The sequence below is a fragment of the Mycobacterium sp. genome (assembly GCF_965229265.1).
Classification (GTDB): Bacteria; Actinomycetota; Actinomycetes; order Mycobacteriales; family Mycobacteriaceae; genus Mycobacterium.
On record NZ_CBDDIY010000011.1, the window covers coordinates 338,350 to 790,609 of the forward strand.

Consider the following 452,260-nt stretch of genomic DNA (forward strand, 5'->3'; position numbering starts at 1 on the left):
TGCAGCGGCGGACCGGCGCGGTGTATGCCGAACTGGGTGCCGCGAACTGGGGTGGCCCCTGGGCGATCGTGGCTCCGGACGTCGATCCGGGCGAATTGGCCCGATCCATGGCCGGTTAGGCGGCTGCACGCAGCGGAAATGTCGCAACTCGCCCGTGTGGTAGCCGGGGTTTGTCGCGATTCGGTGACACCATGGACTCCATGAGGCAAAGGATTCTCGTAGTCGACGACGACCCATCGCTGGCCGAGATGCTCACCATCGTGCTGCGTGGCGAGGGTTTCGACACCGCGGTCATCGGCGACGGCTCGCAGGCGCTGACCGCCGTACGTGAGCTGCGCCCCGATCTGGTGCTGCTGGACCTCATGCTGCCCGGCATGAACGGCATCGACGTGTGTCGCGTGCTGCGCGCGGACTCCGGCGTACCGATCGTCATGCTGACGGCCAAGACGGACACCGTGGACGTGGTGCTTGGGCTGGAGTCCGGCGCCGACGACTACGTGATGAAGCCGTTCAAACCCAAGGAACTGGTGGCCCGGGTCCGTGCCCGGCTGCGCCGCAACGAGGACGAGCCGGCCGAGATGCTGTCGATCGCCGATATCGACATCGACGTGCCGGCTCACAAGGTCACCCGTGACGGTGAGCAGATTTCGCTGACACCGCTGGAGTTCGACCTGCTGGTGGCGCTGGCACGCAAACCGCGACAGGTGTTTACTCGTGATGTGCTGCTCGAACAGGTGTGGGGCTATCGCCACCCCGCCGACACCCGTTTGGTGAACGTGCATGTTCAGCGGTTGCGGGCCAAGGTCGAGAAGGACCCGGAGAACCCGCAAGTGGTGCTGACCGTTCGAGGAGTGGGATACAAGGCCGGACCCCCGTGATCCGCAGCGCTTCCGAGGAGGAGCGCCGCTCGTGATCTTCAGCTCGAGGCGGCGCATCCGCGGCCCGTGGGGGCGTTCTGGCCCCCTGGTGCGGGGTACCAGCGCGTTGAGTCGGGCAGTGGCACTGATCTGGCGGCGCTCGCTGCAACTGCGCGTGGTTGTCCTGACTCTGGGTCTGTCCGCGGCGGTGATCGTGGTGCTCGGGTTCGTGCTCACCAGCCAGATCACCAACCGGGTGCTCGACGTCAAGGTCCATGCCGCCACCGAAGAATTGGACCGGGCACGCAATACCGTCAGCGGGATTGTCAGCGGTGAAGAGGCCCGCTCGCTGGACAGCAGCCTGCAGCTGGCCCGCAACACGTTGATCTCCAAGGCCGGTCCGTCCTCGGGTGCCGCCCTGGCGGGCACCTTCGACGCCGTGCTGATGGTGCCGGGCGACGGTCCGCGGGCGGCCACCGCGGCCGGGCCGGTGGAGCAGATCCCGAAGTCGTTGCGCGACTTCGTCAAGGCCGGCCAGGTCAGCTATCAGTATTCGGCGGTGCACACCGACAGCTTCTCGGGCCCGGCGCTGCTGATCGGCACGCCGGTTCCTTCCCAGGTGCCCAACCTCGAGCTGTATCTGGTCTTCCCGCTCAACGGCGAGGAGAGCACGATCAGCCTGGTGCGCGGCACGATGGCCACCGGCGGGCTGGTGCTGCTGGTCCTGCTGGCCGGTATCGCGCTGCTGGTGTCGCGTCAGGTGGTCCTGCCGGTGCGCTCGGCGTCCCGGATCGCCGAACGGTTCGCCGAGGGGCACCTGTCGGAGCGGATGCCGGTGCGCGGTGAGGACGACATGGCGCGCCTGGCGGTGTCGTTCAACGACATGGCCGAGAGCCTGCAGCGTCAGATCACCAACCTCGAGGAGTTCGGCAACCTGCAGCGCCGGTTCACCTCCGACGTCAGCCATGAGCTGCGCACCCCGTTGACCACCGTGCGGATGGCCGCCGACCTGATCCACGACCACGCCGAGGAGCTCGACCCGGCGTTGCGCCGCTCCACCGAGCTGATGGTCAACGAGCTGGACCGGTTCGAAACGCTGCTCAACGACCTGCTGGAGATCTCGCGTCACGACGCCGGTGTCGCCGAGCTGTCGGTCGAGGCGGTCGATCTGCGCTCCACGGTCAACAGTGCGCTGGGCAATGTCGGGCACCTGGCCGACGAGGCCGGTATCGAGCTGCTGGTGAACGTGCCCGATCAGGAGGTCATCGCCGAGGTCGACGCCCGCCGGGTGGAACGCATCCTGCGCAACCTGATTGCCAACGCGATCGATCACGCCGAGCACAAGCCGGTGCGAATCCAGATGGCCGCCGACGAAGACACCGTCGCGGTCACCGTCCGCGACTACGGTGTCGGGCTGCGCCCCGGCGAGGAGAAACTGGTGTTCAGCCGGTTCTGGCGTTCGGACCCGTCGCGGGTGCGCCGCTCCGGCGGGACGGGGCTGGGCCTGGCGATCAGCATCGAAGACGCCCGCCTGCATCAGGGCCGGCTGGAAGCCTGGGGCGAACCAGGTAAGGGGGCGTGCTTCCGGCTGACCCTGCCGCTGGTGCGCGGCCACAAGGTCACCACCAGCCCGCTGCCGCTGAAACCCGTTGCGGGCGAACGGCGCGACGGGCTGAAGGACCCGCGCCAGGTGCGGCAGCGGGAACCGGCAGGAGAGAGCGTGTGAGACGCCGGTGGCTGGCCCTTGTCATGGCCGGGCTGGTCGCGATGTTGACGGCGTGCGCCGGGGTGCCGAACTCGTCGGCGCCGCAGGCGATCGGCACCGTCGAGCGGCCGCAGCCCAAGAGCCTGCCCAAGCCCACCCCTGGCATGGATCCCGATCAGCTGCTGCGCGAATTCCTCAAGGCCACCGCAGATCCGGCCAACCGGCACCTGGCGGCCCGCCAGTTCCTCACCGAATCGGCGTCTAGTGCATGGGACGACCAGGGCAGCGCGCTGCTCATCGACAAGGTCGTCTTCGTCGAAACCCGCACCACCGAGCGGGTTTCGGTCACCATGAAGGCCGACATCCTCGGCTCGCTGTCCGACGTGGGTGTCTTCGAGACCGCCGAGGGGCAGTTACCCGATCCGGGCCCGATCGAGCTGGTGCAGACCGCCGACGGCTGGCGGATCAACAAGCTGCCCAACGGAGTGTTCCTGGACTGGCAGCAGTTCCAGGCCACCTACAAACGCAACACCCTGTATTTCGTGGATCCGACCGGTAAGACCGTCGTTCCCGACCCGCGCTACGTCGCGGTGTCCGACCCCGATCAACTCGCCACCGAATTGGTGACCAAGCTGATCGCCGGGCCGCGTCCGGAGATGTCGCGGACCGTGCGCAACCTGCTCGGCCAGCCGCTGAAGTTGATGGGGCCGGTGACGCGTGCCGACGGCGGCAAGACGGGCATCGGCCGCGGTTACGGCGGGGCACGCGTCGAGCTGGAGAATCTGACCACCACCGATCCGCACAGCCGGCAATTGCTTGCCGCCCAGATCATCTGGACGATGGCGCGAGCCGACATCAAGGGTCCGTATGTGATCGACGCCGACGGTGCCGCGCTCGATGACCGGTTCGCCGACGGGTGGAACACCACCGATGTGGCCGCCACCGACCCGGGCGCCGTCGACGGCGCGTCGGCCGGTGTGCACGCGCTCATCGGCGGCTCGATGGTGTCACTGGACGGTCAGCGGGCGGCGCCGGTACCCGGATCCTTCGGTCAGATGACCGCCCAGGTGGCGGCCGCGCTGTCCCGCACTGGCCAAGACATCGCCTCGGTGATCGTGCAGCGGCCCGGCGCCCCGGATATGGCTTCGTCGCTGTGGATCGGCCCCAATGGCGGAGTCGCGGCCCAGGCCACCGACGCGCGGTCGTTGACGCGCCCGTCGTGGGCGTTGGATGACGCGGTGTGGGTGGTGGTCGACGGCAACAGCATCGTGCGGGTCATCCAGGAGGAGGCCTCCGGGCAGCCGGCCCGCATCCCGGTGGACTCCGCGGCGGTGACCTCCCAATTCCCCGGTGCGATAACCGAACTCCAGCTGTCGCGGGACGGCACCCGCGCGGCAATGGTGGTCAATGGTCAGGTGGTGCTCGCCGGTGTGGAGCAGACGCCGGTGGGGGAGTTCGCGCTGACCTATCCGCGCCGGCTCGGTTTCGGCCTCGGCTCCTCGGTGGTGTCGCTGTCGTGGCGCACCGGCGACGACATCGTCGTCACCCGCACCGATCGGACCCATCCGGTGTCGTATGTGAACCTCGACGGCGTCAACTCCGACGGGCCGAGCGGCAACATCGCCGCACCGGTTTCGGCGGTGGCGGCCAACCCGGCCGCGGTCTACGTGTCCGACACCCGCGGGGTGTTGCAGTTGTCTGGAACCAGTGCCGAGAACGGTCAATCCTGGTCGGATGTGCGGCCGTTCATGGTTCCCGGCACCGTGCCGGTGTTGCCCGGCTGAGAGGAGATCAGGGTGCCCGGACCTGTGCTACCCGGAGTGATCCGCCAGATCGGTTATATCGTGCGGGATTTCGATCAAGCGTTGGCGGACTGGGTGGAGCTCGGCGTCGGGCCCTGGTATGTCCTTCGCGCGATCACCCAGACGGGGGTCTATCGCGGTGAGCCGTGCACGGTGACGCTGACGATCGGGTTCGCCAACAGCGGCGATCTGCAGGTGGAGGTGATCCACCAGGACAACGACGTGCCGTCGATCTATTCGGAGTTCACCGCGGCCGGCGGTGATGGTTTTCACCAGCTGGCCTACTGGGCTGAGGATTTCGATGCCGCGCTGGCGGCCGGTGAGGCCGCGGGATGGCCGGTGGTGTGGTCGGGCGGTGACGCGGAAACGGGCCGGTATGCCTACTTGGAGCCGCCCAGCGCGGTGGCCAGGATCGTCGAGTTGATGGAGCTGACCCCGGCGACGTCGGGACTGGCCGAGTTGGTGCGTTCGGCGGCGGTGGCGTGGGACGGAAGTGACCCGATTCGGGTGCTGAACGGGTAGCGGCACTGTGTGGGGTTTCCGCCGATTGGCAGGCTAGACTGCAGCTCAGGTGGGTGAATTGTCGGCTCCCGGTCAAGTCGGTAGCGTTTGCTCCTGTGAGTGGGGAGTTGCGGGTAGACCCAGCGGTGCTGGCGGCCGCATGTGAGGCGTTGACGGCGGGGGCGCAGCATCTGCAGGCAGGTCTGCGCGAACTCGACACCGAGGCCCAGCAGGTGTTGGGATCGTGGGAGGGATCCGCGGGCGGTTCGTATGCCGCTGCCTGGCAGCAGTGGCACGACGGTTCGCTTAAGGTTCAGCAGGCGTTGGCGACCATCGCCGGGCGGCTCGGCGAGGCCGGGCACGCGTTCGGGGCCAACGAGCAGAACTCCGCGGACAGGTTGGGGGGTGTCCACGATGGCTGACCCGTTCGCCGTGGACTTGGACCGGCTGAACGACATCGTCGAGCGAATGGCGTCCTATCAGGCCACCGTCGACTCCATGTTGGAGGAATGCGACGCAGTGGTGGCGCAACTGCATGCGAACTGGCACGGGATTGCCAGCGATGCTCACGACGCGGCCCACCAGCAGTGGAGAGAGGGGGCCGACATGATGCGGAATGCGTTGGCGCAGCTGCGCTCGGCCGGTGCACATGCCCACACCTCGTACAGCGGGGCAATCGAAGCGAACCTGAAAATCTGGGGCTAGCGCCGTGGGTGAGTTGTTGCGGGTTGATCCTGCGGGACTTTGGGGTGCGGGGTCTGCGGTCGGTGCGGTTGGCGGGGGGCTCACGGCGGCGGTGGGGGTGTTGGCTGCTGCGTATAGCGCCAATACCGGTCAGGATGCGGCCGGGGCGGTGTTCGGCTTTGCTTATCAGGATTCGGCTAAGGCGTTGGTTGACGGTGTTGCTAAGGGAGTCAACGCGTTACGTCGTATCGGTTATCTGATTGAGGGTTCGGCGACCAACTATTCCCGGGCGGAGGCGGCCGCTGATATCGGGGGTGGGGCGGCGCCGTTGCCGGCGCCGGTGGCTCCTGGACAGTACGTGGGGCCGGGTGGTGGGCCAGATGTCAACGGGCTCGGTCAGACTCCGCCCGTGTTGTGGTATCTCGTCGAGTTTCTGGTCGGCGATTGGTGGCCGAACGGGGATCCGGGGCAGCTTCGCGCTGCTGCTGCCGCGTGGAGTGCCTTTGCTGGGCCGTTGTATGGGGTGACGGGGCAGAATGCCGGGGCTTATGCGGTGATCGATGTCCAGCAGATGCCGGACAAGGAGCCGATGAAGTCCGCGGTGCGTGATGTCGGCACGGCGATGTCGTCGTTGGCCGGTGAGGCGCAGAAACTGGCCGGCGAATTGAGCAGCTTTGCCGCCGATGTCGAGAACACCCAGAACGCGATTCGTGACCTGCTCGACAAGTTGAGGTCGGTGGTGGGGTCAGTCGTCGACGAGGGTGTGTTGGGAACCGTGTTCGAGCTGGTGACCGGGGACGCTGAGGAGAAGATCCAGGAGGTTGCCGATGACATCAAAGCGGTGATCGCCAATCACAAGCGGCAGTCGGCGGCGCGCAAGGAGTTGCTCGCTGAACTCGTCACCGGTATCAAGAACTACACGCGGGCCATGGAGATCATCACCCGGGTGGAGCTGGTCAGCTACCTTGGCGAAGACGCGGGTCGGGTTGTGGCCACCGTCAACGACGCCTTGACCGATACATCGGTGGGTGTCTCAGTGGGTGCGATTAATACCGTCGGTGGTTTGGTGACGGGATTCGATCCGATCGGGGACCCGAAGGGCACGTGGGCCACGATCGAGGGTCTGGGCAAGATGGCTGAGGCCTTCAATCCGACGACCGCTGCGATGGCGTTTGCGCGGGATCCGCAGGGCACCATCGACATGGTCAAGGGCATCACGCACTTCGATGACATCGTGACCAGCAACCGTCCTTTCATCGGTGTCGGCGAGTTGGGTTTTGACATCGGTACGGCGGTCGTGCCGGGCGGGGCGGCGGCTAAGGCAGGTGCCGGTGCGCGGGCGGCTGAGGGAGCGGGCGCGCGTGGGGAAGTGGCGGCGACTGGGCGGGTTGCCGGTGAAGGGGCCGAGATTGCTTCGGCGGCAGGTGGTTTGCGTGGTGTTGTGCGTGACGTCGATGGGGTGACAGCCAAGCTCGACGACCTGAGCAAGACGTCGCTCGACGGTGCGAAGCCGCCGTCCGCAAGCCCTGGTCCGTTGCCCAAACCACCCGAGGCGCCGGTTCTCCGTGATCCGGGCCCTGCGCCCGCGGGTGGAAAGCCCACGTCCGCGCCGCTCTCAGGTGAACCCGTTTCGCCGCCGGTAACACATGCCCCGGAGGCTATTCCGGCGCCTGGTCCTAAGGCAGAAGTTCCTTCTGCCCCTGCGGGTTCCGAAGTGGCCACAGCGCCGACCTCGGCGGCCCCGGGTGAAGCGACCACTGCGCCGGGTGTTCCTCCCGCTGGGCACGTACCTGCCTCAGCTACGGACGCTCCCAGCATGAACCATCCAGGTGGTGGGCCGCATGACGCTGGTACCGGGGGGAGCCACGGTGGTGGACCACCCGACAGCGGTCACAGCCACGGCGGCGGGCCCGAGGGCCACCAGCCGAACAACCCACCACACACCGGCCTGCACGACCCGCCTGCGAATCATGGGGTTCCCGGCGGCCACCTGCCGGACCTGACGGAGATCAACAACGAATACCGGCTGTCTGGTGGCGCCGTCGACCCCGCCCGCTTTGAGGAGTGGACTGAGAAAGTATCCGAGAGGTATGAGCCGATAACTCCCAACGGTGTCGGAGGAGTCTACGACTACAGCACTGAGCTGCACCAGGGGATGAATCCGTATCTCCGCGATATGGACTCACTCACCGAGAGGCAACAGTCGGTGTTGGGCGTCGATTCGTTGAGTGATCTGACTCCCGAACAACGTGCGCGGTGGGAGGAACGGATTGCGCACGCCGATGAAGGTCTCGCTGCATTGCCGCCATACCGAGCTGATCCTTCAGAGTTGACCTCGACCACGTGGCGTGGGATGCGGGCATCGGACTCCCTGCTGGACCAACTGCGTGAGGGAGCCGTCTTTCGCGACCCGGGATACCTTAGTACGACTTCAGACTCATTCGTAGCGGAATCATTCGCAAGGGCTGCGGGGCCCAGCGAGACGCCAACCTTGGTCACGGTCGTGGGATCGGATGGTGTGGATGTAAGCCAACTTTCGAGGTATATGGATGAGGCCGAGATCTTGTTTCCGCGAGGATCTCAATTCGAGATACTTTCTCGGCAGCTCGGAGACGATGGGATGTTGCGAATTACTATGAAGCAGGTGAAGTGATGAATTCCGATCTACTAACTTCGGCCGACGCGATTGACGGCTGGATCAAAGAACACATGACTAAGGGCGAGGGAATGACCCGGCCCTACAGCAGGAAGTGGGAGAACGGGGGATGCAGCCCGAGTCACTCTCTGCGGCATTGGCGTTCGGACCGTGTCCGGACGTTAGCAGACGGGCTGGCTTCGCTGAACCAACCAGTTTCTGGGGTGAGCAACGGAGTGTTGGTAGATGTTGGTGGTGTCGCTGTTCGAGTTTCAGGTGACAGAAGCGATCCTGGCGAAGGCCCGCCTCAGGAATACCTCATTCAGGTTCTGGGCGGTCCTGTGAACTATGTGGGTAACTCGCCCGAAGTCATCATTGCGCTATTGCGTGAACTTCAGTTAGCACCGCCACCGCAGCCTGATGTCGACTTCATCCAGGTTGGCTTTCCCGGCCACGAAAAGGATGAAGTTACCTACGTCGGAAGCTGGCAGTGGGACGTCCACGGCGAGGCGCGTGGGCATGAGTTCGTGAACAGAGCTGCGGCCGCCACGTTGGCCGCTATCGAAGCTGCTGGAAAGGATTAGCTCGTGGCCGAAGACATTGTGACAACGCTGTCTAAGCTTCCTGCGATGCCGGCGATCACCTATCGCGGGATGGCGGGTCCCCGGCCGAACGGATCGTTCACGCTCAGCGGGATCTTGCCCACGTCGATGGATCCGCGTGTTGGCAGCGAGAACTTCACTGCGGAATGGCTGGCGGCGATCGTGAGTATTACCGGTCGGCTTGTGGCGCCGTTCGCCCGGTATCGCGAAGAGCAGGAGATCGCGATGCTGCCGGGTACGTTGCTCCTGCTCGTTGGCTCGGTGGATGTTCCCGGTCTGCCGGATAGTGTGGTGCTTCTGGCTGAGCCCGGAGATGCGCCCGGGTTACCTGCCGATTCGGCAGCCCTGAAACAGGCTGTGATTGAACAGATCACAGACGCGTTGGCTCGTCCAGCCGTCACGGTCAATACACCGGGTCGGTTCGCATTTCGACCACCCCCGCCATGAGTTCGCGAAGGCTCGATCGCGGCCCGATGTGCCGGTCAGTTCGCCGGGCCGCCTCGCAGTACCCAACGACACCCCGCCACAGCGCCGGTTTCAAACGCCGACCGTCGCCGGTATCGCAGCAGTCCGCGATGCAACCCGTCGCCAACACTGTCGTCCGCCAGGCAGTCGCCGCGTTCGCCGCCGCGCCGAGTCAGACGGCCGCCTTCGACGTACTGCGGTCGTGCAGGTACGGCGACCTCCTCTTCGACACCACAGGCTCGGATGTGCCCGGTCACGACGGATACGCGGCCGGTGCCACACTGCAGATCCGGCGGGGGACGGGGCCTGACGGAAAAGGCGCGCTTCTTGCCTTCACCCGCAACGAGGAGATTGCGCGGTTGTATCCACCGGAAACGAGCACCATGTCCTTGGTCCAGCCAGCCACGGGTGTGCTCGACTTGGCCAGACATCCGCAGGACGCCTGGCTCTACATCGACCCGGCCGGCCCAACCTGTGCGCTATCCGCGGTGGAAATTGACTTCGCACTGCGCAATCCAAACAATGAGCCACTCAAGGCCGCCATTGCCAATCTCGCGGACGCGCGAACGAACCGGCAGGCAGTCCTCAGCCTGCTGAAACAGGAAGGCCCGCTGCTGCTCGCGGTGGACGAGACTTCCGTTCCTGGCAAGGCGGGACTCCGTACGACCAGGATGGCGGATGGCTCGGCCGGCCTTCTTGCCTTCACGAGTGCTCCAGAGGTCGTCTCCCACAACCCGGCGGACGCGGTGATGGCGTCCACCACCCGGCGGGGTCGTCGAACTGGTTCGCGCGGATGGCTACGGCGGTCTCGTTGCCAATCCATCGGGTCCGTACTTCGTGGCCACAACGGCGGAACTCAATCGCTGACCACGGCGGGAGCCTCGGCGCTTGCCAGGCTGTAGCTACGCATCACGAATGAATGCGTCCGCTTCCTCAATTGTCCGGTGGCGCTTGGGGTTGGAAGGGCTGGTACCACTTCCAGTCGGCGCGTTCGCCGGTTGGTCCGGGGCAGGGTGGGACGGCCGGCGGTGGGTGTTTTGCTGGGCGCGCCAGGGACCTCGACAAGAGTGGTTGGCCGTCTTCGTCGGTGACGGTGATGTGGTGGGCGGGCCCGCTGATGGTGATCAGCCCGCGGTGGTGCGCCCGGTGGTGATACGGGCAGAGCAGCACCAGGTTGTGCAGTTCGGTGGGGCCGCCGTCTTCCCAGTGCTGAATGTGGTGGGCGTGCAGGCCCCGAGTGGCGTTGCAACCGGGGACGGCGCAGGTGGTGTCGCGGTGTTCCAGCGCGCGACGGAGGCGTCGGTTGATGGTGCGGGTGCTTCGTCCGGCGCCGAGGGGTTGTCCGTCGCGTTCGAACCAGACTTCGCCGGTGGCGTCGCAGGTCAGATACTGGCGGTCGGCATCCGATAGCAGCGGCCCCAGATGCAATGCGGCGACGCGGTCTTTGACGTCCAGGTGTACGACGACGGTGGTGCGTTGGCCGTGGGGGCGGCGGGCGGCCTCGCTGTCCCAGCCGGCCTCGACCAGGCTCATGAATGCGTCAACGGTGTTCGGCAACGGCGGCGCACTCTCCGAGGCACCGTCACCATGATCGTGTTTCCAGTCGGCGATCAGTGCATCCAGATGGGATTGGACGGCAGCATCGAACGTGGCCGCCTCGTCATGGGGCAGGGTGATCTTCCAACTGGTGACAGTGTCGTTGCAGGACTTGACGATCGAGCGCTGCGGCTCGGGCGTGGGCTCGGAGTCGGGTCGCGGCTCGAGCTTGACCGCGGTGCGCAGTTGGTTGACGGTGGCGACGGCGGCCAGCTGCGCGTAGTGCTCATCAGACCCATCCCCGGCGTGGGCGGCAATGACGCCGACCTGGTCGAGTGAGAGCCGCCCTTCTCGCATGCCTTGGGTGCAGTGGGGGAACTGCGCGCTGCGGTGGGCGATCGCAGCGATGGTGTGCGCGTTGGTGGTTGAGGTGCCGAGCCGCCATGCGACGAGGGCGGGAATGGAGCGTGCGCCGGTGGCGCCCCAGTTCCCGTCGTGGTCGATCTGGGCGACGATTTCCACGATGCGTCCGTCGATCGCATTGCGTTGGCCGGCTAATTCCGCCAACTCCTCGAACAACGCCTCGAGGCGTTCCTTGGGGTTGAGCGCGGCCGTCGAGGACATGTCCTCATCATGACAGCAGGGTCCGACAAGGACTGGACGCAAACGGGTTTCGGTAAGCTGCTTCCCGGCACACGGAGCGCCCGCCGCGCACCGCGATCTCCTTGCCTGGCCCCCTGTGGACAGACGCAGTGCCCCGGCGCCGGCAAGACCCACACTCAATTTATGTTCGACCTCGTCCTGCCGCGCGAATGCGGAGGTTGCGGCGCGCCGTCGACGACGTGGTGCGACACCTGCGCGGCCACCCTCGCAGTCCACGACGACGAGCCGCACCTGGTCACCCCGCGCATCGATCCGGGCGTTCCCGTCTTCGCCCTCGGCCGCTACGCCGGCACGCGGCGCCAGGCCATCGTCGCGGTCAAGGAACACGGCCGTCGCGATCTCGTCGCTCCGCTAGCCCGCGCCCTCGCCCTGGGCATGCACCACCTGATCGGCTGGGGACTGCTCGACACGCCGGTCACCGTCGTCCCCGCACCCACCCGCGCCTCGGCCGCCCGACGTCGCGGCGGTGACCCCGTCACCCGCATCGCCGCCGAAGCCACCCGCAACCATCCCGCGATCACCGTCACCCAGGCGCTGCGCACCCGCGCCCTGGTGCGCGACTCGGTCGGGCTCTCCAGCGCCGCGCGCGAACGTAATCTGGCCGGCCGCATCAAGATCACCAAGCCGGTCACTGGCGAGGTCCTGCTTGTTGACGACATCGTCACCACCGGCGCCACCGCGCGCGAGGCGGTGCGAACTCTCGGGAGAGCCGGGGCCAGAGTGACGGCTGTGCTGACCCTCGCGCAGGCCTGACCGGCCGAGGAACTTGGTCCCTGTAACAGGGGGCGAAAGAACTGGAAACAGGTGCGCCAAAAAGGTGGCACGGCGCCGTGAACAACGACTACCGTCGGGGCCAACACACCGTGAACACATCGCGGGGCGGCCTAGACCACGGGCCCGCCACTTTTTGCCGACAACGGTAGGAGGTGAGGCTTCTCGACCCCTGGCGCCGGCAAGCGAAGATTCGTGCCAATTCCTGTCGGCGCAGCTATCGAAGACAGGCCGGCACGCCTGAGTGCGTGCAACCCGTAACAGAAACGAGTTGTCAAGCATGTCAATCGAATCCGTGAACTCCGACCAGTTGCTGACCGACGACGAGACCGCCAACGCCGAGGTTCAGGTGTGCGGCCGTAACGTCGAAATCCCCGATCACTATCGCGTCTACGTCGCGCAGAAGCTCGCTCGCCTTGAGCGGTTCGACCGCTCGATCTACCGGTTCGACGTCGAGCTTGAGCACGAACGCAACCGGCGCCAGCGCAAGAACTGTCAGCACGTCGAGATCACCGCGCGGGGGCGCGGCCCGGTCGCTCGTGGTGAAGCCTGTGCCGACAGCTTCTACGGCGCCTTCGAGGCCGCCGTCCACAAACTCGAGAACCGGCTGCGCCGCACCAAAGACCGGCGCAAGGTTCATTACGGTGACAAGCGGCCGGTGTCCCTGCACGAGGCCACCGCCCTCACTCCGGCCGACGTCGCCGAGGTGTTCAAGCCCGAGCCGACCGCACCGCCGGCCCCCGCTGTCGAGGACCACGAACCCGGCCGCATCGTGCGCACCAAGGACCATCCGGCCAAGCCGATGACCGTCGACGACGCGCTCTATGAGATGGAGCTGGTCGGGCACGATTTCTTCTTGTTCCAGGACAAGGAGACCGATCGACCGTCGGTCGTCTACCGTCGCCACGCCTACGACTACGGGTTGATCAGACTGGCTTGATCGACGCTGACAGGGCTCGACCAGCGCGTCACCTAGGATGGAGGGCGCTCACGCCTCCAATCCACAGGGGAACACACTGTGCTGTCGAAGTTACTGCGCCTTGGTGAAGGTCGCATGGTCAAGCGCCTCAAGGGGGTGGCTGACTATGTCAACACCTTGTCCGACGACGTAGAGAAGCTCACCGACGCCGAGCTGCGGGCCAAGACCGACGAGTTCAAGAAGCGCGTCGCGGACGGCGAAAGCCTTGATGACCTGCTGCCTGAGGCTTTCGCCGTCGCTCGCGAGGCGGCCTGGCGGGTGCTGTCCCAGCGTCACTTCGATGTTCAGGTGATGGGCGGGGCGGCCCTGCACTTCGGCAACGTCGCCGAGATGAAGACCGGTGAGGGCAAGACCCTGACCTGTGTGCTGCCCGCCTATCTGAACGCGCTGGCCGGCACCGGTGTGCACGTCGTCACCGTCAACGACTACCTGGCCAAACGCGACAGCGAGTGGATGGGCCGGGTGCACCGCTTCCTGGGCCTCGAGGTGGGCGTCATCCTGTCCGGGCTCACCCCCGACGAGCGGCGCGTCGCCTACGCCGCCGACATCACCTACGGCACCAACAACGAATTTGGCTTCGACTACCTGCGCGACAACATGGCCCACTCCGTCGAGGAGATGGTGCAGCGCGGCCACAACTACGCCATTGTCGACGAGGTCGACTCGATCCTGATCGACGAGGCTCGCACCCCGCTGATCATCTCCGGCCCGGCCGACGGCGCCTCGCACTGGTACTCCGAATTCGCCCGGCTGGCTCCGCTGATGGTCAAGGACACCCACTACGAGGTGGACATCAAGAAGCGCACCGTGGGTGTGCATGAGATCGGCGTCGAATTCGTCGAAGACCAACTCGGCATCGACAACCTCTACGAAGCCGCCAACTCGCCGCTGGTCAGCTACCTCAACAACGCGCTGAAGGCCAAGGAGCTGTTCGAGCGCGACAAGGAGTACATCGTCCGCAACGGCGAAGTCCTCATCGTCGACGAGTTCACTGGCCGCGTGCTGCTGGGCCGCCGCTACAACGAGGGCATGCACCAGGCCATCGAGGCCAAAGAGGGTGTCGAGATCAAGGCCGAGAACCAGACGCTGGCCACGATCACCCTGCAGAACTACTTCCGGCTCTACGACAAGCTCGCCGGCATGACCGGCACCGCCGAGACCGAGGCCGCCGAGCTGCACGAGATCTACAAGCTGGGTGTGGTGCCGATCCCGACCAACCGCGAGATGGTCCGCAAGGACCAGACCGACCTCATCTACAAGACCGAGGAAGCCAAGTACATCGCCGTCGTCGACGACGTGTCCGAGCGCTACGAGAAGGGCCAGCCGGTCCTGATCGGCACCACCAGCGTGGAGCGCTCGGAGTACCTGTCGCGCCAGTTCCAGAAGCGGCGCATTCCGCACAACGTGCTCAACGCCAAGTATCACGAGCAGGAAGCCGGCATCATCGCCGAGGCCGGGCGGCGCGGGGCGATCACCGTCGCCACCAACATGGCCGGCCGCGGTACCGACATCGTGCTCGGCGGCAACGTCGACTTCCTGTTGGATCAGCGTCTGCGTCAGCGCGGTCTGGACCCGGTGGAGACCCCCGACGAGTATGAGGCGGCCTGGCACGAGGAGCTGCCGAAGGTCAAGGCCGAAGCCGCCGAGGAGGCCGAGGACGTGATCGCCGTCGGCGGTCTTTACGTGCTGGGCACCGAGCGGCACGAGTCGCGCCGTATCGACAACCAGCTGCGCGGCCGCTCCGGCCGGCAGGGTGACCCGGGCGAGTCGCGCTTCTATCTGTCGCTGGGCGATGAACTCATGCGGCGGTTCAACGGCGCGACGCTGGAGTCGCTGCTGACCCGGCTGAACCTGCCCGACGATGTGCCGATCGAGGCCAAGATGGTGACCCGCGCGATCAAGAGCGCGCAGACCCAGGTCGAGCAGCAGAACTTCGAGATCCGCAAGAACGTCCTCAAGTACGACGAGGTGATGAACCAGCAGCGCAAGGTCATCTACGCCGAGCGCCGCCGGATCCTCGAGGGCGAGAACCTGCAGGAGCAGGCTCACGACATGCTCGTCGACGTCATCACCGCCTACGTCAACGGCGCCACCGCGGAGGGCTACGCCGAGGACTGGGATCTGGAGCAGCTGTGGACCGCGCTCAAGCAGCTCTACCCGGTGGGCATCGACCATCACGACCTGCTCGACTCCGACGCCGTCGGCGAGCCCGGTGAGCTGACCCGCGAAGAGCTGCTGGACGCACTGGTCGCCGATGCCGAGAAGGCTTACGCCACACGGGAAGCCGAGATCGAGGCGCTGGCCGGCGTGGCTGCGATGCGCCAGCTCGAGCGCAACGTCCTGCTCAACGTCATCGACCGCAAGTGGCGTGAGCACCTCTACGAGATGGACTACCTCAAGGAAGGCATCGGCCTGCGGGCCATGGCGCAGCGCGATCCGCTGGTCGAGTACCAGCGCGAGGGTTACGACATGTTCGTCGGCATGCTCGAGGGCCTCAAGGAGGAGTCGGTCGGCTTCCTGTTCAACGTCCAGGTCGAGGCGGCGCCGCAAGCGCCGACGGTGGCTCCGGTCGCGACCCCGCAGGGCCTGGCCGACCTGGGCGCCGAGCAGACCCCCGAACCTGCGCCGGCGACCTTGCGTGCCAAGGGCATCGACGAGGAGGACTCGCGGCAGCTGACCTACAGCGGCCCGGCCGAGGACGGTTCGGCCGAAGTCAAGCGCAACGGCGGCGGCAAGCATTCGGCCCCCAGTGGCGCCACCCGCAAGGAACGCCGCGAGGCCGCCCGCCGCCAGGCCAAAGAGGGCAAGACCCTGCGCCGCGGTTAGGCGACGATGCGGCGCAGCGGAGCGAGCCGCTGAGGAGCCTGACAATCTGGCCCGGTTAGGCGACGATGCGGCGCAGCGGAGCGAGCCGCTAGTGAGGACGCACCTCTCAGCCGATGTGCAGTGCCACCACCTGCCAGCGCAGCCCGGTCGGCGTGGCCACTTGCTCGACCCGGCAGGCCATGGCGTGCACCCGCTCGCCGCGGGTATAGGTGGCGGCCACTTCGGCAGCGGTGCCGTCGGTCCCGATCGGCTGCACCCGTAGTCTGCGCAGCCGCGCCGTCCCGTGCCCGTCGTGCTGGGAGACCGCGGGTAACAGGGAGTCCACCAACCCGCCGGCCAACAGCGGGCGCAACTGCGCCAGCGGCCGACGGCGGTCGATGACCTCGAGCACGCGCCGCAGCGCCGCGTCGGCGAACCCGCCCGCCGCGCGCTGCGGTGGCGGTTCGGCGGGCAGTGGCGCGGGCCGTCGCGGTGATCCGGCGGCCCGGGGGCGCAGGAGGTGGGCCCGGTCGGGCGCGGTGCGCAGCATGGGCGGCTCGTAGTCGACGACGGGGACGACGCAGGACATGGGCATTCTCCGGTGATTGGTCGGCAAGAGACCGGCTGCCGGAGAGGAGCGAGCCGATGGCGACATGATGGCACAATCGCGCCCGCGGCGTGTGCACCCGCGATGCGGTACCCGGGGTCCGGCAGTTACCGTGTCGAGAGGGGGCGGGTGAGACGACGAGGGGAATTTCGCGACGATGGTGACTCGGTTGTCAGCATCGGATGCGTCGTTCTATCACCTGGAGAACACCTCGACACCGATGTACGTCGGCTCCCTGTCGATTCTCCGCAAACCCCGAGCCGGCCTGAGCTACGACACCCTGCTGGAGACCGTCGAACGCCGGCTGCCCCAGATTAGGCGTTACCGCCAGAAGGTTCGGGAGGTCACCCTCGGGCTGGCCCGGCCGGTATGGGTCGACGATCCCGATTTCGACATCACCTATCACGTGCGGCGTTCGGCTCTTCCGTCGCCGGGCAGCGACGCGCAGCTGCACGAGCTCATCGCCCGGCTCGGGTCGCGTCCGCTGGACCGCTCCCGACCGCTGTGGGAGATGTACCTCATCGAGGGCCTGGCCAGGAACCGGCTCGCGATCTACACCAAGTCTCATCAGGCGCTGGTCAACGGGATGACGGCGCTGGAGATCGGCCATGTGATCGCCGACCGTACCCAGAAGCCACCGGCATTCGGCGAGGACATCTGGATCCCGGGCCGGGAGCCCACCAATGGCCAGCTGCTGCTCGGCGCGGTGGGCGAATGGCTGGCCCGGCCGGGCATGCAGGTGCAGGCGGTCCGCTCCACGATCGGCGAGGTCGTCACCAACAGCGGCGAACTGGCCGAACTCGCTCGGCGGGTCACCGAGGTCGCGCGCACGGTGGCCCGCGGCACGGCACCCGACAGCCCGCTGAACACCAAGGTGTCGCGCAACCGCCGTTTCACCGTGGCCACCCGGCCGCTGGCCGACTATCGGCGGGTGCGGTCGCGCTACGACTGCGACATCAACGATGTCGTGCTGGCAGTGATCGCCGGGGCGCTGCGCAACTGGCTGCTGTCGCGCGGTGAGCCGGTCACCACCAGCCTGACCGTGCGGGCGATGGCGCCGACGTCGGTGTACCCCGAGGCGGACCTGGATTCCACCGGTCCGGGCCAGGCCATCAGCGAGGTGGCGCCGTTCCTGGTCGACCTGCCGGTGGGGGAGGGTAACGCGGTGGTGCGGTTGTCCCAGATCGCCCATGCCACCGAGTCACACTCGGCGGCGGCCAGTTTGGTGGACGCCCGCACGATCGTGACGTTGTCCGGGTTCGCGCCGCCGACGCTGCATGCGATGGGCACCCGGGTGGCCACCCAGTTCTCCGCGCGGCAGTTCAACCTGTTGATCACCAACGTGCCTGGGCCGCAGTCGCAGATGTATGTGGCCGGGACCAAGCTGCTGGAGACCTATGCCGTTCCGCCATTGCTGCACAACCAGGTGCTGGCCATCGGGGTGACGTCGTATTGCGGCACGTTGTATTTCGGGATCAACGCCGACCGTGACGCGATGAGCGATGTCGACGTGCTGCCGTCGCTGCTGGCCGAATCTCTCGAGGAACTGCTCGAAGCCGCGCAGTAGAAGTACTATTCGGCGATGAGTAAGGCCAGTTCCAACGGTGACGCGCCGGCTGATGCCGCGACCAAGATCAACAGAAAAATTCCCAAAGATATCTACGACGCCGAATTATTCCGGCTGCAAACCGAATTGGTGAAGCTGCAGGAGTGGGTTAAGGCCACTGGGGCGCGCGTTGTGGTGATCTTCGAGGGGCGCGATGCCGCCGGCAAGGGCGGGACGATCAAGCGCATCACCGAATACCTCAGCCCCCGGGTTGCGCGGATCGCCGCGCTGCCGGCGCCCACCGAGCGGGAACGGGGCCAGTGGTACTACCAGCGTTACATCGAGCACCTGCCGGCCCGCGGGGAGATCGTGCTGTTCGACCGGTCTTGGTACAACCGTGCCGGTGTCGAGCTGGTGATGGGGTTCTGCACGCCGCAGGAGCACACCCGGTTCCTGCGCCAGACGCCCATCTTCGAGCAGATGCTCATCGACGACGGAATCATCCTGCGTAAGTACTGGTTCTCGGTGTCCGACGAGGAACAGCTGCGCCGGTTCAAGTCCCGGCGCAACGACCCGCTGCGGCGCTGGAAGCTCTCGCCGATGGACCTGGAGTCGGTGTACCGCTGGGAGGAGTACTCGCGGGCCAAGGACCAGATGATGGTGCACACCGATACCCCGGCCAGCCCCTGGTTCGTGGTGGAGTCCGACAGCAAGAAGCACGCGCGGCTGAACATGATCGCGCACCTGTTGGCCAGCATCGACTACGACGAGGTCGAGCACCCGAAGGTCGAGCTGCCCAAGCGGCCGCTGCTGGGCAACTATCACCGGCCGCCGCGGGAGCTGTCGACCTACGTCGGCGACTACGTCTCGACCCTGCTCGGGGATCCTGAGAACGGCGGCTAATCTGCGTGGGTGCGGGTATACATCCCGGCCACGTTGGCCATGCTGCAACAGCTGGTCGCCGACGGGTCGCTCCAGCCGCGCAGCGGCACGGCGTTCGCGGTGACGCCGACGCTGCGCGAGTCCTATGCCGAGGGCGACGACGAGGAGTTGGCGGAGGTGGCGATCGGCGAGGCGGCGCTGGCGTCGTTGCGATTGCTGGCCGCCGAGGTCGGTGCGGAGCCCGGCCCGGTCGGTCTGCCGTTGCGTCGCGCGGTACTGGTGGCCGATGCCCCCGACGGCGCGGTGACGCTGCGGCCCGACCTCGATGACGCGGTGGTGCGGCTCGACGGTCGCGTGCAGCTGGATCAGGTGCTCGCCGCCTACGTCGACAACGCGGCCGCCGAGCCGGCGGTGGCGGCGGCGATCGCCGTCGTCGACGAGGCCGATCTGGGTGACGAAGACGCCGAGTTCGTCGTCGGCGACGCCCAGGACCATGCGCTGGCCTGGTATGCCACTCAAGAGCTGCCGTTCCTGCTCGATCTGCTCTGAGAGTCTCGATACGGAACCGTAAGTTACGGTACCGTAGGTTAGACATCCGCAGGAAGCAGGCCATAAATGGCGAAGAACACCGTCAAAATCAGCGCGAGAGTGATCGACACTGTGCGGCCCACCGTCGCCGGCGCGGGTAAGAACCCTGCCGTCGACGCGGCGCGTGCCCTGTTCGGCCGGATCACCACCCCGCTGTTGCCCGATGACTATCTGAAGCTGGCCAACCCGCTGTGGTCGGCCCGCGAGTTGCGCGGCCGGGTGGTCGACGTCCGCCGCGAAACCGAAGACTCGGCCACGCTGGTGATCAAGCCGGGGTGGGGGTTCACCTTCGACTACCAGCCCGGCCAGTACGTCGGCATCGGTCTGCTCGTCGACGGGCGTTGGCGTTGGCGCTCGTACTCGTTGACCTCGAGCCCGCATTCCGACGGCTCCGGACGCTCGCGCACCATCACCATCACCGTCAAGGCGATGCCCGAGGGCTTCCTGTCCACCCACCTGGTAGGCGGTGTGAAGCCGGGCACGGTGGTCCGGCTGGCCGCACCGCAGGGCAACTTCGTGATGCCCGACCCCGCCCCGGCTTCGGTGCTGTTCCTGACCGGGGGCTCCGGCATCACCCCGGTGATGTCGATGCTGCGGACGCTGGCGCGTCGCGGTCAGCTCGGCGATGTCGTCCATATCCATTCGGCCCCGACCGAGTCCGATGTCATGTTCGCCGCCGAGCTCGAACAACTCGCCCGCGACCACGACGGCTATCGGCTGACCGTGCGCACCACCCGGACGCAGGGCCGGCTGGATCTGCAGCACCTGGACGACGCGGTGCCCGACTGGCGGCAGCGCCAGACCTGGGCCTGTGGCCCGGAGGGGATGCTGGACGAGGCCGACAAGGTGTGGCGGGCCGCCGACATCGGCGACCGGCTCCATCTCGAGCGTTTCGCGGCCTCCCGGGCGGCTGCGCATGGGCAGGGCGGCACGGTGACCTTCGGGCGCAGCGGCAAGACCCTCACGGTCGATGCTGCGACGTCGCTGATGGAGGCCGGCGAGCAGGCCGGCGTGTCGATGCCGTTCGGCTGCCGGATGGGTATCTGCCAGTCCTGTGTCGTCAGCCTGGTCGACGGTCATGTCCGTGATCTGCGTAGCGGTGTCGAGCACGAGCCGGGAACCCGGATTCAGACGTGCGTATCGGCCGCGTCCGGCGATTGCGTGGTCGACGTATGAGGTTTACTGGCTAGTAACCTACGGGTACGTAGGTTACGGTAGCGTAGGTAGAAGAAGGGAGGCGCACTATGGCTATTACGGACATCGATGCATTTACGCATCTGACTGACGCCGACATCGAAAGCCTGGCCGTCGAGCTCGACACCATCCGCCAGGACATCGAGGATTCGCTCGGCGATCGCGACGCCCGATACATCCGCCGCACCATCGCCGCGCAGCGCGCGCTCGAGGTAGCCGGCCGGTTGATGCTCACGGCCAGCTCCAAACGTTCGGCGTGGTGGGCCGGCACCGTGACGTTGGGTGTCGCCAAGATCATCGAGAACATGGAGATCGGCCACAACGTCATGCACGGCCAGTGGGACTGGATGAACGATCCCGAGATTCACTCCTCATCGTGGGAGTGGGACATGAGCGGGGCGTCCAAGCACTGGCGGTTCACCCACAATTTCATGCACCACAAGTACACCAACATCCTGGGCATGGACGACGACATCGGCTACGGCGTCATCCGAGTCACCCGCGATCAGCGGTGGAGGCCGTTCAACCTCTACGGCAACCTGCTGTTCAATACCCTGTTGGCCGTCGGCTTCGAGTGGGGTGTCGGCCTGCAGCACCTGGAACTGGGCAAGATCTTCAAGGGCCGCGACGACCGCCAGGCCACCCTGGTGCGGGTGCGCGAGTTCGGCGTGAAGGCCGGCAGCCAGGTGCTCAAGGACTATGTCGCCTATCCGGCGGTCACATCCCTGTCACCGGGCGCGACGTTCAAGTCGACTCTGACGGCTAACGCGGTGGCCAACGTGATTCGCAACATCTGGTCGAACGCGGTGATCTTCTGCGGTCATTTCCCTGACGGCGCAGACAAATTCACCAAGACCGACATGGTCGGCGAGAGCAAGGGCCAGTGGTACCTGCGTCAGATGCTGGGCAGCGCCAATATCGACGGCGGTCGGGCCATGGACTTCATGACCGGCAACCTGTCCTACCAGATCGAGCACCATCTCTATCCGGACCTGCCGAGTAATCGGCTCTCGGAAATCTCGGTGCGGGTGCGCGCGCTGTGCGACAAGTACGACTTGCCGTACACCAGCGGACCTTTCCTGGTGCAGTACGCCAAGACCTGGCGGACCATCGCCAAGCTGTCGCTTCCGGACAAGTACCTGCGCGATACCGCCGACGACGCGCCGGAGACCCGCAGCGAGCGGATGTTCGCCGAGCTGGAGACGGGGTACGCCGGAGTCGACCCGCGTACCGGCCGCAAGCGCGGCCTGAAGACGGCGATCGCCACCGTACGGCAGTGGCGCCGCGAGAAGCGCGCGGTCAAGGCCGCCGCCTAGCCGATCCGAATGTGCTTGTAGGGCGGGAAGAGTGATCAACCCGCCCTACAGGCATGTTCAGGGCTTTACTTCGGGATGTAGTCGAACGTATCGGGATTCGGGCCGGTGCGGCCCGCTTCGCCCTTGTCGAGCTCGGTGAGCGCGTCGATCGCGTCGTCGCTGAGTTCGAAGTCGAAGATCTCGATGTTCTCCTTGATGCGTTCCGGCGTCACCGATTTCGGGAACACGACGTCGCCGCGCTCGATGTGCCAGCGCAACACCACCTGCGCCGGGCTCTTGCCGACCTTCTGCGCGATCTGCGTCACGACCGGGTCGCCGAGCACCGCGCCCTGCGCGATCGGCGACCACGCCTCGGTCACGATGGTGTGATCGATGCCGTAGGCCCGGAGTTCGTCGTTGGCGAAGTACGGGTGGACCTCGATCTGATTGACCGCCGGCACCGTCTCGGTGTCGCGGGCCAGTTCCTCGAGGTGGTGGATCTGGAAATTCGACACCCCGATGCTGCGGGCGCGGCCGTCCTTCTTGAATTCCTCCAGTGTCTTCCAGGTCGACACGAAGTCGCCGTCGTAGAGCGTCGGCAGTGGCCAGTGGATCAGGAACAGATCGACGTAGTCGAAACCGAGGGCCGCGAGGGTCGCATCGAATGCCCGCCGGGCGTCGTCGGGCTTGTGAAAGCCGTTGTTGAGCTTGCTGGTGACAAACACCTCGCCGTGGTCGATGCCGGAGTCGCGGATGCCTTGGCCGACACCCTTCTCGTTCTGGTACATCTCGGCGGTGTCGATGTGGCGGTAACCGATCTCCAGCGCGGTACGCACCGCCGCTGCGGTCTCGTCGGGCGGGATCTGGAAGACGCCGAATCCGAGCTGGGGGATTCGATTACCGTCGTTCAGGATGACGTTGGGAACCTCGGAATGTGCGGTCATGTCAGCGGCGTGCCCTCTCGGTTTGGGTTACAAACAATTATCAATACGCTGCGGTTTCTGACAACGCGCCCAGCAGTCGCCGGGCCGCGGCCACCCGCCGCGCCGGCGCCCCGGTCAACGAGTCCAGCGCGCATTCCGGGTCGGCGGGCGGACCCAGGTGGCCGCAGCCGCGGGGGCAGTCGGCGATGGCGTCGGCAAGGTCGGAAAACGCGCGCAGCACGTCGTCGGGCTCGATGTGGGCCAGCCCGAATGACCTGATACCCGGGGTATCAATCACCCACCCGCCGCCGGGCAGCGGCAGCGCCACCGACTGAGTCGAGGTGTGTTTGCCCTTGCCGACACCGGACACCTCGCCGGTCGCCCGAAAAGCTTCCGGCACAAGCCGATTCACCAGAGTCGACTTACCGACACCGGAATGCCCGAGCAGCACCGTGACGTGTCCGGTGAGCAGGTGCTGCGCGGCGTCCAGCGGGTCGTTACGCCCGGCGGTGATGATCGTGAGGTCGAGCTCGGCGAACTGCTCGGCGAACGGTTCGGCCGGGGCCAGGTCCGTTTTGGTCAGGCACAGGATCGGTCGGATCCCGCCGGCGTAGGCCGCGATCAGCGCCCGATCCACCAGCCCGGTACGCGGCGGCGGGTCGGCCAGGGCGATCACGATCAGCAGCTGATCGGCGTTGGCGACCACCACCCGCTCGGTGGGATCGGTGTCATCGGCGGTGCGCCGCAACAAGGTTCGCCGCTCGCCGCGGCGCACGATGCGGGCCAGCGTGTCCGGGCGCCCGGACAGGTCGCCGACGACGTCGACGCGGTCACCGACGACGATCGGGGTCCTGCCCAGTTCCCGGGCGCGCATCGCCGTGACGTGGCGGTGCGGATCGCCGTCGAGTACACAGCCCCACCGGCCACGGTCGACGGTCACCACCATCGCCGACTCGGCGTCGGCGTGCTCGGGGCGGGTTTTGGTGCGCGGGCGCGAACCACGGCCCGACCTGATCTTGACGTCGGACTCGTCGTACTCGCGTCGGCTCAATCGCGCTCCAGCATCTCGGTCCACAGCTGCGAGAACTCGGGCAGCGTCTTGGCGGTGGTCGCGATGTCCTCGACGGCCACCCCGGGAACCCGCAGGCCGACGATCGCCCCCGCCATCGCCATCCGGTGGTCGGCGTAGGACCGCCACGTGCCGGCGTGCAGCGGTTGAGCGGTGATGACCAGCCCGTCCTCGGTCTCGGCGCAGTCCCCGCCGAGGGTGGTGATCTCGGTGCGCAGCGCCGCTAGCCGATCGGTCTCGTGACCGCGCAGATGCGCGATGCCGGTCAGCCGTGACACCGAGCCGGGGCGAGCCAGCGCGGCGAGCGCGGCCACCGAAGGGGCCAGCTCACCCACGTCGTGCAGGTCGACCTGGAAACCCGGGTAGCCGTCGGCGGGCCCGCGCACTTCTACCTGCGAATCCGCATGGTGCACAGTGGCTCCCACCAGCTCGAGGATGCCGAGCACGGTGTCGACGGGTTGCACGCTGGACGCCGGCCAGCCGGCCATCCGCACCGCTCCGCCGGTCACCAGCGCCGCCGCCAGGAACGGGACCGCGTTCGACAGGTCGGGCTCGACGATCCAGTGCCGGGCCCCGATCGGCCCCGGCTCCACCCGCCACTGATTGGGCGCCGTGTCGTCGACGTCCACACCGGCCTCACGCAGCATCGTCACCGTCATCGCGATGTGCGGGGCCGAGGGCACCGAGGTGCCGGTGTGCACGACGGTCAGGCCCTCGGTAAACGCCGCGCCGGACAGCAGCAGGCCGGAGACGAACTGGGAGGAGGCCGACGCGTCGATGCGCACGGTGCCGCCTGCGACCGCGCCGCGGCCGCGGACCGAGAACGGGAGCACGCTGCCGGCGATAACGACGCCCAGGCCGCGCAGCGCGTCCAGCAGCGGAGCGATCGGGCGCGCCCGGGCCTGCTCGTCGCCGTCGAACTCGACCACGGCGGTGCCCAGTGCGGCGACCGGTGGCATGAACCGCAGCACCGTGCCGGCCAGCCCACAGTCGATGCGGGCCCCCGTCGCCGGGGCCAGCGTTCCGCTGACCGCCAGCTCGGCACCGGCGCCGGCGACGTCGATGCCCAGCGTGCGCACCGCACCGATCATCAGGTCGGTGTCGCGGCTGCGCAGCGCACCGCTGATCGTCGAGCGGCCGTTGCCCTGGGCGGCAGCCACCGCCGTGAGCACCAGGGTGCGGTTGGTCTGTGATTTCGAGCCGGGCACCGTCAGGGTCGCATCAACGGCCGTCGCTGCCACGGGGGCCGCCCACAGATCGGTGCTCACGGCTCTACATCCTGCCCTGTCGGCGCCGCGGGCCTCGGCAGAGGCCGCTATTGAGTACTGCGCCACCATGGAGTCATGTGCGGACGATTCGCGGTTACCACCGACCCGGCGCTGCTGGCGGAGAAGATCCACGCCATCGATGAGATGACGGCGGAGGCGGCCAACCGGGCACCCAACTACAACGTCGCCCCGACCTCGACCATCGCCACCGTCGTCAGCCGCCACGACGACCCGGACGACACGCCCACCCGCCGGATGCGGGCGATGCGCTGGGGGCTGGTGCCGCCGTGGGTGAAGGCGACGCCCGAGGGCAACCCGGAGACCAAGGGCCCGATGCTGATCAACGCGCGCGCCGAGAAGATCACCACCTCGCCGGCGTTCCGGGCCTCGGCCAAGAGCAAACGCTGCCTGGTGCCGATGGACGGCTACTACGAGTGGAAGCCCAATCCCGACACCCCGGCCGGCAAGAAGGCCAGGAAAACCCCCTACTACCTGCACCGCGCCGACGGGGAGCCGCTGTTCATGGCTGGGCTGTGGTCGGCCTGGCGGCCCGAGAAGGACGCCAGCCCGCTGCTGACGTGCACGATCATCACCACCGACGCCGTCGGCGACCTCGCGCAGATCCATGACCGGATGCCGCTGGTCGTCGCCGAGCGGGACTGGGACCGGTGGCTGAACCCCGACGAGCCCGCCGCGGCCGACCTGCTCGCCACCCCGCCGGACATCACCGGCATCGAGATGCGCGAAATATCCACCCTGGTCAACAGCGTCCGCAACAACGGTCCGGAACTCATCGAACCCGTCGATCCACACAACCAACCGGTTGGCCTGTTCTAGCGGGGTGATGGCCGTTACGCTCACAGACACATCGAGCACCGAGAGGAGCGGCCATGACCGCGGTCGAGCCCAAGGCTGATCAGGCCACCATCACCGTCCGCAATCCCGCCGACGGCCGGATCGCCGGAACCGTGCCGGTCGACAACGCGGAGACCGTAGCCGCCAAGGCCCGCGAACTGCGGCTGTTCCAGACCGAGTGGGAGGCGATCGGCCCACGCGGGCGCAAGCGCTGGATGCTGGCGTGGCAGGACTGGGTCCTCGACAACGCCACGCGCCTGACCGACGTGCTGATGTCGGAGACCGGCAAGTCACGCGGCGACGCCAGCCTCGAGCCGGTGGCTCTGGCGGATTCCATCAAGTACTGGGCGGGCAACGCCGAGGAGTTCCTCGCCGACCGCCACCCCAAGCCGCACAGCCTGCTGTTCAAGGTCAAGAAGCTGACCACGGTGTACCGGCCCCACCCGCTGGTGGGAATCATCGAGCCGTGGAACTTCCCACTGGCCATGCTGGCTCTGGACGTGGTGCCGGCCCTGGCGGCTGGTGCGGCGGTGCTGTTGAAACCCTCTGAGGTGACACCACTTTCGGCGGTCGAGTTCGTCCGCGGCTGGACCGAGGTCGGCGCCCCGCCGATCCTGGGCCTGGCCACCGGTTACGGGGAGACCGGCGCGGCGGTGATCGAGAACTCCGACTACGTGCACTTCACCGGGTCGACGGCCACCGGTCGTAAGGTCGCCGTGGCATGCGCCCAGCAGCTCAAGCCGTTCAGTCTGGAACTCGGCGGCAAGGACCCGGCGATCGTGCTGGCCGACGCCGACATCGATCGCGCGGCCAACGGCATCGCCTGGGGCGGCATGTTCAACTCCGGTCAGGTCTGCATCTCGGTCGAGCGGGTCTACGTCGAAGCGCCGGTGTACGACGAGTTCGTCGCCAAGCTGACCGCCAACGTCCGCTCCATCAAACAGGGCCAGGAGAGCGAGGGCTCCACGTACGACACCGGCGCGATGGCCACCGCCGCGCAGCGCGACATCGTCGAGCGGCACGTACAGGAGGCCGTCGCCGACGGCGCCCGGGTGCTGACCGGTGGCAAGCCGACCGGCGTCGGCACCTTCTTCCAGCCCACCGTGCTCGCCGACGTCACCCCGACCATGTCGTGCATCGCCGAGGAGACCTTCGGCCCGACGCTGCCGGTGGTCAAGGTCGCCGACGAGGAGGAGGCCATCCGGCTGGCCAACGACTCCCAGTACGGGCTGTCGGCCAGTGTGTGGACCGGAGACGTCGAGCGCGGCGAGCGGGTCGCCCGCCGGCTCGAGTGCGGCGCGGTCAACGTCAACGACGCACTGACCAACGTGTTCTGCCCGTCACTGCCCATGGGCGGCTGGAAGGAATCCGGCATCGGCTACCGCTCCGGTGGCGCCAGCGGGCTGATCAAGTTCTGCCGCCAGCAGGCCATCACCGCGCCCCGGATCCCCACGCAGAAGTCCGAGTTGATGTGGTACTCGTCGTCGAAGGCACAGGGGCGGCTGGCCATCGCGGCGATGCGGGCCATGGCGGGTAAGGGCCTGCGCCGCTTCGGGCTGCGCCCGAAAAATTAGGCACAGTGGGCTGCGCCCGAAAAATTAGGCACAGTGGGCTGCGCCCGAAAAATTAGGGGTTGATGTAGCCGGGCGGGTTGGGGGTGTCGACCCACAGGTCGACCCCCAGCTCGGACCCCGGCACGCAGTCGTAGACCGACAGGTCGGTGACACCGGACTCCAGCAGCACGTCCTCGCACAGCAGCGTGTGCCCGGTGTAGTCGCGGGCGGGTTTGCTCAGTACCGCGTAGGCGGCATCGGCGTAGACCTCGGGCTTGCGTGAACGCGCCATCGCCACGTCGCCGCCCAGCAGGTTCTGCACCGCCGCGGTGGCGACCATGGTGCGCGGCCACAACGTGTTCGACGCGATGCCTGCATCGCGAAGCTCCTCGGCAATGCCCAAGGCGCACAACGTCATTCCGAACTTCGCCATCATGTAGGGGGTCGGTTTGAGCCATTGCGGCTCCAGCCGGATGGGTGGTGACAGCGTCAGGATGTGTGGATTCTCCCGGCCCTTCATATGGGGGATGGCCGCCTGCGACACCGCGTAGGTTCCGCGCACCTGGATGCCGTTCATCAGGTCGAAGCGCTTGAGCGGCACCTCCTCGATGGAGCCGAGGTTGATCGCCGAGGCGTTGTTGACGCAGATGTCGATGCCGCCGAACTGTTCGACGGCCTGGGCCACCGCCGCCGCCACCGAATCGCCGTCGCGGACGTCGCCGACGATCGGCAGGGCCTGCCCGCCGACCTCTTCGATCTCCTTGGCGGCGGTGTAGATGGTGCCCGGCAGCTTGGGGTGCGGCTCGGTGGTCTTGGCCACCAGCGCGATGTTGGCGCCGTCGGCGGCGACCCGCTTGGCGATGGCCAGGCCGATGCCTCGGCTGGCCCCCGAAATGAACATGGTCTTGCCTGCGAACGACATGGATCTCACCCTAGAACGCGGATGTCCGCTGTCACAGCGTGGGTGAGCGCAACGAGATTCTGCGGTGCCAGCGCCACATCCCAGCCCCGCTTGCCTGCGCTACAGGCGACCCGCTCGAAGGTCAGCGCGGAACTGTCGATGACCGTCGGCAGCCGCTTGCGCTGGCCTAGCGGCGAGATGCCGCCCAGCACGTAGCCGGTGGCCCGCTCGGCCGCCGCCTGGTCGGCCATTGTCGCCTTCGGCAATCCCAGCGCCGCCGCGGCCGCCTTGAGCGACAGCTTGGACGGCACCGGCAGGACCGCCACCGCCAGCGTCGATCCCGCGGCGATGATCAGCGTCTTGAAAATCTGGTCGGGAACTAGGCCGTCGCCCGCCAGCGCGGCCACCGCCTCCGCGCCGAACGAGTCCGCCCGCGGGTCGTGGTGGTAGCGCAGCACCTCGTGCGGTACGTCGGCGGCCAGCAGCGCGGCGATTGCCGGGGTGGCGGCACGATTCACGGGGCCCAGCGTAAAGCGTCGGAGCCGCGCCTTGTCGCCGGGGAAATAGCCTGGTGAGAAATCCTGTTGTGGTCAGTGGTCGCACCTATGCAGAGCTGCGGCCGAAAAGATATTTGGTCACAGCCTTAGGATTGGGAGGAGAGAAGTCCGGTGTCTGCTGCGCTTTGCCTGATGGTCGACGAGCAGCTTCCCGCATTTCTCGTTCGACCGATACCGCTGCCGGAGCTCGTCGAGGGCGCCGCGGCAGAAGGGACTGTGTCACCCACGATGACCGACATAGACGGCACCGACGGTTCGGCTGCGGCCCAGACCGCGGCGCGCGAGGAGTCCGACGCGGAGTTGACCGCGCGCTTCGAACGTGACGCGATTCCGCTGCTGGACCAGCTCTACGGCGGCGCGCTCCGCATGACGCGCAATCCGGCCGACGCCGAAGACCTGCTGCAGGAAACCATGGTCAAGGCCTATGCCGGCTTCCGGTCATTCCGCGAGGGAACCAACCTCAAGGCCTGGCTGTACCGGATTCTGACCAACACCTACATCAACAGTTATCGCAAGAAGCAGCGCCAGCCGGCGGAGTACCCGACCGATGAAATCACCGATTGGCAGCTGGCGGCCAATGCCGAGCACACCTCGACCGGGCTGCGCTCGGCCGAGGTGGAGGCCCTCGAACTGCTGCCCGACACCGAAATCAAAGAGGCCCTTCAGGCGCTGCCGGAAGAGTTTCGGATGGCGGTGTACTACGCCGACGTCGAAGGCTTCCCGTACAAGGAGATCGCCGAGATCATGGATACCCCGATCGGGACGGTGATGTCCCGACTCCACCGAGGCAGGCGCCAGCTGCGCAGCCTGCTGGCTGACGTCGCCAAGGAACGCGGGTTCACCCGGCGAACCGGAGCGGACGAGCCGGAGGAGGTGTCGTCATGACCGACAACGCGCCGGTATCCGGCGGCGAGGGGGAGTGGCGCCCGCCGATCGGACCCATCGATCCCGAGCATCCCGAGTGCGCGGCGGTGATCGCCGAGGTATGGACGCTGCTCGACGGTGAGTGCACCGCCGAGACCCGCGACCGGCTGCGGCACCACCTCCAGGAGTGCCCGACCTGCCTGCGCCACTACGGCGTGGAGGAGCGCATCAAGAGCCTGGTGGCCAAGAAGTGCAGCGGGGAGAAGGCACCCAGACACCTGGTTGAGCGGGTGCGCCTGGAGATCAGCCGCACCACGATCATCCGGCGCGGATAGCGGCTCCAAACAAAAGTGCCCGGCAGATGCCGGGCACTTTGTTTTGTCAGCGTTGCTGTCAGCTGTTGGGCCGCTTGCCGTGGTTGGCCTTGCTGTGCTTGCGATCACGCTTCTTACGGCCACGCTTGGCCATGATGTACCTCCGTATGGTTGACGCTTGCATACAGTGTCTCACGGCCCCATCGAACCGCTGACCACCCGGTGTTGTGGTTCGATAGAGCCGCACGAGGAGTTGGGCAGCACCAAGAGTGAGGGTGAAGATGGCCGAGGATGTGCGCGCTGAGATCGTGGCCAGTGTGCTCGAGGTTGTGGTCAGCAAGGGAGACCAGATCGGCGCAGGCGACACCCTGGTGCTTCTCGAGTCGATGAAGATGGAGATCCCGGTGCTGGCCGAGGTGGCGGGCACCGTGACCGAGGTCAGCGTGTCGGTGGGCGACGTCATTCAGGCCGGCGACCTCATTGCCGTGATCGACTAGCTTCGTGTCCACCCTCGGTGACCTGCTCGCCGAGCACACGGTGCTCCCCGGGGGCGCCGTGGATCACCTTCATGCGGTGGTCGGCGAGTGGCAGCTGCTGGCGGACCTTTCGTTCGCCGACTATCTGATGTGGGTGCGCCGCGACGACGGCGCACTGGTGTGCGTGGCCCAGTGCCGACCCAACACCGCCCCGACGGTCCTGCTCAAGGACGCGGTCGGCACCGTCGTCGCCCACCCTGAGCTGCCGCTGGTGACCGCCGCGTTCACCTCCGGCGCGATCGGCCGCGGCGATGCCGATACCGCGCTGCGCGAACCCGGCCTCAACGTCGAAGCCGTCCCCGTCCGCTACAACAACCAGGTCGTGGCCGTCCTGACCCACCAGACGGCGCTGGCCGAGCGGCGCACCTCCTCTCCGCTGGAGAAGGCCTACCTGGACTGTGCGGGAAATCTGCTGCACATGTTGTCCGAAGGCACCTTCCCCAACGTCGGCGACCTCGCGCTGTCGCGGTCGAGCCCACGCGTGGGGGACGGCTTCATCCGCCTCAACGTCGACGGCGTGGTGGCCTACGCCAGCCCGAATGCACTGTCGGCCTACCACCGGATGGGGCTGAGCGCGGAGCTGGAAGGCCACAACCTGGTCGCGATCACCCGCCCGCTGATCTCCGACCCGTTCGAGGCGCACGAACTCGCCGAGCACGTCCGCGACTCACTGGCCGGCGGGTCGAGCATGCGCCTCGAGGTCGACGCCGGCGGAGCCGCGGTGCTGCTACGCACCCTCCCGCTGGTCGTTCACGGCGCCGCAGCGGGTGCAGCGGTGCTCATCCGGGACGTCACCGAGGTCAAGCGGCGTGACCGCGCTCTGCTGTCCAAGGACGCGACGATCCGCGAGATCCATCACCGGGTGAAGAACAACCTGCAGACCGTGGCCGCCCTGCTGCGGCTGCAGTCCCGCCGCACCAGCAACGAGGAGGCCCGCGAGGCGCTGATGGAGTCGGTGCGTCGGGTGGCCTCGATCGCGCAGGTGCACGAGGCGTTGTCGATGTCGGTGGACGAGGAGGTCAACCTCGACGAGGTGATCGACCGGATCCTGCCGATCATGAACGATGTAGCCAGGGTGGACACCCCCATCCGGATCAATCGGGACGGCGCGCTGGGTGTGCTCGATGCGGACCGGGCGACCGCGTTGGTCATGGTGGTCACCGAGCTGGTCCAGAACGCCATCGAGCATGCCTTCGAGCCGTCGGCCAAACAGGGTTGCGTGACGATCCGGGCCGAGCGCTCGGCGCGGTGGCTCGATGTGGTTGTGCACGACGACGGGCGCGGGCTTCCCGACGGGTTCAGCCTGGAGAAGTCCGACCGGCTGGGTCTGCAGATCGTGCGGACGCTGGTCACCGCCGAACTCGACGGCTCCCTGGGAATGCATGACGTTCCCGGCGGCGGAACCGATGTGGTGTTACGCGTGCCGCTCGGGCGGCGCGCAAGCGCGCGGGTGCCGCAATAGCAAATGTGACGGGAATGACACTCAAGAACAAAGATCGCGGCCCCGGACATTTGCCGGGCCGCGATCTTTAGGGGTGTTGCGAAACTCGACTAGACGCTGGTGCGGGCGCGGGTGCGAGCATTGCGACGCTTGAGCGCGCGGCGCTCATCCTCGCTCATGCCGCCCCAGACGCCGGCGTCCTGGCCGGAATCCAAAGCCCAGGTCAGACACTCAGTCGTGACCGGACAGCGGTTACAGACGAGCTTCGCATCAGCGATCTGGGCGAGTGCCGGGCCGCTGTTCCCCACGGGGAAGAACAGTTCCGGATCCTCGTCACGGCAGACCGCCTTATGGCGCCAATCCATTTGTCGCTACTCCTTACTATGTGCGCGGCGAAACGCACTCGTTTTACCTTCGGCTGTTAACTCGTGCACACAAATGTTTCTGTGCTGTTGCATCCGATCGTTGCACAGCCTCAACGGATGTCAATAGGACTCAGTTAACACGTGTGCAATGTCACTACGGGGGTGGGTTACCAATCCCTCTACCCGTTTGTACTACACTCAACCCACCTGCGCCCTCAATCGGCGGCGCCAGCGCTATCGGCGCTGGTCAGCGGGGGTGTCCACGGGCGGAGCGACGACGCTGACCGCCGCTGGGACCGAGCGGAACGTCATTTCGGCACGCAACCCGAGAAAATCCCCGTCGATCTGGCTGGCGACCGGTTCGGACGCCGTTATCCGCACCCACGGCACGTCGTCCTCGCGGATGAGGTGGCTGGCTTTGATGTCGGCCTTCTTCGAGAGCATCCGGCGCACCAGCATCAGGTTCTTCCAGACGTTCATGCTGGTCGTGGCGAAAACGCCGAGGCCGGTCTCGAAAGCCGTGTCCGGGTTGGTCCACACCGGCCTGGTGTTGGCATAGGTCCACGGGCTGGAGTTGGAGATGAAGGCGAAGTAGACGCCGGGCACCGGCTCTCGGCCGGGCAGCTGCAGCGTCAGCCGGGGTTCCCTTCGCACGCTGGCCAGCACTTCACGCACCGCCACCCGGATGTAGCGGCCGGCCGTCACCGTGCGTCCCTTGGCGCGCTGGGCCTCGACGGCAGCCACCACGTCGCCGTCCACGCCCATGCCCGCGGTGAACACCGCCCAGCGTTCGCCGCAGTCCATCAGCCCGATCCGGCGCCACGGGGCACCGTTGCGATGGGCGCTGAGCAGGTCGATCAGCTGATTGGTGGCCTCGATGGGGTCGGCGCTGATGCCCAAGGCGCGGGCGAAGACATTGGCCGATCCGCCGGGCACGACGGCGACAGCGGGCAGCGGAACAACGTGCGGCTCCTGCCCGCCGGTGCCACTTCCCGGGTCGCTGCGCTCCTGCCCGCCGGTGCCATTTCCCGGGTCGCTGCGCTCCTGCCCGCCGGTGCCATTTCCCGGGTCGCTGCGCTCCTGCCCTCCGGTGCCATTTCCCGGGTCGCTGCGCTCCTGCCCGCCGGTGCCGGGCGTGCCCAGCAGCCCGTTGACCACCTCGTTCACCGTGCCATCGCCGCCGTGGACGATCAGCACGTCGATACCGTCGCGCCGGGCCGCCGCGGCGATCTCGATCGCATGGCCGCGGTGGTCGGTGTGCACCACGGTCAGCTCAACGCGGCTCTCCAGCGCGTGCGCGAGCAGGTCGCGCCCGGCGGCGGTGGTGGACGTGGCGTTCGGGTTCACGATGAGGACGGCGCGCACGAGCAGTGAGCCTAATCCGGCGCGGTGCGGGCATCCGAAGTGTTTGCCTGCTCATCATCAGCGGGTCAGCTGCCGGTGGCATGCTCGCACCCGTGGTGGTGAGGTCGCAGACCGGTCCGGCCAGCACCCTCGGCTGGTTTCACCGAGCGTGTGAGGTGATTGTCGCGCGCCTGCCGTTCGGGTTGAATTCCGTTGTCGCGCCGACATTTCTGGGTTTTGTCATCATCAACTCCGGAACCTTTGCGCTGGATCTGCTGGTTCTGACGCTGCTGCACGGCGGACTGCGAGTGCCGTTCGGGGTGGCGGTGACGGTGGCCTATGGATGTGCATTCGCGGTGAGCTACATCCTCAACCGGGTGGTGAACTTCGAGTCGCACGCCGCAGTCGGACCCCAGCTCGCCGTCTACGTCCTCGTCGTGGTGATCAACTATCTCGCGTTCATCCTCGGGGTCTCCAGCGCGCTGCGGGCGTTGGGCGTGGAATACCACCTGGCCCGGATGGTGGCGGGCGCCTGCGAGGGGATCTACATGTACTGCGCGATGCGGTGGGTGGTGTTCCGGCGCTGATCGGTCGGTACCGTACTGGCGTGACTGATGGCCGACTCCCACCTGTGGTCCGCTACGCCGGTCTGGTGACCGGTGCCGAAGGTGCAGTGGCACTGATCGTGGCCGCGGTGCTGGTGGTGCGCGGTCTCACCGGCGCCGACCAGCAGATCGTCAACGGGTTCGGCACGGCCGCCTGGTTCGCCGTGATGGGGGCCGCGGTGCTGACCGCCGGCTGGGCGCTGGCGACTGGACGGCGCTGGGGCCGCGGTATCACGGTCTTCGCCAACCTGCTGTTGCTGCCGGTGTCTTGGTACATCGTGCGCTCGCACCAGCCGGCCTACGCGCTCGCCCTCGGTGCGGTGGCGGTGGCGGTGCTGGCGTTGTTGTTCAGCCCGCCGGCGGTGCGCTGGGCGTCGCAGTCCGGCGACTAAGCCTCGGCGGCCAGCGCGCCGAGCTTGTCACCGGTCATCCGGTAGGTGATCCACTCCGACATCGGCTTTCCGCCGACACCGTCGTAGAGCGCGATCGCGTTGACGTTCCAGTCCAGCACGGCCCAGCTCAGCCGGCTGTAGCCGTTGTCCACGCACTCCTTGGCCAGGGTGGCCAGCAGCGCGCGGGCCAGACCCCGGCGGCGGAACTTGTCGCGAACGAAGAGGTCCTCCAGATAGACGCCGGCCACGCCGTCCCAGGTGGAGAAGTTGCGGAACCACAGCGCCACCGCAGCGGCCTCACCGTCCACCTCGGCAAGGTGGCAGAAGCCGATCGGATTCTCACCGAAAAGTGCTGCGGAGATTTGGCTTTCGACCACCGTGCATTGGTCGGCGGCGTGCTCGAATTCGGCGAGTTCGCGGATCATCGCGACGATCTCGGCCTCGTCGCCAGGCCTGGCTGGACGGATCACGGTCACTGCTGTACCCCCAATGCCGACAGGATGGTCCGGAATTTCGTTGTCGTCTCGGCGACTTCGTCATCAGGATCGGATTCGGCGACGATACCGCCCCCCGCCAGCGCCAGTGCGCTGCGGCGGTCGGCGGACAGCTGCGCGCCGCGGATCGCCACCACCCAGCGGCCGTCCCCCCGCGCATCGCACCACCCCACCGCGCCAGCGTAGAAGCCGCGATCGCCCTCCAGCCGTCCGATCAGGTCGACGGCAGCTCCCGTCGGCACCCCGCCCACCGCCGGGGTGGGATGCAGCGCCATCGCCAAATCTATTGCGGTCGTTGAGGTGTCGCGCAATCGTCCCCGGATCGGGGTGGACAGGTGCCACAGCGCGGCGGTGCGGCTGAGTTGCGGTTCAGCGGCCACCTCGAGTTCGGTGCATAGCGGTTCCAGTGCGGTGCGCATGGTGTCGACGACCAGCTGGTGTTCGTGCCGGTTCTTGCCGGACGCGGCCAGCGCCGCGCCGTTGGCGGCGTCGGTGTCCGGGTCCGGCGAGCGCGGCGCCGACCCGGCGAACGGCTGGCAACTGACCACCTCACCGCAGCGCGCGACCAGCAACTCGGGGCTGGCGCCGACCAGCGCCGTCCCGGTGTAGGTGCCGCCGGCCGGCGTCAGGTCGGCGAAGTAGGCGGTGGCCTCGGCGTCGTCGGCGACCAGCCGGGTCAGGATCGTCCGCTCGTCGAGCCGGGCGTCGGCGACCAATTGCAGTGCGCGCGCCAAAACCACCTTCTGCAAAGCATTTTCGGGGTCGGCCAGCTGGCCTAGGGCAGCCCGGATGCGGGCACGGTGATCCTCAGGGGTCGGCAGCATCGAAGCGATCCGGACCGCCGGCAGCTCCGGTGTCGGCCAGGACGGCAGCGTGCCGGTGAACCGCGCCGAGGACGGCGTCAGCAGCGCCGCCGCGCCCCGGATGTCGAAGGGCAGGGCGCCGACCACCAGGTCCGCGGTGCCGTCAGCCAGCGCCGCCGCCGCCGCGGCGACATTGTCATAGGCCGCCCGGATCCCGTCGGCTACGACCGTCTCGGCGGGCCCGCTCAGCACGAACGACGGACGGCCCGTCACGTCCCGGTGACCGGCTCGCGGTGGCTGGTCATGCCCAGCGCCGAGAGCTGCCGCAGTCCGTACTCGAATCCGCACACCGCCACCGACGCCGCCCCGAACCCGTAGCGCGCGCCCTCGCGCAGCGGCTGCTCCACCCACCGGGTGACCACCGAGCGGGAGAAGTGGCCGTGTCCGACGAACACCACGTCACGGTCGGCCATGTGCTCCAGCGCGGTGGAAACGGCCTGGTCGGCGCGCATGCTGACCTGGTCGACGCTCTCCCCGCCCGGGCAGCCGTACGTCCACAGCAGCCAGCCAGGCGTTTCGGTGCGGATCTGGTGGGTGGTCAGGCCTTCGTAGTCGCCGTAGTCCCATTCGGCCAGCAGCGGGGAGACCTCGTCGACGGTCAGCCCGGCCAGCTCGGCGGTGACCAGGGCCCGCTTGCGCGGGCTGCTGATCACCAGTGGGTTGTCCAGGTCGAGGTGCTCGAGCGTCAGGGCGGCCCGTTCGGCCTGCTCTCGCCCGCTTTCGGTGAGGTCGAGGTCGGTGCGGCTGGTGTGCTTGCGGTCCCTGGACCATTCGGTTTCACCATGTCGAAGCAGGACCAGCCGATGGGTGCCGACGCTCACGTCCACCTATTGTGCCCGATGACCAGGCGCGGCACGCCAGGCGGGAGGCATCTCGGCAGAAACCTGCAAGGATGGAGCTCGTGACCCGAGTACTCGCGGTGGCCAATCAGAAGGGTGGGGTGGCCAAGACGACTACGGTCGCATCTCTGGGGGCGGCTTTCGTCGATGCGGGCAAGCGTGTCCTGCTCGTCGATCTCGACCCACAGGGCTGCCTCACGTTCTCGCTGGGCGCCGACCCCGACAAGCTGCCGGTTTCCATCCACGAAGTGCTGCTCGGCGACGTCGAGCCCGGCGCGGCACTGGTCAGCACGGCCGAAGGCATGACGCTGTTGCCGGCCAACATCGACCTGGCCGGTGCCGAGGCCATGCTGCTGATGCGGGCCGGACGCGAGTACGCGTTGAAGCGGGCGCTGGCCAAGCTGGCCGACGACTTCGACGTCGTGCTGATCGACTGCCCGCCGTCGCTGGGGGTGCTCACCCTCAACGGGCTGACCGCGGCCGACGAGGTGATTGTGCCCCTGCAGTGCGAGACGCTCGCACACCGCGGGGTGGGCCAGTTCCTGCGCACGGTGGCCGACGTCCAGCAGATCACCAACCCCGACCTCAAGCTGCTGGGCGCGCTGCCCACGCTGTACGACTCGCGCACCACACACAGCCGTGACGTGCTGCTCGACGTGGCTGACCGCTACGGACTGCCGGTGCTGTCCCCGCCGATCCCGCGGACGGTGCGCTTCGCCGAGGCCAGCGCGTCGGGGGCGTCGGTGCTGTCGGGCCGGAAGAACAAGGGTGGCACGGCGTATCGCGAGCTCGCCGATTCCCTGCTCAAGCACTGGAAGTCGGGCAAGGCGCTGCCGACGTTCGCCCCGGAGGTCTAGCCCAGTCAGGGCTTGCCGAACGCGACCACCGTGTCGCCGCGTTGCTCGATCACGGTCGAGCCGCTGACGGTCGGCACCACCGGTCCCTGCCCGGCCGGGTGGTTCACGGCGATGACCCGCTCGTTGGTGCCCTTGGCCGGGTCGTACACCCCGATGCCGGTGCTCAGCGGAATGAGCAGCCGTCCGGCCATCATCGCGCCCGGTCCCGCCGGGCCGACCGGGCCGGCCGCTTCGATCGTGTAGCGGTAGCTCAGCCTGCCGTCGAAGACCTCCACGCTGTCCCCGGTCCACCAGGTGAACATGTCACCGGCGCGCGTCACCGCCTGCGCGGGGTTGGCCAGCACCGGCGCCTTCTTGAGCAGCGTGCTCGACACCTTGTTGCCGGTGTCGTCGTAGACGGCGATCTCGGGGCGCGGCGACGGCAGGTACACCGCGGTCGTCGTGCCGGACACGGCTAGCACCCTGGCCTCGGAATCGCTGGCCACACCGGGCAGTGGCACATTCTTGGTGTCCGGTTCGTCTTCTTCCTTGGCCGGCCGCAGCAGGGTCAGACGCAGGTCCTTCTGGTCCCGGCAGGCTTCCAGAACCGAGACCGCCTCGTCGCTGGCTGCCGCCGACATCAGCGTGCAGCCCGCGCCGAGACCCTGATTGACGGGCTTCACCCGCGCATCGATCTCGCCGTAGGACAGCATCCGCACCAGATCCGAGCGCCACAGCTCCAGGCGAGTGGGCCCGGCCGAGAGGATGGCGCTGCCGTTGGAGCTGAGCACAACCCGCTTGTCGGCGTAGGCGGTGCGAGTGGGCCCGCGCCGACCGGTACCGCCGTTGATGCTGCTGACCTGCCCACAGCCGCGCACGTCGGGGTAGACCGCGACGGCGAGGTCGTAGACGTAGGACACCCCGCAGAGGTCGAGGTCACGGGCGAAGGTCCAGCGGTTCTGCCCGGTCTGCGGGTCATGGCCCTCGACGGTGTGTCCGTCGCCGGTCACCACGGTGCCGCCGACGACGATCGGGCTCAGCGTCCTGGGGCTGGCGGCGGTCCACAGCTGGCGCAGCGTGTCTGGGACCGTCCGTGCCGGAACCGGGTTGGGCGCGGGTGTGGTGGCCGGGCGGCTGATCGTGGCCCGCGCGGAACTGTTCCACCAGAACAGGGCGGCAATAACGGCCACCACAAGCGCGATCGTCGCAGCGGCGACGAGGTCGCCCTTGGTGCGGCGCTCAGGTCTGACCATCTGGGCGACGATAGCGGTCGTCAGCCAGCGGTTGCGGGCGCCTCGGCCGCGTTGCCCGGGCGACGCCGCCGGCGGCGCTTGCGGGCCGGGCTGGCGTCGCCGCCGTCGGCCGGCTTGGCGTTGTCACTGTTGGCGGCCGACTCGGACGGCGTCTCGACGTGTCCGGTGCCGCCCTGGCCGGAGCGGGTGCGACGACGGGACCGGGTGCGGGTGGGGCGTTCCCGATCGGAGTCCTTGGAGCTGATGCGGGTTCCGGGTTGACCCTTGGGGGCCTGCGGCGACTTGCGCGGGCCGCCGACGGTGCCGCCGGCATCGGTGGGGATGCCCAGTTCTTCGTAGAAGTGCGGCGAATTGGAGTAGGTCTCCGCGGGATCGGCGCAATCGAGCTTGAGCGCGGTGTTGATCATCGACCAGCGGTCCAGTTCGTCCCAGTCGACCAGGGTGATCGCGATGCCGGTCTTACCGGCCCGACCGGTGCGGCCGATGCGGTGCACGTAGGCCTGCTCGTCCTCGGGGATCTGGTAGTTGATGACGTGGGTGATGTCATCGATATCGATACCGCGGGCCGCGACATCGGTGGCGACGAGCACGTCGACGTCACCGGCGCGGAACGCCTTGAGTGCCTTCTCGCGGGCGATCTGACCCAGGTCGCCGTGCACCGCGCCGACCTTGAAGCCGCGCTCGGCGAGTTCGTCGGCCACCTTCTGGGCGGTGCGCTTGGTGCGGGTGAAGATCATCGTCGCGCCGCGGCCCTCGGCCTGCAGAATTCGCGCGACCATCTCGACCTTGTCCAGAGCATGCGCGCGGTAGACGAACTGTTCGGTGGTGTCGTGGGTGGCCGCGCCTTGCACGCCCTCGGCCCGGATGTGGGTGGGCTGGTTCATGAACGTCCGGGCCAGCGTGATGATCGGGTCCGGCATGGTCGCCGAGAACAGCATCGCCTGACGCTCGGTCGGGATCTGCTTGAGGATCCGCTCGATGTCGGGCAGGAAGCCCAGGTCGAGCATCTCGTCGGCCTCGTCGAGCACCAGCACTGACAGGCCGCCGAGCTGCAGGTGGCCCTGCTGGGCGAGGTCGAGCAAGCGGCCCGGAGTGCCGACGACGACGTCGACGCCCTTCTGGAGCGCCTCGATCTGCGGTTCGTACGGGCGGCCGCCGTAGATGGCGGTGACGGTCAGCTTGCGGGATTCATCGGCCTTCAGGTACTTCGATGCGGCGACGAGGTCGCCGTGGACCTGCAGACACAGCTCGCGGGTGGGCACCACGACCAGCGCGCGCGGCGTTCCGGTCAGCGGTCGCGTGGGGTCGGTGGTGATGCGGTGCAGCAGCGGCACACCGAAGGCGAGGGTCTTGCCCATGCCGGTGCGGGCCTGGCCGATCAGGTCGTCGCCCGCCAGCGCCATCGGCAGGGTCTGCTCCTGGATGGCGAAGGCGAATTCCTTGCCCTCTTCGGACAGTGCGCGGACGATCTCGTCACGTACTCCGAGCTGGGCGAATGAAATCTGAGGATGGATTGTCAGTGGGGTCATGTGGTGGCGTTGCGCCTTCCGTAGTCGGTCCTCGAATGCGTTGTCACGCGCGCACGAGTTCTGACTTCGCCAATGGAGTCGGTGCCATCGTTTCGATGCCCCGATTCGCCGGGCCCTGCACTGAGGGAGCGGGCCCACTGCATGCACGCACATTTCCTTGACCACGCCTCACGGCGTTCGTCAGACCTCATCATAGCTGGTCGAGGTTGCTGGGACGGAGCGGCGCCCCGCCCGGGACTACAGTGACGGCCATGACGGCCCCCCAGCCCGCTTCGGAGTCAACGGCGCGGATCACCGCCGACCACCCCGGCGTCAACGAGTTGTTCGCGCTGCTGGCCTACGGCGAGGTCGCCGCGTTCTACCGGCTTACCGAGGAAGCGCGGATGGCTCCGGACCTGCGCGGCCGGATCAACATGGCGAGCATGGCCGCCGCCGAGATGGCGCATTACGAGCTGCTGCGCGAGGCGCTGGAAGCGCGCGGTGTCGACGTCGTCCCGGCGATGACACGGTATGCGTCGGCGCTGGAGAACTACCACCGGCTGACGACGCCGAGCACCTGGCTCGAGGCGTTGGTCAAGACGTATGTCGGCGACGCGCTCGCGGCGGACTTCTACCTCGAGATCGCCGACGTGCTGCCCGACGAGGTGGCCTCGGTGGTGCGCGGGGTGCTCTCCGAGACCGGGCACTCGCAGTTCGTGGTCGCCGAGGTTCGCAAGGCCGTGACCAGCAGTGGACGCCAGCGCAGCCGGTTGGCGCTGTGGTCGCGCCGACTGCTCGGGGAGGCGATCACCCAGGCCCAGTACGTGCTGGCCGAGCGTGACGAACTGGTCGACCTGGTGCTGGCCGGCCCGGGTGGCCTCGGGCAGGTCGCCGACTTCTTCGACCGGCTGCAGCGCACGCACGCCGACCGGATGCGCCAGCTCGGCTTGGCCTGACGCAGCAGGTCAGCGGTTGCAGGTCGCGGCGATGGTGTTGTCGGTTTGCGCGGCGACGGTCGTTCCGCTGGCGTCGGTGATCCAGCAGTTCAGCTGGCTTCCGCCGCTGCTTGCCGTGACGTAGTTGACCGGGACATTCGGAACGACCGTCAGCCGCCAGGGCAGCGAGACGTTCACGACGGTCTGCAACGCCCCGGCCTCGTCGGCGTAGACGATGGTGACCGGGTCATCGGGCCGTTGGTTACCGGCGACGGTGTAGACGACCTGACGGGGGTCGACCAGCGGTTGGGCCAGGGGCGCGACGGCGGATCCCGGTGGCGGGACCATGACCGGAGTTTCGACCGGCAGGCCCGGCACGGTCACGGTGACGGGCGCGGCCGGCGGGGTCGAGGTCCAGGGACCGGGGGTGGCGACCACGGTCCGGTGCGGGGCAGGAGTGCCCGAATCGGCGATGGTGGTGGCGGCGTCTCCGGTCCGCACGACCAGAGTCGTCGCGGAGGCGGCGACGAGCACACCCGCCGTGGTCAGGGCCACCCGAGGCCACTGCACCAGCCCCCGACGACGCTTCTTGTCGCTCACGGGGTAAGGCTATGGAAGTCTGCGGCGCTGCCACGGCGCGCCGCGCCTGCTCGTTGCCATGCTGTTACCGCAGCTTGACGCCCTATTCGCTAAACGCGAACGGCTGGCCGTAACCGAGCGGTCAGGCGTCCACTAGCCTTCTTGGGTATTGCGCAGACGAACGGAAGGGTCCAGCGTGGAGGTCAAGATCGGTGTCTCGGACAGCCCGCGTGAACTGGTGTTCACCAGCTCCCAGACGGCCAGCGAGGTCGAAGAGCTGGTGACGTCGGCACTGGCGGAGGGCGGCTCGGGCGTGCTGAGCCTCACGGATGACAAGGGACGCCGCTTCCTGGTGCAGACCAGCAAGATCAGCTACGTCGAGATTGGCGTGTCCGATGTGCGCCGAGTGGGATTCGGAATCGCAGCGGGACCGGCGGCCGCGGCAGGAACAGCCGGGGCCAAGTAGTCAGGAGCGGGTCAGCGGGACGTGTGAGAGTCCGCCCCAGGCGAACTGCACCGTCCCGTCGACCGCGTCTTCTTTGGAGATCGGGCGGTCGGCGTCCAGCCAGTAGCGCGCGCAGTCGACGCTGATGCCCACCAGCCCGACCGCGATCATCCGCGCACGGTGTGGATCGAGCCCGGAATCGCGGCTGATCAGGTCGAACACCGCGTCGGTGCACGCCTCGGTGGCGACCTTCACCTGGACGGCGACCTGAGGTTCGGTGACGTAGTCGTTCTCGAAGATGAGCCGGTAGCCCTGGCCGTCGTGTTCGATGAAATCGAAGAAGGCCTGTACGGCCGCGCGCAGCCGCTGGCGGTTGTCGGTGGTGGTGCGCAGGGCCTGACGGACCCCGGAGACCAGGTTGTCGACGTGGCGTTGCAGCACGGCCAGGTACAGCTCGAGCTTGCTTGCAAAGTGTTGGTAGAGAACGGGTTTGCTCACACCGGCCCGGTCGGCGATCTCGTCCATACCGGCGGCGTGGTATCCGCGGTCAACGAAGACTTCACTGGCGGCGGCCAATAGCTGACCCCGTCGCTCATCGCGCGGCAACCGGCTTCCGCGCCGGTTAGCGGGACGATCGCCATTGGCTGATCGAGCGGACTTCCGCTCGGCCGTGTCGGCGACATCGCTCATCAGGTCCTCAATCTGGTGGTCTGGCCGGGCGGCGCCGTACGCGCTTCCAGCCTCGTCGCACCGACACTACTACCCGCTGCTGGTTACTCGCCCGTAGCCGACGCGTGGGCCGGTACTGGCGCGCCGGGAGTCGGCCACCTCCTGGTTGTGCCATCCTGGGTCGGTGACCTACGACCCGGGGCACCGCGGGGGCGGTCGTGTGCCGGTGCTGCGCAATGAGTGGCGTGAGCCGCTGCGCGCCCAGCGCGACCCGTTGGCGGTCGAAGCGGGCCGGGCCAGATCCAATCGCGACAACCGCCGCCAGTGGCGCAAGCAGACCTGGCTGGGCCGGTTCGTCTCGACCTACGGCTGGCGCGCCTACGCGCTGCCGGTACTGGTGGTGCTCACCGGGGTCGTGCTGTACCAAACCATCACCGGTACCGCCGCACCGGCGCCGCACAGCAGCGCCCACGATGCTGTGCAGGGCCCGCCGACCATCGGTTCCAGCGGCACCTCGATCATCGGTGCCCCGCCGCGCGGGCTGACCGAATTCGACGCCAACTTGCCGACCGGGATCCTGCCCGACGGTGGGTCGTTCACCGAGGCGGGGGCCAAGACGTGGCACATCGTGCCTGGCACGACACCGAAGGTCGGGGAAGGCACCGCCAAGACGTTCACCTACACCGTCGAGGTCGAGGACGGGATCGATACCGCGCCGTTCGGCGGTGACGAGGGGTTCGCCCGGATGGTCGCCGAGACGTTGGGCAACCCGAAGAGCTGGATCCACAATCCGCAGTTCGCCTTCCAACGCATCGATGCCAGCAGCCCGGACGTCAAGCCCGATTTCCGGGTGTCGCTGACCTCGCCGATGACGGTGCGCGAAGGCTGTGGGTACGAGATCCCGATCGAGTCGTCCTGCTACAACCCGGCCTACGGGCCGGATGCTCAGCCGAGGGTGTTCATCAACGAGGCGCGTTGGGTGCGCGGGGCGGTGCCCTTCCAGGGCGACATCGGCTCTTACCGGCAGTATCTGATCAACCACGAGGTCGGCCATGCGATCGGTTATCAGCATCACGAGCCGTGCGACGAGAACGGCGGCCTTGCCCCGGTGATGATGCAGCAGACGTTCTCCACCTCCGACGACGACGCGTCGCGGTTCGACCCTGAGTACGTCAAGCCCGACGGCAAGACCTGCCGGTTCAACCCGTGGCCGTATCCGATCGCCTAGGTCTCGGCACTTCGGCGACGGTGCCCGGCCGCTGGGTCTCCGCAGCCATCGATTCAGAACTCAGCGCGACTACGAGGCGCACACGCTCGCTCTGAGTTCTGAATCGACAGCTCTGCGTCACCGCTCGGCGGTGTCTGAGGGAAGGTTCGGCGGCTTTTTGCCGTTGCTGTACCTACCTGCTGAGATGGGTGGGGAACGTCGCAACCCGAGGAGTAACCGGTGCCGTCACCGTTGCCGCCGCTGGTCGAGCCAGCCGCCGAACTCACCCGTGAAGAGGTGGCTCGCTACAGCCGCCACCTGATCATTCCGGACCTCGGGGTGGACGGGCAGAAACGCCTCAAGAACGCCAAGGTGCTGGTGATTGGTGCCGGTGGCCTGGGCTCACCGACCCTGCTGTACCTGGCCGCGGCTGGCGTCGGCACCATCGGCATCGTCGAGTTCGACGTGGTCGACGAATCCAACCTGCAGCGCCAGATCATTCACGGCCAATCCGATATCGGCCGATCGAAGGCCGAGAGCGCCCGCGACTCCGTCCTCGAGGTCAATCCGCTGGTCGCCGTGCGGCTGCACGAACTGCGGTTGGAGCCCGACAATGCGGTGGGCCTGTTCGAGCAGTACGACCTGATCATCGACGGCACCGACAACTTCGCCACCCGCTACCTGGTCAACGATGCCGCAGTACTGGCACATAAGCCCTACGTGTGGGGTTCGATCTACCGCTTCGAGGGCCAGGCCTCGGTGTTCTGGGAGGACGCCCCCGCCGATGAGGGCGGCAAAGAACGGGGCCTGAACTATCGCGACCTCTACCCCGAACCGCCGCCGCCTGGGATGGTGCCGTCCTGCGCCGAAGGCGGCGTCCTGGGAATCCTGTGTGCCTCGATCGCCGCCATCATGGGAACCGAGGCGATCAAGCTGATCACCGGCATCGGCGAGACCCTGCTGGGCCGGCTGATGGTCTACGACGCCCTCGACATGACCTACCGCACGATCAGGATCCGCAAGGATCCCGAGACCCCGACGATCACCGGACTCATCGACTACGACGCGTTCTGCGGCGTGGTCTCCCAGGCCGCCGCCGACGCGGCTCAGGACTCCACCGTGACGCCGGCGGAGCTGCAGGATCTGCTCGTGTCGGGCAAAAAGGTGGCGCTCATCGACGTGCGCGAGCCGGTGGAGTGGGAGATCAACCACATCACCGGCGCCGAACTGATCCCCAAGTCGGTCATCGAGTCGGGCGAGGGGCTGGCCAGGTTCCCGCAGGACCGCATCCCGGTGCTGTACTGCAAGACCGGTGTGCGGTCGGCGGAGGCCTTGGCGGCGGTCAAGAAAGCCGGTTTCTCCGACGCGCTGCACCTGCAGGGCGGGATTGTCGCCTGGGCCAAGCAACTCGATCCCGACATGGTCATGTACTGACGGCGTGCACGCGCCGGGACACCTTAGGCTGACGGGGTGATCGATGAGCGCCCGCCTGTGCACGTATTGGCGGCATTCGGTCTCAAGGGTGCCGATCCCGAGCCGCTGGGCGAGGGCTGGGAGGGCAGCTGGCGCTGCGGCGAGGTCGTGCTGTCGATGATCGCCGACCATGCGCGCGCCGCCTGGTCGGCGAAGGTTCGGGAGACGTTGTTCGTCGACGGGGTGCGGTTGGCCCGGCCCGTCCGCTCCACCGACGGACGTTATGTGGTGTCGGGTTGGCGGGCAGATACATTCGTGGCGGGTACGCCCGAGCCCCGTCATGACGAGGTCGTCTCGGCGGGGGTGCGCTTGCACGAGGCCACCGCCAAACTCGAACGGCCCCGGTTTCTCACGCAGCCGCCGGTGGCTCCGTGGAGTGATGTCGACGTGTTCACCGCTGCCGACCGTGCGGCCTGGGAGGAGCGTCCGCTGCATTCGTTGCCACCGGGCGCGCACGTGTCGCCCGGCTCGGCCGATGGTGAGCGCTCGGTGGACCTCATCAATCAGCTTGCCGGGTTGCGCAGGCCGACTAAGAGTCCTAACCAGCTGGTGCACGGTGACCTGTACGGTGCGGTGTTGTTCTCCGGCACCGCGGCCCCGGGCATCACCGATATCACGCCCTATTGGCGGCCGGCGTCGTGGGCTGCCGGCGTGGTCGTGGTCGACGCGCTGGCTTGGGGTGAGGCCGACGACGGGCTCATCGAGCGCTGGGAGGCGCTACCGGAATGGCCGCAGATGTTGTTGCGGGCGTTGATGTTCCGGTTGGCCGTGCATGCCTTGCACCCGCGGTCGACGGCGGCGGCCTTCCCGGGCCTGGCGCGCACCGCGGCGCTGATCCGCCTCGTTCTCTAGTGGGAGTAGTGGTAGTGGTAGTAGGCGGGCTTCTCCACGCCTGAACCCCAGTACATGGTCGGGTGGCTGGGGGTGGAGTGATAGTACGAGGTCTGCTGGTAGGAGGGGTAGAAGCGCCAAGGAGCGGCACCCGAGTAGCCCCGTGTGTCGGTGACAAGACTGGCCCGTGCGACGTGCGCGACAGCCGCATGCCCCTCGGTATCGGACGAGGTAACTCTGGGCTTGGCGCTCGCCGAGGCTGAACCGCCGACGGCTCCGATCAGGCCTGGGAGTACCGCAGCGACGGCTGTCGCCGTTAGCGCGCGGCGCAACCAGAGGGAACGCGACCCCACGACTACCGTCATCTCACTCCACATCATTATTTGCTGCTCGGCGTTTGCCAGCACGCAATATACGCCATCCACTGCCGGCCGGCTGAGTCGACCATCGAGCCGGCCCATCTATTTCGACGGCTACAACGCGTGTCGCGCCCGAGCTAGATCGATCTTGCCGCCGTTTGCCAACACTCCCTCGGCGCGGAGTAATTCGAGCTGGCGGGTGGCCAGGTGCGGGGCCGGGCGTCCAGATGCCGGGATCACCCGATGCCACGGTAGGTCCGAGGAATCGGTGCGCATGATCCAGCCGACGATCCGCGGGCTGGAAAGCTCGGCGGCTGAGGCGATGTCGCCGTAGGTGGCGACCCGGCCGGCCGGTATCGACGCCACCAACCGCCGCACCGCCTCCACCTGAGCGTCGGTGACCGGGGCCATCGCTAGCGGCTCCCGAGCATGTCCCGGATGATGGTGGCTGTCTCGCCCGGCTTGGCGTTGGGAACCATGTGCTGGCAGGCGAAGTCGACCAGGGTGAAGTCCGACCCCAGGCGAGCCGACAACCCATCGATCAACTCCGTGCTGACATAGGGCGGCGAGGTCCACTCGGCCCGCACCAGCGTGGTCGGGGTTCCCCGGCGCGGCAGCACGATATCGCGGGCCAGTTCGCTCCAGTACGACATCATCGCCGGCACGCTGATCCGCCAGCCGTAGCGGCCTCCTGGTAGGGCGAGCAGGTGTTCGTCGAGATCGTCGTCGAGCTCGGCCGGGGAGACGTCGGACCACGAGCCGGTGAGCTTCTCGGTGCGTGCCTCGTCCCGGTCGGTGTAGTCCGGTGAGGCCAGCATGGCCTCGGCGATCTCGCGCATCCACTGGCCGTCCAGGCCGACCGCGGGATCCAGCAGCACCAGTCCGGACACCAGGTCTGGGCACGCCGCCGCGAGGTGCAGGGCGATTGCCCCACCGAACGAGTGCCCCACCACCAGCACCGGGCCGTGGGCCTGGTCCTCCAGCAGGGACGCCAGCGCGGCCACATTGGCGTCGATCGTCCACGGCGCGGCCCACGACGAGCGGCCGTGGCCCAGTAGATCGGGTGCGGCGACGGCGATTTCGGGCAGGTGGACGGTGGACAGCGTGCGCCAGCGCCGGCCGTGGCCGGTCAGTCCGTGGATAGCCAGGACCTGCACGGGTCCTGGCGGGCCGTAGCGGTGCAGGTGAAGTGCGTGCGTCACGGGCATCATGCTGCCAGTAGCCAAACTTGTCGTACCCCTCTGGTGTCATGCCCGTCATGACCACACCGGCACGCCTGGCCCCGGTAATCGGGCCCGATGACCTGCTGCGGCCGGGCCTGCGCGGCACGGTCCGGATCGTCGGGGGCCCGGGCACCGGCAAGACCAGCCTGCTGATGGCAGCGGCCGCGGCGCACATCGCCGCCGGGACCGACCCCGAATCGGTTCTGCTACTGACGGGTTCGGGTCGGCTGGCCGCCGCCACCCGCAGCAGGCTCACCGCCGAGCTGCTCGCCGCGCGTTCGGGTGAGCCGTGTCGGGCGGTGGTCCGCGAGCCGCTGGTCCGCTCGGTACACAGTTACGCCTTTGCCGTGCTGCGGCAGGCGGCAGCCCGCGCCGGTGATCCGCCGCCGCGGCTGGTGACCGGGGCCGAGCAGGACGGCATCATTCGTGAGCTGCTCGCCGGCGACCTCACCGACGGGGACGTCTCGACGTCGCGGTGGCCCGAGCAGCTTCGCCCGGCGCTGACCACCGCGGGCTTCGCCACCGAGCTGCGTGACTTGCTGGCCCGCTGCGCCGAGCGTGGCGTTGACCCAATGCAGTTGCAGCGCATCGGCCGGCTGTCCGGCCGCCCGGAGTGGACCGCAGCGGGCCGCTTCGCCCAGCAGTACGAACAGGTGATGCTGCTGCGGGCGGCGGTCGGCACGGCGGCGCCGCAGGCGACGGTGCCCGCGCTGGGGGCCGCCGAACTGGTTGGCGCGGCGCTGGAAGCGCTGGCCGGTGACGCGGAATTGTTGGCCGCCGAACGGGCCCGGGTGCGGCTGCTGCTCGTCGACGACGCCCAGCATCTGGACCCGCAGGCGGCGCGGCTGGTCCGGGCGCTGGCCGCCGGGACCGAGCTGACCGTGCTGGCCGGTGACCCCAATCAGGCCGTGTTCGGCTTCCGTGGTGCCGATCCGGCGCTGCTGACGGCCACCGACGCCCCCACGGTCGCGCTGACCCGGTCGCATCGGTGTGCACCCGCGGTCGCCGCGGCGATCAACGGGATCGCCCGCGGGCTGCCCGGCAGCAGCCGGTGGCGCGGGTTCGAGGGCACCGGCGACGACGGATCGGTCAGCGTGCGGATCGCGGCGTCGGCACATGCCGAGGCCGCGGTGATTGCCGACACGCTGCGCCGGGCCCACCTGGTCGACGGTGTGCCCTGGTCGCAGCTGGCCGTCATCGTCCGTTCGGTGTCGGCAGCCGCGGCATTGCCGCGGGCGCTTGCCGGGGCCGGGGTGCCGGTCGCGTCGGCGCACCTGGCCGGGGCGGTCGGCAACCAGCCGGCGGCGCGGGCGCTGCTGACGGTGCTGGCCGCCACTGCCGACGGCCTCGACGGTGCGGGGGCGGTGGAGCTGCTGACCGGACCGATCGGCCGGGTCGACCCGGTGTCGCTGCGCCAGCTGCGCCGGGCGCTGCGCCGCGGTGGCTCCGACGACGTGGCAGCGCGGTTCGTGGAGGTGCTCACCCGGGGATCGGTGGAGCTGCCGGCGACGCTGGCCCGGCCGGTCAACCGAGTCCGGGCGGTATTGGCGGCCGCGGCTCGTGGGCATCGTCGGCACCGCGACCCCCGCTACACCTTGTGGCAGGCCTGGGAACGCAGCGGGCTGCAGCGCCGCTGGTTGTCGGCGGCCGAGCGGGGCGGAACCGAGGGCGCGCTGGCCGACCGCAATCTTTGTGCCGTCACCGCGCTGTTCGACATCGCCGACGACTACGTGTCGCGCACCGCCGGTGCTTCACTGCGCGGCCTACTCGATCATGTTGTAGCCCTGCAGCTTTCGCCGACATCACCAGATGGCCAGTCGAGCGCCGATACGGTCGCGGTGCTCAGCCCGCATGCCGCGCTGGACCGGGACTGGGAGGTGGTGGTGATCGCGGGTCTCCAAGACGGTCTGTGGCCCAACACCACCCCGCGCGGCGGGGTGATGGGCACCCAGCGGCTGCTCGACGTCCTCGACGGCCTCGGCGATGACGTCTCGGCGCGGGCCCCGCTGCTGGCCGAAGAGCGCCGACTGCTGATCGCGGCGATGGGGCGGGCGCGGCGGCGGCTCCTCATCACCGCGGTCGACAGCGACGCCGGCGACGACGTGGCGCTGCCCTCGCCGTTCGTCGCCGAACTCGCCGACTACGCCACCACCGATGATGCCGCCGGCGTCGCCCCGCCGGTGGCGGCGCCGCCGGTGCTATCCCCGACGGCGGTGGTGGGGCGGCTTCGGTCCGTGGTGTGCGCACCGCAGGGTGCGGTCGGCGACGATGAACGTGTCACCGCTGCAAGGCAATTGGCACGTCTGGCCGCTGACGGCGTGCCAGGCGCCGACCCCGCGCAGTGGTACGGCATGACCGCGTTGAGCACGCTGGAGCCGCTGTGGAGCGGCCAGGACCACACCGTCACCCTGAGCCCCTCGACGCTGCAGGCACTGTCCGACTGTCCGCTGCGCTGGCTTGCCGAACGGCATGGCGGCACCGACCGGCGCCAACTGCGCTCGGCGCTCGGCTCGGTGGTGCATGCGCTGGTCGCCGACTCCGACGCTGGCTCGGAGCAGCTGGTGGCACGACTGGAAAAGATCTGGGCGGCAATACCGTTCGACTCCCCGTGGTATGCCGACAACGAATTCGACCGGCATCGGGCGATGCTCGAGGCGTTCGTGGCCTGGCGGTCGGCCACCCGGCACGAGCTGACCGAGATCGGCACCGAAGTCGAGGTCGACGGTGTCATCGCCGCCCCCGAGGATCAGCTGCCCGGGGTGCGGGTGCGCGGCCGGGTGGACCGACTCGAGCGCGACGCCGAGGGACGGCTGGTGATCGTCGACGTCAAGACCGGCAAGAGTCCGGTCACCAAGGACCAGGCTCAGCGCCACGCCCAGCTCGGCCTCTACCAGTTAGCGGTCGACGAGGGCGCGCTGGAAGACGGTGATCGGCCCGGCGGTGGGCGCCTGGTCTACATCGCCAAACCCAGTGCCTCCGGCGCCACCGAACGCGAACAGTCCGCCCTGACGCCGGAGAGCAACACCGAATGGCGCCACACCGTGCAGCAAGCCGCCGCGGCTACCGCGGGGCCGCAGTTCGTCGCCCGCGTCAACGACGGGTGCGCACACTGCCCGATGCGGTCCGGCTGCCCGGCGCACACCGGGCCGCGAACGGAGCCGTCATGACCTACAGCCCTACCGAACTAGCCGAAGCCCTTGGCCTTCCGGCCCCCACTGACGAGCAGGCGGCGGTCGTCTCCGCCGCGCCCGGCCCGCTGGTGGTCATCGCTGGCGCCGGTGCGGGCAAGACCGAGACCATGGCCGCGCGGGTGGTGTGGCTGGTGGCCAACGGCTACGCCGAGCCCGACCAGGTGTTGGGACTGACCTTCACCCGCAAGGCGGCCGGCCAGCTGCTGCGCCGGGTGCGGTCACGGCTGGCCCGCCTGGCCGGTCACCTGGGCGGCATCGGGGCGCAGGGCGCCCCGACCGTGAGCACCTACCACGCGTTCGCCGGCGCGCTGCTGCGCGAATACGGGCCGCTGTTGCCGGTGGAACCCGACGCCCGGCTGCTGTCCGAAACCGAGCTGTGGCAGCTGGCTTTCGAGGTGGTCAGCGCCTATCCAGGTCCACTCCGTACCGACAAGGACCCGGCTGGTGTCACCGCCATGGTGTTGCGGCTCTCCGGTGAGCTGGCCGAGCACCTGGTTGACACCGACGAGCTGCTCGACACCCATCTCGAACTCGAGCGGCTGGTCCACCACCTGCCGGCCGGCCGTTACCAGCGCGACCGCGGACCGAGCCAATGGCTGCTGAACATGCTGGCCACCCAGACCGAACGCACCGCCCTGGTGCCGCTCATCGATGCCCTGCACCAGCGTATGCGCGCCGACAAGGTGATGGACTTCGGTTCGCAGATGGCGGCGGCGGCGCGGCTGGCCTCGTCCTGCCCGCAGGTGGGCGAGCAGCTGCGCGAGCGGTTCCGGGTGGTGCTGCTCGACGAGTACCAGGACACCGGCCACGCGCAGCGCATCGCCCTGTCCGCGCTGTTCGGCAGCGGCGCCGACGAGGGGCTGGCGCTTACGGCGGTGGGTGATCCGATCCAGTCCATCTACGGCTGGCGCGGCGCCTCGGCCACCAATCTGCCCCGCTTCACCACCGACTTCCCATGCGCCGACGGCTCCCCGGCTCCCACCCTGGAATTGCGCACCAGCTGGCGCAATCCGCCGAGCACCCTGCACATCGCCAACGCCGTATCGGCCGAAGCGCGCCGCAGGTCCGTCGCGGTGCACGCGCTGCGGCCCAGGCCCGGTGCCGAGGCGGGCACCGTGCGCTGCGCGCTGCTCACCGACGTGGCCACCGAACGCGAGTGGGTGGCCGACCACATCGCTGACCGCTATGCCGGCGCGGCGGCCGCCGGCACCCCGCCGCCGACGGCCGCGGTGCTGGTGCGCCGCAACGCCGATGCCGGGCCGATCGCCGAGGCGCTGACCGCCCGGGGTGTGCCCGTCGAGGTGGTGGGCCTGGCCGGGCTGCTGTCGATCCCTGAGATCGCCGACGTTGTGGCGATGCTTCGCCTGGTCGCCGACCCGGCCGGGGGAGCGGCGGCAATGCGGGTGCTGACCGGTCCGCGGTGGCGGCTGGGTGCCCGTGACCTCGCCGCGCTGTGGCGGCGGGCCACCGTCATCGACGGCGCCGGTCCGGCGGCGACCGTCGACCAGATCATCGCGGCCGTCGCCCCCGACGCCGATGCCGCAAGCCTGGCCGACGCGCTGGCCGACCCGGGACCCGCCGACGCGTACTCGGCCGAGGGCTATCGGCGGATCGGTGAGCTCGCCGACGAATTAGCCAGGCTGCGAACGCTGTTGGGGCATCCGGTGCCAGAGCTGGTCGGCGAGGTACGCCGGGTGCTCGGCGTCGACGTGGAGGCGCGGGCCGCCCGCCCGGTCTCCGCGGGGTGGACCGGGGCCGAGCACCTTGACCGCTTCGCGGCCGTCGTCGCCGACTACGCGGCACGCCCTGGCGCCGGCGTGGACGGTCTGCTGACCTACCTCGACGCCGCGGCCGTGGTGGAGAACGGGCTGGCGCCGGCCGACGTGAGCGTGGCGACCGGCCGGGTCCAGGTGCTGACCGTGCACGCCGCCAAGGGACTGGAGTGGCAGGTGGTGGCGGTGCCGCACCTGTCTGCCCGGGTGTTCCCGTCCACGGCATCCACTCGCACCTGGCTCACCGATCCCTCCGACTTGCCGCCGCTGCTGCGCGGCGACCGCGCCGCCGCCGGCCTGCACGGGGTACCGGTGCTGGACACCTCGACCGTGGCGGACCGAAAGGCGTTGTCCGACACCATCATGGCGCACCGCAACCAGCTCGAGCAGCGACGATTGGACGAGGAGCGCCGGCTGCTCTACGTGGCGATCACCCGCGCCGAGGACACCTTGCTGCTCTCCGGCCACCACTGGGGGACCAGCGAGTCCAAGCCGCGCGGGCCGTCGGACTTCCTCTGCGAGATCAAGGACGTCATCGAGGGCGCCGCCCAGGCCGGTGAACCCTGCGGTGAGGTCGAGCAGTGGGCCCCGCCGCCGGCCGACGGTGAGCGAAACCCGTTGCGGGACAAGGTTCGCGAGGCGATCTGGCCGGCCGATCCGCTCGGGCGCGGTCGGGTCGAAATCGAGCGGGGCGCCGCACTGGTCGCCGCGGCGATGGCCGGCTCGGTTCCAGACAGCAGCGCTGATCCCGAGGGCTGGGCCGACGACGTCGACGCGCTGCTGGCCGAGCGGTCCCGCACCGCCGCACCGCCGGTGGTCGCACTGCCCGCCCAGCTGTCGGTGAGCGCGCTGGTCGAGTTGGACCGCGACCCGGCGGCACTGCGGCGGCTGAGCCGCCGGCTGCCGTCGCGGCCCGACCCGCACGCCATGCTGGGCACTGCCTTTCACGAGTGGGTGCAGCGGTTCTACGGCGCCGAACGGCTCTTCGACCTGGACGACCTGCCCGGCGCGGTCGACGGTGCGCCCGTGGAAACCGAGGCGCTGGCTCTGCTGCAGGACGCCTTCACGACGTCGGCGTGGGCGTCGCGCACACCGGTGGACGTGGAGGTCCCGTTCGAGATGGCGATCGGCGACACCGTGGTGCGGGGCCGCATCGACGCCGTCTTCGCCGACACCGACGGCGGCGTGACCGTCGTCGACTGGAAGACCGGTGTACCACCGGCCGACGCCGACGCGCGCCGGCACGCGGCCGTCCAGCTCGGCGTGTACCGGCTGGCCTGGGCGGCGCTGCGGGGCTGCCCGGAGTCCTCGGTGCGCGCCGCGTTCCACTATGTGCGGGCCGGTGTCACCGTGATGCCGGAAAACCTGCCCGGCCCAGGGGAATTGGTGGCGTTGCTCGCCGCTAGTAGCGGGGAGCGTTGCGCCTGATCGCGATGGCCTGCACGATCATCGGAAGCTGCAGCGGCAGGCGGGCCAGCGAGGCCAGCTTCATCGGCAACGGCTTGTCCCACCACAGCCGGCACATGTTCACATTGGCCGGGAACACCGCCAGGTACAGCAGGATCGCTGCCAGCGCCCCGGCGCGACGGGTGCGCGGTACCAGCAGCATGGTGCCGATACCCACCTCGGCCACCCCGGAGGCGTAGGTGTAGAACCGTGGGTCGCCCGGCAGTTCGGCGGGCACGATGGTGTCGAACGGCTTGGGCGCCACGAAGTGGCCCACGCCGATGCCGATCAGCATCGCGGCGGTCCGGTAGGCGGGCAGTTGGCTGGCGGTGCGTGCGGGTTCGGTTGGCGTCGTCGGCATGGGTACATAATGCTCGTGTGGTGGCGCTCAGGCCGAAAGATGCGATGACGAGGCGGTTGGGCACGATGACGGAGTCGCGTGGCCACGGGTAGGTTGCGGCGCAGGCTCGAGGCCATCGACGAGAACCTCGCCGCCAAGCCGGACAGCGCGCTCGTTGACTATCTACACATCCCGGAGAAGTTCGTCAGCCCGGGCCGCCGCATCGCGCGTCGGCTGATCTATGCATTGGCGGCGCTGTTCGCCGCGGTGATCATCGTCTACCTGGACCGCGACGGCTACCGCGACGTGCGGGAGGGACCGCTGTCCTTCCTGGACTGCCTGTACTACGCCACCGTGTCGCTGTCGACCACCGGCTACGGCGACATCACGCCGTATACCGAGACCGCGCGCCTGGTGAACGTCCTGGTCATCACCCCACTTCGGGTGGCGTTCCTGATCGTGTTGGTCGGCACCACCGTCGAAACCCTGACCACGGCGTCGCGGCAGGCTCTCAAGATTCAGCGTTGGAGGAACAGCGTGCGCAACCACACCGTCGTCATCGGCTACGGGACGAAGGGCAGGACGGCGGTGGCCGCGATGATCGGTGATGGCGTCGCGCCGGCCGACATCGTCGTCGTCGACACCGACCAGGCCTCCCTGGACCGGGCCAACGCCGCCGGCCTGGTCACCGTGCGCGGTGACGCCAACAAATCCGATGTGCTGCGGCTGGCCGGCGCACAGCACGCCACCTCGATCATCGTGGCCACCAACAGCGACCCGACCGCGGTGCTGGTCACGCTGACCGCCCGCGAGCTGTCCCCGAAGGCCAAGATCATCGCCTCGGTGCGAGAGGCCGAGAACCAGCACCTGCTGCGCCAATCCGGCGCGGACTCGGTGGTGGTGTCCTCGGAGACCGCGGGGCGGCTGCTGGGCATCGCGACCAGCACACCCAGCGTCGTGGAGATGATCGAGGATCTGCTGACCCCCGACGCCGGCTTCGCGATCGCCGAGCGGGAGGTCGAGCACAAGGAGGTCGGCGGCTCGCCGCGGCACCTGCCCGACCTTGTCCTGGGTGTGGTGCGCGGCGGGAAGCTGCTGCGGGTGGACGATCCGGATGCCGATGCGCTGGAGTCCACCGATCGGCTGCTCTACGTGCGCAGCGCCGGGGACTGACCGCGGTGGCCTTCCGACTGCGCAACGTTCCGCTGCTCTCGCGGGTGGGCGCCGACCGCGCCGACCACCTGCGCACCGATATCGACGCCGCGATCGCCGGCTGGGCCGATGCCGCCCTACTGCGCGTCGACCAGCGCAACCAGGTGATGATCGCCGACGGCCGGGTCGTGCTCGGCGCCGCGGCTGCGCTGGCCGAGACGCCACCCGCCGACGCGGTGTTCCTGGGTCGCCTGCCCGACGGCCGGCACGTGTGGGCGGCACGCACCGCCCTGGAAGCGCCCGATGAGGGCGACGGCGCGGTGTCGGACCTGCGCCGCGGCGGTCAGCTGTTCGACGATGTCAGCGCGCAACTGGTGGCCTCGGCGCTGGCGCTGCTGAACTGGCACGAGAGCGCGCGCTACAGCGCGGTCGACGGGTCACCGACCCGGGCGGTGAAGGCCGGCTGGTCACGGGTCAATCCGCTCACCGGTCATGAGGAGTTTCCCCGCATCGACCCGGCCATCATCGTGCTGGTGCACGACGGGCACGACCGGGCGGTGTTGGCCCGGCAGACGAACTGGCCGCAGCGGCTGTTCTCGCTGATTGCGGGCTTCGTCGAGGCGGGCGAGTCGTTCGAGACGTGTGTGGTGCGCGAGGTGGCCGAGGAGATCGGCCTGGAGGTCGGTGATGTCGAGTATCTGGGCAGCCAGCCCTGGCCGTTCCCGCGCTCGCTGATGGTGGGCTTCCACGCGATCGGTGATCCCGAGCAGGAGTTCACCTTCCACGACGGGGAGATCGCCGAGGCGGCGTGGTTTACCCGGGCCGAGGTCCGCGAGGCGCTCGAGCAGGGGGACTGGAGTAGCGAGTCGTCCTCGAGGCTGCTGCTGCCGGGATCGATCTCGATCGCCCGCGAGATCATCGAGTCCTGGGCCGAGTCCTCATAACGAGAAGACCGCGCCATTTCGTCGATCTCGGCGCGGCTGACTAGGACGCCAGCTTGGCCTTGACCTCGCGGATGTCGGGGTTGGTCAGCGCGCTGCCGTCGGCGAACTTCACCGTCGGCACCGTCTGATTGCCGCCGTTGACCGACATCACGAACTCGGCGGCGGCGGGATCGGCTTCGATGTCGACCTCGGTGAAGGCGATCCCCGCCGATTTCAGTGCGGTCTTGAGCCGACGGCAGTAGCCGCACCACACGGTGGTGTACATCGTGAGCTGGGAATCACTGGCACTCATAAGTGCTCCAACCTATCCGAGCCCCCGGGCATGCCCGCAACCGGCGCGGCGCTCACCGGGAAATGTCGGCGCGCCCTGACAAGATGGACGCCATGCCGGTGACCGTGGACCATCTGACCGGCCTCGACGAGGAACAGCGCGAAGCCGTGCTGGCCGCCCGCGGGCCGCTGTGTGTGCTCGCCGGTGCCGGCACCGGCAAGACCCGCACCATCACCCACCGCATCGGTCACCTGGTGGCCAACGGTCACGTGGCCGCCGGGCAGGTGCTGGCGGTGACGTTCACCTCGCGTGCGGCCGGCGAGATGCGCGCCAGGCTGCGCGCCATGGACATCGCCGGGGGTGCGGGCGCCTCGGTCGCGGCCGTACAGGCGCTGACGTTCCACGCCGCGGCCCGCCGGCAGCTGCAGTACTTCTGGCCCCGCGTCGTCGGGGATACCGGCTGGCAGTTGATGGACTCCAAGTTCGCCGTCGTCGCCCAGGCCGCCAATCGGTCCCGGCTGCAGGTCAGCACCGATAACGTCCGCGACCTGGCCGGTGAGATCGAATGGGCCAAGGCCTCGTTGATCAGCCCCGAGGGCTACGCCGCGGCGGTGGCCAAGCAATCCCGCGACATCCCGCTGGAAGCCGAGAAGGTGGCCGCGGTCTACGCCGCCTACGAGGCGCTGAAGGCCAACCGCGACGGGGTGGCGCTGCTGGACTTCGACGATCTGCTGTTGCACACCGCGGCGGCCATCGAGAACGATTCGGCGGTCGCCGCGGAGTTCCGCGACCGGTACCGCTGCTTCGTCGTCGACGAATACCAGGACGTCACCCCGCTGCAGCAGCGGGTGCTCGGAGCCTGGCTGGGTGAGCGGGATGATCTGACCGTCGTCGGCGACGCCAACCAGACCATCTACTCGTTCACCGGGGCCTCACCGCGCTATCTGCTCGACTTCTCCCGGCGGTTCCCCGACGCGACGGTGGTTCGGCTCGAACGCGACTACCGCTCCACACCCCAGGTGGTCTCGCTGGCCAACCGGGTGATCGCCGCGGCCCGTGGCCGGGTGGCCGGCAGCAAGCTGCACCTGGTCGGTCAGCGTGAGCCCGGCCCGGCACCGACCTTCCGTGAACACCCCGACGAGGTAGCCGAGGCGGCCGCGGTAGCCCGCTCGATCAAGCAGCTCGTCGAATCCGGCACCGCCCCAGCCGAAATCGCGATCCTCTACCGCATCAACGCCCAGTCCGAGGTGTACGAGGAGGCGCTCACCGAGGCCGGTGTGCCCTTCCAGGTGCGCGGCGGCGAGGGGTTCTTCAGCCGCCAGGAGATCCGCCAGGCCCTGCTGGCGTTGCAGCGCACGGCCGAGCGGGACAACCCCGACGACGTGCCCGCGGCGGTGCGCGTCGTGCTGGAACCGCTGGGGCTGACCGCCGAACCGCCGGCCGGCACCAAGGCCCGGGAACGCTGGGAAGCCTTGGCCGCCTTGGCCGAGCTGGTCGACGATGAGGTCACTGCCCGCCCCGAGCTCGACCTGCCCACGCTGATGGTCGAGCTTCGGGCCCGCGCCGACGCCCGCCACCCACCGACGGTGCAGGGTGTGACGTTGGCGTCGCTGCATGCGGCCAAGGGCCTGGAATGGGACGCGGTATTCCTGGTCGGGTTGGCCGACGGCACGCTGCCGATCTCGCATGCGCTGGCGCACGGCCCCGACAGTGAGGCGGTGGAAGAGGAGCGACGGCTGCTCTACGTTGGAATCACCAGGGCCAGAGTGCATTTGGAGCTCAGCTGGGCTTTGGCCCGCACGCCCGGAGGTCGGCAGGGTCGGCGGCCGTCGCGGTTCCTCAACGGCATTGCGCCGCAGACCCAAGCCGACCCGTCGCCGAGCAAACCGCGCCGGCAGAAGGGCGCCACCCCGCGCTGCCGGGTCTGCAACGCGGTGCTCACCACCCCGCCGTCGATCATGTTGCGCCGCTGCGAGACCTGTTCGGTCGACATCGACGACGAGCTGCTGGCCCAGCTCAAGGACTGGCGGCTGCGTACCGCCAAGGAGCTCAAAGTCCCCGCCTACGTGGTGTTCACCGACAACACGCTGATCGCGATCGCCGAGTCGATGCCCACCGACGACGCCGCGCTGGTCTCCATCCCCGGCATCGGTGCGCGCAAGCTCGAGCAGTTCGGCTCCGACGTCCTCGAGCTGGTGCGCTCCCGACAATGACCGGTCGATCAGATCACGGGTAGCCGGGCCCGAAGTTGACCGTTCTGCTGGTGGAGTTGGTGCCGTTCTGTGCTATTCCGGGGCTGCCCTGGCCGGTGTAGCTGCCGACGTCGCCGACTCCGAGGCTTGCGGTGCCGCCCGAGCTGTTGACGGTGGCCGCGCCGGTGTAGCTCGACGGTCCACCGACGCCGACCGAGGCGCCCGCGCAGTTCTCGGTGATGGAGCCACCGGTGTAGGGCACTGGTCCACCGCACAGATTGTTCGATGTCGAACCGCCCGTGTAGCTCGACGCGTCGCCGACACCGACGGTCGGTCCGAAGCCGGCGCCTGTCACCGCGCCCGATTCGCCGTCGGCCCAGGCCGTCGCGCCCGAAAGGCCGCCGAGCGAGATCACCGCGGACGCGGTCGCCACCGCACCGCGCCGGGCAATTTGCCATCCGTTCATGATTGAGCACCCTTTCATTCACTTGGTGTTCACCAGGCTACCTGCGGCAAAGGGCAAATCGAGGGAGAACGGCAGCCGGCGGTGTATTCCTGCTATCCGGGAGTCGAGGACGTGATCAGTCGGCTAGAGGGTTGCCGGGGCCGAAATTGCCCGTTCTGGTGGTCGAGTTGGTGCCATTGTTTGGTGCGCCGGCGGTGCCCTGGCCGGTGTAGCTGCTGACGTCCCCGACACCCTGGCTCGCGGAACCTTCGGGGTGGTTGGCGGTCGCGCCGCCGGTGTAGCTAGACGGCCCACCGACGCCGAGGGTCGGCCCGGAGCCGGCGCCGGTCACTGCTCCCGATTCGGCGTCGGAGTGGCTGTCCGCCATGGCGATGGGGGATGTGCTCAGCGCGATTGCGACGGACACCGTGACGGCCCCGGCGACTAGCCAGCTGCGGTGACGAATCGGACTGTGCGTGATGTCATTTCGTGCGATCTGATCCATTCTTCAAGAATGGCTGGGCAACCCGCGCTTGGCACGCAACTCATGCTGAAAACAAATGGTTCACAAGCCCTTCCGTTCAGGACTTGACCAGTTTCGGCGACTGCCAGGCGCCGCTCAGTGCTTCCGGCTTGGGCCAGTACAACCGAAGGATCGCCGTGAACGGACCCGGGGGAGCGGGCAGCCAGTTGGCTTCCTTCTCCGGGCCGGGGGACTGATTCTGCAGATACAGCGTCAGGCTGCCGTCGGGGTTCTTCACCAGGCCGGGCAGCATCGGCGAGTTGATCAGATACCGGTTGATCGGGTTTTCCACTAGCAGGCTTTCCGGCAGCTTGTACATGGTCAACGACCAGAACGCCTTCACCGGGGGCAGTTGGCCGGCGGGGAACGTCAAGGTGTAGTTGTTGGCACCGGTCAGGGGCTGGCCGTCGGCGTCGGTGGCGTACGCCGGGTACATGGCCTCGGCCTTGGAGTTGCCATAGATGCCCAGCACCGCGCCGGCCATCCGGTACAGGTAGTTGCCCTCCAGCTCCTCCTTGGTGCCGAACAGGTCACCGGAGGTCACTTGGCCGGTGTCGAGCTTGTCCTTCTTGAACGTGGTCAGCTCGGTCCACGCATCGGCCATGCCGTCGGTGATCGCCTTCTGCATCCCCGGGCTCAGCGACTCGTAGTTGAACGTGCCGTCCGGTCCGATGCCGATCGTGGCGAACTTATCGCGCAGCTCCTTCTCCGACGGCAGCATCGGGGCGAAGCGCAGCACAAAGTTCAACAGGTTGAAGAACTTCGGCGAGGTCTTCTGCTCGTCGGGGCTCAGCGGCACCGGGAAGTCGATCGGCGGCGCGGCGGCCGGCGCCGGCTGGTCGAGGAAAGTCGACAGCGGCTGCACCGTGTAGCCGGCCTGGATGTTCTTGACGTTCTCCAGGTCGTCGGGCCCGAAGAGTTCGGTGCGGTAGATAGCCAGGGCGAAGTCGGTGTCGACTCGGATCACCTCGTTGATGCCCGGCGGCTTCTGGGCATTCCAGCCCGGCCCGGCCAACAGGTATCTGCCGCCGCTGTTGCCGGTGGTGCGGCTGCCGAGGTAGGCGACGTTGTAGGTGTACCCGTCGACGAACTGCACCGAGAAGTATCGGTCCTGCTCGATCGGCGGCACGGTCAGCACCAGTGGCTCGGTGCGCAGATCCGCGCCGAGCATCGAATAGGGGGTGTCGGAGTTGGGCGTTTGGATGGCGGTGTCGGCCGGCGTGAAGACGCGGGCGATGCTGTGCACCTGGTTCCAGTCGCCCTTGTATTGGGGGCTGTGTGAGTCGACGAAATACGAGTACTGCACCCGATAGGTGTCCACCATCGCCAAGCCGTAGATGTAGGCCTCTTTGGCGATGGCTCGGGCTTGCTCAGGTGTCACGGCACTGTCCGTCCTGGCCGAAGGGGGCGGTGGCTCACTCGTCGTCGGCTTGGTGGTGTTCGCCCCTGAGCATCCCGCGGTCATGACGACGAGTAGGAGGGTAGCGAGAACGGCACGTGACGTCACCGCACAAGGATGCGGTATTGGCATCCTTGTGCGGTGTCTTTCACGACGGTCAGCTCACTGCGGCCAGGGCGGCTTCGTAATCGGGCTCGGTACCGATCTCGGGCACGAGCTCGGTGTAGGCCACCTTGCCGTCCGCGCCGACCACGATGACGGCACGGCCGAGCAGCCCGGACATCGGACCGTCGGCAATCGTGATGCCGTAGTCCTCGCCGAAGCTGCTGCGGAACGCCGACGCTGACACGACGTTGTCGATGCCTTCGGCGCCGCAGAACCGCTTGAGCGCGAAAGGCAGGTCCTTGGACACGCATACCACCGGGACACCGGTGGCTGCGGCGCGCTCGTTGAACGTCCGCACGCTGGTGGCGCACACCGGGGTGTCGACCGAAGGAAAGACGTTGAGCACTAATGCTTTACCGCTGAACTGGCCGCTGTCCACGGTGCCGAGGTCGGTTCCGGTCAAGCTGAACTCGGGGGCTTGGGCGCCGACGGCGGGCAGCTCTCCGACGGTGTTGATCGGGTTTCCACGCAGGGTTATCTGTGCCATGACGACTAGTTTGTCAGGACCGGCGATGCGGCGGCAGGCCGGGGCGGTCGCCCGGCGCTGATCAGAAGACTTCGCTCATGGCAGCTCCCTCGATCATTCGGTCCGGTTCCGCCCGGGCCAGCTGCTTGCGGAACAGGCCCGCATAGGAAGGGTCACCGGCGTTGTGCATCAGCTCGGTGATCCGCATGGCCGATATTTGCGCCCCCCAGATGTGCCGCAGGCACGTCGGTGAGTAGCTGTCGAGCAGGCTTGAGTCGTGGTTGTTCACCTGCTGAATAACAGCGCGTGCGAACACATCGGCGTCGTGAAGAGCGAGGCTCATTCCTTTGACGCGTCGGACCGATCGTCGTGGCGGCTGGTTAGGGACAGAATAGCTTCTCGCAGAAAGGGATTCACGCTGAAAACGCCGGGAGCGCTGGCGAGCTCACCGCACAGCTGAGCGGGGATGACCACGAGCCGGACGTCTGTGTTGCCGTAGAACCGGTGTGAGTGCGCGAAGCCCGGCGGCGTCCAAGTCAGGCGGTTAGCCGGCGCCACCCAGGTGCCGAGCTCGGTGCCCCCATTGCCACAAGCTACGGGTGTGGGGCGGCCCGCGGTGGTCGCCGGGCTTCGGCAAGGCAAAACCCCAGGTCAGAAAATCGCTTGTGGCGAAATGGTGGTAGGGTTTAGCCTCGAATCCGACATCCTGTGCCGACGTTTTGAGACCGAGGGGAGGGCCTGACGATGATTTCCAGCACCGCTGACTATGGCGTAGCCGGCTCTGCGCGTCTCATGTGGTCCTCGCACACCTCCCAGGTCTTTGCAGCGACCCCGCACGCGTACACCGCTTTTGGCGCTCATGCCGCCGGGGCGGCCGCCGCTATTGCGGCGCAGCGTAAGCGCCGCGCCAACGCCGCCCCGACCATCGCGTCCGTGGACAGGAGCTTCATCTAGGAAAGCTCCCAGACACAGCCACTGGCCACGGACCCGAAGTCACAGGATCCGTGGCCATTGTTTTTCCCAGATTTCCTGGTCCGGATCCCTTCAGAAACGCACACCGAAGAGATACGTAAGCCACACGACCAGGAAGCAGGTGAAGAGGACATGTCGGCACTGACAGTCCGTCGGGAGAAACTGCCGGTGTTGCCGTGCCATGTCGGAGACCCCGATCTGTGGTTCGCCGAGAGCCCCGTCGACCTGGAGCGCGCCAAGGTCCTGTGCGGGGATTGTCCGATTCGGCGGCAGTGTCTTGCCGCCGCGCTGGACCGCGGTGAGCCCTGGGGTGTCTGGGGCGGAGAGATTGTCGAACGCGGCAGCATCGTCGCGCGCAAGCGTCCGCGTGGCCGTCCGCGCAAGGACGTGATCGCGGCCTGAGCGGGGTTTCGCCGGGCCCGGATCCGTCAGCCGACGGGTTCGGGTTCGGTGAACCCGGGGATGAACTTGGCGGCCAGCGCCTGCGTCGGCACATGGGCGTCGAGCTGCGCGGAGATCGCCACCGTCGAAGCGATCACCCGCAGCGGGATGGCCAGTTTGGCGGGCAGGTCCATCTGGCGGGCGGTCTTGATCTGTTGGGTGGAGACCGCCATGTTGGCCGCCGCCATCTTCTGCAGCCACTTGCGGGTGTAGTGGAACTCGGGAACCTCGATCGGCGCCACATACTGGCGCAGCATGTCGTCGATCTCCTGCGCCGAGACCTGCTCACCCTTCTGGATGAACCCGACCTTCTCCATGGTCGGCAGCAGGTGGTCGTAATCCTTGTCGCGGGCCAGCCGGATGATCATGCCGAGCTCGACGGGCAGCCCGTCGGGTAGCGGGGCCACCGCACCGAAGTCGATGACGGCCAGCCGGCCGTCGGGCAGCAGCATGAAGTTTCCCGGATGGGCGTCGCCGTGCATCATCCCGACGCGGGCCGGGGCGTCGAAGGTCAGCTCGATGAGCCGGGTGCCGCACAGGTCCCGCTCGTCGACGGTGCCTTCCCGGATGATCTGCGCCATCGGGACGCCGTCGATCCACTCGGTGATCATCACCTTGGGGGCACTGGCCACCACGTGGGGCACCACGAAGTGCGGATCACCGTGGTAGGCCTTGGCAAACGTGCGCTGGTTGTCGGCCTCCAGCCGGTAGTCCAGTTCCATCTCGGTGCGCTCGATCAGCTCGTCGACCACGCCCTGCACATCGGCGCCGGGGGAGAGCTGCTTGAACACGCTGACCATCCGCTGCATGGTCTTCAGGTCGGCGCGCAACGCCTCGTCGGCACCCGGGTACTGGATCTTGACCGCGACCTCGCGGCCGTCGGACCACACCCCCTTGTGCACCTGGCCGATGCTGGCCGAGGCCACTGGGGTGTCGTCGAACGAGGTGAACCGCTCCCGCCACTTGGTGCCGAGCTGGGCGTCGAGCACCCGGTGCACCTTGGCCGCAGGCAACGGCGGAGCGTCTTTCTGCAGTTTGGTCAGGGCTTCGCGGTAGGGCTCCCCGAATTCCTCGGGGATGGCGGCCTCCATCACCGACAGCGCCTGGCCGACCTTCATGGCACCGCCCTTGAGCTCGCCGAGGACGGTGAAAAGCTGGTTGGCGGCCTTCTCCATCAGCTCGGCGTTGACTTCGTCCCTGGACTTGCCGGTCAGCCGTTTACCCAAGCCAAGCGCAGCCCGGCCAGCAAAGCCGACCGGAATGCTGGCCAGCTTGGCATTGCGTGCGGCGCGCCCGCGCCTGATGTCTGCCACCCCCCCATCATCCCCGACGCGCTCGCGCTGGCAACCACCGATGTCAGCAACCGCAGCGCGGATGCCGTGACCAGCGACGAGCCGAGATCGTATTGGCGGTCACGTCGACCTCCAATGTGGTGTTCAAAGTGGTCGGTGGGGCCCCGGCCGCTTCGGTGCCGCGCACCGCGGTGATGATGCGCTGCAGCTGGCCCAGCGCGACGGCGGCGGTGGCCAGCACAGTCGGGCGGTCGGCGCTGCCGATCACGTCGCGCAGCTGGGCGGCCACCGCCGGCCAGGCGGCGTCGCGGTCGGTGCGGTGCAGGTCAGCACAGGCCAGGCAGCTGGTGACGCCGGGGATCACCAGTGGGCCGACCAGCCCCGCGCCGTCGCGAATCCGCACCGGCAGGTGCGGGACACCGACGGTGTGCAGGTCGCGCACCAGCCGGGGATCGGCGACCAGGTAGTCGGTGAACACCACCATGTCGGCGCTGCCGGCCGACACCGCGGCGTTGGCGTGGCTGGTCTGGGCGATCCGCGCCCCGGAGCGTCGCAACGCCTCGACGAGCAGGTCCGATAGCGGGCCGCAGCCGTGTACGCGGATGGACAGGGCCCGGACGGGTGGACCGGCGGCACGGTCGTGCAGCGCACCGGCGGCCACCAGGGCGTCCAGCAACTCGTCCAGGCCGGACTGGTCGGCCAGCCCGTGCCCGGTGGCCAACCGGCGGATGTCGGCCAACCGCATCGGTGCGTGCAGGGCGCGCAGGAGCGTCGCCAGCGCGGCGGCTGTCAGCCCGTCGGGTGGTCGTACCAGCACGGCGCGGCGCGGGTCCCAGCCCACTTGGACGGTGCCGTCGGGGCGCAGCAGCACCGGCAGGGTCGGGTTGAGTGCGTAACGCCGCATTTGACGACTGTGCCACCGGCACGCCGGTGTCCCCTCGGGTTATCCACAGCCTCCGGCGGGGTCAGGCCGTCGGGTTGCCGGTGCCCGGGTCGGTGCCCTTGTCGAGGTCGGCGATCTCCTGGTTGAAGGCCTCGTCGAGCCCGCTGGTGTCACCGCCGATGATGCGGTCGATGAAGGCGGCCGGCTCGTCGAGGTCGGCCGAGCTCGGGAGCAGGTCGGGGTGCTGCCAGACGGCGTCGCGGGCGTCGATGCCGACGGCCTCGGTGAGCCGTTCCCACAGGGCCGCGGCTTCGCGCATCTTGCGCGGGCGCAACTCCAAGCCGACGAGGGTGGCGAAGGTCTGTTCGGCCGGGCCGCCGGTGCCGCGGCGGCGGCGCAGCATCTCCGAGAGCGCCGCCGTGCCGGGGATGCGGTCGCCGAGCGCGGCGCCGACCACGGTCTGCACCCAGCCCTCGATCAACGCCAGCATGGTTTCGAGGCGTTCGAGTGCGGCGGTCTGCTCCGGGGTGGCCTTGGGTTCGAACATGCCCTGGCTGAGCAGCTGTTCCATCGCGGCGGGGTCGCCGAGCATGGCCGGGTTGAGGCCCTGAGCCAGTTCCTCGATGCCGCTCATGTCGATCTTCATGCCCTTGGCGTAGGCCTCGACGGCGTTGAGCAGCTGACTCGACAGCCACGGCACGTGGCTGAACAGCCGGTGGTGGGCCGCCTCGCGGGCGGCCAGGAAGGTCATGATCTCGCTGCGGGGCTGCTCGAGCCCCTCGGAGAGCGCTTCGATGGCCTCGGGGAGCAGCGCCGCCACGCCCTTGGGCCCCAGGGGCAGGCCGATGTCGGTGGAGGTGAGCACCTCCCGCGAGAGCCGCCCCAGCGCCTGGCCCAGCTGTGAGCCGAATGCCATGCCGCCCATCTGGGTCATCATCGCCAGCAGCGGGCCGGCCATCGCCTTGGCTTCCTCGGGCAGGGCCGAGGCCCACACCGACGAGATCTGCTCGGCCATCGGGTCGCACAGCCGCTTCCAGGTGTCCAGGGTGCCGTCCACCCACTCGCCGGGTGTCCATGCGACGGCGCGGGTCGCCCCGGCCGGGATGGCGGTCGCCCCGTCCAGCCAGGTGTCGGCCAGGTGCACGGCGTCGGCGACGGCGGAGCTGGTGGCCTCGGAGATCGGCGCGACGAACCCGATGGAGTTCGACGCCAGCTGGCGGGCCAGGTCGTAGTTGACCGGGCCCGACGAGCCGCCGCCCATCGCGGTGCCGGTGCCACTGAACATCTGCCCGAGCTTGGTGAAGATCTGGCCGAGGTCGGCCATGTTGAAGTCGCCGCCGGCGAACCCAAACGGGTCGCCGGGGCCGGAGTCACGGTCCTTTTTCGGCTTGTTGGGATCGGGGTCGTCTCCCCCGGAGAAGCCGAAGGGCAGGTCAGCCATGCCTCAACCGTACTCACCCCATGCCGTGGGCGGGCAGGGAGGCGATCACGCTGTCAGTGAACCGGGCCCTCATGCCCGCCGGTCTTTTCCCCGGGTCGCTTCGCTCCTGCCCGCCGGTCCTTTCCCCGGGTCGCTTCGCTCCTGCCCGCCGGTCCTTTCCCCGGGTCGCTTCGCTCCTGCCCGCCGGATCTACTCTTGGCGGCGTGAACAGGCGGATTCTGACGCTGATGACGGCGTTCGTGCCGATCGTCGTCTTCGGCGTGCTGCTGGCGGTCGTGACGGTGCCCTTTGTGTCGTTGGGTCCCGGCCCGACGTTCGACACCCTCGGCGAGGTCGACGGCAAGCAGGTGGTGGCCATCGAAGGCACTGCGACCAAGCCGACCGTCGGGCATCTGAACATGACCACGGTGGCCCAGCGTGACGGGCTCACTCTGGGTCAGGCGCTGACCCTGTGGGTGTCGGGGCGCGAGCAACTGGTTCCGCGGGATCTGGTGTTTCCGCCGGAGAAGTCGCGTGAGGACGTCGAGAAGGATCAGAATGCCGATTTCAAACGCTCCGAGGACAGCGCCGAGTACGCGGCCCTGGGATATCTGAAGTACCCCGAGGCGGTGCGGGTGGAGAAAGTCAACGATCCCGGCCCGTCGGCCGGCAAGCTGCAGGCCGGTGACGCGATCGACGCCGTCGACGGCACCCCGGTGGCCAATGTTGCGGCGTTCACGTCGCTGTTGAAGGCCACCAAGCCGGGTCAGGAGATCGTCATCGACTACCGACGCAAGAACGCCCCGGCCGGCACCGCGCACATCACGTTGGGCACCAACGAGGACCGGGACTACGGCTATCTGGGGGTCGCGGTGCTCGACGCCCCGTGGGCGCCGTTCAGCATCGACTTCAACCTCGCCAACATCGGTGGCCCGTCGGCCGGGCTGATGTTCAGCCTGGCCGTCATCGACAAGCTGACCACCGGAGACCTCAACGGAGGCAAGTTCGTCGCGGGCACCGGAACGATCAACGAAGACGGCAAGGTCGGTCCGATCGGGGGCATCACCCACAAGATGCTGGCCGCCCAGGAAGCCGGGGCGACGGTGTTCCTGGTGCCCGCCGACAACTGCGACGAGGCCAAGTCGATGCAGGATGACGGAATGGAGCTGGTGAAGGTCGACACCCTCGGCGGGGCGGTCGATTCGCTGCACACCCTGACCTCCGGCGGCCGTCCGCCCACGTGCTAGCCCGTTGTCCAGGATCGGGCCAGCGCGGTGATGCGTAGAGTTGGGGCCGTACTTGTGCCACGGCGCGTTGCCGCCGCCCGACAAGAACCAGGAGTCTGACAGGTGAGTATGCGGCCCGGCGCGCGGATGCCGAAGCTGACCCGGCGCAGCCGGATTCTGATCGGTGTGGCGCTTGCGGTGGTGGTGCTTCTCCTGGTGGGTCCACGCCTGATCGACGCCTATGTCGACTGGTTGTGGTTCGGCGAGTTGGGCTACCGCTCGGTGTTTTCGACCGTGCTGATCACCCGCCTGGTCGTCTTCCTCGCCGCCGGCCTGCTGGTCGGGTCGATCATCTTCGCCGGGCTGGCGCTGGCCTACCGCACCCGCCCGGTGTTCGTGCCCACCATCGGGCCCAACGACCCGGTTGCGCGCTACCGCACCGCGGTGATGGCCCGGCTTCGGCTGTTCGGCATCGGGGTGCCGGCGGTGATCGGGTTGCTGGCCGGTGTGGTCGCGCAGAGTTATTGGCCGCGGGTGCAGTTGTTCCTGCACGGCGGCGACTTCGGGGTCACCGACCCGCAGTTCGGTAAGGACCTCGGCTTCTACGCCTTCGACCTACCGTTCTACCGGCTGGTGTTGTCGTATCTGTTTGTCGCGGTGTTCCTGGCGTTCCTGGCCAATCTGGTCAGTCACTACATCTTCGGCGGGCTGCGGCTGTCCGGGCGCACCGGCGCGCTGACCCGCCCGGCGCGTATCCAGTTGGTGGCACTGGCCGGGACGCTGGTGCTGCTCAAGGCCGTCGCGTACTGGTTCGACCGCTACGAGCTACTCAGTCACAGTCGGGCCGGTAAGCCGTTCACCGGCGCGGGCTACACCGATATCAACGCCGTGCTGCCGGCCAAGCTCATCCTGTTGGCCATCGCCGTGATCTGCGCGGCGGCGGTGTTTTCCGCGCTGGTGCTGCGCGACTTGCGAATTCCGGCGATCGGTCTGGTGCTGCTGCTGCTCAGCTCGCTGATCGTGGGTGCGGGCTGGCCGTTGGTCGTCGAGCAGATCAGCGTCAAACCCAATGCGGCGCAGAAGGAAAGCGAATACATCAGCCGCAGTATCGTCGCCACCCGGCAGGCCTACGGTCTGACCAATGATCATGTGACCTACCGGGACTACACCGGCAACGCGCCGGCGACCGCCCAGCAGGTGGCCTCCGACCGGGCGACGACCTCGAACATCCGGGTGCTCGACCCCACGATCATCAGCCCGGCGTTCACCCAGTTCCAGCAGGGCAAGAACTTCTACTACTTCCCCGACCAGCTCTCGATCGACCGCTACCAGGGCCCCGACGGCGACCTGCGTGACTTCGTGGTCGCCGCCCGCGAGCTGAACCCGGACCGGCTGATCGACAACCAGCGCGACTGGATCAACCGGCATACGGTCTACACCCACGGCAACGGGTTCATTGCCTCGCCGGCCAACACCGTGCGCGGAATTGCCAACGACCCCAACCAGAACGGCGGCTATCCGGAGTTCCTGGCCAGCGTCGTCGGCGCCAACGGCAGCGTCGTCTCACCCGGTCCCGCGCCGCTGGACCAGCCGCGTGTCTACTACGGACCGGTCATCTCCAACACTGCCGCTGACTATGCGATCGTCGGCAAGAACGGCGCTGACCGCGAGTACGACTACGAGACCAACACCGAGACCAAGAACTACACCTACACGGGCACCGGTGGCGTACCGGTCGGCAACTGGCTGGCGCGGTCGGTGTTCGCGGCCAAGTTTGCCGAGCGGAATTTCTTGTTCTCCAACGTGATCGGCTCCAACAGCAAGATCCTGTTCAACCGTGACCCCGCCCAGCGAGTGGAGGCGGTGGCGCCGTGGCTGACGACCGACAGCACGGTGTATCCGGCCATCGTCAACAAGCGCATGGTGTGGATCATCGACGGCTATACCACCCTGGACAACTATCCGTACTCGGAGTTGACGTCGCTGTCCTCGGCCACCGCGGACTCCAACGAGGTGGCGGTCAACCGGCTGGCCCCCGACAAGCAGGTGTCCTACATCCGCAACTCGGTCAAGGCCACCGTCGATGCCTACGACGGCACCGTCACGCTCTACGCGCAGGACGAGAGCGACCCGGTGCTCAAGGCGTGGATGAGCGTGTTCCCGGGCACCGTCAAGCCCAAGAGCGACATCTCCCCGGATCTGGCCGCGCACCTGCGCTACCCGGAAGATCTGTTCAAGGTTCAGCGGATGCTGCTGGCCAAGTATCACGTCGACGATCCGGTGACGTTCTTCTCCACCTCGGACTTCTGGGACGTGCCGCTGGATCCGAACCCGACCGCCAGCAGCTACCAGCCGCCCTACTACATTGTGGCCAAAGACCTTGCCCGCAACGACAATTCGGCGTCCTTCCAGCTGACCAGCGCGATGAACCGGTTCCGGCGCGACTTCCTGGCCGCCTACATCAGTGCCAGCTCCGATCCCGATACCTACGGCAAGATCACGGTGTTGACGATCCCCGGTCAGGTCAACGGTCCCAAGTTGGCGTTCAACGCGATCAGTACCGACACCGCGGTCAGCCAGGACCTCGGCGTGATCGGCCGGGACAACCAGAACCGGATCCGGTGGGGCAATCTGCTGACGCTGCCGGTGGGGCAGGGCGGGTTGATCTATGTGTCGCCGGTGTACGCCTCGCCGGGCAGCAGTGACGCCGCGTCGTCCTATCCGCGCCTGATCCGCGTGGCGATGATGTACAACGACAAGGTCGGCTACGGCCCGACGGTCAGCACCGCGCTGGACGGCATCTTCGGAGCCGGAGCCGGGGCGACGGCCACCGGTCCCGCGCCGGCGACCCCGCCGGGCGGTCAGCCACCGGGCTCGCGTCCGCCGGCGGCCGCCCCGGCCACACCGGTGCCCGGCAGTGCACCCGAGGTGCCCTCGCCGATCGCGGCAGTGCCCGCCACCCCGGGCGCGCCAACGAGCCTGTCGGGGCCGAAAGCGGCTGCGCTGCAGGATGTCGAGACGGCGCTGGGCGCGGTGCAGGAGGCGCAGCGCAACGGCAACTTCGCCGACTACGGCGACGCGCTGCAACGCCTTGACGACGCGATGAAGAAGTACGAGGCCGCTAAATAGCGGTGGGGCGCCATGCGTGAGTTGGTGGTGCTGGGTACGGCCAGTCAGGTGCCGACCCGTCACCGCAACCACAACGGCTACCTGCTGCGCTGGGACGGCGAGGGGCTGCTCTTCGATCCCGGCGAGGGCACCCAACGCCAGATGGTGAAGGCCGGTGTCGCCGCGGGGGCGGTAACGCGGTTGTGCCTCACGCATTTTCACGGCGATCACTGCCTGGGGGTACCCGGGGTGATCCAGCGCGCGTCGCTGGATCGGGTGGGTCACCCGATCACCGCACACTTCCCGGTCTCCGGTGCCAACTACTTCCACCGGCTGCGCCATGCGTCGGTGTTCTACGACGCCGTCGATGTGCGCGAGGAGCCCGTCACCGGCGACGGGCCGGTGGCGGTGGGGGCGTTCGGTGTGCTGGAGGCCCGTGCCCTGGACCACTCGATCGACGTGTTCGGCTATCGGCTCGTCGAGCCTGATGGGCGGCGGTTTGTGCCGGAGTTGTTGTCGCGCTTCGGGATCAGCGGTTCATCGGTCGGTGAGCTGGAGCGGGCCGCGGCGATCCGGGTGGGGGAGCGGGTCGTCGAACTGGCTCAGGTCAGCGAGGTCCGTCGGGGGCAGCGCTTCGCGTTCATCATGGACACCCGGTTGTGCGATGCGGTGTATGAGTTGGCCGACGGCGCCGACCTACTGGCGATCGAGGCGACGTTCCTGAGCCAGGACGAAGACCTGGCGCAGCGTTACGGCCACCTGACGGCTCGGCAGGCGGCTTCGGTCGCGGCCGCCTGCGGGGTACGCACGTTGGTGTTGACGCACTTCTCCCAGCGCTATCTGGACGCCGCCGAGCGCTATCGGGAGGAGGCCGCCGCCGTGTTCTCCGGCGACATCATGGTGGCCGAGGACCTGATGCGGATCGCGGTGCCGTCGCGCCGCTAGGGCGAGGCGGGCAGTCCCACTCGCAGTGCAATGGCCTGCTTTTGGCCGACGTTGGTGACGAAGTCGGTCGGCGCGGGCCGGCCGGGCAGCCCGTCGAACTCCACCCGGGCCAGCGCGGAGCCCTCGGTGAACAGCAGCACGGTCACCGACTTGGAGCCGTCCGGGGAGTTGCCCGACACCACGGTGCCGCCGGTGCCCACCGGGGAGGGCTGGGGCGCGCCGGCTGTCACCGACTTGGCCAGGCTGGTTTGCGCCTCGGCGAGTGCCGACGGTCCGGCGGCGGGGTTATCCAGGGCCACAACGAGGATGCTGACGGCCTTGGTCTGCTCCTGGTTCACCAGCAGTACCTCGGCGCCGGGGCGGCTGTCCGGGTTGGCGGTGGGGGGCTGCGGCAGGTAGGTATCGGGGGTTCCGGAGATGTCGCGGGCCTCCAGCAGCAGCCGGGTGTAGTCGATCGGCGTGGGGGTTGGCTTGGTGCTGGTGGTAGTTGTGGCCGCCGTCACAGCGGGCAGCGCGGGGATCGAAGCGGCGGGTTTGCTTTTCGTGACACCGGATTCGGTGTCACAACCGGTGACTCCGAATGCGACGGTGGCGACCAGCAATGCCGCGGCATAACGGGTGGCGTGTTCTCGTCTCATCTCCGTCGAGCCTGTCGACTTCTGCCGCGAGAAGCAAGCCAATAGGGCTGTGTGTGGCCAAGGTGACGGTCGGATGGGCGCCTAGCGGGACGTTTCGGGGCGGTTGCAGCGCGCTGACCACGCGATTTGGTTCTGGCGCTCAGCGTTCGGTAACGTTGCGTTCACCATCGCGGGGTGGAGCAGCTCGGTAGCTCGCTGGGCTCATAACCCAGAGGTCGCAGGTTCGAATCCTGTCCCCGCTACTAGGTAGAACGGCCCCCGGAGATCTCTCCGGGGGCCGTTTTCATGCCATTTGGGAACATGTTTGGGAACATAAGGCTGTCTAACTACCGGCCTGGAGCAGCCCAAAGGGCGGTCAACGAGCGTTGAATTAGCGTTCTCCAGCTCTGGTCGGATGTTTGCTGGGCCCGAATAGGCCCAGGTGAACGTCTCGGACGTGGAGCACCCAGGTGCCGTCCGCACGCTGAGCTCAGCTTTGAGTTGCGTGCATCCAGAAGGCCACATCCATGCGTCGGAGCAGGCTCACGCCATCCGGTGCGGTAGCGCATACGCGATCGATCTCGCCGCGGACCGCGTCGTCACTGAGTTGTGTTTGCATCGTCACCCAGTAAGCGCCCCTCGCAGGCTTCAAGAGTTTCCTGACGTGCCGATCGAGGATCGGTATCAGGCGCGGGCGTTTGGCCGCCATGAGCTTGCCTGCTTTCACCCACCCAACACCGTCGAGTGTCTTCAGCGCGGCAAAGAGTTCGGCGGCAGGGCTATGGGCTCCGATGTCTTCGCGATCGACTTTCCAAAGATCATCGTTGGGAATCTGCGCGAGCAGTGTGTTGAAGTCCCTTCGTCTCTCAGAAATCAACAGTTCGGCTGCTGATTCGCCATTCACGCTGACCGAAAGTGCTTCGACGGCAAGCAGGTCCGACGCTTCGAATCCATCCGGATGGCCCATTGCGGCGAAGGTCTCGAACCAGCGACCTGTGAACCGATCGCCTGGCTCGCCATGGAAGTATCGGCGGAGATTGCGTTGGACATCAGGCGCGTTGTCGCTGAACCAATCGCCTAAGTCGATCCTGAAGGTGCGCATCGCAGACTTCCTGCCTAGGTGCTTTGTGGGCGTGCCAATCTTCTCTCGAGAGACTCATTGGTTACCTGGACTGAGTGATTTGCATACGGCGAAACAGGTCCCGGCCCACTGGTGCCCAAAGCGCCCGTCGCTGCTAGTTCCGGTTGTTGCCGAGGGTTCGCGACAGTAGGACTTGCTTCCAGTAGGTTTCGCGGTCGATTACTCGTTGGTCTTCTGTGCGATTCGACCAGAACTCAAGTAGGGCGAACCGGAGATTTTGGAGCGCGTAGTCGGCGCCCTTGTTTTCAACCAGCGCCTTCAGACCCACGTTGTTGCCGTGGAGACTTTCGGCGTAGGCGCATAGTCGGTGCCAGATACCTTCATCGGCGTAGGCCGCGCCGACATAGGGTTCGCCGGTCAGCTGGTCGTGGATGACGTAGACGCCCTTCATGGATTCGAGTGCGATCCGCCAGTCCTGACGGTTCTGTCCGACCACGATCCGCAATTCTCGCAGCGTGTGGTTAATCAGATCGTGGCCAGGGAAAGCTTCACCCTCGTAGGGCTTTTCGTGTACGGCTGCCACGGACATCTGGTCCAAGTAAGTATCCAAGTTCAACCGGATAACACGCCCCGGAGGTCGGAAGGCGACCACTAGCCGTTTGATGTACTCACCCATAAGGTCGTCGCGCAGCTGGAGGTCGTACGATCGCGCATTCGCAATCGGGTTGCGTCGGACAACCTCGAATACGCCCCCGAAAAGCCATTGGTCGAGAGTCTTCGGGTCGCGAGCCATCGTGAAGATGAAATCTCGGTTGAAGTGGTCCCGTTCACCACGCCACCGGCTCCAGCCAACCCATTCGTTCCAGTCGCTGGCTAGAACATCGATCGGCTGCTGCCACTTGTTCCACACCGCACAGTGGAGTTTGCACCTGGCCGGGTCTAGATCGCCCAAGAGGCCACGAACGGGTATCGGGTTGAGGGCGGGTTGTTGGTGATGCGGTTCTTTCTCCACGACCCTCCTTGCGCAGCTTCGATCGTCAGTATGCCGTGGAGGACCTGTCCCCGGGCTCATTTGAACCGGGTCCCGACGCGCAGCCACCGGCGCTGACAACCTTCGACACTGTGCCCGAACGGGCGGGCGCCCCACCGTCTGACCGCTTAAGCCGTCAGTTCGACGGTGTCATCACCGAACTCAGCGACGATGCGCAGCTGCCCCCCGAGCGCGGCAACGTACGCCTGAAGCGTGCCAAGCTCGGTGTGCGACAGGTCGCCACCTTCGAGGTTGGAAACTCGGGCCTGAGAGACGCTCGGGTCTGCTGCACGATCAGGTGACAGTTTCGGTCACGCGGCCTGACTGGCCGGTGTGGTCATGATTGCTTCGGGTTCGGTTCCGGGCGCTGACTCGCTAGGTTTCTTCGACGGACCCCGTTGTTCAAATCGGGGGGCCTTCGTCCTGCGAACAGCCAAGTCTGCCGTCGTCGTTTGTGCCCTCGGACGCGGATACATCTATGAGGGGAGGCGGCTGAGTGACGACGGCAGAATTACCTTGCCCGCCCAACTCGTCGAGAACGGCTTCATCGCGGTGAACCCCTCCGACGGCACCACGTATGGGGTCACCGGTAGCGGCCTGGCTATCACAACAAACGGTGACATCTATAGCGAAGAAGCTACGGCGGTTGGGCCCTAAACGCGTTCGTGTTCAAGTACTGCGGGAAGCGCTGTGGCTTCGCCGGATTAGTCATACTTGAGCGATTCGTCTCGTCGAGGTGGCAGGCAATCACAATGCTGTGTTCGCGATGCTCCGCTAGAACCGTCAGGGCGATGACTGTGGTCGGGCCTAGGGGTGTGGATCCCAGCTGCAGCGGGCCGATGGATCGTTGCCGAAGGGGGCCGCCGCAGCCATCGCAGCCTGAATGACAACTTCCCGGCCGCCACCCGAGGCGCCGTGCGCGTGGTTGATCGGTTCGTCGCCATCCCAGGCGATTGCGACACAGTCTGGTCCGGAGGCAAGCAGGACACAGTCATCGGCGCGTTCAAGAACCGCGCACTGGGCAAGGGCTTTGTATTCGGCGTCGCCCTGGTTGACGCCCCACACTTTTTCTAAAGACTCGTGACTTGGAGAGCTAGCAGCCGCGACCCAGCCATCGTCCGCCCGTGCCGCAGGCGCCAGGAGCGTCCCGCCAGCGACCACTCCTGCGACGAGGACAAGCCAGCGATCCACCAGAATCTCCCTCCCTATTGCAGCCCACTTCGGCCAAGCCGCGAGAGTCTGATACTGCCATCAAGATACGTGATTTCGACATTGTCGTCCGGCGAAGTGGGGATAGTTCAAGGTCGGCTTTCGCGAGGCAGATTATAGTTCGGGATTCGCACGAGAAAACGCGTAGTACTCCACTCTATTTCTTGCCGGTTGACCCATCTTTATGGAAGTCGCGGAAGACGGGACTCTAATGTTGCTTCATGATTGTCAAATTCACCCGTCTGCGCATTTCTCGCCGCTACGATGTGCCGTGGTTGAGGTGAAAAGGAGCGGAGTCCAACGATGATTCGTCGGCTGTTACTGGCCAGTGTTTTCGCTATGGGTGTCGTAGTTGCGCCGGCAGTTCACGCGTTTCATGCGGGAGCCGTACCGTCCACTCTCGCTGAGACGCCCGCTCCGGCCTCGGTGGAGATGATCTCGCCTCTTCCACGCGACAGTGGCGGCTGCTACTGGGTGAACTGCACACAAGCGCACCAGAATGGCGAAGGCGATATCCCCCAGGGGAGTGCGCACTATTGCTCGAAACAAGATCGGGACGGCGATGGTGTGGCGTGCGAGTGGTGAGTCGATCCCTCGCCAGAAAGTCCGCGCCCTACGCCAGCTCGCGGCCTGCCTCGGAACGGCGGCTTCAGCCCTAACGGGGAACCCATTCGCTCCGCTTGCGGTGGCTGATCACGACACTGTGGGCGGTGGCACGTTCTCGGTCTACAACAGCGATAGCCCGTGTACGGACTTCATTGCCGATAACGCGCCACAGACACTCTGTAGCGGTGGCTGGATAAATTTGAGCGGCTTCTCCGACTACATCATCGTGCCGTTGGGCCCACACATCTCGGTCGGGTGCAATACCTATGCGCCAGACGGTTCTCTATATGAGCACGATGTAGAAAATCTTGTCGAAGTTCCCGACAAGCAGCGCTACTGGGCCGCGCAGGGCTGGGGGCCATACAAGCCACAAGCGATGTGCCAGCTGTGGTGAGACACGTTGATTAATAGCCGGTTTGATTTGCCGCCAATTACTACGCTGGTATCGACACCCTTCGCCCAAGTACGCGAGCGGACTAATTGGTCTATGTCCCTCTGGCCTGACCCCGGCCGTTGGGGGTCAGAGCATCTCGCCTTGAGGAGGTGCAACCAGTGCCAGCGTAGAGAGCTAGGCGCCGGGCCGATCAGTTGTCCACGCCTGGCCGAGTCGCGAGCAGGCAGTTCTGCTCGCCAGATGCACGAATACGGAAGGTCACCGAGAGTCATTTCCATAGGGCCAAACATTCAGACCAAGTGCTCCAGAGGGTCCAATCCGGCTCATCTGCAAGCCTCTGATCAGCGCAAACAGAAAGTTAGCGGGTCTAAGTCAGCTTCATATGCGGAAGGTCCTTTGGCTGGATGTCAAATGAGACCCGCCACAAGAGCGTTTTCCAGGCGGCGTCGATCGCTAGTGCGCGATGGCTGGGGGAGCGCGTGACCTTACTCAGGGCAATATTCTCGTCGTTTACCTAGTGGATCTTCAGTTTTCATTCAATAACTCGCCAGATATGTCGGGCGGGTTGTGCCTTCGCGGCATTGCGCAACATTCACTTCAGTAACAAAACTCAAGAAGCCCACGCGGCAACTATCCTGTTCGACGCGCCTGTCCACCTACGTCAGTGCATGGGCGGCGGCCGCGCCATCGGGAATAGCCGTCTGAGAAATAGATCTACCTTTTCCTCGGCCATCGTCGTACCCTTCCGGCATACACATTCTCGCTGAGTTGGGAGAAGTCAATGGAAACTAACCCAAGTGAAAACCTTCCAGGCATCACCGAACCTCCTCCGGAGGTCGACTGGATCGAAAGCGAACCGGGTATCTACGAGGCCCCCTCTTCGCCTTTCAAGTCGAAGGATTGTCTTGCCACCGAGTCCGACCCGGAGCCGTCAGACTTCGACGACGGCGACTCACAAGCTCAGATGTTCTTGTAGGGAGCGGTGTTGAGTACGGAACCGTCGGGGGACTCTCAGCCAGAAGCAAACATCCCGCCACCGAGGCCGGAGCCGCCACCCGACGTCGAGTGGATTGAATTCGATATCGGTCTCCGGAGCCAGCTCCCTGATGATGACACTCGCGACAAATGAGTGAGCAGGGTACTCGTTATAGCGAATACATCGAGGCCGAACTCGCAGCGGAGCACGCCCGCCGCGATTCTGTTAACGAACGCTCGTCGAAAACCTTAACCAGCGCCGGGGCGCTCGTCACCCTGACTCTCGCGGTGTTCGCCGTACTTTTGGGTAAGGATTTCACGCTATCGGGGTGGGCGAAGGCGTTTGTGGTCGCTGCTCTGGCATTTCTGCTGGTATCCGCGATTTGTTCAGTAGTCGCAGGATTTCCATGGACGATGACGCGGACAAAATATGTCACGCTCGAGGCGATGTTGCGCAAGCGATGGGGCGATACCGAGGTCACTGCACGAGGTGCCACGGCATTTGCGAATTTGCAAGCACTCAAATCGTTACGTCCCGGTACCGACAAGAAATTCAAATTCCTGCTCGCAGCTGGCGTCTTACAGATTCTTGCTGTCGCGTCGTTAGTCGCAGCGACGATTTGCGTGGCATCTGAGCAGGCGGGATCACCCAGGCCTGCGCCAACTCCGCAGCCTCCGACCACAAACATCAACATTTCGGCATCGATACCGGTATCGGTAACCGTCGCCACCCAACCACCGCAGTCAACAGCATTGCCTCCCACGTCGACGAGCGAAGGCAAATAGCCGCCAGTCAGTGTCGGTTGTTGTTGAGAACTTCCTCAGCTTGGGCGGGCGCCGAGTGGGGGTACGAAGCGTTCGCGATTAGCAGGCCGATGGCATATCTCGCCTTGCCGAGTTGGTAGTGGCACTGAACTCGTCAACTGCGACCGGATCTATGGCGACCGGCCGAACGAAATGCCGCCGGTCGTCAACTCCATGCCCGCTTGCGCGGTCGCCCGAGACAGCTGACGGACCGGGAAGACTGGTGTGTCGATGCGCCGTGCGGCGACACGAAAGGAGTGCAAATTTGCCAGCCTCGCGCCGCCTCGCCACCCGCGTTCCAGCTAACACGCAAACGCAAAGACTTCCGATTTGGGAACAAATTTGGGAACAAAACCCTCCGAAACAGGTCGAAATGAATGAGTCGCCCTGGAACAGCGCGGAATGTCAATAGCCATTTACCTGCATAGATGAGACTTAACGAACCTAGCAAACTATTGAGACAGCTCATAACCCAGAGGTTGCAGGTTCGAATCCTGTCCCCGCTACTGCGAGAATGACCCCCGGATACTTCCGGGGGTCATTCTTATCAATGCGCCTGCTGTGGCGACACCCACGGATGGACGATGTCGGTGTACTCGTCCCGGGATATGACGAGAGTGTCCGCGGGTGTGGTCATATCGACATAGAAATGACCGGCCGTCTTACCGCCGTCACGCGGGGTGCTCAGCGCAGTCAAGTCGTCGGAGATCTCAGCTGCTTTGGCCTCGTCGAGCCGCCACACCACCCGTTCAGGGCTGAGCTCGACACTTGCTGCACCGGGTTCGATGTGGAACTGCTGCTCGATGCCATCGTGGAGAAGCTGCGATGAGCGGTTGCTTCTTGCATGTTCCAAGGCCGCCATGAACGTCTTGAGCCCGTCGCCGTCCAGGGTTAGCAGCACTGCGTCGTCACCGAAGTGGAACTCGGGCAGGAAGTTGACGCGGACGACGCTCATGGCTCTCCCAAGCTGGGGTGACTAGTTGGTATCGGAGATCGCGCACCGGATGGAGATGCTCGATCGATGCTGGCTAGAGCCTCATATCAGCGTGCACGGCGGCAACCACTGCTGCGGTCGTCTGCGATGCGACGGTCAACGAGCCCGGCGCTGACGTTGCTGCCAACTGAGCGGACCAGCCCTGGCAGGTTGCGGCGAGCGTTCGGAGTGCGACTGGGTCGACATCCATGGCGTCCACAACGCGAGTATATGAGCGGCTCCTACGGCTCCGGTATTCACGCGGCGACGGCCATGGCGTTCGTCGCGTGAATACCGGAGCCGATCGACACCAATGCGGACGCCAAAGCTCTCGTCGACACGATGCTGCGTGAGTTCGATGCGGAAGCCGCCAAGCACCGGGGTGTTCCGCCGCCACGGACAAAGCTGCCTAGTATTTGGATAGCCTGCATTTAGGTGCCCACTCCCAGGTGATTGCAAAAAGAAACACCAAGGGGCATCTCGTTAGCAGGACCGCTGGGTCGGGCCGAGCGCGAACAGAGGTGACCGCATGGCAGCCGTGAAACGCGACGAAGCGGCGCGGCGAGCTCTGACCCGCAGCGAATTGCCCCTGCGCGGTCGATCCGACGAACTTGTGGTGGTCGACCATGTCATCGCCGGTTTGAAGAACGGGACCGGCTCCCTGCTGTTGGTGGAGGGGCCGCCGGGGATCGGCAAGTCGCGCCTTCTGTCGGAGATGGGCGCAAAGGCTCTGTCTGGCGAGGTTCGCCCCCTGCTCGGCAAGGCGTTCGAGGATCAGCAGGCAGCGCCGTTCGCACTGCTCTTTGCGATGCTCCTCGGCGCCGACCCTCCGATCGGTGATGGTGAGGCGCTGAGAAGGCTCAGCGCCGGTTCCGACCACCACTACTGGCTCGTCAGCGAAATGCACTCGGCCATCGCATCCGCAGCGGTGCAGACGCCTCTCTTGGTGCTCGTCGACGACGTCCAATGGGCGGATGCCGGAACGTTGATGGCGTTCCGAGTCCTCATGAAAGAGCTGGCATCCTTGCCGATCGCGTGGGTACTGACATCGAGATCTGGCGAGAAAGCCCCGATGGTCCGCGACACCACCGAGGCGATGATGACGGGATGGGGGGCGGCCGCGCGGCGGCTTCGTCTGGACGCCCTCGGCGCGAACGCAGCCGCGGACATCGTGCGGGACGTGTTGAGTGCCGACCTGGACGAGAATCTGTTGCGGCTGACGTCTATGGCGCGCGGCAATCCGTTCCTGTTGTTGGAACTCACGCAGGGCCTCGAGGAAGAAGGTCGCGTCCGGGTCGACGGGGGCAGGGCGTCCACGGAGGGCGACGGTGTGCCCAGGCGGCTCACCGACACCATGGTGCAGCGACTCGATCGGCTCTCGCCGGCCGCACGTCAGCTTGTCCACGTCGCGGCTGTACTACCAGATCAGTTCTCGGCGAGCTTGCTGGGCCGGATGGTCAAGCGGCACCCATCCAGCCTCGTCGAGTTCGTCGGAGAGGCGGTACGCGCCGATCTTCTCAGCGAGGCAGGCGACCGGTTGCGCTTCAAACATGACCTGGTGCGCCATGCCGCTCGCGATGCGGTTCCCGCCGCGGTCCGCCGCGCGCTCGAGCGCGAGTCGGTCGACCTGCTGCTCGATGTCGGCGCGACGGCCGAGGAGGTCGCGCCGCAGCTCGCGCGCAGTGCCGACATCGGGGACGGCAAAGCGGTCACCACGCTGCTGACGGCGGTGCAATCCTTGTCCAGGACTGATCCGTCACGTGCTGCCGACATGAGTTGCCATGCGATGAAGCTGATGCGCTCTGACGACTCCGAGCGAAATAGCGTTGTCGCACAGTCAATCTGGCTTCTGAACCGGGCGCAGCGCTACGGCGAAGCAAGGCAGTTGTTTGAGGCCTCACTGGCCACAGAGCTGCCCGAGGAGTGCGAAGCCCTGATACGGCTGAGCATGTCCAAGCTTTCCGATCGCGTTGCCGGGCAGCGTGCCGAAGAAAATATCCAGTCGCTGGCTCTTCCGGGCATCACACCGCAGACGCGCGCACAGCATCTTGGCTGGCTGGCGTACAACGTCATGATGGACGGTCAGACCGATCGCGCCCGGTCTGCGGCCATCGAAGCAAAGAACGCGTCGTCGACCGACGCCAGTGTCGCGGTGTTGGCGGGCTTGGCGCTGGCCAATGCGGAGTGTGCCAGCGGTCTCGCGTCGCGAAGCCTCACGACCCTTGCGGAGGTGCGCAGCCAGATCCGCGCCAGCGACGTCGGCACTGCCGTTGCGCATCTTGCGAACTTTCATTATGCAAACATCGCTCTGACGCTTGGGCGCTTCGACGAGGCGACAGAGGCGATCACCCGCGGCGTTGAGGCGGCTCGTCGAGCCGACGACACCGTGATCGCGCAGAACTTTGTGCACCTGGCGGCGATGCGCGCGGTAATCCACGGCAGGCTGGACGAGGCGCGCAGCACGGTGGAAACGCTGCCCGACGGTGTTCGGTTCATGAACAACGGGGTATCCGGCCTCGTCCACATGTTCGTGCTGTCCGAGCTGGCCGCCCGTACCGAAGACCGAAACTTGGCCAGGATCGCCGGTCTCGCGGCCGAATACCTGGTGGAGCGCGGACCGGCCCGTCGCCGGGCTGCCTGTGGTGCACAGGCTTTCATTGCATGGCAACACGGCGACGCCGCGCGGGCCGCAGACGCCATCCAGCAGCGGGGGGAGCTGCTGGGAACTCCGCTGCTCGCCTTGGATCTCGATCACACCGTGCTTGCGGCTCGGCTTGCCGCAGGTGCGAAGGGAGGTCGGCTGCACGAACTCGTGACGTCGGCGATCGAGACCTTGGACCGCGACCCCGACGGCGACGCGGCACCGCTGTTCGCCGCGGTGTCAGTGCACGCTCGAGGACTGCTCGACGACGACGCCGCCACTCTCGGTGCCGCAGTGAACGCCTACGCGGGATGTGAGCGCCCATTTCTCCTCGCGGCCGCATCGGAGGACCTCGGCGTGGCGCTCGCCAAGAACGGCGACGTAGAACGCGCCGTCGCTCATCTGGCCGCCGCCTTCGACACATTCAGCCAGGCGCAGAGCACGGCGGACGCTCGTCGTGTCGGGCGTGCGTTGGCGCAATTGGGTGTGCATCGTCGGGTCGTTCGCGTGCGCGAAAGCACCGGGTGGGAAAGCCTGACCAGGATGGAGTGGCGGGTCGTCGAGCTCGTCGCGGAAGGGGCGACCAACCGCGAGGTCGCAGAGTATTTGTCGCTCTCGCCGCACACCGTGAGCACTCATCTGCGAAACATCTTCGCCAAGTTGAGCATTCGCTCGCGCGAGAATTTGCGGCGGATCTATCGGGAGACAGCCTCCGGGGGTGGAGAGGACGCGCAGCCGGTGCACGTCCGCTGACCTGGGCTGCCTGTGGGCTACAGGCTCGAGGTCTCCCGCCAGAGGTCAATCCCGCCTTCCTGCGCGTATTGATCGATTTCCTCGAGTTCGCCGGACGTGAAGTCCAGCTGATTCAGTGCGTTCAGCGAGTCGTCGAGTTGTTCAACTGTGCGCGCGCCGATCAGGGCAGAGGTGACGCCCGCGTCTCGCAGTACCCAGGCGATCGCCATCTGGGCCAGCGATTGACCTCGGCGTCTGGCGATGCCTGCCAGCGCGCGCACATGGCGACGATTGTCCTCGGACAGGAATTCCGTGCTGAAGGTGCTCCGTTCGGAGGCGCGGCTGGCGCAGGGGGTGTCGTCGGCGTATCTGTCGGTGAGTAGACCCTGTGCAAGCGCAGAGAATCCGATGCAACCGACCCCCAGCTCGCCCAGAGTGTCGAGCAAACCATCTTCGATGTGCCGGTTGAACATTGAGTATGACGGCTGATGAATCAGCAGGCGCACGCCCTCGGATTGAAGCAGTTCAGCCGCGCGTCGCGTGCGCTCTGGGCTGAAGGACGAGACTCCGACATAGAGCGCCTTGCCTTGGCGGACGATGTCTGCCAAGGCGGACATCGTCTCCTCCATCGGGTCGTCTGGCCAGGGTCGGTGCGCGTAGAAGATGTCGACGTAATCCAGGCCGAGCCTGACCAGGCTTTGATCGATCGAGGCGATGAGGTGCTTGCGGGATGCTCCGATCCCATATGGTCCCTGCCACATTTCGTATCCAGCCTTCGAGGAGATGATCAACTCGTCGCGGTGCGCCCGCAGGTCCGCCCTGATGATCCTGCCGAGATTGGCCTCCGCGCTTCCGTTGGGCGGGCCGTACATGTTGGCGCAGTCGAAGTGGGTCACGCCGCGATCGAAGGCGTGCCGCAGCACCGTTCGGCCGTCCTCGAAGGCGTTCACACCACCAAAGTTCTGCCAGAGGCCCAACGAGATCATGGGCAGACGCAGCGCACTGCTTCCACACCGACGGAATCGGGCCTGATCGTAGCGATGTGGCTCAGGACAATAGGTCACGACGGTATCCGCGCATCGACGGGAAGGGGAGCCAGTGCAGACACAAGATTGCTGGCGCGCAGCTCGTGCCAGAAGTCGTCAGGCACATCGGTGGCCAGCGCCGCATGGTCCTCGGCGATCCGCTGCGGTCTGCTGGCACCGGGAATCACCGCGGCCACCGCAGGGTGTGCCAACGAGAATTGCAGTGCCGCAGCCTTTATCGGGATGTCGAACTTCGCGGTGAGGTCGCGAATCCTGCCGACTTTCGCCACGATGTCCGCGGGCGCCCGCTGATAGTCGAAATGGTCCCCGCCGGCGAGGATTCCGGAACTATAGGGACCGCCCACCACGATGTCGACGCCTTCATCGTGAGCCGCGGGCATCAACCGTTGCAGTGCATGCTCATGGTCGAGAAGCGTGTAGCGTCCCGCCAGGAGGCTGGCGTCGGGCCTCGAGTCGGACAGTCCGAGAGCCAGTTCGATCGGTTCGGTACGGTTGACCCCGAGCCCCCATGCCTTGATGACGCCCTGCTCTCGAAGTTCAGACAGCGCCAGGAACGCACCCGTTCGGGCCGCTTCGAAGCTTGCCAGCCACGCGTCCCCGTGGAAATCCTGGGCGATGTCGTGTACCCAGACGAAGTCCAATCGGTCGACGCCGAGCCTGGACATGCTGTCGGCGATGGACTTCAGAGTTCCATCTCGCGAGTAGTCGTAGACCCATGCGTTGGGCCGGCCGTGCGTGAAAATGCCCTCTTCGTCGTCGTGCTGCGACGCAGTGGTATCCGGTATGTCGAGAATGATGCGACCGACTTTGGTGCTAAGGACGTAGTCGTTGCGTTCGTGCTGGGAGAGTTCGCGTCCCAGACGGATTTCCGAGAGCCCGGCGCCGTAGAACGGTGCGGTGTCGAAGAATCGGATGCCTGATTGCCATGCCGCATCGACTGTCGCCGACGCCTCGTCGTCCGGAATGTCGCGGAACATGTTGCCCAGCGGTGCCGTCCCGAATCCGAGGGGTCCGTTCTTCAGATAATCTCGCAGAGTCATCGTTCCTCCGCTCCTAGCGCTCGGAGGATGCGGATTCGCCGATCCACACCGTCTTGGCGTTCATGAACTCCTTCATGCCCAGATCGGACAGTTCGCGGCCGTAACCGCTGCGTTTGATGCCGCCGAATGGGATTTCGGGATAGCTGGCCGTGTGGCCGTTGATGAACGCCATGCCGGATTGGATGTCGCGGATGAACGCCTCGCGCTCAGATTCGTCCTCGCTCCAGAGATTCGAGCCGAGCCCGTATGGATGCTCATTGGCCAGATCCACAGCCTCGGCGAGTGACGACACCGGGAACACCTGGGCGACCGGACCGAACACTTCCTCCCCGAACATGCGCATGTCGCGGGTCACGTCGGTGATCACAGTCGGTGGAAAGAACCACCCGGCCCGGTCGAGTCTCTTGCCCCCGGCGAGTACGGTGGCTCCCTTGGCGACGGCGTCGTCCACATACGCCTCGACGTCATCGCGGCCTGCCTCGGTCGCCAGCGGGCCGATATCGGTGTCCGGTTCCATGGGATCGCCGACGACCAGCGCTTTCATCTTGGACACGAACGCTTCGAGAAACGCCTGGTAGATGTCCGTGTGGATGAAGAAGCGTTTGGCATTCACGCACGACTGCCCGTTGTTCAGTGTCCGCGCGGTGACGGCGACCTCGGCAGCGCGCTCGACGTCGGCCGAAGGCATCACAATGAAGGGGTCAGATCCGCCGAGTTCGAGCACCACCCTTTTGATTTCGTCACCGGCGATCGCAGCTACCGACCGACCCGCGGGCTCGCTGCCGGTCAATGTTGCTGCCTTGACCCGGTCGTCACGAAGCACCTGCTCCACAGTCCCCGAGGAAATGAGCAGGGTCTGGAACACGTCATCGGGGAAGCCCGCCGCGCGGAAGAGCTGCTCCATATACAAGGCGGTCTGCGGCACGTTGGAGGCGTGCTTGAGCAGGCCGACATTGCCCGCGGTCAGGGCGGGTGCAGCGAATCGCATCGCCTGCCAAAGCGGGAAATTCCACGGCATGACCGCCAGCACCACGCCAAGCGGTTGATAGGTGACGTACGTCGTTCGGGCACCAACCGCGCTGGCCTCGCCGCTGACGACACTCAAGAACTCCGCAGCGTGTTTGGCGTAGAACCGCAGCGCGGCAATACATTTGCCGACCTCATCTCTGGCCGACCGCAGCGTCTTGCCGATCTCGGTGGTGATCAGTTCGCTGACCGCGCCGGCATCACGTTCGAGGACGTCGGCCGTCGAGTTCAACCAGCCGGCCCGCTGCTCGATCGCGGTCCGTCGATAGGAGGACGCTGCTGCGGCCGCTCGGGCGAGCTTGTCCTCGAGTTCTTCGGGCGAGAGCTCATCGAACGTCTTGAGGACCTCGCCGGTAACGGGATTGGTGGTCGCGATGGCCATGATCGAACTCCTGTCCTGAGTAGTTGAATGTCGTGATCAGCCGTTGTCCACGTCTGACTGTCCGACGTCAACGGCTTCGAGGAAGTGCACCTGCCGGTCGGTCAGTAGCGGACGTATCCGCTCGGCCACCAGCTCCTGATAGTGCACCGACCTCGTATGGGCATCGAGTGCGGCCCGGTCGACATAGCGCTCCACCAGGACGAGTTGGGTTGGCCCATCCACGCTTTGAAAGATCTCGTAACCGACGCAGCCGGGCTCGGCAAGTGATCGGGCCGCCAAGTCCCCGACGAGACCAAGGACGGCGGCGCGCGATTCTGCCGACATCTGCCAATGCGCTATGACGACCACAGGTTTGGACACTGAACTCAGTGCGCGCTGCGTAGAGCATCGACGAGCGCTTCCCCGACGAGGGTTCCCGACTGGGGGTTCTGTCCCGTGATCAGACGTCCGTCCACCACGAGCTTCGGCTGCCACGGATCTGTGGACTCGTAGAGTGCGCCTTCGTCGCGCAGCGCCTTCTCCAGGTCGAACGGCACGTCATCGGCGGCGTATCCGTCTTCTTCGGCGGCCGAGAAGGAGGTGAGTTTGCGCCCCTGGACCAGTGGCGTGCCGTCGTCGAGTGTCACACCCAGGAATGCGGACGGGCCGTGGCAGACGGCGCTGACGATCATGCCGGCGTCCCATGCCCTCTTCACCATTGCCTGGATGTGGGGGTTACCCGTGATGTCGACCATGGGTCCCAATCCGCCTGGGATGAAGACCGCGTCGTAATCCAGCACATCAACCTCGGCCAACTGGCGACTGCGGGAGAGTCGGCGGTAGGCCTTCGAGTCGCGGAACCCGGTCTGCACCGGGTCGGTGGAATCGAATCCGTCTTCAGGCGGCTTACCACCGGCCAACGAGGTGAACTCGACCGCGACACCGGCCTGATCGAGTACTTCGAAGGGGTGGGCGATCTCGGGAAAGAAGAACCCTGTCGGCCGATTGTTGGGGCCGATCACGGCGGCGTTGGTCGCGACCACGAGAACGTAGGGGACGCTCATCGGTGTGCCGTCCTGTTGTCGGGAATGAACTTCAGTCGAAGACCACGACCGCGCGGCCGACGATGTCCCCACGGCCCAACGCCTGCAACGTGTCGTTGATGTCATCGAGCTTCACCGTGTTGATGTGGTGCCTGATGTGTCCGTCACTCGCCAAGGCGAGGACCTCCTGCAGGTCGTTGTGGTTGGCCCAGAACGATCCGAAGTAGGACTTCTCGCCACTGACGAACGGGAATATCGGGAGTTCGACCGTGTCACCCATCAGGCCCACCTGAGACAGGGCGCCTTCAGGGCCGAGGATGGCTGCCGCCAAACCCAGCGAGTCGGCCGATCCGGCGCAGTCGAGAACCGCGTCCACCGTGCGGCGCCCGGTCTTGTCTTCCAGCGCACTTTGGACGTCGTCGACAGACTGATCACGGACGTTGACGGTGTGGTGAGCGCCGTATTCGCGTGCTAGATCGAGCTTTTCGTCAGTACGCGCAAAGGCGACCACCGTGGCGCCCGCACCGAGCAGCCGGGCGTATTGGACGCCATACCCGCCGAGGCCGCCGATTCCAGTGACAACGACGGTTCGTCCGGGTCCGAGCTTGCCGGCATCGCGCAGCTTCTTCATGCCGCGGTAGGGCGTGGCGCCGGCGTCGGTGAGTGGTGCGAGAAACTGCGGTTGCTGGTCGGGTTGGCCGGCCATGCGCAGGGCGTGGTCGTAAGGGGCGAGCATGTACTCGGCGAAGCCCCCGTTGGGGCCGAATCCGACCAGTTGTCCGTCGCTGCAGAGTTGTTGGTTGCCTTCGTTGCACTGCCGGCAGACGCCGTCGCCCCAGTTCGGGTCGACGATCACCAGATCGTTCTCGGACAGTCCTGCTGATTCTGGGACGTCGGCACCGATGTCGGCGATCGTGCCTGCCACCTCGTGGCCGGGGATGAATGGGAAGTCGATAGGAAGGCCTGTGCGGAAGTAGCCGTCCAACAGTTGGTAGTCACTGCGGCACATGCCGGTGGCGGCGACCTTGATCAAGACCTGGTTGCGCCCGACCTCGGGCACGTCTACTTCCTCGATCTCTAGTGGCTGGTCATAGCCATGCATGCGCGCGGCTCGCATCTTCATGTTGTGCTCCAATCGAATAGCGGTCGGATATCTGGTGTCGATGGTTAACGCTGCTCATAGAGGCCGTGTATGACGGCGCGCGCGATCGCCGATCGGAAAAGCGTGAATCCCAGGTATGCGGGCGTCGAATCAGGCGATATGTCGAGTGCGTCGGGGCCCACGGCGTGTACGGCGACGTAATAGCGGTGCGGGCCATGCCCGGCAGGTGGTGCGGCGCCGACGTAGCGCCGATAGCCTGCATCGTTCTTCAGCGTGACAGCGCCGGGCGGCAGGCTGCCGGGGGCGCCGTCACCGACACCAGCGCTTAGTTCGGTGACGTGTGGAGGAATCTCCGCGACTGCCCAATGCCAGAACCCCGATGCCGTCGGAGCGTCAGGATCGAACACGCTCACCGTGAAACCACTTGTCTCTGAAGGAAAGCCGGACCAGCTCAGATGAGGAGAAACGTCCTGCCCGCCGGCACCCATGATTCCGCCAACCTGCGGATTGGAGAGCATTTGACCATCGGTGATGGATCGCGAGGTCAAGGTGAAGGTGGGGAGCTGGGGGAGCGCGTCGTACGGGGAGTCCATCAGATGTCCCTGTCCTGGCCGGATCTGTCAGTCAGCTCAAACCTGGCATTCCTCGGCGCGATCTTCCATCGCATGGCGCGCGATATTTAGTGGGTGCTTGCTCTCGAGGATGTCAAGGACCTCGATCGTTGGCCAGCAGGGCGCTAGCCAGCGGCCAGGCTGGCCGATGATGTCCCAACCCGACCCGACACCTGCCGGTGACTTGTATGGTCGTGATGTCCGAGACCTGCGTCAGGAGGTGCCAGTTCCATGCATGACGATGTCGACCTCACCGACCTGAACCGGTTCACCACCGGGTTTCCGCACCACGTCTTCGACGAGCTGCGCCGTGAATCGCCGGTGTGGTTTCACCCGCCCACCGCACACACCCCGGGCGGTGAGGGCTTCTGGGTATTGAGTCGCTACGCCGACATCATCGCCGCGGCCACCGACAACGAGACGTACTCCTCGGAGACCGGCGGTGATCGCGACGGCGGCGGCACCACGCTCGAGGACATGCCGATGGGTTTCGCCGTCGGCGCGCTGCTGAACATGATGGACGATCCGCGGCATGCCAAGATCCGTAAGCTGCTGACCCCCAGCACCACACCGCGCGCCCTGCGGGTGATCGAGGAGGACCTGCGGGCGCGGGCAGCGGGCATCGTCGACGCCGCAATTGCCAAGCGTGAATGCGACTTCCTGGTCGACGTCGCCGCCGAGCTGCCGCTGCAGGCTGTCGCCCAGCTCGCCGGTGTGCCGCAGGAAGACCGCCACGAGTTGATGAACTGGGCCAACGTTACCCTGGACTACGAGGACCGCGAGGTCGGCGAGGTCAACGACCGTGTTGTCGCGGCGCAAGCCCAGATGTTCGCCTACGGCACCTCACTGCTGGAACGCAAGCGTGCCCACCCCGCCGACGACCTCCTGTCGGTGATCACCCGCGCGGAGGTGGACGGCGCGCCGCTCAGCGAGAACGAGCAGCGCCTGTTCCTCAGCCTGATCATCGCCGCCGGCAGCGAAACGACCCGCAACTCGATCGCGATCGGGATGTCAGCGCTCAGTGAGCACCCCGATGCCTGGCAGCGGCTCCGCGACAACCGAGCGCTGCTGCCGACCGCCGTCGAGGAGATGCTGCGGTGGGCCTCGTCCACGCCGTACAACCGGCGCACCGCCACCCGCGATGTCGAGTTGCACGGTCAACGCATCGCCGCCGGGGACAAGGTGAGTCTGTGGTGGGCCTCAGCCAACCGTGACGAGACCGTCTTCGCCGACCCCTACGTCTTCGACATCGAGCGAAACCCTAATCCGCACTTGACGTTCGGCAGGGGAGTGCACTTCTGCCTCGGCGCCTCGCTGGCGCGTATCGAGATGCGGGTCATCTTCGACGCCCTGCTCGATCGGGTCGACTCGATCACCCTGACCGGCCCGATCGAATACGTCCGCAGTAACAAACATGCCGGAGTGCGGCATATGCCCGTGACGATCGACCCACGCTGAAGGACGACATGACAACGATCGCCGAGAAGTACATCGATGCCGTCAACCGTGCCGACATCGCCAGTCTCATGGCCCTTTTCGCGCCCACCGCGACTCTTGCTCACCCAACCGGGACCTACTCGGGCACCGAGGAGATCTCGAACTTCTACACGTCGATGGTGTTCGCGGGACAGGCGGTGACCGAGATCGAGCGGCAGTTCGCCGACCAGAACGCGCAGATCGTCCAGATCCGCGCCAGCAGCCCGCTGGGCGAACCGGGCAAGTATGTCTACGCCGTCGACGTGTTCACCGTGGCCGACGGCGTCATCGAGCGGCTGGACATCTACTACCGCTAGCCGACCGCGAAGTTGGCGTAACACCCCTTCACGGCCCTGGCCTGCGGCGTGCCCGGCTACCTCGGCACTCCACCGCATGACCTCGCGGCAGACCCTTAGACGGTGCGCGCCAGCCGCTGCGCGAGCAGCCCGGCGAACTTCGCCGGGTCCTCCAGCGTGCCGCCCTCAGCCAGCAGCGCGGTGCCGTAGAGCAGTTCAGCCGTTTCGGCCAGGGTCGCATCGCCGCCCCGCGAGGTGAACGCGTCCCGCAGCCCGGCGATCAGCGGATGATCGGGGTTGAGCTCGAGGATGCGTTTCTCGGTGGGAACCGGCTGCCCCGAGGCCTGCAGCATCCGGGCGAGCGCCGGCGTGATGCCGAAGCTGTCGGTGATCAGGCAGGCCGGCGACTCGGTGAGCCGCGTCGATAACCGCACTTCCTTCACGTGCTCGGCGAGGGTCTCCTTGAGCCACTCGAGAAGGCCACCGAACTCCTGCTCCAGCTGTGAACGTTCGGCCTCGCTCTTGTCCGCCTCGGCGTCGAGGTCCACCTCGCCCTTGGCCACCGACTGCAGTCGCTTGCCGTCGAATTCGGGCACCATGTCCACCCAGACCTCGTCGACCGGGTCGGTGAGCAGCAGTACCTCATAACCCTTGGCCTTGAACGCCTCCAGGTGCGGTGAACTCAGCAGCTGCTGACGTGATTCACCGGTGGCATAGAAGATCTGTTCCTGGCCGTCCTTCATCCGCCCGACGTACTCGGCCAGCGTGGTGACCTGCTCGTCGCTATGCGTCGAGGCGAACGACGACACCGCCAGCAGCGTGTCCTTGTTGTCGACGTCGGAGAGCAGGCCTTCCTTGAGCACTCGGCCGAACTGGCCCCAGAAGGTGCGGTAGTCCTCGGCCCGCTCCCTCTGCATCTCGGCGATCGTCGAGAGCACCTTCTTGGTCAGCCGGCGGCGGATCGCCTTGATCTGCCGGTCCTGCTGCAAGATCTCCCGAGACACGTTGAGCGACATGTCCGCCGCGTCGACGACACCCTTGACGAACCGCAGGTACGGCGGCAGCAGCTCCTCGCAATCGGCCATGATGAAGACCCGCCGCACGTACAGCTGCACCCCGATGCGGGCGTCCTGCTGAAACAGATCGAACGGCGCATGCGACGGAATGAACAACAGGGCCTGGTATTCGAAGTTGCCCTCAGCCTTCATCGGGATGACTTCCAGCGGGTCGTCCCAGGCGTGCGCGATGTGCTTGTAGAACTCGACATACTCCTCGTGGGACACTTCGTCTTTCGGGCGGGCCCACAAGGCCTTCATCGAGTTCACGGTCTCGGTCTCGATGGTGACCTGCTCCTCGCCGCCGTCCTCGTCGGCCGGGCTGCGGCGCTCGACCTGCATCCGGATCGGCCAGGCGATGAAGTCCGAGTACTGCTTGATCAGCGCCCGGACCTTCCATTCCGCGGTGTAGTCGTGGAGCTCGTCCTCGGCGTCCTCGGGCTTGAGATGCAAGGTGACCGACGTGCCCTGCGCAGCGTCGTCGACAGCGGCCACGGTGTAGGTGCCCTCGCCGGTGGACTCCCAGCGCGTCGCCGACGCCTCGCCCGCCTTGCGGGTCACCAGCGTGACTTTGTCGGCCACCATGAACGATGAGTAGAAGCCGATCCCGAACTGGCCGATCAACTCCTCGGAGGCGGTGGCGTTCTGGGCTTCGCGCAGTTGCTGGCGCAGTTCGGCGGTGCCGGACTTGGCCAACGTGCCGATCAGGCCGACCACCTCGTCGCGGGTCATCCCGATCCCGTTGTCGCGGATCGTCAGGGTGCGCGCGGCCTTGTCGATGTCGATCTCGATGTGCAGATCGGAGGTGTCGACGTCGAGGTCCTTGTTGCGGAATGCCTCCAGGCGCAGTTTGTCCAGCGCGTCGGACGCGTTGGAGATCAGCTCCCGCAGGAAGGAATCCTTGTTGGAGTAGATGGAGTGGACCATCAGGTCCAGCAGCTGGCGGGCCTCTGCCTGGAACTCCAGCTGTTCGACGTGTTCGGTCATAGTGAATCCGTTCGAAGGGACGACACTTGATGCCGGCGCCGATCATAGCGGGCTGCTGCGGGACCTCCCGAGGGCCTGGCCGCCGACGACCACCCGATTGCCGTGCACGCTGACCAAATCCTCGCCAGCTACCGTACCGAGCCGCTTGGGGTCATTTCCCGATCGGGGAAGGTCCTTACCTTAGGCATCTCTTGACATCGTCAGATCGGTGGCCTGTGTTCGCGTGGGAACCTCACCCAGCAAAGTGCGGACCGCCTGGCCCTGGCACTGCTGGAAGTCGAGCTTTCGACACGGTGCCGCGCATCCCAATCCGGTTTCCATCAGCCGCTTCTCGGCCGTTGCCCAGTTGGCGGGAGTACGTCGGAGGGGAGCGGAACGAAAGGACGCTGCTGATGAATACCGAGACCGTGGACCGGCAGTTCGCTGCTCTGCAGTCGCAGGCCGACCAGACCACGACAACCGAACTGCTGCAGGCCATTCACGGCCTCGTTGACGACCATGTCGCGTCCGTGCCGCCGCAGCCGGTTGCTCAACCCATATATTCGGCGCCTGCCGGCTACGCCGCCCCGCCGCAATACCAGCAGCCCGCGTCCGGCGGAGGGTTGCAGCGTTTCCTGAGCGGGCGTTTCGGCCAGGCAATGGTGACCGGTGCCGGCATCGGAATCGGCGACGACATCGTCAACTCGATCTTCGATCGGTTCTGACGGCCCGCCGCTGTGGTTCGGCTCGCCCGGTGCCGGCCAGGAATGCAACGGCTGGTGCCACGGGGGTCATGATGGCGTCCAGCCGAGACGCGCCTTCGACGTTGTTAACCTTTGCGCATGCCGGCAAAACTCAGCGACGAACAAATTGAGGCGTTCCTCGATAGCCGCCCGGGCTGGGCGATGCTGACCACCATCGACAAGGATGGATTTCCGCACACCGTGCCGCTGGGTTACTTTCGCCTGGGCACCGACATCGTCATGGGTGTGCGGGATGGGACCCGCAAAGTGGCCAACATCGAAAGCAATCCCAAGGTGAGCATCATGCTCGAGGACGGCTCCACGATGGCCGACATCCGGGGAGTGCTGTTCCAAGGGCTGGCCCGCATCGTTCGGGAACCGGGTGAAGCACTCGAACTCGCGCGGCAGGGCGCCAAGGCCCGTGGCGTGCCAGAGGCCGAATGGCCCACCGCACCGAGACCGGGCGCCGCCTACATCTTCATGACGCCGGTGCGAACCGTGTCTTGGGATTACGGGAATTCAACGACGGGCCACGCCTAGCCCGGGCCAACCCGCCACGCCTAACCCAGCTCCCCGCGCGGCTGCTCCTCGATCCCGATCCCGCGCGAGGTGTCCTTGAGCTCGACACCGGAACGGCCGAGCGCACGTGCTCCGGCGACGAGGCCGGCCGCGATGCGGGCGGCTTCCCGATACCCCAGACCGTCGGGCGGATGGATGTTGGAGATGCAATTGCGGTCAGCGTCAGTGCATCCCGGTCGCGGCCGGTGGGTGAGGTAGATCCCGAGACTGTCGGCGACGCTCAACCCCGGCCGCTCACCGATGATCACCAACAGTGTCGTGTATTGCCCATGCTCGGCAATGTGGTCGCCCAGCGCGACCCGCGCCTGCGTGGCGATGACGGGAGCGGCGAGGGTGTACCGATCACTCAGCTCGTCGACCAACGCGCGCAACAGCGGGGCGCCATGGTGCATCAGCGCGGTCGGCGACAGGCCGTCGGCGAGCACGAATCCGATGTCTGCGGGCGTATCCGGAACGGAGGAAAGATCGGCGGGCCGCCGTCCGAGGTCGGGCCTGCGGAGATACTCTCCCCGCGACGATGCTTGGCTGGTGACTATCGCCGGCTCGCCGATCCCGATGTCGGCGATCGCGGTGGCCAGCTGTTGGGCGTTCACCGGGATGTGCACCGCGTCGCGGGCGGCGGCATGGGCGGCGGCTAGCGCCAGCACCTCGCGTGTCGGCAGGGCATTTCCGGCTCGGCCCAATCCGATTCGCGCCTGCGTGCTCTGGCGCAAGGTGTCCCAGAATTGTTGGTGGGCAATGTCGTCGGCGGTCATCGGTTCTCCGCTGAGGTCAGTTCGCGCAGTGGTGAACTGGCCAGGTCAAACGGGGTCAGCCGGCCGGCGTCATCGATCATGCCGATGCTGTGTAGCCAGTTCTCGAACTCGGGAGCAGGCCGCAGGCGCAGGGTCTGACGCGTCAGCAGTGCGTCATGGAAGGACAGGCTCTGATAGCCCAGCATCACATCATCGGCGCCGGGAACGGTGATGACGAAGGCGACCCCGGCGGCGGCCAGCAGGGTCAACAGGTTGTCCATGTCGTTCTGATCGGCCTCGGCGTGATTGGTGTAGCAGACATCGACGCCCATCGGCAGGCCCAGCAGCTTGCCGCAGAAATGATCCTCGAGACCGGCCCGGATGATCTGGCGTCCGTCGTAGAGATATTCGGGGCCGATGAATCCGACGACCGTGTTGACCAGCAGCGGTTGGAGGTCACGCGCGACGGCGTAGGCGCGGACCTCCAAGGTCTGTTGATCCACCGGGCGCCCGGCGGTGCCCAGGTGGGCCCCGGAGCTCAACGCCGATCCCTGACCCGTTTCGAGGTACATCACGCTGTCGCCGACGGTGCCACGGTTCAGCGAGCGCGCGGCCGCATTACCTTCGCGCAACAGGTCGATGTTCACCCCGAAGGCAGAGTTGGCCCCTTCGGTTCCCGCGATGGACTGGAAGACCAGGTCGACGGGAGCGCCTTCCTCGATCAGTCCGATCGTCGTGGTGATGTGCGACAACACGCAGGATTGGGTGGGGATGTCGAAGCGGGCGCGGATCGAGTCGAGCAGGTACAGCAGCTCGGAGGTGGCGTGCGGTGAGTCGGTCGCCGGGTTGATCCCGATGACGGCGTCACCGCAGCCCAGCAGCAGCCCGTCGAGCACGGCGGCGGCCACACCGCGCGGATCGTCGGTGGGATGGTTCGGTTGCAGACGAGTGGCCAGCGTGCCGCGTCCGCCGACGGTGGTGCGGAACGCGGCGGTGACCTCCGTCGCCGACGCCACCGCGATCAGGTCCTGATTGCGCATGATCTTGCTGACCGCTGCCGCCATCTCGGGTGTGATGCCGGGGCCGATCGCGGCGATTCGCGACGCGCTGTCGGCGTGAGAGGCGCTGTCCAGCAGCCAGTCTCGGAATCCGCCGACCGTCAGGTGGGAGACGGCGGAGAAGGCGTGCCGGTCGTGGCTGTCGATGATCAGCCGGGTGACTTCGTCGCTCTCGTAGGGGACGACGGCTTCGTTGAGGAAGATGTCCAGGGGTAGGTCGGCCAGCACCCAGGCAGCCGCTGCCCGCTCCGCGTCGGACTCTGCCGCACAGCCCGCCAACTGATCGCCCGAGCGTAGCGGCGTCGCTTTCGCCATGACGTCGATCAGGCCGTCGAAGGTGTAGGTGACGCCGGAAAGGTGCTGGCGGTAGATCATCTCGATCCACCTTCTGCCGCTGCCGCCATGGTGAACTCCTCAGTCAGGCCGAGAGAGCCACCGTGGATCTCGTAAAGGTCGGTTCATCGACCTTTAGAGTGTCGCCCATACCCTCGCCTTCTGTCCACCCGAGCGACCGACCACGAGGCCGTTGAGGGCTGATCTATGCCGGCCGGCGCGGTAGCAGCCGCGGCCAGCGCGAAGGGCTTCTGCCGCCAATGGTTCGGGCAATGGTGCCGCGCGCGATCAGCTCGAGAGTTACCGCGACTGCGCACGTTTGCGACAGCAGGATGGCCAGCAGGATCAGCACTTTAACCGCCCCGGCCTGGGTGGCCGAGCCCGTGCTGAGCAGGACGCCGACGAAGGCTCCCGGCAGTGTCACCAAGCCGACCGTTCGCGTCTGATCGAGATTGGGCAGCAGGGCGTCCGCGGCGGTCGGTTTCTTCCACGGGCGATTCCTGCAGGCTGAACCGCCGATGACCAATGATTGGTGTGCGGCTGTCCATGGGTAGGAACACGTCCTTCAGCCTCGATGAGCAGTGCGGCGCGTTCATCGACCAGCACCTCGACTGGCTCACGCGAATCCACGGTTGGCCATCCAGCTACGGTGCCTCATCGCCGCCTTACGGGCTTGCTTGGCCAGCGCCTTGTCGGGCAGGTGGCGGCCCAGTACGTCGAGCACCGGCGCCGTCTCAGGTGCCGGATGACTCCACAAGAACTCGAGGATTCCGCGGGGGTCACGGTTGCGGAGGAACTGCTCGCACACCGCATCCGGATCGTCGATCATCTGGGCAAGGATGTCGACCATGACGGCCGGGGTGATGAATCCGCCCACGGATTCGTCGTCGGCAAGGCCGTGGTCGAGCAGCCAGATGGCCGCGTGGCCGGCCGCGGCGGTGTCGAGAAGCTGTCGCATGTACGGCGCGACCGCCTCGGCATCGAACAACCTCAACAGGTGCAACCCGTCGAGTCGAGTGCGGGCGTCGTGTGCCTCGGCGACCATTGCCGCGACCAATCCGACCCGTTCCGAAGCCGACAAGGTTGGCTTCCAGGCGGCCAACGTCACCGAATGTTGTTCCGGCGGTTGGCTAGCCATCACCTCGATCAAATCGACCAGATCCAGTTCGGTGATGTCGGGCGCGGTGCGGAGCGCGATCCCAGCCCCCGGCAGGTACCCGGGCAGGATGTGCCGGCCGAGTGCGGTCATGGTGATCGTGCCGCCACGCCACACTCGTCGACCCCACCGGGTGAGCGACTCCTCGCGACCCGTCCACTCGACGGCGCCGGTCATGTCCAGCATTTCTGCGATCCGACTGAGATCTTCCGCCAAGTACCCGCATGACACGTAGTAGTCGACCTCCTGGGTATCGAACTGGTCGATCACCACCCGGCGGTTCAGTTCGACGATGTCGTCGAACGGTGCGTGGACCCCTGGAGCGAGCAAGCCGGCCAGCCAGTGCACCACACCGTCATCGAGTAGCTCGTGCAGCTCGGTATAGAACGATGGCGGACCGCTCATCATCGACAGCACGCCGAACTCGATCACGGTGTGAAACAGTGCGACGGCCTTCGCAGTCGGAGACTTTCGGTTCCACGCCTTGACCGGAACGAGTCGGTTGTCGACATAGCGCACAGCGCCGGACTCCTGTGCGACCGTGACCATGTACATCAGTTGCCGCAGCGTGGCCGTCGAATGCGTTTTGAAGGTGGCTTCGCCGACCGTCGGGTCGACTTCGTCACCGGTATCAAGGATGTCGACCAACGCGCGACCATCGGCCAGCTTGAGATTGCCCTTGGCCGTTAGCGCCTTGCCCTTCTCGCCGAGGTAGTCACGCAATGCCTGCACTTTGGCGGGTAACGCGGCTGTAGCGGCGACGGCCGCCACATCCGCCTCGGCCGGGGGGATATGGACAAATGGCAACTCGATCGGCTGCGGAACCGGTGGTGTGTTTTCGAAGAATCGGTCGGTGGCGGCCCTGCGCTGCTCCAACGGCAACGCGTTGTGCTCGTCGATACGCTGCTGCATCGCAACTTGCAGCTCCTCTAGGGACATGGACTCCGCGCCCTCGATACCGGCGAACAGCGACTTACTCATGCCGTAATTGCTCGGGTCGGCCATCTTGGCCCGCATGGCGTCGGCCAGGCCGACCGTCTTCCGCTGAAGTCGTCGGGCCCGCTCGGCGCCGCCACGTAGGTGCCCCGTGCGGCCCAAGAAGTAGATGAATTCCCCCACGGCCTCGCAGACTCGCCACGACTGGTCGGCGGGCAGGCTCAGGTGACGTGGGCACCAATCGAGCAGGAATGCGCGGATGGCGTCCTCGTCGAGGCTTGCCACTGGCGCACCGGCGTGCCAGTCCAGGAACATCTCGGCATGGTCGGCGAATCCGGTGGCGTCGGGCACGGCGAGCTCGTCAAGCCAGTCTGCGAACTCTTCGATCAACTCATTCACCACGTCCCCAGTGTGACGGACGACGCCGACACTGCAGATCCCAACAGATCCCCAAACCCCCTCGAAACCGCTCCACACTGCACTAGGGTTCGGTCAAGTTAGACAGACTAGGCGGGGGTCATGGCAGGCGCAGTTACTTGGTACGTCCACGGGTAGTCGACTACATCGTCGAACACCTCGCCCGCCGCGGTACTGGCCATGTCTTCGGCGTCGGCGGGGCCAATATCGAGGATCTCTACGATGCCGCGCAATCCTGCGCGGACATCACCGCGGTGGTGGCCAAGCATGAGTTCTCGGCGGCCGCCATGGCCGACGCCTACAGCCGGGCCGGCGGCGGGGTCGGTGTCGTCGTCGCGACCTCGGGCGGGGGAGCGCTCAACACCATCCCCGGACTGGGAGAGTCTCTTGCCAGCCGGGTGCCGGTGCTGGCTCTGGTTGGGCAGGCACCGACGGCGTCCGACGGGCGGGGATCCTTTCAGGACACCAGTGGCCAGGGCGGATCCCTCGACGCCGCCGCGCTGTTCTCGGCGGTGTCGGTCTTCTGTGAGCGGGTGCTCGACCCCGACGACATCGTGATCGCGCTGCCCCGTGCGCTGGCGGCCGCCACCACCAAAGGCGGGCCGGCGGTTTTGCTGCTGCCCAAGGACATTCAGCAAGCCCGGGTGACTGCGAACCACGCCGACACCGAGGCGCCACGGCCGGCCACGGCCGATCCCGCGGCCGTGATCGACCTGCTGCGCCGCGCCGGCGGCCCGGTCGTCATCATCGCCGGCGACCAGGTCGCCCGTGACGACGCTCGCGCCGAGCTGGCGACACTGGCGGCACTTCTGGCGGCGACGGTGGCCACGGTGCCCGACGCCAAGGACGTCACCACCGAGCCGGTGGGGGTGGCCGGGGTGATGGGCCACCCCGCCGTGCGCGCCGCGCTCGCCGACAGCACCGCCTGCCTGCTGGTGGGCACCCGTCTGCCGCTGATGGCCCGCGGTGGTCTAGACGATGTGCTGGCCGCGGTGCCGATCGCGTCGATCGGCTCGACCGAGCCCTACCTGCCCGCCACCCACGTCGACAGCCACGATCTGCGCGCCTCGCTGACCCAGCTGATCGCCGCGCTGACCGCCGACGCCAACCCCCGACCGCTCACCTCGGCCCCCGGCGAGCTGGCGCCCCCGCCCCACGACGGCCCGGGAATCCGGTACCGCGACGCCATGCTCATCCTGGATGGGTTGCTGCCGGCCGGCACCGACATCGTCGTCGACGCCGGCAATATCGGCGCCGCCGCCATCCACTGGCTGCCCGCACGCCGCGACGGGCGCTTCCTGGGCGCCCTGGGCATGGGCGGCATGGGTTACAGCTTCGGCGCCGGAATCGGCATGGCGTTCGCCCGCGCGGGCAAACCCGGGCGCATCGTCGTGATCGCCGGCGACGGTGCATTCTTCATGCACGGCATGGAGATTCACACCGCCCTGCACTACCGGCTGCCCATCACGTTCGTGCTGTTCGACAACCACGCTCACGCGATGTGCGCCACCCGCGAACAGCTGTTCTACGGCGACCGCTACAGCTACAACAGGTTCGGGCCCAGCCGGCTCGGGGTCGGCCTGGCGGCGATGTTTCCCGGCCTGCCCGCAACCGACGTCACCGAGCTCGGTGAGCTGGGCCCGGCCGTCAGAGAAGCCATGGACGCCGAGGGCCCGTCGGTGGTCTCCGTCGAATGCTCGCCCGACGAAATCCCGCCCTTCACAGCCTTTCTGGACGAGCCACCGACACCGAGGAACACCCGATGACACTGCCCGCGCTCGAAGACATCGCCGCCCACCGCGGCGATACAGATCCGCTTCCCGGACTGATGCGCATCGAGACATCGCCGCGGGAGAAGGCCACCCCGGTGCTGATGGAGATGATCCACGCCGTCTACCCGCACGAAGAGGTGTTCGGCGACTACTGCACCGTCAACGACTATGTCGACTGCCCACCCGACGAACTCTTCGACTATCTCGCCGACACCCGCTCCCTGGAGGAGTGGACCTACAGCTTGCGGGGATTCACCGAAACCGACGAGCCGGGTCTGTGGTTGGCCTATGACCGGCTCGGCAGCGAGACCGAGATCTACGTGCGCACCGTCGCCAACCGCGACGCCCGCACCGTCGACTACCACTGCGCCTGGGATCAGGGACGCCACCTCTGGATGATCTACCTGATGCGAGTTGTCGACGCGCAGTTGGTGTTCGACAAGCCCGGCTCGGTGGTGCTGTGGACCAACTGCCACCACCCGTTCTACGAGGACAATCCCTACCCCGACACCGCGCCGCCGCAGCGCCCGGTGTGGGTCGGCGACTTCTGGGACATGTTCGGCGCCGGACATCTGCTGGAGCTCAAGAACCTCAAGGCAATTGCCGAATACCGCCACCGCAACGGGCTGCCGGTCACCCCCGACTGGATGCGCGCCTGATGAGCCACCCCGTCAGCCTCGTCGACGTCGCCACCTATCTGCCCGAAAACCGCGTCCCCGCAGCGTGGTACACCGAGTTCAGCGGCAACGACGATCTGCGTGACAACCCGATGTTCCGGCCCCCCGACTACCGCCACCACGCCGCCGACGACGAATCCAACGTCGACATGATCGACAAGGCCGTCGCGGCCCTGGTCGCCCGGCACGGGCCCGCGGTGCTCGACGACGTCGACGTGCTGCTGACCCATTCCCAGTTGCCCGACCTGCCTATCCTCGGGGCCGGGGGCGAGGTCGCCCAGCGCCTGGGCATCACTCCGGAGTGGATCATCGACGTCCACAACGGCGGGTGCGCGGCGTTCGTGCTGATGCTCAAGCTGGCGGGCCGACTGCTGGCCGGCAACGGCGGGGGCACCGCGTTGATCGCGGTCGCGCAGAACGCCGCCGGCAAGATCTTCGAACAGGACCAGGTGCGCAAACTGGCCCAGGCCTCGGTCCCCGGCGACGGCGCCGCCGTCGGCCTGGTGGCGCTGTCGGACAGCTCACCGGTGCTCGACATCGAATGCCGCTACTTCGGCCAGCACGCCACCGACATGACCCTGGCCGCCGACCCGCCGCGGCGCTGGTGGGAGGCCGGCCCGGGGCAGGGGTACGTGGGGTTCAACGAAGGCAAGATCATCAAGGTCCTCGCCCGCGGCAACCGGCAGGTTCCCGCGGTGGTGCGCGCGGTGTGCGACCGCATCGGCGTCAAGCCCGACGAACTCGACCTGCTGGTGACCAACCAGCCGAACCGGCTGCTGCTGCGCAACTGGGACGAGGCACTGCGCATCGACCCGGCCCGCCACCGCGACACCTTCCACGAATGCGGCAACCTGTTCGCCGTCGGAATCCCGGTCAACCTCGACGCGGCGATCAGCGACGGGCAGCTCAAACCCGGCGACATCGCGATGATGGCCGGCTTCGCGCACGCCGGCGACTTCGCGGCCGCCGCCGCGATCCGGTGGGGCGGACGGCCGTGACAGCGCCGGACGGGCAGCAGGTGACGCTGGCCGCGGTGACCGAGGAGATCATCGGCCTGATCGAAGCCGAAACCGGCGTCGCCGGTCTCACGGCCGAATCTTCGCTGTCCGACGCCGGCATGGATTCAGCCCAGGTGCTCGCGCTGGTTTTCCGAATCGAAGCGCGCCACGACATCGAACTCGACGCCGAGGACGGCGACGACCTGCACACCATCGCAGATCTAGCGCGCCTGGCGCTGCGCCGCATCCAGGAGCGGACGTGACCGGCGCCGCCGCGATCCGACCCGCATTCGAGACCCTCACAACGATGCTCGACGCGGCCGCCCGCAGCGGTCAGGGCCTGACGTTCGTCGGCCGCGACGAGCGGGACCAGCCGATCTCGATGGACGACATCCGCACCCGCGCACACGGATTCGCCGCCGGGCTGCGCAACGCCGGGGTGGCCCCCGGCGACCGGGTCGCCCTGGTCCTGCCGACCGGCGTGGACTTCGTCGCCGGCTTCTTCGGGGTGCTCACCGCCGGTGCCATCCCGGTGCCGCTCTACCCGCCGGTGCGGCTCGGCAAGCTCGACGAGTACCGCCAGCGCACCACGGCCATGCTGGCGGCCGTCCAGGCCGCGGTGGTGGTCACCGAGGCGCGGATCAGCCCGCTGCTCGCGGACATACCGACTCGGCTGGGATGTCTGCTCGCCGCCGAGCTCGACGGGGTCGCTACCCCGGAGCTCACCGCGGCCCCCGACGACATCGCGCTGATCCAATTCTCCTCGGGCACAACCCACGACCCCAAACCGGTCGCGCTGACCCACCGCAATCTGCTCTACAACCTCGCCGCGATCGCCGACTACTTCGCCGGCGAGGGCCTGCCCGCCCCGGTCGGGGTCACCTGGCTGCCGCTGTATCACGACATGGGTTTGATCGGAAACCTGTTGACGGCGTTCTACCTTCCCCGCCCGCTGGTGCTGCTGCCACCCGAACTGTTTCTCGCGGTCCCGGCGGCGTGGCTGCGTGCTATCTCGCGTCACCGTGGAACGGTCACTGCCGCACCAAATTTCGCATTCGGTCTGTGCCTCAAGCGGATTCGCGACGAAGAACTGACCGGTGTCGACCTGAGCTCCTGGCGGCTGTGTCTCAACGGCGCCGAGGTGATCAGCGCCGACGTCCAGCGCCGATTCGGTGAACGCTTCGCGCGCTGGGGTTTCGACCCGGTGGCGTTCACCCCGGTCTACGGGCTGGCCGAAGCCTCACTGGCGGTGACGTTCAAGCCAGCCAACCGCCCCGTCACCACCCTCGGTGTGCGCCGGGAAACCCTGGCCGCCGGCGGTGTCGTCGAACCCGGCAGTACCGAATTGGTGAGCACCGGGCGGCCGCTGGCTGGGGTTGAGGTCGTGATCCGCGACACCGAGTCACAGCCGGTGCTCGACGATCGGGTGGGCCGCATCGTCGTCCGCGGCCCCAGCGTGATGGCCGGATACTTCGGTCGCCCCGACCTCACTTCGCAGGTGTTGCACGACGGCTGGCTGGACTGCGGTGACCTCGGATTCCTGCATGGCGGTGAGCTTTTCGTGTGCGGTCGCAGCAAGGAGACGGTGATCATCCGCGGCGCCAACCATGCCCCCCAGGATTTCGAGGAGGCGCTCGACGGGCTGACTGGGGTGCGCACCGGATGTGCGGTCGCGGTGGGCTACCTGCCCGCCGACACCGGGGAGGAGGCGCTGGCCATGCTCGTCGAGACCACCCCCGACGCACCCACCGGCCTGGCGGGCGACGTGGCGGCCCGGGTCCTGCAGCGCACGGGCATCGCCGTGCGCCACGTGGAGCTGCTGGCGCCGGGCACCCTGCCGCGGACTTCCAGCGGCAAGCTGCGCCGGCTCGAGGCCCGCGCACAGTGGCTGGCCGGAACCCTGTCGCCGCCGAAGGAGGCGCCGCTGCCGGGGAGGACACCCTGCTAGCCGGGATCGCGCGCCTGGCACTGCACGCCCCGCGGCGGATGATCGCGGTCGCGCTGCTCGTCATGCTCGGCACCGCCGCATTCGGTGTCCCGGTGGCGGGCCGGCTCTCCGCCGGCGGCCTGACCGACCCCGGCGCCCAGTCCTCCCGGGCGACGGCCCTGTTGGCGCAGACCTTCGCCCGCGGCGACATGCCGCTGCTGATCACAGTGTCCGCGCCCGGCGGGGTCACCGGCGCAGCGGCCCGGTCGGTGGGCACCCAGATCGCGCAGGCGCTGACCCGCTCACCGGCGGTGGCGACGGTGACCTCGCCCTGGACCGCCCCGCCGGCCGCGGCCGCGGCCCTGATCAGCACGGACGGCACCACCGGTGTGATCGTGGCCGGCATCACCGGCGGAGACAACGGCGCACCCAAGAACGCCGGCACGCTCATCGGCGAACTGGTCCACGACCGCGACGGGGTGACCGTGCGCGCCGGCGGCGAGGCGGTGCTGAAACTCCAGATCACCCAGCAGAGCCAGAAAGACCTGACGATCATGGAGGGCATCGCGATACCGCTGAGCTTCCTGGTGCTGGTCTGGGTGTTCGGCGGTCTGGTGGCCGCGGCGCTGCCGCTGGCCGTCGGCGGCATCGCGATCTTCGGGGCCATGGCGGTGCTGCACCTGGTCAGCTTCGCCACCGACGTCTCGATCTTCGCGCTCAACCTGGCCGTCGCGATGGGGCTGGCGCTGGCCATCGACTACACGCTGCTGCTGCTGAGCCGCTACCGCGACGAGTGCGCCGCCGGGGCGAGTCGCGACCAGGCGCTGCTGCGGACCATGACGGCGGCCGGGCGAACGGTGCTGTTCTCGGCCCTGACGGTGGCGTTGTCGATGGCGGCGATGGTGCTGTTCCCGATCTACGCGCTGAAGTCGTTCGCCTACGCCGGCACGGCCGTGGTCGCATTCGCCTGCCTGGCGGCGGTTTTTGTGACGCCGGCGGCGATCGTGTTGCTCGGCGACCGGCTGGACGCGGGGGATCTGCGGCGGTGGCTGCGGCGCCCGGTCACCGCGGTACGCCCGGTCGAGCAGACGCCGTGGTACCGGCTGGCCAGGGTCGTGATGCGCCGGGCCGTGCCGATCGCGGTGGGGGTCGTCGCCCTGCTGGTCGCCCTCGGCGCCCCGTTCGCCGACGCGAAATGGGGGGTTCCCGACGACCGGGTCCTGCCCCCGTCGAGTTCGGCGCACGTGGTCGGCGATCAGATGCGCACCCAGTTCGGCAGCGACCTCGCACTGAACCTGACCATGGTGCTCCCCGACATCACCGGAATCAGCCCCGCCGAACTCGACCGCTACGCGGCCGACCTGTCCCGGGTGGCCGACGTGGCGTCGGTGTCCGCCCCCGGCGCAACCTTCGTCGCCGGGCGCGCGGTCGGCCCGCCCTCGGCGCCGACGGCGATCACCGGCGGCCGAGCCTTTTTCACCGTCACCAGCACTGCGCCGCTGTACTCCCCGGCATCCGAATCCCAGCTCGACGGGTTGCACGCCGTGCCCCGGCCCGGCGGCCGCGACGTGCTGATCGCCGGCAGCGCCCAGGTGGACCGCGACACCGCCAATGCCATCGCGTCCCGGCTCGGCCCGGTGCTGGGCATCATCGCCGGGATCACCGTCGTACTGCTGTTCCTGATGACCGGCAGCATCATCGTCCCGCTGAAGGCGTTGCTGCTCAACGTCTTATCGCTGACCGCTGCGTTCGGCGCACTGGTGTGGATCTTCCAGGACGGCAACCTCGGTGCCCTCGGAACCACCGCGACCGGGACATTGGCCATCAGCATCCCGGTGCTGCTGTTCTGCATCGCCTTCGGTCTGTCGATGGACTACGAGGTGTTCCTGGTGTCCCGGATCCGCGAATACTGGCTGGCCAGTGCTCAGACGCCGGCCGACAACGACACCAGCGTCGCGCTCGGGCTGGCCCGCACCGCGCGGGTGATCACCGCCGCGGCGCTGATTATGGCCATCTCGTTTGCGGCGCTGTCCGGCGCGCAGGTGTCCTTCCTGCGGATGCTGGGGGTGGGCCTCACGCTGGCGGTGCTGGCCGACGCCACCCTGGTCCGCACGCTGCTGGTCCCGGCCTTCATGCATATGATGGGGCGGTTCAACTGGTGGGCACCCAAATCGCTGGTGCGCCTGCATGAACGGGTCGGAATCCGGGAGGCGCCCCATGCCTAGAGCCGCCATGGTCCCACCCGCGGGACTGGCCCGCGCCGTCGAGTGGATACGCCACCATCTGCTGCGGCTGCACCTGCGACTGCTGCCCGCGCCCATGGGCATGATGGAACTGATCGTCTCGGGCTGGCCGGCGCAGGCGATCACCGCCGCAGCCCAACTCGGCATCGCCGATGCGCTGGCCGACGGGCCGCTGCCGCTCGACGAGCTGGCGGCCCGGGTGGGGGCCGACCCCGACGCGCTGGGCCGGCTGCTGCGGGCGCTGATCGGCCGAGGTATCTTCCGCCGCCGCCGCGACGGCCGCTACGCCCTGAATTCCCTTGCCGCCACGCTGCGTTCGGATGCCGCGATCTCGCTGAAAGGTGCGGCGCTGTTTCAGGGATCGCAGGAGCAGCGCGAACGCTGGACCCTGCTGGCCGAGTCGGTCCGCACGGGTGAGTCGATCGTTCCGGCCTTGCGCGGCAAGGACGGGTTCGACTACCTCGCCGACATCCCCGAGCACGCCGACCTGTTCAACCAGACGATGACCAGCCTGGCCCAGATGACGCTGGCCGTCGTCGTCGGCAGCTACGACTTCGCCGCACACCGCACCATCGTCGACGTCGGCGGCGGGCAGGGCGCGATGCTGGCCGCCATCCTCACGTCCACGCCCGGCTCCCGGGGTGTTCTCTACGATCTGCCGACCGTCGTCGCCGGTGCGCCAGAGCTGTTGCGGCACAGCAATGTTTCCGACCGGGTGCGCATTGAGGAGGGCTCGTTCTTCGATGCGGTGCCGGCCGGCGGTGACGCCTACCTGCTCAAGAACATCATCCACGACTGGCCGGACGGCAAGGCGCTGCAGATCCTGCGCAATGTCCGCGCGGCGGCCAAGCCGGGCGCCACGCTGTTGCTGGTGGAAATGGTCGTTCTCGACAACGGCCGCGACGGTCCGGAGAACTGGGTGGATCTGGAGATGCTGCTGAACCTGGGAGCCCGGGAGCGCACCGCAGCAGAGTACCGGGACCTGTTGCGGAAGGCCGGGTTTCGGATGACCCGCGTGGTTCCGACGGCCTCCCCGCTGCGCGTGGTCGAGGCCATCGCCGACGAGACCGCGCCGGCCTGATGGACATCGCGACCATGCCGCGCGGCGGGTTCGACGCCTCCTGGCTGGACCGGCGGCTGCAGACCGACCGCCCCGAGTACCTCGATCGCGACGACGTCGATGACCGCATCAAACAACAGGTGATCCGCTCGCTGGACCGGATGGGTCGCCTCCTGCGGGATCACCAGCACATCGCCGCGCGCGCCCTGAGCCTGGTCGCCGACATCCCGGCGCCGCGAATCCTGGAACTGGGGGCGGGTCACGGCGCGTTGTCGCGTGCGCTGCTCGAGGTGCATCCCGGCGCCCAGGTCACGGTCACCGACATCGACCCGGTGTCGGTGGCGGCCCTGGCCGCCGGCGATCTGGGCAGCCACCCGCGCGCCGTCGTCCGGCACCTGGACGCCACCGCCATCGACGCCCGCGACCGCGGCTACGACCTGACGGTCTTCGCCCTGGCGTTCCATCACCTACGCCCGGCCCAGGCCGCCCGGGTGCTGGCCGAGGGGACGCGGGTGGCCGACCTGCTGATGGTGTGCGACATGCGCCGCCCGCCCGCGCCGCTGCACCTCCTGCGGCTGGCCTCGTTCCTGCCGTTCGCGCTCGTGCTGCCCTTCGCCCACGACGGGCTGATCAGCTCGCTGCGCAGCTACAGCCCCTCGGCGTTCCGCGCGCTGGCCGCCCACGCAGACCCGGCCATCACCGTCGAATTCAGCCGGCTGGGGCGCAATCAGGTGGTCGTCGCACGCCGACCCGACGCGACGGGCGGGCCGTGACGGGACTGTCGGCGGTGCCGGCCATCGGGCGGGCGGCCTGGGCCGGTATCGACCCGGAGGGCTTCTTCCGGCGCCATGCCCGCGACACCACGCCGTTCCCGGTGCGGTTCCCCGGGCTGGGCGAGGTGCTGTTCGTCTCGACCGTCGATGGCGCGCGCGACATCCTCACCGCGCCGGCCACCTTGTGCCGCGCGCCGCTGCCCAACCCGATCGAACCCGTTGTCGGAGAGCAGTCGTTGATTCTGTTGTCCGGCGAGGCGCATCGGCGGGTTCGCGGCCTCCTGGCGCCGCCGTTTCGCGGTGAACACGTCCGCGGCTACGTCGACCTGATCGCCGAGGCGAGCGCCCAGGCGATCGCGGCACTGCAACCGGGTGAGCAGATGCGGGTCACCCAAGCGGCCCAAGCGATCACGCTCGACGTGGTGATCCGGGTGGTGTTCGGCGTTACGGAGGGTTCTCGGCGCGCGCAGTTCGCCCGGGTGACCACCGACCTGCTGCACGCCGGCAGCGCGCCGCTGATGCTAGCGCCCTGGCTGCGCCGCGACATCGCCGGGCGGGGGCCGTGGGCTCGGCTGCTGGGATTGCGCGCACATCTGGATCGGCTGCTGTCTGAGCAGATCGACGAGCGCCGGCGCAGCGGCGAACAGGGCAGCGACGTGCTGGCGCTGATGCTCGAGGCCGACGACGAGACCCTCGGCGACGATGTGCTTCGTGATCAGTTGCGGACCATGCTCGCCGCTGGCCACGAAACCAGTGCGACGTCACTGGCGTGGGCCCTGTATCACCTGCACCGCGACAACGACATTCGCGCCCGGGTCCTCGACGAACTGGCGACGGCGACCACACCGGGGCAGATCGCCGCGCTGCCCTACCTCGGCGCGGTCATCCAGGAGACACTGCGTATGCACCCCACCGTGCCCATCGTGCTGCGCCGGCTCACCGGGCCGCTCACGGTGGCAGGTGTGCCTCGCCGCGCGGGCGACATCGTCGGAATCGCGCTGCCGGCATTGCATTTCAACCCCGAGGTGTGGGCGCACCCCGAACGCTTTGACCCCGACCGATTCCTGGATGGCAAACCCTCACCGTTCGAATACGCACCCTTCGGCGGCGGATTCCGCCGGTGCATCGGAGCGGCCTTCGCCCACCACGAACTCGCGGTGGCGGTCGGCACCATCCTGGCGAGCCTGGAGATGCGGCTGCCGGACGGCGAGCAGCGCCGCAAGCCGCCCCGCGCGGTGCTGCGCGGTATCGCCACCAAACCAAGCCGGGAGATCGTGCTGGACGTGATCGCCCGCCGCTAGCGGCGGCTCACTGGCGGTAGGTCGACAGGAACTGCCCGATCCGTTCGATGGTGGACACGAGGTCATCGGCGCGCGGCAGAGTCACGATCCGCACATGGTCGGGCGCAGGGTAATTGAGGCTGGTGCCGGGGACGATGTGAATCTTCTCCTGCAGCAACAGGTCCAGCACGAATTGCTCGTCGTCGCGGATCGGGTACACGCCCAGGTCGATCTTCGGGAACACGTACAGCGCCCCCTGCGGTTTGACGCAGGACACCCCGGGGATCGCGTTGAGGGCCGCCCAGGCGCGGTCCCGTTGATGGTGAAGTCTGTCCGCGGGCAGCCTCAGGTCGTCGACGGACTGGTCGGCCTCCAGGGCAACCCGGATCGCCTGCTGTCCAGGGACGTTCGCGCACCGGCGCAGCCCGGCCACCATCATCAGCCCTTCGAGATAGCTCGCGGCATGGTCGGTCGGGCCCGACACGGCCAGCCAGCCGGCGCGAAACCCGGCACAGCGGTACGCCTTCGACAGTCCGTTGAAGGTCAGGCAGAGCAGGTCCGGCGCCAGCGAGGCGGTGCTGGTGTGGGTGATGCCGTCGTAGAGGATCTTGTCGTAGATCTCATCCGAACAGACGATGAGGTTGTGCTCGCGGGCGACGGCGAGGATGCCGTTCAGCACCTCCGGCGGGTAGACCGCGCCGGTGGGGTTGTTCGGGTTGATGATGACGATCGCCCGGGTGCGCGCGGTGACCTTCGCGGCGATATCGGCGACATCGGGATACCAGTTCGAGGCTTCGTCGCACCGGTAGTGCACGGCACGCCCGCCGCTGAGGGTCACCGACGCCGTCCACACCGGGAAGTCCGGTGCCGGAACCAGGACCTCGTCACGGTACTCGAGCAGCGCGGTCATCGCCATCACGATCAGCTCGGAGGCACCGTTGCCGAGGAAGACGTGGTCGATGTCGACATCCGGGACGCCACGCTCCCGGTAGTAGCCGGCTACGGCGAACCGCGCGGACCGCAGGCCCTTGGGAGAGACGTAGCCGGCCGAGGCCGCCAGGCTGTCGGCGATCTCGCGGACCAATTCTGCTGGGGGCGCGAACCCGAACGGATGGGGATCCCCGGTGTCCAGGTGCACGACGTCGTGCCCTTCGGCCTCCAGGCGCGCCGCGTGTTCCGCGACCGACCCGGGGACCTCGTAGCGCAGGTGGGACAACCTGCTCGACCGTGCGAACTTCATCCGGTTCCTTCCAACGCAGAAAGCATCTCAGAAAGGTGCCCCGCTACCACCGGAAACGGCGTGCCCAGGCGCAGCCAGGGCCCTCACGATGGTTTACGCCGACCGCATCGGGGCTACGAAGCACCAATGACCGCCCCGCAGCTGTGGCGGACATGGGAAGGGAGGCACGAAGCCCCCGCCGTTCGCGGCCCGCGGCGCAACTGCCGGCGGTGATCGAGCCCGATCCCTCGGCCCGAAGGCTGACCAGCGATAACATCTACGACGCACAGTCATGCGATGCACGGGTCAGTTGTATCTGGGAGGTGGCTTGGCAGGCGATTGGCCGTTCGTTGCTCGATCGGCGGAGATAGATCTGGCGATCGCTGCCGTCGGCGATCCCCAGTTCAGGGGTGTGGTCTTCGTCGGTGAGGCCGGGGTCGGCAAGACCGCGCTCGCTCGCCGGTTGACCGAACACCTCGCCGGCCGCGGCAAGCGCACGCATTTCGTGCTCGGAACACAGACCTCCCGGGATGTTCCGCTGGCCGCGTTCGCGGGGATCGTCGAGATACCAGGCGCACTCGAACCGGTACGTCTGCTCGCCGCGGCCCACGATGCTCTGCGAGGAGGGGAAGACCTACTGCTGGTGGTGGACGACGCCCAGCTACTCGACCCGCTCTCGGCCATCGTTGTGCACCAGTTGGCGGTGCGGGGCACCGCCACGCTGATCGTCACCATCCGCGCCGGTACCGACGTCCCCGACGCCATCACCGCCCTGTGGAAGGACGGGTATCTGCGCCGCGTCGAGGTGACCGCCCTACCTCGCGCCGACACCGCGCGGTTGATCGCCGAAGCGCTTGGCGGTCCGGTGGCCGGCACGGTCGTCGACCAGTTTCATGCACTCTCGGAGGGCAATCCGCTGCTGGTGCGCGGCTTGGTGGAAGCCGCCACCAATGACGGCCTGCTGGTCAACGACACCGGGCGGTGGCGGCTCACCCGCTCGCCGCGGCTGGGTACTGACATTGACGAGCTGCTGGAATCACGGGTCCGCGCGCTGCCCGCCGCCGAACTGGAAGTGCTCGAGATCGTCTCTGCGGCGGAGGTTCTCGACTTCAGCGCTCTGCGCGCGCTGTGCGCCATCGACGCGATCAGCGCTGCCGAACAACACGGCGTCATCCACGTGGTCGGCGACGCATCGCACCCTCGCGTGCACGTGGCTCACCCGGTATTGGCCGACGTCGTGCGCGCCCGGTGCGGGGTGGTTCGGCTGCGACGGATCAACACGCTTCTGGCGCAGAACTTCTGGCCTCCGAGCGACGATCCCGACCAGGGTGCCGGCCGCGATCCGCGCCGGGTGATCGAGCTGGCCCGGCTGATGATCAACAGCGACATGACGCCGGATGTTGATCTGGTGATCGACGCCGCCGAGAGCGCGATGACGATGTCGAGTCTGGTGTTGGCAGAACAGCTAGCCCGATTCGCCTACGAGCACGGCGGTGGATTGCGGGCCGCGATCGCACTTGCCGACGCCTTGGCCTGGCAGGGGCTGAACGAGAAGGCCGAGGATCTGCTCGCCACGTTCGACCCGGATGACGAACTCATGGTCGTCCGGTGGGGTTGTGTACGAGCGACCAACCTGTTCTTCGGGTGCGGACGGCGGGCAGCCGCCGAGGATGTGCTGGCCACGGTCCGGGCCCGCGTCGCGACTCCGGCGCTGCGGTGCTTCGCCACCGCGGTCGAAGCGTCGATCTCCTACTTCGCCGGTGATCTGGATGCCGCCGAGGCGGCGAGTTCGGCCGTCATCGCCGACCCGGACGCTATGCCGATGGCGGTGCTGTGGGCGGCGGGCCCGGCGGCGGCGCTGGCCAACCTGCGCGGCCGGGCCGCCGACGTCGCGACGGCAGCCCGCCGAGGCGACGACGCCGCACGGCACTGTGCATCGGGGCCCCAGCAGTATGCGATCTCGTTGTCGGAAGTCCTCTCGGCGCTGAACCAGGGTGACATCCCTGCCGCCGAGAAGATCATCGAGCAAAAACGAGCCGTGGCGCACGGAGCCCCGCACCTGGAAGCGATCGTCGCGGCGATGACGGGCCGGGTCGAGCTGGCGGCCGGCCGGCCGCAGGCGGCCTGTGACTGGTTGCAACGGGCCCTGTCAGCGATGGTGTCGACCCTGTCCGGCGGGTGGGTGACGCTGGTTGCGACGTGGACCGTTCAGGCCGAGGCGTTGCGCGGTGACAGTGCGGCAGCCGCGGTGGCGCTGCGGATGGCTGAGGACACTTGGGGCCCCGCGACGGAGGTCTTCCTTCCGCTGCTGGAGCTGGCTAGGGGATATCACAGCGCGGGCATCGGTGCGATCGTCGCTGCCCGGGAGTCCATCGCCCGGGCGGTTCAGGCCGCCCGCCGTGCGGGCATGGTCGCCAGCGAACTGGAGGCGCTGCACACTGGTGTGCGGTTCGGCATGCCGCCGGACGTGGAGCGCTTCACATCGCTTGCCGCAGAGCTGAACACACCCGTCGCCGCGGCTGCCCTCGCGCACGCCGAAGCGGTCGTCGCCGGTGACGGCGACCGCCTGGACGCGGTGGCACAGCAGTGGGAGGCCCTCGGGATGGCGGCTCATGCCGCCGACACGTTCGCTGCGGCGGCCGCGGCGCATCGGGCTCGCGGCAATCGCAGTCAAGAACTGGAGTCGGCGAGCGGGGCGCACCGGCTGGCCAGCCGATTCGGCCTACATACCCCGGCGACGGCCAGCGGCGCCCCACCGCTGCCGCTGAGCGCCCGGGAGCGTCAGATCGCGGCCCTGGTCAACGGGGGGCTGTCCAACCGTCAGATCGCCGACGAGCTGGTGGTCTCGGTCCGCACCGTGGAAGGCCATCTGTACCGGATCTACGCCAAGCTCGGGATCAAAGACCGCGACCAGCTGGTCCAGCTCATCGGGAATGCCGGTCCGGCGGCGTGCTAGCGGTTCCGGAACCGTTCGACGGCCGGTCGGAGAACACCGGGTTCTCCACCGCTGGCGAGTTGTCGTCGGGCGGGGTAACCGGTTCGGTCTCGACCGGGTGAGAGAAGAGTTGCTGATCCATCGGGTGTCCTTTGTGTCGTAGTGCCCCCGACTGGGGCGTGGTTACTTATGCGCTTCGGGCGACGTCGCCACACATCGTCATGGGCAGTCGCTGGAGGGGATCGCAGAACGTGACCACCCGTGACACGCAGCGCGCCGACTCGACGGTCCACGCGACGTTGGCTGTGTGGCAGCGGTCGTCGATGTGGCACAGAGCTGAAAAGCCCGCGCAGTCAAAGAAAGTCACCTCGCACAGATCGAGAATCAGGCGCTGACAGTTGCCTGCCCGGCGAAACACGTACTCGGTGAACTGATCGGCGGTCGACATGTCGATGTGGCCGACCGCGCTGATCCGGACGTCAGTGGGGCTGAGCCATTCGGTGAAGAGCTGCAGCCGATTTCGTGTCTCGTGTTCGGCATTGACGGTCGGTCGTTCGGCACGGCTGGACATGGGCGAATCAGAAACGAAACAGGACATGGTGATAACTCCGTTTGAGTGATAGCACGGCGGAAAAGCGTGTGTGGGACGCGCCCGAGAAGGCTCGCATGGCGGGTGCTAGGCACACCGCGCGCCTGCGACGAATACCGCGGCTGGAAGGTCAACCTGGCTCAACAGTACACCTTGGGCATGGATAACCCTGCATACCGTGCAGCCGGGATTCGGCCAGGCGGTCGGGCCGTGGCGGCACACCTTACGGTGCGCGACACGTCAACCGTTGCGCCGCTTGCCATTCACCCGCTGGCCGGCCCCGGCGGATCGCTTCCGGCCCGAGCGTCATTGATGTTCGCTGGCATTGGTGAATCACCAGTTCAACGGATCTGGTTAGGTAGCTGCGCAGGATGGTGAGATTTCTGACGCGGATGGGTATAGAGGTTTCATGGCACTGAAGAGAATCTCCCTGACATCATTTTTCGTCGCCGGTGCTGCAGCGGCCGCCATTGCGGCGGCCCCGCTGGCCACGGCCGAGCCGGGCTGCGTCAATCCCGACGGCAGCCCCTGTCCGGTGGCCACCGCCGGCCCCGACGGGGCGTCGGGCAGCGTCCCCAACGGCCCGGGTGGAGCGGCCGGACCGGGCGGCGCGAGCGGGGCCATCCCCTACGGCCCGGCCGGGGAAGCCGGACCGGGTGGGGCCAGCGGGTCCATTCCGTACGGCCCGGGTGGCACGGCCGACGCCGGCGGCGCCAGCGGCGGCATCCCGAACGGGCCCAGCGGGTCGGCGGGCCCCGGCGGCGCCACCGGCTGCATCCCGTACGTGGGGTGTGCCTCGGTGGGATAGCCGGACGTCTCCCGTCGGCGGATCAGCCCGATCGGCTAGCGTCGGACTCGATGAATCCCGATCTGCGCCATGTGATCGCGTCGGCCCCGATGTTCGACGGGCTGGATGCGGCCAACGTGGACGTGCTGGCCGCGCAGAGCAGGCCGATCCTCCTGCCCTCGGGGCAGGTGCTGTTTCGGCGCGGCACCCCGTCAACGGGCTTCTACATGGTCACCGACGGCCGTATGCAACTCTCGGTGTCCAACTCCGAGGGTGTGGTGAAGGTACTTGAAATCCTCAGTCCGGGAAGCGCATTCGGGCACGCTGTGATGTTCCTGCGGGAGCCCTACCCGGTGGACGCCACCGCGCTGGCCGACTCGCACCTGGTCTTCGTCCCCGCGGAGGCCGTCGATCGCATTCTGGAGGGCGACCCGGCGATGGCGCGCCTCATGCTCGCCTCGATGGCGCGCCGGTTGCAGTCCAAGGTGCAGGACATCGCCATGTTGTCGTTGCAGTCGGCCGCGCAGCGCATCGTGGCCTACATGCTCGGTGCCGTCGGTGCCGGCTCCTACGATTTGGGCGGGGGAGCCGGCACCTCGACCAGCGGCGACATCCCCGCCCGCGCGACCAGCATTGAACTCCCGGCCCTCAAGCAGGTGCTGGCGTCCCGGCTGGGCATGACGCCGGAGACCTTCTCCCGCGCGATGCGGACTCTGTCCGCCGAAGGGCTGATCTTTGTGGACGGGTCGGTCGTCGAGATCGCCGACATTGGCGCCCTGGATGCCTGGGCCCGGCGACAATCAGTGCTGTGATCGGCGATACAGCGCCCGCTTGATATAGGTCAAAGCCACCGCCTCCGAGTCTGCCTAGCGTGAGCGACGTCAACAGCTCAACGCCGAGGAGACCCGAATGTTCTGCTACCAGTGCGAACAGACCGACCACACCCCGTCCCCCGATCGCCCCAACCTGCTGGCCTTCGGCTGCGCGGCCGGCCAAGGCAACTGCGGCAAAGACGCCACCACCGCGGCCCTGCAGGACGTCCTGGTGCACATCAACCTCGGCATCGGCCAGTACGCACAGCAGGCCCGCCAGCTGGGGGCGCCCGACGCGCAGTTCGCCGCGCACGCCGGCTTCGATCTGTTCACCACCCTGACGAACGTGAACTTCAACGCCACCCGGTTCATGTCACTGATCGCCGGTGCCGTGGAGATGCGCGAGCGCGCCAGGCTGGCCTACGAGGACGCCGCCCGGGCCGCCGGCGTGGTCCCCGACTCGGTGACCGGGCCGGCCCAGTTCACCCCGGCGCCAACGATTTCCGGTGTCGTCGCGCAGGCCAGCGAGGTCGGGGTGGATGCCGGATTACCAAGCCTCGGCGCCGACGTCGTGGGCTTGCGCAACCTCAACCTATACGGCCTCAAGGGGGTGTGCGCCTACGCCCACCACGCACACGCACTGGGATACCGCAGCGACGAGACCGATGCCGGCATCGAGGATGCGCTGGCATTCCTGGCCGGGCAACCCTCGGATGCCGACACGCTGCTGACGCATGCGCTCGAACTGGGATCGCTGAACTTCGCGGTGATGGAGTTGCTCGACGCCGCCAACACCGGCAGCTTCGGCAGCCCGGTACCGACTCAGGTGCGGGTCACGCCGGTGGCGGGAAAGGCGATCCTGGTCTCCGGCCACGATCTACACGACCTGGCCCGCATTCTTCAAGCCACCGAGGGCACCGGCATCAACGTCTACACCCACGGCGAGCTGCTGCCCGCCCACGGCTACCCCGAGCTGCACAAATATCGCCACCTGGTCGGCAATTACGGCGGGGCCTGGCAGGACCAGCAGCGGGACTTCACCGCCTTCCCCGGCCCGATCGTGATGACTTCCAACTGCCTGATCGAACCGCGGCCGGCCTACCGCAACCGCATCTTCACCACCGGCCCGGTCGGCTGGCCGGGCGTGCGGCACCTGGACACCACGGATCTGGCCCTCATGGTCAAGGCCGCGCAGGCCTTGCCGGGCTTCACCGCCGACGGGCCGGCCGAAACCGTCACCACCGGGTTCGCCCGCGAAGCCGTGCTCTCCGTCGCCGACACCGTGATCCAGGCCGTCAAGGACGGAGCCATCAAACGATTCCTGCTCATCGGTGGCTGCGACGGCGCCGCGCCGGGCCGCAACTACTACACCGAGGTCGCCGACAACGCCCCCGATGACACCGTGCTGCTGACGCTGGGCTGCAACAAGTTCCGCTTCAATACCCACGAATTCGGCGAGATCGGCGGTATCCCGAGGCTGCTCGACGTAGGCCAGTGCAACGACAGCTACTCGGCGGTGCAGATCGCCCTGGCCCTGGCCGGTGCGTTCGACTGCGAGGTCAACGACCTGCCGCTGAGCCTGTTCGTCTCCTGGTTCGAGCAGAAGGCCGCCGCGGTATTGCTCACCCTGCTGTCGCTGGGCATCCGCAACATCCGCCTCGGGCCGACGCTGCCGGCGTTCCTCACCCCGGCCGTGGTGGACATCCTGGTCGAGAAATTCGCGCTCAAGGCCATCGGCGATCCGGCGCAGGATCTGGCCGACGCCATGGCCGGTGCCTGATGACCGGGACGGTTACCGGGGTGGACACCTACGACGTCGTCCTGGTCACCAGCGACGGAGTGGAGTCGGTGGTCCACTGCGACCCGCACACCTCCGTCCTCGCAGCCGCTGAGGGGTCCGGCCTGGTGCTGAAGTCAGCCTGCCAGGCCGGTGGCTGCGGGGCGTGCTCGGCGGTGTTGTCGGGGGGCCGGGTCGAGATGGCCGACCATGACCCCGACGTCATGGAGACGCCCGAAGAACGCGGCGGAATCCTGTTGTGCCGCAGCTATCCACGCGGTGACTGCCGCATCGACCTGCCCTACACCCGCGATCAGGTGGTCACGGCCGGGCCGGCCGCGCACCGGGCACGGATTGCGGCGCTGGACCGAGTGGCCGACGGGGTGATGCGGGTGCGGCTGGTCCTACCGGATGGGTCCGCGGACTTCGAGTCCGGCCAGTTCGTGCGAATCACCGTACCGGGCACCAATATCCGGCGGGCGTACTCGCCGGCCAACGTTGCCAACTGGGACGGCGAGCTGGAGTTCTTCATCAGGCTGCTGCCCGGCGGGACCATGTCGGAATATCTGGCGGGGACGGCAACTGTCGGTGACGAGGTGACAGTGTCGGGGGCCAGCGGTGATTTCACGTTGGCCGAGAACGGCCTTCGGCCGCGTTGGTTCATCGCCGGCGGCACCGGCCTGTCGCCCCTGCTGTCGATGGTGCGCCGGATGGCCGAGTGGGGAGACCCGCAGCCGGCCCGGCTGTTCTTGGGGGTCACTCGGCGCACCGAGGTGTTCGCCCTGCAGGAACTGGCGGCGCTCGCCGACACCCTGCCCGGCTTTCGGGCCGAGGTCGTCGTGTGGCAGCCCGATCCCGAGTGGGCCGGCGTCACCGGCAACCCCGTCGATCGCGCCGCCGCCGAGGTGGCGACGCTCGCCGAATGGCCAGACGTGTACGTGTGCGGGCCGCCACCGATGGTGGAGGCCGCCTACGCAGCGCTCAGCTGCGTCGGTGTGCCGTCCGAACAGATCCATGCCGAACGATTCACCGCCGCGCAGTGACCGGCGAGGGTCAGAGCGTCAGGAATCGGTCGAAGCGCGAGTCGTACGCCTGCTGGCGGTCGGCCAGCTGCTGCGCGCGCTCGTCGGCTGTGACGTAGGTGGTGTCGGCCGGCAGCACCGACGGTAGGTCTTCGAGGCGCACCACGCGGGAGGTCACCGTCGGCGGACCGGCCTCGGGGTTGGTGTCGGGCAGCTGCCAGCGCACGAAGAGAGAGCCTTGGTCGATGCCCGAGGTGTCGACCCAGTTCGCCACTCCAGGATCGGTGTTGGAGATCACCAGCGTGTAGGAGCCGTCGGCATTTTGCACAGCCTGCGACGAGTTCAGGCTGCTCTGGTGGTTGCGGTAGTCCGGGGTGATCGTCCATGCGTCGGTGACCGGCGTGGTGAAGTAGCCGGCGTCGCCGAGCGTGACGGTGACCACCATGGCCTCGTCGTCGGCGAGATGGAAGAGGGTCGAACTCTGGCGCTGCGTCGTCAAGGTCCCGAAGGTGTGGGTCGGTGCGCCCAGCGAGTTGACCGGCTGGATGAACGGCAGCAGCATGAGGCCGTAGAGCCCGAGACCCGAGGTCAGTGCTAGCGAGAATGCCCCCTCGACCAACTGGCCGTAGGTCCTGGCGGCCGGAACCGGCGGGCCGTCGACCCGGACCACCGACAACTCGACCGGGGAGTCGGTCCACTGTCCTAGCGTGTCGCGGATGAACACCTGCTGGGCATCGGGGGTCAGGTGCAGATGGTTGGGGGCGCCGTCGTCGGCAGCGGAGTTCACCGTGATGGTGAAGGTGCCGTCGTCGTTGACCACCAAGTCGTGCAGGCCGATGTTGTCCACCGAATTGGTGACATTGGGATCGGTGTAGACCGAGAAGTTCAGGTCGGCGGGTGGGTCGCCAACGAACCTGCCGGTGATCACGTACGAGGAATCTCCACTGACCGGGATGGTTCGATACACCGAGTCCGGATTGTCATAGGCCCAGCGTCCGCCCGCAATGTCGAGCGAACCCCATGCGTGCGAGGGGATTTCGTATGTCAGGATCTTCGGTCGGGCGGGGTCGGTGTTCACTGTCCGCATGGCGACGCCGAAGATGAACTCGTCGAGGGCCTGGTTCAACCGGGTGACGTTGCCGGCGTCGAGTCCGCCGGCCGGCAGATATTTCAATGCCCCCAACGCGAACCACCACGGCCGCAAGACGTCCTTGACCAGCTGCATCTGAGGTGCATTCGCGATCTGTGACGCCAGCGCCTCCATCTGCAGCTGGTCCGGTGGGACGGCGGAGCCGGGCTCGAGGGTCACACTGACCTGGGCCTGGCCAGCCGTCGGATCTGAATTGAAGAGTGCGGGAAGATTCACGTGCAACGGGCTGCCGGCCTGGTCGCCCACCCGGACGGTGAACGTGTCGGTGCCACCGGCGGTGGCGAAATCGCTGTTGGGAACGTAGGAGAACGTGCCGTCGGCCTTGATCACCACGCTGCCGTGGGCGGGTGCCACTGCCAACACATAGGAGATGTGGTCGCCTTCGGCGTCGGCGGCATTGAGATTGCCGTTAACGACGCCATACTCGGAGGCGGTGTTCTGGGTCGGGTCGAAGGCTGTGGTGGGTGCGGCGTTGAAGAACGTGTAGTCGACCTGGCGACGTACCCACTGAGCCGCCGCCGCCAGGACAGCCTGCGGATCAGGAAGGCTCGGAACGCCGCCCGGGAGGGTGACGGCGGCGGACGCGGTCGCCTCGGCCGTGCTCAGCGATTGCGTCTCAGCGACGGTGGCCTTTGCGGAATGGACCGTGCGGGCGGCGCCGTTACGCCGAGTTGTGCCGCTGGATGTGCTAGCTGCGTCGCTGGAGACGCGCGCTGCCCCGCTGGAAGCAGCAGAGCGCTTGGTCGCCCGTGGCCGCGCCGATGAGGCATGCGAGGTGCGTGAGTTCGACGAGGACGAGTGCGACGTCGCTGAGGTCTGGGACGCTGCGTCAGTGCTGTCGGCGGACGCAACGGCCGGCGTCAGCACCGTTCCGATACCCAAGAACAGCGCTAGCGCACCGACCCTCCCGACAAACCGACCGTAGCCGGGCGAATGGGGATGACCGATACGCAAGCTCATGGATGCTCCTCGTACACGCCGTCGTGTTTAGGTTACGCGGCGTAGCGTAGCGTAAGTCGCGCGCGAGAATGCGGCTTTGCTGGCGGTTGCGCCTTTAGGCCCAACGGTTCTCGCTCACGAATTCGCCAATTGGTCTGCCGAACGTCCACTCGTCGATCTCCAGCGCGGGGCGGTCGGGAAAATCCGGAACCGGGCCCAGGCACAGGATCGCCACCGGTTCGGCGCCGGCGGGCATCTCCAGGATTTCGGCCAGGGCCCGCGGATCGAAGATCGACACCCAGCCCATTCCGAGTCCCTCCGCTCGGGCGGCCAGCCACAGGTTCTGGATGGCGCACGACACCGACGCCAAGTCCATGTGCGGCATCGTCCGCCGGCCGAAGACGTGCGCGTCCCGTCCGTCGCCGAGCGCCACGACCAGGAGCTCCGCGCACTCGAGAACGCCTTCCACCTTCAGCGCCAGGAACTCCTCGGCCCGCGCGCCCAGCGCGTCGGCGGTCTGCCGCCGTTCCTCGTCGACCAGCGCGTGGATCCTGCGCCGTAGGGCCCCGTCGGTGACGCGGATGAACCGCCACGGCTGCATCAGCCCCACGCTGGGCGCGGCGTGCGCGGCCGCGAGCAGCCTGGCCAGCATCGCCTCGGACACCGTCGTCGCGGGGGTGAACCGGCGCATGTCGCGGCGTTCGTTGATCACGCGGTATACCGCGCGGCGTTCATCGGCGGTGAACGCGTGGTCGGTCACCGGGTCATCCTAGAGAGAGGCACGGTGCGATAACGACGTGCCCGGTCCGGCCGTTCGGTCGCTGCTCAGGGGCTAATCTGAGGAACCCGGTGCGGCAGTGCCGCCGCACGGACTACAGGAGTGGTCATGTCAGCGTCCCGAGCGGCCGTCATCAACGGCCCCAAGCTGCCCCGTAGCCGAACCGTCGACGTTCGTGCCGCCGATGGCACCCGCCTGCACACCGAGGTGTTCGGGCCTGAGGACGGCTATCCGATCGTGCTGGCGCACGGCATCACCTGCGCCATTCGGGTATGGCACGAGCAGATCAACGACCTGTCCCGCGATTACCGGGTGATCGCCTACGACCACCGCGGGCACGGGCGCAGCGGATTGCCGCCGCGGATGGGCTACAGCCTGGGCCACCTGGCCGGCGACCTGGATGCGGTGTTGACAGCCACGCTGCGGCCGGGGGAGCGGGCGGTCATCGCCGGACATTCGATGGGCGGCATCGCGATCAGTTCCTGGGCCGACCGCTACCGCCACCGGGTCGCGCACCGCGCCGACGCCGTCGCGCTGATCAACACGACCACCGGCGACCTGCTCGACGAGATCAACCTGCTGCGGGTGCCGCCGCTGCTGGCCGGCGGCCGGGCGCTGGCCGCGCGCCGGATGATTCAGGCACTCGGTGGTGCACCGCTGTTCCGTGGGGCCCAGCCCGGCAGCCGGTGGTTCGTGGCGATGATGGCCGTCGGCGCCGAGGCCGACCCGTCGGTCGCGGACTTCATCCATGATCTGTTCGCCGCTACCCCGGCGGCCGGCCGGGGCGCATGGGCGCGGGTGTTGGTCGAGGAGATGGGGCCGCGCCACATCGACCTGACCGGGTTGACCGTGCCCACCCTGGTTATCGGCAGCACCAAGGACCGGTTGCTGCCGATGTGTCAGGCCCGCAAGATCGCCGCGGCTGCGCCCAATCTGGTTGAGCTGGTGGAGATGCCGGGCGGGCACTGCGCGATCCTGGAACACCCCGAGGCCGTCAACGGGCATCTGCGCGCACTGGTCGACTCGGTGGCCGCCGCGCGGCGCATCAGTTCCTGAGGGTCGCGGCGACTTCCGCCGCGGCGCGCTGACCGGAGCGCACGGCACCGTCGAGGAATCCGGTCCACTCGTCGGCGGTTTCGGTCCCGGCCCAGTGCAGCGGGCCCACCGGCTTGCGTAGTAGTGGCCCGAACTCGGTCCACGACCCGGGCGGTACCGCAGCGGTGGGGCCACCGGGCGCGAACGGCTCGGCCCCCCAGCAGTGGTCCAGGTATTCGGTCGGGTTCTCGGCGTCGGGGCCGAACAATGCGGTGAAACCGGCGAGTGCCTGCTGGCGGCGTTGCTCGGGGGGCAGCGCGTCGAACCCGCGCGAGTCGACGAATCCGAGCAGGATGCCCGGCCCGTCGGCACCGGGGCTCACGTCGAAGGTGATGAAGACCGGCCCCTGGTCGGACAGGGCCTGCCCGGACAGCCCCCGGTCGCGCCAGAATGGCCGGGGATAGGCGGCGTAGGCCTTGCTCAGGGCGCCCTGCGGCCAGCGCTGCGCCAGTTGCTGATAGCCGATCGGCGGTGGCGGGGCGATGTCGACGCCCTGCCGGTGTGCCGGCGGGACCGCGATGATCGCGCGGCGCGCCTCGACCACTCCGCTCGACGAGGTGACCGCGACCGCGTCCGAAGACCATTCGATCCGCGAGACCACCGAGTTCAACCGCACCCGGTCACCTAGCTCGGCGGCAATCTTGTCGGCAATCTGCTGAGTGCCGCCGGGGAAGTGGTCCTGCTGTGCACCACCGACGACGTCGAGCATGCGGTTCAGGCCGCCGGCGGCCTTCATGTAGCGCAGGACGTGCAGCATCGACACGTCGTCGGGTTCGGCGCCCCAGGTCACCCGTGACATGACGGCCAGCAGGTCTCGGGAGGCGGCCGAGGCGCCGACCGAACGCAACCAGCCCCCCAGCGTCGTGCCGTCGAGCCGCTTGGCGTTAGGTGCCGTCCACGGCTGGGTGATATCGACGCCGCGGGAAAGCCGCTCGACCTGCCATTGGATCCGCGCGATGTCGAGCAGGCTCAGCAGCGACAGCTTCGGGATGGTGCCGCGGTAGGACCGCACCTTGCCGCGCCACCTGATCAGATTGGCGCCCTGGTAGTAGGTCGGCTCGGTGGGACAGTCGAGTTCGGCGGCCAGCGCCAGCACCGCGTTCTGGGTGGGGCCGACGAAGGTGCCGCCGAGGTCGACGGGGACACCGGCCAGCGTGGTCGTGCTCGACCGTCCGCCGACTCGGTCGCGGCCCTCGAGTACCACGGTCTGCAGGCCGTTCTTGGTCAGTTCACGAGCGGCGGCCAGGCCCGCGAAGCCCGCACCGATCACCACGACGTCGTAGGACATGCCGACATCCTTACCACTTCGGTGTGCGAACGTGCGCCTATCGCTCGTCAGCACGCCCAAGTCGGGCGATGTGTCAGGGCGCGACCGTCAACCAGTCCGTGAAGCCAGACGGGTCGTGCCGCCCCAGCGCCCCGTGCTCGAACAGGCCCCACCCCTCCGCCGACTTTCCGCCCTCGTGGCAGACCGCCCGGCCGACGTGGTCGATCACCCCGAAGGCGGAGCGGCCGATGATCGCCGGGTCGTTCATGTCGTAGGTAAGCCGCTCGGTGAACTTCTCGCCTTTCCACACACCGTGGATCCAGTCCGAGTCGCCGCCGTAACCGCCGCCGACGTGGATCGGCGTGGGCAACTTGGACTCGACGTCGAACCGCAGTGGCGCACCGGTCCCGTCGGTGGCCTCGATGGTGGCCCCGGTGGGGATGCGGGTGCCGGAGCGGTAGTGGATCTTCACCCGCGGCCAGCCCAGCTGCTCGACGCGGCCGTCGCGCCAGATCCGGGTGCAGTCGTTGAGCGAGCGGAAGCCGTCCGGTGCCTCCTGGATGATGACCACGATCGAGAAGTCGTCGAAGGCCATCGGGATGTACAGCCACCACATGCCCTCGAAGGGCGGGTCGGCGGGCCGGCCCGCCGGCTCGGCCTCGCCGATCGGCCGGATGCCCCACGACCGGTCGCGGCTGCCGATCCACACCGACGGGTCGACGGCGATCTCCTGCCCGTCGATGACGATATGGCCTGCCCACGAGCCGACCTGGGCGAAGCGCTGAGCGTCCAGCGTCACGCGGTTGCCCTGGCGCATGATGTGCGGCTGTTCCTGGACCACCGGGAACAATCCCTGCCACGTGAGATCGACTGCCACACCCTCGGTTTCGTCCATGACGATCCGGAGGGTCTGCAGCGGGTCGATGACCTCCACGCGGTAGCCGTTGACGTGCTGGTTGAGCCGGTCCTGGTCGATCCCGTCGGACAGGTGCACCGCGGTCTGGGTGTGGCCAGTTCCGCCATACTTCTCGTCGCCGCGACGGGCAACCAGGACGTAGGCGTCCTTCACCCCGAGGTTGGGGTAGTACCCGATGCCGGTGATCAGGAAGATGTTCCCGGTCCGGTCATGGGCATTGAAGTAGCTGCGGTCGTAGAAATTTCGGTCCGATGACCCCGGCCACGCGATCGGATGCGGGGTCTGGTGGACGGGGTATTCGTCGAGCGGTCCGAGCATCAGGCGTTCTCCTCGATGAGGCGGCGCAGCAGGCCGGCGTGGTAGAACATCGACTCGACGTCCTCGGGCTTTTCGATCTCACCGAAGTGCACCCGACGTGCGCCGGTGCGCATGAAGACACAGCACCAGATCACCCCGGAGTAGACGTAGAACCACCTCAGGTCACCGAGTTCGACGCCGGTCAGCTCCTGATAGGTGGCGCGCACGTCCTCCTCGCGCATCACCTCCGGGAGGCCGGGCATCCCGGCCAGTCCGGCGAGCTCCTGGAACACCATGTGCGCGAAGATGATCCACGCCACGTCCAACTCGCGCGGACCCAGCGTCGCCATCTCCCAGTCCAGCACGGCAACCGGGCGGAAGTCCTCGTAGAGGACATTGCCGACTCGGGAGTCACCCCACGCCAGCACGGTTTCTCCGGCCGCGACGTCGGCGGGGAAGTTCTGCTCGAGCCAATCCAGAGCGGACTCGACCAGCGGTGAGCGGCCGATGTCGGGGACCGCGAACTCGTACCACTGCTTGAGCCAGTTGAACTGGCGACGCAGCGGTGTGTCCCCCTCGGGCACCGCTTCGGCGAGGAAGGCGAACGTCTTCTCCGGATCGGGGATCGAATGCAGCTTGGCCAGCACGTCGATGGTGGCGTCCTGCAAGGTGCGCTGCTGCTCAGCGGGCGCGTCGGCGAACCAGTTGCCACCGAAGGTGTAGGGCATGACGTCGGGCGGGACATTGCCCGAGACGTGGTCCATGAGGAAGAACGGGCTACCGAGGATCTCACCGCTCGAATCGATCCAGCGCACCTTGGGGACCGGTACGTCGGTCAGTTCCTCAACCAGCCGGATGACGTCGAATTGGTGGTCCATCCGGTAGGTGATGAAGACCGGCACGTCTTCGGCGGTGGGCGCCACCCGGGCAACCCACTTCTGCTCGACAGGCCTGCCATCCTCCCGCCAGCGGCCGGTGAGGATAATCGTCTCCGACGACATGCCGTTGGAATCGACGCCGCTCTCGACGGTCACCTCGGGCTTCACGCCTCCGGGCATGACGGTCGAGAGCCATTCCGAAAGAACCGAGGGAATGGTGCTCACGTCTCGGCCCGAGCGCTGCAGGTGCTCGACGTCGGTTTCGACGGTCGGCTGGTTGGTCACCTTTGTCCTCCAACCCTATTACGATACGGTGGGTAGCGTTATGAAAGCAGACCTGTCATCGGTTGACAAGGCCGGGGTTGCGGGGCGGCCCCGCGACCCGCGCATCGACGCTGCCATACTCCGGGCGACCGCGGAGCTGCTTGTCGAAATCGGTTATGCGAATCTGACTTTGGCGGCGGTCGCCGAGCGCGCAGGCACCACCAAGACAGCGTTGTACCGGCGCTGGTCCAGCAAGGCGGAGCTGGTGCACGAGGCCGCATTCCCCGCCGCGGCCACCGCGCTGCTGGCCCCGGCGGGCGATATCGCTGCCGACGTCCGCGCCATGCTGGCCTCCACCCGCGATGTGTTCACCACCCCGGTGGTGCGCGCCGCGCTGCCGGGGCTCATTTCGGACATGAGCGCCGACGCGGACCTGAATGCGCGGGTGATGTCCCGGTTCGGCGACCTGTTCGCCGCGGTGCGTGACCGGCTGGTCGAGGCCGTGCATTGCCGTGAGGTACACCCCGACGTCGACCCCGACCGGCTCATCGAGTTGATCGGCGGTGCGACGCTGATGCGGTTGTTGCTGCGCCCCGAGGATGTCCTCGACGACACCTGGGTCGACCAGACGACGGCGATCCTGGTGCACGGCGTGGCGACATGACCGAGAGGACAACGCGATGACAACACGATTGGCCGGGCGTACCGCCATCGTCACCGGCGCCAGCCGGGGGCTGGGCGCTGCGACGGCTCTGGCGCTGGCCGCCGAGGGTGCCGCGGTCGCGGTGGTGGCCCGCACCGCGCAGCAGTGGGACGAGCGGCTGCCCGGCACCATCGGCGAAACCGTCGCGGCCATCGAGGCGGCCGGTGGGCGTGCGGTGGCTATCCAGGCCGACCTGCTCGAGCACGAGGACATCCCGCGTCTGGTCTCCGAGGCCCGCGCCGCGCTGGGGCCCATCACCATCTTGATCAACAACGCCGCGTTCACCGCTCCGGGCCGCCCGCCCAAGCCCGACGCAGCCCCGAAGTCCGCGACACCGAAAGCGGCGCCGAAGGCCGGCAACGCCGATTGGCCGGGCTTCCTGGCGGTTCCGCCGAGCGCCTATCGTCGGCATTTCGACATCGGCGTCTTCGCCTCCTACGAACTGATCCAGCTGGTCTGCCCGGACATGTTCGACGCCGGCTACGGGTCGATCATCAACGTCACCTCGGTGGCCTCGCGAGTGCCGGGCGACGGGCCGTACCACGACTTCGCCGGCGGCGTGTTGCCCGGATATGGCGGATCGAAAGCCGCGCTGGAGCACCTGACGTGGTGCGCCGCTTACGATCTGCAGCGGCACAATATCGCGGTGAATGCGCTGGCACCGTCCAGGCCGATCGCCACGCCCGGCCTGTCCTACTACCGCACCGAGTTCGACAGCGTCTCGCCCGAGGATGAATTCGCCCGTGCCGCAGTGGAATTAGCGCTGGTGGACGCAAATGCCGTCACCGGAAGGACCATCGGTCACCTCGAGGTGCTCGACGGCAGCTTCGCGCCGTTCACTAATGTTGCGACCGCACTGGGCTAGAGACCCATTGTTTCCCTGCGCCCGAACAACTTCAGTTGTCAGGCGGGGCCTTTGGTTGGAAGGGTTGGTACCACCACCATTGGGCGTGTTCGCCGGTGGGTCCGGGGCAGGGCGGGACGGTTGGTGGCCGGTGTTGGGGTGGGTGGGCCAGTGGTTCTGATGTGAGTGGGTGGCCGTTGTTGTCGGTGACGGTGAGGTGGTGGGCGGGTCCGGTGATGGTGATCAGCCCGCGGTGGTGGGCGCGGTGGTGGTAGGGGCACAGCAGCACCAGGTTGTGTAGTTCGGTGGGGCCGCCGTCTTCCCAGTGCTGGATGTGGTGGGCGTGCAGCCCGCGGGTGGCGCCACACCCCGGGACGGCGCAGCTGCGGTCGCGGTGTTCCAGGGCGCGGCGTAGCCGGCGGTTGATGGTGCGGGTGGTGCGCCCGGAGCCGATCGGTTGGCCCTCGCGTTCGAACCAGACTTCGCCGGTGGCATCACAGGTCAGATACTGGCGGTCGGCATCCGATAGCAGCGGACCCAAATGCAGGGCGGCGAGGCGGTCTGCGACGTCGAGATGCACGACGACGGTGGTGCGTTGCCCGTGCGGGCGGCGGGCGGCCTCGCTGTCCCAGCCGGCCTCGACCAGACTCATAAACGCATCAACGGTGTTCGGCAACGGCGGCGCGCTCGGCGAGGAACCGTCGCCGTGGTCGCGTTTCCAGTCGGCGATCAGGGCATCCAGATGGGACTGCACGGCGGCATCGAACGTGGCCGCCTCGTCATCAGGCAGGGTGATCTTCCAGCTGGTGGACGTGTCGGTGCCGGACTTGGTGATGCAGCGTTGCGGCTCGGGGCGACGCTCGGGCTCGGGTCGGGGTTCGAGGGTGATCGCGGTGCGCAGTTGGTTGACGGTGGCGACCGCGGCCAGCTGCGCGTAGTGCTCATCAGAACCCTCGGCGGCGCGGCCGGCGATCACCCCGACCTGATCTAGCGACAGTCGTCCCTCCCGCATGCCTTGGGTGCAGCGGGGAAACTCCGCGATCCGGTGCGCGACAGCAGCGATGCTGTGCGCGTTGGCCGTTGACGTGCCGAGCCTCCAGGCCACCAACGCCGGGATCGAACGTGCACCGGTAGCGCCCCAGAGTTCATCACGGTCGATCTCGGCGACTACGTCCACGATGCGTCCATCGATGGCGTTGCGCTGCCCGGCCAGCTCGGCCAACTCCTCGAAGAGCACCTCGAGACGCTCCTTGGGAAGGATCACCGCCGACGACGAAGACATGACCCCATCATCGCAACAGGGTCCGACAAAAATGGCCGCGCAAGAACTTTCGGGAAGCTAGCTGGTGATCTGGCGTTTGTTCCGCTCGGCCACCTCACGCTGACGGGCGGCAAGCTCGGCGGTGTCGACGTGCGAGTTGGCCGCGACCGCACGTTCGGCCTTCAGCGCTGCGTCGGTGATCGCCGCCGTGCCGCTGCGATAGATCTCCTTCAGGCCCGACATCACCGGCCCGGGCACCTCGGAGATCTGCGTGGCCAGCTCCAGGGTGCGGTCCAGAAGCTGTTCGTGGGCAACGACTTCGGTGACCAGACCGATCTTCTCGGCGCGCGCCGCATCGACCACCTCACCGGTCATCGACAGCCGTCGGGCCATCCCCGAGCCGACCAGCCGAGGCAGCCGTGCGGTCATTCCGCCGCCGGGCAGGATCCCGACCCGGGCGTGGGTATCGGCGAACACCGCTCGTTCCGAAGCGATCAGGAAGTCACACGCGAGCGCGATCTCCAGCCCGCCGGTGAACGTCGCGCCATTGATTGCTCCGATCACCGGCTTGCCCAGTGCGACCAGACGGTTCATGCAGTTCATCTTGTCGAACCGGGAGAAGTAGTCCATCCCGAGGCTCTGCGCCTGTTTGAGATCCACCCCCGCGCAGAACGCCGGGTCGGTGCCGGTGAGCACCACCGCGCGGACCGAATCGTCGGCGTCGGCGTCGTCGAGGGCGGCATACAGGGTTTCGAACAGCTCGGTGCTCAGCGCGTTGCGCACCTCGGGACGGTTCATCGTCAGGACCCGGACTGCGCCGTGGTCCTCGCGTAGCAGAATCATCAGGACAAGAATCTAGCGGCGTTGTCGGCCAGGTCCAGCAGCGGCTGTGGCAGTGCACCGAGCGCGAAGGTGATGGCCGCCGTCAGCGTGATGGTCGCGACGCTCAACGCGCTGGGGGTGATGACCTCGGGAGCGTCCGCGGGCGGTTCGGTGAAAAACATCAGCACGATCACCCGGACATAGAAGTACGCCGCGATGGCCGAGGCCACCACACCGACCACCACCAGGGGGATGGCACCGCCCTGGCCGGCCGCCTTGAACACCGCGAACTTGCTGACGAATCCGCTGGTCAGCGGGATCCCCGCGAATGCCAGCAGGAACAGCGAAAAGACCACGCCGACAAGGGGATAGCGCCGACCGAGGCCAGCCCACCGGGCCATTGACGTCTCCTCGGCCCCGTCGGCGTCGCGCACCACACTGACCACCGCGAACGCGCCCAGCGTCGAGAACGCGTAGGCGAACAGATAGAACAGCGTGGCCGACAGTCCGGGCCGGTTGCCGGCGATCACACCGGTCAGGATGAAACCGGCGTGCGCCACCGCGGAGTAGGCCAGCATCCGCTTGACGTCGGTCTGGGTGACCGCGGTGATCGTGCCGACCACCATCGTCAGGATCGCCACCACCCACAGCACCGGACGCCAGCCATGGTGCAGCGCTGGCAGCGCGACATAGAACACCCGCAACATCGCGCCGAACGCGGCGACCTTGGTCGCGGCTGCCATGAAGCCGGTGATCGGCGTCGGTGCACCCTGGTAGACATCGGGCACCCACGACTGGAACGGCACCGCGCCGACCTTGAACAGCAGGCCGACGGTCACCAGCGCGGTACCGACCAGGGCCAGGGTGGTGTCGCCCGGCTTGGTGCTGATGGCCTGCTGGATCCCCGTCAGGCTCATCGTGCCCGCATAGCCGTAGAGCAGGGCGATGCCGTAGAGGAAGAACGCCGACGAGAACGCGCCCAGCAGAAAGTATTTCAGCGACGCTTCTTGAGACAGCAGCCGCCGTCGCCGGGCCAGTCCGCACATCAGGTAGAGCGGCAGGGAGAAGACCTCCAACGCGATGAACATGGTCAGGAAGTCGCCGGCGGCCGGAAAGAGCATCATCCCGCCGATGGCGAACATCGTCAGCGGAAAGACTTCGGTCTGGATCAGCGCGGCCTTGGTCGCCACCTTCTCGGCCACACTGCCCGGCACGGTCGAGGCATCGGCGGTGAACGCGTCCAAAGCCACTGCGCCGTCGGGTGATTCGGCCGGAGCGCGCCGCTCGGCGATCAGCAGCACACTGAGAATCCCGATCAGCACGATGGTGCCCTGCAGGAACAGCGCCGGACGGTCGATGTCGACCGCCCCGGCCACCACCGACTGCCCGATCCCGTCGCCCAGGTCGCGGGCCAGCTTGCCCACCGCGAGCAGGGCGGCCGCCAGACCGGCCAGGCTCAGTGCCACCTGGGTGGGGTAGCGGGACTTGCGGGGCAGGAAGGCCTCGACGAGGACGCCGGCCACCGCCGTACCGAAGACGATCAACATCGGTGCCAGCTGGCTGTATTCGATGCTGGGCGTTGTCATGGCTGTGCCCCTTCGGCGACGGTGGGGGCTGGGTCTGGCTGGTGGATCGAGGTCAGGGTGGCCGTGACGGCGGGGTTGATGACGTCGAGGGCGATCTTGGGGTACACCCCAAGTCCGATCAGCAGGGCGATCAGCGGGGCGACCACGACGAGTTCGCGGCGGCCCAGATCGCGGACGTTCTGGTTGCCGTCGGTGACCGGGCCGGTCATCATCCGTTGGTAGAGCCACAACACGTAGACCGCCGAGAGCACCAGCGCCGCCGAGGCGACGACGGCGAAGGCCGGATAGCGGGTGAAAGTACCGATGAGGACCAGGAATTCGCTGATGAACGGCGCCAGACCCGGTAATGACAGGGTCGCCAGACCGGAGATCAGAAATGTGCCCGCGAGCACCGGCGCCACTTTCTGCACTCCGCCGTAGGCGGTGATGAGCCGGGTGCCGCGGCGGCTGACCAGGAACCCGGCGATCAGGAACAGGGCTGCGGTGGAGATGCCGTGGTTGACCATGTACAGCGTCGAGCCGGCCTGCCCCTGGCTGGTCATGGCGAAGATGCCCAGGATGATGAAGCCGAAGTGGCTGATCGAGGTGTAGGCGATCAGCCGCATGACATCGGTTTGGCCGATGGCCAGGACGGCGCCGTAGACGATGCCGATCACGGCTAGTGCGATGATGATCGGGCGGAACAGGATTGCCGAATCCGGGAACAGCGGCAGGCAGTAGCGCAGCATGCCGAAGGTGCCGACCTTGTCCATCACCGCCATCATCAACACCGCCGACGCCGGGGTAGCCTCGACGGCCGCGCCGGGCAACCACCGGTGGAAGGGCCACAAGGGGGCCTTCACCGCGAAGGCGAACATGAAGCCCAGGAACAACGCGTTGGCCACCCCCGGCTGCAGGACGAACTTTCCGGTCGACACCGCCTCGGCGATCGCCTGGAAGTCGAAGGTGCCGGCGTCGAAGGCCTTGCTGGCCGACGTCACCACGTACAGCCCGATGACCGCGGCCAGCATCACCAGGCCGCCGAAGAGGTTGTACAACAGGAACTTCACCGCGGCTTTGGATCGGTTCTCGCTCTCATCCTGGGTCGCCTCGCCTCGTCCTCCTTCGTCGGATCCGGCTCGGCCTCCGCCGAAGCCGCCGATGAGGAAGTACATCGGGATCAGCATTGCCTCGAAGAACACGTAGAACAGCAGGATGTCCAGGGCGGCCAGTGACATCAGCACCATGCCCTCGACGGCCAGGGTCAGCGCTATGTAGCCGTGGGTTCCGCGGCCGGACAGCCCCGGCCGATCGTCGGCGTCGTTCCATCCGGCGATCATCAGCAGGGGTACCAGCACCGCAGTGAGGACCACCAGGACCAGGGCGATGCCATCGAGCCCGAGGATGTAGCCGGTGCCGAATGACGGTATCCACGGATGGCTCTCGACGAACTGGAACTGCTCACCGCCCGGCTGGAAACGGGCGGCCAGCACCAGCGACAGTGCGAGTACCGCGAGCGCGACGACAAGCCCGGCGTACTTGGCGAACTGCCGAAGCGAGGCGGGCAGCACGATGATCACCGCGGCACCGGCGACGGGGATCGCCCACAGCAGGGTGAGCCACGGGATGGTCGTCATGGCCTCAACCCCAGTTCCTGATCAGAACGGCGGCGATCACCAGGGCCGCCCCGGCCAGCATGGACAGCGCATACGAGCGGGCGAAGCCGGTCTGAAGCTGCCGCAGGCGATCGGAGAGCCGCCCGACCAGGGCCGCCAATCCGTTGGCGGCGCCGTCGATGGCCTTGTCGTCGACCACCAACAGCGCCCTGGTCAGTTCCTGGCCGCCGCGCATGAACGTGGCCTCATTGAAGGCGTCACCGTAGAGGTCGCGACGCGCGGCGACGGTCAACGCCGAAACATCCTGCGGTGCAGTCTCGGCGACCCTGTGCATCGCGTACTGCCGGTAGGCGATGGCGATGCCGATGGCGACGATGCCGAGTGTGGTGGTGGTCATGGCCCAGGCGGGGGTGGTGTGTTGGGTTTCGTGGTTGCCGACGACGGGTTGTAGCCAGTTCTGCAGGGTGTGGCCGATGGCCAGGAGTGCGCCGGCGCCGACCGAGCCGATGGCCAGGATGATCATGGGCCAGGTCATCACGTGAGGGGATTCGTGGGGGTGGGTGTCGGGCTTCCAGCGGGGGCGGCCGAAGAAGGTGAGCAGCATGACGCGGGTCATGTAGAAGGCGGTGATGCCGGCGCCGAGCAGGGCGGCCCCGCCCAGGAGCCAGCCTTGGAGTCCGCCGGTGTTGAGGGCGGTTTCGATGATGGCGTCTTTGGAGAAGAACCCGGAGAAGGGCGGTACTCCGATGATGGCCAGATAACCCAGCCCGAAGGTGACGAAGGTGATGGGCAGGGCTTTGCGTAGTTCGCCGTAGCGGCGCATGTCGGTTTCCTCGTCCATGGCGTGCATGACCGAGCCGGCGCCGAGGAATAGGCCGGCTTTGAAGAATCCGTGGGTGAGCAGGTGCATGATGGCTACCGCATAGCCGGCCGGGCCCAGGCCCGCGGCGAGCACCATGTAGCCGATCTGGGACATCGTGGAGGCGGCCAAGGCTTTTTTGATGTCGTCCTTGGCGCAGCCGATGATCGCCCCGAACAGCAGGGTGATCGCGCCGACGGTCACGACGGCGGTTTGGGCGGTGGGTGCGGCGGTGAAGATCGGTCCCGAGCGCACGATCAGATAGACCCCGGCGGTGACCATGGTGGCGGCGTGGATCAAGGCCGAGACCGGGGTGGGGCCTTCCATGGCGTCGCCGAGCCAGGACTGCAACGGCACCTGGGCACTTTTGCCGCACGCCCCCAACAGCAGCAGCAGACCGACCGCGGTCAGGGTGGCCTGACCTATGGCGGGCACCGCGGCGAACACCGTGCTGAACGTGACCGAGCCGATGGTGGCGAACAGCACCATCACCGCGATCGCCAACCCCATGTCGCCGACCCGGTTGACGATGAAGGCTTTCTTGGCCGCGGTCGCCGCGCTGGGTTTGTGGGACCAGAACCCGATCAGCAGATAGGACGCCAGACCGACACCTTCCCAGCCCATATACAAACCGAGGTAGTTGTCGGCCAGTACCAGCAGCAGCATCGCGGCCACGAACAGGTTGAGGTAGGCGAAAAACCGCCGGCGGGCGGGATCGGTCTTCATGTAGCCGATGGAGTAGAGGTGGATCAGCGCACCCACCCCGGTGATCAGCAGCACGAAACAGATCGACAGGGCATCCAGGTGCAGGCCGAAGTCCACCCGCAGGACTCCGACGGGGACCCACGTGAACAGCACCTCACCCACGTTGCGGTCCTGGGCGGGTAGTCCGAGGAGGTGGGTGAACAGCACCGCGGCGCAGGCGAAGGAGCCGATCACGGTGGCACAGCCCAGTAGATGCCCCCACGCGTTCGTCCGGCGCCCGCCCAGCAGCAGGATGATCGCGCCGGCCAACGGCAGGGCGATGGTCAACCCGAGCAGTGTCTGCATGTTAATGCCGCAGCAGGCGGGCGTCGTCGACGTTGGCGCTGCGTCGGGTCCGGAAAATCGTCATGATGATCGCCAAACCGACCACCACCTCGCAGGCGGCGACCACCATCGTGAAGAACGCCACCACCTGACCATCAAGACGCCCATGCATCCGCGAGAACGTCACAAACGCCAAATTGCAGGCATTCAACATCAACTCCACACACATGAACATCACGATCGCGTTGCGCCGCACCAACACCCCCGCCGCACCAATCGTGAACAACAACACCGACAAATACAGATAATTGTCCGGACTCATCACTGACCGTTCCTGCGAAGGATGATGCTGACCGACGATTCCTCCTCGGTGCCGTCGGGTAGCCGGGCTGCGGTGTTGACGGCGTTGTGGCGGGCGTAGACGCCGGGGTTGGGGAGCGGGGTGGCCCGTGCGCCGGTCTGGAAGCGTTCGATCACCAGTTCGCGCTGGGTCTTTCGCCGTTCGAAGCGTTCCCGGTGGGCCAGCACCATCGCGCCGAGTGCCGCGGTGATCAGCAGCGCGCTGGTCAGCTCGAACGCCCACAGATCCCGGGTGAAGATCAGGGTCGCCAGGCCTTGCACGTTCCCGCCCTTGTTGGCCTCGGCCAGCCCGGTGAACCCTGTCGTGGCCACGCTGCCGATACCGGCGATCAGCAGGATCCCGAAGCCCAAAGCAGCCACGGCGCCGGCAACCCGTTGCCCGCGAATGGTTTCCACCAACGACTCCGAGGAGTCGACACCGATCAGCATCAACACGAACAGGAACAGCATCATCACCGCACCGGTGTAGACCACCACCTGCACGACCCCGAGGAACAATGCGTCCTGCGCCACATACATCATGGCCAGCGCGATCATCGTCGTAGCCAGGAAGATCGCCGAGTAGACCGCCTTGGGCGCGGCGACCACCCCGATCGCACCGGCCACCGCGATGGCAGCGAGGATCCAGAACGCCACCGCTTCGGGAGTCGAGGTGCGGGTGAGGGTTTCGGCAGCCAGCAGCGTGACGTTCACCGGGTCACCTCCCCGCCCTGGCTGAGCCCACCGGGCACCCGGCCGAGGTAGTAGTCGTCGTCGGTCAGCCCCGGCGCCATCGCGTGCGGCGGTGCAGCCATGCCTGGCGCGAGCGGGGCCAGCAGCTGATCCTTGTCATAGATCAGGTCGGAGCGGTTGTCGTCGGCCAGCTCGTAGACGTTGGTCATGGTCAGCGCCCGGGTGGGACAGGCCTCGATACACAGCCCGCATCCGATGCAGCGCAGATAGTTGATCTGATACACCCGCCCGTAGCGTTCTCCGGGTGAAAAGCGTTCGGAATCGGTATTGTCCGCGCCTTCGACATAGATGGCATCGGCAGGACACGCCCACGCGCACAGCTCACAGCCGATGCATTTCTCCAGCCCGTCGGGATAGCGGTTGAGTTGATGACGGCCGTGATAGCGGGGCGCCACCGGGCCGGGTTTCTCCGGATACTGCTCGGTGATCGGCCGCTTGAACATCGTGGAGAAGGTCACGCCGAAACCCTTGACCGCGTCCAGGAACTTAGGCATCGGCTTTCTCCTTGTTGACTGGCGGGTCGACCGGCAGCGCGGGTATCGGGAACGATCGAGGGTCGGGGGGCGGCACCGGGATGACCGTCCGCCGGATTCGCCTGTGCCGCACCGTGTTGATCGTGACAAGGGCGAGCAACAATGCCGCGGCGGCGACCAGGCCGGGGACAACCCCGGTCAGGTCCGCGGTGCGCAGCAGGGCGACGACCACAATCCAGACCAGTGACACCGGGATGAGCAGCTTCCAGCCCAGCGCCATGAACTGGTCGTAACGCAGCCGGGGCAGGGTGGCGCGTAACCACATGAACACGAACAGGAATGCCCACACCTTGGCCACGAACCAGATCAGCGGCCACCACCCGGCGTTGGCCCCCGGGATCAGGCTGATCGGCCAGGGCGCATGCCACCCGCCCAGGAACAACGTGGTGGCCAGCGCCGAGACGGTGGTCATGTTGACGTATTCGGCGAGATAGAACATGGCGAACTTCAGCGAGCTGTACTCGGTGTGGAAACCGCCGACGAGTTCGCCTTCGGCCTCGGGCAGGTCGAAGGGTGCGCGGTTGGTCTCGCCGACCATCGCCGTCAGGTACACCGCGAACGACGGCAACAGCAGAAACACATACCAGGTCTTCTCCTGGGCGGCCACGATCCCCGAGGTCGACATGGTGCCCGAGTAGAGGAACACCGCCGCAAAGCACAGCGCCATCGCGATCTCGTAGGACACCACCTGGGCGGTGGAACGAAGACCACCCAGCAGGGGATAGGTGGATCCGGATGCCCAGCCCGCCAACACGATCCCGTACACCCCGATCGAGGTGATGGCCAGCACGTAGAGGACCGCCACGGGCAGATCGGTCAATTGCAGCGGTGTGCGATGCCCGAACACCGACACCACCGGGCCCATCGGCATCACCGCGAAGCCCAGGATTGCGGTGGTCACCGAGATGACCGGCGCCATCAGGTAGATCGGTCTGTCCACGCCGGCCGGGACCAAACCCTCCTTGAGGGCCAGCTTGATGCCGTCGGCCAGCGACTGCAGGATCCCGAACGGCCCGACCCGGTTGGGGCCGTAGCGCATCTGCATGCGGCCCAGCACCTTACGTTCGAGCAGGATCGCCACCAGCACCGTCAGCAACAGGAACACGAAGATGCCGACCGCCTTGCCGAGCACCAGCCACCACGGGTCGTGGCCGAACACGGTCAGGTCCGGATAGCTCACCGCGTCGCCTCCCGCTCGATGCGGACCACGGCGCCGGTGGTGACCGCGAGCTCCCGGTGCACGTTGCTGCCGGGCGAGTTCAGCGGCAACCAGACCACTGCGTCTGGCATGACGCCGATCGACAACGGCAGGCTGATCGTGCCGCGGCCGCTGGACACGCTGACCATGTCCCCGTCGGCGGCACCGATGCCGGCGGCGGTGGCCATCGACATCCGCGCCAGCGCGGGGTGGGCGGTGCCCGCCAGGTGTGGCTCACCGTCCTGCAGTCGGCCGTCGTCCAGTAACAGCCGCCAGCCCGCCAGCACGGCCTCACCGGGCTCCAACGGCGACGGCGGCTTGGCGGTGGCGGCCGGCGGGGAGGGGCCCGGGCCGCCCCACAGCCCCAGCGCGGCCAGCTCGCGGCCGGCCTGCTCGGCGGTGCGGAAGCCGAGGTCCACGCCGAGCTCGTCGGCCAGGATCTGCAGGACGCGCAGATCGGGAAAGGCGTTGGAGGTCAACGCCGGTGCGAACGAACGCAGCCGGCCTTCCCAGTTGAGGAATGAACCGGCCTTCTCGGCGACCGGCGCGACCGGGAACACCACATCGGCCAGCGCGGTCACCGCCGACTCGCGCAGCTCCAGGCTGACGACGAAATCGGCCGACTCGATGGCGGCCAGCGCAGCGTGTGGGTCGACAAGGTCAGCGGGGTCGACCCCGCCGATGAGTAGCGCGTCGAGCCCACCGGCGGCGGCCGCTTCGAGAATGCCCGCAGTGTCGCGGCCAGGCTCGGCTGGCAGCTCGTCGATATGCCAGGCCGACGAAAGCTGTTCGCGTGCTCGCGGATCGGTGACCGGCCGGGCGCCCGGAAGCAGGTTGGGCAGACATCCGGTCTCGACGGCGCCGCGGTCCCCGGCGCGCCGCGGCATCCACACCAGCCTGGCACCGGTTTTGTCGGCGAGCCGGACCGCCGCCGACAACGCACCCGGGCTGGTGGCCAGCCGTTCACCGGCCAGGATGACAGCACCCGCTGGCAGATCGGCGGTCAGTGCGTCGAGCGCGTCGGCCTCGCCACCGGGGGCGGCGAGGATCATCCGCGCCGCCAGCTTGGTCGATCCGCGGGAGACCAGCGGCGCGATGCTGACGACCGGCAGGCCTCGCTTGCGGACTGCCTTGCGTAGTCGCAAGAACACGATCGGAGATTCGTCCTCGGGCTCGAATCCGGCCAGCACCACCAGCGGTGCGGCCTCCAGGTCGGCGTAGGCGACGTCGCGTCGGCCGGCAACCCGAGCCGCGAGGAAGTCCTGCTCCTCGACCGAGTGCGGCCGGGACCGGAAGTCTATGTCGTTGGTGCCGAGCGCGATGCGGGCGAACTTGGAATAGGCGTAGGCGTCTTCGGCGCTGACGCGTCCGCCGACCAGAACGCCGGCCCGGCCCGACGACAACCCGGCCGCAGCCACTGCGATGGCCTCCGACCAGGATGCCGGGCGCAGCGCACCGGTCTCGTCGCGCACCAGCGGCGTGGTCAGCCGGTCACCGACGCGGGTGTAGGTGAAGGCCCAGCGGCCCTTGTCGCAGTTCCATTCCTCGTTGACCGCCGGGTCGTCACCGGCCAGCCGGCGCAGCACCACGCCGCGGCGGTGATCGGTGCGCTGGGCGCAGCCGGAGGAACAGTGCTCACACACGCTCGGGCTGGACACCAGGTCGAACGGGCGCGCCCGAAACCGGTATGCCGCACCGGTCAAGGCGCCGACCGGACAGATCTGGACGGTGTTGCCGCTGAAGTAGGAATCGAACGCCTCGCCAGGGCCGATCCCCACCTGCTGCAGTGCCCCACGCTCCAACAGCGAGATGAACGGATCACCGGCGATCTGCTCGGAGAACCGGGTGCAGCGCGCGCACAGCACGCACCGCTCGCGGTCCAGCAGGACCTGCGCCGACAGGCTGATCGGCTTGGGAAACGTGCGCTTGACGTCGGTGAAGCGGGTCTCGGCCCGCCCGTTCGACATCGCCTGGTTCTGCAGCGGGCACTCGCCGCCCTTGTCGCAGACCGGGCAGTCCAGTGGGTGGTTGATCAGCAGCAGTTCCATCACCCCGTGCTGGGCCTTGTCGGCGGCGGGCGAGGTGAACTGGGTGCGGACCACCATGCCCTCGGAGACCGTGGTGGTGCACGACGCCATCGGTTTGCGTTGGCCCTCCACCTCGACGAGGCACTGGCGGCAGGCCCCGACCGGATCGAGCAGCGGATGATCGCAGAACCGGGGGATCTGCACTCCCATCAGCTCCGCGGCGCGAATCACCAATGTGCCCTTGGGGACTGCTACCTCGGTATCGTCGATGACCAGGCTCACCATCTCCACCGGCGGCGCCTCGTGGGTGTCTGCGTCTGAGGTCTGCGTCATGCGCCTACTCCCTGCGGCGTGGCCAGCATCGAGGCGTACGGGTCGAACGGGCAACTGCCCTCCAGGTGCGCCTCGTACTCGGCGCGGAAGTGTTTGATCGAGGAGATGATCGGCGATGCGGCCCCGTCGCCCAACGCACAGAACGACTTTCCGAAGATGATGTCGGAGATGTCGAGCAGCTTGTCGATGTCCTCCTCGGTGCCACGGCCGGTTTCGAGTCGCTCGTAGATCTGGGTGAGCCAGTAGGTGCCCTCCCGGCACGGCGTGCACTTGCCGCAGGATTCGTGGGCATAGAACTGGGTCCAGCGCCGCACCGCGCGGACCACACAGGTGGTCTCGTCGAAGATCTGCAGCGCTTTGGTGCCGAGCATCGAACCGACCGAGGCCATGCCTTCGTAATCCAGCGGCACGTCCAGGTGTTCGGCGGTCAGCAGCGGAGTCGACGACCCGCCCGGTGTCCAGAACTTCAGCTCGTGACCGGCTCTTATCCCCCCGGCATAGTCGAGCAACTCGCGCAGGGTGATGCCCAACGGGGCCTCGTACTGACCGGGGGTGGTGACGTGGCCCGACAACGAATACAGCGTGAAGCCAGGGGATTTCTCCGAGCCCATCGACTTGAACCAGTCCACGCCGCCGAGCAGGATCGGCGGAACGCTGGCGATCGACTCCACATTGTTGACCACCGTCGGGCTGGCGTACAGGCCGGCGACCGCGGGAAACGGGGGACGCAACCGCGGCTGACCGCGCCGGCCCTCCAGGGAGTCCAGCAGCGCGGTCTCCTCACCGCAGATGTATGCGCCCGCCCCGGCATGCACGATCAGGTCCAGATCGAAACCCGAGCCCTGAATATCGGTGCCCAGGTAGCCGGCCTCGTAGGCCTCCGCGACTGCAGCCTGTAACCGGCGCAGCACCGGAACGACTTCGCCGCGCACGTAGATGAAGGCATGCCGCGCGCGGATCGCGTACGCGGCGATGATCGCACCCTCCACCAGGAAGTGGGGGGTGGTCAGCATCAGCGGAATGTCTTTGCACGTACCTGGTTCGGACTCGTCGGCGTTGACCACCAGGTACTTGGGTCTGGCACCGGCTCCCGTGTGGTCCTGGGGGATGAATGACCACTTCGTCCCCGTCGGAAAACCGGCACCGCCCCGGCCGCGCAGTCCGGATTCCTTGACGGTGGCGATGACGTCGTCGGGCTTCATGCTCAGTGCCGTGCGCAGCGCCCGGTATCCGTCGTGGCGCAGATAGGTCTGCAGCGTCCACGGCTCGGGTTGGTCCCAGAATCGGCTCAGTACCGGCGTCAGCGGCGTGGCCGGTGTCATGAGGTCTGCCCGTCTGGGAGGGCCGGTGCCGACATGCCCAGCTCGTGGGCGATGCGTAAGCCGGCCAGGGTGGCCGGACCTGGTCCACCGTCGTCTCTGCCCGCCTGGCCCGGCAGACCGGCCAGGGTGCGGGCGGTCTCGCGGAACGGACAGACCTGCCCGCCGCGGGTGGCGTGCGGCCGCTGGCCGGCGCGGATGTCGGCAACGAGTTGGCGTGCGCTCGAAGGTGTTTGGTTGTCGAAGAACTCCCAGTTGACCATGATGACCGGGGCGTAGTCGCAGGCAGCGTTGCATTCGATGTGTTCGAGGGTGATTCGCCCGTCGGGGCTCGTGTCGCCTGCCCGCATAGCCAGTTCGGTCTCCAGCACTTCCAGGATCGCGTCGCCGCCCATGACCGCGCACAGGGTGTTGGTGCAGACCCCGACCAGGTATTCGCCGGTGGGTGTGCGACGGTACATGGAGTAGAAGGTGGCGACCGCGGCGACCTCGGCCTCGGCCAACCCCAGCTGGGCTGCGCAGAAGTGGATGCCCGCGGTGGTCAGATAGCCGTCCTCGGATTGCACCAGGTGCAGCAGCGGCAGCAGCGCCGAGCGCGGGTGCGGATAGCAGGCGATGACGGTGGCGGCGTCAGCGGCGAGGCGTTGGTCGACGTCCGGGGGATAGGACGTGCGCCCGCCGATCGGGGGGCCAGGTTCCTCGGGTCGCGGGCCAAGGATGAGATCGATGCTCACCTGTCTCTCACCTGTCCACTCCTCCCATGACCGGGTCGATGGAGGCGACGGCGGCGATGACGTCGGCGACCATGCCGCCTTCACACATTGCCGCCACCGCTTGCAGATTGGTGAAACTCGGGTCGCGGTAGTGCACCCGGTAGGGTCGGGTGCCACCGTCGGAGACCATGTGGACGCCGAGTTCTCCACGGGGAGACTCCACGGCGATATACACCTGCCCGGCCGGCACCCGGAAGCCTTCGGTGACGATTTTGAAGTGGTGGATCAGCCCCTCCATCGAGGTACCCATGATTTTGGCGATGTGCTCAGGAGAATTGCCGAGCCCGTCGGGGCCGAGCGTGAGGTCGGCGGGCCAGGCCAGCTTCTTGTCCTCGATCATCACCGGCCCCGGCTCGAGCCGGTCCAGGCACTGCTCGACGATGCGCAGCGACTGGTGCATCTCACCGACCCGGATCAGGTAGCGGCCGTAGCAGTCGGCGCCGGTGTCCGTGACGACGTCGAAGTCGTAAGTCTCGTAACCGCAATACGGTTGGCTCTTACGCAGATCGTGCGGCAGACCGGTGGACCGCAACACCGGGCCGGTGATGCCCAGCGCCATGCAGCCGGTCAGATCCAGATATCCGACCCCTTGGGTGCGGGCCTTCCAGATGTAGCTCTCGGTCAACAGATCTTCCAGCTCGCGCAACCGCCCCGGCAGGATCGTGAGTAAATCGGCCACCCGCTCGGCACCGTCGTCGGGCAGGTCGGCGGCCAGCCCACCGGGACGGATGTAGGAGTTATTCATCCGCAGACCGGTGATGGCTTCGAAGACACTGAGGATCAGTTCGCGTTCCCGGAATCCGAAGAACATCGGGGTCATCGCCCCCAACTCCATGCCACCGGTGGCTAGTGCCACCAGATGGCTGGAGATCCGGTTGAGTTCCATCAGCATCACCCGCACCACCGAGGCGCGCGGTGGGATCTGGTCGCAGACGTCGAGAAGTTGTTCCACGCCAAGGCAGTACGCCGTCTCGTTGAAGAACGGGGACAGGTAGTCCATCCGGGTGACGAACGTGACTCCCTGAGTCCAGGTGCGGTACTCCAGGTTCTTCTCGATGCCGGTGTGCAGATAACCGATCCCGCAGCGGGCCTCGGTGACCGTCTCGCCCTCGATCTCGAGGATCAACCGCAGCACCCCGTGGGTGGAGGGATGCTGCGGGCCCATGTTGACTACGATCCGCTCGCCGGCCTCGCCTTGGCGTGCCGCGGCGATGATCTCGTCCCAGTCCTGTCCGCCAAGCACGATCACGCCGTCGCCGTTCTGCTCGCCCATCAGCGGTACGACCGGCGCTGGTCGGGCGGCGGGATCTGGGCACCGTGGTATTCCACCGGTACCCCGCCGAGCGGGTAGTCCTTGCGCTGCGGATATCCCACCCAGTCGTCGGGCATCTCGATGCGGGTCAACCCAGGATGCCCGTCGAAGACGATGCCGAAGAAGTCGTAGGTCTCCCGCTCGTGCCAGTCACAGGTGGGGTAGACCGAAAACAGCGACGGCACATGGGGATCGGCGTCCGGGCAGGTCGTCTCCAGCTGAACACGCCGGTTGTGCGTGATCGACATCAGCGGATAGACCGCGTGCAACTCACGCCCGGCATCCTCCGGGTAATGCACACCCGATACGCCGCAACACAACTCGAAGCGCAGCGCCGCGTCGTCGCGCAAGGCTTGGGCCGTGCCCAACAGCTGCTCGCGGCGGACCTCCAGGGTCAGCTGTCCGCGGAACACCACAATACGTTCGACGGCTGCCGTGAAAGCGTCGGCGCCGAGAACCTCGGCCAACCGGTCGGCAACCTCGTCGAAATAGCCGCCGTACGGTCGCGGGGTGCTGCCCGGCAGCGCGACCTCACGAACCAGCCTGCCGTATCCGGACGTGTCGCCGCTGCCGCTAATCCCGAACATGCCGCGGCGCACGCCGATGATGTCTCCATCTCCCGAGTCGCTCACTTCAGCAGGCCTTTGAGTTCCAAGGTGGTGGGCGCGGCCAGGGCCGCCTGCTCGGCGGCAGCGATCACCTCGGCGCGGTGCACACCCAACGGCATCTGCGCGATCTTGGCGTGCAGAGCCAAGATTGCATGCAACAACATCTCCGGCCGCGGCGGACAACCCGGCAGATAAATATCCGCCGGCACCACATGGTCCACCCCCTGGACCACCGCATAGTTATTGAACATCCCCCCACTGGAGGCACACACCCCCATCGCCAGCACCCACTTCGGCTCGGCCATCTGGTCATAAACCTGCCGCAGCACCGGTGCCATCTTCTGACTCACCCGCCCTGCCACGATCATCAGATCGGCCTGGCGTGGTGTGGCGGAGAACCGCTCCATGCCGAATCGGGCGATATCGAACCGTGGTCCGGCGGTCGCCATCATCTCGATGGCGCAGCACGCCAGGCCGAACGTCGCCGGCCACAGGGACCCCTTGCGGACAAACCCGGCGACCTTCTCCACCGTCGACAACAAGATCCCACCCGGCAGCTGTTCCTCTAATCCCATTCCAGGCCGCCCCGCCGCCATACGTACCCATACGCCACGAACACCGTCGCCATGAAAATCAGCATCTCCACCAGCGCAAACGTGCCCAGCGCGTCGAACGTGACCGCCCACGGATACAAGAACACGATCTCGATGTCGAAGACGATGAACAACATCGCCGTCAGGTAGTACTTGATCGGGAACCGCTGACCCACCACCGCATCGGCCACCGGCTCGATCCCACACTCATAGGCCTCCAGCTTGGCGCGGTTGAATCGCCGCGGGCCAACCACGAGCGCGATCACCACAGACACCAGCGCGAACCCTGCCGCGATAATCCCCAACACCAAAATGGGCGTGTAAAGACTCATACCGCTGTTTCGCTCCTCGCTCTGGGCTGTCGATGTGAGCTGGATGTGAGCTAGGACACAGCCTACAGATGTCCGGACGTGGGCCGCCGCGTTTTCGTTAGGAAGTCTCGAAGAGCTGGACGCAGCCCGTCCCGGGTGTTGAGGACGCCGAGAGGGCAAGGGCGACAGCGTAAATGGTGCGTGAGGCTACTGAACCCTGGTTCGTAGCAAACTAACGACCGCCTCGCCCAACCGGATCGGATCGATGGGGTGCGGCACCGCGGCTTCGGCCTGCGACCAGTTGGCCAGCCAGGCGTCGTCGGGCCGGCCGGTCAAGACCAGGACCGGCGGGCAGTCGGTGATCTCGTCCTTGAGTTGTTTGGCAATGCCCATGCCGCCGACTGGGGAGGCCTCGCCGTCGAGGATCACCAGATCGAATCCGCCCGCATCCATCAGCTGAATCACCATGGGCCCGGTGGCGACGTCGGTGTAGGTCAGCTCCGGCAGTTCGGGGTGGACACGTTTGCCCAATGCCAGGCGCACCTGTTCGCGGGTGCGCGCGTTGCTGCTGTACACCATGATGTGCAGGGGCTGCGCGCCGGGGCGGGACACGCAGCCGATGCTACTGCGAAAACGACTGCCCGGTCGCCGGTTTAGCCCGCAACGTGTGGCGGTCAGGCCTTGGCGAAGACGAGCTCTGCCAGCAGCGTGGTGGTGGTCGGCATCATTCCGGCCATGTTGCCGCTGACGCCCAGCGTCGTCCGGTCGACCGACGTGCGCGCCGACAGTTCGATGTCTCCGTCGGCGAGCCGGCTGACGGTGACCGGCAACGGCAGCGGCCGGGTGGTGCCGCGCACCGTCAGCGTGGCGCGCAGATCGGCGGTGTTCTCGCCGGTGGGCGTCAGCCCGGTGACCTCGACGCGGATCTCGGGATGGGTCTGGGCATCGAAGAAATCGGGGGATCGGAGGTGCTCGTCGCGCTTCCCGATACCGGTGCTCAGCGACGATGCCTGAATCTCGAGCCGGCCGAATACCGCGCCTTTCGCGGTGATCTGGCCGTCACCGCTTACCTCGGTGAATTCGCCTTTGACGGTCATCAGCCCCCAGAAGGTCTTGTTCTTGAACCGTACCGAGGAGCGGGCGGGCACCAGGTTCCAGGCACCGGCGGTGGTCGGATCGTCGAGTAGCGCTTGCAGGGTGGTCATGGCACCTCATATACCGTTCGGATCAGGTCAGGAGCGGAGCCAGTTCGGCGGGATCGACATCTTCATCGACCGGCCGGACCAGCCCGTCCTCTCCTATTCTGACCACCAGTCACACCCGCAGCGCCACCCCTTCGCCATCCCGGTTGGTCGCGGGCCCGCCGCTCTGCTGAACGAAACCCGCGGTGGGGGGCGTGGGTCCGGCTGATGGTCGCCGTCAGGGCGTGCCCGGATCGGGCCGGTCGTAACCGGGGTGGGCGAGGGAAATCCGGTGACCCACCAGCGTCCTCAAACAGGGGAGCACCTCGGCGCCGCGGCCGTCGAGGTGGCCGGCGCGGATGGCTGCTGCCAGCGCCTCCTCGTCGGGGTACCCGAGGAGCTCCAGGGCGTGCCGAGGTTCGGCCGAGTTGTTGTCGAGCAGTTCACGCTCGACGATGCGCAGCGCGTTGGCGGCGACCAGGGCGTGGAAGTTGACGGAGCCGCTGGTATTCGATCGGACGTCACCTTCGAGGAATTCGGCGACGGCGGCGACGAGTTCGGCCGCGGTGGGCCGACCGTTGAGCCCGGTCATGGTGCACTCTCCAGAAGGTCGAGGACATCCCATTCGGTCTCGCACACCCGCCGCCCGATCGCGGCAAGTTCGACCGAGCGGGTCTGGCCGCTGAGGTGGCGTTCCGCCTGGAACCGGCAGATCACCCCCCATCGCAGGGTGGCCAGCACCAGCCACCAGTGCAGCGCCGCCCGGTCGACGGGCGCACCCCCGGCGTCCTGGTAGGCGGCGACGAAGTCGTCGATGCTGCCCAGCCCCCCTGCGGCCATCGTCGACGGTGCGCCGAAACGCCAGGCGCGGATGCAGAACCACGCCAGATCCTCGTAGATCTCGCCGACGTGCACCAGTTCCCAGTCCAGCACCGCTGCCAGGTCCGAGCCGTCGACGATGAGGTTGCCCATCCGGAAGTCACCGTGTACCAGGCGAGGGGGAGAGGCGGGCGGCCGGTTGGCGGCCAGCCACCGGAACGCCCACTCGAATGTCGCTGTGGTGTCGCCCATTTCGTCGAGACGTTGTCGCCACTCGCCGATCTGGTCCTGCTCGACGAGCCCCGGTGCGTCGACGGCGCCGCGATGGATGGCCGCCAGTGCCCGTGCGCACTGTCGCAGCAGGTGTGTGCGGTCGTCGGCATCGAGTTGGCGCTGGATCCGGCGCACGATGGTCTCCCCGGCGATCTCGTCGCAGATCAGAAAGGGATAGCCCAGTGCGGCATCGGAATTCGAGGCCACCAGGATGTTGGGTACCGGGGCGCCCGCCGCGGCGGCCGCGGACTGGACCGCCGCCTCCAACTCCATGCCGGCGTGCACCTCGTCGGGCAGGCCGGTACGCAGGATCAACGCGCGTCGCTGTGAGCCGGTCACCGCCTCGAACGCCCAGGTGGTTCGGCTGGCGCCACCGGTCAGCGCGCGCAGGTGCTCGATCTCGGTCGCCTCGCCCAGCAGGGGTCGCAGTACCCCGGACAGGTTGGCGGACAGTGTCTCGGCGGCCACGTCAGCGGGCGGGCTTGCCGAACTTGAACATCCGCTGGGCCACCCTGCGCATCTGGATCTCCTCGGCGCCCTCAGTAATTCGGTACCGCCGGTGGTGGCGGTAGATGTGCTCGAACGGCTCGTGGCGACTGTAGCCGATGCCGCCGTGGACCTGCATCGCCCGGTCGGCGGCCTCGCACACCAGCCGGTTGGCGCGGTAGTTGGCCATCGATACCTTGTCGGACACCTCGAGGTGGTGGTTGCGGTCCAGTTCCCAGGCGGCGTAGCGAACCAATAGCCGAACCATCTGCGCCTCGGTCTGCAACTCCACCAGGGGCCACTGCACGGCCTGGTTCACCGACAGCGGCTTGCCGAACGTCACCCGCTTGCCGGCGTAGTCGACCGCGCGGTCGATGCAGTACTGGGCAGCGCCCAGGCTGCTGGCCGCCTGCCGAATCCTGTTCTCGTGCAGGAAGGTCTGTGCCACCTCCAGTCCGTGGTCGACCTCGCCGAGCACCGCGTCGGCGGGTACCCGCACATCACGCAGTTCCACCTCGGCATGGTCGCTGGGCATGTTGAAGGTCCACCAGTAGTAGGGCACCTCGAAACCCTTGGCGTCGCAGGGAACGAGGAACGCGGTGATGCCGCGGGCGTGTCCGGGTTCGCCGGAGGTCCGGGCGAAGACCAGGTCGTGGGTGGCTCGATGCACACCGGTGTTCCAGCGCTTCGAGCCGTTGATGACCCACCCGGAATCAGTCAAGTCGCCGTCGCGTTCGGCACGGGTCTCCAGCCAGGTGGCATCCGAGCCGTGGTCGGGCTCGGTCAGGCCGAAGGCCATTGAACGGGTGCCGGTCAGCATGGCCTCGATCCAGTCCCGTTTCTGCTCGTCCGTGCCGAATCGGTCCATCATGATGACCTGGGGAAAGTTGCCCACAATGGAGGACTCGTCCTGGAGATCGTTGTGCAGCCCAAGGCCCTTGTGCGCCAGATGTTCTCGGATGACGGCCATGTCGAGGTTGGTGCCGTCGCGCCCGCCGAACTTCGACGGTAGACCGTAGCGCAGCCAGCCTGCGGCATCGGCGCGCCGGCGCATCTCGTCGAGCAATTCCTCCCACTCCCTGCGCGGGATGCCGCCGTTGTCGATGTCGGTTCGGGCGAACTCGCGGCGCCGGTCGAAATACTGCATGTGCTCGCGCTCGAGCGGTTTGATCTCGGCCTCGATGAACGCGTCCATCTCAGCCAGTAGTGCCGGAAGGTGTTCAGGCAAAGTGAAATCCACGTATATCTCCTTGGTGGGCTAGAAGCCGTAGAGGGTCTTTTTCCAGATGGTGGACAAGGTGGTGACGGCGTCGGCATCCGAGACGCGCACCCCCAGGCCGGCGGTGTCTGGACGCAGACACACCGTGGTGAACTGCTCGAACAGCAACGCGATGGCCAGCGCTGTGTGTTCGGGCTGCAGGCCTGCCGCATATCCGTGGTCCTGGGCGCGGCGCACCGACGCGCTGACGATGTCGATGCCGAACTGACGGAACTGGTTCTGCAGGTGCGCGAACTGGGGCTCGGTGGCTGCGAGCTGGTCGACGGCGACCATGATCCCGATGCTCTGCTTGAACATGTCCCAGTAGGCGCTCACCACGGTGACGAAGAACCCGGTGTCGTGCGGCGACTCGGGCAGCTGCACCCGCAGGCCGGAGGGCAGTACGACGTCGTGGAGGAACTCGTCGGCCAGTGCGGCCAGTAGGTCTTCCTTGTCATCGAAGTAGCGGTAGAACACCGCCGGTGACTTGCCCGCTGCAGAGGTGATGTCCACCAGTGTGGTGCCGTGAAAGCCGCGCTCGGCGAACAACTTCCGGGCAGCATCCGCGATCGCCTGCCGGGTCAGGCGGCCCTTGGAACTCAATGTGCGCGGGCCGTCGCCGGTCCCGTCCGCTCGGTGCGAACGGCTGGACGGTCCCATGGTTGGCTCCCGTGTTCGCGAGAAAACTAAAGCTGACGTTACTTTTCGTTCCATCAGTTGGCAAGGGTGGTGACGGTGCCTCGGGGCCGGCTGTGACCTGGCTGGAGACCCCGGGCGGCAGTCTCTGGCAACGGTTCTTAGGTCGGCTGGGTAGAATCGCGATGGGTCGGGGAGGCTCTTGAACAGTCTGGAGCTGCACGGTTACCACGCCCAACAGTCAAAGGCCCTTCCTTGTCACAGCCAGCTAGCAACTCATCTGCCCTGAAGCCGCACTTCGAGGACGTCCAGTCGCACTACGACCTCTCCGACGACTTCTTCCGACTCTTCCTCGACCCGACGCAGACCTACAGCTGCGCCTATTTTGAGCGCGACGATATGACGCTGCACGAAGCGCAACTCGCCAAGATCGACCTGTCCCTGGGCAAGCTGGGCTTGCAACCCGGGATGACCCTGCTCGACGTCGGCTGCGGGTGGGGCGCCACGATGCGCCGCGCGATCCAGACTTACGACGTCAACGTCATCGGTCTGACGCTGAGCCGCAACCAGCAGGCGCACGTCGAACGCAGCTTCGCCGAGATGAGCACCCGACGTTCCCGCCGCGTGCTGCTGCAGGGCTGGGAGCAGTTCACCGAGCCGGTGGACCGCATCGTGTCGATCGGAGCGTTCGAACACTTCGGGGCGGACCGCCACGCGGCGTTCTTCGATTTCGCCTACGACGTCCTGCCCGACGACGGAGTGATGATGCTGCACACGATCGTGCAGATCCGCCGGGCCGTCATGGAAGAGCGCGGGCTGCCCCTGACGATGAGCCTATTGAAGTTCTTCAAGTTCATCTCGGTGGAGATCTTTCCCGGCGGGCGCCTACCCACCGTCGATCAGGTCGAGGACCTGTCCGGGAAGGCCGGCTTCGCGGTCGATCGGGTGCAACCACTGCAGCAGCACTACGCCAAGACCCTCGACTTCTGGGCGGCCGCGCTCGAGTCGCGTCGGGATGAGGCGATCGCGATCCAGTCCGAAGAGGTCTACGACCGCTACATCAAGTACCTGACCGGGTGCGCCGACCTGTTCCGCAATGGCTACACCGACGTCTGCCAGTTCACCCTGACGAAGTAGTCAGCGCTGGGCGGCGCGCCACTTCTCCAACGCGCGGCGATCCCGCTTGGTCGGCCGGCCCGCACCGCGGTCGCGGGCGGCGACCGGAATGGACGGCGTCGCCGGCGGTGGGGGTGTGCGGTCCAGGTAGCAGGTCGCGGCATCGACCGCCCCGACCCGTTTTCCGATGACGCGGACGACCTCGACGATGCGGGTTATCTCGCCCACCCGGGCCCGCACCTCATCGCCGGGTACTACCGCCGTCGACGGTTTGGCCAGCCGATCGTTGATGCGTACATGCCCACCCCGGCATGCCGCGGCGGCGTCCGGGCGGGTCTTGGTCAGCCGGACCGCCCACAACCAACGATCCACGCGGGTCGAGTCCATGTCTGCCGTCATCACGCCAGTTCAGCCCAGCATTCGGTCGCCGGCCCGCAGTAGCGCGCTCGGGAGGTCATGGCCGACCACCGACTGTGCGACCCGTGCGGCGTGGATGGCCGCCTGTAGGTCGACATCCACCCCAATCCCGCTGTCGCGCAACAGATAAACCAGGTCCTCGGTGGCGATGTTGCCGCTGGCCCCAGGCGCAAAGGGGCAGCCGCCCAAACCGCCGACCGACGAATCGAGCCTGCTCACCCCGGCGGCCACCGCGGCGTATGCGCTGGCCAGTCCGGCGCCGCGGGTGTTGTGGAAATGCGCACCCAGCACCGTGTCGCCGATGCGGGGTTTCACCTGGTTCACCAATGCGGTGACCCGGCCGGGGGTGGCCGTACCGATGGTGTCGGCGATCGCGATCCGGTCGACATCCTGTTCGACTGCCGCCTCGACGATGTCCAGCACCCGCTGCGGCGGGGTGGGCCCGTCGAACGGACAGTCCCAGGCCGTCGCGATGATCACCTCGACACGCACGCCGGAGCCGTGCGCGATGGCTGCGATCTCGGCGATCGCTGCGGTCGCCTCCGCGGTGGACCGGCCGACGTTGGCGCGGCTGTGCCCGTCTGCCGCCGACACCACGTACTCCAGCGACCGCAGGCCGGCAGCGATCGCCCGCTTGACGCCGTTGGGACTGGCCACCAGCGCGGAGAATTCAACGTCGGGGTAGTCGCTCAATGCGGCGGCGAGCTCGGGCGCGTCGGCCAGGGCGGGCACTTTCGAGGGCGAGACGAACGCCGTGGCCTCGACCTCCCGCACCCCGGTGGCGGCGATCGCGGCGAGCAGTTCGAGCTTGGCGCCCAGCGGAATCGGCGCCTCGATCTGCAGGCCGTCGCGCAGTGCGACCTCGCGGATGGTGACGTGCTGCGGCAGCCCGCTCACAGCACCCCCTGGGACTGCAGCTCGGCGATCTCATCCGCGGGCAGGCCGAGCAGGTCCCCGTACACCTCGCCGTTGTGCTGGCCGGGCCGGGCCGGGCCGGCACTGCGAACACCGCCGGGGGTTTCCGACAAAACCGGAATGACGCCGGGGCCCAAAACATTTCGGCCGATGCCCTCGTCATAGTGCTCGACCAGCATGCCGCGGGCCCGCAATTGGGGGTCGTCGACGACCTCGGCGACGGTGTTGATCGGCCCGCTGATGACCCCTGCCGCACCCAGTGTCTCGATGATGTCACCGGGCTGACGCCGCGCGGCCCACTCGCCGATGATCGCGTCCAGCTCGTCCTGGTGACGACCACGGGCGCCGTGGTTGACGAACCGCTCGTCGGTGGCCAGTTCGGGTTGTCCCATCGCCGCGCACAGCCGGCGGAACACGGTGTCCTGGTTGGCGGCGATGACCACCCAGCTGCCGTCGGCGGTGCGGTAGATGTTGGACGGCGCAATACCTTCCAGCCGGGTACCGGACGGTCCGCGGACGACGCCGCCGACGTCGTAGTCGGGGATCGTCGATTCCTGGATGGCCAGGCAGGCCTCGGTCAGCGCGGCATCGACCACCTGGCCCTCGCCGGTGACCGTGCGCCGGTACAGCGCAGCAAGCGCACCCTGGGCGGCGAACATGCCGGCCAGACTGTCGCCCAGCGACAGCGCCAGCCGCGGCGGCGGCCCACCCGGGAAACCGTTCATATGCCGCAGGCCGCTGGCGGCCTCGGCCACCGAGGCGTACCCCGCCTTGTGTGCGTCGGGTCCGGTCTGGCCGTACCCGGAGACGCGCACCAGGATGATGCCCCGGTTGCGTTGGTGCAGAACGTCATACCCCAGATCCCACTTCTCCAGGGTGCCCGGCCGGAAGTTCTCCACGATGATGTCGGAGCGCTCGACGAGGTCCAGAAAGAGTTCCCGGCCGCGCGGCTCACGCAGGTTGAGGGTGACGGCCTTCTTGTTGCGGGCGTGCACCGTCCAGAAGAAGTGGTGTCCGTCCAGTTCGGCCTGGCCCCAGGTGCGCAGCGGGTCGGGGGCGCCAGGTGGCTCGATCTTGATCACCTCGGCCCCCATGTCGCCCAGCAGCCGGCCGGCGAACGGTCCCGAGATCAGCGTGCCGACCTCGATGACCCGGATTCCGTCGAGGGCGCCGATACTCATCGCCGGTCCTCAGCTCGCCGAGTCATCTAGTCCGCCTTTGCGAAGTCGTGCCGCACCAGCCAGTCGGTGACGATGCCGACCGCCTGGCGCAGCGTGTCACGTTGGTCGGCCCCGGAGTAGTAGTGGTTGGCGCCTGCGATTTCGTACATCTCCTTGTCGGGGTGGCCGATCGCCTCGAACAGCCGGCGGGTGTGACTCGGCGTGCAGGCGTCATCGGCCAGGTTACCGATCACCAGCGCGGGAATCGCGATGTCGCGGCCGCAGGTCACCCCGTCCCCGTTGGCGTCGTCATAACTCCACTGTGACAACCAGCTGCGCAGCGTGCAGAACCGCGCCAGGCCGACCGGGCTCATGTTGACCACCGCGGGGTCGCCCAAGTAGCACGTGCCAGGGGCACGGTCGTTGGGGTCGACGGCGGGATCCAGCCAGCGCGGGTCGGCCATGGTGCCGTGTACGACGAAACCGAACTCGTCATCGGGGCGCCCGGCGGCCCGCAGTTCGGCCAGCTTGTCCTTGACCCAGGTGGTGATGCGCCGGTTGCGGTCGATCTGGGCCTGGCGGTAGCGGTCCAGGAACTCCCCGGTGTAGGGCGGCTGGTTCGGGTTGTCGGGGTTGAAGAGGTCGAGTTCGGGGTCACGCCGGGTCGGGTCGGACTCGTCGAGGATGGACGCGTCGAGCCACTCGGTGAGCGTGCCGTGCCGGCTGATGTGAGCTGCGAGCAGCATGATGCCGTCGGCCGGGACGAGTCCGAGTGCGGTCAGGTCGGGGCCATCCCCGGACGGGCTGGCGGTGATCGTCGGGTGCTGGGCCTGCTGCTGGTAGAACACCGACAGCGACCCGCCGCCGCTCCAGCCGGCCAGCACCACCTTGGTGTACCCGAGCCGGTTCTTGGCGTCCTTGATGGCCTCGCCCAGGTCCTGGACCACCTTCTCCATCAACAGCGCGGAGTCGGTGCCGCGGAACCGGCTGTTGCAGTAGATGACGTGATGGCCGGCCCGGGCCAGGGCGTTGATCATCGGCAGGTACGCGCCGCCGCCGATCGGGTGCATGAACACCAGCACGGTATCCGAGGGTGTGGTCGGCTTGAGTAGGTAGCTTTCCAGGACCACCAGCTCGGCGACACCGCCGTAGACATCGCGGACGGCCGAATCATTCTGGTAGGCAATGAGATACGGGATGCGCTGATAGGCCCGCTTGACCGGGTTCGCCATCTCAGTGCTGCCCCAGGTCATTGGCCAGCACCTCGGGGGATGGGACCAGGCGCTGCCGGGTGTCGATGGCGATGACCTGCCAGTCCACGCTGGTGAAGTCGTCGAACTTGCGGCGGGCGCGTTCGCGCGCCTTCTCCGGGGCACCGTGGTGCACGCCCTGCGGGGCGTGGCTGATCAGACCCGGCGGCATCGGGATGCCGTAGAGCGAGCCGCCGTGGAAGAACGCGATCTCGTCGAAGTCGACATTGCGGTGGTACCAGGGCGTGCGCTCGGTTCCGGGCACGGTCTCGGCCGGCTTGGGCAGGAAGTTGCACACGTAGACACCGGTCGCCTGCATGAACAGGTGGACCATGGGCGGTAGGTGCACGCTGTCGGAGGTGATGACGTTGTAGTCGGCGATGTTGAAGGTGAACGCGTAGTTATCGCCGCGCCAGCCCTCGACGTCGATCGGGTTGTGCGGGTAGCTCAGCGTCGTGGTCTGCACCCCGTCGATCGGGCGGTGGTAGAGCCGCACCTCATAGTTGTCGCGGCGGTCCCCGAACGGGTCGTCGTCGATCGGCGCCGGTTCCGGGATGACGGCCTGCGCCGGGTCGAAGGGCCAGTGCCGTCCCAGCGGGCCTGCGGGCGGCACCCGGAACTCGTCGGTGGCCTCGATCATCAGCCAGGTGCTCGGGGGATTAATCCCCGCGTCGCTGCGCTCCTGCCCGCCGGGATCCGGCAATTGCCGCCACGTGCACGCCTTCGGGATGTAGATCCAGTCCCCGGTGCGGTAGGTCAGGGGCCCGAACTCGGTCTCCAGGCGCCCCGAACCCTGGTGGACGAAGCACAGCAGGTCGCCGTCGACGTAGCGGACGTGAAACGGCATGGCCTGGTCGCGCTGGCTCAGCGAAATCCGACAGTCCGGATTGGAGAACAGCAGCAGTGGTGTGCCTGCGGCGTCGCTCGCATCGCTCGGTTTGAGCTCACTGGCGAGCACATCGAGCGGTCGCAGCGGCCCGGTGGCGCGAAATTCCGTCGGGTCGTTGCGCCGGTAGATGTTGGCGGTGCGGCCGGTGAAACCACCCCGCCCCAGCTCGTCATCCTTGAGACCGTTGAGGTCGGCGTGCACTCGCCGCGGGGTTGTGCCTTTGCGCAGGTGGGCGAACGATTCCATGGGATCTCCCGAGTTCGGCGATGAGGTGCGGGCATCCAGAAAACTAAAAGTGACTTTACTTTTTGTTTACCGCCCTGACAAGGGCCGAATAACGAATGTGTAACGTAGCGGACTTTCAATGGCTCGCGACGGCGTGTTTTACTCAACTCAGAAATCCGTGAACCGGGGTCATAGAAAGCTGGGGTGGATTGGTGAAGTCCATGTTCGACAAGGTGCGCGGTTGGCCGCGCCGATTCGCGATCGTCGCAACCATGGTGGCGGCGCTGCCAGGCCTGATCGGCTTGGTGGGCGGATCGGCAACGGCGGGAGCGTTCTCGCGCCCTGGCTTGCCGGTCGAATACCTGATGGTTCCGTCCGCCGGGATGGGACACGACATCAAGATCCAGTTCCAGAGCGGTGGAGCGAACTCTCCCGCGGTCTACCTGCTCGACGGTCTGCGCGCCCAGGACGACTTCAACGGCTGGGACATCAACACCCAGGCGTTCGAGTGGTACCTGGATTCGGGCCTGTCCATCGTGATGCCCGTCGGCGGTCAATCCAGCTTCTACGCTGACTGGTACCGGCCGGCCTGCAGCAAGACCGGTTGCCAGACCTACAAGTGGGAGACGTTCCTGACCCAGGAGCTGCCCCAGTGGCTGGCCGCCAACCGCAACGTCAAGCCCACCGGCAGCGCCGCGGTCGGTCTGTCGATGGCCGGCTCGGCCTCGCTGATCCTGTCGGTCTACCACCCCGAGCAGTTCATCTACGCCAGCTCGATGTCCGGCTTCCTGAACCCCTCCGAGGGCTGGTGGCCGTTCCTGATCAACATCTCCATGGGTGACGCCGGCGGCTTCAAGGCCGACGACATGTGGCTGCCGACGGGCGATCCGAACAACGCCTGGCAGCGCAACGACCCGATGGTGCAGATCCCCAAGATCGTCGCCAACGGCACCCGCATCTGGATCTACTGCGGTAACGGCAAGCCCAACGAGCTCGGCGGCGGCGACGTGCCGGCCACCTTCCTGGAGAGCTTGACCATCCGCACCAACATCACCTTCCGCGACAACTACCTGGCCGCGGGTGGCACCAACGGTGTGTTCAACTTCCCCGACAACGGCACCCACAACTGGGCCTACTGGGGTCGTGAGCTGCAGGCCATGAAGCCTGACCTGCAGCGCGTGCTGGGCGCAGCCTAAGCACCTCGCTAGTCGACCAAGCGGGTCGCCGGTGTTCGCACCGGCGGCCCGCTTCGTCGTTGCGGGCTCAGAACCCTCCTGCGACCCGCACGACCGCGCGCCCGGAGTACTTCCCGGCGCGGACCTGGTCGATGACCGCGACGACATCCTTGATGTCGACGTCGTGGGTCACGTCGTCCAGGTGGCGTGGCTTCAGGTCGCCTCCCAGTCGCTCCCACAGCGCCCGGCGCGGGCCGATCGGCATCTGCACCGAGTCGATGCCCAGCAGTGACACACCGCGAAGGATGAAGGGCATCACCGTCGTGATCAGCGCGGGGCCCCCGGTCAGCCCGCTGGCCGCGACCGCGCCGCCGTACTGCAGGGTGCTTATCACGTCGGCCAGGGTGACGCCGCCGACGCAGTCGACCGCGCCGGCCCAGCGTGACTTTCCCAGCGCGCGGGGCTTGGCATCGGGATCCTCGGGCAGCCGGCCGATGACGTCGGCGGCCCCGAGTGCCTTGAGGTGCTCGACCGCTTCCGGCTTACCGGTCGACGCCACGACCTGGTAGCCGGCTGCCGCCAGCAGGTCGACGCTGACCGATCCGACGCCGCCGGTCGCACCGGTGACCACAATCGGGCCGTCCTCGGGGGAGATGCCGTGCCTGACGAGCGCGTCGACGCTCATGGCAGCGGTAAACCCGGCAGTCCCGATCGCTGCACCTTCCCGCGGGGTCAGCGAGCCCAGCGCGACTACCTGGTCGGCGGGTACCCGGGCGTACTCGGCGTAGCCACCGTGCCGCCCCGTCCCGATCTCATAGCCGTGCGCCAGAACCTGGTCGCCGACAGCGAATTCGGAGGACGTGGACTCCACCACCTCCCCGGTGAGGTCGATACCAGGGACGATCGGGTACTCCCGCACGACCCCACCCCGGGGGGTCAGGGCCAGCGCGTCCTTGTAGTTGACGCTGGAGTACGCCACCTTGATCGTGACGTCGCCCGGCGGTAGATCGGTTACCCCGAGGGTCTCGATCGTCGCGGTGATCTGATCGCCGTCCTGACGTGCCAACAGTGCCTTGAAGGTCTCCATGGCCAAAACCGTAGCGGGCGCGGTCGAGGTGTTGGCGGGGAGTTGATTTCTGCGGACACACAGCCCGTGCCGTCCTAACATGGACAAGTGTCCAGACAGTTGTCAGAAGATGGTGAAACTGTCATTCACCGGGTGACCTGTCCGCTGTGTGAGGCCATGTGCGGGCTGCGGGTGAGCGTGCGGAACAACCGTGTCACGACCATCCGGGCCAACACCGACGACGTCTGGTCGGCGGGGCACCTGTGCCCCAAAGGCACGGCCCTGGGGCATCTCCACGACGACCCGGACCGACTGCGCGTGCCGATGGTCAAGCGGCGCAACGGGACCCACGTCGCCGTGTCGTGGGAGGAGGCCTACGCCGAGGCCGAACGGGTGCTGCGGCCTATCCTCGACAGCGATGGTGCGCAGGCCATCAGCGTCTACGTCGGAAACCCGGTGGCCCATAACCTCGGGCTTAGTACCTATATCGGAGCCCTGGTCGGCATGGCGTCGGCGGCCGGAATGGGTGCCTACTATTCGCCGGGCACGGTCGATCAGTGGCCGCTAAACGTGGTCGGCACCCTGCTGTTCGGCGGCATGTGGAATGCGCCTGTGCCGGACCTCGCGCGCACCGACCACCTACTGGTCATCGGCGCCAATCCGGCCGCCTCGCAGGGATCGATGATGTCGGCGCCCGACGTCATGGGTCAGCTGGGCGCGATCCGCGGCCGCGGCGGCCGAGTGGTGGTCCTCGACCCGAGGCGCACCGAAACCGCGCGGCAGGCCTCCGAGTGGATACCGATCAGGCCCGGCACCGACGCGCTGGTGCTATTCGCCGTTTTGCGGACCCTGGCAGCCGAGGGCTTGCTGCGCTCGCATCCCCACCTCCGCGGGCGGGTGCACGGACTCGACCAGGTCATTGCGTTAGCCGAGCCGTTCACCCCCGAAGCGGTGGCCGCTCCCAGCGGAATTCCCGCTTCGACGATCCGCCGGCTTGCCCTCGAGCTCGCGGAAGCGTCGAATCCGGTGCTGTACAGCAGGATCGGAGCCTGCACCCAGGAGTTCGGCACGCTGGCGACTTGGCTGGTGTTCGTGCTCAACACCGCCCTCGGTGCGGTGGACCGGCTCGGGGGAGCGGTGTTCCCCAAGCCCGCGGTGTACTCGCCGATGTTCATGAAGCCGCCCGACCAGACCGGTCAGCGATGGGAGTTCGGCCGGTTCGCGTCCCGGGTACGCGGAATCGGGGAGGTGCTGGGCCAATACCCCGTCAGCTGCCTGGCCGAGGAGGTCACCACCCCGGGTACTGGCCGCATCCGCGGACTCATCGCCGTGGCCGGGAATCCGGCGATCTCCGCACCGGCCGCCGGCCGGATCCAGGAGGCGCTGGCGTCGCTGGATGCGTTCATCTGCGTCGACAATTGGCTCAACGAAACCACCCGTGCCGCCCACGTCATCTTCCCCGGCTTGTCGCCGCTGGAGCGACCCCACGCCGACGACCTGTACTGGATGTATGCGCAGGCGTCGTGCCTGAAGTGGTCGGAGCCCGTCTTCGAACCCCGCCCTGGGCGGCCGGCGGAGTGGGAGATACTGCTGCGGCTGGCCGGTGCCGTGCTCGGCACCCCGGTGCCCGACGTCGACGTCCCCATGATGGACGAGCTGTACACCGCCGGCCTGGTGGCTACCATGTGTGCACAGCCCGGAACGCCGCTGACCGGCCGGGATCCGGACGAGGTCTTGGGAGCTCTGAACGGCCAAGGGCCGGAACGGATTTTCGATCTCTACGTTCGACTCGGCCCCTGGGGTGACGGCCTCGGTGCCAATCCAGGAGGGTTGACCCTAGGCCACGTTCGAGCTCACCCTGACGGTCTGCGGCTCGGCGAGCTCGAGGGTGGCCGCATCCAGGAGGCGGTCACCACTCCCTCCGGGGCCATCGAGTTGATGCATGACCGCTTCGTCGATGACATGCCGAGACTGCGGGCGCGCATCGGCCGGCCCGAGGCCCCGCTCGTGCTGACCAGCCGGCGGCACCTGCGCTCCAACAACTCCTGGTTGCATAACGTTCCGGCGCTGATGCGCGGTCGGGACCGGTGCACGCTGCTCGTCCACCCCGACGACGCCCTGCGGATCGGCCTGGGTGACGGCGCGCTTGCCGAGGTGAGCACCTCGGAGGGCGCGCTGTCGGTGCCCGTGGAGATCAGCGACGACATGACGGTCGGCGTGGTGTCGCTGCCGCACGGCTGGGGACACGGCGCCCCAGGCAGCCAGCTCGGAGTTGCCAACGCTCACCCGGGCGTGAACTCGAACCTGCTCAATCCACCGGATCTGCTCGACGTGCCCAGTAACACCCAGGTGGTCAACGGGGTGCCCTGCGAGGTCCGCGCGCTGGGGTGAGCCGGCTCAGTCGGCAACCGAATCGGCCAGCCGGTGCAGGAGTTCGGTGAGGATCTTCTTCTCGCTATCCGAGAAGAATCCAAGCAATTCGTCTGCGGCAGAAGCATAGTCACGGCCCCACGCCTCGGCCTGGCGTCGGCCGGTCGCGGTCGTCTGCAACAACGTCACCCGGCGGTCGGCATCGTTGGCGCAACGTTCGATCAGCCCTTCGCGGACGAGCGCGTCGGCAAGAGTGGAGGCGGTGCCCTGAGTGATCCCCACGGCGCGGGCCAGATCGGTGAGACGGACGGGTCCGAGGCGGTCGACGACAAACAGCACCTTCGAGCGCGGCGTCGACACACCATGGTCGCCGAGTCGCTCGTCGAAGGCGCGCACCAGGGCTTTGCTCGCCCGGCCGAAGGCGTCGGCTAGCGCGACTGCCTGCTCGCGGGATGCTGAACCGGAAATTTCGTCACCTCCCAGGGTTGACGGGGAGCCTACGCGCCCGCAAGATAGTTTGAGATCGAACCATTCGATATCAACCTAGTTCTGGGAGATGCCATGCAGCGTTTTTCGCTGGCCGGTTATGACGTCCATCGTGTCGGGTTCGGTGCCATGCAGCTGCCTGGCCCGGGTGTTTTCGGGCCGCCACGGGATCACGAGCAGGCGATGGCCGTGCTGCGTCGAGCCGTCGATGCCGGCGTCGACCACATCGACACCGCGCAGTTCTACGGCCCGGACGTGGCCAATGACCTGATCCGCGAGGCGTTGCATCCCTATCCCGAGAACTTGGCCCTGGTGAGTAAGGTCGGCGCGCGCCGCGACGACCAGGGTGCGTGGCTGCCCGACGCCGAGCCGCACCGCTTGCGTGCCGGCATCGAGGAGAATTTGCGCAGCCTGGGCACCGACCGGCTGGCGGCGGTCAACCTGCGGCTGATGGACGACGGCGAGACCGACCAGCTATTTACCGACCAGCTCGGCGCGATGATCAGCGCCCGCGACGACGGGCTGATCAACGGCATCGGCCTGAGCAACGTCAACCACGAGCAGTTGCTGCACGCCCTGCAGCTCACCGACATCGTGTGCGTGCAGAACCCGTACAACCTTGTTGACCGGTCTTCCCAGGCAGTCCTCGACGAGTGCATCGCCCGCGATATCGCGTTCGTCCCGTTCTTCCCGCTCGGGTCGGCCTTCCACGAGGTGAACCCGGTGCTGAACCACCCCCTGATTCAGCAGACCGCCGATCGGCTCGGCGGCACCCCGGCGCAGATCGCACTGGCCTGGACGTTGGGCGTCGCCGACAACGTCCTGCTCATCCCGGGCACATCAGCACTGGCTCATCTCGAGGAGAACCTTGCCGTGGCCGACATCGAGATCGACGAGCAGACCCAGCGCGAATTGACCGCGGTGGCCTGACTATTTCAGCTCGGCCGACGACAATCCCAGTAGGCGCCGCGCCACCACCAGCTGCTGAATCTGCTGGGTGCCCTCGAAGATGTCGAGGATCTTGGAGTCGCGCGCCCACTTCTCGAGCAGGGTCTGCTCGGAATAGCCGGCGGTGCCGGCTAATTCGACGGACTTGAGGGTGATGTCGCTGGCCACCCGGGCGGCCTTGGCCTTGCCCATGGAGGCTTCCTTGGAGTTGGGGATGCCGTTGTCGGCCTGCCAGGCCGAGCGCACGGTCAGCAGATAGCCCGCCTCCCAGTCGGCTTCCATGCGCAGGAACTCGGCGGCGGCCGCGCTCTGAGCATGGGCGGGCTTGTCGTAGGAGATCTCCACACCGGCGTCGGTGAGGATCTTGCGCAGCTCCTCGAGCGCGGCCCGGCCGACCCCGACCGCCATCGCCGCCACGATCGGACGGGTGTTGTCGAAGGTCTCCATCACCCCGGCGAAGCCCTTCTCGACCTCGATCTCCGGGCTGCCCAACAGGTTGTCCTTGGGGATGCGGACGTTGTCGAACCGGATCGCCGCGGTGTCGGAGGCCTTGATGCCGAGCTTGTGCTCGAGGCGTTCGATGCTCACCCCGGGGTGTTCGCGCGGCACGATGAACGACTTGATCGCCGCGCGGCCCTTGGACTTGTCCAGCGTCGCCCACACCACGATGTGGGTTGCGCGCGAGCCGGCGGTGACATAGATCTTCTCGCCGTTGATGACGTATTCGTCACCGTCGAGAACGGCCGTCGTCGACACCGCTGCCGAGTCCGAACCGAATGACGGTTCGGTGATGGCCATTGCGGCCCAGACGTTCTTGCCGAGCCGCTGCAGCTGCTCGTCGGTGGCCACCCCGGAGATCGCGGCGTTGCCCAGGCCCTGGCGTGGCACCGACAACAGCAGCGCGATGTCACCCCACGCGATCTCGAGGGCATTGAGCAACGCAGACATGTTGCCGCCGTTGACGTTTCCCTTCGGCCCGGCATCGCTGTCGCGGAATGCCTCGGTGCCGGCGAACGAGATGGTGTTGGCCTCGGAGATGCCCTCGAACAGGGTGGCCAGAGTATCGAGTTCCACAGGGTAGGCGTGTTCGGACAGGTCGTACTTGCGCGAGATCGGCCGCAGCATCTCTGCGGCACCCTGATGGGCCTTCTCGATCACGGCTTCCAGCTTGCGCGGCATTTCGAGATTGATTGCCATGACAGTGCTTTCCGTTCGTTTCGACCGTGACGTTTACAGGACGACGACACCCTCGGCGACGCCGAGCGCGCGCAGATCGCGATACCAGCGTTCCACCGGGTGTTCCTTGGTGTAGCCGTGGCCGCCGAGCAGTTGTACGCCGTCCAGACCGATCTGCATGCCCTTGTCGGTGCCCAGCCGCTTGGCCAGAGCTGCCTCTCGTGTGAACGGCAGGCCCTGCTCGGCGCGGGCAGCGCCGCGCCAGGTGATCAGGCGCAGGCCGTCGAGTTCGATGGCGATGTTGGCGCACATGAACGCAACGGCCTGGCGGCGCGCGATGGGCTCGCCGAACGCCTCGCGTTCCTTGACGTAGGGGATGACGTAGTCGAGCACCGCGTGACTGGTGCCCACTGCCAACGCCGCCCAGCCCAGCCGCGACAGTGCGATGACTTCGGAGTAATCCGCGTCGGAGGCGCCGTCTTCGCCCAGGCGCGCCGACAGCGGCACCGAGACCCTGTCCAGCTCAACCCGGCCGAGAGCCGCCGCGCGGATGCCCATGCTGGGATCGGCCGTCACCGATACACCCGGAGCCGACGCCTCGACGATGAACAGCGCCGGCTTACCGTTGAATTGCGCTGCGATAATGAACAATTCGGCATCTGCGGCGGCCGGCACCAGCGACTTGACGCCGTCGAGGCGGTAGCCGCTGGGGGTGCGCACAGCGACGGTCTTGAGTGCGGTCGGGTCGAACAGGGCGTGCGGTTCGGCGATCGCCACACAACCCTGCGGTACCCGCTCGCCGGCGAACTCCGGGAGATAAGTGGCCTGCTGGTCGGCGCTGCCCCAATGCGTCAGCGCCGACGCGACACCGCCGGGAGCCAGGATCGGCAGCGCCAGGCCCATGTCGCCGTAGGCCAGTGCCTCGGCCACCAGGGCATTGGTCACCGTGCCGCGGCGCTCGGCGATGCCGTCGAACTGCTCGGGGATGTTGATCGCGGTGATCCCGAGCTCGGCCGCCTTGGCGATCAGGTCAGCGGGATGGGCGGCGGCATCGTCGGCATCGTGGGCGGCCGGGCGCAGGATCTCTGCGGCGAACTCGTTGACCGTCTCGACGATCATCTTCTGGTCGTCGTCGGGGGTGAGGTCGAAATAGTCTGCGCCACTGGGGCGTAGCCGCGTCGGCGCCGCGCCGAGACCCTGAACCCTCTTGAACTGCCTGGTGGCGGCGCCCGCGGTGGAGAACACCTGCTTAACGCCGTATTTCAGGCCGCGGTTGAGCGGATCACGCAGTCCGTAGCGGTCCAGGAACTCCTGGCCGAGCAAGGGCGTGATGATCGCCAGGCCGATGTCGGTGGCGGATCGCTTGTGCTTGTGCAGGCCGACCGCGCTGTCTTGGGCGCGGGCGCTTTTCGATGGAGAGGGAAGGGTGTTGGTCATTTTCGGCAGCCTCGTCGACGGTGGGCGGTGCTGATCAGAACTCGCTGACCGCTATCTTACTCCAGAGTAAGGTATGTCGAGACTGTTCGTGGCGTCACCCCCCGACGTGGGCGAGTACCGCCTGGTGCAGCAGGCCGTTCGTCGCGACGGCGTGCCCGCCGTGGGGGCCCGGCGCCCCGCTGAGGTTGGTGAAGGTGCCGCCGGCCTCCCGGACCAGGATGTCCAGCGGGGCAAGGTCCCACAGCTTGACCTCCGGCTCTGCGGCGATGTCGACGGCGCCCTCGGCGACCAGGCAGTAGGAGAAGAAGTCGCCATAGGCGCGAACCCGCCACACCACGTCGGTCAGCTCGATGAACTGATCCCGCAGACCCCGCTCGGCCCATCCCGACAGGCTCGAGAACGACAGGCTGGCCGACCCGAGGTCGGCCACCCCGGACACCGACAGCGCGCGCGGGGCGGCCTCGCCCACCGAAGCGAAGGCGCCGAGTCCCAGGCCGGCCCACCACCGCCGGTTCAGCGCCGGCGCGCTGACCACGCCCACGATCGGGACGCCGTCCTCGAGCAGCGCGATCAGGGTCGCCCATATCGGCACCCCGCGAACGAAGTTCTTGGTGCCGTCGATCGGGTCGATCACCCACTGCCGGCCGGAGAACACCGCCGTCCCGCCGTACTCCTCGCCAAGGACTGCATCGTCGGGACGTTGCCGGGACAACGCCGTCCGCAGTTCCGCTTCGACCGCCTCGTCGGCATCGGTCACCGGGGTCAGGTCCGGTTTGGTCTCGACCCGCAGATCTAGGGCCCCGAACCGGTCGAGGGTGATCGCGTCGGCCCGCTTGGCGAGCTCCAATGCCACCGCGAGGTCTGCCTGTACGTCGTGGGCGCTCATGGCAGCAGTCCTACCATGGCGGCATGTGGGAATTCGCGGTGCTGCTGTTGATCGTCGGCGCGTTGGCGCTCGTTCTGGGCCCACGGCTCATGCGCCGCGGCCCCCGCGGGGAAATGGCCTCCGGCACGCTGCTGGTGACCGGGGTCAGTCCACGCCCGGAGGCCACCGGCGAGCAGTTCGTCACGATCAGTGGCGTCATCAACGGCCCGACCGTCGCCGAGCACGTGGTCTATCAACGGATGGCCGTCGATGTGAACAGCTGGCCGACAATGGGCCAGCTCATTCCGGTGACGTACTCGCCGAAAAACCCCGACAACTGGGTATTCGGCACGCGCCCCGATCCGCTGACCCCGCCGCCGGCGCCGCCGTACAGCTAGGTTTCGCGCCCGTGCGCGGGCGCCGTCCACGACGCACACGATAGGAATCCGATGTCCCAACCCCTCCCCGGCGGATTGCTCGATCTGCTGCGTCGGCCCAGCCCCTGCTTTCTGGCCACGCTGATGCCCGACGGATCGCCGCAGCTGACCCAGACGTGGGTCACCACCGACGGCGAACACATCGTCGTCAACATCGTCGAGGGCATGCAGAAGGCCCGCAACCTGGCCCTCGACCGGCGCGTCGCCGTCAACGTTGCCGATCCGGACAACGTTAACCGGTACTACGCGATCCGCGGTCGTGTGGTGTCGACGACGACCGAGGGCGGCCGGCAGAGCATCGACGAGATCTCGCACAAGTACCTCGGGATCCCGTACCCGAACTTCAGCGGCAACCCCGACGAGACGCGCGTCATCGTCACCATCGCTGCCGACTCGATCGCCCCGCCGGCTCGCGACTGACGGTCAGAGCTGGGGGCTTGGCGCGTCCACGCACTGGTCGATGAGGCGGTCGATCACCGCCAGCAGTCCCTCGTCGAGTTCGGTGCGCGTGCGCTGGCCGCCGAGGGCGCTGAACAGCGCGTTGTGGTAGAGCCCGTCGCCGATCAGCTTGACCGTGCGGGCGACGTCACGATCGCCGAGCGCGTCGTGGAGGACACTGAGCCACTGATCGGAGATCTGCTCGATCGCGGCGCGGGCTCGGGGGTCGCCGGCCTGCTGCAGCCGGGCGACGGCGATCAGGGTGCGGTCCAACAACGTGTCGGCGTAGTGCGATGTGCGGATGTAATGCCGTGCGGGTCCGTCCGGCGAATTTCGCATTTCGTCGACGTCGGCGGCGGCCAGCGCGACCAGGCGCTCGCACAGCGCTTCTGCGAGCTGGTCCTTGGAGGGGAAGTGATAGAGCAGTCCGCCCTTTGACACCCCGGCCCGCGCGGCCACGGCCTCGAGCGTGGCGTGGCGTTCTCCGTCGATGGCCAGCGACTCGGCGTAGGCGTCGAGGATGCGCTCGCGCGAGGTCGTCATTGCCGAAGTTTATCCGTTTTTAACTGTACCGTCCGGACGGTACAGTTCAGGGTGCGTGAAATGAACTAGTGAGGGAGAGATAACGGTGCGCGCCTACATTGAGCTCGTTCGGGTGCCCGGCGTGGTCAATGTGACCGCCTCCCAGCTGTTCGCGCGCCTGCCGCTGGGCATGTTGTCGCTCGCGATCCTGCTGCACGTGCAGGCGCGAACCGGGTCCTACGCGATCGCCGGTGCCGTCGTGGCCTGCACGAGCATCGGCGAAGCGCTGGCCATGCCCATGACCGCCCGTCTGCTCGGCCGGATCGGCATGATCGCGACGCTGGTGTCGGCCGCCCTGGTCAACGGCGTCAGCATGGTGGCGCTGGCCCTCGTCCACATCTCCGCCTGGCCGCTCATGGCCCTGGGCTTCCTCATCGGTGCCTCGGTGCCGCCGCTGCTTCCGGCCGTGCGGACGCTGTACCCGCAGATGGTGCCGGGCGAGGGTCTACGTGCGCTGTTCGCACTGGACACCACCGCGCAGGAACTGATCTGGGTGGTCGGTCCCGTCGCTGCCACCTTCCTCGCGTCGGCGGTCTCGACCGCACTGCCGTTGCTGTTCTCCGCGGCCGTCACGCTGGTGGGAACCGCCTGGTTCCTGCTGAGTGCGCGCAGTTTCCGGCCGCGGGTCACCCGCAGCGAAGCGGCGTTCGGTCGGGTTCTGGCCAACCGTGCCGTGATCCTGGCCATGATCGTCAGCCTGGCGTTGGTGGCGTCGTTCATGACGCTCGAGGTCGGGGTGCTCGCCCTCTACGGCAACCACAGCCTCTCGGCCGGGATGGCGCTGGCTGTGGCCAGCCTGGGATCGCTGGTCGGCGGCGTGGTGTTCGGGCACCGTCGTCTCGGGGTGCGTGGTCTGGCGCTGGCGATGACCGTCGTCGCCGCCGGCACCGTCCTATTCGGGCTGGTCGACGGTTACGGCCTGCAATTGGCCGCGCTGTTCGCCTCCGGGCTGGGCTTCGCCCCCGCGTTGGCGGCGCTGTATGTGATGGTCTCTCAGCAGACCAACCAGCAATCCGCCGCCGAAGCCTTCGGATGGCTCAACAGCGGAGCCCTTGCCGGTGGCGCCGTGGGCACCGCGCTGGGCGGCGTGGTCGCCGACAACTACAGCCCGTTCGCGGTGGTCCTGGTCGCGGGGCTGCTCGCGCTGATCGCGGCGCTCACCCCGCTGGTGGCCCGCACGGCAGGTCCGCTCGGCGGTCTTTCCCCCGAGCCGGAGCCGATCGTCAGCGATGACCTGTGCCGGACGGCGCCCGGCTGCGAGTAAGCCCGGCTGTGAGTAAGCCCGGCTGTGAGTAAGCCCGGCTGCGAGTAAGCCCTAGGTGTGGCCGATGCGCAGCAGCTCGGCGACGCTGGCGATCTTCACCCGCGGGCGGCCGTGTGGTTCGCCGGCCGACCGCTCGTAGGCGTCGATGGCTTGCCAGTGGTCATCGGTCACCAGCAGCGGCTGCTTGTCGACCAGCCACCTGACCACGTCGTCGGAGTGATCCGGACCCACCTCGCGCAGTGTGGCGCCCTCGAGCTCGGCGACCAGCGTGTCGACGGTGTCCTGGGAGTCCTTCTTGTTGGTGCCGATGATCCCCGACGGGCCGCGCTTGATCCAGCCGACGACGTACTGCCGGGACTCGCCGGCGACCCGGCCCTCGGCGTGCGGAATGGTGCCCGAACCCTCGTCGAACGGCAGGCCGGGAACCGGGACGCCGCGGTAGCCGACCGCGCGCACCACCAGCTGGGCGGGCAGCGTCTCGCGCTCACCGGTGTCCTTGGCGACGACGCGGCCGCTGTCGTCGGATACCAGTTCGTTGCGGCCCAGGACGATCTCCTCGACACGCTCGGTGCCGCGAATCTCGATGGGGGAGGTCTGGAACCGGAACACGATCCGGCGATGCCCCGGCGTCAGCGGCCGCTCGGCGTAGTCGCGCAACACCTTGATGTTGCCCTTGGCGATCTTGCCCGCCGCCTCGGCTTCCTCGTCGCTGATCCCGGCCAGATCGGCCGGGTCGATCACCACATCCACGCCCTCGAGCTCGCCGAGTTCGCGGAGTTCCAGGGTGGTGAAGGTGGACTGTAGCGGTCCCCGGCGACCCAGCAGGATCACTTCCTGCACGCCCCGCTGGTGCAGTGATTGCAGGGCGTGGTCGGCGATGTCGGTGTTGGCTAGTGCGTCGGGATCGCTGACCAGGATCCGTGCGACGTCGAGGGCGACGTTGCCGTTGCCGACCACCACGGCGCGGCCACTGGTGATGTCGGGCGACATCGCCTCGAAGTGCGGATGGGCGTTGTACCAACCGACGAAGTCGACGGCCGCCACACTGCCGGACAACTCCTCGCCGGGGATGTGCAGCGCCCGGTCGGACTGTGCGCCAACGGCGTAGATCACCGCGTCGTAGCGTTGGGCCAGCTCGTCGGCCTGCACGTCCTCGCCGACGGTGAGATTGCCGAAGAAGCGGAACCGCGGATCAGCCGAGGTCTTCTCGAAGGTCTTGCTGATCGACTTGATCTTCGGGTGGTCCGGTGCCACACCGGAGCGCACCAGACCCCACGGGGTGGGGAGCATTTCGAGAACGTCGACGCGGACATCGGGGCCACCGGCGGCGACCGACCGGTCGGCGAACTTCAGCAACGACGCCGCCGCGAAATATCCGGACGGGCCTGCACCGACGATCGCGACATAGTAAGGACGCATTCACGCGCTTTCTGTCCGGCCCCGGCTGCGCGCGATGGGCTGCGCGTCGCAGTCGAGAGGCATCGCCGCGAGGTTGCGCGGCGCACATCCTGGTTACAGAAGTGATGTTAAACGCGGAACCTGCCCAACCGCCCCAGAAGTCTCAGCAGCCGCCGCGGATCACAACGCGCCGCGACGCCGGTACCCTGAGGACCCGTGGACCTCGATCGTCAGTCTGATATCGCCGCCCTGGATTCCACCCTGACAACGGTGGAGCGGGTGCTCGACGTCGACGGGTTGCGCGCCAAGATCGAGAAGCTCGAGCACGAGGCCGCCGACCCCAACCTGTGGGACGACCAGAGCCACGCGCAGAAGGTCACCAGCGAGCTGTCCCACGCCCAGGGGGAGCTGCGCCGGGTTGAGGGGCTGCGCCAGCGTGTCGACGACCTGCCGGTGCTCTACGAGATGGCCGACGAGGAAGAAGGCGAGGCTGCCGCGGAGGCGCTTGCCGAAGCCGACGCCGAATTGACGTCGTTGCAGGCCGACATCGAGGCGCTGGAGGTCCGGACCCTGCTGTCCGGTGAGTACGACGAGCGCGAGGCGCTGGTGACCATCCGCTCCGGCGCGGGCGGTGTGGACGCCGCCGACTGGGCCGAGATGCTGATGCGGATGTATATCCGCTGGGCCGAGCAGCACAACTATCCGGTCGAGGTTTTCGACACCTCCTACGCCGAAGAGGCCGGCATCAAGAGCGCCACGTTCGCCGTGCACGCGCCCTACGCCTACGGAACGCTCTCAGTCGAGCAGGGCACCCATCGACTGGTGCGGATCAGCCCGTTCGACAACCAGAGCCGGCGACAGACCTCGTTCGCCGACGTCGAGGTACTGCCGGTGACCGAGACCACCGACCACATCGACATACCCGAGCAGGACATCCGCGTCGACGTCTACCGGTCCAGCGGCCCGGGTGGGCAGTCGGTCAACACCACCGACTCCGCGGTTCGACTCACCCACATTCCCACCGGTATCGTGGTGACCTGCCAGAACGAGAAATCGCAGCTACAGAACAAGGTGTCTGCGATGCGCGTGCTGCAGGCCAAGCTTCTGGAGCGAAAGCGCCTGGAGGAACGAGCCGAGATGGATGCCCTCAAGGGCGACGGCGGCAGTTCCTGGGGCAACCAGATGCGCTCCTACGTTCTGCACCCCTACCAAATGGTCAAGGATCTGCGCACCGAGTACGAGGTGGGCAATCCTGCGGCGGTACTGGATGGGGACATCGACGGGTTCCTCGAGGCGGGGATCCGGTGGCGCAATCGACGAGATGACGACGAGTAGTTATCTGGCCTTCGGGCTAGCCGGCCAGTGGAACGATTTCTGGCACGGCCAGTACGGCGTGTGGATCGTCACCAGGGGCGTGCGGATTGCGCTGTTGCTGATCGGCGGGTTGTTGGCGGCGCGATTCATCTCGTGGCTCGCCCGGCGGATCACCCGCCGGATCGACGCCCAGTACCAGCAGACGGATCAGATCGTCCGCACCGAGAGCGCCAAGCATCAGCAAGCGGTGGCCTCGGTGGTGTCCTGGGTGTCGATAGCGCTGTTGTCGGTAATGGTCGTCGTCGAGATCGGCGACGTTCTATCGATCCCGGTCAGCTCGCTCGCGGCGCCGGCGGCGGTCCTGGGTGCGGCCCTCGGCTTCGGCGCGCAGAACCTGGTCAAGGACTTACTCGCGGGATTCTTCATCATCACTGAGCGCCAGTACGGCTTCGGGGACCTGGTCCAGCTGAGCATGGTTGGCGCACCAACCGATTCCCTCGGCACCGTTGAGGAGGTCACCTTGCGGGTGACCAAGCTCCGCACGCCAGAAGGTGAGATGTACACCGTCCCCAACGGGAACATCGTCAGATCGCTCAACTTGTCCAAGGACTGGGCGCGCGCCGTCGTTGATGTGCCGGTACCGACCTCCGCCGACCTCAACCGGGTCAATGACGTCCTGCACAAGGTGTGCACCGACGCGATGGAGGACGACGGCCTGCGCAAGTTGCTTCTCGACAAGCCGGCATTGATGGGTGTCGAGAGCCTCGAGGTAGACACGGTCAACCTACGGATCGTGGCGCGAACGCTGCCCGGCAAACAATTTGACGTCGGTCGTCGGCTGCGGGTCATGGTGATCGCTGCGCTGGCCGGTGCCGGTATCACCACACCGACGGAGAGAATTCCGACGCTGGGCACCATGACGCCGTCCGGGACCAGCGACGAACTGGCAGCGCGAAGTCAGGAAACTCAACGATGACGGATTCGCCACGCAAATCGAAGCGTGATGACCGCGTCTGGCCCAAGTACTTGCCGGGCGGTCGTATGCGAACGTCGACGGTGGCGTTGGCGCTGGCGTTCGTCGCACTGTTCTGGATCTATCAGAATTACGAGCCGCCGCCCCCTCAGCCCACGCCCGCCACCCAGGTGGTGCCGCCAGGCTTCGTGCCGGATCCGTCCTACACCTGGGTGCCCCGTACGGAAGTGCGTCGCACCACCACACCGACGACGACCACACCGACGACGACGGAGACGACCTCCCCGACCGAGACCACCGGGCCCAGCTCATCGGAGACGTCCCCGACTTCGCCCACGTCGCCGACATCGCCGACGTCGACCACTCCGGCCAGCCCGGGGCCGCTGCCATTGCCCGGCCTGCCGACCCCGACAACGGCGCCGGTCCCGTCGCCCGCACCAGGGCAGGGGCCGATGTCGACGCCCGCGGCGCCGACGGCGTAATCCGGATGACCTGCCTTTCCGGCTACACTGGCGTGCCGTGATGATCACCCTTGACCATGTCAGTAAGCAGTACAAGTCGTCGGCACGGCCAGCCCTCGACAATGTCAGCGTCAAGATCGACAAGGGTGAGTTCGTCTTCCTCATCGGTCCGTCGGGTTCTGGCAAGTCGACGTTCATGCGATTGCTCCTAGCCGAGGAGACGCCCACCTCCGGCGAGATCCAGGTGTCGAAGTTCCACGTCAACAAGTTGTCGGGTCGGCACATCCCCAAGTTGCGTCAGGTCATCGGGTGCGTCTTCCAGGACTTCCGGCTGTTGCAGCAGAAGACCGTGTTCGAGAACGTGGCCTTTGCTCTAGAGGTGATCGGGAAGAAACCCGACACCATCAACCGAGTGGTGCCCGAGGTGCTGGAAATGGTGGGCCTGTCGGGCAAAGCCAGCCGGCTGCCGGCCGAGCTGTCCGGGGGTGAGCAGCAGCGGGTGGCAATCGCGCGCGCGTTCGTCAACCGGCCTCTGGTGCTGCTGGCCGACGAGCCCACCGGCAACCTCGACCCCGAGACCAGTAAGGACATCATGGATCTGCTCGAACGGATCAACCGGACGGGCACCACGGTGTTGATGGCCACCCACGACCACCACATCGTCGACTCCATGCGTCAGCGCGTGGTGGAGCTGTCCCTGGGCAGGCTCGTCCGCGACGAGCAGCGTGGTGTCTACGGAATGGATCGATAAGTGCGCTTCGGCTTCCTGATCAACGAGGTCTTCACCGGGCTTCGCCGCAACGTCACGATGACCGTGGCGATGATCCTGACCACGGCGATCTCGATCGGTCTGTTCGGCGGTGGTCTGCTGGTGGTCCGGTTGGCGGACCACTCGCGCGACATCTATCTGGACCGCGTCGAGACCCAGGTCTTCCTGACCAATGACGTGTCGGCCAACGACCCGACGTGTGACGCCGACCCGTGTAAAGCGTTGCGCGCCCAGATCGAGGCGCGCGACGACGTTCGGTCCGTCCGGTTTCTCAACCGCGACGACGCCTACAACGACGCGATCCGAAAGTTCCCGCAGTACAAGGACGTGGCCAGCAAGGACTCCTTCCCGGCCTCGTTCATCGTCAAGCTGGACAATCCGGAGCAGCACAAGGCGTTCGACGCGGCGATGCAAGGCCAGCCCGGCGTCCTCAACGTGCTCAATCAGAAGGAGCTGATCGACCGGCTCTTCGCGGTACTCGACGGGTTGTCCAGTGCGGCCTTCGCGGTCGCGGTGGTCCAGGCGATCGGTGCGATCCTGTTGATCGCCAACATGGTTCAGGTGGCGGCCTACACCAGGCGGACCGAGATCGGCATCATGCGGATGGTCGGCGCGACCCGCTGGTATACCCAGTTGCCGTTCCTGTTGGAGGCGGTGCTGGCGGCGACGATCGGTGTCGTCATCGCGCTCGTGGGTCTGATCGTGGTGCGGGCGCTGTTCCTGGAGAAGGCGCTCGACCAGTTCTACCAAGCCAACCTGATCGCCCGGATCGATTACGCCGACATCCTCTACATCTCGCCGATCATGTTCGGCGTCGGCGTGCTGATGGCCGGTGTCACCGGCTATGTCACGCTGCGCCTGTACGTGCGGAGGTAGCGATGGCCAAGAAGGTGGCGCCGAGCAAGGCCGGCGACGGCAAGGGCGGTAAGAAGATCATCGCCACCAATCGCAAGGCCCGGCATAACTATTCGATTCTCGAAACGTTCGAGGCCGGGGTGGTGCTGGTCGGCACCGAGGTGAAGAGCCTGCGCGATGGGCAGGCCTCGATGGCCGACGCCTTCGCCACCGTCGACGACGGTGAGGTGTGGCTGCGCAACCTGCACATCCCGGAGTATCACCACGGCAGTTGGACCAATCACGCGACGCGGCGCAACCGCAAGCTGCTGCTGCACCGCCGCCAGATCGACATGCTGGTCGGCAAGATCCGCGACGGCAACCTGACGTTGGTGCCGTTGTCGATGTACTTCACCGAGGGCAAGGTCAAGGTCGAGTTGGCGTTGGCCCGTGGTAAGCAGTCCCACGACAAGCGGCAGGATCTGGCTCGCCGCGACGCCCAGCGTGAGGTGATTCGGGAGCTCGGCCGCCGCGCCAAGGGCAAGCTCTGATCGCGGTCCTGCTCGCGCTGACATCGGCTATCGGCTACGGGGTCAGCGATTTCGTCGGAGGTCTGGCGTCTCGGCGGGTGGCCGCCCTACGCGTCGTGCTGGTTTCCTATCCCGTTGCGATGGTGCTGCTCGGAATCCTGGCGGTCGTCGTCGGCGGCACGGTGACCACTCCCGCGGTGGTGTGGGGTCTGCTGTGCGGAATCAGCCAGGCCTTCGGAGTGTGGTGGTTCTACGCCGCATTGGGCGCCGGCCCGATCTCGGTCGTCTCCCCGCTGACGGCCGTGCTGGTGGCTGGGGTGCCGGTCAGCGTCGGGCTGGCGCTGGGGGAGCGGCCCGGTCTCATCGCCGGCGTCGGCACCGTACTGGCCCTGATCGCCGTGGTCCTGGTCAGCCGGGAGGCCACCGACGAGGATGTACGCCCGCACCCGTTCACTGCGAAAGTGGCGTGGCTGACGATCGGCTCCGGACTGGCCTTTGGGCTCAACTTCGTGCTGATCCACCAGGCTCCGGTCGACGCCCGCCTGTGGCCGCTGTTCTTCGCGCGGCTGTCGGCCACCGCGGTGGTGCTGGTGGTGGCGGCCTGCACCGGCAATTTCCATGCCCCGCGGGGGTTTCCGCTCCAGCTGGCGTTGGCGGCGGCGCTGCTGGACACCGGCGCGAACGTGGCGATGCTGCTGGCGCTACAGGCATCGATGTTGTCGTTGGCCAGCGTGTTGATGGCGCTGTACCCGGCGGCGACGGTGCTGCTGGCCATCGTGGTTCTGCGGGAACGGGTCACCCGCTGGCAGGTGGTCGGCATGGTGCTGGCACTGGTTGCGGTCGGGATGATCTCGGTGCGCTAGACCGGCACTGGGTCTAGCGCAGCGGCTCACTGGGCACGTCGTAGCGCTCCTGGTAGGCGCGCACCTTCTCGCGTAGCTCGGTGGCATCGAGTCCGGTGTCGGCCCAGCTGTAGCGGCTACCGCCGCCGTCGCCGGGATTGGCCGAGAGGTGTTCGCGCATAGGCCGCTCTGCGGCCGGGCTGAGGTCTCGGCCCAGCCGGTCGTAGATCGTCTTGATGGTGGCGAACGGGTCCCGCATGAAATCGGCGAACTGCACGTTGATAATCCGGTCCTGGCCGATCACACCGTTGTCGATCATCTGCATCCCGCGTTCGAGCCCCAGCAGGATCTCGGCGCTGCACAACCCAGACGCACGGCGTACCGATGCGCTGTCGCTGGCGAGCTTCTGCAGGTGCGCCACCAGGGCGCTGATCGAGGAGATCACTACTAGGGGATCGCGGTGGGTCTGCACCAGAATCGCATCGGGATACTCGGCGATGAGCTTGTCGAGCTGCCAGAGGTGGGCCGGGGTCTTCAACAGCCACTGTCCCGGAACGCCGGACTGCAGGTGCTGGAGGTAGGTGCGGTGGTAGCGGTAGGCGGCGCTGTGGTCGGCCTGGTACATCAGCCAGTGGGCGTAGTTGGGCAGCCGGTACTGGGTGCTGTAGATCATGCTGCAGAAGGTGCCCGCGGTCATCCGCACGCATTCCTGGCCGAGCCGCGCACCCATCGGGTGCCACTTCATGAAGCCCGGCATCAGCTGCTCGGTCATCTCCAGCTGCGCCTGGATCTCGTCGATCCGCGGGTCGGTGTCGTAGGTGTCGGGCGACGGGACCGGGAACGGGCGGTCGACCTCCCAGGTCAGCGGGGCTCGCAGGTCGGGGTCTTGGCTGAGCAGGTCGTAGAGGATCGTGGTGCCGGTACGGGGCTGGCCCATGATGACGATCGGCCGTTCGATCCGCTCATTGGCGACCTCGGGATGGTCCTTGCGCCAGCCGGTGATCTGCAACCTGTTACGCAACGGGACGATCACATCGGCTGCGGCGATCTCCGCACCCAACGGTGACAGGTCGGCTTCGGTGACGAGGTCGTCGACTAGCCGGTCCAGATTGGCGCGCCAGCCGTCGTCGACGCCGAAGTCGTCACTTCCGGCCAGTTCGCACGCCTGCTCAATCAACTTCTGCGGATCCAGCCGCGCGGCGATCGCACTGGTCATCGCTGAACCTCCTTCTCCAGCAGGCGAACGGTGACCTCTGGTGCGTTGGGGTTGTCCAGCCAGCGAACGACGATGAAGCCACGGCGACGTCCGCCGGTGTCCAGCCAGAACCCCTGTCCGTCATCCTCGGCGCCGATCGACAGCCGGACATAGCCGTCCGCATCAGGGCCGACGCCGCTGTTGGTCACCGAGCTGGTGCGATTGAGCGGCTCGAGGCATTCGTGCCAGATGCTCTCCAAAGTGACTGACCAATAACGGGTTTCGGGCGGTCTGAACTCAAGTTGCAGGCTCTGGTGTGCATCGAGGTCGAACACGCCCAGCATGTAGAGGTTGTCCGGCGTGGTGTTCTCGCCCCCGAGGCTCTCCGCCCCGGACGTGATCAGGGTGTTGGGGGTGTCGAGCAGATCGGGCCGCACGGTGCGGTGCAGGGTCGTGAGTTTGACGATCGTCCATCCCATCGCGGTGAGCTGTGCGGCCAGCAGTTCGTCGGTCAGCGGCGCCGGCGGCGGAGCCTGGCCGAGCAGCGAAATGTCCAGCTGGGCGGGGATTTCGGTGGTCGGGTCGGCGACGTAGTCACGCACCACGATCGACGTGGCGTCCTCGGGAATCTCGATCCACTGGGCGCCGGCAAGTTCGCTGTCGTCCGGCCGGGTGGAGGCGAAGACGACGTTGAACCTGCCGTCGTCGTCGAGGGCAAGGTCGCGGTCGGAGAGGTAGTTGCTCATCCGGCGCGGGTTCATCCCGGTGCCGGCCAGGACCTGCAGACCCAGATAGGTCGACGAGCCGCGGGCCCCGGTGACCCGGTAGGCGCGCTCGCCGCTGATCATGGCCAGCGGATAGGAGCCGTGCGGGTTGGGTCCGCCGACAAGCCGGAACGGGGTGCTCATGTCGACGAAGTGCGGGCGGTCGGGGTCGATATCGACCGACAGTTCGGTGCACAGGGCGCTCACCCGGTTGAGGACCCGAAGACCCTCGAGTAGTTCACGTTCGTCGCGGGCGTCCTGTTTGATCTGTTCGGTCAGGTCGTCGAAGACCTTCCGGACGAATGCCCATGCTTGGAGCGACTTCTCGCCACCCATCTGGTGCCTCATTTCTCGGTCGGTGGATTCATCGGGCGTGGTGCCATGGAGCTGACCGCGCGGGAGATTCGCTCGGACAGCGACCCGCCGTCGCGCAGCCAGTCGTCGAGGGAGATGCGCACCGATGCCATCGCCAGCGCCCCGATCAGTCGCGGTCGCGGGTCGTCGACGGTGAGATCGGGCAGTCGGGGTGCGATCGCCTCGGCGATGGCGGTCTCGAAGTTCAGGTAGCACAGCAGCGTCCAGGCGCGCAGCGTCAGCGAGTCGCGGGTCTGCCGTTCGATCTCGGCGATCTCGCCCTGTATTTCCTCGAAGCCGGCGGCGAGTTCGTGAAAGGCGGCGGCCAAGGCGTCGACCGCGGACAGTTCGGGAGGTTGTCGCCGCAGCGCGTCGGCGATGGCGGCGATCCACGTGGCGGTGAACCCCTCGGCGACCGCGTACTCCTTGGACTCGAAGTAGCGGAAGAACGTGGCCCGCGCGATGTCGGCTTCCTGTGCGATCCGGTCGGCGGTGGTGGCGGCGAGCCCGTTGCGCATCACCAGCTGGGCGGCGGCAGTCGCGATGCGCTCCCGGGTGCGTTCCCGCTTGCGGACGCGCAAACTGTCAGACATCGTCGCACTGTAGACAAAGTCTCATTTTCTTCGCGCCGAAACCGCCAAACGGGTGGACAAGTCGCAGGACACGCCCGCCAGAACGTCGAGTTCGACGCGGGAATCAATGCGCTTCTGTTCGGGGTTACAGCTGGCGTAAGATGGGACGTCCGGCCGGAAGCGGCCGGGGTGCGAGGGGCTGAAGGGTTTCGACTTCGCGCATCGAATCAAGGGAAGCGTGCCGGTGCAGGCAAGAGACCACCGTAAGCGTCATTGCAACCAATTAAGCGCCGATTCCAATCAGCGCGACTACGCCCTCGCTGCCTAAGTAGCGACTGCGTGTCTGTCAGACCGGGAGCGCCCTCGGCCCGGACCCTGGCATCAGCTAGAGGGACCCACCCACGGGTTCGGTCGCGGGATCCGTGGGGACATCAAACAGCGACTGGGATCGTCATCCTGACTTGTCCGCGGGAGCAGGAGATCCAAGTAGAGACATAGCGGACTGCGCACGGAGAAGCCTTGAGGGAATGCCGTAGGACCCGGGTTCAATTCCCGGCAGCTCCACCTATAACTGCAGATCAGAGACATCTAAATATCGAAAACCAGCGTCTTGTCAGAGTCTGTCAAAGAAATCGCTGGTGACGTCCCCCCTGTCACACCAGACAGGGGGGATTTCATGGCATCAGCATCAATCCGCACGCGCCGCCGCGCTGACGGCAGCACCGCATACGCGGTGCTGTACCAGATTGACGGCACCCAGACCTCGGCCACGTTTGACGACGAACAGGCCGCCCAGGACTTCCGCAACGCCATCAAAACCCTCGGCCCCCAACGCGCGATGCTGGCGTGGGGGATCGCCCCGACCACGACGCTCGCCAAGAAGATCAGCGGCCCGACAGTGGCCGAATGGGTCGACAAGCACATCGACGCACTGTCCGGTGTCGCCCGGTCGACGCTTTACGACTATCGGGCCTATCTACGGAACGACATCACCCCGGCGTTAGGTGCCATTCCGCTGGCACTGCTGGCACCCGCTGACGTGGCCGCGTGGGTGGAAGCCATGGCGAAGGCCGGTTCGTCGGGGAAAACCATCCAGAACAACCACGGGTTTCTCGCCTCCGCGCTCAACACCGCCGTCGCCGCCGGTCATATTCCGGCTAACCCCGCCGCCGGCACCCGGCTGCCACGTACCGAGCGGCCGGAAATGATCTTCCTGACGCAGGAAGAATTTCGGCAGTTGCGCACCGGATTCACGGACCGCTGGCTACCACTGCTCGACTTCATGGTGGCCTCGGGCGCCCGATTCGGCGAAATCGCCGCGCTGCGCCCCAGCGACGTTGATCGCCAGCGCGGCACGGTTCATATTGGCCGCGCGTGGAAGCGCACCTACGTTAAGGGTGATGGATACGAACTCGGCGCGCCGAAGACCAAAAAGTCCGTGCGAACGATCAGTGTCGCACCAGCCATCCTCGACGGAATGGACTACAGCCGCGAATACCTGTTCGTCAACAGCAGGGGCGGCCCGCTGCGTGTCGCGGGATGGCGCGCCAACGTCTGGTACCCCTCGGTTGACCGGGCGCAAAAGAAAGAAGAAGGCCTCAAGAAGGCGCCCAGAATCCACGACATGCGCCATACCTGCGCGTCATGGATGATCGCCGCCGGCGTGCCACTGCCGGTCATCCAGCGGCACCTAGGGCACGAATCCATCGCCACCACGGTCAACCTGTACGGCCACCTCGACCGCAAGGAATCTGATGCCGCCGCCGCTGTTATGGCGGCTGCTTTAGCGCGTCCGTAAACATTTGACGGCGCATAGGAATCGGGCAGTCGGATGAGCCGTGACGGGCTGGAACTGTCACAGTGATGGTTTCACGCAGCGTTTCACGCACTGTTCTACGGCTCTGTGCTCGCCGCCGCCGGGATCATAAAAGCATCTAGCTGGTGTTCGCCCCCGCTGCCGGGGTGGGAATTCGTGCCTCACCGTGGATGACCGTTCCGCTCCTAAGTTAGAACACATGACCGGCGTGAACGCACACAACGGCTCAAAACCGTTGCACCTAGCCGACTATCCGACCGTGCCACAGGTCGCTACCGACCTCGGCGTCAGCGACGAAACCGTGCGCCGCTGGATACGTCAGCGCCGCCTCAAGGCTGTTCGCGTCGGCCCGCGCACTTTGCGCATTGACCCCGAATCGCTCACCGAACTGGTGCAGGCCCGGTGAGTCCACCCACCGCGCAAGCGGTAGCGGGATTCGGTGGTAGTGCGACACCGACGAAGAACGAATTGATTTCCGAATACGACGACGACACGACGTCGGCACCGCTGGCGCCGTGGATGGCAGCAATCAACCCTGATTCTCGAGATGCTATGCGCCGCAACGTGACCGACACCCCGCCACTCACCCGGCGGCAAAAAGACTGGCTCAGGCTGCTGTTCCGAAAACCTCCGAGATGACCACCTCCCACCTCGGCGCACCACACCCACCCCGCCACCAGGGTTAAGGAAATTCCGGCACCGATGCCAAAACAAAAAGCAGGCCGGTCGGTTACCACCACCGACCGGCCCAGGCCCACCAGTACCGACGCTGATTCTACCAGTGCAACAGTCGATTTCGATTTCGACGGTCAAGTCATTGACGCCACCAGTCGCACCATCTGGGAAGCCATCGCCACAGGCGAATCGGCGACGCCGTGTCGGTGTCGGTGTCGGTGTCGGTGTCGGTGTCGGTGTCGGTGGGATCGCCGGCAAGTGGCGGCGGTAGCGGTATCGGTGGGATCGGCGCCACCGGGTTCCGTGACGGGCGGCTTCGGGGGCTTCGGTTCGGGTGCCGGCGGTATCGGACGTGGTGGTGTCGGCATCTGTGATCACTTGATGTCACCTTCATTTTTGCCAGCCCAGAGGGCGGCGAGTTCCTGCATTTTCTTGACGACTTCGGGGTCGCCGAGGTCGGGCATGATGCGTCACGGGAAGCCGCGAAATGGCGCAGAGAATTCCGCGAAGCCGAAGCCACGATCAACCAAATGGCCGAACGGCTCGCTGTAGTCCAGCGCGGCGAAGCGGAGCGCGTTGCGGCGCAGCACCTGGCCGATGGCGCCGACATTTGGCGCGACGGCGCCACCATCGACACCCTGCTCGACGCTGACGGCAATCTGGACACGGACGCGGTGATCGAACTGGCGAAGGCCACCGCAGCCGCCCACCCACACTGGGTCCGGCGCGCACTGCCACCCGTCAAGCGGGGCAGCCTCGTATCGGGTGCCAGTTCGCCGTCTGACCGCCTACAGCCATCGTGGGCCAGTGTGTTGCGGGGCGACCGCTAAAACGCCGCTAGGCTTGACGGTGGGCGTGCCGGTAGGCCAGGCGCCACGGCCCGCCCACCGTTAAGCCCCGGCGGGGCAATCTCGGTTCGACGGCAGCGCCGCAGCCATCCCGAATTGTCAACGCCCGAAAGGCTTTTCCCATGACTCTATTGACCGCAACCAGCGGCACCACCAACGGCATCCTGCCCAACGAAATCGGCGCCCTGATCACCGAGCCGGTACGCCGCGCGTCCGTCGCCATGAACGTCGGCACCGTCGTCACCACCGTCAGCAACGAATACCGCGTCCCCGTGGTTGTTGCTGATGCTGGCGCCGACTGGGTCGCCGAAGGGGAAGAAATCACCCCCACCGACGCCACCCTCACCGAAATCGTCGTCCGACCCTCCAAAGTTGCTGGGTTGTCGGTGATCTCCCGCGAACTCGCCACCGACAGCAGCCCCTCAGCCCAACAGCTTGTCGGGGAAGGACTCGCGCAGTCCCTCGCCACCAAGATCGACGCCGCGTTTTTCGCCAACACCACCGCCAACGGCCCCGCCGGCCTGGCATCGCTGGCCGACGTGCAACTCGTCTCGACCTCGGGTGGCATCACCGACCTGGACCCGTTCGCAGAGGCGATCAGCAAGGGCGAAGATGTCGGCGCGGTCATCACCAGCTTCGTCGCGAAACCCGCCGATGTTCTCAACCTGGCGCGCCTCAAGAAACTGTCCACCGGATCGAATGAACCGCTCCTGCAGGCTGATCCGACGCAGCCGTCCCGCCGGCAGATTCTCGGCGTGCCGGTGATCAGCAGCCCGCCGTCGAACCCGGCGACATCTGGGCAATCCCGGCCGCCAAGGTACTGATCGTCCTGCGGGAAGACGTAACGCTGGCCGTTGACGAATCGGCCTACTTCTCCTCGGACAGCATCGGCGTGCGCGCCACCGTGCGCGTCGGATTCGCCTACCCGCACGAAGCCGCCGTCGTCCGACTGACCGGCAGCGGTTCCTAACACCAGACCCGGCAGCGCCGCGGATCGGGATTCTTACCTTTCTTGCCCGATCCGCAGCGCGCCGCCGGTGCCGGGATGCTGTGCCATCACGCCGGGTCGAACGGGGCACAGCACCCGGCACCACCAAAACACCGGAGCAGCACTGTATTCATGCCCGAACTGCCAGGCCACGGTTGGATTCCTCGGCACCACCTACCTGTGCCCGCAGACCCGCACCGCGGCACCGCCGCACCAACCCGGCCCCCCGCGGGACATGCCGCGCCGGCGACGCGACGAACAGGCACCTGACCGCGGCAAGCTGGCACGCAAACGCCGCCGCACCAAGAAGTCGCCAGTGGAAGTCACCGCCGACGATTTCGTCGCTATCGGCGCGGTCGATCCACGCTGACCCCCACCCCCATAAGCCCCTGACCTGCGTGTTTGGCCCCTCCTTGGCGTAGGCGACATTCCTGCGCAGCGTTTTCCCCGAACCATCCCGGTTTGCCTCGGCTACAACCATGTCTGCTGACGGGTTCCCGTACCTGGGAAAACTGGCGTAGGTGGATTCTTTTATTCCAGGATTAGTGGGAATCAGGAATGCAGCTGCCGCCCCCTGTCCCCACCACGCTCCCGTCCGGACAGGTGGACCGCGACCACGTAGTCTCCCAATTGGCGGTGTACTGCAGATTGGCGCCGAGCAGGTTTGACAGCGTGAACACTGTGCGCCAGATCCGCACCATGCTCAGGTTGGCATTCACTAGAACGGTCCGCGAGATACGGGCATATGAGAGGTCTGCCTTGGAGAGGTCGGCGTTGGTCATATCGGCCTCGTGCACTTGGGCATAGCTCAGGTTGGCCCTGTGCAGGTTCGCCCCGACGAGGTTGACAAGGTGGAGATCCGCCCATTCCAGGTTCGCCCGTTCGAGGTTCGCCCCTTCCAGGTTCGCCTCGACGAGCATGGCGCTAGCGAGGTTCGCCCCGGTCAGTATGGCGTGGCTGAAGTTGACGTCGGCGAACGCGGCGCCGGCGAGGTTCGCCTCGGTCAGTATGGCGTGGCTGAAGTTGACCTCAAAGAGTTCCTGGCCAGCCAGGTCGACCCCGGTGAGGTCCTGCCCGGAACAGTCCTTGACCACCACACACGACGCCGTACCGCCCATGCCAACGCTCGGGCCGACCGGGAACAGCGTGCGCCGCGCGGTCCACAGCGCACCGGCCAGGAAGTCGGTCACCCGGCTGGGCGGAAAGTTCAACAACCAGCGGTCGATGCCATCCAGCATGCGTTCGACGGCGAACCCGATGCCGTTCAGCGTCTTATTGATCGCCGTAACGATCGGCCCAGACGCCGCGCCAGTCGCACCGAACGCCCAACAGCTCCCGCACGACGCTTCAGCCCCGACCACCGCCGCCGGTGCCGCCACCTGCCGCGCCGTCGCCTCGAGCGCCGCCGCACCCAGCTCGTCGACAACCCCCGACACCCGCCGCCCGACAGGAGCCGACACCACCGTCTCCGACTCGGCCACCTGAACAGGAGACTCCGCACCACCTACAGCAGACGCACGACGCGGCATCGCCGCCGCCGGCTCGGCGACCGGCAGCGCCTTGTCGCCGCGCAGCACGTCCTCGCCGACACCGGCACCGGCACGGGTACGCGCCGACCGGGTCACCCGGCCTGTCGCACCAGACTCCCTCGCCCCCGTCAGCCCGCCGACGGCGGCTCGCCCCGAACCCCGACCACCGCCGGCTCGCACCCATCGCTCGGGGGCCGGCCGCGCACCGGCGTCGGCCACCGCACTACCGGCCACGCCGCCAGCACCCTCCGACGAAGCTTCAGCCCCCGAACCCTCGGCCAACGCCACCGGCTGCGGCGCCAACCAGAACAACCCCGCAACCGCTAGCGACGCAGCAACACGAACCCCACCGACCACCGACATTGCGTCCTGCTTCCTCAAAGCGCCCTCAAAAACCCGAATCCCAGGAGCATAAAGCAGTGGCACGGAACTCAGTTAGTACCGAATTCAGCACTAGCTCAGAACGGCAAGACGTGGGTTCGCGGCCCCATTATGGGCAGGTGACCTGGATGTCGAATGGGACTTTGATCTGATGCAGGAAGTTTGCGGGATCGGTGCCTGTCGCGGTTCCCGTGACATAGATCGTGGCGCCGTCGCGCATTACGTTGGCTGGGTCGCCGAACGGTGCGATTGCCCCGCGCTGATATCCGGTGGCAATGCCGTTGACGAGGCCGAGTCCGACTGATTCGACGTTGGTGTCGTTGTCGATGAGGACGATGGCAATGTCACCGATAGTGATGCTGGTTCTTCCCATGGCCGTCGAACAGGCCGGGCTGCCTGGATAGGTTTGGGGTTGTCCGTCAATGGTGATTCGATAGCCGGCCGGGGGCTTCCCCGGCAGCTCCACAAATCAATAGCCGAAGGCCAGGGCGAAAGCCCTGGCCTTCGGCGTGTGGGGTTTCGCTCAAACGCGCCGCTTGGTCTCCGCTTGACGGGCGGGTGCAGCGGCGGTGACGGAGGCGGCGGGCACGGTCGCTGCCGGTTGCGCTGGGGCCGGAGTGCTGCCGCAGCCGGTGTTTGTTTTGGTGCCGTCGGGGCAGGTGGTGTTGCTCCAGGTCGCTCCGGTGAAGCTGACCCCCGTTAGGGTCGCGCTGCGGAAATTGGTGTTCGTGAGATTCGAGAAGTTGGCGCTGGAGTTCGTGAGATCTGCGCTGGAAAGGTTGGCGTTCGTGAGATTGGCGTAGGAGAGGCTGGAGTAGGGAAGCTTGGCGCCTTGCAGGATTGCTCCGGTCAGGTTGGCCTGGGCGAGGCGGGCGCCGGGTAGTTGGGCGAAGGTCAAGTTCGCACCGGAGAGGTTGGCCGATTCCAGTTGTGCGTACTCCGGGAAGATCGTGCCCCGCAAGTCTGCGCCGGAAAGATCGGCACCCTGTAAGGCAGTCCCGAAGTTTGCGCCCGTGAAATTGGCGCCGCGCATTTTTGCGGTTGGCAGATTGACGACGCCGGCCATGTTGGCGTTGATCAGGTACGCGCTAATAAGGATTGCGTGGTCTAGATTCGCGCCGCTCAAGTCCGCATTCGTCAGGTTCGCGCCAGCGAAATCCGAATAATAGTAGAAATCCCGAACCGGCCCCAGTTCTACCCAATAGCTGAAGTCGGCCCCAATCAGCGTGGCGCCGGTCAAGTTTGCCCGATTCAGTTTCACGCCTCTGAGATTCGCGCCGTTCAACGTGGCGTTGCGCAGTGTCGCGCCAGTCATGTCAGCGGAAACTGCATAGGCTCCGCTCAGGTCCGCACCGTCTAGCGTGGCGCTGCTGAGATCAGCGAACAACAAGTTCGTGTTCCGCAAGTTGGCGCCTGTGAGGTTGGCACCCGAGAGATTCGCACCTTTGAGGTCGGCGCCTTCCCAGTTGACGCCGGGACTTGGTGGGCTGGGTGTGGCGTTGGCGATGGTGTTCGCGGCGGCGGCGGTGGTGGGCGTGTCGGAGATTTCGCGGAGGTCGGCGTAGGAGGCGTCGGCGTTGGAGAAGTCGGCGTCGGCGAGTTCGTCGCCGTTGATGTCGGCTTCGACGAGGGTGGCGCCGGTGAAGTTCGCTCCGACCAGAGTCGAGTGATAGAGGTTGGCGTATTTGAGGTTGGCCCCGGAGAGATTGGCGCCGGAGAAGTCGACGCGCACGAGGTTCAGTCCGCTCAGGTTCTGGCCGGAAAGGTCTTGTCCGGAGCAATCTCCGGTGCTGACGCAGGCGGGTGCGTTGGTCCAGCCGCTGAAGGGCAGGACGAGGAGGCGGCGCACCAACAGCAGGCCGCCTTCCAGTACTTGGGCGATCGGACCGCCAGGCAGCACACCCACCAGATTCGACAAGCCGTCGAAGGCGCTGTTGATCAACACCACCGGCCGGAACCCGAACAGTGGCTCGGCGGCCACCGCTGCCACGTTCGGGGCAGTGACTGTGTCGGCTGTCGCCGAGGCAGTGATCGTTGCCGCGGCGTTGGGTTGCGCACCTGCAGTTTCGGTCACCGCTGGCAGCGCCACCGGCATGGCCGTGGCGGGGCTGGTTCGTGTTGCAGCGGAGAGTGCGTTGTCAGCCCGTGAGGCGGCCGTCGAACGGGCGGAACGTGCGGTAGCACGCGTGGTGCTGGGCCGTGCGACAGCGGCCGCCCGCGGCCCGCGCGCGGTGGACGCCGCTGCTGCGTTGTTGGCTTCGGCGGGCCGTGCAGCGCGGTTCGGCGAGCTGACGGAGTGCTGCATCGCTCGGCCGGTGGTCTGAGTCGTCCCACCAGCGGCTGCGCCGTCATCGGCGGTGGCGACCGCGGGGTTCAGCAGCAGTGTCGTGCCGATGCCGGCGGCGACGGCGCCCGTCTGTAACCAGCGCACGACCGGGAGTTGCTGCTGCCTCACACGGGTGCTGTTCGCCATGGTGAATCCCCTTCAAGTAATCAAGACCTCGGAACGAAAATAGAGCCGAAACAGCAGCTTAACGCACTGGTTGGACCAGTGCTCCAGCGATAGCGGTTTGCCACTCCTTGACAAGGTGTGGCGACACGGAAGATTGCGACGTTCGACGGCGCGGCGCACTCTGGGTCTAGACACGCTCGAGCGGCTCCGGTCCGTTCCTCTTCCTGTTGACGTCTGCGCGCTTGGGGCGTGGCGATGCCCGTACCCGTGCATCTGACCTGGTGGGGCGAGGGTTGCTGGCCCGCAACATCGGGTACAGGTGGTCATGTTCTCTGGCGGCACACGTGGGTGTGGCGTGCGCGCAGTGCGCTCCCTCGAGTCTTGGGCCGCACTCGGCGCTGCGGTACTAGTCGGCGCCGGCGTGCTGCTCGCCAGCCCGAGTGCACCGGTGGCCGCTGCCGCCGGCTGCCCCGATGCGGAGGTCATCTTCGCCCGCGGTACCGATGAGCCGGACGGCCTCGGCCGGGTCGGCGATGCGTTCGTCGACTCACTGCGCACACAGGCCGCTGGGTTGGACATCGCCAGCTACCCGGTGAACTACAAAGCCACCAAGCTGCAGTTGCATGGCGGCGACGGTGCCAACGACACGATCGCCCACATCAAATCGACGGTGTCCTCCTGCCCCGACACCAAGATCGTTCTGGGTGGCTATTCCCAGGGCGCCAGCGTGATCGACATCGTGGCCGGCGTCCCGCTGGGTGGCATCACCTGGGGGAGTGCCCTGCCGCCCGAATATGCCGACAACATCGCGGCGGTCGCCACCTTCGGCGACGTGGCCGATCGCACCGGTGGATCGTTGCCCACCCAGAGTGCATTGTTGGGCTCCAAGGCGATCGACTTGTGCAACCCCGCCGACCCGATCTGTCACGCGGGCCCAGGCAACGAATGGAGCGGACATACCGAGGGCTACGTCCCGGCCTACACCACCCAGGCCGCGGCCTTCGCCGCAGCCAAGCTGCTGGTCGGCTCAGCCCAGACGCCCGGATACGGGCCGCTGCCGGGGTACGGACCGCTGCCAGGATATGGCCCGGTGATGACTCCGGATTACGGGCCCGAAACGTCGGTGCATGGTTCGTCACCGGGCTACGGTCCGCAACTGCCCGGCCCGGGGCCGTCGGTGATCGGCCCCATTGCACATTCCTATGACTCCGGAGCGATTTCGACTGTCTACTGACGACGAGCGCGGCGCGTCGGCCACCCGGGTTGTCGGATCAGCGGCTGATTCCCGTACGGCTCAGCGTCCGGCGAACCCGCGACGCCGCACCGGCGAGCGGGTTGTCCACAGCGAACGGGAGCATTCGGGGGATCGGTCCGGTTGTCCTCCGGTGACCGCGTCGCCGGCGCGCGATCGCCATGCTCACCACTCCGGTGAGAACGCCGAGAGCGAAGTACCCGCTCGAAAGCCGCCGGTTCCGCTGCCGCACCGTGGCCGTGACGTAGCCGGACAGCGCCGCCAACGCTGCAATCGCAATGAGCAGCGCAATCAGCGATCCGACCGGATCCATGCCGCACCCTCCTTGTATCTCGGTGGTCCGATCACACCACCCTCGGAACCGAATCGGGGGAGCCGATCGAAGGTCGTGATGCAACCGAGGAACAAGCGTTACCTGTTCTCCGCGTCAATCGGTGAACGCGCGGGAGTACTGGCAGCCGTCGCGGTTCGCCCACGCTGTGATCCCGTTCACCGGCGGGCCGAACGTGATGCGCTCAGGCAGCCGTGGGTCCGCGCCGATCCGAAATGTTCGGCCTCCCAGTGCAACCAGCTCAGCGTCGTCGGTGGGGGCTTCCACGCCACCGGGTGCGATCAGGAACAGGCGCCCCCTGCGCAGCACCACACGGAAGTTGGTGTACCACGGCGAGTACGAGCGGTAGTGCCCGCACAGCGATTCCAGCTCTGCGCCCGAAGGGTCCACTGACGCCGACGCGCCAACGCGCGTGAATGTCCGCGGCCCCCAGTGCCAGCTGTCGTCTCGATAGTTCAGCGAGTATTTGGCGAGCGATCGAGCCTGTACCACCGCGCCTCGGGTCCAGGTGCGTAGCAGTGGCTTTCGCCCGTCGGCGCACTCGAGGGTCAGCCGCAGGCGGTCACGGCTGCGTTCTTCGACGGCGATCCGAATCGACTGCGGCCCCTCCAGTCCGGCTGAATCGGCGGAGTCATCGATGAATTCGCCGACATAGCCGTGCTGTTCGACGGCCTCGGGCCACCACTGCGGGGTCATCCCCGCGATGTCGACCGAGCCGGGCGACCTCAGCTCGGTGGCGACGCTGCGGGCGATTGCCTCCGCGATGGGGCTGTCGCCGTTGGCGTTGGTGACCACGCAGACGGCGAGCTCATCGTCGAGGTCCGCCAGTAGGAAGGAGGCGTAGCCGACCATGCCGCCGCCATGGGTCAACACGGTGCGCCCGTCCGAACATTCGACGTTGACGCCGAGTCCGTAGCGGCTGGTGTCGGTGGGAGGCACCCCGGGCAGGACGAGAACGTCTTCCCCGTCGGGTGCCGTCGAGCCGATCATCGTGTCGAACTCGGTCGGTTGCAGGATCGTCGTCTGGCCGAGGGCGCCCCGGCCCAGCAGCATGCGCGCGAAGATGGCCAAGTCCGAAACAGTGGCCGCGATATTGCCGTCGGCGCCGGCGACCTCCAGCCACGGCGCCTGCACCTGTGCATCGCCGGGGATCCACGGCCGGTCGTCGCGCAACGCCTGATAGCCCCGTGCCAGTGACAAGTAGTCGTCGTGGGTGACGTAGGTGATGGTGGAGGTCATCTGCAGGGGCGCGAGGATGTGTTCGCGCACCAGTTCGGTGAGGCCATGACCGGAGACTTGTCGGGCAGCTTGGCCGAGCAGGAGGAAGCCCAGATTCGAGTAGTGGAAGAACGTCCCCGGTGCCGCAGTCGACACGGCGCCGGTGAAGGCGGCCACCTGGCCCTGCTCGTCGGGCAGGGCCTCGGCGCTGGCCACTAGGCCAGCGGTGTGGGTAAGTAGCCGCTCGATGGTGATCCCTTCGGCGCGCAGGGGTTCCGGCAGCCAGTCGAGGATGGCGCTGACGGGGTCGTCGAGGCGGATCAGGCCGCGGCGCGCCAGATGCAGGATGGCGATCGCGTTGAACACCTTGCTGATCGAACCGATCTCGAAAAGGTGTTGTGGCTCAACGGGAATTCCGGCGCTCACATCGGCGTGGCCGAAGCGGTAGGAGAACAGCTCGCGATGCTTGTCGACGGCCAGTACCGCGCCCCCGGGCACTGCCCAGTGTTCGGCGATGGCGGCGACGGTGGCCCGCGTGGATTCGGTCATTCGCCGATGAACGTTAGTGCTACAGCCATGACAGCCACTTCTTTCAGCCGGCCAATAAGACATACTTAGTATACAAAGTAACTCCTGGATTGGCGCCGCTAGCAAGTCGCCGGCGAAGTGCTCCCCGGAAGGGAGGCGTCACCCACCGCGAATGCGGCACGTTCTGATCTGGCGTGCGTGGCTCTCCGTTGCTACTGGGTGCCCAGCGCGCCGCGCAGCTGTCCCCGCGCCAGCGTGTCGCCGTGCTCCTCGCCGTCGGGGTGCAGCACCACGTCGATACGGTCGATGGTTCCGGTGAAGGGGAACTCGGCCGGGTAGGGGCCCACCGGTGAGCCGGTGTCCACGCCGACGTCGAGGGTCTCCCCGCTCATCGAGAACAGGAAGGGCACGGTCTGCTCGACCCGGCCGGTCGCCACGGTGCCGCCATCGACGCCGAGCGTGGCGGTGCCGCCCTTGCCGAGCCCGCCGCCGTCGTAGTCGAATGCCAGGGTGAGGGTGACCTGTCCTGGCGGAAGTGCTTGTCCACCAGCAATTGTGGTGATCTCGTGGCCGAGATAGTTGTAGGTGTAGCTCGGCACACCGTCACGCACGTACAGCGACCACCCGGCCATGGATCCGCCCTGACAGATCACCACACCGGAGGCACCCCCAGCCGGAATCTGAAGGTGGGCAGTCATATCGAAGGATGTGTTCTTGAAGTTGACCGTGGACATCTCCGGCACCCGGACGTGGTCGGCGAAGAACGTGGCGGTGGTCCGTCCCTCCAGCAGGCTGGGCCTGCGGTCGGGCAGCGCACGAGTGGTGGTCTCGTCGTTGAGTGGATAGACGTTGTAGGCGCGGGCCTCTCGGTCGAAGAGGGCTTGCAGTTCGGCGAGTTTCTCCGGGAACTGCTCGGCGAGATCGACGCCCTGGCTGAAGTCTTCGGCGATGTTGTAGAGCTCCCAACGCTCGGAGTCGCCGAACGCGACCGCCTGGGTTCGCACCCAGGGCAGGCGGCCGTGGAAGCACGAGGCGATCCAACCCTCGTGGTAGATCGCCCGGTTGCCGAACATCTCGAAATATTGAGTTGTGCGGGCACTTGGGGCGGCGGGGTCGTCGAACGAATACCGCATGCTGACGCCCTCAATGGGCTTCTGTGCGATGCCGTTGACGTGCTCGGGTTGGGCGATGCCCGCGGCGTCGAGAATGGTGGGTGCCAGGTCGATGACGTGATGGAACTGGCTGCGCTGTTCGCCGCTGGCCTCGATTCCGGTGGGCCACGAGATCGCCATGCCGTTGCGGGTGCCGCCGAAGTGTGACGCCACCTGCTTCATCCACTGGAACGGGGAATCCAGGGCCCAGGCCCAGCCGACGTTGTAGTGGTTTTCGCAGCGGACTGTGCCGAAGTCGTCGATGTGGTCCAGCAGCCACTCCGGCTCCTCGGGGACCCCGTTCTGGTAGGACGGGGCGCTCCAGCAACCGTGGATGGTGCCCTCCGCCGAGGCGCCGTTGTCTCCACAGACGTAGATGAACAAGGTGTTATCCCATTGCCCGAGCTCCTCGATGGCGTCGATCAGACGCCCGACCTGGGCGTCGGTGTGGGCGACGAACCCGGCGAAGACCTCCATCAGCCTGCCCGCCACCGGCTTGTAGCGGTCGTCGTAGTCGTCCCAGGCCGGGATCTCGGATGGTCGTGGAGTCAGCTGGGTCCCCGGCGGGATGATGCCTGCCTCGAGCTGGCGCTCATAGGTCTTCTGGCGCAGGGCATCCCACCCGTCGTCGAACTGGCCGGCGAACCGATCCGACCACTCCGGCCAGACATGGTGCGGGCAGTGCGCCGCCCCCGGCGCGAAGTAGGTGAAGAACGGCTTGTCGGGGGCGGAGGTCTTCTGCAGCCGGATCCACTCGATCGCCTTATCGGCCAGATCCTCGCTGAGGTGGTAGTCGTCGCGGCCCACGTACGGCTCGATGGGCGTGGTCTGGTCATAGAGGGCGGGCTCGTACTGGGAGGTCTCCCCACCCAGGAAGCCATAGAACCGGTCGAAGCCCAGCCCGGTCGGCCAGCGGTCGAACGGTCCGGCCGGGGACAGTTCCCACATCGGGGTGATGTGTGCCTTGCCGAACCAGGAGGTGCTGTAGCCGTTGAGCCGCAGCGTCTGGGCGATCGTCGCGGTGCTCTGCGGGATCACACTGTCGTAGCCCGGGAAGCCGTAGGCGATCTCGCAGATCGCCCCCATGTGTGCGCTGTGATGGTTGCGCCCGGTCAGCAGTGCCGCCCGCGTGGGCGAGCACAGCGCCGTCGTGTGGAACTGGTTGTAGCTCAGGCCCGCGTTCGCAACCCGGTCAAGTGCCGGGGTGGGTACCGGCCCGCCGAAGGTGGATGCGGTGCCGAAGCCGACGTCGTCGAGCAGGACGACGACGACGTTGGGCGCTCCGGCGGGCGGATAGCTGATGGAAGGCTTCGCCGGGGTGGAATCTCTGGCCAGTGGATTGATCACACCGGTGAACGGTCCCTCAGCGCAGGGCAGGTCGGTCATCGGTCCTCCAAGAGGCAGCCCGTCGGACCCTGGTCGACCCCGCCCGGCATCGCTGCACAGTAGCGGCAGTCCCACCTTGTCTGCGGCTAAATCGGTTGAGTTGGTGGCAGGCTGTGGTGCGTGAACTGGGCCGCTGTCGCGAAGCTCGCCTTCGGGGTGAGCCTTGCGGTGCTGGTGTTCGGCTCCGGTCTGGGTGCCCGGTTCACCGACGTCACTGCGTTGCTGCGAAGGCCGGGCCTGCGGGCTCGCTCCTTGATCGCGGTGCTCGTGGTGGCACCGGTGTTGGCGGTGGTACTGGTGAAGGTGTTCGACGTTCACCGCGAGGTGGCCATAGCGCTTGTGGCCCTGTCGATTTCACCGCTGCCACCGCTGCTGCCCAGTCGGGGCGCTAAGGCGGGGGGACGCCACGAATACGCGCTGGGTCTGGTCCTCATGTTGGCGTTGTCGGCCGTCCCGGTGATCGTGGCGGCCACCGCGATCCTGCAGTCGGTGTTCGGACGGGACTATGTGGCGACGCCGTGGGCGATCGCCCGGCTGTTGACGCTGTCGGTCCTGGCGCCGTTGCTGGTCGGAATGACCGTGGCGCACTTCTTGCCGTCTACCGCGAGGCGGCTCGCGGGGCCTATCGTTCGGGTACAGCGTTGGCTTCTGCCGATCGCGATGATCGCTCTGCTGGTTTCGGCCGCACCGCAGATGCAGTCGCTGTTGGGCGACGGCACGCTGTTGGCAGTCGCCATTTTCGTGGTGGGCGCGCTGGCCGTGGGCCATCTGCTGGGCGGCCCGGACCGCCGGGATGCGGCGGTGTTGGCCTTCGCCACGAGCTGCCGGCATCCGGCGACCGCATTGGCCTTGGCGTCAGCCAACTTTCCCACCACCGATGAGCATGCCGCGGTCGCGCTCTACGGTCTGGTGACTGCCGTGGCGGGCGGGATCTACACGCTCATCGCACGGCGACGGTCACCGTCTCGATCGTCCCCGTGAACGGAGCGCGCCATTTCGCCTCTTGCCAGACAATGGCCTGAACAGGTGACCGAACGGCGAATCGCCCGCCGGTTACCAGCGGGTCAGTTGTGCTGCTGGCCGTCGCCGCCGACGACCTGGTCGAGGAACTGGACGGCGAGGACGCGAACCGGCACGTTGGTCTGCTGGCTCTGCCGGCGCAGCACGTCGAACGCCGCGTCCGCGTCGATACCGTGCATGGCCATCAGCACGCCCTTGGCCTGTTCGATCGGGGCCCGCGACTGCAGCACCCGCTGGATCGACTCAGCCGTGTCGCGCGCGGTTTTGAAGCGGGCGAAATCGCCGATCGCCCGCGAGACTGCGGCGGTGAGCAGGTCGAGGATCTCGGCGTCGAGGCTGTCGAAGGCGTGAAAGCCGCGGCCATACAGATTGAACGATCCCAGCGTCAGTTCGTCGGTGAACAACGGCGCCGCCAGGAAGCTGTTGACCCCTTCCTTACGGGCGGCCACGGCGAAGCCCGGCCAGCGCGACATGGCCTCGTCTGAATCGAGCAGCACGGTGGTCCGGGTACGGGAGGCGTGCAGGCAGGGCCCCTGCGCGGCGTCGTACTGCTCGCTGTCGATGCGTAAGGTGCGCTCATCGGTGTGGACGGCGGTGTAGGTCAGTCCGCCGAGGTCGATGGTGATACCCGTGCTGTCGGCGCCGTCGATGGCTTCCTGGGCGATCGCCGCCACCCGCTGCAGCAGACTCAGCAGGTCGTCTTCGTCGGTGATACTGCGTCCGGCGTCGACCAGCAGCTGTGCCAGCGCAGCCGGCGACATCTTCCTTCGGGTGGCGGCCTCGACGACGATCTCGGCGGCCTGCTCGGTGGCGGCGTCATCCAGGACGTCGGTCGGGATCGAGTCCTCGACACGCGGGTCGCTGTGATCCATGCAGTGAGTGTCCCACCAATGGGACATCTAGGCGATAACCCGCACGTCAGGGCAACACGGTGTGCATCAGCATGACGTTGTAGGCCGACCACAGCGACAGGTTGTAGTACAGCTCGCGGCCCGTCGACCACGGATGTAGGAACGGGGCGTAGATGCCGCCGGGGATCTGCATCGAGGACACCAGCATCTGCTCGGGACCCCACGGCCCCTGCGGTGCCGGCGCCGTGCGCATCACCACGTCGTTGGCGCCGTTGCAGTACAGCACCAGGTACTGCTTGAGGTAGGTGTTGTACTGACCCGACATCTCGCCCACCGGGCCGGGGATGACGGGCGTGGCCCCCGCCGGATTACCGGGCACCCAGGAGTTGGTGTCGGAGCTCCAGTACTCGTACTTGGTGAGGTCCGGGACGAACGCGGGATTGACCCGAGCAACGTAGGCAGACCCGCCGCGGCCGTTGGGGGTGCCGAACGAGTACAGGTACGGGTCTCCGGGGCCGGGTTTGAGGAACGCACCCATTTGGAATTTCTCGTTGCCGGCATCCGGTGTGCGGATGGTCCCGGGGTAGACACCCCACGTCTCGCCGTTGTCTCCGGAGACGGCGATGGCCGAGTAGTTGGTCGTCCACGCGCCGTTGTTGTCCCAGCTCTTGATCGACATGAAGTTCACGAACTGCTGCTGTCCCACCGCCACGCCGGCGGTGGGGATGATGCCGGTTTCCTCCGGCGCGGTGTTGATGCTGTTGATGACCTGTTTGGCGATGCCCGCTTTCCAGACCGGCGCCCCGGAGTATTTGTTGCCGACGACGCCGTCTGGCACCGCGATGGTGTTGGTCAGCGCCCCATCCGAGGTGCGCATCAACGTGTTGTAGCGCCACTGCTTGCCGGGGATCTGACAGTAGCCGTTGGTGTCTCCGAAGGCCATGAGCACCTGACGATTGCTGGGATCGCCGTTGTCCCACATGATTCCGAGGTCGGTGCCGGTGATGGCGAAGCGCTGGATGGTCTGGTTCGGACTGTCCGGTCCGGTCACCCAGCCGACGAGGGAGGTCCCCGGCGGCGCGGTGGACGGGGGACCGGTTGCCGCTGCGGGCGCCGGAGCGGGCTGGGCCGCAACCGGCGGTTGGGTGGTGCCTGTCGCGGGCTTGGGTGCGGGAACCACCGCGGCCTGCTTCTGCACCTGGCTGGAGTTCGGGATCAGCGCCTTGATGAGTTCGCCGAGTTTGGGCAGCGGCGCTTGATCATTCGCCCCGACGGGCTTGTGGCCGATCGGCCGGTCGAAGGGGGCGATCGCCGACGGCTTCGGAATCTGGAAGGCCTGATTCGGCAGCGGCTGAGCCTGCGCGGCCGCACCTTCGCAGGGCTCGGCCGACGCCGGCGCCGCGACTCCCGTGGCGACGCAAAGCCCGAGCACCAGCGCCGACGCCACTGAGAGCGAGGGGATGCGAGGACGCGGCGACACGACACACCTTTCGGGGGCGAGACGTCGCAGTGACGTCGGCTAACCACTGTGACGATAGGGATCCGTGTGTCTTTTGTGACCAGTGGTGTACCGAAAGGTATGTATCCGTGACCGTGTCGCAACCATCCGTCGCCGGCGATCAGCCGGGGCGGTCGGCCCGCCGGAGCGGCGCAACCAGGCCCTCGAGCCCGTACTCGAACACCGCGTCGTAGTCGGTCGGGGCCTTCAGCGCCTCGACCAGCTCACGGTCCGACCAGCTGTCATCCCACAGCGATGGATCCTCTTCATGGCGATGATGGGCGCCGCGGACGGCCGAGAACTGCATGATCGCCGAGGAGATGATGTGCACCTGCAGGGCCCGAAGGGCAAGGGCGGCTTGGCTTCCGGTCAGGTCGAGGTCGGCGAGCAACTCCGCGAGTGCCTGCTGGACGGGCAGGAACAGCGCGGCCGTGCGATCGCGCTCGTGGGCGATCGCCAGCAGATGCTGACGGTCGATCAGGACGCGGCGCTGGGCGCGGGCCAGCGACCGGATGCGCTCGACCGGGTCATCGCCCTCGACAGGCAGGTTTGCCATCTGGCACAGCAGCTGATCGACGAGGCGGTCGAACAATGTGTCCCGACCCCCGACGTGCCAGTAGATCGAGGTCACCGCGACACCCAGCTCGTCGGCCAGGCCTCGCATCGAGAAGCCGCTCATGCCAGCGCTTTCGATCAAGTCGGCCGCCGTGTCGAGGATGGTCTGCGCATCGACTGCCTTCGACTTGCGGTCCTCGGCCGGCCGAGCCGAGTCGTTGGGCGCGCTCACGGCTCTCCGATGCTCACGGGGCTTCTTTCGGGACGGCGGACGGGGGCTTGACCCACCCTGTAACGGTGTTACATTGCTCAGTGTAGTGGTACGCATCACACTTTAGGGAGACATGGTGTTCGACCTCAAAATCACCGGTGGCACTGTGGTCGACGGGACGGGCGCGCCTCGCTTCCACGCCGACGTGGCCGTCAAGGACGGCAAGATCGTCGAGGTTCGCCGCCGCGGACCCAGCGACCCCCACCTGCCGGGCGAGGCGGCCGAGACCATCGACGCGACCGGCAAAATCGTCGCGCCGGGCTTCGTCGACATCCACACCCACTACGACGGCCAGGTCAGCTGGGACGACGTCCTCGAACCATCCACCAGCCACGGCGTCACGACGGTAATCGCCGGCAACTGCGGAGTGGGCTTCGCTCCGGTCCGACCCGGCGCCGAGGAGTGGCTCATCGAGCTGATGGAAGGCGTCGAGGACATCCCGGGGACGGCGCTTTCGGAAGGCATCACCTGGGGGTGGGAGAGCTACGCCGAGTATCTCGACGTCATCGAGAAGCGCCAGCTGGCAGTCGATTTCGGCAGCCAGGTGGCGCATGGCACCGTGCGCGCCTACGCGATGGGCGAGCGTGGCGCGCGCAACGAGCCGGCCACCGCCGAGGACATCGCGCTGATGGGCCGGCTGGTCCAGGAGGCGGTCGAGGCCGGCGCACTGGGATTCTCGTCCTCGCGCACCCTGGCCCACCGCGCGATGGACGGTGAGCCCGTGCCCGGCACGTTCGCCGCCGAAGACGAGTTGTTCGCCCTCGGCCGGGCCCTCGTCGCCGGTGGTGGGGCGGTCTTCGAGCTCGCGCCGCAGGGGGCCGCCGGTGAGGACATCGTGGCACCCAAGAAAGAGCTGGAATGGATGCGCAGGCTGGGTGAGGAGATCGACTGTTCGCTCAGCTTCGCGCTGATCCAGGTCGACGCCGACCCCAATCTGTGGCGTGAACAGCTGGATCTGTCGGCGGCCGCGCATGAGGCGGGCAGCCGGCTCTACCCGCAGGTGGCGGCGCGCCCGTTCGGGATGCTGCTGGGCTTTCCCGGGCACCACGCCTTCACCCACCGCCCCACCTACCGGCGTCTGAAGGCCGAGTGCAGCCGCGAGGAGCTCGCCGCCCGTCTTGCCGATCCCGCGGTCCGGTCGGCCATCCTGTCCGAAGAGGATCTGCCCTTGGATCCCAGCATCCTGTTCGACGGCATGTTCGCGTTCGCGCAGCATTCCACCGAGCGGCTCTATGCACTCGGCGATCCGCCGGATTACGAACCCACCCTGGATCGAACGGTGGCGGCCATCGCGCGCCAACGCGGTGAGGATCCGCTGGCGGTGATGTATGACCTGATGCTGGAATCCGACGCCGGTTCGATGCTGATGATGCCGCTGTTCAACTACGCCGACGGCAACCACGACGCCATCCGGGAGATGATGACGCATCCGGCGGGTGTGCTGGGGCTGTCCGACGGCGGCGCGCACTGCAGCATGATCTGCGATGCGTCCTACCCGACGTTCCTGCTCACCCACTGGGCCCGTGACCGCCGCCGTGGCGAGAAGCTGCCGCTGGAATACGTTGTGCGCAAGCAATCCCATGACACTGCACAGCTTTTCGGGCTCACCGACCGGGGCGTCATCGAGGTGGGCAAGAAGGCCGACCTCAATGTCATCGACATGGACGCGCTCACCCTGCACGCGCCGCGGATGGCCTACGACCTTCCCGCGGGCGGACACCGGCTGGTCCAAGGCGCCTCCGGGTACGCCGCCACCATCGTCAGCGGTGTGGTGACCCGCCGCGACGGGGCCGACACCGGCGCCCGGCCGGGCCGGTTGGTCCGCGGGAAGCACTGAGCCGCCCGTTCAGCCGTTCACTGCGCGCCGGTGCCCGTGGGGGCATCGGCGGGTACGGCGCTCTGGAGAAGGGTACTGCCATGTCAGGCGGAGTCGAACCGCTCGTGATCGACGTCGAAGAATCTGCGCTCGACGACCTGCGTAACCGGCTGGCTCTCGCCCGCTGGCCGGCCGAGATCGACGACGCCGGTTGGGATTACGGCACCGAGCAGGCCTTCCTGCGAACGGTTGTCGACCATGGGCTGCACAGCTACAACTGGCGCCGGGTCGAGGCCGAGGTCAACGGCCTCGGCTCGTTCCACACCGAGGTGGCCGGCCAGCATGTGCACTTCCTGCACGCGCGCTCCGAACACGCCGACGCTATCCCACTGGCCATCACACACGGCTGGCCCGGTTCGCTGGTGGAGTTCCTCGACGCAATACCGTTGCTGCGCCAGCGATTCCATGTGGTCGCCATTTCGATGCCGGGTTACGGGTTCTCCGGTCCGACCCGGCGTCGTGGTGTGGATGTCGCGGTGGTGGCGGCGTGTGTCGCCGGCGTGATGGAGCGCCTGGGCTATCCGCGGTATGTGGCACAAGGTGGCGACTGGGGTGCGCTGGTCACCCGGCACCTCGGCGAGCACTACTCGCACAGCGTCGCCGCAATTCACACGAACATGTTGTTCGCCCCGCCCAATCAGAGCGATCCCGAGCTGCTGGCCAACGTGACGGAAGCCGAACTGGCCGCGTTCGCGTCCGCGGTGGAGCGGGTCAAGGACGGCACCGCCTACATGGAGCTGCAGGCCACCCGGCCGCACTCGCTCGGCTATGGGCTCGACGACTCACCGCTGGGCCTGGCCGGCTGGATCTTGGAGAAGTTCCACGCCTGGTGCGACACCCGCGACGGCATGCCGATCAGCCTCGACCGGTTGATCGACAACCTGATGTTCTACTGGCTCACCGGCACGGCGACGTCGGCGGCGCGGCTGTACTGCGAATCGGCCCGTACGAACACCGCCGCGACCAGTGTGTGGGAGGGACGCGTCGACGTGCCGACCGGCTATGCGGTGTACCCCTACGAACTCCTGCAGACACCGCGGGCCTGGGCGGCCGACCGGTATAACCTGGTGCACTACCGAATCCTGGATCGCGGAGGCCATTTCGCCGCGTTCGAGCAGCCGGAGATCTTCGCCGCCGATCTGGCCGACTATGCCGATCTGCTCATCGACTCCCACGTGTTCTGACTTAGCCAGAAGGAGAGACCGACATGTCCCGATTTGACGGACTGACAATGGTGGTGACGGGCGCCGCCTCAGGTATCGGGCTGGCCACCGCGCAACGTTTCCTCGCCGATGGCGCGACGGTGGTCGGCTGCGATCTGTCGCCGGCCCCTGAGCTCGAGGGGGCCGCGGGTTTCACCTTCGTCACGGCCGACGTCACCGACGAAGCCGCGGTGGCCGAGGTGTTCGCGGCCGCACCCGGTCGGGTGGCCGGGGTGGTGCATTCGGCCGGTGTCCAAGGGGGTGGCCCGGTACACCTGCTCGATGCCCAGGAGTGGCAGCGGGTCATCGACGTCAACTTGACCGCGACATTCCTGGTTGCCAAGGCCGCGGTGACGCGAATGCTCGCCCAGGAGCGCATCGGCGGGGAACGTGGGGCCATCGTCACCCTGGCCAGTGTTGAAGGCCTCGAAGGTACCGCCGGGGGCAGCTGCTACAACGCGGCCAAGGGCGGCGTGGTCCTGCTCACCAAGAACATTGCCGTGGACTACGGTCCCAGTGGAATCCGTTGCAACGCAATTTGTCCCGGCTTCATCGACACCCCGATGCTGGATTCGGTGCTGTCCCTGCAGGGGATGGAAGAGATCAAGGCGGCGGTGACCCACGAGCACGCGTTGCGGCGCCGGGGACGACCGGAGGAGATCGCTTCGGTGGCGGCCTTTTTGGTCTCACCGGACGCGTCGTTCGTGTCGGGTCAGGCCCTAGCGGTCGACGGTGGCTATACGGCGGGCCGCGATCACGGGGTGACCGAGATGATGGGCCTGGGCGGCGACTGAGCCGAACCCCGTCCTCGGTGGCCGCAGTTCGCCGCCGGGGCGGGAGAATGTTCGCATGCGGCGAACCCATCGGACGGTGTTGTCGGCGGCCGTGGTGGACAGTGCTGGGATCCTCGCCTACGAGGTGCGAGTGTCGCTTCCGCCGGTGGCCGAGCTGCGCGCCGCCTCGAAGACCCTTTCGCTGCGCGACGTGGTGCACAAAGGCCCGGCGATCTCGGCGGGGTGCCGGGGTGGGCTGGTGCCGCGAGCCGCCCGAGGGTGACGTGCACATGTCGAACCGGTGGCTGGCTGGCGTCGCCGGCCCACATAGCCCGCCGGCACTCGCCCGCGCCGGTGCAGACTGGAGGACGTGAACTTCCGCGTCACGGCGTTGGCCGCCGCCCTGGTGTTGATTGCCGGGGCCTTCGCGGCGCCGGCGGCGGCCGGTGACGACCCGCCGGGCGTGGTGACGTTCGGCGGCCTGCCGCGCACCTATGTGCTGCACCTGCCGCCCGGCCCCCCGAAGGGCCTAGTGCTCAACCTGCACGGCGCCGGGCAGAACGGCGGCGATCAGGCCGTGGTGACCAACTACAACGCGGTGGCCGATCAGTACGGATTCGTCGTCGCCTATCCCGACGGCATCGACCTCAGTTGGGCCGACGGGCGGGGCGCCTCGACCCCGGACCGGCAGGGCATCGACGACGTCGGCTTCCTGGCCGCGCTCATCGATCGCCTGACCCGCGACTACGCCCTCCCACCGGGCCGCGCCTTCGTCACCGGCATGTCGGCCGGTGCGTTCATGGCCACCCGGCTGGCCTGCGAGCGTGCCGACCTGGTGGCCGCGATCGCGCCGGTGGCCGGAACCCTGGGTTCGGGGATCCCGTGCAACCCGTCACGACCGGTGTCGGTGCTCGCGGTGCACGGAACCGCCGATCCGGTGGTGCCCTACAACGGCGGCCCGATGGTCGGCCGCGGCGGACCCAGTGATGTCGTGGCGGCGCCGGCGATGGCCGAGCGCTGGCGCGCGGTGGACCGCTGCCCGGCGCCGGCGCAGGACACCGTGGGGGAGGTCACCCGGATCAGTGCCGCCGGCTGCGCCGGCGGAACGCAGGTGGTCTTCGTCAGCATCGATGGCGGCGGCCACACCTGGCCCTCCGGGCACGCCCCGCTGCCGGACACGATGGTCGGCCCGACCAGTTTCGCGTTCGACGCGTCGCAGGCCAGCGGGCAGTTCTTTGCCGCCCGCGCCGGCTGAGTTCGCCGCAGCGGTCACGGCGCGGCAGGCAGCAGCATCGACTGCCAGGTGGTGTCCCGGTTGCCCGGCTGGGCTAGTTCGGACTGGGTGTACTGGCGACCGTCGGGCCCCACGTACAGGCCGGTCGCGGGGTCGTACTCGCTGACCGCCATCAGCTCGGGTGGCTCCCTGGGCGGCAGTTGGGGGACGGACTGGCCCGACAGGGTCGCGTTGGGATCGCCCGTCCAGTTGTTGCCGTCGTTGAGGGGAACGTAGTTCTCGTCGCTTTCACACAGCTTCACCGTGGGGGCGCGCTTGCCCGGCACGGTCTCGCACGGAATGTTGCGGGCGCCGCGAACATTGAACGGGGCATCCTGGGGAGTGCGGCAGTACAGGTCTCCGGGCGGCCGCTCGGGGTAGTCGACCAGGTTCGGGGTGCGCTGCTGCTGGGCGGGCAGGAAGCCGGTGGTGCAGGCCGGCGGGAGGTTGACGTTGAGGTTGAATGATAGGTATTCGCCGCGGTAGGCCTGGTTGGTGTTCGCGTTGCCGACGAAGGTGCCCTGGCCTTCGGACACGGCGTGCGGCAGCAACACGAGTAGCTGCTCGATATCGTTCTGGTAGGTGACGGCCACCTGGCCGAGGCTGGTGAGGTTGGCCAACAGGACCGGCAGGGTGGGCTTGAGCCGTTCCATGAGATTGCGGGCTTCGTCGGTGGTCACGATGACGCCCTCCTGGTCGATGAAGCTGGCGACGGCGTCGTTGCTGCGCTGTAGGTCGCCGGTGACCGTGGCGATGTGCGACGCCCATGCCTGGATCTGCGCCGAGGTCTGAACCTGGGAGTCCAGCACCGGCTTGGAGTTGTCGATCAGGTCGATCAGCGGGTCGAGGTTCTTGCGGGCGTCGATCGCCAAAGCGGTTGAGCCCTTGACGATGTCGGACAGCTGTGGGCCGAGCCCGCCGACCGCGGTATAGGCCTCGTCGATCGCGGTCTTCAGGTTGTCCCGTGGAATCGCGGCAAGCCCGGAGTTGGCGGTGTCGAGCAGAGTGTTGATGTCCGGCGGCACCGAGGTGTCGGCCCGGCCGATCACGTCGCCGTCCTTCAACGGCCGCGACGTCGCGTTGCGGGGCACCAGGTCGACGTACTGTTCCCCGATCGCGGACTGGCTGTGCACCTCGGCGCGCAGGTCCGAAGGAATGTCGATACCGGACTTCAGCGAAAGGACAGCGTCAACTCCGCTGTCGCTGAGCCGAACTGACTGCACCCGGCCCACCTCGACGCCGCGGTAGGTGACGTTGCCGGTGCTGTACAGGCCGCCGGTCTCGGGTAGCTGCATGGTCACGCTGTAGCGCCCGACGCCGAACCACTTCGCCGGCAGTTTCAGGAAGTGCAGGCCCATGACGGCCATCGCCGTCACCGCAATGACGGTGAAGACCGCCAATTGGATCAGCATTCGGCGACTCAGATGCATGTCAGGGCCCCTGATCGAGGTTGTATGGCGCGACCAGTGGGTTGGATTTGGTGTAGGGGCTGGGGAACTGGCCGATGGTGCGGCCCCACTGCATTTCCAGCTCGGTCAGATCGCCCTCCCACCGGGTCCCGGTGAACAGTCCTTGGTCGATGCGGCTCAGGGTGAGGTCGACGACCGCGGTCATGTTCGCGTAGTCGCCGCGTTGCCACTTTTCGATCGTCTCGTTCGGGAAGGGGAAGGTCGGGATGAGGCTCAGCGCGCGGGTCATGCTGGGACCGGCGTTGGCCAGCGACTCCAGCACCGGCCCAATGTCTTTGAGTTCCTTGATCAGATTCTGCTTACTCTGCCCGACCGAGCTGACCACCAGTTCACTGAACTTGCCCAGCTGGTCGGCGGCTTCGGCGAGGTTCTGGCGTTCACTGTTGAGCACGGCCAGCGCCTCGGGCACCGTTGTGAGCGCCTTGTCGAGCACCGGCCGGTTCGCGGCGAGTGTGCCGGTCAGCCGGTTGAGGCTTTCGGTGGCGGCGATGATGTCGTCGGTCTGGTCGTTGACGTTGCCGGCGAAGGTGTCCAGCTCACCGATCAGGCTGCGCAGGTCCTGTTCCCGGCCGCGGAAGGCGGTGCTGAACGCCTCGGTGATGTCCTGGATCTGGGCCAGGCCGCCGCCGTTGAGCACGGTGGACACCGCGGCCAGGGTTTGTTCGACGGTGGGGTAGGCGCCTGCGTGCGAGAGCGGGATCAGTGATCCGTCGTGCAGCCGCCCCTGCGGCGGGCCGTCTTTGGGCGCGCTGAGTTCGATGTGCTGGGAACCCAGGATGCTGGTCAGGCCGATCGTGGCGGTGGCGTTGGCGGGCAGGTTGACGTCCGCGTCGAGCTGCATGGTGACCAGCGCGTGCCAGCCCTGAAGTTCGATCTTGGTGATGTGGCCCACCGTGGCGTCGCCGACCCGGACCCGCGAGTTGGGCTGAATGTTGTTGATATCGGGCATCTCTGCCTGGACGACGAACGAGCCCGGTCCGTCGCCGGTGGTTCCCGGCAGCGGCAGCGAGTTCAAACCGTGCCAGTCCCCGAGGCCACAGCCCGACAGTGCCGCCCCGATCGCCAGGTACGCCGCGGCGATCGGGGCGATCCGGCGCCACATCACGACCCACCGCCCGGGATGGTCATCATGCCGCTCAAGCCCGCCGACGGGTCGATCGGGATCGTCGCCTCAGCGGGCGCCGGAGCCGGTAGCGGAGCGGAAGCACTTGCCGGTGGCACGAAGTCGGGACGCAGCCAGTCCTCGCTGTAGGTGATCTCGTTGGGCCGCGCCTGGGTTCCGACCAGGAGATCCTCTCCGATGGGCGGGAAGTTGTACTGCCGGTTCTTGATGATCGGCGCCAGATACTGCACGCACAGCTTCGAGGCCTGTTCGGCGCCTAGCCGGGATGCCGCTTGAACGGCCCCGCACAGGAACGAGATCGGGTTGGCGAAGTTGTTGACCGCCAGCGCCCCGGTGAACGCACCGTTGGACGCCTCGTAGATGTTGGTGAAGTTGGCGACCGTCGTCGGCGCGATGTGCAAGGTCTGTTTGATGTCGTCGAGGCTCGCGTTGAGTGCGGTGCTGATCGAGGCGAGCTTGTCGGCGGTGGTTCCGATGGTGTCGCCGGTGTCGGCGAGAAATCCCCGGACATCGCCGATCGCGGAGGACATGTCGGTGAAGGCGTCGCCGATCTTGGTCGGATCGTCGGCCAGCAGACCGGTGACCGCGGCCAGGTTCTCGTTGAGCTGGGCGAGCACATCGCTGCTGCCGCGCAGGGCGGTGATGAGGACGGCGAGGTTCTTGAACGTCGCGAAAATGTCGCCGCTGTGATCGCCGAGCACCGACATCGCCTGGGACAGTTTGATGATCGTGTCGCGGATGGTGCCGCCCTGCCCGCGCAGGTTGTCGGCGGTGGTGTTGATGAAGGAGCCCAGGGTGCTGACGCCGCCGGGTGCGGTCGGCTTGAGCAGTTCGGTCAGCCGCTGCAACTGCTCGCGCACCTGATCCCATTCGACCGGCACTGCGGTGCGGGTGCGGGGGATGACTGCACCGTCGCGCAGCGTCGGGCCGCCGGTGTAGGCCGGAGTCAGCTGGATGGCGCGGCCGGTGACCAGCATCGGCGAGAGGATCGCGGCCTTGGCGTCAGCGGGGACTTTGTATTTGCGGTCGAACCAGAAGGAGATCTTCACCCCGTCCGGCTGGGGTTCGACGGTGGACACCTTGCCCACCGGTACACCGAGTATCCGCACGTCGTCACCGGGGAACAGCGCGATGCTGTTGTCGAAGTACCCGACGACGTCGGTGCGGTCGAGGCGGCCGGCCGTGCGCGCGACCACCACGAGTCCGGCGATCAGGGTCAGCGCCAGCACGGCGGCCAGCACGGCACGGGAATTGCGCAGCCTGGTCATTGCGCACCTGCCGGCTCACCGGGAGCGGGAACGTACACCGGCGACGGCGTCGGTTCCGGGGTGGACGCGATGCCGGGTGGCGCCTCGGCGGGCGGTCCCGGAGGCGGACCTCCCGGCGGCGGAGCCGGGAGCGGTTCGCGGTAGGGGTAGCGCGGGTCGCCGGGGTTTCCGGTGATCGCATCCGGCAGGTTCAGATGCGGATCGCCGCCCTGCCCGGTCCGCGGGTAGGGCACCGGTAGTGCAGGCGTAGCCGGTTGGCCCACTTGCGGATCGGTACGCAACGACGGCAGCAGGGTGGCCGGGTCCACCCCGAGGTCGGAGAACGCCGCGTCGATGAACGGCTGGACGAACTGACCGGGGAACAGGTTGGCCACGTAGGCCTTGAAGAATGGCCCGGACGACACCGACTCACCCAGCGACATCGCGTAGCTGTTGAGTCGCTTGATCGCATCCTGCACGCGTTCCTTGCGGTCGTCGACGATGGTGAGCACCCCGTTGAGCTTCTCCAGCGCCGGCTTGAGCTGGCCACGGTTCTCGGCGATGAACGCCTTGAGCTGCCGCGACACCGCCGAAATGTTGCGCCACACCCGATCCAGGCCCTCGCTCTGGGCGTTCAGCGCCACCAGCAGCGAGTTGGTCTGTCGGACGAGCAGGACGATCTGATCGGTGCGTTCGGCCAGCACATGGGTGGTCTTGGCCGCGTTGGCCAGTAGGTTGCGCAACTGGGCATCCTGCTTGTCGAGTGTCTCGGCGAATCGCGCCACCCCGACCACGGCGTTGTGCAAGTCCGGCGGGGTGTGGGCGAACGTCTCGGCCATGGTCGACAGCGACTGCGAAAGTTGTTCGGTGTCAAGACCGCTGATAGTGGTGGTCAGGTCACCGAGCGCGTCGGGAAGCTGGTAGGGCGAGGTGGTGCGCTCCATCGGGATCGGCCCGGTCAGCGTGCCGTCGCCGCGCGGGGTGACATCGAGCATCTTCGTGCCGAGCAGGCCCTTGGTCTTGATCGCGGCCAGGGTGCGCTGGCCGAGCTGAACGTCGTCGTTGATCCGGAAGGTGACCAGCACCTGCGGCCCGTCGAGTTCGATACCGGACACCTTGCCTACCGGCAGTCCCGACACCTCGACGGTCGCGCCGGTGAACAGCCCACCGGCCTCGGCGAAGTAGGCGGAATAGTTGTGGCCCGGGTTGAGGAACGGCAGCTTCTGCCAGTTCAACGCGCCCGTCACGATTGCGGCGACGACGACGGCGCCGACGATCCCGAGGGTGAACGGGTTGCGTTCGGAGAACGATTTCACTTCGGCGTGCACCGTCCCGTGTCCTGGCCGGCCACCTTCACGAAAACCGGCTGTCCGCCTTTGCCATTGAGCTTCAACACCAAGTCGCACAGGTAGAAGCTGAAGAAGTCGCCGTACATGCCTTGGCGCTGCAGCGCCCGGTACTTGTCGGGCAGCGTGTCGATGAGCCGTTCCAGGTATTCGTGATCGGCCACCGCAATCGAGGAGACCCGGTCGGTTTCTCTGACCACCTTCTGGAAGGGGCCGCGGGCCTGGGTGAGCAGATCGGCGACGGTGGCGGCCGCGGCGCTGGTGTGGCTGAAGGCGGCGGCGAGGTCGCTCTTGCGGGCGTTGAGTCCCTCGATCAGGCCGGCGAGATTGGTGACGGCTTTGTCCAGCTGCGTGCTCTGGCTGCCGAGTGAGCCAAGGACGGCGTCGAGGTTGGTGACCACCTCGCTGATCAGCCTGTCGCGGTCGGCCAGGGTATTGGTCAGGACGGCGGCCTGGTTCAGGAACGAGCCGATGGTGGCGCCCTGTCCCTGCAACGCGTGGTCGAGCTGGTTGCTGAGTGCGTTCACTTGGTCGGGGCTCAGCGCGCGGAACAGGGGCTTGAAACCACCGATTACCGAGTCCAGGTCCAGCGCGGGCGCGGTGCGTTCGACGGGTATCGTCTGGCCGGGCTGGAGTCGCTTGACTCCGCCGGTGCCCTCGTCCAGGGCCAGGAATCGCCCGCCGATCACGTTGTCATAGCGGATGATTGCGCGGGTTCCTTCGGTCAGCACCACCGCGTCGGCGGCGGAGAACTGCACCCGCACTGTGGCGTCGCGGTTGATCGCGATGTCCTCGACCTTGCCGACCTCGACGCCGGCGACCCGGACGAAATCACCCTTCTTCAGGCCGGTGACGTTGGTGAACACCGCGTTGTACGAGGTGCCGGTGTTGAACCGGAACTGCGCGAAGATGGCCAGCAGCGCTACGGTGCCGAACAGGCACACCGTCAGGAAGATGCCGAGGCGCCAGATCGCGCCCCCCAGGTTGTCCCTCACGGCTGCTCTCCTGTCGGCGATCCCGATTGTGGTTGTGCCGCAGCAGGTTCCGGCGCGGGGGGAACACCCGGCCACAGCGGGACACCGCCGGGCCCGTACCAGGCCGCGCCATAGGGGGGCATGCCGGGCCCCGGATCCGGGCCGGGGGCGGGCCCGGGCAGGCACTGACGAATACTCGGGGGCTGCGGAATCCCTCGGGTCACCGGGAACCAGTCGGCCCAGCACGGATGCCCCAGGCCAGGATTGGGCCGCACATCGAGTCCAGTTCCCCAGCCGGTGTTGGTGATCAGCTGGCGCACCGGGAAGTTCTTGGTGGCATCCGGCAGTGATCCGCAGCCGGGCTTGCCGCCGGGGCCGCCCTTGGCGGCGACGATCGGCAGATTGTCCGGGTACTGGTAGGGGTCGTTGCCCAGCAGCAGTGCGACGTCGAAGACCGCTGATTTGCCATTCGCGCCGGCCCAGGCGTCGTAGCCGCCGTGCTCGAGCGTCCACGTCGCGCCCTGCAGCCAGCAGGTGTAGACGGGGTTGTACTTCAACAGCAGGTTAGTGGTGGGCTCCAGGATCTCGGTTGCGCGCACCAGATCGTCGCCGCTGGCCGCCAGCAGGTCGCGTCCGGACTGGGAGAAGCCGATCGTGTTGAGCAGTAACGTGTCCAGCGACTTCGACCGGGTGGCGACGGTGGTGCTGAATGTGCTGGAGGCGTTGAGGATTGCCACGATGTCGGGTGCTGCCGCGGCGTAGGTGTCGTTGAAGTCCTTGAAGGACCGCAAGTCGGCGCGGATGGTGTCGCTGCGTTCGTTGAGCGCTGTGAGGACCTGGTTGAGATCGGTGGTGGCCGCACCGATCCGGGGGCCTTGCCCGCGCACCCCGTCGGCGACGGCGGTCAGCACGGCGTTCAGCTTGGCGGGATCGACAATGTCGAGCAGGTTGACGACGTTTTCGAAGACCGTGTTGACCTCCGTGGTGACGTTGCCCGATTGCAGCACCGCTCCCGCCGCCAGCCGCTGTGGGTTGGGGTCGGCCGGATAGACCAGGTCGACGAACTTGGCGCCGAAGACGGTGGTGGATCTGATCTGCGCGGAGACGTTGGCCGGGATGTAGCGGAGCTGGTCGGGGTCGATTTCCAGGCGCAGGCTGGTTGGGCCCTGCCCGCCGTCGATGTCGGCGACGCGGCCCACCTGGACCCCGCGCATCTTCACCTTGGCGCCGGTCTCCATCACCAGCCCGGCCCGCTCGGAGGTCACCGTCACCGGCACCGAGGAGCGGAAGGTCCCCGCGAATGCTGTTGCGGTGACGAAGAAGAAGGCGCCGACCGCCACCACCAGCAGGACAGTCCACCAGCCGTCGGGGAGACGGTCTTCACCGGGTCGGGGTTCCATTGCTACCCGGCCAGATTGAAGTTGCCCGACTGGCCATAGACGGCCAGCGAGATCATTACGATCTCGACGGCCGCGACCACCATCGAGGTGCGAACCGCGCGCCCCACCGCTTCGCCCACACCCGCCGGACCGCCCTTGGCGGTAAAGCCGTAGTAGGTGTGGACCAGCATGATCACCACGGTCATCGCAACCGACTGCATGAACGACCAGATCACGTCGGTGGGGTTGAGGAAGGTGTTGAAGTAGTGGTCATAGACACCGGAGCCCTGACCGTAGATGGCGACCGTGCCGGTGCGGGCGGCCAGGAACGCCATCATGACCGCGATGCAATACAGCGGGACGACCACGATGACACCGGCCAGCACCCGGGTGGAGGCCAGATATGTGACCGACCGGATACCGATGACCTCGAGCGCGTCGATCTCCTCGTTGATCCGCATCGCACCGAGCTGGGCGGTGGCACCGGCCCCGATGGTGGCTGACAGGGCCACCGAGACGGTGCCGGGGACGATGAGTCGGACGTTGAAGAACGCCGACGCGAATCCGGTCAGCGCTTCGAAACCCACCGAGGCCAACTGGTTATAGCCCTGCACCGCGACCAGTGCGCCGGTGGTCATGGTCAGGAAGCCGACGATCGCGACGGTCCCGCCGACCACCGCCAGGGCGCCGGCGCCGAGTCCCATCTGCGCGATGAGCCGCAGCAGCTCCTTGCGGTAGCGGGTCACCGCCTCCGGGATGGCCGTCAGTGTCGTGACGTAGAACCGGGTTTGGGCGCCGACGCGGTTCCAGCCGTCGGCGATGCCTTGCATGCTGCTGGCCAGCTTCGGATGCAATCTGCTGGGGGCACTGAGACTCACCGGGGCGCCCTCATCCCACCGTGAACTGGATGCCCACGGCGGTCACGATCACATTGATCGCGAACAACACCATGAAGGTGAACACGACGGTTTCGTTGACGGCATTGCCCACGCCGGCCGGGCCGCCGCCCACCGAAACGCCTTTGTAGCAGGCGATGAGGCCGGCCGACAGCCCGAACAGAGTGGCTTTGGTGAGCGAGACGACGACATCGCCCATGCCGGTCAGCAGGGTCAGGCCGGCGGCGAAGGCGCCGGGGGAGACGTGCTGGATGTAGACGCAGAAGATGTAGGCACCGGTCAGCCCGGCCAGGATCACCGTCGCCGACAAGGCCAGCGCCACCGTGGTGGCTGCGAGCACCCGCGGAACCACCAGTGCCTGAATGGGATTGATGCCCATCACCCGCAGCGCGTCGAGTTCCTCCCGGATTGTGCGGGCGCCGAGGTCGGCGCACATGGCGGTGGCGCCGGCGCCGGATACGACGAGCACCGTCACGATCGGCCCGATCTGGTTGACCGTGCCGACGGCGGCTCCGGTGCCGGAGAAGTCCGTCGCGCCGAACTCACCGAGCAGGATGTTGAAGGTGAAGACCAGCAGCACTGAGTAGGGCAGGGTGAGCATCAGGGCGGGCAGCACCGAAACCCGGGCCACGAACCAGGTTTGCAGCAGGTACTCGCGCCAGGCGAATGGTGGGCGGAACATCAGCACCAGGGTGTCCATCGACATGGCGATGAACCCGCCGAACGCCCGTACGGGCTTGGCCAGGGGGAGTGTCGCGGTCACGACCTGCCGCCCGGTGCCGAGGCGGTCGGCACTCCGGGTTCGACGATGATGGCCGGCGGCATGGCGGAACGCTATCGCGAGCGTTGCTGTGGGTGCTGCTCCTCTATCGGGGCGATTTCGTACCCCTAAAGAGTTAGCCGTGCCCGCGGCGCGGCAGATCTGCGTTCTTCGGAATCGACCGCAATCGCCGACGGCATAGCGTGGCAGCGGTCCAGCATCGTCTAGGCGGGTTGCGCGCTGAGGCCGACGCTAGCGGGTCGGGCTGCCGCCCGGCAGCCGGACCACCTGGACGAAGAATTCGTCGATCTGACGCACTGCGCTCATGAACTGGTCGAGGTCGACCGGCTTGGTGACATAGGCGTTGGCGTGCAGCTTGTAGCTGCGCAGGATGTCCTCCTCGGCGGAGGACGTCGTCAGCACGACGACGGGGATGGTGCACAGGTCGTTGTCGGACTTGATCATCTCGAGCAGTTGACGGCCGTCGTATTTGGGTAGGTTCAGGTCGAGCAGGATGAGGTCGGGACGCGGGGCGTCCGCGAACTCGCCGCGCCGGTAGAGGTAGTCCAGGCCCTCCTGCCCGTCGTGCACGACGTGCAGTGTGTTGCTGAGTTTGTTGTGCTCGAATGCTTCCCGGGTGATCAGCTCGTCTCCAGGATCGTCCTCGATGAGCAGGACGTCGATCGCGCGACCCTTGTCGGTCATGAAACGTTTCCTTCCACTTGCGGTTCGGGGTGGGGGGTGGTCATGACGGGCAGCGTGAAACGGAAGCGGGTGCCGCCGCGGTACGTCGTGTCGATCCAGATGGTGCCGCCGTGGTACTCGATGATCTTCTTGACCAGTGCCAGACCGATACCCGTGCCGGCGTAGGCGTCGCGGCCGTGCAGCCGCTGGAAGATCACGAACACCTTGTCGACGAACTCGTCTTCTATTCCGATGCCGTTGTCGGAGAAGGTGAACATCCACTGCCCGGCGTGCTCGCCGGAGCCGGGCTGACAGTCGATGGAGATGCGGGGCGCCTGGTCGTCACGGCGGAATTTGACCGCATTGCTGACCAGGTTCTGCCACAGCATGGTCAGCAGGGTCGGATCGCCCAGCACCCGCGGCAGCGGCGCCGAGCCGGTGATCTGCGCACCGGTCTCCTCGACCGAGGTGGCGACGTTGCCCACGGCGGCGTCCAGCACCGATTGCAGGTCGACCTCCACCAGGGTGGCGTTGAGCCGCCCCACGCGAGAGAACGTCAGCAGGTCGTTGATGAGGACCTGCATGCGCTTGGCGCCGTCGACGGCGAAATCGATGTACTGCGTGCCGCGTTCGTCGAGCTGATCGCCGTAGCGTCTCTCCAGCAGCTGGCAGAAGGAGGCCACCTTGCGCAGCGGCTCCTGCAGATCGTGGGAGGCGACGTAGGCGAACTGCTCGAGTTCGGCATTCGAGCGGCGCAACTCGGCAGCTTGCTCGTCCAGTTGCAGCCGTGCCGCGCTGGAGGCTTCGAGCTCCTCGACGATGCGTCGGCGCATGTCTTCGACATCGGTGGCGATGGCGCGGATGTCCTTGGGGCCCTGAGGATCGATGCGCTCGGCAAAGTTGCCGTTCGTGATCCGCCGGCAGGCCGCGGCGAGTGATTCCAGGGGGCGGGTGACCGCATTGCGAACCAGGATCGCCAGCGCGAACCCGGTAACCAGGAAGGCCGAGATCATGGCGGCCAGAATTCGGTCGCGCCAGGTGCGGACGTTTTCGAGTTCGTTGACCGCGTCTGATCGGGCTGTGGCCAGATCTTGGTTCTGCTTATCGAAAAGAGTTCTCAGCGAGTCGAATTGGACCTTGCCGGCCTCGGCGGTCGAGCTGGCCACGGCGTTAGATGATCCGGGCCGCACACTGGCGATCAGGGGCTCGGCGTAGCGGGCGCGCCACTGCGCGCTGGCCTGCTCGATGGCGTCCAGGTCCCCGATCAACGACGCCTGGCCATCCAGCAGTCGCCGAATGTCCTGGGCGGCAGCGGTTTCCGTGCGCTGGCCGTCGTAGTAGGGCGCCAGGAATTGCGAGTCGGTGGCGATGGCATATCCGCGTACGGCGGTTTCCTGGTCACGCAGTGCGGCTTGCAGCTGGTATGCGGCGACCCGAGCGGGCTGGATCTGCTCGACCAGCCGTCGGCTTGTGTCGTCTGTTCGTTGCAGCAGCAGCGCCGCGACCAGTGCTGCACCGAGCACGACCACACCCACCACCACCAGGATGAGGTTGAGCCAGCCGCGCACCGTCATGCCAGACAGCCGGGTGCCTGCCACCTCTTTCACCCGCGCGTCCGTTCGATCCGCAGCACGGCGATGTCGTCGCTGATCCCACCGTGCGATTGGGCACGGCGTTCGGCGCCTTCGATGAGTGCGTCGACGAACTCCTGGCCTGGCAGCGTGGCCAACGAACGGGCTAACTGCAGCAGGCCGTCCTCGCCGAGCCGTTGTTCACCGACACCGGCGTGCCCCTCGAAGAGGCCGTCGGTGAGCAGCACCAGCCCGTGGCCCTCCGGTAGCTCCAACTCGTTCTGCGGCCATTGCTGGGCGCCCAGACCCAGTGCCGGGCCGGGCTCCGGTTCGAGCCATTCGACGGTGCCGGGACCGTGCAGCAGCATCCCCGGGTGACCCGCGCGGACAGCGGTGAAGCCCAGCTTGTCGGGCCACAGGGCGACGCTGAGCACCGTCGCGAAGATGCCGGTACCGGCCCGCTCGGCGCGCAGGATCTGCTCCAGGCGGCGCATCCGCTCGTTGCCGCGAAGGCCGGCGAAGGTCAGCGCGCGCCAGGCTATCCGCAGCGCGGCGCCCAGGGCCGCCTCGTCGGGGCCGTGGCCGGCCACGTCGCCGACCATGACGTGCACCGTGCCGTCGGGGGTCTGGACCACGTCGTAGAAGTCACCGCCCAGGAGCGCGTTCTCACGGCTAGGGCGGTACTGGGTGACGATGTCGACACCGGGGTTCTCGTCGAGCAGCGGCAGGGGCAGCAGGGCGCGTTCTAGCCGGGCGTTCTCCTGGGCCCGCACCTGACTGGTGTGCAGGTCGACGGCGGTCAACTCGGCCCGCTTGCGCTCGATGGCATACAACAGCGACCGGTGCAACGTCTCGGGTTCGACCAGGCCCTTGACCAAGTAGTCCTGGGCCCCCGACGCCATTGCCGAAATTCCGAAGTGTTCGTCATTGAGGCCGGTGAGCACGACGATCGGCAGCGCCGCGTCGCGCTTGGCGATGCGGTCGACGGCCGAAATGCCGTTCGCGTCGGGCAGGTTGAGGTCCAGCAGCACACAGTCGGGGCGCGAGCCGGATAACTTCTCTTCCGCCGCGGACATCGAGGGTGCCCAGTCCACCGTGATATCGGCACCGGCGTCGGCGATCAGTTCTTCCACCAGCACGGCATCGGCTTCATCGTCTTCGATCAGCAGCAACGCGATCGGCCGCTGGTTGGCTCCGGCGAAGCCGGAGGGGTTCAGCACCTGCGGGTCATAGGGTGCGCGCATAGGCCATGAATCCTCACGTGAGACCGGCCGCGCTTTGACCTGTGAACTCTTTGAACAACAAATTGACTCTACCGGCTGGTGTCCGCGGCACCCAACCCGCGCAGGTAGCGGTTCCGTTCAGCGGCGTGCCGAGCCGGTCAATGCCTGTCCGTCGGCACTCAGCAGCAGGCAGATCACCGTGCTCGGGTAGGGGTTGTTCGCGGTCCGGTCTTGGTCGGAGTCGATCAGGTAGCTGGTCGTGTACCGGCCCGCCTCGGCCGCCGTCGCGGTGTAGCTCGTCAAGCCGGTGGCACAGTCCTTCTCGGCCACCTCGGCCAGCGCCGCGTTCACCGGCAGCGGAGCACGGAGGTAGGTCTCGGCGCGATGGGGGCCTGCGCAGTCGATGACGCTGACCATCACCACGGCGGGATCCGACGGCGGTGGGTCGGCCAGGCAGTCACCGCGGTTGAGATCGATCCACTTGACCATGCGGGGCGCTCGCGCGGGCGGCGCGGCGGCGACTGCGGTCGGCGTGGTCGGCGCCGCGGTGGTCGCTGTCAGGGTGGCGGTGGTGTCGGGGCTGCCCCCGCACGCTGCCAACGTGGTCGCGGCGAGACCGGCCGCCGCGGCCTGTACCAACTTCCGCATCGGCGTGCCCCTTTCTGGCGGCGATACCGACGTGTTTACCGCACGGGGGCAACCGGGTACAGACATCTTCGATGAAAACGCTCGAGATGGTTACGCGTGTGGCATTCGCGGGAGCGGTGGCCGCATCGGTGCTCGTCATCGGCGCCGGGGCGGCCCAGGCAGACCCGCCGGGTCCACCCGGACCGCCGGTGATCCCGGGCGGCCCGTCGGGGCCCGGCGCCAACGTCGGCGGCCCCGATAACCCGCTGCCGCCCGGGCAGGGATATCAGCCGCCACCCGGGCATCTCGCCCAGATCGACGGGGTCGTGCCGGTGTGGGCACCGCCGGCGCCGCCGCCACCGCCGTGGGCGCCCTGGCTACCGGTGGTCTGGAACCCCGATCTACCGGCCTGGGGTGTGTGGTGGAACGGCGGGTTCATTCGACTCTGAGGCGTCAATCGAAGTTGCGGTCGCGCAGGAACTCCAGCAGTGCGGGGTCCGCGGAACTGAACCGGTCGACTTCCTCACCGCCGTCGCAGCGGTAGAGCCCGATGGTCACCGTGGCGTGCTGGCGGTCGATCACCGCCCAGTGTGCCCCGGCGTCCTCCCATCGCCGTAATACGGCTATCGCATCATCGCCCATGGATCCATCATGACCGTGCGATGATGCGCGGTATGCGGCTCGGGTTGCACGCGTTGGGCATCGGCACGGGCGCCGACGCCGCCGTGATCGCAGCGGTGGCCATCGCCGCCGAGCAGCGCGGGTTCGCCACCCTGTGGTCGGGCGAGCACGTCGTGATGGTGGACGAGTCCGTCTCGCGGTATCCGTACGCCGATGACGGCAAGATCGCCGTGCCCGCCGCGGCGGACTGGATCGATCCGATGATCGGCCTGTCGTTCGCCGCCGCCGCGACCACGACCATCGGCATCGCCACCGGTGTGCTGCTGCTGCCCGAACACAACCCGGTGATCGTGGCCAAGCAGGCCGCGAGCCTCGACCGGCTCAGCGGGGGGCGGTTCTCACTCGGCATCGGAATCGGTTGGTCCCGTGAGGAATTCGATGCGCTCGGTGTCCCGTTCCAGCGCCGCGCCGCCCGCGCCGCGGACTACGTGGCGGCGATGCGCACCATCTGGCGCGATGACATCGCCTCCTATACAGGCGAGTTCGTCAACTTCACCGCGATCCAGGTCAATCCCAAGCCGTTACGCGATCGTCGCATCCCAATCTTGTGCGGCGGTAACAGCGAGGCCGCACTGGGGCGGGTCGCGCGCTGGGGTGACGGCTGGTACGGCTTCAACCTGCTCGACGCCGACGATGTCGCCGCCAAGGTCTCGACACTGCGGCGGCTGTGCGCCGACGCGGGTCGTGACCCCGCGCAGTTGCGGCTTTCGGTGGCGCTGCGCCAACCGCGCCCGTCCGACGCGACCCGTCTGGCACAGTTGGGCGTCGACGAACTCGTGCTCGTGGGCTCACCACCACAGGACCCGGATGAGGCGGCCGGCTGGATCGCCGAGCTTGCCGGCGGTTGGCAGTAAGGGGAGGCAGTGCAGCATTCGATGGCGGTCGCGGCAGCGGCGGTGTTCGTCTGGCTGGGGATGGTGCTGGCCATCTCCTTCCTGGAGGCGCCGCTGAAGTTTCGTGCCCCCGGGGTGACGGTTCAGCTCGGACTGGGAATCGGCCGGCTGGTGTTCCGCGCGCTCAACGTTTGTGAGGTCGTCCTCGCTGCGGTCGTGGTGGTCGCGCTGGTGGTCGGCACGCCGAGCACCGGTGTCACCGCCGCGATCCTGGTGGCCATCGGTGCGCTGCTGAGCCAGGTGATCGGCGTGCGGCCGTACCTGACCCGTCGCTCCGACGCGGTGTTGGCCGACGCCGGTCAGGCCGAGGGCGGCCGTTCGCGCGCGCATTACGTCTATGTCGTGTTTGAAATCGTCAAGGTGGTGGCACTGTTGGTGGGCGGCGCTCTGCTGCTCAATCTGTGAGAACGTGGAGGACCTGATGGACTCGGTTTCGCTGTCCCAACTCGCCGACGAACAGCTGGCTGCTGCGCGGTCCTCGAACAGCGGGCGCGCCGCCCGTACCGTGCACGGCGGCCACGACCATCAACTCCGTCAGACCCTGATCGCCTTGGCCGCCGGCCGCGATCTCAGCGAACACCACACGCCGGGGGAGACCACGCTGCAGGTGCTGCGTGGCCATGTGCGGTTGACGACGGCCGACGACGGGTGGGACGGACTGGCCGGCGATCTGTTGGTGGTTCCGCGCGAACAACACGGCCTGCACGCCGTCGACGACTCGGTGATCCTGCTGACCGTGCTGGCCGACAGCTAATCGTTTAGTAACGGTAGTCGGCCAGGTCGGTCGCGCCGGAGCGCACGGCGCCGTCGAGCATGAGCAGGGCGGGCACCATCTCCGAGGTGACCAGCCCGTGGCGACCGGTCACCTCGTTGACGATGTCGAAACACCGGGCGATGACCTCTGGGGTGTCGACCACGATCGTGCTCACCGGAACCTGGCGACCGTACTGAATCACCTTGTCGCCGTGCGGTTTATGGTTGCCGTGGAAACCCCAGATGCCGCGCAGCACGGTCGCGCCGCTGGCGGTGTGCGATTCCCACAGCCGACGGATCAGGGCCCGGTGGATGGGCACGCCGTCGTGGTGGGCGGATTCGGAGGTGTAGATGGTCAGCTTCTGCCGCAGTTCGCGCCCGCCGGCGTCCACGGCGGGCAGGGCCGGCGGGCGGGACAGCAGCTGGCCGTCACGTTTGCACACCTGAATGCGCTCCACCGTGGCCAGCGGCTGGTAGAGCATCGTCTCCAGCTCGGGCAGCACCTGCTGCACCTGTGTGGCGGTGCCGACGGCCAGGATCGTGATCGGCACGTCGAGGTTGCTGCTGAAGAACCGGGCCCGGCGGCGCTGGCCGTGCGCGGTGCCGTCCACCCCGAGGAACACGGTGGCCCCGGCGAAGTGGTGGCGGTGCAGCAGGTCGCACACCGCGTAGAACGCCGCCGCTCCGTTGACACGGCGGCGACGGCCGATGTAGATCGTGAGTTTGACGGCGTCGCCCCCGTCGGGCAGCGGCGCCCCCGACAGGGTCGAGCCCAGCAGGCGCGCCCGTTCCAGGGTGATCAGGCCGCGGGTCGTCATCCCGACGACCTCGTCCACCAGTGCGGCGATCGTCGCCTCGGTGTCCACCGCCGTGACGGCGACGGGCGGATCCTCCGACAGGGTTAGCGATTCGTCGCTGCGGATGATGTGGCGCGGGCCGAAGCTGGCGATGCCGCGCAGCAGCACGCTGGTGGCCACCTGGCGTTGGGCGTACAGGTCGAGGATGGCTTCGGCGGTGAAGCGCGACCCGGTGCGCTGACGCTCCCCGAAGTAGGTGGTCAGCTTGAGGTAGGTGCCGCTCACAGCAGGCTCGCAATCCACTGGCCCAGCATCGCAGCGGCGATTCCGAGGACCACGCTGACGACCAGATTGGTGATCGCCCGCCCGATCTGGCGCTCCTCGGTGAGCCGCTGAGTCTCCAGCATCCAGGTGGAGAAGGTGGTGTAGGCACCGACGAAGGCGGTGCCGGCCAGCAGCGCGGCGCTGTGGCTCAGCGTGAGTCCGGTGATGAAACCCAGCAGCACCGCGCCGCTGATGTTGACGGTCAGGGTGCCGAACGGAAAGGAGCGTGCCGCCCGGCGGGCCACTGCGCGGTCGACCATGAACCGGGCCACCGATCCCAGCCCCCCAATGACGAGCACCCCGGCCCATACGGCGACGTTCACGCGCGCACCCTGACCCGGCGCACCAGAACCGTCGCCAGGTAGACGGCCAGCAGGCCGGCGGCGATGCTGGCGACGGTGTACCCGGCGGCCAGGCCGTAGTGGTGGTGCTCGATCATCCTCAACGTCTCGACCTGCATGGTGGAAAACGTCGTCAGGCCACCGCACAGGCCGGTGCCCAGCAGTGGGCGGCGGTAGCTGGACACCGGCAGCCGTTCCAGCAGTCTGGTGGTGAAGTAGCCCAGCAGGAAGGCGCCGACGATGTTGACGATGAACGTCGGCCATGGCCAGCGTCCCGGGTCGGTGACCATCAGCGTGGCCAGGCCCGCGCGCGCGACGGTGCCCAGCGCGCCGCCGGCGAACACGGCGGCCAGCTCGCGGTTGTCATGTCCGAACACGGGCTACCCCCTTAACCGTTAGTGAATCCGCGAGCAAGTATCGCCCGCAGAGAGGCAGAATTGGCGCCATGGCGGCTAACCCCCGCGCCGGCAAGCCGGCGCTTCCCGAAGACCTCGTCGATCTGCCCCACCTGGTGACCGCGTATTACACGGTCGAGCCCGACCCCGACAACATCGACCAGCAGGTGGCGTTCGGTACGTCGGGGCATCGCGGCTCCAGTCTCGACGGGGCGTTCAACGAGGCGCACATCGTGGCCACCACGCAAGCGATTGTGGAGTATCGGGCCGGCCAGGGCACCACCGGGCCGCTGTACATCGGTCGTGACACCCACGGCCTGTCCGAGCCGGCCTGGGTGTCGGCGCTGGAGGTGCTGGCCGCCAACGACGTTGCGGTGATGATCGATTCGGCTGATCGCTATACCCCGACCCCGGCGGTCAGTCATGCGATCCTGACCTACAACCGCGGGCGCAGCACTGAGCTCGCCGACGGCATCGTCGTCACCCCGTCGCACAACCCGCCGCGTGACGGCGGCTTCAAATACAACCCGCCCAACGGCGGGCCCGCCGACACCGACGCCACCGGCGCGATCGCCAAGCGCGCCAACGAGATTCTGCGGGGCGGGCTGGCCGACGTGAAGCGGGTTCCGCTCGCGCGGGCCCTACGCAGCGCGCAGCGCCACGACTACCTCGATGCCTACGTCTCCGATCTGCCCAACGTGGTCGACATCCACGCCATCCGCGCCGAGAAGATCCGCATCGGGGCCGACCCGCTGGGCGGGGCCAGCGTCGACTACTGGGCCGCCATCGCCGAGCGGCACGATCTGGACCTGACCGTCGTCAACCCGTTGGTCGACGCGACGTGGCGGTTCATGACGCTGGACACCGACGGCAAGATCCGGATGGACTGCAGCTCACCCAACGCGATGGCCTCGCTGATCGCCAACCGGGAGGCCTACCAGATCGCCACCGGAAACGACGCCGACTCCGACCGGCACGGCATCGTCACCCCCGACAGTGGGCTAATGAACCCCAACCACTACCTGGCCGTGGCGATCGACTACCTGTACTCGCACCGGCCGGACTGGCCGGCCAGTGTGGCGGTGGGCAAGACCGCCGTCAGCTCGTCGATCATCGACCGGGTGGTGGCCGGGCTGGGCCGAAAACTGATCGAGGTGCCCGTCGGCTTCAAGTGGTTCGTCGACGGATTGATCGGCGGCACAATCGGTTTCGGTGGTGAAGAGTCGGCCGGTGCATCCTTCCTGCGCCGCGACGGATCGGTGTGGACCACCGATAAGGACGGCATCATCATGGCGCTGCTGGCCTCGGAGATCCTGGCGGTCACCGGGACCTCGCCATCACAGCGCTACGCCGAGCTGGCCGCCAAGTACGGTGCGCCGGTCTACGCCCGGGTCGACGCACCGGCCAACCGGGAGCAGAAGGCGCGGCTGGCCAAGCTGTCCCCGGAGCAGGTCAGCGCCACCGAGCTGGCCGGCGAGCCGATCACCGCCAAGCTGACCACCGCGCCGGGCAACGGCGCGCCGCTGGGTGGGTTGAAGGTCACCACGGCCGACGGCTGGTTCGCCGCTCGCCCGTCGGGCACCGAGGACGTCTACAAGATCTACGCCGAGTCGTTCAAGGGACCCGAGCATTTGGCGCAGGTGCAGGAAGCCGCCCGTGAGGTGGTGAATACAGTCATTGCGTGAGTTCCGTCGCGGAGGGTGACTGTCCCCCGGAAGCCGAGGCCAAGCTTCCGCGGGAAGTCTGGGTTCTGATCGCCGCCAACGCGGTCATCGCCCTCGGGTATGGCGTCGTCGCGCCGGTGTTGCCGCACTTCGCCCGTAATTTCGGGGTGAGCATCAGCGCGGCGACGTTCGTCATCACCGCCTTCGCGTTGATGCGGCTGCTGTTCGCGCCCGCGTCGGGGCTGCTGGTGCAGCGGCTGGGAGAGCGGCGCATCTATGTCAGCGGCCTGCTGATCGTGGCGCTGTCGACCGGGGCGTGCGCGTTCGCCCACACCTACTGGCAGCTGCTGGTGTTCCGGGCGCTGGGTGGCATCGGCTCGACGATGTTCTTCATCTCGGCGCTGGGCTTGATGATCCGGATCAGCCCGCACAACGCCCGCGGCCGGGTGGCCGGGATGTTCTCCAGCGCGTTCCTGGTCGGGTCGGTGGCCGGCCCGCTGCTGGGCAGCCTGACCGCGGGACTGGGCCTGGCCGCGCCGTTCCTCATCTACGGTGTCGCCCTGCTGATCGCCGCGGCGGTGGTGTTCATCAGCCTGCGGCACTCGCATCTGGCCGCCCCCGCGGCGGTGGACGAGCTGACCGTGACGGTCCGGGTGGCGCTGCGCCACCCGGCTTACCGGGCAGCGTTGCTGTCGAACTTTGCGACGGGCTGGTCGGCGTTCGGGCTGCGGGTGGCGCTCGTGCCGTTGTTCGTCACCGAGGCGCTGCACCGCGGGCCGGGCGTCGCGGGTGCGGCGCTGGCCACCTTCGCCGCCGGCAATGTGGCCGCGGTGATCCCGTCGGGGCGGCTGTCTGACCGGACGGGGCGGCGGTCGCTGCTGATCACCGGCCTTGCGGTGTCGGGGCTGACGACGGCGGTGGTGGGGGCGGCGACGTCGCTGCCGGTGTTCCTGGTGGGTGCGTTCATCGCGGGCGCGGGTACCGGGGTGTTCACCTCACCGCAGCAGGCTGCGGTGGCCGACATCATCGGCAAGGCCCGTGGCGGCACCGCGGTCGCGACGTTCCAGATGATGTCGGATCTGGGCTCGATTGTCGGCTCGCTGGGGGTGGGGGAGATCGCCCAGCACCTGTCGTTCGAGTGGGCGTTCGCGGTCAGCGGGCTGATCCTGGTGCTGGCGGCTGTGGGCTGGTTGTTGGCGCCGGAGACCCGCGACTAGGTCTGGGCAGACCGGGCGATCTGGCTGGCGTAGTAGCGGTCGAGGAAGCCGTGCAGGATCAGTTCGTGGGTTCGCGCGGCTGAGCGCAGCAGCCGGATGGCGTGCAGGTGGTTGAAGCTGTACAGCAACTGCGACGGCGGCACCGTGAGGACCGCGCGGCGGTCCCGATCCGCGAGCTCGGCGAGCAGGGGAGCGGTCTGTTCGGATCGCTGTCGGAACACCTCGCGTGCGGGTTCGTAGGGATGGTTGCTGGTGTCGTCGAGCAGGGTGGTGAGCTCGGTGCGCTCAGCGCGCCAGCGGCGGGCGATGCCGGATTCGAGGTGGGGCGCGTTCGGGTATTCGCGCCGGTAGCCGGCGGCGCCTGTCCTGGCCCAGTCGCGGCGCTGCGGCAGCGTCAGTCCGGCATCGGCGAGCAATCGGTCGGTGGCGTACAGGCATAACCTCCAGCGGGCGTCCAACCCGGCGTCCCGGTCGTCGAGCATGCTCAGGACTCTCAGTACGGCGGCACTGTCGGCGGCGTGTATCCGTTCGGCCAACTCGATGCCGGCGTCGCCGCCGTAGCGTTCGATCTCGCGGTCGTAGGTGTCCAGTGTCACCTTCCAGACGGTGCCCTCGTCGAGGTGGGGATCCAGCGCGGCGGTGAGCGCGGGCAGGGCGTACTCGCGCAGCGTCGCCGGGTCGCCATGCAACCGGATCCGCAGGTGATGGTCGGGGTCGGCGTAGCGCAGAAAGAACCACTGATCGACGACCTCAGTCTGGCGCAGTTGGGCGAGGACCGGTCCGATGGTGTCGGTGAGGATCTCATCGCCGGAAGCGGTGCCGGTGTAGATCTTGAGATACAGCCATTCGGTGCCCGGCGGGAAGGTTCGCCGCAGTCGTGGTCTGGGCCGGAGGCTGGCGGCAGGCGCAGGGTCGGCTTCGCGCAGGAAGGGCACGATCAGTTCGTGGGCGAAGTGACCCTGCGGTCCGGCGGCGATCCGGCTGGGCAGGACTTCCTCGATGATTGCCGTGGTCTGGCCGCGCAGCACTTTGGCGGCCGCGGCGGTCAGGGCGGGGCTGGAGGTGTCGACGTAGAGCCGGTTGTCGCCGTCGGCGATGAGGACTTCGGTGGGCAAGCCGCGTTCGCGGGCCAGGGCGGCCCAACCGGCGGAGGCGTCGGCCGTGGTCAGGGCGGCCAGTTCGGCGGCACTGAGCCGCCACCGCGAGCGGGAGAGCACCAGCCGTCCGGCCGTCACCCGGGGCAGCGTCGGGGCCTCCGACAGGGCACCCCAGTCCCAGCCGAGGTTTCCGGCGACACCGTCACCCTGCAGCGCGGCCAGGAACCGGTAGACCCCGAAGCCCAGTCCGGTGTTATGGGCGGTGGTCAGACGCGGCCGGACTTCGGCGTCCAACCGCGCGCAGTGCAGGACCAGGCGCTCGCGCTCGAGTCGCACGGTGAGTTCGTCGACGGATAGCTGACGATCCGCGGGCGCCCCGGAACGGCCCAACAGGACCAGTTCATAGTCCCGCAGGACCGGTCGCGACAGAATGTTGGCGATCCGCCCCTCGGGCAGGTGGACGACCTCGGCGAACACCACCCCGGGGGCGTGCGCTTCTTCGGCGCGCAGATGCGTGCGAACGGCCGCCTCCAGGCGGGGATCGCCGTGGCAGAACCTGCCGAGCAGCTGCGCGCCCGACGGTCCGTAGACGTTGTGGATCTCAACGCCGTCGTCGAGCACGGTGGCGGTGACGGCGAGCGCGTCGGGAAGCGGCGGCGGGTCGGCGGTGGCGAGACGGTCGATGGCGTCGGCGTCGAGTTCCAGGCTCGCCGCGCCGGAGTCGCGGGTGCGGATCAGCAGGTCGAGCAGAACCCCGTCGCGAAAGGTGAATGCCCGCTCGGGGGGCAGTCCGCCCAGATCGATGCCGGCGAGCAGCGGGGACTGGTCGGCGGCCGGGTGTTTCGACGGGTTGAACCCGACGCCCAACTCCTCGTCGAGGGCCTCCATCAGCGGGACCGCCCGATCCTCGTAGCGCGCCCGGAACGCCTCTTTGAATCGCCGCAGCGACGCGTTGGGAGCGGTGGGGCAGACTCGATGCAACAGTGTGATGGCCTCGTGCAGTTGCCGGACCACGTCACCGCCCAGCGTCAGTCCCGACCCGGCCCGGTGCAGATCGACCTGGACTAGTCGGGACTCCTCGCCGCCGCCAGCCAGTTCCAGCAGGGTTTCGGACAGGCCCGCGTAGGCCTCCGGAGGGTTGCCCAGGCCGGCGGCGTCAAGGGCGGCCAGATCCGCACCCACCCGGTCCAGGGCCGCCACGGTGTCGGCGAAACCCTGGCCTCGCAGCGACGCCGTCACGTGTGCCAGCGGTTCGGTGCCGGTGACGGCGGGCTCGGCCATCGCCGTCAAGACCTGGGCGTCGACCAGGGCATCGACGTAGCTGCGCACCTCGTCACGGTCAAAACCGGTATCGGACGAGAGCGCCTCGATGACCTCGTCGACGGTGGCTCCACCGGAGGCGGCCCGGATCGCCGACTGCAGCGTCGCGTCGTCCTCGACGACCACCAGGTGGTGGCTGCGGTGGCCGTCGCGCACCCGGCTGTCGATGAGACGCCAGGCGCCGGCGGCGCGGTAGCGGCTGGAGTTCGGCTCGACCGCCATCCGGGCGCGGGTCTCGGGGTCGGCCAGCAGCCTCTCCACCAGGGTGGCCAACACAGCGGTATCCGGACGACTGCGGCGCACCGTGCCGTCGGGGCCGTCGACCACCAGCTCGGTCGTATCGCTCACCAATCCCGTCGCGCAGCTGGCGAACAGCCCGAACGGCGTCGCCCGACTGCACATCCGCACCAGGTATGCGGTGACGGCGGCGGCCAGCCGGGGATCTGGGGTGCCGGCCGTCCAGCGGCGCATCAGAGCCGGCGAGGCCAGGTGCAGCGCTTCGGTGACTGCCGGTAGCGCGGCCAGGTTGTGTGCGTAGCGGGGATCGGCGCGCAGGCGGTCCAGTTCCTCCCACGGCAGCAAGGGTGCGCGCAGTACGAAAAAACCACTGGGACGCAGTGATTCAGCCATGGCGCCACCGTGCCTTCACTGCGCGGACTTCGGGATGAGTTGGCTGTTGACCAGCTCGGCGTACGGGCCACCGGCGACCACCAGCGATTCGTGATCACCGACTTCGACGATCCGGCCGGAGTCCATCACGACAATCTGGTGGGCATCGACAACGGTGGCCAGCCGGTGCGCGATCAGGATGACGGTGCATCCCAGGCCGGCCAAATTGGCCTGGACCCGGGCCTCTGTGATGGTGTCGAGGCTGCTGGTGGCTTCGTCGAGCAGCAGGATTCGCGGTTGGTTGGCCAGTGCGCGGGCCAATGCCAGACGCTGACGTTGACCACCGGACAGGCTGGCGCCCGCATCGACGAGGGGAGTGTCCCAGCCCATCGGCATCGCGTCGATGTCGGCGGCGATGCCGGCCAGTTCGGCAGCGGCGTGCAGCCGTTCGAGCGGCAGGCTGGGATCACCCAGACTCAGGTTGTCGCGGATGGAGAGCCCGAAGATGTAGGGGTCTTGGGTCACGACCCCGACCTGGGATCGCACGCTGCGGGGATCCAGCGTGGCCAGGTCGAGCCCGTCGAGCAGGATCCGGCCGCCGGTCGGCGGATATAGGCCCAGCAGCAGCCGCCCGAGGGTGGACTTACCCGACCCGGAACGCCCGACGATGGCTATCACCTGACCCGGGCGTACGTCGAGGTCGACGCCGTCGACGGCCGTCGGGCCGTTACGGCTGTAGCTGAAGGTCAGCTGTTCGGCACGTACCGCTCCGGTCAGCCGGGGCGCATGGGCGAGGTCCCGGCCGGCGGTCTCGGTCGGGGTGCTGAACACATCGTCGAGACGACTCAGGTAGCTGCCGAGCAGTTGAAGCTGCAGCGTGGTGCCGACCAGCGTCGCGAGCGGCTCCAGGAAGGCGGTGGCCAGCGCGGCCAGCGCCAGCATGGTGCCTAGCGAGAGTTGCCCGGTCGTCACCAGGTGGGCGCCGAGGAGCAGCACAGCGATGGGCGAGAGCAGCCGCAGCCCTGCGGCGGCGGTCTCGATCGCCGCGGCAAGGCGCCCCCGGCGCAGCGCGACGTTCAGTTCATCCACGAACAGGTTCGTCCAGTGCGACACCGCCCGCCGCTCGGCGCCGGCGGCTTTGAGGGTCTCCACCGCCGAGAACATCTCGTAGGCGTAGGACTGTGACCGTGCTTCGGCGGCCAGCGACTCACCCATCAAGTGCTGGTTGCGCCGGCGTGCTAGCGACAGCACCGTGACCTCGGCGGCCGCCAATGCGGCAACCAGTGCACCCAGCACTGGCGAGAGGGCGATGATCACCACCAGGTACACCGTCGCCAGGACGCCGTCGAGCATCGCGGCGATGCTGCCCGTGGTCAGGATTTCGCGGACGACGGCGTTGCTGCGCAGCCGCATCATCAGGTCGCCCGAGGAGCGCTTCAGAAAGAATGCGTACGGCAGGTCGACCAGGTGCTCCAGGAAGCCCAGCGTCATGTCCACGTCGAGCCGGCTGCGCAGCCGCAACAGCAGGTGCGCCCGCAGGAACGTCGCCGCCATCGTGTAGACGATCAGCGCCGCCATCACCGCGGCCAGCACGGTCAGCAGGTGCCCGTCGCCGGCGGGCACCACCTCGTCGACCACCACCCCGGTCAAGATCGGGACGGCTAGGGCCATCACCCGCACCACCACCGAGGCCGCCAGTATCCTGCCGATTCCGGTGGAGGAGGCCATCAGCCGCCGCATGTGGGGCAGGACTCCGAGCATCGGCAGGCCACCCGCAACGAAATCGCCGCCGGGCTCCAGGATGATCGCCACACCGCTGTACAACTCGTCGGCGGGCCGACCAGCCGACCCGGTAGCGTCCCACCAAGGGATCGACGATCGTCCACTCCACGCCGCGGACGCCGAGTCCAGCACCACGAAATGGGATGTGCCCCAATGCAGCACGGTTCCGCGGGGCAAACACCCGCAGATCAGCCAGCTCGGTGGCCACACCGCGGGCCCGTAGACCGTAGAAGGTCGCGGCATGGGTCAGCGCAAGTGCGTCGACACCTTCACGCCCGGTGCCGACGACCTCGTGCATCTCGGCCAGCGGCACGTGGCGACCGTGATAGCCCAGCGCCATCGCCAGCGCCGCGGCTCCGCAATCTGCGATCTCGACCTGCGCGATGTAGGGAATCGCTGGCCGGCGCCACCCCGCACTCATCCGAGCCTGGGCGCCAGTAGGTCAAGCAGTCGCTCTCTCCCCAGCGGCACTAGTAACTGACCCGCCGGCACCGCCGCTGGCCGGCTCAGCCGGGCGATCAACTCGGTCGGGGACACCTCGACCACAACCGCGTCGATCGCGGGGGCGTCGGGGTTATCCCGGAATTGGGTGGCAGACCCCACAACCGGTGCCGGTTCGGGGCCGCGGACCGCGGACACCGTCACGCCGTCCACCACCGCGGGAAGCGCGGCTGTGCGGGTGACGCTCACCGTGCTCGCGGCCACTGCGCCTGCGATCAGCAGCACCCCCAGCCCGATGAGCCCCGCGTCCACCCATCCCGGCTGCCGAATGAGAGCACCAAGGCGGTTGCCCGCCGACTGGCGCTCGCGCCAACTCTCGCGGAAAACGCCCTGATAGCCCGCGCCGGTGTCTGCGCTCACGGCTTCGTCACCCCACATGTCTGCGGCCACAGATGCGCAACTGTCTGCGGCCAGATATACCGAAATCGCTTGCACACTAGCCCGAAACACGACCATCAGGTCGGTTTCGGGCTAGTGTGCCTGGCCCGGCCAGGGCCACTCACGCCACCGACGACGGCCCCTTGCCGCCGCCGAACTAGCTTGAAGCGCTGCCGCTGCCGAAGCTGCCCGGTGCGGCGCCATGACCACCGCCGGCGCCGGCGCTGGCGCTGGCGCTGCCGCTGCCGGCACTGGCGGACCGACCGCCGACGGCCAGGCGAAGGTCCTCGGCGGTCAGATCACGGATGGTGTGGGTCCGAAGGACCAGAGTCCGCTGGGTCTTGATGTTCTTCATGATGTCCTCCTGGAGAAGTTTCTGACTTTCACCTCAAATCTCGCAGCTATGTCGAGCGGTGTCTGTCCCGCGACCGACCGCACTTGGCGTCCCTCGATCGGGCCGCTGGGTGTCCCCCGATCGGGGCGGGACGCGACGGCGACGGAACTGTCGGCACTCCCCTTGAGGGCCTCCCACCGGTGCCTCCGTGAGGGGACGGTTTGGAGGCCCCGCCGCGGTGGTGTAGTTTCGACTGCGCACCTGGGGCTATGGCGCAGTTGGTAGCGCACCACACTGGCAGTGTGGGGGTCAGGGGTTCGAATCCCCTTAGCTCCACGTTCTGAGAGCCCGCTCTGACGTAGGTCAGGGCGGGCTCTCGTGTTTGCTGGTTCGCTCGATATCCGTTAGCAGCGGAAACGGCGTATCCGGATACGGCATATCTCAGCCAACCTCTGATCTGTTGGCTCGGGGAAGATCGAATCACCGGCGCCAGCGGAAACGCGGAGGAAACCAGTCACCCGTTCTCAACATGCCGCTGAAGATGACCAAGATCAGCTGAGTTCATCTCCGTACGACCACGTGAAGCTATGCGACCGGGTCGTCGGCTGCTGCGTCGTAGGGCGGTCCGAGGAATCGCCGCACCATCTCCTCCTCGGTTTCGGTATTTGAGAGCGGCCAGCACCACAGTGCAAGAAACGTTCGGATCAGCCACTGTGCTGCAAGCGGATCGGGCGTATTGAGTCCGACCATTTCATTGGCCAGGCGGGCGACGACAGGGGACTTCGTGAGCCACCCTTCGTTGGCAACTGTGGTCATCGAGCGCATGATCTTTGCAAGTGGATCGGCCCGCAGTCGCTTCAACGCGACCGTGGTGGCGGTGACGATGCGTTCCGCACCGGTCAGCCCGTCGATGGCGTCCCGGACCGATTCGAGCACGCCCTCGGCTTGCCGGCTCATCACGGCGTCACGGATGGTCGTCTTACCTCCGGCATGGCGGTAGATGGTCGCGGGCGAGCAGTGGACCTTCGTAGCGAGGGCGTCGATGGTGAAGGCGTCGTATCCGTGCCGGGACATCAGGTCGGCGGCCGCGGCGTAGATGCGGTCGGCGGCCTCGGTGTGGCGATCGCGCCCTATCAGCCAGTCTTCAGCCGCCGGTGCTCGCCGCGAATCCACCACCACTTCTTATCACTGTGAGAAGATTTGTGGCCTCCTTCTCAGACAACCTGCTGGTTAGCTGCCTAGCCTGAGAGGGCTGGCGCCGTGCCTGTGTCGGGTCGGCTTTCACGTTTGCCGCTCGTCGTTGACGCGGGTATCGGCGGAGTCCACCCTGACCTCATGACCCTCTTGGCAGACGCTACCGACTTCTTCGGCAACCGCGCCTTGCAGGACCCGTACCCCCTCTATGACCGCATGCGTGATCAAGCACCTGTCCAACGCATCGGCGACTCCACGTTCTACGCGGTGTGTGGCTGGGATGCCGTGATGGAAGCCGTAAGCCGCGTCGAGGCTTTTTCGTCCAATCTGACCGCGACGATGGTGTACCGCGGCGGCGCCGTCACGCCGTTCGATATGGGTCCGCTGGGCGGCCCACAGCATGCCCTGGCAACTGCCGACGACCCGCTGCACGATGCACACCGCAAGTTGCTGGTGCCTCATCTGGCTGCTAAGCGGATACGCGTTATCGAGGGGTTCATCGAAGCGACCGCGACTCACCTTTGGGCACAAGGGTTTAGCGCCGGGCGGATCGAGTGGATGAGTGCGATGGCGAATCGGCTCCCGATGATGGTCGTGGCCGACCTGCTGGGACTGCCGCAGGACGACGTCGACAACCTGATTCGGCTGGGCTACGCCACCACCACCCTGCTCGACGGCGTCGTGACCCCAAGCGAGCTCGAAGCCGCAGGAATGGCAGCGATAGAGCTATCTGGTTACGTCATGGAGCGTTTCGTGAAGGCCGGTGAAGATCCCGCCCCGGGGTTGATCGGCGACCTGGCGGCCCGCTACGCCTCGGGCGAGGTGGAGCATATGCCGGCGCTGGAGATCATGCTGACGTTGTTCAGTGCCGCAGGCGAGTCCACCGCCTCCTTGTTGGGCAGCGGGGCATGGATCCTCGCAAGTCAGCCGAGCATTCAAGAACAGCTCCGGGCCGAGCCCGACCTGCTGGGTGCGTTCATCGAAGAGACGTTGCGGTATGAGTCGCCGTTTCGCGGCCACTACCGCCACGTCGTCCATGACACCACGCTGGCCGGAGTCGACGTGCCCGCCGATTCGCACCTACTGCTGATGTGGGGGGCCGCCAACCGTGACCCCCGACAGTTCGATAATCCCAACGAGTTCCGCCTGAACCGCAGCGGCGGCAAGGGACACATCGCGTTCGGTAAGGGCGCTCACTTCTGCGTGGGGGCCGCACTGGCGCGCTTGGAAGCCCAGATCGTCTTGCGGATGCTGCTAGAACAGACCACCTGGATTGAGGCCGCCGAGGTCGGCCAATGGCTTCCTAGCATTCTCGTCCGTCGACTTGATCGTCTGGAACTGGCCGTCAGATGACCCAGCACACCGAGTTGTTCGCGTTCTACGAACTGACGCAAGCCAAGGCCACGTACTGCCGAACACTCGACACCAACACTGGAATGGACTGGCGGCGTTGATGGTTGATGACATCGAGTTCGAGTGCTGGGGAGTCCGAACCGTAAGATATTCGTCCCGGTGTGTCCGGAGTACCTCCCGACACGGTCGGGCACGCGCGATGCAACATCGAAGGCCGCCCTGTAGCGGCGACATGGGCCGCGCGGGTTCGGATCGGCGAATCTCGAGGGAGCTGGCCCATGGCGCGGCCGCCCGGAGTGCGGTGAGTTGACTCCTCCCAGCGGTTGACGGTGGCTATCGGCGGGCGCACCCTGTTGGCGTGGCTGAGATCAGTGAAGACGTCGTGATCGCCGAGGTAGAGCGGCGTCTGGCCAGTAGGTACGCCCAGTTCCCGTCCGACGAGATCTCGGCCATCGTGGAGAGTGCGCGGGAGAAGTTCGCGCACAGCCCGATCAGGGACTTTGTGCCGCTACTTGTGGAGCGCAACGCCAGGGCACGGTTGGACAGGCTCAACAGGTTTACTCCGCCGAAGTAGCCGGGTTAGCCGCCGGCGACGGTGGGAACCGTCGCACCCTTGACACATCCGATCCCCGAAAGAGGATCGCCGCAATACGCGGAAGCCGCAGGAGCAGTGACGGACAGCATTCCGACGACGTTCTTGACGACAACGGTGATGACAGTGCTGCATGAACTACGTCCGCTACACGACAATTTGGGATCTGACGTACCTGCTCACTGGGGATGCCCGGTCCTGGCAGTGCGGGGGTAATGGGCTTGAGTCCCGTTAGCTCCGCTCTTGGAAACGTGAGATCACAAGGCCTCGGGCTTTTGCTGGACGGTCGTGACCTATCGACATGTCGATCGCGGAGAAACTCGATCAGGGCAACCGTTCCCGACAGGGGCAGCCCGCCAAGCCGCGGCGTCGTGGCCGTGGCACTACAGGGTCGCGTAGGTTCTTGGAGAATCGAACCGGGAATCTCACGCAGCAATGAAACGAAAGTCATCATGAGCGAGAACCAGACCACAGACGTCCCACCGAATCACCTCTCCATCGATCCGCGCAGTCCCTTCTATAACGAAGAGGTGCTCAGCCGCGATGTGGGTATCCGTTTCAATGGTGTCGAGAAAACCAACGTCTACGAGTACAACGTCGACGAGGGCTGGGTGCGCGTTGAAGTTCCCACCGCTAAGGATCGCCGCGGCAATCCCATGGTCATCAAGCTCACCGGCACCGTAGAGCCCTACTACCGCCAAGCCCCGTAGCCGGTAACCCCCGGTTGGCGGCGCGACACACTAGTGCGCGATCTTGTGCTGATCGCCGTATCGGCCGTTCAGTACTTCCAGGCGGATAGCACGTCGATATTGCGTCGGCCTGCCGGCCCGAGAATCCGGTTGTCGGCTTCCGTGGAATACGGCTTCCAATCATCTGCCGGCACCCCGGTTTTGATGAACCGCACCCAGCTGCCGTGGATCTGGTCAGCCAGTGATTGTGGCGCGTCTGGGCCCGCGTATGCAGTGAACCCCGCAGCGTTGACGTTATCGAAGGCGAATCCGAGATCGAGCGTGTGAAGTGCGGTCTTGCTGTGGATGCTGGTTGGCCACGTGAACAGGTATGCGTAGCAATTGGTCCCCTGCCCCCGCTGCGCCGCCAGGGTGGGTGCGCAAAATGCTGCGTCGGAGACGAATTCGACGAAGATATCCTGTTTGGACAACGTCTCGCCGTAGGCATCCACATAGGCCTGGATCAGTTCTCGTTTGGCCCGAAACGGCTTCAGTGCCAGCACTAGCGCGTCCAGCGCGCCATCGCTCGGCGCAAACTCTCCGAATACCCGCCAGAAATCGGCCTCGTTCTTGTTGTGGCCAATGATCATCTTCACGGGTGCTGGTCGCTCGGACAGCGACTTCACCGGAGATTCGTGCACGAGATCCCCGTCGATCACCGGTCCGAACGCCGTCAAGATATTGTGGGGACTCAGCTTCCGGAGCTTCTCGGCGACCTTTCTGCCTGCCTCTCGCGCCTCAACCGCACTGACTGACTTCGCGGTTGGTAACTTCCGCAGTGTGGCAGCCACGAAATCCGTTGCCTTCGCAGCATCTTCGCGTTCAAAAGCGACGCCAATTCCCGACTCGCAGATCACCTGCTGAAACAACTTCCCGGCGAATCGTGTAGTCGCCAAAGTGGATACACTCATCGAACCGGCCGACTCGCCACCGATCGTCACTTTGCCGGGATCGCCGCCGAACTTCGCAATATTGTCCTGAACCCATTGCAGCGCCAGTATCTGATCGTGGAGTCCGCGGTTATCCGGTGCATCTGGAAAGTGCGAAAAACCCTCGATGCCGACCCGATAATTCGCGGACACATATACGACACCGTCTCGCGCGAACGTCGAGCCGTCGAAAATGTCCTGCGCCGTGTTCCCCATCGCGAACGATCCGCCGTAAAACCACACGTACACCGGAAGCTTTCCGTCCTCTACTACGGGCGCGGGCGCCCAGACGTTGAGGCTCAGCCAATCGTCACCTTCGATTTCCGGGTAGGTGAAGGGAGCCGGAAGCTCCATCGAAACCGGCGGTGTTGGACCGAACGTCGTGGCTTCGAATTCACCGAGGGGCGCGACCGGTTTGGGTAACGCGAACCGCAGCTCACCGACCGGGGGCTGCGCGTAGGGGATGCCCAAGAATTTTGCGACAGAACCATCCTGTCGGCCGATGAGCCTGCCGGCTGCGGACTCTACGACCGGATTACTCACAGGATCCTCCACCTCACGTCAGCAGGAAACCGGCGGCGCGCCAGCCTCCGGCAACAAGTAAATCTCAGGGATCACGACGGGGCCAACGGACGCCGACCCCCTTGAGCCGGGCGGCGTTCGGTGGCCGTCCCGGGCACGACCGTTCACACCGACGCGGCGTTCGCGTGCCCGGCACTGGGCCGACAGTTCTGGCACAGTAAGCGCGGGAGGCTGGCATGGGACGCCGAATGTGACGAACGACGGTGTGTTTCCGGGGGGACCGCTCAGATGGCTGCTCCTGATTTTCCAGCTCACGGGATACGGTTGGTGGCTTCGCGTCTTCAACGTTCGTTCGCGGCGACCCATCGTCGGCACCTGTGACGTAGACGTCTCGTTGGCAAGTCATGGCGTGCGGGTTCACACGGTGTGGAAAACGATCGAGACGATCGGGCGCGGTGTCGAACGGCCTCGGCGCGTAATCCTGTGGTTAGCCGACGAAGCCGTGGTCAAGAGACCGCCCCGCACGCTGCGGCGCCTGGTGCGGCGTGGCCTCGAGATCAATCACTGCGGCGACTTCGGCCCGCACAGCAAGTACTTTCCCTACGTCATGGCCAGCGAACCGAAGCGCACACTGGTCACTGCCGATGACGACGTCTATTACCCGCGGAATTGGCTGTCGAGGCTGGTGGCCGCGCACCGTGATGGCGAGGTCACCGCCTACCGTGCGCGGATTCGCTCTGACGGGCCGTATGCGAGGTGGCCCATGTGCACGACCACCGAACCCTCCGATCGGGTGTTCGCAACCGGTGTCTCGGGTGTCGCTTATCCGACGGAGCTGTTGGCGGTGCTGCGGCGCCGCGGCGACGCCTTTCTCGCTGTGTGTCCGCATGCCGATGATGTCTGGCTGCACTTCGCGGCGGTGGCCAGCGGAATTCCGGTTCGCCAGGTGTCGAACGTGGCCGCGGACTGGTGGCCGCAACTGGAAGTGGCCAGCTTCGGGCTGTGGGCCGAGAACGTCATGCACCATGCCAACGACCTAGTCCTCGAGCCCACTTGCCGCGCGTGGTTGGACGTCAACCGGGTGTGAGCCGGTCTGGGCCGATACCGGAGTTCCTCGTCGGCGCGAGCACGCCACCACACCGGACCCGTTGCGCGCGGTCGGGGGCCTAGGGCGGATGCGGCGGTCTGCGGAATTAGGGAAACCATCCGATGGATTAATTTCCAATCGGCGCTGTATTCCGTTCCTTCGGGAACAGTCGCGACTCCGCTCAAATTTCGACTGGAATAAGTGACGACACCTAGTGACATCGTGCATATTTCGCGTGTTTTCCGACGTAAACCTGCTGTAGCCCGAAATAGGAATGTGTTCATTCAATGCGATTGTTACGGTTCGCGATTCCGTGGCGAGGAGATGGCGTGCGAGCTGTAGAATAGCTGTGACGTAAACGCGTCGGGGATTACGACGAAGGAATTACACACTATGGCCGAGCGCATCGTGCGGCAGCTGATCGACGATCTCGACGGGGCGGAAATCCCCGACGGTGGCGGTGAGCGAATCGAATTTTCTTTCCGTGGCGTTGATTACCACATCGACCTGTCTGCGGCGAACGCGGCGAAGTTGAATAGGGCGCTAAAGCCCTACATTGACGCTGCTGTCAAGGTTGCCGGAGGTAGCCGCACGGGCCGAAATAACGATGGTGCTGCCACGGTCAACGGTGCCGGTCGGCCGCGGCGGTCAAAAGCCCATGCTCGGAGCCGGGCCAAGGGCAACGGGAACGGCAACGGCAACGGCCATGGCTCGGCGGACCAGATGGCTGCGATTCGCGAGTGGGCGCGTAACAACGGCCACGAGGTGGCCGAGCGTGGTCGCATCAAAACCGAGGTCGTCGAGGCGTTCGCGGCCGCGCACTGATCGTGTCTGCGGTCTGATCGGGACCGTGCCGCCGTCGGTGGCCGACGTGAACGTCGACGACACCGGCCACGGGCTTGCGACGGACCGTGATGCCCAGGACGTCGCCTGACTCAGCCGGGAAGGCCCGAACGCATCAGCCCGGCGGGGTCATACTTGTGGCGAATAGCGTTGAAGCGCTCCAGATTTGGTCCCAGATACCGTTGCAGCGAATCGCCGGCCTCGAGGTAGTTGAGGTAACCGCCCACCGAGCTGGAGCCCAGCGCTTGGTGCGCGTCAGTCAGCCACGGGCCCGCTACGCCAACGGGCGCCTCGGTATACCACTGGATGCACGCCGCCTGGCGACGCCAGGGAAAGGCGCTGCCCGCCGGCTCCACATCGTCGACCGCGCCGGAGAGCGACTCGATGACGGCGGTGGCAGCGCCAGCGGAACCTGACCAGGCAGTCAAGGCCGCGACGATGGAATCGGCTGCGGCCGAGGTCATTTCGCTAACGATATCCGAGCCCGCGACGAAGGCCCGCGGCACCCAGGCGGCGGCACCGCCCTCGAAGTAGTGCAGGAAGTCGCTGCGGTTCAGTGTTCTGGTCCGATTCGATGCTGCCCTAACACCACTGGCGGAGAGCATCGTGGCGGCCACCGTCGACCCGGTGCCGGGCGGGGTGGCCAGGATAACCGTGCAGTGTGCGGGCCCGCCGCCGACGGTGATGTTGACCATGCCCCAGACCTCGCGGTTGACGGCCCGTATCCAGTCGTGCCACCCGAGGATCACCGTTGCGGCAGATTCCATCGGAAACGTCAGTGTGACCACGTCGCGATCGGTGACCGGATATGTCCGCAGTGTCAACGAGGTCACCACACCCACGCCGCCGCCACCGCGCAGCGCCCAGAACAGATCGTCGTGATCCTCGGCCGAAGCCGTCACCACCTCGCCGCTGGGCAGCACGACCGACGCCGACACCAGCGAGTCACAGGTCAGCCCGCGCAGCCGAGCGTCTGAGCCAAGGCCGCCACCCAAGGAAAGCCCAGCAAGGCCGACCGTCGGGCAGCTGCCGGACGGGATTGACCGGCCACGTCCGGCCAGTGTGGTCTGCACCGCATCCAATGTGGCGGCGGGTGCCAGCGTCACGGCGTCGCGTATTGCGCGAACCTCACCGGGCGGGGGGAGTCGACGCAGATCGATCACCACCGTGCCGTCGAGGGACGAGGCACCGATGTAGGAGTGCCCGCCGCTGCGCACGCTGATCCCAAACTGGTTCGCCGCGGCGAACGTCACAGCGTTCTGGACGTCGGACACCGATGCCGCTGCCACAACGGCGACTGGAGTAGACCCGAGGAATCGTGTGTTGAAAACGGCTTTGGCCGACGCGTAGTCAGCTGCTGCCGGCAGGCTGAGGGTGCCGTCGAGCCGGGCGCGAAGACCGTCCCAGTCCGGCGGGCCCGACACGGCGGTGGGGGCAACGGCAGGGGCAACGGACCGGCAGGAGCCCAGCAGCGCAGCCCCGGCCAGCCCGCCCAGTGCTCGTCGGACGAACGCCTGGCGGGAGATCTCCCCCGACATGGGCGCAATCGTAGTGCCCGAACGGCCGCGGCAGGCCGTACTACTCCAGGACGAAGACCGGGATCTGTCGCTCGGTTTTGGTCTGGTACTCGGCGTAGGGCGGGTAGGCCTCGACGGCCAGTTTCCACCAGTGTTCGCGCTCTTCCCCGGATACCTCGCGGGCTGTCAGCGTCACGACCTTCTCGCCGTCCTGTGCGGTGACGCTGGGGTTTGCCTTGACGTTGTGATACCACGACGGATGGGCGGGGTCGCCGCCCTTGGACGCCACCATGGCGTACTTGCCGTTCTCCTCGACACGCATCAACGGCACGTAGCGCTTCTTACCGGACTTCGCGCCGGTGGTGGTGAACAGGACGACGGGCCGGTCCATGATGTGCACCCCGTCAGTGGTGCCCTGCTTGAGAATCTGTTCGGTCTGCTCGCGCACCCAGTCGGTGGGGCTCAGTTCGGCTTGCTCAGTCACAGACGGCCTAACACCGTTGCGCACTGTGTTATTCCCGATCGCCGATATTCGGGCCGTGGGGTCCTCGGGGGCGCACCGGCGGGCCATGTCCGCCGAATGGGGGACCTGCGATTCACCACAAAGCTTGTCCGACTGGCGGATGGTTCGGCGGGCAACGAGACGGCACGGTTAGACCACAGACATCGGGTACGGCTAATCGGGTGGCCGTCTGAGCGACGTGGAGAACATCGTGATGGTGAAAGTTATGACCGGATTCATCGGGGCGGCGTTGGTCGGCGGATCCCTGGCACTCGCCGGCCCCGCCGCGGCCGCACCAGCCCCGGCCGTGAGCCTCGTCGCGGCCAGCGCTGATGCCAAAGACGCCAAGGCGACACCTGGCAAGCTCGGCAGCACACAGCCGGAGAGCGTGGTGGGCGCGCAGGACGCCGGCCACGATGGCCTCGACGGCGCACGCATCGAAACCGTGGCGACGCAGGGTCAGGTCAAGCCGGTCGCGACGGACGGGACGATTGACACCAAAGCCACTCAGGGTCAGGTCAAATCAGTCGCAATGGACGGTGTAGAGACCATGTCCACGGTGGCCACGCCGCAGATGAAGCAGTCGACGTAACGCGGGAACCCCAACGTCCATCGGATCTGTCGGATGCTGCGATCGCGGTGACCGCACTGCGATCCCTTGCGGGGCCTATCGCTTCGACGAAGCGTGAGAAACTACCGCCGATCACGCTCTACACCTGACGGTTTCGGCGCTTTCTCACTGGGCTGCGCCGACGAACGGGATCGACGGTGGTGTGACATGTGCCTGGGCGCCGTCGAACAGGCCGCGCTCACGCAGGATGGGCACCACACCCTCGCCGAACCAGAAGAGCTCTTCCAGGTGCGGATATCCGGAGAAGATGAACTCGTCGATGCCGATCGCGGCGTACTCGGCGATCCGGTCCGCCACGTCGGTGTGGCTGCCGACGAGCGCGGTCCCCGCGCCGCCGCGCACCAGGCCCACGCCGGCCCACAGGTTCGGGGCGATCTCCAGACTGCGGGCGTCGTGCCACGAGCCGTCGGCACGGCTGGCTTCGTGCAGGGCGAGCATGCGGCGCTGTCCCTCCGACTGGCTGCGGCCGAGCCCGGCCTGCGCCGATCGGACCGTATCGTCATCGAGGGCGGCGACGAGCTTGTCGGCCTGCGACCAGGCTTCGTCGGCATCGTCGCGCGAAATGGTGTGCAGCCGGATCCCGAATCGGACCGTGCGGCCCTGCTCGGCGGCGAGTCCGCGGATCCACTCGACCTTCTCCTGGACCGCAGCCGGCGGTTCGCCCCAGGTCAGATACACATCGGCATGACGGGCCGCGACGGGACCGGCGGCAGCCGAGCTGCCACCGAAATACAACGGCGGCACCGGGTTCGGCGGGGTCGCCAGCGAGGCCTCCTCGACGCTGATGTAGTCGCCGCGGGAGGTGACGGTCTCACCGTGCCACAGCCGCCGGACGACGTCGAGGAATTCGTCGGCCCGGGCATAGCGGGCGTCCTTGTCCAGATGATCACCGAATGCCCGCTGCTCATGGGCCTCGCCACCGACGACGACGTTGAGCAGAATGCGTCCAGGGGCGTGCCGGGCGAAGGTGGCCGCCATCTGCGCCGACAGGGTGGGGCTCACCAGCCCGGGCCGGAATGCCACGAGGAAGCCGAGCGACGTGGTCTCCCGCGCGAGCAGCGCGGCGGTGACGAACGCGTCCTCACACCAGGCACCGGTGGGGATGAGCGCACCGGTGAAACCGAATGTCTCGGCGGCCCGCACGATCGAGGCGAGATAGTCGATCGACGCGTCGCGGTCGCTGTGTGCCGCCCCTGCCGGTGTGCCGTGGCCGCCGCCGACGATGAGGCGGCTGTCTCCGTAGGTGGGCAGGAACCAATGCAGCTTCACGGACATTCGACGACCTTAACCAACCTGACGGGGTCACTGACCCCTTGCCGAAAAGAGGCCGCGGGATACCGGTCGATGCGGTGCGGGCGCCCGCCCCTTATCGGGACGTCGCAGCGGTGGTACTCCGAGCGATGCCGCACCGTCTCGCCGCACGCGGGATAGAATCGCGATGATTTCATCGCTCCCGCCGCAGGTTTCGCTGCGACCGCGTGGTGGGCATGGCCGAGTCGGAGCTACCAGCCGCCGACCCAGCCGTCGAATATCGCATCGGGTTCATCGGCGGGATTCTGGGAACGGCCGACCAGGAAGTCGAAGTCACATCCGCGGTCTGCCTGCAGCACGCGTTCGACGTACAGGGCCGCGTAGCCGCGCACCGGGGTCTTGGGTGCCGGACCTGTTGACTCAGCACGCCGCGCCGCGAGTTCGGCCTCGGTGAGCAGGACCTCGAGCGTGCCCGCGTGGGCATCGAGTGCGATGACGTCGCCGTCGCGCACCAGGGCGAGCGGCCCGCCAGCGGCGGATTCCGGGCTGACGTGCAGAACACATGTGCCGTAGGCGGTTCCACTCATCCGGGCGTCGGAGACCCGGACCATGTCGGTGACACCCTGTCGCAGCAGTTTGGTGGGGATGGGAAGCTGCCCCCACTCGGGCATACCCGGCGCTCCCCGCGGTCCGGCCGATCGCAGGACCAGGACCGAATCCGGTGTCACCTCGAGATCGGGATCGTCGAATCGCCGCATCAGGTCGTCGATGTCGTCGAAGACGACCGCGGGCCCCTGGTGGACCAGCAGCTCCGGACTGGCGGCGCTGCATTTGATCACCGCGCCGTTGGGGGCGAGGTTGCCCCGTACCACCGCCAGGCCCTGCGGCGGCTGGAACGGCGCATCCAGCGTCGCGATCACGGTGGTGTCGGTGGCCGGGGCCGATGGCAGATTGTCGCCGACCGACTTTCCCGTGACCGTCAGGGCATCGGTGTGCAGCAGCGATTCGATCGACTTCATCACCGCGGGTATCCCGCCAGCGTGGAAGACCTGTTCGACGAGGTGCTCACCGGCGGGCCGGACGTTGACCACCAGCGGGGTGCGGGCTGACAGTTCGTGGAATCGATCCAGCGACAACGGGACCCCGACCCGGCCCGCGATGGCAAGCAGGTGCACGATCGCGTTGGTCGAGCCGCCGACGGCCAACATGAGCGTGATCGCGTTGTCGAACGCCTCGCGGGTCAACACGTCCGAGGGACGCAGCCGCTCGGTGGCCAGGCCCACAGCCCGTACCCCGCACTCCTCGGCCACCTGCAGCCGGCGTGAATCCATCGCGGGCACTGCCGCGGTGCCCGGCAGCGTCATGCCCAGGCCCTCGACCAGGGTCGCCATCGTCGATGCCGTTCCCATCTCCGGACAGTGCCCCCGGGACGGTCCGGCCGCGGCCTCCAAGCGGTCGTAATCGGTCATCGACATCCGGCCGGCCCTGACGTCGTCGATGTAGTGCCACAGGTCGGTTCCCACGCCGAGTTGCTTTCCGGCGAACACCGCGGGTGAGGCCGGTCCGCCGGTCACCACGATGGCGGGCACGTCGGCGCTGGCCGCACCCATCAGCTGGGCGGGCACGGTCTTGTCGCAGCCACCCAGCAGAACGACGGCATCGAAGGGGTAGGCCCGAATGGATTCTTCGACGTCCATCGCCATCAGGTTCCGAAACAGCATGGTGGTCGGCTTCATCAGCTGCTCACCCAGTGAGATGGTGGGGAACTCCAGCGGGTATCCGCCGGCGGCGAGGACGCCTCGGCGCACCGAATCCGCCAACCCGCGAAAGTGCATGTTGCAGTTGACGACTTCCGACCAGGAGTTGCAGATCCCGACGATCGGCCGGCCATCCACCGCCATCCGGGAGAAGCCGGAGGCTCGCATGGCCGACCGGTGGACGAATCCGGGGACGTCGCGGCCGGAAAACCATTTGGCGCTGCGTAATCCGGGTGCTGACTCGGCCATCGGTTCTTCTCCTCGGGTAGGCACGGCGGCAGGCGCTAACGAACCCGGGCGGCGTATGCGGTGATCTTGCGCAGCGCGGGCTGGCGGGCCGCGCGGTATCCGAGCCAGCGACCGGGCCTGGTGGACATCAGGCTGGCCACCAGCCGCTGTTGCCACGGCACGGTGACGCCGTGGGCGGCTCCGCCACCCGCACGTGCGGGCGCGGTGATGCCGGCCGCGTCGTCGAGGGCTGCCTTGGCGGCGTTGTGCCCGTTGGCTCCCATCACGCCGCCGCCGGGATGGGTGCCGGACCCGCACAGGTAGTAATTGCGCACCGGCGTGCGGTAATGGGCCAGCTGCGGAATCGGTCGCGCACCGAATAACTGATCGAGCATCATGCTGCCGTGGAAGATGTTCCCGTCCGTGATCAGGTATTCGTTGTCCAGGTCGTCGGGCGTGATGATCACCCGATCGAGGATGTGCTGACGCAGGTTGGGGGCGTAGGTGAACAGGTCCTCCAAGACCAGGTCGGCCCATTTCTCCTTCTCCGCCGCCCACGTGGTCCCGGTGAGTTCGGAGGGGAGCTGTTGGATCCCTAGCGTCATCGTGTGCAGTCCTTGAGGTGCCAGGCTGTCGTCGGTGACGGACTGGGTGACGGCCTCGATGACGAAGGTGCTCGGGAAGGTCCCGCGGCGTTGGGCCTCGAAAGCCTCCTCGAAGGCCTCACGGCTGGGTCCCAACAGCTGGTGCCCGTGGTGTTGCGGCCCGGCTGTGGCATCCGGGAACGGAAGATATTGGGGCAGTTCGTCGATCAACAGATGGATTCGGGCCATCGAACCACGGGTGTCGATGTTCTCAACATCGCGAACGAGCCCCGCAGGTAGCACGCCGGGCTCGATCAACCGCAGCAGCGATCGCTTCGGGTCGGCGTTGGACAGCACCTGCGCGGCGGTGATCACCGAGCCGTCTTCGAGCCGGACACCGGTGGCGGCGCCCCGCTCGACGAGCACTTTCTGGACCGGTGTTGCGGTGCGGATCGTGGCACCGTGGTGGCGGGCCGCGGCCGCCAGCGCCTCGCTGATCGCCCCCATTCCGCCGCGGGCCAGACCGAACTGCCCGAAATTGCCGTTGAATTCACCCCAGGAGTGATGCCCGTAGGTGTAGGCGGTGCCCGGTGTCGAGGGGCCGCCGAAGATCGACACCATCCCGAAGAAGGTGAGCAGGCTCTTGAGCCGCTCATCCTCGAAATAGCGATCCAACAGATCGCGAACCGAGAGCAGGGTGAATTCGTCGAAGAGGGTCTGTTCGCCGGCGGCTTCGAACAGCGCCAGCACCTCGGAGCGCTCGGGCGGAGCCGTCAGCAGATACGGGGTCACCAGGCCGGCGAACCGCTGCAGCCGGACCCCGAATTCCAGGAACGACTGGGCGTCGCGCTTGTTGAGTTTCTCGATCTCGCGCAGTGTGCGGTCGGTCTCCTTCCACATCGTGAACGCGGTGCCGTCGCGGAAGAGGGTGAACGACAGCGCGTCGCCCTGGTAGAGGTCCAGGCCGAACCTGGCTAGCTCGAGTTCCTCGATGATCTCGGGTCGCAGCAGTCCGGCGATGAAGGCACACGACGACCACTTGGTACCGGGTATCAATTCCTCGGTCACGCAGGCACCGCCGACGACGGGACGTGCTTCGAGTACCAGCACCCGCTTCCCGGCACGAGCCAGGTAGTTCGCCGCGACCAGCCCATTGTGGCCGGCGCCGATGACGATGGCGTCGTAATCCGGTGTTGTAGACATGTCAGATCTCCTGAATAAGAGGCGAATTGCGAGTGAGAAGTGTCGAGACGCTTCCCGGTTCGACCAGTTCGTCGAATCGCTCGAGGACCGGTGTGAGTTCCGGGGCGTTGTCGCGCACCCGCTCCCACTCCGGCCAGGACGCGACGGTCATGATCTCGATGACGTCGATGCCGGCCGGGTCGTCCTGGTCGACCAGGAAGACGTCGAAACCGAGCACCACGTCGAAGGACAGGCATGTCGGACGGTCAAGGTCGCGGGAGAAGGTCTCGAAATCTGCCGTCGTGACACCGGGCCGGAGCCGGAACGTGTTCACCGCGCTTACTGTCATGTCAGGCGATCTCGCGGTTGATCATCACGTGTTTGATCTCGGTGTATTCCTCGAGCGCATAGACCGACATGTCCTTGCCGTTGCCGGACTGCTTGAATCCGCCGTGGGGCATCTCGGGGGTCACTGGCAGGTGGTCGTTGATCCACACGGTGCCGAATTGCAGCTCGCTGGAGGCCGTCATCGCCCGCGAGATGTCATTGGTGAACACCGAAGCGGCAAGACCATATTCGGTGTCGTTCGCCCAGCCGATCACATCGTCGTTGTCGCCGAACGTGGTCACCGAGGTGACCGGACCGAACACCTCGGTGCTGACGATCTCGTCGCCCTGGCGGGCTCCGACGACCACCGTCGGGGCGGTGTAGAAACCGGTGCCGGGATTGGTGCCTTGGATCAGCTCGGTGTGACCGGTCGCCTTGGCCCGGGCGATGAAGCCCTCCACCCGATCCCGGTGCGCGGCGGTGATCACCGGCCCCATCGCGGTGTTCTCGTCGCGGATGTCCCCGAGGTTGAGTTCCTTGACGGCCTTCTCCAGACCCGATACCAGGTCGTCGTGCACGGCCTGGTGGACGTAGAGCCGCGACGCGGCCATACAGTCCTGGCCGGAGTTGCAGAAGGCGCCCTCCATGATCTTGTCGACGGTGAACGCGACATCGGCGTCGGGGTAGACCAGCACCGGGGCCTTGCCGCCGAGTTCGAGGTGCAGCCGTTTGAGATTGGAATCGGCTGCCGCGCGCATCAGGGCACGACCGGTCTCGACCGACCCGGTCAGCGAGGACATCCGCACCGTGGGATGGGCCACCAGCCGAGCCCCGACATCCTTGCCGTGACCGGTCACGATGTTGAGAACGCCGGCGGGGAAGAGGTCTTCGGCGAGTTCGGCGAGCCGCAGTACCGAGAACGGTGTGTGCTCGGACGGCTTGAGCACCAGCGTATTTCCACTCAACAGGGCCGGTGAGATCTTCCAGATCGCCATGAGCAGCGGGTAATTCCACGGTGCGATCGAACCGACGACCCCCAGCGGGTCACGACGGATGATGCTGGTCTTTCCACGCACGAACTCGGTGGCCGCACGGCCTTCCATGGTCCGGGCGCCGCCGGCGAAAAAACGGAGATGATCGGGAATCATCTCCATCTCCTCGAGCGCAAGGCTGATCGGCTTGCCGACGTTCTGCGATTCGATCTCGGCGAGCGTTCGCTGGTCGGCTTCGATCCGGTCGGCGAGCTTGAGGAAGGCCCGCGCCCGCTCACCCACCGGCGTCTTGGCCCACGCCGGGAATGCGGCATGGGCGGCGGCAACCGCGCGGTCGACATCTTCCGTTGTGCCGTGGGCGATTTCGGCGAAGATCTCGCCAGTTGCCGGTGCGGGTAGCTCGTCGACGGCGCCGTCGGAGGCGTCTGTCCAGGCGCCGTTGATGAACATTTTCCGGGTGAGTGACATGGCAACTCCTACTTCATTGAGTGAAAGAGAACTTCATTAAATGAAAACTGTAGCGCAGCGCCCGATACTGCGCCAGCGCTAGCGTGCGGTCGTTTTCCGGGGTGCGTTCGCGCCGGTGCCTGGCTGCGGCGTCGGGTTGAGGCCCGCGCCGGCGCTGACCGCGGTGGTGAGCAGGGCGCGCACCTCCTGCTTCGAAATCGGTTGTTGGGCAATGGATAAATGCACCATCAAGCCCTCGACTACGACGTCGACCAGTCGGGCGGTGGCACGGTCGAAGTGTTGGGCCAACGCGTCTTCGGCCCGAACCATCCACTGCTGGGTGAGGCGCTTGTTGTCGGGCCTTCGCACCGTGTCGCCGTACAACTCGTAGGTCACCGCGAGTTCGTTGGGGTGGGCCGCCAAGTCGTCGGTGATGGCCGAGACGATGCATTCGATGACCTCGGGCCCCGACTCGCAGGCAGCCAGCCGGTCCTCGAACCGACTCGCCAACCGGTCGACGTGGGTTTGGAAGGCTAGGGCGATGATGTCGTCGAGAGTGGCGAAGTGATAGGTGATCGAACCCAGGGGCACGTCGGCGGCGGCGCCGATCGCCCGGTGAGTGATGCCGGCGACCCCGTCGCGCGCGAGCACGAGCAGTGCCGCCTCCACAATGCGTTCCTTCCGGTTCGGATCATGTCGGCGCGCGCGCCGCGGAGTGGAAGGCATCGGCAATCCCTCGTTAGGTACGTTTGTACGTATCGATGCGTACAAACGTACCTAACGATTCGGCCGCTGTACAGGGATTGCTAGAGCGCCTCGGGTGCGGGGTCGTCGAGTTCCCGCTCGTTGAGGGCGTGCCCGACCAGTGCGTACTTAGCCGGGGCGACGAAGCGCAGGTAGACGCCGTAGGCCATTCCGGCCAGGAACGCCACGAACACCAGCGAGAGCATCACTGCGGCCATGACGCCGTGCACGCCCAGCAGGACGTCCAGGCTGTCCAGGGTCAGAACGAAGAAGGCGCCGAGGCCGATCACGGCCAGGATCGGCGCGATCACCGTGTTCCAGCGACGCTTGTCGACGTTCGAGCGGCGGAAGAACACGAAGATCGCCACGCCGGCGACCAGCTGGGAGAGGATCACGCCGATGGTCCCGATGCCGGTCGCCCAGGTGAACAACGTGGCGAAGGGGTCCTGGTGGAACAGTGCGAACAGGGCGATCACCACCCCGACCATCACGCTCTGGACGACCGATGCGACCCAGGGCGTCTGCCGGCTGGGCAGAGTCCAGCCCAGCGGCTTCCATATCAGCCCTTGTCGGCCGAGGGAGAACAGGTACCGCGAGACGTTGTTGTGGAAGGTGACGATGGCGGCGAACGTCGCGGTCACGATCAGGGTCTGGAACACCAGGGAGATGTTGTGCCCGATGATGGTGTCGCTGGCGACGAAGATGAAGTTGCCGCCGGTTTCGTTGGCGATGCCGACCACTTTGTCCAGTCCGAGCGCGTTCATGATGAGCCAGCCCGACACCGCGTACAGAATGCCCATGAACGCGATCGACAGATAGGTCGCGCGGGGAATGGTCCGAGCGGGATCGCGCGCTTCCTCGCCGTAGATGGCCGACCCCTCGAACCCGATGAACGAGGCGTGGGCGAACATCAGGGCGACACCGAGGGCCCCGCCGAGAACGACGCTCGGGCTGAACGGTCGCAGCGAGAACTCCGACACCGGCACGTTGTCGCCGGAGAGACTGAACGCGCTCAGGACAGTGATCATGGTGACTTCCAGCGTCATGAACAGCCCGAGCACCTTGGCCCCGGAGTGCACTCCCTGTACGCCAAGCCCCAGACACAGCACCAACGCCGCGAATGCATAGACCCACCAAGGGATCTCAACACCGATCCGCGGGTTGAACAGTTCGGATGCGTAGTAGCCGAAACCGCCGTAGAGCCCGGCCTGAATCGCGTTGTAGGCAAAGATCGCCAACGAGGCCGAACCGAGTCCGGGGATCCGGCCGAGGCCGAGGGTGACATAGGCGTAGAAGGCGCCGGCGTTGGTCACATGGCGGCTCATCGCCACGTATCCGACCGCGAAGATCATCAGCACGGCCGCTGCGATCACGAACGCTCCGGGCATCCCGATCCCGTTGCCGACGCCGATGATGATGGGATACAGCGCCACCACGACCGTCAGCGGCGACGCGGCGGCGATGATGTAGAAGAAGATGCTCGGAACGCCGAGGCTGTCCTTCTTCAGTCCATGATTGTGTCGCCCGCCGGGTGGAGGGCCCTCGGCGGACAGGGGTGGCGGCGTCTCGGCCGGCCGTACCGGTGGCTGCAGCGATTGGGTGACGTTGTCCATAATCGTTCATCTCTCGTGAGTTGGGCGGTTAACGATCCGTGATGGCCAACCTTTCGTTCTCCTGCGGGCAGGAGTGAGGGCGAACTGAGGCTGGTGAGAAAAGGTGTCTCACCTCCTCGTCTGCAGAAAGTCGTCAGTGCGACGGCCCCGATGGTGCTGTGCCACTGTGGTATCCACCCCTGCCGCGCGGTCGTGGGGCGGTGCTCAGATGGTCAGGGTGTGGGCGGCGGTGCGGGGGCGCGGTGAGACCGCCACATCGGGCGAGCTGCTGCGAACCAGTTCGTTAAGGATCGCGGCATGGCGCACCTTGTGCCGGATGAGCTCTTCGTGGAACTCGGGGCGAACCCAGCCGTTGTACATGACGGCCTCGGACTCGCCCGGCTCGATCTTGAAGTAGACCGGGCCCGCGACGCGGGCGATGTCTCCGGCTTCCCACAGCCGGTTCATGCCACCGAACGACTCGAACGTCTCGGCCCAGATGTCGAGTGGCAGGTCGACCGTGCGACGGATGGCGCCGAGCATCGGCCGACTCAAGTCGCCGACCGGGTTGACGCTGTCGGCGCCGAGTTCCTGCAGGATCTTGATGGCGGCCGGATTCGCGTGGCCGGCGTACACCGAGATCTTGAACTTGACGTCGGCGGGGATCTGCCCGGCGTCGCGCGCCTTGTTCAAGATGTCGAGGACGCCCTCGTCCCAGACCAGCGCTCCGCGGATGCCCGTCGAGAAGATCCTCAGGTAGTCGTCCAACAGGTACCGGACGTTGTCGAGACCCCGCACGCGGCGACCGCCTGCCTGGCCTTCACTGCTGAGGGCTTGCCGGCCGAGATCCCATCCGGTCCGCGGTCCCGGGACGGCGATGAGTTCGATGTCGTTCTCGGCGGCCAGGACCGCGACGTCACGCAGCTCGCCCGTGCTGAGCAGTGTGGTGCCACCGCCGAACGCGATGATGCGGTGGATGAAGACGTCCTGCTTGTCGGCCTCGTCGAGAAGCGCGGTCAGCGTCGAAAGCCGTTCGACGCCGGAGATCTCCAGCCGGTACTTGCCGCCGTCGTCGAAGGACTTCGTGGACGGGGCGAGCGAGTAGTCGTCGGCGGGCAGCAACCCTTGCGAAGCAAGAATGCTGGCCCCGTCGATCTTCGGTGAACGGCTGTCGGCTACGGCGGACATCAAATCTCCTCGAGGAGCTGGTGGAATCTGAAACAGAAATTTCACTGAATGATAATGACTTGCGCTGTATGAAATCTAAAAGACGGGTGGTCGCCTGTCAACACAGAGCGCCGCGAAGGGTGGGCCGCGGTAGCGGCGCCATCACCTGGTACTGGTAGCCTCCACTGGGTGAAAACCGAGACGCCGCCGGAAAAGAGCTCGAGCCTGATCGGTGTCGAACGCACTGCGCGCATCCTGGATGCGGTTGCCGACGGCGAGGTCTGCAACCTCACCGAAATCGCCAGGCGCACAGGCCTTAGCGAGGCAACCGTGCTGCGCTACTTGAACAGTCTGGCGTCGCTGGGATACATCGAGCGGTTCAACGCCACCCAGTACCGTCTCGGCTGGGAGATCTTCCGACTGGGTCAGCGCGCGTTCTCCGGCCAGGTGCCCTCCGACGCGATACTGCCCACCATGGAGCGACTCGTGCTCGAGTTCAATGAGACCGTGAACTTCGCCGTCCACAAGGACAACAGCGTGGTGCTTCTGGAAGTCGTCGAGGGGCGGCGTGCGGTCAAGAAGGTCAGCGACGTGGGCCAATCCGATCCCTGGCACGCTTCGGCGTTGGGCAAGGCGCTGCTGGCGGGGATGCCCGACAGCGTATGGCGCGACATCGTGGCCTCCCGTGGGCTGCCCCCGTTGACCCCGCACACGATCACGTCGATGAAGAAGTTGGCGGCCGAGATCAAAGAGATCCGGGAACAGGGTTTCGCCGTCGACCGCGAGGAAGCCGCCGAAGAACTCACCTGCGTGGCCGCCGCCGTCCCGACCGCCAATGGCGAGTCGCCCCGCTATGCCATCAGCATCAGCTTCCTGACTCACCGATTGACACCGGAGAATCTCGAACACGCTGCCGCGCAGGTGATCGCGGGCGCCCGCGAAATCTCACGCAAGCTTCCGTGACGGCTGCCGGGTGGGGAATCGGCGGCGCAACGTTGACTCCTGCGCCGATCGGATTAGCCTGCGGTCATGACCATTGACCCAAACACCACCGCCGTCGTGCTGATCGAGTATCAGAACGACTTCACTACCGACGGGGGAGTCCTGCACGACGCGGTGTCGGAGGTGATGGAGAAGACGGGCATGCTGGGCCACACCCGCGACGTCGTCGCCGCGGCGCGCCATGCCGGCGTCACCGTCATGCACGCCCCGATCACCTTCGCCGCCGGATACGGGGAGATCACCAATCACCCGTACGGGATCTTGAAGGGTGTCGTGGAGGGCAACGCCTTCGTCAAGGGCTCGTGGGGCGCGGCGATCGTCGACGATGTCGCTCCGGCCGATGGCGATATCGTGGTCGAGGGCAAGCGGGGCCTGGACACGTTCGCCAGTACCAACCTCGACTTCATTCTGCGCAGCAAGGGCATCACGACGATCGCCCTCGGTGGGTTCCTCACCAACTGTTGCGTCGAGTCGACCATGCGCACTGGGTACGAAAACGGCTACCAGGTCATCACTCTGACCGACTGCGTGGCTGCTACGTCGGTCGAGGAGCACGAGAACGCGCTGAAGTTCGACTATCCGATGTTCTCCCGGACGATGACCGCCGCCGAGTTCATCGGTCAGCTGGCGTGACGGCAACGCCACGGATCCAGGTGGCCGTTCTCGACGACTACCAGAACGTCGCGTTGACGATGGCCGACTGGTCGGCGGTGGCCGACCGCGCCGACATCACCGTGTTCAACGATCACATCTCCGACCCCGACCAGCTGGTCGCCCGGCTGGCGCCGTTCGAGGTGGTCTTCGTGATGCGGGAACGAACCCCGTTGCCGCGCAGCATCATCGAACGTCTACCGCGGCTGCGTATGATCGCCTCCACGGGCCCCTTCAACGCCTCCATCGACATGGACGCCGCCGCCGACCAGGGCATCCGCGTCGGGACGACCGGCGGCACGGTGGCATCGACGGTGGAGCTGACCTGGGCGCTGATCCTGGCCGCGTCGCGCCATCTCGTCGCCGAGAGTCGCTCGGTCCGCGACGGGGGGTGGCAGATCTCGGTGGGCCGCGAGCTTTCCGGTCGCGTGCTCGGCGTCCTGGGCCTGGGCCGCATCGGCGCCCGGGTCGCCCGCATCGGCCAGGCCTTCGGCATGGAGGTCATCGCGTGGAGTCAGAATCTCACTCCCGATGCGGCGGCCGAGGCCGGTGCGACCTACGTCGGCAAGGACGATCTGTTCGCCCTGTCTGACGTGCTGACCGTCCACATGAAGCTCAGCGAACGCTCTACCGGATTGATCGGTGCGGCGGAACTGGCCCAGATGAAGCGAACCGCCTTGCTGGTCAACACCTCTCGCGGACCGATCGTCGACGAGGCGGCGCTGGTGGCGGCGCTGGAGTCGCACACCATCGGCGCGGCTGCGCTCGACGTGTTCGACACCGAGCCGCTACCGGACGCTCACCCACTGCGCGCCCTCGACAATGCCATCGCCACCCCCCACATCGGGTACGTCGCCGACCGTCCTTATCGGATCTTCTACCGGGACGCCGTGGCCGCCATCGCCGAGTGGCTCGACCAGCGCCAGGGCTGAGCTACTTCGCCGGTGTGGGGAGGCGCCGTTTCAGGCTCGCGCTCCGCGGCATTCGGATGCCGCTGCTGAAGATGGTCAAGCACCGTCCGCGGTTTCGGTGGGGTCACTGGCCGAGCCTGGTTGTCTGGGTTGTGAGGTGATGCACGGGATCGGCCAGCCGACCATTCTGGTGTTGATCGAGCGCTACGCCGAACGGGCCGCCCTCGACGCGCATCACGACTCCACGCACTATCGGGAGTTGCTCGCCGACCAGATCCGTCCGTTGCTGACCGACCGGCAGGTGGAGATCACCCGGGCGATTGCCACCGGCCGGACTGGCAAGTGAGCCTGCTGTCAGTACGCGTCGGGATCCTGTTGGACAGCCGCCGGAACGGGATGCTGGTAGAGGCGGGACGCGTTCTCCCAGGTCACTTTTCGGATGATTCCATCGGGCAGCCCGCTGATCTGCTCACGGATGGTGCGCTGGGTGTGCGGCCAGGTCGAGTCGCAGTGCGGATAGTCGGCCTCCAGCAGGATGTTGTCTTCACCGATCCGCTCGTATTGGACGAATGAGGACTGGTCTTCCACGGCGCAGAACCAGAAGTTGCGGGTGAACACCTCCGCCGGTGTCAGCGGCTCGCCGAGATCCTGCCACGTGCCATACATCTGGTGATAGCTCAGCATGTGGTCCAGCCGATCGAGAAGACCTGCCACCCAGCCTATTCCGCCCTCGGACAGGCAGATCTTCAGGTCGGGGTGCCGGCTGCACACCCCCGAGTAGAGCCAGTCGACCGCTGCGGAGATCGCGTAGGCGAAGAACAGCACACCCTGGACGTCCGGTGGTGCGTCGTCAGTGGTCGAGGGTGAGGTGCCCGACGACCCGATGTGTAGGTTGACCACCGTGCCGGTGTCCGCGCAGGCGGCCATGATGGGCTCCCAGTAGCCCGAGTGGATGGTCGGCAGGCCCAGCATCGCCGGGTTCTCGCTGAACGTCACCGCGTGGAATCCACGCTCGGCGTTCTCGTAGATCATCTTCGCGCCGACCTCGGGGTCCAGCAGCCAGGGCAGCTGGCAGGGGATGATCCGGTCGGGGTAGGGCCCGGCCCACGCCTCGAGGTGCCAGTCGTTCCAGGCCCGCACCGACGCCATCGCGAGCTCGCGGTCGGTGGTCACCTGCTGGAGCCGTTGACCGGCGAACCCGGGCAGGAACGACGGGAAGTTCAGCGACGCGTAGACCCCGTTGAGGTCCATATCCTTGACGCGGGCGTGGATATCCCAGGCCCCGCGGCGCATCTCGTCGAATCGGGTCGGTTCGAAGCCGTACTCCGACACCGGTCTGCCGACGACCGCGTTGAACCCGACATTGGGCAGCGACTGCCCGTCATAGATCCAGGTCTGGCCTCCGTCGTCGGTGTCGACGACCCGCGGCGCCCGGTCGGCGAACCGGCGCGGAACGCGGCCCTCGAACGTGTCCGGCGGTTCGACGATGTGGTCATCAACGGAGATGACGGTGTAATAGCGATGCGCCCGTTCGGGTTCGGGTAGGAACGTCACGGTCCGCTCATCGCCGGTCTTGGCGGTGGTGAAGTTCAGGTTCGCCGACATTTCGTCGATGGACGCCATCGTCTGTCTCCTTCAGTCCAGTACGCCGCGGTCGGCCTTGATCGTCATGCGTGCCGCGCCAGCCCAGTACACGTCGGCGGCGCGTTCGATCAACGACGCCCGCATGCCGATCATGTCCGCGCGGTTCATCGGTGACGGGGTCCGCCCGGTGAGCAGCACGTCGTACGCCAGCCGGCACACCCGTTCGATCGACACCGCCCGGTACACCGCCGCGGCCAGGTCACTGCCGGTGGCGATGACGCCGTGGTTGGCCAGGATCACCAGATTGGCCGAGCCGATCTGGCCGGCCAGCTCCGCGGCACGCCACGGAGTGTCGATCTCACCGTCATAGGTGTCCACCAGATACATGTCGTCGAGGAACAGGGATCCGGTCTGGTGCACCAACTCGGGCAGTATCCCCAGCGCCGCGATGAGACTGACGTAGTAGGGGTGATTGTGGATCACCACCCGGGCATCGGGGCGCTGCCGGTGAATCTCGGTATGGATGTGGATGGCCGGCGTGACATCCCAGCGGCCCGTGACCACATGCCCGTCCTCGTCAACGACGCAGATGTCGGATGCGGTCAGCTCCTGCCACCACAACCCCCAGGGATTGACGTACATCTGGCTCCGCCCGTCGGGCTGCCAGGTGATGTGCCCGGCCATGTTCTCGGCGAACCCGATTGAGGCGAGGTGGCGGAACGCCACCGCCATCATCTGCTCGTCGGTGAGATCGACGCCGATCGGCGGCATCCTTGAGGGCGCCCACACACCCAGGCCGCCGCGGCGTGCTTCGGGTGTGGTCATGTCCGCTCCAGTATCGATCGGATGTGTTCGCGAAGTTGGCCTTTGGCGATCTTGCCGCCGGAGGAGCGGGGCAGCTCGTCGAGAACTTCGAGTCGTTCCGGCAGCAGCTCCTTGGACATACCCTGTGCCAGCAGGTGTTTGACCAGTGCGGCCAGATCGAGGGTATCGCCGGGATCCCTCAGCTCGGCGAACACGCACACCCGTTCCCCGAACACCGGGTCCGGCATCGCCACGGCGGCGGCCACCGCAACGGCCGGATGAGTGGCCACCACCTCCTCGACCTCCACGGCGCTGATGTTCTTGCCGCCGCGCAGGATGAAGTCCGACGTGCGCCCGGTCAGCCGCAGATAGCCCTCGGGGTCCAGTTCACAGATGTCACCCATCCGCATCCAGCCGTCCGCAGTGTAGAGCTTGTCGTGGTCGGTGCCGCCCAGATACCCCAAGCTGGTCGCCGGACCGCGGCACACCGGTTGTCCGCGACCGGTTTCCGTCACATCCTGGTCACCGTCGAACAGCCGCACCTGCATCTCGGGGACGACGCGTCCTGCGGTCCTCAGCCGGTGGTGCAAGGAATCCGCGGTGGTGGTGGCGCTGAGCATGCCGGTCTCGTTGGAGCCGTAGAACTGCAGGATCGTGGCCCCGGTCAGCTCTTCGAACTGCGCGGCCTGGGTGTAGGGCAGTGGTTCACCGCCGGTGAAGACCACCCGAAGGCTGCTCAGGTCATAGTCCCGCGAGGCCGGGCTGGCCACGATCATCATCAGCTGGGTGCTCACACAGCACAGCACGGTCGCGCGGTGGCGCTCGATGGCCGCACACGTGGCCACGGGGTCGAAGCGGGCGATGCGCACTGTCGTCGCCCCCAGGTTGATGGGCGTGGTGTGGGAGGTCCAGATTCCGAAGCCGAACGGGGTCGGGATGACCGGAAGGAAGACGTCGTCGGGGGTGAGTTCGCCGTTGGCGACGGCCTTCTGGTGGAAGTAGTACCAACGGTTCTGATTGTGGACAACGCATTTGGGCAAGCCGGTGGTGCCGGATGTCGAGTTGATCAGGAATGGCTCGTCGGACCCGAGCGGGGTGAGCCTGTTCGCCGCGCCAGGTCGGCGGGTGGTGTCGACGACGAGATCATCGGATCCGTCAGTGAGGACCGCGGTGCGCAGAGCCGGATCGGCGTCGCCGGCCGCCTCGGCGGCCCGCTGTCGCCGGCTGGCGTCGCTGACCAGGAGTGACGGCCTGGCGCTGCGCAGGATCTGGGCCGCCTCGCGGACTCCTGCGCGGGCGCCGAGCCCTACGGCCACCGCACCGCAGCGCTCGATCGCGACCAGCAGGACGTGGATCGGTGAGCTGTCGCCGTGCCAGACCGCCACGTAGTCACCGCGCGACACACCCAGGTGCTGGAGCTGCACGCCGAGGTTGGTGGCGGCATCGTCAAACTCCGACCAGGTCAGCGAGCGATCCGGCATGTCGACTGTGACGTCGACGTAGGCCGGCTTGTCCGGAGTCGATGTGGCATTTCGGCGCACGCAATCGGACAGGGTCGTGTCCGACCACCAGCCCGCGGCGCGATAGCGCGCCGCCTCGGCGTTGGTGGTGGCGGCGTCGACGGCCATCACCAAATCATATGAAAATGAGGCGCCGCGTCAATGGGCCCGGTTGCGCACCATCGCGGGGTCGACGACCCCGGCTGAGCCCGGGTAGTGCTGTGCGGTGATCAGGTGGGCGGCGGCCAGGTCGCGGGCGCGCCGGGCGTCACCCGCTTCGATGGCATCGATCACCTGGCGATGCTCCTCGAGGACGGCCAGCCGCTCCTCGAGCGGGACCACGCCGTGGTCGCCCACCTGCGTCGACCACCCCTGCTCGTGCGCCGACCACAGTGTCTCGAGGGCTCCGGCAAGGATGATCATCGTCTGGTTTCCGCAGAGCGCGACCAGGGCTTCGTGATAGCGCCGGCTGGCCGAGATGGCCTGCGTCAGGTCGTCTGCGGCGTCCACGGCCTCGGCGTGCAGTTGACGCAATACCGGAACGACGGTGCTGTCGCGGTCGGCGCGCTGCGCGCACAGCGCCGCACACGCCGGCTCGACCTGGCGAAGTGCGCCGCCAACGTCGGCCAGGCTCACGTCCTGGGAGCCGAGTACCAGCCCGATCGTGTAGGCCACGTTCGCGGCGTCGGGTCGGCGCACCACCGCGCCACCGAGCTTGCCGCGCCGCACCCGCAATAGGCCCTCGGCCTCCAGTATCCGCATGGCTTCGCGCAATGACGGTTTGCTCACCGGGAACTCGAGAAGAAGTTCGTCTTCCTTGGGCAGGATGCTGCCGTCGGCGAGTTCACCCAGCAGGATGCGCCGCCGCAGCTGGTCGGCGACCTGCTCGGCGAGCCGGCGGAACTGAACGGTTCGCTCTGACACTCGGGTTCTCTATCGCGCTTGGGAAATGCAGTGCATCGTACAAGCGGTGCGGGGAGTCGACGCTTCTCCGCGTATCCACCCCGCCGATCTACGAGCGGCGACCAACAGCGGCGCAATAGGCGTGCCGGACCGTGTCAGCGTGGCCTAGCTGGAGAGCCGAGCGTGGAATTCTCAGCGCGGATTGATGCCGACACGGCGTCCGTCGACGTGGGAAATATGGTTGGGGGACTTCGCTATTCGACGTAAACCAGCCAAGAGGGAATCGTCGCGGGGCATTGACATTCGGGAGTGGGGAGGCCGTAACGTTGGCTGACCCGGCGTTGAACCGGTCAGCCGCTGCCACGGCGGAGGCGCGCCGCGGCGTTACTTGTGTGCGGGGCGCTTCAGCAGGAACTGAAGCCATCGAACGTCGATCAACATGAGATTCAACCTAGGTCCGAATATTAAGGCGGCGACCCTCTAGCGGTAATGCGTCGCTAAGAAAATTTGCCAGAGCGCCATTATGTTCCTGGCTGCTGCGGCCGGTTCAGGAGTCCGTCGGCGACGAACTCCTGCTCGCCTCACCCTATGAGGCACCCGTCCCAGCTGGCCCATACGGCACCAGAGGTTGCCAGAGCTTGCGCAGCCATCGGGGGCGCGGTGGGGACCGCGGATCTGACCTGATCTCAGGCGGGCTGGCCGTAGACGGCGACCAGGACCGAGCGGTCGAGACTGTTGACCGACCAGACGCCGATGGCGGAGTTGGCGCAATCCGACATGATCGCGAAATCGGTGGGGTCGTAATACCACTGATTGATGACATCGAGGTTGTTGATCGCCAGCGCCGGGTTGATCGCCACCGTCTGGGTCACTTTGCCCGTGAAACCTGCTGCGGCCGCGCGGTCTTGGGCCGTGGAGCCGTCGGACCCGAGGTCACCGTCGAGGGTGCGATTGTTGAGCACGTCGTTGGCATGCCACTCCGCCGCCAGCGTCAGCGCGGGATTCTTCGTGATGTTTGTGGTGCACCCCGCCTGATGCTGAACCGTATAGACGTTGGCGACCACCCCGTTGTTGAGCCGATTGTTATCGGCATGGGCGGCCGGTGCGAAAACGGCAGCCAGCACAGCGGCAGCGCCCATCGCCGTTGAGGCCCGAACAGCTCTGGTATTCACCGTCATTCCTTACTATGCGGACGGGACGTAGCCGGCTGCGGACTGGCGCAGCTGCCAGATGGCGGCGGGGCAGAGCTCCTGGGCGGACTGGCTGATCAAGTAGGAGGCCTGGAACTCGTCGCTGGTGGAGAAGTCGGACTTGATGGTGTTGACCAGCTGGCCGTAGCTCATGCCGGAGTTGATCTGATCGCAGACGCCGTATCCGTAGGACAGCGCGGCGTCGGCGTTGGGGAAGTTGTATCCGGGCCGGACGGTGACGTTGACGAGGTAACCGATGTTGTCGGCGTGGGCGGGCTGTGCGCCGGCGAGTACACCGACGGTACCGAGTGCGGCAAACGCGCCGGCGATCAGCAGGCGGGGTGCAGAGGTACGGCTTGTCATGGTGTGTCCCGTTGGTGATCGGCGCAGTTCAGCGGAGTGCAGGGGATCCGCGCAATATACATCGGCGCTCCCCGCCGTGATCTACCATTCGGCCATGATCCGGCTGGCCAGTGCGGTGTCTATGGTGTTCGCGTTGGCGCTCGGCGGTGTCGCCGGTACCGGCATTGCCCATGCCGGGCCCCTGCCACCGTGTACGTTCACGCTGTCGCCGCCCGTCGTCGGCCCCGGTGGGGTCACCGCGACCGCCGAACTGGCCGGGTGCGGTCCGGCCGCGGGACCGGTTCTGACGGTGGCCTGCCTGCAACCGGTGGGAGCCGACACGGTGATCCAGTGCAATCAGGGGCGCGGGTCCGACCCGGCGCAGGTGTCGGTGGCCTACCAGCCCGGGACCACCTACATCGCGACGGGACGGGGCTGCGCGGCTTGGGCTGGCCAGTCGCCGGCGCCCGACTGCCAGATTCTCGGACCACTCACCGCAACCCTTTAGGCGGACACCGCACATGTCGATCGACCGAGCCGCGCTCGTCGCGGGCAGCATCCGACTGGCCTCGGGAATCCAGTTTCTCGTCGACCCGCTGCGCGCCAACAAACTCTGGGGCGAACCCAACGACCCAGGCCCCTCCGCGCGGCTGCTGCTGCGGTCGATGGGTTACCGCGATGCCCTGATCGGCGGCCTGCTGCTGTCGGCGGGCCTGCGGGGACGCGACACCCGCGGCTGGTTCCTGGCCTCGGGAGGAGCCGACGCCGCCGATCTGCTGGGCGGGATGAGTGTGCACGGTGAACTCACCCGGGGCCAGCAGGTCATCGGGCTCGGCGGTGCGGTCGTGGGTATCGGCGTCGGCCTGTGGGGTGCCACCCGGCGCCGCACCCTTGCCGCAGATCCGCCGACGGCCCATAGCGGCTGACCACGGCGCCCTATGCCGAACCTGCGTACAGGTCGTGCTGCCGCGCGAAAACGCGATCTGATGGCAGGCTCGCCGCGCTCAGCGCAGACTCGGTGGGCTCAGGAGTGGCGGCCGTTGGCCAAGGCCTCGCCGAAGGCGATCAGCGCCGAGCGGCCGATGCTGAGGATGTCCTCGTCGAAGTCGGTGTTGTCGCGGTAGGACAGCTCCAGTATTCGGTCGGCCATCTCGACGGCGACCAGCATGTTGCGCGGGTCGGTGTCGGCGGGGATCAGCTCGGCCTCGACGAGGATGGTGTGGAGCCGGTCGGCCAGCGTCTGCATCCGCGCATGAACGTGCTTGGCGACGGTGGGGGAGGTGCGCCCACCCATCCACAGCCCGGCAGCGCTGGGGTGCCTGCGGTAGTAGTCGACGTGCAGGTCGATCTCGTTGTTGAGCAGCTCGGCGATCGAGGTGATGGTCCAGATCTGCTCGGCCGCCACACACCGGGCGTCGATCTCGGCGCAGTGCAGCTCCATCAGCTCGTCGAGGACCGCGTCGCGGTCGGCGAAGAACCGGTAGAGGGAGGGGTAGGACACCCCGGCGCGGTCGGCGATCGCGCGGGTGGTCGCGGCGTCGACGCCCTGTTCGTCGGCGATCGCTGCGGCCGCTTCGAGGATGCGGGCCACGGTCTGCTTGCTGCGGGCCTGGACGGGCGCGCGCCGCGGAACCGAAACAGTGGTCATCGAACACCCCCTCAGCAAAGTCTTGACAGCCGTGGGCAAAACTATAACACTAGTCGCGTTACAGTTCTATCGCTCGATCCGGAGAGTGCCCGATGACCGTGAACTCACTCAACCAGTCCCGCCCGACTCAGCCGCTGAGCGGTCACGTCGATGTGCTGATCGTCGGCGCCGGTATTTCCGGTCTCGGACTGGGGCATCACCTGGTTACCCGGCAGCCGGGCAAGACCTTCGCCATCGTCGACAGCCGCGACGCGATCGGCGGCACCTGGGACCTCTTCCGGTATCCGGGCATCCGGTCGGATTCCGACCTGCACACCTTCGGCTACGAGTTCAAGCCGTGGACCAGCGACAATGCCATCGCCGACGCACACGAGATCCTCGACTACCTGCACGAGGTCGTCGACGAGGACGACTTGGCCCGCCGGCTCTACCTGCACCACAAGGTGGTGCGGGCCGACTTCGACTCCGAGACCGCACAGTGGACCGTCACCCTGGAACGCGACGATCAGCAGTGGGACATCACCTGTGACTGGTTGTTCGGCGCCACCGGGTACTACGACTACGCCGGCGGCTACACCCCGCACTTTGAGGGTCGGGAGGACTTCGAAGGTGTTGTGGTGCACCCGCAGTCGTGGCCCGAGGACCTGGACTACACGGGCAAGGAGGTCGTGGTCATTGGCAGCGGCGCCACGGCGGTCACCCTGATCCCGGCGATGGCCGACACCGCCGGACACATCACCATGCTGCAGCGCTCGCCTTCCTATGTGATGCCGCTGCCGCGCAAGGACCCGATCGCCAACGGCCTGCGAAAGGTGTTGCCCGCCAAGGCCGCCTACGCCGCCACCCGCCGGTTCAACATCGGCAAGGGGCGGTTCATCTACAACTTGTGCCAGCGTCACCCGAAGCTGGCGCGCCGCCTCATCCACACCATCAACGTCAAGGCGCTGCCCGAAGGCTACGACGTCGACACCCACTTCAACCCGAAGTACGACCCGTGGGACCAGCGGTTGTGCGCGGTGCCCGACGCGGATCTGTTCCGCGTCATCGCCCAGGGCAAGGCCTCGGTGGTCACCGACAAGATCGTGCGCTTCACCAAGACGGGAATCCTGCTGGAGTCGGGCCGAGAGTTGAAGGCCGACGTCATCGTCACCGCCACCGGGCTCAAGCTGCTGCCGTTCGGCGGGATCCAGATTTCTGTCGACGGGCAGGCCAAGGATCCTCATCAGTCGCTGGTCTACAAGAGTTTCATGCTCTCGGGCATCCCGAATCTCGCCTTCGCGTTCGGGTACACCAACTCCTCCTGGACGCTGAAGGTGGATCTGGTCTGCGACCACCTGTGCCGGATGTTGGCCTATATGGACCAGCACGGGTACAGCACGGTGGTGCCGGTCGTCGACGATCCGACCATGCCCACCCGTCCGATGCTGGACTTCCCGGCCGGCTACATCCTGCGGGCGATCGACGATTTCCCGCTGCAGGGGACCAGCGGCCCGTGGACGGTCGAAATGGACTACTGGTCGGATCACGCGCGGCTGCGCAAGGGCCCGGTCGACGATCCGGCGCTGCGCTTCGGTACCGCCGTTGCGGCGAAGGCGGTTTCGGGGCTGGCTTCGGCATCAGCGACGCTCGCATGAGCCGGCCCACCTTCGTCGAGGTGGACGGTAGGCGCACCCGGGTGCGTCTCGACGGTGATCCGGCCAACCCGCCGGTACTGCTGGTGCACGGCATCGGCCGCAGCATGGAGGACTGGTCGCCGCAGTACGAAACCCTGGCGAGGTCGTATCGGGTGATCGCCCTCGACGTCCCGGGATTCGGGTTCTCGGAGCGTCCACGGGAGGCCATCACGCTGGCCGGTCTGGCCGACGGGGTCGCTGGCACACTCGACGTGGTCGGCGAAACCCGGCCGGTGCATGTGGTCGGCAACTCCCTCGGCGGCGCGATCGCCCAGCAGCTGCTGGCCGCGCGACCCGAGCGGGTGGCGAGCCTGGCCCTGATCAACAGTGCGGGTTTCGGCAGTGAGGTCACCCCGCTGCTGCGGATGCTCACCGTGCCGGTGCTCGGGCCACTGAGTATCCGGCGCCCCACCCGATTGAATGCGGTGCTGTTCGAGCGCGCCATCCACGCCGACAAGTCGGTGGCGACCAAGGCGCGCATCGACCATGCGGTCGCCGTGGGTGCCCAGCCGGGTGCCGGTGCGAACCTGCGGGAGACCGCGCTCGCACTCGGGACGCCCCGCGGGGTGAAGCCGCAGTGGCGCCGCGAGCTCGCCGCCGCCGTCACCCGAACCCCGCGACCGACCCTGATCATGTGGGGCACCCGCGACCGCATCCTGCCCGCCAAACACATCGGCGAGGCGATGCGCGTCTATCCCCACGCTGAGGTCCACCTACTCAACGGGATAGGCCACATGCCCCAGATCGAATGCCCCACGCAGTTCGCCGATCTCGTGCTGCCGTTTCTGCAACGCGCCAACGCTTGACGGGCCCTGCCGGACCCAACCATCATGTCGGGTAATCGACACCGCAATGGAGCGGGGGCTACCTGGTATGACACCACGCGCGGCAGTGGCTATCGGGCGGGTCGGCGCGCTCGCGGTGGCCCTCGGAATCGGGGCCGCGCTGGCCATGGGATCGGCCGGCACCGCTTCGGCTGACCGCACCGCCTCCCCGGGCAGCGCGGCCTCGGTCGGATCGTCGCGGCCGCAGCAGGGCCAGTCGGCCCGGACGGCACAGCATTCCGCAGTCGGTCGATCAAACATCAAGGCCACCAAGGTTTCTGGGGTGACTTTGACCGCCAGGGCGGTGCAGACGCGTGCCGTGGGCCGGACCGGCGCACCCGCGGCTCCGGCAAGCGCTACGACGGTGTTGACCCTGCTCGAGGGGGCGCGCCGCGAACTCGAGCGCACCTTCCTCAATCGGTATCCGACGACCAACCCCACGGTCACCAGCCAGAGCTCCGACGGAGTGGTCACCGGAACCCTGGGCGCCACCGACCCCGACGGCGACCGTCTGGTCTACTCGGTGCTCAGCGCGCCGAGCCTGGGGCGAGTCACCATCGACCAGCACACCGGGGAGTTCACCTACACCCCGGTCGTCGATTTCGCCTCGTACGGCGGCGACGACGCGTTCACCGTCGCCGTCAGCGACGACACCGCCTTTCACATCCATGGCCTGCCCGGGGTGCTACAGGCCCCGGTCGACTTCATCCGAAGCATCCCGCTGTTCGGGTCGCTGCTGTCGGACTACCTGCCTCGAGGCATGACCACCGCCACGGTCAAACTGACCTTCGACGGCACCGGGACGACGACGGCGCTGGCCTTCCCCGATGGTTTCCACTGGGGTGTTTCGACGGCCGGCTTCCAGTCCGAGATGGGTGGCGGTGCGCCGCTGGACGTCAACTCCGATTGGTGGCAGTGGACCCACGACGCGGTCAACCAACTACTGCTGGGCTGGAAGGGTGCGGTCCCCGAGCAGGGGCCGGGTGAGTACACCCAGTACCCGGTGGACATCGGGCTGGCCCGCGACGGTGTCGGCGCCGACACCTTCCGGATGGGCATCGAGTGGAGCCGGATCTTCCCGAATTCCACTGCATCCGTGGATATCTCGAACGGAATCACCCCCGAGGTGCTGGCTCAGCTCGACGCACTGGCCGACCAGAATGCCGTCACCCATTACCAGGACGAGCTGGCCGCGATGCACGCGGCGGGCCTGGATCCGTTGGTGACCGTCAACCACTTCACCCTGCCGCTGTGGATCCATGACCCGGCGCGAGCCCGGCTGTTGGAGATCTTCGGCGTGACACCGCAAGACGGCGGCGGATGGGTCTCGTCGTCGACAGTCGGCGAGTTCGAGAAGTACTCCGCCTACCTGGCGTGGAAGTTCGGGCCACAGGTGGACACCTGGGTGGTGCTCAACGAGCCGGTGAACTCGATGCTGACGTCCTACTACGCCATCCCGTTCGCCACCAACTTCCCGCCCGCGTTGCAGCGGCCCGATCTGGTGGCCACGGGGCTGCGCAACGAGGCGGCCGCCTATTCGGCCTCCTACGACCTGATCCACCAGCTCGATGCCAACGCCCAGGTCGGGTTCGCCTTGAACATGTATTCGTGGCGCGGAGGAGATCCGACCAACCCCGCGGACCAGAACGCGGCGGCTGACTTCAGCGACTTCTACAACCGATGGTTCCCGGACGCGGTGATCCGCGGCGAGGTCGACGCCAACTTCGACGGCGTGATCACCGCCGACGAGATCCACCCCGAGCTGGCCGGGAAAGCGGACTTCTTCGGGGTCAACTACTACAGCCAGGGCATCGTCGCCGGCTACCGCGGTGTGCTGGGCAATTCGGCGCTGCCGATCGTGACGGGCTATCCCGAATTCTCCCCGCTGCTCAACGTGGTGGCCGGCGGGTGCCCGGCCACCGAGTGCAGTGACACCGCCCAGATCATCAGCCCCGCCGGACTGCGGGATGTCCTCGACATCGCCGACTCCTACGGGATACCGCTGTGGGTCACCGAAAACGGGCTGGCCGATGCCAGTGACAGCACGCGCGCGTCTTACGTCGTGCGCCATCTCGCGGTGATCAACAAGGCGATCGCCGACGGGATGGACATCCGCGGATACACCGCGTGGTCGCTGACCGACAACCTCGAGTGGGTACTGGGATACGAGCCGAAATACGGCCTGTATTCCTACGATCCGGTCACTCTGGAGCGCACCCCGCGGCCCAGCGTGACCCTCATCCATGACCTGTTCACCGGCAACGGGATTCCCGCCGACGTGTTCCGGACCTACGTGCGCGATCCGCGGGTCTGAGCTCAGGTCCCACGCGGCCGCCTGCTCAGTGGTCCGGGATCCCGGTGCCGCCCAGCGCGGGGACGGTGGCTTCTCCGTGGCCCACCGAGGCCGCCGCGGTCTTGAACCGTTCGAAGAGGCCGATGATCGTCTGTCCTTCGGGCGTGTGACCCCAGATGCTGATGCCCTGGTGCGTGGTTGGCTCCCAGGTCGATTCGTCGACGACGATCGGGTTCCAGCCGACCTCCCACTCGAACCCGGACGGCGTCACCGCATAGAACGACAGTTCCTTGTCATTGGTGTGCTGGCCGACCGACAGCGCCATGTCGAAGCCCAGTTCCTTGACCCGCTGGTAGGCCAGCGTCATGTCGTTGCACTCGGCGACCTGGATGTTGCAGTGTTGCACCCTGGTCCGAATCGGGTTGAGCGGCAGGCGGTTCACCGACGCAATCGCCACGGTGTGGTGGCGTTCGTTGACCCGGAGGAACCGGATCTTGAACTTCAGGCCGCTGATCGTCTCGTCGATGTAGTCCGACAACCGCGCGTCGAACACCGTGCTGTAGTAGCCGCGCATCTGGTGCGGCTTCTTGGTGGCGATCGCCACGTGGCCCATGCCGTCCACCCCCGTGACGAAACCCCCACCTGCGGCCAGTTGCAGCGGCTCGTCGGCGGCGCGGGCTCGGACGTAGATCTCTTGGGCCAGCCCGTTGGGGCCGGGGAAACGCAGGAGCCGCTCGACGCCACGCAGGGCCGCTTCCTCGCCGGACCCTTCGACCACCGGGACACCGCGGTCGCGGATCCGCTTTTCGATGGTGTCGAAGGTGGTGTCGTCGTCGAGTTCCCAGCCGAGTGCGGTGGTGTCCTCGGCCGGACCTCGCTGGAGCAGGAAGCGGCACTCGTTGCTGTCGAGCCGGAACCGGACCACGTCGGGCAGCGTCTCGTCGAGGTGCATGCCGATGGCGTCTCGGCCGAACCGCCGCCAGTCGGCGAACTTCTCGGTCTCGATGACGAGGTAGCCCAGGTGGACCTTGCCGAAGACATCGGTCGTCATGACGCCGCCAATCTCGAGTCGGGGGAGAGGAAGTCGGCGACGAGCTGGTTGAACAGGTCGGCACGTTCCCACTGCATCCAGTGGCCGGTGTGGGAGGTCATGACCAGCTCGGCGTTGGGCATCAGATTCAGCAGCAGCGGACCGCCGGAGGGCCGGTTGACCTTGTCGTCGCGGCCCCACAACACCAACGTGGGTGTGGGCAGAGTCCGTAGGCGCCTGTCGCGGGTGAGGTCCATCCGCCACAGGGTCCGCAGCCCGGACGGCCGTCGTAACGGCGGATTGGCCACCACCTCCAGATCGATGGACGCCCGATAGCGCAGGTCGATGAGTTCGTCGGGCACCGCGGCCCCGTCGTAGACCAGGTAGGTGCGGATGAAGTCGGCGAGTTTGTCCCGGCTGGGACCCTGGCCGCCGTAGTAGGACAGCAGGCTCTTCAGCCCCTCGGTCGGCACGCCGCGGGTGGTGCCGATACCGCCCGGGCCCATCAGCACCAGCTTGTCGGCCCGACCCGGGGTGTCCAGGGCCAGGCGCAGCGCGGCGGCGCCGCCGTAGGAATTACCGATGAGATGTGCTGTGCCTACGTTCAATTCATCGAGCATGCCGCGGATGCTGTCGGCGAGATAGCCGAACGGGTCACTGTGGTCGACGAACTTGGCCGAGCGACCGTAGCCGGGCATGTCGGGGACGATGACGCGATAGGACCGGGCCAAGGCGTCGATATTGCGGGAATAGTTCGACACCCCCGATGCCCCGGGCCCGCCCCCGTGCAGCATGACCACCGCGGGCCCGTCGCCCTTTTCGGCGACGAAGATGTCCCTGCCCGCGACGGTGACGGTGCGCTCGGTCAGTTCGGTGACGGTCATGCGTGGTCCTTTACTCGGTTGGCGCGCGCGGTGAAACCGCGCGGTGGCGGTGGCAGGGGCTGGTCGGGCGCGCCGCCGGCGTAGACGAATCCGTCCGGGCGCAGCGCGATGATCGACGTCCTCTTGTCCTCGAGCCAGCGCAGCAACGTGCCGTCCCGGTCGACGATCCGGCCGGCGCCCGGTGCGCTACCGGGTGCGGCGATCTGCAGGATCGGCACTCCCGCCGAACGCCATGTGGATGCGGCGCCATCGGTGCCGGTGTGCAGCACCGTCCATGTACCGCCGACGACATCGTCTAACCGCACCCGCTTGCCCGTCTCATCGATGACCCAGGGCTGGGGGATCAGCCAGCCGGCCGCGGGGTTGCCGTTGCATGCCAGCAGCCCGGAGCTGTAGCGCGCTGGCGGCAGCCACCGGTTGTTGCGCAGCCAGGCGCTGAACCCCGGGATCCTATTCGCGGCACGGAAGACGCGCGTGCGCACCGCGGCGCGCACGGGGTTGCGGTCGACGATGATCTTGCCGACCTTGACCGCCCGGCTGGTGACTTCCTTGACGTGCGGTAATCGTTCGGCCTGATACGTATCGAGGACGGTCTCGGGCAATGCTCCCGTCAGCACGGCGTGCAGTTTCCAGGACAGGTTCGCGACGTCGCGCACACCGGCACACATGCCCTGGCCGATCCACGGCGGCATCGCGTGTGCGGCATCGCCGGCGAGGAACACCCGGCCGACCCGCCAGCGATCAGCGAACCGAACGTGGTGGCTGTAACAGGCGTAACCGATGATCGCCACGTTCGACGGGGTGATCCCCTGGTCGCTGAGGACTTTCCAGATGGCCTCCTCGGTGAGCAGATCCTTCTCGTCTTCGTCGTCGCGCACCGGGAACTCCCAGCGGTGGTGGCCCAACGGAGTGGGGCAGTCGACCGTCGGCCGCGCGGGGTTGCAGTGAAACCGGAGCCGGTCATGGCCGGGCCATTCCTGGAGAACCTTGGTATCGATCACGATCCAGCGCTCGGAGAAGGTGCGGCCACCGAAACCGACACCGAGCTGGCCGCGAATCGCGCTCGAACCGCCGTCCGCGGCGATCACGTAGGTGGCCCGGATGCGGACGAACTCGTCGCGAGTGAGGTCGGCGAGCATCAGTTCGACGCAGTCGGGGTGCTGGATGAGGCGCAGGCACTCGTGTTCGAGGAGGACAGATACGCCTCCGAAACGGTCGACACCCTCGCGCAGGACCTTGTCCACGGCGGGCTGGTAGATGAACTGCTGCGGCGGGTGGCCATTGCCCCGGTCGGCGGGGAGCAACTTGATGATCGAAACACCTTCGGCATCAACGAAATTTGCGCCGGCTCCGGGTTGCATGTCGGCGTTGAGCCGGTCGGCCAGCCCCACCTGTTGCCAGATGCGCAACACCTCCTCGTCGGTGGAGATGGCGCGGGCGCGGAAGTAGATGTCGGGGTCACGTTCGATGACGACGACATCGAGTCCGAGCTGGCCCAGCAGGTTGGCGGCCGTGGCACCGACTGGGCCGTAGCCGACGATCGCTACGTCGTGGGTCGCTCGCTCGGTCATGGCCGTCCCTCATTTCTCGCGCCACGCTGCGCGGGGGATTGTTCTGTAGTGATCGATACGGTAGTGTAGTGATCACTACAGAGTCAAGGGGTGGAGTGCGATGGCCAGCAACGAGGCGTTCAAGCGTGGCCGGCGACGGGCAGATGGTGAGCAGTCACGTAACCGGATCCTCGACGCGGCCACCGAGATCGCCGCTGAACGGGGTTACGAGGGGACCAGCATCGGCGCGGTCAGTGCCAAATGTGGTCTTCCGGCCAGCTCCATCTACTGGCACTTCAAGGACAAAGACGACCTGATCGCCGCCGTCATCGAACGCAGCTTCGCCAACTGGCTGGGCGTCTGGCAGCTGCCCGAGGACCTTGTCGCACGTGATCGATTGATGGAAGTCGCGGCGGGCACGGCCAAGGCGGTGCTCGATTCGCCGGATTTCCTGCGCCTCGGGTTGATGCTCGCCCTGGAGCGCAGGCCCGTCGAGCCTCGGGCGCGCGCGATGTTCATCCAGGTCAGGGACCAGGCTTTCGACGCGCTCACGCGCAGCATCGCAGACTTGGCTCCGGGCCTGACCGAGGACCAGGTCCGGCAGTTGGCAACCTACGCGATCGCCGGCGCCGACGGCCTGTTCATCGCCAAGGAAATCGGGGGCGACAGCGTCGACCTGCTCGCGCTGTTCGCCATGCACGGCCAGGCGCTCTACGACACCGCGCAGCGGCTGCTCGCCGAGAACGAGACCCGCTGACTCCTTCGGTGACTTGAGCCGAGGTCGCGGGTCGCCTGGTGCCGACCCATGACCAACTAGGCTGCAGCGCAGCACAGCCCAACCCGCCTCCGGAGTCGTCATGCCTAGCCCCGCCGCTCAGCCACCACACGGCATCCTCATGCTGAACTGCCCGGACGCACTGGGCATTGTGTGCGCCGTCAGCGAGCTGCTCGCCACCAACGGCTACACCATCCTGCAGAGTCAGCAATTCGGTAGCCGCGAGAGCGGAAAGTTCTTCATGCGTGTCGAGTTCGCTGCTGTCGACGGCGCCCCTTTGGACCTGGAAGATCTAGGTATTCGTTTCGCCCCGGTCGCCGAGAAGTTCGGCATGCATTGGCAATTGGCGGATTCCGCACGGCGGCTGCGCACCGTGATCATGGTGAGCAAGTTCGCTCACTGCCTCAATGACTTGCTGTTCCGAAACTCGATCGGTGAGCTCGGGCTCGATGTGGTCGCAGTGGTTTCCAACCATCCTGACCTGCGTCCCATCGCCGATAGCTTTGGGGTGCCGTTCCGGCACATCCCTGTCACACCCGATACCAAAGCCCAGGCCGAGCAACAGCTGGTCGATTTCGTCAACGCGGAGTCGGTCGACCTCGTTGTGCTCGCGCGTTACATGCAAATCCTCTCTGATGACCTGTGCGCGAAGCTCGATGGTCGCGCGATCAACATCCACCACTCGATGCTGCCGAGCTTCAAGGGTGCCAGGCCCTACCACCAGGCCTACGCTCGTGGTGTCAAGTACATCGGTGCGACCGCCCACTACGTGACCGCGGATCTCGACGAAGGCCCCATCATCGAGCAGGAACTGATCCGGGTGGATCATTCCCTCGACCCAGATGCCCTCGCGGCCCGCGGCCGCGAGGCCGAAACTCGCGCGCTCGCCCGAGCGGTGCGCTGGCACTGCGAGATTCGCGTCGCCTTGTTGGAAAATCGCACGGTTGTCTTCCCGTGATCTCCGGTGTCCGCGAGATCTGTCAGTTCAGCGCGGCGGCCAGTTTCGCGGGTAGCTGATCGGCGACCAGGGGGAAGGACAGCGGTGAGGTGAACGCGATGGCGCCGGCCTGTTCCTTGGTGGTGTAAACATTGCGCTTTCCGAATGCCGCGATCGCCGGAACCGCCTGCAGCGCTGCGATCTCGGCGTCACTCTCGGTGCGCCACAGCAGGATATCGACGTCCCCCAGTGTTGCCCCGACCTGGTCGACGGGGATGTAGGCGCGGTCGTCGTCGGGGCGGCCGAAGGCGTCGATCTCGCCGGGGATGACAAAGCCCATCTGGGCCAGCCATTCGGTCTTCCAACCCGACCGGGTCGCGATGGCGCTGTCCTGCCAGTATGTCGAGCCCTGCAGCGACACGATCGACTTGCCGACGAATTGTGGGTAGGACCTGGCGACGCCGGTAAACGCCGCGTCGACGGCGTCGATCTGGGACCGCATCGCCTCGGGCCGGAACACCGCTTGTGCGATGGTGGTCGCCTGCTGTTTCCAGGGTTCGAAGAACGGTGCCGGGCCCGATTGCGGAATCGTCGGAGCGATCGCCGAAAGTTGTTGGTAGGTCTTGGCATCGACACCGGCGTTGGTCGCCACGATGAGATCGGGCCGCAATGGGGCGATACGTTCCACCTGGATACCGCTGGTCAGGCTCAGTACCGTCGGCCGTGCGCCGCCGAGGCGGGGCTGCGCCCACGGCCACACGGCGTAGGGCTCGTTGCCGAACCACTCGGTGGTGGCAATCGGAATCACCCCCAGCGCCAGCAGGCTGTCCTGCTCGGTGAAGCCCGCGCTCACCACGCGTTTGGGCGGCCCGGCGACGAAGGTGCTTCCGAACGCGTGGTTGATGGTGACCCCGCCGGGTGCCGCCGACGCGATGCTCTCGACGGTCGCGGCTGCGGCCAGCGCAAGCCCGGTCGTTGCGACCCCGAGGAATCCGCGCCTGCTGATGTCTCCGCGCATGGGGGCGGGTCTCCTGTCGGTTAGGGTCAGCCCGCTGGGTCAGGTGATTGGACGTCAGTATGTACCAGCCCCGTCACCGGGGCACCCCACGCCAGATCACCCCGTCCCCGGACGATCCGCGGGCGTGCTGATCGTCGGGTTCAGTCGAGCGGCACGTCCAAGATCGGGCGCTGCACGCCGGCTCCGGCTCCGTCGAAATGCCACCACTCACCGGAGTAGACGGCAAGCCCGCCGTCGGCCATGGCCGCGCGCAACCGCGCCCGGTTGGCCTGGGCGGCCGCGCTGACGCCATCGGTGGCGTAGGCCTGCGCGCGCGGGGAGAAGTCGTCGAAGCCGGTTCCCATGTCGACCAGTCGGCCCCGCTCGGCGATCGTCACATCGACCGAACGGCCGGCCTCGTGGCTGCGCGCGTACGGCCCCGGCTTGGCCACCCACGCCGGGTTGGGCACCGCGTCGAACATTCGGACCTGCACGTCATGGGGGCGATAGCAGTCCCAGAACACCAGCACCTCGCCCTGGGCGCGCAGCGAGTCGGCCGCCTTCGCCAGACCAGGTGCCATCGACTCGTGCACCAGGCAGCGGGCATCAGCCGGATAGAGCGGGACGCCGACGAAGTTGTCGGGCGTGGCGTAGCGCAGGTCGACGATCGCGTCGGGAACCACCGCGCGCACGTCGACGAAGCCGGCCGCGGCGGCTTGGGGGCTCACCGGCGGCACCCCGGCGTCCGGGGCCGCGCCGGCCGGCGCCGCGGCCATCAGCGTTGCCGACGCCGCGGCAGCCAACACGAGACGTCCGACGGTCATGTCTGCATTGTCCCCGGTACATCGAGATACTCGGCGCCGGCGCGGTAGCGCGCATAACCAAGCCGTCCCCGAGTCCACATCAAGAGTCCTCCTGCCGCCAGGACGCCCACGATCAGTACCCCGAACTGTGCGCTGAACACCGCGACGTCGTTGCTGATCACGCCGCGGTCGGCCAGCCGCTGGACATAGGTCGCGGTGCCGTCGACCGATCCGTGCAGCAGGATCGCCAGCAGCAGGCTGGCGGCCGTGTTGTTCGACAGCCAGGTGAACAGCACGGTGATGCTCACGGTGAACACCACGAAGATGCCGGCGGACACCAGGGCGTCGATCGGCCCGGACTGCAGCCAGGACGGCGCGTACAAGAAGAAGTGCCAGCCGCTCCACACCATGCCCAGCAGCAGCGAGCCCCGCGCCGGCCCGTAGCGGTGCTGCAGGCGCGGCAGGGCGAACCCACGCCACCCGGACTCCTCGAACAGCGGACCGAAAATGAAGTGCGCGAGATAGGACGTCGGGTACACGGCCAGTGCCGACGGGCTCAGTGCCCGCAGCGCCTCCGGACTCGCCAGGGCGGCGGTGGCCACGATCTGGCCCACCGGGACCAGGAGCACCGCGACCAGATACCAGCGCAGCCCGACCCGCCACCACGTCAGGCGGCGCAGCAACCGGGCGACCCCGGCCCGGCCCTGCGTGAGCGCAGTCATGGCGAAAGCGGTACCGGTGACCCCGATTGCGGCCCCGGGCAGCGTGCCGAGCGACGGCGTATGGCTGGTCGCCGAGAATGCCGGCACCCCGGTCAGGACCAGCGGCGCCCACAACAGCCAGGTGATCGAATACGACAGGACGACGAACCACATCAGCGGCCGGGCACGCACCATGTCCAGCATCATCAGAGCCTTGAGCCGTCCGGGATCAGCTCGACTGTGCCTCGGATGCGGCGCCAAGACGCCGGTCGGCGGTCAGCAGCAGATTGTCGTAGGCCGACCGCTGCGGCGCCGGATCGGTCTGCGAGAGGTTGACGAAGTCGGCAACCACCCGTTCGGCCAGCAGCCGCAGCTTGATGTTGGCTTCCTGGGAGCGCCACCGAAGCAAGTCGAACGCCGCTTCGGCGTCGATGCCGTAGACCACCATCAACATGCCTTTGGCCTGCTCGATGCTCGCGCGGTTCTCGGCGATCTCGGCGATCGCCTCGCTGAGCTGCCGTTGCTGGCGGTGTTCGGTGGGCGTGATGTCGACGTAGAAGCCGTGGGTGCCGACCACCGTGCCCGACTCGTCCTGCAGCTTGTCGGCAACGACGATGACGTGGTGAATCCGGCCGGCGGTGTCGATGATGCGGTGCCGGGTGCTGAACGCCTGATGGTGCCGGCGTACCTCATCCAGGGTGGTCACGACCTGTGGATAGTCGTCGGGGTGCTTGTGCGACAGCACCAACTCGGTCGTGGGTGAGACGGTGCCCGGCTCGTAACCGTGCATGACCTGCACCTCCGGTGACCACTCCCAGAGCTCGCCGTCGAAGTAGAAGCGGAACCAGCCGACCTGCTCGGGGCGCGCGTCCACCACGTCGAAGGCCGGCTCCTGGCCGTCGTGCGACGGTGGTGGACCCTGCTGCGCAACCATGGACACCTCCCGCCCGGATAACTCGCTACCCGTCATTCTCGTGAAGTAGTGCCGCGCATGCCGGGTATGGCCGAGGAGCGTAATAAAGGCAGAACCCATCGACATCCCAGGCTCTGCGGGCAGCAGAGTCTTACACCCCGGGAAGCCGGGTTTCAACCTGCTCCGCCGGTGCCTCCGCAGCGGCTGCACTCCTGAGGCTGTGGTGGCACAAGTGACGGGTGTAACGAAACGGGTTGCTCAGCGGAATGACCGGTATAGGGCGTTGACCGGCCGAACCCGGGACGCCGCCGTGGCTGACCTGCGGAGGACACAACGTGACGATCACGATGAATGCGACCGCCCACACCAGCGCCCGGGCCCGCCGGATCTGCCTGGGACTCGCGGCGGCGGGAGTCTCGATGGCGTTTCTGAGCGCCCCCGTGGCGTTCGCCGACCCAGCCGCTGTCGATCCGGTGCCCCCGACGGTGGTGCCCGCCGATGCCGGCACTCAGCTGACGGCGGCGGCGGACCCGTCGGCGGCACCGGCCGCGGTGCCGCATCTATCCAGCCCCGAGAACCTGCCGCCGGGGACCACCGACACCCCGCCGGAAGGACGGATGACCTACCTGCGCGACCTGTGGCACGCCATTCGCACCCAGGATGTGTCGGGCAGCGACGCGCTGCTTCTGCTTGCTCAGCGTCCGATGGACGCCGGCGCGGCCCCGCCGCCCGGAATGTCGGCAAGCCCCACCGGGCCGGTCGGGTCCTCGGCCGTCGTGCCGCTGCCCGTCGAGCCGGTGGCGCCCTGACTCAGAACCGGTCGACGGCCTCGACGGCCGCATCCAGGTCGGGCTGGTAGCGTCCGTCCGCTTCGACCTCATGCCACCACTCGGTGCGCTGCACCATCTGCAGGGCACGCTCGGGCAGCGCGGTGAACATCAGCCGGATCCCGGCCCCGGACAGTTCCAGGTCGAGGTCGACCAGGATGTGCAGGGCGGTCGACTCCAGGACGGTCTGGCGGACCAGGTCAAGCACGACTGTCGTGGGTTTCGGTTGCTCCCGCAGCACGGCGTCGCGGACGGCGGCGATATTGGGGCGCACGTTGGCCGCGTAGAGCGGGACAAGGCAGCGCAGCACCAGCGGATCGGCCGGGAGCAGCTCGGCGTTCTCCGGCCGTTCGACCCACGCTCCCTTGTCATGGCGCACGACCTGCACCACGTGCGGCGAGTTCACCACGTGCAACACCACGAGCAAGGTGACTGCCACCGCGACGACCACGGCGGGGATGAGCCCGAACGCCAGCCCGATTCCCGCGACACCGATGGCCCCGATGCATTCGCGGGGATTGAGTCGGTAGAGCCGGCGCAGGGCGGCGATGTCGACGAGGCGGGTGACCGCGACGACCACGACCGCGCCGAGCACCGCCTGGGGCAGCAGGTCCAGGATCGGCGCGACGAACAGCGCGACCAGAACCGCCAGCACCACCATCACCAGGGCGCTGATCTGGCTTCGCGCACCCGAGCGCAGGTTCACCGCGGTCTGCGCGAACCCCCCTGCCGGTGGCAGCGAATGGAAGAACGCTCCCGCGACCGACGCGACGCCCAGTGCCAACAGCTCGCGGTCCGGTTCGATCGGACGGTCGCCGGTGTGCCGCGAGGTTCGTGCCACGGCAATGCTCTCCAGGAATGCCATCACCGCGATGGCCAGCGCTCCGGGCAGCAGCGGCACGATATGACGGTCGAGGTGCGGGACCTCCGGCATCGGAAATCCGGACGGCACCGCCGGGATGAGCGCGACACCATGAGTGGGCAACGCCACGACACTGCTCACTGCGATACCGGCGGCGATCACCACCAGCGGCCCGGGAATCCGGGGAGCCAACCGGGTCAGCGCGAGTAACACGGCCAGGCAAACGACCGACACCGCCACCGTCGCGAGGCTGGCGCGGGGGATGTCGGACAGCGCGGCCCACGCCACCCGGAAGAATCCGGTCGTGTGCGGGTGCGGACGCACTCCGAGCAGCTTGGGCAGCTGGGCTGCCATGACCGTCAACCCGACCGCGACCTTGATGCCGGTCAAGGTCATGTCGCTGATGTTGTCGACGAGCATGCCGAGCCGAAAGACCCGGGCGATCAACAAGAACAGGCCGACCAACACCGTCAGCGTCACCAGATCGCCACGCTGATCCTCGGAACCGATCAGCACCCCGCCGGCCAGCATCGTCGAGGCCGTCAGCGTGGACACCGTCGACGTGGTGCTGATGCTGGCAACCCGCGAGCCGCCGATGAACGCATAGACCACCACCGGGACGATGCAGGTATACAGGCCCATCTGGACGGGCATGTTGGCGACGGTCGCATAGGCCATCGCCAGCGGGATAACGACGGCGCCGGTGCTGAGTCCGGCCAGCACGTCGGCCCGCAGCCAGCTGGCGCGATAGGGGACGATCGCCGGGGCCAGCCATGTCGGCAGGGCACGGGTGGACACGACCGGAATTGTGACATCTCCGGTTTCTCCGAGCAGGCTCTGAGGTGTCAGCGAGCTTTCGCCAGGGTGAACTGATAGACCTCGACCGGCTGAATCTCGATTGCCCGGTCACGCTTGGCCCCGAGTGCGGCCGCCGACAGATCGAGGGTGCGCACGTAATGCGGTTGCAGCGACTGCACCCGGGTGACAGTGAAACCCGCTGCGGTAGAAAGCTCTTCGACCATTGGGATGGACGGCAACCGGCCGCCCGGGAAGATCTCGGTGACCATGAACTTCACGAAGCGGGCGAACTCGAATGACAGCGGCATGCCGCGGGCGGCCATCGTCATGCCGGGCTGCCGGCCACGGTTGCCCTGCCCTCCGGCGGTGCTGTGCCCATGAGTCAGATAATCAGGTTTCGGTGGCCAGTCCCACCACGACTTCGTTGCGCCGGCGAAACGGTAACGTCCACGGCGGGTCGTAGAACCACGCCAGGGGGTCGCCGACTGGCTCGATGGCATTGCCGTGCAAGGTTTCCAACAGCCGGCGGGTATGGGTGGCGACCGCGTCGGGGTCGATCGACCCGTTGAACCGCAGCACCGCCACCCGTTCGCCCGGCACTGGCACCAGGCGGACCCGGTCGTCGTTCGGGGTGGGCAACGTATCCAGCGTGTACTTCGAGGGCATGAAGAACCGGATGACCCACTCGCCGGAGGGGGTGCGCTGAGTGGCCACCGGAGCGGTCATCGCGATCTTCTCGCTCTGCTGCTGGGCCACCGGGGCCGTCATGGCGATCTTGTCCTTGCCCGAGTTGGCGCCGAAGATGTAGCGGGCCAGCCGGCGGAAACCTTCATTGCGGGCGGACTCCTCGTCGGTGGCGACCGTGGTCTCGGCAGCCACCCGCGGCCCGTACCGACGGATCTGTACGCCGTCGACCTCGCGCTCCACGGTGAAGGCCGGCTCTTCGGTACCGTGCCGGATCCCGACGATCGAGCCCCCGGCCTCGGCGACCTGGGCCGCTACGCCGGCGATCTTGTTCAGCATGAGCGCACTCCCTTCCACACTCCAGTCAAGCCATCGGGGCCCGGATTGTCAGGTGGATGGCGGTGACGAGTTTCTGACGGGGCTGGTTCGCAACGGTGCACGCGTGGCCGTATACCGTCCGGGCATGACTCGGGTTTCGGTAATCACCGGCGGCGCCGGCGGCATGGGCCTGGCTACCGCCAAGATCATCGGCGCAGATCATCGACTGGTGCTCTGCGATGTCAGACAAGATCGGCTCGACGAGGCCGTGGCCACGCTGGCCGGTCTCGGTATCAGCGCGACCGCGCTCCACTGCGACGTCACCGACCGGGCTGCCGTCGAGCGACTGTTCGCCACGGCAACCGACCTCGGCCCGATCGCGTCGGTCATCCATACCGCCGGAGTCAGTCCGAGCATGGGCGGCGCCGACTACATCGTGACGACCAATGCGCTTGGCACACTCACCGTCAACGAGGTCTTCTTCGCCTCGGCGGCCCCCGGTGCCGCGATCGTCAACGTTGCCTCGATGGCGTCCTACCTGGTGCCCGAGGAACTCGTCCCGGCCAGGTGTTTCGACCTGGCAGGCACCGATCAGCAGCGGTTCCGCACCGAGATGCTGGCGGCCTGCGGCATCGCCGGCGAGGCGATGCGCTCCGGATTGGCCTACAGCATCAGCAAGGCCTTCGTCAGGTGGTACAGCACGTCGCAGGCCGAACGGTTCGGCGGGCGAGGGCTGCGCATCGTCTCGGTCTCGCCGGGGTCGGTCGACACCGAGATGGGCCGGCTGGAGGAGCGGGCCGGTGCCGGCGCGATGGTCGCCGACGCTGCCGTGCCGCGCTGGGGGACGGCCGAGGAGATGGCGCAGCTGTTCGCCTTCTGCGCCGGTGACCGCGCCGGCTACCTCACCGGAACCGACATTCTCAACGACGGCGGCGTGGTCGCCTCGATGCGCGAGCGAGCCCGCCAAGCCGCCGAAAGCGCTTAGGGGCGAGTCAGTTTCGCGTAGCGGGTGCGGTGCTGGTCGGTCGTGCCGAACTCGTACTGCAGCGCGGTGAGCCGCTTGAAGTAATGACCGATGGCCAGTTCCTCGGTCATGCCCATCCCGCCGTGCAGCTGGACGGCGTTCTGGCCGATGAACCGTGCCGCCCGCCCGACGGTCGCCTTGGCGGCCGAAACCGCCCGCGCCCGCTGGTGTGGCTCGGCCTGCAGGTTGAGCACCGCCAGGTATACCGCGGCGACGGCCTGCTCGAGTTCCATGTACATGTCCACCATGCGGTGTTGCAGAACCTGGAAGCTGCCGATCGGTTTGCCGAACTGCTGACGCTGCTTGCAGTACTCGACGGTGTCGGAGAGCACCCTTCGCATCGCGCCGACCGCTTCGGCACAGACCGCGGCGGCGCCCTCGTCGCGAGCCTGGGCCAGTGACGCGCGGGCATCGTCGTCGAGCAGGGCGTCGGCCGGCACTCGCAACCCGTCCAGGGTCAGGTCGGCGGCGCGGCGGTCGTCGATAGTGCGATAACTGTGGACGGCCACGCCCGGTGGCGGCGCGGCCGCGTCGAACTCGACCAGCAACAGCGAAAGGCGCTCCGATTCATCGCTATCACGGGCGGTGATGAGCAGGTGGGTGGCCAGCGGTGCGGCGATGACCACAGCCTTGGCGCCGGTGAGTACCCAGTCCGACCCGTCCCGGACTGCTCGGGTCGCGACCTGGTCGCCGGCGGCCTCGGCGCCCGCCAGCGCCACGACGGCCTTGCCCGCCACGATGCGCTCCAGCAGCGCGGTGGCCGCCGAACCGCCGGCCCGGTGCAGCAGCCCCGCCGCCACCACCACCGTGTCGACGAACGGCTCGACCACCAGCGCGCGGCCCAGCTCCTCGGCGATCACCATGAGTTCGACCGGGCCCCCGCCGATTCCGCCGACCGACTCCGGCAGCGCGGCGCCGAGGATGCCGAGTTCATCGGCGAGTCCACGCCAGATCTCGGGTTGCCAGCCCGGACCCACTTTCGCCGCGGTCCGGCTCTTCTCCAGGTCATAGCGGGACGCCAGGAACCTGCCCAGGCCGTCGCGCAGGAGTTCTTGTTCCTTGCTCAGATTGAAGTCCATTACAGCCCCAGGGTCGCCTTGGCCAGGATGTTGCGCTGAATCTCGTTGCTGCCGGCATAGATCGAGCCGGCCCGATCGTTGAAGTAGCGCAGTGGCGCCACCGCCTGCCACTCCTGACCACTGACGTAACCGTCGGCCGGTGGTTCGAAGTCGGCGACCGGCCCGCCGGGGCGGGTGCCGTGTGGCTGGTACACCCGCCCGCGCGGCCCGGCGGCTTCCAGAGCCAGTTCGGTGATCGCCTGCGAGAGTTCGGTGGACAGGATCTTCAGCATCGACGATGCCGCCCCGGGATTGCGGCCTTCGGCAACCGTTGTCAGGACGCGGTATTCGAGGATCTCCAGCACCTCGGTGCGGATCCGGATGTCGGCGAGTTTCGCGGCGAATGCCGGGTCGTCGATCAGCACGCCGCCCGCCGGCCCCGGCTGGGTGACCGCCGCGGTGGCGACCGACTCGGCCATCACCTGCAGCGCCGGTGCCGCGGCGCCGCCGCCGCGTTCGAACTCCAGCAGGTATTTGGCCACCGTCCAGCCGTCATCGATCTGACCGATCACGTTCGCCCTGGGCACCCGGACCGCATCGAAGAAGATCTGGTTCTGCACCTGCTCCCCGGAGGTCATCACCAGCGGCCGGACCTCGATACCCGGTGTGGTCATGTCAATCAGGACGAAGGTGATGCCCTGTTGCTTCTTGGCCGAACGCGAGGTGCGCACCAGCGCGAAGATCCAGTTCGCTTCTCCGGCATGGGTAGTCCAGATCTTGCTGCCGGTGCAGATGAGGTCACCGGCCGCCTCGTCGATGACCGCCGCCATCGACAGCGCGGCCAGGTCCGAACCGGCCTCGGGTTCGGAGTAGCCCTGGCAGAAGAACACCTCACCGGTCAGGATGCGCGGCAGGAAGTAGTCCTTCTGCTCAGGCGTGCCGTAAGCGATGATCGCGTGGGCGACCATCCGGATGCCCATCGGCGACAGCGACGGCGCCCCGGCCAGCGTCGACTCCCGGCTGAAGATGTAGTGCTGGGTCAGCGTCCAGTCGCAGCCGCCATACTCGACCGGCCAGGCCGGGGCGGCCCAGCCGCGCTCATGCAGGATCGCCTGCCAGGCCATGCTGGCCTCATGGTCGGCGTAGACACTGGTCATCAGCTGACCGGCCTGCCGCAGGTCCGGCGTGAGCTTCTCGTCGAGAAACGCCCGCACCTCATCCTGGAACTGCTGATCCTTCGCCGACCACGACAGGTCCATCAGGTTTCCCCTCATCTGCGTACGGCTGTTCTCACAACAAACGGTAGACCGTCTGGGCGGGCGCGCCCGCGTAGGGTTGTCGATCGTGGACGTGTTGCTCGGCATCGACATGGGGACCGGGAGCACCAAGGGCGTCCTCGTCGACGCCTCGGGCACCGTGATCGCATCCGAGACCATCGCGCACTCGATAAGCCTGCCGCGGCCCGGCTGGGCCGAGGTGGACGCCGAGGCGATGTGGTGGGACGAGGTTTGCCGGATCTCTGCCGCGCTGATGGCGCGCCTGCCCTCCGGCGCCCGACCGGCCGCGATGTGCGTCAGCGGCGTCGGCCCCTGCCTGGTGCTCTGCGATGCGGATCTGCGTGCGCTGCGACCGGCCATCCTCTACGGCGTCGACACCCGGGCGACCGAGGAAATCGCGCTGTTGACAGCGGAATTCGGCGAAGCGGCGATCCTGGAGCGGGCCGGGACGCTGCTGACCAGCCAGGCGGTGGGTCCCAAGATCGAGTGGGTCCGCCGGCACGAGCCGGCCGTGTTCGCCGAGGCGAGGGGTTGGTACGGCTCCAACTCCTACATTGCCGCGAAACTCACCGGCGAGTATGTGCTCGACCACCACACCGCCAGCCAGTGCGACCCGCTCTACGCGACCCGCGAGTTCGACTGGTACCGCGACTGGGCGGTGCGGATCTGTGGGCATCTGCCGTTGCCGCGGCTGGTCTGGCCGGCCGACGTCGTCGGTACGGTGCACGCCGAAGCCGCTGCGGCGACCGGCGTCCCGGCCGGCACACCAGTGGTCGCCGGTACCGTCGATGCCTACTCGGAGGCCTTTTCGGTGGGGGTGCGCCACCCCGGCGACCAGATGCTGATGTACGGCTCGACGATGTTTTTGGTGCAGATCATCGACGAGTACCACAGCGATCCGGCGCTGTGGACGACAGCGGGGATCGAACGCGACACCCTGGCCCTGGCGGCGGGCACCTCGACGGCGGGCAGCCTGATGAGCTGGCTGCAGACGGTGACCGGCGGTGCCCCCTTCGAGACGCTGATGGCCGAGGCGAAGGCCGTTCCGCCGGGCAGCGAGGGGCTGCAGGTGCTGCCGTACCTGGCCGGTGAACGCACCCCCGTGTTCGATCCGCAGGCCCGTGGCGTGTTCGCCGGGCTGACCCTGCGCCACGGCCGCGGCCACCTGTTTCGTGCTGCCTACGAAGGCATTTCGTTCGGGATCCGACAGATCCTGGAGCGCTTCGACGATGCCCACTCCGGAGCGCGCACCGTCGCGGTCGGCGGCGGCCTGCAGAGCCCGATCTGGGCACAGACCCTCAGCGACGTGACAGGGCGTGCCCAACTGGTTCCCGAGCAGGCCATCGGCGCCAGTTACGGCGACGCACTGCTGGCTGCGATCGGAGTGGGCCTGGTGCCACCGGACACCGACTGGGCCAGGATCGCCCGTGAGATCCAGCCCGACCCGGCCAACGTCGCCCGCTACGACGAGCTGTATGCCACCTGGCGCGAGCTGTATCCCAGCACCCGCGAGGTGGTGCACCGGCTGGCCGCCTCGGACGGGCCGGCTCAACCCATCGTGTAGCCGCCGTCGACCGGGATGTCGACACCGGAGATCATGGCGGCCGCATCGGAGGCTAGCCACAGCACTGTCTCGGATACGTCCCGAGGAATCGCGAAGCGGCCCAACGGGATCCGGGCCAGCATTGGCGCAGCCTTGGTCTCCTCGCCCCACACTCGCTGACCCATCTCGGTGAGAACCACCGTCGGGCACACCGAGTTGGCGCGGATGCCGTGCGCACCGAGTTCGCGGGCCAGCACCTTAGTTGCCATCACCAGCCCCGCCTTCGACGCGCAGTAGGCGTAGTGCTCGGGCAACGGCGCTAGCGCGGCCGCCGAGGCGACGGTGATGATCGAGCCCGCGATGTGCTGGCGCACCATGTCGGCGCCGACCGCGGCCGCCAGCAGTGCCGGTGCCCGCAGGTTGATCGCGATGGTCTGGTCGAAGTGGGCGGGATCGGTGGCAATGACGGGCTCGGGATGCGAGATCCCGGCGTTGTTGACCAGGATGTCCAGCCCGCCGAACACCGAGCCGGCGTGGGCGGCGAGTTCGGCCGGCGCCTGCGGGTCTGCCAGGTCGATCTGGGCCACAGCCACCTCGACACCGAAGTCAGCGGCCAGCGTCGTGCGGGCGGCGTCGAGCTGGGCGCGGTCGCGCCCGGACAGCACCAGCGTGGCGCCCGCGGCGGCGAAGGTCCTGGCGATGTCGGCGCCGATACCCTTGGTGGCGCCGGTGATCAGCGCACGCTTGCCATCTAGGCGCAGCGTGGCGGTGTGCTCGAGGTCGGCGGTGGTGGTCACGGGAGTTCCTCGTCTGGTTTGTGCAGGCTGGGGCTGTCGAGAATGGCGGCCGCGGTTCCAGGGTCGGTGACGAGCTGGTTGAAGTAGCCGCCGCGGGCGCCGCCGATGATGGATTCGATCTTGTCGTTGCCGACCGCAACCGCGATGGTCACCGGAATATGGCGCAGTGCTTCGAGTTCCACGGCGATGAGCCGGTCGCTGCCCTCGAATGCGACCGGCTGGCCGGCGCGGTCGTAGAAGCGGGAACAGACGTCACCGACCGCGGCGCGTAGCGAATCTGACCCGGTGGGCACGAATTGCGGTATGTCCGAACGCATGAGCGGTGGTGCGCCGACGCCCATCAACGCACAGCGGGCGCGCGGCCACAGGTGCAGCACCCGCTGGATGCTGGGATCGCGCAGCAGCGATGGGTAGAGGTCTGGACCCGGCAGCGCTGGGGCGAACAGGTAGCTGGCGCGGCCGCTGACACGGTTGGCCACCAGCCTGGTGATCTCATTGGTCTGGTACCACTCCTCGGGCTGGTCGTTGCCGCCGACGGTCGGTGCGACCACGACGCCGGGCAGCGCGGTGAGCTCGAACTGGGCCACCTCGTAGACCGTGCGTCCCGAGGACACCAGCAGGACATCGCCGGGCAGCAGTTCGGCGGCGGCCAGGGCTTGACCGACCGCGGGCGCCAGTGCTCCGCCCATGACGTCGATGACCGTGCGGCCCGGGCCGGGGTTGGGCAACGGCAGGCTCAGGTACACCTTGGCCAGGCTCAGGGCGCGGGCCAGCCGGTCGGCCAGGTCGCCGGTCCTGGCCTGGTCGGGCGGCACCACCTCGATGCGTACGATGCCCTGCCGCTTGGCTTCGGCGAGCAACCGGCTCACGGTGGCGCGGCTGGTGCCCAGCTGTGCAGCGACCTCGGCCTGGGTGGCGTCCTCGGTGTAGTACAGCTTGGCGGCCGCGTACAGCAGAGACGGCGGGAAATGCCCGGTCTCGACGTCGGACGCGGAACCCTCGACGCCGGTCAGGCTGCTGCGCTGGGCTGGCCTCGGCATGCCAACGAGTATGGCACTGAACAATTGTTCTGGGCTGTAGAATCGCTGAACATCCGTTCTGGACATATGTGCGGCAGCGCGTTAGTGTGACTGGAGCCACACCGGGGTAGGCCATCGTCAAACCCGCTGCGCTGCCACCCCGCGAGAGGAGCCCTGCCGATGCCCGATCAGATTCCCGAGAAGATGCAGGCCGTGGTGTGCCACGGGCCGCACGACTATCGGCTCGAGGAGGTCGCGGTTCCCCAGCGCAAGCCGGGCGAGGCCCTGATCAAGGTCGAAGCGGTGGGCATCTGCGCCAGCGACCTCAAGTGCTACCACGGTGCCGCCAAGTTCTGGGGCGACGAGAATCGGCCGGCGTGGGCCGAGACCATGGTCATCCCCGGCCACGAATTCGTGGGCCGGGTCGTCGAACTCGACGACGTGGCAGCCGCACGCTGGAACATCGCGGTGGGGGACCGGGTGGTCTCCGAACAGATCGTGCCGTGCTGGGAATGCCGGTTCTGCAAGCGCGGCCAGTACCACATGTGCCAGCCGCACGACCTGTACGGCTTCAAGCGACGCACTCCGGGCGCGATGGCCAGCTACATGATCTACCCCGCAGAAGCGCTGGTACACAAGGTTTCTCCCGATGTCGCTCCGCAGCACGCGGCCTTCGCCGAACCGCTGTCGTGCTCACTGCACGCCGTCGAGCGCGCGCAGATCCTGTTCGAGGACACCGTCGTGGTCGCCGGCTGCGGCCCGATCGGACTCGGCATGGTGGCCGGCGCCCGGGCCAAGAATCCGATGCACGTCATCGCCCTCGACATGGCCCCCGACAAGCTGAAACTGGCCGCCCAGTGCGGGGCCGACATCACCATCAACATCGCCGAGCAGGATCCGGTGGCGATCATCCGCGACCTCACCGGCGGCTACGGCGCCGACGTGTATCTGGAAGGCACCGGTCATCCGTCAGCAGTTCCCCAGGGCCTCAACGCATTACGCAAACTCGGCCGCTATGTCGAGTACGGCGTGTTCGGCAGTGACGTGACCGTGGACTGGAGCATCATCAGCGACGACAAAGAGCTCGACGTCCTCGGGGCCCACCTCGGCCCGTACTGCTGGCCCGCAGCGATCAAGATGATCGAGTCCGGGGTGCTGCCGATGGACCAGATCTGCACCCACCAGCTCCCGTTGACCGAGTTCCAGAAGGGCCTCGACCTGGTGGCCAGCGGCTCAGAGTCCGTGAAAGTCTCCCTCATCCCCGCCTGAGAACAAGGACGTCCGTTCAATGACTGCACAGGGCAGATTCACCGGGCCGCAGCTGTCGCGGCGCAACATGTTGGCGGCCATGGGCCTGGCCGGTGCCGCCGCGGCCAGCCTGCCGGTCCTGAGCGCGTGCGGAGTGGGCGGCAAACCCAGCCTTCCCAACGGTGCGGCAGAGATCACCGGAGGGTTCGACTGGCGCAAGGCCGCGGGCTCGACGATCAACATCCTGCAGACCCCGCACCCGTACCAGAAGTCGTACCAGCCGTTGCTCGCTGAGTTCACCGATCTCACCGGAATCAACGTCAACGTCGACCTGGTGCCCGAGGCGGACTACTTCACCAAACTCAACACCGAACTTGCCGGTGGCTCAGGCAAACACGACGCCTTCATGCTGGGCGCCTACTTCATCTGGCAGTACGGACCGCCGGGCTGGATCGAGGACCTGCACCCGTGGCTGCAGAACACCTCGGCCACCAGCGCCGAGTACGACTTCGAGGACATCTTCGAGGGCCTGCGCACCTCCACGCGCTGGGACTTCACCCTGGGACACCCGCTGGGTACCGGCGGCCAGTGGGCGATCCCGTGGGGTTTCGAGAACAACGTCGTCGCCTACAACAAGGCCCACTTCGACCAACGTGGCATCACCAAGCTGCCGGACCGCTTCGACGACTTCATCCAGCTGGCCGTCGACCTGACCGATCGCTCGGCCAACCGCTACGGCATCTCCACCCGCGGCTCCAAGTCCTGGGCGACCATCCACCCCGGATTCATGACGCAGTACACCCGTGAGGGGGCGGTGGACTACACCTTCAACGGCCGCGAGCTGGTCGCCGCGATGGACAGCGACAAGGCGATCGACTTCACCAAGAAGTGGATCGACATGCAACACCAGGCCGGCCCGACATCGTGGACCACCTACGACTATCCCAATGCCACCGGCGATCTCGGTGACGGCAAGGCCATGATGGTCTTCGACGCCGACAGCGCCACCTACCCGAAGAACAAGCCGGGCGCCAGCAAGGAAGCCGGCAATCTGGGTTGGTATGCGGGCCCGGCCGGTCCGGACGGCAACTACAAGACCAACCTGTGGACCTGGAGCTGGGCGATGAGCGCCAACTCCCGCAACAAGCTGCCGGCCTGGCTGTTCATCCAGTGGGCCACCGGCAAGGAGTCGATGAACAAGGCGGTCGAAGGCGGCATCTACGCCGACCCGGTGCGAAAGTCGGTGTTCGACACCACCTTCAAGCGCGTCGCGGCCAACCAATTCGGCTACCTGGAAGCATTCGAGACGGTGGTCGGCTCCTCGAAGATCCAGTTCACCCCGCAGAAGAAGTTCTTCGACACCACCCAGAACTGGGCGGTCGCGCTGCAGGACATCTACGGCGGCGATGACGCGGCTTCGCGTCTGCACAGCCTGGCCAAGACCAACACCTCCAAGGTCAATCTGTAGGAGAGGCGGCTATGACCACCCAGACCCCCAAGGCGCCGGCCACCGCTGCCGAGCAGCCGGCACCGGCCAATCGCCGCACGCTACCCGAGATCCCGGTGTGGCGGCGCAAGCTGCGCCCCTACCTGTTGTCGATCCCCGCCCTGGTGATCGTCATCGGAATCCTGTACCCCTTCGTCGTCGGCGCCTACTACGCCTTCCTGAACTACGCCGCGGTCAACCCCAATCCGCAGTTCGTCTGGTTCAAGAACTTCGCCTCGGTGCTCGGCGACCAGGTGTTCTGGCAGAGCGTGAAAGTCACCGCGATCTTCGCGGTGGTAGCCACCGCGGTGGAAACCTTTCTCGGCGTTGGGCTGGCACTGCTGCTCAACCGGTCCAGCATCATCGGCAAGATCTTCGAGAAGGTGCTGATCCTGCCCTTGATGATCGCACCGGTGATTGCCGGCGTGATCTGGAAGCTGATGTTCAACCCGCAGTTCGGCATCCTCAACCATGTTCTGGGACTGGGCAACACGTTCGACTGGCTGTCGGGCACCACCGCACTGTGGTCGGTGATCCTGGTCGACGTCTGGATCTTCACCCCGTTCGTGGCGATCCTGGTGCTCGCGGGCATCCGGTCGCTGCCCCGGGAGCCGTTCGAGGCCTCCGAAGTCGACGGCGCCGGCTGGTTTTATATGTTCCGCAAGCTGATGCTGCCGATGCTGTGGCCCTACATCCTGGTGGCGGTGATCTTCCGCTTCATGGACAACCTGAAGGTCTTCGACCACATCTTCGTGCTGACCGCCGGCGGGCCCGGGGTGGCCACCCGCACCCTGCAGATCGGTGCTTTCGAGGACTCGATCATCAACCTCGACTACTCGCGGGGAAGCACCTACATGCTCCTGCTCTGGATGATCGTGTTCATCACCGCGCGCTACCTCGTGAGCGTGCTCGGCAAGGCGCAGCGCCGCGCTGCGGGAGCGGAGTCCTAAACCATGGCACTGTTGACGCGACGCGAGCTCCTCCCCGGCCAGAAGCGCTTCGCCATCGGCTCGGTGGCCGCTGATATCGGCCTGATCGGATGGTTCATCTTCTCGCTGTTCCCGATCGCCTGGATGGTCATCCTGGCGCTGAAGAACACCGAGCAGCAGACCACCACCTACTTCTCCTTCAGCCCCACCTGGTCGAACTTCGCTACCGTGTTGTCCAACAAGGGCACCGAGATGACCAGCGTGGACTTCAAATCCGCGATGCTGACCAGCCTGATCAACTGCGGCGGCGCGGTGATCGTCTCGTTGGTGATCGGTATCCCGGCCGCCTACGCGGCAGGGCGCTGGAAGTACCGGGGCAGCGAGGATCTGATGTTCCAGATGCTGTCCTTCCGATTCGCCCCCGAGCTGATGGTCATCGTCCCGCTGTTCGTGATCTACAACCAGATCGGGCTGTTCGACACCAAGGTCGGGATGATCTGGGTCCTGCAGCTGGTGACCATGCCGCTGGTTGTCTGGATCCTGCGGTCCTACTTCCAGGACCTGCCCGAGGACCTCGAGCACGCCGCACTGCTCGACGGCTACACCAGGCGGCGGGCCTTCCTGATGGTGGCCCTGCCGATGGTGCGCCCCGGCATCGCCGCGGCCGCCCTGCTGGCGTTCATCTTCGCCTGGAACAACTACGTCTTTCCGCTGATCCTGGCCGACACCAACGCCGGTACCGTCACCGTGGCCATCACGAAGTTCCTCGGCGGCGGCGGGCAGGCCTACTACAACCTCACGGCGGCAGCCGCGGTCATCGCCGCACTGCCACCACTGATCCTCGCCCTGACCATTCAGCGCTACCTGGTCCGGGGCCTGTCATTCGGGGCGGTGAAAGCCTGATGGCTACAGTATCTTTGGCCAACCTGCGCAAGACGTATGGCAAGACCACGGCCGTGGACGGGCTGACCGTCGACATCGCCGACGGCGAGTTCTTCGTCATCCTAGGCCCCAGCGGGGCGGGCAAGACCACCACGCTGAAGTCGATAGCCGGCCTCGTCGACATCGACGGCGGGTCGGTGCACATCGGGGGCGTGGACGTCACCCGGGTGGAGCCCTACCACCGCAATGTGGCCATGGCATTCGAAAGTTATGCGCTCTATCCGCAGAAGACGGTAAGCGAGAACCTGGCATCCCCGCTGAAGTCCGGGCGCACCGGCAAGTACACCGAGGCCCAGCAGAAGCAGCGGATCGACCAGGTCACCACCACGCTTGGAATCAATCACCTGCTCAACCGATTTCCGCGCGAGCTGTCTAACGGTCAACGCCAGCGGGTGGCGTTGGGTCGCGTGCTGGTGCGGCCCGCCGACGTCTATCTGCTCGACGAGCCGCTGAGTCATCTGGACGCCAAGCTGCGCGCGGCGATGCGCGCCGAACTCAAGCAGATCGGCGCGATGTCGAGCACCACCACCGTCTACGTCACCCACGACTATCAGGAGGCTCTGGCGCTGGGCGATCGGATCGCGGTGCTGCGGCACGGCGCACTGGTGCAGATCGGAACGCCCGAGCAGATCTGGCGTGCGCCCGCCGACACCTTCGTCGCCCGGGCGCTCGGACAGCCCGAGATCAATATCCTCGACGGCGTCGTCGACGACGGACGGATCCGGCTCGGCGACGGGACGATTGACGTCCCAGTCCCGTCGGGGGCGCGGGTGGACCGGGGGGACCGGGTGCGAGTGGGGTTGCGGCCCTGCGATATCAACGTCGTCGCCGACACCGATGCCACCGCGCAGCTACGGGGCCGGGTGAAACTTGCCGAGCGGCTCGGCCGCAATGTCGAACTCACCGTCGAGCTGGGCGGGGCGCTGTTGATCGTGCTGGCATCGGGGCGTGAGGGCGTCGGTGAGGGGGCCTTGGTGGCGATGACGATCGCCGACTCCGACATCCATGTCTTCGCCGCCGACGGTGGTGAGGCGGCCGGCCACACCGCCAGCCTGCGAACCGGCGACCGTGACACCACGTTGGAGGCAGCACAGTGAGCATCACCACCGAACAGCCGCGTCGGGTGACCGATGGTGCGGCGGGCGCCGCCAAGAGCCTCACCCTCAGCGACCTGGTGAAGACCTACTCGTCGCGGGGCCGCGACAACGTCACCGCCGTCAAGGGCATCAACCTGTCCATCGCCGCCGGCGAGCTGGTGGCGCTGCTGGGGCCGTCCGGCTGCGGCAAGACCACCACGCTGCGGATGATCGCTGGCCTGGAAACAGTGACCAGCGGTTCCATCCGGATCGGGGACCGGGAAGTTTCCCAGCTGCCCGCCGCCAAGCGCGGCATCGGCGTCGGGTTCGAAAGCTATGCCCTTTACCCGCCGATGTCGATCCGTGACAACCTGCTCTACGGGCTGAAGGCGCGCAAGGTCAAAGGCGCCGAGGACATGGTCGCCGCGATCAGCCGCAGGCTGGAGATGGACGACCTGATGGACCTGCGGCCCGCCGGGTTGTCGTCCGGGCAGAAGCAACGCGTCGCACTGGCCCGCGCCCTGGTGCGCAACCCGCCGGTGCTGCTACTCGACGAGCCGCTGAGCCACCTCGACGCGTCGGCGCGCCAGCGAGTGCGGCGTGAACTGAAGATTCTGCAGCGCGAATTCGGCTACACCACCATTGTGGTGACCCACGACCAGGTGGAGGCGCTGTCGCTGGCCGACCGGCTGGCGGTGATGGACGCCGGGGTGGTGCAGCAATTCGGCACGCCCGACGAGGTTTTCGACGACCCGGCCAACCTGTTCGTCGCACAGTTCGTCGGCGAACCGCAGATCAACATCCTGCGCGGTGTCGTTCGCACCGACAACGGCCAGGCGCACGTCGAAATCGGTTCCGGTGCTGGGCGTCTGGCTACCACCGTCACCGGTGTCGCCGACGGTACCCGCGTGACGGTGGGTATTCGTCCGCAGGACGCGGCGATCATCACCGCCACCGCGCCGGGTGCCGGCATCAGTTGCACCGTGGCCTATTTCGAGCATCTGCTGGAGTTCGGACTGGCCACCAGCACGGTGTCCGGGATGGAAGAGGGCATCGTCGTCCAGACGCCGCCGCAGGACACCTACGGGCCCGAGCAGAAGGTCGCGGTGACGGCCCCGCCGGAGCGGGTGTACCTGTTCGATATCGACAGCGGGGAGCGACTGCGATGACCAAGTTGTTCAACGATCCGGCCCGCTTCACCGAGGACATGCTGGTCGGGTTCCTCGACGCCAACGCCTCCTACGTGGTCGGGGTGTCCGGCGGCGTGGTGCGGGCCAACGAGACCCGGCCCGGCAAGGTCGCCGTCGTCATCGGCGGCGGGTCGGGACACTATCCGGCGTTCTGCGGGACGGTCGGCCCTGGTTTCGCCGACGGCGCCGTGGTGGGCAACATCTTCACCTCCCCGTCGGCCGAGGATGCCGCCGGTGTGGCCCGCGCCGCGCACGGCGACGCCGGTGTGCTGCTGACCACCGGCAACTACGCCGGTGATGTGATGAACTTCGGGCTGGCCGTCACCCAACTGCGCAGCGAGGGAATTGACGCCGAGTACTTCGCCGTCACCGACGACGTGGCCAGTGCCCCGAAGGGCGACGAGAGTAAAAGACGGGGTATCGCAGGCGATTTCACGGTTTTCAAATGCGCCAGTGCCGCCGCCGAGGAGGGCCTGGACCTGGCCGGGGTGGTGGGTGCCGCGCAGGCGGCCAACGCCGCGACGCGCACCCTCGGGGTGGCGTTCGACGGCTGCACCCTGCCCGGTGCGCACGGTCCCTTGTTCACCGTTCCCGAGGGCAAGATGGGCCTGGGGCTGGGTATCCACGGCGAGCCCGGCGTCGCCGAACAGGACATGCCGACCGCCGCTGCGCTGGCCGCCACGCTGGTCGACGGGGTGCTGGCCGATGCGCCGGCCAGTTCGTCGCAGCGGGTTGCGGTGATCCTCAACGGTCTGGGCCGCACCAAATACGAAGAGTTGTTCGTGGTGTGGGCCGACGTGGCGCGGCTGCTGCGGGAACGCGGTTACACGATTGTGCAACCGGAGGTGGGCGAACTGGTCACCAGTCTGGATATGGCCGGCTGTTCGCTGACGGTGATGTGGCTCGACGAGGCGCTGGAGCGCTACTGGACCGCCCCCGCTGACACCCCGGCCTACAAGAAGGGCAGCCGCGCAGGCGATCCCGATACCGGTGCCCGGCGCACCGCCTCGACCGAGGCCGGTGTCGCCACGCCGGATCCGGCTGATCTGTCTGACGACGACGGACGCGACGGCGGCCGGCTGGTGGCTCGCATGTTCGACGCGATGGCCGCGATGCTCGCCGACGCCGAGGACGAGCTGGGCCGTATCGATGCGGTTGCCGGCGACGGCGACCACGGCCGCGGCATGGTGAAGGGGTCGGCCGCGGCGCGGCAGGCCGCCAACGACGCCGTCGGCCGGGGAGCCGGGCAGGGGTCGGTGTTGACCGCGGCGGGCACCCAGTGGGCGGCCAAGGCCGGCGGCACGTCCGGAGTGCTGTGGGGTGCGTTGCTCAGCGCGCTGGGCGCCCGGCTCGGTGACACGGGTCGTCCGGAGCCGGCGGCGATCGCCGCGGGGATGCGCGACGGCTATGACGCTCTGACCCGGCTTGGCGGCGCCGCGCCCGGGGACAAGACCATGCTCGATGCGCTGCTGCCATTCGTCGACGAGCTCGAACGCCGGGTCGCGGCAGGGGAGACCTGGCAGGACGCCTGGCGGTCGGCCGCCGATGTTGCCGCGCAGGCCGCGCGGGATACCGCGGACATGCGCCCCAAGGTCGGCCGGGCCAGGCCGCTGGCCGATCGCAGCGTCGGCACCCCCGACGCCGGGGCGACATCACTGGCGATGTGCGCCCGCACCGTAGCGGAGTGCTTCACGCTTACAGCCAAGGGAGACAACGGATGAGTGACGGACTCCGGATTGTCGTCGGAGCCGACGACGCCGGCTACGAGTACAAGGAAGCCCTCAAGAGCGACCTGTCCGCCGACCCGCGGGTGGCCGAGGTGATCGATGTCGGCGTCGGAGCCGAGGAGGACACCGCCTATCCGCATGTGGCCGTCACGGCCGCGCGGATGATCGCCGAGGGCAAGGCCGATCGCGCCTTGCTGGTCTGCGGTACCGGGCTGGGTGTGGCGATCAGCGCCAACAAGGTGCCCGGGATCAGGGCGGTCACCGCGCACGACAGCTTCTCGGTGGAACGCTCGGTGCTGTCCAACAACGCGCAGGTGCTGTGCTTCGGGCAGCGGGTGATCGGGCTGGAGCTGGCCCGCCGGCTGGCCAAGGACTGGCTGGGATACCAGTTCGATCCGGCCAGCGCGTCGGCGGACAAGGTCGACGCGATCTGCGGTTACGAGCCCGTCGCGCCCTAACCAGCCCGCCGGTGTTTAAGGGTCCGAGCGGCTGGGAACAGACTCGGTGGGCGCGGCGCGGCGCCCCCGAGACGTGACACTGAGAGGCCCGGTCCCTGGACAAGGGACCGGGCCTTTCGTCCGCCCGAGGTAGGTTTCACAGCATCGTGTCTGCCCCTGAACCGCTGGTCGCCGAGGTGTCGGCGTTGCTGGACGCCGTCGCGGGGCGGCTGGTTGTCGGCATCACCGGCGCGCCCGGCGCGGGCAAGTCGACCGCCACCGCTGCGCTGGTCAGCCTGTTCGACGGTGCGTCCTGCGTTCCGATGGACGGCTTCCACCTGTCCAACGCTGTGCTCGACCGGCTTGGCCGCCACGAGCGCAAGGGGGCCGCCGACACCTTCGACGCCGCGGGATATGTGGCCACCCTGCGGCGGGTGATCGACGCCTACGGCCGCCGCGATGTCTACGTGCCGGCGTTCGATCGGCGTCTGGATGAACCGGTGGCCGCCGGCCACGTCGTGCCCGCCGACAGCAGGTTGGTGGTCACCGAAGGTAACTACCTCGGCCTGCCCGACGGTGACTGGGCCGGCGTCCGGCCGCTGCTGTCGCGGCTGTACTACATCGACTGTCCGGCTTCGGTGCGACGGGCCCGGCTGGTGCAACGGCACATCGACGGTGGCCGCAGCGCCGCGGCGGCCGCGGCGTGGGTGGACACCGTCGACGAACCCAATGCCCGTCTGGTCGCGACGTCGCGGGAGTTCTGCGACGCGGTGTTCGACTGACTGTGACGACGGGGTCACTCGCCGACAGTAACCAGGCGGCGGAACCCGGCCGGGTTTTCCGCCATGGCGTTACGGTCGGCGACTAGCAGCAGCGTGGTGTCGGACTGGTGTCGGTGGTGTGGTGACGCATCCGCCAGTACTGGGCCTCGGTGAGCACCGGCTCGCCGGGGTGGGTGCGTCCGCGGTGTTCGACGTATCGGCGGTAGTGGCTGTCGCCCATCAATGCGCCGACGTACCAACGGATCTGGCGTGCTGCGCGGGTAGCGCGTCCCATTGCTTCTGCACCTCCTTCTCGGCGGCCGTGGTGATCAGGCCAGACGGCCCGAAAATTCGCGAGCGCACCGGCGTTTCCTCGGCCAGCGGCCGGCCCCCGCCGCGGATTGCCCGCACCGACATGACCACCCCGGCGATGACCACGATGATCACCACCACCGCGAACACGATGGACAGCGTGCCCTGGATGAACGTGTTGCGGATGACGTCGTGCAGCTGGTCGGCGTTCTTGGCCGACCCGAAGGACGTTTTCCCGGCCTGCTCGGCGCCGCGGTACTGGAAATGCTGGGTCCAGTAGCCGAGTTTGGGATCGCCGGAGAAGATCTTCTGCCAGGACGCGGTCAAGGTGACCGTCAGGTCCCAGGCAAGCGGAACCGCCGGGATCCACGCCCACTTCAGCAGGCCCTTCTTGATCACCACCACCGTCACCACGGTCAGCGCGATCGCGGCCAGCAGCTGGTTGGCGATACCGAACAGCGGGAAGAGCGTGTTGATCCCGCCGAGGGGATCGGTCACCCCCATCAGCAGGATCGAGCCCCAGGCCGCGACCACGATCACGCTGCATGCCCAGGCGCCAATCCGCCAGCTCGGGTTGTGCAGCCGCTTGAACGGTCCACCCAGATTGGCCAGGCCGTCGGACAGCATGAACCGGGCCACCCGGGTGCCGGCATCGACGGTGGTCAGGATGAACAGCGCCTCGAACATGATCGCGAAGTGGTACCAGAACGCCTTCAGCGCCGCACCGCCGAACACCTGATGCAGCACCTCGGACATGCCGAAGGCCAGCGTGGGTGCACCGCCGGTGCGCGACACGATCGACTCCTCACCGACGCCGTCGGCAGCCGCGGTGATCTGGTCGGCGGTGATCGGCGCGCCGGACAGACCCAACCCGTTGACGTATTTCGCCGCGGTCTCAGCGGTCGCACCGGTCTGGGCTGACGGGGCGTTGATGGCGAAATACAGGTGCTGGTTGAGGATCGCGGCGGTGATCAGCGCCATGATCGCCACGAACGACTCCGTGAGCATGCCGCCGTAGCCGATCAGCCGCATTTGACTTTCCTTCTCCAGCAGCTTGGGCGTGGTGCCCGAGGAGATCAGGGAGTGGAAACCCGACAGCGCGCCGCAGGCGATGGTGATGAACAGGAAGGGGAACAGGGAGCCGGCGAACACCGGGCCCGCACCGCTGGAGGCGAACTGGGAGATCGCCGGCGCCTGCATGATCGGCCGGGCCAGCAGGATGCCGACCGCCAGCAGCGCGATGGTGCCGACCTTCATGAACGTCGACAGATAATCGCGCGGCGCCAGCAGCAACCACACCGGCAACACCGAAGCGGCCAAGCCGTAGATGATGATGCACCACGACAGGGTGACCTTGGACAGCGTGAACCAGTCTGTGCCCCAATCGGTCCCGGCGACCCAACCGCCGCTGGCCACGGCCAGCAGCAGGAGCACGACGCCGATCAGGGACACCTCCGAGACCCGGCCCGGCCGGAAGAACCGCAGATACAAGCCCATGAAGATCGCGATCGGGATGGTCATCGCGATGGAGAACACGCCCCACGGGCTTTCGGCGAGCGCCCCGACCACGACCAGGGCCAGCACCGCCAGCAGGATGACCATGATGACCAGGACGCCGATGATGGCGGCGGCACCGCCGACGGCGCCGAGCTCGTCGCGGGCCATCTGCCCCAGTGAGCGTCCGCGCCGGCGGGTGGAGATCGACAGCACCAGGAAGTCCTGGACGCAGCCAGCGAAGACGGCCCCGACGATGATCCAGATCGTGCCGGGCAGGTAGCCCATCTGCATGGCCAGCACCGGGCCCACCAGCGGGCCGGCCCCGGCGATGGCGGCGAAGTGGTGGCCGAACAACACCCGCCGGTCGGTGGGCATGTAGTCGGTGCCGTTCTCGAAAATCTCAGCGGGCGTGGCGTGGTCGTCGCGCGGCCGGACGATCTTCATCTCGATCAGCCGGGCATAGAACCGGTATCCGATGACGTAGGTGCAGATCGCGGCGATCACGAACCACACCGCATTGACGGTCTCGCCGCGGAAGAACGCGATGATGGCCCAGGCGATCGCCCCGAGGACCGCGACGGCGCCGAAGATCAGCTTGTGCCGCGTCGTGATCGGTGACCGGTCGAGGATCGCGACCGGCGGTAGATCCTTATCGGTGCGGATGTAGGTGACGTCGCCCCTGGTCTCCTTGATGTGTTCCGACGGCGCGGTGGTCGGTGAAGCCACAAGTGTCCTCCCTTGCAAGACGTAGCGGGGCGAGCGTAGCGACGGGAAATTCGCAGTGCCCGGCCATGTCCTGCATCTTTTCATTCACAGGTTCGCCCGTTCGGAGAACACCGAAACGCCGCGTCGCTATTGGGGTGGGTAAGCTCCAGCTCTCTTAGTGTTACCACAAGTTTCTCTTAATTTTCTTAATGTTGGGGTACGGTCGCTGCACAGCGCGTTCGAACGGAGGTGGCCGCGATGGCCGAGCAGGGTTCACCAGCGGTGGTTCTCGGAGCAGGTATCGGGGGACTGCTGGCGGCACGCGTGCTCTCGGAGTTCTATCCGTCGGTCACCGTCGTGGAACGTGATGCACTGCCCAGTCGCGCCGACCAACGCACGGGGGTACCCCAGGGGCGGCATCTGCACAGCCTCCTCAGCCGCGGCACACAGGTGATCGGCGAGCTGTTCCCGGGCATTCTGGACGAACTTGCAGCGGCCGGTGCTGTCGTCGACGACGGTGAGGACCTGTCGAGGATCTACGTGCGGGTCGGAGGGTATGAGCTGAATCCCGCGGGCCGCCTAGCCGATCCGATGTCTTTGGCGGCATATCAGGTCAGCCGTCCATTACTGGAGTTCCATCTTCGTCGGCGGGTGGCCTCGTTGGCTAACGTCACGATCCTGGATCGCCGCAACGTTGTGTCACCGGTGATCGCGGGGGATTCCGTCACCGGTGTGCGAATGATCAATCGCGACAGCGGCATCGCCTCGACTCTGTCGGCCGACCTGGTGGTGGATGCATCGGGGCGTGCGGGGCGTACGGCACACTTCTTGGCCAGTCAGGGCTTCGGCGTCGTGCCAGAAGACGAGGTCCCGTCCAGCGGCGGGTATTCGAGCCAGTTGCTGCACATCCCGCCGGGGCGCATTGCGCAGCGTTTGGCCTTCGTCAACCAGGGCAGCCGGGCTCGGGGAGCGCTCCTGGTCGCCTATGAACACGACACCTGGATGCTGGCGATCTCCGGTCCGGCAGAATCTGGCGGTCCGCCACGGGACTTTGCTGAAATGCTCCAATCGGCGCAGCGTTTGCTGCCGGCAGACATCGTGGCCGTCCTGCGCGACGCCACGTGTGTGGGAGAGATCTCGATCTCCCGCAACACCCGCGCCGTGTGGCGACGCTACGATCGCATGCCGCACCTGCCTTCCGGTTTCGTGATCGTCGGCGACGCGCTCTGCAGCCTCAATCCGATACAGGGACAGGGTATGACGATGGCCGCACTGCAGGCACTCTCGCTGCGCGACTGCCTGCGTGCAGGTGACGCCGATCTGCCACAGCGCTTCTATGCGGCCGCCGCCGAACACATCAGACCGGTGTGGGCAGCCAACCGGGCGAACGATCAGCCGGCTCCTGCGCGGGAACATGCCTCGGCGCGGCGATTGAACGCCCGGATTCAACATGCGGCGCTGCGGGCGGCGAGCACGGATATCCCTGTCGCCGAGCGGATTTTACGGGTCCGCGGTCTTATCGACCCCCCGACGCGGCTACGGGAGCCGGCGTTCTTGGCGCGGATCTTGCTCGCCAATCTGCGGCACCCGCGCCCCGAACACTATGCCCCGGCCACGCCGGTCCATTCGTCGGTCAGCCACAGCGACGAGCGGGAGATCCGCGCGCTCGTCGACGGTCAGGCCAAGCGCCGCCCAGGCCGAACCGAGATCACCCGGCTGCGTTATCTGACGCCTGATGTGGCGCTGATCCAAGCGCGCGCCGCGTTCGCTGGCCGGTTGCGCTGCGGGAAGCGGCGTAACACCAGCGTCGCCGTGCGCACCGAACACGGCTGGCTGCTCGCTTTTTCGCAGAACACCGCCTACTGAAACGGAGACCCTCACATGCTCCAGCTGACATATCGCACGGCTCGCGCACGGGTGAGTGAACTGGCCGCCACGCTCAGCGACGAACAGCTCCACCGGCGGGTGCCCGCCACCCCACGATGGACGGTGCACGAGCTGTTGGCACACCTGGTCGGTTGTGCGTCCGACGCCGTGACCGGACGGTTGGACGGTGTGACGAGCGATCAGTGGACGGCACGTCACGTCCGGGAGCGCCGGCGAACCGCGGTCGGCGAACTGATGGACGAATGGGATCGCATCAGCGCCGCCGCCGACGCCAGCCTGGCGGACGAGCAGCTCTACGGGCCCAACCTGGCCATTGACACCATCTGTCACGAGGCGGATTTGCATGAGGCACTGGGACTTCCACGGGTGGACCGCGAACATTGGCAACCCTTCCTGGACGTGACGATGGCGTACCTGGGTAGGCAACTGCGGCACAGCACCTGCCTGATCATCGAGGATGAGCAGGGACAGCAGTGGAGTTGCGGCTCCGGGCAACCGACTACGCGGCTGCGGGCCGACGGCTATGAACTGTTGCGCGCCAACCTGAGCCGGCGCTCGCTGCGCCAGATTGCCGCCTGGGACTGGACATCGGCACCCACCGAGGAGATGCTGCACGGATTCGGGGTCTTCGGGACGCGGGTTGATGACCAGCCCGTCCCGGCGCACTAGCCGCGTTCGTAGAACGCCCGCACCGTATCTATCGTGTCGGCCTCGGTGGCGCTCTTGTCGTCGCGGTAACGCAGCACGCGGGCAAAGCGCAGCGCCATGCCGCCGGGGTAGCGGCTGGAGCCCTGAACGCCGTCGAAGGCGATCTCGACCACCTGCTCGGGACGCAGCGGCACCACGTACTGGTCGAGGTCGCCGGCCGCGAGTTCGGTGAACCGCGCCGTCTGCCAGTCCAGCATCGCGTCGGTCATACCCTTGAACGTCTTGCCCAGCATCATAAAACCGCCGGTGTGTGGATCCCGGGCGCCCAGATGGATGTTGGACAGCTTGCCGGTACGCCGTCCCGAGCCCCACTCCACGGCCAGCACCACCAGGTCCAGGGTGTGCACGGGTTTGACCTTCAGCCAGCCCGATCCCCGCCGGCCCGCTTCGTACGGCGAGGCCGGTGACTTGGCCATTACACCTTCGTGGCCGGCGGCCAGTGTGACGTTCAGAAAATCTTGCGCCGCAACGGAGTCGGCGGTGATGATCCGGTCGACGCGTTGCTCGTGCGGCACGATCGTATCGAGCTTGGCCACCCGCGCGTGAGCCGGTTCGTCCAGCAGGTCGACACCGTCGAGGTGCAGGATGTCGAAGAAGAACACCGAAAGTGGTTGCGCGGCGCGGGCGGCGGCCACGTCGATGCTCCTGCCGAACCGTGATGCGGTGACCTGGAACCGGTGCGGGCGCCTGTCGGGCCGTAGGGCGATGGCCTCACCGTCGGCGATGAGCTCGGTGACCGGCAGGGCCAGGGCCGCCTCGACCACCTCGGGCAACCGGGCGGTGACGTCCTCCAAGCTGCGGGTGTAGACCGTTACCGCGTCGCCGCTGCGGTGGATCTGCACTCGGGCGCCGTCCAGCTTGGCCTCGAATACCGCTTCACCACCGAGCCGTTCGAGGGCCTCGGCGACCCCGTTCGCGGTCTGGGCGAGCATCGGACCGACCGGTCTGCCCACCCGCAACGTGAACTCGCTGAGCGCCTGCGCACCACCGGTCAGGGCCAACGCCGCGACGGCGGGCAGGTCACCGCCGAGCATGGCGGCGCGGCGGACCGCGGCGGCGGGCAGGCCGGCCGCGGCAGCGACCGCGTCGGCCATGACCCCGGCCAGGGCGCCCTGGCGCAGTTCGCCGCCGAGCAGCCGGCGCAGGAACAGCTGCTCGGATTCGGTCGCCGCGGCGAACAGCCCGGCGATGAGTGCGGCGCGCCGGCCTTGCGACCCTTTACCGGCGACGGCCCCGATGTCGGTAAAGGTGGCGTCGACCTCCGGCACGGTCAACGACGGCCGGTCGGCGGGGTCGGGAAGGGACCGCAGCGCCGCCCAGCCGACCCCGATCTGGCGTTGCGGGAGCTCCCCGGACAGCCAGGACACCACGATCCGCACCAATGCCGGGTCGCCCGCCGTGGCGAGCAGGTCGGCGATGCGTCTCACCTTGGCCAGCCGTGACGACGTCGCCGTGACGTCGAGGGAGGCGGCGGCGACATCGCCGAGCAACAACATGTCCCCAGGTTGGCACGGCCCCCCGACAACCAACCGTCAGGTGACCCCGAAGGAGACCGAATGCCAGCCCGTCGCGCCGTCGGGTACCGGGAGGGCCTGGTCCTGCGTCTGCACCGCGCCGGTGTTGTCGGTGGCGCGAACCGTGATGGCGTGGGTGCCGCTCTGGGTGGCGTTCCACGGGAAGCTCCACAACCGCCAGGTGTCGTTGGAGTAGGCCGCGCCGAGCTGGGCCTGCTGCCAGGGCCCGTCGTCGATCCGCACCTCGACGGCTTTGACGCCCCGATCCTGGGCCCAGGCCACCCCACCGAAGGTCACCGGGCCCTTGGCGACCGTCTGGCCGTCGCGCGGGACGTCGATGCGTGACTCGGTCTTGATCGGGCCCCGCTCGGACCAGCCGAGTTTCGTCCAGTAGGCCTGGGCCCGGTCGAAACGGGTCAGCTCCAGGTCGACCACCCACTTGGTGGCCGACACGTAGCCGTAGAGCCCGGGTACCACCAGCCGGGCGGGATAGCCGTGCTCGACGGGGAGCGGGACGCCGTTCATCCCGACCGCCAGCATGGCGTCGCGTCCGTCGGTCAGTGCCTCCACCGGGGTGCCCGCGGTGAACCCGTCCGTCGACGTCGAGAGCACCATGTCGGCGTCCGGGTGGATTCCGCTGTCACGCAACAGGTCTCTGATCCGGTAGCCAGTCCAGGTGGCATTCGAGATCAGGTTGCCGCCGACCGGGTTGGATACGCACGTCAGAGTCACGGCCATGTCGATGGGCTGGAACTTCTGCAGATCCTCGAAGGTGTAGGTGATCTCGCGGTCGACCATGCCGTGGATGCGCAGCCGCCAGTCGGCACGCGACAGTTGCGGCACGCTCAGTGCGGTGTCGATCCGGTAGAAGTCGGCGTTGCTGGTGATGAAGCTCGGCAACTCGACGCCGGTGGGTGCGACGTCGCCGGGCACCGGCGGCGCCGGTGACGGCACTGACGGCAGCGCGAAGCCCTCCCGGTCGCCGGACACCGAGTGCAGCCGGCGAGTGATCACCACTCCGGCGACACCACTGATCAAGCCGAGCCCGGCGAACCCGAACGTCACCAGCGACAACCGCCGGCCGGGATCGACGCCGGCGGCCTCGGTGGCCGCGGTGGCCTGGCCCTCGCTGATGCGGCCCGAGGTGAGCAGCCGCAGCACCGCGATACCGCAGACCGCCCCGACCAGCGTCGGGATGATGTCGGCCGGGTGGGCCCCGGGCCGGGCCAGGACGGCTGCGCTCCCGGCTACCGCACCGGCCAGGATCGCCAGCGTGCCCACCGGCACCCGGGTACGTTCCCAGATCGCTGCGACGGCGGCCAGCACTCCGATCACCGCGAGTACCGCCACCGTGAGGAACAGCTTGTCGGCGGTGCCGAACGTCTGGATCGCCCATTCTTTGACCGGGCCGGGGGTCAGGTTGATGACCGCGGTGCCGACGGCGGTGCGGGCGTCGGCTGCGGGGGAGAACAGCACCGCCAACAACTGCGCCACGCCGACGGCCACCGCAGCCGCGGCGATACCCGCGCCCATCCGCAGACCAACGCTGGTTCGGGCCATGTCGCCAACCTACCGCCGACCTGCCGCCGAGGGGGCGACCCACATTCATTACCAGTCGATGACGAGCGGTAACGTCCTTACCGATTTGGAACTGAAAGCTGCACGGTAAGGGCTGAGGCGGCTTCGACAACAGGAGGAATCGGATGGAGATCTCGGGCAAGAAAGTGGTTGTCGTGGGCGGCGCCTCGGGCTTCGGGCGGGCCAGCGCCGAGCTGTTGTCCTCCCGCGGGGCCGCGGTGGCGGTTCTCGACCGGGAGGGGAGCGACGGTGCCGAGGTCGCGGCCGGCCTCGGCGGCCCGTTCTTCGGAGTCGACGTCACCGACTTCGCGGGCACTGAGAAGGCGCTGCAGGCGGCAGTCGACGCGCTGGGCGGATTGCACGTCGTGCTGACCACCGCGGGCGGCGGCGGCGCCGAGAAGACTCTCGGCAAGAACGGCCCGCACAGCCTGGAGACCTTCCGCAACACCATCGACCTGAACCTGGTGGCCAGCTTCAACATCAGCCGGCTCGCCGCCGCACACATGGCCGCCAACGAGCCCGAGGACGAGGAGCGCGGGGTCATCATCAACACCGCCTCGATCGCCGCGTTCGAGGGTCAGATCGGCCAGATCGCCTACACCGCCGCCAAGGCGGGGATCGCCGGGATGTGCCTGACCATGGCCCGCGACCTCGGGTCGCTGGGCATCCGGGCGCTGGCCATCGCGCCGAGCTTGTTCGCCACCGGCCTGACCAAGGGCATTCCCGACGAGTTCGCCGCGGCACTGACCAAGGATGCGGCGTTCCCCAAGCGGTTGGGCCGGCCCGAGGAGTTCGCCAAACTGGTCGCCGCGATCGTCGACAACCCGATGCTCAACGGCCAGTGCATCCGGCTGGATGCCGGGCAGCGTTTCGCGCCCCGGTGAGATCACGCCGAGCCCCGTCGCCGACGGCTGTGGTAAGGCAGTAGGCAAGGCACCGCCGCCTCGAGGAGGACCCGATGGGTATCGCACTGACCGACGATCACCGTGAACTCGCCGATGTGGCGCGTTCGTTTCTGACCGCTCAGAAGGCCCGCTGGGCCGCCCGCGAGCTGCTCGACGCCCCCGATGAGGCCCGTCCGGCGTTCTGGCCGGAGCTGGCCGAACTGGGTTGGCTCGGGCTGCACATCGACGAGCGGTACGGCGGCTCGGGGTTCGGCCTGCCGGAGCTCGTGGTCGTCATCGACGAACTCGGCCGTGCGGTGGCACCAGGACCGTTCGTGCCGACCGTGGTGGCCTCGGCCGTCATATCGGCGGTGGGCAGCGATGAGCAGAAGGCCCGTCTGCTGCCCGGTCTGGTCGACGGTTCGGTGACCGCCGGCGTCGGGTTCGACGGTGCCGTCACCGTCGCCGACGGCACGGTATCCGGCGACGCGGGTGTGGTGCTCGGGGCCGGCCTGGCCGATTTGCTGCTGCTGATGGCGGGGGACGACGTCGTGGTGGTGGAACGCAGCGCCGACGGGGTGTCGGTCGAGGTGCCGGGAAACCTCGACCGCACCCGGCGCTCCGGCCGGGTGACACTGCACGACGTGGCCCTGACCGGCGGCGTTCTGGCCGGTGCGCGTTCGGCGGCGCTCGCCCACGCCCGCACGCTGTTTGCGGCCGAGGCCGTCGGCGGGGCGTCGGACTGCGTGGACACCGCCGTCGAATACGCCAAGGTGCGTGAGCAATTCGGCCGCACCATCGCGACCTTCCAGGCCGTCAAGCATCACTGCGCCAACATGCTCGTCGCCGCGGAGTCGGCGGTCGCCACCGTCTGGGACGCGGCAAGGGCGGCCGGAGGCAACGACCGGCAGTTCGAGTTGATCGCCGCCGCCGCAGCCACATTGGCCTTCGGTGCCTACGTCCGCAACGCCGAGCTCAACATCCAGGTGCACGGCGGCATCGGGTTCACCTGGGAACACGACGCGCACCTGCACCTGCGGCGTGCGCTGACCGTGCAGGCCCTGCTCGGCGGGGACGGTCCGGCCACCGACGTGTTCGAGCTGACCGCGGCGGGGGTGAACCGGGCCAACAGCCTTGACCTGCCCGCCGAGGCCGAGCAGTTGCGCACCCAGATCCGCGCCGACGCGGTCGCCATCGCGGGTCTCGACGACAAGGCACAACTCGACGAGCTGATCGCCACCGGATATGTCATGCCGCACTGGCCCAGCCCGTGGGGGCGCGCGGCCGGCGCGGTCGAGCAGCTGTTGACCGAAGAGGAGTTCGCCGCGGCCGGGGTGAAAAGGCCGGACTACGGCATCACCGGCTGGGTGATCCTGACCCTGATCCAGCACGGAACCGCTTCGCAGATCGAACGATTCGTGGAGAAGGCGCTGCGCAAGGATGAGATCTGGTGTCAGCTGTTCTCCGAGCCCTCGGCCGGTTCGGACGCCGCCGCGGTCAAGACCCGCGCCACCCGGGTCGACGGCGGCTGGAGGATCAGCGGGCAGAAGGTCTGGACCAGCGGTGCGCACTACTGCAAACGCGGCCTGGCCACCGTGCGTACCGATTTCGACGTGCCCAAGCACGCGGGCATCACGATGGTGATCCTGGACATGGAGGCGCCCGGGGTCGAGGTGCGCCCGCTGCGGCAGATCACCGGCGGCTCGGAGTTCAACGAGGTGTTCTTCAACGACGTGTTCGTTCCCGACGAGGACGTGGTCGGGGAGCCGAATGCCGGCTGGACGGTCGCGCGGGCCACGCTCGGTAACGAGCGGGTCAGCATCGGCGGCGGTGCGGGCGGCATCGCGCCGGCGTCGGCCTGGTTGGTCGACCTGGCCAACCGCAACGGTGGCCGGGTGGTCGGCGCAACACAGCGGGTCGGCCGGTTCCTGGCCGAGGACCATGCGCTGCGGCTGCTAAACCTGCGCCGGGTGGTGCGAAGCATCGAAGGCGCCGGGCCGGGCCCGGAAGGCAACATCACCAAACTGAAGCTGGCCGAGCACTTTCAGGAACAGGGGGCGATCGCCGCGGCGCTGGTCGGTCCCGAGCTGGTGCTCGAAGGTGGCGAAGGTGAGCTGGCGGCCCGCGCGGCGATGGGGGCGCGCGGCATGGCCATCGCGGGAGGCACCTCGGAGGTCACCCGCAACCAGATCGCCGAGCGCATCCTCGGGATGCCGCGGGATCCGCTGATCAAGTAGGCGCCTTCGGGCACGGCGACAAGACTCAGGCCGGCCGCGGCTATCGCACCTTGCCGAACCGCACGGTGATGTCGCGGTATTCGGTTCGGACGGCATTCTTGTCGAGCTTGCCGTTGGGCAGTCGCGGCAGCGGATCACTGCGCAGCACCACGTAGCGCGGGATCTTGTAGTCGGACAACACCTTCTCGCAATGGTCGACCACCGCCGACTCGTCGAGCCCGGATCCGGGCGTGAGGCAGATGATGGCGGCCGGCGTCTCACCGAAGCGTGGATCCGGCGCGGCGATGACGGCGACCTCAGCGACACCGCCGAGACTGCCGATCGTCGACTCCACTTCGACCGGCGAGATGTTGATCCCGCCGGAGATGATGAGTTCCTTCATCCGGTCGAGGAAGCGGACCCGGCCGTGTTCGTCACCGACACCGAGGTCGCCGCTGTGCAACCAGCCGTCCCGGATGGCGGTGGCGGTGGTCTGCGGGTCGTTCCAGTAACCGGGCGTGACGCCGGGGCCGCGGACCACCAACTCGCCCGGCTGCCCGGGCGGCGCCATGCAGCCGTCGTCGGTCATGACCCTGACTTCGGTGAAGATCGAACCGGCACCGCAGGAGTCGGGGTGGTCTAGGGCTTCGGCCTTGACGGTTGCCGTCGCCACCCCACCGGCTTCGGTCATTCCGTAGATCTGGCGCAGTAGTACGCCCTTCTCGGCCCAGCGGCGCAGGAGGTCGGCGGGCACCGCCGCTCCACCGACGATGGCGGTCTGCAGCGAACTGAGGTCGGCGTCGACGAACTCAGGGGTGCTGGAAAGCGCTTGGAAGATCAACGGCACCCCGAAAAGCGCTCGCACCGAGTGCCGTTCGATCAGCTGGACGGCTCGCGCTGGATTGAGTTCGGGCTCCACGATCAGCGTCCCGCCGAGGACGGTGGTCATCAGCACTCCGTAGACGAGTCCAGGGGTGAAGGCGAGCGGTAGCACCAGCAGTGTGACAGTCCCTGGCCGGAAACCCTCCTCGGTCAACGTGTTCTCCAGGACCATGCCCATCAGGGTTTGGCTGGTCAGGATCACGCCCTTGGACAGACCGGTCGATCCGCTGGTGAAGATCACCGCAATCGGGTCCAGGACATTCGGCTCGACGACGAAGTCGTCGGGCTCGCCGACCTGGCACGCCGTGATCCCGTCGAAGCCCCACACGACGAACTCGCGGCCACCGGCACGTGCCTCGCCGGCCACGCCGACATGGCTGGGTGCGGCGATGACGGCGCTGATGTCGGCATCGTCGGCGATCTTGCGAATCTCGGCCGGTTTGAGCCGGGAATTCAGGGGGACCAGCACCGCGCCGCTCTTCATGATCGCCAGCGCGGCGACCGGCCACTGCAGCGCATTGGGCGCCAGCAGGCCGATGCGGTCACCGGGCTTGACTCCGTCGTCGGCTAGCTTGCGCGCCAGCCGGCTTGTCCAGTCGTGCAATTGGCGATAGGTCAGCCGGTCCTCACCGACCACCAGCGCGTCGCGGTCACCTTCAGTGCGAGCCCACCACCGCAACGCCGAGGCCATTGATGCGACCATCGTCCTCCTCCGTACGTGCTGTTCTGAGATCAGATGGTGGCCGTTGAGCCGAACAGGGTCGAACTGACCAATGGTGCCATGGGCCCGCCGATCAGCAGGGAGACTTCGGCGCCGGATACCGGATTGGCCGAACCGCCCCGAACCTGGCGCACGGCTTCGGCGACGAGGCCGATTCCGTGCACGAATCCCTCGGCGATGTTGCCGCCGGCCGTGTTGATCGGCAGGTCACCGGTCTCGACGGTCAGATTCTCGACGGTCATGACCTCCCCGGCGGCGGGCCCGGGTGGGCAAAGGCCGTGATCGATCATTGCTGCCACCGCCGGTCCGGTGAAGTTCTCGTACACCTGCGCGACGTCGACATCCCGCGGCCCCATCCCGGCGCCGTGCCACAACCGCTCGACCAGGGCAGGGTGGAAGCCCGCGCTGGTGTAGCGATCTTCGTTCTCGACCGACTCCGACCAGCCGGACGCCGCTCCCTGGACACCGGACAGGATGTAGGCGGGTTCACCGCGATAGTCGGCGGCGCGCTCCGCGGCCACGACGAGAATCGCCGTCGCCCCGTCGTTTTCGCGCGAACAGTCGAAGAGGCGAAGTGGCTCGGAGATCAACCGGCTGTGCTGATACTGATCATGGTCCAGCGAGCGGCCGTAGGCGACTGCGCGGGGATTGTTCTGCGCGTGGTGGTAGCCCGCGAGAGCCACCGCCTCGAGTGCCGATGCCGGAACCCGATCGACCTCCAGCATGCGTTGGGTGCGGAGTGCGCAGACCTGCGCGGGCGCGATCGCACCATGGGCCGTGTAGAGATGGCCCATGTGGCCTTTGTTGAAGGCGCCGCGTCCGTCGGTGCGTTCGCTGAGGCCTCGATACACCACCACACACTGCGCCTGTCCGCTGTAAACGGCTGCAGCTGCGCAGTTCACGGCCGCGGCGACGGCGCCACCGCCACCTCCCCAGACCTGGGTCGACCAGCGCACCTCGTGGACACCGAGGGCCGCGCCGATCGCCAGGCCCTCGCTGGAATCTCCTGCGTAGGAGACGAATCCATCGATCGACTTTGGGTCGGCGCCCGCGTCGCGACAGGCGGACAGAATCGCCTGCAACACCAGCTGGGCCGACGAGAACGGACTCGTCCCTCGCTTGTAGTAGTCGGTAGATCCGACACCGACCACAGCTGTGGCTCCACGGAAGGCGCTCATTGGGGCGTCCCGTCGAGGTGCCAGCGGATCAGCGGCCAGTGCCCGCTGCCGTCGGGTGGCTGTTCGATCTGGCCGCGCACCGCCGCCCCGATGACTGGTGTCACACCGTCGGCGTGGGCCAGCACCCCGAGCACGCGCCGTCCCCCGGCGCCGGGCAGCTCGACCAACACGACGAGGTAGGGCAAGTGTCCCCGGCTCTCCGGGGAGAAGGGCTGCCAGGTGCGAGTCCACGAGTAAACGGTGCCCGCGGGCTGCACCGGCATCCACCGCAGGTCGAAGCTGTGGCAGTTCGGGCAGAGCCAACGGGGCGCCCAGATCCAGGTGGTGCAGGCCCCGCACTGTTGCAGTAGAAGGCGGCCGGCCCGCAACCCTTCCCAGTGCGCGGCGTCGACCCCGTCGTCGGACGGTCCGGTGAGGTTCATCCACGGCGGGGTGTCGGGGATGTTGCGCACGTGCAGGACTCGCCACGTGCCGTCGTCGAACAGCAGCCAGCGGCTGCGCAATTCGAACCAGGTGTCGTCGGGCTTCGTGTAGCGGATGATCGCGTCGTAGCGGCCGTCGCCGGCATCGGTGATGCTGCGGACCTGTGAACCCGCCAACTGGTTCGGGACGTCCGCCGACGCGATCAGCTGGCCGATGCGATCGGGCATGAAGTCCGCCAGCACCGCGCGATTGTCCGCGGCGGCAACGGCTTTGCCGTGGGCAGCCACCGTCGTCATGAGTGAGCTGGGTATCGCGGTGGTGACTTCGGTGGTCAAGAAGGTTCCCCTATGTGGTAGCGCACGTCGGTCCGGTCGTGGTGGAAGCCGGCCAGCCGGGCGGCGGTCACCATGGTGAGATCGTTGGAATCGACGTGGATGAGCGCAGCATCCAGGCCGGCTTCGTGCACCACGACCGAGATGCCGTCGAGGAGGCGGCGCAGCGCGCCGGCCGGCGCCGAGGGGGAGTGGTCGAGGCGTTCGACGACGGCGCACGCGCCGTATTCCTCGGAGTCGACCGGGGTGCGGTTCACAATTGCTTCGCCCACCACGCGGCCGCCTTCCCGTAAGACGAAGCGCCGGCCGCCGGCGCTGGTTCCGCTTGGCTCGAGCACCGGGCTGGCTGCTCGCTCCCAGTGGGGCGGGGTGGCGCGGATGAGTCGCCAGACCCGCCTGGTACGGGGAATCAGGAAGCGACTGCTCAGGCGTCCGGTCGCCGGGTGATTGCCCCTGGCCCAGGATGTGACGGTGTGTGCACCGGTGCCCAGCCACCCGTCGGGGTCGGAGGTGTCGAGGCCGAGTCGTTCGAGTAGGAGGGTCACGATCCCGATCGAACGCAGCCGGGGATCGACGACGACGGTGGCCTCGGCCACCCCGGGGGCAGTGTCGGTCATCCGCAGCAACCCGGCGATACGCTCCGGGGCCTCCCGCTGCGCCATCGCGGTGGCATACGGCAGCATCCAGATCACCAGATGACGGCTGGCTGCTCCGACGGCCATGGCGTGCTGCACATCTGCGAAATCGATTGTGCTGTAGCCAGGCTCAGCGTCGTAGTTCGCCGCCCGGTCGAGGAGGTCTGCGAGCTGGTCCGCCTCGTCCGCACTGAGCTCGGTTCGCCATTCATACTTGATCATCGGCTCGTCACGAGGCGCCGGCCCGGCCCTCGGCGAGCAGCTTGCCGATCTCGCGGTGAAACACCTGATTGGCAATCTCGTTGCGGCCCAGCAGCATCTCGCCGGCATCCACGCTTGTCATCCCCTGCTGCGAGTTGCGCAAGAGGGGGAAATCCTCGCTGTGCAACACGGTCAGCAGGATCTGCCAGTTCTTCTCCCATCGCTTGGCCCAGCGCTGCTCGTCCCACTCGGACTCCTCGACCGGAGGCACCATGAGCCGTTGCTCCATGCGCGACTTCGTCGGGTCGCTGGGGTGCGGCCGGAACGTCAACAGCTGGAAGTGGTCCGGTTGGCGCAGCAGTGTGCTGTTGGGCAGCAGGAAGTGTGTCTCGGTGACGTAGGGATCGAGCGGAACGTCACCGGGGTCCTCCTCCAGCCATCGATCGATCGTCTTGCGCGGCGCTATGAAGCGGCAGTGCCTGCCGAAGTCCTCAAACGCCATCACGTTCGTGTGGATGATCTTGCCGGCGGAATTGGGGTGTGCATATTGGATGTGATAGCCGTCGAGGAACGCGTCCTGCATGATCTTCCAGTTCGTCGGTTCGTCGAAGCCCGCCGCCCGGAAGCAGACCAGGTTTTCCAGCTGGTAGCTGGCCAGGATGGCGTCCATCTCGGGGCCCAACCACTCGGCGACATCGATCGACGCTTCCGCGCTGTCGACGATCCAGACGAGACCGTGGCGCTCCTCGCAGGGCAGTTCGACAAGTCCTTGGCTGCTTCGGTCGATGTCACCGAAGGTGTTGTCCCGGGTGATCATTCGCAACGATCCGTCTGGGTCATAGGACCACCGGTGGTAGGCGCAGGAGAAGAATCGGCAACGCCCTTTCTCATTCTCCTCGAGGAGGGCACCGCGATGTCGACACAGATTGACGAAAGCCTTTACACCACCGTCTTTTTGGCGCACGACAAGAACGTTGTTTCGTGGCATTTGGATCGTGATGAAGTCATACGGCTTGGCGATCTCACTGCCGTGGGCGACGATCGACGGCACCCGGCCGAAGACGAGGTCACGCTCCTGCTGAGCCAGAACGGGATCGGTGAACTCCTCGGCGCCGAAGCGTACGACATCGTCGAACTTGTCCGTAGTGTCGTTGCGCAACAGTTCGATCGCGCGCCTGATCCGATCGGGGCGCGGCAGTGATGTGGTCATGGCGTCCTCACTTCTCTGGCGTGAAGGTGATCGGCATACGGTGACAGCCGCGCACCTGTGTGGAGTGGAAGATCGGCGGGTCGGTCTCGACGAGCTGGTAGTCGGGAATCCGCCGGTGCAGTTCTTCCAACGCGATGGACAGTTCGAGCCGGCCCAGATGCGAACCCAGGCATCGGTGTGGGCCCGCACCGAAGGAGAGGTGCCGGTTGGGGAATCTACTGGTATCGAAGGTTCCGGGTGCCTCGAAGAGGTCGACATCCCGGTTCGCCGTGCACAACAGCAGGATCATCTGGTCGTCGCCGGACAGCTGCACACCGCCCAATTCGACATCATGGGTCACCCGGCGGCCAGGCGTCACGGCCGCCTCGATGCGCAGAACTTCCTCGACGGCTTTGGGCAGCAGCTCCGGATCGTCGATGACCGCTTGGCGCTGAGCAGGATTGTTGACGAAGTGCACCACCGACCATGCCAGCGAACCCTGCACGGTGTGCAGCCCGCCCATCAACAGCAGGAAGAACATCCGGAACAGTTCTTCGTCGGTCAATGCCCGGGTTCCGCCGGGCAGTGCCACCTCGGTGTGGATCAGCTTGGACGTCGGGTCCTCTCCGGGGTTGGCCCGACGCTCGGCGATGACGGTGTGGAAGTACCCGGCGATCGTCATCGCCGCGGTCATCATCACCTGGTCGGACTCTTCCTTGGTGCCGTTGGGCTTGCCGAACAACACCGCATCAGTAGCTTCGGTGAACATGGCGACATCCGAGATGGGCCAGTCCATCAGTGCCAGGAAAACCCGGGCCGGAAGCTCATGGGCGAATTCCGAGATGAACTCCGCATGCCCCCTGGAGGCGAACGCGTCGATCAGTTCGTTGACCACCCCGCGAATCTCTTCCCCGAGGCGCTTCATGCGTTGCGGACTGAACAGCGGCTGCAGGGCGTGGCGGTATGCGGTGTGCTCGGGCGGATCGAGCTCCAGCGGGATGAACCGGCCGAAGTCCGCCGGCGTCACCAGATTGTTGGGGTAGCTCGAGAAGCTCTCCGGATGGGTGAGGACTTCGTAGATCTCCTGATAGCGGGTCACGATCCAGTGCCCGCCGTGTGCGGTCGAATACACCACCGGCCCGATCGCGGCCAGTTCGGCCATCCTCTCCTGCATCACGTCGACGGGTAGGGCCAGATCGGCGTCGTAGACGTCGAAGTCCGTAATCAGGTGCGCGGGAACCTTTTCAATCGTGGTCATCTCGGTCTCCTCGTAGTCCGGTCAGGCGATGGGCTCAGGGTTGAGGTCCTGCGGGAACCACATGCCGACACGGGCCAACGTGCCCCCGTCGGTGGACCCGAGCGTGGCGCCGGAGATGTATGCGGCGTCGTCGGAGACGAGGAACAGTGCCACCTTGGCGTTGTCGGCCAACGACGGCGGCCGCTTGAGCTTGAGCGGGATCGGGGAAACGCTGGGGTCCCACTCGCCGGCCGATTCCTCATAGGACATTCCGACGACGGGCGAGCCCGGGGGCAGCAGGAAGTTGGGTGACATCCCGTGTGTCGGGGCGATGGCGTTCACTCGGATGCCGTAGCGGCCGAGATCGAGGCTCAATGCCCGGACCAGTCCGTTGACCCCGGCCTTCGTGGCGCAGTACAGCGCAATGTTGGGGTACGCCACCAACGATGCTGCCGAGGAGGTGGCCAGGATGGTGCCGCCACCGTTGGCCTTGAGGTGGGGGATCGCGGCCTGGGCGGTGTAGATGACGCCGCTGAGGTTGACCCCGACCACTTCGTTCCAGTCGTCCTCGGTCATGTCTTCGAAGGCGACGGGGTCACCGATGCCCAGTGTCGCGGAGCCGCCGCGGGACACGATTCCGGCGTTGGCCCAGGCGATGTCGAGCTTGCCGTAGTGATCGACCGTCTGGTCGATCGCGGCTTTGATCTGAGCCTTCTCGGAGACGTCCGCGGTGATCGCGATGGCGTCGCCGCCGTCTTCGGTCACCAGCTTGAGGGTCTGTTCAGCCCGGTCCGAGTCGATGTCGACGATGGCGACCTGGGCGCCTTCGGCGGTGAAAAGTTGTGCGCACTGCCGGCCCAGTCCGGAACCGGCGCCGGTGATGACGGCGACTTTGCCCTCGAGTCTCATGCCTTCGTCCGTTCCTCTTCGTTGACGATTGCCGTGGTCTTCTGTCGAGGCCGCGGCCGCTTTCGGGGTGACGCCGGGTGGGGTGTGACGGCCGCCACGCCGGGCGCTAGAAACCTTACAGCTATAGATTTAGACCGTCAATCGCCGGCTCGAGGTGTCCGCGGACGGCCGGGGCGTGGCCGGAAAATCCGAGGGCATTGCGCTCGCGCGGATGTGAAACTTATGGTCTTAGGTAATCAGTCTCGCGACGAGGGAAGTGACGACATGGTGCCGGATGGTGTGGTGGCCCAGGCGGCAGGGCGCGATTCGATCGGCGTGCACTGCCCGGCCGACGGACGTCCGGTGGGCACGGTGCCCGATCTAGGCGCGGTCGAGATCGACGAGATCTGTGCACAATTGCGGCGAGCCCAGCCGGCCTGGGAGGCCCTGGGCCCGGCCGGGCGGGGGCGGTGGCTGCTGAAGTGGCTGGACTGGCTGCTGGACAACGAGCAACACCTGCTCGAGCTGATCCAGGCCGAGACCGGCAAATCCTGGGCGGACGCGTCGTTAGAGCTTGCGGTTGCCGTCGACGTCATCAACTACTTCACCAAGAACGCCGAGGAATTCCTGGCCGATCGCTCTGTCAAGCCGGCCGGGCCGGCCAACGCGATGCGGCGGCTGCGGGTTCAGGTACGGCCACATCAACTGGTGGGTCTCATCACGCCCTGGAACGGCCCACTCGGCGGCCCGATGATGGACGTCGTCGGCGCTTTGGTCGCCGGGGCGGCAGTGGTCTCCAAGCCGTCCGAGGTGACTCCACTGACCTGGGCGGCGGCGGTGCGCGGATGGCGCGAGGGCATCGGTGCTCCACCGGTGCTGGCCTGTGTCACCGGTCGCGGTGCTGCCGGTGCCGCGGTCGTCGACAACGTCGACATGGTGATGTTCACCGGATCGGTGCGGACGGGGCGGATGATCGCGGTGCGATGCGCCGAACGGCTGATTCCCTGCAGCCTCGAACTCGGCGGTAAGGACCCCATGATCGTGCTTGCCGACGCCGACCTCGATCGCGCGTCGAGCGCCGCGGTGTGGGGCGCCATGACCAACGCCGGACAGGCGTGCGTCAGTGTGGAGCGCATCTACGTCGAGGATGCGGCCTACGACCGGTTCCTGTCCCTGGTGGTGGACAAGGTCAAGGCGCTGCGGCAGGGAATGGACAAGCCGGGTAGCTTCGCCTGTGACATCGGCGCCATGGTGACCGCAGACCAGCTCGCCACTGTCCAGGACCACGTGGACGACGCCATCGCCAAGGGGGCGCGGGCCCTGGTGGGAGGTCGTTCGCGCGACGGCCGATTCTTCGAGCCGACCGTGCTGGTCGACGTCGACCATTCGATGAAGTGCATGCGGGAGGAGACCTTCGGCCCGACGGTGGCGATCATGCGGGTACGCAACGAGGACGAGGCCATCGAACTGGCCAACGACAGCGAATACGGCCTCAGCTCCAGTCTGTGGACGCGCGATCCGGTTCGGGCGCAGCGGTTGTCGCGGCGTATCGAGGCCGGATCGGTATCGGTCAACAACGCCCTGGTTGCGACATTTCAGTTGCCGGTTCCGATGGGCGGCTGGAAGAACTCCGGTCTGGGCGCCCGGTTCGGCGGGGCGCACGGTGTGCTCAAATACTGTCGGCAGCAGTCCGTTGTCGAGGAGCGGTTTTCGCTGAAGTCCGAACCATTGTGGTACCCGGTGGTGCCGGTCAAATCGCGATTGATCGCGGCGATGACCCGAATGCTTGGCGCACACGACTGGCGTCGCCGAATCGGGCGGCCCGGGAGATGACCACCGACTCACTGCTACGCGCTGCCTATACTGGGCCGATGACATCGTCGGGCGGGGCGCGCTGACCATGGCGCGACCTTCCAAGCCGCTGATCAGCAGAAGTGCCGCGGTACAGGCCTCCATTGACATCATCGACAACGAAGGCCTGGACGCTTTCAGTCTCCCGCGCCTGGCCAAGCACATGGGCGTGCAAGCACCGTCGCTCTACCACCACTTCGCGGACAAGAGCGAAATCCTGAGCGCAATCGCCCGGTACATCGGTGGAGAGGCGGTGACGCGGCCCAGGCGTGCACCGGGTCCGGACTGGCCGGAATACTTCGTTGCGCTGGGCTTGAACTTCCGCCAGTCCGTCCTGCGGCATCGCAATGCCGCCCCGATCTTGGTGGAGCATCTACCCCGGGAGACACTCACCGGCAGCTTCGAACACGCCGCGGCATTTCTGAACGATTCCGGCGTGCCGGTCGAAGTGCACATCGAAATTCTTGATGGCATCGAAACCCTGTGCATCGGAGCGGTTCTGGTCGAAGCGGTACGGCGATCCCGGGGCCGCCATGTCCCGTTTCCCGGGGTCGACCCCGTCGCCCATCCGCATCTGACCAAAGCTCTGGACTCGAACGAACTGACTGCCAAGCAGCTCTTCGCCGAGCGGATTCGCAGCTTTCTCTACGGCGTGGTCAACAGCTGAAGTCGTTGCGGTAGTGCTGCGTTCGCGCGCTTCGGCCGATATCGTACGATGTCGTTACCTAAATATGTAAGTTTTATGGCTGAGGGGCGTCGGATATGACCACGTCGGTGGCGGGAGCGGCAAGGCTGTTCATCGGGGGTGCATTTCGGCCGGCCGAACAGACGGTTCCGGTGATCGATGCTGCAACCGGAGATCTTCTGGCCCAAGGCCCTTCGGCCACCGAAGCCGATATCGACGACGCTGTCACTGCCGCCGGTTCGGGCGCCGCGCAACGGTGGCGTGCGACCCCCGCGCTGGAGCGGGCGGTGGTGCTCAAGCGCTATGCGGCCGCCCTGCGGGCGCGCGGTGCCGACACCGCGACGCTCGTCAGCCGCGAGAATGGGATGCCTATCTCGCTGTCCCGCGCGGTCAATGGTGTGTTTCCCGCCGCCCTGGTGGCCTACTACGCCAAACTGTTGGGCTCCTGGCAGTCCGAGGAGATCCGCCCTGCACTGGCGGGTCACACGATTGTGCGGCGTGAGTCCGTGGGCGTGGTCGCGGCGATCACACCGTGGAACTACCCCCAGGCGTTGGCGATCATGAAGATCGCACCGGCTCTGGCGGCCGGTTGCTCGGTGGTACTGAAGGCGGCACCGGAAACGGCCCTGGATTCCCTGGTTTTCGCCGAGGCCGCCGCCGAGGCCGGTCTGCCTGACGGTGTCTTGAGCGTGGTGCCCGGTGGTCCCGCAGCCGGCGCCCATCTGGTGGCTCACCCCGGTGTCGACAAGGTGGCGTTTACCGGTTCCACGAACGCCGGACGGGCCATCGCGGCGCAGTGTGGCAGGCTGATTCGGCCGGTGACCCTCGAGCTCGGTGGCAAGTCCGCGGCGATCATCCTCGACGACGCCGACCTGCCGGCCACCCTGGCGGGTCTGCGGTCGGTGTCGTTCGTCAACAATGGCCAGACCTGTCATCTGAGTTCCCGCATACTCGTCCCAAACAGCCGCTATGCAGAGTTCGTCGAGGCCATCGCCGAACTCGCCGCCGGTCTGCGCATCGGTGACCCGCTCGACGACGCCACCGAGATCGGGCCGCTGGTGAGCGCGCGGCAGCGAGATATCGTGCTGGGCTACATCGAGGTCGGCAGGGCAGAGGGAGCGCGATTGGTCGCCGGCGGCGGTGCGCCGACCGGGTTGGACCGCGGCTGGTTCGTTGCGCCAACGGTTTTCGCCGACGTCGACAACGGCAGCCGAATCGCTCAGGAAGAGATCTTCGGTCCGGTCCTCACCATCACCGGCTACGACGACGACGCCGATGCGGTCCGCATCGCCAACGACAGCCAGTTCGGGCTTGCCGGCACCGTGTGGTCGCAGAATGTCGACCGGGCAACCGATATCGGCAGGGCGATACGGACGGGGACGGTCGGGGTCAACCACTACCAGCTCGACGTCCAGTCTCCGTTCGGCGGGGTCAAGGCCAGCGGACTCGGACGAGAACTCGGCCCGGAAGGACTCGACGCGTACTTCACGTACAAGTCCATCTATCGGGCGACCCCGCAGTTCTGATGGCGGTACCATCCCCCGGCCTCGCCGGACTCGGGGACAGCGGTGGCCGGGGAGGATTCAGTCCTCTTCGATGATCAACGCCATCTCGGGGCAGGAGGCGACTCCCCGCAGCGTCGCCTCACGATCGGCCGCCGAGACGCTGTGATCGGTCATGATGCAGTAGCCCTCGTCGTCGATGGGGAAGATCTCGGGGGCGACTGCATAACACTGCGCGTGCCCGGCGCACTTGGCCCGGTCCAGTCGAACTCTCACGGCGTCCCCTTCGTCGTCCTTGCTCTGTATAAAACTATAAGCGCTAGGTTTTGGGCGGTCCAGCCCGAACGAGCGAATCGGCAAGGAGCTCAAGGGAGCTGCGGGCGCCCGTACACGGCGACGACAACGCTACGGTCGAAGCTGTTCTCCGACCACACGCCGACCTGCGTGTTGGCGCAGTTCGACATGATCGCGTAGTCGGCCGGGTCGTAATACCACTGGTTGAGGATCTCGATGCCGTTGATGGCCAGCGCGGGATTGATCGCGACGGTCTGCGCAACGGTTCCGGTGTATCCGGCGGCGCGGGCGCGCTCCTGAGGTGTGGATCCGTCGGATCCGATGTCTCCCTCGAGCGTTCGATTGCCGAGCACGTCGCGCGCATGCCACTCGGCAGCCAGCTGCAGCTGTGGGTTCTTGACGACGTCGTTTGTGCAGCCGGCCTGGTGTTGCAACGTATAGATGTTGACGACCACGCTGTCGTTGAGCCGCTTGTTGTCGGCAGCGGCCGGTGGCGCGGTTGCGACGACAGCGAGGCCCGACGCGAGCACGGCGCCGCCCAGAGCCCGCAGCGCGCGACGTGCCGTCGACGGCAGTGAACGTCGCCCGGGTCCGCGGCTCAGTGGCCCGACGGCGGAACCAGCATGCTCTGCCATGTCTTCTCTCCATTGGTCGGGGCCAGATCCGCCTGCTTGTAGACCCGCCCGTCGGGGCCGAGATAACTACCCGTTGCGGGGTCGTAGTAGGCGGTGGCAATGGGCGATGTCGCGCCACCTTCGGGCGCCGGTGCCGCCGGCGGGGTGGGGGCCGCCTGTGGAATGCCCTGTCCGGACAGCGTCGCGTTAGGGTCGCCCTTCCAGTTGAAACCGTCGTTGAGCGGGACGTACTGGTCGTCGCTACGGCACATCTCGGCGGTGGGTGCGCGTTTCCCGGGCTTGGTCATGCAGGGAAGGTTACGGGCGCCGCGGACCGCGACCCAGGAGTCCTGCGGAATCCGGCAGTACAGCGGATCCGCAGGTCGATCCGGGGTGTCCACCATCGACGGTATCCGTTGTTGTTGGGCCGGAAGGTAGCCCGTCGTGCAGGGCGGCGGCAGGTTCAGGTTCAGGTTGAACGACAGCACCAAGCCCGGGTGCTTACTGTCTCGGTTGGCGACCGTCCCGGCGGCCATGACTTGCACACCCATGGGGAGCAACACCAGAAGCTGCTCGATCCCTGGGTTGTAGGTCAGCGCAAGGTGTCCCACTCCGGCCAGATTGGACATCAGGACCGGCAGGCTCGGTTGCAACCGGTCGACCAACTGCCGAGCCTCGTCACCGGCCCTGGCGCCGTTGCGGATCAGGCCCGCCAGTGCTGCATCGTTGGTTTGCAGCTGGCCGGTCAAATCGGCCAGATGTGACGCCCACGCCTGGATGGAGCCGGCGGAATCGGCTTGTGAGTCCAGTATCGGTTTGGACTTGTCGATCAAGGCCAGCATCGGATCGAGATTCTGGCGGGCATCGATCGCCAGTTGGGTCGAGCCGTCGACGATCCGCGCGATCTGGGGTCCCATCCCGCCCACGCCGGTGTAGCTCTCGTCGACCACCGTCTTGAGATCGTCGCGCGGGATCGCCTGCAGCCCGCGGTTGGCGGCGTCGAGGAGCGCTCCGATGTCCGGCGGCACAGAGCTGCGTTGTAGCGGTATGACGTCGCCGTTCTTCAACGGGGGGCCGCGTTCGCTTCGCGGCCGCAAGGCGACGTACTGCTCGCCGATGGCGGAGGTGCTGTGCACTTCCGCGTCGACGTCGGACGGGATCGCGACATCAGACCGCAACGACAAGTCGGCCTCGACCCCGGAATCGGTCAACCGCAGCCCGGTGACCCGGCCCACCTCGGTACCGCGGTAGGTCACGTTGGCCGTCCGGTACAGACCGCCGGCCTGAGGCAGCTGCACGACGACGGTGTAGCGGCCCACGCCCAGCATGGCCGGCACCTTGACGTACCCGAACAGCATCACCGAGCCAGCCGACACGGCAACGGCGGCGAAGATCGCCAACTGGATCTTGATCCATTTGTCGAGTCGCATGTCAGCGGCCCTGATCGAGTCGGTAGGGGGCGACCAACGGGTTGTTGGCCGTGTACGGACTGGGGAGTTGGCCGATGGTGCGGCCCCATTGCATCTCCAACTCGGTGAGATCACCCTCCCACCGGGTTCCGGTGAAGATGTTGTTGTCGATGCGGCTGAGCGTGAGATCCGCGATGGCGGTGATATTGGCGTAATCGCCGCGGATCCACTTGTCGAGCGTTGCCTTGGGCCACGGGAAGGTGCCGAGGAAGTCCAGCGACCGGGTGAGATCGGGTCCGGTGCTGGCCAGCGATTGCAGCACCGGCGCGATCTGGTTGAGTTCCGTGACCAGGTTGTCCTTGCTCCGGTTGACGGTGTCGGTCGTCAGGGCGCTGAACTTCCCGAACGCGTCGGCCGCGTCGACCAGGTGCCCGCGTTGTTCGGCCAACACGGCCAGCGCATCAGGAATGGTGCGAAGTGCTTTGTTCAGCACCGGTTTCTGGGCAGCGACCTCACCGACGAGGCCGTTGAAGCTCTCCGTCGCAGCGATGATGTCGTCGGTCTGCTGGTGAATGTGGGCGACGAACTGGTCGAGTTGTTCGATCAGACTCCGGAGGTCGCCCTCGCGGTCGGCGAATGCCGTGGCGAACGCGGCCGTGATGTCCTGGACTTGGCCGATGCCCCCGCCGTTGAGCATCAACGACAGGGCCGACAGCGTCTGGTCGGTGCCGGGGTAGGCGCTTGCGTGGTCCAGCGGGATCAGTGATCCCTCGTGAAGTCTGCCTTGGGGCGGCACGTCTGTCGGTGCGGCGAGCTCAATGTGCAACGAGCCGAGCAGGCTGGTCTGGCCCACCTTGGCCGTTGCGTTGGCCGGCAGTTCGACGTCGCCGTCGAGGCGCATGGTGACCAGTGCATGCCAGCCCTGCCGCTCGATCCTGGTGACCGTGCCGACATTGGCGTCACCGACCCGCACCCGCGAATTCTGCTGCATGTAGCCGACATCGGGTATCTGTGCTTCGACGGTAAACGACCCGGGGCCCCTGCCCTGCGTTCCGGGCATGGGCAACGAGTTCAGGCCACGCCACTGACACGCCGTGAGGGCGGTGAGGACGCAGCAGACGACGATGCCGAGCGCCGTCCTTCTGCCCGCGTCGGCCGCTGTCATGATCCGCTGCCCGGGACCATGAGACCGGGCAGCCCCGCGGTGGGATCGGTCGAGTGCGCCGCCGCAGCATCAGGGTCCGGTGCCGACGGCGGTGGGGCGGACCCGGGAGCCTCCGCTGGCAGCGGGGCTGCGGGCGCGGCGGGGCCGGCCGGATCCGGCGGTGTGGGGCGGAAGTCGGGCCGCAGCCAGTCCTCGGAGTAGGTGAGCTCGTTGGGCCGTGCCGATTCACCGACGAGGTAGTTCGCGCCCAGCGGGGCGAAATTCCACTGGCGGTTCTTGACGATGGGTGCAAGATATTGGACACACAGCTTCGCGGACTGCTCGGCGTTGAGCCGTGATGCGGCCTGAATTCCGCCGCACAGGAACGAGATCGGATTGGCGAAGTTCTGCAGCGTCAACGCTCCGGTGATGCCCTGCTGGGTGGGTTGGTAGATGTTGACGAAGTTCTGCAACGTGTTCGGGAACAGGTGAAGCGCCTGCTCGACGTCCCCGATGCTGTCGTGGACAGCGGAGGTGACCGACGCGAGCTTGTCGGTCGTGCTGCCCATCGACTCGCGGTTGTCCGACACGAATGCGGTCGCGTCCTTGACGACGGCATTGAGATCCTTGACGGCGTTGCCGACGGCGTCGGGGGATGCGCTCATCGCCGCCGTCGCCGCGGCGAGGTTGCCATTGAGCTGCTGAAGCAGATCGGAGCTGTCCTCCAGGGCGGCCACCACCAGGGACAGGTTCTTGACCGTCGAGAAGATGTCTTCGCTGTGGTCACCGAGGATGGAGAACGCCTGGGCCATTTGCTGGATGGTCTCGTGCATGGTCGCGCCCTGGCCACGCAGGTTGGCCGCCGCGGTTCGCACGAACGCACCCATCGTGCTGACCCCGCCGGGTTGCGTCGGTTGTAGTGCGTCGGTCAGCTTCTCCAATTGCTGGCGCAGATCGTCCCATTCCAGCGGTACCGCGGTCCGATCGGAGGGAATCACGGCGCCGTTGGTCATGCTCGGGCCGCCGGTGTAGGCCGGCATGAGTTGGATCGCACGCGCGGTGACCAGTTGCGGCGCGATGATCGCCGCCTTCGCGTCCGCGGGGACGCGGTACTTGTCGTCGATCCAGAAGGTGATCTTCACGGCGCGAGCCTGCGGTTCGATGCTGTCGATCCGCCCGACGCGGACGCCGAGGATGCGGACTTCGTCACCGGTGAACAATCCATTGCTGTTGTCGAAGTACGCGACCACGTGCATCCGCCCGATCCTGTCGATCACCCTGGACTTGATGACGGTGCCGGCAACAGCGACAAGAACACACAGCGCGACCGCCAGGGTGATGCGAAACGTGCTGCGCCTCATCCTGGTTGGCCTCCGCCTGGGGTGTCGGTGCTGGTGTCATCCGTGGCGGGCGGACCCGGTGGTGGTCCGCCCGGCGGCGGTGCCGGTGTTGGCTCGCGGTAGGGGTAACAGCCGGTGGGTCCGGGCAACGGGATCCCGGGTGGACCACACCCCTGATCTCCGGGGTTGCCGGTGATCGCATCGGGGAGCGTCAGCCGGGGTTGCCCGCCCTGCCCGGTGCGCGGGAACGGTACGGGTAGCGGCGGCGTGGCCGGCTGTCCGGTTTGTGGGTCGGTGCGTTGTGACGGTGCCAGGACGTTCGGGTCCAGGCCGAGGTCGGAGAAGGCGGCGTCGACGAACGGCTGGACGAACTGCCCGGGCAGCAGATTGGCGATGTACGCCTTGAAGAAGGGGCCCGAGGCCACCGATTCCCCGAGGGACATGGCGTACTGATTGAGGTATTTGATCGCTTGCTGCAGTCCCGCTTTGTGCTTGTCCACGATCGACAGCACGACGGTCAGCTTGTCCAGCGCGGGGCGCAGCTGCGTGCGGTTCTCGTTGACGAATGCCGACAGCTGGTTCGCGAGTGCGGACAGGTTGTGGGAGATCTGTTCCAGTGCGTCGGTCTGCGTTCGCAGTTCGGCCAACAGTGCATTGCTCTTGGCGACGAGACCGGCGATTTCATCCGCGCGGTCGGCGAGAACCGTGGTCGCCTTGTGGGCGTTGGCCAGCAGCTCGCGCAGCGCGGTGTCGCGGCTGCTCAGGATCTGGGAGAAACGCCCCACGCCGTCGACTGCGAGCTTCAACTGCGGGGGCGTGTCCTTGAATGTGTTGGCCAGGGTCGCCAGCGAGTCGGAGACCGTGTTGGTGTCCAGCCCGTCGATGGTCGCGGAAAGGTCGCCCAGTGCATCCGGAAGCTGGTAGGGGGATCTGGTCCGTTCCAGAGGAATGGTCCCGGACAGCCCGCCGTCCCCGCGCGGCGTGATCTCGAGGACCTTGGCCCCCAGCAGGCTCTTCGTCCTGATGTTGGCCTCGGTCCGTGCACCGAGCCGGATAGTCTTGTCGACGGTGAAATCCACCAGCACTCGGGCACCGTCGAGATCGACCGAGGTGACCTCTCCGACTCGGGATCCCGCGACCTGGACCGCGGCGCCTTCCTGCAGGCCGCCGGATTCACTGAACACCGCGGAGTAGTGCCGTGTTCCACTGACGAAGGGCAGTTTGTCGTACTCGAGCGCGAGTGTGGTCGCCGCCATCAGCAGGCAGACGCCGAGCAGGCCGATGACGAAGGTGTTGCGTTCTGCGAATGGTCTCACTTCGGCGCGCACCGCCCGGTGTCCTGGCCGGCAAGCTTCACGTAGACGGGTTGACCACCTTTGCCGTTCACCTTCAGGACGAGGTCACAGAGGTAGAAGGTGAAGAAATCGCCCATGATGCCCAGGCGGCTGAGCACCTTGTACGAGTGCGGCAGCGTGTCGAGGTAGTTGTCGAGCCATTCGTGGTCGGCCGCCACGATCGAGGCGACGTGATCCGTCTGGGAGACAGTGTCTTTGAACGGTTGTCGGGCTTGGTCGAGGAGGTCGGCGATGCTCGCCGAGGAGGCATTGGTGTAGGCGACGGCGTTGGCGATATCGGCCCTGCGGGCGGCGAGCCCGTCGATGAGCTGGGACAGCGAATCGACGGCACCGGCGAATTGCTTGTTCTGGTCGCCGAAGGCCTTGAGCACCGCACTGAGGTTGTCGATGACCTGGCCGATCAACTCGTCGCGGTCGGCAAGGTTGCTGGTGACGGTCGCCGCCTGGCTCAGGAAGGAGCCGATGGTGGCACCCTCGCCCTGGAACGCACCGATCAGCTGAGCTGCCAGGGCATTGACCTGCTCGGGGTTGAGCGCGCGGAATAGTGGTCGGAATCCGCCCAGCAAGGTGTCGAGGTCCAGTGCCGGTTGGGTGTTCGCCAACGCGATGGTGCCGCCCGGTTTGAGCGGCTTCCGGTCTCCGGTTCCCTCGCCCAGGGACAGGTAGCGGTCGCCGATCGGATTCTCCCATCGCACGGCGGCCTGGCTGGCGGTGGTGAGCATCACCGTGGGATCGACCTCGAAGTCCACCAGTGCCAGCGATGTGTCGGTGACCGAGATGTGTTTGACCTTGCCCACCTCGACGCCGGCGAGGCGCACGAAGTCGCCCTCGACCAGGCCACTGACGTCGGAGAACTCAGCGCGGTACGGCTGTTCACCGGAGAAGCGGAACTGCGAGAAGACAGCGAGAAGCGCGAATGTTCCTGTCAGGCATACGATCACGAAGAACGCTAGGCCTATCGTCGCGCGTCTCAGGTTGTCGTTCACGGTCGATGGTCCTCGTGCTTTCCGTTACGGCGTCGCGGGGGGAGGCGGACTGAGTTGCTGGGTCGGAGCGGGTGGCGACTGCGGGGCCGGCGGTGGACCTTGCGGGAGTCCCGGATACAGCGGTGTACCGTCCGCCGCGTACCACGGCGCCCCGTACGGTGGTCCGCCCGGGTAGGGCGGCGGCCCCGGTGCGGGGCCCGGCAGGCACTGTCCGACGTGAGGTGCCTCCGGGATGGCCCGGGTCACGGGGAAGTAGTCGACCGAACACGTCTGCCCGATTCCCGGGTTCGGGCGCCAGTCGAGGCCGGTGCCGTAGCCGGTGTTGGTGATCAACTGGCGGACCGGGAAGTTCTTGGCGACGTCTGGCAGTGAGCCGCAGCCGGGCTTGCCGCCGGGGCCACCCTTCGCGGCGACGATCGGTAGGTTTTCGGGGTAGCGGTAGAGGTCGTCGCCGAACGAGATGCCGGCGTCGAGGTACACCGTTCGCCCGTTTCCGCCGAACCATTCGCCGGCCTTGTCGAGGAACAACTTCGATCCCTTGATGCTGCAGGCGTATTCGGGGTTGTATTTCAGCAGTAGTTCCGTTGTGGGTTCCAGGACGTTGACACTGTCAATCAGGTTGTCCTTCGTGCCGGCAAGCAGTGCGGTTCCACTGTTGGCGAATCCACTGACGCTCAGCATCAGTGCGTCGAGCGCTGTCGAGTTGTCGACGACGGTCGTGCTGACGGTGCTTGCCGCATCGAGGGTCGACATCAGGTCGCGGGCAGCAGCGCCGTAGGCGTCGCTGAATCCCTTGACGGAGCGCCAGTCTGCCGCGACGGTGTCCATTCTGGGATTGATGGCGAGGAGCACTTGATTGGCGTCCGTGGTGGCCCGGCCGATGCGTTCGCCCTTGCCCCGCAACCCTTCGGCCAGTGCGGTCAGCACCGCGTTGAGCTTGGCGACGTCCACTTGCCGCAGGATTGCGACGAGATTGTCGAAGACGGTGTTGACCTCGGTGCTCACGTTGCGCGAGTGGAGCACGGCACCGGATGTCAATCGCGCCGGGCTCGGATCGGCGGGGTAGATGAGGTCGACGTATTTTGCTCCGAACGCCGTGGTTGCCTTGATCTCGGCCTGGGTGTTCGCCGGGATCCGGTTGATCGCATCGGGATACAGCTCGAGTTGAAGGCTCACCGGCTGGCTTCCACCTCTGATACCGGCCACCCGCCCCACTTCGACGCCGCGCATCTTCACTTTCGCGCCGGACTCCATCACCAGACCGCTGCGGTCGGCGGTCATGGTCACCGGCACGAACTGACGGAAGGCGCCGGCGAACATCGCAGAGCAGACGGCGACGAAGACTGCGATTGCGGTCAGTAGCGCCGCGGTCCACCACAGTGGATGGACCCCACGGCTGCTTGCTGGACGGCTGGCGGGCATGGTGCTATCCCGACAGGTTGAAGTTGCCGGATTGGCCGTAGATGGCCAGTGAGAGGAACAGAACGACGAAGACCGCCGCAATCATGGAGGTGCGTACGGCTCGTCCGACAGCTTCACCCACTCCGGCGGGGCCGCCCGATGCGTTGAAGCCGTAGTAGGTGTGCACGAGCATGATCACGACCGCCATCAGGATCGCCTGGAAGAACGACCAGATGATGTCGGTCGGCTGTAGGAACGTGTTGAAGTAGTGGTCGTAGACGCCGCTTGACTGACCGTAGACGACGGTGGTGCCGAAGCGGGCGGCCCAGAAGGCGGTGATCATGGCGACGCAGTACAGCGGGATCACGACAATGACACCGGCGACCACCCGGTTCGTCGCGAGGTAGGCGATCGAGCGCACACCCATGACCTCGAGGGCGTCGATCTCCTCATTGATCCGCATGGCGCCCAGCTGTGCGGTCGCGCCGGCACCGATCGTCGCGGCCAGCGCGATGCCGGCGATGACCGGGGCGATGAGCCGGACGTTGAAGTATGCCGATGCGAAGCCGGTCAGTGCTTCCACACCGACGTTGGAGAACTGGTTGTAGCCCTGGACGGCGACCAGTGCGCCCGTCGACAGCGTCAGGAAACCGACGATGACGACGGTGCCGCCGACGATGGCCAGCGCGCCCGTGCCCAAACTCATCTGGGCGATCAACCGGATGGTTTCGGTCTTGTAGTGCACCACTGCGTCGCGGATCGCCGCGACCGTCTGGAAGTAGAACTGGGCCTGGGTGCCGATGCGTTCGAGGCCGCGGAGGCGGCCGCCGACCGCGCGTCGCAGCCTGGCACAGCGCTTGCTGGTGACGCCGGTGGTCATGCTGGCGGTCATAGTGTCGCCTTGACACCCACCGCGGTCGCGATGATGTTGATGGCGAACAGCGCCATGAAGGTGTACACGACGGTCTCGTTGACGGCATTGCCCACGCCGGCCGGCCCGCCACCGACGGAAACCCCCTTGTAGCAGGCGATCAGGCCGGCCGCCAGGCCGAAGAGCGTCGACTTGACCAAGGCGATCACCACGTCGGGCGCCTTGGTGATCACCGTCAGCCCGCCGATGAACGAGCCCGGGGTGACGTGCTGGATGAAAACCGCGAACGCGAAGCTGCCGATGAGGCCCACCAGGATCACCACCGACGAGAGCAGGGTCGCGACGACGGTGGCGGCCAGGACGCGGGGGACCACCAGAGCCTGAATGGGGTTGACGCCCATGACGCGTAATGCGTCGAGTTCCTCTCGAATGGTGCGTGCGCCGAGGTCCGCGCACATCGCCGTGGCGCCGGCACCGGAGACGACGAGAACGGTGACCACCGGGCCGATCTGGGTCACGGTTCCGTAGGCGGCGCCCGTGCCCGAGTAGTCGGCCGCACCGAATTCGACCAACAGAATGTTGAAGGTGAAGACCATCAGGACGGTGAACGGGATGGCCAGCATGAGCGTCGGCAGCATCGATACCCGGGCGACGAACCAGGCCTGCAGGAGAAACTCACGCCAGGCGAACGGCCGGCGCGGCACGAGGGTGAGCACGTCCAGCGACATGGCGAAGAATCCGCCGACGGCCCGGATCGGCTTGGCGACGGGCGTCGACGACATGTTGTCGACGATCTGGCGAATTCCGTTGCGGTGCTGAATGGCTGCGCTATCTTCGGCGTCCGGGGCAACGGACGGGTCTAGCTGCGGAACAGGCACTCCGACTCCATCCACGCGAACAACGGGTAACCTCACGCCCCCCGAATCCGCCGGCCGTCGGGCTGCGATTCGGCCAGTGGCGTGACACTCGTGTGAGGCGTCGGTGTGACGCCCGCCACCGAGCGAGCAAAACCTTACCGCTATAGGTATAGATGGTCAATCGTCGGGTGATGAGCATTCGGTGCGGGCCTGCCGGTATACATTGGGGCGGTGGCGATGTGCTCTCTCGGGTCGGTGGTGTGGAGGGCTCTGCGCGTCAAAACTCCTCGTAGATTGGTCAATTGGGCGCTCCTGCTCGGCGTCGAGGTAGTGGTGCCTGACGGCTGGTCCCCCTTGCATCGGTCGCGCGGCGCACCGGAGTGCGCATTCCGACATGCGCGGGCATTGCCAGAATCAACCATCGACCATTAGGTTTGAAGGCGTGACCCGGTCGGTCGGCAGGCAGGCGGACGTGTGCGAACACACCGAGCGGTAGCGTGCAGGCGCTGCGCCGCGGTGTGCCTGGCGGTCCTCGCCGTAACCGGCGCCGGGCTGCTGCCGACCGCTCATGCCGACACCGATCCGCCCCCGTGTCCGCCGGCGATGTCCTTGGTCTGCCAGCTGCTGCCCGTCGCGCCGAACTGGGAGGGCGACGTCGACCTGACCAAGAACCAGCCACCACGCGATCCCGCTGTTCCGCTCCCCGAGGAGCGCAAGCCCGCTGACTACTGCTCCAGCGGGTGCGTGTAGCCGGCGGTTCACGGCCTGTCCAGGTGTCCCGGTGCCGCCGTACCGGGGCGGCGAAAGTTATGTTCGGGCATTGGTGGGCCACCGGGTCGAGCTGGACCCGGTGTTCACCCCGCGCACCCGCTGAGCGCAGGCGGGGCCGCCAGCTCAGGGATTGGGAAACAGCTGCGGGAACAGCTCGTGGAGCCGGCGGCGTAGATCGGGTTCGGTGTTCGGCTCGGCCGGGGGAATCACCGGCGGTGCGATCACCAGCGTGGAGGCGGTGGCGGTGATGCTGAACGATGTCGAAGGCGCAGCGGGCGGATCGGCCACCGGTGACGGTACAACCGACGGCGACGGTGACGGCGTGGTCGCCGTCGTCGTCGCGATGGGTGTCAGCGGAGGAGCCTGCTGGGCCGGCTTCGACGAATCGTCGGCAACGGTGATCACGGCGATCACCAGGACGGCGACGACCAGTGCTGCCAGCAACCCCAGCAGGGCGGTCGTCCAGCGTTGGCGCGGACTTCGGTCGGGCGTCCGGTGGCCCGGCTCGTCGAGGTCGACGGCGGGCAGGACGCGGGTTGTGTCGTCGAAGGAAATGGGTCCACCTCGCGTTCTCGTCGGCTCCAGCGTAGTGACGTGCGCCCCAACACCGGCGTGAACAGATCGTCGATCTTGTCTACACGGTCGCACGTCCGGCATGCTGCGGGGCGTCCCCGGGAATCGTGTTCAGGGTCGGGGTGAACCGCCGGCGAGCCTGGTCCAGCAGGTAGTGCGGGGTACTGATGGTGGCCATCAACGCTCCTCGATGGAAGGGGGACGGGCAGTCCGGGCCGGCCGACGTGTGGCCGGTACCACAGGTAGGCCTATCCTCACCAACATTCTTGACGCATGTCAAGTTTTCTTTCGGGCGTGGCGTGGTGCAAGGTGAACGGGTGACCGCCCGCCAGGACTCCGTCGAGGCGCCGCGCCGCCGCGGCGACAAGCAGCGGCATGCCATTGTCCAAGCCGTCCGCGAACTGCTCCAAGAAAAACCCTTCGCCGAACTGTCGGTCAGCACCATCAGTGACCGCGCCGGTGTCGCGCGCTCGGGCTTCTACTTCTACTTCGACTCCAAGTACGCCGTGTTGGCCCAGATTCTGGGTGAAGCCGGCCGGGAGCTGGAGGAACTCACCCATTCCTTCGCCCCCCGCGGAGCCGAAGAGACACCGACCGCGTTCGCCAAGCGGATGGTGCGCAGCGCCGCGGCGGTGTACGCCCACAACGACCCGGTGATGTCGGCGTGCAACGCCGCCCGCCACACCGACGCCGAGATCCGCGATCTGCTGGACGGTTTCATCGACAAGACCCTCAACCAGATCGTTCCGATCGTGCAGGCCGAGATCGGCAACGGCACCGCCGACCCGATCACCGACGACATCCAGGGTCTGGTGCGGACCCTCGTCGCCACGACCGCGTTCACCCTGTCCAGCGAGAGCCCGTTCATCGGACCCGACCGTGACATGGACCGGGCCGTGCGGATCCTGGAACAGCTGTGGCTGCACGCCCTCTGGGGTGGGCAGGTCGGCGACTAGTCCATGGTCGACAACTACGCGGGCAAGCGGGTGTTCATCACCGGCGCGGCCAGTGGCATCGGCCGGGCTACCGCCCTCCGGCTGGCGCGCGCGGGCGCGGAGTTGTATCTGACCGACATCAACGCCGACGGCCTGGCCCAGACCGTGGCCGACGCGCGGGCTCTGGGCGCCGACGTGCCGCAGCATCGGGCCCTCGACATCGCCGACTACCACGAGGTCGCGCAGTTCGCCGCCGACATCCACACCCGTCACGGCGCGATGGACATCGTGATGAACGTTGCCGGCATATCGGCATGGGGCACCGTCGAGCAGTTGACCCACCAGCACTGGCGGTCGATGGTCGACGTCAACTTGATGGGGCCCATCCACGTCATCGAGACGCTCCTTCCGCCGATGATGGCTGCCGGCCGCGGCGGGCACCTGGTCAACGTCTCCTCGGCGGCGGGCCTGGTGGCCCTGCCCTGGCATGCGGCTTACAGCGCCAGCAAGTTTGGGCTGCGGGGACTCTCGGAGGTACTGCGTTTTGACCTGGCCCGCCACCGCATCGGAGTGTCGGTGGTGGTCCCCGGCGCCGTCAACACCCCGTTGGTGGACACCGTGCACATCGCCGGCGTGGACCGCGAGCACCCGAAGGTGCAGCGGTGGGTCAGATTGTTCAGTGGCCATGCGGTGACCGCCGAGACGGTTGCCGACAAGATCCTGGCCGGGGTCGCCAAGAACCGCTACCTGATCTACACCTCGGCCGACATCCGGGCCTTCTATGCCTTCAAGCGGCTGGCGTGGTGGCCCTACAGTGTGGCGATGACCCGAGTGAACGTGTTCTTCACCCGGGCGTTGCGACCGCGCGGGGCGAACTTCCTGCCGCCGAAATAGCGGTTTCGGCGCGGTTTCGTTCGCTACGCGACGGAAAGCGCGCCGAAATCACAGTAATTCCAGGCGCACACCCACCCAGCAGGCGGACCGGGCGGTCGAGCTCGAATAGATCCAGCACCCGCAGTGCCGCGGCCGTGATGACGTCGGCGTCGGTACTTGGCCGTTCCAGCTTGCGGATCTTGGTGCGGGTGTAGAAGGTGTTGGTGCGCACCGTGACCGCCACTCGGGTGACCACCCGCTGCTGGGCCACCACATCGGCCAGCGCCTGACGGGCCAGGTCGACGACGGCGGCATCCATGTCGGCGCGCTCGGTCAGGTCGTGGGGAAATGTCGTTACGTGGCTGCGTGAGCGGGGAATCCACGGTTCGGCGCTGACCGTCGAGTCCCCGCCGCCCTTGGCCAGCAACAACAACCACAACCCGGTGCGGGGCCCGAATGCGGCGGTGAGGCGTTCGGCATCGGTGTGCGCCAGCTCCCACACGGTGGTGATGCCAAGGCCACCAAGCTTTTTCGCGGTCTTCGGCCCCACGCTCCACAGCGCGTCGACCGGCCGCGCGCCCATGACATCCATCCAGTTGGCGTCGGTGAGTTGGTACACGCCATCGGGCTTGGCGAATCCGGTCGCGACTTTGGCTCGCTGCTTGTTGTCGCTTATCCCCACCGAGCAGACCAGCCCGGTCTCGGCGGCGATGACCGTGCGGATCCGCTCGGCCAGCTCCACCGGATCGGCGACCCTGGCCCCGATGTAGGCCTCGTCCCAGCCCCAGACTTCGACGGGATGACCCAGATCGCGCAGTAGTCCCATCACCTGATCGGAGGCCTCGTCGTAGGCGGCCGGGTCGGAGGGCAGAAACGTCGCCTCCGGACACCGGCGTGCCGCGCTGCGCAACGGCATTCCGGCGTGCACGCCGTAACCACGGGCTTCATACGACGCGCAGGTCACCACCTTGCGGGCCTCGGTGGGATCGCCGCTGCCGCCGACGATGACCGGCAGTCCCACCAGTTCGGGATGGCGGCGCAGCTCGACCGAGGCCAGGAACTGGTCGAGGTCCACATGGAGGACCCAGTCGCGGGGCTCGGCGGTGCTCACTTCCCGCACAGCTTGCGGGCGACACCTTCCCAGGCGTCACCGAGGCTGTCCAGGGTCTGGCCGCGATCGAGGAGTTGGTGGGTGACGTAGTCGGCGTCGAGAAGGGCCAGTAGTGCATCGGCTTGGGCGTCGAGATCGCCGGTAGTTCCCGCGGCGGCCAGCAGGACCCGAATGTGGGTGTGCTGGACCGCGAATGGGGCGCTGTAGCGGGTTTCGGGGTCACGGTTGGTCTCGGAGAGCAGGGTGCGGTGGGTCTGGACGAACCGCAGTCGCTCGCGTCCGAAGGCCACCAGGCGATCCAGCGGCGGGGCGTCGGGACCCAGTGGCGGGGGCCCGAACAGAAACGCCTGTTGGATGGCGTGCTCATCCTCGTCGAGCAGCGCCATCATCAGCCCGGCCCGGCTGCCGAAGCGGCGGAACACGGTGCCCTTGCCCACGCCCGCAGCGGCGGCGATATCGTCCATCGAGACGGCGTCGGCGCCCCGCTCGGCGATCAGGGTGCGGGCGGCGTCGAGCAGCAGCAGCCGGTTACGGGCGGCGTCGCCACGTTCCTGCGGCGCGGAGACCGGCAGTTCTTTGGCTCGGCCGATGGCGCTCACTCCGACATTTTAGCTCAGCGGGAAATAAACCGGACCATGGTCCGGTTGTGTCGTGCGAGGATCGGGACGACGGAAGGATTGCAGACATGACAGATGTCAACGTGCTTGTTCTGGTGGGGAGCCTTCGGGCCGCATCGGTGAACCGCCAACTCGCTGAGGTTGCGGCGGAATCGGCTCCCGAGGGCGTCGCCGTGGCCCTGTACGAGGGTTTGGGCGACCTGCCGCACTACAACGAGGACATCGACACCGAGGACGCGCACCCCGCGGTGGCCGCGCTGCGTGCCGCGGCCGCTGAGGCTGACGCGGCGCTGGTGGTCACTCCTGAATACAACGGCAGCATTCCCGGTGTGCTGAAGAACGCCATCGACTGGTTGTCGCGGCCTTACGGCAACGGTGCGCTCAAAGACAAGCCGCTGGCGGTCATCGGGTCGGCGCTGGGCCAGTACGGCGGGGTGTGGGCGCACGACGAGACCCGCAAGTCGTTTGGGATCGCCGGTCCGCGCGTCGTGGAGAGCGTGAAGCTGTCATTGCCGGCGACTGCGCTCGACGGCAAGCATCCCCGCGAGAATGCCGAGGTGGCCGCCGCGGTGCGCGACGTGGTCGGCAAGCTCGCCGCCGAGGTGGGCTGATCGCGGTCAGGCATTCGACAGTGCGGCCCGCGTGCTCGAGCGCGCGGGCCGCACTGTCGTTGGGTGCGGCGGGCGCGCTGTCCTGGCTCTGAGGGTGCGGTCGCGGCGTCGATTGTCGGTGCCCGGTGATAGACCTGAGCCTGGTATCGGTGTCCGGCGTGTTGTGAGATGCGACACGCCGGATCCGGAGCCGGTTAGGTGGTTACGACCAGGGAATTTCAGAAATGTTATTCAGAACATGTTGTAGCTCTTCTCGCTGTCGGCCACTAGGTGTAGTGTCTGAGACGCCGACAGACCCGAGAGTCACAGGTCCGCCGGAGCGCCCGAATCGGAGCTGAGATGCCGGTTCGAGCGGCTTCGCTGGGCAGGAATTTCGACGTCCGAAAGCTCGCTGAAAGTTTGTGAGTGCCTGCGCACAGCCTGTCCTGTGACCGACCTGAGTCCATCTCCATGTTTCGCTGAGGAGCCACACCGCAGATGACCATCACCGTCTACACCAAGCCCGCCTGCGTGCAGTGCAACATGACCTACAAGGCCCTGGACAAGCAGGGCCTCACCTACGACGTCGTCGATATCAGCGAGGACGCCGATGCCCGCGACTACGTGATGGCGATGGGGTACCTGCAGGCGCCGGTCGTGGTTGCCGGCGGCGACCACTGGTCCGGCTTCCGGCCTGATCGCATCAAGGCCCTCGCCGGCGCCGCGCTGAGCGCCTAGCGGGCCCGGGCGCCACTGGGGAGTGTGATGAATCCGGATGGCAGCCCGAGCCTCGGCCGCCCGGGGCGGCTGGTGTACTTCTCCAGCGTTTCGGAGAACACCCACCGCTTCGTGCAGAGGCTAGGCCTGCCCGCTATCCGGATTCCGCTGCATGACCGGATCGAGGTTCACGAGCCCTACGTGCTGCTGCTGCCGACCTACGGCAGGGGCAGGGGCGACAGCCCGACCTACGACGCCAAGGGGTATGTGCCTAAGCAGGTCATCGCCTTCTTGAACAACCCACACAACCGGTCTTTGATCCGTGGCGTGATCGGAGCCGGCAACACCCAATTCGGTGCCGAGTATTGCTTTGCGGGGGCGCTGGTCTCCCACAAATGTCAGGTGCCGTTTCTGTATCGCTTCGAAATGATGGGGACCGCCGAGGACGTGGAAGCCGTTCGTGCGGAACTCACCGAATTCTGGAAGGACAAGGACACGTGCCACCAACGGTCACAGCTGCAGAGCCTGTAGCGTCGACGCACGCGTTGCCGGGGGAGACCGACTACCACGCCCTCAACGCGATGCTGAATCTGTACGACGCGAACGGCAAGATTCAGTTCGACAAGGACGTCCTGGCCGCGCGCCAGTACTTCTTGGAACACGTCAACCAGAACACCGTGTTCTTCCACAACCAGGACGAGAAGCTCGACTATCTGGTTCGTGAGAACTACTACGAGCGTGAGGTTCTCGACCAGTACGCCCGCAACTTCGTCAAGTCGCTGCTGGATCGCGCCTACGCCAAGAAGTTCCGGTTCCCGACCTTCCTCGGCGCGTTCAAGTACTACACGTCGTACACGCTGAAGACCTTTGACGGGAAGCGCTACCTGGAGCGGTTCGAGGACCGCGTGGTGATGGTGGCGCTCACCCTGGCCGCCGGCGACACCACGCTGGCCGAGAAGCTGGTCGACGAGATCATCGACGGCCGGTTCCAGCCGGCCACCCCGACGTTCCTCAACTCCGGCAAGAAGCAGCGCGGCGAGCCGGTCAGCTGCTTCCTGCTGCGCATCGAGGACAACATGGAGTCGATCGGTCGCTCGATCAACTCCGCGCTGCAGCTGTCCAAGCGCGGTGGCGGAGTTGCGTTGCTGCTGACCAACATTCGTGAGCACGGCGCGCCGATCAAGAACATCGAGAATCAGAGCTCGGGTGTCATCCCGATCATGAAGCTGCTGGAGGACTCGTTCTCCTACGCCAACCAGCTCGGCGCACGCCAAGGTGCCGGTGCGGTCTACCTGCACGCCCACCACCCCGACATCTACCGCTTCCTGGACACCAAGCGGGAGAACGCCGACGAGAAGATCCGGATCAAGACGCTCTCGCTGGGTGTGGTGATCCCCGACATCACCTTCGAACTGGCTCGCAAGAACGAGGACATGTACCTGTTCTCGCCCTACGACGTCGAGCGCGTCTACGGGGTGCCGTTCGCCGACATCTCGGTCACCGAGAAGTACTACGAGATGGTCGACGACGCCCGGATCCGCAAGACCAAGATCAAGGCGCGCGAGTTCTTCCAGACGCTGGCCGAGCTGCAGTTCGAGTCCGGCTACCCGTACATCATGTACGAGGACACGGTGAACCGGGCCAACCCGATCGAGGGCAAGATCACGCACTCGAACCTGTGCTCGGAGATCCTGCAGGTCTCCACGCCGTCGGAGTTCAACGACGACCTGTCGTATTCCAAAGTGGGCAAGGACATCTCCTGCAACCTCGGCTCGCTGAACATCGCCAAGGCGATGGATTCGCCGGACTTCGGCCAGACCATCGAGGTGGCGATCCGGGCGCTGACCGCGGTCAGTGACCAGACCAACATCACCTCGGTGCCCTCCATCGAGCAGGGCAACCACGACGCGCACGCCATCGGCCTCGGGCAGATGAACCTGCACGGATACCTGGCGCGGGAACGGGTCTACTACGGATCCGACGAGGGTATCGACTTCACCAACATGTACTTCTACACGGTGCTCTACCACGCGCTGCGGGCGTCGAACAAGATCGCCATCGAGCGCGGGACGACGTTCAAGGGCTTCGAGAAGTCGAAGTACGCCAGCGGGGAGTTCTTCGACAAGTACACCGAGCAGGTGTGGGAGCCGGCAACCGACAAGGTGCGCCAGCTGTTCGCCGAGGCGGGCATTCGCATTCCAACGCAGGAGGATTGGCGGCGGCTCAAGGAATCGGTGCAGACCAACGGCATCTACAACCAGAACCTGCAGGCTGTTCCGCCGACCGGATCGATCTCCTACATCAACCACTCGACCAGCTCCATCCACCCGGTGGCGAGCAAGATCGAGATCCGCAAGGAAGGCAAGATCGGCCGCGTCTACTACCCGGCGCCGTACCTGACGAACGACAACCTTGAGTACTACCAAGACGCGTACGAGATCGGCTACGAGAAGATCATCGACACCTATGCCGCGGCCACCCAGCACGTGGACCAGGGCCTGAGTCTGACGCTGTTCTTCAAGGACACCGCCACCACCCGCGACGTTAACAAGGCGCAGATCTACGCCTGGCGCAAGGGAATTAAGACGCTGTACTACATCCGGCTCCGCCAGATGGCGCTGGAGGGCACTGAGGTGGAGGGTTGCGTCAGCTGCATGCTGTGAGCTGAGCGCCAACAGAACACAGGCCAGGGAATTATCCCTGGCCTGTGTTCTTTCCGGGGTAGATGGCGTACCCGAGGGCTACTGCGATGATGGCGAACTTGACCGAGGCAGCGACCTGTGCGATGCGAGCGTTCGTTGCGATATCCCGCCGGTCGAGCACGCGCAGGAGCGCGACGCCCTCGATCGCGTCGCCCGCGACCGCACCCGCGGTCAGGGCCGATAGCCAGACCGGATGACCCCGGCGTCGCCGCCTACGGTCGATGAGCAATGCCATCACGATTCCGTAGCTCGTCATGTAGCCGAAGTCGAGCCACATCGACCTGCGGGCCGCGCGCATGCCGCCCTCACCCCACCGGGCCATGATGTCCTCGGCCTTGGCGGCTGAGCCTGCCAGTTCGAACGGGATGATGCCGGGTCCGCCGGTGGCCTGCATCTGACGATCCAACCGCAGCATCACCGCGGAGTAGGCCACATAGCCGGCGGTGGCCACTGCGATCCGATGCTCACGTACCCATTTGGGGAGATAGGTCATAGGGGGCAGGGTACGGCTCGTCGCATCGAGTCAGAACTGGGAGCGAGATTGAAGGCTAAATATTCGCTCTTAGTTCTGAATCAACGGCTTCGAGCCTTCAGCCGCCGTTCCTCGCTCAGCACCGCCTGGTAGCTCTCGCGCTCGGCGATCAGCCACTCGGGCTTCTCCTCGAGCAGCTGGTTGATCTGCTCGGTGGTCAACGCTTCGGTGACGCCGCCGCGCGTGAGACCCGAGATCGAGACGCCCAGCTTGGCTGCCACCAGATTCTTCGGGTGCGGCCCGTTCTTGCGCAGGTCTTTGAGCCACTGCGGCGGGTCCTCCAGCAGGGCGGCAAGCTCGTCGCGGGTGATCGCGTTCGCCTGGAACTCCGCAGGCGTCGCGGGCAGGTACACGTCCAACTTCTTGGCCGCCGTGGCGGGCTTCATGGACTGCGCGTTCGGCCTGCTCATGCCAACAGCGTATCGGTAGCCTGAGGCGGTGACCGAGCTCTGCCTCACCGTCGGCTACGTCCCCGGCGTGACACCGGCGAAGTGGGCTCGGACCTGGGCGCAGCGCCATCCCGATGTCCCGCTGCCGTTGCACGCGCTGCCCGCAGCTGACGCGGCCGACGCCGTGCGGGCCGGCACCGTCGACGTGGCGTTGCTCCGGCCGTCGTCGGATACGTCGGGGTTGGCCCTCATCTCGCTCTACGACGAGACCACGGTGGTCCTGGTGCCCACCGATCACCTGCTGTGCGCCGCCGACGAGGTGAGCCGCGCCGACCTTGCGGGCGAACCGACCCTGCTGCCGCTCGACGACGTCGTCGCCTGGGCGGACGCTCCCGGCATCCCGGTCGATCACCGGCCTGAGAGCACCAAGGACGCAACAGAACTCGTTGCGGCGGGGATGGGCGCGCTCATCGTTCCGCAGTCGCTGGCTCGGCTGTATCACCGCAAGGACCTCACCTACCGTCCGATCACCGACGCGCCCACCTGCCCGGTGGCGCTCGCTGTCCCCGGAGGGCAGCAGTCGCCCCTGGTCGAGGAGTTCATCGGCATCGTGCGGGGACGCAAACCCAGTTCATCGCGCGGCCAGACCCAGCCGGCGCCCAAACGCACCGCACGGGAAAAGACGCTCGCCAAGCAGGCCGCCCGTGCCGCCGCAGGCAAGGTCGCCCGCAAGCCGGGCGATCGGGGGAGGCGCTGAGACAACCCGTCGTGCGATGTCACGCATCTCCGAAAAAGCGGCGCCAGCCGTAACGGCACATCCTTGCGGATAGTCGAGCCCTGACCGCCCGCACGCCCCTGCCCTGACCGCCTGCCTCGTCGAAGCGACGACAGCCATCGGGGGAGTGCTGCACGACATCGTGCTGGAGGTCCTTCTGTTGCCGCGCGAGACCTCTATGCGATATCGGCGCTGCAGCAGTCGCGATGTCGTGCAGGTTTCGGCCCTAGAGTTCGCCGGAGAAGTCCGCGGTGATCCAGCGATCAGGTCTGATGTGGAACAACACGCTGTCTTGTTCTTCCAGGGAGTCCACGAAGGCGGGACCTGCCTCGGGCCCCAGATACCGCACCGCGATCTCCTCGCGCGCATCGCGCGGTGACGGGATGATGGTGTCCACCACGGTGCCCTCCACCACGACATACTGGTACGGCAACTCCTCGCGCTGCACCACCAGGGTCACCGCACCGGCCTGCTCGATGAGCCGGGACTTGCGCGAGTGCGCCCCGGTATTGACTCGGATCAATCCGCCCGGATGGTAGTCATACCAAATCGGTGCACTCGCCGGCGGTCGCTGCCCAGTGGGGTCCGCAACGGACAGCACCGCCACGTGCTTGGCGGCCAGGAACTGCTCACGGTCGTCTGAAGAGAAGGGCTTCACCTCAGGAGCGAACTCACGATGTCACTCAGGTTATTCCGACGACCGCCGTGCACCGGTCCGGCAGTGACCATTGCTAGGACGTGCTGGCAGTTGTTGTAGGACGAGCTTCACCGACCGAAAGCAGCAGATGACCCCGATACAGTCGTCGTGCCGCATCGGCGCGCGTTTCGAGCCGGATTGGCCAGCCGAGGAGCTGCCCGAGTTTGCCCGGTGGATCGAAGAACTCGGCTACGACGAGCTCTGGTTCAGTGAGGATCTGCCGTGGGCCGGTGGCCTGGTGATGGCGGCGACCGCTCTCGCGTGCACACAGCGACTCTGCGTGGGAGTGGGGCTGATACCGGCCGGAACCCGAAACGTCTCCACCCTCGCCATGGAGGTGGCCGCTCTCGCGCGACTTGCCCCGGGACGGCTTTCGATTGCGATCGGGCACGGTGTCTCAGCCTGGATGGAGCAGATCGGCGCACGATCGGGTACGCCGCACGCGGTGTTGGAGGAAACCACCGTCGCTCTGCGCCGGTTACTCCGCGGCGACACGGTGTCGGTTGAGGGCAGGCACGTCCGACTCGACGACGTGCGACTGGGCTTTCCTCCGGCGGTCGTTCCGCCGATTTTGCTCGGTACCACCGGACCCAGGGGACTCCAGATGGCCGGCCGATGCGGTGACGGCGTCGTGTTGCCCGAAGTCTGTACGCCCGAGGCCGTGCGCTGGTCCAGGTCGACAATGAACTCCGACGGGGCCACCGTCGTGTTCGCCATGCTCAACGTAGCCGACGACCCTGCCGCCGCACTCGCTCAGACCCGGACCAAGATCCTGCCAATCCTCGAGCTGGGCATCTATCCGCGGATGACCGAGATTGCCGGGCTTGGTGTCGACGGCAGGGCAGAACTCACCGACACTGCCCTACATGCGATGGCCGCCACGGGCACACCTACCGATTGTGCACGCGCGGTTGAACGTTGGACACAAGCCGGTGCCGACTGCGTCGTCCTGGTCGCTGGCGGCCCAGACCCTGGCGGGAGTTATCAGCGCTTCGCCCGCGAGGTCATGCCGCTGATTCGCGCCTCGGCGTGACTGCTGGATTCGGCCGGTCTTTCGCCTCGACCTCGAGCAGTGTCAGGCGTCTGCCATCTCGGTGAGTGCGGCGTCGAACAACCTCTGCGACGTCAGGCGGGCTGTCTCGCGGCGCGTACGTGATGGCCGATCCACCCGGAGACACGACACCAGATGTGGTGATCATCGCCTCCGGCAGCGAAATCGTCCTGGCGTTGGACGCTCGGGAACTGCTCTCGGAAGCCGGAATCGGTGAGCATGCCGCCACACGTGACCGCCAGGGTCAGCGTTGAAGCGGCCACCGGGTTCGGGTGGGAACGTCACGTGGGACCTCCGGGTCGAATCGTCGCGATGGATGGCTTCGGCGCCTCCGGCCCGGGGCCGGATCTCAGTCGGCATTTCGCTTCACCGCTGAGAACGTTGCCCGCACCGTGCGAGAATTGATTGGCATCTGAGCAATTACGTGGAGCGCTTGTCGAGACCAGACCTTCGATGCGCGCGAAATGAACGGTCAGCGCCCGCGTAGCGTCCTACCGCCACGCCCTGTACGCCTCCAGTGAGGCCGTGATGACAGCGCTCGTCCCGAGCCTGGCACCCGAGGCCGCTTCCAAGGCGCCGATGGGCACACTCCGCAGCAGCGCTAGCGGCAAGCAATAGGTGTCGGCCTTGCACGAGAAGAACCTGCTTTGCGTGACACCCACGACTGCAAGTGATGTCGCCCCGCGGCTAACGTGAGGTATGACCTCAGCGATGCCGGCGGCGTTCATCGGGCACGGCAGCCCGATGAACGCCCTTGAACTCAACCGGCATACCTCGGCGTGGCAGGCATTCGGTCAATCAGTTCCGAAACCGCGGGCCATCCTGGTGGTAAGCGCGCACTGGTACATCAATGCCACCGCCGTGACGGCGATGGCGATGCCGCGCACCATCCACGACTTCTACGGCTTTCCCGCCGACCTTTTCGCAGTCCAGTACCCGGCTCCGGGATTACCGGAATTGGCCGGGGAGATCGCCGAGGTGGTCAAGCCGACCTGGGTGGGTGCCGACGTCGACAGCTGGGGCATCGACCACGGGACGTGGTCGGTGTTGGTGCACGCCTTCCCGGATGCGTCGGTGCCGGTGGTGCAGCTGTCCGTCAACGCCTACCAGTCCCTCGAGTATCACCTCGAGCTGGGCGCCAAGCTGGCGGCGCTGCGTGAGCGCGGGGTGCTCATCCTCGGCAGCGGCAACGTCGTGCACAACCTGGCCGGTATGGATCCGGCGCTGGCGGACAAGGGATTCGGCTGGGCACAGCGCTTCGACGACGAGGCGCGCGCGCAGCTACTGAACGACCCCGCGGATGCCGTCCGGCTGCGTGAGCACGCCGACTACGCCGCCGCGGTGCCCACCCCGGATCACTTCCTCCCAATGCTGTACTTCGCCGGGCTGGCCGCCGCCGGCGGCGGCACCGTCGAAGTGCTCACCGAGGGCTGCGCGTACGGCTCACTGTCGATGACGTCGTACACGGTGGGGCTCGGCCAGACCGCCACGCAGTGACTTAGCCGATCAGCTCGGACCAGAACCGCACCGTCGACGTCGCCGGCTGCGCTGCGCCGGGATCGGGATGTCCGAACTCGCGCCCGATATAAGCGGAAAGGTCACTGCTGCAGCACTTTACGTCGGACTGATACACCGATAGCACGGGGTGGCCGGAACTACCTGCGCCAGCGGGAAGGTAGTGATTCGATTGCACCGGTACCAGCTGCGGCGCCCGGGCCAAGTGGTAGTTCGCGCTGCGCAGTGCGTCCTTCATCCGGGGCGGGCGGACACCCCAGGCGGCGGGCCAAAACTCCCGCCACTCGACTGCGAACAGAATTCCGTCGACGGGCAGCCGCACCTGCATTTGCAGGCTCCGGCGCGCAGCGTCCCGCCAGTCGGGCCATGAATCACCAACCGGCAGACCAGAGGCCAGAAATGATCGATGGTCGTCGGCGAACTTGAAACCGAACTCGTCCTCGATGCGGGTCAGTTCATCCTCGGTGAGCCCACGCGCCATCGGCACCGTGCCGATGGCGGCGAGCCGTCGGGACGCCTTGACGCCGATCCGGGCGCCGTCGGCGAGCATCAGCCGCGGCCTAGGTGTGCTGCGGGCTTTCCTGCTTCTTGTACAGCGACCTGAGCAGGAATTCGCGGAAGGTGTGGTTGTCGAGCAACTTCAGTCCCGTCTCGGAGACCTTGGGATAGCCGGCGAGCTTGTTGAAGAAGCGTCCCCTCTTGTACTCGCGGCCCCACGCCGCTTCCATCCGCAGCTGGTAGTTGGTGAAGTCGTCGGGCCCACCGTTTTCCAGTGCCGCCATCGCGCACTCACCGGCAGCGAGGCCGGATTCGAGTGCTTTGGAGATACCCGCGCCGGACACCGGCTTGCCGGCACCCAGCGAGTCGCCGGTGAACAGCACCCCGGGACGCCACGGCGGCCAGGCGGTGAAGCCCATCGGCAGTCGCCAGGCTCGAACCGTCTTGTTCTTCTTCAGTTCCTCGACCGACGGCAGCTCCCACTCGCGCGGCAGGCTGCTCAGGAAGTCGCCGAAGAAATGGGTGGCGTTGATCGACTGCCAATTCTTGTAGCTGTTGACATAGCCAAGCCCGATGTTGAACCGGCCGCCGCCCATCGGGAAAATCCAGCCGTAGCCCGGCAACTGGTCACCCTGGAACAGCAGCTTGAGGTAGATCTCGAAGCGGTCGGAGTCCGGCCGGTTGGCGTGCATCTCCGACCGGATGGCGATGGCCGAGTAGCCGTTGTAGTCCGAGTCGATCTTGAGCGCCCGCTTGATCGGGGAGTAGGCCCCGTCGGCCGCGATGACCGCGTCGCCGTAGACCTTCTCGCCGCTCTTGAGCACCACCCCGACCACCCGGCCGCGCTCGTCGAACTCAGGGCCGGCGACCTCACAGCCCTGACGCACGACCGCCCCGGCTGACTCGGCGTGCTTGAGCAGCAAGGTGTCCAGTTCGGTGCGGCTGGCCGTGTGACCGTGGTCGGGCATGCCGGGGCGCTTCGGGAACGACAGTTCCCACTCCGAGGGGCTGTACACCGTCACGCCGCTGATGCGGTGGAACTGGGACACCTCGTGGGCCAGGCCCATCTTCTGCAGGTAGCTGACCGCGCGTGCGGTCAGGCCGTCGCCGCAGGGCTTGTCCCGCGGGAAGACCGCCTTGTCGAGGACCACCACTTTCGCGCCGGTCTGCGCAGCCTGCCAGGCTGCTGCGGATCCCGATGGCCCCCCGCCGGCTACCACCAGGTCGAATCGCTCGGTCACTACGTCTCGTCTCGCGTCGATGGTCGGATCCCAACGATGTTATCCGAGAACGCCGCGCCGCTCCGAGTCGCGGACGGTGACATGAGTGTGATCCCGCGCAGGCGACCCAGGTCAGCGCACCTGGGCAGGTACAGTGCTTGACGTGCGCAGAGTGCCCCGATCGCGATCCGGCGCCGAGCCCGCAAAGGTCGACGCCCGCAGTGAACGCTGGCGCGAGCACCGTAAGAAGGTGCGCGCGGAAATCGTCGACGCCGCCTTCCGGGCCATCGACAAGCGCGGCCCCGATGTCAGCCTGCGCGAGATCGCCGAGGAAGCCGGCACCGCCAAGCCGAAGATCTATCGGCACTTCACCGACAAGTCCGACCTGTTCCAGGCCATCGGCAAGCGGCTGCGCGACATGCTCTGGGCCGCCATCTTCTCCAACCTCGACTTCGCCACCGACCCCACCCGCGAGGTCGTCCGCCGCAGCGTCGCCGAGTACGTGAGCCTGGTCGAGCAGCACCCCAACGTGCTGAGGTTCATGCTGCAGGGCCGATTCCCCGAGCAGTCGGAATCCACGCAGCGCGCGCTCAACGAGGGCCGCGAGATCACCATGGCGATGGCCGAGATGTTCAACAACGAGCTGCGTGAAATGGAGCTGGACCCGGCCGCGCTGCAGCTGGCGGCCGCGGCCACCTTCGGGTCGGCCTCCGCGGCCACCGACTGGTGGCTGGGCCCCAACCCCGACAGCCCGCGACGGATGGCCACCGACGAGTTCGTCAACCACCTGACCACGATCATGCTCGGCACCGTCAACGGCACCGCTGAACTGCTGGGCATCCAGCTCGATCCCGACCGGCCGGTATCCAACGCGGTGCCGCGGCGCGCGGCCGCGGGCTGAGCGGCCCCTGATTCGCGGCCGGAAGACCCGTCACCCGATACCGCCGGTATTAGGTACTTTGGTGGGATGACCCTTGTCGAATCCGCCACCGAGGCCGATATCTCCGCACCCCCGGTGCGCACCCGCGCCCTGGTCATCGGGACCGGGTTCTCCGGTCTTGGCATGGGCATCGAACTGCAGCGCCGCGGGGTCGACTTCCTGATTCTGGAGAAGGCCGACGAGATCGGCGGGACCTGGCGCGACAACAGCTATCCCGGCTGCGCCTGCGACATCCCGGCGCACATGTACTCGTTCTCCTTCGAACCCAAACCCGACTGGACCTACATGTGGTCTTTCCAGCCGGAGATCCTCGACTATCTGTTGGGCGTCACCGACAAATACGGGCTGCGGCGCTATATCCACTTCGGTGCCCACGTCGACCGCGCCCACTGGGACGACGCCGAGTCCCGCTGGCATGTGTTCACCAAGGACGGCCGCGAGTACATCGCGCAGTTCCTCATCTCCGGTGCCGGTGCGCTACACATCCCGGCCATCCCCGAATTCGAAGGGCGCGACGACTTCACCGGCGCGGCATTCCACTCCGCGCAGTGGGACCACGGTGTCGATATCTCCGGCAAGCGCGTCGCCGTCATCGGCACCGGCGCCAGCGCGATCCAGATCGTGCCCGAGATCGTTGGCCAGGTGGCCGAGCTGCAGCTCTACCAGCGCACTCCGGCGTGGGTGATGCCGCGGCCCAACAACGCGATCCCGGCCCGCTTGCGCGCGGTGTTCGCCACCGTCCCCGGCGCCCGGGCATTGCTGCGCGACGGCATCTACTGGGCGCACGAAACCGTCGGCTTCGCCACGACCCGGCGTCCGGCCTTGCTGAAGATCGGTGAGCTGCTGGGCACGTGGAACATCCGCCGCCACGTCCGTGACCGTGACTTGCGACGCCGCCTGACTCCGGACTATCGGGCCGGCTGCAAGCGAATCCTCAACTCCGACACCTACTACCGCGGTGTCGTCGACCCGAAGACGACGCTGGTGACCGAGCGGATCGCCCGCATCACCCCGACCGGCATCGTCACCGCCGATGGTGTGGAGCGTGCGGCCGACGTCATCGTGTTCGCGACCGGTTTCCACGTCACCGACTCCTACACCTACGTCGACATCAAAGGCCCGGGCGGCGAGGACCTGGTGGATCGGTGGAACCGGGAGGGTGTGCAGGCTCATCGCGGGATCGCCGTCGCCGACATGCCGAACCTGTTCTTCCTGCTCGGGCCGAACACCGGCTTGGGGCACAACTCGGTGGTGTTCATGATCGAGTCGCAGATCCGCTACGTCGGGCAGGCGATCGCCGCCGTCGACAAGGCGGGAGCACAGGCCCTGGCGCCCACCCGGCCAGCCCAGGACGCGTTCAACGCCGAGTTGCAGCACCAGCTCGAGCGCACGGTGTGGAGTACCGGCGGCTGTAGCAGCTGGTATCTCGACGAGCACGGCAAGAACCGTGCCCTGTGGAGCGGCATGACGTGGCAGTACTGGCTGGCCACCCGCGCACTGAAGCGGTCGGAGTACGCCTTCTCCGGGTGAGCGGCCCGACACGCCGAGGTGGTTCACGGCGCGCGCCGGACCTGTGCGTTCGATGGCCGGAAAACACAAAGTGTTGTGCTGGCACCGGTTGTCGGACCCCAGGGGTAGTGTTTTGGTCGTCAGCCGGAAACGGGCATACATCGTGGTGAAGTGGGGTTTCGGTGGCCGAAGGAGCGAAGCTGATCGACCGGGCGACGGCGATCAACTGGAACCGTGTCGTTGACGAGAAGGACGCCGAGGTCTGGGATCGCTTGACCGGCAACTTCTGGTTGCCCGAGAAGGTTCCGCTGTCCAACGACCTGCCCTCGTGGAACACGCTGACCCCCGCCGAGAAGGAACTCACGATGCGGGTCTTCACCGGGCTGACGCTGCTGGACACCATCCAGAGCACGGTCGGGTCGGTGAGCATGATCCCCGACGCGATCACCATGCATGAAGAGGCCGTGCTGACCAACATCACGTTCATGGAGTCGGTGCACGCCAAGAGCTACAGCTCGATCTTCTCGACGCTGTGCTCCACCACCGACATCGACGAGGCCTTCCGCTGGTCAGAAGAGAACCCCAACCTGCAGCGCAAGGCGCAGATCATCCTCGACTACTACCACGGTGACGACCCGCTCAAGCGCAAGATCGCCTCGGTATTCCTCGAAGCGTTCCTGTTCTACTCCGGCTTCTACCTGCCGATGTACTGGTCGAGCCGGGCCAAGCTCACCAACACCGCCGACCTGATCCGGCTGATCATCCGCGACGAGGCCGTGCACGCGTACTACATCGGCTACAAGTTCCAGAAGGGTTACGCGCTGGAGACCGACGAGCGCAAGCAGGAGCTCAAGGACTACGCCTACGAACTGCTGTACACGTTGTACGACAACGAAGTTGAGTACACCCAGGATCTCTACGACCAGGTCGGGCTGACCGAGGACGTCAAGAAGTACCTGCGCTACAACGCCAACAAGGCGTTGATGAACCTGGGCTTCGAGGCACTGTTCCCGCGTGACGAGACCGAGGTGAACCCGGCGATCCTGTCGGCGCTCTCACCCAACGCCGACGAAAACCACGACTTCTTCTCGGGTTCGGGATCGTCTTACGTCATCGGCAAGGCCGTCGTCACCGAGGACGAGGACTGGGAGTTCTAGGCCCTCACGGGCAGGTGTCGGTCAGCGGAAACGGGTTGACGGCGAGCGTTTTCGTGATCCTGTCCACCAGCCAGAGCGCGCCGGGGTTACTCAACGCCGCCCGATAGGCGGCGGTGGCCGGCGCACCGTTGAGGTACCCGCACGCCACGGACCGGCTTTGGCTGCTCGGCACCAGAAAGCTCGCCGGTGGCGGGCCGGGCCAGGTCGTGGTGGCCGTTGTGGTGGCCGCTCCCGATCCCACGTCGTAGACGGTGACGCGGTCCGGTGCGTACGGGACCGAGGCCGCACCCGCGGCCAGGTCGGCGGCGGTGTCGATCACCCACCGCAGCGTCGCCCTCGCCCGCCGCTGGTCGGGGCTCAGGTCGTCGTCGAACTGGTCGTGGAACGCGTACACGCTCACCGTGGCCAGATCGCGCTCGCCGTGGACCGCCACCGTCGTCGTGTCCATGTCGGTGACGAGGGGTTGGCCGAAGTCCGTGTCGGGGTTGATGATTCCGCGTGATTCGACCGCCGCGGCGAAGGCGGAGACGGCAGCTGGATCGATGCGGCTGAGTGCGTAACGAACGGGAGTTACGTCCCCAGAGGTGTTCGGCACAGCCGACAGGATCCGGCCGTCACCGTAGACGACCAGCGATGGCGACTCCAGGGCGTACACGACTGGTGGCACCAGACCGCCCCCGGAGGAGACCTTAAACACCACCTGGTCGGCCGGCAGCCCACCGCTGGCCACTGCGCTCGGACTGCCACCGAACACCATCGCCAGTCCCGCCAGCAGCACGCCCACTATCCGCATCCGGGCACCGCGCACGGCAACCCCCTCCCGTCGAGTGACTATCCCGACAGATTGAACCCGCCCCCGCCGCCGTAGATCGCCAACGAAACAAGCAACGTCACCGACACGACCGCCACCAGCGACGTCCGCACGGCGTCGCCCGTCGCGATCCCGACTCCGGATGGTCCGCCGGATGCGAAGAACCCGAAGTACGTGTGGATCAACAGGATCGCCATGGCCATCAGGATGGCCTGGAGGAAGGACCACAGCAGGTCGATCGGATTCAGGAAAGTGGCGAAATAGTGTTCGTAGAGCCCCGCCGACTGTCCCAGCAGGGCGACGGTGGTGTAGCGACTGGCCAGGAAGGACAGGATGACGGCCACCGCGTAGAGCGGGGTGATGGACACCATGCCGGCAGCGATGCGGGTGCTCACCAGGAATGCGATCGGCCGGATCGCCATGGCTTCCAGCGCATCGATCTCCTCGTTGACCCGCATGGCGCCCAGCTGGGCGGTCACCCCGGCGCCGAAAGTGGCCGCCAGCCCGATCCCGGCGACCACCGGCGCGGAGATCCGGACATTGATGAACGCCGCCAAGAACCCGGTGAGTGCTTCGATACCGATGTTGCCGAGCGAGCTGTAGCCCTGCACCGCCAGGGTGCCCCCGGTGGCCAGGGTCAGGAATCCGACGACCACCAGCGTTCCGCCGATCATCGCCAAAACACCGGCGCCCATGCTGATCTCGGCGATCAGACGGATCACTTCACTGCGGTAATAGCGGACGGCGTAGGGAACGCCGGCAATTGCTTTGCCGTAGAACAGTGCCTGGTCGCCGATCCGGCCCAGGATGAACCAGGGGCGTTCCAGAGCGCGGGTCACCCGCGGGAAGACGGCGCGATGAGTCACCGGCGCCGCCCGACGTCAGCGAGACGGTCGCAGCCAACGCTCAAGCCGCGTCGCCGACGTTTTCGTGCCACCTAGCTCAAGGTCCTCGCCTGCCCGGTCGCGTTCTAGGGCCGTTCGTCCCGGCTGCGCGCGCCGAAGGGCTCTCCGCCGGGGGACCGCGCGGTGAATAGGGGGTGAATCAGCGGCGAACTGTGCCGCCGCTGCTGGCGCGTGATGACGCCAACCGAGACACTGGGGACCGTGACCGCTACGTCGCTCGTCCACTCGATCATCAACTGGCTGCGTGCCGGCTACCCCAATGGCGTACCCGGCCCTGACCGGGTGCCGCTGCTGGCGCTGCTTCGCGCCACCCCCCTGACTGAGGACCAGGTCAAGGAGGTCGTCGCTCACCTGACCGCGCCGGACTCACCTGCACTGGCTGACGGCGAGATCAACGAGGACGAGATCGTCGAATTCATCAAGGACGTCAGTCACCACGACGCCGGTCCGGAGAACGTCAAGCGCGTCGCATCCACGCTGGCCGCGGCCGGGTGGCCGCTGGCCGGCGTGAATAACGACAGCGTCGAGGACTGACCGCTAGGCGGTGCGCAGCGACTCGGTATCGATGACGAAGCGATACCGCACGTCGCTGGCCAGCACCCGCTCGTAGGCCTCGTTGATGTAGTCGGGGGCGATGATCTCGATCTCGGGGGCGACGCCGTGCTCGGCGCAGAAGTCCAGCATCTCCTGGGTTTCGGCAATGCCGCCGATCATCGAACCCGACAGGCTGCGACGCCCGCCGGCCAGCGGGAAGGCCGGGACCTGCATCGGATGCTCGGGGATGCCGAGTTCGACCAGGGTGCCGTCGACGGCGAGCAGGCCCAGGTATTTGCCCATATCGAGGTTGGCCGACACCGTGTTGAGAATCAGGTCGAAGTGGCCGGCCAGCTTCTTGAAGGTGTCGGGGTCGCTGGTGGCGTAGTACGCATCGGCGCCGAGCCGCAGCCCGTCCTCCATCTTCTTCAGCGACTGGCTCAACACCGTCACTTCGGCGCCCATCGCGTGGGCCAGCTTGACACCCATGTGTCCCAGCCCACCCAGACCGATGACGGCGACCTTCTTACCGGGACCGGCATTCCAGTGCCGCAGCGGTGAGTACAGCGTGATGCCGGCGCACAGCAGCGGCGCCGCGGCGTCGAGTGCGATGGTGTCCGGGATGCGCAGGACGTAGTTCTCATCGACGACGATCTCGCCGCTGTAGCCGCCGTAGGTCGGCTGGCCGTCGCGTCCGACCGCGTTGTAGGTGCCCACCATGCCGGTGCCGGTGCAGTACTGCTCGAGCCCGGCGTTGCAGTTGTCGCACTCGCGGCACGAGTCGACGAAACAGCCGACGCCGACGTGGTCGCCAACCTTGTAGGCGGTGACGTCGCTGCCGACCTCGGTGACCACACCGGCGATCTCGTGACCGGGTACGACGGGGTAGTTCGGCTGACCCCATTCGGCCCTGACGGTGTGGATGTCGGAGTGGCAGATGCCGGCAAAGTGGATGTCGAACCGAACGTCGTGCGGGCCGACATCGCGGCGGGTGATCTCGGTCTTGGTCAGCGGTTCCGTGGCGGAAGTGGCTGCGTAGGCGGTGACTGTGCTCATGGTGTCCTCGTGTTCGCGTTTCAGGCAGTACTGATCAATCAGCGGTATCGGAATAGAGGTGTCGCAACGCTGCGACCCAAAGGGATAACCCCGGAACGGGGGTGGCTAATCCCGCTTAACCAGATTTATAACCCGGCTGCGCGAATTCCGCCGTTGAAGGACAACCGTTGGTAGCTGACGATCCCGGCCAGGGTGTACGGGTCGCGGTCGATGACGTCCTGTGCCTCCTCGGCGGTGATATCGCCGGTGATCAGCACGCCGCCGGCGCCCGATTCCTGGCGACCGGCGAGCAGGATGCGCCCCGCGGCGACCTCGTCGTTCAACCAGGCCAGGTGAGCGGGACGGGCCTGCTCGATGACGTCGATCGGCTTCTCGTAGGTGATGGTCAGCACATGGAACACGGCTGGCAACGCTACACCGAGCGCCCGTCAGTTGATCGGGGCGTTGAGCCAGCGCAGATCGTCGAGGATGCCGCGAGCGGCGATCAGGCCCTGCCCGCCCTGCCACACCTCGTTGTTGACGATGAACACCCGGTTGTCGCGATTGGCTGACAGCTTGCGCCACGGTGCACTGTCGAGAATCGCCGATGCGCGGTCCTTGGCCGCCGGCGAGGCGAAGGACAGGTAGACGATGTCGCCGTCGGCGGCAGAGAAGTCCGCCCCGCGGTCCAGGTCGGTGTCGGTGGTGCCGATCTCGATGAAGAGCTTGTCGGTGAACCGCTGTGCGGCAGGGCGATCGACGCCGACGTCGGCCAGCACCGAGGCCGCGAAGTTGTCTGCGCCGTAGACCCGCATCGTGGAATCGGTGAACTGCACCACCGAGGCCTGGAAGTGCGGCGCGTCGACGGTGTTGCCGATCCGGTCGGCCCGATCGGTGAACTCGGCGATCAGGTCGCCGGCCGCCTCCGAGCGGGCGGTTGCCGCGCCGACCGTGCGCAGGTTGTCCTGCCACTTGGCGCCGGGGGCGTCGGTGAAAACGGTCGGGGCGATCGCGGACAGTTCTTGGTAGCCCTGCGGGGTGAGCGCCTGGGAGCCCAGGATCAGGTCCGGTTTGGCGGCGGCGATCGCGACGAGGTCGGGCGCGCTGCGGGACCCGGCGCCCGGAAGATCGTGGATGACGGTCCCCATGTACGAGGGTTGGGCGACGGCGCCGTCGGGCAGCGCGGCCGCCACGATCCGGGACTGCAGCCCCAGCGCGCACAGTGCGTCAAGTTCGTCGCCGGCAAGCACGACGATGCGCTGTGGGTCCGGGACCACCGCGGTTTCTCCGGCGGCATGGCGTACCGGTCCCGGTGGTGCAGGGTCGAGCCGGGCCGGCTCAGCGGCGCAGGACTCGTCGGGGCGGCGCTGGTTGCCCAGCACCCCGGCGCCGGCGATCTTGGTTGTGCTGGTGACCAGGCTGCGTGACGCGGCCGGCGCGGGGGATTGGGACGAACCCGAACATCCGCTCATCGCCGTCATGGCCACGGCCGCCAGCACAGCCGAGGCGGCCATGACGGCACCGGGACGCACACCGCGGATCAGCACGACGCCGACGGTAACACTGCGCGCTGGCACCACCGCTGAGCTGCGGCCGAGGGAGGTGCGGTGGCGAATACGACAGAATGTAGGACCCAGGCCCCGTCGGTCGCGGTGTGAGGCTAGGATCAGTTACACGTTCTCGGGTGTGCTAACTGATTTTGGAGGACTGTTGACTGCCGTTGTGCCTTCGCGGGGAGAACTCGAGGCTGTTAGACCCATGCCGGCGCGCATGGGTCCTAAAGGCAACCTGGTCTACAAGCTGATCACGACGACCGATCACAAGTTGATCGGCATGATGTACTGCGTCGCCTGCTTCATCTTCTTCATGATGGGCGGGCTGATGGCGCTGTTCATCCGGGCGGAGTTGGCGGTCCCCGGACTGCAGTTCCTGTCCAATGAGCAGTACAACCAGCTGTTCACCATGCACGGCACGGCGATGTTGCTGTTCTATGCGACGCCGATCGTGTTCGGGTTCGCCAACCTGGTGCTGCCGCTGCAGATCGGCGCCCCCGACGTGGCCTTCCCGCGGCTGAACGCACTGTCGTTCTGGCTCTTCGTCTTCGGCGCACTCATCGCACTGGCCGGATTCATCACCCCGGGCGGCGCCGCTGACTTCGGCTGGACCGCCTACACCCCGCTCTCGGATGCAATGCACTCGCCGGGCGCCGGTGGTGACCTGTGGGTTCTAGGACTGGCAGTCGGTGGTCTGGGCACCATCCTGGGTGCGGTCAACATGATCACCACCGTGGTGTGCATGCGTGCGCCGGGTATGACCATGTTCCGGATGCCGATCTTCACCTGGAACATCTTCGTCACCTCGATCCTGGTGCTGGTCGCCTTCCCACTGCTGACCGCCGCACTGTTCGGCCTTGCAGCTGACCGCCGGCTCGGCGCGCACATCTATGACCCGGCCAACGGCGGCACGATGCTGTTCCAGCATCTGTTCTGGTTCTTCGGCCACCCCGAGGTGTACATCCTGGCGCTGCCGTTCTTCGGCATCGTCTCGGAGATCTTCCCGGTGTTCTCCCGCAAGCCGATCTTCGGCTACACCACCCTGGTCTACGCCACGATCAGTATCGCGGCCCTGTCGATCGCGGTGTGGGCCCACCACATGTACGTCACGGGTGCGGTGCTGCTGCCGTTCTTCGCGTTCATGACGTTCCTGATCGCGGTGCCCACCGGCATCAAGTTCTTCAACTGGATCGGCACCATGTGGAAGGGCCGGCTGACGTTCGAGACGCCGATGCTGTTCTCACTGGGCTTCCTGGTGACCTTCCTGCTCGGTGGCCTCTCGGGTGTGCTGCTGGCCAGCCCACCGCTGGACTTCCACGTCAGTGACAGCTACTTCATCATCGCGCACTTCCACTACGTGCTGTTCGGCGTGATCGTGTTCGCCACCTACGCCGGCATCTACTTCTGGTTCCCGAAGATGACCGGACGCCTGCTCGATGAGCGGCTGGGCAAGCTGCACTTCTGGCTGACCTTCATCGGCTTCCACGCCACGTTTCTGGTGCAGCATTGGCTGGGCGACGAGGGTATGCCGCGCCGCTATGCCGACTACCTGCCCACCGACGGGTTCACCACGCTCAACATCGTCTCGACCATTGGGGCGTTCACCCTCGGCGTCTCGATGCTGCCGTTCCTGTGGAACATCTTCAAGAGCTGGCGTTACGGCGAGGTCGTCACCGTCGACGATCCGTGGGGTTACGGCAACTCCCTGGAGTGGGCCACCAGCTGCCCGCCGCCGCGGCACAACTTCACCGAGCTGCCCCAGATCCGTTCGGAGCGGCCGGCCTTCGAGCTGCACTACCCGCACATGGTGGAACGGATGCGGGCCGAGGCCCACGTCGGTCGCGCTCACGGACCCGCTGACGGGGACGTGACGCGGCTGGACGAGAACGTCCGCACCTAAGCGCGGGGATCCGCACAATCGGGGTATGAGCATGTCCAAGGTGTCGGTGCTGATCACCGTCACCGGTGTCGACCAGCCCGGGGTGACTTCGGCGCTGTTCGAGGTCCTGTCCCGCCACGAGGTCGATCTGCTCAATGTCGAGCAGGTCGTCATCCGAGGCCGGCTGACGCTGGGCGTGCTGGTGTCGGGTGGCGCTGATGTGGCCGACGGCGCCAAGTTGCGCGACGACGTCACCGACGCCATCCACGGGGTCGGGTTGGATGTCACGATCGAGCGCAGCGACGACTTGCCGATCATTCGCGAGCCGTCGACTCACACGATCGTGGTGCTCGGCCGGCCCATCACAGCCGCGGCGTTCGGCGTGGTGGCCCGTGAGGTCGCCGCGCTCGGGGTCAACATCGACTTCATCCGCGGGGTCTCCGACTATCCGGTGACCGGCCTCGAGCTTCGGGTGTCGGTGCCCGTCGGCGTCGGCGGCGAACTGCGCACCGTGCTGGCTCGGGTGGCGGCCGAGCAGGGCTTGGATGTCGCCGTCGAGAACTACTCGCTGGAGCGGCGCGCGAAGCGGCTCATCGTGTTCGACGTCGACTCGACGCTGATTCAGGGCGAGGTCATCGAGATGCTGGCCGAGCGGGCCGGGGCCGGCGAGGCGGTGGCCGCCGTTACCGAGGCGGCCATGCGTGGTGAGTTGGACTTCGCCGAGTCACTGCACCGCCGGGTGGCCACCCTGGCCGGGCTGCCGGCCGACGTGCTCGACGAGGTCGCCGAGCAGATTCAGCTGACCGCCGGCGCGCGCACCACGATCCGGACCTTGCGCCGCTTGGGTTTTCACTGCGGTGTCGTCTCCGGTGGTTTCCGTCAGGTGATCGATCCGCTGGCGCACGAGCTGATGCTGGATTTCGTGGCGGCCAACGAGCTGGAGATCGTGGACGGCAAGCTGACCGGGCGGGTGGTCGGTGAGGTGGTCGACCGCGCCGGCAAGGCCAAGGCGCTGCGCGATTTCGCTCAGGCCGCCGGGGTTCCGATGGAGCAGACCGTGGCCGTCGGCGACGGTGCCAACGACATCGACATGCTGGCCGCCGCGGGCCTGGGCGTGGCGTTCAACGCCAAGCCCGCCCTGCGGGAGGTCGCCGACGCGTCGCTGAGCCATCCCTACCTGGACACCGTGTTGTTCATCCTCGGGGTGACCCGCGCCGAGATCGAGGCCGCCGACGCCGTCGACGGCGTGCTGCGCCGAGTGGAGATTCCGCCCGAGTAAGTCGCGTGCTCAGATCACCACCGCGCTGCTGTGGTGGGTGGCCGAGCCGGTGACGCTGTGCCACGCTCGCCCGATCAGCTCGATGGCCTCAGTCAGCTGCGCCTCGGGCAGGGCGTAGGGAATCCGGACGAACCGTTCGAGCGTCCCGTCGACACCGAAGCGGGGGCCGGGCGGCAACTCCACTCCCAGCCGCGACGCCGAGGCACACATCGCCGAGCTGATCGGCGCGGGCAGCTGCACCCACAGCGACATCCCGCCGGTGCCGGGCAGCGGGCGCCATTCCGGTAGGTGCCGCTCGATCAGATCCAGCAGCAGGGCGCGCCGGCCCCGCAGGATCTCGCGGCGCTCCGGTAAGACGTCCTCGGTTCGTTCGGTGAGAAGCCATGCGGCGGCGAGCTGTTCGATCACCGACGTGCCCAGGTCGATGGACGGGCGAATGGCGCGGATGGTCGCCAGCACGTTCGGTTCGGCCCGGATCCAGCCGATGCGCATGCCGCCCCAAAACGATTTGGACATCGAGCCCACCGTGATCATCAGGTCGGTGCGCGAGGTCATCGACGCGCCCAGTGGCGCGGGCACCGGCTCGTCGAGCCAGATGTCGGTCATCGTCTCGTCGACTATGGTGCGGGTGCGGGTTTCAGAGATGATGTTGCACAATCGTTTTCGATCGGATGCGGGCATCGACAAGCCGGTGGGGTTGTGGTTGTCGGGCACCAGGTAAGCCAATGTGGGTGCCAGTTGGCGCACCGCGGAATGGATCGCCTCCAGGTCCCAGCCGTCGTTGCTCACCGGAACCGGGATCGGGCGGGCGCCGGCAGTCCCGATCGCCGTCAGCGCCCCGTGGTAGGTGGGCTGCTCGACGAGCACGCGATCGCCGGGCTGGGCGTAGGTGGCCAGGATCAGCGCGATCGCATGCTGTGCACCGCTGGTGACCATGATCTGGTCTGCAGTGGTGGGAAATCCTCTGGCGCAATACCGTTCGGCGATCGCGGTCCGGAATGCCAGGATGCCCCGCATATCGTGGCCGGTGTGCTGCAGATACGACGGCGCCTGGCGGGCTGCCTCGGCGAAGGCCTCCTGGACCGCGCTGGCTGGGGCGGCGAGCGCGGCGGCGGCGAGGTTGATGGCTGTTGGGAGCTCGCCGGTCACGACGACCGGGGAGTGCGGCAGCGCGATCGTGCTGCGTGCGCCGCGGCGGGCGTGCAGGTAGCCGCTGTCGCCCAATGCGGTGTAGGCCGCGGTGACGGTGGTCCGGGACACGTGGAGCGCGTCGGCCAGTGCGCGCTCGCTGGGCAGCCGCGAGCCGACCGGCAGGCGCCCGTCGACGATCAGCATGCGGAGGCCGTCGGCCAGGCCCTGATAGCTCGGTCCGCTGCGGCTGGAGGTGCGCCAGTTGCCCAGTTCCCGGGCCACAAGCTCGCTGTCGAGGGCTCTGGCCGGCAGTGGTGTCGTCATTTGAAGGCCAGTATCCGCTGACTGGCTATTGATTGGCAAGCCAGTCGTCGCAAGCATGGATGCCATGAGTACGTGGTTTTCCCGGATGGGTCGGCGGTTGTCGGCGCTGCTCGACCCCCAGTTAGGCCCGTGGAACCCGCCGTCGTCGGACTGGAACGACGTGGACGCCGACCTGCGCCGGCTGCGCACCGACCTGGACGCGATCCGAGTGCGCTTCCCCGACCACGGGTGAGCGCGACCGTGCGGGGGGCCACCCTGCTGACCGGGCTGGGCTGTTACGGCTTCTCGATGGCGATGATGGTCCGCGCCGGGCTCGGCCTGGACCCGTGGGACGTGTTCCACCAGGGATTGACCCGGCACACACCGATGACCATCGGGGTCGCCTCGGCGGTGGTCGGCGTCGTCGTGCTGCTGGCCTGGATCCCGTTACGCAACAAGCCGGGCATCGGCACCGTCGCCAACGTGATCGTCATCGCCGTGACCGTTGACGCCGGCCTGGCGGTCCTGGTTGCTCCCGAGTCGGTGCCTGCCCGGACGGCAATGATGCTCGGTGCCGTGCTGCTCAACGCCGTGGCCACCGTGCTGTACGTGGGTGCCGGCCTGGGGCCGGGCCCCCGCGACGGTCTCATGACGGGACTGGTTGGGCGGACTGGTCTTTCGGTGCGCCTGGTCCGCACTGCGATCGAGGCCACCGTGCTGGGTGCCGGCTGGCTGCTTGGCGGCAGCGTCGGAGTCGGGACGGTCATCTATGCGTTCGGCATCGGGCCGATGGTGCAATTGGTGTTGCGGTTGACGCCGGCTCGGGTCCTGGCGTGCAGCGGGTGGGCGGCAGTCGTCGCCGATGGCGATCGCGATGCTGAACCCGGTGCGAGGCGGAAATTAACGCAGCCGAAACACTAAAAGCAATCTGTATACAGAGTATGCATTAGTTTCAACGGCGGAATCACCCCTCGAGACGATCAGAGGACCGCCATGGCGACACAGGACAGCTCAAGCGCATCACAACCGGGACTGCGGGCAGGCGCATTGCGCGCCGGCGACGTCGTCGTCATGGCACTGGCCAGCTCGGGTCCCACCCAGAGCGTCGCGGTGAGCCTGGCCGCGATCCTGGCCACCGTCGCCTACGCGGGCTTCCTGCCGATCCTGATCTGCTTCGTCCCGATGCTCGGCATCGCGCTGGGCTATCAGCGGCTGCACGCCTGGCAACCGAGTGCGGGCGCCACCTACTCCTGGGTGGGGCGGGTCCTAAACCCGCACATGGGTTTCTTCGCCGGCTGGATCATGCTGCTCTACTACACCGTCGGCACCACAAGCCTGACGATCCCGCTGGGCACCTATCTGCTCAGCTTCTTCTCCGATGACGCCGCCAACAACGCGGTGGCCGTCGCGGCCGTGGGAACGGTGTTCAACCTGCTCGTGCTGGTCATCGCGGCGATCGGCGTGCAGCTGTCCTCGAAGTTCCAATGGATGTGGGCGATTTTCGAATACGCCCTTGTCATCGGCTTCGCCATCGCCGCGGTCATCTACATCGCCGGCGACCACCCCGGCGTGGTCCACATCGACTCGTCCTGGTTCACCATCGAGGGCGCGGGCGGATTCAAGGCACTGATTTCCGGTGTGCTGCTGGCGATCTTCCTGTACTCCGGCTGGGACACCGCGGCCTACGTGGGGGAGGAGTCGTCGGGCAAGCGCGCCGGCCGGGCGGCGGTGACCAGCGTGGTGCTGCTGTTCGTCATCTACTCGGTGTGCGTCCTGGCGTTCCAGGGCATCGCGCCGATGCAGGAGATGCAGGATCACGCCGCGAACATCCTGGCCTTCGTCGGGGACCGGATCGGCGGCAGCTTCTGGGCCCAGGTCATGATCGTCGCCGTCCTGGGCGGGACGCTGGCCTCGCTGCTCGCTGCGATCGTCAGCTCGTCGCGCATCGGCTATGCGATGGGACGCGACCGGGTCATTCCCGCTTGGTTCGGTAAGACGAGCGCGCGCTACCAGACACCGTGGAACGCCACCATCTTGTTCGGTCTGCTCAACCTGGTGTTCCTGTGGGGCTCAACGCTCATCGACTCGGTCGGTGCAGCCCTGGCCGACGTGGTCAGCACCCTGGGCTTGATGGCCGCGATCTTCTATCTGCTCACCGCAACCACCGCGATCTGGTGCTACCGACACCGAATCACCGCCAGCGCCACCGATTTCGTCGTCGGTGGCCTGCTGCCGGGGCTGGGCGCCGCCTTCATGGCCTTCGTCGTTATCTACTCGGTCGCCTCCGGCTCGCTCAATGGCGTCGAACTCGCCTTCGGCGTGGGGCTGGCCCTGGTCGGCGTGGTGCTCTCGTTCATCTCGGCCCGCGTCGGGCGGGCGGAGTTCTACACCGACCCGCGCCGCACCTACGACAGCGACGCCCCAGCACCATCCTGACTGTCGGCACTCGCGGTCAACCCAGACCGACCGCCGCCGGCGCGATGCGGCACGATGGTGCAGTGCCCGACGCCGCCGACGAGGTCGACCCCGACCTGCTGATCGACTTCCGGAAAGTCTCGCTGCGCCGTGGGGGCCGTGTGCTCGTGGGGCCCATCACCTGGCAGGTCGAACTCGACGAACGCTGGGTGGTGATCGGTCCCAACGGGGCAGGCAAGACCTCGCTGCTGCGTGTTGCCGCCGCCATGGAGCACCCGTCGTCCGGCACCGCCTACGTGCTGGGGGAGCGGCTGGGCCGCACCGACATGGGCGAGCTGCGCCAGCGGGTCGGCCTGAGCAGTTCGGCACTGTCGCAGCGGGTGCCCGACGACGAGGTGGTGCGCGACCTGGTGGTCTCGGCGGGTTACGCCGTGCTGGGACGGTGGCGGGAGAACTACGAGGATCTCGACTACGCCCAGGCCGTCGACATGCTCGAAAGCGTTGGCGCCGAGCACCTGGCCGAGCGCACGTACGGCACGCTGTCCGAGGGTGAGCGCAAGCGGGTGCTCATCGCCCGGTCGCTGATGACCGATCCCGAGTTGCTGTTGCTCGACGAACCGGCCGCCGGGCTCGACCTCGGCGGTCGCGAGGAACTGGTCGCCCGGCTGGCCGACCTGGCCGCCGACCCGGACTCGCCGGCGCTGGTGCTGGTCACCCACCACGTCGAGGAGATCCCGCCCGGCTTCAGCCATTGCCTGCTGCTCTCGGAGGGTCAGGTGGTGGCCGCCGGGCTGCTGCATGACACCCTGACAGCCGAGAACCTGTCCACGGCGTTCGGGCAATCGATCGCGCTGGACACCATCGACGGCCGCTACTTCGCCCGGCGGGTGCGCAGCCGCGCGGCCCACAGGAGGCGTCTGTGAGCGACAGTCGACGATGCGGGCCGAGGGACGAGGTCCGAGGAGGAGCGAGCAATTGACCGACGACACACCCGAACCGTTGCCGGCCCGTCCCGCGGCGACGGTGATGCTGGTCCGCGACACCCCGGCGGACGGTGTCGAGGTCTTTCTCATGCGCCGCCACCACGCGATGGAGTTCGCCGGCGGTGTGATGGTGTTCCCCGGCGGCGGGGTCGACGACCGCGACCGTAACTCCGATATCGCCTGGTACGGCCCCGAACCGCGGTGGTGGGCCGACCGGTTCGGCATCGAGGCCGACCTGGCCGAAGCGCTGGTGTGCGCTGCGGCACGCGAGACCTTCGAGGAGTCCGGCGTGCTCTTCGCCGGCCCGGCCGACGATCCCGATGGCATTGTCGCCGACGCGTCCGTCTACCACGAGACGCGCGCGGCACTGGTCAATCGAAGCTTGTCGTTCTCCGATTTCCTGCGGCGGGAAAATCTGGTGCTGCGGGCCGACCTGCTGCGGCCCTGGGCGAACTGGGTCACTCCCGAGGAGGAGCGCACCCGCCGCTACGACACCTACTTCTTCGTCGGCGCACTGCCCGAGGGCCAGCGCGCCGATGGCCACAACACCGAGACCGACCATGCCGCGTGGGCCAGCCCAGAGGCCGCGATCGAAGACTTCGCCGAAGGGCGCAGTTTCCTGTTGCCGCCAACCTGGACGCAGCTGGATTCCCTGGCCGGGCGCACCGTCGGCGAGGTGCTCGCCCTGGAGCGCCAGATTGCGGTGGTTCAGCCCAATCTGACTGTGCGCAACGGCAATTGGGAGATCGAGTTCTTCGACAGCGACCGCTACAACGCTGCCCGCAACCGGCGCAGCCCGGCGGGCAGCAGCCACGTGGCCGGGGAGTAACGTGCGCGAGTTCGTCAGCATCCACGTTGGTGAGCAGTATCCCGGGGTGGGCGTCCTGCTGGTGGACCGGCCGCCGACGAACGCCCTGACCCGGCAGACCTACCGTGAACTGGTGTCCGCCACCGATGAGCTGGCCGGCCGCGACGACATCGCGACCGTCATCCTGTTCGGCGGTCACGAGATCTTCTCCGCCGGCGACGACGTTCCCGAACTGCGCACGCTGGACCGGCGGGAGGCCGAGGCCGCCGATCTGCTGCGTCGGCGGGGCATCGACGCCGTCGCCGCCATTCCGAAGCCGACCGTTGCCGCCATCACCGGCTACGCCCTGGGCGCGGGCCTGAGCCTGGCGCTGGCGGCCGATTGGCGGATCAGCGGTGACAACGTCAGGGTGGGCGCCACCGAGATCCTGGCCGGGTTGGTCCCCGGCGGTGGCGGGGGCGAACGGCTGGCCCGTGCCGTCGGGGCCGCGCGCGCCAAGGAGATGGCCTACAGCGGCCGGTTCCTCGACGCCAAAGAGGCCATGACGCTCGGCCTGATCGACGAGATGGTTGCCCCCGACGACGTGTTCGATGCCGCCGCCGCGTGGGCGGGCCGGTTCGTCGGCGCCGCCCCGGCCGCGCTGGCCGGCGCCAAGGCCCTGATCGACGGCCGCCTCGATGCTGGTGAGCAGGCACAACGCTACGGTGAGGTCTTCTCCGCCGGCGATGCCGGTTAGGCTGCCCTGCATGACGGAGATCAATACCGCCGACGAGCTGGCCCCCAACCCGCACGCCACCGCCGAGCAGGTCGAGGCGGCCCGCCACGACACCAAGCTCGCGCAGGTCCTCTACCACGACTGGGAAGCCGAGTCCTACGACGACAAGTGGTCGATCTCCTACGACCAGCGCTGCATCGACTACGCCCGCGGACGGTTCGACGCCATCGTCCCCGCCGACGAGATCCGCAAACTGCCCTACGACCGGGCCCTGGAGCTGGGCTGCGGCACCGGCTTCTTCCTGCTCAACCTGATCCAGGCCGGAGTGGCACGCCGCGGTTCGGTGACCGATCTGTCCCCTGGCATGGTCAAGGTCGCCACCCGCAATGGGCAGTCGCTGGGCCTCGACGTGGACGGCCGAGTCGCCGACGCCGAGGGCATTCCGTATGACGACAACACCTTCGACCTGGTCGTCGGCCATGCCGTGCTGCACCACATCCCCGACGTGGAGCTCTCGCTGCGGGAGGTCGTGCGGGTGCTCAAGCCGGGCGGGCGGTTCGTCTTCGCCGGCGAGCCCACCACGGTGGGTAACGCCTACGCCCGGCGGTTGGCCGACCTGACCTGGAAGACCACCGTCGCGGCCATGAAACTGCCCGGGCTGGGCAGCTGGCGGCGCCCGCAGGCCGAGCTGGACGAGAACTCTCGCGCGGCGGCCCTGGAGTGGATCGTCGATCTGCACACGTTCGAGCCTGCCGACCTGGAGCGGATGGCGGCCAACGCCGGCGCCGTGCAGGTGCGCACCGCCAGCGAAGAGTTCACCGCCGCGATGCTGGGGTGGCCGGTGCGCACGTTCGAATCGACCGTGCCGCCGGGCAAGCTGGGCTGGGGCTGGGCCAAGTTCGCCTTCGGCGGCTGGACCACGCTGTCGTGGGTCGATGCCAACATCTGGCGCCGGGTCGTGCCGAAGGGCTGGTTCTACAACGTCATGGTCACCGGGGTTAAGCCGTCCTGAAGTTCGATCGTGCCGACGTCGCCTACCTGAGCAGTACTGCGGGCGGGGCTGCGCTGGCCGACGTGGCCCGCTACCGGCTCAGCGACGCCAGCCGGGTGGCCGACGTCGCCGCCATCCGGGACCGGTTCGCCGGGCACGCGACCGCGCTGATCGAGACCACGCTGCTGCGCCGCAAGGCCGTCACCAAGCTCAGCGGGCTGGCGGACGTGTCCGATTGGTTGTTCACCGACGACGCACTGCAGCAGGCCACCGCGGCGCCGGTGGCCCGCCACCGGGCGGCCCGGCTGGCCGGTGCGGTGGTGCACGACGCGACCTGCTCGATCGGCACCGAACTGGCCGCGCTGCGCGACACCGCGGCCTACCTGCTCGGCAGCGACGTCGACGAGGTCCGGTTGGCCATGGCTGCGCACAATGTGCCCGGCGTTCCGCTGTGCCGAGCCGACGCGCTGCGACCGGTCAGCCGTGACGCGGTGGTGCTGCTGGACCCGGCGCGCCGCAGCGGCGGGCGGCGCCGGTTCGATCCGCGCGGCTACACCCCGCCGCTGGACGACCTGCTCGACGTCTACCGGGGCCGAGCCACGGTGATCAAGTGTGCGCCCGGGATCGACTTCGACGGGTTGGCGCGCCTGGGTTTTGACGGCGAGATCGAGGTGACCTCCGCCGGCGGTTCGGTGCGGGAGGCCTGTCTGTGGTCGGCGGCGCTGGCCGAGCCGGGGGTGCGCCGCCGGGCCTGTGTCCTGGACCGCGACGAGGTGGTCACCGACGCCGACCCCGACGACTGCCCGACCCGGCCCGCCGGGAGGTGGATCGTCGATCCCGACGGCGCGATCGTGCGCGCGGGTCTGGTCCGCCACTACGGCGCCCGGCACGGCCTCTGGCAGCTCGACCCGGAGATTGCCTACCTCAGCGGCGACCGGGTGCCCGCCGGGGTGCGCGGATTCGAGGTACTCGACGAGGTTCCGCTGCGGGAAAAGGTTCTGCGGCATGAGCTTTCGCAACGCGACTGTGGACCGCTGGAGATCCTGGTTCGCGGCGTCGATGTCGACCCCGACGCCCTGCGCCGGCGGCTGCGTCCGGCCGGCCGAACGGCGCTGTCACTGGTGATCACCCGCATCGGTGCCGGGGTGGGCGAACGGACGGTCGTCTTCGTCTGCCGGGCGCACGCGGCCACCGAATAGCGTCGGATACCGCCGCGGCAACTCTGGGCGTGCTCAGCCAGCCGGGTCGAAGCTGTACACCTGCCCGGCGCTGGTGGCCACCACCACCCGACGGTCATGACCCACCGACACGCCGACCGGGAAGCCGTCGGCCTGGGGCATCGGAAAGCTGTTGAGTGTGCGGCCGTTGGCGGGGTCGAAGACCAGCACCGACAGGCTCGATGGCGGGTCGGCGACGACGGTGTAGGCGACGTCGGCGCCGGCCTGGCTCGACGTGGTCAGTGGCGTGACGTCGTCGCGGCGCCACGCGATCTCGGCGCGGTCGCCGCCGTCCTTGAGTGCCACCAGGCGGGTGTCGGGTCCGCCGCCGGCGACGATCAGACCACCAGGTGTCACCGATGGCGGTGTCCGCGGCTGAAAGCCAAGCGGTACAGACCACTTCGCCTTGCCATCCGAGGCGTTCAGCGCCCACAGCTTGCCGTCGCGGCCGTTGACGTAGACGGTCTTACCGTCGGCGGACAACACCGGTGCGGCCTGGATTCCGGCCCCGACGGCCTCGCTGGTCCATTCCCGGGTGATCAAGGGTGTCTGGCCGGGGTGGTACTGCAGGCCGACCAGCGCCGAGGATGTGGCGCCGGGCTGCCACAGGCTGACCACGATCGTGCTGGTCGATGCGGCGAACGCCGGGGGTGCGGCGACCGGGCATTGCGGCAGTTCCTGTGCGCAGTCGGTCAGTCCGCGGGTGGAGTCCGTCGGATCGAGGCCTTCGACCAGATCCACCGGCGTGCCCATGACGGTGCCGCGATGTGAGTCGAACACCACCACCTGCCCGAGATGGGTGACTACCAGCAGCTGGCCGGCGCCGAGAAACCGTGCGGTGGTGGGCATTCCGATGACGTTCTGACGCCAACGGATCCACTGGGTGGGCGGGTAGGACAGCATCATCCCGGGCTGGCCGATGTAGAGGTTGTCGAATTGATCGAACAGCGCGCTGGTGAAACCGCCGCCGAGCACCATGCGGGTGCACCAGCGCTGGCGGCCGTTGTTGTCGTTCTCCCACACCATCAGCGAGCAGCCGCCCGCGGTCTGCCCGTTGACGGCCAGATAGCTGCCCGCACCGAGGGCGGCGCCCGCCCCGAGTTCGCCCTTGACGGAGCGACTCCAGCGCAACGTCAGGGCCGAAGCGCCGCCGGTGGCGGTATAGCTGCTGTTGGCGGCGTCGCCGTACTGGGCCGACCAGCCCGGTGCGGCGCTGGACTCCACCCACGAGTCGGTGTTGCCACAGCCGGTCAAGCCGCTGACGACCAGCAAGGTCGACGCCGACGCCAGCAATCGCCGCAGCACCCGTGTCCTTTCCATCCCGCAGTGTGACAGTACAGGCGAGGGTAACCCGAGTGCGGCAGGCGCTAGGCTGTCCGGCCATGACGTCCATGTGGGGTTCGCCGATCCACAAGCGCTGGATGGGTTCGCGGCTGCGTGACCCGCGCCAGGCCAAGTTCCTCACCAGGGACTCGCTGCGGTGGGTCGTCGCCAACCGGGCCTACACACCCTGGTACCTGGTGCGCTACTGGCGGCTGCTGAAGTTCAAGCTGGCCAATCCGCACATCATCACCCGCGGCATGGTGTTCCTCGGCAAGAACGTCGAGATCCACGCCACCCCGGAGCTGGCGCAGCTGGAGATCGGGCGGTGGGTCCACATCGGGGACAAGAACACCATCCGGGCCCACGAGGGTTCGCTGCGCATCGGCGACAAGGTCGTCCTGGGCCGCGACAATGTCATCAACTGCTATCTAGACATCGAACTGGGCGACTCGGCGTTGATGGCCGACTGGTGCTACGTGTGCGACTTTGACCACAAGATGGACAACATCGAGATGCCGATCAAGGACCAGGGCATCATCAAGAGCCCGGTGCGCATCGGTCCGGACACCTGGATCGCGGCGAAGGTCACCGTGCTGCGGGGCACCACCGTCGGGCGGGGTTGCGTGCTCGGCGCCCACGCCGTGGTCAAGGGCGACATCCCGGACTATTCGATCGCGGTCGGCTCCCCGGCCAAGGTGGTGAAGAACCGCAAGCTGTCCTGGGAGACCTCGGCGGCACAGCGCGCCGAGCTGGCGGCGGCATTGGCCGACATCGAGCGCAAGAAGGCCGCCCGCTGACCTCCTGGGCGACCAGGGCCATAGGTCCCACGACAGCGGGCCATTGGGCACTATGGCCGGGCGTTTGCGCGGGGTTATGCAGAGATTCCATTCACTCGCCGGGGAGGACACTGTGAAGATTTCTGCACTCATCAAGCCGGTGCTGACCCTCATCCTCAGCGTCATCGTCGCCATGGCCGTCGCACCGCTGGCGTCGGCCGACTACCCGATCGTCGGGAAGCTGGGCAGCACGCTGACGATGACCGACAGCGTCGGCCAGGTTGGGCTCAGTTGGACGGTCAGCGACCTCAAACCCTGCAACGACGTGATGCCGGGCTATCCGGTGGCCGGCCAGCTCTGGGAAGCCACCGCAACCGTCAACGCCATCAGCGGCCCGGTGACCCCGGCGATCTCACAGTTCAACGCCGTCGCCCCCAACCAGGCGGCCTACCGGGTGCTGTGGCAGGTCGCCAGCCCGACCAACATCAGCGGCGCCACCATCCCGCAGGGCGCGCAGGCGACCGGCAAGATCCACTTCGACGTCACCGGCCCGGCGCCGACCATGGTCACCATGAACAACGGCATACAGGATCTGCTGATCTGGACGCCCTGAGCGTCGCGCGACAAGCGATGTCTCCGGTGATCTCGCATGTCGAACAACATCGCCGGCCGGAACGGGACAGATTACTTCGGCGGCTGACGCCCCGGAAAGTGGTGTGGGAGAGCGATTTCCCGCCGTCACGCGTTGTTCGTGGCGGGCTGCAAGATCCGGTTCGACAGATCCATCAGCGCGGAGTGCAGGTCGGCATCGCCGATATCGGCGAACTGTGGGTTGGCTGCCACACTGCCCACGCCGCCGAAGAACAAGGTGAACGCGATTCGGCTGGTGACGTCGGGGTCTGGACCTTCCAGGAGTTCGCGTATTCGATCAGTCGCGGCATGCAGTTCGGGTGAACCAACCTGGGCGACGGCAGGATCGGCGTGAAATACCGCCGCCAGTTGCCGGTGGCGTACGCACATTTCAACCAAGCCGCTGATGACGACGGCCCGCTGCGCCTCCCAGCTCGGCAGTGCCTCAGCGATTTTGATGACCCGTGAGGTGTCATCGAGGACGGGACGCAAAACCTCCTGGACGATCTCTTCCTTGGACGAAAACTGGTAGTAGACCGCTGCTTTGCTGACCCCGAGGCGCTCGGCGATCATTCTCAGCGACGTGCCGTGCACCCCATGTTCGACGAACAGCGCAAGCGCGGCACCAAGCACCCGTTCCCTGGCGAGGCCCCGCGGTGACACCGGCTTCGCCACGTCAATTCCTCCGCATGTTCATCGGTCGACCGAGTGTTCCAGGCTAACGCGTGGTGGCGATCCGCCGGTCAGACGACGTGTCGAAAGCATACCGAAATTGACCGATCGACTTGTTATAACTTGACTTGTCACCTAGCTTTAGTTTGGCATTCAGTCAACTAATCGACGGGTGCGACTGCCGCCGGGTTGCACCGGCCGCGGTGCTCCGAGGTCCGCTTCTAGACGGCACGTCGACGTTCCCGCGAGGCGCGTCGAGGCAAAGGGAAGGCTCACCGATGGCGGCAGTGCTCAAGCTCACCTGGATTCCGCTGCTCATCGTGGCAGTCATCGCGCTGGGGGGCGTTGCCGTCCAACGCCTTCACGGGTTGTTCGGCGCGAACGACGAAATCACCCGCCCGGGCGCGGGGTTGGCCGACGATGCTGAGCCCTACAACCCCAAAGTCGTCACGTACGAAGTCTTCGGAACCGACGGCGCCGTGGCCACCATCAACTACCTCGACCTGGACGCGGTACCGCAGAAGGTGGCGAACACCCCGCTGCCCTGGTCGATCACGCTCACGACCACTGCTCCCACGGCCGCCACCACCATCGTGGCCCAGGGGGATGGGGACAGCATCGGTTGCCGAGTCGTGGTCAACGACGAGGTCAAGGCGGAGAACGTGTCCAACGGCGTGAGCGCCCAGACCTTCTGCCTGGTGAAGTCCGCATGAGCGACAACCCCGTCACCCACCTACGAATTGCGAGGTTTCTGCGCCGGTTCTGCGTGCCGGTTCTGCTGGCCTGGCTGGCGGTGACCGTCATCGTGAACGTCGCCGCGCCCCAACTGGAGGTCGTGGGCGAACAGCATGCGGTGTCGATGACACCCGATGACGCACCGTCGCTGCGGGCGATGACACTGATGGGGAAGGTCTTTGACGAGTTCGACTCCAACAGCTCGGCGATGATCGTCCTGGAGAGCGACAATCCGCTCGGGTTGGAGGCCCACCGGTACTACGACGGCCTGATCGCCAAGCTCGAAGCGGACACCAAACACATCCAGCACGTCCAGGACCTGTGGGGTGATCCGCTGACCTCGGCGAGCGCGCAGAGCGCCGACGGTAAGGCGACATACGTGCAGATCTACCTCGCCGGCAATCAGGGTGAGACGTTGGCCAATGAATCGGTCCAGGCGGTCAAGGACGCCGTGGCCGCCACTGCTCCGCCGGCGGGCGTGCAGGTCTATGTCAGCGGGTCAGCGGCGCTGGCTTCGGATCAGCAGCACGTCGGAAACAAGAGCCTGCTGCTGGTCACCTCGCTCACCGTCGGGGTCATCCTGCTCATGTTGCTTTTCGTCTACCGCTCGGTCACCACCGTGGTGCTCGCCTTGATGATGGTGTCGCTCGAGCTGGCCGCGGCCAGGGGCATCGTCGCGTTTCTCGGCTATTACGGCGTGATCGAGCTCTCCACGTTCGCGGTCAACCTCCTCACCCTGCTTGCGATCGCCGCCGGTACCGACTACGTGATCTTCCTCATCGGCCGCTATCACGAAGCGCGCCAAGCGGGCCAAGGCCGTGACGCCGCGTTCACCACCATGTACCGGGGCACCGCGCATGTCGTCCTGGGTTCAGGCCTGACGATCGCCGGAGCGACCCTGTGTCTCAGCTTCACCCGATTGCCGTATTTCCAGACCATGGGGGTGCCCTTGGCGATCGGTATGTCGGTCGTGACAGCAGCGGCGCTGACCATGGCGCCGGCCCTGTTGGCCCTCGCAAGCAGATTCGGCATTCTGGACCCCAAGCGCACGGCGAGCACGCGTGGCTGGCGCCGGGTGGGGACGGCCGTTGTCCGCTGGCCTGGCCCGATTCTGGTGGCCTCCATTGCGGTCGCGCTGATCGGGTTGCTGGCACTGCCGTCGTATAGGACCAGCTACGACGACCGTCGGTACCTGCCGACCGATATCGAGGCCAATTCCGGCTACGCCGCAGCGGACCGCCACTTCTCCCAAGCTCGACTCAGTCCCGAGCTGCTGATGATCCAGGCTGACCGCGATCTGCGTAACCCGGCGGACATGCTCATCATCGACCGCGTCGCCAAGACCATCTTCCACATGCCGGGCATCGCGCGGGTGCAGACCATCACTCGACCCTTGGGCACCCCCATCGAACACACCTCGATCCCGTACCAGATCGGCATGCAGGGCACCAGCCAACAGCTGAACCAGTCGTATGCGCAAGACCGCACCGCGGATCTCCTGACTCAGGCCGACGACCTGTCCAAGACCATCGACATCATGCGACAACAATTGGCGCTGCAGCAGCAGATGACGGCCGCCCAACACGAACAGACCGAGGCCGCGCACGACATGGTTCCGATCGTCAATGATCTTCGCGACAAGATCGCCGACCTCGACGATTTCCTCCGGCCGCTGCGCAACTACTTCTACTGGGAGCCAAACTGTTTCGACATCCCTACGTGTGCCGCGTTGCGGTCGGTCTTCGATGCGATCGACGGTATCGACGCGCTCTCCGACCAGATCGGCGGTATGACGGCCAGTCTGGCCAAGCTCGACGCCCTTCAACCCAAGCTGAATGCCCTGCTTCCACCCCAGATTGAGAGCCAGGAAACCAACCTCCACCAGATCCTGACCAACTACGCAACCCAGAAGGGTCAGCAGGATCAGCAGGCCGCACAGCAGAATTCGAACGCGATGGGTCGGGCGTTCGACGAATCCAAGATCGACGACTCGTTCTATCTACCACCGGAAGTCTTCGACAATCCCGAGTTCCAACGGGGTCTCGAACAGTTCGTCTCGCCCGACGGTAAGGCGGTGCGCTTCATCATCTCCCACCAAGGAGACCCGGCCACTGCCGAGGGCATCGCACACATCGACCAGATCAAGAACGCCGCCTTCGAAGCCATCAAGGGAACGCCGATGGAGACCTCGAGGATTTATCTGGGGGGGACCGCGGCAACCTACAAGGACATGCAAGAGGGTGCGAATTACGATCTGATGATCGCCGCCATCTCGGCGCTCTGCTTGATCTTCGTCATCATGCTGGTGATCACCCGGGCAGTCATCGCCGCACTGGTGATCGTCGGCACGGTGGTGATATCGCTTGCCGCATCGTTCGGGCTGTCCGTCCTACTCTGGCAACACGTCATCGGACTGGAATTGCACTGGATGGTGCTCGCGATGTCGGTGATCCTCCTGTTGGCCGTCGGCTCGGATTACAACCTGCTTCTGGTTTCACGCTTCATGGAGGAACGCGCGGCGGGTCTGAAGACGGGCATCATCCGGTCGATGGCCGGCAGCGGTAGCGTGGTGACCTCAGCCGGTCTGGTGTTCGCCTTCACCATGATGTCGTTCGCGATTAGCGACCTCCGGGTCATCGGCCAAGTGGGAACCACCATCGGTCTCGGCCTGCTGTTCGACACCTTGGTCGTGCGCTCGTTCATGATGCCGGCCGTCGCCGCACTGATGGGTCGCTGGTTCTGGTGGCCGCAGAACGTGCGGACCAGACCCCCGCGGCGACACCGGGAACGCCCGTCCGCCGGATCGTCCCGCAGAGTGAACCAAGGTGGAGCATGAGGATTCTGATGTTCGGCCGGGGCGTGATCGCCTTGGTATACGGCTGGGCCCTGGAGCAGGCCGGCAACGACGTCGAGTTCTATGTCCGGCCGGGTCGGGCTGCGCAGTACGGGGACGCGATAGAACTCGATCTGCTCGATGCGCGGCGTCGGGTGTGGGGGCAACGCGTCGTGGAGAAATGGCCGGTGCGCTACCGCGAGACGTTGGGGCCAGACCACGACTTCGATCTGATTGTGCTGAGTGTGGCGCACTACCACCTCGCGCCGGCAACGGCCTTCCTCGCGCCGCTCGTCGGCAGAGCCACAGTGCTGATCTTGGGCAATGTCTGGTCCGAGCCCTCGGTCGCACTGGGCGCCCTCCCCGTCGATCAGGTGGCCTGGGGCTTTCCGCAGGCGGGCGGCGGATTCGGTGCGGACGGCGTGCTCTACGGCGCGGTGCTTCGGTCGGTTCTCTTCGGTACCTTCGGCGAGCCGCCGACCGATCGTGAACTGGCTGTGCGAGAGGTGTTCCGCCAGGCCGGCTTCCGGATTCGGGAGCGACCGGATTTTCGCGGCTGGCTGTGGCTGCATTTTGTGGCCGACGCAGGCATCCACGTGCAGGGGCTGCGCCTGGGCTCGTTGTCCAAGATGGTCGGGGAAACGGGGGCCATGGCGGAAGCGTCGCTGACGACCCGCGAACTCTTGCCCCTGCTCGAGGCGCGCGGCGTTGACCTACGACGACACCGGGGCGCGGTGTTGTCCTACCGAGCGCCCACCTGGCTGACGGCACCGGCCGTGAGCTGGTTGGTCAGACACGTCGCGTTGGCGCGCAGAAGCCTGGAAGCGCACTCCGATCCCGACACCGAGGAACCGCGGGCGATCTGCCGAGACACCTTGGCCGAGGCCCGGCGGTTGGGTGTCGCCGCACCGCGACTCGAGGCGGCGGAACCGACGTTCGCCCGCAACGAGAACGGCTGAGCGCCTAGAGCTCAGCGTCCCGGTAACGCGTGCTCGACGATGGGCCGGCGCGGCTGTGGTTCGCGCTCCCGCCGCTTGGCGGCCAGGTAGACCTGCGCGGTCTCGGCGGCGACCGTGTGCCAGTCGAAATCGGAGGTCAGCCGTTGCCTCGCGGCGATCGCCCGGCGCTGGGCGCCGTCGGGATCGTCGAGAACGGTCCGCACCGCGGCGGCCAGCGCGGCGACGTCGCGCGGTGGGCAGGAGATCCCGGTCTGGCCGTTGATCACCGCCTCGCCGAGGCCACCCACATTGGAGGTAACCAGGGGTGTGCCGGCCGCGGCTGCCTCGAGGGCGACGATCCCGAACGGCTCGTAGTGGCTGGGCAGTACCGCGACGTCGGCGCGGTGCAGCAGCGCCAGCAACTGGTCGTGGTCGGCCCGGCCGGTGAAACGAACGGCTTTGAGTACCTTGTGCTTTCGAGCCACGTCGAGCAGCCAGTCCTGCTGCGTCCCGTCGCCGGCGATAGTCAGGGTGGTGCCGGGGTGGGTGCGCCGGACACGCGGCAGCGCCGCGATCGCTTCGTGGACCCCCTTCTCGTATTCCAGCCGGCCGAAGAACAACAGCTCCGGCGGCCCGGTGCGCGCCCGGCGCCGGGCGAAGCGCCAACGGCTGGAGTCGATTCCATTGCGGATGACGGTGATCTCGGCCAGTCCTGGGCCGAACAGTTCGGACAGTTCATCGGACATCGACGCCGAGCAGGTGATCAACGAATCGGATTCCCGGACGAACCAGGACTCGACCGCGTGCACCTGGCGGCTGATCCGCCCGGACACCCAGCCGGAGTGGCGGCCCGCCTCGGTGGCGTGCACGGTGGAAACCATTGGTACGTCGAAGAACTCAGCCAGCGCGATGGCGGGGTGGGCGACCAGCCAGTCGTGGGCGTGGACCACGTCGGGTTGCCAGCCCTTGGCGTGTAACGTCAGCCCGCCGCGGATCATGGCGTGGCCCATGGCCAGCGTCCAGGCCATCAGGTCATGGCCGAAGTCGAACTCGTGCGGGTCCTGCGCGGCGGCGATGACCCGCACGCCCTCGTGGATCTCGTCGGTGGTCGGGTGGGTGCTTGGGTCGGTCCCCGACGGGCGCCTCGACAACACGACGACGTCGTGACCGTCGGCGGCCAGCGCGGTTGCCAGCTGGTAGACGTGGCGGCCCAGGCCGCCGATGATCACCGGCGGGTACTCCCACGACACCATCAGGATCTTCACGCCGCCACCAGTATTCGTGGCCGCGAGTGTGCGCGAACTGTCCGCCCGTGCGGCGTGTCGGTGTTCCGACACGCACGCTCGCGAGATGGGGTGCGGTTCACGGCAGCCGCCGGGCGTCCAGTGCGCCGAACAGTCCGTCGGCGCGGTTCCAGCCGGCGGCCAGCCGCTCGGCGGCGTCGCGGCGACCCGAGGCCAGCGCATCGGCGATCTCCCGGGTGGCATGGGCATGCAGATGAGCGCGATAGCGGGCGTAGTCGGCCGCGGAGTCCTTGCTGACCATGAACGGCCAGTCACTGGAGACGGTCAGCAGGGTCTCGCGCAGGATCTGGTCGGCGACGACGTCGCGGGTGGGGGCGGTGTCGGTCTGGGCCAGCGCCTTGTCGACGGTGCTCAGCGCGGTGTCGACCACTTCGGCGTTGAGCTGCACCAGATCGGCGACCTTCTCACCGGCCCACACCTGCCAGTCCTTGCCGGATCCCCACGAGCTCGGCGGCAATTCGACCGGCGTGCCGACGAAACCGCCGGTCAGCGCGTCGCGCAGGGTGCCGACCCGAACCCCGGCCTCGGGCAGCGCGCGCAACAGCCGCTCCAACCACACCGGGCCCTCGTGCCACCAGTGGCCGAACAGCTCGGTGTCGAACGCGGCCACGACGTGGGCGGGGCGGCCGATGCGTTCGGATTCCGAGATCAACCGCTGCCGCACCACACCGACGAAGTCGGCGACGTGGGCGTCGATCGCCTTGTCGGCCCGCTGCGGGTCGTAGGGGGCCTTGCCGGCGGAGTCGACATTGCGCCCGGTCACCCGGGCCGGCTTGAGCCCGGTCACGTGGTCGTAGGTGTGGAAGTCGCGGTAGGCGGCGTGCCCGGGGTAGCCCGATTTGGGCGACCACACCCGGTAGCTGACCTGCAGGTCGCGGCCGAACGCGACGACGTCGGTGTCACCGACGGGCCGGCCCAGCGCGGTCTCGCCGTGCAGGGAGGGTCCGTCGACCATGAAGTGGCCCACTCCGGCGGCGGCGTAGCCGTGCTCCATGCCGGGGGCGTACGCGCATTCCGGAGCCCAGATCCCCGAGGGCGTATGGGCGAAGCGATGGCCGGCGTCGGCCAGGCCTTCGCGCAGCGCGAACTCACGCAGCCGGGGGTTGAGCAGCGGCTGAAAGGGGTGCGCGAGCGGGCCGCCCAGCAGCTCGACCGTGCCGGCGTCGATCAGCTCGCGAAGCAGCGGGCTGACACCGTGGCGCCACAGCGTGCCGAACTCCTCGATCGCGCGCCCGGCTTCCTCATACTCGCGAACGCCGAAGCTGGCCAGCGGTTCGGGCAAGGTGGTCGCCTCGAGAGCCCGCAGCTGCCAGTTGGCCAGCCAACGGTGCATCCCGTCGAGGCAGTACGGGTCGTCCAGCTGGGCCGTGACCACCGGCGTCATGCCCAGGGTGAGCACCCCGCGGCGGTTCTCGGCGGCCAGCGTCCGCAGGACCCGCAACAGCGGCAGATACGCCGCCGACCACGACTGGTAGAGCCATTCCTCGCCCACCGGCCACCGGCCGTGATGGGCCAGCCACGGCAGGTGGGTGTGCAGGACCAGGGTGAACTGGCCGGGGACCTGCTCGGGGATGGGCGACCCGCTCACGGACGCACCGCGATCGCCACCAGATCCAGACTCTCGTCGATGTCGCTCTGGTCGGAGCCGACGATGTCGAAGTCCTCGCACCGCACGGCGGCGACGTCGGCCAGCAGCGCATCGGACCACGGCGCGCCGGCCAGCGCCCGCTCGATCTGGGCGTCGATGATCGAACCGCCGTGGCGGGCATCCATCGCCGTCAGCTCCGGGCCGTGGAAGACACCGCTGATCGCGCGCAGTTCAAACCCGCCGTCGGTGAGCAGTTCGGCCAGCTCGCCGGCGTTGAGTTCGCGGGTGTGGAACGGGTTGACCGGGGTGTCGTGGCCGGGGGAGAAGGTGATCCGGTTGGGCGTCGACATCAACAGGTGGCCGCCGGGGCGCAGCACCCGCAGGCATTCGGCGACAAACTGTGGTTGATCCCACAAATGCTCGATGACCTGGAAGTTCACCACAACGTCAACCGAAGCGTCGGGCAGCGGCAACGACACCAGGTTGCCGGCGACTACCTGCACCCGCGGATAGCGGGCGCGGACGTGCGCCACCGCGGCCGCGTCATAGTCCACGGCGATCACTCGGCGCGCCACCCCGGCGAGCAAGTCGGCGCCGTATCCCTCGCCGCAGCCTGCTTCGAGCACGTCACGACCTGCGCAAAGATCGGCAAGACGGCGATACACCACCTCGTGGCGGCGGAACCAGTAGTTCTCCTCGGCCAACCCGGGGACGGTCCGCTCACCGGTCAGCGGTAAACCGCTGTCACCTGCGTCAGTCACGAATGCGCTCATTGCAAGGCAGGCTAACCCGAAGTTGGCGGTTCGCGAACTGCTCGGTAGCTATGGGCTGCTAGAACACAAACTTCGACCAGCTATGGTGTTTCTGCGAACCACTCAAAGTTACTCGTCAGTAACATGGTGTGAGTTGCGAAAGTGACCCAAAGTCTTGCGTCCTCTCATGGCCGCAGGACGCCTGCCAGGAGGACGTAGGAAGACCCATGACGAACATCGTGGTCCTGATCAAACAGGTCCCAGACACGTGGTCCGAGCGAAAGCTGTCCGACGGAGATTTCACGCTTGATCGCGACGCCGCCGACGCCGTGCTGGACGAGATCAACGAGCGCGCCGTCGAGGAGGCGCTGCTGATCAAGGAGCGGGAAGGCGGCGAGGGCACCGTCACCGTGCTGACCGCCGGTCCGGAGCGGGCCACCGAGGCCATTCGCAAAGCGCTGTCGATGGGCGCCGACAAGGCCGTGCATCTGCTCGACCCGGGCCTGCATGGCTCGGACATGGTGCAGACCGGCTGGGCGTTGGCCCGCGCGCTGGGCGCCATCGAGGGCACCGAGCTGGTCATCGCCGGTAATGAGGCCACCGACGGCACCGGCGGCGCGGTCCCGGCGATCATCGCCGAGTACCTCGGTCTGCCTCAGCTGACCCACCTGCGCAAGGTGAGCGTCGAGGGCGGCAAGATCACCGGCGAGCGCGAGACCGACGACGGCGTGTTCACCGTCGAGGCGTCGCTGCCCGCGGTCATCAGCGTCAACGAGAAGATCAACGAGCCGCGCTTCCCGTCCTTCAAGGGCATCATGGCCGCCAAGAAGAAGGAAGTCACCACCCTCACGCTGGCCGAGATCGGCGTCGAGGCTGACGAGGTCGGGCTGGCCAACGCCGGTATGTCCGTGTTGGCGTCGACCCCGAAGCCGCCGAAGACCGCGGGCGAGAAGATCACCGACGAAGGCGACGGCGGCACCAAGATCGCCGAGTACCTGGTCGCGCAGAAAATCATCTAGCAGATCATTCCCTTGGACCTGAAAGACTAAGAGGCGAAACAGCTATGGCTGAAGTACTAGTGCTCGTCGAGCACTCCGAAGGTGCGGTGAAGAAAGTCACCGCCGAGCTCCTCACCGCCGCTCGCACGCTGGGCGAGCCCTCGGCCGTCGTGGTCGGGGCCCCCGGCACCGCCGCGCCGCTGGTCGAGGACCTCAAGGCCGCTGGTGCGGCCAAGATCTACGTCGCCGAGTCCGACGACGCGGAGGGCTACCTGATCACTCCCTACGTGGACGTGCTGGCCGCGCTCGTGGACTCGGCCGGCCCGGCTGGTGTGCTGCTGGCCGCCAACGCCGACGGCAAGGAGATCGCGGGGCGTCTGGCTGCCCGGATCGGTTCGGGTGTGCTCTCCGACGTGGTGGAGGTCAAGGAGGGTGGCAAGGCCATCCACTCCATCTTCGGTGGTGCCTTCACCGTCGAGGCCCAGGCCAACGGGGACGTGCCGGTGATCACTGTGCGTCCCGGTGCGGTCGAAGCCGCCCCGGCCGCCGGTGCCGGTGAGCAGGTCGCCGTCGAGGTGCCCGCGCAGGCCGAGAACGCCACCAAGATCACCTCGCGTCAGCCCGCCGTTGCCGGCGATCGCCCCGAGCTCACCGAGGCCAGCGTCGTGGTCTCCGGTGGCCGCGGTGTCGGCAGCGCCGAGAAGTTCTCGGTGGTCGAAGACCTCGCGGACTCGCTCGGTGGCGCCGTCGGTGCGTCGCGCGCCGCCGTCGACTCCGGCTACTACCCGGGCCAGTTCCAGGTGGGCCAGACCGGCAAGACCGTGTCCCCGCAGCTCTACATCGCGCTGGGCATCTCCGGAGCCATCCAGCACCGGGCCGGTATGCAGACGTCGAAGACGATCGTCGCGGTGAACAAGGACGAGGAAGCACCGATCTTCGAGATCGCCGACTACGGCATCGTCGGCGATCTGTTCAACGTCACCCCGCAGCTCACCGACGCGGTCAAGGCCCGCAAGGGATAGTTTCTGCCGTACCGAAAGCCCCGGACACCGCGGTGTCCGGGGCTTTCGCGTCTATTGGTCATCGAGCGTGCACTAACACGTCACGCGGGCGTTGACCTCTCGCCGACCGCCTCGGCGACCGTGCAGCTATGAGCACTGCATCTGTACTCATAGCCCCTGACCAGACCGACACCGCCGCGCTCCGCGGCCCGCGCTACTCGCTGCTGCTGTCCACCGACCCCGGCCTGATCGAGGCGGCCCAGCGGCTGCGCTATCAGGTGTTCACCACCGAGCCCGGTTTCGCGCTGCCGGCCGACGGGAGTACCGCCGGCTTGGATGCCGACCGGTTCGACGAATTCTGTGACCACCTGCTGGTGCGTGAGGACATCTCCGGCGAGCTGGTCGGGTGCTACCGCATGCTCCCACCGCCTGGTGCGATTGCTGCTGGAAGTCTCTACACCGCAACGGAATTCGATGTCCAGGCGCTGGATGGTCTGCGGCCGTCGTTGGTGGAAATGGGCCGGGCGGTGGTGCGCTCGGATCACCGCAACGGCGCGGTGGTGCTGCTGATGTGGGCGGGCATCCTGGCCTACCTGGACCGCTGCGGCTACGACTACGTCACTGGGTGCGTCTCGGTGCCGACCCACCCCGTAGATCCCGCGGGTGCTCCCGGCAGCCAGGTTCGGGGGGTGCGCGACTTCGTCCTGCGCCGCCACGCCGCCGCACCCGAGCACACGGTCTACCCGTACCGCCCGGTCGTGCTGGACGGCCGGACCCTGGACGACATCGCGCCACCGGCGCGGCCGACCATTCCGCCGCTGATGCGGGGCTACCTGCGGCTCGGGGCTCGGGTCTGCGGCGAGCCCGCGCACGACCCGGAGTTCGGCGTCGGGGACTTTCCGGCGCTGCTGGACAAAAGACAGGCCGACACCCGCTACCTGACCCGGCTGCGGTCGGTGTCGGCGGCCGGGGAGATGGCTGGCGGCATCGAGGGGACGTCATGACGGTTCACCACCACGCCTGGCTGCCCCGGGCACTGTGCGACGAGAGCTGCGTACGTGCCGGCGGCGGGCCTGCCGGGCGACCGGTGCCGGCCGCGCTGCGGGCTGCCCTGCGCATCACGATGGCGCTGCTGCTGTTGCCGCTCCTGCCGCTGCTGGCACTGCCGGTACCTGGCCGGGGCCGGGTGCAGCGCGGATACTGCCGGACGTTCCTGCGCTGCATCGGGGTGCGAATCACCGTCTCCGGCGGCCCGATTCGCAACCTGCGCGGAGTGCTGGTGGTCAGCGGCCACGTCTCCTGGGTGGACATCTTCGTCATCGGTTCGGTGCTGCCGGGCTCGTTCGTGGCCCGGGCCGACCTCATCGACTGGCCCGCACTCGGGCTGGCTGCCCGCATCATGAAGGTCATCCCCATCGACCGCAGCAGCCTGCACCGGCTGCCCCAGGTGGTGGCGGCCGTGGCCGAGCGGCTGCGCAACGGGCAGACCGTCGTCGCCTTCCCGGAGGGCACCACCTGGTGCGGATTGGCCTACGGGCAGTTCCGCCCGGCGATGTTCCAGGCCGCCGTCGACTCCGGACGTCCGGTGCAGCCGTTGCGGCTGACCTATCACCACCGCGACGGGCGGCCCTCCACGGTGCCCGCCTTCGTCGGGGAGGACACCCTGTGGCAGTCGCTGAGCCGCACCGTCCGGGCCCGGCTGACCATGGTCGACATCGAGGTGGCGTCGCTGGAGCTGCCCGGCCCCGACCGGCGCGAACTGGCGGCGCGCTGCGAGGTGGCCGTGCGCGGACAGGTCGCCCCGCGGTTCGAGCAGTCCCACGCCCTGGCGGGCTGACCGGCAGGTTTCGCCGCGTCCGGCGCGTCGGCGGCCTGCCGGTATCCTGGACAGGCCATGAGCCCGTCCACCGATCAGGTGTATCTCGATCACGCTGCCACCACCCCGATGCATCCGGCTGCCATCGAGGCGATGACGGCTGCGCTGGGCATCGTCGGCAATGCCTCCTCGCTGCACACCGCCGGCCGCGACGCACGGCGCCGGATGGAGGAGGCGCGCGAGAGCATCGCGGCCCGGCTGGGCGCGCGGCCCTCGGAGATCATCTTTACCGCCGGTGGCACCGAGAGCGACAACATCGCGGTCAAGGGCATCTACTGGGCCCGTCGCGACGCCGACCCGCGCCGCCGGCGCATCATCACCACCGCGGTCGAGCACCACGCCGTCCTCGACGCGGTCACCTGGCTGGCCGAGCACGAAGGGGCCGAGGTGACGTTCCTGCCCACCGAGCCCGACGGCTCGGTGACCGCGGGCGCATTGCGCGATGCCCTGCACGATCACGATGACGTAGCACTGGTGTCGGTGATGTGGGCCAACAACGAGGTCGGCACCATCATGCCGGTCAGCGAGCTGGCCGCGGTCGCCGCCGAGTTCGACGTCCCGATCCACAGCGATGCCGTTCAGGTGATCGGCCAGATTCCGGTCGACTTCGCCGGCACGAATCTGTCGGCGATGAGCATCACCGCCCACAAGTTCGGCGGGCCCACCGGGGTGGGTGCCCTGTTGCTGCGCCGCACCACCGCCTGCGTTCCGCTGCTGCACGGCGGCGGGCAGGAACGCGATGTCCGTTCCGGCACACCGCATGTGGCTGGTGTGGTGGCGATGGCGGTGGCCGCGGACGTCGCTGTCGAGTCCCTGGACGAGACGAGCGCACGGGTGCGCGGGCTGCGAGAGCGGCTTATCGCCGGGGTGCTGGACACCATCTCTGACACTCAGCTCAACGGCGCGACCGGCGCGCAGCGGCTGCCGGGCAACACGCACTTCACCTTCCGCGGCTGCGAAGGCGATTCGCTGCTGATGTTGTTGGACGCCAACGGAATCGAGTGCTCAACCGGATCGGCGTGTACCGCCGGAGTCGCCCAGCCTTCGCATGTCCTGCTGGCGATGGGCGCCGACGCCGAGGCTGCGCGCGGTTCGCTGCGGTTGTCGCTGGGCCACACCAATACTGAGGCCGACGTCGATGCCGCCCTGCGGGTGCTGCCCGCCGCCGTCGAACGGGCCCGCCAGGCCGCGCTGGCCAGTTCGTCGTTGGGGGTACTGCGATGAGGGTGCTGGCCGCGATGAGCGGTGGGGTGGACTCGTCGGTGGCCGCCGCGCGGATGGTCGACGCGGGCCATGAGGTCGTCGGTGTGCATCTGGCGCTGTCCCGCCAAGCGGGCACCCTGCGCACCGGTTCCCGCGGTTGCTGCTCCAAAGAGGACGCCGGCGATGCCCGCCGGGTCGCCGATGTGCTCGGAATTCCTTTCTATGTCTGGGATTTCGCCGACAAGTTCGCCGAAGACGTCATCGACGACTTCGTCTCCGCCTACGAGCGCGGCGAAACCCCGAACCCGTGCGTGCGGTGCAACGAGAAGATCAAGTTCTCCGCGCTGGCGGCCAGGGCGCTGGCCCTGGGCTTCGACGTGGTCGCCACCGGCCACTACGCCCGGTTGTCGCAGGGCCGGCTGCGGCGGGCGGTGGACAGCGACAAGGACCAGTCCTACGTGCTCGGAGTGCTCACCGCAGAACAGCTGCGGCACGCCGCGTTCCCGGTGGGTGACACCCCCAAGCCGGCGATCCGCGAGGAGGCCGCGCGTCGCGGGCTGTCGGTGGCCGAGAAACCCGACAGCCACGACATCTGCTTCATCCCTTCCGGTGACACCCGGGCGTTCCTCGGTGCGCGTATCGGGGTCCGCCGCGGGACCGTGGTCGACGATGCGACCGGCGCGGTGCTCGCCGAGCACGACGGGGTGCACGGCTTCACCATCGGGCAGCGCAAGGGTCTCGGCATCGCCGGGCCCGGCCCCGACGGCACGCCGCGCTACGTCACCGCGATCGACGCCGACTCCCAGACGGTTCGGGTCGGCGCGGCCGCCGATCTGGAAGTGCGGTCCCTGACCGGTGGGCGCCCGGTGTTCACCTCCGGCGCGCCGCTGCGGGGACCGGTCGAATGCGAGGTCCAGGTCCGTGCTCACGGGGGCATCGTCGCAGCGGTGGCCGAGCTGGTCGGCGACGAACTCACGGTGGCGCTGCGCGCTCCGTTGCGCGGTGTGGCGGCGGGCCAGACGATGGTGCTCTACCGGCCCGATCCCGACGGTGACGAGGTCATCGCGAGTGCGACGATTCTCAGCCGCCCGGAATCTTGTTGACGATGTTGGCCATGACGATCTCGGGCACCGAATCCGCAAGCGCGCAGAACGTCACCTCCACCACCACCGAGGCCTTCAGCCGGTAGTCGCGGCCGCACTGGCCTGCGCGGGTGTGCAGCGAATCGGCGTCCCCGTTGACCTCGCCGACCAGATACGATCCCGGACCCTCGGCGCAGCGATGCACCGTGGTCGAGAGCATGGTGAAAACCTGTCGTGCCGTGACATCGTCGCGATAGGCGGCCGCCCCCTCCGAGATCAGCGCGCGCCGGGCGGGATGCTGAAAGCTGGTCTTGTGGAAATCCTCAATAGCGGTGCCGAAGGTGTCGGTCTCTGCGAATAGGAAGCGGCAATCCCGGGGGACCGATCCGGCGAGTTGCTCGATGTCGACCGGTGACTTGCCGTCCATGGTCGGGATGATCGTCAGATCCTGGCCGCCGCCGGTGATCGCCTGCATCTGGGCCTGTGTCAGCAGCACCCGGTCGACGTCGACGATTCCTGGCGGGCGGTACGGCGGCTCGCTCAGGGCGCGCAGCGGCGCCCCGCCGACCCACTGGGTACACCCCGTCAGCACGGTCGCCACCGCGCAGCAGGCCAGCCCGAGGCGTCCCATCATGACCCCACGTTAGGCCCCCGGGCGGCTGTGCCACGGGAGCCGTCCAATACGGTTGGCCGGTGAGTGATTTCGCGGCGGCCACCGGTGTCGGTTCATGGCCTGGTTCGGTGCCGCGGGAGGCCGCCGCGATCGTGGTCGGAGAACTGCACCAACTGCCACATCTGGTCGAGCTGCCCGATCGCGGAGTGGGCGCCGATCTGATCGGGCGGGCCGGCGCGCTGCTGGTCGATATCGCCATCGACACCGTGCCCCGCGGCTACCGCATCGCGGCCCGGCCCGGTGCGGTCACCCGCCGGGCGATCAGCCTGCTCGGCGAGGACATTGACGCCCTCGAGGAGGCCTGGGAGAAGGCCGGCGGGCCGGGCTCGCAGCGCTGCGTCAAGGTGCAGGCGCCGGGCCCGATCACGCTGGCCGCCCAACTGGAGCTGGCAGGAGGTCACCGGGCCCTCACCGATATGGGCGCCGTGCGGGACCTGAGCGCCTCGCTGGCCGAGGGTGTCGCACGGCATCGGGCCGAGGTGGCGCGGCGGCTGGCGACGACGGTCGTGGTGCAGTACGACGAGCCGTTGTTGTTCGCGGCGTTGGCGGGCCGGCTGACCGGGGTGACCGCGCTGAGTCCGGTACATCCGGTCGACGAGGCCGTGGCCATCGGGCTGATCGACGAGTGCGTGGCTGTTGCGGGTGCCGAGGTGCTGTTGCACAGCTGTGCGGCTGAGTTGCCGTGGAACATGTTGCGGCGCACCAGGATCAGTGCGATCTCGGTGGACGTGCAGACCCTGGCCGACGCGGATTGGGACGGCCTGGCCGAGTTCGTCGACATGGGCCGGACCGCGGTGCTGGGGTTGGTGCCGACGAGCGCGCCGCAGCGCCCGCCGTCGGCCGAGGAGGTGGCCACCGCGGCGGCCACGATCACCGACCGGCTCGGCTTCCCGCGTGCGGTGTTACGCGACCGCGTCGGGGTCAGCCCCGCGTGCGGACTGGCCGGCGCCAGCGCCGGATGGGCCCGCAGCGCGGTCGGTTTGGCCCAGCGCGCTGCCGACATCCTGGCCGAGGACCCCACCGCGATCTAGGCGCCGCCGGCATTGCCTACGTCCTGCGGGCTGGTCGTCAATCGTCATCGAGTGTGCCCTCATGGCTTCGACTGTGCGCTCAGGGCGGGAACAGCTCGGCCACGCCAGCCGTGGACGCACAGTCGACGCCCTGGACGCACACTCGGCCGAGCCGCGCCGGTGACGATGGTCAGCTGTCGAGCAGGCGCACCAGCCGCGCCGGGGCCTGCAGCCGGAACGAGGCGTCGACCAGCTCGGTGACTTCGGCCCAGTCGATCTCGGCGGCGTCGAAGTCCAGGCCCAACCAGCCGAACGGGCCCAGGTAGGCCGGGAAGAAGAACCGGGGGTCCTGCTGCAGGGCTTGGCGTTCGCTGTTGTCGACCTTGATCAGCAGCGCGTGGTCATACCGGGTCATCGGGCCGCCCGGGTTCTTGCGGCTCCCGCCGTAGACGGCGAACATCTTGGGTGCGCTGAATGTGGGACGGCCGTGGGAGATCTTCTCGGTCGCCTCCGGGAAGGCCAGTGCGATCGCACGCACGCGCGCCAGAACCGGGTCGCCGTCGTCGAACATGATCGGGTGCGGCATGGCACCAGACTGCCACGTCGGTGGCCTCGACTAGCCTGCGAGGGGTGGCTCCAGAGACATCCGATCCCGAGGCTGACCCCATCGATCCGGATGTGCGTCGGCGCTGGCAGGAGCTCGCCGACGAGGTGCGCGAGCATCAGTTCCGGTACTACATCAAGGACGCGCCGATCATCGCCGACGCGGACTTCGACAAGCTCTTCAACGAGCTGGCCGCCCTCGAGGAGCGCTACCCCGAGCTGCGGGTGCCCGACTCGCCGACCCAGCTGGTCGGGGGCGCCGGCTTCGCGACCGACTTCGCCGCGGCAGAGCATCTGGAGCGGATGCTGTCGCTGGACGACGTCTTCAACACCGACGAACTCATGGCCTGGTCAACCCGGGTGGAGACCGAGATCGGCCCGGCTCCGCAGTACCTGTGCGAGCTGAAGGTCGACGGGGTGGCCATCGCCCTGGTGTACCGCAACGGCAGGCTGGAGCGGGCGGCTACCCGCGGGGATGGCCGGGTCGGCGAGGACGTCACGCTCAACGCGCGGACCATCGACGATGTCCCGGAAAACCTCAGTGCCTCAGCAGAATTCCCGATTCCCGAAGTTCTGGAAGTGCGTGGCGAGGTGTTCTTCATGATCGCCGACTTCGAGAACCTCAACGCCAGCCTGGTCGCCGACGGCAAGGATCCCTTCGCCAATCCGCGCAACAGCGCCGCGGGCTCGCTGCGGCAGAAGAACCCGGCGGTGACCGCCCGCCGGCCGCTGCGGATGATCTGCCACGGGCTGGGCTACAGCGAGGGCTTCGAGCCGGCCACCCTGCACGACGCCTATTTCGCGTTGAAGGCCTGGGGTCTGCCGGTATCCGAGCACACCACGCGGGTGGCGGGTCTGGCCGCCGTCGAGGAGAAGATCGGGTTCTGGGGCGAGCGCCGGCACCAGATCGAGCACGAGATCGACGGCGTCGTGGTGAAGGTCGACGATTTCGCGCTGCAACGCCGCCTGGGCGCCACCTCACGGGCCCCGCGCTGGGCGGTGGCCTACAAGTACCCGCCCGAGGAGGCGCAGACCACGCTGCTCGACATCAAGGTCAACGTCGGACGCACCGGCCGGGTCACCCCGTTCGCAATCATGACACCGGTGCGCATCGCCGGATCGACCGTCGGCATGGCCACCCTGCACAACGGCTCTGAGGTCAAACGCAAGGGCGTGCTCATCGGCGACACGGTCATGATCCGCAAGGCCGGCGATGTGATTCCGGAGGTGCTCGGTCCCGTCGTCGACCTGCGTAACGGCACCGAGCGGGAATTCGTCATGCCCACCCACTGCCCGGAGTGCGGCACTCCGCTGGCCCCGGCCAAGGAGGGTGATGTCGACATCCGTTGCCCGAACGCCCGGTCCTGTCCCGCGCAACTGCGCGAGCGGGTGTTCCACCTGGCCGGGCGCGGCGGCCTGGACATCGAGGGGCTCGGCTACGAGGCCGCGACGGCCCTGCTGGAGGCCAAGGTCATCGGCGACGAGGGCGACCTGTTCACCCTGACTGCCGAGGACCTGCTGACCGCGGAGTTCTTCCGGACCAAGAATGGTGCGCTGTCGGCCAACGGCGCGCGGCTGCTGGCCAACCTGCAGCAGGCCAAGGACCGCCCGCTGTGGCGGATCCTGGTGGCGTTGTCCATCCGCCACGTCGGCCCCACCGCGGCCCGCGCGCTGGCTTCGGCGTTCGGCAGCCTCGAAGCCATCATGGCGGCCTCCGAGGAACAGCTCGCCGACGTCGAGGGGGTCGGTCCCACCATCGCCGCGGCGCTGGTGGAGTGGTTCGAGGTGGACTGGCACCGGGCGATCGTCGACAAGTGGCGCGCGGCCGGCGTCCGGATGGAGGACGAACGCGACAGCACCATCACCCCGACGCTGCAGGGCCTGTCGATCGTGGTCACCGGGTCGCTGCCGGGGTTCTCCCGCGACGAGGCCAAGGAGGCGATCATCACCCGCGGCGGCAAGGCCGTTGGCTCGGTGTCGAAGAAGACCTCGTTCGTCGTGGCCGGGGACTCGCCGGGCTCCAAATACGACAAGGCCGTCGAGCTCGGCGTGCCGATCCTCGACGAGGACGGGTTCCGCGCGTTGCTGGCGGACGGGCCCGGCCAATTCGGCGCAAGCCCGCCGACGGAGTAGGTCAGCGCAGAATCGTCGCGACGATGCCGGCCAGGTAGCCGAGCCGGGCCACTTCCGACGGGCGGAACAGTGGGCCGCCGGGCCGCCCGAGCAGCACCGCGGTCCGCGGGTCGCCCAGCGGGGCGGCGGCCAGCGTGGTGTCCATGTCCCGCCACACCTGCGGTACCCAGTCGGCCGTCCCGTCCAGCGCCTCGGCATGGGTGATCGGGAGCCACGGCGCCGACGTCGCCTGTGTCTCGGGTGCCCCGGGGCTGCCCACGATGCGCTGCAGCCCGGACTCCGACAGGTACGCCACCGTGCACCAGCCCACCCGCAGCACCCGCGGTGCCTCGTCGGCGAGCACCTGGAGCTTGGCCTGGCGGTCGGTGGCTGCGGCGATGTGGTCGATCAGTTCGAGCTCGCGGTGTGCTTCCAGCAGACCGGTGTGCGGCCGGATCGTGTCGACCCGCACCCCCTCGAGTCGCTCGGCAGCCGTGATCAGCATGTCGGGCATGGCGCCCTGCGGCAGTTCGACCACGAGGTCGTCGATCGCGTATCCGGATCCTCGCTCCACGACGTCGAGCGACAGGATGTCGGCGCCGACCGAGCCCAGGGCGACCGCGAGCGAGCCGAGGCTACCGGGCCGGTCGACCAGCTGGACCCGCAGCAGATACGAAGGCACGCGGACACTGTTGCACAGCCGCCCGGACTCAGCACCCTGGCAGTTTCGGCCGATCAGCCTCGCAGCCGGGCCACGCCCGGGGGCGGACGCGACCCGAATGAGACCCGAACCCGCACGTCAGCGTGGGTCAGCCGACCACGGGCGGGTGGACGGCGAGCAGTCCCACGGCACGCGCGTCCCGCTGCCATCTAGGCTTGGGCACCGTGTCCCAGATCTCCCGCGACGAGGTCGCCCGGCTGGCCAAGCTGGCCCGGCTGGCCCTGACCGACCACGAACTCGACAGCTTCGCCGGCCAGCTCGACGCGATCCTGGGGCATGTCAGCCAGATCCAGGCCGTCGATGTCACGGACGTGGCGCCAACTGGTAACCCGCTCAAGGCGGTGAATGTCACCCGGCACGACGTCGTTGTGCCGTGTTTGACCCAGGAGCAGGCGCTGGCCGAGGCGCCTGCCGCCATCGAGGGCCGGTTCGCTGTGCCGCAGATCCTCGGGGAGGAGCAGTGAGCGAGTTGATCCGCCTCGACGCGGCCACGTTGGGGGAGAAGATCGCGGCCAAGGAGGTGTCCTCGGTCGAAGTGACGCAGGCCTGCCTGGACCAGATCGCCGCCACCGACGAGCGCTACCACGCCTTCCTGCATGTCGCCGCCGACGAGGCGCTGGCCAGCGCCGCGCGTGTCGATGCCGCCGTGGCCGCCGGGGAGCAGCTGCCGTCGCCGCTGGCCGGGGTCCCGCTGGCGCTCAAGGACGTCTTCACCACCGCCGACATGCCGACGACCTGCGGGTCGAAGATCCTCGAGGGCTGGGTGTCGCCCTATGACGCCACCGTCACCGCCCGGGTACGGGCGGCCGGCATCCCGATCCTGGGCAAGACCAACATGGACGAGTTCGCGATGGGCAGCTCCACCGAGAACTCCGCCTATGGGCCGACCCGCAACCCGTGGGACACCGACCGGGTGCCCGGCGGGTCCGGTGGGGGCAGTGCGGCCGCACTGGCCGCATTCCAGGCTCCGCTGGCACTGGGCTCGGACACCGGCGGCTCGATCCGCCAGCCCGCGGCACTGACCGCGACGGTCGGGGTCAAGCCGACCTATGGGACGGTGTCGCGCTACGGGCTGGTGGCCTGCGCGTCGTCGCTGGATCAGGGCGGCCCGTGCGCGCGCACGGTGCTCGACACCGCGCTGCTGCACGCGGTGATCGCCGGGCACGATCCGCGCGACTCGACGTCGGTCGAGGCCCAGATTCCCGACGTCGTCGGCGCGGCCAGGGCCGGCGCAGCGGGGGACCTCACGGGTGTCCGAATCGGTGTCGTCAAGCAGCTCCGCAGCGGGGAGGGCTACCAGCCGGGCGTGCTGGCCTCGTTCAATGCCGCGGTCGACCAGCTCAGCGCGCTGGGAGCCGAGGTCAGCGAGGTCGACTGCCCGCACCTGGACTACTCGCTGTCGGCCTACTACCTGATCCTGCCCTCGGAGGTCTCGAGCAACCTGGCACGTTTCGACGCCATGCGTTACGGCCTGCGAGTCGGCGACGATGGCACCCACAGCGCCGAAGAGGTGATGGCACTGACCCGTGCTGCCGGGTTCGGCCCAGAAGTCAAGCGCCGCATCATGATCGGCACCTACGCGTTGTCGGCGGGCTATTACGACGCCTACTACAACCAGGCTCAGAAGGTCCGCACGCTGATCGCGGGCGACCTGGACGCCGCCTACCGATCCGTCGACGTCCTGGTGTCCCCGGCGACCCCGACCACCGCATTCCGGCTGGGGGAGAAGGTCGACGACCCGCTGGCGATGTACCTGTTCGACCTGTGCACGCTGCCGCTGAACCTGGCCGGGCACTGCGGAATGTCGGTGCCGTCGGGTCTGTCCGCCGACGACAATCTGCCGGTCGGGCTGCAGATCATGGCACCGCCGCTGGCCGACGACCGGCTCTACCGGGTGGGTGCTGCCTATGAGGCTGCCCGGAGTCCGCTGCCAACAGCGATCTGACGAGGCAGGATAGGGCCCATGCGCATTGGAGTACTCACCGGCGGCGGTGACTGTCCCGGCCTCAACGCGGTGATCCGTGCGGTCGTGCGGACCTGCGACGCCCGTTACGGATCCTCGGTCGTGGGCTTCCTCGACGGCTGGCGGGGCCTGCTGGAAGACCGCCGGATCCAACTGCACAACGACGACCGCAACAACCGGCTGCTGGCCAAGGGCGGGACCATGTTGGGCACCGCGCGGACCAACCCGGAGAAGCTGCGCGCCGGCCTCGACGACATCAAGCAGACGTTGGAGGACAACGGGATCGACGTGCTGATCCCGATCGGTGGGGAAGGCACGTTGACCGCCGCGCACTGGCTGTCCGAGGAGGGTGTCCCCGTCGTCGGCGTGCCGAAGACGATTGACAACGACATCGACTGCACCGACGTCACCTTCGGCCACGACACCGCGCTGCAGATCGCCACCGAAGCCATCGACCGGCTGCACAGCACCGCCGAGTCGCATCAGCGGGTGATGCTGGTCGAGGTGATGGGCCGCCACGCCGGCTGGATCGCGCTGAGCGCCGGGCTGGCCTCCGGTGCGCACATGACGCTGATCCCCGAGCAGCCCTTCGACGTCGAAGAGGTGTGCCGGCTGGTCAAGAAGCGCTTCCAGCGCGGTGAGTCGAGCTTCATCATCGTCGTCGCCGAGGGCGCCAAGCCCGCCGAGGGCACCATGGCGTTGCGCTCGGGTGGGGTCGACGAATTCGGCCACGAGCGTTTTACCGGGGTCGCCCAGCAGCTGGCCATCGAGGTCGAGAAGCGGATCAAGAAGGAAGTGCGGGTCACCGTGCTGGGTCACGTCCAGCGCGGCGGCACCCCGACCGCCTACGACCGGGTGCTGGCCACCCGGTTCGGTGTCAACGCCGCCGACGCCGCCCATGCCGGCGAGTACGGGATGATGGTGTCGCTGCGGGGTCAGGACATCGGTCGGGTGCCGCTGGCCGACGCCGTACGCCAGCTCAAGCTGGTGCCGCAGACCCGTTACGACGATGCGGCGGCGTTCTTCGGCTGATCGTGGTTGGCCGGCGGACCGGCCAGGATCGCGGTGACTGTGTCGAGGAGTTGCTCGATGACGTGCTCGGCATCGAGCGTGTCACCGCTGAGGGCGAGCAGTTGCTGGGTGCCGGGGATGTCACCGAGGACGTGGAACGTCAGTCCCATTGCCTGAGTCAGCCGGAAGTGCAGTGTCTCTGCAGGTGTCCCCGGATTCGCTTGCGCCAGTAAGGTATTGAAACGCTTAGCCTGCGGGGCGAAGCCGTCGGAGACTCGGGTCAGTGCCGGGTGGCCGGTGACAAGGATGCCGGCGATGAACCTCACCCACGAGGCGCCCCCGGAGCGAACCATGTCAGCGATGGGCTGGACGAACGCTGCGGCAAGGTTGTGCGGGTTGCATGCGGCGGCACCGCTTTCCAGCGCGTCCAGCAGGGGGGTGCGCCGGGCCGACACCTCTTCGCTGCGCTCGGCGATCAGCGCCTCGACCAAGGACTCCTTGGTGCCGAAGTGATAGTGCACCGATGCGACGTTGGTACCCGCTGCGGCGTTGACGGCGCGCAGCGAGACCGCGTCGATGCCGTGGGCGGCGAAGAGCCGTTCGGCGGCCAGGACCAGTCGATGTTTGGTCGGCATGTCGAGTTCGTGCGCAGCCAACAGCGACACATGAGCGGGGTCGGCGGGTGGACTCGCTGGCACTCGATGACCTTAGCCCTTCACCGAGGCACTGTCTTTCATCCGATTGAATCACTTGATAGAAACAGTTAGCGGTGTTAGGTTTCGGCCCGTGTCAGTAGACGAGACAGTGCGATTGGACGCGGTTGCGGCCTGGCTTGAACCGCGTCTGCAGAATGCCGCCGGGCTGACGCTGGCCCTCGGCGGAACACCCGGAAGCGGGTTCTCAGCGGAGACGACGATCCTGCTCGCCGAGTGGCGCGAGGGCGATGAGCCTCGTTCGGACCGGTTCGTGCTGCGCCGCGAGACGCCGGATCCGGCGGTCTACCCGGCACAGGCTCCCGGTCTGCAGGTCGAGGTCGACCTCCAATACCGCATCATGCGCGCCGTCGCCGCAGCCTCGGATCTGCCGCTCGCGCCCCTGTTGGGCTACGAGTCCGACCCGGCGGTGCTCGGCTCGCCGTTCTTCGTCATGGGTTTCATCGACGGGGTGGTGCCCATCGAGAACCCGATGTACACCCTGGAGGGTTTCTTCACCGAGATCTCGCCCGAGCAGCGCCGGTCGATGATCACCGACGGCATCCGGATGCTCGCGGCGGTGCACACCATCGACTGGCGTGCTGCGGGACTGAACTGGTTGGTTCCCACCGGTGAGGAGCCGACAACCGAACGCCAGTTGGGCATCTGGCAGAGGTACGCCGCGGACGCACTCCGCGGCCGCGAGCACCCCCTGCTTGATCGTGCCTTCGCCTGGCTGCGGACGAACCTACCCGCCGGGTCGTCGGCGGCGCTGTGTTGGGGTGATCCGCGACCGGGCAACATCATCTGGAAGGACCACCGCGCCGCCTGCGTGACGGACTGGGAGGCGGCCTACATCGGAGCTCCCGAACTGGACCTGGGCTGGTGGTTGATGTTCGACCGTTGGGCGCACGAGGCATCGGGCATCACTGAGCGCGCCGAGGGCGATCTGACGCGCGAGGAGCAGGTCGCGCTCTACGAACAGTTCACCGGTCGGTCCGTCGGCGCCACTGGCTGGTACGAGGTATTCGCCGCGGCCCGTTACGCGGCGATCGTGGTGCAGGTGATGAACCGGTGGGTCGATCGCGGCGACCTCCCGGCTGACCACACCTTGTGGATCGACAACCCGGTGGTGCCATGTCTCGCGTCGTTGATGGCAGAAATCGAGTGACCGAAACTCCTGCGGCGCAGCCATATCCGGTCGGTCCCGCTGACGACGAATTCCACCCGCCGACCAATGACGATCCGTTCTGGACCGAGACCTGCTGGTTCACGTTCAGCGTCCCGGAACGTCGGCTGTCGGGCCAGCTGTACCCGTTCTTTCGGCCCAATCAGGGGGTGCTGGCTGCTGGCGTCTACGTCTGGGACGACCGCGGTCACCAGATGTGGAATTGCCGGTACGCCAAGAACTTCTGGCACCTGCCGATCCCCGATCAGCCGCTCTCCGATATCGCACTGCCGAACGGTATTCGCTACCGCGCGACCACACCGCTGCACGAATATCAGATCGGGTTCGATGACCCCGACGGCGACGACCTGCACATCGACCTCACCTTCACTTCGGTAGCCCGGCCGAACATCTTGATGGATTCCCACCTGGACCAGCCAGGCCGGTACCGCGGCACGATCGTGCTCGACGGCGAGGAGATCCGGGTCGACTCCTACGGCTTTCGTGACCGGTCCTGGGGTCCTCGCTCACAATTCGGCGACACCATGCACGGGGCGGCCAACGGTGGCTACAGCTACGCCACCGCATCGGAGCGCGACGGCTTCCATGCCATCACGATGAACTTCGGCGGTACCTGTCTGGGAATCCACGGCTACGTGGTGCGCGACGGGGTGTGGTCGAAGTTGGTGAGCGCGACCCGTGAGGTCGTAGACCGCGATCCCGACACCGGCCTCCCGCACCGGGTGGTGCTGGACCTCGTCGACGAGATGGGCCGGGATCTGCATGCCGAGGGCTCCTGCCACAACGGGATCGTGCTACCGCTCAATCCCAACCTCCTGACGATGAACTGTCTGACCGAGTGGACCTTTGACGGGATCACCGCGTTCGGTGAGGACCACGACAACTACTCGGCCGCGTCGCTGCGCCGGTTCATCCGCGCCCACCACGGCTGGTCATGACCGAGCTGGCAGGAACCCGCCTGCTCATCGTCGGCGCCTCGTCCGGCATAGGACGTGAACTCGGTATGCAAGCCGTCCGGGCCGGCGCGTCCGTGGCGTTCGCGGCTCGCCGAATCGACCTGGTCGCGGCTGCCGCGGCCGAGGCCGGCGGCGGTTCGGTCGGCTTGAGATGCGATGTGCGAGACGCGTCGGCATGCCAGTCGGTGGTGGACGACGCTGTGGCCGCACTCGGCGGCCTCGACGCGCTGGTGTACTGCACGGCCATCGACGTGCTGGTGCGCATCGACGAGGCCGACGCCGCCACCTGGGCCGACACCTTCTCGACCAATGTGACCGGGGCGGCCCTGGTGACCGCGGCAGCTCTGCAGCACCTCCGCGAGTCGAAGGGGCGGGCGGTCTACGTGTCGGCATCCTCGGTCGAGCGGCCCCTGCCCGGCATGGGGGTGTACGCGGCCAGCAAGTCGGCGCTCGAGACGATGGTGCGCGCCTGGCAGGCCGAACATCCCGACCTGTGTTTCACCAGCGTGCGAATCGGTTCGGCGTTCGGTACCGGCGTGACCGATTCCTGGGATAACGACCTGCTCATGGAGTTGGCGACGGGGTGGCTCGATCGAGGTTATGTGCACGACAACGGTCCGGGCGGGCCGATGACCGTCCTTCAGGCCGCTTCGGCGATCCTGACCGTCCTGACGTCTCCGGTGTGGCTGCGCGAGCTGACTGCGGTGTCGGATCCGGGTCGGGAGAACTACCAGTTCTGATCACCCGAGGGTGGTCGGGAAACACGCTGCGCAACGGGGTGGACGGTACCCTGCGCGGCGCATCGATGCATGGCCCCGGCTGCCTCCCGGGGTATCGGCGGGCCGACCCGAATAGGATTGACCCATGACTTCCGTGGCTGCCGAACTAGTTGACTACGACGATGTCATCGCGTCGTACGACCCGGTGCTCGGTCTGGAGGTGCACGTCGAGCTGTCGACGGCCACCAAGATGTTCTGCCCCTGCTCCACGACGTTCGGCGCCGAGCCCAACACCCAGGTCTGCCCGGTGTGCCTCGGGCTGCCGGGTGCGCTGCCGGTGCTCAACGCCGCCGCCGTCGAGTCGGCCATCCGCATCGGGCTGGCGCTGAACTGCCAGATCGCGCCGTGGTGCCGCTTCGCGCGGAAGAACTACTTCTATCCCGACCAACCGAAGAACTACCAGATCTCGCAGTACGACGAACCGATCGCGTTCGACGGTTACCTCGAGGTCCCGCTGGACGACGGCAGCACCTTCCGGGTCGCCATCGAGCGTGCCCACATGGAAGAGGACACCGGCAAGCTCACTCACGTCGGCAGTGATAGCGGCCGCATCCACGGGGCGACCACCTCGCTGCTGGACGTCAACCGCGCCGGGGTTCCGCTGATCGAGATCGTCACCAAGCCCATCGAAGGCGCCGGGGAGCGCGCGCCAGAGGTGGCCCGCGCCTACGTGACCGCGCTGCGGGACCTGTTGCGCGCCTTGGATGTCTCCGATGTGCGGATGGACCAGGGATCGTTGCGCTGCGACGCCAACGTGTCACTGCGCCCGATCGGGCAGGCCGAGTTCGGCACCCGGACCGAGACCAAGAACGTCAACTCGCTCAAGAGCGTCGAGGTCGCCGTCCGCTACGAAATGCGCCGCCAGGCAGCCATTCTCGACACCGGCGGCAGAATCCACCAGGAGACCCGGCATTTCCATGAGGACGGCTACACCTCGCCGGGCCGCGACAAGGAAACAGCCGAGGACTATCGCTACTTCCCCGAGCCCGACCTGGAACCGGTGGCGCCGAGCGCGGAACTCGTGGACCGGCTGCGCGGCACCATTCCGGAGCTTCCGTGGCTGGCGCGCAAGCGGATTCAGCAGGATTGGGGAATCTCCGACGAGGTCATGCGTGACCTGGTCAACGCCGGCGCCATCGACCTGGTGGCCGCGACAGTCGCACACGGCGCCAGCAGCGAATCCGCCCGTGCCTGGTGGGGCAACTTCCTGGTCCAGAAGGCCAACGAGGTCGGGGTCGAGCTTGACGCGCTGGGCATCACACCGGCGCAGGTCGCCAAGGTGGTGGCACTGGTCGACGAGGGCAAGCTGTCGAACAAGCTGGCCCGTCAGGTCGTCGAAGGAGTGCTTGCCGGCGAGGGCGAACCCGAGCAGGTGATGGCCGGTCGCGGGCTGGCACTGGTGCGCGACGACTCGTTGATCCAGGCCGCCATCAATGAAGCTCTCGAGGCTCAACCCGACGTCGCCGAGAAGATCCGCGGCGGCAAGGTCCAGGCTGCCGGTGCGATCGTCGGTGCGGTGATGAAGGCCACCAAGGGGCAGGCCGACGCCGCCCGGGTGCGTGAGCTCGTCATGGCTGCTTGCGGCCAGGCGGTTTAGGCCCAGTATGGCGGCCTGCGGCCAGAGCTAGGTCGGTTTAGGCGCTGAGCCGGGTGCGGTCGATCCACCAGCGCTCGTGCAGGCGCCGACATCGGTATGCCGTCAACGGCTCGGAGCAGTCGTATCGGTCCTGCACCGCCGCTGCGCCGGCGAACTCGCGGCTGCGGATGCCGTAACTGGTGACCACGATCGTGGCCAGGCCCGCCGACCGCGCGGTATGGAACCCGGCGGTGGAGTGCTCGACGGCCATCGCGCCGGCCGGGCGCACGCCCAACTCGTGCAGTGCCCGGTGATACACCTCGGGATCGGGTTTGGGGCGCGCCACGTCGTCGCCGGTGATCATCACCTCGACCACGCCGTCCCCGATCAGCTGCCGCACCAGCGGTTCGATGCGGGCCCGCTGGTCGGCGGCGGTGATGCCGACCCGGATGTGGTCGCAGTGCAGGCTCCAGATCAGCTCACGGAACATGACCGCGTCCTGCTCGGAGGCACCGCGCCGGGCGTCGAAGTCGAAGATGACGGCCTCGAGCGCGGGCACGTCGGTGTGCGCGCAGCGAGCCCGGTCCCACCAGAACGTACGGCTCCGGGGAAGGGTGTCCAGCGTTGCCACCACGCGGGCAGTATGGACCCGCCGAGGGGGTTCGGGCATCCCCCGATCAGGGGATTGGCGGGCCGGGATCTCCCCCCGAGGTCATCCGGTGGCGGCCAGCACGTGATGCAGCAGCAGCATCTGGGTGATGGCCAGCGGGGTGCTGCGCTCGTCGGCCCCAATCCGGCCGAGCGCCCCGGGTGGCGCCGAGCCGTCCTGGCCAAGGGCGTGCCAGACCATCTTCTCGGCGGTGGCCCGGTCCTCCGGGCTGGTATAGCCGTGCACGTGCACACTGTCGACCGGCCGCCCGTCGTAGTCGCGGGCCAACCGCATATGGATCGTCGGGGCCATGCCCGGCTGCAGCGCGTCGGAGAGATCGGGCTGGCCGATGGTGGTGCGCATCAGGACCGACGCCGACAGCGGGGTGTCGGGCGGGTCATCGCGGGCCTCGATCGGGGCGAAGCGGACGACGATGTCGGCGTGGGCCCGCTGCGGGCGGATGAAGGCCGCCGACTCCGATTCCCGCTCCATCAGTTCGGCCAGCACCTGCTCTTCGGTGTAGCCGCGGGTGCTGGTGTCGCGGGTGATCTTCCAGGTCCGGCGGATGTGCTCGGGCGGATCCAGGTAGACGGTGACGTCGAAGCAGGCGCGGGCGAGCTTGCTGTGCAGGGGTAGCAACCCCTCGACGATGATGACCTCGGTCGGCTCGACCAGTTGCGGTCGGATCAGCCGGCCGGTGCTGTGGTCGTAGACCGGCTTGAGGATCGGCTGCCCGGTGGCCAGCAGCTGCAGGTGCTGGGCCAGGATCGCCAGGTGGTGGCAGTCGGGATGTAGCGCGGTGAACGGCTGATGGGCCCGCTCGTAGCGGTCGTAGCGGTGGTAGTCGTCGGTCGAGAGCATGGTGCACCGGTCGGGGCCGAGGGCATCGACGATGCCCTGGGCCACCGTGGACTTCCCGGCGGCGCTGTCCCCGGCGATCGCCAGCAACACCGGCCGGCGCCGGTCGGTACGCGAGGCGCGACGAATCCGAATCATCCTGTCAGCCATTGACATCCGGCGTGACGCCGATCGGGCGGCCAAGGGTTCGCAGGGCGGCGTTGGCCACCCCGGCCGCCGACAGGCCGAGGTGTTCGGCGACCTGCGGGCCGGGACCACTCTCGCCGAAGCGACTGATCCCGACAACGGTATCGGCCGGCCCGGCGATCGCTCGCCACCCGGTGGGCACCCCCGCCTCGATCCACACCACCGGAACATCGGGCCACCGTCTGGTTCCCTCGCGGATCGCCTGCTCGAAGCGTTCGCGGCACATCACCGACGCGACCGCGGAATTCACCCCGTACCCGGTCAGCAGATCGGCGGCCTGCAGGGCCAGCGCCACTTCGGAGCCGGAGGCGGCCAGCATGATGTCGGCCGGACCGGGTGCCGCCCGGACCGTGCGTGCACCGCAGGCGCGGACGTCGTCGAGGTCGTCGGCGCCGAGCACCGGCAGGTCCTGACGGGACAGGACCAAGGCCGTCGGCCCATCCAGGGTGGTGCTCGCCAGCTCCCAGGCCAGCGCGGTCTCGGCCGCGTCCGCCGGACGCAGCACCGTCAGCCCGGGGATCAGGCGCAGCGATTCCAACTGCTCGATCGGCTGGTGGGTCGGGCCGTCCTCGCCGACGTGCACCGAATCGTGGGTGAACACGTAGATGACCGGCAGTCGCATCAGCGCCGAAAGCCGAAGCGCCGGGCGCAGATAGTCGGCGAACACCAGGAAGGTGCTGCCGAACGGCCGTAGACCGCCGTGCAGTGCGATGCCGTTCATCACCGCGGCCATGGCGTGTTCGCGGATCCCGAAGTGGACTGTGCGCCCGGCGTAGTCGCCGGGGGCGACGTCCCCGCCGGGAATCGCGGTGTTGGTCGACGCCGCGAGATCGGCCGAGCCGCCGATCAGTCCCGGGTAGGTCTCGGCCAGTGCGGTCAATGCAGCCCCAGATGCCTTGCGGGTGGCCATCTTCGAGCCGGGTGCCAAACTGGCTAGCTCGGCGAGGACCTCGGTGCCCGTAGGCGCGGGAACACTGTCGAGTGGGAAGTACTGGGCTAAACCGGGATTGGCGGCCGCCCAGTCGGTATGCACCCCCTCCCACACGGCGCGGGCGGCCCCGCCCTGTGCGGCGGCCGCCGAGGCGGTGGCGGTGACCGACGGCGGCACGTAGAACTGCGCGTCGGGCCAGTCCAGTCGTGCCCGCATCGCGGCGAGCGTCTCGGGGCCCAGCGGGCTGCCGTGCGCCTTCGGGGTGCCTTCGACACCGGGAGCGCCGTCGCCGATGGTGGTCCTCACCCGGATGAAGGTGGGCCGGTCCTCGTTTTTCCGCGCCCGGGCGAAAGCGCGGTCCAGGGCCGGCACGTCGTTGCCGTCCTCGACGGCCTGCACGTGCCATCCGTAGGCGGCGAACCGGGCTTCGACGTCGTCGGCGCAACTTCGCTGCGCCGGACCGTCGATGGTGATGTCGTTGTCGTCGAAGATCACCGCCAGCTTGCCCAGCCCGAGGCGCCCGGCCAGGGATGCCGCCTCGTGGCTGATGCCTTCCATCAGGCAGCCGTCGCCGGCGAGCACCCACACCCGGTGGTCGACCACGGTGTGCTCGTCGGTGTTGCACCGTGCGGCGAGCATCCGCTCGGCCAGCGCCATGCCGACGGCGTTGGCCAGACCCTGCCCCAACGGTCCGGTGGTGGTCTCCACGCCGGGGGTGTGGCCGTACTCGGGGTGGCCGGGAGTGGCCGAGCCCAGCTGGCGGAACCGGCGTAGTTCGCTGACCGGCATGTCGTAGCCGAACACGTGCAACAGGGCGTAGAGCAGCATCGAGCCGTGCCCGGCGGACAGGACGAACCGATCCCGGTCCGGCCACTGCGGATTCGCGGGGTCATGGCGCAGGTGCCGGGACCACAGCGTCCAGCCGATCCCGGCCGCCCCCAGCGGTAGCCCGGGATGGCCGCTGTTGGCTGCCTGCACACCGTCGGCGGCGAGGAACCGCAGGGTGTTGACGGCCAGCAGATCGAGCTCGCTGGTGCGGGTCTGATCCTCGATTCGGTTGGGTGCCATAGTCATCGCAGCACCAGCCGCTCGGTTGCGGCTGCGCGCAGCTCGGCGGTGCGCTCAGCCATGGTGCCGGGTCCGCTGAACAGTGCTGAGCCGGCGCAGAACACGTCGGCTCCGGCGGCGGCCGCGGCGCCGATGGTGCCCGGGCCGATGCCGCCGTCGACCTCCAGTTCGATATCGGCGGAGCGGCGGTCGATTTCAGTGCGGGCAGCGCTGATCTTGGCTTCCATGCTGGCGAGGTAGCGCTGACCGCCGAAGCCGGGATTGACCGTCATCACCAGCAGCAGGTCGGTCAGGTCGAGCACGTTGACGACGGCCTCCAGTGGTGTGGCCGGGTTGAGGGCCACGCCCGCGCGGGCACCAAGATCCCTTATCTGCGAAAGGGTTCGATGCAGATGGCGGCAGGCCTCGGCGTGCACGATGACGATCTCGCAGCCCGCCTCGACCCAGCGGTGCAGCATCGGGTCGGGGTCGTCGACCATCAGATGTGCCTCGAAGCCGATCGTGGTGCGGTCGCGGTTGGCGGCGATGACGTCGGGGCCGAAGGTCAGGTTCGGGACGAACGAGCCGTCCATCACATCCCATTGGATGCGGTCGACGCCGGCCTTCTCGATCGCCGCGACGTCGCGGCCCAGCTCGGCGAAGTTGGCCGGCAGCACCGATGCCACCACCTTCGGCGCCGGCATCGTCGTCACGGTCATCGGGCTTACCTCCTTGTGTTTGGCCAGATGGTAGGGCGGCCGAACCGGGCCTGATGTCCCCCGAAGGGGGGACCGATCGAGTTAAGTGACCGGGGATGAAAGGTCCGGTGCCTTATCGTGGTCGCATGACCGCCGGCGACGATGCAGAGCGCAGCGATGAGGAGGAGCGGCGCCTATGACAGCGCCGGAGACGAATGGGCCGGTGCGGGTCGTTCTTGTCGATGACCACGAGATGGTGATCGAGGGCCTCAAGGCCATGCTCGGCCCGTTCAAGAACCGGGTGCGCGTGGTGGGCGAGGCCGTCGGCGTCGACAAGGCGCTCACCGTCATCGCCAGCCTCAAGCCCGACATCGTGCTGTGCGACGTGCGGATGCAGGGCGCCAGCGGACTGGACCTATGCCGATCGGTGCGCGAACGCGACCCCGAGCGCAAGGTGATCCTGTTGTCGGTCTACGACGACGAGCAGTATCTGTTCCAGGCGCTGCGGGTGGGTGCGTCGGGCTATCTGCTCAAGGGAATCAGCAGCGACGAACTGGTCCGGCAGTTGGAGTTGGTGCACAGCGGGGCCACCGCGATCGACCCCGGGCTCGCCGCCCGCGCGGTCGACACCGCCGCGCGGCTGCAACGCGACGAGTTCTGGCCGGGTGCCCGGCATGGGCTGACCCAACGGGAAAGCGAGATCCTGTCATTCGTGGTGACCGGACTGTCCAACCGCGGCATCGCCAACAAGCTGGTGATCGGCGACGAGACGGTCAAGAGCCACCTGCGCTCGATCTATCGCAAGCTCGGAGTCGGTGACCGCACCAGTGCGGTGGCCACCGCACTGCGGGAGGGCATATTCCAGTGACGCCGGCCGGAGGATTGGGCGCCAACGACGTCCACGGCCTGGTCGACGCCGACCGTGAGGTCGCCTTCCTGCTCGACATCATCGCGGCGACGTCCAGCGGTCCCGGCGTGGAGCCGATGGCCGCCGCGGTGGCCCGGATGATCACCGCGGCCACCGCATCCGATGTCTGCTTCGTGCACGTCCTCGACGACACCGACCGTTCGTTGACGCTGGCCGGTGCCACCCCGCCATTCGACGAGCAGGTCGGCCGGGTGCGGCTGCCGCTGGGTTCGGGAGTGTCGGGCTGGGTGGCCAGCCACCGCGAGCCGGTGGTGATCGTCAGCAACAAGGAAGACGACCCGCGGTATGTGCCGATCGAATCGTTGCGGGGCAGGGACTTCACCTCGATGGCGTCGGTGCCGATGGAAACCGAGCCCGGTGGGTTGGTCGGAGTTCTCAACGTGCACACCATCGCTCGGCGCGATTTCACCCCACGCGACATTCAGCTGCTGCTGGTGATCGGCCGGCTGATCGCCGGCGCGTTGCACCAGGCGCGGCTGCACCGCCAGCTCAGTGCCCGCGAGCGGGCTCACGAGAACTTCGCCGAGCAGGTGATTGCCGCCCAGGAGAGCGAACGCCGGCGGCTGGCCGCCGACATCCACGACGGCATCTCACAGCGACTGGTCAGCCTGACCTACCGGCTCGACGCCGCGGCCCGCGCGGTCGACAACGCCGACACGGCCGAGGCGGCCGAACAGATCGAAAAGGCCCGCGATCTAGCCGATCTCACGTTCGCCGAGGCACGCTCGGCCATCGGCGGCCTACGCCCACCGGTGCTCGACGATCTCGGCTTGGCGGGCGGTCTGGCCAGCCTGGCGTCCTCGATCATGGAGGTCGACCTGGAACTCGAGCTCGCCGATGACCGGCTGCCCGAACACATCGAGGTCGCGCTGTACCGCATCGCGCAGGAGAGCCTGCAGAACGTGGTGAAACACTCCCGCGCGATGACGGCCACCGTCCGGTTCACCGTCGCCGAGGGGTCGGCTCGACTGGAGGTGTCGGACAACGGAGTTGGCTTCGACCCGGCCGCCGACCGGGTGCCCGGCACCAACAACGTCGGCGGTTACGGCATGCTGTCGATGGCTGAGCGGGCCGAGCTCGTCGGCGGACGCCTGGCGGTGCGGTCCCGGCCGGGCTCGGGAACCACGGTGACCGTGGCGATTCCGCTCGACGTGGTCGAGATCTCAGACTGACTGGAGCTGCCCACGCATCCGCAGCGCCGCCGCGTTGGCCGCCACGTTTTCGGACAGCGCTGCCTGGCCGTCGGCCACCCGGTCCTCGTCGCCGCGCCAGGCGGCCAGCGCCGGGGACACCAGTGCACGTCCGAACGAGAAGGTCAGCGGCCACGGCGTCTGGTGGCTTTGCATGGCCGCCAGGTTCGCGGTCGCCCGTTGCGGCGGTTGGCCCCCGGACAGGAATGCCACCCCGGCCAGGTCGCCGGGCCAACTGCGCAGCACCTCCACCGTGGCGGCAGCCACGTCTTCTGGTGTCGCGGGCTGGGGATTTTCCGAACCTTCGGTGACCATGTTGGGCTTGAGCACGATCCCGGCCAGGTCGACGTTGAGCAGCGCCAGCTGTTCGCGCACCGCCTGCTGAACGGCGGCGGTCACTTCGGCGCACCGCCCGAGACCGTGGGTGCCGACCATCAGCACCTCGGGTTCGACGATCGGCACCAGGCCGGCCTCGTGGCAGGCGGCGGCGTAGCGGGCCAGCGCGTTGGCGTTGGCCACGATCGAGCCGCGGCTGGGGGTGTGGTCGGTGATGGTGAACACCGCGCGCCACTTGGCGAAGGCGGCCCCCGTCTCGGCGTAGCCGGCCAGCCGCCCGGCCAGTCCGTCGAGCCCTTCGGTGATCGTCTCGCCGGGCAGTCCGGGGCAGGGCTTGGCGCCGGTGTCGACCTTGATACCGGGCAGGATGCCGCGCGCCCGGCAGGCCTGGGGGAACGGGGTGCCGTCGGCGAACGTCTGGTTCAGGGTCTCGTCGCAGAAGATGATGCCCGAGACGCCGTCGGCTAAACCCGGTGTGTCCGCGAGCAATTCACGGTAGTCGCGGCGGCTCTGTGCGGTCGGGTGGACGCCGGCCTGCTCCAGTCGTGAGGACATGGTGCCGATGCTCTCGTCGGCGGCCAGGATGCCCTTGCCGAACGTGGTCATCTGCTGGGCGATCTGCCGGATCGTGGTCATGGTGTCTCCTTCTCCTAGGCGCGAGCAGACGCAAACTCGCACGAGAACGCCGGAAAACGTGCGAGTTTGCGTCTGCTCGGCGTTATGGGGACCGTACGGCTGGCCGGAAGGCAGCCACCTCACCCGGCGGGTGGATGCTGCGGGGGAGTCGTTGATACTTAAGTAAAGAGTTCAGAGTTAGGGCATAATTCTAGATAGACAGTTTCAGTGTCGGGCGGGCAGCATTCGGGGCATGACGGACAGATGGAACGCAGGGGTCATCCCCTACGCAGAAATGGGTTACTGGCAGCCGGACTACGTGCCGAAGGACTCCGATGTCCTGTGCGCGTTCCGGATCACCCCGCAGGACGGGGTGCCTCCGGAGGAGGCCGGCGCCGCGGTGGCGGGCGAGTCGAGCACCGCGACCTGGACGGTGGTGTGGACCGACCGGCTCACGACGTTCGAGCACTACCAGGCCAAGTGCTACCGGGTCGACGCGGTGCCGGGTACGCCCGGGCAGTGGATCGCCTGGATCGCCTACGACCTGGACCTGTTCGAGGAAGGCTCGATCGCCAACCTCACCAGTTCCATCATCGGCAACGTGTTCGGGTTCAAACCGCTGAAAGCGCTGCGCCTGGAGGACATGCGGATTCCGACCCAGTACGTCAAGACCTTCCAGGGTCCCGCGCACGGAATCGTCATGGAGCGTGAGCATTTGGGCAAGTTCGGGCGCCCGCTGCTGGGCGCGACCACCAAACCCAAGCTCGGTCTCTCGGCCCGCAACTACGGCCGGGTTGTCTACGAGGCGCTGCGCGGCGGGCTCGACTTCACCAAAGACGACGAGAACATCAACTCGCAGCCCTTCATGCGCTGGCGAGACCGCTTCCTGTACTGCATGGAAGCCGTCAACCGCGCGCAGGCCGCCACCGGGGAGATCAAGGGCCACTACCTCAACATCACCGCCGGAACCATGGAGCAGATGTACGAGCGGGCCGATTTCGCCGCCGAGCTCGGCTCGGTGGTCGTGATGATCGACCTGACCATCGGCTACACCGCGATCCAGTCGATGGCCAAGTGGGCCCGCGACAACAGCGTGATCCTGCACCTGCACCGCGCCGGGCACGGCACCTACACCCGGCAGAAGTCCCACGGCGTGAGCTTCCGGGTGATCTCGAAATGGATGCGGCTGGCCGGCGTCGACCACATCCACGCCGGCACGGTGGTGGGCAAGCTGGAAGGCGACCCCAATACCACCGCCGGGTTCTACGACACCCTGCGCCTGGATCACGTGGACGCAGACCCGGTCAAGGGTCTGTTCTTCGACCAGGATTGGGCGTCGATGCCGGGCGTCATGCCGGTGGCCTCCGGTGGAATCCACGCTGGCCAGATGCACCAGCTGATCCATTACCTCGGTGAGGACGTGGTGCTGCAGTTCGGCGGCGGCACGATCGGACATCCGATGGGTATCGCCGCCGGCGCCGAAGCCAACCGGGTGGCGCTGGAGGCGATGATCAAGGCGCGCAACGAAGGTCGTGATTTCTACCAGGAGGGCCCGGAGATCCTGAAGAGGGCCGCCGCCGGCAATCGGGCCTTGGACACCGCGCTGGCGACCTGGGGTGACATCACCTTCAACTACGAATCCACCGACACCCCCGACGTCGTCGCTACCCCGACGAGGATCTGAGGAGACCAGCATGCGAATCACCCAGGGCGCCTTCTCTTATCTGCCCGACTTCACCGACGCGGAGATCACCGCACAGATCGAATACGCACTCGCCCATGGCTGGCCACTGTCGGTGGAGTTCACCGACGACCCGCACCCGCGCAACATCTACTGGGAGATGTGGGGACTGCCGATGTTCGACCTGGCCGACCCGGCCGGAGTGCTGATGGAGGTCAACGCCTGCCGCGCCGCCTACCCCCAGCACTACATCCGGCTCAACGCCTACGACGCCAGCCTGGGGCGCCAGACCACGGCGCTGTCGTTCATCGTGAACCGGCCGACGGATGAGCCGGGCTTCCGGCTGGACCGCGCCGAGCGGGCCAACCGCACCATCGGCTACACCACCCACGCCTACGCGACCGACCGCCCGGCCGGGGACAGATACGGAACCCCGTGACCCGCGCCGCGTTCGGTGTCCGGCCCGTGGAGGTCCAACCTGACCTTCTCGAGCCGGACGCCGTCGTGGATCTTGCTGCTGCACGGCGTGATTCGGGTATCGACGACGTGCTGGCCCGGCTCGACGCCGAACTGGTGGGCCTGGAGCCGGTGAAAACGCGCATCGCCGAGATCGCCGCGCTGCTACTCGTCGACCGGATGCGGGCGCGGTTCGGCATCGATGCGGTGCAGCCCACCCTGCACATGTGTTTCACCGGAAATCCTGGCACCGGCAAGACGACGGTGGCGTTGCGGATGGCCGACCTGCTGCACCGGCTGGGCTACCTTCGCCGCGGCCACCTGGTCAGCGTCACGCGTGACGACCTGGTCGGCGAGTACGTCGGACACACCGCGCCCAAAACCAAGGAGGTCATCAAACGGGCGATGGGCGGCGTGCTGTTCATCGATGAGGCCTACTACCTGTACAAGGTGGAGAACGAACGTGACTACGGCTCGGAGTCGATCGAAATCCTGTTGCAGGTCATGGAGAACAACCGCGATGACCTGGTGGTGATCCTGGCCGGTTATGCCGACAAGATGGGTCAGTTCTTCTCGGCCAATCCCGGGATGCAGAGCCGCATCGCCCATCACATCTCCTTCCCGGACTACACCGTCGACGAACTCGGTCAGATCGCCACCTTGATGTGCGGTTCGATGGGGTATCAGCTGTCCGGCGATGCCGCCGAGGTGCTTGCCGACTATCTGCGCCGGCGGGTCGAGCAGCCCTGGTTCGCCAACGCCCGCAGTGTGCGCAACGCGCTGGAACGGGCGCGGCTGCGACACGCGCGGCGGCTGGTGGCCGAGCCGGGGGTGGTCGGCCTGGCAGAGTTGTCGACGATCGAGCCCGCGGACCTGTTGAGCAGCCGGGTCTTCGACGAGCCCGAAAGCGAGGCACGGCCATGACGACGAAGGCCCGGTTGCGTGCGCTCGTCGAACTTGCCGACACCGGATCGGTGCGGGGGGCCGCCGAACGCCTGGTGGTGACGGAGTCGTCGATCTCCTCGGCGGTGCGGGCGCTGTCGGCCGAGATCGGCATCGCGTTGATCGACCGGCACGGCAGGGGTGTGAAGCTGACGCCTGCGGGCCAGCGTTACGTCGAGTACGCGCGGCGCATCCTCGGCCTGCACGACGAGGCGATCCTGGCGGCCAGGGGCGAGGCCGATCCCGAGAACGGTTCGGTGCGGCTGGCCGCGGTGACCACTGCCGGAGAGCTGTTGATCCCGGCGGCGCTGGCGTCGTTTCGGGCCAAGTACCCGGGTGTGGTGCTGCACCTGGAAGTGGCCTCGCGCAACGCGATCTGGCCGATGTTGGCACGTCACGAGGTCGACCTGGTGGTGGCCGGCCGGCCGCCGGACGACCTGCGCAAGAACACCAGGGTGCGCGCGGTCAGTCCGAACACGCTGATCGTGGTCGGGCCGCCGGCGATGGCGCACGACGTCGAGCCGGCGACGGTGACGTGGCTGCTGCGCGAGCCCGGGTCGGGCACCCGCTCGGCCACGACGACGCTGCTCGAGGAGCTGGACGTCACCCCGCCGCTGCTGGTGCTCGGATCGCACGGGGCCGTGGTCGCCGCCGCCGTGGCCGGGCTGGGCGTCACGCTGGTGTCCCAGCAGGCGGTCCAGGCCCGGCTCGACAGCGGTGAACTGGTGCAGATCCCGATTCCCGGCACACCGTTGAATCGCCCCTGGCATCTGGTCAGCCAGATCACGCCGACCATGTCGACCGAACTGCTGCTGCGCCATCTGGTCGGAAATCGAGATCTGGGGTGGCGGTCGATCAGCACGGTTCGCAGCGCCGCGTCGTGATTTCGGCGCGCTAACCGTCGCCTAGCGAACGTTAGCGCGCCCAATCGCTCAGCGCCGCAACGTCTCCGACGGGGCCTCACCCCAACGCTTGCGGTATTCGACGGCGAAGCTGCCCAGGTGGTTAAAGCCCCAGCGTTCGGCGACCTGCGTCACGGTGACACCGTCGGAGGGCAGCGCGTCGGCCAGTTCCTCGTGCGCGCGCTCCAACCGCCGTTCACGCACGAAGCTCATCGGGCTCATGCCCAACTCCTCGCGGAAGCCCTGCTGGATCGACCGCACGCTCATGTGCACGGCCTTGGCGAGCGCGTCCATCGTGATGCGCTCGGCCAGGTGATCCTCGATGTAGTTCATCGCGTTCTGGACCACGGCGCGGCGCTGGTCGGTCGGCGGCGGGGCCAGAAACTCCTCGTGATAGTTCGACGGCTGCAGTTGGAGCAGGCTGCTCATGACCAGCTCCTCCACCGCGCCGATGCCCTGGCCCCGCTGGATCAGCGAACCCTCGTGGAACACCTCCGTGTGAATGAGCTGCACCGCGGCGTGCCAACGCATCGCGGCTTCGCTGGAGATGTCGAACTCGGGCTCGAAAACCAAAGGGCGAGCCAGGCTTCGGCCCAACAGGCGGGTGAGGTGAGCGGCCATCGCGCGTTCCTCGACCCGGATGATCAACTGGGGAGAGTCGTGGTCGAAGGCCATCCGCAGCGACACCCCGGGGCTGGTCACGGCGGACCGGATGGTGTTGGCCTCGAAGGTGTGGCCGCGGTGCTCAATGATCGCGCGTCCGTTCATCGGCATGTGCACCCCGTAGTAGGGGCCGAGCATCGGGATGTCGATGGCGGCGGCCACGTGGACGTCGAGGTAGAGCATGCTGACGTTGCGCAGCCGCACCCCGTGCATGGTCGCGGCGAAACCCTTGACCTCGTCGGCGCCGACACTGAGGTTCAGCGGCCCCAGTGTCTTGGCGATCAGCCGGGAGGCCTCCGCGACGTCCTCGGTGTAGAAGATCTCATTGTTGGCCAGTGCCGGCGGAACGCCGCGTGATCGGACCTTGCGCCGCACCGGATTGCTGGTGCGGCGGACGTCGATGTAACCCAGCCGGGTGAGCCGATGCATCAGGGCTGACCATGGGGTTCCCGGCTAGAAAATGAAGTTTTGATTAAAGTATCTGCGGTAATCACGCAAGTCTCCCAACGCCCGGTCGCGCGCCAGCGCGCTGAACTCTGCGTAATCCTGACAGCTCCTGCGCGAAAGCGATAGGCATGTCGACGGCGTCCCGCTAGCTTGTGACGGAGGCCACATTTGCCAGCAGGAGGTTTGCATGACGGCTAACGGGCAGGCGGTCGCGGTATCACCCGCCGATCAGATCCGCGACAGGCTGGACGACCCCAACGTCGCGGCATCACTGAACACCCTGCTCGACCACGCCGACCTGCTGGCGGTTCTGGTCACCGGCCTGGACGGGTTCGTCCGGCGCGGCGATGCGATCACCGACTCGTTGTCCTCGGCGGTCAACGATTTCAAGGGCGCCGCGGCCGCTGGTGTGGTGCCGGGTGCCGACGCGCTCAAGGGCGTCGACCTACCGGGCCTGGCGCAAAGCCTTGCCACGCTGTCGAATTCGCTGGTGGGCGCCACCCCGGCCATCAATACCCTGCTGTCGTCCCGGCTGACCGACCCGCAGGCTGCCGAGGTGCTGGCGGCGCTGGGTCAGGCGCTAGTGGATGGCAAGGCCGCCGCGGCCGCGGACCCGGGCGGCCCGAAGGGTTTGTTCGGCTTCTGGAAGGTGACCAAAGACCCTGACGTGGTGCGTGGCCTGGGATTCATGATTCAGGTTGCCCGGGCTTTCGGCCGTCAAGTGGGTCGGTAGTGACTCCCGCCTGTCCGTCGCGCCACCGTTTCGTCGTTTCAGCCCACACATTTTCGGCCTCGCCCTGGGTCGTCATCTGAGAGGAGTTCTGCATGGCTTCCGTTCTGTGGTTTCAGGGAGGGGCATGTAGTGGCAACACCATGTCATTCCTCAACGCCGAGGAACCCAACGTCGTCGACCTCATCGTCGACTTCGGTCTCGACCTGATCTGGCACCCGTCGCTGGGCCTGGAACTCGGCAAGAACGCTCAGAAGGTCTTCTGGGACTGCGCCAAAGGTGACCGGCCGCTGGACATTTTCGTCTTCGAGGGCAGCGTGATCGAGGCCCCCAACGGCACCGGGCGGATGGACATCTTCGCCGACCGGCCGATGAAGGACTGGGTCACCGACCTGGCCGGCGCCGCGCAGATCGTCGTCGCGATCGGCGACTGTGCCTGCTGGGGCGGCATTCCCGCGATGGAGCCCAACCCGTCGGCGTCGACCGGCCTGCAATTCCACAAGCGCGACAAGGGCGGATTCCTGGGTCCGGACTTTCGTTCCAAGATGGGCCTGCCCGTCATCAACATCCCGGGCTGCCCGGCGCACCCAGACTGGATCACCCAGATCATCGTCGCGCTGGCCACCGGCCGCGCCGGCGACATCGCCCTCGACGAGCTGCACCGGCCCGAGACGTTCTTCAAGACCTTCACCCAAACCGGGTGCACCCGCGTTCAGTTCTTCGAATACAAGCAGTCGACCATGTCCTTCGGTGAGGGCACCCGCACCGGCTGCCTGTTCTACGAGTTCGGCTGCCGCGGCCCGATGACCCATTCGCCGTGCAACCGCATCCTGTGGAACCGGCAGTCGTCGAAGACCCGCGCCGGCATGCCGTGTCTGGGGTGCACCGAGCCGGAGTTCCCGCACTTCGACCTGGCGCCCGGGACCCTGTTCAAGACCCAGAAGGTCGGCGGAGTGATCCCCAAGGAAGTGCCCGAGGGATCCGACCACCTCACGTACATGGCCCACGCCGCGGCGGCCCGCATCGCGGCGCCGCAGTGGTCCAAAGAAGACATGTTCGTGGTCTAACCATGCCGAAACCACCAGCCCTGGTTCAGCTCATACCTTTTGGAGGACTTTCATGACCGCGCTCGATCTTTACGTCAGCCCGCTAGGCCGTGTCGAGGGTGACCTCGACGTCCGGGTCACGATCGAGGACGGCGTCGTCACGTCGGCCTGGACCGAAGCCGCGATGTTCCGCGGCTTCGAGATCATCCTGCGGGGCAAGGATCCACAGTCGGGGCTTGTCGTGTGTCCCCGCATCTGCGGCATCTGCGGCGGCAGCCACCTCTACAAGTCCGCCTACGCCCTGGACACCGCGTGGCGCACCCACATGCCGCCGAACGCGACGCTCATCCGCAACATCGCGCAGGCCTGCGAGACGCTGCAATCGATTCCGCGGTACTTCTACGCGCTGTTCGCCATCGACCTGACCAACAAGAACTACGCCAAGTCCAAGCTCTACGACGAGGCCGTGCGCCGCTTCGCGCCGTACGTCGGCACCAGTTATCAACCGGGCGTGGTGCTTTCGAACAAGCCGGTCGAGGTGTACGCGATCTTCGGTGGCCAGTGGCCGCACTCCAGCTTCATGGTGCCCGGCGGTGTCATGTGCGCGCCGACATTGTCGGACGTGACGCGCTCGATCGCGATCCTGGAGCACTGGAAGGACCACTGGCTCGAAGGGCAGTGGCTGGGCTGCAGCATCGACCGGTGGCTGGAGAACAAGACCTGGGAAGACGTGCTGGCCTGGGTCGACGAGAACGAGTCTCAGTACAACAGCGACTGCGGTTTCTTCATCCGCTACGCGCTGGACATCGGGCTCGACAAGTACGGCCAGGGCGTGGGCAACTACATCTCCACGGGCACCTACTTCGACCCGACGCTGTACGAGAACCCCACCATCGAGGGGCGCAACGCCGCCCTGATCGGTCGCGGCGGGGTCTATGCGCAGGGTCAGTGGTACGAGTTCGACCAGGCCAATGTCCGCGAAGACGTCACGCACTCCTTCTATGAGGGCAGCCGGCCCCTGCACCCGTTCGACGGGGAGACCATCCCGCTGGATCCCGAAGACGGCAAGAAGCAGGGCAAGTACAGCTGGGCCAAGTCGCCGCGCTACGCCGTCGGCGATCTCGGCAACATCCCGCTGGAGGCCGGCCCGCTGGCACGCCGGATGGCGGCCGGTGGTCCGAACGCCGGACCGCACCAGGACAACGACCCGCTGTTCGTCGACATCTTGAACAAGATCGGCCCGAGCGTGCTGACCCGTCAGCTGGCCCGGGTGCACGAGGCGCCGAAGTACTACAAGTGGGTGAAGTCCTGGCTGGACCAGCTGGACCTCAAGGAGAGCTTCTACACCAAGCCCACCGAGTACGCCGAGGGCAAGGGTTTCGGGGCGACCGAGGCGGCCCGCGGCTCGCTGGCCGACTGGATTGTCATTGAGGACAACAAGATCAAGAACTACCAGGTAATCACGCCGACGGCGTGGAACATCGGCCCGCGGGACGGCAACGAAGTCCTGGGTCCGATCGAGAAGGCCTTGGTGGGCTCGCCGATCGTGGATCCGGAGGATCCCGTCGAACTGGGCCACGTGGCACGCAGCTTCGACTCCTGCCTGGTGTGTACCGTGCACGCCTACGACGGCAAGACCGGCAGGGAGCTCTCGAAGTTCATCATCAACGGAATGGTGTGATCCCGGCGGTCGAGCCTGGGCCACACGACACCCGAAGCGACCCAGGCGGTTCCGATATCCCATCCCCCTCCGTGGATATCGAGCCGCCTGGGTGCGCGGTTCTGGTGGTCGGTTGCGGCAACCTGCTGCGCGGCGACGACGGTGTCGGCCCGGTTCTGATTCGTCACCTGTGGGAACGCGGCGTGCCCGTCGGGGCGCGCCTGGTCGACGGGGGCACCGCCGGCATGGATGTCGCGTTCCAGATGCGTGGGGCACAGCGGGTGGTGATCATCGACGCCTCCGCCACTGGCGCCGCAGCGGGGACGGTGTACCGGGTTCCCGGTGAGGAGCTGGCCGACCTGCCTCCGCTGCAGGGCCTGCACACCCACTCGTTTCGCTGGGATCACGCCATCGCGTTCGCGCGCTGGGCGCTGGGGGACGCGTGTCCCGCCGACATCACGGTGTTCTTGATCGAGGCGGCCGGGGTGGAGCTGGGGGCCGAGCTTTCCGAGCCGGTCGAGGCGGCGATGGAACAGGTGATCGGGCTGATCGAGCACGACTATTTGGGCCCGCTGCGCCCGCAGGTCGGCGACGACCTCGCGGTGGAGTTCACCGCTGACGGCTACCTGCGACTGGAGTCGGCGCTGGCCGCCGCCCGATTCCCGTCGGATGCGGTTGCGGCGGTGCTGCGCGACGACGCGCTGTGGCTGATCCCGTTGCGGGGGCCGCGCAGCGGCGGGCTGCTGCTCAAGCAGCGCAACCCGGCCGGCGACCGCTCCCTGCTGGTTCGCGAGGTACTGGCGGACATCCCCGTCACGGGCGTTCGTCAGGCATTCTGGGACGATGGACAGCACGCCTTGCGGATCCCGCTGGGGCCGACGCGGTGATCCTCGTGTGTGACGAACCTCGGCCCAGGACCACCATGCCCACGGAGATTTCCACTGACGAGGCGCTGGACGTGCAGACCGTCGTCGTCGAGGAGCGGGGCCGGTGGGCGGTCGACATCGTTGTGGTGTTCGCCGACGGCGTCGTGCGCAGGCGTATCGACACCCACCACACGAAGAGTCGTGCCGAGCTGTCGGCCCGATTGATCAAGCGCGCGGCCGAGCGCGATATCCGCGGACCCATCCACGGATGACGGAAGGGATGTCGTGACCGCACTTGCCAACTCCGATCTGGTGGACACCGCCGTTCTGGCGGTTCGGCCGCAGCCACTGGGCGCGTTCCCGCTGCCCCTGGGCTATCTGCTGATTCCGGCCTCCCCGGAAACCGAGGAGGCCCGAGCCGCACTGCTGGCCGGTCACGTCCCGGCCTGGCCCGAGGCTTTGCGCGCCCACGAGCTGGCGCTGGCCGGTGACCGCGACGGTGCGCTGGCGTTACTGACCGGAGCCGACCCGGTCAGCCGCTACAACCGGTTCGTGATGGATCCTGACGGCGACGATCCGGCCGAGTTGCGTTCCCTACTGGGCGAATTCGGCGTGCTCGTTGATGTGGTGCTGTTCGCGCTTGGCCGTTCCGACGTCCCGCCCGAGGTCGGCTCGGCCACTTCCGAGCTCGCGGCGCTGGTGCTGTCCACCCAGGCCAGCAAGTCATTCAATGACGGCGACGGCGCGCTGGCCACCGCGTTGCTCGACCAGGCGGCCGATGAAGCGGCCGACGTGTCCAGGCCGCTGTGCGGTGTGCTGCTCGGGGCGGCGGCCTCGATCGCCGCCCACGAAGGGCACCCGGACGCCTACCGGCGTTTCGAGACCGCGATCAAGGCCCTCGACGGGGCCGACGGCCTGCGCATCACCCGTGCCGAACTGCATCTGCACTTGGCCGGCCTGCTGCACGAGCAGGCGCCGGAGCGTCCCGAATTACTGGCCGCCGCTGTGCCGCATTACCATTCGGCGCTGCAGCTGGTATTGCGGGAGGAGGCGCCACTGCTGTGGGCGTCGGCGCACGCCAACCTGGCCACCGCCTACCTGACGATGCCTATGACCGAGGCGTCCGGCCAGCTGCGCCTGGGCATCGCCGCGCAGTCGCTGCGATCGGCGCTGAAGGTGTACACCCGCGAGGACTATCCCGAACAATGGGCCAGCGCCCAGCTGAACCTCGCCAACTCGTTGGTGTACACCCCGTCCAAGCACCAGGCCGACAATCTCGTCGAGGCGGTCGAACTCTACGAAGCGGTTTTGGCCGCCCGCGACCGCGACACCGATCCGATGGGCCGGGCCCGCGTGCTGGCCAACCAGGGCAACGTGCTGGCCCATCTGGGGGCCTTCGATCAGGCCAAGGCCAAGCTCTACGAGGCACGGTTCCTGTTCGAGGAACTCGGCGACGAGGACTCGGTACGCACGGTGCGCGGTGTCCTCGACGAGGTCGCCAGGCAGATCACACTGAGCCGGACCGGGGAGCCCGATGTCGACGACAACTGAACGGACGCTGACCGAACCGGGCTTCGAGGAGCTGGCCAAGCGCGTCGACGACGCCGTGGCGGCACTGGCGGATCTGGACCCTGCCGCGCGGGCAGTGGCCGAGGAACTCAAGTCGGCGATCGAGGAGATCCACCGGGCCGGGCTGGTGACGATCGTGCGCCGGATGCGCGCCGACGACGCTGCCCGCGCTGTGCTCTTCGACGTCGTCGACGATCCCACCGTGCATCTGCTGCTGTCGCTGCACGGCATTGTGCGCCCGGATCCGGTCACCCACGCCAACCAGGTGCTGGCCTCGGTCCGCCCGCAACTGAACAGCCACGGCGGGGACGTGACCCTGGTCCGGGTGGAGGATGCGACCGCGTTCGTCCGCCTGGAAGGCGCCTGCAACGGCTGCTCCATGTCATCGGTGACCCTACGCAACCTGGTCGAAGAGGCTCTGGTGCAAGGAGTTCCGGCGATCTCCGCGGTCGAGGTGCTGCCCGCAGAGCCGACCCCGACGCTGATCCCGGTCGAGGCGCTGCGTATCGGCCGCGATCCGGCCGGCGAGGGCTGGGTCAAGGTAGGACCGGCCGCCGACCTGCCCGTCGATGACCTGTCGTCGCTGAGCCTGACCACCGCCACCGGCGAGCGTGCCGAGGTGATCGTCGTCAACGCCGGCCAGCGACTGTCGGCATACCGCAATGAATGCGCGCACGAGGCGCTGCCGCTGGACAGCGCGGTGCTCGATTTGAGCAGCAACACCCTGACCTGTCCCTGGCACGGTTTCTGCTTCGACGCGACGTCGGGGGAGTGCCTGAGCGCGCCGGGGGCGCAGCTGGAGCAACTGCCGTTGCGGGTCGACGACGGCGTCCTGTGGATCCGCGTCGAGCTGTGATGTCCCCACGAGTGCGGTTGTCTGCCCGATGAGCCGCTACACCGTTCGGCACAACATCAGTGGCGTCGGTACCCGCGCTGATGTCATTCCCGACGTCGACCTCAGTGGCGGCTGGTCGCCGGCATTGTGGCTGGGTGCGCCGGCGCCGGGCGGGCTTGCCCTGCCCCCGGCGATGCCTTCGATGGCGTGGATGTATTCGCCGCGCGGAGTGTTCCTCGGCGAGCGGCACGTCGTGGTCGCGGATTCCGGCAACCATCGGGTGCTGATTTGGCACGGGATTCCCGACAGCGACGAGCAACCCGCCGATGTCGTTCTTGGTCAGCCCGACGGTGATTCCGAGGGGCGCGCGGCGGGCGGGCGCGGTCCGGAACGGGGGATGAACCTGCCCACCGGAGTGTTGATCCACGACGGCCGGCTGGTCGTGGCCGACGGGTGGCATCACCGGATCCTGGTGTGGAACAGCGTGCCGGAGAGCAACGATGTGGCGCCGGATGTCGTACTCGGGCAGCCCGACGCATCCTCGGTGCAGGAGAACCGCGGCGGGCAGTGTTGCGCCACCACGCTGTACTGGCCGTTCGGGATCGGGGTGATCGGCTCGGCGTTCTGGGTCGCCGATACCGGGAACCGTCGAGTCCTCGGTTGGCGCAACGGGATTCCGGAGCCCGATCAGCCCGCCGACGTGGTGCTGGGGCAGCCCGATCCGTCGGCCCGGGAAGAGAACCGCGGCGGCGTGGTCGGGCCTGCCAGCTTCCGGTGGCCGCACGACATCACCGGGACCGAGGATCTGCTGGTGGTCGCCGACGCGGGGGATCACCGCCTGCTGGGGTGGTCGCCGTCGCCGGAAGCGGACCGCGACGCCGACTCGGTCCTGGGTCAGCCGGACTTCACCAGCGCCCTCGAATGGCCCTACGGGCCGCACACCGCGGACCGTTTCCGGTTCCCGTACGCCGCGTGCCTCGACGGTGGGCGGCTGGCGGTGGCCGACACCGCCAACAACCGGATCCTGTTGTGGGACGGCATGCCCGAGGACGGTCGCGGCGCCGACCATGTGCTCGCGCAACCAGATTTCGGCTCCAACGGCGAGAATCGCTGGACCTCGGTGCAGCGGGATACGTTGTGCTGGCCCTACGGGTTGTCCCTGCGCGGGGACACGCTGGCCATCGCGGATTCCGGTAACAACCGGGTGATGATCTGGCGGCGATCCTGATGCGCCCCCGGATCGTGCAGGCGGACGATCAAGTCGGATTCTATTGGGCGACATCGGCTGGGGCGCCGACCTCGCTGCAGGCACTGGTCGCCGTCGACGACGAACCCGATCGGCTGGTGGCCACGCACTTGGAAGCCCTCGATGACGCGCTGATCATCGCCGCGGGTCGGTTCGGGGAGATTCTGGGCGGCGGTAGGCCACCCGGGGACGCCGCCGAGCGCGATGGCCTCCTCGAGCTGCACCGTACGTTGGACCGCCTGTGCTTCGAATACGCGACGGCCCTTGAGCAGACCTGCTTGAACGCCGACCTGCGGGCCGGAAAGATCGTCGGCACGGCCGCGCTGTTCTCCATCCGTGCCCGGTTGCCGTTGGACCTGCTGGGGCCCGCGCCGCTTGACGGCGAGCTCGACGACCCCGCGCTCGGCGTGATCGGTGGCTTCGGCGAGTTCGTGCAAGTCGATCCGGACAAGTCGTGGAAGGGTGGCCGCTGGGTGGTGCGCACCGAAGCGGGACAACGGTTTCCGCTGACCCTGTCGATGCTGTTCTTCGACAGCTCCGGGGTCAACAAGGAGGCCGCCCGCAAGGAGCATCGCGACGCGTTGCGGGCGGTGGTGTCGGCGGCGCGCGCCCCGGAGGCCGATCCGCTGACCGTCACCTGCGCGGTGGATTGGCTGTTGTACGACTGGCTGATGGCGCATCGGGAGAATCCCGACAGCGCGGAGATCGTGTTTCCCAAGGGTTACGAGGACGACGCCGCCCTGGTGGTCTCCGCGGCCGCCGCGTCGGTTGCCGCGCGGGCCACGTTCGACCCCGGTCTGGTGGGACTGATCGCCTGAGTGCGCCGGGTCAGCGATCCGCCGTGGCGGCAGCCAGGAGATCCAGCACGCTCCTGTCGAGACGCTCGGCCACCTGCCTTGCCTCGTCGGTGATTTCGCCGCTGGTCGCCGACACCATGGTGTCGTAGCGACAGTGCACCCCGTCGCCGGCTTCGAACACCAGAATCGTGATCGGCGCGAAGGCGCCGGCGGCGGGAGTGGTGCGGGTCATCGAGGCCATGGTCACCGGATTGCCGGCGATGATCCGGACAGCTCGGTAGGCCGCGGTGTCGGGAATCCGCGCGACCACGGCCCCCAGGTCGAGTTCGAGAAAGACCATCAACCCTGATTCGCCGACGTTTTCGTGAACCAACTCGGTGAATGATGCCCAGTCGGTGCGGGTTTCGAGCCGTCGTTGAAGCGTTGCGAAGTCCGGGTGCCCCAACCCGGCATGGATCTTGCGGCGAACGGTGTCGAACGCCGCCCCTGAGACGAACTCATGTCTTTGCAACCCAACAGTCCAGACCGACTCGGGCATGGTGGTCCTCCACTCCGACGCCGCACACAGTGTGCCGCTGAGCATCTCCGGCGGCGGGAGACTGCTCATAGCTGAGTATACATAACTATACCGAGAAGGATAGTCGTGGCTGCCGGTCTGCCACAGTCGCTGGCAGACAAGGGAAATCTCCCCCTCCGGATCACCTGGCGTATCCCCCGTAACGGGGGATACCTCACCCCTCGCGGTCGGTAGACATACGGGAATCCGCAGCCGTCACCGAGAGGAGGCCCGGAGTGGATCTCTATACGCCCATCTTGGTGTTGGGGGTCATCGCGGGAGCGTTCGCGGTGGTTTCGGTGGTGATTGCGGTGGTGGTGGGGCCGCGGCGGTTTAATCGGGCCAAGTTGGAGGCCTATGAGTGTGGGATTGAGCCGGTGGCTGATGGGGTGGTGGGTCAGCGGTTTCCGATCAAGTACTACCTGACGGCGATGTTGTTCATCGTTTTCGATATCGAGATCGTGTTTTTGTATCCGTGGGCGGTGTCGTTTGCTGCGTTGGGCACGTTTGCGCTGGTGGAGATGCTGATTTTCATGGCGACGGTGTTTGTGGCGTATGGGTATGTGTGGCGGCGGGGCGGGCTGGAATGGGATTAGAGGAGCAGCTGCCGGGCGGGATTTTGTTGTCGACGGTGGAGAAGGTGGCCGGGTTTGTTCGTAAGGGGTCGTTGTGGCCGGCGACCTTTGGGCTGGCGTGTTGTGCGATCGAGATGATGGCGACGGCGGGTCCGCGTTTTGATATTGCCCGGTTTGGGATGGAGCGGTTCTCGGCGACGCCACGGCAGGCCGATTTGATGATCGTGGCTGGGCGGGTGAGTCAGAAGATGGCTCCGGTGTTGCGGCAGGTTTATGACCAGATGGCCGAGCCGAAGTGGGTGTTGGCGATGGGGGTGTGTGCCTCCAGTGGGGGGATGTTCAATAACTATGCGGTGGTCCAGGGGGTGGACCATGTGGTGCCGGTGGATATTTATCTGCCGGGTTGTCCGCCGCGGCCGGAGATGTTGTTGCATGCGATCTTGGCTCTGCACGCCAAGATCGCGCAGATGCCGTTGGGTGTGCACCGCGCCGAGGTGATCGCTGCCGCCGAGCAGGCGGCCCTGGCCGCGCCAACCACCCTCGAACTCAAAGGCCTGCTGCGGTGACCGGCGGGCGGGAGCAGGGACCGGGAAATGGGTCCGGCGACGTGTCGGGGTATGGCCGGCTGGCGCGGCGGAAACCCAAGTGGGGAAACAGCATCCGGCCTTACGGCGGCTATTTCGACGACGTGGTCGACCGGCTCGGGCTCACCCTCGGTGAGTCGTTCGGTTCTGCGGTGGAACGCGTCGCCGTCCACGCCGGGCAGCTCACCCTCCACGTGGTGCGGGATTTCCTCGTCGTCGTCGCCGGTGCGCTGCGTGACGATCCGTTGTTGCGGTTCGAGTTGTGCTGTGGGGTTTCGGGTGTGCACTACCCGCTGGATTCGGGCCGGGAGTTGCACGCCTTCTACCCCCTGATGTCGATCACCCATAACCGGCGTATCCATCTGGAGGTGGCCTGCCCGGATGCCGATCCCCATATCCCGTCTGTGTTTTCGGTGTATCCGACGTGTGACTGGCATGAACGCGAGACCTACGACTTCTTTGGCATCGTCTTCGATGGCCACCCCGGGCTGACCCGCATCGAGATGCCCGACGACTGGGTGGGCCACCCACAACGCAAGGACTATCCACTCGGTGGAGTGTCCGTCGACTTCCAGGGCGCCCAGATCCCCCCACCCGACGAACGCAGGGCTTACCACTGATGACTCAGTACATCGACGACGGGGACCGCGTGGTCGTCCTGGGCGGACAGGACTGGGACGAGCTGGTGGCCGCGGCGCGCCAGGGCGACGCCGGTGAGCGGATCGTGGTCAACATGGGCCCCCAGCATCCGTCCACCCACGGGGTGCTGCGGCTGATCCTCGAGATCGAGGGCGAGACGGTGATCGAAGCCCGATGTGGCATCGGCTATCTGCACACCGGGATCGAGAAGAACCTGGAGTACCGGAACTGGACGCAGGCTGTGACGTTCGTGACCCGGATGGACTATCTGTCGCCGTTCTTCAACGAGACCGCGTATTGCCTTGGGGTGGAACGACTTCTGGGTATCACCGACGACATCCCGCAGCGGGCGTCGGTGATCCGGGTCATGCTGATGGAGCTCAACCGGATCTCCTCACATCTGGTGGCGCTGGCCACCGGCGGCATGGAGCTGGGTGCGATGTCACCGATGTTCTTCGGTTTCCGCGACCGCGACCTGATCCTGTCGTTCTTCGAGGCCGTCACCGGCCTGCGGATGAACAACGCCTACATCCGCCCCGGCGGGGTGGCCGCCGATCTGCCCGAGGACGGCCCGGCACGGCTCGAGGAACTTCTGCAGATACTGCCCGGCCACCTCGACGAACTCGGTGACCTGCTGACCGAGAGCTACATCTGGAAGGCGCGTACCCAGGGCATCGGCTATCTGGATCTGACCGGCTGCATGGCGCTGGGTATCACCGGCCCGGTGCTGCGCGCGACCGGTCTGCCGCACGATCTGCGCAAAACCCAGCCGTATTGCGGTTACGAGACATACGACTTCGACGTCATCACCGACACCGGTGCCGACTGCTACGGCCGCTACCTGATCCGGGTCAAGGAGATGTACCAATCCCTGCGCATCGTCGAACAGTGCCTGCAACGTCTGGAGCCGGGCCCGGTGATGATCGAGGACAAGAAGCTGGCCTGGCCGGCCGATCTGAAGCTGGGCCCCGACGGGCTGGGCAACTCCCCGGCGCACATCGCCAAGATCATGGGCACCTCGATGGAGGGGCTGATCCACCACTTCAAACTCGTCACCGAAGGCTTCCGGGTGCCGGCCGGGCAGGTCTATATCGCAGTCGAAAGTCCCCGCGGGGAACTGGGGGTGCACATGGTCTCCGACGGCGGTACCCGTCCCTACCGGGTGCACTACCGCGACCCGTCGTTCACGAATCTCCAAGCGGTCGCGGCGATGTGCGAAGGAGGCATGGTCGCCGACGTCATCGCCGCGGTGGCCTCGATCGACCCGGTCATGGGCGGCGTGGATAGGTGAGAGACAGATGAGCATCGATCTCGTGTTGGGCCCTCGGCCCGAAGAGCCCGGCCCGCCGATCGGCGGTCGGGATTCCTACCCGGCCGATACCACCCAGCGACTGGCCACCGATGCTGCCCTCATTATCGGCCGCTACCCCCAGCCGCGCTCGGCGCTGCTGCCGCTGCTGCACCTGGCCCAATCCCAGGACGGCTACCTGACTACCGCCGGCATCCGCTTCTGCGCTACCCAACTGGGCCTCAGCGAGGCCGAGGTGACGGCGGTGGCCACCTTCTACTCCATGTACCGGCGTACCCCCACCGGCGAGTACCTGGTCGGGGTGTGCACGAACACGCTCTGCGCGGTCATGGGCGGTGACGCCATCCTGGAAACTCTCCAACGCGAATTGGCCATCCCTGCCGGGCACACCACCAGCGACGGGCGCATCACCCTAGAGCACATCGAGTGCAACGCCGCCTGCGACTACGCCCCGGTCATCATGGTCAACTGGGAGTTCTTCGACAACCAAACCACCACCACCGCAGCCGATCTCGTCGCCACTCTCCGTAGCGGCGAACCACCCCAACCCACCCGCGGCGCCCGACTGTGCCCCTTCCGCCAGACCGCGCGCACCTTAGCCGGACTCGCCCCCACCCAGCAGGAGGAGGTTTGAGATGACGTTGACCCGAGTGCTCACCCGCCACTGGGATGAACCGCAGTCGTGGACCTTGGCGGCATACCTACGCCACGACGGCTATCAGGCTCTCGCCAAGGCGCTGACCATGTCTCCTCTCGATGTCATCGCGACGGTGAAGGAGTCCGGTCTGCGCGGGCGCGGGGGAGCGGGCTTCCCGACCGGGGCGAAGTGGTCGTTCATCCCTCAGGATGACGACAAGCCGCATTATCTGGTGGTCAATGCCGATGAGTCCGAACCCGGCACCTGTAAAGACGTTCCGTTGATGTATGCGACACCGCACGCGCTCGTCGAAGGCGCGATCATCGCGGCGTATGCGATTCGGGCCCGGCATGCGTTCGTCTATGTGCGTGGTGAGGTGGTGCCGGTGTTGCGGCGGTTGCAGAACGCGGTGGCCGAGGCCTACGAGGCGGGCTACCTGGGCACCGACATCCTGGGCTCGGGTTTCGATCTGGATCTGATTGTGCACGCCGGGGCGGGTGCCTACATCTGCGGTGAGGAGACCGCACTGCTGGATTCCCTGGAGGGCCGTCGGGGCCAGCCCCGGCTGCGGCCGCCCTTCCCCGCGGTCGCTGGCCTCTACGCCTGCCCCACCGTGGTCAACAACGTCGAATCCATCGCGACGGTGCCCCACATCCTGCGCGACGGCGTCGGTTGGTTCACCTCATTGGGCACCGAGAAGTCACCCGGTTTCACGATCTACTCGCTGTCGGGGCATGTCAGGCGGCCCGGCCAGTACGAGGCGCCGTTGGGGATTACGTTGCGGGAGCTGCTGGGCTATGCCGGGGGTGTTCGGGCCGGTCATGAGTTGAAGTTCTGGACCCCGGGTGGGTCATCGACACCGTTGCTGACGGCCGAACACCTTGACGTGCCGTTGGATTACGAGGGGATGGCCTCGGTGGGCTCGATGTTGGGCACCAAGGCGTTGCAGATCTTCGACGAGACCACCTGCGTGGTGCGGGCGGTGCGGCGCTGGACCCAGTTCTACGCCCACGAGTCGTGCGGCAAATGCACCCCCTGCCGCGAGGGCACCTACTGGCTGACCCAGATCTACGCCGATCTGGAGGACGGCAGCGCCACCCACGCGGATCTGCACAACCTTGTCGACATCGCGGACACGCTCAACGGAAAGTCGTTCTGTGCGTTGGGTGATGGTGCGGCCTCGCCGATCATCTCCTCGGTCAGGTACTTCCGGGCCGAGTACGAGGCGCACCTGGGGGGCGGTTGTCCGTTCGACCCGTACGCCTCGATGCTGGCTGCGCCGCAGGGGGTGGGAGCGTGACGCAGACCTCGGATACCGCTACCCAGGACGCGCCGCCGGTGGAGTTGGTCACCGTGGTCATCGACGATGTCGAGGTCGCTGTTCCCAAGGGCACGTTGGTGATCCGGGCCGCCGAGCTGAGGGGTGTGCAGATTCCCCGCTTCTGTGATCATCCGCTGCTGGATCCGGTGGGGGCGTGTCGGCAGTGTCTGGTCGAGGTGGAGGGCCAGCGCAAGCCGATGGCGTCGTGCACCACCACGGTCAGCGAGGGCATGGTGGTGCGCACCCAGTTCACCTCCGCGGCTGCCGACAAGGCCCAGCACGGGGTGATGGAACTGCTGCTGATCAACCATCCACTGGACTGCCCGGTCTGTGACAAGGGCGGGGAATGCCCGCTACAGAACCAGGCAATGACCAGTGGGCGCACCGAAAGTCGATTCGACAAGGCGAAGCGGACCTACCCGAAGCCCATCCCGCTGTCTACGGAGCTCCTGCTGGACCGGGAACGGTGTGTGTTGTGCGCGCGGTGCACCCGGTTCTCTGAGCAGATCGCCGGCGATCCGTTCATCGCGTTGGTGGAGCGGGGTGCGCTGCAGCAGGTGGGCATCGCCACCGGCGAGGCGTTCGACTCCTACTTCAGCGGCAACACCGTCCAGATCTGTCCGGTGGGCGCCCTGACCGGTACGGCGTGCCGTTTCCGGGCCCGCCCCTTCGACCTGGTCTCCAGCCCCAGCGTGTGTGAGCACTGCGCGTCGGGGTGCGCCCAACGCACCGACCACCGCCGCGGCGTCGTGTTGCGCCGCCTAGCCGGGGACGATCCCGAGGTCAACGAGGAGTGGAACTGCGACAAGGGCCGCTGGGCCTTCACCTACAGCAGGGTCGGCGACCGGATCGAAACGCCACTGGTGCGCGACGACAGCGGGGTGCTGCGTCCGGCCTCGTGGTCGGAAGCGATCGGGGTGGCCGCAGCCGGACTGACCGCCGGCCGAACCGGGGTGCTGGTGGGCGGACGCAGCACCACCGAGGATGCCTACGCCTACGCCAAGTTCGCCCGAATGGTGCTGGGCACCAACGATATCGATATGCGCTGTCGCCCGCACTCGGTGGAGGAACAGCAGTTTCTGGGCGCTTGGGTGGCGGGCCGCGGGGATGTCAGTTATGCGGAGCTGGAGGCCGCGCCTCTTGTCGTGCTGGCCGGCTTCGAGCCGGAAGAAGAATCGCCAATCGTGTTCCTGCGGTTGCGTAAGGCGGTCCGCAAACGGGGCCTGAAGGTGGTGACGATAGCGCCACTGGCCTCGCGCGGCTCGGTTAAGTTGGCGGCCCGGGTCATACCCACCGCACCCGGCGACGAGGCCGCCGCCCTCGACGCGCTGGCCACCGATCTGCCGCCCGGGGCGATCGTCCTCCTCGGTGAGCGGCTGGCCACCAGCCCCGGCGCGCTCTCGGCTGCAAGTCGGCTGGCCGACCGTAGCGGGGCCCGGCTGGCCTGGATACCGCGCCGCGCCGGCGAACGAGGCGCTCTCGACGCCGGCTGCCTGCCCAACCTGCTGCCCGGCGGGCGACCGGTCCAGCACGCACGGGCCCGTGAGCAGGTCGAACGTGTCTGGGGGACAACAGCAATCCCCAGCACCCCAGGTTTGGCGTGCACAGAGATGCTGTCGGCGGGCCTCGATTCACTTCTCATCGGCGGGGTCGATCCGGCCGACCTGCCCGACCCACACACCGCACTGGCCGCCATCGAAGCGGCCGGGTTCGTGGTCAGCCTCGAAATCCGTCGCAGCACGGTGACCGACCGCGCCGATGTCGTGTTCCCGGTGGCGACTGTGGCGGAGAAGGCGGGTTCATTCGTCAATTGGGAAGGACGGATACGGGCGTTCGGTGCGGCCCTGGCCAGCAGCTACGACCCCGACCACCGGATCCTGCACACCCTCGCCGGCCGGATGGGCGTCGATCTCGGCACACCCGATATCGACGCGGTGCGGGCCGAGTTGGCCCGGCTCGGCGCGTGGGATGGGGCCCGCCCACCCATCGATGATCACCCACCGACGCTGCCCCACGGGCTCGCACCGGGTCACGCCGTGTTGGCCGGGTGGCGGTTGTTGTTGGATGAGGGCCGGTTGCAGGATGGTGAGCCGTTTTTGGCGGGGACGGCGCGGGTGCCGGTGGTGCGGTTGTCGGCGGCGACCGCGGCGGTGATCGGTGTGGGTGAGGGTGAGTTGGTCAGTGTGTCCAGTGAGCGGGGTGCGATCACGTTGGCGTTGGCGATCACCGAGATGCCCGACGGGGTGGTCTGGTTGGCGTTGAAGTCTCCCGGTAGCGCGGTGCATGAGGCGTTGGCGGTGACCACGGGCGCGGTGGTGCAGATCGAGCGGGGGGACACGCCGTGAGCTATCCCGACATGACGGTGTTCGGCCACGACCCGTGGTGGCTCATCGGGGCCAAAGCGGTGGCGATCTTCGTGTTCTTGCTGTTGACGGTGCTGGTGGCGATCCTGGCCGAACGAAAAATCCTGGGCCGCATGCAAATGCGATACGGCCCCAACCGGGTCGGCCCGTTCGGGCTGCTGCAGTCCCTGGCCGACGGCATCAAGCTGGCGTTGAAGGAAGGCCTGATCCCGGCCGGGGTGGACAAACCCATCTATCTGCTGGCACCGATTATCTCGGTGATCCCGGCGATCACCGCGTTCGCGGTGATCCCGATGGGCCCGGTGGTCTCGGTGTTCGGGCACCCGAGCCCGCTGCAGCTGACCGACCTTCCCGTGGCGGTGCTCTACATCCTGGCCGTCACCTCCATCGGGGTATACGGCATCGTGCTGGCCGGCTGGTCCTCGGGCTCGACCTATCCGCTACTGGGCGGCCTGCGCTCCAGCGCCCAGGTGATCTCCTACGAAATCGCCATGGCACTGTCGTTCGCGGCGGTGTTCCTCTACGCCGGCACCATGTCCACCTCGGGAATCGTGGCCGCCCAGGACAAGACCTGGTACGTGTTCCTGCTGCTACCCAGTTTCGCGGTGTATGTGACCGCGATGGTCGGGGAAACCAACCGCGCCCCCTTCGATCTGCCCGAGGCCGAAGGCGAATTGGTCGGCGGGTTCCACACCGAGTACAGCTCGCTGACGTTTGCGATGTTCATGCTCGCCGAATACGTCAACATGACCACCGTGTCGGCCCTGGCCACCACCTTGTTCCTGGGCGGCTGGCACGCCCCCCTGCCGATCAGCCTGATACCCGCAGCCAACAGCGGATGGTGGCCCCTGATCTGGTTCGTGGCCAAGGTCTGGACCTTCCTGTTCGTCTTCATGTGGCTGCGCGCCACCCTGCCCCGCATGCGCTACGACCAATTCATGGCACTGGGCTGGAAACTACTCATCCCCATCTCCCTGATCTGGATCATGATCACCGCCACCCTGCACGCCACCGGCCACACCAGCACCACCGCCAACCTCATCGCCGCCACCGGCCTCCTGCTCGCCGTCCGAACCGTCATGAGGGTTGCCCGACGCCGACGGGCGGATCAATCTGTCTCGGCCGCAGCCGAATTCGATCCCATGGCTGGCGGATTCCCGGTGCCGCCCCTACCCGGGCAGCGGATCGCCGAGGTGTGGGTGACCGCCGAGAGCGCCTCGGTCCCCGTCCGGAACGGAAAGCACGTCTACGACACAGTCGTTATCGCAACGAAGGGGAGCAGCGATGGCCACGTTCTTTGATGCCGTGGCCGGTTTCGGCGTCACCTTCGGCACGATGTTCAAGAAGCCGATCACCGAGGAGTACCCGGAGAAGCCGGGGCCGGTCGCGCCGCGCTACCACGGTCGCCATCAACTCAACCGCTATCCCGACGGGCTGGAAAAGTGCATCGGCTGCGAGCTATGCGCATGGGCCTGCCCCGCCGATGCCATCTACGTCGAAGGCGCCGACAACACCGACTCCGAACGGTTCTCGCCCGGGGAACGCTACGGGCGGGTCTACCAAATCAACTACCTACGCTGCATCGGCTGCGGACTGTGCATCGAAGCCTGCCCCACCCGCGCCCTGACGATGACCAACATCTACGAACTCGCCGACGACAACCGCGCCGACCTCATCTACGGCAAAGACAAGCTGCTCGCCCCGCTCCAACCACACATGCAAGCACCGCCGCACGCCATGGCCCCCGGCACCACCGACGACGACTACTACCTCGGGCACGTGAAGGAGCGCAACCCTTGACCGTTCTTCTGTTCTGGATCCTCGCGCCGCTCACCGTTGCCGCGGCGATCGGTGTGGTCGTGGCATCCAAGGCCGTCTATTCGGCCATCTTCCTGGCCGCCGCGATGATTAACCTTGCCGTGCTGTATCTCGCGCAGGACGCGCCGTTTCTCGGCGTCGTGCAGATCGTGGTGTACGCCGGCGCGGTGATGATGCTGTTCCTGTTCGTGTTGATGTTCGTCGGGGTCGACTCGGCCGACGCGATCGTCGACACGCTACGCGGGCACCGGCTCATTGCCGCGGTGACCGGTCTTGGCTTCGGCGGGTTGCTGATCGCCGGAATCGGAAGGGCGGCGACAACAGGCGCTGCTTCGACGGGCCGCTCGGCAAGCCTCGCCTCCGAAGGCAATGTGCAGGGCTTGGCCATGCTGATCTTCACCCGGTACGTGTGGGCGTTCGAGCTGACCAGCGCGCTGCTGATCACCGCGGCGTTGGGGGCGATGGTGCTGGCGCATCGGGAGCGCGTGGGGCGGCGGAAGTCTCAGCGGGAGTTGATGATCGAACGGTTCCGTACCGGTGGCCGGGCAACTCCGCTGCCGAATCCCGGGGTGTATGCCCGCCATAACGCGGTCAACACACCTGCCCGGCTGCCGGACGGGAGGCATTGCGACCTGTCGATCAGTCGCACGCTCCAGCGTGACGGTACGGTCCTGACCCTGTTGGTCGCCATGGATGAGGAGCGAGCCAATGAGTCCGGATAACTATCTGTATTTGTCGGTGTTGTTGTTCACGATTGGTGCGGCGGGGGTGTTGGTGCGGCGCAACGCGATCGTGATGTTCATGTGTGTGGAGTTGATGTTGAATGCCTGCAATTTGGCGTTTGTGACGTTCTCGCGGATGCACGGCCATCTCGATGGTCAGGTGGTGGCGTTCTTCACGATGGTGGTCGCCGCCTGCGAGGTGGTGGTCGGTTTGGCGATCATCATGACGATTTTCCGGACCCGACGCAGCGCCAACGTCGACGACGCCCGCCTGCTGCGGCATTGACATGCAGACACTGCTCGGGTTGACCATCGCCCTGCCGTTGGCCGGGGCAGTCGTGTTGCTGCTGGGCGGGCGCCGGACGAACGCGTGGGGGCATCTGCTGGGGTGCGCGACCGTGGTCGGCGCCTTCGCCTGCGCGGTGGCGCTGTTCATCCACCTCCTCGGTCTGCCGGGCGAGGACCGCAGCGTGGGTGAGGTGCTGTTCTCCTGGGTCCCCGTCGGGGTGCTGCGGGTGGACTTCGGCCTGCACCTGGATGCGCTGTCGATCTGTTTCGTGCTGTTGATCACCGGGGTGGGTGCGCTGATCCACCTCTACTCGATCGGCTACATGGCCCACGACCCGGCGCGGCGGCGCTTCTTTGCCTACCTCAACCTGTTCGTGGCGGCGATGCTGCTGCTGGTGCTGGCCGACAACTACCTCGGTTTGTATATGGGCTGGGAAGGTGTCGGTTTGGCGTCCTATCTGCTGATCGGGTTCTGGTCCCACAAACCCAGCGCGGCCGCCGCGGCCAAGAAAGCCTTCATCGTCAACCGGGTCGGCGACATGGGGTTGGCGATCGCGGTGATGGTGCTGTTCGCCACCATCGGCTCGGTCACGTTCAGCACGGTGTTCGCCGCGGTGCCCGCCATGGGTCAGGCCACCCTGACCGCGGTCGGTCTGCTGCTGCTGCTCGGGGCGTGCGGCAAAAGCGCCCAGGTGCCGTTGCAGTCCTGGCTCGGCGACGCCATGGAAGGCCCCACCCCGGTCTCGGCCTTGATCCACGCCGCCACCATGGTCACCGCCGGGGTCTATCTGATCGTGCGCTCCGGGCCGATCTTCACCGCCGCACCCACCGCCCAAACCGCCGTCGTGACCGTCGGCGCGATCACCCTGCTGTTCGGGGCGATCATCGGCTGCGCCAAGGACGACATCAAAAAAGCCCTGGCCGCCTCCACCATGTCCCAGATCGGCTACATGGTGCTCGCCGCGGGCCTGGGCCCGGCCGGCTATGCGGTAGCCATCATGCACCTACTCACCCACGGCTTCTTCAAAGCCGGCCTATTCCTCGGCGCCGGCTCGGTCATGCACGCCATGGACGAGGAAACCGACATGCGCCGCTACGGCGAACTACGCAAAGCCCTGCCCATCACCTTCGTCACCTTCGGGCTGGGTTATCTGGCCATCATCGGAGTACCGCCCTTCTCCGGGTTCTTCTCCAAAGACGCCATCATCGAAACCGCCCTCAACACCGGCGGACTCCAAGGCTGGCTCCTGGGCGGGGCCGCCCTGCTCGGCGCCGGCATCACCGCCTTCTACATGACCCGCGTCATGCTGCTCACCTTCTTCGGCCACGCCCGCTGGAAGCCCGACACCCACCCCCACGAATCCCCGCACGTGATGACCTGGCCGATGATCGTCCTGGCCATCGGCTCGGTCTGCGCCGGCGCACTCCTGGCCATCGGCCACACCCTGCAGAACTGGCTGGAACCCGTCGTCGGCAACCACGAAACCGAACACACCACCCCCGCCTGGGCCATGACCACCACCACACTCGGCATCATCGCCATCGGAATCGCCATCGCAGTGCGGATGTATATGCATCGTCCCGTCAATCCGGTTGCTTCGGAATGGGTTTCACTGGTCACGGTGGCAGCACGCTCGGACCTCTACGGTGACGCCTTCAATGAGGCCGCCTTCATGCGCGGTGGCCAGGCGTTGAGCCGCACCCTGGTCACCATCGAGCGGCGGGGGATCGACGGCACGATCGAAGCCATCGCGACGCTGGTCGGCCTGCTGTCCACGGCGGTGCGTCGTGCCCAGAACGGGTTCGCCCGCTCCTACGCCCTATCGATCTTCGTCGGTGCCACGCTGGTGGTCGCGATGCTGGTGATGGTGAGGCTGCGATGAATCACCTTCCGTGGCTCAGCCTGATGTGGCTGCTGCCCCTGGCCGGGGCCGGGGTGATCGCGCTCCTGCCGACGGGCTCCGGCAGGCAGGTCAAATACACCGGGCTCGCATTCTCGGTGTCGGTGCTGGTCGTCGCCATTGTGGTCGCGATTCGGTTCGATCCCCGAGGCCAGCAATTCCAGTTCGTCGAAAAACACTCCTGGATACCGACATTCGGCACCAGCTACATCCTTGGGCTCGACGGCATCGCCCTGGTCCTGGTGGTCCTCACCGCGGTGCTGGTACCCCTGCTACTCGTCGCCGGCTGGAACGACGCCGAAGAGGGCTCCCGCTCCACCCACGCCTACGTCGCGCTGACACTCGCCGTGGAGGCGACGGTCCTGCTATCGCTGGCCGCCCTGGACATCCTGCTGTTCTTCATCCTCTTCGAGGCAATGCTGATCCCGATGTACTTCCTCATCGGCGGGTTTGGGGCGGCCGGCGCCGTCAAATCCCGGGCCGCACTGAAGTTTCTGGTATACAGCCTGTGCGGCGGTCTGGCTATGCTGGCCGCCGTCATCGGCCTCTACGTGATCACCGCCCGCAGTGAGGTGTTCGGCGGCGGCACATTTGACTTCCGGGTCATCGCCGACGCCGTCGCCACGGGGACATTCACCGCGAACCCCGTTGTCGCCCATGTCCTGTTCCTCGGGTTTATGGTGGCCTTCGCGGTGAAGGCGCCCTTGTGGCCCTTTCACACGTGGTTGCCCGGCGCGGCCGTCGAGGCTACCCCGGCGTCGGCGGTGTTGATGATGGCGGTGATGGACAAGGTCGGCACCTTCGGCATGCTGCGCTACTGCCTGCCGCTGTTCCCGGATTCGGCAATCCTGTTCCGCCCGATCATCATCGCACTAGCCGTGATCGGCATCGTCTACGGCGCCGTCCTGGCCATCGGCCAAACCGATGTCATGCGGCTGATCGCCTACACCTCGATCAGCCACTTCGGCTTCATCATCCTGGGCATCTTCGCCATGACCAGCCAGGGCCAGGCCGGCTCGACGCTGTACATGGTCAACCACGGCATCTCCACCGCAGCCCTGTTCCTAATCGCCGGGTTCCTGGTCAGCCGCCGCGGCACCCGGCTCATCACCGCCTACGGCGGAGTGCAAACGGTCGCCCCGGTACTGGCCGGGACCTTCCTCGTCGCGGGGCTGGCGACACTCGCGCTGCCCGGGCTGGCCCCGTTTGTCAGTGAATTCCTGGTCCTCATCGGTACTTTCACCCGCTATCCGGCCTTCGCCGTCGTTGCCTCGGTGGCGCTGGTGCTCTCGGCGGTCTACGTGTTGTGGCTCTACCAGCGGATGATGACCGGCCCGGTAGCCGACGGCAACGAGAACGTCCGCGATCTGGGCCGCCGCGAACTCGTCGTGGTCGCCCCGCTGATCGCCCTGCTGATCGCGCTCGGGGTGTACCCCAAGATCGCCCTCGACGTCATCAACCCCGCCGTCACGGCCACCCTGACCTCGATCCACCAGCCAGACCCAGCCCCCACCGTCGCCGAAGGGGCACGGCCATGACGACGCCCAGCATCGAATACAGCCAGCTGGCACCGATGTTGATCGTCTTCGGTGCGGCGGTGGCCGGCGTCCTCGTCGAGGCCTTCCTGCCCCGCAAGTCCCGCTACCCCACCCAGGTGGCACTGAGCCTGGCCGGTCTGGCGGCCGCCCTGCTCGCCGTCATCGTGATGTGGGGCACCGGGGGGCCGGCGGTTTCCGGTGCCGTCATCTCCGACGGCCCGGCCGCATTCCTGCAGGCCGTCATCCTGGTTGTCGGTACCGGGGCGATCGCGCTCGTGGCCGAACGCGAGGACGGCGGGCGCTCACCGGCCCTCGCGGCGCAAGCGTCGACCGTACCGGGAAGCGTGGCCGAGAAGATCGCCACCAAAGCGGCACTCGGGCAAACCGAGGTCTTCCCGCTGACGCTGTTCGCCGTCGGCGGCATGATGCTCTTCCCCGCCGCCGGCGACCTGCTGACCATGTTCATCGCCCTGGAGGTCTTCTCCCTGCCGCTCTACCTGATGTGCGGACTGGCCCGCCGCCGACGCCTGCTCTCCCACGAAGCGGCACTGAAATACTTTCTGCTGGGCGCATTTTCCTCGGCGATTTTCCTCTACGGCATCGCCCTGCTCTACGGCTACGCCGGCACCCTGAGCCTGACCGGGATCGCGACCGCCATCCGCGCCGGCGCCGCCAACACCACCCTGGCGCTGACCGGCGCCGGCCTCGTCACCGTCGGCGTCCTCTTCAAAGTCGGGGCCGTCCCCTTTCACTCCTGGATCCCCGACGTCTACCAAGGGGCCCCCACCCCGATCACCGCCTTCATGGCCGCTGCCACCAAAGTGGCGGCCTTCGGCGCCATGCTGCGCATCCTCTACGTCGCACTACCCGGCCTCAACCACGACTGGCGACCGGTGCTGTCGGTGGTCGCGATGGTGACCATGCTCGGGGGAGCGGTGCTGGCGGTCGCCCAGACCGACGTGAAGAGGCTCCTTGGGTATTCCGCTGTCGCGCAAGCCGGTTTCCTCCTGACCGGTGTCGTCGCCGGGGGTGGTGCGGGCCTGTCGGCGACGTTGTTCTACCTGGCGACCTACGCGTTGACCACCCTGGGTGCCTTCGCCGTGGTGAGCCTGGTCTGCGGCCCGGCCGGTGACGAGGAGACCAGCATCGCCAATTGGGCTGGCCTGGGGCGGCGGCACCCCCTGACCGCCATGGTGTTCTCCTTGTTCCTGCTTGCGCTGGCGGGCATCCCACTGACCAGCGGCTTCATCGGCAAGTTCGCCGTGTTCGCCGCGGCGGCGCACAGCGACCAGATCATGTTGGTGCTCGTCGGTGTGATCGCCAGCGCCGTCACCGCTTTCGTCTATGCCCGGGTTGTCGTGCTGATGTACTCCCGCGATATGCCCCCGCAGAGCGCGGTTGTCCGCACACCGGGCCGGCTGACCCGGGCCGCCATCGTCGTCGGGGCGGCTGCCACCGTGGCGTTCGGAACCATGCCCGCACCACTGTTGGAGCTCACCCACCGCGCCGGTGGGTTTCTCGGCTGAATCAGCGGACCGCCAGCTCAGCCCTGCGCCGCTCGAACAGCCGCAACACCATGGGCGTGAAAATCAGCTGCATCGCCAGGTCCATCTTGCCGCCCGGGCACACGATGGTGTTCGCCCGCGACATGAACGAGTCGTGCAACATTGACAGCAAGTACGGGAAGTCGATCCCGTGCGGATCGCGGAACCGAATGATCACCATCGACTCGTCGGCGGTCGGGATCGACCGGGTGATGAACGGATTGGACGTATCCACCATGGGCACCCGCTGGAAGTTGACGTCAGTGTAGGAGAACTGCGAGCAGATGTAGTTCACGTAGTCCGGCATCCGGCGCAGGATGGTGTCGGTCACCGCCTCCGAGGTGTAGCCCCGGGAGACCTTGTCGCGGTGCAGCTTCTGAATCCACTCCAGATTGATCACCGGAACCACCCCGATCTTAAGATCGGCATAACGCGGCACGTCGACATCCTCGGTCACGATCGCCCCGTGCAGCCCTTCGTAGAAGAGCATGTCGGTGTCGTCGGGCAACACCTCCCACGGTGTGAAGGTGCCCGGTTCCTGGTTGTACGGCGCGGCTTCGGTGGCATCGTGTAAGTACTTGCGCACCTTGCCGGTTCCGGTCTCGCCGTAGGAGCAGAACAGGTCCTGCAACTCGGTGAACAGGTTGGCCTCGGGGCCGAAGTGGCTGAAGGTGTGGTCACCGCGAGCGTAGGCATCGGCGATCTGCACCTTCATTTCCGCCCGGTCAAAGCGATGGAAGCTGTCACCCTCGACGTAGGCGACATTGACGCCCTCCCGGCGGAAGATCTGATCGAAGGTGCGCATCACGGAGGTCGTGCCCGCCCCCGAAGAACCGGTCACCGAGATGATCGGATGCAGACGAGACATCGGTTCTCCTCCCTAACCCACCGAAGACCGGAACAGGCCGCGAACGCCATAGAGCGGCAATGCATCCGGTGGGTCATTGCTGTCGGTGTGGTAAGCCTCGATGCGCCGCACCTCCTGCGCGGCCCCGAAGATCAACGGAACCCGCTGATGCAGTGCGGCGGGGGTGACGTCCAACAAGCGGCCGCGACCGGTACTGGCCAGCCCGCCGGCTTGTTCGACGAGGAAGGCGATCGGGTTGGCCTCGTAGAGCAGCCGCAACCGGCCCGGCTTGGACGGGTCTTTCGAATCGCGCGGGTAGAGGAACACCCCGCCGCGGGTCAGGATGCGGTGGGTTTCGGCGACCAGTGACGCCACCCAGCGCATATTGAAGTCCTTGGCGCGTGGACCCGTCTGGCCGGCCTGGCATTCGTCGATGTAGCGCTGCACCGCAGGCTCCCAGAACCGGCGGTTGGACGCGTTGATCGCGAATTCCGACGTGTGTTCGGGGATCCGGATCGACTGGCGGCTCAGGAAGAACTCCCCGAGACCGGGATCGAGCGTGAACGCATGCACGCCGGTGCCCACGGTGAGCACCAACATGGTGGAGGGACCGTAGATCGCATAGCCGGCGCAGACCTGCTCGGTGCCGGGCTGCAGGAAGTCCTGCGGTGTCGCATCGGCGCCGGGACTTGGCGCCCGAAGGATCGAAAAGATACTGCCGACCGAGACATTCACGTCGATGTTGGATGAGCCGTCGAGCGGATCGAAGATCAGCAGGTACTTGCCGCGAGGGTGCTGGATCGGCAGGGGGTACGGGTCGTCGATCTCCTCGGAGACCATCCCGGCCACCTGCCCGCCCCATTCGCAGGCCCGCAGGAAGTACTCGTTGGCCAGTACGTCCAGCTTCTGCTGCACCTCACCCTGGACGTTGACCACGTCGGCAGAACCCAGGACACCACCGAGTTCGCCCTGGGCGACTCGGTTGGAGATCGCCTTGCAGGCAAGGGCCACATCGAGAATCAGCGCGTTGAGTTCCCCGCTGGCATCGGGGTGGCGGCGACGCTCCTCGATGAGGAACCGCACCAGCGTCGTGTGGTTGGCAAGCATGACCTCAACTCCTCCCGACCGATCCGGGTGCATGGCATAGCCCACGACGTCCGGTCGCTTCGATGGTCGCGGGCGCAGGGCTGCCGACCATCCCCCGGGCGGGTGGCCCGGTGGGGGGACGGCGGGCATTGCCGGTGACGGTGCCGCCCACCGCGCCTACCGTGCACCTCATGACAGTGCCCGTGACCGTGCTGGTGTACAGCGACAACCGTGCGACCCGCCAGAGCGTGATTGCGGCGCTGGGACGCCGACCCGCCGCGGATCTAGCCGAGTTCGACTACCTCGAGGTGGCCACGCACCCGATGTTGGTGCAGCACATGGACGCCGGTGGTGTCGACGCGGCGATCCTCGACGGTGAGGCCGCCCCGGCCGGCGGGCTGGGTCTGGCCCGCCAACTCAAGGACGAACTCGACGGGTGTCCGCCGGTAGTCGTGTTGACCGGACGGCCCGCCGACGGCTGGTTGGCCCGCTGGTCGCGGGCCGAGGCGGCGGTGCCCCACCCGGTCGATCCCGCGGCGTTGACCGAGGCGGTCGTGCGGGTGCTGCGACCACGCCTGGCGGGCAGGACGATTCAGACCGGATGACTGTCTACGGTGCGCCGTCGTCGAAGGGGTGACGCGCCACCGGCGGCTCGTGGGCGGCGTCGGCGGAGGCGTGGGCCGACCATGCGGTGCCTTCGCAAACCAGATCGTGGGGCAGCGGGATCGTGTCGGGCAGCAGCGACGCGCCGGGAACCGCGTCGACGAGTGCCTGCACCGGAATCGGCGGCGCCAGCGCGGCGGTGTCCGGCAGCGTGGTGAGTGCGGTGGGGACCACCGGCACCGGTGCGCCCAGCGGAACCGCGGCTGGCGGCACCACCACGGGGACCGCCGCCGGCGGCGCACCGACGGGGACGGCGGCCGCCGAGTCGACGACCGGAGCTGCCGCGGGAACCGCGGCGGCGTCCGGGACCGGCGCGGCCGCATCCGCCGGCAGCGCGGCCGCATCCGCCGGCAGCGCGGCGGCGGCGGGTTCGGCAGCGACTACGGCCGCTGATGCCTCCGGAGCGACCGGCGCGGGTGCCGGTTCCGGTGCCGGGGGAGCGGCCGGTGCGACCGGCGGTGTCGCGGCGGTGTCGACCACGGGTGCGGCCTCGGGTGCCGGAACCGCCACCGGCGGGGCCGGTGAAATCTCTGCCACCGGAGTCACATCGGTCGCGGGGACAGGCGCCGGCGCGGCGGGCACCTCCGGCACCGGCGCCGGAGCGGCGACCGGTGCCGGGGCGGCGACCGGTGCCGCCACCGGCGCGGCGGCAGAAGGTGGGGCCGGTGCCGCCGCGGGCAGCGCGGCGGGTGCCGGTGCCGGAATGGCGGGCATGGCCACCGGGGCGGCGGCAGGCAGCGGTGCCGGTGCCGGAACGACGGGTGCCGGTGCCGGAACGACGGGTGCCGGCAGGGCTGCCACCGGGACGATGGGCACCGCGGCCGGGACGACGGGCACGGCGGCCGGGGCAGCCGGAGCCAGTGCACTGTCGGTCACCGGTGCCGCTGTGACGGGCATCGCGGCCGCGGGTGCGGGGGCGACCGGTGCGGAGTCGGGCAGGACCGTACCGATCGCCGTAGTGGCACCTCCGAGGGCGTCGGGCAGAGCCGTCGGCGAGGAGGCGAACTGTTCGATCAGGTCCGCGCACGGAACACCCGGGCTGACCGACGGCTCGGCGCCGGCGAGCGGACTGAAGGCAATGCCGGACAACACCATCGCTGCGGTACCGACCGACAGGACCGTCGCGCGGCCGAACTTCGGTGACACGCTTCCCCGCCCCCCGCGATCTTGATTAGTCAACACGACCGTATCGGGTTGCGCGGTCAATACAAGGCGGTGACGATTCCTTTATGAAACCGATGCGAGCCGGAGGCTGTGCGGTGACCCGATCCTGAACCGGTTGCGCCTCAACGCTTTTGAACGCCTAAGCGGGCTAGGTGTTGTCGGCGTTACTGCGCGGGAAGCCGCCGCCCTGCGGGAACAGCGGGAATACGACGTCGTCGAGTTTCTCGGCATCGCCGGCCGTCCGGTTGATCGTCGCGCCCCAGATGTTCCCGTCCGGTGCCACCTGCAACGCCCAGGCATGGCCGTGGGTGTCCTGGCGCACCACCTCGGGCTCGCCGGTCACCGCGCCGGTGCCCTGAGCCAGTCGCACCGCCACGGTTTGCTTGAGGTTGACCAAGTTCACCAGGATCGTGCCGTCCAATGCCGCGCAGCCGGCGACACCGGGCCGATCCGGCCACGTCCACACCACCGAGGTTTTCGAGTCGGGCGCGATGCGCTGCAGTCGGTCGCCGGCCGGCGTGCGATCGGTGATGTAGAGCGACTTGTCGGTGGGGTCGATGCACATCCCGCCGCCGGCGCCCATCCCGGTCAACGCGGTAGTCGGTGCGACCTGGTTGACCGTGGTCGGCTGCTCGATACGGAATACCTTGCCCGCCAGGGAATTTGGATCAGCGGCCAACGCTGGATTACCCGCATCCCCGGTCTGCACCACCAGCGTCGTCGGACTGGTGAAGATCAGCGAGCCGGTGTTGCCGGTGGCGCCCTTGGGGATCCCGGTCAGGATGTCCTTGGGGATGTCGCCGTCAGCCACCCGGATCACCCGATTGTCGGTCGGGGTGCTGATGTAGGCGTACATCAGCCGGTCCTGGGAATAGGTGGGCGAGAGCACGATGTCCATCAGCCCGCCGTCGCCGCTCGGGTCGACTGGGATGACCGTGCGGATCTTCGGCTCTGCACTGACCGACACGTCTTTGACCGCACCGGTGGTGCGCTCGGCCACCAGGGCGGTCTTGCTGTCGGGGCCCATGATCAAGCCGCTGGTGCTGTCCAGGCAGCCCTGCATCACCCCGGGCGCCGGGCAGGCCTTGGGGAACGGCTTGGGCGGCAGCGGCGGTGGTGGCGGCGGCGTCGAACTAGGTCCCGGCGCCAGCTGCGGGGCCGTCGTGAACGGCTGAGAGATCGAGTTATTGAACTTCGCGCAGCCCGCGGAAGACCCCGCAACCATTGCCGCCGCGCACAACACGGCCAGCACTCCGCGAACCGGCCGGCGTACCTGCATGCCCGCCAGGTTACGGATAGCGCCCCGGTGTTCGCCACGACGGGCCGCGGTCAGCCCGAAATCCAGGCAATATTGGCCGCTCGAAGCGCCGCTCAAATCCCCGATTTGCGCCGAGATGCACCTACTCTGACTTGCGTGACGAGTCAAGGCCCCGATCCGCGCTGGCAGCGACCCGACGACTCCTCGGTTCGGCCCGCGTCGGCCCAGTTGGTCGACCCGGAGGACGACCTGCCCTCGGCCACCTACGGTGGCGATTTCGAGACGACGACGATCCCGCATTACGGCTCGGGCCTGCCCGGTTCCGCACCGTCCACCGGCTACGGCCTGCTTCACGATCCCGAACCGTTGCCGTATGTGCAACCGCACATCGATCCGACGCCCTCGCAGGCCGCGCCGATCGAGATCGAGCCCTTCGATGCCGAGGAACGCGCCAGGGCGGCCGCCCGGCGAGGCACCCAGGACCTGGGCCTGCTGCTGTTGCGGGTGTTCATCGGTGCAGTGTTCATCGGCCACGGACTGCAGAAGGCGTTCGGCTGGTGGGGCGGCCAGGGCCTCGACGGATTCAAGACCGCGCTCGCTGACGCGGGCTACCAGCACGCCGGGCTGCTGACCTATGCCGGAGCCGGAGCGCAGATCCTCGTCGGTGTCCTGCTGGTGCTGGGGCTGTTCACCCCACTGGCCGCGGCCGGGGCCCTGGCCTACCTGGTCAACAGCCTCATGACGGTGATCGCCGCCCAGCGGCAGGACGGCTATCTCGCGGTCTTCGGCCCCGACGGTTTCGAATACCTGCTGTTGCTCATCGTGGTGGCGGCATCGGTCATCCTGGTCGGCCCAGGCCGCTACGGATTCGATGGCGGACGCGGCTGGGCTCGCCGGCCCTTCGTGGGTTCATTCATCGCGCTGCTGGTCGGCGTCGGCGGTGGTATCGCCGCGTGGGTGTTCCTGCACGGCAACAACCCCCTGGGCTGACGCACCCCCCATCCGACGGCCGGCTTTCTGGTCCGGCCGGTGTCGCGCAGCTGAACACCAGCTGTCCAATCAGGGTGTTGCTTCGACTGCCCGGGTGACGGTGTGCACCATATGGGCGCCGGACAACAAATACCTGGGGGAAGCGACGATGCGGAGATGGCTGTGTGTGCTGGTTCTGGTGTCCTTGACCGGGTCAGGGTGCTCGGGTCAGCTCTCGGCACCGCCCTCTGGGGGCACCGCGGATAACGTCCCGGCCCTTGACCGGGCGGGTTGGACCGACACGGTCTACCAGAAACTCACCGCGACCATCGCCGGCTCGGCCGGGCAGGGCAAGGTCGCCGTCTTCGACTTCGACAACACCACCCAGGTCCGCGACATCGGCGAAGCGGTGTTGGCTCGTGTGCAGGACACCGCGGCCATCGATCCGGCATCGTTGCCTCCGGCCCTGTTCCCGCCCTTCACCGCTGCCGGCGGTGCTCCGGTAGCGGTTACCGCAGGAGTCTTCGACTACTACGAGGCGGTGCTGGATTCCGGCGGCGACGCCGATCCGTTCCGGGAGTACTCGTCGCTGCCGATGCCCGCGACGGCGTTCACCGGACGCACCGTCGCGGACTTTCTCGCCCAGACCTCGGCGGTGTACGACGGTGGTGCCGGGGCCGCGGATCTGAGCTCGACCACCGAGTCGAAGATCGGCGACGCGGGCCGTCCGTTCATCTACCCGCAGATGGCCGACCTGTACGGCAACCTGCGCCGCCACGGCTACGACGTGTGGGTGGTCTCGGCGGGTGTCGCATGGGCGGTGCGGTGGATGGTCCAGAACGCGCTCAACCCTGCCATCGCCGCCAAGTACGGCAAGGACGCTCAGCTGCCGCTCGACCACGTCGTCGCCATCACGACGCTGATGAAGGACCGTGCCAACGGCAAGCTGGTCTCGGATTACGAAATGACGCGCGGAACGCCGGACGGGGCCTACATCAACCTCGACCCCGCGCGAATGTCGCAGCTGGAGATCCTGTCCATCCCGGACGGCTTGTCGTCGTGGCGCGGTGGCAAGGCCGGCGCCATCGACAACATCATCACGCGCGGCGAGCTGTTCCTGGCGGCCGGCGATTCGACGGGTGATGAGGAAATGCTGGCCCGGGCGTCGAACAGGTTGGTCATCAGCCGGATGAACAAACCGAATCTGGCCGCCAGCTTTGCCGGCGAGATCACCAAGGCGCCCGATGCCAACTGGATGCTGCAACCGACCATCAACTCCGCACCCGCCGGGTTCCTGCAGACCAAGTGCCAGATGGCAGAGAAGACCGCAGCCAACCCCGAGGTGACCGCAGCCACCGAGAAATCCCTGGCCACCTTGACCGATACCGGTCGGCTCGGATCGTTTACCGACTGCTGAGGCGGTTAGTCGCGGCTAGTCGTAGGGGTTGGGCACCTGGCCGCCGCTGGCGGCGGCCAGCACCGGCAGCGTCGCGAACGTCACCGCGGGCAGCAGCACGTCTGAACCGTCCCGAAGCCGGGCATGCGCCCACGTGCTGCGGTCGAAGCGCAGTCCGTCGACGTCCATCCATGGCACCGTGCGGCTGCCCAGCAGGGAGCGTGCGGTGACGGTGTCCCGATCAGCCACGGTGCGCAGTCGCACGATCGCCACCGAGGCCAGCACGGGGATCACCAGGAACAGCGCACCCCAGGCCGGGAAGACCGGGATCAGCACCAGCAGGCACAAACCCAGGAATCCCGAGGCGAAATGCGCCATCGGCGAAATCCGGATCACCACGGGCTTGGACGTGGCCGACGGCTCGGCTGGGCGGCGAGAGGGCATGCCTGCATCATCCCATCACCGGTACCTGGCCGGGATTTGACGCCTGAGCTGTGCGGAGGCTACCGTCGCAGGTTATGAAGACCGGTGGATTGCTCGTAGTAATTGGCCAGCGCGTTGGTGCCGCGCTTGCCCCGACCCGGGCATAGCCACACGCACCAGCGCGCAACCCTCGTACAGCCGCCGAAGCTGACGGGGGTTTTTTCTTGCCCGAAGAAATGAACAGGACCGAAAAGGACGACACCGTGAGCGCACCCACGACGCGACCACCCGAGCCATCGGCGCCCGCCGACGGCCCCGCCGCAGCACAGACCGCCGGCAAGAACGGCACGACCGCCGTCAAGCGCGTCGCCCCGCACCAGCTCACGGGCGCCCAGGCGGTAGTCCGCTCCCTGGAAGAGCTCGGCGTCGACACCATTTTCGGTATCCCCGGCGGCGCGGTGCTCCCGGTCTACGATCCGCTGTTCGATTCTCAGAAGCTGCGTCACGTGCTGGTCCGCCACGAGCAGGGCGCCGGGCATGCCGCAAGCGGTTATGCCCATGCCACCGGCAAGGTCGGCGTCATGATGGCCACCTCGGGCCCCGGCGCCACCAACCTGGTGACCCCGCTGGCCGACGCCCAGATGGACTCGATCCCGGTGGTCGCCATCACCGGGCAGGTCGGTCGCAGCCTGATCGGCACCGACGCCTTCCAGGAGGCCGACATCTCCGGTATCACGATGCCGATCACCAAGCACAATTTCCTGGTCCGCAACGGTGACGACATCGCCCGGGTGATCGCCGAGGCCTTCCACATCGCCTCGACCGGCCGTCCCGGCGCGGTGCTGGTGGACATCCCCAAGGACATCCTGCAGGGCCAGTGCACCTTCGCCTGGCCGCCGCAGATTGACCTGCCCGGCTACAAGCCCAACACCAAGCCGCACAGCCGCCAGATTCGCGAAGCCGCCAAGCTGATCACCGCGGCCCGTAAGCCGGTCCTCTACGTCGGCGGCGGGGTGATTCGCGGCGAGGCGACCGAGGAGTTGCTGGATCTGGCCGAATTGACCGGGATTCCGGTAGTCACCACGCTGATGGCGCGCGGTGCCTTCCCGGACAGCCACCCACAGAACCTGGGCATGCCGGGCATGCACGGCACCGTCGCCGCGGTGGCCGCCCTGCAGAAGAGCGACCTGCTCATCGCCCTGGGAGCGCGGTTCGACGACCGGGTCACCGGCAAGCTGGACTCCTTCGCCCCCGAGGCCAAGGTCATCCACGTCGACATCGACCCGGCCGAGATCGGCAAGAACCGCAACGCCGACGTGCCGATCGTGGGCGACGTCAAGCTGGCCATCACCGAGCTGATCGAGGCGCTACGCAAGACCGCCTCGAACAACCCCCAGGCCAATCTGGACAACTGGTGGGAATACCTGTCGGGGATCCGGGCCACCTACCCGCTGAGCTACGACCCGCAGCACGACGGCAGCCTCAGCCCCGAATACGTGATCTCCCAGCTGGGCAAGATCGCCGGGCCCGACGCCATCTACGTCGCCGGCGTGGGGCAGCACCAGATGTGGGCCGCGCAGTTCGTGTCCTACGAGAAGCCGCGCACCTGGTTGAACTCCGGCGGTCTGGGCACCATGGGCTTCGCCATCCCGGCGGCCATGGGCGCCAAGATGGCCCGGCCCGACGCCGAAGTGTGGGCGATCGACGGTGACGGCTGCTTCCAGATGACCAATCAGGAGCTGGCGACCTGTGCGATCGAAGGGGCACCGATCAAGGTCGCGTTGATCAATAACGGCAACCTGGGCATGGTGCGGCAGTGGCAGACGCTGTTCTATGAAGAGCGGTACAGCCAGACCAATCTGTCCACCCACAGCCACCGCATCCCGGACTTCGTCAAGCTCGCCGAGGCGCTCGGATGCGTCGGCTTGCGCTGCGAGCGTGAAGAAGACGTGGTCGACGTGATCAATCAGGCCCGGGCCATCAATGACCGTCCGGTGGTGATCGATTTCATCGTCGGCGCCGACGCCCAGGTCTGGCCGATGGTGGCCGCGGGTTGCGGCAACGACGAGATCATGGCCGCGCGCAATATCCGCCCGCTGTTCGATGACAACGAGGAGGGCCGGGCCTGATGTCGGGAAACACTGTCACCCATACCCTTTCGGTGCTCGTCGAAGATAAGCCCGGTGTGCTTGCCCGCGTCGCGGCGCTGTTCTCCCGGCGCGGCTTCAACATTGAGTCGTTGGCGGTCGGGGCCACTGAGCAGAAGAACATGTCGCGGATGACTATCGTGGTCACCGCCGAAGAGACCCCGCTCGAACAGATCACCAAGCAGCTCAACAAGTTGATCAACGTGATCAAGATCGTCGAGCAGGACGGCGACAACTTTGTGGCTCGCGAGCTGGCGCTGATCAAGGTTCGCGCCGACGCCGGGACCCGCAGCCAGGTGATCGAGGCGGTGAACCTCTTCCGGGCCAAGGTGATCGACGTGTCCACCGAGTCGCTCACCGTCGAGGCCACCGGTACCCCGGAAAAGCTCGAGGCACTGTTGCGGGTGCTCGAGCCCTACGGCGTCCGTGAGATTGTGCAGTCCGGCGTGGTGGCGTTGTCGCGCGGGCCGCGCGGGATGACGAACACCAAGTAAAGACCCCACCGAAGTAACCAAAGAAAGGTGAAGGCCAACGTGGCTTCAAATACCATCGAGATGTTCTACGACGATGACGCCGACCTGTCGATCATTCAGGGTCGCAAAGTCGGGGTGATCGGTTACGGCAGCCAGGGCCATGCCCATTCGCTGAGCCTGCGCGACTCCGGTGTGCAGGTGAAGGTCGGCCTCAAAGAGGGCTCCAAGTCCCGCGAGAAGGTTACCGAGCAGGGCCTCGAGGTCGACACGCCTGCCGAGGTCGCCAAATGGGCTGATGTGATCATGCTGCTCGCGCCCGATACCGCGCAGGCCGAGATCTTCCGCAACGATATCGAGCCGAACCTCGAGGCCGGCAACGCGTTGTTCTTCGGTCACGGTCTGAACATCCACTTCGGCCTGATCAAGCCGCCTGCCAACGTCACCATCGGCATGGTCGCCCCCAAGGGGCCCGGCCACCTGGTGCGCCGCCAGTTCGTCGACGGGAAGGGCGTGCCCTGCCTGGTCGCCATCGAGCAGGACCCCACCGGCGAGGGGCTGGCGCTGGCGCTGTCCTACGCCAAGGGCATTGGTGGTACCCGCGCCGGCGTCATCAAGACCACCTTCAAAGACGAGACCGAGACCGACCTGTTCGGTGAGCAAGCCGTGTTGTGCGGTGGCACCGAGGAATTGGTCAAGACCGGCTTCGAGGTCATGGTCGAGGCGGGCTATGCCCCCGAGCTGGCCTACTTCGAGGTGCTGCACGAACTCAAGCTGATCGTCGACCTGATGTACGAGGGCGGCATCGCGCGGATGAACTACTCGGTGTCCGACACCGCGGAGTTCGGTGGCTACCTGTCCGGCCCTCGGGTCATCGACGCCGACACCAAGGAGCGGATGCGCCAGATCTTGGCCGACATCCAGGACGGTACTTTCGTCAAGCGCCTGGTCGCCAACGTCGAGGGCGGCAACAAGGAGCTCGAGGCGCTGCGCAAGCAGAATGCCGAGCACCCGATCGAGGTCACCGGCAAGAAGCTGCGCGATCTGATGAGCTGGGTCGACCGGCCGTTGACGGATACCGCCTAGCGATTTCGGCGCGTTTCCGGTCGCTGGCCGACCGGAAACGCGCCGAAATCGCAGCTCTGAAGCCGGGCCAGGTCAGGGCCGCAGCGACGGCACCGGCAAGCCGAACTCCCGCTTGAGCACCGTGCGGGCGGCGTAGTAACCGGACATCCCGTGTACGCCGGTTCCCGGTGGGGTCGCCGATGAACACAGGTATGCCTTCGCAATCGGCGTGGTCCACGGATTCAGCCGCAAAGTGGGGCCGACCATGGCCGCGAACAGGGTGGCGCCGCCAACGATGATGTCCCCGCCGACGTAGTTGGCGTTGTGAGCCGTCATCTGTGCGGCCGGTACGCAGCGTGCCGCCAGCACCAGGTCGCGGAACCCGGGTGCGGCCTCGTCGAAGAGGCCCGTGATGGTTTCGGTCAGGTCGGCCGTGGAGTTCGCCGGCACATGCGCATACGTCCATAGCGGTCGCCGTCCGGCGGCGTCGATCCGCGACGGGTCGCACAGGTGCGGCAGCGCCGCCAACGTCATCGGCCGGTCGGCGTGGCGTCCGGCGGCGATCTCCTTCTCGGACTGGGCCATCTGCGCCCGGGTGCCGCCCATGTGCACCGTCGGGGATGCCGCCATCCGGTCATCGCGCCACGGGATATCTCCGGAGAGCACGAAGTCGACTTTGCAGACGCCCGGCCCATACCGATAGTGGCGCAGCGCCTTGGCGTAGCGGTCGGGGACCCGAGGCCCGTAGATGTCCAGCAGTGCCGTCGGTGCGGTGTCGTAGATGACCACACCCGGGGGAGGCGTGGTGACCGGCTCACCGACGGCGAGATCGCCACCGTGGGCCCGGAGGTCGGCCAGCAGCGCGTCGACGATGACCTGGCTGCCGCCGACCGGGATCGGCCATCCGGCGGTGTGCGCCACCGTGCCCAGCATGATCCCGGCGCCGCTGTTGACCGGCGACGGCATCGTCGAAATGGCATGGGTACCAACGCCGGTGAACAACGCTCGGGCGTCCTGGCCGCGCAGGACACCCCACGCTGGACTGCCTTGGGCCAGCACCCGCAGACCCGAGCGCACGGTGGTGGGCAGGTCGGGTGGCAGCGAGCGCTTGTCCCCGAGGAAGAAGCCCAGCACGCCGTCGGGATGCTCGGCCAGCGGGCCGAACAGCCGCCGCCACGAGTCGCCGTGTTCCAACTCGGCGCAGGTGCGCTCCAGCGAGCGGTAGGCGATCGCGGCGGGACGCCCGGGCAGCGGGTTGGCGTAGGAGATCTCCGGAACCCCCAGCCGCACCCCGCGTGCGGTCAGATCGAACTCGGCAAAAAATGGTGACGCCAGCGCCAGCGGGTGCACCGCAGAGCAGACGTCGTGCCGGATGTCGGCGTATTCGGGGTCGGCGGCGGTGCGGGCACCACCGCCGAATGTGGGCTGGGCCTCCAGCACCTGGACGGCCAGACCGGCTCGTGCGCAGATGACGGCGGCCGCCAACCCGTTCGGACCACTGCCGACAACGGTGACGTCCACACCTCCAGTACACCGCATAGCAGCCGATGGTCGTGAGCTGGGCGCCACACATTAGGCTGACCGGCGTGAATCTGCCCGTTGTGTTGATCGCAGACAAACTCGCCGAGTCGACCGTCGCCGCCCTGGGCGACGCGGTCGAGGTGCGCTGGGTCGATGGCCCCGACCGGCCAAAACTGCTGGCCGCGGCCGCCGATGCCGACGCTCTGTTGGTGCGCTCGGCCACCACGGTGGACGCCGAGGTTATCGCCGCCGCACCCAGGCTCAAGATAATCGCCCGCGCCGGGGTCGGGCTGGACAACGTCGATGTCGACGCCGCCACCGCAGCCGGTGTGCTGGTAGTCAACGCGCCCACCTCGAACATCCACAGCGCCGCCGAACACGCGCTGGCGTTGATGCTGGCCGCCGCGCGCCAGATCCCGGCCGCCGACGCGACGCTGCGCGAGCACACCTGGAAGCGCTCGTCGTTCAACGGCACCGAGATCTTCGGCAAGACCGTCGGCGTCGTCGGCCTGGGCCGGATCGGGCAGCTGGTCGCCGCGCGGCTGGCCGCCTTCGGTACCCACGTCGTGGCCTACGACCCCTACGTGCCGGCGGCGCGCGCCGCACAGCTGGGCATCGAACTGCTGACACTGGATGACTTGCTGGCGCGTGCCGACTTCATCTCCGTGCACCTGCCGAAGACTCCGGAGACCGCCGGTCTGCTCGGCAAGGAGGCGCTGGCCAAGACCAAGCCGGGGGTGATCATCGTCAACGCCGCCCGCGGCGGCCTGATCGACGAGCAGGCGCTGGCCGACGCGATCACGAGCGGCCATGTCCGTGCCGCGGGCCTCGATGTGTTCAGCACCGAACCGTGCACCGACAGCCCGCTGTTCGAGCTTCCGCAGGTCGTCGTCACCCCGCACCTAGGCGCCTCCACTACCGAGGCGCAGGACCGCGCCGGTACCGATGTGGCGGCCAGCGTGAAGCTTGCTTTGGCTGGGGAATTCGTGCCCGACGCGGTCAACGTCGGCGGCGGCGCGGTGAGTGAAGAGGTGGCACCGTGGCTGGACCTGGCCCGCAAGCTCGGTCTGCTCGTAGGCGTGCTGTCCACCGGGGCGGTATCGAATCTCTCCGTTCGCGTCTCTGGCGAGATCGCCTCGGAAGATGTTGAGGTACTGAAGCTTTCGGCGTTGCGCGGCTTCTTCTCAACCGTGACCGACCAGCAGGTGACGTTCGTCAACGCGCCCAACCTGGCCGCTGAGCGGGGTCTGCAGAGTGAACTGACCACCGTCAGTGAGAGCCCCAACCACCGCAGCCTCGTCGATGTGCGTGTCGTCGGACCCGACGGCACGGCGACCAATGTGTCGGGAACACTGTCCGGGCCCCAGCAGGTCGAGAAGGTCGTCCAGATCAACGGCCGCAACTTCGACCTGCGCGCCGAAGGCGTGAACCTGGTGCTGCACTACTCCGATCAGCCGGGGGCGCTCGGCAGGATCGGCACGCTGTTGGGCAACGCCGACGTGAACATCCTGGCGGCTCAACTGAGCCAGGACACCAGCGGCACGGGGGCGACGCTGATGCTGCGGTTGGACCGCGACGTCTCCGACGACGTCCGGTCGGCCATCGGTGACGCTGTTGGTGCAACGACCCTGGAAGTGGTGGATCTGTCGTGACACAGATGAAATTGGCGGTCATAGCGGGCGATGGCATCGGTCCGGAGGTCATCGATGAGGCCTTGCAGGTGCTCGACGTGGTGCTGCCCGGTGTGGAGAAGACCGAGTACGACCTCGGGGCGCGCCGCTATCACGCGACGGGTGAACTGCTCACCGCGGAGACCATCGAGGAGCTGAAGGGCTACGACGCCATCCTGCTCGGTGCGATCGGTGACCCGTCGGTGCCCAGCGGCGTGCTGGAGCGCGGCCTGCTGCTCAAACTGCGGTTCGCCCTGGACCATCACGTGAACCTGCGTCCGGGCCGGCTCTACCCGGGCGTCGACAGCCCGCTGTCCGGGGTGACGAGTATCGACTTCGTGGTGGTGCGCGAGGGCACCGAAGGCCCGTACACCGGAAACGGCGGCGCTCTGCGCGTGGGTACCCCGCACGAGGTGGCCACCGAAGTCAGCGTGAACACCGCCTTCGGCGTCGAGCGGGTGGTGCGGGATGCGTTCGCGCGCGCACAGTCCCGGCGCAAGCACCTGACTCTGGTACATAAGACCAACGTGCTGACCTTCGCAGGCAGCCTGTGGTCCCGGGTGGTTGCCGAGGTCGGCCAGGAGTATCCCGACGTCGAGATCGCCTATCAGCACATCGATGCCGCCACCATCCACATGGTCACCGACCCGGGGCGGTTCGACGTCATCGTCACCGACAACCTGTTCGGTGACATCATCACCGACCTGGCCGCGGCGGTCTGCGGCGGCATCGGCCTGGCCGCGAGCGGCAATATCGATGCCACCCGGACCAATCCGTCGATGTTCGAACCGGTCCACGGCAGTGCACCCGATATTGCCGGCAAGGGGATCGCCGATCCCACCGCCGCGGTGATGTCAGTTGCCCTGCTGCTGCGCCACATCGGCGAGGACGCTGCGGCCGCCCGTGTCGACGAGGCTGTTGGGGCTCACCTGGCCAGCCGGGGCGACGCGACATTCTCGACTCGCGAGGTCGGCGACCGCATTCGCGCGGCGCTCTAGTCTCGGTCGGTCACGCGCTCGTCGACGGGCACCAACGGCAGCGCCACGACCGGGAACAGCGCGCACACGGCGAAGGCCACCGGGAAGCCCAGCGCCCCGATCAGGGCGCCGAACAACGGCGGGGTCAGCCCGGCGGTCAGCAGCTGACTGGTGTTCTGGGCGCCCAACGCCCGGCCGCTCCAGAACGGCCCGGCAATCTCGGCGATCGCGGTGAACGCCAACCCGTTGTCGCTGACTGTGATCACCGAGGCGGCGACCATCACCGCGATGGACAGCGGGGAATGCAACGCGTCGGTCAGCGCCAGCGCCAGCATCGACACCGCCGCCGCGATCGCGATCGTGCGGATCGGCCGCAGCCGTGAACCCGTTCGGTCCGACCAGCGTCCGGCGGCGATGCGCCCCAGCGCCCCCAGCACCTGAGCCGACATCACCAAGATGCCGGCCGACTGCGTCGACCAACCGCGATCGGCGATCAGCCACACCAGCGTGAAGGTCCACACCACGCACTGCGGAACCACCAGGAGCACCGACACCGCGTGGATCCGCCACAGTACGTTCGACCCGCGGTAGGGATTGGCCAGGTGGGCGGCCGGCGCCTCGGCGCGCGGCGGCCGAGGCGGGTCGAGCACGCCGACCGCGCACACCAGCGCCGCCACCGCGCACACGATCGCGGGGAACAGCAATGCCATACCCACTCCGTGCGCCTGCGCCAGACGCGGAATGACCAGAGCGCCGACCGCCACGCCCAGCGGCTGGGCGGTCTGGCGGATCCCCATCACCAGGCCGCGTTGCTGCGGCGGGAACCAACCGACCACCAGGCGTCCGCTCGCCGAATTGCTGCTGGCGGCGGCCATTCCACCCAGCAGCAGGAAAACGCCGACCAGCAACAGTGAATGCACCGAGGCGGCGGCCAGCGCCGCGGCGGCGGTCAGCGCCGAGCCGACGGCCAGGACGACGCGTTCGCCGACCCGGTCCACCACATAGCCCCAGGCGATCAGGGTGAAGACCATGCCGAAGCTGGGCATCGCCGACACCAGGCCGGCTTTGGCCAAGTCGAGCCCCATGGTGGTGTGCAGGGTGGGGATGAGGAAGGCAGCGCCGTTGATGAAGACATTGGCGGACAAGGTCGCGAACAGCGCGATCACGAGCATCGACCAACGACGCAGGGTGCTGAGCGTGTCGACGGCCATGCGGCCATGATTCCACGCGCTATCCCACGATAGGGAATGCGTTTCTCATTATGTGAGAATTGCGAGACGCGGCGGGTGGTGGCAGGCCGTGCCGGCTGAGCCGGACGGTGGCAGGTGCTCAGGTCCTGTCCGCCCCGCCCCGCCGCAGCACTAGGCTGTGACGAATGCGCCTGGGTCGAATCGCCAGCCCCGACGGGGTCGCCTTCGTCAGTATCGAAGGAGACCCGGGGAGTGAAACCGTTCGTGAGATTGCCGAGCATCCGTTCGGCAACCCGACATTCACCGGACGAAGCTGGCCACTGGCCGACGTCCGCCTGCTGGCCCCCATCCTGGCCAGCAAGGTGGTCTGCATGGGCAAGAACTACCTGGCCCATATCGAGGAGATGGGCGGAGACGCCCCGGAGGATCCGGTCATCTTCCTCAAGCCCAACACCGCGATCATCGGCCCCGGCGCGACGATCCAGTTGCCGGCCAACGCCTCACCCGTCCACCACGAGGGGGAACTGGCGGTGGTGATCGGCCGGCCGTGCAAGGACGTCCCGGCCGCTCGCGCCGCCGAGAACATCCTCGGCTACACCATTGCCAACGACGTGTCCGCCCGCGACCAGCAGAAGGCGGACGGGCAGTGGATTCGAGCCAAGGGACACGACACCTTCTGCCCGGTGGGTCCGTGGATCGTCACCGACCTCGACCCGTCCGATCTGGAGATCCGCACCGAAGTCAACGGCCAGGTGCGCCAGCGCAGCCGCACCTCGATGATGATCCACGATATCGGCGCCATCATCGAGTGGATCTCGGCCGTGATGACCCTGCTGCCGGGCGATCTCATCCTCACCGGCACCCCGGAGGGTGTCGGCCCGATCGAGAACGGTGACACCGTCAGCGTCAGCATCGAGGGCATCGGGACGCTGACGAATCCCGTCATTCGGAAAGGCAAGTGATGACAACGGTGCCCAATGCGGCGGTGCGCGTGCGGTTCTGCCCGTCGCCGACCGGTATCCCGCATGTCGGCATGGTGCGTACCGCGCTGTTCAACTGGGCCTACGCGCGCCACACCGGCGGCACCTTCGTCTTCCGGATCGAAGACACCGACGCCCAGCGAGACTCCGAGGAGAGCTATCAGGCTCTGCTGGAGGCGCTGCGCTGGCTCGGCTTGGATTGGGACGAGGGCCCGGAGGTCGGTGGTCCACACGCGCCCTACCGGCAGTCCCAGCGCACGGACATCTACCGCGACGTGGTCGCGGCGCTGCAGGAATCCGGCGAGGCGTATCTGGCCTACTCCACACCCGAGGAAGTCGAAGCACGCCATCTGGCGGCCGGGCGTAACCCCAAGCTGGGCTATGACAATTACGATCGCGATCTGACCGACGAGCAGCGCGCCGACTACGCCGCCGAGGGGCGCAACGCCGTGTTGCGGCTGCGGATGCCCGACACGGACATCAGCTGGCACGACCTCGTCCGGGGGACGACGACGTTCGCGGCCGGCACCGTCCCCGACTTCGCGCTGACCCGCGCGACCGGAGAGCCGTTGTACACCTTGGTCAATCCGGTCGATGACGCGTTAATGAGGATCACCCATGTGCTGCGGGGTGAGGACCTGCTGCCGTCGACGCCACGCCAGATCGCGCTGTACCAAGCCCTGGTGCGAATCGGGGTGGCCGATCGGGTGCCCGAATTCGCCCATTTGCCACCGGTTCTCGGCGAGGGTACCAAGAAGCTGTCCAAACGCGACCCGGAGTCCAACCTCTTCCTGCACCGCGATCGGGGTTTCCTGCCCGAGGGGCTGCTGAACTACCTGGCGCTGCTCGGGTGGGGGATAGCCGAGGACCGCGACATCTTCAGCCTCGATGAGATGGTGGCCGCGTTCGACGTGGTGGACGTCAACTCCAACCCGGCGCGATTTGATCAGAAGAAGGCCGACGCCATCAACGCCGAGCACATTCGCCGGCTCGACGAAGCCGAGTTCACCGCGCGGCTCGCGTCCTACTTCCAGGCGCATGGCCATGACACCGGGCTCGATGCCGCCGGTTTCGCGGTGGCCGCGCAACTGGTGCAGACGCGGATCGTGGTTCTCTCCGATGCCTGGGGCCTGCTGAAGTTCCTCAACGACGGCGCCTACGAGCTGGACCCCAAGGCCGCCGCGAAGGAACTCGGCCCCGAGGCGGCGCCGGTTATCGACGGGGCCATCGCCGCCCTCGAAGCGGTGCCGCAATGGACCACCGCCGGCATCGAGGAGGCGCTCAAGACCGCGCTGCTGGACACCCTCGAGCTGAAGCCGCGTAAGGCGTTCGGACCCATCCGGGTGGCCGCGACGGGGGCCACCGTAAGCCCGCCGCTGTTCGAGTCGCTGGAGCTGCTTGGTCGCGACCGCAGCCTGCACCGATTGCGGTTGGCGCGGGATCAGGCCGGGGTGCTGGAATAAGCCGGTCGAAATCTTTGATAGTGTGCTCGTCGGCCCGCAACCGCAGGGCACGCGGTCTTGATTCCCGGCTCCGCCGGCGTGAAGACCGCTGACCAGCGGTTATCGGAAGCCAATGGGGTATGGTGTAATTGGCAACACAGCTGATTCTGGTTCAGCCATTCTAGGTTCGAGTCCTGGTACCCCAGCAATTTCGTCAGCGCAGATCTCTGAGCTATGCTGACGAACCGGTGCGCCGCAAGGCGCACCACAGATTGGTTCTGGCCCCGTCGTCTAGCGGCCTAGGACGCCGCCCTCTCACGGCGGTAGCGTGGGTTCGAATCCCATCGGGGCTACCAATGCAAGCGGCCCCCGGACACTGTCCGGGGGCCGCTGCTTTTGTCTTGGGGCATCGGTTCGGGGGCGGTGACGATTTCAGACGCCCCCGATTTGTCGGCTCATTGGTCGGGCGCGGTGGACCCGGCCAGCGGCATGGGGGGCAGGCCGAGCTTGCCGTGATCCCAGGAGCGGGTGCGCTTGGTGACGATGCGCACCGCTACGCGCTTGTTCATCATCATGTCGACGGCTGGCTTGAGGTCGTCGGTGTAGGGCCCGTTGTAGCGCTCCCAGACGCTGATGCCGACTTTGAAGATGGTGTCGGGATCCTCGACGATCTCGGCGACCCCTTCGAAGGCCACGCCGCGCAGTGTGTCGTAGGTCATGCCGTCCTCGATGAGAAAGCTCACCCGTGGGTCCCGGCGCAGATTGACCGCCTTCTGGGATTTGGCCTTCGTCTCGACCCAGATCTCACCGTCGATCACGCCGTACCACATGGCGACGAGGTGAGGCTGGCCGTCGGGTCCGATGGTCGCCATGGTTCCGGTCCGGCTGCGTGCCACGAAATCGTCGATCTCGTCGTCGGACATGACGATCTGATTGCGCTGATTGGTTCCCATGGCGTCAGTTTGTCAGGCCGCGCGTGCGCACAGTCGCGGGGATCACAGTCGGCGGGTCAGCGCCTCGGCAGCGGCCAGGAGATCGGCAGCCCACCGGGCTCCGGGACGCCGGCCCATCCGGTCAATCGGCCCGGATACCGAGACGGCGGCGATCACCGCACCGCTGCGGTCACGTACCGGCGCCGAGATGCTGGCCACACCCGGCTCGCGTTCGGCAGCGCTTTGCGCCCAGCCCCGCCGGCGGACCTCGGCCAGGCTGCGTTCGGTGAACGTGGCGCCCGGCAGGACGGCCTGCTGGGTGGCCGAATCGCTGAAGGCCAGCAGCACCTTGGCGCCGGAGCCGGCCGTCATCGGCAGCCGCGCGCCGACGGGCACGGTATCGCGAAGCCCTGCAGGCGGTTCCAGGGCGGCGACGCAGACGCGGGTGCTGCCCTCCCTGCGGTAGAGCTGCACGCTCTCCCCGGTGATCTCCCGAAGCCGGGGCAGCACCGCGGCACCGGCCGCCAGGAGGGGGTCGTTGACCTGGGCCGCCAATTCGGTGACGGCCGGCCCGAGGCGCCAGCGTCCGGCGCTGTCCCGGGCAAGCAGCCGGTGTACTTCCAGGCCGGCGGCGAGCCGGTGCGCGGTGGCCCGTGGCAGCCCGGTGCGCTCGCAGAGTTCGGCCAGCCCGCAGGGGGACTCGGCGATGGAGTGCAGCACGCCCATGGCTTTGTCGAGCACGCCGATGCCGCTATCCTGTCTCATATCTAGATACTACGTTCCCGGAATGTGAGATAGCCAACCTTACGCCCGGGTGGTCGACGAACGAATCGAGAAGTGATGGCCCAGTCCGACAAGCCCAGGACCCTGCCCGAGAAGGTGTGGGGTGACCACGTTGTCGCCGCCGGAGCGGGCAGCGGCGCCTCGCGTGAGCCCGACCTGATCTACATCGACATGCATCTCATTCACGAGGTGACCAGCCCCCAGGCCTTCGACGGCCTGCGGCTGGCTGGCCGGCCGGTGCACCGTCCCGACCTCACCATCGCCACCGAGGACCACAACGTGCCGACGGTCGACATCGACAAGCCGATCGCCGACCCGATCTCACGCACCCAGGTGGAGACGCTGCGGCGCAACTGCGCCGAATTCGGAATCCGCCTGCACTCGATGGGCGATGCCGAGCAAGGCATCGTGCACGTGATGGGCCCGCAATTGGGGCTCACCCAGCCGGGGATGACGA

The 452,260-nt window shown here is 67.2% G+C and carries 428 protein-coding genes, 4 tRNA genes, 1 other RNA gene and 6 pseudogenes (2 of these 439 running past the window's edge); 224 read left to right on the forward strand and 215 right to left on the reverse strand.

The window, feature by feature from the left end; genetic code table 11:
• The 10 genes and pseudogenes from ADBZ9K_RS14110 to ADBZ9K_RS14155 form a co-directional block, all read left to right on the forward strand.
• Positions 1 to 119, forward strand: partial view of a dTMP kinase gene (locus ADBZ9K_RS14110; protein WP_526621485.1) — the end only. 511 nt of this gene lie to the left of the window's left edge; only the last 119 of its 630 coding nucleotides appear in the window; its start codon lies off the left edge, out of view; it ends in the stop codon at positions 117 to 119.
• Positions 120 to 191: 72 nt separating this feature from the next.
• Positions 192 to 878: a two-component system response regulator MtrA gene (gene mtrA, locus ADBZ9K_RS14115; RefSeq protein WP_526621487.1), complete on the forward strand. Its 687-nt coding sequence runs from the start codon at positions 192 to 194 to the stop codon at positions 876 to 878.
• Between the two features lie 31 nt (positions 879 to 909).
• Positions 910 to 4,346: pseudogene (gene lpqB, locus ADBZ9K_RS14120) on the forward strand (MtrAB system accessory lipoprotein LpqB).
• 12 nt (positions 4,347 to 4,358) lie between these two features.
• Positions 4,359 to 4,886 (forward strand): VOC family protein, encoded by a 528-nt coding sequence (locus tag ADBZ9K_RS14125; protein ID WP_526621489.1) that lies wholly within the window; start codon positions 4,359 to 4,361, stop codon positions 4,884 to 4,886.
• Between the two features lie 95 nt (positions 4,887 to 4,981).
• Positions 4,982 to 5,287, forward strand: a complete 306-nt coding sequence (locus ADBZ9K_RS14130; protein WP_526621491.1) for a WXG100 family type VII secretion target — start codon at positions 4,982 to 4,984, stop codon at positions 5,285 to 5,287.
• Positions 5,280 to 5,570: a WXG100 family type VII secretion target gene (locus ADBZ9K_RS14135; RefSeq protein WP_526621493.1), complete on the forward strand. Its 291-nt coding sequence runs from the start codon at positions 5,280 to 5,282 to the stop codon at positions 5,568 to 5,570. Before ADBZ9K_RS14130 ends, ADBZ9K_RS14135 begins: the two co-directional genes overlap by 8 nt.
• 100 nt (positions 5,571 to 5,670) lie before the next feature.
• Positions 5,671 to 8,202, forward strand: a complete 2,532-nt coding sequence (locus ADBZ9K_RS14140; RefSeq protein ID WP_526621495.1) for an ADP-ribosyltransferase — start codon at positions 5,671 to 5,673, stop codon at positions 8,200 to 8,202.
• Positions 8,202 to 8,768, forward strand: coding sequence for a hypothetical protein (locus ADBZ9K_RS14145; RefSeq protein WP_526621496.1), 567 nt, complete (start codon positions 8,202 to 8,204; stop codon positions 8,766 to 8,768). Before ADBZ9K_RS14140 ends, ADBZ9K_RS14145 begins: the two co-directional genes overlap by 1 nt.
• Before the next feature lie 3 nt (positions 8,769 to 8,771).
• The gene (locus ADBZ9K_RS14150; protein ID WP_526621498.1) at positions 8,772 to 9,233 is read left to right on the forward strand and encodes a hypothetical protein; all 462 of its coding nucleotides are present in this window, start codon (positions 8,772 to 8,774) and stop codon (positions 9,231 to 9,233) included.
• 128 nt (positions 9,234 to 9,361) lie between these two features.
• Entirely contained in the window at positions 9,362 to 10,153 is a 792-nt protein-coding gene (locus tag ADBZ9K_RS14155; protein WP_526621500.1) for an SseB family protein, read from the forward strand.
• A 31-nt stretch (positions 10,154 to 10,184) separates the two neighbouring features.
• Here ADBZ9K_RS14155 and ADBZ9K_RS14160 read toward each other — a convergent pair whose 3' ends face one another.
• Entirely contained in the window at positions 10,185 to 11,411 is a 1,227-nt protein-coding gene (locus tag ADBZ9K_RS14160) for an HNH endonuclease signature motif containing protein (protein ID WP_526621502.1), read from the reverse strand.
• Positions 11,412 to 11,573: 162 nt separating this feature from the next.
• On the opposite strand from ADBZ9K_RS14160, the gene ADBZ9K_RS14165 reads away from it, so the two are divergent.
• The 3 genes from ADBZ9K_RS14165 (at position 11,574) to secA (ending at position 16,026) form a co-directional block, all read left to right on the forward strand.
• Positions 11,574 to 12,203, forward strand: a complete 630-nt coding sequence (locus tag ADBZ9K_RS14165) for a ComF family protein (protein WP_526621504.1) — start codon at positions 11,574 to 11,576, stop codon at positions 12,201 to 12,203.
• A 298-nt stretch (positions 12,204 to 12,501) separates the two neighbouring features.
• Entirely contained in the window at positions 12,502 to 13,161 is a 660-nt protein-coding gene (gene hpf, locus ADBZ9K_RS14170) for a ribosome hibernation-promoting factor, HPF/YfiA family (protein WP_526621506.1), read from the forward strand.
• Positions 13,162 to 13,239: 78 nt separating this feature from the next.
• A complete protein-coding gene (secA, locus tag ADBZ9K_RS14175; protein WP_526621508.1) occupies positions 13,240 to 16,026 on the forward strand; it encodes a preprotein translocase subunit SecA in 2,787 nt (928 codons plus the stop codon).
• Between the two features lie 106 nt (positions 16,027 to 16,132).
• Here secA and ADBZ9K_RS14180 read toward each other — a convergent pair whose 3' ends face one another.
• Positions 16,133 to 16,594, reverse strand: a complete 462-nt coding sequence (locus ADBZ9K_RS14180; RefSeq protein WP_526621510.1) for an Rv3235 family protein — start codon at positions 16,592 to 16,594, stop codon at positions 16,133 to 16,135.
• Positions 16,595 to 16,769: 175 nt separating this feature from the next.
• Between ADBZ9K_RS14180 and ADBZ9K_RS14185 the strand changes: the two genes are divergently transcribed.
• From ADBZ9K_RS14185 to ADBZ9K_RS14205, 5 genes are all read left to right on the forward strand, one after another.
• Complete coding sequence (locus tag ADBZ9K_RS14185) at positions 16,770 to 18,179, forward strand: WS/DGAT/MGAT family O-acyltransferase (RefSeq protein ID WP_526621512.1); 1,410 nt, start codon at positions 16,770 to 16,772, stop codon at positions 18,177 to 18,179.
• Between the two features lie 15 nt (positions 18,180 to 18,194).
• On the forward strand, positions 18,195 to 19,061 hold the full coding sequence (ppk2, locus tag ADBZ9K_RS14190; protein WP_526621514.1) for a polyphosphate kinase 2: 867 nt from the start codon (positions 18,195 to 18,197) through the stop codon (positions 19,059 to 19,061).
• Between the two features lie 9 nt (positions 19,062 to 19,070).
• Complete coding sequence (locus ADBZ9K_RS14195) at positions 19,071 to 19,589, forward strand: DUF6912 family protein (protein ID WP_526621516.1); 519 nt, start codon at positions 19,071 to 19,073, stop codon at positions 19,587 to 19,589.
• A gap of 66 nt (positions 19,590 to 19,655) precedes the next feature.
• On the forward strand, positions 19,656 to 20,804 hold the full coding sequence (locus ADBZ9K_RS14200; protein WP_526621518.1) for a ferredoxin reductase: 1,149 nt from the start codon (positions 19,656 to 19,658) through the stop codon (positions 20,802 to 20,804).
• Positions 20,805 to 20,872: 68 nt separating this feature from the next.
• A complete protein-coding gene (locus ADBZ9K_RS14205) occupies positions 20,873 to 22,138 on the forward strand; it encodes a fatty acid desaturase family protein (protein ID WP_526621520.1) in 1,266 nt (421 codons plus the stop codon).
• A gap of 65 nt (positions 22,139 to 22,203) precedes the next feature.
• On the opposite strand, the gene ADBZ9K_RS14210 is transcribed toward ADBZ9K_RS14205, so the two are convergent.
• From ADBZ9K_RS14210 to aroA, 3 genes are read right to left on the reverse strand one after another with little or no spacing between them, the layout of a single operon-like run.
• Positions 22,204 to 23,061: an aldo/keto reductase gene (locus tag ADBZ9K_RS14210; protein WP_526621522.1), complete on the reverse strand. Its 858-nt coding sequence runs from the start codon at positions 23,059 to 23,061 to the stop codon at positions 22,204 to 22,206.
• 40 nt (positions 23,062 to 23,101) lie between these two features.
• Positions 23,102 to 24,091, reverse strand: a complete 990-nt coding sequence (gene rsgA, locus ADBZ9K_RS14215; RefSeq protein ID WP_526621524.1) for a ribosome small subunit-dependent GTPase A — start codon at positions 24,089 to 24,091, stop codon at positions 23,102 to 23,104.
• The gene (gene aroA / locus ADBZ9K_RS14220; protein ID WP_526621526.1) at positions 24,088 to 25,377 is read right to left on the reverse strand and encodes a 3-phosphoshikimate 1-carboxyvinyltransferase; all 1,290 of its coding nucleotides are present in this window, start codon (positions 25,375 to 25,377) and stop codon (positions 24,088 to 24,090) included. The genes rsgA and aroA overlap by 4 nt, the downstream gene beginning before the upstream one ends.
• A 75-nt stretch (positions 25,378 to 25,452) precedes the next feature.
• On the opposite strand from aroA, the gene ADBZ9K_RS14225 reads away from it, so the two are divergent.
• Positions 25,453 to 26,214, forward strand: a complete 762-nt coding sequence (locus tag ADBZ9K_RS14225; RefSeq protein ID WP_526621528.1) for an SOS response-associated peptidase — start codon at positions 25,453 to 25,455, stop codon at positions 26,212 to 26,214.
• A 53-nt stretch (positions 26,215 to 26,267) separates the two neighbouring features.
• Positions 26,268 to 27,806 carry an aldehyde dehydrogenase family protein gene (locus ADBZ9K_RS14230; protein ID WP_526621530.1) on the forward strand — a complete coding sequence of 513 codons (1,539 nt, stop codon included), beginning with the start codon at positions 26,268 to 26,270 and terminating at the stop codon, positions 27,804 to 27,806.
• Positions 27,807 to 27,858: 52 nt separating this feature from the next.
• On the opposite strand, the gene ADBZ9K_RS14235 is transcribed toward ADBZ9K_RS14230, so the two are convergent.
• Entirely contained in the window at positions 27,859 to 28,707 is an 849-nt protein-coding gene (locus ADBZ9K_RS14235) for an SDR family oxidoreductase (RefSeq protein ID WP_526621532.1), read from the reverse strand.
• A gap of 5 nt (positions 28,708 to 28,712) precedes the next feature.
• The gene (locus tag ADBZ9K_RS14240; RefSeq protein WP_526621534.1) at positions 28,713 to 29,204 is read right to left on the reverse strand and encodes an aminoacyl-tRNA deacylase; all 492 of its coding nucleotides are present in this window, start codon (positions 29,202 to 29,204) and stop codon (positions 28,713 to 28,715) included.
• Between the two features lie 267 nt (positions 29,205 to 29,471).
• On the opposite strand from ADBZ9K_RS14240, the gene ADBZ9K_RS14245 reads away from it, so the two are divergent.
• Positions 29,472 to 30,128 (forward strand): sigma-70 family RNA polymerase sigma factor, encoded by a 657-nt coding sequence (locus tag ADBZ9K_RS14245; RefSeq protein WP_526622643.1) that lies wholly within the window; start codon positions 29,472 to 29,474, stop codon positions 30,126 to 30,128.
• On the forward strand, positions 30,125 to 30,442 hold the full coding sequence (gene rsrA / locus ADBZ9K_RS14250) for a mycothiol system anti-sigma-R factor (RefSeq protein ID WP_526621535.1): 318 nt from the start codon (positions 30,125 to 30,127) through the stop codon (positions 30,440 to 30,442). The genes ADBZ9K_RS14245 and rsrA overlap by 4 nt, the downstream gene beginning before the upstream one ends.
• Positions 30,443 to 30,500: 58 nt before the next feature.
• On the opposite strand, the gene ADBZ9K_RS14255 is transcribed toward rsrA, so the two are convergent.
• A complete protein-coding gene (locus tag ADBZ9K_RS14255) occupies positions 30,501 to 30,575 on the reverse strand; it encodes a 50S ribosomal protein bL37 (protein ID WP_085976515.1) in 75 nt (24 codons plus the stop codon).
• A gap of 127 nt (positions 30,576 to 30,702) precedes the next feature.
• On the opposite strand from ADBZ9K_RS14255, the gene ADBZ9K_RS14260 reads away from it, so the two are divergent.
• On the forward strand, positions 30,703 to 30,918 hold the full coding sequence (locus tag ADBZ9K_RS14260) for a biotin/lipoyl-binding carrier protein (protein ID WP_163807290.1): 216 nt from the start codon (positions 30,703 to 30,705) through the stop codon (positions 30,916 to 30,918).
• A gap of 4 nt (positions 30,919 to 30,922) precedes the next feature.
• Complete coding sequence (gene pdtaS, locus ADBZ9K_RS14265) at positions 30,923 to 32,419, forward strand: two-component system sensor histidine kinase PdtaS (protein WP_526621537.1); 1,497 nt, start codon at positions 30,923 to 30,925, stop codon at positions 32,417 to 32,419.
• 89 nt (positions 32,420 to 32,508) lie between these two features.
• Here pdtaS and ADBZ9K_RS14270 read toward each other — a convergent pair whose 3' ends face one another.
• Both ADBZ9K_RS14270 and ADBZ9K_RS14275 read right to left on the reverse strand, forming a co-directional pair.
• Positions 32,509 to 32,763 carry a WhiB family transcriptional regulator gene (locus ADBZ9K_RS14270; RefSeq protein ID WP_149381046.1) on the reverse strand — a complete coding sequence of 85 codons (255 nt, stop codon included), beginning with the start codon at positions 32,761 to 32,763 and terminating at the stop codon, positions 32,509 to 32,511.
• Between the two features lie 234 nt (positions 32,764 to 32,997).
• The gene (locus tag ADBZ9K_RS14275; RefSeq protein ID WP_526621539.1) at positions 32,998 to 34,128 is read right to left on the reverse strand and encodes a diacylglycerol/lipid kinase family protein; all 1,131 of its coding nucleotides are present in this window, start codon (positions 34,126 to 34,128) and stop codon (positions 32,998 to 33,000) included.
• A gap of 80 nt (positions 34,129 to 34,208) precedes the next feature.
• Between ADBZ9K_RS14275 and ADBZ9K_RS14280 the strand changes: the two genes are divergently transcribed.
• The gene (locus ADBZ9K_RS14280) at positions 34,209 to 34,694 is read left to right on the forward strand and encodes a GtrA family protein (RefSeq protein ID WP_526621541.1); all 486 of its coding nucleotides are present in this window, start codon (positions 34,209 to 34,211) and stop codon (positions 34,692 to 34,694) included.
• 20 nt (positions 34,695 to 34,714) lie between these two features.
• The gene (locus tag ADBZ9K_RS14285; RefSeq protein ID WP_526621542.1) at positions 34,715 to 35,104 is read left to right on the forward strand and encodes a hypothetical protein; all 390 of its coding nucleotides are present in this window, start codon (positions 34,715 to 34,717) and stop codon (positions 35,102 to 35,104) included.
• Here the strand turns inward: ADBZ9K_RS14285 and ADBZ9K_RS14290 are convergent.
• From ADBZ9K_RS14290 to ADBZ9K_RS14300, 3 genes are read right to left on the reverse strand one after another with little or no spacing between them, the layout of a single operon-like run.
• Positions 35,101 to 35,529 carry a GNAT family N-acetyltransferase gene (locus ADBZ9K_RS14290; protein WP_526622645.1) on the reverse strand — a complete coding sequence of 143 codons (429 nt, stop codon included), beginning with the start codon at positions 35,527 to 35,529 and terminating at the stop codon, positions 35,101 to 35,103. The genes ADBZ9K_RS14285 and ADBZ9K_RS14290 overlap by 4 nt on opposite strands.
• A 47-nt stretch (positions 35,530 to 35,576) precedes the next feature.
• Entirely contained in the window at positions 35,577 to 36,674 is a 1,098-nt protein-coding gene (locus ADBZ9K_RS14295; RefSeq protein WP_526621543.1) for an isochorismate synthase, read from the reverse strand.
• Positions 36,671 to 37,282, reverse strand: a complete 612-nt coding sequence (locus tag ADBZ9K_RS14300) for an acid phosphatase (protein WP_526621545.1) — start codon at positions 37,280 to 37,282, stop codon at positions 36,671 to 36,673. The genes ADBZ9K_RS14295 and ADBZ9K_RS14300 overlap by 4 nt, the downstream gene beginning before the upstream one ends.
• A 71-nt stretch (positions 37,283 to 37,353) precedes the next feature.
• Between ADBZ9K_RS14300 and ADBZ9K_RS14305 the strand changes: the two genes are divergently transcribed.
• Positions 37,354 to 38,157: a ParA family protein gene (locus ADBZ9K_RS14305; RefSeq protein ID WP_526621547.1), complete on the forward strand. Its 804-nt coding sequence runs from the start codon at positions 37,354 to 37,356 to the stop codon at positions 38,155 to 38,157.
• 5 nt (positions 38,158 to 38,162) lie between these two features.
• On the opposite strand, the gene ADBZ9K_RS14310 is transcribed toward ADBZ9K_RS14305, so the two are convergent.
• Together ADBZ9K_RS14310 and ADBZ9K_RS14315 are read right to left on the reverse strand one after the other, a co-directional pair.
• Positions 38,163 to 39,389: an Rv3212 family protein gene (locus ADBZ9K_RS14310; protein ID WP_526621549.1), complete on the reverse strand. Its 1,227-nt coding sequence runs from the start codon at positions 39,387 to 39,389 to the stop codon at positions 38,163 to 38,165.
• Positions 39,390 to 39,409: 20 nt separating this feature from the next.
• Positions 39,410 to 40,918, reverse strand: coding sequence for a DEAD/DEAH box helicase (locus tag ADBZ9K_RS14315; RefSeq protein WP_526621551.1), 1,509 nt, complete (start codon positions 40,916 to 40,918; stop codon positions 39,410 to 39,412).
• A gap of 251 nt (positions 40,919 to 41,169) precedes the next feature.
• Here ADBZ9K_RS14315 and ADBZ9K_RS14320 point away from each other — a divergent pair, with 251 nt between their 5' ends.
• A complete protein-coding gene (locus ADBZ9K_RS14320; RefSeq protein ID WP_526621553.1) occupies positions 41,170 to 41,853 on the forward strand; it encodes a ferritin-like fold-containing protein in 684 nt (227 codons plus the stop codon).
• 9 nt (positions 41,854 to 41,862) lie between these two features.
• On the opposite strand, the gene ADBZ9K_RS14325 is transcribed toward ADBZ9K_RS14320, so the two are convergent.
• Positions 41,863 to 42,432 carry an MmpS family transport accessory protein gene (locus ADBZ9K_RS14325; protein WP_526621555.1) on the reverse strand — a complete coding sequence of 190 codons (570 nt, stop codon included), beginning with the start codon at positions 42,430 to 42,432 and terminating at the stop codon, positions 41,863 to 41,865.
• A 175-nt stretch (positions 42,433 to 42,607) separates the two neighbouring features.
• On the opposite strand from ADBZ9K_RS14325, the gene ADBZ9K_RS14330 reads away from it, so the two are divergent.
• On the forward strand, positions 42,608 to 42,877 hold the full coding sequence (locus ADBZ9K_RS14330; RefSeq protein ID WP_526621557.1) for a DUF3107 family protein: 270 nt from the start codon (positions 42,608 to 42,610) through the stop codon (positions 42,875 to 42,877).
• On the opposite strand, the gene fasR is transcribed toward ADBZ9K_RS14330, so the two are convergent.
• Positions 42,878 to 43,546 carry an HTH-type transcriptional activator FasR gene (gene fasR, locus ADBZ9K_RS14335; RefSeq protein ID WP_526621559.1) on the reverse strand — a complete coding sequence of 223 codons (669 nt, stop codon included), beginning with the start codon at positions 43,544 to 43,546 and terminating at the stop codon, positions 42,878 to 42,880.
• A 163-nt stretch (positions 43,547 to 43,709) separates the two neighbouring features.
• On the opposite strand from fasR, the gene ADBZ9K_RS14340 reads away from it, so the two are divergent.
• From ADBZ9K_RS14340 to ADBZ9K_RS14350, 3 genes are all read left to right on the forward strand, one after another.
• On the forward strand, positions 43,710 to 44,753 hold the full coding sequence (locus ADBZ9K_RS14340; RefSeq protein WP_526621561.1) for a DUF3152 domain-containing protein: 1,044 nt from the start codon (positions 43,710 to 43,712) through the stop codon (positions 44,751 to 44,753).
• A 219-nt stretch (positions 44,754 to 44,972) separates the two neighbouring features.
• Positions 44,973 to 46,166, forward strand: a complete 1,194-nt coding sequence (gene moeZ / locus ADBZ9K_RS14345) for an adenylyltransferase/sulfurtransferase MoeZ (RefSeq protein ID WP_526621563.1) — start codon at positions 44,973 to 44,975, stop codon at positions 46,164 to 46,166.
• A gap of 36 nt (positions 46,167 to 46,202) precedes the next feature.
• Complete coding sequence (locus tag ADBZ9K_RS14350) at positions 46,203 to 47,057, forward strand: TIGR02569 family protein (RefSeq protein WP_526621565.1); 855 nt, start codon at positions 46,203 to 46,205, stop codon at positions 47,055 to 47,057.
• Here the strand turns inward: ADBZ9K_RS14350 and ADBZ9K_RS14355 are convergent.
• The 3 genes from ADBZ9K_RS14355 to ADBZ9K_RS14365 all read right to left on the reverse strand — a co-directional run bounded on the left by ADBZ9K_RS14355 (position 47,054) and on the right by ADBZ9K_RS14365 (position 48,603).
• Positions 47,054 to 47,401, reverse strand: coding sequence for a hypothetical protein (locus ADBZ9K_RS14355; protein WP_526621567.1), 348 nt, complete (start codon positions 47,399 to 47,401; stop codon positions 47,054 to 47,056). The genes ADBZ9K_RS14350 and ADBZ9K_RS14355 overlap by 4 nt on opposite strands.
• A 108-nt stretch (positions 47,402 to 47,509) precedes the next feature.
• Entirely contained in the window at positions 47,510 to 47,806 is a 297-nt protein-coding gene (locus tag ADBZ9K_RS14360) for an MGMT family protein (RefSeq protein WP_526621569.1), read from the reverse strand.
• A 2-nt stretch (positions 47,807 to 47,808) separates the two neighbouring features.
• The gene (locus ADBZ9K_RS14365) at positions 47,809 to 48,603 is read right to left on the reverse strand and encodes an alpha/beta fold hydrolase (protein WP_526622647.1); all 795 of its coding nucleotides are present in this window, start codon (positions 48,601 to 48,603) and stop codon (positions 47,809 to 47,811) included.
• Between the two features lie 50 nt (positions 48,604 to 48,653).
• On the opposite strand from ADBZ9K_RS14365, the gene ADBZ9K_RS14370 reads away from it, so the two are divergent.
• Both ADBZ9K_RS14370 and ADBZ9K_RS14375 read left to right on the forward strand, forming a co-directional pair.
• Positions 48,654 to 51,785 carry a PD-(D/E)XK nuclease family protein gene (locus tag ADBZ9K_RS14370; RefSeq protein ID WP_526621571.1) on the forward strand — a complete coding sequence of 1,044 codons (3,132 nt, stop codon included), beginning with the start codon at positions 48,654 to 48,656 and terminating at the stop codon, positions 51,783 to 51,785.
• Positions 51,719 to 55,009, forward strand: coding sequence for an ATP-dependent helicase (locus ADBZ9K_RS14375; protein WP_526621573.1), 3,291 nt, complete (start codon positions 51,719 to 51,721; stop codon positions 55,007 to 55,009). Before ADBZ9K_RS14370 ends, ADBZ9K_RS14375 begins: the two co-directional genes overlap by 67 nt.
• On the opposite strand, the gene ADBZ9K_RS14380 is transcribed toward ADBZ9K_RS14375, so the two are convergent.
• Positions 54,984 to 55,388, reverse strand: coding sequence for a DoxX-related protein (locus ADBZ9K_RS14380; protein ID WP_526621575.1), 405 nt, complete (start codon positions 55,386 to 55,388; stop codon positions 54,984 to 54,986). The two genes, ADBZ9K_RS14375 and ADBZ9K_RS14380, sit on opposite strands and share 26 nt — an antisense overlap.
• Positions 55,389 to 55,466: 78 nt before the next feature.
• On the opposite strand from ADBZ9K_RS14380, the gene ADBZ9K_RS14385 reads away from it, so the two are divergent.
• Positions 55,467 to 56,540 (forward strand): potassium channel family protein, encoded by a 1,074-nt coding sequence (locus ADBZ9K_RS14385; RefSeq protein WP_526621577.1) that lies wholly within the window; start codon positions 55,467 to 55,469, stop codon positions 56,538 to 56,540.
• A 5-nt stretch (positions 56,541 to 56,545) separates the two neighbouring features.
• The gene (gene nudC, locus ADBZ9K_RS14390; protein WP_526621579.1) at positions 56,546 to 57,463 is read left to right on the forward strand and encodes an NAD(+) diphosphatase; all 918 of its coding nucleotides are present in this window, start codon (positions 56,546 to 56,548) and stop codon (positions 57,461 to 57,463) included.
• 40 nt (positions 57,464 to 57,503) lie between these two features.
• Here the strand turns inward: nudC and ADBZ9K_RS14395 are convergent, their stop codons facing one another.
• On the reverse strand, positions 57,504 to 57,755 hold the full coding sequence (locus ADBZ9K_RS14395) for a mycoredoxin (RefSeq protein WP_526621581.1): 252 nt from the start codon (positions 57,753 to 57,755) through the stop codon (positions 57,504 to 57,506).
• Between the two features lie 92 nt (positions 57,756 to 57,847).
• On the opposite strand from ADBZ9K_RS14395, the gene ADBZ9K_RS14400 reads away from it, so the two are divergent.
• Positions 57,848 to 59,947 (forward strand): UvrD-helicase domain-containing protein, encoded by a 2,100-nt coding sequence (locus tag ADBZ9K_RS14400; protein ID WP_526621582.1) that lies wholly within the window; start codon positions 57,848 to 57,850, stop codon positions 59,945 to 59,947.
• 13 nt (positions 59,948 to 59,960) lie between these two features.
• Here ADBZ9K_RS14400 and ADBZ9K_RS14405 read toward each other — a convergent pair whose 3' ends face one another.
• The 5 genes from ADBZ9K_RS14405 to ADBZ9K_RS14425 form a co-directional block, all read right to left on the reverse strand.
• A complete protein-coding gene (locus ADBZ9K_RS14405; protein WP_526621584.1) occupies positions 59,961 to 60,392 on the reverse strand; it encodes a hypothetical protein in 432 nt (143 codons plus the stop codon).
• A 115-nt stretch (positions 60,393 to 60,507) separates the two neighbouring features.
• Positions 60,508 to 60,876, reverse strand: a complete 369-nt coding sequence (locus ADBZ9K_RS14410; RefSeq protein WP_526621586.1) for a hypothetical protein — start codon at positions 60,874 to 60,876, stop codon at positions 60,508 to 60,510.
• Between the two features lie 76 nt (positions 60,877 to 60,952).
• Positions 60,953 to 62,425: a DUF1254 domain-containing protein gene (locus ADBZ9K_RS14415; protein WP_526621587.1), complete on the reverse strand. Its 1,473-nt coding sequence runs from the start codon at positions 62,423 to 62,425 to the stop codon at positions 60,953 to 60,955.
• A gap of 25 nt (positions 62,426 to 62,450) precedes the next feature.
• Positions 62,451 to 62,945: a thiol peroxidase gene (gene tpx, locus ADBZ9K_RS14420; protein WP_526621589.1), complete on the reverse strand. Its 495-nt coding sequence runs from the start codon at positions 62,943 to 62,945 to the stop codon at positions 62,451 to 62,453.
• A 61-nt stretch (positions 62,946 to 63,006) separates the two neighbouring features.
• The gene (locus tag ADBZ9K_RS14425; RefSeq protein ID WP_526621591.1) at positions 63,007 to 63,267 is read right to left on the reverse strand and encodes a hypothetical protein; all 261 of its coding nucleotides are present in this window, start codon (positions 63,265 to 63,267) and stop codon (positions 63,007 to 63,009) included.
• Positions 63,268 to 64,028: 761 nt separating this feature from the next.
• Between ADBZ9K_RS14425 and ADBZ9K_RS14430 the strand changes: the two genes are divergently transcribed.
• The gene (locus ADBZ9K_RS14430; protein WP_135428044.1) at positions 64,029 to 64,298 is read left to right on the forward strand and encodes a WhiB family transcriptional regulator; all 270 of its coding nucleotides are present in this window, start codon (positions 64,029 to 64,031) and stop codon (positions 64,296 to 64,298) included.
• Between the two features lie 26 nt (positions 64,299 to 64,324).
• Here ADBZ9K_RS14430 and ADBZ9K_RS14435 read toward each other — a convergent pair whose 3' ends face one another.
• The 3 genes from ADBZ9K_RS14435 to ADBZ9K_RS14445 form a co-directional block, all read right to left on the reverse strand.
• On the reverse strand, positions 64,325 to 65,692 hold the full coding sequence (locus tag ADBZ9K_RS14435; protein ID WP_526622649.1) for a macrolide-binding ATPase MABP-1: 1,368 nt from the start codon (positions 65,690 to 65,692) through the stop codon (positions 64,325 to 64,327).
• Position 65,693: 1 nt separating this feature from the next.
• A complete protein-coding gene (locus ADBZ9K_RS14440; RefSeq protein WP_526621593.1) occupies positions 65,694 to 66,533 on the reverse strand; it encodes a bacteriocin biosynthesis cyclodehydratase domain-containing protein in 840 nt (279 codons plus the stop codon).
• 61 nt (positions 66,534 to 66,594) lie between these two features.
• On the reverse strand, positions 66,595 to 67,953 hold the full coding sequence (locus tag ADBZ9K_RS14445; RefSeq protein WP_526621595.1) for a zinc-dependent metalloprotease: 1,359 nt from the start codon (positions 67,951 to 67,953) through the stop codon (positions 66,595 to 66,597).
• A 203-nt stretch (positions 67,954 to 68,156) separates the two neighbouring features.
• Between ADBZ9K_RS14445 and ADBZ9K_RS14450 the strand changes: the two genes are divergently transcribed.
• The 3 genes from ADBZ9K_RS14450 to ADBZ9K_RS14460 all read left to right on the forward strand — a co-directional run bounded on the left by ADBZ9K_RS14450 (position 68,157) and on the right by ADBZ9K_RS14460 (position 73,211).
• Positions 68,157 to 69,179: a YlbL family protein gene (locus tag ADBZ9K_RS14450; RefSeq protein ID WP_526621597.1), complete on the forward strand. Its 1,023-nt coding sequence runs from the start codon at positions 68,157 to 68,159 to the stop codon at positions 69,177 to 69,179.
• Positions 69,180 to 69,281: 102 nt separating this feature from the next.
• Positions 69,282 to 72,287, forward strand: coding sequence for a UPF0182 family membrane protein (locus ADBZ9K_RS14455; RefSeq protein WP_526621599.1), 3,006 nt, complete (start codon positions 69,282 to 69,284; stop codon positions 72,285 to 72,287).
• A gap of 12 nt (positions 72,288 to 72,299) precedes the next feature.
• Complete coding sequence (locus tag ADBZ9K_RS14460) at positions 72,300 to 73,211, forward strand: ribonuclease Z (RefSeq protein WP_526621601.1); 912 nt, start codon at positions 72,300 to 72,302, stop codon at positions 73,209 to 73,211.
• Here ADBZ9K_RS14460 and ADBZ9K_RS14465 read toward each other — a convergent pair.
• Positions 73,208 to 73,849 (reverse strand): hypothetical protein, encoded by a 642-nt coding sequence (locus ADBZ9K_RS14465; RefSeq protein WP_526621603.1) that lies wholly within the window; start codon positions 73,847 to 73,849, stop codon positions 73,208 to 73,210. The two genes, ADBZ9K_RS14460 and ADBZ9K_RS14465, sit on opposite strands and share 4 nt — an antisense overlap.
• 168 nt (positions 73,850 to 74,017) lie before the next feature.
• Here ADBZ9K_RS14465 and ADBZ9K_RS14470 point away from each other — a divergent pair.
• A tRNA-Met gene (locus tag ADBZ9K_RS14470) sits at positions 74,018 to 74,091 on the forward strand.
• A 227-nt stretch (positions 74,092 to 74,318) separates the two neighbouring features.
• Here the strand turns inward: ADBZ9K_RS14470 and ADBZ9K_RS14475 are convergent.
• From ADBZ9K_RS14475 to relB, 3 genes and pseudogenes are all read right to left on the reverse strand, one after another.
• A complete protein-coding gene (locus ADBZ9K_RS14475) occupies positions 74,319 to 74,930 on the reverse strand; it encodes a DUF6308 family protein (protein WP_526621605.1) in 612 nt (203 codons plus the stop codon).
• Positions 74,931 to 75,063: 133 nt separating this feature from the next.
• On the reverse strand, positions 75,064 to 75,921 hold the full coding sequence (locus tag ADBZ9K_RS14480) for a GIY-YIG nuclease family protein (RefSeq protein ID WP_526621607.1): 858 nt from the start codon (positions 75,919 to 75,921) through the stop codon (positions 75,064 to 75,066).
• A gap of 146 nt (positions 75,922 to 76,067) precedes the next feature.
• Positions 76,068 to 76,235, reverse strand: a pseudogene (gene relB / locus ADBZ9K_RS14485) (type II toxin-antitoxin system RelB family anti-toxin); the annotation flags it as partial.
• A gap of 1,345 nt (positions 76,236 to 77,580) precedes the next feature.
• Between relB and ADBZ9K_RS14490 the strand changes: the two are divergent.
• From ADBZ9K_RS14490 to ADBZ9K_RS14500, 3 genes are all read left to right on the forward strand, one after another.
• On the forward strand, positions 77,581 to 77,733 hold the full coding sequence (locus ADBZ9K_RS14490) for an excalibur calcium-binding domain-containing protein (protein WP_526622651.1): 153 nt from the start codon (positions 77,581 to 77,583) through the stop codon (positions 77,731 to 77,733).
• Between the two features lie 100 nt (positions 77,734 to 77,833).
• The gene (locus ADBZ9K_RS14495) at positions 77,834 to 78,148 is read left to right on the forward strand and encodes a hypothetical protein (RefSeq protein WP_526621609.1); all 315 of its coding nucleotides are present in this window, start codon (positions 77,834 to 77,836) and stop codon (positions 78,146 to 78,148) included.
• Between the two features lie 1,125 nt (positions 78,149 to 79,273).
• Positions 79,274 to 79,909 carry a hypothetical protein gene (locus ADBZ9K_RS14500; protein ID WP_526621611.1) on the forward strand — a complete coding sequence of 212 codons (636 nt, stop codon included), beginning with the start codon at positions 79,274 to 79,276 and terminating at the stop codon, positions 79,907 to 79,909.
• A gap of 565 nt (positions 79,910 to 80,474) precedes the next feature.
• Here ADBZ9K_RS14500 and ADBZ9K_RS14505 read toward each other — a convergent pair.
• Positions 80,475 to 80,882, reverse strand: a complete 408-nt coding sequence (locus ADBZ9K_RS14505) for a hypothetical protein (RefSeq protein ID WP_526621613.1) — start codon at positions 80,880 to 80,882, stop codon at positions 80,475 to 80,477.
• Between the two features lie 547 nt (positions 80,883 to 81,429).
• Here ADBZ9K_RS14505 and ADBZ9K_RS14510 point away from each other — a divergent pair.
• Positions 81,430 to 84,294, forward strand: a complete 2,865-nt coding sequence (locus ADBZ9K_RS14510; RefSeq protein WP_526621615.1) for a helix-turn-helix transcriptional regulator — start codon at positions 81,430 to 81,432, stop codon at positions 84,292 to 84,294.
• Positions 84,295 to 84,311: 17 nt separating this feature from the next.
• Here the strand turns inward: ADBZ9K_RS14510 and ADBZ9K_RS14515 are convergent, their stop codons facing one another.
• From ADBZ9K_RS14515 to ADBZ9K_RS14545, 7 genes are read right to left on the reverse strand one after another with little or no spacing between them, the layout of a single operon-like run.
• Complete coding sequence (locus ADBZ9K_RS14515; RefSeq protein ID WP_526621617.1) at positions 84,312 to 85,337, reverse strand: aldo/keto reductase; 1,026 nt, start codon at positions 85,335 to 85,337, stop codon at positions 84,312 to 84,314.
• Complete coding sequence (locus ADBZ9K_RS14520; protein WP_526621619.1) at positions 85,334 to 86,359, reverse strand: aldo/keto reductase; 1,026 nt, start codon at positions 86,357 to 86,359, stop codon at positions 85,334 to 85,336. The genes ADBZ9K_RS14515 and ADBZ9K_RS14520 overlap by 4 nt, the downstream gene beginning before the upstream one ends.
• A gap of 13 nt (positions 86,360 to 86,372) precedes the next feature.
• Positions 86,373 to 87,767 carry an NADP-dependent succinic semialdehyde dehydrogenase gene (locus ADBZ9K_RS14525; protein ID WP_526621621.1) on the reverse strand — a complete coding sequence of 465 codons (1,395 nt, stop codon included), beginning with the start codon at positions 87,765 to 87,767 and terminating at the stop codon, positions 86,373 to 86,375.
• 36 nt (positions 87,768 to 87,803) lie between these two features.
• The gene (locus ADBZ9K_RS14530) at positions 87,804 to 88,241 is read right to left on the reverse strand and encodes a putative quinol monooxygenase (protein WP_526621623.1); all 438 of its coding nucleotides are present in this window, start codon (positions 88,239 to 88,241) and stop codon (positions 87,804 to 87,806) included.
• A complete protein-coding gene (locus tag ADBZ9K_RS14535) occupies positions 88,133 to 88,810 on the reverse strand; it encodes a type 1 glutamine amidotransferase domain-containing protein (RefSeq protein WP_526621625.1) in 678 nt (225 codons plus the stop codon). Before ADBZ9K_RS14535 ends, ADBZ9K_RS14530 begins: the two co-directional genes overlap by 109 nt.
• A 31-nt stretch (positions 88,811 to 88,841) precedes the next feature.
• Positions 88,842 to 89,912 (reverse strand): NAD(P)-dependent alcohol dehydrogenase, encoded by a 1,071-nt coding sequence (locus ADBZ9K_RS14540; protein WP_526621627.1) that lies wholly within the window; start codon positions 89,910 to 89,912, stop codon positions 88,842 to 88,844.
• A gap of 44 nt (positions 89,913 to 89,956) precedes the next feature.
• Positions 89,957 to 90,484: a YbhB/YbcL family Raf kinase inhibitor-like protein gene (locus ADBZ9K_RS14545; RefSeq protein WP_526621629.1), complete on the reverse strand. Its 528-nt coding sequence runs from the start codon at positions 90,482 to 90,484 to the stop codon at positions 89,957 to 89,959.
• A gap of 249 nt (positions 90,485 to 90,733) precedes the next feature.
• Between ADBZ9K_RS14545 and ADBZ9K_RS14550 the strand changes: the two genes are divergently transcribed.
• Positions 90,734 to 91,960, forward strand: a complete 1,227-nt coding sequence (locus ADBZ9K_RS14550) for a cytochrome P450 (protein WP_526621631.1) — start codon at positions 90,734 to 90,736, stop codon at positions 91,958 to 91,960.
• An 8-nt stretch (positions 91,961 to 91,968) separates the two neighbouring features.
• Positions 91,969 to 92,295 carry a nuclear transport factor 2 family protein gene (locus tag ADBZ9K_RS14555; protein ID WP_526621633.1) on the forward strand — a complete coding sequence of 109 codons (327 nt, stop codon included), beginning with the start codon at positions 91,969 to 91,971 and terminating at the stop codon, positions 92,293 to 92,295.
• Between the two features lie 95 nt (positions 92,296 to 92,390).
• Here the strand turns inward: ADBZ9K_RS14555 and htpG are convergent, their stop codons facing one another.
• Complete coding sequence (gene htpG, locus ADBZ9K_RS14560) at positions 92,391 to 94,316, reverse strand: molecular chaperone HtpG (protein ID WP_526621634.1); 1,926 nt, start codon at positions 94,314 to 94,316, stop codon at positions 92,391 to 92,393.
• A 392-nt stretch (positions 94,317 to 94,708) separates the two neighbouring features.
• Between htpG and ADBZ9K_RS14565 the strand changes: the two genes are divergently transcribed.
• Both ADBZ9K_RS14565 and ADBZ9K_RS14570 read left to right on the forward strand, forming a co-directional pair.
• Positions 94,709 to 95,020 (forward strand): hypothetical protein, encoded by a 312-nt coding sequence (locus tag ADBZ9K_RS14565; RefSeq protein ID WP_526621636.1) that lies wholly within the window; start codon positions 94,709 to 94,711, stop codon positions 95,018 to 95,020.
• A 117-nt stretch (positions 95,021 to 95,137) separates the two neighbouring features.
• Complete coding sequence (locus ADBZ9K_RS14570) at positions 95,138 to 95,578, forward strand: pyridoxamine 5'-phosphate oxidase family protein (RefSeq protein WP_526621638.1); 441 nt, start codon at positions 95,138 to 95,140, stop codon at positions 95,576 to 95,578.
• A 20-nt stretch (positions 95,579 to 95,598) separates the two neighbouring features.
• Here ADBZ9K_RS14570 and eutC read toward each other — a convergent pair whose 3' ends face one another.
• The 4 genes and pseudogenes from eutC to ADBZ9K_RS14590 all read right to left on the reverse strand — a co-directional run bounded on the left by eutC (position 95,599) and on the right by ADBZ9K_RS14590 (position 100,236).
• The gene (gene eutC / locus ADBZ9K_RS14575; protein ID WP_526621640.1) at positions 95,599 to 96,372 is read right to left on the reverse strand and encodes an ethanolamine ammonia-lyase subunit EutC; all 774 of its coding nucleotides are present in this window, start codon (positions 96,370 to 96,372) and stop codon (positions 95,599 to 95,601) included.
• Positions 96,369 to 97,784, reverse strand: coding sequence for an ethanolamine ammonia-lyase subunit EutB (locus ADBZ9K_RS14580; protein ID WP_526621641.1), 1,416 nt, complete (start codon positions 97,782 to 97,784; stop codon positions 96,369 to 96,371). Before ADBZ9K_RS14580 ends, eutC begins: the two co-directional genes overlap by 4 nt.
• Before the next feature lie 163 nt (positions 97,785 to 97,947).
• Positions 97,948 to 98,217: pseudogene (locus tag ADBZ9K_RS14585) on the reverse strand (ABC transporter permease); the annotation flags it as partial.
• Between the two features lie 141 nt (positions 98,218 to 98,358).
• Entirely contained in the window at positions 98,359 to 100,236 is a 1,878-nt protein-coding gene (locus ADBZ9K_RS14590; RefSeq protein ID WP_526621643.1) for a hypothetical protein, read from the reverse strand.
• 134 nt (positions 100,237 to 100,370) lie between these two features.
• On the opposite strand from ADBZ9K_RS14590, the gene ADBZ9K_RS14595 reads away from it, so the two are divergent.
• The 9 genes from ADBZ9K_RS14595 to ADBZ9K_RS14635 are packed head-to-tail and all read left to right on the forward strand — an operon-like array spanning position 100,371 to position 111,002.
• A complete protein-coding gene (locus ADBZ9K_RS14595; RefSeq protein ID WP_526621645.1) occupies positions 100,371 to 102,017 on the forward strand; it encodes a thiamine pyrophosphate-binding protein in 1,647 nt (548 codons plus the stop codon).
• The gene (locus ADBZ9K_RS14600) at positions 102,014 to 102,682 is read left to right on the forward strand and encodes a DUF8713 domain-containing protein (protein ID WP_526621647.1); all 669 of its coding nucleotides are present in this window, start codon (positions 102,014 to 102,016) and stop codon (positions 102,680 to 102,682) included. Before ADBZ9K_RS14595 ends, ADBZ9K_RS14600 begins: the two co-directional genes overlap by 4 nt.
• A complete protein-coding gene (locus tag ADBZ9K_RS14605) occupies positions 102,682 to 103,698 on the forward strand; it encodes a 3-oxoacyl-ACP synthase III family protein (RefSeq protein ID WP_526621649.1) in 1,017 nt (338 codons plus the stop codon). The genes ADBZ9K_RS14600 and ADBZ9K_RS14605 overlap by 1 nt, the downstream gene beginning before the upstream one ends.
• Positions 103,699 to 103,733: 35 nt before the next feature.
• Positions 103,734 to 103,961 (forward strand): acyl carrier protein, encoded by a 228-nt coding sequence (locus ADBZ9K_RS14610; protein ID WP_526621651.1) that lies wholly within the window; start codon positions 103,734 to 103,736, stop codon positions 103,959 to 103,961.
• A complete protein-coding gene (locus tag ADBZ9K_RS14615) occupies positions 103,958 to 105,646 on the forward strand; it encodes an AMP-binding protein (RefSeq protein WP_526621653.1) in 1,689 nt (562 codons plus the stop codon). The genes ADBZ9K_RS14610 and ADBZ9K_RS14615 overlap by 4 nt, the downstream gene beginning before the upstream one ends.
• Complete coding sequence (locus tag ADBZ9K_RS14620; protein ID WP_526622652.1) at positions 105,640 to 107,850, forward strand: MMPL family transporter; 2,211 nt, start codon at positions 105,640 to 105,642, stop codon at positions 107,848 to 107,850. Before ADBZ9K_RS14615 ends, ADBZ9K_RS14620 begins: the two co-directional genes overlap by 7 nt.
• Entirely contained in the window at positions 107,843 to 108,949 is a 1,107-nt protein-coding gene (locus ADBZ9K_RS14625; protein ID WP_526621654.1) for a methyltransferase, read from the forward strand. Before ADBZ9K_RS14620 ends, ADBZ9K_RS14625 begins: the two co-directional genes overlap by 8 nt.
• The gene (locus tag ADBZ9K_RS14630) at positions 108,949 to 109,701 is read left to right on the forward strand and encodes a class I SAM-dependent methyltransferase (RefSeq protein ID WP_526621656.1); all 753 of its coding nucleotides are present in this window, start codon (positions 108,949 to 108,951) and stop codon (positions 109,699 to 109,701) included. Before ADBZ9K_RS14625 ends, ADBZ9K_RS14630 begins: the two co-directional genes overlap by 1 nt.
• Entirely contained in the window at positions 109,698 to 111,002 is a 1,305-nt protein-coding gene (locus ADBZ9K_RS14635; RefSeq protein ID WP_526621657.1) for a cytochrome P450, read from the forward strand. Before ADBZ9K_RS14630 ends, ADBZ9K_RS14635 begins: the two co-directional genes overlap by 4 nt.
• 7 nt (positions 111,003 to 111,009) lie before the next feature.
• Here the strand turns inward: ADBZ9K_RS14635 and ADBZ9K_RS14640 are convergent, their stop codons facing one another.
• Positions 111,010 to 112,221, reverse strand: a complete 1,212-nt coding sequence (locus ADBZ9K_RS14640) for a pyridoxal phosphate-dependent aminotransferase (protein WP_526621659.1) — start codon at positions 112,219 to 112,221, stop codon at positions 111,010 to 111,012.
• A gap of 307 nt (positions 112,222 to 112,528) precedes the next feature.
• On the opposite strand from ADBZ9K_RS14640, the gene ADBZ9K_RS14645 reads away from it, so the two are divergent.
• Entirely contained in the window at positions 112,529 to 115,156 is a 2,628-nt protein-coding gene (locus ADBZ9K_RS14645; protein ID WP_526621661.1) for a helix-turn-helix transcriptional regulator, read from the forward strand.
• Between the two features lie 166 nt (positions 115,157 to 115,322).
• On the opposite strand, the gene ADBZ9K_RS14650 is transcribed toward ADBZ9K_RS14645, so the two are convergent.
• A complete protein-coding gene (locus tag ADBZ9K_RS14650) occupies positions 115,323 to 115,706 on the reverse strand; it encodes an STAS domain-containing protein (RefSeq protein ID WP_526621662.1) in 384 nt (127 codons plus the stop codon).
• 427 nt (positions 115,707 to 116,133) lie between these two features.
• Between ADBZ9K_RS14650 and ADBZ9K_RS14655 the strand changes: the two genes are divergently transcribed.
• From ADBZ9K_RS14655 to ADBZ9K_RS14670, 4 genes are all read left to right on the forward strand, one after another.
• Complete coding sequence (locus tag ADBZ9K_RS14655; protein WP_526621664.1) at positions 116,134 to 116,532, forward strand: hypothetical protein; 399 nt, start codon at positions 116,134 to 116,136, stop codon at positions 116,530 to 116,532.
• Positions 116,533 to 116,582: 50 nt separating this feature from the next.
• Positions 116,583 to 117,323 (forward strand): Crp/Fnr family transcriptional regulator, encoded by a 741-nt coding sequence (locus ADBZ9K_RS14660; RefSeq protein ID WP_526621666.1) that lies wholly within the window; start codon positions 116,583 to 116,585, stop codon positions 117,321 to 117,323.
• A gap of 97 nt (positions 117,324 to 117,420) precedes the next feature.
• Positions 117,421 to 119,103 (forward strand): hydroxylamine reductase, encoded by a 1,683-nt coding sequence (gene hcp / locus ADBZ9K_RS14665; protein ID WP_526621668.1) that lies wholly within the window; start codon positions 117,421 to 117,423, stop codon positions 119,101 to 119,103.
• A complete protein-coding gene (locus tag ADBZ9K_RS14670) occupies positions 119,103 to 120,143 on the forward strand; it encodes an FAD-binding oxidoreductase (protein ID WP_526621670.1) in 1,041 nt (346 codons plus the stop codon). Before hcp ends, ADBZ9K_RS14670 begins: the two co-directional genes overlap by 1 nt.
• 10 nt (positions 120,144 to 120,153) lie before the next feature.
• Here ADBZ9K_RS14670 and ADBZ9K_RS14675 read toward each other — a convergent pair whose 3' ends face one another.
• Together ADBZ9K_RS14675 and bluB are read right to left on the reverse strand one after the other, a co-directional pair.
• Complete coding sequence (locus ADBZ9K_RS14675; RefSeq protein WP_526621672.1) at positions 120,154 to 122,232, reverse strand: cadherin-like domain-containing protein; 2,079 nt, start codon at positions 122,230 to 122,232, stop codon at positions 120,154 to 120,156.
• Between the two features lie 94 nt (positions 122,233 to 122,326).
• Positions 122,327 to 122,971 (reverse strand): 5,6-dimethylbenzimidazole synthase, encoded by a 645-nt coding sequence (gene bluB, locus ADBZ9K_RS14680; RefSeq protein WP_526621674.1) that lies wholly within the window; start codon positions 122,969 to 122,971, stop codon positions 122,327 to 122,329.
• A 126-nt stretch (positions 122,972 to 123,097) separates the two neighbouring features.
• Here bluB and ADBZ9K_RS14685 point away from each other — a divergent pair, with 126 nt between their 5' ends.
• Entirely contained in the window at positions 123,098 to 124,045 is a 948-nt protein-coding gene (locus ADBZ9K_RS14685) for an alpha/beta fold hydrolase (RefSeq protein WP_526621676.1), read from the forward strand.
• Here ADBZ9K_RS14685 and ADBZ9K_RS14690 read toward each other — a convergent pair.
• From ADBZ9K_RS14690 to ADBZ9K_RS14700, 3 genes are all read right to left on the reverse strand, one after another.
• The gene (locus tag ADBZ9K_RS14690; protein WP_526621678.1) at positions 124,035 to 125,372 is read right to left on the reverse strand and encodes a flavin monoamine oxidase family protein; all 1,338 of its coding nucleotides are present in this window, start codon (positions 125,370 to 125,372) and stop codon (positions 124,035 to 124,037) included. The genes ADBZ9K_RS14685 and ADBZ9K_RS14690 overlap by 11 nt on opposite strands.
• Before the next feature lie 73 nt (positions 125,373 to 125,445).
• A complete protein-coding gene (locus tag ADBZ9K_RS14695) occupies positions 125,446 to 126,585 on the reverse strand; it encodes an Rv3169 family protein (protein WP_526621680.1) in 1,140 nt (379 codons plus the stop codon).
• On the reverse strand, positions 126,585 to 127,727 hold the full coding sequence (locus tag ADBZ9K_RS14700; RefSeq protein WP_526621682.1) for a phosphotransferase family protein: 1,143 nt from the start codon (positions 127,725 to 127,727) through the stop codon (positions 126,585 to 126,587). Before ADBZ9K_RS14700 ends, ADBZ9K_RS14695 begins: the two co-directional genes overlap by 1 nt.
• Positions 127,728 to 127,767: 40 nt before the next feature.
• Between ADBZ9K_RS14700 and ADBZ9K_RS14705 the strand changes: the two genes are divergently transcribed.
• Together ADBZ9K_RS14705 and ADBZ9K_RS14710 are read left to right on the forward strand one after the other, a co-directional pair.
• Positions 127,768 to 128,370, forward strand: a complete 603-nt coding sequence (locus ADBZ9K_RS14705; RefSeq protein ID WP_526621684.1) for a TetR/AcrR family transcriptional regulator — start codon at positions 127,768 to 127,770, stop codon at positions 128,368 to 128,370.
• A 16-nt stretch (positions 128,371 to 128,386) separates the two neighbouring features.
• Positions 128,387 to 129,274 (forward strand): SDR family NAD(P)-dependent oxidoreductase, encoded by an 888-nt coding sequence (locus tag ADBZ9K_RS14710; protein WP_526621686.1) that lies wholly within the window; start codon positions 128,387 to 128,389, stop codon positions 129,272 to 129,274.
• Between the two features lie 31 nt (positions 129,275 to 129,305).
• On the opposite strand, the gene ADBZ9K_RS14715 is transcribed toward ADBZ9K_RS14710, so the two are convergent.
• The 22 genes from ADBZ9K_RS14715 to ADBZ9K_RS14820 all read right to left on the reverse strand — a co-directional run bounded on the left by ADBZ9K_RS14715 (position 129,306) and on the right by ADBZ9K_RS14820 (position 151,181).
• Positions 129,306 to 130,535 (reverse strand): HNH endonuclease signature motif containing protein, encoded by a 1,230-nt coding sequence (locus ADBZ9K_RS14715; protein WP_526621688.1) that lies wholly within the window; start codon positions 130,533 to 130,535, stop codon positions 129,306 to 129,308.
• 57 nt (positions 130,536 to 130,592) lie between these two features.
• Positions 130,593 to 131,357, reverse strand: a complete 765-nt coding sequence (locus ADBZ9K_RS14720; RefSeq protein ID WP_526621690.1) for an enoyl-CoA hydratase — start codon at positions 131,355 to 131,357, stop codon at positions 130,593 to 130,595.
• On the reverse strand, positions 131,357 to 132,922 hold the full coding sequence (gene nuoN / locus ADBZ9K_RS14725) for an NADH-quinone oxidoreductase subunit NuoN (protein ID WP_526621692.1): 1,566 nt from the start codon (positions 132,920 to 132,922) through the stop codon (positions 131,357 to 131,359). The genes ADBZ9K_RS14720 and nuoN (ADBZ9K_RS14725) overlap by 1 nt, the downstream gene beginning before the upstream one ends.
• Complete coding sequence (locus tag ADBZ9K_RS14730) at positions 132,919 to 134,538, reverse strand: NADH-quinone oxidoreductase subunit M (RefSeq protein WP_526621694.1); 1,620 nt, start codon at positions 134,536 to 134,538, stop codon at positions 132,919 to 132,921. Before ADBZ9K_RS14730 ends, nuoN (ADBZ9K_RS14725) begins: the two co-directional genes overlap by 4 nt.
• Positions 134,539 to 134,542: 4 nt before the next feature.
• Positions 134,543 to 136,426, reverse strand: a complete 1,884-nt coding sequence (gene nuoL, locus ADBZ9K_RS14735; RefSeq protein WP_526621696.1) for an NADH-quinone oxidoreductase subunit L — start codon at positions 136,424 to 136,426, stop codon at positions 134,543 to 134,545.
• 1 nt (position 136,427) lies between these two features.
• Complete coding sequence (gene nuoK, locus ADBZ9K_RS14740) at positions 136,428 to 136,727, reverse strand: NADH-quinone oxidoreductase subunit NuoK (RefSeq protein WP_526621698.1); 300 nt, start codon at positions 136,725 to 136,727, stop codon at positions 136,428 to 136,430.
• The gene (locus tag ADBZ9K_RS14745; RefSeq protein ID WP_526621699.1) at positions 136,727 to 137,458 is read right to left on the reverse strand and encodes an NADH-quinone oxidoreductase subunit J; all 732 of its coding nucleotides are present in this window, start codon (positions 137,456 to 137,458) and stop codon (positions 136,727 to 136,729) included. The genes nuoK (ADBZ9K_RS14740) and ADBZ9K_RS14745 overlap by 1 nt, the downstream gene beginning before the upstream one ends.
• Positions 137,455 to 137,991 carry an NADH-quinone oxidoreductase subunit NuoI gene (nuoI, locus tag ADBZ9K_RS14750; protein WP_526621700.1) on the reverse strand — a complete coding sequence of 179 codons (537 nt, stop codon included), beginning with the start codon at positions 137,989 to 137,991 and terminating at the stop codon, positions 137,455 to 137,457. Before nuoI (ADBZ9K_RS14750) ends, ADBZ9K_RS14745 begins: the two co-directional genes overlap by 4 nt.
• Positions 137,984 to 139,195 carry an NADH-quinone oxidoreductase subunit NuoH gene (nuoH, locus tag ADBZ9K_RS14755; protein WP_526622654.1) on the reverse strand — a complete coding sequence of 404 codons (1,212 nt, stop codon included), beginning with the start codon at positions 139,193 to 139,195 and terminating at the stop codon, positions 137,984 to 137,986. The genes nuoI (ADBZ9K_RS14750) and nuoH (ADBZ9K_RS14755) overlap by 8 nt, the downstream gene beginning before the upstream one ends.
• A gap of 11 nt (positions 139,196 to 139,206) precedes the next feature.
• Positions 139,207 to 141,588, reverse strand: a complete 2,382-nt coding sequence (locus tag ADBZ9K_RS14760) for an NADH-quinone oxidoreductase subunit G (protein ID WP_526621701.1) — start codon at positions 141,586 to 141,588, stop codon at positions 139,207 to 139,209.
• Positions 141,585 to 142,910, reverse strand: a complete 1,326-nt coding sequence (gene nuoF / locus ADBZ9K_RS14765; RefSeq protein WP_526621703.1) for an NADH-quinone oxidoreductase subunit NuoF — start codon at positions 142,908 to 142,910, stop codon at positions 141,585 to 141,587. Before nuoF (ADBZ9K_RS14765) ends, ADBZ9K_RS14760 begins: the two co-directional genes overlap by 4 nt.
• Positions 142,907 to 143,641, reverse strand: a complete 735-nt coding sequence (nuoE, locus tag ADBZ9K_RS14770; RefSeq protein WP_526621705.1) for an NADH-quinone oxidoreductase subunit NuoE — start codon at positions 143,639 to 143,641, stop codon at positions 142,907 to 142,909. Before nuoE (ADBZ9K_RS14770) ends, nuoF (ADBZ9K_RS14765) begins: the two co-directional genes overlap by 4 nt.
• Before the next feature lie 7 nt (positions 143,642 to 143,648).
• Complete coding sequence (gene nuoD, locus ADBZ9K_RS14775) at positions 143,649 to 144,953, reverse strand: NADH dehydrogenase (quinone) subunit D (RefSeq protein ID WP_526621707.1); 1,305 nt, start codon at positions 144,951 to 144,953, stop codon at positions 143,649 to 143,651.
• Entirely contained in the window at positions 144,953 to 145,579 is a 627-nt protein-coding gene (locus ADBZ9K_RS14780) for an NADH-quinone oxidoreductase subunit C (RefSeq protein ID WP_526622656.1), read from the reverse strand. Before ADBZ9K_RS14780 ends, nuoD (ADBZ9K_RS14775) begins: the two co-directional genes overlap by 1 nt.
• Positions 145,580 to 145,620: 41 nt before the next feature.
• Complete coding sequence (locus tag ADBZ9K_RS14785) at positions 145,621 to 146,175, reverse strand: NADH-quinone oxidoreductase subunit B (RefSeq protein ID WP_526621708.1); 555 nt, start codon at positions 146,173 to 146,175, stop codon at positions 145,621 to 145,623.
• Entirely contained in the window at positions 146,166 to 146,525 is a 360-nt protein-coding gene (locus ADBZ9K_RS14790) for an NADH-quinone oxidoreductase subunit A (RefSeq protein ID WP_526621709.1), read from the reverse strand. The genes ADBZ9K_RS14785 and ADBZ9K_RS14790 overlap by 10 nt, the downstream gene beginning before the upstream one ends.
• Positions 146,526 to 146,711: 186 nt before the next feature.
• Entirely contained in the window at positions 146,712 to 147,083 is a 372-nt protein-coding gene (locus ADBZ9K_RS14795) for an Rv3143 family two-component system response regulator (RefSeq protein WP_526622658.1), read from the reverse strand.
• Positions 147,084 to 147,178: 95 nt separating this feature from the next.
• Complete coding sequence (locus ADBZ9K_RS14800) at positions 147,179 to 147,709, reverse strand: YceI family protein (RefSeq protein WP_526621710.1); 531 nt, start codon at positions 147,707 to 147,709, stop codon at positions 147,179 to 147,181.
• 214 nt (positions 147,710 to 147,923) lie between these two features.
• Positions 147,924 to 148,277, reverse strand: coding sequence for a DUF6285 domain-containing protein (locus tag ADBZ9K_RS14805; RefSeq protein WP_526621711.1), 354 nt, complete (start codon positions 148,275 to 148,277; stop codon positions 147,924 to 147,926).
• Positions 148,274 to 149,245 (reverse strand): phosphotransferase family protein, encoded by a 972-nt coding sequence (locus ADBZ9K_RS14810; RefSeq protein ID WP_526621712.1) that lies wholly within the window; start codon positions 149,243 to 149,245, stop codon positions 148,274 to 148,276. The genes ADBZ9K_RS14805 and ADBZ9K_RS14810 overlap by 4 nt, the downstream gene beginning before the upstream one ends.
• A gap of 1 nt (position 149,246) precedes the next feature.
• Positions 149,247 to 150,503, reverse strand: a complete 1,257-nt coding sequence (locus tag ADBZ9K_RS14815) for an acyl-CoA dehydrogenase family protein (protein ID WP_526621714.1) — start codon at positions 150,501 to 150,503, stop codon at positions 149,247 to 149,249.
• An 18-nt stretch (positions 150,504 to 150,521) separates the two neighbouring features.
• Positions 150,522 to 151,181, reverse strand: a complete 660-nt coding sequence (locus ADBZ9K_RS14820; protein ID WP_526621715.1) for a TetR/AcrR family transcriptional regulator — start codon at positions 151,179 to 151,181, stop codon at positions 150,522 to 150,524.
• Between the two features lie 231 nt (positions 151,182 to 151,412).
• Between ADBZ9K_RS14820 and ADBZ9K_RS14825 the strand changes: the two genes are divergently transcribed.
• Positions 151,413 to 152,294: a cyclopropane mycolic acid synthase family methyltransferase gene (locus tag ADBZ9K_RS14825; RefSeq protein ID WP_526621717.1), complete on the forward strand. Its 882-nt coding sequence runs from the start codon at positions 151,413 to 151,415 to the stop codon at positions 152,292 to 152,294.
• Here ADBZ9K_RS14825 and hslR read toward each other — a convergent pair whose 3' ends face one another.
• Genes hslR through ADBZ9K_RS14850 form a run of 5 tightly spaced genes read right to left on the reverse strand, consistent with a single transcriptional unit; the run spans position 152,295 to position 157,150 of the window.
• Complete coding sequence (gene hslR, locus ADBZ9K_RS14830) at positions 152,295 to 152,660, reverse strand: Hsp15 family ribosome-associated heat shock protein (RefSeq protein WP_526622660.1); 366 nt, start codon at positions 152,658 to 152,660, stop codon at positions 152,295 to 152,297. It lies immediately after the preceding gene.
• Positions 152,661 to 152,681: 21 nt separating this feature from the next.
• The gene (locus ADBZ9K_RS14835; protein ID WP_526621719.1) at positions 152,682 to 153,587 is read right to left on the reverse strand and encodes a hydroxymethylglutaryl-CoA lyase; all 906 of its coding nucleotides are present in this window, start codon (positions 153,585 to 153,587) and stop codon (positions 152,682 to 152,684) included.
• Complete coding sequence (locus ADBZ9K_RS14840; RefSeq protein WP_526621720.1) at positions 153,584 to 154,786, reverse strand: CaiB/BaiF CoA transferase family protein; 1,203 nt, start codon at positions 154,784 to 154,786, stop codon at positions 153,584 to 153,586. Before ADBZ9K_RS14840 ends, ADBZ9K_RS14835 begins: the two co-directional genes overlap by 4 nt.
• A gap of 26 nt (positions 154,787 to 154,812) precedes the next feature.
• Positions 154,813 to 156,018 (reverse strand): alpha/beta hydrolase family protein, encoded by a 1,206-nt coding sequence (locus ADBZ9K_RS14845; protein WP_526621722.1) that lies wholly within the window; start codon positions 156,016 to 156,018, stop codon positions 154,813 to 154,815.
• Entirely contained in the window at positions 155,999 to 157,150 is a 1,152-nt protein-coding gene (locus ADBZ9K_RS14850) for a homogentisate 1,2-dioxygenase (protein WP_526621723.1), read from the reverse strand. The genes ADBZ9K_RS14845 and ADBZ9K_RS14850 overlap by 20 nt, the downstream gene beginning before the upstream one ends.
• Positions 157,151 to 157,350: 200 nt before the next feature.
• On the opposite strand from ADBZ9K_RS14850, the gene ADBZ9K_RS14855 reads away from it, so the two are divergent.
• The gene (locus tag ADBZ9K_RS14855; protein WP_526622662.1) at positions 157,351 to 158,325 is read left to right on the forward strand and encodes an alpha/beta hydrolase; all 975 of its coding nucleotides are present in this window, start codon (positions 157,351 to 157,353) and stop codon (positions 158,323 to 158,325) included.
• Between the two features lie 67 nt (positions 158,326 to 158,392).
• Here the strand turns inward: ADBZ9K_RS14855 and ADBZ9K_RS14860 are convergent, their stop codons facing one another.
• On the reverse strand, positions 158,393 to 159,391 hold the full coding sequence (locus tag ADBZ9K_RS14860; RefSeq protein ID WP_526621725.1) for an oxidoreductase: 999 nt from the start codon (positions 159,389 to 159,391) through the stop codon (positions 158,393 to 158,395).
• 132 nt (positions 159,392 to 159,523) lie between these two features.
• Here ADBZ9K_RS14860 and ADBZ9K_RS14865 point away from each other — a divergent pair, with 132 nt between their 5' ends.
• Positions 159,524 to 161,761 (forward strand): molybdopterin-dependent oxidoreductase, encoded by a 2,238-nt coding sequence (locus tag ADBZ9K_RS14865; protein WP_526621727.1) that lies wholly within the window; start codon positions 159,524 to 159,526, stop codon positions 161,759 to 161,761.
• Between the two features lie 6 nt (positions 161,762 to 161,767).
• Here ADBZ9K_RS14865 and ADBZ9K_RS14870 read toward each other — a convergent pair whose 3' ends face one another.
• Complete coding sequence (locus ADBZ9K_RS14870) at positions 161,768 to 162,136, reverse strand: MarR family winged helix-turn-helix transcriptional regulator (RefSeq protein WP_526621729.1); 369 nt, start codon at positions 162,134 to 162,136, stop codon at positions 161,768 to 161,770.
• Between the two features lie 165 nt (positions 162,137 to 162,301).
• Here ADBZ9K_RS14870 and ADBZ9K_RS14875 point away from each other — a divergent pair, with 165 nt between their 5' ends.
• A complete protein-coding gene (locus ADBZ9K_RS14875) occupies positions 162,302 to 163,156 on the forward strand; it encodes an aldo/keto reductase (protein WP_526621731.1) in 855 nt (284 codons plus the stop codon).
• Here ADBZ9K_RS14875 and ADBZ9K_RS14880 read toward each other — a convergent pair whose 3' ends face one another.
• The 3 genes from ADBZ9K_RS14880 to hisN form a co-directional block, all read right to left on the reverse strand.
• Complete coding sequence (locus ADBZ9K_RS14880) at positions 163,157 to 164,371, reverse strand: acyl-CoA dehydrogenase family protein (protein ID WP_526621733.1); 1,215 nt, start codon at positions 164,369 to 164,371, stop codon at positions 163,157 to 163,159.
• A 33-nt stretch (positions 164,372 to 164,404) separates the two neighbouring features.
• Positions 164,405 to 165,787 (reverse strand): acyl-CoA dehydrogenase family protein, encoded by a 1,383-nt coding sequence (locus tag ADBZ9K_RS14885; protein ID WP_526621735.1) that lies wholly within the window; start codon positions 165,785 to 165,787, stop codon positions 164,405 to 164,407.
• A gap of 94 nt (positions 165,788 to 165,881) precedes the next feature.
• Positions 165,882 to 166,673, reverse strand: a complete 792-nt coding sequence (hisN, locus tag ADBZ9K_RS14890; RefSeq protein ID WP_526621737.1) for a histidinol-phosphatase — start codon at positions 166,671 to 166,673, stop codon at positions 165,882 to 165,884.
• A gap of 23 nt (positions 166,674 to 166,696) precedes the next feature.
• Here hisN and ADBZ9K_RS14895 point away from each other — a divergent pair, with 23 nt between their 5' ends.
• Positions 166,697 to 167,050: a hypothetical protein gene (locus ADBZ9K_RS14895; protein WP_526621739.1), complete on the forward strand. Its 354-nt coding sequence runs from the start codon at positions 166,697 to 166,699 to the stop codon at positions 167,048 to 167,050.
• Positions 167,051 to 167,101: 51 nt separating this feature from the next.
• On the forward strand, positions 167,102 to 167,509 hold the full coding sequence (locus ADBZ9K_RS14900) for a TIGR03618 family F420-dependent PPOX class oxidoreductase (protein ID WP_526621741.1): 408 nt from the start codon (positions 167,102 to 167,104) through the stop codon (positions 167,507 to 167,509).
• Between the two features lie 3 nt (positions 167,510 to 167,512).
• Here the strand turns inward: ADBZ9K_RS14900 and ADBZ9K_RS14905 are convergent, their stop codons facing one another.
• Positions 167,513 to 168,070: a TetR/AcrR family transcriptional regulator gene (locus ADBZ9K_RS14905; RefSeq protein ID WP_526621743.1), complete on the reverse strand. Its 558-nt coding sequence runs from the start codon at positions 168,068 to 168,070 to the stop codon at positions 167,513 to 167,515.
• An 85-nt stretch (positions 168,071 to 168,155) separates the two neighbouring features.
• Here ADBZ9K_RS14905 and ADBZ9K_RS14910 point away from each other — a divergent pair, with 85 nt between their 5' ends.
• Positions 168,156 to 169,373: an MFS transporter gene (locus ADBZ9K_RS14910; RefSeq protein WP_526621745.1), complete on the forward strand. Its 1,218-nt coding sequence runs from the start codon at positions 168,156 to 168,158 to the stop codon at positions 169,371 to 169,373.
• A 51-nt stretch (positions 169,374 to 169,424) separates the two neighbouring features.
• On the opposite strand, the gene ADBZ9K_RS14915 is transcribed toward ADBZ9K_RS14910, so the two are convergent.
• Positions 169,425 to 170,792, reverse strand: coding sequence for an FAD-dependent oxidoreductase (locus ADBZ9K_RS14915; RefSeq protein ID WP_526621747.1), 1,368 nt, complete (start codon positions 170,790 to 170,792; stop codon positions 169,425 to 169,427).
• A gap of 195 nt (positions 170,793 to 170,987) precedes the next feature.
• Here ADBZ9K_RS14915 and prfB point away from each other — a divergent pair, with 195 nt between their 5' ends.
• The 7 genes from prfB to ADBZ9K_RS14950 are packed head-to-tail and all read left to right on the forward strand — an operon-like array spanning position 170,988 to position 176,515.
• The gene (gene prfB, locus ADBZ9K_RS14920) at positions 170,988 to 172,106 is read left to right on the forward strand and encodes a peptide chain release factor 2 (RefSeq protein ID WP_526621749.1); all 1,119 of its coding nucleotides are present in this window, start codon (positions 170,988 to 170,990) and stop codon (positions 172,104 to 172,106) included.
• A complete protein-coding gene (locus ADBZ9K_RS14925) occupies positions 172,093 to 173,061 on the forward strand; it encodes a mechanosensitive ion channel family protein (RefSeq protein ID WP_526621750.1) in 969 nt (322 codons plus the stop codon). The genes prfB and ADBZ9K_RS14925 overlap by 14 nt, the downstream gene beginning before the upstream one ends.
• Positions 173,058 to 173,540 (forward strand): Rv3103c family proline-rich protein, encoded by a 483-nt coding sequence (locus ADBZ9K_RS14930; RefSeq protein WP_526621752.1) that lies wholly within the window; start codon positions 173,058 to 173,060, stop codon positions 173,538 to 173,540. Before ADBZ9K_RS14925 ends, ADBZ9K_RS14930 begins: the two co-directional genes overlap by 4 nt.
• A 40-nt stretch (positions 173,541 to 173,580) precedes the next feature.
• Complete coding sequence (gene ftsE, locus ADBZ9K_RS14935; RefSeq protein WP_526622664.1) at positions 173,581 to 174,270, forward strand: cell division ATP-binding protein FtsE; 690 nt, start codon at positions 173,581 to 173,583, stop codon at positions 174,268 to 174,270.
• Positions 174,271 to 175,164: a permease-like cell division protein FtsX gene (ftsX, locus tag ADBZ9K_RS14940; protein ID WP_526621754.1), complete on the forward strand. Its 894-nt coding sequence runs from the start codon at positions 174,271 to 174,273 to the stop codon at positions 175,162 to 175,164.
• Between the two features lie 2 nt (positions 175,165 to 175,166).
• On the forward strand, positions 175,167 to 175,673 hold the full coding sequence (smpB, locus tag ADBZ9K_RS14945) for an SsrA-binding protein SmpB (protein WP_526621756.1): 507 nt from the start codon (positions 175,167 to 175,169) through the stop codon (positions 175,671 to 175,673).
• Positions 175,670 to 176,515, forward strand: coding sequence for an EamA family transporter (locus tag ADBZ9K_RS14950; RefSeq protein WP_526622666.1), 846 nt, complete (start codon positions 175,670 to 175,672; stop codon positions 176,513 to 176,515). Before smpB ends, ADBZ9K_RS14950 begins: the two co-directional genes overlap by 4 nt.
• 13 nt (positions 176,516 to 176,528) lie before the next feature.
• Here the strand turns inward: ADBZ9K_RS14950 and ADBZ9K_RS14955 are convergent, their stop codons facing one another.
• The 3 genes from ADBZ9K_RS14955 to ADBZ9K_RS14965 are packed head-to-tail and all read right to left on the reverse strand — an operon-like array spanning position 176,529 to position 179,400.
• A complete protein-coding gene (locus ADBZ9K_RS14955) occupies positions 176,529 to 177,710 on the reverse strand; it encodes a sulfotransferase (RefSeq protein WP_526621758.1) in 1,182 nt (393 codons plus the stop codon).
• Positions 177,707 to 178,789: a DUF1214 domain-containing protein gene (locus ADBZ9K_RS14960; RefSeq protein ID WP_526621760.1), complete on the reverse strand. Its 1,083-nt coding sequence runs from the start codon at positions 178,787 to 178,789 to the stop codon at positions 177,707 to 177,709. Before ADBZ9K_RS14960 ends, ADBZ9K_RS14955 begins: the two co-directional genes overlap by 4 nt.
• Before the next feature lie 8 nt (positions 178,790 to 178,797).
• Positions 178,798 to 179,400: a TetR family transcriptional regulator gene (locus ADBZ9K_RS14965; RefSeq protein WP_526621762.1), complete on the reverse strand. Its 603-nt coding sequence runs from the start codon at positions 179,398 to 179,400 to the stop codon at positions 178,798 to 178,800.
• Positions 179,401 to 179,574: 174 nt separating this feature from the next.
• Here ADBZ9K_RS14965 and ssrA point away from each other — a divergent pair.
• From ssrA to ADBZ9K_RS14985, 4 genes are all read left to right on the forward strand, one after another.
• Positions 179,575 to 179,946, forward strand: a transfer-messenger RNA (tmRNA) gene (ssrA, locus tag ADBZ9K_RS14970).
• Between the two features lie 109 nt (positions 179,947 to 180,055).
• Positions 180,056 to 181,177: a site-specific integrase gene (locus tag ADBZ9K_RS14975; protein ID WP_526621763.1), complete on the forward strand. Its 1,122-nt coding sequence runs from the start codon at positions 180,056 to 180,058 to the stop codon at positions 181,175 to 181,177.
• A gap of 217 nt (positions 181,178 to 181,394) precedes the next feature.
• Positions 181,395 to 181,601, forward strand: coding sequence for a helix-turn-helix transcriptional regulator (locus ADBZ9K_RS14980; RefSeq protein ID WP_526621764.1), 207 nt, complete (start codon positions 181,395 to 181,397; stop codon positions 181,599 to 181,601).
• Positions 181,598 to 181,834 (forward strand): hypothetical protein, encoded by a 237-nt coding sequence (locus tag ADBZ9K_RS14985; protein ID WP_526621765.1) that lies wholly within the window; start codon positions 181,598 to 181,600, stop codon positions 181,832 to 181,834. Before ADBZ9K_RS14980 ends, ADBZ9K_RS14985 begins: the two co-directional genes overlap by 4 nt.
• 506 nt (positions 181,835 to 182,340) lie before the next feature.
• Here ADBZ9K_RS14985 and ADBZ9K_RS14990 read toward each other — a convergent pair.
• Positions 182,341 to 182,580, reverse strand: a complete 240-nt coding sequence (locus ADBZ9K_RS14990) for a hypothetical protein (protein WP_526621767.1) — start codon at positions 182,578 to 182,580, stop codon at positions 182,341 to 182,343.
• Positions 182,581 to 182,840: 260 nt separating this feature from the next.
• Between ADBZ9K_RS14990 and ADBZ9K_RS14995 the strand changes: the two genes are divergently transcribed.
• On the forward strand, positions 182,841 to 183,542 hold the full coding sequence (locus ADBZ9K_RS14995; RefSeq protein ID WP_526621768.1) for a phage major capsid protein: 702 nt from the start codon (positions 182,841 to 182,843) through the stop codon (positions 183,540 to 183,542).
• 706 nt (positions 183,543 to 184,248) lie between these two features.
• Here the strand turns inward: ADBZ9K_RS14995 and ADBZ9K_RS15000 are convergent.
• The 3 genes from ADBZ9K_RS15000 to ADBZ9K_RS15010 form a co-directional block, all read right to left on the reverse strand.
• Positions 184,249 to 185,283 carry a pentapeptide repeat-containing protein gene (locus ADBZ9K_RS15000; RefSeq protein ID WP_526621770.1) on the reverse strand — a complete coding sequence of 345 codons (1,035 nt, stop codon included), beginning with the start codon at positions 185,281 to 185,283 and terminating at the stop codon, positions 184,249 to 184,251.
• Between the two features lie 442 nt (positions 185,284 to 185,725).
• Complete coding sequence (locus ADBZ9K_RS15005) at positions 185,726 to 186,082, reverse strand: lipoprotein LpqH (protein ID WP_526621771.1); 357 nt, start codon at positions 186,080 to 186,082, stop codon at positions 185,726 to 185,728.
• A 57-nt stretch (positions 186,083 to 186,139) separates the two neighbouring features.
• Positions 186,140 to 188,089 carry a pentapeptide repeat-containing protein gene (locus tag ADBZ9K_RS15010; RefSeq protein WP_526621773.1) on the reverse strand — a complete coding sequence of 650 codons (1,950 nt, stop codon included), beginning with the start codon at positions 188,087 to 188,089 and terminating at the stop codon, positions 186,140 to 186,142.
• Positions 188,090 to 188,393: 304 nt separating this feature from the next.
• Between ADBZ9K_RS15010 and ADBZ9K_RS15015 the strand changes: the two genes are divergently transcribed.
• A complete protein-coding gene (locus ADBZ9K_RS15015; RefSeq protein ID WP_526622668.1) occupies positions 188,394 to 189,302 on the forward strand; it encodes a cutinase family protein in 909 nt (302 codons plus the stop codon).
• 37 nt (positions 189,303 to 189,339) lie between these two features.
• Here ADBZ9K_RS15015 and ADBZ9K_RS15020 read toward each other — a convergent pair whose 3' ends face one another.
• The 3 genes from ADBZ9K_RS15020 to ADBZ9K_RS15030 form a co-directional block, all read right to left on the reverse strand.
• A complete protein-coding gene (locus ADBZ9K_RS15020) occupies positions 189,340 to 189,633 on the reverse strand; it encodes a hypothetical protein (RefSeq protein WP_526621774.1) in 294 nt (97 codons plus the stop codon).
• Positions 189,634 to 189,747: 114 nt separating this feature from the next.
• Complete coding sequence (locus tag ADBZ9K_RS15025; protein ID WP_526621775.1) at positions 189,748 to 191,418, reverse strand: serine hydrolase domain-containing protein; 1,671 nt, start codon at positions 191,416 to 191,418, stop codon at positions 189,748 to 189,750.
• 191 nt (positions 191,419 to 191,609) lie between these two features.
• Positions 191,610 to 193,934, reverse strand: a complete 2,325-nt coding sequence (locus ADBZ9K_RS15030; protein WP_526621777.1) for an arylsulfatase — start codon at positions 193,932 to 193,934, stop codon at positions 191,610 to 191,612.
• A gap of 120 nt (positions 193,935 to 194,054) precedes the next feature.
• Here ADBZ9K_RS15030 and ADBZ9K_RS15035 point away from each other — a divergent pair, with 120 nt between their 5' ends.
• The gene (locus ADBZ9K_RS15035; RefSeq protein WP_526621779.1) at positions 194,055 to 194,915 is read left to right on the forward strand and encodes a bile acid:sodium symporter family protein; all 861 of its coding nucleotides are present in this window, start codon (positions 194,055 to 194,057) and stop codon (positions 194,913 to 194,915) included.
• An 83-nt stretch (positions 194,916 to 194,998) separates the two neighbouring features.
• Here the strand turns inward: ADBZ9K_RS15035 and ADBZ9K_RS15040 are convergent, their stop codons facing one another.
• The 3 genes from ADBZ9K_RS15040 to ADBZ9K_RS15050 all read right to left on the reverse strand — a co-directional run bounded on the left by ADBZ9K_RS15040 (position 194,999) and on the right by ADBZ9K_RS15050 (position 198,090).
• The gene (locus ADBZ9K_RS15040; RefSeq protein WP_526621780.1) at positions 194,999 to 195,826 is read right to left on the reverse strand and encodes an ANTAR domain-containing protein; all 828 of its coding nucleotides are present in this window, start codon (positions 195,824 to 195,826) and stop codon (positions 194,999 to 195,001) included.
• A gap of 46 nt (positions 195,827 to 195,872) precedes the next feature.
• Positions 195,873 to 197,285 (reverse strand): DUF4185 domain-containing protein, encoded by a 1,413-nt coding sequence (locus ADBZ9K_RS15045; protein WP_526621782.1) that lies wholly within the window; start codon positions 197,283 to 197,285, stop codon positions 195,873 to 195,875.
• A gap of 139 nt (positions 197,286 to 197,424) precedes the next feature.
• Positions 197,425 to 198,090: a TetR/AcrR family transcriptional regulator gene (locus ADBZ9K_RS15050; protein ID WP_526621784.1), complete on the reverse strand. Its 666-nt coding sequence runs from the start codon at positions 198,088 to 198,090 to the stop codon at positions 197,425 to 197,427.
• A 115-nt stretch (positions 198,091 to 198,205) separates the two neighbouring features.
• On the opposite strand from ADBZ9K_RS15050, the gene ADBZ9K_RS15055 reads away from it, so the two are divergent.
• The 5 genes from ADBZ9K_RS15055 (at position 198,206) to ADBZ9K_RS15075 (ending at position 203,235) form a co-directional block, all read left to right on the forward strand.
• Positions 198,206 to 199,966 (forward strand): N-acyl-D-amino-acid deacylase family protein, encoded by a 1,761-nt coding sequence (locus tag ADBZ9K_RS15055; protein ID WP_526622670.1) that lies wholly within the window; start codon positions 198,206 to 198,208, stop codon positions 199,964 to 199,966.
• A gap of 80 nt (positions 199,967 to 200,046) precedes the next feature.
• The gene (locus ADBZ9K_RS15060) at positions 200,047 to 201,189 is read left to right on the forward strand and encodes an alpha/beta fold hydrolase (protein ID WP_526621785.1); all 1,143 of its coding nucleotides are present in this window, start codon (positions 200,047 to 200,049) and stop codon (positions 201,187 to 201,189) included.
• Between the two features lie 23 nt (positions 201,190 to 201,212).
• The gene (locus ADBZ9K_RS15065; protein ID WP_526621786.1) at positions 201,213 to 202,001 is read left to right on the forward strand and encodes an SDR family NAD(P)-dependent oxidoreductase; all 789 of its coding nucleotides are present in this window, start codon (positions 201,213 to 201,215) and stop codon (positions 201,999 to 202,001) included.
• A gap of 55 nt (positions 202,002 to 202,056) precedes the next feature.
• Positions 202,057 to 202,263, forward strand: a complete 207-nt coding sequence (locus tag ADBZ9K_RS15070) for a hypothetical protein (protein ID WP_526621787.1) — start codon at positions 202,057 to 202,059, stop codon at positions 202,261 to 202,263.
• Positions 202,264 to 202,350: 87 nt separating this feature from the next.
• Positions 202,351 to 203,235, forward strand: a complete 885-nt coding sequence (locus ADBZ9K_RS15075) for a CE1 family esterase (RefSeq protein WP_526621789.1) — start codon at positions 202,351 to 202,353, stop codon at positions 203,233 to 203,235.
• A 14-nt stretch (positions 203,236 to 203,249) separates the two neighbouring features.
• Here the strand turns inward: ADBZ9K_RS15075 and ADBZ9K_RS15080 are convergent, their stop codons facing one another.
• From ADBZ9K_RS15080 to ADBZ9K_RS15135, 12 genes are all read right to left on the reverse strand, one after another.
• Complete coding sequence (locus ADBZ9K_RS15080) at positions 203,250 to 204,683, reverse strand: MCE family protein (RefSeq protein WP_526621791.1); 1,434 nt, start codon at positions 204,681 to 204,683, stop codon at positions 203,250 to 203,252.
• Between the two features lies 1 nt (position 204,684).
• On the reverse strand, positions 204,685 to 205,824 hold the full coding sequence (locus ADBZ9K_RS15085) for a virulence factor Mce family protein (protein WP_526621793.1): 1,140 nt from the start codon (positions 205,822 to 205,824) through the stop codon (positions 204,685 to 204,687).
• Positions 205,824 to 207,113: a virulence factor Mce family protein gene (locus ADBZ9K_RS15090; RefSeq protein WP_526621794.1), complete on the reverse strand. Its 1,290-nt coding sequence runs from the start codon at positions 207,111 to 207,113 to the stop codon at positions 205,824 to 205,826. The genes ADBZ9K_RS15085 and ADBZ9K_RS15090 overlap by 1 nt, the downstream gene beginning before the upstream one ends.
• The gene (locus tag ADBZ9K_RS15095) at positions 207,110 to 208,420 is read right to left on the reverse strand and encodes an MCE family protein (protein WP_526621796.1); all 1,311 of its coding nucleotides are present in this window, start codon (positions 208,418 to 208,420) and stop codon (positions 207,110 to 207,112) included. The genes ADBZ9K_RS15090 and ADBZ9K_RS15095 overlap by 4 nt, the downstream gene beginning before the upstream one ends.
• Complete coding sequence (locus tag ADBZ9K_RS15100) at positions 208,405 to 209,433, reverse strand: MCE family protein (RefSeq protein ID WP_526621798.1); 1,029 nt, start codon at positions 209,431 to 209,433, stop codon at positions 208,405 to 208,407. The genes ADBZ9K_RS15095 and ADBZ9K_RS15100 overlap by 16 nt, the downstream gene beginning before the upstream one ends.
• Positions 209,430 to 210,812, reverse strand: a complete 1,383-nt coding sequence (locus tag ADBZ9K_RS15105; RefSeq protein WP_526621800.1) for an MCE family protein — start codon at positions 210,810 to 210,812, stop codon at positions 209,430 to 209,432. The genes ADBZ9K_RS15100 and ADBZ9K_RS15105 overlap by 4 nt, the downstream gene beginning before the upstream one ends.
• A 2-nt stretch (positions 210,813 to 210,814) precedes the next feature.
• A complete protein-coding gene (locus ADBZ9K_RS15110) occupies positions 210,815 to 211,621 on the reverse strand; it encodes an MlaE family ABC transporter permease (RefSeq protein WP_526622672.1) in 807 nt (268 codons plus the stop codon).
• A 58-nt stretch (positions 211,622 to 211,679) separates the two neighbouring features.
• Positions 211,680 to 212,393, reverse strand: a complete 714-nt coding sequence (locus ADBZ9K_RS15115) for an MlaE family ABC transporter permease (protein WP_526622674.1) — start codon at positions 212,391 to 212,393, stop codon at positions 211,680 to 211,682.
• Positions 212,394 to 212,699: 306 nt separating this feature from the next.
• On the reverse strand, positions 212,700 to 213,152 hold the full coding sequence (locus ADBZ9K_RS15120) for a response regulator (RefSeq protein ID WP_526621801.1): 453 nt from the start codon (positions 213,150 to 213,152) through the stop codon (positions 212,700 to 212,702).
• Entirely contained in the window at positions 213,149 to 214,705 is a 1,557-nt protein-coding gene (locus ADBZ9K_RS15125) for a sensor histidine kinase (RefSeq protein WP_526622676.1), read from the reverse strand. The genes ADBZ9K_RS15120 and ADBZ9K_RS15125 overlap by 4 nt, the downstream gene beginning before the upstream one ends.
• 29 nt (positions 214,706 to 214,734) lie before the next feature.
• Positions 214,735 to 215,946: a PP2C family protein-serine/threonine phosphatase gene (locus ADBZ9K_RS15130; RefSeq protein ID WP_526621802.1), complete on the reverse strand. Its 1,212-nt coding sequence runs from the start codon at positions 215,944 to 215,946 to the stop codon at positions 214,735 to 214,737.
• Between the two features lie 117 nt (positions 215,947 to 216,063).
• Entirely contained in the window at positions 216,064 to 216,573 is a 510-nt protein-coding gene (locus tag ADBZ9K_RS15135) for a hypothetical protein (RefSeq protein ID WP_526621804.1), read from the reverse strand.
• A 98-nt stretch (positions 216,574 to 216,671) separates the two neighbouring features.
• Here ADBZ9K_RS15135 and ADBZ9K_RS15140 point away from each other — a divergent pair, with 98 nt between their 5' ends.
• Positions 216,672 to 217,001, forward strand: coding sequence for a hypothetical protein (locus ADBZ9K_RS15140; protein ID WP_526621806.1), 330 nt, complete (start codon positions 216,672 to 216,674; stop codon positions 216,999 to 217,001).
• A gap of 4 nt (positions 217,002 to 217,005) precedes the next feature.
• On the opposite strand, the gene ADBZ9K_RS15145 is transcribed toward ADBZ9K_RS15140, so the two are convergent.
• Positions 217,006 to 217,194, reverse strand: coding sequence for a hypothetical protein (locus ADBZ9K_RS15145; protein WP_526621807.1), 189 nt, complete (start codon positions 217,192 to 217,194; stop codon positions 217,006 to 217,008).
• 32 nt (positions 217,195 to 217,226) lie between these two features.
• Here ADBZ9K_RS15145 and ADBZ9K_RS15150 point away from each other — a divergent pair, with 32 nt between their 5' ends.
• Genes ADBZ9K_RS15150 through ADBZ9K_RS15160 form a run of 3 tightly spaced genes read left to right on the forward strand, consistent with a single transcriptional unit; the run spans position 217,227 to position 218,880 of the window.
• Positions 217,227 to 218,087: an LLM class F420-dependent oxidoreductase gene (locus ADBZ9K_RS15150; RefSeq protein WP_526622678.1), complete on the forward strand. Its 861-nt coding sequence runs from the start codon at positions 217,227 to 217,229 to the stop codon at positions 218,085 to 218,087.
• A gap of 9 nt (positions 218,088 to 218,096) precedes the next feature.
• Entirely contained in the window at positions 218,097 to 218,531 is a 435-nt protein-coding gene (locus ADBZ9K_RS15155) for a hypothetical protein (protein WP_526621809.1), read from the forward strand.
• Between the two features lie 16 nt (positions 218,532 to 218,547).
• Complete coding sequence (locus ADBZ9K_RS15160) at positions 218,548 to 218,880, forward strand: cupin domain-containing protein (protein WP_526621811.1); 333 nt, start codon at positions 218,548 to 218,550, stop codon at positions 218,878 to 218,880.
• 4 nt (positions 218,881 to 218,884) lie between these two features.
• Here ADBZ9K_RS15160 and ADBZ9K_RS15165 read toward each other — a convergent pair whose 3' ends face one another.
• The 3 genes from ADBZ9K_RS15165 to crcB (ADBZ9K_RS15175) are packed head-to-tail and all read right to left on the reverse strand — an operon-like array spanning position 218,885 to position 220,718.
• A complete protein-coding gene (locus ADBZ9K_RS15165) occupies positions 218,885 to 219,961 on the reverse strand; it encodes a putative PII-like signaling protein (protein ID WP_526621813.1) in 1,077 nt (358 codons plus the stop codon).
• A complete protein-coding gene (crcB, locus tag ADBZ9K_RS15170) occupies positions 219,958 to 220,323 on the reverse strand; it encodes a fluoride efflux transporter CrcB (protein WP_526621815.1) in 366 nt (121 codons plus the stop codon). Before crcB (ADBZ9K_RS15170) ends, ADBZ9K_RS15165 begins: the two co-directional genes overlap by 4 nt.
• Positions 220,320 to 220,718, reverse strand: coding sequence for a fluoride efflux transporter CrcB (crcB, locus tag ADBZ9K_RS15175; protein ID WP_526621816.1), 399 nt, complete (start codon positions 220,716 to 220,718; stop codon positions 220,320 to 220,322). The genes crcB (ADBZ9K_RS15170) and crcB (ADBZ9K_RS15175) overlap by 4 nt, the downstream gene beginning before the upstream one ends.
• Before the next feature lie 68 nt (positions 220,719 to 220,786).
• On the opposite strand from crcB (ADBZ9K_RS15175), the gene pgm reads away from it, so the two are divergent.
• Together pgm and ADBZ9K_RS15185 are read left to right on the forward strand one after the other, a co-directional pair.
• A complete protein-coding gene (gene pgm, locus ADBZ9K_RS15180) occupies positions 220,787 to 222,421 on the forward strand; it encodes a phosphoglucomutase (alpha-D-glucose-1,6-bisphosphate-dependent) (RefSeq protein ID WP_526621818.1) in 1,635 nt (544 codons plus the stop codon).
• Positions 222,418 to 223,617: an MFS transporter gene (locus ADBZ9K_RS15185; RefSeq protein WP_526621820.1), complete on the forward strand. Its 1,200-nt coding sequence runs from the start codon at positions 222,418 to 222,420 to the stop codon at positions 223,615 to 223,617. Before pgm ends, ADBZ9K_RS15185 begins: the two co-directional genes overlap by 4 nt.
• Here ADBZ9K_RS15185 and ADBZ9K_RS15190 read toward each other — a convergent pair.
• The 5 genes and pseudogenes from ADBZ9K_RS15190 to ADBZ9K_RS15210 all read right to left on the reverse strand — a co-directional run bounded on the left by ADBZ9K_RS15190 (position 223,614) and on the right by ADBZ9K_RS15210 (position 229,659).
• Entirely contained in the window at positions 223,614 to 226,664 is a 3,051-nt protein-coding gene (locus ADBZ9K_RS15190; protein WP_526621822.1) for a thiopeptide-type bacteriocin biosynthesis protein, read from the reverse strand. The two genes, ADBZ9K_RS15185 and ADBZ9K_RS15190, sit on opposite strands and share 4 nt — an antisense overlap.
• 15 nt (positions 226,665 to 226,679) lie before the next feature.
• Positions 226,680 to 228,668 carry a peptidase domain-containing ABC transporter gene (locus ADBZ9K_RS15195; RefSeq protein ID WP_526621824.1) on the reverse strand — a complete coding sequence of 663 codons (1,989 nt, stop codon included), beginning with the start codon at positions 228,666 to 228,668 and terminating at the stop codon, positions 226,680 to 226,682.
• A pseudogene (locus ADBZ9K_RS15200) lies at positions 228,667 to 228,846 on the reverse strand (cysteine peptidase family C39 domain-containing protein); the annotation flags it as partial. The gene ADBZ9K_RS15195 and the pseudogene ADBZ9K_RS15200, both read right to left, overlap by 2 nt.
• Positions 228,843 to 229,286 carry a hypothetical protein gene (locus tag ADBZ9K_RS15205; RefSeq protein ID WP_526621826.1) on the reverse strand — a complete coding sequence of 148 codons (444 nt, stop codon included), beginning with the start codon at positions 229,284 to 229,286 and terminating at the stop codon, positions 228,843 to 228,845. The gene ADBZ9K_RS15205 and the pseudogene ADBZ9K_RS15200, both read right to left, overlap by 4 nt.
• Before the next feature lie 175 nt (positions 229,287 to 229,461).
• On the reverse strand, positions 229,462 to 229,659 hold the full coding sequence (locus ADBZ9K_RS15210; RefSeq protein ID WP_526621827.1) for a hypothetical protein: 198 nt from the start codon (positions 229,657 to 229,659) through the stop codon (positions 229,462 to 229,464).
• A gap of 242 nt (positions 229,660 to 229,901) precedes the next feature.
• Here ADBZ9K_RS15210 and ADBZ9K_RS15215 point away from each other — a divergent pair.
• Positions 229,902 to 229,974, forward strand: a tRNA-Ala gene (locus ADBZ9K_RS15215).
• Between the two features lie 249 nt (positions 229,975 to 230,223).
• Here the strand turns inward: ADBZ9K_RS15215 and ADBZ9K_RS15220 are convergent.
• Positions 230,224 to 230,811 (reverse strand): TetR/AcrR family transcriptional regulator, encoded by a 588-nt coding sequence (locus ADBZ9K_RS15220; protein WP_526621829.1) that lies wholly within the window; start codon positions 230,809 to 230,811, stop codon positions 230,224 to 230,226.
• Between the two features lie 162 nt (positions 230,812 to 230,973).
• Between ADBZ9K_RS15220 and ADBZ9K_RS15225 the strand changes: the two genes are divergently transcribed.
• The 3 genes from ADBZ9K_RS15225 to ADBZ9K_RS15235 all read left to right on the forward strand — a co-directional run bounded on the left by ADBZ9K_RS15225 (position 230,974) and on the right by ADBZ9K_RS15235 (position 233,487).
• Positions 230,974 to 232,185, forward strand: a complete 1,212-nt coding sequence (locus ADBZ9K_RS15225; RefSeq protein ID WP_526621831.1) for a cytochrome P450 — start codon at positions 230,974 to 230,976, stop codon at positions 232,183 to 232,185.
• A 358-nt stretch (positions 232,186 to 232,543) separates the two neighbouring features.
• Positions 232,544 to 232,759, forward strand: coding sequence for a three-helix bundle dimerization domain-containing protein (locus ADBZ9K_RS15230; RefSeq protein ID WP_526621833.1), 216 nt, complete (start codon positions 232,544 to 232,546; stop codon positions 232,757 to 232,759).
• 470 nt (positions 232,760 to 233,229) lie between these two features.
• Positions 233,230 to 233,487, forward strand: a complete 258-nt coding sequence (locus tag ADBZ9K_RS15235) for a DUF3297 family protein (RefSeq protein ID WP_526621835.1) — start codon at positions 233,230 to 233,232, stop codon at positions 233,485 to 233,487.
• Positions 233,488 to 233,555: 68 nt separating this feature from the next.
• On the opposite strand, the gene ADBZ9K_RS15240 is transcribed toward ADBZ9K_RS15235, so the two are convergent.
• Positions 233,556 to 234,977 (reverse strand): carboxylesterase/lipase family protein, encoded by a 1,422-nt coding sequence (locus tag ADBZ9K_RS15240; protein ID WP_526621837.1) that lies wholly within the window; start codon positions 234,975 to 234,977, stop codon positions 233,556 to 233,558.
• Positions 234,978 to 235,458: 481 nt separating this feature from the next.
• Here ADBZ9K_RS15240 and ADBZ9K_RS15245 point away from each other — a divergent pair, with 481 nt between their 5' ends.
• Both ADBZ9K_RS15245 and ADBZ9K_RS15250 read left to right on the forward strand, forming a co-directional pair.
• Positions 235,459 to 236,043 (forward strand): hypothetical protein, encoded by a 585-nt coding sequence (locus ADBZ9K_RS15245; RefSeq protein ID WP_526621838.1) that lies wholly within the window; start codon positions 235,459 to 235,461, stop codon positions 236,041 to 236,043.
• 393 nt (positions 236,044 to 236,436) lie between these two features.
• Complete coding sequence (locus ADBZ9K_RS15250) at positions 236,437 to 236,868, forward strand: Lsr2 dimerization domain-containing protein (RefSeq protein ID WP_526621840.1); 432 nt, start codon at positions 236,437 to 236,439, stop codon at positions 236,866 to 236,868.
• Positions 236,869 to 236,978: 110 nt separating this feature from the next.
• On the opposite strand, the gene ADBZ9K_RS15255 is transcribed toward ADBZ9K_RS15250, so the two are convergent.
• Entirely contained in the window at positions 236,979 to 238,424 is a 1,446-nt protein-coding gene (locus tag ADBZ9K_RS15255; RefSeq protein WP_526621842.1) for an FAD-binding oxidoreductase, read from the reverse strand.
• Between the two features lie 40 nt (positions 238,425 to 238,464).
• Positions 238,465 to 238,887: a nitroreductase family deazaflavin-dependent oxidoreductase gene (locus ADBZ9K_RS15260; protein ID WP_526621844.1), complete on the reverse strand. Its 423-nt coding sequence runs from the start codon at positions 238,885 to 238,887 to the stop codon at positions 238,465 to 238,467.
• 244 nt (positions 238,888 to 239,131) lie between these two features.
• Here ADBZ9K_RS15260 and ADBZ9K_RS15265 point away from each other — a divergent pair, with 244 nt between their 5' ends.
• Complete coding sequence (locus ADBZ9K_RS15265) at positions 239,132 to 239,497, forward strand: hypothetical protein (RefSeq protein WP_526621846.1); 366 nt, start codon at positions 239,132 to 239,134, stop codon at positions 239,495 to 239,497.
• Between the two features lie 144 nt (positions 239,498 to 239,641).
• Here the strand turns inward: ADBZ9K_RS15265 and ADBZ9K_RS15270 are convergent, their stop codons facing one another.
• The 8 genes from ADBZ9K_RS15270 to ADBZ9K_RS15305 form a co-directional block, all read right to left on the reverse strand.
• A complete protein-coding gene (locus ADBZ9K_RS15270; protein WP_526621848.1) occupies positions 239,642 to 240,811 on the reverse strand; it encodes an LLM class flavin-dependent oxidoreductase in 1,170 nt (389 codons plus the stop codon).
• Positions 240,812 to 241,038: 227 nt separating this feature from the next.
• Positions 241,039 to 242,793 (reverse strand): dihydroxy-acid dehydratase, encoded by a 1,755-nt coding sequence (locus tag ADBZ9K_RS15275; protein ID WP_526621850.1) that lies wholly within the window; start codon positions 242,791 to 242,793, stop codon positions 241,039 to 241,041.
• A 35-nt stretch (positions 242,794 to 242,828) separates the two neighbouring features.
• On the reverse strand, positions 242,829 to 244,559 hold the full coding sequence (locus ADBZ9K_RS15280) for a phytoene desaturase family protein (protein ID WP_526621852.1): 1,731 nt from the start codon (positions 244,557 to 244,559) through the stop codon (positions 242,829 to 242,831).
• 1 nt (position 244,560) lies between these two features.
• Entirely contained in the window at positions 244,561 to 244,872 is a 312-nt protein-coding gene (locus tag ADBZ9K_RS15285; protein ID WP_526621854.1) for a RedY/HapK family protein, read from the reverse strand.
• Positions 244,873 to 244,888: 16 nt separating this feature from the next.
• Positions 244,889 to 246,325 carry an aminobutyraldehyde dehydrogenase gene (locus ADBZ9K_RS15290; RefSeq protein WP_526621855.1) on the reverse strand — a complete coding sequence of 479 codons (1,437 nt, stop codon included), beginning with the start codon at positions 246,323 to 246,325 and terminating at the stop codon, positions 244,889 to 244,891.
• Between the two features lie 78 nt (positions 246,326 to 246,403).
• Positions 246,404 to 247,030 (reverse strand): TetR/AcrR family transcriptional regulator, encoded by a 627-nt coding sequence (locus ADBZ9K_RS15295; protein ID WP_526621857.1) that lies wholly within the window; start codon positions 247,028 to 247,030, stop codon positions 246,404 to 246,406.
• Between the two features lie 80 nt (positions 247,031 to 247,110).
• Positions 247,111 to 248,661 (reverse strand): amino acid permease, encoded by a 1,551-nt coding sequence (locus ADBZ9K_RS15300; protein WP_526621859.1) that lies wholly within the window; start codon positions 248,659 to 248,661, stop codon positions 247,111 to 247,113.
• Between the two features lie 204 nt (positions 248,662 to 248,865).
• Positions 248,866 to 249,828 (reverse strand): hypothetical protein, encoded by a 963-nt coding sequence (locus ADBZ9K_RS15305; RefSeq protein ID WP_526621861.1) that lies wholly within the window; start codon positions 249,826 to 249,828, stop codon positions 248,866 to 248,868.
• A gap of 168 nt (positions 249,829 to 249,996) precedes the next feature.
• Here ADBZ9K_RS15305 and ADBZ9K_RS15310 point away from each other — a divergent pair, with 168 nt between their 5' ends.
• The 4 genes from ADBZ9K_RS15310 to ADBZ9K_RS15325 all read left to right on the forward strand — a co-directional run bounded on the left by ADBZ9K_RS15310 (position 249,997) and on the right by ADBZ9K_RS15325 (position 252,717).
• Positions 249,997 to 250,770, forward strand: a complete 774-nt coding sequence (locus ADBZ9K_RS15310) for an IclR family transcriptional regulator (protein ID WP_526621863.1) — start codon at positions 249,997 to 249,999, stop codon at positions 250,768 to 250,770.
• A 66-nt stretch (positions 250,771 to 250,836) separates the two neighbouring features.
• A complete protein-coding gene (locus ADBZ9K_RS15315) occupies positions 250,837 to 251,442 on the forward strand; it encodes a cysteine hydrolase family protein (RefSeq protein ID WP_526621864.1) in 606 nt (201 codons plus the stop codon).
• 59 nt (positions 251,443 to 251,501) lie between these two features.
• Positions 251,502 to 252,392, forward strand: coding sequence for a D-2-hydroxyacid dehydrogenase family protein (locus ADBZ9K_RS15320; RefSeq protein ID WP_526622680.1), 891 nt, complete (start codon positions 251,502 to 251,504; stop codon positions 252,390 to 252,392).
• On the forward strand, positions 252,283 to 252,717 hold the full coding sequence (locus ADBZ9K_RS15325; RefSeq protein ID WP_526621866.1) for a putative quinol monooxygenase: 435 nt from the start codon (positions 252,283 to 252,285) through the stop codon (positions 252,715 to 252,717). Before ADBZ9K_RS15320 ends, ADBZ9K_RS15325 begins: the two co-directional genes overlap by 110 nt.
• Positions 252,718 to 252,725: 8 nt before the next feature.
• Here ADBZ9K_RS15325 and ADBZ9K_RS15330 read toward each other — a convergent pair whose 3' ends face one another.
• The 6 genes from ADBZ9K_RS15330 to ADBZ9K_RS15355 form a co-directional block, all read right to left on the reverse strand.
• Positions 252,726 to 253,994 (reverse strand): amidohydrolase family protein, encoded by a 1,269-nt coding sequence (locus ADBZ9K_RS15330; RefSeq protein ID WP_526621868.1) that lies wholly within the window; start codon positions 253,992 to 253,994, stop codon positions 252,726 to 252,728.
• Between the two features lie 12 nt (positions 253,995 to 254,006).
• The gene (locus tag ADBZ9K_RS15335) at positions 254,007 to 254,780 is read right to left on the reverse strand and encodes a class II aldolase/adducin family protein (RefSeq protein ID WP_526621870.1); all 774 of its coding nucleotides are present in this window, start codon (positions 254,778 to 254,780) and stop codon (positions 254,007 to 254,009) included.
• Positions 254,777 to 256,387, reverse strand: a complete 1,611-nt coding sequence (locus ADBZ9K_RS15340) for a class I adenylate-forming enzyme family protein (protein WP_526621872.1) — start codon at positions 256,385 to 256,387, stop codon at positions 254,777 to 254,779. Before ADBZ9K_RS15340 ends, ADBZ9K_RS15335 begins: the two co-directional genes overlap by 4 nt.
• 30 nt (positions 256,388 to 256,417) lie before the next feature.
• Positions 256,418 to 257,182 (reverse strand): FadR/GntR family transcriptional regulator, encoded by a 765-nt coding sequence (locus ADBZ9K_RS15345; protein WP_526621873.1) that lies wholly within the window; start codon positions 257,180 to 257,182, stop codon positions 256,418 to 256,420.
• Between the two features lie 665 nt (positions 257,183 to 257,847).
• Positions 257,848 to 258,300, reverse strand: a complete 453-nt coding sequence (locus ADBZ9K_RS15350; protein ID WP_526622682.1) for a CAP domain-containing protein — start codon at positions 258,298 to 258,300, stop codon at positions 257,848 to 257,850.
• Positions 258,301 to 258,345: 45 nt separating this feature from the next.
• Entirely contained in the window at positions 258,346 to 258,714 is a 369-nt protein-coding gene (locus ADBZ9K_RS15355; protein WP_526621875.1) for a DUF732 domain-containing protein, read from the reverse strand.
• A 94-nt stretch (positions 258,715 to 258,808) separates the two neighbouring features.
• Here ADBZ9K_RS15355 and ADBZ9K_RS15360 point away from each other — a divergent pair, with 94 nt between their 5' ends.
• Entirely contained in the window at positions 258,809 to 259,201 is a 393-nt protein-coding gene (locus tag ADBZ9K_RS15360) for a hypothetical protein (RefSeq protein ID WP_526621877.1), read from the forward strand.
• 13 nt (positions 259,202 to 259,214) lie between these two features.
• Positions 259,215 to 259,619 (forward strand): DUF4267 domain-containing protein, encoded by a 405-nt coding sequence (locus ADBZ9K_RS15365; RefSeq protein WP_526621878.1) that lies wholly within the window; start codon positions 259,215 to 259,217, stop codon positions 259,617 to 259,619.
• Between the two features lie 98 nt (positions 259,620 to 259,717).
• On the opposite strand, the gene ADBZ9K_RS15370 is transcribed toward ADBZ9K_RS15365, so the two are convergent.
• Entirely contained in the window at positions 259,718 to 260,341 is a 624-nt protein-coding gene (locus tag ADBZ9K_RS15370; RefSeq protein WP_526621880.1) for a TetR/AcrR family transcriptional regulator, read from the reverse strand.
• A 92-nt stretch (positions 260,342 to 260,433) separates the two neighbouring features.
• On the opposite strand from ADBZ9K_RS15370, the gene ADBZ9K_RS15375 reads away from it, so the two are divergent.
• From ADBZ9K_RS15375 to ADBZ9K_RS15385, 3 genes are all read left to right on the forward strand, one after another.
• The gene (locus ADBZ9K_RS15375) at positions 260,434 to 261,975 is read left to right on the forward strand and encodes a flavin-containing monooxygenase (RefSeq protein WP_526621882.1); all 1,542 of its coding nucleotides are present in this window, start codon (positions 260,434 to 260,436) and stop codon (positions 261,973 to 261,975) included.
• Positions 261,972 to 262,820 (forward strand): alpha/beta fold hydrolase, encoded by an 849-nt coding sequence (locus ADBZ9K_RS15380; RefSeq protein WP_526621884.1) that lies wholly within the window; start codon positions 261,972 to 261,974, stop codon positions 262,818 to 262,820. Before ADBZ9K_RS15375 ends, ADBZ9K_RS15380 begins: the two co-directional genes overlap by 4 nt.
• A gap of 67 nt (positions 262,821 to 262,887) precedes the next feature.
• The gene (locus tag ADBZ9K_RS15385) at positions 262,888 to 265,152 is read left to right on the forward strand and encodes a family 1 glycosylhydrolase (protein WP_526621886.1); all 2,265 of its coding nucleotides are present in this window, start codon (positions 262,888 to 262,890) and stop codon (positions 265,150 to 265,152) included.
• A 25-nt stretch (positions 265,153 to 265,177) separates the two neighbouring features.
• Here ADBZ9K_RS15385 and ADBZ9K_RS15390 read toward each other — a convergent pair whose 3' ends face one another.
• Genes ADBZ9K_RS15390 through ADBZ9K_RS15400 form a run of 3 tightly spaced genes read right to left on the reverse strand, consistent with a single transcriptional unit; the run spans position 265,178 to position 268,616 of the window.
• Entirely contained in the window at positions 265,178 to 266,182 is a 1,005-nt protein-coding gene (locus ADBZ9K_RS15390) for a VOC family protein (RefSeq protein WP_526621888.1), read from the reverse strand.
• The gene (locus ADBZ9K_RS15395) at positions 266,179 to 267,045 is read right to left on the reverse strand and encodes an alpha/beta fold hydrolase (RefSeq protein WP_526621890.1); all 867 of its coding nucleotides are present in this window, start codon (positions 267,043 to 267,045) and stop codon (positions 266,179 to 266,181) included. The genes ADBZ9K_RS15390 and ADBZ9K_RS15395 overlap by 4 nt, the downstream gene beginning before the upstream one ends.
• Complete coding sequence (locus tag ADBZ9K_RS15400; protein WP_526621892.1) at positions 267,042 to 268,616, reverse strand: FAD-dependent oxidoreductase; 1,575 nt, start codon at positions 268,614 to 268,616, stop codon at positions 267,042 to 267,044. The genes ADBZ9K_RS15395 and ADBZ9K_RS15400 overlap by 4 nt, the downstream gene beginning before the upstream one ends.
• A gap of 100 nt (positions 268,617 to 268,716) precedes the next feature.
• Here ADBZ9K_RS15400 and ADBZ9K_RS15405 point away from each other — a divergent pair, with 100 nt between their 5' ends.
• Positions 268,717 to 269,352: a TetR/AcrR family transcriptional regulator gene (locus ADBZ9K_RS15405; RefSeq protein ID WP_526621894.1), complete on the forward strand. Its 636-nt coding sequence runs from the start codon at positions 268,717 to 268,719 to the stop codon at positions 269,350 to 269,352.
• Positions 269,353 to 269,452: 100 nt separating this feature from the next.
• Positions 269,453 to 270,328, forward strand: coding sequence for a formyltetrahydrofolate deformylase (gene purU, locus ADBZ9K_RS15410; protein ID WP_526621896.1), 876 nt, complete (start codon positions 269,453 to 269,455; stop codon positions 270,326 to 270,328).
• A gap of 22 nt (positions 270,329 to 270,350) precedes the next feature.
• Here the strand turns inward: purU and ADBZ9K_RS15415 are convergent, their stop codons facing one another.
• From ADBZ9K_RS15415 to ADBZ9K_RS15430, 4 genes are all read right to left on the reverse strand, one after another.
• Positions 270,351 to 271,325 carry an ABC transporter substrate-binding protein gene (locus tag ADBZ9K_RS15415; protein WP_526621898.1) on the reverse strand — a complete coding sequence of 325 codons (975 nt, stop codon included), beginning with the start codon at positions 271,323 to 271,325 and terminating at the stop codon, positions 270,351 to 270,353.
• Positions 271,326 to 271,465: 140 nt separating this feature from the next.
• A complete protein-coding gene (locus ADBZ9K_RS15420) occupies positions 271,466 to 272,080 on the reverse strand; it encodes a M15 family metallopeptidase (RefSeq protein ID WP_526622683.1) in 615 nt (204 codons plus the stop codon).
• Between the two features lie 44 nt (positions 272,081 to 272,124).
• Positions 272,125 to 273,003 (reverse strand): CPBP family glutamic-type intramembrane protease, encoded by an 879-nt coding sequence (locus ADBZ9K_RS15425; protein ID WP_526621900.1) that lies wholly within the window; start codon positions 273,001 to 273,003, stop codon positions 272,125 to 272,127.
• Positions 273,004 to 273,037: 34 nt separating this feature from the next.
• Complete coding sequence (locus ADBZ9K_RS15430) at positions 273,038 to 273,742, reverse strand: ANTAR domain-containing protein (protein WP_526621902.1); 705 nt, start codon at positions 273,740 to 273,742, stop codon at positions 273,038 to 273,040.
• Between the two features lie 314 nt (positions 273,743 to 274,056).
• Between ADBZ9K_RS15430 and ADBZ9K_RS15435 the strand changes: the two genes are divergently transcribed.
• The gene (locus ADBZ9K_RS15435; RefSeq protein WP_526621904.1) at positions 274,057 to 274,530 is read left to right on the forward strand and encodes a dopamine receptor D4; all 474 of its coding nucleotides are present in this window, start codon (positions 274,057 to 274,059) and stop codon (positions 274,528 to 274,530) included.
• Position 274,531: 1 nt separating this feature from the next.
• Here the strand turns inward: ADBZ9K_RS15435 and ADBZ9K_RS15440 are convergent, their stop codons facing one another.
• The 3 genes and pseudogenes from ADBZ9K_RS15440 to ADBZ9K_RS15450 all read right to left on the reverse strand — a co-directional run bounded on the left by ADBZ9K_RS15440 (position 274,532) and on the right by ADBZ9K_RS15450 (position 277,231).
• Positions 274,532 to 276,208: a SulP family inorganic anion transporter gene (locus ADBZ9K_RS15440; RefSeq protein WP_526621906.1), complete on the reverse strand. Its 1,677-nt coding sequence runs from the start codon at positions 276,206 to 276,208 to the stop codon at positions 274,532 to 274,534.
• A gap of 71 nt (positions 276,209 to 276,279) precedes the next feature.
• Positions 276,280 to 276,525, reverse strand: a pseudogene (locus ADBZ9K_RS15445) (class I SAM-dependent methyltransferase); the annotation flags it as partial.
• Between the two features lie 73 nt (positions 276,526 to 276,598).
• Complete coding sequence (locus tag ADBZ9K_RS15450) at positions 276,599 to 277,231, reverse strand: heme-binding protein (RefSeq protein ID WP_526621908.1); 633 nt, start codon at positions 277,229 to 277,231, stop codon at positions 276,599 to 276,601.
• A gap of 124 nt (positions 277,232 to 277,355) precedes the next feature.
• On the opposite strand from ADBZ9K_RS15450, the gene ADBZ9K_RS15455 reads away from it, so the two are divergent.
• Positions 277,356 to 278,195, forward strand: a complete 840-nt coding sequence (locus ADBZ9K_RS15455) for an SDR family NAD(P)-dependent oxidoreductase (RefSeq protein ID WP_526621910.1) — start codon at positions 277,356 to 277,358, stop codon at positions 278,193 to 278,195.
• Here the strand turns inward: ADBZ9K_RS15455 and ADBZ9K_RS15460 are convergent.
• Together ADBZ9K_RS15460 and ADBZ9K_RS15465 are read right to left on the reverse strand one after the other, a co-directional pair.
• The gene (locus ADBZ9K_RS15460) at positions 278,192 to 279,313 is read right to left on the reverse strand and encodes an acyl-CoA dehydrogenase family protein (RefSeq protein WP_526621912.1); all 1,122 of its coding nucleotides are present in this window, start codon (positions 279,311 to 279,313) and stop codon (positions 278,192 to 278,194) included. The two genes, ADBZ9K_RS15455 and ADBZ9K_RS15460, sit on opposite strands and share 4 nt — an antisense overlap.
• Complete coding sequence (locus ADBZ9K_RS15465) at positions 279,313 to 280,551, reverse strand: acyl-CoA dehydrogenase family protein (protein ID WP_526622684.1); 1,239 nt, start codon at positions 280,549 to 280,551, stop codon at positions 279,313 to 279,315. The genes ADBZ9K_RS15460 and ADBZ9K_RS15465 overlap by 1 nt, the downstream gene beginning before the upstream one ends.
• 85 nt (positions 280,552 to 280,636) lie before the next feature.
• Between ADBZ9K_RS15465 and ADBZ9K_RS15470 the strand changes: the two genes are divergently transcribed.
• Entirely contained in the window at positions 280,637 to 282,133 is a 1,497-nt protein-coding gene (locus ADBZ9K_RS15470) for an FGGY-family carbohydrate kinase (RefSeq protein ID WP_526621914.1), read from the forward strand.
• Here the strand turns inward: ADBZ9K_RS15470 and ADBZ9K_RS15475 are convergent.
• Together ADBZ9K_RS15475 and ADBZ9K_RS15480 are read right to left on the reverse strand one after the other, a co-directional pair.
• Positions 282,118 to 282,909, reverse strand: a complete 792-nt coding sequence (locus ADBZ9K_RS15475; RefSeq protein ID WP_526621916.1) for an SDR family NAD(P)-dependent oxidoreductase — start codon at positions 282,907 to 282,909, stop codon at positions 282,118 to 282,120. The genes ADBZ9K_RS15470 and ADBZ9K_RS15475 overlap by 16 nt on opposite strands.
• Positions 282,906 to 283,949: a sugar-binding transcriptional regulator gene (locus tag ADBZ9K_RS15480; protein ID WP_526621918.1), complete on the reverse strand. Its 1,044-nt coding sequence runs from the start codon at positions 283,947 to 283,949 to the stop codon at positions 282,906 to 282,908. Before ADBZ9K_RS15480 ends, ADBZ9K_RS15475 begins: the two co-directional genes overlap by 4 nt.
• Positions 283,950 to 284,108: 159 nt before the next feature.
• On the opposite strand from ADBZ9K_RS15480, the gene eltD reads away from it, so the two are divergent.
• The 9 genes from eltD (at position 284,109) to ADBZ9K_RS15525 (ending at position 293,745) form a co-directional block, all read left to right on the forward strand.
• Positions 284,109 to 285,197: an erythritol/L-threitol dehyrogenase gene (eltD, locus tag ADBZ9K_RS15485; protein ID WP_526621920.1), complete on the forward strand. Its 1,089-nt coding sequence runs from the start codon at positions 284,109 to 284,111 to the stop codon at positions 285,195 to 285,197.
• 19 nt (positions 285,198 to 285,216) lie between these two features.
• A complete protein-coding gene (locus ADBZ9K_RS15490; RefSeq protein ID WP_526621922.1) occupies positions 285,217 to 286,644 on the forward strand; it encodes an extracellular solute-binding protein in 1,428 nt (475 codons plus the stop codon).
• Positions 286,645 to 286,655: 11 nt separating this feature from the next.
• The gene (locus ADBZ9K_RS15495; protein WP_526621924.1) at positions 286,656 to 287,612 is read left to right on the forward strand and encodes a carbohydrate ABC transporter permease; all 957 of its coding nucleotides are present in this window, start codon (positions 286,656 to 286,658) and stop codon (positions 287,610 to 287,612) included.
• Positions 287,613 to 287,615: 3 nt separating this feature from the next.
• The gene (locus ADBZ9K_RS15500; protein ID WP_526621925.1) at positions 287,616 to 288,494 is read left to right on the forward strand and encodes a carbohydrate ABC transporter permease; all 879 of its coding nucleotides are present in this window, start codon (positions 287,616 to 287,618) and stop codon (positions 288,492 to 288,494) included.
• The gene (locus ADBZ9K_RS15505; protein ID WP_526621927.1) at positions 288,494 to 289,630 is read left to right on the forward strand and encodes an ABC transporter ATP-binding protein; all 1,137 of its coding nucleotides are present in this window, start codon (positions 288,494 to 288,496) and stop codon (positions 289,628 to 289,630) included. Before ADBZ9K_RS15500 ends, ADBZ9K_RS15505 begins: the two co-directional genes overlap by 1 nt.
• The gene (locus tag ADBZ9K_RS15510) at positions 289,627 to 290,778 is read left to right on the forward strand and encodes an ABC transporter ATP-binding protein (protein ID WP_526621929.1); all 1,152 of its coding nucleotides are present in this window, start codon (positions 289,627 to 289,629) and stop codon (positions 290,776 to 290,778) included. The genes ADBZ9K_RS15505 and ADBZ9K_RS15510 overlap by 4 nt, the downstream gene beginning before the upstream one ends.
• Positions 290,775 to 292,520, forward strand: a complete 1,746-nt coding sequence (gene derK, locus ADBZ9K_RS15515) for a D-erythrulose 4-kinase (RefSeq protein ID WP_526621930.1) — start codon at positions 290,775 to 290,777, stop codon at positions 292,518 to 292,520. Before ADBZ9K_RS15510 ends, derK begins: the two co-directional genes overlap by 4 nt.
• Positions 292,517 to 292,984, forward strand: coding sequence for a ribose-5-phosphate isomerase (locus tag ADBZ9K_RS15520; protein ID WP_526621932.1), 468 nt, complete (start codon positions 292,517 to 292,519; stop codon positions 292,982 to 292,984). The genes derK and ADBZ9K_RS15520 overlap by 4 nt, the downstream gene beginning before the upstream one ends.
• Positions 292,985 to 293,130: 146 nt before the next feature.
• Positions 293,131 to 293,745: a nucleoside/nucleotide kinase family protein gene (locus ADBZ9K_RS15525; RefSeq protein ID WP_526621934.1), complete on the forward strand. Its 615-nt coding sequence runs from the start codon at positions 293,131 to 293,133 to the stop codon at positions 293,743 to 293,745.
• Between the two features lie 82 nt (positions 293,746 to 293,827).
• Here the strand turns inward: ADBZ9K_RS15525 and ADBZ9K_RS15530 are convergent, their stop codons facing one another.
• Complete coding sequence (locus ADBZ9K_RS15530) at positions 293,828 to 293,965, reverse strand: CstA-like transporter-associated (seleno)protein (protein ID WP_526621936.1); 138 nt, start codon at positions 293,963 to 293,965, stop codon at positions 293,828 to 293,830.
• Positions 293,965 to 296,259 carry a carbon starvation CstA family protein gene (locus ADBZ9K_RS15535; RefSeq protein WP_526621938.1) on the reverse strand — a complete coding sequence of 765 codons (2,295 nt, stop codon included), beginning with the start codon at positions 296,257 to 296,259 and terminating at the stop codon, positions 293,965 to 293,967. Before ADBZ9K_RS15535 ends, ADBZ9K_RS15530 begins: the two co-directional genes overlap by 1 nt.
• 237 nt (positions 296,260 to 296,496) lie before the next feature.
• Here ADBZ9K_RS15535 and ADBZ9K_RS15540 point away from each other — a divergent pair, with 237 nt between their 5' ends.
• Together ADBZ9K_RS15540 and ADBZ9K_RS15545 are read left to right on the forward strand one after the other, a co-directional pair.
• The gene (locus tag ADBZ9K_RS15540; RefSeq protein WP_526621940.1) at positions 296,497 to 298,104 is read left to right on the forward strand and encodes an NAD(P)/FAD-dependent oxidoreductase; all 1,608 of its coding nucleotides are present in this window, start codon (positions 296,497 to 296,499) and stop codon (positions 298,102 to 298,104) included.
• Between the two features lie 15 nt (positions 298,105 to 298,119).
• Complete coding sequence (locus tag ADBZ9K_RS15545; RefSeq protein ID WP_526621942.1) at positions 298,120 to 298,794, forward strand: maleylpyruvate isomerase family mycothiol-dependent enzyme; 675 nt, start codon at positions 298,120 to 298,122, stop codon at positions 298,792 to 298,794.
• On the opposite strand, the gene ADBZ9K_RS15550 is transcribed toward ADBZ9K_RS15545, so the two are convergent.
• Both ADBZ9K_RS15550 and ADBZ9K_RS15555 read right to left on the reverse strand, forming a co-directional pair.
• Positions 298,791 to 300,326 carry an ATP-dependent DNA ligase gene (locus ADBZ9K_RS15550; RefSeq protein WP_526622686.1) on the reverse strand — a complete coding sequence of 512 codons (1,536 nt, stop codon included), beginning with the start codon at positions 300,324 to 300,326 and terminating at the stop codon, positions 298,791 to 298,793. The genes ADBZ9K_RS15545 and ADBZ9K_RS15550 overlap by 4 nt on opposite strands.
• 39 nt (positions 300,327 to 300,365) lie before the next feature.
• A complete protein-coding gene (locus tag ADBZ9K_RS15555) occupies positions 300,366 to 301,907 on the reverse strand; it encodes a molybdopterin-dependent oxidoreductase (RefSeq protein ID WP_526621944.1) in 1,542 nt (513 codons plus the stop codon).
• Positions 301,908 to 302,050: 143 nt separating this feature from the next.
• Here ADBZ9K_RS15555 and ADBZ9K_RS15560 point away from each other — a divergent pair, with 143 nt between their 5' ends.
• Together ADBZ9K_RS15560 and ADBZ9K_RS15565 are read left to right on the forward strand one after the other, a co-directional pair.
• Positions 302,051 to 302,809: an SDR family NAD(P)-dependent oxidoreductase gene (locus tag ADBZ9K_RS15560; RefSeq protein WP_526621946.1), complete on the forward strand. Its 759-nt coding sequence runs from the start codon at positions 302,051 to 302,053 to the stop codon at positions 302,807 to 302,809.
• Between the two features lie 74 nt (positions 302,810 to 302,883).
• Entirely contained in the window at positions 302,884 to 305,046 is a 2,163-nt protein-coding gene (locus ADBZ9K_RS15565) for an acyl-CoA dehydrogenase family protein (protein WP_526621948.1), read from the forward strand.
• Positions 305,047 to 305,086: 40 nt separating this feature from the next.
• Here ADBZ9K_RS15565 and ADBZ9K_RS15570 read toward each other — a convergent pair whose 3' ends face one another.
• Genes ADBZ9K_RS15570 through ADBZ9K_RS15600 form a run of 7 tightly spaced genes read right to left on the reverse strand, consistent with a single transcriptional unit; the run spans position 305,087 to position 312,732 of the window.
• The gene (locus ADBZ9K_RS15570) at positions 305,087 to 306,610 is read right to left on the reverse strand and encodes a class I adenylate-forming enzyme family protein (RefSeq protein WP_526621950.1); all 1,524 of its coding nucleotides are present in this window, start codon (positions 306,608 to 306,610) and stop codon (positions 305,087 to 305,089) included.
• A 29-nt stretch (positions 306,611 to 306,639) separates the two neighbouring features.
• Positions 306,640 to 307,806: a thiolase family protein gene (locus ADBZ9K_RS15575; protein ID WP_526621952.1), complete on the reverse strand. Its 1,167-nt coding sequence runs from the start codon at positions 307,804 to 307,806 to the stop codon at positions 306,640 to 306,642.
• Positions 307,803 to 308,564 (reverse strand): Zn-ribbon domain-containing OB-fold protein, encoded by a 762-nt coding sequence (locus ADBZ9K_RS15580; RefSeq protein WP_526621954.1) that lies wholly within the window; start codon positions 308,562 to 308,564, stop codon positions 307,803 to 307,805. The genes ADBZ9K_RS15575 and ADBZ9K_RS15580 overlap by 4 nt, the downstream gene beginning before the upstream one ends.
• Complete coding sequence (locus ADBZ9K_RS15585; protein WP_526621956.1) at positions 308,561 to 309,418, reverse strand: hypothetical protein; 858 nt, start codon at positions 309,416 to 309,418, stop codon at positions 308,561 to 308,563. The genes ADBZ9K_RS15580 and ADBZ9K_RS15585 overlap by 4 nt, the downstream gene beginning before the upstream one ends.
• 7 nt (positions 309,419 to 309,425) lie before the next feature.
• A complete protein-coding gene (locus ADBZ9K_RS15590) occupies positions 309,426 to 310,607 on the reverse strand; it encodes an aromatic ring-hydroxylating oxygenase subunit alpha (protein ID WP_526621957.1) in 1,182 nt (393 codons plus the stop codon).
• A 7-nt stretch (positions 310,608 to 310,614) separates the two neighbouring features.
• Positions 310,615 to 311,844, reverse strand: a complete 1,230-nt coding sequence (locus ADBZ9K_RS15595; protein ID WP_526621959.1) for a cytochrome P450 — start codon at positions 311,842 to 311,844, stop codon at positions 310,615 to 310,617.
• Between the two features lie 21 nt (positions 311,845 to 311,865).
• Positions 311,866 to 312,732 (reverse strand): SDR family NAD(P)-dependent oxidoreductase, encoded by an 867-nt coding sequence (locus ADBZ9K_RS15600; RefSeq protein WP_526621960.1) that lies wholly within the window; start codon positions 312,730 to 312,732, stop codon positions 311,866 to 311,868.
• Between the two features lie 264 nt (positions 312,733 to 312,996).
• On the opposite strand from ADBZ9K_RS15600, the gene ADBZ9K_RS15605 reads away from it, so the two are divergent.
• From ADBZ9K_RS15605 to ADBZ9K_RS15615, 3 genes are all read left to right on the forward strand, one after another.
• Positions 312,997 to 314,544: an aldehyde dehydrogenase family protein gene (locus ADBZ9K_RS15605; protein WP_526621962.1), complete on the forward strand. Its 1,548-nt coding sequence runs from the start codon at positions 312,997 to 312,999 to the stop codon at positions 314,542 to 314,544.
• Between the two features lie 67 nt (positions 314,545 to 314,611).
• Positions 314,612 to 315,229, forward strand: a complete 618-nt coding sequence (locus ADBZ9K_RS15610; RefSeq protein ID WP_526622688.1) for a TetR/AcrR family transcriptional regulator — start codon at positions 314,612 to 314,614, stop codon at positions 315,227 to 315,229.
• Positions 315,230 to 315,324: 95 nt separating this feature from the next.
• Complete coding sequence (locus ADBZ9K_RS15615) at positions 315,325 to 316,773, forward strand: aldehyde dehydrogenase (RefSeq protein WP_526621964.1); 1,449 nt, start codon at positions 315,325 to 315,327, stop codon at positions 316,771 to 316,773.
• A 57-nt stretch (positions 316,774 to 316,830) separates the two neighbouring features.
• Here ADBZ9K_RS15615 and ADBZ9K_RS15620 read toward each other — a convergent pair whose 3' ends face one another.
• The 10 genes from ADBZ9K_RS15620 to ADBZ9K_RS15665 all read right to left on the reverse strand — a co-directional run bounded on the left by ADBZ9K_RS15620 (position 316,831) and on the right by ADBZ9K_RS15665 (position 326,945).
• Entirely contained in the window at positions 316,831 to 317,025 is a 195-nt protein-coding gene (locus ADBZ9K_RS15620; RefSeq protein ID WP_526621966.1) for a ferredoxin, read from the reverse strand.
• Positions 317,026 to 317,114: 89 nt separating this feature from the next.
• A complete protein-coding gene (locus ADBZ9K_RS15625) occupies positions 317,115 to 317,678 on the reverse strand; it encodes a CAP domain-containing protein (protein WP_526621968.1) in 564 nt (187 codons plus the stop codon).
• Positions 317,642 to 319,087, reverse strand: coding sequence for an MCE family protein (locus ADBZ9K_RS15630; RefSeq protein WP_526621970.1), 1,446 nt, complete (start codon positions 319,085 to 319,087; stop codon positions 317,642 to 317,644). The genes ADBZ9K_RS15625 and ADBZ9K_RS15630 overlap by 37 nt, the downstream gene beginning before the upstream one ends.
• Before the next feature lies 1 nt (position 319,088).
• Complete coding sequence (locus ADBZ9K_RS15635) at positions 319,089 to 320,231, reverse strand: MCE family protein (RefSeq protein WP_526621971.1); 1,143 nt, start codon at positions 320,229 to 320,231, stop codon at positions 319,089 to 319,091.
• Positions 320,228 to 321,571 (reverse strand): MCE family protein, encoded by a 1,344-nt coding sequence (locus tag ADBZ9K_RS15640; RefSeq protein ID WP_526621973.1) that lies wholly within the window; start codon positions 321,569 to 321,571, stop codon positions 320,228 to 320,230. The genes ADBZ9K_RS15635 and ADBZ9K_RS15640 overlap by 4 nt, the downstream gene beginning before the upstream one ends.
• A complete protein-coding gene (locus ADBZ9K_RS15645) occupies positions 321,568 to 322,866 on the reverse strand; it encodes an MCE family protein (protein WP_526621975.1) in 1,299 nt (432 codons plus the stop codon). Before ADBZ9K_RS15645 ends, ADBZ9K_RS15640 begins: the two co-directional genes overlap by 4 nt.
• Positions 322,863 to 323,891, reverse strand: coding sequence for an MCE family protein (locus ADBZ9K_RS15650; RefSeq protein WP_526621977.1), 1,029 nt, complete (start codon positions 323,889 to 323,891; stop codon positions 322,863 to 322,865). The genes ADBZ9K_RS15645 and ADBZ9K_RS15650 overlap by 4 nt, the downstream gene beginning before the upstream one ends.
• A 24-nt stretch (positions 323,892 to 323,915) precedes the next feature.
• The gene (locus ADBZ9K_RS15655; RefSeq protein ID WP_526621979.1) at positions 323,916 to 325,313 is read right to left on the reverse strand and encodes an MCE family protein; all 1,398 of its coding nucleotides are present in this window, start codon (positions 325,311 to 325,313) and stop codon (positions 323,916 to 323,918) included.
• A 4-nt stretch (positions 325,314 to 325,317) separates the two neighbouring features.
• Positions 325,318 to 326,172, reverse strand: coding sequence for an MlaE family ABC transporter permease (locus ADBZ9K_RS15660; protein WP_526622690.1), 855 nt, complete (start codon positions 326,170 to 326,172; stop codon positions 325,318 to 325,320).
• A gap of 8 nt (positions 326,173 to 326,180) precedes the next feature.
• A complete protein-coding gene (locus ADBZ9K_RS15665; protein ID WP_526622692.1) occupies positions 326,181 to 326,945 on the reverse strand; it encodes an MlaE family ABC transporter permease in 765 nt (254 codons plus the stop codon).
• A gap of 591 nt (positions 326,946 to 327,536) precedes the next feature.
• On the opposite strand from ADBZ9K_RS15665, the gene ADBZ9K_RS15670 reads away from it, so the two are divergent.
• Entirely contained in the window at positions 327,537 to 327,770 is a 234-nt protein-coding gene (locus tag ADBZ9K_RS15670; RefSeq protein WP_526621981.1) for a fibronectin-binding protein, read from the forward strand.
• 144 nt (positions 327,771 to 327,914) lie between these two features.
• On the opposite strand, the gene ADBZ9K_RS15675 is transcribed toward ADBZ9K_RS15670, so the two are convergent.
• A complete protein-coding gene (locus tag ADBZ9K_RS15675) occupies positions 327,915 to 328,439 on the reverse strand; it encodes a hypothetical protein (protein ID WP_526621982.1) in 525 nt (174 codons plus the stop codon).
• Between the two features lie 242 nt (positions 328,440 to 328,681).
• Between ADBZ9K_RS15675 and ADBZ9K_RS15680 the strand changes: the two genes are divergently transcribed.
• Positions 328,682 to 329,320, forward strand: a complete 639-nt coding sequence (locus tag ADBZ9K_RS15680) for a TetR/AcrR family transcriptional regulator (protein WP_526621984.1) — start codon at positions 328,682 to 328,684, stop codon at positions 329,318 to 329,320.
• A 3-nt stretch (positions 329,321 to 329,323) separates the two neighbouring features.
• Entirely contained in the window at positions 329,324 to 330,193 is an 870-nt protein-coding gene (locus tag ADBZ9K_RS15685; protein ID WP_526621986.1) for an SDR family oxidoreductase, read from the forward strand.
• 73 nt (positions 330,194 to 330,266) lie between these two features.
• On the opposite strand, the pseudogene ADBZ9K_RS15690 reads toward ADBZ9K_RS15685, so the two are convergent.
• Positions 330,267 to 331,283 (reverse strand): annotated as a pseudogene (locus tag ADBZ9K_RS15690) (DNA polymerase IV); the annotation flags it as partial.
• On the reverse strand, positions 331,280 to 331,882 hold the full coding sequence (locus ADBZ9K_RS15695) for a TetR/AcrR family transcriptional regulator (RefSeq protein WP_526621988.1): 603 nt from the start codon (positions 331,880 to 331,882) through the stop codon (positions 331,280 to 331,282). The pseudogene ADBZ9K_RS15690 and the gene ADBZ9K_RS15695, both read right to left, overlap by 4 nt.
• Positions 331,883 to 331,968: 86 nt before the next feature.
• On the opposite strand from ADBZ9K_RS15695, the gene ADBZ9K_RS15700 reads away from it, so the two are divergent.
• The 4 genes from ADBZ9K_RS15700 (at position 331,969) to nrdE (ending at position 335,870) form a co-directional block, all read left to right on the forward strand.
• A complete protein-coding gene (locus ADBZ9K_RS15700; RefSeq protein WP_526621990.1) occupies positions 331,969 to 332,511 on the forward strand; it encodes an NADPH-dependent FMN reductase in 543 nt (180 codons plus the stop codon).
• Positions 332,512 to 332,988: 477 nt separating this feature from the next.
• The gene (locus ADBZ9K_RS15705) at positions 332,989 to 333,228 is read left to right on the forward strand and encodes a redoxin NrdH (protein WP_526621991.1); all 240 of its coding nucleotides are present in this window, start codon (positions 332,989 to 332,991) and stop codon (positions 333,226 to 333,228) included.
• Between the two features lie 27 nt (positions 333,229 to 333,255).
• Positions 333,256 to 333,738 carry a class Ib ribonucleoside-diphosphate reductase assembly flavoprotein NrdI gene (gene nrdI, locus ADBZ9K_RS15710; protein ID WP_526621993.1) on the forward strand — a complete coding sequence of 161 codons (483 nt, stop codon included), beginning with the start codon at positions 333,256 to 333,258 and terminating at the stop codon, positions 333,736 to 333,738.
• Entirely contained in the window at positions 333,705 to 335,870 is a 2,166-nt protein-coding gene (gene nrdE / locus ADBZ9K_RS15715; RefSeq protein ID WP_526621995.1) for a class 1b ribonucleoside-diphosphate reductase subunit alpha, read from the forward strand. Before nrdI ends, nrdE begins: the two co-directional genes overlap by 34 nt.
• 31 nt (positions 335,871 to 335,901) lie before the next feature.
• On the opposite strand, the gene ADBZ9K_RS15720 is transcribed toward nrdE, so the two are convergent.
• Both ADBZ9K_RS15720 and ADBZ9K_RS15725 read right to left on the reverse strand, forming a co-directional pair.
• The gene (locus tag ADBZ9K_RS15720; protein ID WP_526621997.1) at positions 335,902 to 336,402 is read right to left on the reverse strand and encodes a hypothetical protein; all 501 of its coding nucleotides are present in this window, start codon (positions 336,400 to 336,402) and stop codon (positions 335,902 to 335,904) included.
• Positions 336,403 to 336,482: 80 nt separating this feature from the next.
• Positions 336,483 to 336,851 (reverse strand): DUF5997 family protein, encoded by a 369-nt coding sequence (locus ADBZ9K_RS15725; protein WP_526621999.1) that lies wholly within the window; start codon positions 336,849 to 336,851, stop codon positions 336,483 to 336,485.
• A gap of 28 nt (positions 336,852 to 336,879) precedes the next feature.
• Here ADBZ9K_RS15725 and ADBZ9K_RS15730 point away from each other — a divergent pair, with 28 nt between their 5' ends.
• Positions 336,880 to 337,587, forward strand: coding sequence for a LysR family substrate-binding domain-containing protein (locus ADBZ9K_RS15730; protein WP_526622000.1), 708 nt, complete (start codon positions 336,880 to 336,882; stop codon positions 337,585 to 337,587).
• A 244-nt stretch (positions 337,588 to 337,831) separates the two neighbouring features.
• On the opposite strand, the gene ADBZ9K_RS15735 is transcribed toward ADBZ9K_RS15730, so the two are convergent.
• Positions 337,832 to 338,263, reverse strand: a complete 432-nt coding sequence (locus ADBZ9K_RS15735; RefSeq protein WP_526622002.1) for a pyridoxamine 5'-phosphate oxidase family protein — start codon at positions 338,261 to 338,263, stop codon at positions 337,832 to 337,834.
• Between the two features lie 127 nt (positions 338,264 to 338,390).
• Between ADBZ9K_RS15735 and ADBZ9K_RS15740 the strand changes: the two genes are divergently transcribed.
• From ADBZ9K_RS15740 to ygiD, 4 genes are all read left to right on the forward strand, one after another.
• Positions 338,391 to 339,335, forward strand: a complete 945-nt coding sequence (locus ADBZ9K_RS15740) for an LLM class flavin-dependent oxidoreductase (protein WP_526622004.1) — start codon at positions 338,391 to 338,393, stop codon at positions 339,333 to 339,335.
• Between the two features lie 122 nt (positions 339,336 to 339,457).
• On the forward strand, positions 339,458 to 339,607 hold the full coding sequence (locus ADBZ9K_RS15745; RefSeq protein ID WP_526622006.1) for a hypothetical protein: 150 nt from the start codon (positions 339,458 to 339,460) through the stop codon (positions 339,605 to 339,607).
• Positions 339,573 to 339,758: a transketolase-like TK C-terminal-containing protein gene (locus tag ADBZ9K_RS15750; RefSeq protein ID WP_526622693.1), complete on the forward strand. Its 186-nt coding sequence runs from the start codon at positions 339,573 to 339,575 to the stop codon at positions 339,756 to 339,758. The genes ADBZ9K_RS15745 and ADBZ9K_RS15750 overlap by 35 nt, the downstream gene beginning before the upstream one ends.
• Positions 339,759 to 340,064: 306 nt before the next feature.
• Positions 340,065 to 340,850, forward strand: a complete 786-nt coding sequence (ygiD, locus tag ADBZ9K_RS15755) for a 4,5-DOPA-extradiol-dioxygenase (protein ID WP_526622695.1) — start codon at positions 340,065 to 340,067, stop codon at positions 340,848 to 340,850.
• A gap of 1 nt (position 340,851) precedes the next feature.
• Here ygiD and ADBZ9K_RS15760 read toward each other — a convergent pair whose 3' ends face one another.
• Entirely contained in the window at positions 340,852 to 341,418 is a 567-nt protein-coding gene (locus ADBZ9K_RS15760; protein ID WP_526622007.1) for a hypothetical protein, read from the reverse strand.
• A gap of 10 nt (positions 341,419 to 341,428) precedes the next feature.
• Positions 341,429 to 342,607, reverse strand: a complete 1,179-nt coding sequence (locus tag ADBZ9K_RS15765) for an NAD(P)/FAD-dependent oxidoreductase (protein ID WP_526622009.1) — start codon at positions 342,605 to 342,607, stop codon at positions 341,429 to 341,431.
• Between the two features lie 142 nt (positions 342,608 to 342,749).
• Between ADBZ9K_RS15765 and ADBZ9K_RS15770 the strand changes: the two genes are divergently transcribed.
• The 3 genes from ADBZ9K_RS15770 to nrdF all read left to right on the forward strand — a co-directional run bounded on the left by ADBZ9K_RS15770 (position 342,750) and on the right by nrdF (position 346,192).
• A complete protein-coding gene (locus ADBZ9K_RS15770; RefSeq protein WP_526622010.1) occupies positions 342,750 to 343,487 on the forward strand; it encodes a TetR/AcrR family transcriptional regulator in 738 nt (245 codons plus the stop codon).
• Between the two features lie 66 nt (positions 343,488 to 343,553).
• Complete coding sequence (locus ADBZ9K_RS15775) at positions 343,554 to 345,056, forward strand: flavin-containing monooxygenase (RefSeq protein WP_526622011.1); 1,503 nt, start codon at positions 343,554 to 343,556, stop codon at positions 345,054 to 345,056.
• Positions 345,057 to 345,217: 161 nt separating this feature from the next.
• Entirely contained in the window at positions 345,218 to 346,192 is a 975-nt protein-coding gene (nrdF, locus tag ADBZ9K_RS15780) for a class 1b ribonucleoside-diphosphate reductase subunit beta (protein WP_526622013.1), read from the forward strand.
• Positions 346,193 to 346,196: 4 nt separating this feature from the next.
• Here nrdF and ADBZ9K_RS15785 read toward each other — a convergent pair whose 3' ends face one another.
• The gene (locus tag ADBZ9K_RS15785) at positions 346,197 to 346,985 is read right to left on the reverse strand and encodes a hypothetical protein (protein ID WP_526622015.1); all 789 of its coding nucleotides are present in this window, start codon (positions 346,983 to 346,985) and stop codon (positions 346,197 to 346,199) included.
• 38 nt (positions 346,986 to 347,023) lie between these two features.
• Positions 347,024 to 347,869, reverse strand: coding sequence for an MlaE family ABC transporter permease (locus ADBZ9K_RS15790; RefSeq protein ID WP_526622017.1), 846 nt, complete (start codon positions 347,867 to 347,869; stop codon positions 347,024 to 347,026).
• Between the two features lie 213 nt (positions 347,870 to 348,082).
• Between ADBZ9K_RS15790 and ADBZ9K_RS15795 the strand changes: the two genes are divergently transcribed.
• Complete coding sequence (locus tag ADBZ9K_RS15795; RefSeq protein WP_526622019.1) at positions 348,083 to 348,442, forward strand: DUF3349 domain-containing protein; 360 nt, start codon at positions 348,083 to 348,085, stop codon at positions 348,440 to 348,442.
• A gap of 3 nt (positions 348,443 to 348,445) precedes the next feature.
• On the opposite strand, the gene ADBZ9K_RS15800 is transcribed toward ADBZ9K_RS15795, so the two are convergent.
• The 3 genes from ADBZ9K_RS15800 to ADBZ9K_RS15810 all read right to left on the reverse strand — a co-directional run bounded on the left by ADBZ9K_RS15800 (position 348,446) and on the right by ADBZ9K_RS15810 (position 351,024).
• Positions 348,446 to 349,498: an NAD(P)-dependent alcohol dehydrogenase gene (locus ADBZ9K_RS15800; RefSeq protein WP_526622021.1), complete on the reverse strand. Its 1,053-nt coding sequence runs from the start codon at positions 349,496 to 349,498 to the stop codon at positions 348,446 to 348,448.
• A 125-nt stretch (positions 349,499 to 349,623) separates the two neighbouring features.
• Positions 349,624 to 349,899, reverse strand: a complete 276-nt coding sequence (locus tag ADBZ9K_RS15805; RefSeq protein ID WP_526622023.1) for a YciI family protein — start codon at positions 349,897 to 349,899, stop codon at positions 349,624 to 349,626.
• A gap of 27 nt (positions 349,900 to 349,926) precedes the next feature.
• Positions 349,927 to 351,024 (reverse strand): iron-siderophore ABC transporter substrate-binding protein, encoded by a 1,098-nt coding sequence (locus ADBZ9K_RS15810; RefSeq protein ID WP_526622025.1) that lies wholly within the window; start codon positions 351,022 to 351,024, stop codon positions 349,927 to 349,929.
• Between the two features lie 163 nt (positions 351,025 to 351,187).
• Here ADBZ9K_RS15810 and ctaD point away from each other — a divergent pair, with 163 nt between their 5' ends.
• Both ctaD and serB read left to right on the forward strand, forming a co-directional pair.
• Entirely contained in the window at positions 351,188 to 352,930 is a 1,743-nt protein-coding gene (ctaD, locus tag ADBZ9K_RS15815; protein ID WP_526622026.1) for an aa3-type cytochrome oxidase subunit I, read from the forward strand.
• 31 nt (positions 352,931 to 352,961) lie between these two features.
• A complete protein-coding gene (gene serB / locus ADBZ9K_RS15820) occupies positions 352,962 to 354,188 on the forward strand; it encodes a phosphoserine phosphatase SerB (RefSeq protein WP_526622697.1) in 1,227 nt (408 codons plus the stop codon).
• Between the two features lie 9 nt (positions 354,189 to 354,197).
• Here the strand turns inward: serB and yczR are convergent, their stop codons facing one another.
• Positions 354,198 to 355,643, reverse strand: a complete 1,446-nt coding sequence (gene yczR / locus ADBZ9K_RS15825) for a MocR-like transcription factor YczR (protein ID WP_526622028.1) — start codon at positions 355,641 to 355,643, stop codon at positions 354,198 to 354,200.
• 64 nt (positions 355,644 to 355,707) lie between these two features.
• On the opposite strand from yczR, the gene ADBZ9K_RS15830 reads away from it, so the two are divergent.
• The 8 genes from ADBZ9K_RS15830 to ADBZ9K_RS15865 all read left to right on the forward strand — a co-directional run bounded on the left by ADBZ9K_RS15830 (position 355,708) and on the right by ADBZ9K_RS15865 (position 362,733).
• The gene (locus tag ADBZ9K_RS15830; protein WP_526622030.1) at positions 355,708 to 355,875 is read left to right on the forward strand and encodes a hypothetical protein; all 168 of its coding nucleotides are present in this window, start codon (positions 355,708 to 355,710) and stop codon (positions 355,873 to 355,875) included.
• On the forward strand, positions 355,872 to 356,543 hold the full coding sequence (yczE, locus tag ADBZ9K_RS15835) for a membrane protein YczE (RefSeq protein ID WP_526622031.1): 672 nt from the start codon (positions 355,872 to 355,874) through the stop codon (positions 356,541 to 356,543). Before ADBZ9K_RS15830 ends, yczE begins: the two co-directional genes overlap by 4 nt.
• Before the next feature lie 72 nt (positions 356,544 to 356,615).
• Positions 356,616 to 358,058: an amino acid permease gene (locus tag ADBZ9K_RS15840; RefSeq protein ID WP_526622033.1), complete on the forward strand. Its 1,443-nt coding sequence runs from the start codon at positions 356,616 to 356,618 to the stop codon at positions 358,056 to 358,058.
• 44 nt (positions 358,059 to 358,102) lie between these two features.
• Positions 358,103 to 358,960 (forward strand): ABC transporter ATP-binding protein, encoded by an 858-nt coding sequence (locus ADBZ9K_RS15845; protein WP_526622034.1) that lies wholly within the window; start codon positions 358,103 to 358,105, stop codon positions 358,958 to 358,960.
• A 13-nt stretch (positions 358,961 to 358,973) separates the two neighbouring features.
• Positions 358,974 to 359,849: an NUDIX hydrolase gene (locus tag ADBZ9K_RS15850; protein WP_526622036.1), complete on the forward strand. Its 876-nt coding sequence runs from the start codon at positions 358,974 to 358,976 to the stop codon at positions 359,847 to 359,849.
• A 1-nt stretch (position 359,850) separates the two neighbouring features.
• Positions 359,851 to 360,564, forward strand: a complete 714-nt coding sequence (locus ADBZ9K_RS15855) for an enoyl-CoA hydratase (protein WP_526622038.1) — start codon at positions 359,851 to 359,853, stop codon at positions 360,562 to 360,564.
• 10 nt (positions 360,565 to 360,574) lie between these two features.
• Positions 360,575 to 361,555, forward strand: a complete 981-nt coding sequence (locus ADBZ9K_RS15860; protein ID WP_526622040.1) for a class I SAM-dependent methyltransferase — start codon at positions 360,575 to 360,577, stop codon at positions 361,553 to 361,555.
• Positions 361,552 to 362,733 carry a THUMP-like domain-containing protein gene (locus ADBZ9K_RS15865; RefSeq protein WP_526622698.1) on the forward strand — a complete coding sequence of 394 codons (1,182 nt, stop codon included), beginning with the start codon at positions 361,552 to 361,554 and terminating at the stop codon, positions 362,731 to 362,733. Before ADBZ9K_RS15860 ends, ADBZ9K_RS15865 begins: the two co-directional genes overlap by 4 nt.
• Positions 362,734 to 362,766: 33 nt before the next feature.
• Here ADBZ9K_RS15865 and ADBZ9K_RS15870 read toward each other — a convergent pair whose 3' ends face one another.
• Positions 362,767 to 364,056, reverse strand: a complete 1,290-nt coding sequence (locus tag ADBZ9K_RS15870; protein WP_526622042.1) for a BamB-related PQQ repeat family beta-propellar protein — start codon at positions 364,054 to 364,056, stop codon at positions 362,767 to 362,769.
• Positions 364,057 to 364,133: 77 nt separating this feature from the next.
• On the opposite strand from ADBZ9K_RS15870, the gene ADBZ9K_RS15875 reads away from it, so the two are divergent.
• A complete protein-coding gene (locus ADBZ9K_RS15875; protein ID WP_526622044.1) occupies positions 364,134 to 364,871 on the forward strand; it encodes an acyltransferase in 738 nt (245 codons plus the stop codon).
• A 172-nt stretch (positions 364,872 to 365,043) separates the two neighbouring features.
• Positions 365,044 to 365,463, forward strand: a complete 420-nt coding sequence (locus ADBZ9K_RS15880; protein WP_526622700.1) for a DUF1942 domain-containing protein — start codon at positions 365,044 to 365,046, stop codon at positions 365,461 to 365,463.
• 125 nt (positions 365,464 to 365,588) lie between these two features.
• Here ADBZ9K_RS15880 and ADBZ9K_RS15885 read toward each other — a convergent pair whose 3' ends face one another.
• A complete protein-coding gene (locus tag ADBZ9K_RS15885) occupies positions 365,589 to 366,155 on the reverse strand; it encodes a TetR/AcrR family transcriptional regulator (RefSeq protein ID WP_526622046.1) in 567 nt (188 codons plus the stop codon).
• Positions 366,156 to 366,430: 275 nt separating this feature from the next.
• Here ADBZ9K_RS15885 and ADBZ9K_RS15890 point away from each other — a divergent pair, with 275 nt between their 5' ends.
• Genes ADBZ9K_RS15890 through ADBZ9K_RS15900 form a run of 3 tightly spaced genes read left to right on the forward strand, consistent with a single transcriptional unit; the run spans position 366,431 to position 370,679 of the window.
• Positions 366,431 to 366,865 carry an MmpS family transport accessory protein gene (locus ADBZ9K_RS15890; protein WP_526622048.1) on the forward strand — a complete coding sequence of 145 codons (435 nt, stop codon included), beginning with the start codon at positions 366,431 to 366,433 and terminating at the stop codon, positions 366,863 to 366,865.
• A complete protein-coding gene (locus ADBZ9K_RS15895) occupies positions 366,862 to 369,723 on the forward strand; it encodes an MMPL/RND family transporter (RefSeq protein WP_526622050.1) in 2,862 nt (953 codons plus the stop codon). Before ADBZ9K_RS15890 ends, ADBZ9K_RS15895 begins: the two co-directional genes overlap by 4 nt.
• Positions 369,720 to 370,679, forward strand: a complete 960-nt coding sequence (locus ADBZ9K_RS15900) for a ketopantoate reductase family protein (protein WP_526622052.1) — start codon at positions 369,720 to 369,722, stop codon at positions 370,677 to 370,679. The genes ADBZ9K_RS15895 and ADBZ9K_RS15900 overlap by 4 nt, the downstream gene beginning before the upstream one ends.
• Before the next feature lie 11 nt (positions 370,680 to 370,690).
• Here ADBZ9K_RS15900 and ADBZ9K_RS15905 read toward each other — a convergent pair whose 3' ends face one another.
• The 3 genes from ADBZ9K_RS15905 to ADBZ9K_RS15915 form a co-directional block, all read right to left on the reverse strand.
• Positions 370,691 to 371,923 (reverse strand): glycosyltransferase family 4 protein, encoded by a 1,233-nt coding sequence (locus ADBZ9K_RS15905; RefSeq protein WP_526622054.1) that lies wholly within the window; start codon positions 371,921 to 371,923, stop codon positions 370,691 to 370,693.
• 97 nt (positions 371,924 to 372,020) lie between these two features.
• Complete coding sequence (locus ADBZ9K_RS15910) at positions 372,021 to 373,550, reverse strand: 1,4-alpha-glucan branching protein domain-containing protein (protein ID WP_526622056.1); 1,530 nt, start codon at positions 373,548 to 373,550, stop codon at positions 372,021 to 372,023.
• Positions 373,547 to 374,323 (reverse strand): class I SAM-dependent methyltransferase, encoded by a 777-nt coding sequence (locus ADBZ9K_RS15915; RefSeq protein WP_526622057.1) that lies wholly within the window; start codon positions 374,321 to 374,323, stop codon positions 373,547 to 373,549. The genes ADBZ9K_RS15910 and ADBZ9K_RS15915 overlap by 4 nt, the downstream gene beginning before the upstream one ends.
• 206 nt (positions 374,324 to 374,529) lie before the next feature.
• Here ADBZ9K_RS15915 and ADBZ9K_RS15920 point away from each other — a divergent pair, with 206 nt between their 5' ends.
• From ADBZ9K_RS15920 to mnmA, 6 genes are all read left to right on the forward strand, one after another.
• Positions 374,530 to 375,321, forward strand: a complete 792-nt coding sequence (locus ADBZ9K_RS15920) for an electron transfer flavoprotein subunit beta/FixA family protein (protein WP_526622059.1) — start codon at positions 374,530 to 374,532, stop codon at positions 375,319 to 375,321.
• A 44-nt stretch (positions 375,322 to 375,365) separates the two neighbouring features.
• A complete protein-coding gene (locus ADBZ9K_RS15925) occupies positions 375,366 to 376,322 on the forward strand; it encodes an electron transfer flavoprotein subunit alpha/FixB family protein (RefSeq protein WP_526622060.1) in 957 nt (318 codons plus the stop codon).
• A gap of 128 nt (positions 376,323 to 376,450) precedes the next feature.
• The gene (locus ADBZ9K_RS15930) at positions 376,451 to 377,305 is read left to right on the forward strand and encodes a GNAT family N-acyltransferase (protein WP_526622062.1); all 855 of its coding nucleotides are present in this window, start codon (positions 376,451 to 376,453) and stop codon (positions 377,303 to 377,305) included.
• The gene (locus ADBZ9K_RS15935; protein ID WP_526622064.1) at positions 377,302 to 378,138 is read left to right on the forward strand and encodes a lysophospholipid acyltransferase family protein; all 837 of its coding nucleotides are present in this window, start codon (positions 377,302 to 377,304) and stop codon (positions 378,136 to 378,138) included. The genes ADBZ9K_RS15930 and ADBZ9K_RS15935 overlap by 4 nt, the downstream gene beginning before the upstream one ends.
• A 57-nt stretch (positions 378,139 to 378,195) precedes the next feature.
• Positions 378,196 to 379,401 carry a cysteine desulfurase family protein gene (locus ADBZ9K_RS15940; protein WP_526622066.1) on the forward strand — a complete coding sequence of 402 codons (1,206 nt, stop codon included), beginning with the start codon at positions 378,196 to 378,198 and terminating at the stop codon, positions 379,399 to 379,401.
• Positions 379,398 to 380,483 carry a tRNA 2-thiouridine(34) synthase MnmA gene (gene mnmA, locus ADBZ9K_RS15945; RefSeq protein ID WP_526622068.1) on the forward strand — a complete coding sequence of 362 codons (1,086 nt, stop codon included), beginning with the start codon at positions 379,398 to 379,400 and terminating at the stop codon, positions 380,481 to 380,483. The genes ADBZ9K_RS15940 and mnmA overlap by 4 nt, the downstream gene beginning before the upstream one ends.
• On the opposite strand, the gene ADBZ9K_RS15950 is transcribed toward mnmA, so the two are convergent.
• The gene (locus tag ADBZ9K_RS15950) at positions 380,461 to 381,096 is read right to left on the reverse strand and encodes a sensor domain-containing protein (protein WP_526622070.1); all 636 of its coding nucleotides are present in this window, start codon (positions 381,094 to 381,096) and stop codon (positions 380,461 to 380,463) included. The two genes, mnmA and ADBZ9K_RS15950, sit on opposite strands and share 23 nt — an antisense overlap.
• Before the next feature lie 59 nt (positions 381,097 to 381,155).
• On the opposite strand from ADBZ9K_RS15950, the gene ADBZ9K_RS15955 reads away from it, so the two are divergent.
• Entirely contained in the window at positions 381,156 to 382,166 is a 1,011-nt protein-coding gene (locus tag ADBZ9K_RS15955; protein WP_526622071.1) for a uroporphyrinogen decarboxylase/cobalamine-independent methonine synthase family protein, read from the forward strand.
• Between the two features lie 169 nt (positions 382,167 to 382,335).
• On the opposite strand, the gene ADBZ9K_RS15960 is transcribed toward ADBZ9K_RS15955, so the two are convergent.
• Positions 382,336 to 382,731, reverse strand: a complete 396-nt coding sequence (locus ADBZ9K_RS15960; protein WP_526622073.1) for an MmcQ/YjbR family DNA-binding protein — start codon at positions 382,729 to 382,731, stop codon at positions 382,336 to 382,338.
• 44 nt (positions 382,732 to 382,775) lie between these two features.
• Here ADBZ9K_RS15960 and ligA point away from each other — a divergent pair, with 44 nt between their 5' ends.
• On the forward strand, positions 382,776 to 384,881 hold the full coding sequence (ligA, locus tag ADBZ9K_RS15965; protein WP_526622074.1) for an NAD-dependent DNA ligase LigA: 2,106 nt from the start codon (positions 382,776 to 382,778) through the stop codon (positions 384,879 to 384,881).
• Position 384,882: 1 nt separating this feature from the next.
• Here ligA and ADBZ9K_RS15970 read toward each other — a convergent pair whose 3' ends face one another.
• Positions 384,883 to 385,542 carry an ACT domain-containing protein gene (locus tag ADBZ9K_RS15970; protein ID WP_526622076.1) on the reverse strand — a complete coding sequence of 220 codons (660 nt, stop codon included), beginning with the start codon at positions 385,540 to 385,542 and terminating at the stop codon, positions 384,883 to 384,885.
• 203 nt (positions 385,543 to 385,745) lie between these two features.
• Here ADBZ9K_RS15970 and gatC point away from each other — a divergent pair, with 203 nt between their 5' ends.
• The 3 genes from gatC to ADBZ9K_RS15985 are packed head-to-tail and all read left to right on the forward strand — an operon-like array spanning position 385,746 to position 388,576.
• Positions 385,746 to 386,045: an Asp-tRNA(Asn)/Glu-tRNA(Gln) amidotransferase subunit GatC gene (gene gatC, locus ADBZ9K_RS15975; protein WP_526622077.1), complete on the forward strand. Its 300-nt coding sequence runs from the start codon at positions 385,746 to 385,748 to the stop codon at positions 386,043 to 386,045.
• A complete protein-coding gene (gatA, locus tag ADBZ9K_RS15980; RefSeq protein WP_526622079.1) occupies positions 386,042 to 387,526 on the forward strand; it encodes an Asp-tRNA(Asn)/Glu-tRNA(Gln) amidotransferase subunit GatA in 1,485 nt (494 codons plus the stop codon). The genes gatC and gatA overlap by 4 nt, the downstream gene beginning before the upstream one ends.
• A gap of 18 nt (positions 387,527 to 387,544) precedes the next feature.
• Positions 387,545 to 388,576 (forward strand): 6-phosphofructokinase, encoded by a 1,032-nt coding sequence (locus ADBZ9K_RS15985; protein WP_526622081.1) that lies wholly within the window; start codon positions 387,545 to 387,547, stop codon positions 388,574 to 388,576.
• Here ADBZ9K_RS15985 and ADBZ9K_RS15990 read toward each other — a convergent pair.
• A complete protein-coding gene (locus ADBZ9K_RS15990) occupies positions 388,546 to 389,253 on the reverse strand; it encodes a TetR/AcrR family transcriptional regulator (RefSeq protein ID WP_526622083.1) in 708 nt (235 codons plus the stop codon). The genes ADBZ9K_RS15985 and ADBZ9K_RS15990 overlap by 31 nt on opposite strands.
• A gap of 88 nt (positions 389,254 to 389,341) precedes the next feature.
• On the opposite strand from ADBZ9K_RS15990, the gene ADBZ9K_RS15995 reads away from it, so the two are divergent.
• The 4 genes from ADBZ9K_RS15995 (at position 389,342) to gatB (ending at position 393,768) form a co-directional block, all read left to right on the forward strand.
• Complete coding sequence (locus ADBZ9K_RS15995; protein WP_526622085.1) at positions 389,342 to 390,418, forward strand: phosphotransferase family protein; 1,077 nt, start codon at positions 389,342 to 389,344, stop codon at positions 390,416 to 390,418.
• Positions 390,415 to 391,374, forward strand: a complete 960-nt coding sequence (locus ADBZ9K_RS16000; RefSeq protein ID WP_526622086.1) for a DUF7064 domain-containing protein — start codon at positions 390,415 to 390,417, stop codon at positions 391,372 to 391,374. The genes ADBZ9K_RS15995 and ADBZ9K_RS16000 overlap by 4 nt, the downstream gene beginning before the upstream one ends.
• On the forward strand, positions 391,371 to 392,132 hold the full coding sequence (locus tag ADBZ9K_RS16005) for an SDR family oxidoreductase (protein ID WP_526622088.1): 762 nt from the start codon (positions 391,371 to 391,373) through the stop codon (positions 392,130 to 392,132). The genes ADBZ9K_RS16000 and ADBZ9K_RS16005 overlap by 4 nt, the downstream gene beginning before the upstream one ends.
• 124 nt (positions 392,133 to 392,256) lie before the next feature.
• Positions 392,257 to 393,768, forward strand: coding sequence for an Asp-tRNA(Asn)/Glu-tRNA(Gln) amidotransferase subunit GatB (gene gatB / locus ADBZ9K_RS16010; protein ID WP_526622090.1), 1,512 nt, complete (start codon positions 392,257 to 392,259; stop codon positions 393,766 to 393,768).
• Positions 393,769 to 393,805: 37 nt separating this feature from the next.
• Here gatB and ADBZ9K_RS16015 read toward each other — a convergent pair whose 3' ends face one another.
• The 4 genes from ADBZ9K_RS16015 to rpe form a co-directional block, all read right to left on the reverse strand.
• Entirely contained in the window at positions 393,806 to 394,381 is a 576-nt protein-coding gene (locus tag ADBZ9K_RS16015) for an HAD family hydrolase (protein WP_526622092.1), read from the reverse strand.
• 78 nt (positions 394,382 to 394,459) lie between these two features.
• Entirely contained in the window at positions 394,460 to 395,404 is a 945-nt protein-coding gene (locus ADBZ9K_RS16020) for a phosphoribulokinase (protein WP_526622094.1), read from the reverse strand.
• Positions 395,397 to 397,445: a transketolase gene (gene tkt / locus ADBZ9K_RS16025; RefSeq protein WP_526622096.1), complete on the reverse strand. Its 2,049-nt coding sequence runs from the start codon at positions 397,443 to 397,445 to the stop codon at positions 395,397 to 395,399. Before tkt ends, ADBZ9K_RS16020 begins: the two co-directional genes overlap by 8 nt.
• Positions 397,442 to 398,137 (reverse strand): ribulose-phosphate 3-epimerase, encoded by a 696-nt coding sequence (gene rpe / locus ADBZ9K_RS16030; RefSeq protein WP_526622098.1) that lies wholly within the window; start codon positions 398,135 to 398,137, stop codon positions 397,442 to 397,444. Before rpe ends, tkt begins: the two co-directional genes overlap by 4 nt.
• Before the next feature lie 175 nt (positions 398,138 to 398,312).
• Here rpe and ADBZ9K_RS16035 point away from each other — a divergent pair, with 175 nt between their 5' ends.
• Together ADBZ9K_RS16035 and ADBZ9K_RS16040 are read left to right on the forward strand one after the other, a co-directional pair.
• Complete coding sequence (locus ADBZ9K_RS16035; protein WP_526622100.1) at positions 398,313 to 398,984, forward strand: response regulator transcription factor; 672 nt, start codon at positions 398,313 to 398,315, stop codon at positions 398,982 to 398,984.
• Positions 398,981 to 400,216 (forward strand): GAF domain-containing sensor histidine kinase, encoded by a 1,236-nt coding sequence (locus ADBZ9K_RS16040; RefSeq protein WP_526622102.1) that lies wholly within the window; start codon positions 398,981 to 398,983, stop codon positions 400,214 to 400,216. The genes ADBZ9K_RS16035 and ADBZ9K_RS16040 overlap by 4 nt, the downstream gene beginning before the upstream one ends.
• On the opposite strand, the gene ADBZ9K_RS16045 is transcribed toward ADBZ9K_RS16040, so the two are convergent.
• Positions 400,208 to 401,206, reverse strand: coding sequence for a class I fructose-bisphosphate aldolase (locus ADBZ9K_RS16045; RefSeq protein ID WP_526622104.1), 999 nt, complete (start codon positions 401,204 to 401,206; stop codon positions 400,208 to 400,210). The genes ADBZ9K_RS16040 and ADBZ9K_RS16045 overlap by 9 nt on opposite strands.
• Positions 401,207 to 401,438: 232 nt before the next feature.
• Between ADBZ9K_RS16045 and ADBZ9K_RS16050 the strand changes: the two genes are divergently transcribed.
• The 4 genes from ADBZ9K_RS16050 to ADBZ9K_RS16065 are packed head-to-tail and all read left to right on the forward strand — an operon-like array spanning position 401,439 to position 405,148.
• On the forward strand, positions 401,439 to 402,869 hold the full coding sequence (locus ADBZ9K_RS16050; protein ID WP_526622106.1) for a form I ribulose bisphosphate carboxylase large subunit: 1,431 nt from the start codon (positions 401,439 to 401,441) through the stop codon (positions 402,867 to 402,869).
• A gap of 10 nt (positions 402,870 to 402,879) precedes the next feature.
• Positions 402,880 to 403,305 carry a ribulose bisphosphate carboxylase small subunit gene (locus ADBZ9K_RS16055; protein ID WP_526622108.1) on the forward strand — a complete coding sequence of 142 codons (426 nt, stop codon included), beginning with the start codon at positions 402,880 to 402,882 and terminating at the stop codon, positions 403,303 to 403,305.
• Positions 403,302 to 404,246 (forward strand): CbbX protein, encoded by a 945-nt coding sequence (gene cbbX / locus ADBZ9K_RS16060; protein WP_526622110.1) that lies wholly within the window; start codon positions 403,302 to 403,304, stop codon positions 404,244 to 404,246. Before ADBZ9K_RS16055 ends, cbbX begins: the two co-directional genes overlap by 4 nt.
• Positions 404,243 to 405,148 (forward strand): LysR family transcriptional regulator, encoded by a 906-nt coding sequence (locus tag ADBZ9K_RS16065; protein WP_526622112.1) that lies wholly within the window; start codon positions 404,243 to 404,245, stop codon positions 405,146 to 405,148. The genes cbbX and ADBZ9K_RS16065 overlap by 4 nt, the downstream gene beginning before the upstream one ends.
• Before the next feature lie 48 nt (positions 405,149 to 405,196).
• Here the strand turns inward: ADBZ9K_RS16065 and ADBZ9K_RS16070 are convergent, their stop codons facing one another.
• Positions 405,197 to 406,258 (reverse strand): helix-turn-helix transcriptional regulator, encoded by a 1,062-nt coding sequence (locus ADBZ9K_RS16070; protein ID WP_526622113.1) that lies wholly within the window; start codon positions 406,256 to 406,258, stop codon positions 405,197 to 405,199.
• Positions 406,259 to 406,463: 205 nt separating this feature from the next.
• On the opposite strand from ADBZ9K_RS16070, the gene ADBZ9K_RS16075 reads away from it, so the two are divergent.
• The 9 genes from ADBZ9K_RS16075 to ADBZ9K_RS16115 all read left to right on the forward strand — a co-directional run bounded on the left by ADBZ9K_RS16075 (position 406,464) and on the right by ADBZ9K_RS16115 (position 415,046).
• The gene (locus ADBZ9K_RS16075; protein WP_526622115.1) at positions 406,464 to 407,009 is read left to right on the forward strand and encodes a DUF1641 domain-containing protein; all 546 of its coding nucleotides are present in this window, start codon (positions 406,464 to 406,466) and stop codon (positions 407,007 to 407,009) included.
• 92 nt (positions 407,010 to 407,101) lie between these two features.
• Positions 407,102 to 408,073: an NADH-quinone oxidoreductase subunit B family protein gene (locus ADBZ9K_RS16080; protein ID WP_526622116.1), complete on the forward strand. Its 972-nt coding sequence runs from the start codon at positions 407,102 to 407,104 to the stop codon at positions 408,071 to 408,073.
• A 52-nt stretch (positions 408,074 to 408,125) separates the two neighbouring features.
• Positions 408,126 to 409,733, forward strand: coding sequence for a nickel-dependent hydrogenase large subunit (locus ADBZ9K_RS16085; RefSeq protein WP_526622117.1), 1,608 nt, complete (start codon positions 408,126 to 408,128; stop codon positions 409,731 to 409,733).
• A 104-nt stretch (positions 409,734 to 409,837) separates the two neighbouring features.
• Positions 409,838 to 410,599 (forward strand): hydrogenase maturation protease, encoded by a 762-nt coding sequence (locus ADBZ9K_RS16090; protein ID WP_526622702.1) that lies wholly within the window; start codon positions 409,838 to 409,840, stop codon positions 410,597 to 410,599.
• A gap of 35 nt (positions 410,600 to 410,634) precedes the next feature.
• Positions 410,635 to 410,850 carry a hypothetical protein gene (locus ADBZ9K_RS16095; RefSeq protein ID WP_526622118.1) on the forward strand — a complete coding sequence of 72 codons (216 nt, stop codon included), beginning with the start codon at positions 410,635 to 410,637 and terminating at the stop codon, positions 410,848 to 410,850.
• Between the two features lie 13 nt (positions 410,851 to 410,863).
• On the forward strand, positions 410,864 to 412,129 hold the full coding sequence (locus ADBZ9K_RS16100) for a hypothetical protein (protein ID WP_526622119.1): 1,266 nt from the start codon (positions 410,864 to 410,866) through the stop codon (positions 412,127 to 412,129).
• Positions 412,113 to 413,003, forward strand: a complete 891-nt coding sequence (locus tag ADBZ9K_RS16105) for a NifU family protein (protein ID WP_526622120.1) — start codon at positions 412,113 to 412,115, stop codon at positions 413,001 to 413,003. The genes ADBZ9K_RS16100 and ADBZ9K_RS16105 overlap by 17 nt, the downstream gene beginning before the upstream one ends.
• Before the next feature lie 28 nt (positions 413,004 to 413,031).
• The gene (locus ADBZ9K_RS16110) at positions 413,032 to 414,210 is read left to right on the forward strand and encodes an NHL repeat-containing protein (RefSeq protein ID WP_526622122.1); all 1,179 of its coding nucleotides are present in this window, start codon (positions 413,032 to 413,034) and stop codon (positions 414,208 to 414,210) included.
• Positions 414,210 to 415,046: a hypothetical protein gene (locus tag ADBZ9K_RS16115; protein WP_526622123.1), complete on the forward strand. Its 837-nt coding sequence runs from the start codon at positions 414,210 to 414,212 to the stop codon at positions 415,044 to 415,046. Before ADBZ9K_RS16110 ends, ADBZ9K_RS16115 begins: the two co-directional genes overlap by 1 nt.
• 10 nt (positions 415,047 to 415,056) lie before the next feature.
• Here the strand turns inward: ADBZ9K_RS16115 and ADBZ9K_RS16120 are convergent, their stop codons facing one another.
• Positions 415,057 to 415,632, reverse strand: a complete 576-nt coding sequence (locus ADBZ9K_RS16120) for a DUF302 domain-containing protein (RefSeq protein ID WP_526622125.1) — start codon at positions 415,630 to 415,632, stop codon at positions 415,057 to 415,059.
• Between the two features lie 185 nt (positions 415,633 to 415,817).
• Here ADBZ9K_RS16120 and ADBZ9K_RS16125 point away from each other — a divergent pair, with 185 nt between their 5' ends.
• From ADBZ9K_RS16125 to nuoN (ADBZ9K_RS16190), 14 genes are read left to right on the forward strand one after another with little or no spacing between them, the layout of a single operon-like run.
• Complete coding sequence (locus ADBZ9K_RS16125) at positions 415,818 to 416,177, forward strand: NADH-quinone oxidoreductase subunit A (protein ID WP_526622126.1); 360 nt, start codon at positions 415,818 to 415,820, stop codon at positions 416,175 to 416,177.
• Positions 416,168 to 416,722: an NADH-quinone oxidoreductase subunit B gene (locus ADBZ9K_RS16130; protein ID WP_526622128.1), complete on the forward strand. Its 555-nt coding sequence runs from the start codon at positions 416,168 to 416,170 to the stop codon at positions 416,720 to 416,722. Before ADBZ9K_RS16125 ends, ADBZ9K_RS16130 begins: the two co-directional genes overlap by 10 nt.
• Positions 416,719 to 417,360, forward strand: coding sequence for an NADH-quinone oxidoreductase subunit C (locus ADBZ9K_RS16135; protein WP_526622130.1), 642 nt, complete (start codon positions 416,719 to 416,721; stop codon positions 417,358 to 417,360). The genes ADBZ9K_RS16130 and ADBZ9K_RS16135 overlap by 4 nt, the downstream gene beginning before the upstream one ends.
• Positions 417,360 to 418,670, forward strand: a complete 1,311-nt coding sequence (gene nuoD / locus ADBZ9K_RS16140) for an NADH dehydrogenase (quinone) subunit D (RefSeq protein ID WP_526622132.1) — start codon at positions 417,360 to 417,362, stop codon at positions 418,668 to 418,670. The genes ADBZ9K_RS16135 and nuoD (ADBZ9K_RS16140) overlap by 1 nt, the downstream gene beginning before the upstream one ends.
• A gap of 7 nt (positions 418,671 to 418,677) precedes the next feature.
• Positions 418,678 to 419,322, forward strand: a complete 645-nt coding sequence (gene nuoE / locus ADBZ9K_RS16145) for an NADH-quinone oxidoreductase subunit NuoE (RefSeq protein WP_526622133.1) — start codon at positions 418,678 to 418,680, stop codon at positions 419,320 to 419,322.
• 1 nt (position 419,323) lies between these two features.
• Positions 419,324 to 420,625: an NADH-quinone oxidoreductase subunit NuoF gene (gene nuoF / locus ADBZ9K_RS16150; protein WP_526622135.1), complete on the forward strand. Its 1,302-nt coding sequence runs from the start codon at positions 419,324 to 419,326 to the stop codon at positions 420,623 to 420,625.
• On the forward strand, positions 420,622 to 422,991 hold the full coding sequence (locus ADBZ9K_RS16155) for an NADH-quinone oxidoreductase subunit G (RefSeq protein WP_526622137.1): 2,370 nt from the start codon (positions 420,622 to 420,624) through the stop codon (positions 422,989 to 422,991). Before nuoF (ADBZ9K_RS16150) ends, ADBZ9K_RS16155 begins: the two co-directional genes overlap by 4 nt.
• Before the next feature lie 11 nt (positions 422,992 to 423,002).
• Complete coding sequence (gene nuoH, locus ADBZ9K_RS16160) at positions 423,003 to 424,310, forward strand: NADH-quinone oxidoreductase subunit NuoH (protein ID WP_526622703.1); 1,308 nt, start codon at positions 423,003 to 423,005, stop codon at positions 424,308 to 424,310.
• Positions 424,294 to 424,809 (forward strand): NADH-quinone oxidoreductase subunit NuoI, encoded by a 516-nt coding sequence (nuoI, locus tag ADBZ9K_RS16165; RefSeq protein WP_526622139.1) that lies wholly within the window; start codon positions 424,294 to 424,296, stop codon positions 424,807 to 424,809. The genes nuoH (ADBZ9K_RS16160) and nuoI (ADBZ9K_RS16165) overlap by 17 nt, the downstream gene beginning before the upstream one ends.
• Positions 424,806 to 425,549 carry an NADH-quinone oxidoreductase subunit J gene (locus tag ADBZ9K_RS16170; RefSeq protein ID WP_526622141.1) on the forward strand — a complete coding sequence of 248 codons (744 nt, stop codon included), beginning with the start codon at positions 424,806 to 424,808 and terminating at the stop codon, positions 425,547 to 425,549. The genes nuoI (ADBZ9K_RS16165) and ADBZ9K_RS16170 overlap by 4 nt, the downstream gene beginning before the upstream one ends.
• On the forward strand, positions 425,536 to 425,835 hold the full coding sequence (gene nuoK / locus ADBZ9K_RS16175) for an NADH-quinone oxidoreductase subunit NuoK (protein ID WP_526622143.1): 300 nt from the start codon (positions 425,536 to 425,538) through the stop codon (positions 425,833 to 425,835). Before ADBZ9K_RS16170 ends, nuoK (ADBZ9K_RS16175) begins: the two co-directional genes overlap by 14 nt.
• 1 nt (position 425,836) lies before the next feature.
• Positions 425,837 to 427,720 carry an NADH-quinone oxidoreductase subunit L gene (nuoL, locus tag ADBZ9K_RS16180; protein ID WP_526622145.1) on the forward strand — a complete coding sequence of 628 codons (1,884 nt, stop codon included), beginning with the start codon at positions 425,837 to 425,839 and terminating at the stop codon, positions 427,718 to 427,720.
• Positions 427,717 to 429,276, forward strand: a complete 1,560-nt coding sequence (locus tag ADBZ9K_RS16185) for an NADH-quinone oxidoreductase subunit M (protein ID WP_526622146.1) — start codon at positions 427,717 to 427,719, stop codon at positions 429,274 to 429,276. Before nuoL (ADBZ9K_RS16180) ends, ADBZ9K_RS16185 begins: the two co-directional genes overlap by 4 nt.
• On the forward strand, positions 429,273 to 430,802 hold the full coding sequence (gene nuoN / locus ADBZ9K_RS16190) for an NADH-quinone oxidoreductase subunit NuoN (protein ID WP_526622148.1): 1,530 nt from the start codon (positions 429,273 to 429,275) through the stop codon (positions 430,800 to 430,802). Before ADBZ9K_RS16185 ends, nuoN (ADBZ9K_RS16190) begins: the two co-directional genes overlap by 4 nt.
• Position 430,803: 1 nt before the next feature.
• Here the strand turns inward: nuoN (ADBZ9K_RS16190) and ADBZ9K_RS16195 are convergent, their stop codons facing one another.
• Both ADBZ9K_RS16195 and ADBZ9K_RS16200 read right to left on the reverse strand, forming a co-directional pair.
• Positions 430,804 to 431,688, reverse strand: coding sequence for a phosphoribulokinase (locus ADBZ9K_RS16195; protein WP_526622149.1), 885 nt, complete (start codon positions 431,686 to 431,688; stop codon positions 430,804 to 430,806).
• Positions 431,689 to 431,700: 12 nt separating this feature from the next.
• The gene (locus ADBZ9K_RS16200; protein WP_526622151.1) at positions 431,701 to 432,774 is read right to left on the reverse strand and encodes a class 1 fructose-bisphosphatase; all 1,074 of its coding nucleotides are present in this window, start codon (positions 432,772 to 432,774) and stop codon (positions 431,701 to 431,703) included.
• A gap of 170 nt (positions 432,775 to 432,944) precedes the next feature.
• Between ADBZ9K_RS16200 and ADBZ9K_RS16205 the strand changes: the two genes are divergently transcribed.
• Positions 432,945 to 433,358, forward strand: coding sequence for a hypothetical protein (locus tag ADBZ9K_RS16205; RefSeq protein ID WP_526622153.1), 414 nt, complete (start codon positions 432,945 to 432,947; stop codon positions 433,356 to 433,358).
• Between the two features lie 4 nt (positions 433,359 to 433,362).
• Here ADBZ9K_RS16205 and ADBZ9K_RS16210 read toward each other — a convergent pair whose 3' ends face one another.
• Both ADBZ9K_RS16210 and ADBZ9K_RS16215 read right to left on the reverse strand, forming a co-directional pair.
• Positions 433,363 to 434,562 (reverse strand): hypothetical protein, encoded by a 1,200-nt coding sequence (locus tag ADBZ9K_RS16210; RefSeq protein WP_526622154.1) that lies wholly within the window; start codon positions 434,560 to 434,562, stop codon positions 433,363 to 433,365.
• A gap of 166 nt (positions 434,563 to 434,728) precedes the next feature.
• A complete protein-coding gene (locus ADBZ9K_RS16215; RefSeq protein ID WP_526622156.1) occupies positions 434,729 to 435,859 on the reverse strand; it encodes a PQQ-dependent sugar dehydrogenase in 1,131 nt (376 codons plus the stop codon).
• A 135-nt stretch (positions 435,860 to 435,994) separates the two neighbouring features.
• On the opposite strand from ADBZ9K_RS16215, the gene ADBZ9K_RS16220 reads away from it, so the two are divergent.
• Both ADBZ9K_RS16220 and ADBZ9K_RS16225 read left to right on the forward strand, forming a co-directional pair.
• Positions 435,995 to 436,828, forward strand: coding sequence for a DoxX family protein (locus tag ADBZ9K_RS16220; protein ID WP_526622158.1), 834 nt, complete (start codon positions 435,995 to 435,997; stop codon positions 436,826 to 436,828).
• A gap of 148 nt (positions 436,829 to 436,976) precedes the next feature.
• Positions 436,977 to 438,224: an HAD family hydrolase gene (locus tag ADBZ9K_RS16225; protein WP_526622159.1), complete on the forward strand. Its 1,248-nt coding sequence runs from the start codon at positions 436,977 to 436,979 to the stop codon at positions 438,222 to 438,224.
• 15 nt (positions 438,225 to 438,239) lie between these two features.
• Here ADBZ9K_RS16225 and ADBZ9K_RS16230 read toward each other — a convergent pair whose 3' ends face one another.
• Positions 438,240 to 438,647: a PH domain-containing protein gene (locus ADBZ9K_RS16230; protein WP_526622161.1), complete on the reverse strand. Its 408-nt coding sequence runs from the start codon at positions 438,645 to 438,647 to the stop codon at positions 438,240 to 438,242.
• Positions 438,648 to 438,889: 242 nt separating this feature from the next.
• Between ADBZ9K_RS16230 and ADBZ9K_RS16235 the strand changes: the two genes are divergently transcribed.
• From ADBZ9K_RS16235 to ilvC, 3 genes are read left to right on the forward strand one after another with little or no spacing between them, the layout of a single operon-like run.
• Complete coding sequence (locus tag ADBZ9K_RS16235; RefSeq protein ID WP_526622163.1) at positions 438,890 to 440,755, forward strand: acetolactate synthase large subunit; 1,866 nt, start codon at positions 438,890 to 438,892, stop codon at positions 440,753 to 440,755.
• Positions 440,755 to 441,267, forward strand: coding sequence for an acetolactate synthase small subunit (gene ilvN, locus ADBZ9K_RS16240; protein ID WP_526622165.1), 513 nt, complete (start codon positions 440,755 to 440,757; stop codon positions 441,265 to 441,267). Before ADBZ9K_RS16235 ends, ilvN begins: the two co-directional genes overlap by 1 nt.
• 60 nt (positions 441,268 to 441,327) lie before the next feature.
• Positions 441,328 to 442,329, forward strand: a complete 1,002-nt coding sequence (gene ilvC, locus ADBZ9K_RS16245; RefSeq protein ID WP_526622705.1) for a ketol-acid reductoisomerase — start codon at positions 441,328 to 441,330, stop codon at positions 442,327 to 442,329.
• A 72-nt stretch (positions 442,330 to 442,401) separates the two neighbouring features.
• Here the strand turns inward: ilvC and ADBZ9K_RS16250 are convergent, their stop codons facing one another.
• Positions 442,402 to 443,829, reverse strand: a complete 1,428-nt coding sequence (locus ADBZ9K_RS16250; RefSeq protein WP_526622167.1) for a phytoene desaturase family protein — start codon at positions 443,827 to 443,829, stop codon at positions 442,402 to 442,404.
• Positions 443,830 to 443,894: 65 nt separating this feature from the next.
• Here ADBZ9K_RS16250 and serA point away from each other — a divergent pair, with 65 nt between their 5' ends.
• Positions 443,895 to 445,481 (forward strand): phosphoglycerate dehydrogenase, encoded by a 1,587-nt coding sequence (gene serA / locus ADBZ9K_RS16255; protein WP_526622168.1) that lies wholly within the window; start codon positions 443,895 to 443,897, stop codon positions 445,479 to 445,481.
• A gap of 5 nt (positions 445,482 to 445,486) precedes the next feature.
• A complete protein-coding gene (locus tag ADBZ9K_RS16260) occupies positions 445,487 to 446,497 on the forward strand; it encodes a 3-isopropylmalate dehydrogenase (protein ID WP_526622707.1) in 1,011 nt (336 codons plus the stop codon).
• Here ADBZ9K_RS16260 and ADBZ9K_RS16265 read toward each other — a convergent pair.
• Positions 446,494 to 447,687 carry an MFS transporter gene (locus ADBZ9K_RS16265; RefSeq protein ID WP_526622170.1) on the reverse strand — a complete coding sequence of 398 codons (1,194 nt, stop codon included), beginning with the start codon at positions 447,685 to 447,687 and terminating at the stop codon, positions 446,494 to 446,496. The two genes, ADBZ9K_RS16260 and ADBZ9K_RS16265, sit on opposite strands and share 4 nt — an antisense overlap.
• A 164-nt stretch (positions 447,688 to 447,851) precedes the next feature.
• On the opposite strand from ADBZ9K_RS16265, the gene ADBZ9K_RS16270 reads away from it, so the two are divergent.
• The 4 genes from ADBZ9K_RS16270 (at position 447,852) to ADBZ9K_RS16285 (ending at position 450,444) form a co-directional block, all read left to right on the forward strand.
• Positions 447,852 to 448,628 carry a fumarylacetoacetate hydrolase family protein gene (locus tag ADBZ9K_RS16270; RefSeq protein ID WP_526622172.1) on the forward strand — a complete coding sequence of 259 codons (777 nt, stop codon included), beginning with the start codon at positions 447,852 to 447,854 and terminating at the stop codon, positions 448,626 to 448,628.
• Positions 448,628 to 450,109, forward strand: a complete 1,482-nt coding sequence (gltX, locus tag ADBZ9K_RS16275; RefSeq protein ID WP_526622174.1) for a glutamate--tRNA ligase — start codon at positions 448,628 to 448,630, stop codon at positions 450,107 to 450,109. The genes ADBZ9K_RS16270 and gltX overlap by 1 nt, the downstream gene beginning before the upstream one ends.
• 113 nt (positions 450,110 to 450,222) lie before the next feature.
• A tRNA-Gln gene (locus tag ADBZ9K_RS16280) sits at positions 450,223 to 450,294 on the forward strand.
• A gap of 74 nt (positions 450,295 to 450,368) precedes the next feature.
• Positions 450,369 to 450,444, forward strand: a tRNA-Glu gene (locus tag ADBZ9K_RS16285).
• A gap of 99 nt (positions 450,445 to 450,543) precedes the next feature.
• On the opposite strand, the gene ADBZ9K_RS16290 is transcribed toward ADBZ9K_RS16285, so the two are convergent.
• Complete coding sequence (locus tag ADBZ9K_RS16290) at positions 450,544 to 451,041, reverse strand: PPOX class F420-dependent oxidoreductase (protein ID WP_526622176.1); 498 nt, start codon at positions 451,039 to 451,041, stop codon at positions 450,544 to 450,546.
• Positions 451,042 to 451,083: 42 nt separating this feature from the next.
• Positions 451,084 to 451,785, reverse strand: a complete 702-nt coding sequence (locus tag ADBZ9K_RS16295; protein ID WP_526622178.1) for an IclR family transcriptional regulator — start codon at positions 451,783 to 451,785, stop codon at positions 451,084 to 451,086.
• 75 nt (positions 451,786 to 451,860) lie between these two features.
• Between ADBZ9K_RS16295 and leuC the strand changes: the two genes are divergently transcribed.
• Positions 451,861 to 452,260 carry the beginning of a 3-isopropylmalate dehydratase large subunit gene (gene leuC / locus ADBZ9K_RS16300; RefSeq protein WP_526622179.1) on the forward strand. It continues 1,034 nt past the right edge of the window, so only the first 400 of its 1,434 coding nucleotides appear in the window; it begins with the start codon at positions 451,861 to 451,863; the stop codon falls past the right edge of the window.

Coding starts and splice junctions, on each gene's coding strand:
- ADBZ9K_RS14290 (WP_526622645.1), bottom strand. CDS start 35,529: ATGATCCGCGAACTCGCCGAATTCGAGCACGCCGCCGACCAATGCACG.
- ADBZ9K_RS14780 (WP_526622656.1), bottom strand. CDS start 145,579: ATGTTCGGGATTAGCGGCAGCGGCGACACGTCCGGATACGGCAGGCTG.
- ADBZ9K_RS14360 (WP_526621569.1), bottom strand. CDS start 47,806: ATGGCCCCGGTCACCGACGCTCAGGTGGAGGCGGTGCGGCGGTTGGTG.
- ADBZ9K_RS14760 (WP_526621701.1), bottom strand. CDS start 141,588: ATGACGCAGACCTCAGACGCAGACACCCACGAGGCGCCGCCGGTGGAG.
- ADBZ9K_RS14430 (WP_135428044.1), top strand. CDS start 64,029: ATGTCGGCACTGACAGTCCGTCGGGAGAAACTGCCGGTGTTGCCGTGC.
- ADBZ9K_RS14785 (WP_526621708.1), bottom strand. CDS start 146,175: ATGGGATTAGAGGAACAGCTGCCGGGTGGGATCTTGTTGTCGACGGTG.
- ADBZ9K_RS15600 (WP_526621960.1), bottom strand. CDS start 312,732: ATGAGACTCGAGGGCAAAGTCGCCGTCATCACCGGCGCCGGTTCCGGA.
- ADBZ9K_RS15615 (WP_526621964.1), top strand. CDS start 315,325: ATGACCACGTCGGTGGCGGGAGCGGCAAGGCTGTTCATCGGGGGTGCA.
- ADBZ9K_RS14930 (WP_526621752.1), top strand. CDS start 173,058: ATGACGGATTCGCCACGCAAATCGAAGCGTGATGACCGCGTCTGGCCC.
- ADBZ9K_RS15210 (WP_526621827.1), bottom strand. CDS start 229,659: ATGAAGAACATCAAGACCCAGCGGACTCTGGTCCTTCGGACCCACACC.
- ADBZ9K_RS14895 (WP_526621739.1), top strand. CDS start 166,697: ATGTGGGAATTCGCGGTGCTGCTGTTGATCGTCGGCGCGTTGGCGCTC.
- ADBZ9K_RS14955 (WP_526621758.1), bottom strand. CDS start 177,710: ATGACCAGTGCGATCGCCGCGCGGCTGGATCCGCAGAAGTTGATTGAG.
- ADBZ9K_RS15560 (WP_526621946.1), top strand. CDS start 302,051: ATGGAGATCTCGGGCAAGAAAGTGGTTGTCGTGGGCGGCGCCTCGGGC.
- ADBZ9K_RS15265 (WP_526621846.1), top strand. CDS start 239,132: ATGACCGGATTCATCGGGGCGGCGTTGGTCGGCGGATCCCTGGCACTC.
- ADBZ9K_RS16185 (WP_526622146.1), top strand. CDS start 427,717: ATGAATCACCTTCCGTGGCTCAGCCTGATGTGGCTGCTGCCCCTGGCC.
- ADBZ9K_RS15750 (WP_526622693.1), top strand. CDS start 339,573: ATGCCGCCACACGTGACCGCCAGGGTCAGCGTTGAAGCGGCCACCGGG.
- ADBZ9K_RS14905 (WP_526621743.1), bottom strand. CDS start 168,070: ATGACGACCTCGCGCGAGCGCATCCTCGACGCCTACGCCGAGTCGCTG.
- ppk2 (WP_526621514.1), top strand. CDS start 18,195: ATGAGTAAGGCCAGTTCCAACGGTGACGCGCCGGCTGATGCCGCGACC.
- ADBZ9K_RS14245 (WP_526622643.1), top strand. CDS start 29,472: ATGACCGACATAGACGGCACCGACGGTTCGGCTGCGGCCCAGACCGCG.
- ADBZ9K_RS15130 (WP_526621802.1), bottom strand. CDS start 215,946: ATGCGCGCACCCTATGACCCGCAGGTGCTGAACCCCTCCGGCTTCGCC.
- rpe (WP_526622098.1), bottom strand. CDS start 398,137: ATGACCGTGACGACGATGCCGGCGCCGAAGGTGGTGGCATCGGTGCTG.
- ADBZ9K_RS15540 (WP_526621940.1), top strand. CDS start 296,497: ATGGCCGAGCAGGGTTCACCAGCGGTGGTTCTCGGAGCAGGTATCGGG.
- ADBZ9K_RS14875 (WP_526621731.1), top strand. CDS start 162,302: ATGCAGCGTTTTTCGCTGGCCGGTTATGACGTCCATCGTGTCGGGTTC.
- ADBZ9K_RS15490 (WP_526621922.1), top strand. CDS start 285,217: ATGACTGCACAGGGCAGATTCACCGGGCCGCAGCTGTCGCGGCGCAAC.
- ADBZ9K_RS14410 (WP_526621586.1), bottom strand. CDS start 60,876: ATGGATCAGATCGCACGAAATGACATCACGCACAGTCCGATTCGTCAC.
- ADBZ9K_RS15595 (WP_526621959.1), bottom strand. CDS start 311,844: ATGACCACGATTGAAAAGGTTCCCGCGCACCTGATTACGGACTTCGAC.
- ADBZ9K_RS16070 (WP_526622113.1), bottom strand. CDS start 406,258: ATGCATCGGCTCACCCGGCTGGGTTACATCGACGTCCGCCGCACCAGC.
- ADBZ9K_RS14380 (WP_526621575.1), bottom strand. CDS start 55,388: ATGCCGACGACGCCAACCGAACCCGCACGCACCGCCAGCCAACTGCCC.
- ADBZ9K_RS15585 (WP_526621956.1), bottom strand. CDS start 309,418: ATGATCAAGTATGAATGGCGAACCGAGCTCAGTGCGGACGAGGCGGAC.
- ADBZ9K_RS15250 (WP_526621840.1), top strand. CDS start 236,437: ATGGCCGAGCGCATCGTGCGGCAGCTGATCGACGATCTCGACGGGGCG.
- ADBZ9K_RS15290 (WP_526621855.1), bottom strand. CDS start 246,325: ATGTCACTCACCCGGAAAATGTTCATCAACGGCGCCTGGACAGACGCC.
- ADBZ9K_RS16265 (WP_526622170.1), bottom strand. CDS start 447,687: ATGGCCGTCGACACGCTCAGCACCCTGCGTCGTTGGTCGATGCTCGTG.
- ADBZ9K_RS14790 (WP_526621709.1), bottom strand. CDS start 146,525: ATGAGTCTTTACACGCCCATTTTGGTGTTGGGGATTATCGCGGCAGGG.
- ADBZ9K_RS14675 (WP_526621672.1), bottom strand. CDS start 122,232: ATGAGCTTGCGTATCGGTCATCCCCATTCGCCCGGCTACGGTCGGTTT.
- ADBZ9K_RS14280 (WP_526621541.1), top strand. CDS start 34,209: ATGCTCGCACCCGTGGTGGTGAGGTCGCAGACCGGTCCGGCCAGCACC.
- ADBZ9K_RS15030 (WP_526621777.1), bottom strand. CDS start 193,934: ATGACCGACCTGCCCTGCGCTGAGGGACCGTTCACCGGTGTGATCAAT.
- ADBZ9K_RS14555 (WP_526621633.1), top strand. CDS start 91,969: ATGACAACGATCGCCGAGAAGTACATCGATGCCGTCAACCGTGCCGAC.
- ADBZ9K_RS15840 (WP_526622033.1), top strand. CDS start 356,616: ATGGCGACACAGGACAGCTCAAGCGCATCACAACCGGGACTGCGGGCA.
- ADBZ9K_RS15850 (WP_526622036.1), top strand. CDS start 358,974: ATGCGGGCCGAGGGACGAGGTCCGAGGAGGAGCGAGCAATTGACCGAC.
- ADBZ9K_RS15685 (WP_526621986.1), top strand. CDS start 329,324: ATGGTCGACAACTACGCGGGCAAGCGGGTGTTCATCACCGGCGCGGCC.
- ADBZ9K_RS15860 (WP_526622040.1), top strand. CDS start 360,575: ATGACGGAGATCAATACCGCCGACGAGCTGGCCCCCAACCCGCACGCC.
- ADBZ9K_RS16045 (WP_526622104.1), bottom strand. CDS start 401,206: ATGACCACGATCCGGCAGATCGCCCAGCAGATGACCACGTTCGGCAAG.
- ADBZ9K_RS15915 (WP_526622057.1), bottom strand. CDS start 374,323: ATGAGCGCATTCGTGACTGACGCAGGTGACAGCGGTTTACCGCTGACC.
- ADBZ9K_RS14705 (WP_526621684.1), top strand. CDS start 127,768: ATGAAAGCAGACCTGTCATCGGTTGACAAGGCCGGGGTTGCGGGGCGG.
- nuoE (WP_526622133.1), top strand. CDS start 418,678: ATGAGCATCGATCTCGTGTTGGGCCCTCGGCCCGAAGAGCCCGGCCCG.
- ADBZ9K_RS14600 (WP_526621647.1), top strand. CDS start 102,014: ATGACACTGCCCGCGCTCGAAGACATCGCCGCCCACCGCGGCGATACA.
- ADBZ9K_RS15315 (WP_526621864.1), top strand. CDS start 250,837: ATGACCATTGACCCAAACACCACCGCCGTCGTGCTGATCGAGTATCAG.
- ADBZ9K_RS15395 (WP_526621890.1), bottom strand. CDS start 267,045: ATGACCGTCACCGAACTGACCGAGCGCACCGTCACCGTCGCGGGCAGG.
- ADBZ9K_RS14820 (WP_526621715.1), bottom strand. CDS start 151,181: ATGGGACCGTCCAGCCGTTCGCACCGAGCGGACGGGACCGGCGACGGC.
- ADBZ9K_RS15425 (WP_526621900.1), bottom strand. CDS start 273,003: ATGGTGCGTGCCCGGCCGCTGATGTGGTTCGTCGTCCTGTCGTATTCG.
- nuoF (WP_526621703.1), bottom strand. CDS start 142,910: ATGACACCGGCCACGCCGCTGACGCCGGTACTGAGCCGATTCTGGGAC.
- ADBZ9K_RS15070 (WP_526621787.1), top strand. CDS start 202,057: ATGCGGCGAACCCATCGGACGGTGTTGTCGGCGGCCGTGGTGGACAGT.
- ADBZ9K_RS15125 (WP_526622676.1), bottom strand. CDS start 214,705: ATGACGGTGCGCGGCTGGCTCAACCTCATCCTGGTGGTGGTGGGTGTG.
- ADBZ9K_RS15660 (WP_526622690.1), bottom strand. CDS start 326,172: ATGACCACCGGCGTCACCAGCAAGCGCTGTGCCAGGCTGCGACGCGCG.
- ADBZ9K_RS15370 (WP_526621880.1), bottom strand. CDS start 260,341: ATGACCACTGTTTCGGTTCCGCGGCGCGCGCCCGTCCAGGCCCGCAGC.
- ADBZ9K_RS15830 (WP_526622030.1), top strand. CDS start 355,708: ATGAGTACGTGGTTTTCCCGGATGGGTCGGCGGTTGTCGGCGCTGCTC.
- nuoL (WP_526622145.1), top strand. CDS start 425,837: ATGCAGACACTGCTCGGGTTGACCATCGCCCTGCCGTTGGCCGGGGCA.
- ADBZ9K_RS15405 (WP_526621894.1), top strand. CDS start 268,717: ATGGCCAGCAACGAGGCGTTCAAGCGTGGCCGGCGACGGGCAGATGGT.
- ADBZ9K_RS15920 (WP_526622059.1), top strand. CDS start 374,530: ATGACGAACATCGTGGTCCTGATCAAACAGGTCCCAGACACGTGGTCC.
- ADBZ9K_RS15505 (WP_526621927.1), top strand. CDS start 288,494: ATGGCTACAGTATCTTTGGCCAACCTGCGCAAGACGTATGGCAAGACC.
- ADBZ9K_RS15105 (WP_526621800.1), bottom strand. CDS start 210,812: ATGGAACCCCGACCCGGTGAAGACCGTCTCCCCGACGGCTGGTGGACT.
- ADBZ9K_RS16225 (WP_526622159.1), top strand. CDS start 436,977: ATGCGGAGATGGCTGTGTGTGCTGGTTCTGGTGTCCTTGACCGGGTCA.
- ADBZ9K_RS15985 (WP_526622081.1), top strand. CDS start 387,545: ATGCGCATTGGAGTACTCACCGGCGGCGGTGACTGTCCCGGCCTCAAC.
- ADBZ9K_RS14580 (WP_526621641.1), bottom strand. CDS start 97,784: ATGATCTACCGCCAGCACCTTTCCGGCGTCACCTACACCTTCGACGGC.
- ADBZ9K_RS16065 (WP_526622112.1), top strand. CDS start 404,243: ATGACGACGAAGGCCCGGTTGCGTGCGCTCGTCGAACTTGCCGACACC.
- ADBZ9K_RS14625 (WP_526621654.1), top strand. CDS start 107,843: ATGCCTAGAGCCGCCATGGTCCCACCCGCGGGACTGGCCCGCGCCGTC.
- ADBZ9K_RS16020 (WP_526622094.1), bottom strand. CDS start 395,404: ATGGCTGACAGGATGATTCGGATTCGTCGCGCCTCGCGTACCGACCGG.
- ADBZ9K_RS14925 (WP_526621750.1), top strand. CDS start 172,093: ATGACGACGAGTAGTTATCTGGCCTTCGGGCTAGCCGGCCAGTGGAAC.
- ADBZ9K_RS16290 (WP_526622176.1), bottom strand. CDS start 451,041: ATGGGAACCAATCAGCGCAATCAGATCGTCATGTCCGACGACGAGATC.
- gatB (WP_526622090.1), top strand. CDS start 392,257: ATGACTTCCGTGGCTGCCGAACTAGTTGACTACGACGATGTCATCGCG.
- ADBZ9K_RS15420 (WP_526622683.1), bottom strand. CDS start 272,080: ATGGCCGCGGCGCCGGCCGGCGCGGCCCCGGACGCCGGGGTGCCGCCG.
- ADBZ9K_RS16055 (WP_526622108.1), top strand. CDS start 402,880: ATGCGAATCACCCAGGGCGCCTTCTCTTATCTGCCCGACTTCACCGAC.
- ADBZ9K_RS14505 (WP_526621613.1), bottom strand. CDS start 80,882: ATGAGCGTCGTCCGCGTCAACTTCCTGCCCGAGTTCCACTTCGGTGAC.
- ADBZ9K_RS14365 (WP_526622647.1), bottom strand. CDS start 48,603: ATGCCCGTGACGCACGCACTTCACCTGCACCGCTACGGCCCGCCAGGA.
- ADBZ9K_RS15720 (WP_526621997.1), bottom strand. CDS start 336,402: ATGACCTATCTCCCCAAATGGGTACGTGAGCATCGGATCGCAGTGGCC.
- ADBZ9K_RS14630 (WP_526621656.1), top strand. CDS start 108,949: ATGGACATCGCGACCATGCCGCGCGGCGGGTTCGACGCCTCCTGGCTG.
- ADBZ9K_RS15375 (WP_526621882.1), top strand. CDS start 260,434: ATGACCGTGAACTCACTCAACCAGTCCCGCCCGACTCAGCCGCTGAGC.
- ygiD (WP_526622695.1), top strand. CDS start 340,065: ATGCCGGCGGCGTTCATCGGGCACGGCAGCCCGATGAACGCCCTTGAA.
- ADBZ9K_RS15940 (WP_526622066.1), top strand. CDS start 378,196: ATGAGCCCGTCCACCGATCAGGTGTATCTCGATCACGCTGCCACCACC.
- ADBZ9K_RS14995 (WP_526621768.1), top strand. CDS start 182,841: ATGACTCTATTGACCGCAACCAGCGGCACCACCAACGGCATCCTGCCC.
- ADBZ9K_RS15555 (WP_526621944.1), bottom strand. CDS start 301,907: ATGGCCCGAACCAGCGTTGGTCTGCGGATGGGCGCGGGTATCGCCGCG.
- ADBZ9K_RS15025 (WP_526621775.1), bottom strand. CDS start 191,418: ATGACCGAATCCACGCGGGCCACCGTCGCCGCCATCGCCGAACACTGG.
- ADBZ9K_RS16200 (WP_526622151.1), bottom strand. CDS start 432,774: ATGCTTGCCAACCACACGACGCTGGTGCGGTTCCTCATCGAGGAGCGT.
- ADBZ9K_RS16075 (WP_526622115.1), top strand. CDS start 406,464: ATGACGGCTAACGGGCAGGCGGTCGCGGTATCACCCGCCGATCAGATC.
- ADBZ9K_RS15400 (WP_526621892.1), bottom strand. CDS start 268,616: ATGACCGAGCGAGCGACCCACGACGTAGCGATCGTCGGCTACGGCCCA.
- ADBZ9K_RS16050 (WP_526622106.1), top strand. CDS start 401,439: ATGACGGACAGATGGAACGCAGGGGTCATCCCCTACGCAGAAATGGGT.
- nuoH (WP_526622703.1), top strand. CDS start 423,003: ATGACGGTGTTCGGCCACGACCCGTGGTGGCTCATCGGGGCCAAAGCG.
- ADBZ9K_RS16195 (WP_526622149.1), bottom strand. CDS start 431,688: ATGTCTCGTCTGCATCCGATCATCTCGGTGACCGGTTCTTCGGGGGCG.
- purU (WP_526621896.1), top strand. CDS start 269,453: ATGCCTAGCCCCGCCGCTCAGCCACCACACGGCATCCTCATGCTGAAC.
- ADBZ9K_RS15010 (WP_526621773.1), bottom strand. CDS start 188,089: ATGGCGAACAGCACCCGTGTGAGGCAGCAGCAACTCCCGGTCGTGCGC.
- hpf (WP_526621506.1), top strand. CDS start 12,502: ATGTCAATCGAATCCGTGAACTCCGACCAGTTGCTGACCGACGACGAG.
- ADBZ9K_RS15320 (WP_526622680.1), top strand. CDS start 251,502: ATGGCCGACTGGTCGGCGGTGGCCGACCGCGCCGACATCACCGTGTTC.
- ilvN (WP_526622165.1), top strand. CDS start 440,755: ATGTCGGGAAACACTGTCACCCATACCCTTTCGGTGCTCGTCGAAGAT.
- ADBZ9K_RS15385 (WP_526621886.1), top strand. CDS start 262,888: ATGACACCACGCGCGGCAGTGGCTATCGGGCGGGTCGGCGCGCTCGCG.
- ADBZ9K_RS15655 (WP_526621979.1), bottom strand. CDS start 325,313: ATGCCCGCCAGCCGTCCAGCAAGCAGCCGTGGGGTCCATCCACTGTGG.
- ADBZ9K_RS15745 (WP_526622006.1), top strand. CDS start 339,458: ATGGCCGATCCACCCGGAGACACGACACCAGATGTGGTGATCATCGCC.
- ADBZ9K_RS16230 (WP_526622161.1), bottom strand. CDS start 438,647: ATGCCCTCTCGCCGCCCAGCCGAGCCGTCGGCCACGTCCAAGCCCGTG.
- hcp (WP_526621668.1), top strand. CDS start 117,421: ATGTTCTGCTACCAGTGCGAACAGACCGACCACACCCCGTCCCCCGAT.
- ADBZ9K_RS15785 (WP_526622015.1), bottom strand. CDS start 346,985: ATGCGGATAGTGGGCGTGCTGCTGGCGGGACTGGCGATGGTGTTCGGT.
- ADBZ9K_RS15930 (WP_526622062.1), top strand. CDS start 376,451: ATGAGCACTGCATCTGTACTCATAGCCCCTGACCAGACCGACACCGCC.
- ADBZ9K_RS15160 (WP_526621811.1), top strand. CDS start 218,548: ATGGACTCGGTTTCGCTGTCCCAACTCGCCGACGAACAGCTGGCTGCT.
- nuoF (WP_526622135.1), top strand. CDS start 419,324: ATGACGTTGACCCGAGTGCTCACCCGCCACTGGGATGAACCGCAGTCG.
- ADBZ9K_RS14880 (WP_526621733.1), bottom strand. CDS start 164,371: ATGGCAATCAATCTCGAAATGCCGCGCAAGCTGGAAGCCGTGATCGAG.
- ADBZ9K_RS14235 (WP_526621532.1), bottom strand. CDS start 28,707: ATGTCGTTCGCAGGCAAGACCATGTTCATTTCGGGGGCCAGCCGAGGC.
- ADBZ9K_RS15875 (WP_526622044.1), top strand. CDS start 364,134: ATGACGTCCATGTGGGGTTCGCCGATCCACAAGCGCTGGATGGGTTCG.
- ADBZ9K_RS14490 (WP_526622651.1), top strand. CDS start 77,581: ATGATCTCGCCTCTTCCACGCGACAGTGGCGGCTGCTACTGGGTGAAC.
- ADBZ9K_RS15465 (WP_526622684.1), bottom strand. CDS start 280,551: ATGGACCTGTCGTGGTCGGCGAAGGATCAGCAGTTCCAGGATGAGGTG.
- ADBZ9K_RS15960 (WP_526622073.1), bottom strand. CDS start 382,731: ATGCCGCACCCGATCATGTTCGACGACGGCGACCCGGTTCTGGCGCGC.
- ADBZ9K_RS16080 (WP_526622116.1), top strand. CDS start 407,102: ATGGCTTCCGTTCTGTGGTTTCAGGGAGGGGCATGTAGTGGCAACACC.
- ADBZ9K_RS14655 (WP_526621664.1), top strand. CDS start 116,134: ATGGCACTGAAGAGAATCTCCCTGACATCATTTTTCGTCGCCGGTGCT.
- ADBZ9K_RS14545 (WP_526621629.1), bottom strand. CDS start 90,484: ATGGACTCCCCGTACGACGCGCTCCCCCAGCTCCCCACCTTCACCTTG.
- hslR (WP_526622660.1), bottom strand. CDS start 152,660: ATGGACTCGACCCGCGTGGATCGTTGGTTGTGGGCGGTCCGGCTGACC.
- ADBZ9K_RS15380 (WP_526621884.1), top strand. CDS start 261,972: ATGAGCCGGCCCACCTTCGTCGAGGTGGACGGTAGGCGCACCCGGGTG.
- ADBZ9K_RS14475 (WP_526621605.1), bottom strand. CDS start 74,930: ATGCGCACCTTCAGGATCGACTTAGGCGATTGGTTCAGCGACAACGCG.
- ADBZ9K_RS15700 (WP_526621990.1), top strand. CDS start 331,969: ATGACAGATGTCAACGTGCTTGTTCTGGTGGGGAGCCTTCGGGCCGCA.
- ADBZ9K_RS15280 (WP_526621852.1), bottom strand. CDS start 244,559: ATGTCTACAACACCGGATTACGACGCCATCGTCATCGGCGCCGGCCAC.
- ADBZ9K_RS15350 (WP_526622682.1), bottom strand. CDS start 258,300: ATGGGCGCTGCCGCTGTGCTGGCTGCCGTTTTCGCACCGGCCGCCCAT.
- ADBZ9K_RS14570 (WP_526621638.1), top strand. CDS start 95,138: ATGCCGGCAAAACTCAGCGACGAACAAATTGAGGCGTTCCTCGATAGC.
- ADBZ9K_RS15275 (WP_526621850.1), bottom strand. CDS start 242,793: ATGGCCGAGTCAGCACCCGGATTACGCAGCGCCAAATGGTTTTCCGGC.
- ADBZ9K_RS15775 (WP_526622011.1), top strand. CDS start 343,554: ATGACCCTTGTCGAATCCGCCACCGAGGCCGATATCTCCGCACCCCCG.
- ADBZ9K_RS14850 (WP_526621723.1), bottom strand. CDS start 157,150: ATGGAATCGTTCGCCCACCTGCGCAAAGGCACAACCCCGCGGCGAGTG.
- ADBZ9K_RS14900 (WP_526621741.1), top strand. CDS start 167,102: ATGTCCCAACCCCTCCCCGGCGGATTGCTCGATCTGCTGCGTCGGCCC.
- ADBZ9K_RS15795 (WP_526622019.1), top strand. CDS start 348,083: ATGACGCCAACCGAGACACTGGGGACCGTGACCGCTACGTCGCTCGTC.
- ADBZ9K_RS15060 (WP_526621785.1), top strand. CDS start 200,047: ATGTCAGGCGGAGTCGAACCGCTCGTGATCGACGTCGAAGAATCTGCG.
- ADBZ9K_RS15415 (WP_526621898.1), bottom strand. CDS start 271,325: ATGCGCGGAGACATCAGCAGGCGCGGATTCCTCGGGGTCGCAACGACC.
- ADBZ9K_RS16115 (WP_526622123.1), top strand. CDS start 414,210: ATGCGCCCCCGGATCGTGCAGGCGGACGATCAAGTCGGATTCTATTGG.
- ADBZ9K_RS15115 (WP_526622674.1), bottom strand. CDS start 212,393: ATGTCGATGGACACCCTGGTGCTGATGTTCCGCCCACCATTCGCCTGG.
- ADBZ9K_RS14565 (WP_526621636.1), top strand. CDS start 94,709: ATGAATACCGAGACCGTGGACCGGCAGTTCGCTGCTCTGCAGTCGCAG.
- ADBZ9K_RS16260 (WP_526622707.1), top strand. CDS start 445,487: ATGAAATTGGCGGTCATAGCGGGCGATGGCATCGGTCCGGAGGTCATC.
- ADBZ9K_RS14695 (WP_526621680.1), bottom strand. CDS start 126,585: ATGCTCGGACCGCTCGACGAATACCCCGTCCACCAGACCCCGCATCCG.
- ADBZ9K_RS14805 (WP_526621711.1), bottom strand. CDS start 148,277: ATGACCGGGCTCAACGGTCGGCCCACCGCGGCCGAACTCGTCGCCGCC.
- ADBZ9K_RS16035 (WP_526622100.1), top strand. CDS start 398,313: ATGACAGCGCCGGAGACGAATGGGCCGGTGCGGGTCGTTCTTGTCGAT.
- ADBZ9K_RS15085 (WP_526621793.1), bottom strand. CDS start 205,824: ATGTGGCGCCGGATCGCCCCGATCGCCGCGGCGTACCTGGCGATCGGG.
- ADBZ9K_RS15460 (WP_526621912.1), bottom strand. CDS start 279,313: ATGGACTTCAATCTGAGCAAGGAACAAGAACTCCTGCGCGACGGCCTG.
- ADBZ9K_RS15120 (WP_526621801.1), bottom strand. CDS start 213,152: ATGACCGACAAGGGTCGCGCGATCGACGTCCTGCTCATCGAGGACGAT.
- ADBZ9K_RS16105 (WP_526622120.1), top strand. CDS start 412,113: ATGTCGACGACAACTGAACGGACGCTGACCGAACCGGGCTTCGAGGAG.
- ADBZ9K_RS16270 (WP_526622172.1), top strand. CDS start 447,852: ATGCGCCTGGGTCGAATCGCCAGCCCCGACGGGGTCGCCTTCGTCAGT.
- ADBZ9K_RS14710 (WP_526621686.1), top strand. CDS start 128,387: ATGACAACACGATTGGCCGGGCGTACCGCCATCGTCACCGGCGCCAGC.
- ADBZ9K_RS15020 (WP_526621774.1), bottom strand. CDS start 189,633: ATGGATCCGGTCGGATCGCTGATTGCGCTGCTCATTGCGATTGCAGCG.
- ADBZ9K_RS15900 (WP_526622052.1), top strand. CDS start 369,720: ATGAGGATTCTGATGTTCGGCCGGGGCGTGATCGCCTTGGTATACGGC.
- ADBZ9K_RS14315 (WP_526621551.1), bottom strand. CDS start 40,918: ATGACCCCACTGACAATCCATCCTCAGATTTCATTCGCCCAGCTCGGA.
- ADBZ9K_RS15665 (WP_526622692.1), bottom strand. CDS start 326,945: ATGTCGTCGACGCCCGTCGCCAAGCCGATCCGGGCCGTCGGCGGATTC.
- ADBZ9K_RS14605 (WP_526621649.1), top strand. CDS start 102,682: ATGAGCCACCCCGTCAGCCTCGTCGACGTCGCCACCTATCTGCCCGAA.
- ADBZ9K_RS14720 (WP_526621690.1), bottom strand. CDS start 131,357: ATGATTCTGCTACGCGAGGACCACGGCGCAGTCCGGGTCCTGACGATG.
- ADBZ9K_RS14460 (WP_526621601.1), top strand. CDS start 72,300: ATGCGTGAGTTGGTGGTGCTGGGTACGGCCAGTCAGGTGCCGACCCGT.
- ADBZ9K_RS15590 (WP_526621957.1), bottom strand. CDS start 310,607: ATGACCACATCACTGCCGCGCCCCGATCGGATCAGGCGCGCGATCGAA.
- ilvC (WP_526622705.1), top strand. CDS start 441,328: ATGTTCTACGACGATGACGCCGACCTGTCGATCATTCAGGGTCGCAAA.
- nuoN (WP_526621692.1), bottom strand. CDS start 132,922: ATGACAACGCCCAGCATCGAATACAGCCAGCTGGCACCGATGTTGATC.
- ADBZ9K_RS15110 (WP_526622672.1), bottom strand. CDS start 211,621: ATGCAAGGCATCGCCGACGGCTGGAACCGCGTCGGCGCCCAAACCCGG.
- ADBZ9K_RS15895 (WP_526622050.1), top strand. CDS start 366,862: ATGAGCGACAACCCCGTCACCCACCTACGAATTGCGAGGTTTCTGCGC.
- ADBZ9K_RS15495 (WP_526621924.1), top strand. CDS start 286,656: ATGACCACCCAGACCCCCAAGGCGCCGGCCACCGCTGCCGAGCAGCCG.
- smpB (WP_526621756.1), top strand. CDS start 175,167: ATGGCCAAGAAGGTGGCGCCGAGCAAGGCCGGCGACGGCAAGGGCGGT.
- ADBZ9K_RS16130 (WP_526622128.1), top strand. CDS start 416,168: ATGGGATTAGAGGAGCAGCTGCCGGGCGGGATTTTGTTGTCGACGGTG.
- ADBZ9K_RS14370 (WP_526621571.1), top strand. CDS start 48,654: ATGACCACACCGGCACGCCTGGCCCCGGTAATCGGGCCCGATGACCTG.
- ADBZ9K_RS14855 (WP_526622662.1), top strand. CDS start 157,351: ATGTTCGACAAGGTGCGCGGTTGGCCGCGCCGATTCGCGATCGTCGCA.
- yczR (WP_526622028.1), bottom strand. CDS start 355,643: ATGACGACACCACTGCCGGCCAGAGCCCTCGACAGCGAGCTTGTGGCC.
- ADBZ9K_RS15480 (WP_526621918.1), bottom strand. CDS start 283,949: ATGCCGAGGCCAGCCCAGCGCAGCAGCCTGACCGGCGTCGAGGGTTCC.
- ADBZ9K_RS15090 (WP_526621794.1), bottom strand. CDS start 207,113: ATGACCAGGCTGCGCAATTCCCGTGCCGTGCTGGCCGCCGTGCTGGCG.
- ADBZ9K_RS14975 (WP_526621763.1), top strand. CDS start 180,056: ATGGCATCAGCATCAATCCGCACGCGCCGCCGCGCTGACGGCAGCACC.
- ADBZ9K_RS14525 (WP_526621621.1), bottom strand. CDS start 87,767: ATGGCCATCGCGACCACCAATCCCGTTACCGGCGAGGTCCTCAAGACG.
- ADBZ9K_RS15360 (WP_526621877.1), top strand. CDS start 258,809: ATGATCCGGCTGGCCAGTGCGGTGTCTATGGTGTTCGCGTTGGCGCTC.
- ADBZ9K_RS15065 (WP_526621786.1), top strand. CDS start 201,213: ATGTCCCGATTTGACGGACTGACAATGGTGGTGACGGGCGCCGCCTCA.
- nuoK (WP_526621698.1), bottom strand. CDS start 136,727: ATGAGTCCGGACAATTATCTGTATTTGTCGGTGTTGTTGTTCACGATT.
- ADBZ9K_RS14640 (WP_526621659.1), bottom strand. CDS start 112,221: ATGAAGTTCGCACGGTCGAGCAGGTTGTCCCACCTGCGCTACGAGGTC.
- ADBZ9K_RS15610 (WP_526622688.1), top strand. CDS start 314,612: ATGGCGCGACCTTCCAAGCCGCTGATCAGCAGAAGTGCCGCGGTACAG.
- ADBZ9K_RS14395 (WP_526621581.1), bottom strand. CDS start 57,755: ATGAGTGCCAGTGATTCCCAGCTCACGATGTACACCACCGTGTGGTGC.
- ADBZ9K_RS14400 (WP_526621582.1), top strand. CDS start 57,848: ATGCCGGTGACCGTGGACCATCTGACCGGCCTCGACGAGGAACAGCGC.
- ADBZ9K_RS15760 (WP_526622007.1), bottom strand. CDS start 341,418: ATGCTCGCCGACGGCGCCCGGATCGGCGTCAAGGCGTCCCGACGGCTC.
- ADBZ9K_RS15430 (WP_526621902.1), bottom strand. CDS start 273,742: ATGGTTGCGCAGCAGGGTCCACCACCGTCGCACGACGGCCAGGAGCCG.
- ADBZ9K_RS14550 (WP_526621631.1), top strand. CDS start 90,734: ATGCATGACGATGTCGACCTCACCGACCTGAACCGGTTCACCACCGGG.
- ADBZ9K_RS14145 (WP_526621496.1), top strand. CDS start 8,202: ATGAATTCCGATCTACTAACTTCGGCCGACGCGATTGACGGCTGGATC.
- ADBZ9K_RS15135 (WP_526621804.1), bottom strand. CDS start 216,573: ATGCGGAAGTTGGTACAGGCCGCGGCGGCCGGTCTCGCCGCGACCACG.
- ADBZ9K_RS15255 (WP_526621842.1), bottom strand. CDS start 238,424: ATGTCGGGGGAGATCTCCCGCCAGGCGTTCGTCCGACGAGCACTGGGC.
- ADBZ9K_RS15150 (WP_526622678.1), top strand. CDS start 217,227: ATGCGGCTCGGGTTGCACGCGTTGGGCATCGGCACGGGCGCCGACGCC.
- ADBZ9K_RS16005 (WP_526622088.1), top strand. CDS start 391,371: ATGACCGAGCTGGCAGGAACCCGCCTGCTCATCGTCGGCGCCTCGTCC.
- derK (WP_526621930.1), top strand. CDS start 290,775: ATGACCAAGTTGTTCAACGATCCGGCCCGCTTCACCGAGGACATGCTG.
- ADBZ9K_RS14425 (WP_526621591.1), bottom strand. CDS start 63,267: ATGAGCCTCGCTCTTCACGACGCCGATGTGTTCGCACGCGCTGTTATT.
- ADBZ9K_RS15605 (WP_526621962.1), top strand. CDS start 312,997: ATGGTGCCGGATGGTGTGGTGGCCCAGGCGGCAGGGCGCGATTCGATC.
- tpx (WP_526621589.1), bottom strand. CDS start 62,945: ATGGCACAGATAACCCTGCGTGGAAACCCGATCAACACCGTCGGAGAG.
- ADBZ9K_RS15570 (WP_526621950.1), bottom strand. CDS start 306,610: ATGGTCGCATCAATGGCCTCGGCGTTGCGGTGGTGGGCTCGCACTGAA.
- ADBZ9K_RS15270 (WP_526621848.1), bottom strand. CDS start 240,811: ATGTCCGTGAAGCTGCATTGGTTCCTGCCCACCTACGGAGACAGCCGC.
- ADBZ9K_RS15235 (WP_526621835.1), top strand. CDS start 233,230: ATGAGCGAGAACCAGACCACAGACGTCCCACCGAATCACCTCTCCATC.
- nuoD (WP_526622132.1), top strand. CDS start 417,360: ATGACTCAGTACATCGACGACGGGGACCGCGTGGTCGTCCTGGGCGGA.
- ADBZ9K_RS16085 (WP_526622117.1), top strand. CDS start 408,126: ATGACCGCGCTCGATCTTTACGTCAGCCCGCTAGGCCGTGTCGAGGGT.
- fasR (WP_526621559.1), bottom strand. CDS start 43,546: ATGAGCGATGTCGCCGACACGGCCGAGCGGAAGTCCGCTCGATCAGCC.
- ADBZ9K_RS15705 (WP_526621991.1), top strand. CDS start 332,989: ATGACCATCACCGTCTACACCAAGCCCGCCTGCGTGCAGTGCAACATG.
- ADBZ9K_RS15225 (WP_526621831.1), top strand. CDS start 230,974: ATGACCCTCTTGGCAGACGCTACCGACTTCTTCGGCAACCGCGCCTTG.
- ADBZ9K_RS14960 (WP_526621760.1), bottom strand. CDS start 178,789: ATGGGTGGCGAGAAGTCGCTCCAAGCATGGGCATTCGTCCGGAAGGTC.
- ADBZ9K_RS15890 (WP_526622048.1), top strand. CDS start 366,431: ATGGCGGCAGTGCTCAAGCTCACCTGGATTCCGCTGCTCATCGTGGCA.
- eltD (WP_526621920.1), top strand. CDS start 284,109: ATGCCCGATCAGATTCCCGAGAAGATGCAGGCCGTGGTGTGCCACGGG.
- ADBZ9K_RS15575 (WP_526621952.1), bottom strand. CDS start 307,806: ATGAGCGCCTTCCGTGGAGCCACAGCTGTGGTCGGTGTCGGATCTACC.
- ADBZ9K_RS15145 (WP_526621807.1), bottom strand. CDS start 217,194: ATGGGCGATGATGCGATAGCCGTATTACGGCGATGGGAGGACGCCGGG.
- ADBZ9K_RS15880 (WP_526622700.1), top strand. CDS start 365,044: ATGGCCGTCGCACCGCTGGCGTCGGCCGACTACCCGATCGTCGGGAAG.
- mnmA (WP_526622068.1), top strand. CDS start 379,398: ATGAGGGTGCTGGCCGCGATGAGCGGTGGGGTGGACTCGTCGGTGGCC.
- ADBZ9K_RS15725 (WP_526621999.1), bottom strand. CDS start 336,851: ATGAGCAGGCCGAACGCGCAGTCCATGAAGCCCGCCACGGCGGCCAAG.
- ADBZ9K_RS16095 (WP_526622118.1), top strand. CDS start 410,635: ATGCCCACGGAGATTTCCACTGACGAGGCGCTGGACGTGCAGACCGTC.
- nuoN (WP_526622148.1), top strand. CDS start 429,273: ATGACGACGCCCAGCATCGAATACAGCCAGCTGGCACCGATGTTGATC.
- ADBZ9K_RS15520 (WP_526621932.1), top strand. CDS start 292,517: ATGAGTGACGGACTCCGGATTGTCGTCGGAGCCGACGACGCCGGCTAC.
- ADBZ9K_RS15295 (WP_526621857.1), bottom strand. CDS start 247,030: ATGCCTTCCACTCCGCGGCGCGCGCGCCGACATGATCCGAACCGGAAG.
- ADBZ9K_RS14510 (WP_526621615.1), top strand. CDS start 81,430: ATGGCAGCCGTGAAACGCGACGAAGCGGCGCGGCGAGCTCTGACCCGC.
- ADBZ9K_RS15190 (WP_526621822.1), bottom strand. CDS start 226,664: ATGGCTGAATCACTGCGTCCCAGTGGTTTTTTCGTACTGCGCGCACCC.
- ADBZ9K_RS14800 (WP_526621710.1), bottom strand. CDS start 147,709: ATGACCACCCTGCAAGCGCTACTCGACGATCCGACCACCGCCGGTGCC.
- ADBZ9K_RS14795 (WP_526622658.1), bottom strand. CDS start 147,083: ATGGTGTACAGCAGCAACGCGCGCACCCGCGAACAGGTGCGCCTGGCA.
- ADBZ9K_RS14715 (WP_526621688.1), bottom strand. CDS start 130,535: ATGTCTTCGTCGTCGGCGGTGATCCTTCCCAAGGAGCGTCTCGAGGTG.
- ADBZ9K_RS14260 (WP_163807290.1), top strand. CDS start 30,703: ATGGCCGAGGATGTGCGCGCTGAGATCGTGGCCAGTGTGCTCGAGGTT.
- ADBZ9K_RS16205 (WP_526622153.1), top strand. CDS start 432,945: ATGACAGTGCCCGTGACCGTGCTGGTGTACAGCGACAACCGTGCGACC.
- ADBZ9K_RS14650 (WP_526621662.1), bottom strand. CDS start 115,706: ATGTCCAGCCGTGCCGAACGACCGACCGTCAATGCCGAACACGAGACA.
- rsrA (WP_526621535.1), top strand. CDS start 30,125: ATGACCGACAACGCGCCGGTATCCGGCGGCGAGGGGGAGTGGCGCCCG.
- ADBZ9K_RS15635 (WP_526621971.1), bottom strand. CDS start 320,231: ATGACAGCGGCCGACGCGGGCAGAAGGACGGCGCTCGGCATCGTCGTC.
- ADBZ9K_RS14465 (WP_526621603.1), bottom strand. CDS start 73,849: ATGAGACGAGAACACGCCACCCGTTATGCCGCGGCATTGCTGGTCGCC.
- ADBZ9K_RS15740 (WP_526622004.1), top strand. CDS start 338,391: ATGACCCCGATACAGTCGTCGTGCCGCATCGGCGCGCGTTTCGAGCCG.
- ADBZ9K_RS14405 (WP_526621584.1), bottom strand. CDS start 60,392: ATGAACGGATGGCAAATTGCCCGGCGCGGTGCGGTGGCGACCGCGTCC.
- ADBZ9K_RS14860 (WP_526621725.1), bottom strand. CDS start 159,391: ATGGAGACCTTCAAGGCACTGTTGGCACGTCAGGACGGCGATCAGATC.
- ADBZ9K_RS14230 (WP_526621530.1), top strand. CDS start 26,268: ATGACCGCGGTCGAGCCCAAGGCTGATCAGGCCACCATCACCGTCCGC.
- ADBZ9K_RS14155 (WP_526621500.1), top strand. CDS start 9,362: ATGCAACCCGTCGCCAACACTGTCGTCCGCCAGGCAGTCGCCGCGTTC.
- ftsE (WP_526622664.1), top strand. CDS start 173,581: ATGATCACCCTTGACCATGTCAGTAAGCAGTACAAGTCGTCGGCACGG.
- htpG (WP_526621634.1), bottom strand. CDS start 94,316: ATGACCGAACACGTCGAACAGCTGGAGTTCCAGGCAGAGGCCCGCCAG.
- ADBZ9K_RS14415 (WP_526621587.1), bottom strand. CDS start 62,425: ATGCCAATACCGCATCCTTGTGCGGTGACGTCACGTGCCGTTCTCGCT.
- ADBZ9K_RS15305 (WP_526621861.1), bottom strand. CDS start 249,828: ATGTCCGCCGTAGCCGACAGCCGTTCACCGAAGATCGACGGGGCCAGC.
- ADBZ9K_RS15325 (WP_526621866.1), top strand. CDS start 252,283: ATGCCATCGCCACCCCCCACATCGGGTACGTCGCCGACCGTCCTTATC.
- ADBZ9K_RS15500 (WP_526621925.1), top strand. CDS start 287,616: ATGGCACTGTTGACGCGACGCGAGCTCCTCCCCGGCCAGAAGCGCTTC.
- nuoI (WP_526621700.1), bottom strand. CDS start 137,991: ATGCCTAAGTTCCTGGACGCGGTCAAGGGTTTCGGCGTGACCTTCTCC.
- ADBZ9K_RS14270 (WP_149381046.1), bottom strand. CDS start 32,763: ATGGATTGGCGCCATAAGGCGGTCTGCCGTGACGAGGATCCGGAACTG.
- ADBZ9K_RS14520 (WP_526621619.1), bottom strand. CDS start 86,359: ATGACTCTGCGAGATTATCTGAAGAACGGACCCCTCGGATTCGGGACG.
- ADBZ9K_RS15300 (WP_526621859.1), bottom strand. CDS start 248,661: ATGGACAACGTCACCCAATCGCTGCAGCCACCGGTACGGCCGGCCGAG.
- ADBZ9K_RS15625 (WP_526621968.1), bottom strand. CDS start 317,678: ATGGCAGAGCATGCTGGTTCCGCCGTCGGGCCACTGAGCCGCGGACCC.
- ADBZ9K_RS14200 (WP_526621518.1), top strand. CDS start 19,656: ATGGCGAAGAACACCGTCAAAATCAGCGCGAGAGTGATCGACACTGTG.
- ADBZ9K_RS14845 (WP_526621722.1), bottom strand. CDS start 156,018: ATGACCTGGGGCAGCACTGAGATGGCGAACCCGGTCAAGCGGGCCTAT.
- ADBZ9K_RS15015 (WP_526622668.1), top strand. CDS start 188,394: ATGTTCTCTGGCGGCACACGTGGGTGTGGCGTGCGCGCAGTGCGCTCC.
- ADBZ9K_RS16295 (WP_526622178.1), bottom strand. CDS start 451,785: ATGAGACAGGATAGCGGCATCGGCGTGCTCGACAAAGCCATGGGCGTG.
- ADBZ9K_RS14160 (WP_526621502.1), bottom strand. CDS start 11,411: ATGTCCTCGACGGCCGCGCTCAACCCCAAGGAACGCCTCGAGGCGTTG.
- ADBZ9K_RS15455 (WP_526621910.1), top strand. CDS start 277,356: ATGACTCGGGTTTCGGTAATCACCGGCGGCGCCGGCGGCATGGGCCTG.
- nrdI (WP_526621993.1), top strand. CDS start 333,256: ATGAATCCGGATGGCAGCCCGAGCCTCGGCCGCCCGGGGCGGCTGGTG.
- ADBZ9K_RS15040 (WP_526621780.1), bottom strand. CDS start 195,826: ATGGATCACAGCGACCCGCGTGTCGAGGACTCGATCCCGACCGACGTC.
- ADBZ9K_RS15330 (WP_526621868.1), bottom strand. CDS start 253,994: ATGGCGTCCATCGACGAAATGTCGGCGAACCTGAACTTCACCACCGCC.
- ADBZ9K_RS14840 (WP_526621720.1), bottom strand. CDS start 154,786: ATGAGTATCGGCGCCCTCGACGGAATCCGGGTCATCGAGGTCGGCACG.
- ADBZ9K_RS14135 (WP_526621493.1), top strand. CDS start 5,280: ATGGCTGACCCGTTCGCCGTGGACTTGGACCGGCTGAACGACATCGTC.
- ADBZ9K_RS14180 (WP_526621510.1), bottom strand. CDS start 16,594: ATGTCCTGCGTCGTCCCCGTCGTCGACTACGAGCCGCCCATGCTGCGC.
- ADBZ9K_RS15335 (WP_526621870.1), bottom strand. CDS start 254,780: ATGACCACACCCGAAGCACGCCGCGGCGGCCTGGGTGTGTGGGCGCCC.
- ADBZ9K_RS14690 (WP_526621678.1), bottom strand. CDS start 125,372: ATGTCCTACGACGTCGTGGTGATCGGTGCGGGCTTCGCGGGCCTGGCC.
- ADBZ9K_RS15950 (WP_526622070.1), bottom strand. CDS start 381,096: ATGATGGGACGCCTCGGGCTGGCCTGCTGCGCGGTGGCGACCGTGCTG.
- ADBZ9K_RS15640 (WP_526621973.1), bottom strand. CDS start 321,571: ATGAGGCGCAGCACGTTTCGCATCACCCTGGCGGTCGCGCTGTGTGTT.
- serB (WP_526622697.1), top strand. CDS start 352,962: ATGTCCAAGGTGTCGGTGCTGATCACCGTCACCGGTGTCGACCAGCCC.
- ADBZ9K_RS14535 (WP_526621625.1), bottom strand. CDS start 88,810: ATGAGCGTCCCCTACGTTCTCGTGGTCGCGACCAACGCCGCCGTGATC.
- nuoL (WP_526621696.1), bottom strand. CDS start 136,426: ATGCAGACACTGCTCGGGTTGACCATCGCCCTGCCGTTGGCCGGCGCG.
- ADBZ9K_RS14205 (WP_526621520.1), top strand. CDS start 20,873: ATGGCTATTACGGACATCGATGCATTTACGCATCTGACTGACGCCGAC.
- ADBZ9K_RS14445 (WP_526621595.1), bottom strand. CDS start 67,953: ATGGCTGACCTGCCCTTCGGCTTCTCCGGGGGAGACGACCCCGATCCC.
- eutC (WP_526621640.1), bottom strand. CDS start 96,372: ATGACCGCCGACGACATTGCCCACCAACAATTCTGGGACACCTTGCGC.
- hisN (WP_526621737.1), bottom strand. CDS start 166,673: ATGAGCGCCCACGACGTACAGGCAGACCTCGCGGTGGCATTGGAGCTC.
- ADBZ9K_RS14305 (WP_526621547.1), top strand. CDS start 37,354: ATGGAGCTCGTGACCCGAGTACTCGCGGTGGCCAATCAGAAGGGTGGG.
- ADBZ9K_RS15390 (WP_526621888.1), bottom strand. CDS start 266,182: ATGACGACCGATGTCTTCGGCAAGGTCCACCTGGGCTACCTCGTCATC.
- ADBZ9K_RS14730 (WP_526621694.1), bottom strand. CDS start 134,538: ATGACGACCATCCCGTGGCTCACCCTGCTGTGGGCGATCCCCGTCGCC.
- nuoD (WP_526621707.1), bottom strand. CDS start 144,953: ATGGGCGAGCAGAACGGCGACGGCGTGATCGTGCTTGGCGGACAGGAC.
- ADBZ9K_RS14540 (WP_526621627.1), bottom strand. CDS start 89,912: ATGAAGATGCGAGCCGCGCGCATGCATGGCTATGACCAGCCACTAGAG.
- ADBZ9K_RS15530 (WP_526621936.1), bottom strand. CDS start 293,965: ATGGGCGACAGCCACTACCGCCGATACGTCGAACACCGCGGACGCACC.
- tkt (WP_526622096.1), bottom strand. CDS start 397,445: ATGACTATGGCACCCAACCGAATCGAGGATCAGACCCGCACCAGCGAG.
- ADBZ9K_RS15545 (WP_526621942.1), top strand. CDS start 298,120: ATGCTCCAGCTGACATATCGCACGGCTCGCGCACGGGTGAGTGAACTG.
- ADBZ9K_RS16215 (WP_526622156.1), bottom strand. CDS start 435,859: ATGCAGGTACGCCGGCCGGTTCGCGGAGTGCTGGCCGTGTTGTGCGCG.
- ADBZ9K_RS14670 (WP_526621670.1), top strand. CDS start 119,103: ATGACCGGGACGGTTACCGGGGTGGACACCTACGACGTCGTCCTGGTC.
- ADBZ9K_RS15450 (WP_526621908.1), bottom strand. CDS start 277,231: ATGCTGAACAAGATCGCCGGCGTAGCGGCCCAGGTCGCCGAGGCCGGG.
- ADBZ9K_RS14355 (WP_526621567.1), bottom strand. CDS start 47,401: ATGACGGTAGTCGTGGGGTCGCGTTCCCTCTGGTTGCGCCGCGCGCTA.
- ADBZ9K_RS15935 (WP_526622064.1), top strand. CDS start 377,302: ATGACGGTTCACCACCACGCCTGGCTGCCCCGGGCACTGTGCGACGAG.
- ADBZ9K_RS14915 (WP_526621747.1), bottom strand. CDS start 170,792: ATGCGTCCTTACTATGTCGCGATCGTCGGTGCAGGCCCGTCCGGATAT.
- ADBZ9K_RS14225 (WP_526621528.1), top strand. CDS start 25,453: ATGTGCGGACGATTCGCGGTTACCACCGACCCGGCGCTGCTGGCGGAG.
- pgm (WP_526621818.1), top strand. CDS start 220,787: ATGGCGGCTAACCCCCGCGCCGGCAAGCCGGCGCTTCCCGAAGACCTC.
- ADBZ9K_RS14320 (WP_526621553.1), top strand. CDS start 41,170: ATGACGGCCCCCCAGCCCGCTTCGGAGTCAACGGCGCGGATCACCGCC.
- gltX (WP_526622174.1), top strand. CDS start 448,628: ATGACAACGGTGCCCAATGCGGCGGTGCGCGTGCGGTTCTGCCCGTCG.
- ADBZ9K_RS14500 (WP_526621611.1), top strand. CDS start 79,274: ATGAGTGAGCAGGGTACTCGTTATAGCGAATACATCGAGGCCGAACTC.
- nuoK (WP_526622143.1), top strand. CDS start 425,536: ATGAGTCCGGATAACTATCTGTATTTGTCGGTGTTGTTGTTCACGATT.
- ADBZ9K_RS15845 (WP_526622034.1), top strand. CDS start 358,103: ATGCGGCACGATGGTGCAGTGCCCGACGCCGCCGACGAGGTCGACCCC.
- mtrA (WP_526621487.1), top strand. CDS start 192: ATGGACTCCATGAGGCAAAGGATTCTCGTAGTCGACGACGACCCATCG.
- ADBZ9K_RS15630 (WP_526621970.1), bottom strand. CDS start 319,087: ATGCGACTCGACAAATGGATCAAGATCCAGTTGGCGATCTTCGCCGCC.
- ADBZ9K_RS14210 (WP_526621522.1), bottom strand. CDS start 23,061: ATGACCGCACATTCCGAGGTTCCCAACGTCATCCTGAACGACGGTAAT.
- nuoI (WP_526622139.1), top strand. CDS start 424,294: ATGGCCACGTTCTTTGATGCCGTGGCCGGTTTCGGCGTCACCTTCGGC.
- ADBZ9K_RS16120 (WP_526622125.1), bottom strand. CDS start 415,632: ATGAGCAGTCTCCCGCCGCCGGAGATGCTCAGCGGCACACTGTGTGCG.
- ADBZ9K_RS14440 (WP_526621593.1), bottom strand. CDS start 66,533: ATGCGGCGTTACGCACTCAACCCGACCCTGCCGGTGCTGCTGCGCCCC.
- ADBZ9K_RS16110 (WP_526622122.1), top strand. CDS start 413,032: ATGAGCCGCTACACCGTTCGGCACAACATCAGTGGCGTCGGTACCCGC.
- ADBZ9K_RS14885 (WP_526621735.1), bottom strand. CDS start 165,787: ATGACCAACACCCTTCCCTCTCCATCGAAAAGCGCCCGCGCCCAAGAC.
- ADBZ9K_RS14310 (WP_526621549.1), bottom strand. CDS start 39,389: ATGGTCAGACCTGAGCGCCGCACCAAGGGCGACCTCGTCGCCGCTGCG.
- ADBZ9K_RS15080 (WP_526621791.1), bottom strand. CDS start 204,683: ATGCATCTGAGTCGCCGAATGCTGATCCAATTGGCGGTCTTCACCGTC.
- ADBZ9K_RS14165 (WP_526621504.1), top strand. CDS start 11,574: ATGTTCGACCTCGTCCTGCCGCGCGAATGCGGAGGTTGCGGCGCGCCG.
- ADBZ9K_RS14185 (WP_526621512.1), top strand. CDS start 16,770: ATGGTGACTCGGTTGTCAGCATCGGATGCGTCGTTCTATCACCTGGAG.
- ADBZ9K_RS15365 (WP_526621878.1), top strand. CDS start 259,215: ATGTCGATCGACCGAGCCGCGCTCGTCGCGGGCAGCATCCGACTGGCC.
- ADBZ9K_RS14660 (WP_526621666.1), top strand. CDS start 116,583: ATGAATCCCGATCTGCGCCATGTGATCGCGTCGGCCCCGATGTTCGAC.
- ADBZ9K_RS15565 (WP_526621948.1), top strand. CDS start 302,884: ATGGGTATCGCACTGACCGACGATCACCGTGAACTCGCCGATGTGGCG.
- ADBZ9K_RS15800 (WP_526622021.1), bottom strand. CDS start 349,498: ATGAGCACAGTCACCGCCTACGCAGCCACTTCCGCCACGGAACCGCTG.
- ADBZ9K_RS15195 (WP_526621824.1), bottom strand. CDS start 228,668: ATGCCGCGACCTTCTACGGTCTACGGGCCCGCGGTGTGGCCACCGAGC.
- ADBZ9K_RS15340 (WP_526621872.1), bottom strand. CDS start 256,387: ATGGCCGTCGACGCCGCCACCACCAACGCCGAGGCGGCGCGCTATCGC.
- ADBZ9K_RS15355 (WP_526621875.1), bottom strand. CDS start 258,714: ATGACAAGCCGTACCTCTGCACCCCGCCTGCTGATCGCCGGCGCGTTT.
- ADBZ9K_RS14965 (WP_526621762.1), bottom strand. CDS start 179,400: ATGTCTGACAGTTTGCGCGTCCGCAAGCGGGAACGCACCCGGGAGCGC.
- ADBZ9K_RS15925 (WP_526622060.1), top strand. CDS start 375,366: ATGGCTGAAGTACTAGTGCTCGTCGAGCACTCCGAAGGTGCGGTGAAG.
- ADBZ9K_RS14685 (WP_526621676.1), top strand. CDS start 123,098: ATGTCAGCGTCCCGAGCGGCCGTCATCAACGGCCCCAAGCTGCCCCGT.
- ADBZ9K_RS14980 (WP_526621764.1), top strand. CDS start 181,395: ATGACCGGCGTGAACGCACACAACGGCTCAAAACCGTTGCACCTAGCC.